General features: G+C 72.2%; 383 protein-coding genes, 13 tRNA genes, 12 pseudogenes and 1 riboswitch (1 of these 409 only partly in view). Of the genes and pseudogenes, 169 read left to right on the top strand and 239 right to left on the bottom strand.

From position 1 onward, the window contains the following. The first annotated feature begins 74 nt into the window (after positions 1 to 74). Positions 75 to 1,112, top strand: coding sequence for a rod shape-determining protein (locus tag OHA91_RS25530; RefSeq protein WP_031145880.1), 1,038 nt, complete (start codon positions 75 to 77; stop codon positions 1,110 to 1,112). Continuing rightward, positions 1,109 to 2,689 carry a sensor histidine kinase gene (locus tag OHA91_RS25525; RefSeq protein WP_266501465.1) on the top strand — a complete coding sequence of 527 codons (1,581 nt, stop codon included), beginning with the start codon at positions 1,109 to 1,111 and terminating at the stop codon, positions 2,687 to 2,689. Before OHA91_RS25530 ends, OHA91_RS25525 begins: the two co-directional genes overlap by 4 nt. 37 nt (positions 2,690 to 2,726) lie before the next feature. On the opposite strand, the gene OHA91_RS25520 is transcribed toward OHA91_RS25525, so the two are convergent. Beyond that, a complete protein-coding gene (locus OHA91_RS25520) occupies positions 2,727 to 3,167 on the bottom strand; it encodes an Lrp/AsnC family transcriptional regulator (protein ID WP_031145876.1) in 441 nt (146 codons plus the stop codon). A 70-nt stretch (positions 3,168 to 3,237) separates the two neighbouring features. On the opposite strand from OHA91_RS25520, the gene OHA91_RS25515 reads away from it, so the two are divergent. The 5 genes from OHA91_RS25515 (at position 3,238) to OHA91_RS25495 (ending at position 7,296) form a co-directional block, all read left to right on the top strand. After that, complete coding sequence (locus OHA91_RS25515) at positions 3,238 to 3,894, top strand: LysE family transporter (protein ID WP_266501462.1); 657 nt, start codon at positions 3,238 to 3,240, stop codon at positions 3,892 to 3,894. A gap of 67 nt (positions 3,895 to 3,961) precedes the next feature. Continuing rightward, positions 3,962 to 4,486: a hypothetical protein gene (locus OHA91_RS25510; protein ID WP_266502674.1), complete on the top strand. Its 525-nt coding sequence runs from the start codon at positions 3,962 to 3,964 to the stop codon at positions 4,484 to 4,486. 75 nt (positions 4,487 to 4,561) lie between these two features. Beyond that, the gene (locus OHA91_RS25505) at positions 4,562 to 5,344 is read left to right on the top strand and encodes a sulfite exporter TauE/SafE family protein (protein ID WP_266501459.1); all 783 of its coding nucleotides are present in this window, start codon (positions 4,562 to 4,564) and stop codon (positions 5,342 to 5,344) included. A gap of 79 nt (positions 5,345 to 5,423) precedes the next feature. Beyond that, on the top strand, positions 5,424 to 6,773 hold the full coding sequence (locus OHA91_RS25500; RefSeq protein ID WP_266501457.1) for a carboxyl transferase domain-containing protein: 1,350 nt from the start codon (positions 5,424 to 5,426) through the stop codon (positions 6,771 to 6,773). 187 nt (positions 6,774 to 6,960) lie between these two features. Beyond that, positions 6,961 to 7,296, top strand: coding sequence for a hypothetical protein (locus tag OHA91_RS25495; protein ID WP_266501455.1), 336 nt, complete (start codon positions 6,961 to 6,963; stop codon positions 7,294 to 7,296). 67 nt (positions 7,297 to 7,363) lie between these two features. Here OHA91_RS25495 and OHA91_RS25490 read toward each other — a convergent pair whose 3' ends face one another. Beyond that, entirely contained in the window at positions 7,364 to 8,197 is an 834-nt protein-coding gene (locus OHA91_RS25490) for a helix-turn-helix domain-containing protein (RefSeq protein ID WP_031145863.1), read from the bottom strand. A 48-nt stretch (positions 8,198 to 8,245) separates the two neighbouring features. Between OHA91_RS25490 and OHA91_RS25485 the strand changes: the two genes are divergently transcribed. Continuing rightward, a complete protein-coding gene (locus OHA91_RS25485) occupies positions 8,246 to 8,608 on the top strand; it encodes a cupin domain-containing protein (protein ID WP_031145861.1) in 363 nt (120 codons plus the stop codon). A gap of 15 nt (positions 8,609 to 8,623) precedes the next feature. On the opposite strand, the gene OHA91_RS25480 is transcribed toward OHA91_RS25485, so the two are convergent. Beyond that, positions 8,624 to 9,886, bottom strand: a complete 1,263-nt coding sequence (locus OHA91_RS25480; protein ID WP_031145858.1) for an MFS transporter — start codon at positions 9,884 to 9,886, stop codon at positions 8,624 to 8,626. Between the two features lie 215 nt (positions 9,887 to 10,101). Between OHA91_RS25480 and OHA91_RS25475 the strand changes: the two genes are divergently transcribed. Next, positions 10,102 to 11,259: a carboxylate-amine ligase gene (locus tag OHA91_RS25475; RefSeq protein WP_266501447.1), complete on the top strand. Its 1,158-nt coding sequence runs from the start codon at positions 10,102 to 10,104 to the stop codon at positions 11,257 to 11,259. 59 nt (positions 11,260 to 11,318) lie between these two features. On the opposite strand, the gene OHA91_RS25470 is transcribed toward OHA91_RS25475, so the two are convergent. From OHA91_RS25470 to OHA91_RS25460, 3 genes are all read right to left on the bottom strand, one after another. Then, positions 11,319 to 11,395: transfer RNA gene (locus OHA91_RS25470), tRNA-Ile, on the bottom strand. 187 nt (positions 11,396 to 11,582) lie between these two features. Next, positions 11,583 to 11,655: transfer RNA gene (locus tag OHA91_RS25465), tRNA-Asn, on the bottom strand. Between the two features lie 5 nt (positions 11,656 to 11,660). After that, positions 11,661 to 11,733 (bottom strand) — tRNA-Asn (locus tag OHA91_RS25460). 145 nt (positions 11,734 to 11,878) lie between these two features. Here OHA91_RS25460 and OHA91_RS25455 point away from each other — a divergent pair. From OHA91_RS25455 to OHA91_RS25440, 4 genes are all read left to right on the top strand, one after another. Beyond that, the gene (locus tag OHA91_RS25455; protein WP_031145854.1) at positions 11,879 to 12,184 is read left to right on the top strand and encodes a hypothetical protein; all 306 of its coding nucleotides are present in this window, start codon (positions 11,879 to 11,881) and stop codon (positions 12,182 to 12,184) included. A 95-nt stretch (positions 12,185 to 12,279) separates the two neighbouring features. Then, on the top strand, positions 12,280 to 13,728 hold the full coding sequence (locus OHA91_RS25450) for an FGGY family carbohydrate kinase (protein WP_031145852.1): 1,449 nt from the start codon (positions 12,280 to 12,282) through the stop codon (positions 13,726 to 13,728). A 139-nt stretch (positions 13,729 to 13,867) separates the two neighbouring features. Continuing rightward, complete coding sequence (locus OHA91_RS25445; protein WP_031145849.1) at positions 13,868 to 15,601, top strand: ABC transporter ATP-binding protein; 1,734 nt, start codon at positions 13,868 to 13,870, stop codon at positions 15,599 to 15,601. Then, complete coding sequence (locus tag OHA91_RS25440) at positions 15,598 to 17,520, top strand: ABC transporter ATP-binding protein (protein WP_031145847.1); 1,923 nt, start codon at positions 15,598 to 15,600, stop codon at positions 17,518 to 17,520. The genes OHA91_RS25445 and OHA91_RS25440 overlap by 4 nt, the downstream gene beginning before the upstream one ends. A gap of 81 nt (positions 17,521 to 17,601) precedes the next feature. Here the strand turns inward: OHA91_RS25440 and OHA91_RS25435 are convergent, their stop codons facing one another. Continuing rightward, entirely contained in the window at positions 17,602 to 18,654 is a 1,053-nt protein-coding gene (locus OHA91_RS25435; protein ID WP_266501440.1) for an RNA polymerase sigma factor, read from the bottom strand. Between the two features lie 172 nt (positions 18,655 to 18,826). Here OHA91_RS25435 and OHA91_RS25430 point away from each other — a divergent pair, with 172 nt between their 5' ends. After that, positions 18,827 to 19,414, top strand: coding sequence for a hypothetical protein (locus OHA91_RS25430; protein ID WP_245239967.1), 588 nt, complete (start codon positions 18,827 to 18,829; stop codon positions 19,412 to 19,414). Beyond that, on the top strand, positions 19,411 to 20,673 hold the full coding sequence (locus OHA91_RS25425) for a nucleotidyl transferase AbiEii/AbiGii toxin family protein (RefSeq protein WP_328740079.1): 1,263 nt from the start codon (positions 19,411 to 19,413) through the stop codon (positions 20,671 to 20,673). The genes OHA91_RS25430 and OHA91_RS25425 overlap by 4 nt, the downstream gene beginning before the upstream one ends. Here the strand turns inward: OHA91_RS25425 and OHA91_RS25420 are convergent. The 4 genes from OHA91_RS25420 to OHA91_RS25405 form a co-directional block, all read right to left on the bottom strand. Then, positions 20,670 to 22,751: a molybdopterin oxidoreductase family protein gene (locus tag OHA91_RS25420; RefSeq protein WP_328740078.1), complete on the bottom strand. Its 2,082-nt coding sequence runs from the start codon at positions 22,749 to 22,751 to the stop codon at positions 20,670 to 20,672. The genes OHA91_RS25425 and OHA91_RS25420 overlap by 4 nt on opposite strands. Positions 22,752 to 22,819: 68 nt before the next feature. After that, positions 22,820 to 23,182, bottom strand: a complete 363-nt coding sequence (locus OHA91_RS25415) for a hypothetical protein (protein ID WP_245239966.1) — start codon at positions 23,180 to 23,182, stop codon at positions 22,820 to 22,822. Positions 23,183 to 23,366: 184 nt separating this feature from the next. Next, a complete protein-coding gene (locus OHA91_RS25410) occupies positions 23,367 to 24,137 on the bottom strand; it encodes a glucose 1-dehydrogenase (protein ID WP_031145832.1) in 771 nt (256 codons plus the stop codon). A 67-nt stretch (positions 24,138 to 24,204) separates the two neighbouring features. Next, the gene (locus OHA91_RS25405; RefSeq protein WP_328741171.1) at positions 24,205 to 24,819 is read right to left on the bottom strand and encodes a SanA/YdcF family protein; all 615 of its coding nucleotides are present in this window, start codon (positions 24,817 to 24,819) and stop codon (positions 24,205 to 24,207) included. Positions 24,820 to 25,325: 506 nt separating this feature from the next. On the opposite strand from OHA91_RS25405, the gene OHA91_RS25400 reads away from it, so the two are divergent. The 4 genes from OHA91_RS25400 to dnaG all read left to right on the top strand — a co-directional run bounded on the left by OHA91_RS25400 (position 25,326) and on the right by dnaG (position 30,717). Next, the gene (locus tag OHA91_RS25400) at positions 25,326 to 26,048 is read left to right on the top strand and encodes a sirohydrochlorin chelatase (protein ID WP_051892533.1); all 723 of its coding nucleotides are present in this window, start codon (positions 25,326 to 25,328) and stop codon (positions 26,046 to 26,048) included. Positions 26,049 to 26,084: 36 nt separating this feature from the next. Further along, on the top strand, positions 26,085 to 27,410 hold the full coding sequence (locus OHA91_RS25395) for a deoxyguanosinetriphosphate triphosphohydrolase (RefSeq protein WP_031145828.1): 1,326 nt from the start codon (positions 26,085 to 26,087) through the stop codon (positions 27,408 to 27,410). Positions 27,411 to 27,503: 93 nt separating this feature from the next. Beyond that, positions 27,504 to 28,778, top strand: a complete 1,275-nt coding sequence (locus OHA91_RS25390) for an NAD(P)/FAD-dependent oxidoreductase (protein WP_031145826.1) — start codon at positions 27,504 to 27,506, stop codon at positions 28,776 to 28,778. A 34-nt stretch (positions 28,779 to 28,812) separates the two neighbouring features. Beyond that, positions 28,813 to 30,717, top strand: coding sequence for a DNA primase (gene dnaG / locus OHA91_RS25385; protein ID WP_031145823.1), 1,905 nt, complete (start codon positions 28,813 to 28,815; stop codon positions 30,715 to 30,717). 6 nt (positions 30,718 to 30,723) lie between these two features. On the opposite strand, the gene OHA91_RS25380 is transcribed toward dnaG, so the two are convergent. Next, a complete protein-coding gene (locus tag OHA91_RS25380; protein WP_051892531.1) occupies positions 30,724 to 31,200 on the bottom strand; it encodes a gamma-glutamylcyclotransferase family protein in 477 nt (158 codons plus the stop codon). Between the two features lie 231 nt (positions 31,201 to 31,431). On the opposite strand from OHA91_RS25380, the gene OHA91_RS25375 reads away from it, so the two are divergent. The 3 genes from OHA91_RS25375 (at position 31,432) to OHA91_RS25365 (ending at position 33,341) form a co-directional block, all read left to right on the top strand. Beyond that, a complete protein-coding gene (locus tag OHA91_RS25375; protein WP_328740077.1) occupies positions 31,432 to 31,686 on the top strand; it encodes a hypothetical protein in 255 nt (84 codons plus the stop codon). A gap of 350 nt (positions 31,687 to 32,036) precedes the next feature. After that, positions 32,037 to 32,579, top strand: coding sequence for a hypothetical protein (locus tag OHA91_RS25370; protein WP_328740076.1), 543 nt, complete (start codon positions 32,037 to 32,039; stop codon positions 32,577 to 32,579). A gap of 132 nt (positions 32,580 to 32,711) precedes the next feature. Then, on the top strand, positions 32,712 to 33,341 hold the full coding sequence (locus OHA91_RS25365; RefSeq protein ID WP_328740075.1) for a class F sortase: 630 nt from the start codon (positions 32,712 to 32,714) through the stop codon (positions 33,339 to 33,341). Between the two features lie 14 nt (positions 33,342 to 33,355). Here the strand turns inward: OHA91_RS25365 and OHA91_RS25360 are convergent, their stop codons facing one another. The 3 genes from OHA91_RS25360 to OHA91_RS25350 form a co-directional block, all read right to left on the bottom strand. Beyond that, the gene (locus tag OHA91_RS25360; RefSeq protein ID WP_030819368.1) at positions 33,356 to 34,132 is read right to left on the bottom strand and encodes a sulfite exporter TauE/SafE family protein; all 777 of its coding nucleotides are present in this window, start codon (positions 34,130 to 34,132) and stop codon (positions 33,356 to 33,358) included. 37 nt (positions 34,133 to 34,169) lie between these two features. After that, positions 34,170 to 34,463, bottom strand: a complete 294-nt coding sequence (locus OHA91_RS25355; protein ID WP_158714686.1) for a hypothetical protein — start codon at positions 34,461 to 34,463, stop codon at positions 34,170 to 34,172. 95 nt (positions 34,464 to 34,558) lie between these two features. Continuing rightward, positions 34,559 to 35,854 (bottom strand): ferredoxin reductase family protein, encoded by a 1,296-nt coding sequence (locus tag OHA91_RS25350; RefSeq protein ID WP_031145813.1) that lies wholly within the window; start codon positions 35,852 to 35,854, stop codon positions 34,559 to 34,561. 157 nt (positions 35,855 to 36,011) lie between these two features. Here OHA91_RS25350 and OHA91_RS25345 point away from each other — a divergent pair, with 157 nt between their 5' ends. The 3 genes from OHA91_RS25345 to nirD are packed head-to-tail and all read left to right on the top strand — an operon-like array spanning position 36,012 to position 40,217. Next, on the top strand, positions 36,012 to 37,361 hold the full coding sequence (locus tag OHA91_RS25345) for an NAD(P)/FAD-dependent oxidoreductase (protein ID WP_266501404.1): 1,350 nt from the start codon (positions 36,012 to 36,014) through the stop codon (positions 37,359 to 37,361). 1 nt (position 37,362) lies between these two features. Next, positions 37,363 to 39,888, top strand: a complete 2,526-nt coding sequence (gene nirB / locus OHA91_RS25340; RefSeq protein WP_266501401.1) for a nitrite reductase large subunit NirB — start codon at positions 37,363 to 37,365, stop codon at positions 39,886 to 39,888. Continuing rightward, positions 39,885 to 40,217 carry a nitrite reductase small subunit NirD gene (nirD, locus tag OHA91_RS25335; protein WP_031145806.1) on the top strand — a complete coding sequence of 111 codons (333 nt, stop codon included), beginning with the start codon at positions 39,885 to 39,887 and terminating at the stop codon, positions 40,215 to 40,217. The genes nirB and nirD overlap by 4 nt, the downstream gene beginning before the upstream one ends. Positions 40,218 to 40,239: 22 nt before the next feature. On the opposite strand, the gene OHA91_RS25330 is transcribed toward nirD, so the two are convergent. Next, the gene (locus tag OHA91_RS25330; protein WP_031145805.1) at positions 40,240 to 40,653 is read right to left on the bottom strand and encodes a VOC family protein; all 414 of its coding nucleotides are present in this window, start codon (positions 40,651 to 40,653) and stop codon (positions 40,240 to 40,242) included. Positions 40,654 to 40,811: 158 nt separating this feature from the next. Continuing rightward, positions 40,812 to 41,267, bottom strand: coding sequence for a group III truncated hemoglobin (locus OHA91_RS25325; protein WP_037631393.1), 456 nt, complete (start codon positions 41,265 to 41,267; stop codon positions 40,812 to 40,814). Between the two features lie 441 nt (positions 41,268 to 41,708). Between OHA91_RS25325 and OHA91_RS25320 the strand changes: the two genes are divergently transcribed. After that, the gene (locus OHA91_RS25320) at positions 41,709 to 42,869 is read left to right on the top strand and encodes an alkaline phosphatase PhoX (RefSeq protein ID WP_031145803.1); all 1,161 of its coding nucleotides are present in this window, start codon (positions 41,709 to 41,711) and stop codon (positions 42,867 to 42,869) included. Positions 42,870 to 43,013: 144 nt separating this feature from the next. Here the strand turns inward: OHA91_RS25320 and OHA91_RS25315 are convergent, their stop codons facing one another. From OHA91_RS25315 to dusB, 3 genes are all read right to left on the bottom strand, one after another. After that, positions 43,014 to 44,012, bottom strand: a complete 999-nt coding sequence (locus tag OHA91_RS25315; RefSeq protein ID WP_031145802.1) for an ArsR/SmtB family transcription factor — start codon at positions 44,010 to 44,012, stop codon at positions 43,014 to 43,016. A 387-nt stretch (positions 44,013 to 44,399) separates the two neighbouring features. After that, entirely contained in the window at positions 44,400 to 47,108 is a 2,709-nt protein-coding gene (gene ppdK / locus OHA91_RS25310; RefSeq protein WP_031145800.1) for a pyruvate, phosphate dikinase, read from the bottom strand. 364 nt (positions 47,109 to 47,472) lie between these two features. Continuing rightward, the gene (dusB, locus tag OHA91_RS25305; protein ID WP_051892528.1) at positions 47,473 to 48,633 is read right to left on the bottom strand and encodes a tRNA dihydrouridine synthase DusB; all 1,161 of its coding nucleotides are present in this window, start codon (positions 48,631 to 48,633) and stop codon (positions 47,473 to 47,475) included. Positions 48,634 to 48,666: 33 nt separating this feature from the next. On the opposite strand from dusB, the gene OHA91_RS25300 reads away from it, so the two are divergent. Next, complete coding sequence (locus tag OHA91_RS25300; RefSeq protein ID WP_037631392.1) at positions 48,667 to 50,115, top strand: MFS transporter; 1,449 nt, start codon at positions 48,667 to 48,669, stop codon at positions 50,113 to 50,115. A 64-nt stretch (positions 50,116 to 50,179) separates the two neighbouring features. Here OHA91_RS25300 and OHA91_RS25295 read toward each other — a convergent pair whose 3' ends face one another. Next, complete coding sequence (locus OHA91_RS25295; RefSeq protein WP_328740072.1) at positions 50,180 to 50,635, bottom strand: MarR family winged helix-turn-helix transcriptional regulator; 456 nt, start codon at positions 50,633 to 50,635, stop codon at positions 50,180 to 50,182. A 79-nt stretch (positions 50,636 to 50,714) separates the two neighbouring features. Between OHA91_RS25295 and OHA91_RS25290 the strand changes: the two genes are divergently transcribed. The 4 genes from OHA91_RS25290 to OHA91_RS25275 all read left to right on the top strand — a co-directional run bounded on the left by OHA91_RS25290 (position 50,715) and on the right by OHA91_RS25275 (position 53,670). After that, positions 50,715 to 51,071 (top strand): DoxX family protein, encoded by a 357-nt coding sequence (locus OHA91_RS25290; protein ID WP_328740071.1) that lies wholly within the window; start codon positions 50,715 to 50,717, stop codon positions 51,069 to 51,071. 54 nt (positions 51,072 to 51,125) lie between these two features. Continuing rightward, positions 51,126 to 52,202 (top strand): aldo/keto reductase, encoded by a 1,077-nt coding sequence (locus tag OHA91_RS25285; RefSeq protein ID WP_031145790.1) that lies wholly within the window; start codon positions 51,126 to 51,128, stop codon positions 52,200 to 52,202. A 21-nt stretch (positions 52,203 to 52,223) separates the two neighbouring features. Then, positions 52,224 to 52,817, top strand: coding sequence for a TetR family transcriptional regulator (locus OHA91_RS25280; RefSeq protein ID WP_266501381.1), 594 nt, complete (start codon positions 52,224 to 52,226; stop codon positions 52,815 to 52,817). A 133-nt stretch (positions 52,818 to 52,950) separates the two neighbouring features. Next, positions 52,951 to 53,670 carry a VC0807 family protein gene (locus tag OHA91_RS25275; RefSeq protein ID WP_031145786.1) on the top strand — a complete coding sequence of 240 codons (720 nt, stop codon included), beginning with the start codon at positions 52,951 to 52,953 and terminating at the stop codon, positions 53,668 to 53,670. 79 nt (positions 53,671 to 53,749) lie between these two features. Here OHA91_RS25275 and OHA91_RS25270 read toward each other — a convergent pair whose 3' ends face one another. Continuing rightward, on the bottom strand, positions 53,750 to 55,132 hold the full coding sequence (locus OHA91_RS25270; RefSeq protein WP_031145784.1) for a glycine--tRNA ligase: 1,383 nt from the start codon (positions 55,130 to 55,132) through the stop codon (positions 53,750 to 53,752). Positions 55,133 to 55,287: 155 nt separating this feature from the next. Between OHA91_RS25270 and OHA91_RS25265 the strand changes: the two genes are divergently transcribed. The 4 genes from OHA91_RS25265 to OHA91_RS25250 are packed head-to-tail and all read left to right on the top strand — an operon-like array spanning position 55,288 to position 58,438. Next, complete coding sequence (locus OHA91_RS25265; RefSeq protein WP_031145781.1) at positions 55,288 to 56,286, top strand: metal ABC transporter substrate-binding protein; 999 nt, start codon at positions 55,288 to 55,290, stop codon at positions 56,284 to 56,286. Further along, positions 56,286 to 57,104 (top strand): metal ABC transporter ATP-binding protein, encoded by an 819-nt coding sequence (locus tag OHA91_RS25260; RefSeq protein ID WP_051892526.1) that lies wholly within the window; start codon positions 56,286 to 56,288, stop codon positions 57,102 to 57,104. Before OHA91_RS25265 ends, OHA91_RS25260 begins: the two co-directional genes overlap by 1 nt. Further along, a complete protein-coding gene (locus OHA91_RS25255) occupies positions 57,104 to 57,967 on the top strand; it encodes a metal ABC transporter permease (protein ID WP_031145778.1) in 864 nt (287 codons plus the stop codon). The genes OHA91_RS25260 and OHA91_RS25255 overlap by 1 nt, the downstream gene beginning before the upstream one ends. Positions 57,968 to 58,009: 42 nt before the next feature. Beyond that, positions 58,010 to 58,438 carry a Fur family transcriptional regulator gene (locus OHA91_RS25250; RefSeq protein WP_078959026.1) on the top strand — a complete coding sequence of 143 codons (429 nt, stop codon included), beginning with the start codon at positions 58,010 to 58,012 and terminating at the stop codon, positions 58,436 to 58,438. Here the strand turns inward: OHA91_RS25250 and OHA91_RS25245 are convergent. The 6 genes from OHA91_RS25245 to OHA91_RS25220 all read right to left on the bottom strand — a co-directional run bounded on the left by OHA91_RS25245 (position 58,435) and on the right by OHA91_RS25220 (position 64,973). Beyond that, the gene (locus OHA91_RS25245; protein WP_266501370.1) at positions 58,435 to 58,971 is read right to left on the bottom strand and encodes a hypothetical protein; all 537 of its coding nucleotides are present in this window, start codon (positions 58,969 to 58,971) and stop codon (positions 58,435 to 58,437) included. The two genes, OHA91_RS25250 and OHA91_RS25245, sit on opposite strands and share 4 nt — an antisense overlap. Before the next feature lie 113 nt (positions 58,972 to 59,084). After that, complete coding sequence (locus OHA91_RS25240; RefSeq protein ID WP_031145772.1) at positions 59,085 to 59,906, bottom strand: isoprenyl transferase; 822 nt, start codon at positions 59,904 to 59,906, stop codon at positions 59,085 to 59,087. A gap of 11 nt (positions 59,907 to 59,917) precedes the next feature. Beyond that, positions 59,918 to 60,664, bottom strand: a complete 747-nt coding sequence (recO, locus tag OHA91_RS25235; protein ID WP_030649778.1) for a DNA repair protein RecO — start codon at positions 60,662 to 60,664, stop codon at positions 59,918 to 59,920. A 51-nt stretch (positions 60,665 to 60,715) separates the two neighbouring features. After that, on the bottom strand, positions 60,716 to 62,011 hold the full coding sequence (locus tag OHA91_RS25230; RefSeq protein ID WP_328740068.1) for a phospholipase D-like domain-containing protein: 1,296 nt from the start codon (positions 62,009 to 62,011) through the stop codon (positions 60,716 to 60,718). Between the two features lie 187 nt (positions 62,012 to 62,198). Further along, positions 62,199 to 63,740 carry a nucleobase:cation symporter-2 family protein gene (locus tag OHA91_RS25225; protein ID WP_266501361.1) on the bottom strand — a complete coding sequence of 514 codons (1,542 nt, stop codon included), beginning with the start codon at positions 63,738 to 63,740 and terminating at the stop codon, positions 62,199 to 62,201. Between the two features lie 537 nt (positions 63,741 to 64,277). Beyond that, the gene (locus OHA91_RS25220) at positions 64,278 to 64,973 is read right to left on the bottom strand and encodes a TerB family tellurite resistance protein (RefSeq protein ID WP_031145766.1); all 696 of its coding nucleotides are present in this window, start codon (positions 64,971 to 64,973) and stop codon (positions 64,278 to 64,280) included. A gap of 150 nt (positions 64,974 to 65,123) precedes the next feature. On the opposite strand from OHA91_RS25220, the gene OHA91_RS25215 reads away from it, so the two are divergent. Continuing rightward, positions 65,124 to 65,882: an SDR family NAD(P)-dependent oxidoreductase gene (locus OHA91_RS25215; protein WP_031145764.1), complete on the top strand. Its 759-nt coding sequence runs from the start codon at positions 65,124 to 65,126 to the stop codon at positions 65,880 to 65,882. Between the two features lie 89 nt (positions 65,883 to 65,971). Here the strand turns inward: OHA91_RS25215 and leuA are convergent, their stop codons facing one another. Then, positions 65,972 to 67,735, bottom strand: a complete 1,764-nt coding sequence (gene leuA, locus OHA91_RS25210) for a 2-isopropylmalate synthase (RefSeq protein ID WP_031145762.1) — start codon at positions 67,733 to 67,735, stop codon at positions 65,972 to 65,974. Between the two features lie 405 nt (positions 67,736 to 68,140). On the opposite strand from leuA, the gene OHA91_RS25205 reads away from it, so the two are divergent. The 4 genes from OHA91_RS25205 (at position 68,141) to OHA91_RS25190 (ending at position 71,117) form a co-directional block, all read left to right on the top strand. Continuing rightward, positions 68,141 to 69,214, top strand: a complete 1,074-nt coding sequence (locus OHA91_RS25205) for a M4 family metallopeptidase (RefSeq protein ID WP_328740067.1) — start codon at positions 68,141 to 68,143, stop codon at positions 69,212 to 69,214. A 9-nt stretch (positions 69,215 to 69,223) separates the two neighbouring features. Further along, complete coding sequence (locus OHA91_RS25200; protein WP_030840943.1) at positions 69,224 to 69,493, top strand: protealysin inhibitor emfourin; 270 nt, start codon at positions 69,224 to 69,226, stop codon at positions 69,491 to 69,493. A gap of 27 nt (positions 69,494 to 69,520) precedes the next feature. After that, on the top strand, positions 69,521 to 70,345 hold the full coding sequence (locus OHA91_RS25195; protein WP_266501347.1) for a GNAT family N-acetyltransferase: 825 nt from the start codon (positions 69,521 to 69,523) through the stop codon (positions 70,343 to 70,345). Between the two features lie 91 nt (positions 70,346 to 70,436). Continuing rightward, positions 70,437 to 71,117 carry a class I SAM-dependent methyltransferase gene (locus tag OHA91_RS25190; protein WP_031145756.1) on the top strand — a complete coding sequence of 227 codons (681 nt, stop codon included), beginning with the start codon at positions 70,437 to 70,439 and terminating at the stop codon, positions 71,115 to 71,117. A gap of 46 nt (positions 71,118 to 71,163) precedes the next feature. Here the strand turns inward: OHA91_RS25190 and era are convergent, their stop codons facing one another. The 4 genes and pseudogenes from era to OHA91_RS25170 all read right to left on the bottom strand — a co-directional run bounded on the left by era (position 71,164) and on the right by OHA91_RS25170 (position 75,523). After that, positions 71,164 to 72,114: a GTPase Era gene (era, locus tag OHA91_RS25185; protein ID WP_031145754.1), complete on the bottom strand. Its 951-nt coding sequence runs from the start codon at positions 72,112 to 72,114 to the stop codon at positions 71,164 to 71,166. A gap of 495 nt (positions 72,115 to 72,609) precedes the next feature. Beyond that, a pseudogene (locus tag OHA91_RS25180) lies at positions 72,610 to 73,083 on the bottom strand (WxL protein peptidoglycan domain-containing protein); the annotation flags it as partial. After that, on the bottom strand, positions 73,080 to 74,372 hold the full coding sequence (locus OHA91_RS25175; protein WP_328740066.1) for a WxL domain-containing protein: 1,293 nt from the start codon (positions 74,370 to 74,372) through the stop codon (positions 73,080 to 73,082). The pseudogene OHA91_RS25180 and the gene OHA91_RS25175, both read right to left, overlap by 4 nt. Before the next feature lie 116 nt (positions 74,373 to 74,488). Then, positions 74,489 to 75,523, bottom strand: coding sequence for a GlxA family transcriptional regulator (locus OHA91_RS25170; RefSeq protein WP_037631390.1), 1,035 nt, complete (start codon positions 75,521 to 75,523; stop codon positions 74,489 to 74,491). A 71-nt stretch (positions 75,524 to 75,594) separates the two neighbouring features. Here OHA91_RS25170 and OHA91_RS25165 point away from each other — a divergent pair, with 71 nt between their 5' ends. Next, entirely contained in the window at positions 75,595 to 76,872 is a 1,278-nt protein-coding gene (locus OHA91_RS25165) for an MFS transporter (protein WP_328740065.1), read from the top strand. A 236-nt stretch (positions 76,873 to 77,108) separates the two neighbouring features. On the opposite strand, the gene OHA91_RS25160 is transcribed toward OHA91_RS25165, so the two are convergent. The 12 genes from OHA91_RS25160 to hrcA all read right to left on the bottom strand — a co-directional run bounded on the left by OHA91_RS25160 (position 77,109) and on the right by hrcA (position 87,667). Continuing rightward, positions 77,109 to 77,465 (bottom strand): cytidine deaminase, encoded by a 357-nt coding sequence (locus tag OHA91_RS25160; RefSeq protein ID WP_031145746.1) that lies wholly within the window; start codon positions 77,463 to 77,465, stop codon positions 77,109 to 77,111. An 83-nt stretch (positions 77,466 to 77,548) separates the two neighbouring features. Then, entirely contained in the window at positions 77,549 to 77,902 is a 354-nt protein-coding gene (locus OHA91_RS25155; protein ID WP_031145744.1) for an MmcQ/YjbR family DNA-binding protein, read from the bottom strand. Then, on the bottom strand, positions 77,899 to 79,203 hold the full coding sequence (locus OHA91_RS25150; protein ID WP_031145742.1) for a hemolysin family protein: 1,305 nt from the start codon (positions 79,201 to 79,203) through the stop codon (positions 77,899 to 77,901). Before OHA91_RS25150 ends, OHA91_RS25155 begins: the two co-directional genes overlap by 4 nt. Further along, the gene (ybeY, locus tag OHA91_RS25145; protein ID WP_031145740.1) at positions 79,200 to 79,697 is read right to left on the bottom strand and encodes an rRNA maturation RNase YbeY; all 498 of its coding nucleotides are present in this window, start codon (positions 79,695 to 79,697) and stop codon (positions 79,200 to 79,202) included. Before ybeY ends, OHA91_RS25150 begins: the two co-directional genes overlap by 4 nt. 13 nt (positions 79,698 to 79,710) lie before the next feature. Beyond that, positions 79,711 to 80,751: a PhoH family protein gene (locus OHA91_RS25140; RefSeq protein WP_328740064.1), complete on the bottom strand. Its 1,041-nt coding sequence runs from the start codon at positions 80,749 to 80,751 to the stop codon at positions 79,711 to 79,713. 155 nt (positions 80,752 to 80,906) lie between these two features. Next, positions 80,907 to 82,001, bottom strand: a complete 1,095-nt coding sequence (locus tag OHA91_RS25135; RefSeq protein WP_031145735.1) for a carbohydrate kinase family protein — start codon at positions 81,999 to 82,001, stop codon at positions 80,907 to 80,909. 177 nt (positions 82,002 to 82,178) lie between these two features. Then, a complete protein-coding gene (locus OHA91_RS25130) occupies positions 82,179 to 83,084 on the bottom strand; it encodes a ribonuclease Z (protein WP_031145733.1) in 906 nt (301 codons plus the stop codon). A gap of 3 nt (positions 83,085 to 83,087) precedes the next feature. Then, the gene (locus OHA91_RS25125) at positions 83,088 to 83,447 is read right to left on the bottom strand and encodes a histidine triad nucleotide-binding protein (protein WP_030027777.1); all 360 of its coding nucleotides are present in this window, start codon (positions 83,445 to 83,447) and stop codon (positions 83,088 to 83,090) included. A gap of 79 nt (positions 83,448 to 83,526) precedes the next feature. Beyond that, positions 83,527 to 84,270 carry a 16S rRNA (uracil(1498)-N(3))-methyltransferase gene (locus OHA91_RS25120; protein ID WP_031145730.1) on the bottom strand — a complete coding sequence of 248 codons (744 nt, stop codon included), beginning with the start codon at positions 84,268 to 84,270 and terminating at the stop codon, positions 83,527 to 83,529. Beyond that, the gene (locus OHA91_RS25115; protein WP_328740063.1) at positions 84,267 to 85,358 is read right to left on the bottom strand and encodes a nitronate monooxygenase; all 1,092 of its coding nucleotides are present in this window, start codon (positions 85,356 to 85,358) and stop codon (positions 84,267 to 84,269) included. Before OHA91_RS25115 ends, OHA91_RS25120 begins: the two co-directional genes overlap by 4 nt. A gap of 155 nt (positions 85,359 to 85,513) precedes the next feature. Next, positions 85,514 to 86,650: a molecular chaperone DnaJ gene (dnaJ, locus tag OHA91_RS25110; protein WP_031145725.1), complete on the bottom strand. Its 1,137-nt coding sequence runs from the start codon at positions 86,648 to 86,650 to the stop codon at positions 85,514 to 85,516. After that, positions 86,651 to 87,667: a heat-inducible transcriptional repressor HrcA gene (gene hrcA / locus OHA91_RS25105; RefSeq protein WP_031145723.1), complete on the bottom strand. Its 1,017-nt coding sequence runs from the start codon at positions 87,665 to 87,667 to the stop codon at positions 86,651 to 86,653. Between the two features lie 153 nt (positions 87,668 to 87,820). On the opposite strand from hrcA, the gene OHA91_RS25100 reads away from it, so the two are divergent. Continuing rightward, on the top strand, positions 87,821 to 88,564 hold the full coding sequence (locus tag OHA91_RS25100; RefSeq protein WP_328740061.1) for an MBL fold metallo-hydrolase: 744 nt from the start codon (positions 87,821 to 87,823) through the stop codon (positions 88,562 to 88,564). 10 nt (positions 88,565 to 88,574) lie between these two features. Further along, entirely contained in the window at positions 88,575 to 89,390 is an 816-nt protein-coding gene (locus OHA91_RS25095; protein WP_031145719.1) for a DUF3097 domain-containing protein, read from the top strand. Here the strand turns inward: OHA91_RS25095 and OHA91_RS25090 are convergent. The 4 genes from OHA91_RS25090 to lepA form a co-directional block, all read right to left on the bottom strand. Further along, entirely contained in the window at positions 89,368 to 89,523 is a 156-nt protein-coding gene (locus OHA91_RS25090) for a hypothetical protein (RefSeq protein ID WP_328740060.1), read from the bottom strand. The genes OHA91_RS25095 and OHA91_RS25090 overlap by 23 nt on opposite strands. 124 nt (positions 89,524 to 89,647) lie before the next feature. Continuing rightward, positions 89,648 to 90,880 carry a radical SAM family heme chaperone HemW gene (gene hemW / locus OHA91_RS25085; RefSeq protein ID WP_328740059.1) on the bottom strand — a complete coding sequence of 411 codons (1,233 nt, stop codon included), beginning with the start codon at positions 90,878 to 90,880 and terminating at the stop codon, positions 89,648 to 89,650. A gap of 148 nt (positions 90,881 to 91,028) precedes the next feature. Continuing rightward, a complete protein-coding gene (locus OHA91_RS25080; RefSeq protein ID WP_031145715.1) occupies positions 91,029 to 92,921 on the bottom strand; it encodes an AMP-dependent synthetase/ligase in 1,893 nt (630 codons plus the stop codon). 234 nt (positions 92,922 to 93,155) lie between these two features. Beyond that, positions 93,156 to 95,021, bottom strand: a complete 1,866-nt coding sequence (lepA, locus tag OHA91_RS25075; protein WP_031145712.1) for a translation elongation factor 4 — start codon at positions 95,019 to 95,021, stop codon at positions 93,156 to 93,158. A gap of 255 nt (positions 95,022 to 95,276) precedes the next feature. On the opposite strand from lepA, the gene rpsT reads away from it, so the two are divergent. Then, positions 95,277 to 95,537, top strand: coding sequence for a 30S ribosomal protein S20 (gene rpsT, locus OHA91_RS25070; RefSeq protein WP_030030523.1), 261 nt, complete (start codon positions 95,277 to 95,279; stop codon positions 95,535 to 95,537). 247 nt (positions 95,538 to 95,784) lie between these two features. Here the strand turns inward: rpsT and holA are convergent, their stop codons facing one another. Next, on the bottom strand, positions 95,785 to 96,777 hold the full coding sequence (gene holA / locus OHA91_RS25065) for a DNA polymerase III subunit delta (RefSeq protein WP_266501311.1): 993 nt from the start codon (positions 96,775 to 96,777) through the stop codon (positions 95,785 to 95,787). 76 nt (positions 96,778 to 96,853) lie between these two features. Here holA and OHA91_RS25060 point away from each other — a divergent pair, with 76 nt between their 5' ends. Then, complete coding sequence (locus OHA91_RS25060) at positions 96,854 to 97,096, top strand: hypothetical protein (protein ID WP_266501308.1); 243 nt, start codon at positions 96,854 to 96,856, stop codon at positions 97,094 to 97,096. 12 nt (positions 97,097 to 97,108) lie between these two features. Here OHA91_RS25060 and OHA91_RS25055 read toward each other — a convergent pair whose 3' ends face one another. The 14 genes and pseudogenes from OHA91_RS25055 to OHA91_RS24990 all read right to left on the bottom strand — a co-directional run bounded on the left by OHA91_RS25055 (position 97,109) and on the right by OHA91_RS24990 (position 111,255). Next, the gene (locus tag OHA91_RS25055) at positions 97,109 to 97,990 is read right to left on the bottom strand and encodes a YceI family protein (RefSeq protein WP_328740058.1); all 882 of its coding nucleotides are present in this window, start codon (positions 97,988 to 97,990) and stop codon (positions 97,109 to 97,111) included. A 136-nt stretch (positions 97,991 to 98,126) separates the two neighbouring features. Beyond that, a pseudogene (locus OHA91_RS25050) lies at positions 98,127 to 100,499 on the bottom strand (ComEC/Rec2 family competence protein); the annotation flags it as partial. After that, entirely contained in the window at positions 100,496 to 101,293 is a 798-nt protein-coding gene (locus OHA91_RS25045) for a helix-hairpin-helix domain-containing protein (protein WP_408059182.1), read from the bottom strand. The pseudogene OHA91_RS25050 and the gene OHA91_RS25045, both read right to left, overlap by 4 nt. Positions 101,294 to 101,574: 281 nt before the next feature. Beyond that, a complete protein-coding gene (locus tag OHA91_RS25040) occupies positions 101,575 to 102,420 on the bottom strand; it encodes a DegV family protein (protein WP_031145701.1) in 846 nt (281 codons plus the stop codon). Between the two features lie 320 nt (positions 102,421 to 102,740). Next, positions 102,741 to 103,457, bottom strand: a complete 717-nt coding sequence (locus tag OHA91_RS25035; protein WP_031145699.1) for a hypothetical protein — start codon at positions 103,455 to 103,457, stop codon at positions 102,741 to 102,743. A 135-nt stretch (positions 103,458 to 103,592) separates the two neighbouring features. Next, positions 103,593 to 106,457 (bottom strand): leucine--tRNA ligase, encoded by a 2,865-nt coding sequence (gene leuS, locus OHA91_RS25030; RefSeq protein ID WP_031145697.1) that lies wholly within the window; start codon positions 106,455 to 106,457, stop codon positions 103,593 to 103,595. A 254-nt stretch (positions 106,458 to 106,711) separates the two neighbouring features. Beyond that, positions 106,712 to 106,784 (bottom strand) — tRNA-Ala (locus tag OHA91_RS25025). 130 nt (positions 106,785 to 106,914) lie between these two features. Further along, positions 106,915 to 107,148, bottom strand: coding sequence for a hypothetical protein (locus OHA91_RS25020; protein ID WP_008738908.1), 234 nt, complete (start codon positions 107,146 to 107,148; stop codon positions 106,915 to 106,917). A 143-nt stretch (positions 107,149 to 107,291) separates the two neighbouring features. Continuing rightward, positions 107,292 to 107,364: transfer RNA gene (locus tag OHA91_RS25015), tRNA-Ala, on the bottom strand. A gap of 124 nt (positions 107,365 to 107,488) precedes the next feature. Next, positions 107,489 to 108,154, bottom strand: coding sequence for a histidine phosphatase family protein (locus tag OHA91_RS25010; protein ID WP_031145695.1), 666 nt, complete (start codon positions 108,152 to 108,154; stop codon positions 107,489 to 107,491). Beyond that, positions 108,151 to 108,597, bottom strand: coding sequence for a ribosome silencing factor (gene rsfS / locus OHA91_RS25005; RefSeq protein WP_031145692.1), 447 nt, complete (start codon positions 108,595 to 108,597; stop codon positions 108,151 to 108,153). Before rsfS ends, OHA91_RS25010 begins: the two co-directional genes overlap by 4 nt. Positions 108,598 to 108,717: 120 nt before the next feature. Beyond that, positions 108,718 to 110,409, bottom strand: coding sequence for a LytR C-terminal domain-containing protein (locus OHA91_RS25000; protein ID WP_328740055.1), 1,692 nt, complete (start codon positions 110,407 to 110,409; stop codon positions 108,718 to 108,720). A gap of 24 nt (positions 110,410 to 110,433) precedes the next feature. Next, positions 110,434 to 111,051, bottom strand: a complete 618-nt coding sequence (gene nadD / locus OHA91_RS24995) for a nicotinate-nucleotide adenylyltransferase (protein ID WP_031145687.1) — start codon at positions 111,049 to 111,051, stop codon at positions 110,434 to 110,436. A 36-nt stretch (positions 111,052 to 111,087) separates the two neighbouring features. Then, the gene (locus OHA91_RS24990; RefSeq protein WP_037631388.1) at positions 111,088 to 111,255 is read right to left on the bottom strand and encodes a hypothetical protein; all 168 of its coding nucleotides are present in this window, start codon (positions 111,253 to 111,255) and stop codon (positions 111,088 to 111,090) included. A gap of 140 nt (positions 111,256 to 111,395) precedes the next feature. Between OHA91_RS24990 and OHA91_RS24985 the strand changes: the two genes are divergently transcribed. Beyond that, a complete protein-coding gene (locus OHA91_RS24985) occupies positions 111,396 to 112,469 on the top strand; it encodes a M48 family metallopeptidase (protein WP_031145685.1) in 1,074 nt (357 codons plus the stop codon). On the opposite strand, the gene OHA91_RS24980 is transcribed toward OHA91_RS24985, so the two are convergent. From OHA91_RS24980 to OHA91_RS24950, 7 genes are all read right to left on the bottom strand, one after another. Next, the gene (locus OHA91_RS24980) at positions 112,453 to 113,592 is read right to left on the bottom strand and encodes an SCO2583 family membrane protein (RefSeq protein WP_266501290.1); all 1,140 of its coding nucleotides are present in this window, start codon (positions 113,590 to 113,592) and stop codon (positions 112,453 to 112,455) included. The two genes, OHA91_RS24985 and OHA91_RS24980, sit on opposite strands and share 17 nt — an antisense overlap. 68 nt (positions 113,593 to 113,660) lie before the next feature. After that, positions 113,661 to 114,227, bottom strand: a complete 567-nt coding sequence (locus tag OHA91_RS24975; protein WP_037631387.1) for an SCO2584 family spore wall biosynthesis protein — start codon at positions 114,225 to 114,227, stop codon at positions 113,661 to 113,663. Between the two features lie 77 nt (positions 114,228 to 114,304). Then, positions 114,305 to 115,588, bottom strand: a complete 1,284-nt coding sequence (locus tag OHA91_RS24970) for a glutamate-5-semialdehyde dehydrogenase (protein WP_328740052.1) — start codon at positions 115,586 to 115,588, stop codon at positions 114,305 to 114,307. A 183-nt stretch (positions 115,589 to 115,771) separates the two neighbouring features. After that, a complete protein-coding gene (locus OHA91_RS24965; protein WP_381620805.1) occupies positions 115,772 to 116,173 on the bottom strand; it encodes a hypothetical protein in 402 nt (133 codons plus the stop codon). A 105-nt stretch (positions 116,174 to 116,278) separates the two neighbouring features. Further along, on the bottom strand, positions 116,279 to 117,406 hold the full coding sequence (gene proB, locus OHA91_RS24960; protein WP_031145675.1) for a glutamate 5-kinase: 1,128 nt from the start codon (positions 117,404 to 117,406) through the stop codon (positions 116,279 to 116,281). Positions 117,407 to 117,502: 96 nt separating this feature from the next. Continuing rightward, positions 117,503 to 117,943, bottom strand: coding sequence for a GtrA family protein (locus tag OHA91_RS24955; RefSeq protein ID WP_328740051.1), 441 nt, complete (start codon positions 117,941 to 117,943; stop codon positions 117,503 to 117,505). Then, a complete protein-coding gene (locus OHA91_RS24950; protein WP_037631385.1) occupies positions 117,940 to 118,935 on the bottom strand; it encodes a glycosyltransferase family 2 protein in 996 nt (331 codons plus the stop codon). The genes OHA91_RS24955 and OHA91_RS24950 overlap by 4 nt, the downstream gene beginning before the upstream one ends. Positions 118,936 to 119,112: 177 nt before the next feature. On the opposite strand from OHA91_RS24950, the gene OHA91_RS24945 reads away from it, so the two are divergent. Both OHA91_RS24945 and OHA91_RS24940 read left to right on the top strand, forming a co-directional pair. After that, entirely contained in the window at positions 119,113 to 121,992 is a 2,880-nt protein-coding gene (locus tag OHA91_RS24945) for a bifunctional glycosyltransferase/CDP-glycerol:glycerophosphate glycerophosphotransferase (protein WP_031145668.1), read from the top strand. Next, positions 121,989 to 123,137, top strand: a complete 1,149-nt coding sequence (locus OHA91_RS24940; protein ID WP_031145666.1) for a glycosyltransferase — start codon at positions 121,989 to 121,991, stop codon at positions 123,135 to 123,137. The genes OHA91_RS24945 and OHA91_RS24940 overlap by 4 nt, the downstream gene beginning before the upstream one ends. A 109-nt stretch (positions 123,138 to 123,246) precedes the next feature. Here OHA91_RS24940 and galE read toward each other — a convergent pair whose 3' ends face one another. The 18 genes from galE to folC all read right to left on the bottom strand — a co-directional run bounded on the left by galE (position 123,247) and on the right by folC (position 147,162). Then, entirely contained in the window at positions 123,247 to 124,260 is a 1,014-nt protein-coding gene (galE, locus tag OHA91_RS24935; protein WP_328740049.1) for a UDP-glucose 4-epimerase GalE, read from the bottom strand. A gap of 59 nt (positions 124,261 to 124,319) precedes the next feature. Beyond that, the gene (locus OHA91_RS24930; protein WP_037631384.1) at positions 124,320 to 125,936 is read right to left on the bottom strand and encodes a glycosyltransferase family 2 protein; all 1,617 of its coding nucleotides are present in this window, start codon (positions 125,934 to 125,936) and stop codon (positions 124,320 to 124,322) included. A 70-nt stretch (positions 125,937 to 126,006) separates the two neighbouring features. Further along, the gene (obgE, locus tag OHA91_RS24925) at positions 126,007 to 127,452 is read right to left on the bottom strand and encodes a GTPase ObgE (RefSeq protein WP_031145660.1); all 1,446 of its coding nucleotides are present in this window, start codon (positions 127,450 to 127,452) and stop codon (positions 126,007 to 126,009) included. A 177-nt stretch (positions 127,453 to 127,629) separates the two neighbouring features. Beyond that, positions 127,630 to 127,884 carry a 50S ribosomal protein L27 gene (gene rpmA / locus OHA91_RS24920; protein WP_030027134.1) on the bottom strand — a complete coding sequence of 85 codons (255 nt, stop codon included), beginning with the start codon at positions 127,882 to 127,884 and terminating at the stop codon, positions 127,630 to 127,632. Positions 127,885 to 127,897: 13 nt separating this feature from the next. After that, positions 127,898 to 128,218 (bottom strand): 50S ribosomal protein L21, encoded by a 321-nt coding sequence (gene rplU, locus OHA91_RS24915; RefSeq protein WP_015033583.1) that lies wholly within the window; start codon positions 128,216 to 128,218, stop codon positions 127,898 to 127,900. Between the two features lie 260 nt (positions 128,219 to 128,478). Beyond that, a complete protein-coding gene (locus tag OHA91_RS24910) occupies positions 128,479 to 132,381 on the bottom strand; it encodes an Rne/Rng family ribonuclease (RefSeq protein ID WP_328740042.1) in 3,903 nt (1,300 codons plus the stop codon). A gap of 235 nt (positions 132,382 to 132,616) precedes the next feature. After that, the gene (locus tag OHA91_RS24905) at positions 132,617 to 133,396 is read right to left on the bottom strand and encodes a TIGR03936 family radical SAM-associated protein (RefSeq protein WP_031145655.1); all 780 of its coding nucleotides are present in this window, start codon (positions 133,394 to 133,396) and stop codon (positions 132,617 to 132,619) included. Between the two features lie 110 nt (positions 133,397 to 133,506). Further along, complete coding sequence (locus OHA91_RS24900) at positions 133,507 to 134,592, bottom strand: hypothetical protein (RefSeq protein WP_328740041.1); 1,086 nt, start codon at positions 134,590 to 134,592, stop codon at positions 133,507 to 133,509. A gap of 63 nt (positions 134,593 to 134,655) precedes the next feature. Further along, positions 134,656 to 136,581: a TIGR03960 family B12-binding radical SAM protein gene (locus OHA91_RS24895; RefSeq protein WP_209441440.1), complete on the bottom strand. Its 1,926-nt coding sequence runs from the start codon at positions 136,579 to 136,581 to the stop codon at positions 134,656 to 134,658. A gap of 73 nt (positions 136,582 to 136,654) precedes the next feature. Further along, positions 136,655 to 138,175, bottom strand: coding sequence for a CYTH and CHAD domain-containing protein (locus OHA91_RS24890; protein ID WP_031145649.1), 1,521 nt, complete (start codon positions 138,173 to 138,175; stop codon positions 136,655 to 136,657). Positions 138,176 to 138,224: 49 nt separating this feature from the next. Next, positions 138,225 to 139,424 (bottom strand): rod shape-determining protein RodA, encoded by a 1,200-nt coding sequence (gene rodA, locus OHA91_RS24885; protein WP_328740040.1) that lies wholly within the window; start codon positions 139,422 to 139,424, stop codon positions 138,225 to 138,227. Positions 139,425 to 139,439: 15 nt separating this feature from the next. Next, positions 139,440 to 141,611: a penicillin-binding protein 2 gene (mrdA, locus tag OHA91_RS24880; protein WP_328740039.1), complete on the bottom strand. Its 2,172-nt coding sequence runs from the start codon at positions 141,609 to 141,611 to the stop codon at positions 139,440 to 139,442. 13 nt (positions 141,612 to 141,624) lie between these two features. Further along, positions 141,625 to 142,332 carry a rod shape-determining protein MreD gene (mreD, locus tag OHA91_RS24875; protein ID WP_031145643.1) on the bottom strand — a complete coding sequence of 236 codons (708 nt, stop codon included), beginning with the start codon at positions 142,330 to 142,332 and terminating at the stop codon, positions 141,625 to 141,627. A gap of 13 nt (positions 142,333 to 142,345) precedes the next feature. Next, positions 142,346 to 143,293: a rod shape-determining protein MreC gene (gene mreC / locus OHA91_RS24870; protein WP_136230803.1), complete on the bottom strand. Its 948-nt coding sequence runs from the start codon at positions 143,291 to 143,293 to the stop codon at positions 142,346 to 142,348. A gap of 134 nt (positions 143,294 to 143,427) precedes the next feature. Beyond that, positions 143,428 to 144,447 carry a rod shape-determining protein gene (locus tag OHA91_RS24865; protein WP_008738981.1) on the bottom strand — a complete coding sequence of 340 codons (1,020 nt, stop codon included), beginning with the start codon at positions 144,445 to 144,447 and terminating at the stop codon, positions 143,428 to 143,430. Between the two features lie 295 nt (positions 144,448 to 144,742). Continuing rightward, entirely contained in the window at positions 144,743 to 145,153 is a 411-nt protein-coding gene (gene ndk, locus OHA91_RS24860) for a nucleoside-diphosphate kinase (RefSeq protein WP_031145638.1), read from the bottom strand. A 90-nt stretch (positions 145,154 to 145,243) separates the two neighbouring features. After that, positions 145,244 to 145,621, bottom strand: a complete 378-nt coding sequence (locus OHA91_RS24855; protein WP_031145635.1) for a DUF4233 domain-containing protein — start codon at positions 145,619 to 145,621, stop codon at positions 145,244 to 145,246. A 2-nt stretch (positions 145,622 to 145,623) separates the two neighbouring features. Continuing rightward, positions 145,624 to 147,162 (bottom strand): bifunctional tetrahydrofolate synthase/dihydrofolate synthase, encoded by a 1,539-nt coding sequence (gene folC / locus OHA91_RS24850; protein WP_381620076.1) that lies wholly within the window; start codon positions 147,160 to 147,162, stop codon positions 145,624 to 145,626. 117 nt (positions 147,163 to 147,279) lie between these two features. Here folC and OHA91_RS24845 point away from each other — a divergent pair, with 117 nt between their 5' ends. Continuing rightward, the gene (locus OHA91_RS24845) at positions 147,280 to 148,329 is read left to right on the top strand and encodes a rod shape-determining protein (protein ID WP_328740037.1); all 1,050 of its coding nucleotides are present in this window, start codon (positions 147,280 to 147,282) and stop codon (positions 148,327 to 148,329) included. Between the two features lie 190 nt (positions 148,330 to 148,519). On the opposite strand, the gene OHA91_RS24840 is transcribed toward OHA91_RS24845, so the two are convergent. Continuing rightward, on the bottom strand, positions 148,520 to 149,668 hold the full coding sequence (locus OHA91_RS24840) for a sensor histidine kinase (protein WP_266501244.1): 1,149 nt from the start codon (positions 149,666 to 149,668) through the stop codon (positions 148,520 to 148,522). A 543-nt stretch (positions 149,669 to 150,211) separates the two neighbouring features. Then, a complete protein-coding gene (locus OHA91_RS24835; protein ID WP_266501240.1) occupies positions 150,212 to 152,833 on the bottom strand; it encodes a valine--tRNA ligase in 2,622 nt (873 codons plus the stop codon). 127 nt (positions 152,834 to 152,960) lie between these two features. On the opposite strand from OHA91_RS24835, the gene OHA91_RS24830 reads away from it, so the two are divergent. Continuing rightward, complete coding sequence (locus OHA91_RS24830; protein ID WP_266501237.1) at positions 152,961 to 153,902, top strand: hypothetical protein; 942 nt, start codon at positions 152,961 to 152,963, stop codon at positions 153,900 to 153,902. A gap of 134 nt (positions 153,903 to 154,036) precedes the next feature. After that, the gene (locus OHA91_RS24825; protein ID WP_136234667.1) at positions 154,037 to 154,324 is read left to right on the top strand and encodes a hypothetical protein; all 288 of its coding nucleotides are present in this window, start codon (positions 154,037 to 154,039) and stop codon (positions 154,322 to 154,324) included. Between the two features lie 66 nt (positions 154,325 to 154,390). On the opposite strand, the gene clpX is transcribed toward OHA91_RS24825, so the two are convergent. From clpX to OHA91_RS24800, 5 genes are all read right to left on the bottom strand, one after another. Next, positions 154,391 to 155,677: an ATP-dependent Clp protease ATP-binding subunit ClpX gene (gene clpX / locus OHA91_RS24820; protein ID WP_030840753.1), complete on the bottom strand. Its 1,287-nt coding sequence runs from the start codon at positions 155,675 to 155,677 to the stop codon at positions 154,391 to 154,393. 153 nt (positions 155,678 to 155,830) lie between these two features. Beyond that, a complete protein-coding gene (locus OHA91_RS24815; protein ID WP_030649987.1) occupies positions 155,831 to 156,499 on the bottom strand; it encodes an ATP-dependent Clp protease proteolytic subunit in 669 nt (222 codons plus the stop codon). 55 nt (positions 156,500 to 156,554) lie between these two features. Further along, entirely contained in the window at positions 156,555 to 157,172 is a 618-nt protein-coding gene (locus OHA91_RS24810; RefSeq protein ID WP_030649990.1) for an ATP-dependent Clp protease proteolytic subunit, read from the bottom strand. A 298-nt stretch (positions 157,173 to 157,470) separates the two neighbouring features. Further along, positions 157,471 to 158,865, bottom strand: a complete 1,395-nt coding sequence (gene tig / locus OHA91_RS24805) for a trigger factor (RefSeq protein ID WP_031145623.1) — start codon at positions 158,863 to 158,865, stop codon at positions 157,471 to 157,473. A 152-nt stretch (positions 158,866 to 159,017) separates the two neighbouring features. Then, positions 159,018 to 159,094, bottom strand: a tRNA-Pro gene (locus tag OHA91_RS24800). Between the two features lie 168 nt (positions 159,095 to 159,262). Here OHA91_RS24800 and OHA91_RS24795 point away from each other — a divergent pair. The 4 genes from OHA91_RS24795 to OHA91_RS24780 all read left to right on the top strand — a co-directional run bounded on the left by OHA91_RS24795 (position 159,263) and on the right by OHA91_RS24780 (position 160,993). Next, positions 159,263 to 159,333, top strand: a tRNA-Gly gene (locus OHA91_RS24795). Between the two features lie 78 nt (positions 159,334 to 159,411). Continuing rightward, complete coding sequence (locus tag OHA91_RS24790) at positions 159,412 to 159,540, top strand: hypothetical protein (protein ID WP_266501173.1); 129 nt, start codon at positions 159,412 to 159,414, stop codon at positions 159,538 to 159,540. Positions 159,541 to 159,869: 329 nt separating this feature from the next. Continuing rightward, on the top strand, positions 159,870 to 160,430 hold the full coding sequence (locus OHA91_RS24785) for a hypothetical protein (protein WP_031145621.1): 561 nt from the start codon (positions 159,870 to 159,872) through the stop codon (positions 160,428 to 160,430). Positions 160,431 to 160,600: 170 nt separating this feature from the next. Then, positions 160,601 to 160,993, top strand: a complete 393-nt coding sequence (locus tag OHA91_RS24780) for a DUF6578 domain-containing protein (RefSeq protein WP_266501169.1) — start codon at positions 160,601 to 160,603, stop codon at positions 160,991 to 160,993. A gap of 298 nt (positions 160,994 to 161,291) precedes the next feature. Here the strand turns inward: OHA91_RS24780 and OHA91_RS24770 are convergent, their stop codons facing one another. From OHA91_RS24770 to OHA91_RS24760, 3 genes are all read right to left on the bottom strand, one after another. Further along, positions 161,292 to 161,486, bottom strand: coding sequence for a membrane protein (locus tag OHA91_RS24770; RefSeq protein WP_030026959.1), 195 nt, complete (start codon positions 161,484 to 161,486; stop codon positions 161,292 to 161,294). A 155-nt stretch (positions 161,487 to 161,641) separates the two neighbouring features. Beyond that, positions 161,642 to 162,097, bottom strand: a complete 456-nt coding sequence (locus OHA91_RS24765) for an HD domain-containing protein (RefSeq protein WP_031145616.1) — start codon at positions 162,095 to 162,097, stop codon at positions 161,642 to 161,644. Then, positions 162,094 to 163,482 (bottom strand): pyridoxal phosphate-dependent decarboxylase family protein, encoded by a 1,389-nt coding sequence (locus OHA91_RS24760; protein WP_328740034.1) that lies wholly within the window; start codon positions 163,480 to 163,482, stop codon positions 162,094 to 162,096. Before OHA91_RS24760 ends, OHA91_RS24765 begins: the two co-directional genes overlap by 4 nt. Before the next feature lie 170 nt (positions 163,483 to 163,652). Here OHA91_RS24760 and OHA91_RS24755 point away from each other — a divergent pair. Next, a pseudogene (locus OHA91_RS24755) lies at positions 163,653 to 164,111 on the top strand (ATP-binding protein); the annotation flags it as partial. A 266-nt stretch (positions 164,112 to 164,377) separates the two neighbouring features. On the opposite strand, the gene OHA91_RS24750 reads toward OHA91_RS24755, so the two are convergent. The 3 genes from OHA91_RS24750 to OHA91_RS24740 all read right to left on the bottom strand — a co-directional run bounded on the left by OHA91_RS24750 (position 164,378) and on the right by OHA91_RS24740 (position 167,139). Beyond that, positions 164,378 to 165,520, bottom strand: coding sequence for a PP2C family protein-serine/threonine phosphatase (locus tag OHA91_RS24750; RefSeq protein WP_031145608.1), 1,143 nt, complete (start codon positions 165,518 to 165,520; stop codon positions 164,378 to 164,380). A 209-nt stretch (positions 165,521 to 165,729) separates the two neighbouring features. After that, entirely contained in the window at positions 165,730 to 166,539 is an 810-nt protein-coding gene (locus OHA91_RS24745) for an Fpg/Nei family DNA glycosylase (protein WP_328740033.1), read from the bottom strand. Between the two features lie 114 nt (positions 166,540 to 166,653). After that, positions 166,654 to 167,139, bottom strand: a complete 486-nt coding sequence (locus OHA91_RS24740) for a ribose-5-phosphate isomerase (protein ID WP_031145604.1) — start codon at positions 167,137 to 167,139, stop codon at positions 166,654 to 166,656. 219 nt (positions 167,140 to 167,358) lie between these two features. Here OHA91_RS24740 and OHA91_RS24735 point away from each other — a divergent pair, with 219 nt between their 5' ends. Continuing rightward, positions 167,359 to 168,795: an amino acid permease gene (locus tag OHA91_RS24735; RefSeq protein ID WP_328740032.1), complete on the top strand. Its 1,437-nt coding sequence runs from the start codon at positions 167,359 to 167,361 to the stop codon at positions 168,793 to 168,795. A gap of 94 nt (positions 168,796 to 168,889) precedes the next feature. On the opposite strand, the gene OHA91_RS24730 is transcribed toward OHA91_RS24735, so the two are convergent. After that, positions 168,890 to 169,474, bottom strand: coding sequence for a biotin transporter BioY (locus tag OHA91_RS24730; RefSeq protein WP_031145600.1), 585 nt, complete (start codon positions 169,472 to 169,474; stop codon positions 168,890 to 168,892). Between the two features lie 285 nt (positions 169,475 to 169,759). Between OHA91_RS24730 and OHA91_RS24725 the strand changes: the two genes are divergently transcribed. The 3 genes from OHA91_RS24725 to OHA91_RS24715 all read left to right on the top strand — a co-directional run bounded on the left by OHA91_RS24725 (position 169,760) and on the right by OHA91_RS24715 (position 173,622). Continuing rightward, complete coding sequence (locus OHA91_RS24725) at positions 169,760 to 171,169, top strand: amino acid permease (protein ID WP_328740031.1); 1,410 nt, start codon at positions 169,760 to 169,762, stop codon at positions 171,167 to 171,169. A gap of 233 nt (positions 171,170 to 171,402) precedes the next feature. Then, complete coding sequence (locus tag OHA91_RS24720; RefSeq protein WP_328740030.1) at positions 171,403 to 172,806, top strand: amino acid permease; 1,404 nt, start codon at positions 171,403 to 171,405, stop codon at positions 172,804 to 172,806. A gap of 159 nt (positions 172,807 to 172,965) precedes the next feature. After that, positions 172,966 to 173,622: a superoxide dismutase gene (locus OHA91_RS24715; RefSeq protein ID WP_030958438.1), complete on the top strand. Its 657-nt coding sequence runs from the start codon at positions 172,966 to 172,968 to the stop codon at positions 173,620 to 173,622. A 124-nt stretch (positions 173,623 to 173,746) separates the two neighbouring features. On the opposite strand, the gene OHA91_RS24710 is transcribed toward OHA91_RS24715, so the two are convergent. Further along, on the bottom strand, positions 173,747 to 174,397 hold the full coding sequence (locus tag OHA91_RS24710; protein WP_031145587.1) for a mycothiol-dependent nitroreductase Rv2466c family protein: 651 nt from the start codon (positions 174,395 to 174,397) through the stop codon (positions 173,747 to 173,749). Positions 174,398 to 174,535: 138 nt separating this feature from the next. Between OHA91_RS24710 and pepN (OHA91_RS24705) the strand changes: the two genes are divergently transcribed. Both pepN (OHA91_RS24705) and OHA91_RS24700 read left to right on the top strand, forming a co-directional pair. Further along, positions 174,536 to 177,094, top strand: a complete 2,559-nt coding sequence (pepN, locus tag OHA91_RS24705) for an aminopeptidase N (RefSeq protein ID WP_031145585.1) — start codon at positions 174,536 to 174,538, stop codon at positions 177,092 to 177,094. Between the two features lie 170 nt (positions 177,095 to 177,264). Then, positions 177,265 to 178,227, top strand: coding sequence for a hypothetical protein (locus OHA91_RS24700; RefSeq protein ID WP_031145582.1), 963 nt, complete (start codon positions 177,265 to 177,267; stop codon positions 178,225 to 178,227). Here OHA91_RS24700 and OHA91_RS24695 read toward each other — a convergent pair. After that, on the bottom strand, positions 178,203 to 179,090 hold the full coding sequence (locus OHA91_RS24695; protein WP_031145580.1) for a pyridoxamine 5'-phosphate oxidase family protein: 888 nt from the start codon (positions 179,088 to 179,090) through the stop codon (positions 178,203 to 178,205). The two genes, OHA91_RS24700 and OHA91_RS24695, sit on opposite strands and share 25 nt — an antisense overlap. After that, entirely contained in the window at positions 179,090 to 179,548 is a 459-nt protein-coding gene (locus OHA91_RS24690; RefSeq protein ID WP_266501144.1) for a VOC family protein, read from the bottom strand. Before OHA91_RS24690 ends, OHA91_RS24695 begins: the two co-directional genes overlap by 1 nt. A 120-nt stretch (positions 179,549 to 179,668) precedes the next feature. Between OHA91_RS24690 and OHA91_RS24685 the strand changes: the two genes are divergently transcribed. After that, positions 179,669 to 180,229: a CGNR zinc finger domain-containing protein gene (locus OHA91_RS24685; protein WP_328740029.1), complete on the top strand. Its 561-nt coding sequence runs from the start codon at positions 179,669 to 179,671 to the stop codon at positions 180,227 to 180,229. Between the two features lie 273 nt (positions 180,230 to 180,502). Then, a complete protein-coding gene (locus tag OHA91_RS24680; protein ID WP_266501139.1) occupies positions 180,503 to 183,826 on the top strand; it encodes a S8 family serine peptidase in 3,324 nt (1,107 codons plus the stop codon). Between the two features lie 79 nt (positions 183,827 to 183,905). Here the strand turns inward: OHA91_RS24680 and OHA91_RS24675 are convergent, their stop codons facing one another. After that, complete coding sequence (locus tag OHA91_RS24675; protein ID WP_328740028.1) at positions 183,906 to 185,396, bottom strand: M28 family metallopeptidase; 1,491 nt, start codon at positions 185,394 to 185,396, stop codon at positions 183,906 to 183,908. Positions 185,397 to 185,656: 260 nt separating this feature from the next. Between OHA91_RS24675 and OHA91_RS24670 the strand changes: the two genes are divergently transcribed. Beyond that, complete coding sequence (locus OHA91_RS24670; RefSeq protein WP_031145568.1) at positions 185,657 to 186,685, top strand: aspartate-semialdehyde dehydrogenase; 1,029 nt, start codon at positions 185,657 to 185,659, stop codon at positions 186,683 to 186,685. Between the two features lie 59 nt (positions 186,686 to 186,744). Here the strand turns inward: OHA91_RS24670 and OHA91_RS24665 are convergent, their stop codons facing one another. After that, positions 186,745 to 187,248, bottom strand: coding sequence for a DUF1203 domain-containing protein (locus OHA91_RS24665; RefSeq protein WP_031145566.1), 504 nt, complete (start codon positions 187,246 to 187,248; stop codon positions 186,745 to 186,747). Between the two features lie 139 nt (positions 187,249 to 187,387). On the opposite strand from OHA91_RS24665, the gene pepN (OHA91_RS24660) reads away from it, so the two are divergent. Then, on the top strand, positions 187,388 to 189,979 hold the full coding sequence (gene pepN / locus OHA91_RS24660; protein WP_328740027.1) for an aminopeptidase N: 2,592 nt from the start codon (positions 187,388 to 187,390) through the stop codon (positions 189,977 to 189,979). 209 nt (positions 189,980 to 190,188) lie between these two features. On the opposite strand, the gene OHA91_RS24655 is transcribed toward pepN (OHA91_RS24660), so the two are convergent. Genes OHA91_RS24655 through OHA91_RS24640 form a run of 4 tightly spaced genes read right to left on the bottom strand, consistent with a single transcriptional unit; the run spans position 190,189 to position 194,379 of the window. Next, positions 190,189 to 191,091, bottom strand: coding sequence for a LysR family transcriptional regulator (locus OHA91_RS24655; RefSeq protein WP_266501128.1), 903 nt, complete (start codon positions 191,089 to 191,091; stop codon positions 190,189 to 190,191). A gap of 10 nt (positions 191,092 to 191,101) precedes the next feature. Beyond that, positions 191,102 to 192,028 carry a DMT family transporter gene (locus tag OHA91_RS24650; protein ID WP_381705819.1) on the bottom strand — a complete coding sequence of 309 codons (927 nt, stop codon included), beginning with the start codon at positions 192,026 to 192,028 and terminating at the stop codon, positions 191,102 to 191,104. 40 nt (positions 192,029 to 192,068) lie between these two features. After that, the gene (locus OHA91_RS24645) at positions 192,069 to 193,001 is read right to left on the bottom strand and encodes an EamA family transporter (protein WP_328740026.1); all 933 of its coding nucleotides are present in this window, start codon (positions 192,999 to 193,001) and stop codon (positions 192,069 to 192,071) included. Positions 193,002 to 193,050: 49 nt separating this feature from the next. Then, positions 193,051 to 194,379 carry an MFS transporter gene (locus OHA91_RS24640; RefSeq protein WP_328740025.1) on the bottom strand — a complete coding sequence of 443 codons (1,329 nt, stop codon included), beginning with the start codon at positions 194,377 to 194,379 and terminating at the stop codon, positions 193,051 to 193,053. Between the two features lie 107 nt (positions 194,380 to 194,486). On the opposite strand from OHA91_RS24640, the gene OHA91_RS24635 reads away from it, so the two are divergent. Then, a complete protein-coding gene (locus OHA91_RS24635; protein WP_031145553.1) occupies positions 194,487 to 194,978 on the top strand; it encodes a MarR family winged helix-turn-helix transcriptional regulator in 492 nt (163 codons plus the stop codon). Between the two features lie 110 nt (positions 194,979 to 195,088). Here the strand turns inward: OHA91_RS24635 and OHA91_RS24630 are convergent, their stop codons facing one another. Together OHA91_RS24630 and OHA91_RS24625 are read right to left on the bottom strand one after the other, a co-directional pair. Further along, complete coding sequence (locus tag OHA91_RS24630) at positions 195,089 to 195,331, bottom strand: hypothetical protein (protein WP_030650150.1); 243 nt, start codon at positions 195,329 to 195,331, stop codon at positions 195,089 to 195,091. A 20-nt stretch (positions 195,332 to 195,351) separates the two neighbouring features. Next, entirely contained in the window at positions 195,352 to 197,334 is a 1,983-nt protein-coding gene (locus OHA91_RS24625; RefSeq protein ID WP_328740024.1) for a 4-alpha-glucanotransferase, read from the bottom strand. Between the two features lie 230 nt (positions 197,335 to 197,564). Between OHA91_RS24625 and OHA91_RS24620 the strand changes: the two genes are divergently transcribed. Next, positions 197,565 to 200,582 (top strand): beta-N-acetylglucosaminidase domain-containing protein, encoded by a 3,018-nt coding sequence (locus OHA91_RS24620; protein WP_328740023.1) that lies wholly within the window; start codon positions 197,565 to 197,567, stop codon positions 200,580 to 200,582. A 149-nt stretch (positions 200,583 to 200,731) separates the two neighbouring features. On the opposite strand, the gene OHA91_RS24615 is transcribed toward OHA91_RS24620, so the two are convergent. Next, positions 200,732 to 201,274, bottom strand: a complete 543-nt coding sequence (locus tag OHA91_RS24615) for an HNH endonuclease (protein WP_030650158.1) — start codon at positions 201,272 to 201,274, stop codon at positions 200,732 to 200,734. A gap of 287 nt (positions 201,275 to 201,561) precedes the next feature. Here OHA91_RS24615 and OHA91_RS24610 point away from each other — a divergent pair, with 287 nt between their 5' ends. The 14 genes from OHA91_RS24610 (at position 201,562) to OHA91_RS24545 (ending at position 220,817) form a co-directional block, all read left to right on the top strand. Further along, positions 201,562 to 202,644 carry a mechanosensitive ion channel family protein gene (locus OHA91_RS24610; protein ID WP_245239965.1) on the top strand — a complete coding sequence of 361 codons (1,083 nt, stop codon included), beginning with the start codon at positions 201,562 to 201,564 and terminating at the stop codon, positions 202,642 to 202,644. 138 nt (positions 202,645 to 202,782) lie between these two features. Then, a complete protein-coding gene (locus OHA91_RS24605) occupies positions 202,783 to 204,009 on the top strand; it encodes an ROK family transcriptional regulator (RefSeq protein ID WP_031145542.1) in 1,227 nt (408 codons plus the stop codon). Positions 204,010 to 204,108: 99 nt separating this feature from the next. Further along, positions 204,109 to 205,449: an ABC transporter substrate-binding protein gene (locus tag OHA91_RS24600; protein ID WP_328740022.1), complete on the top strand. Its 1,341-nt coding sequence runs from the start codon at positions 204,109 to 204,111 to the stop codon at positions 205,447 to 205,449. A 66-nt stretch (positions 205,450 to 205,515) separates the two neighbouring features. Beyond that, positions 205,516 to 206,397 (top strand): carbohydrate ABC transporter permease, encoded by an 882-nt coding sequence (locus tag OHA91_RS24595; protein WP_051892590.1) that lies wholly within the window; start codon positions 205,516 to 205,518, stop codon positions 206,395 to 206,397. Next, on the top strand, positions 206,394 to 207,305 hold the full coding sequence (locus OHA91_RS24590; protein ID WP_328740021.1) for a carbohydrate ABC transporter permease: 912 nt from the start codon (positions 206,394 to 206,396) through the stop codon (positions 207,303 to 207,305). Before OHA91_RS24595 ends, OHA91_RS24590 begins: the two co-directional genes overlap by 4 nt. Before the next feature lie 5 nt (positions 207,306 to 207,310). After that, positions 207,311 to 208,585, top strand: a complete 1,275-nt coding sequence (locus OHA91_RS24585) for a 6-phospho-beta-glucosidase (protein ID WP_031145535.1) — start codon at positions 207,311 to 207,313, stop codon at positions 208,583 to 208,585. Further along, complete coding sequence (locus tag OHA91_RS24580) at positions 208,576 to 209,583, top strand: N-acetylglucosamine kinase (RefSeq protein WP_328740020.1); 1,008 nt, start codon at positions 208,576 to 208,578, stop codon at positions 209,581 to 209,583. Before OHA91_RS24585 ends, OHA91_RS24580 begins: the two co-directional genes overlap by 10 nt. Before the next feature lie 209 nt (positions 209,584 to 209,792). Beyond that, positions 209,793 to 211,202 carry a hypothetical protein gene (locus tag OHA91_RS24575; RefSeq protein ID WP_051892588.1) on the top strand — a complete coding sequence of 470 codons (1,410 nt, stop codon included), beginning with the start codon at positions 209,793 to 209,795 and terminating at the stop codon, positions 211,200 to 211,202. 5 nt (positions 211,203 to 211,207) lie between these two features. Then, positions 211,208 to 212,293: a glutamate ABC transporter substrate-binding protein gene (locus OHA91_RS24570; protein WP_078959021.1), complete on the top strand. Its 1,086-nt coding sequence runs from the start codon at positions 211,208 to 211,210 to the stop codon at positions 212,291 to 212,293. Positions 212,294 to 212,415: 122 nt separating this feature from the next. Then, on the top strand, positions 212,416 to 213,708 hold the full coding sequence (locus OHA91_RS24565; RefSeq protein ID WP_266501095.1) for a hypothetical protein: 1,293 nt from the start codon (positions 212,416 to 212,418) through the stop codon (positions 213,706 to 213,708). After that, positions 213,705 to 216,812, top strand: coding sequence for a tetratricopeptide repeat protein (locus OHA91_RS24560; protein WP_328740019.1), 3,108 nt, complete (start codon positions 213,705 to 213,707; stop codon positions 216,810 to 216,812). The genes OHA91_RS24565 and OHA91_RS24560 overlap by 4 nt, the downstream gene beginning before the upstream one ends. A 3-nt stretch (positions 216,813 to 216,815) precedes the next feature. Continuing rightward, complete coding sequence (locus tag OHA91_RS24555; RefSeq protein WP_328740018.1) at positions 216,816 to 218,411, top strand: protein phosphatase 2C domain-containing protein; 1,596 nt, start codon at positions 216,816 to 216,818, stop codon at positions 218,409 to 218,411. Positions 218,412 to 218,444: 33 nt separating this feature from the next. Further along, positions 218,445 to 219,770 carry a VWA domain-containing protein gene (locus tag OHA91_RS24550; protein ID WP_031145519.1) on the top strand — a complete coding sequence of 442 codons (1,326 nt, stop codon included), beginning with the start codon at positions 218,445 to 218,447 and terminating at the stop codon, positions 219,768 to 219,770. Positions 219,771 to 219,782: 12 nt separating this feature from the next. Next, complete coding sequence (locus OHA91_RS24545) at positions 219,783 to 220,817, top strand: FHA domain-containing protein (protein ID WP_408059181.1); 1,035 nt, start codon at positions 219,783 to 219,785, stop codon at positions 220,815 to 220,817. Here the strand turns inward: OHA91_RS24545 and OHA91_RS24540 are convergent, their stop codons facing one another. Next, entirely contained in the window at positions 220,818 to 221,807 is a 990-nt protein-coding gene (locus OHA91_RS24540; protein ID WP_031145515.1) for a methyltransferase domain-containing protein, read from the bottom strand. 83 nt (positions 221,808 to 221,890) lie between these two features. Between OHA91_RS24540 and OHA91_RS24535 the strand changes: the two genes are divergently transcribed. Continuing rightward, positions 221,891 to 222,295: a globin gene (locus OHA91_RS24535; protein ID WP_266501086.1), complete on the top strand. Its 405-nt coding sequence runs from the start codon at positions 221,891 to 221,893 to the stop codon at positions 222,293 to 222,295. Between the two features lie 94 nt (positions 222,296 to 222,389). Here the strand turns inward: OHA91_RS24535 and OHA91_RS24530 are convergent, their stop codons facing one another. From OHA91_RS24530 to OHA91_RS24490, 9 genes are all read right to left on the bottom strand, one after another. Beyond that, complete coding sequence (locus OHA91_RS24530; protein ID WP_031145510.1) at positions 222,390 to 223,100, bottom strand: hypothetical protein; 711 nt, start codon at positions 223,098 to 223,100, stop codon at positions 222,390 to 222,392. Beyond that, complete coding sequence (locus OHA91_RS24525; protein WP_030031525.1) at positions 223,097 to 223,546, bottom strand: acyl-CoA thioesterase; 450 nt, start codon at positions 223,544 to 223,546, stop codon at positions 223,097 to 223,099. The genes OHA91_RS24530 and OHA91_RS24525 overlap by 4 nt, the downstream gene beginning before the upstream one ends. 22 nt (positions 223,547 to 223,568) lie before the next feature. Beyond that, positions 223,569 to 225,233 carry an energy-dependent translational throttle protein EttA gene (ettA, locus tag OHA91_RS24520; RefSeq protein WP_031145507.1) on the bottom strand — a complete coding sequence of 555 codons (1,665 nt, stop codon included), beginning with the start codon at positions 225,231 to 225,233 and terminating at the stop codon, positions 223,569 to 223,571. Between the two features lie 80 nt (positions 225,234 to 225,313). Continuing rightward, a complete protein-coding gene (locus OHA91_RS24515) occupies positions 225,314 to 225,541 on the bottom strand; it encodes a hypothetical protein (RefSeq protein WP_328740017.1) in 228 nt (75 codons plus the stop codon). Between the two features lie 134 nt (positions 225,542 to 225,675). Continuing rightward, entirely contained in the window at positions 225,676 to 227,154 is a 1,479-nt protein-coding gene (locus OHA91_RS24510) for a bifunctional phosphatase PAP2/diacylglycerol kinase family protein (protein ID WP_328740016.1), read from the bottom strand. A 102-nt stretch (positions 227,155 to 227,256) separates the two neighbouring features. Continuing rightward, a complete protein-coding gene (locus OHA91_RS24505) occupies positions 227,257 to 228,537 on the bottom strand; it encodes a thioester domain-containing protein (RefSeq protein WP_328740015.1) in 1,281 nt (426 codons plus the stop codon). A 68-nt stretch (positions 228,538 to 228,605) separates the two neighbouring features. Further along, complete coding sequence (locus OHA91_RS24500; protein WP_031145501.1) at positions 228,606 to 229,013, bottom strand: single-stranded DNA-binding protein; 408 nt, start codon at positions 229,011 to 229,013, stop codon at positions 228,606 to 228,608. 100 nt (positions 229,014 to 229,113) lie between these two features. Continuing rightward, positions 229,114 to 230,958: a YfjP family GTPase gene (locus tag OHA91_RS24495; protein ID WP_051892508.1), complete on the bottom strand. Its 1,845-nt coding sequence runs from the start codon at positions 230,956 to 230,958 to the stop codon at positions 229,114 to 229,116. A 4-nt stretch (positions 230,959 to 230,962) separates the two neighbouring features. Next, the gene (locus OHA91_RS24490; protein WP_328740014.1) at positions 230,963 to 232,588 is read right to left on the bottom strand and encodes a dynamin family protein; all 1,626 of its coding nucleotides are present in this window, start codon (positions 232,586 to 232,588) and stop codon (positions 230,963 to 230,965) included. Between the two features lie 332 nt (positions 232,589 to 232,920). Here OHA91_RS24490 and OHA91_RS24485 point away from each other — a divergent pair. The 3 genes from OHA91_RS24485 to OHA91_RS24475 all read left to right on the top strand — a co-directional run bounded on the left by OHA91_RS24485 (position 232,921) and on the right by OHA91_RS24475 (position 235,845). Then, positions 232,921 to 232,993 (top strand) — tRNA-Arg (locus tag OHA91_RS24485). Positions 232,994 to 233,363: 370 nt separating this feature from the next. Beyond that, positions 233,364 to 234,638, top strand: coding sequence for a phosphoribosyltransferase family protein (locus OHA91_RS24480; protein ID WP_328740013.1), 1,275 nt, complete (start codon positions 233,364 to 233,366; stop codon positions 234,636 to 234,638). Between the two features lie 76 nt (positions 234,639 to 234,714). Beyond that, entirely contained in the window at positions 234,715 to 235,845 is a 1,131-nt protein-coding gene (locus OHA91_RS24475) for a sulfite oxidase (RefSeq protein ID WP_266501070.1), read from the top strand. On the opposite strand, the gene OHA91_RS24470 is transcribed toward OHA91_RS24475, so the two are convergent. Beyond that, a complete protein-coding gene (locus OHA91_RS24470; protein WP_328740012.1) occupies positions 235,842 to 236,306 on the bottom strand; it encodes a phospholipase in 465 nt (154 codons plus the stop codon). The genes OHA91_RS24475 and OHA91_RS24470 overlap by 4 nt on opposite strands. A gap of 188 nt (positions 236,307 to 236,494) precedes the next feature. Between OHA91_RS24470 and OHA91_RS24465 the strand changes: the two genes are divergently transcribed. Continuing rightward, the gene (locus OHA91_RS24465) at positions 236,495 to 236,977 is read left to right on the top strand and encodes a hypothetical protein (RefSeq protein ID WP_031145457.1); all 483 of its coding nucleotides are present in this window, start codon (positions 236,495 to 236,497) and stop codon (positions 236,975 to 236,977) included. A 98-nt stretch (positions 236,978 to 237,075) separates the two neighbouring features. Here OHA91_RS24465 and OHA91_RS24460 read toward each other — a convergent pair whose 3' ends face one another. Beyond that, positions 237,076 to 237,885 carry an alpha/beta fold hydrolase gene (locus OHA91_RS24460; RefSeq protein WP_031145455.1) on the bottom strand — a complete coding sequence of 270 codons (810 nt, stop codon included), beginning with the start codon at positions 237,883 to 237,885 and terminating at the stop codon, positions 237,076 to 237,078. A 145-nt stretch (positions 237,886 to 238,030) separates the two neighbouring features. On the opposite strand from OHA91_RS24460, the gene OHA91_RS24455 reads away from it, so the two are divergent. The 5 genes from OHA91_RS24455 to OHA91_RS24435 all read left to right on the top strand — a co-directional run bounded on the left by OHA91_RS24455 (position 238,031) and on the right by OHA91_RS24435 (position 243,710). Then, entirely contained in the window at positions 238,031 to 238,444 is a 414-nt protein-coding gene (locus OHA91_RS24455; protein ID WP_031145453.1) for a GNAT family N-acetyltransferase, read from the top strand. A 99-nt stretch (positions 238,445 to 238,543) separates the two neighbouring features. Next, positions 238,544 to 239,752: a S8 family peptidase gene (locus OHA91_RS24450; RefSeq protein WP_266501065.1), complete on the top strand. Its 1,209-nt coding sequence runs from the start codon at positions 238,544 to 238,546 to the stop codon at positions 239,750 to 239,752. 270 nt (positions 239,753 to 240,022) lie between these two features. Further along, a complete protein-coding gene (locus OHA91_RS24445; protein ID WP_031145450.1) occupies positions 240,023 to 241,318 on the top strand; it encodes a hypothetical protein in 1,296 nt (431 codons plus the stop codon). 91 nt (positions 241,319 to 241,409) lie between these two features. Then, positions 241,410 to 242,480, top strand: coding sequence for a WxL protein peptidoglycan domain-containing protein (locus tag OHA91_RS24440; RefSeq protein WP_328740011.1), 1,071 nt, complete (start codon positions 241,410 to 241,412; stop codon positions 242,478 to 242,480). A gap of 60 nt (positions 242,481 to 242,540) precedes the next feature. Beyond that, positions 242,541 to 243,710, top strand: a complete 1,170-nt coding sequence (locus OHA91_RS24435) for a hypothetical protein (protein ID WP_031145448.1) — start codon at positions 242,541 to 242,543, stop codon at positions 243,708 to 243,710. A gap of 86 nt (positions 243,711 to 243,796) precedes the next feature. On the opposite strand, the gene OHA91_RS24430 is transcribed toward OHA91_RS24435, so the two are convergent. Genes OHA91_RS24430 through iolC form a run of 4 tightly spaced genes read right to left on the bottom strand, consistent with a single transcriptional unit; the run spans position 243,797 to position 249,140 of the window. Continuing rightward, positions 243,797 to 245,296 carry a CoA-acylating methylmalonate-semialdehyde dehydrogenase gene (locus OHA91_RS24430; RefSeq protein WP_031145447.1) on the bottom strand — a complete coding sequence of 500 codons (1,500 nt, stop codon included), beginning with the start codon at positions 245,294 to 245,296 and terminating at the stop codon, positions 243,797 to 243,799. A gap of 13 nt (positions 245,297 to 245,309) precedes the next feature. Continuing rightward, positions 245,310 to 247,184: a 3D-(3,5/4)-trihydroxycyclohexane-1,2-dione acylhydrolase (decyclizing) gene (gene iolD, locus OHA91_RS24425; RefSeq protein WP_328740010.1), complete on the bottom strand. Its 1,875-nt coding sequence runs from the start codon at positions 247,182 to 247,184 to the stop codon at positions 245,310 to 245,312. Further along, on the bottom strand, positions 247,181 to 248,152 hold the full coding sequence (gene iolB, locus OHA91_RS24420) for a 5-deoxy-glucuronate isomerase (protein ID WP_037631419.1): 972 nt from the start codon (positions 248,150 to 248,152) through the stop codon (positions 247,181 to 247,183). Before iolB ends, iolD begins: the two co-directional genes overlap by 4 nt. 7 nt (positions 248,153 to 248,159) lie before the next feature. Then, positions 248,160 to 249,140, bottom strand: coding sequence for a 5-dehydro-2-deoxygluconokinase (gene iolC / locus OHA91_RS24415; protein ID WP_266501053.1), 981 nt, complete (start codon positions 249,138 to 249,140; stop codon positions 248,160 to 248,162). Between the two features lie 26 nt (positions 249,141 to 249,166). On the opposite strand from iolC, the gene OHA91_RS24410 reads away from it, so the two are divergent. The 5 genes from OHA91_RS24410 to OHA91_RS24390 all read left to right on the top strand — a co-directional run bounded on the left by OHA91_RS24410 (position 249,167) and on the right by OHA91_RS24390 (position 254,380). Further along, on the top strand, positions 249,167 to 250,081 hold the full coding sequence (locus OHA91_RS24410; RefSeq protein WP_328740009.1) for a sugar phosphate isomerase/epimerase family protein: 915 nt from the start codon (positions 249,167 to 249,169) through the stop codon (positions 250,079 to 250,081). Positions 250,082 to 250,101: 20 nt separating this feature from the next. Beyond that, positions 250,102 to 251,115, top strand: coding sequence for a Gfo/Idh/MocA family protein (locus OHA91_RS24405; RefSeq protein ID WP_266501047.1), 1,014 nt, complete (start codon positions 250,102 to 250,104; stop codon positions 251,113 to 251,115). 296 nt (positions 251,116 to 251,411) lie between these two features. Beyond that, on the top strand, positions 251,412 to 251,612 hold the full coding sequence (locus OHA91_RS24400; protein ID WP_030710687.1) for a helix-turn-helix transcriptional regulator: 201 nt from the start codon (positions 251,412 to 251,414) through the stop codon (positions 251,610 to 251,612). 140 nt (positions 251,613 to 251,752) lie between these two features. Continuing rightward, entirely contained in the window at positions 251,753 to 251,986 is a 234-nt protein-coding gene (locus OHA91_RS24395) for a heavy-metal-associated domain-containing protein (RefSeq protein WP_031145433.1), read from the top strand. Positions 251,987 to 252,100: 114 nt separating this feature from the next. Continuing rightward, positions 252,101 to 254,380 carry a heavy metal translocating P-type ATPase gene (locus OHA91_RS24390; RefSeq protein WP_328740008.1) on the top strand — a complete coding sequence of 760 codons (2,280 nt, stop codon included), beginning with the start codon at positions 252,101 to 252,103 and terminating at the stop codon, positions 254,378 to 254,380. A gap of 379 nt (positions 254,381 to 254,759) precedes the next feature. On the opposite strand, the gene OHA91_RS24385 is transcribed toward OHA91_RS24390, so the two are convergent. Both OHA91_RS24385 and recD2 read right to left on the bottom strand, forming a co-directional pair. Then, positions 254,760 to 256,049 carry a citrate synthase gene (locus tag OHA91_RS24385; protein WP_031145430.1) on the bottom strand — a complete coding sequence of 430 codons (1,290 nt, stop codon included), beginning with the start codon at positions 256,047 to 256,049 and terminating at the stop codon, positions 254,760 to 254,762. 182 nt (positions 256,050 to 256,231) lie between these two features. Next, positions 256,232 to 258,487 (bottom strand): SF1B family DNA helicase RecD2, encoded by a 2,256-nt coding sequence (recD2, locus tag OHA91_RS24380; protein ID WP_328740007.1) that lies wholly within the window; start codon positions 258,485 to 258,487, stop codon positions 256,232 to 256,234. 277 nt (positions 258,488 to 258,764) lie between these two features. Here recD2 and OHA91_RS24375 point away from each other — a divergent pair, with 277 nt between their 5' ends. Next, positions 258,765 to 259,307: a DUF937 domain-containing protein gene (locus OHA91_RS24375; protein ID WP_328740006.1), complete on the top strand. Its 543-nt coding sequence runs from the start codon at positions 258,765 to 258,767 to the stop codon at positions 259,305 to 259,307. Positions 259,308 to 259,444: 137 nt separating this feature from the next. Further along, a pseudogene (locus tag OHA91_RS24370) lies at positions 259,445 to 259,942 on the top strand (GNAT family N-acetyltransferase); the annotation flags it as partial. Here OHA91_RS24370 and OHA91_RS24365 read toward each other — a convergent pair. Beyond that, positions 259,893 to 260,852, bottom strand: a complete 960-nt coding sequence (locus tag OHA91_RS24365) for an EamA family transporter (protein WP_328740005.1) — start codon at positions 260,850 to 260,852, stop codon at positions 259,893 to 259,895. The pseudogene OHA91_RS24370 and the gene OHA91_RS24365 overlap by 50 nt on opposite strands. Positions 260,853 to 260,941: 89 nt before the next feature. Here OHA91_RS24365 and OHA91_RS24360 point away from each other — a divergent pair, with 89 nt between their 5' ends. After that, positions 260,942 to 261,841, top strand: a complete 900-nt coding sequence (locus OHA91_RS24360; protein ID WP_031145419.1) for a LysR family transcriptional regulator — start codon at positions 260,942 to 260,944, stop codon at positions 261,839 to 261,841. 82 nt (positions 261,842 to 261,923) lie between these two features. Beyond that, the gene (locus tag OHA91_RS24355) at positions 261,924 to 263,744 is read left to right on the top strand and encodes a glycoside hydrolase family 3 protein (protein ID WP_328740004.1); all 1,821 of its coding nucleotides are present in this window, start codon (positions 261,924 to 261,926) and stop codon (positions 263,742 to 263,744) included. A gap of 69 nt (positions 263,745 to 263,813) precedes the next feature. On the opposite strand, the gene OHA91_RS24350 is transcribed toward OHA91_RS24355, so the two are convergent. Further along, positions 263,814 to 265,247, bottom strand: coding sequence for an alpha/beta hydrolase family protein (locus OHA91_RS24350; protein WP_031145415.1), 1,434 nt, complete (start codon positions 265,245 to 265,247; stop codon positions 263,814 to 263,816). A gap of 730 nt (positions 265,248 to 265,977) precedes the next feature. Between OHA91_RS24350 and OHA91_RS24345 the strand changes: the two genes are divergently transcribed. Beyond that, positions 265,978 to 266,532 (top strand): EF-hand domain-containing protein, encoded by a 555-nt coding sequence (locus OHA91_RS24345; protein ID WP_031145411.1) that lies wholly within the window; start codon positions 265,978 to 265,980, stop codon positions 266,530 to 266,532. 28 nt (positions 266,533 to 266,560) lie between these two features. On the opposite strand, the gene OHA91_RS24340 is transcribed toward OHA91_RS24345, so the two are convergent. Beyond that, the gene (locus OHA91_RS24340) at positions 266,561 to 270,445 is read right to left on the bottom strand and encodes an ABC transporter ATP-binding protein (RefSeq protein ID WP_328740003.1); all 3,885 of its coding nucleotides are present in this window, start codon (positions 270,443 to 270,445) and stop codon (positions 266,561 to 266,563) included. Between the two features lie 220 nt (positions 270,446 to 270,665). Between OHA91_RS24340 and OHA91_RS24335 the strand changes: the two genes are divergently transcribed. Then, entirely contained in the window at positions 270,666 to 271,610 is a 945-nt protein-coding gene (locus tag OHA91_RS24335) for a hypothetical protein (protein ID WP_051892499.1), read from the top strand. Here the strand turns inward: OHA91_RS24335 and OHA91_RS24330 are convergent. The 3 genes from OHA91_RS24330 to speB all read right to left on the bottom strand — a co-directional run bounded on the left by OHA91_RS24330 (position 271,600) and on the right by speB (position 275,027). Next, positions 271,600 to 272,232 (bottom strand): hypothetical protein, encoded by a 633-nt coding sequence (locus OHA91_RS24330; RefSeq protein WP_266501024.1) that lies wholly within the window; start codon positions 272,230 to 272,232, stop codon positions 271,600 to 271,602. The two genes, OHA91_RS24335 and OHA91_RS24330, sit on opposite strands and share 11 nt — an antisense overlap. A gap of 128 nt (positions 272,233 to 272,360) precedes the next feature. Next, positions 272,361 to 274,046: a thiamine pyrophosphate-binding protein gene (locus OHA91_RS24325; protein ID WP_328740002.1), complete on the bottom strand. Its 1,686-nt coding sequence runs from the start codon at positions 274,044 to 274,046 to the stop codon at positions 272,361 to 272,363. Positions 274,047 to 274,064: 18 nt separating this feature from the next. After that, positions 274,065 to 275,027, bottom strand: coding sequence for an agmatinase (gene speB / locus OHA91_RS24320; protein WP_030032703.1), 963 nt, complete (start codon positions 275,025 to 275,027; stop codon positions 274,065 to 274,067). A 116-nt stretch (positions 275,028 to 275,143) separates the two neighbouring features. On the opposite strand from speB, the gene OHA91_RS24315 reads away from it, so the two are divergent. The 4 genes and pseudogenes from OHA91_RS24315 (at position 275,144) to OHA91_RS24300 (ending at position 280,101) form a co-directional block, all read left to right on the top strand. Beyond that, entirely contained in the window at positions 275,144 to 276,541 is a 1,398-nt protein-coding gene (locus tag OHA91_RS24315; protein WP_328740001.1) for a helix-turn-helix domain-containing protein, read from the top strand. Between the two features lie 125 nt (positions 276,542 to 276,666). Then, positions 276,667 to 277,824 (top strand): acyl-CoA dehydrogenase family protein, encoded by a 1,158-nt coding sequence (locus tag OHA91_RS24310; RefSeq protein WP_031145399.1) that lies wholly within the window; start codon positions 276,667 to 276,669, stop codon positions 277,822 to 277,824. Between the two features lie 6 nt (positions 277,825 to 277,830). Further along, positions 277,831 to 278,706, top strand: a pseudogene (tesB, locus tag OHA91_RS24305) (acyl-CoA thioesterase II). 141 nt (positions 278,707 to 278,847) lie between these two features. Then, positions 278,848 to 280,101 (top strand): acyltransferase family protein, encoded by a 1,254-nt coding sequence (locus OHA91_RS24300; protein WP_266501014.1) that lies wholly within the window; start codon positions 278,848 to 278,850, stop codon positions 280,099 to 280,101. Positions 280,102 to 280,173: 72 nt separating this feature from the next. Here the strand turns inward: OHA91_RS24300 and OHA91_RS24295 are convergent, their stop codons facing one another. Beyond that, on the bottom strand, positions 280,174 to 284,070 hold the full coding sequence (locus OHA91_RS24295; RefSeq protein ID WP_328740000.1) for an FG-GAP-like repeat-containing protein: 3,897 nt from the start codon (positions 284,068 to 284,070) through the stop codon (positions 280,174 to 280,176). 622 nt (positions 284,071 to 284,692) lie between these two features. On the opposite strand from OHA91_RS24295, the gene OHA91_RS24290 reads away from it, so the two are divergent. Further along, positions 284,693 to 290,713: an RHS repeat domain-containing protein gene (locus tag OHA91_RS24290; protein WP_328739999.1), complete on the top strand. Its 6,021-nt coding sequence runs from the start codon at positions 284,693 to 284,695 to the stop codon at positions 290,711 to 290,713. 33 nt (positions 290,714 to 290,746) lie between these two features. Next, complete coding sequence (locus tag OHA91_RS24285) at positions 290,747 to 291,199, top strand: hypothetical protein (protein ID WP_031145387.1); 453 nt, start codon at positions 290,747 to 290,749, stop codon at positions 291,197 to 291,199. Between the two features lie 133 nt (positions 291,200 to 291,332). On the opposite strand, the gene OHA91_RS24280 is transcribed toward OHA91_RS24285, so the two are convergent. Then, a complete protein-coding gene (locus OHA91_RS24280) occupies positions 291,333 to 292,154 on the bottom strand; it encodes a phosphatase (protein ID WP_078959018.1) in 822 nt (273 codons plus the stop codon). 56 nt (positions 292,155 to 292,210) lie between these two features. Continuing rightward, positions 292,211 to 292,789 carry an SACE_7040 family transcriptional regulator gene (locus OHA91_RS24275; protein WP_266501004.1) on the bottom strand — a complete coding sequence of 193 codons (579 nt, stop codon included), beginning with the start codon at positions 292,787 to 292,789 and terminating at the stop codon, positions 292,211 to 292,213. A gap of 112 nt (positions 292,790 to 292,901) precedes the next feature. Here OHA91_RS24275 and OHA91_RS24270 point away from each other — a divergent pair, with 112 nt between their 5' ends. From OHA91_RS24270 to OHA91_RS24225, 10 genes are all read left to right on the top strand, one after another. Continuing rightward, positions 292,902 to 294,518: a carboxyl transferase domain-containing protein gene (locus OHA91_RS24270; protein ID WP_266501002.1), complete on the top strand. Its 1,617-nt coding sequence runs from the start codon at positions 292,902 to 292,904 to the stop codon at positions 294,516 to 294,518. A 16-nt stretch (positions 294,519 to 294,534) separates the two neighbouring features. Beyond that, positions 294,535 to 296,625 (top strand): acetyl/propionyl/methylcrotonyl-CoA carboxylase subunit alpha, encoded by a 2,091-nt coding sequence (locus OHA91_RS24265; protein ID WP_031145382.1) that lies wholly within the window; start codon positions 294,535 to 294,537, stop codon positions 296,623 to 296,625. An 11-nt stretch (positions 296,626 to 296,636) separates the two neighbouring features. Next, positions 296,637 to 297,554 carry a hydroxymethylglutaryl-CoA lyase gene (locus OHA91_RS24260; RefSeq protein ID WP_031145381.1) on the top strand — a complete coding sequence of 306 codons (918 nt, stop codon included), beginning with the start codon at positions 296,637 to 296,639 and terminating at the stop codon, positions 297,552 to 297,554. 7 nt (positions 297,555 to 297,561) lie between these two features. After that, positions 297,562 to 298,722, top strand: a complete 1,161-nt coding sequence (locus OHA91_RS24255; protein WP_031145380.1) for an acyl-CoA dehydrogenase family protein — start codon at positions 297,562 to 297,564, stop codon at positions 298,720 to 298,722. Between the two features lie 147 nt (positions 298,723 to 298,869). Beyond that, the gene (locus tag OHA91_RS24250; protein ID WP_031145379.1) at positions 298,870 to 299,910 is read left to right on the top strand and encodes an ABC transporter substrate-binding protein; all 1,041 of its coding nucleotides are present in this window, start codon (positions 298,870 to 298,872) and stop codon (positions 299,908 to 299,910) included. A 107-nt stretch (positions 299,911 to 300,017) separates the two neighbouring features. Then, positions 300,018 to 300,917, top strand: coding sequence for a siderophore-interacting protein (locus OHA91_RS24245; protein ID WP_328739998.1), 900 nt, complete (start codon positions 300,018 to 300,020; stop codon positions 300,915 to 300,917). Positions 300,918 to 301,065: 148 nt separating this feature from the next. Further along, a complete protein-coding gene (locus OHA91_RS24240; protein WP_031145377.1) occupies positions 301,066 to 302,556 on the top strand; it encodes a pyridoxal phosphate-dependent decarboxylase family protein in 1,491 nt (496 codons plus the stop codon). After that, positions 302,540 to 303,841, top strand: coding sequence for a lysine N(6)-hydroxylase/L-ornithine N(5)-oxygenase family protein (locus OHA91_RS24235; RefSeq protein WP_328739997.1), 1,302 nt, complete (start codon positions 302,540 to 302,542; stop codon positions 303,839 to 303,841). Before OHA91_RS24240 ends, OHA91_RS24235 begins: the two co-directional genes overlap by 17 nt. Continuing rightward, entirely contained in the window at positions 303,838 to 304,425 is a 588-nt protein-coding gene (locus OHA91_RS24230; RefSeq protein WP_031145374.1) for a GNAT family N-acetyltransferase, read from the top strand. The genes OHA91_RS24235 and OHA91_RS24230 overlap by 4 nt, the downstream gene beginning before the upstream one ends. Then, positions 304,422 to 306,203 carry an IucA/IucC family protein gene (locus OHA91_RS24225; protein WP_266500995.1) on the top strand — a complete coding sequence of 594 codons (1,782 nt, stop codon included), beginning with the start codon at positions 304,422 to 304,424 and terminating at the stop codon, positions 306,201 to 306,203. The genes OHA91_RS24230 and OHA91_RS24225 overlap by 4 nt, the downstream gene beginning before the upstream one ends. Before the next feature lie 136 nt (positions 306,204 to 306,339). Here OHA91_RS24225 and OHA91_RS24220 read toward each other — a convergent pair whose 3' ends face one another. Continuing rightward, positions 306,340 to 307,920 carry a family 20 glycosylhydrolase gene (locus tag OHA91_RS24220; protein WP_328739996.1) on the bottom strand — a complete coding sequence of 527 codons (1,581 nt, stop codon included), beginning with the start codon at positions 307,918 to 307,920 and terminating at the stop codon, positions 306,340 to 306,342. 52 nt (positions 307,921 to 307,972) lie between these two features. On the opposite strand from OHA91_RS24220, the gene OHA91_RS24215 reads away from it, so the two are divergent. From OHA91_RS24215 to glmS, 3 genes are all read left to right on the top strand, one after another. Further along, positions 307,973 to 308,860, top strand: a complete 888-nt coding sequence (locus OHA91_RS24215; RefSeq protein WP_031145368.1) for a DUF4429 domain-containing protein — start codon at positions 307,973 to 307,975, stop codon at positions 308,858 to 308,860. Between the two features lie 97 nt (positions 308,861 to 308,957). After that, on the top strand, positions 308,958 to 309,233 hold the full coding sequence (locus tag OHA91_RS24210; RefSeq protein WP_030025937.1) for a hypothetical protein: 276 nt from the start codon (positions 308,958 to 308,960) through the stop codon (positions 309,231 to 309,233). A 70-nt stretch (positions 309,234 to 309,303) separates the two neighbouring features. Beyond that, positions 309,304 to 311,121, top strand: coding sequence for a glutamine--fructose-6-phosphate transaminase (isomerizing) (gene glmS, locus OHA91_RS24205; RefSeq protein ID WP_031145365.1), 1,818 nt, complete (start codon positions 309,304 to 309,306; stop codon positions 311,119 to 311,121). Between the two features lie 72 nt (positions 311,122 to 311,193). Here glmS and OHA91_RS24200 read toward each other — a convergent pair whose 3' ends face one another. Further along, positions 311,194 to 311,763 (bottom strand): acetate uptake transporter, encoded by a 570-nt coding sequence (locus tag OHA91_RS24200; protein WP_031145362.1) that lies wholly within the window; start codon positions 311,761 to 311,763, stop codon positions 311,194 to 311,196. Positions 311,764 to 311,861: 98 nt separating this feature from the next. After that, positions 311,862 to 312,395 (bottom strand): universal stress protein, encoded by a 534-nt coding sequence (locus tag OHA91_RS24195; protein ID WP_030655530.1) that lies wholly within the window; start codon positions 312,393 to 312,395, stop codon positions 311,862 to 311,864. A gap of 436 nt (positions 312,396 to 312,831) precedes the next feature. On the opposite strand from OHA91_RS24195, the gene OHA91_RS24190 reads away from it, so the two are divergent. The 4 genes from OHA91_RS24190 to OHA91_RS24175 all read left to right on the top strand — a co-directional run bounded on the left by OHA91_RS24190 (position 312,832) and on the right by OHA91_RS24175 (position 315,581). After that, complete coding sequence (locus tag OHA91_RS24190; RefSeq protein ID WP_037631371.1) at positions 312,832 to 313,143, top strand: hypothetical protein; 312 nt, start codon at positions 312,832 to 312,834, stop codon at positions 313,141 to 313,143. 376 nt (positions 313,144 to 313,519) lie between these two features. Then, the gene (locus OHA91_RS24185; RefSeq protein WP_031145357.1) at positions 313,520 to 314,692 is read left to right on the top strand and encodes a helix-turn-helix domain-containing protein; all 1,173 of its coding nucleotides are present in this window, start codon (positions 313,520 to 313,522) and stop codon (positions 314,690 to 314,692) included. A 105-nt stretch (positions 314,693 to 314,797) separates the two neighbouring features. After that, positions 314,798 to 315,400, top strand: a complete 603-nt coding sequence (gene orn / locus OHA91_RS24180; protein WP_031145355.1) for an oligoribonuclease — start codon at positions 314,798 to 314,800, stop codon at positions 315,398 to 315,400. 108 nt (positions 315,401 to 315,508) lie between these two features. Continuing rightward, positions 315,509 to 315,581: transfer RNA gene (locus OHA91_RS24175), tRNA-His, on the top strand. A gap of 95 nt (positions 315,582 to 315,676) precedes the next feature. Here the strand turns inward: OHA91_RS24175 and OHA91_RS24170 are convergent. Continuing rightward, positions 315,677 to 316,720, bottom strand: coding sequence for a LacI family DNA-binding transcriptional regulator (locus tag OHA91_RS24170; RefSeq protein WP_031145353.1), 1,044 nt, complete (start codon positions 316,718 to 316,720; stop codon positions 315,677 to 315,679). A gap of 168 nt (positions 316,721 to 316,888) precedes the next feature. On the opposite strand from OHA91_RS24170, the gene OHA91_RS24165 reads away from it, so the two are divergent. From OHA91_RS24165 to OHA91_RS24150, 4 genes are read left to right on the top strand one after another with little or no spacing between them, the layout of a single operon-like run. Further along, positions 316,889 to 318,175: an ABC transporter substrate-binding protein gene (locus OHA91_RS24165; RefSeq protein WP_381620799.1), complete on the top strand. Its 1,287-nt coding sequence runs from the start codon at positions 316,889 to 316,891 to the stop codon at positions 318,173 to 318,175. A gap of 7 nt (positions 318,176 to 318,182) precedes the next feature. Further along, positions 318,183 to 319,178 (top strand): carbohydrate ABC transporter permease, encoded by a 996-nt coding sequence (locus OHA91_RS24160; protein ID WP_031145348.1) that lies wholly within the window; start codon positions 318,183 to 318,185, stop codon positions 319,176 to 319,178. Further along, positions 319,175 to 319,999, top strand: a complete 825-nt coding sequence (locus OHA91_RS24155; protein WP_328739995.1) for a carbohydrate ABC transporter permease — start codon at positions 319,175 to 319,177, stop codon at positions 319,997 to 319,999. Before OHA91_RS24160 ends, OHA91_RS24155 begins: the two co-directional genes overlap by 4 nt. Next, complete coding sequence (locus OHA91_RS24150; protein WP_328739994.1) at positions 319,996 to 321,381, top strand: GH1 family beta-glucosidase; 1,386 nt, start codon at positions 319,996 to 319,998, stop codon at positions 321,379 to 321,381. The genes OHA91_RS24155 and OHA91_RS24150 overlap by 4 nt, the downstream gene beginning before the upstream one ends. Positions 321,382 to 321,428: 47 nt before the next feature. Here the strand turns inward: OHA91_RS24150 and OHA91_RS24145 are convergent, their stop codons facing one another. Further along, the gene (locus OHA91_RS24145) at positions 321,429 to 322,247 is read right to left on the bottom strand and encodes an NAD(P)H-binding protein (RefSeq protein WP_328739993.1); all 819 of its coding nucleotides are present in this window, start codon (positions 322,245 to 322,247) and stop codon (positions 321,429 to 321,431) included. A gap of 122 nt (positions 322,248 to 322,369) precedes the next feature. Here OHA91_RS24145 and OHA91_RS24140 point away from each other — a divergent pair, with 122 nt between their 5' ends. From OHA91_RS24140 to OHA91_RS24130, 3 genes are all read left to right on the top strand, one after another. Next, positions 322,370 to 322,870 carry a MarR family winged helix-turn-helix transcriptional regulator gene (locus OHA91_RS24140; RefSeq protein WP_266500975.1) on the top strand — a complete coding sequence of 167 codons (501 nt, stop codon included), beginning with the start codon at positions 322,370 to 322,372 and terminating at the stop codon, positions 322,868 to 322,870. Between the two features lie 159 nt (positions 322,871 to 323,029). After that, positions 323,030 to 324,316, top strand: a complete 1,287-nt coding sequence (locus OHA91_RS24135) for an MFS transporter (RefSeq protein WP_266500973.1) — start codon at positions 323,030 to 323,032, stop codon at positions 324,314 to 324,316. A 275-nt stretch (positions 324,317 to 324,591) separates the two neighbouring features. Then, on the top strand, positions 324,592 to 324,951 hold the full coding sequence (locus OHA91_RS24130) for a hypothetical protein (RefSeq protein WP_031145337.1): 360 nt from the start codon (positions 324,592 to 324,594) through the stop codon (positions 324,949 to 324,951). 395 nt (positions 324,952 to 325,346) lie between these two features. Here the strand turns inward: OHA91_RS24130 and OHA91_RS24125 are convergent, their stop codons facing one another. Genes OHA91_RS24125 through OHA91_RS24105 form a run of 5 tightly spaced genes read right to left on the bottom strand, consistent with a single transcriptional unit; the run spans position 325,347 to position 329,029 of the window. Continuing rightward, positions 325,347 to 326,009: an NADPH-dependent F420 reductase gene (locus OHA91_RS24125; RefSeq protein ID WP_328739992.1), complete on the bottom strand. Its 663-nt coding sequence runs from the start codon at positions 326,007 to 326,009 to the stop codon at positions 325,347 to 325,349. A gap of 34 nt (positions 326,010 to 326,043) precedes the next feature. Beyond that, complete coding sequence (locus OHA91_RS24120; protein ID WP_031145334.1) at positions 326,044 to 326,694, bottom strand: disulfide bond formation protein B; 651 nt, start codon at positions 326,692 to 326,694, stop codon at positions 326,044 to 326,046. 2 nt (positions 326,695 to 326,696) lie between these two features. Continuing rightward, positions 326,697 to 326,861, bottom strand: a complete 165-nt coding sequence (locus tag OHA91_RS24115; protein ID WP_167344698.1) for a DUF5993 family protein — start codon at positions 326,859 to 326,861, stop codon at positions 326,697 to 326,699. 52 nt (positions 326,862 to 326,913) lie between these two features. Next, the gene (locus OHA91_RS24110) at positions 326,914 to 328,314 is read right to left on the bottom strand and encodes a sensor histidine kinase (RefSeq protein WP_031145332.1); all 1,401 of its coding nucleotides are present in this window, start codon (positions 328,312 to 328,314) and stop codon (positions 326,914 to 326,916) included. A 25-nt stretch (positions 328,315 to 328,339) separates the two neighbouring features. Next, positions 328,340 to 329,029, bottom strand: a complete 690-nt coding sequence (locus OHA91_RS24105) for a response regulator transcription factor (RefSeq protein WP_030655573.1) — start codon at positions 329,027 to 329,029, stop codon at positions 328,340 to 328,342. Positions 329,030 to 329,108: 79 nt separating this feature from the next. Between OHA91_RS24105 and OHA91_RS24100 the strand changes: the two genes are divergently transcribed. Continuing rightward, the gene (locus OHA91_RS24100; protein WP_031145328.1) at positions 329,109 to 329,651 is read left to right on the top strand and encodes a hypothetical protein; all 543 of its coding nucleotides are present in this window, start codon (positions 329,109 to 329,111) and stop codon (positions 329,649 to 329,651) included. A gap of 70 nt (positions 329,652 to 329,721) precedes the next feature. Here OHA91_RS24100 and OHA91_RS24095 read toward each other — a convergent pair whose 3' ends face one another. Beyond that, positions 329,722 to 330,135 (bottom strand): hypothetical protein, encoded by a 414-nt coding sequence (locus tag OHA91_RS24095; protein WP_031145326.1) that lies wholly within the window; start codon positions 330,133 to 330,135, stop codon positions 329,722 to 329,724. 136 nt (positions 330,136 to 330,271) lie between these two features. On the opposite strand from OHA91_RS24095, the gene OHA91_RS24090 reads away from it, so the two are divergent. Next, entirely contained in the window at positions 330,272 to 331,165 is an 894-nt protein-coding gene (locus OHA91_RS24090) for a LysR family transcriptional regulator (RefSeq protein ID WP_328739991.1), read from the top strand. Between the two features lie 16 nt (positions 331,166 to 331,181). Here OHA91_RS24090 and OHA91_RS24085 read toward each other — a convergent pair whose 3' ends face one another. Next, the gene (locus OHA91_RS24085; RefSeq protein ID WP_328739990.1) at positions 331,182 to 332,060 is read right to left on the bottom strand and encodes a spermidine synthase; all 879 of its coding nucleotides are present in this window, start codon (positions 332,058 to 332,060) and stop codon (positions 331,182 to 331,184) included. A gap of 34 nt (positions 332,061 to 332,094) precedes the next feature. After that, positions 332,095 to 332,496 carry a hypothetical protein gene (locus tag OHA91_RS24080; protein WP_031145320.1) on the bottom strand — a complete coding sequence of 134 codons (402 nt, stop codon included), beginning with the start codon at positions 332,494 to 332,496 and terminating at the stop codon, positions 332,095 to 332,097. A gap of 250 nt (positions 332,497 to 332,746) precedes the next feature. Between OHA91_RS24080 and OHA91_RS24075 the strand changes: the two genes are divergently transcribed. Then, positions 332,747 to 334,090, top strand: a complete 1,344-nt coding sequence (locus OHA91_RS24075) for a tetratricopeptide repeat protein (protein WP_266500944.1) — start codon at positions 332,747 to 332,749, stop codon at positions 334,088 to 334,090. A 919-nt stretch (positions 334,091 to 335,009) separates the two neighbouring features. Here OHA91_RS24075 and OHA91_RS24070 read toward each other — a convergent pair. Further along, positions 335,010 to 335,606, bottom strand: a complete 597-nt coding sequence (locus tag OHA91_RS24070) for a histidine phosphatase family protein (RefSeq protein WP_031145315.1) — start codon at positions 335,604 to 335,606, stop codon at positions 335,010 to 335,012. 148 nt (positions 335,607 to 335,754) lie between these two features. On the opposite strand from OHA91_RS24070, the gene OHA91_RS24065 reads away from it, so the two are divergent. Genes OHA91_RS24065 through OHA91_RS24055 form a run of 3 tightly spaced genes read left to right on the top strand, consistent with a single transcriptional unit; the run spans position 335,755 to position 339,841 of the window. After that, positions 335,755 to 336,924 carry a hypothetical protein gene (locus OHA91_RS24065; RefSeq protein WP_328739989.1) on the top strand — a complete coding sequence of 390 codons (1,170 nt, stop codon included), beginning with the start codon at positions 335,755 to 335,757 and terminating at the stop codon, positions 336,922 to 336,924. Continuing rightward, entirely contained in the window at positions 336,912 to 338,495 is a 1,584-nt protein-coding gene (locus OHA91_RS24060; protein WP_266500940.1) for a hypothetical protein, read from the top strand. Before OHA91_RS24065 ends, OHA91_RS24060 begins: the two co-directional genes overlap by 13 nt. Beyond that, a complete protein-coding gene (locus tag OHA91_RS24055; protein WP_381629408.1) occupies positions 338,492 to 339,841 on the top strand; it encodes an AAA domain-containing protein in 1,350 nt (449 codons plus the stop codon). Before OHA91_RS24060 ends, OHA91_RS24055 begins: the two co-directional genes overlap by 4 nt. 16 nt (positions 339,842 to 339,857) lie before the next feature. Here OHA91_RS24055 and OHA91_RS24050 read toward each other — a convergent pair whose 3' ends face one another. Further along, the gene (locus tag OHA91_RS24050) at positions 339,858 to 340,340 is read right to left on the bottom strand and encodes a MarR family winged helix-turn-helix transcriptional regulator (RefSeq protein ID WP_031145307.1); all 483 of its coding nucleotides are present in this window, start codon (positions 340,338 to 340,340) and stop codon (positions 339,858 to 339,860) included. Positions 340,341 to 340,452: 112 nt separating this feature from the next. On the opposite strand from OHA91_RS24050, the gene OHA91_RS24045 reads away from it, so the two are divergent. From OHA91_RS24045 to OHA91_RS24030, 4 genes and pseudogenes are all read left to right on the top strand, one after another. Further along, the gene (locus tag OHA91_RS24045) at positions 340,453 to 341,037 is read left to right on the top strand and encodes an NADPH-dependent FMN reductase (protein ID WP_031145305.1); all 585 of its coding nucleotides are present in this window, start codon (positions 340,453 to 340,455) and stop codon (positions 341,035 to 341,037) included. Positions 341,038 to 341,241: 204 nt separating this feature from the next. Then, positions 341,242 to 341,586 carry a hypothetical protein gene (locus tag OHA91_RS24040; RefSeq protein WP_031145303.1) on the top strand — a complete coding sequence of 115 codons (345 nt, stop codon included), beginning with the start codon at positions 341,242 to 341,244 and terminating at the stop codon, positions 341,584 to 341,586. A 107-nt stretch (positions 341,587 to 341,693) separates the two neighbouring features. Next, positions 341,694 to 342,318, top strand: a pseudogene (locus OHA91_RS24035) (bifunctional DNA primase/polymerase). Then, positions 342,309 to 342,382 (top strand) — tRNA-Lys (locus OHA91_RS24030). Before OHA91_RS24035 ends, OHA91_RS24030 begins: the two are co-directional and overlap by 10 nt. Before the next feature lie 43 nt (positions 342,383 to 342,425). On the opposite strand, the gene OHA91_RS24025 is transcribed toward OHA91_RS24030, so the two are convergent. Continuing rightward, positions 342,426 to 343,661: a M6 family metalloprotease domain-containing protein gene (locus OHA91_RS24025; RefSeq protein WP_031145301.1), complete on the bottom strand. Its 1,236-nt coding sequence runs from the start codon at positions 343,659 to 343,661 to the stop codon at positions 342,426 to 342,428. 345 nt (positions 343,662 to 344,006) lie between these two features. Here OHA91_RS24025 and OHA91_RS24020 point away from each other — a divergent pair, with 345 nt between their 5' ends. Then, positions 344,007 to 345,890 (top strand): putative bifunctional diguanylate cyclase/phosphodiesterase, encoded by a 1,884-nt coding sequence (locus OHA91_RS24020; RefSeq protein WP_408059180.1) that lies wholly within the window; start codon positions 344,007 to 344,009, stop codon positions 345,888 to 345,890. A 7-nt stretch (positions 345,891 to 345,897) separates the two neighbouring features. Here OHA91_RS24020 and OHA91_RS24015 read toward each other — a convergent pair whose 3' ends face one another. From OHA91_RS24015 to OHA91_RS23995, 5 genes are all read right to left on the bottom strand, one after another. After that, positions 345,898 to 348,147 (bottom strand): hemopexin repeat-containing protein, encoded by a 2,250-nt coding sequence (locus tag OHA91_RS24015; protein ID WP_328739988.1) that lies wholly within the window; start codon positions 348,145 to 348,147, stop codon positions 345,898 to 345,900. 137 nt (positions 348,148 to 348,284) lie between these two features. After that, positions 348,285 to 348,545 carry a DUF397 domain-containing protein gene (locus tag OHA91_RS24010; RefSeq protein ID WP_328739987.1) on the bottom strand — a complete coding sequence of 87 codons (261 nt, stop codon included), beginning with the start codon at positions 348,543 to 348,545 and terminating at the stop codon, positions 348,285 to 348,287. Further along, on the bottom strand, positions 348,505 to 349,353 hold the full coding sequence (locus OHA91_RS24005) for a helix-turn-helix domain-containing protein (protein WP_266500926.1): 849 nt from the start codon (positions 349,351 to 349,353) through the stop codon (positions 348,505 to 348,507). Before OHA91_RS24005 ends, OHA91_RS24010 begins: the two co-directional genes overlap by 41 nt. A 158-nt stretch (positions 349,354 to 349,511) precedes the next feature. Further along, complete coding sequence (locus tag OHA91_RS24000) at positions 349,512 to 351,197, bottom strand: glycosyl hydrolase family 18 protein (RefSeq protein ID WP_328739986.1); 1,686 nt, start codon at positions 351,195 to 351,197, stop codon at positions 349,512 to 349,514. Positions 351,198 to 351,452: 255 nt separating this feature from the next. Further along, on the bottom strand, positions 351,453 to 352,616 hold the full coding sequence (locus OHA91_RS23995; RefSeq protein WP_031145291.1) for an LLM class flavin-dependent oxidoreductase: 1,164 nt from the start codon (positions 352,614 to 352,616) through the stop codon (positions 351,453 to 351,455). A 251-nt stretch (positions 352,617 to 352,867) separates the two neighbouring features. Between OHA91_RS23995 and OHA91_RS23990 the strand changes: the two genes are divergently transcribed. Then, positions 352,868 to 353,626, top strand: a complete 759-nt coding sequence (locus tag OHA91_RS23990; protein ID WP_328739985.1) for an IclR family transcriptional regulator — start codon at positions 352,868 to 352,870, stop codon at positions 353,624 to 353,626. Positions 353,627 to 353,712: 86 nt separating this feature from the next. Here OHA91_RS23990 and OHA91_RS23985 read toward each other — a convergent pair. The 7 genes from OHA91_RS23985 to OHA91_RS23955 form a co-directional block, all read right to left on the bottom strand. Continuing rightward, positions 353,713 to 353,786: transfer RNA gene (locus OHA91_RS23985), tRNA-Lys, on the bottom strand. A 48-nt stretch (positions 353,787 to 353,834) separates the two neighbouring features. After that, complete coding sequence (locus OHA91_RS23980) at positions 353,835 to 354,491, bottom strand: LuxR C-terminal-related transcriptional regulator (protein ID WP_031145287.1); 657 nt, start codon at positions 354,489 to 354,491, stop codon at positions 353,835 to 353,837. After that, entirely contained in the window at positions 354,473 to 355,741 is a 1,269-nt protein-coding gene (locus tag OHA91_RS23975) for a sensor histidine kinase (RefSeq protein WP_266500916.1), read from the bottom strand. Before OHA91_RS23975 ends, OHA91_RS23980 begins: the two co-directional genes overlap by 19 nt. Before the next feature lie 240 nt (positions 355,742 to 355,981). Then, complete coding sequence (locus OHA91_RS23970; RefSeq protein WP_328739984.1) at positions 355,982 to 357,742, bottom strand: AMP-binding protein; 1,761 nt, start codon at positions 357,740 to 357,742, stop codon at positions 355,982 to 355,984. Between the two features lie 26 nt (positions 357,743 to 357,768). Beyond that, positions 357,769 to 358,362 carry a lytic polysaccharide monooxygenase auxiliary activity family 9 protein gene (locus OHA91_RS23965; RefSeq protein ID WP_266502648.1) on the bottom strand — a complete coding sequence of 198 codons (594 nt, stop codon included), beginning with the start codon at positions 358,360 to 358,362 and terminating at the stop codon, positions 357,769 to 357,771. A 202-nt stretch (positions 358,363 to 358,564) separates the two neighbouring features. Then, positions 358,565 to 360,355, bottom strand: coding sequence for an SPFH domain-containing protein (locus OHA91_RS23960; RefSeq protein WP_328739983.1), 1,791 nt, complete (start codon positions 360,353 to 360,355; stop codon positions 358,565 to 358,567). A gap of 1,016 nt (positions 360,356 to 361,371) precedes the next feature. Continuing rightward, a complete protein-coding gene (locus OHA91_RS23955; RefSeq protein ID WP_328741168.1) occupies positions 361,372 to 362,727 on the bottom strand; it encodes a peptidoglycan-binding protein in 1,356 nt (451 codons plus the stop codon). A gap of 215 nt (positions 362,728 to 362,942) precedes the next feature. On the opposite strand from OHA91_RS23955, the gene OHA91_RS23950 reads away from it, so the two are divergent. Continuing rightward, positions 362,943 to 363,016 (top strand) — tRNA-Lys (locus tag OHA91_RS23950). Positions 363,017 to 363,083: 67 nt separating this feature from the next. On the opposite strand, the gene OHA91_RS23945 is transcribed toward OHA91_RS23950, so the two are convergent. From OHA91_RS23945 to OHA91_RS23885, 13 genes and pseudogenes are all read right to left on the bottom strand, one after another. Continuing rightward, positions 363,084 to 363,713: a class F sortase gene (locus OHA91_RS23945; RefSeq protein ID WP_051892579.1), complete on the bottom strand. Its 630-nt coding sequence runs from the start codon at positions 363,711 to 363,713 to the stop codon at positions 363,084 to 363,086. 63 nt (positions 363,714 to 363,776) lie between these two features. After that, positions 363,777 to 364,397 (bottom strand): hypothetical protein, encoded by a 621-nt coding sequence (locus tag OHA91_RS23940; RefSeq protein WP_328739982.1) that lies wholly within the window; start codon positions 364,395 to 364,397, stop codon positions 363,777 to 363,779. Between the two features lie 147 nt (positions 364,398 to 364,544). Next, positions 364,545 to 365,324, bottom strand: coding sequence for an HAD-IIA family hydrolase (locus OHA91_RS23935; protein ID WP_031145271.1), 780 nt, complete (start codon positions 365,322 to 365,324; stop codon positions 364,545 to 364,547). Positions 365,325 to 365,448: 124 nt separating this feature from the next. Next, positions 365,449 to 366,933, bottom strand: a complete 1,485-nt coding sequence (locus OHA91_RS23930; protein WP_328739981.1) for an alkaline phosphatase family protein — start codon at positions 366,931 to 366,933, stop codon at positions 365,449 to 365,451. Positions 366,934 to 367,127: 194 nt separating this feature from the next. Further along, complete coding sequence (locus OHA91_RS23925; RefSeq protein ID WP_266502642.1) at positions 367,128 to 368,210, bottom strand: 2-aminoethylphosphonate ABC transporter substrate-binding protein; 1,083 nt, start codon at positions 368,208 to 368,210, stop codon at positions 367,128 to 367,130. A gap of 99 nt (positions 368,211 to 368,309) precedes the next feature. Then, positions 368,310 to 369,107: an ABC transporter permease gene (locus OHA91_RS23920; RefSeq protein ID WP_328739980.1), complete on the bottom strand. Its 798-nt coding sequence runs from the start codon at positions 369,105 to 369,107 to the stop codon at positions 368,310 to 368,312. Further along, a pseudogene (locus OHA91_RS23915) lies at positions 369,094 to 369,990 on the bottom strand (2-aminoethylphosphonate ABC transporter permease subunit); the annotation flags it as partial. The gene OHA91_RS23920 and the pseudogene OHA91_RS23915, both read right to left, overlap by 14 nt. A 391-nt stretch (positions 369,991 to 370,381) precedes the next feature. Then, positions 370,382 to 371,431, bottom strand: a complete 1,050-nt coding sequence (locus OHA91_RS23910) for an ABC transporter ATP-binding protein (RefSeq protein ID WP_328739979.1) — start codon at positions 371,429 to 371,431, stop codon at positions 370,382 to 370,384. Then, on the bottom strand, positions 371,428 to 372,177 hold the full coding sequence (locus OHA91_RS23905; RefSeq protein WP_328739978.1) for a phosphonatase-like hydrolase: 750 nt from the start codon (positions 372,175 to 372,177) through the stop codon (positions 371,428 to 371,430). The genes OHA91_RS23910 and OHA91_RS23905 overlap by 4 nt, the downstream gene beginning before the upstream one ends. A gap of 5 nt (positions 372,178 to 372,182) precedes the next feature. After that, positions 372,183 to 373,310, bottom strand: a complete 1,128-nt coding sequence (locus tag OHA91_RS23900) for a TIGR03364 family FAD-dependent oxidoreductase (RefSeq protein ID WP_328739977.1) — start codon at positions 373,308 to 373,310, stop codon at positions 372,183 to 372,185. Between the two features lie 148 nt (positions 373,311 to 373,458). Beyond that, a complete protein-coding gene (locus OHA91_RS23895; protein ID WP_031145254.1) occupies positions 373,459 to 374,223 on the bottom strand; it encodes a GntR family transcriptional regulator in 765 nt (254 codons plus the stop codon). Between the two features lie 59 nt (positions 374,224 to 374,282). After that, entirely contained in the window at positions 374,283 to 375,035 is a 753-nt protein-coding gene (locus OHA91_RS23890; RefSeq protein ID WP_328739976.1) for a hypothetical protein, read from the bottom strand. Between the two features lie 305 nt (positions 375,036 to 375,340). Further along, positions 375,341 to 376,564 carry an ROK family transcriptional regulator gene (locus tag OHA91_RS23885; RefSeq protein WP_328739975.1) on the bottom strand — a complete coding sequence of 408 codons (1,224 nt, stop codon included), beginning with the start codon at positions 376,562 to 376,564 and terminating at the stop codon, positions 375,341 to 375,343. A gap of 56 nt (positions 376,565 to 376,620) precedes the next feature. Between OHA91_RS23885 and OHA91_RS23880 the strand changes: the two genes are divergently transcribed. Next, positions 376,621 to 377,727: a Gfo/Idh/MocA family oxidoreductase gene (locus OHA91_RS23880; protein WP_328739974.1), complete on the top strand. Its 1,107-nt coding sequence runs from the start codon at positions 376,621 to 376,623 to the stop codon at positions 377,725 to 377,727. 96 nt (positions 377,728 to 377,823) lie between these two features. On the opposite strand, the gene OHA91_RS23875 is transcribed toward OHA91_RS23880, so the two are convergent. The 4 genes and pseudogenes from OHA91_RS23875 to OHA91_RS23860 all read right to left on the bottom strand — a co-directional run bounded on the left by OHA91_RS23875 (position 377,824) and on the right by OHA91_RS23860 (position 380,856). Continuing rightward, the gene (locus OHA91_RS23875) at positions 377,824 to 378,681 is read right to left on the bottom strand and encodes a fumarylacetoacetate hydrolase family protein (protein WP_266500893.1); all 858 of its coding nucleotides are present in this window, start codon (positions 378,679 to 378,681) and stop codon (positions 377,824 to 377,826) included. A 122-nt stretch (positions 378,682 to 378,803) separates the two neighbouring features. Beyond that, a pseudogene (locus tag OHA91_RS23870) lies at positions 378,804 to 379,544 on the bottom strand (YidC/Oxa1 family membrane protein insertase). 115 nt (positions 379,545 to 379,659) lie between these two features. Further along, on the bottom strand, positions 379,660 to 379,929 hold the full coding sequence (locus tag OHA91_RS23865) for a DUF6412 domain-containing protein (protein ID WP_276566561.1): 270 nt from the start codon (positions 379,927 to 379,929) through the stop codon (positions 379,660 to 379,662). A 147-nt stretch (positions 379,930 to 380,076) separates the two neighbouring features. Next, positions 380,077 to 380,856 (bottom strand): class E sortase, encoded by a 780-nt coding sequence (locus OHA91_RS23860; RefSeq protein ID WP_328739973.1) that lies wholly within the window; start codon positions 380,854 to 380,856, stop codon positions 380,077 to 380,079. A 74-nt stretch (positions 380,857 to 380,930) separates the two neighbouring features. Between OHA91_RS23860 and OHA91_RS23855 the strand changes: the two genes are divergently transcribed. The 3 genes and pseudogenes from OHA91_RS23855 to OHA91_RS23845 all read left to right on the top strand — a co-directional run. Next, entirely contained in the window at positions 380,931 to 381,932 is a 1,002-nt protein-coding gene (locus OHA91_RS23855; protein ID WP_328739972.1) for a tetratricopeptide repeat protein, read from the top strand. 48 nt (positions 381,933 to 381,980) lie between these two features. Next, on the top strand, positions 381,981 to 383,702 hold the full coding sequence (locus tag OHA91_RS23850; protein WP_031145237.1) for a GmrSD restriction endonuclease domain-containing protein: 1,722 nt from the start codon (positions 381,981 to 381,983) through the stop codon (positions 383,700 to 383,702). A 169-nt stretch (positions 383,703 to 383,871) separates the two neighbouring features. Further along, positions 383,872 to 384,291: pseudogene (locus tag OHA91_RS23845) on the top strand (very short patch repair endonuclease); the annotation flags it as partial. A 67-nt stretch (positions 384,292 to 384,358) separates the two neighbouring features. On the opposite strand, the gene OHA91_RS23840 reads toward OHA91_RS23845, so the two are convergent. Together OHA91_RS23840 and OHA91_RS23835 are read right to left on the bottom strand one after the other, a co-directional pair. After that, complete coding sequence (locus OHA91_RS23840) at positions 384,359 to 384,670, bottom strand: hypothetical protein (protein WP_328741166.1); 312 nt, start codon at positions 384,668 to 384,670, stop codon at positions 384,359 to 384,361. 39 nt (positions 384,671 to 384,709) lie between these two features. Beyond that, positions 384,710 to 384,901, bottom strand: a complete 192-nt coding sequence (locus OHA91_RS23835; RefSeq protein ID WP_031145231.1) for a hypothetical protein — start codon at positions 384,899 to 384,901, stop codon at positions 384,710 to 384,712. A 186-nt stretch (positions 384,902 to 385,087) separates the two neighbouring features. Between OHA91_RS23835 and OHA91_RS23830 the strand changes: the two genes are divergently transcribed. Both OHA91_RS23830 and OHA91_RS23825 read left to right on the top strand, forming a co-directional pair. Then, a complete protein-coding gene (locus OHA91_RS23830; protein WP_245239956.1) occupies positions 385,088 to 385,624 on the top strand; it encodes a GNAT family N-acetyltransferase in 537 nt (178 codons plus the stop codon). A 34-nt stretch (positions 385,625 to 385,658) separates the two neighbouring features. Continuing rightward, positions 385,659 to 386,684: a hypothetical protein gene (locus tag OHA91_RS23825; RefSeq protein WP_266500877.1), complete on the top strand. Its 1,026-nt coding sequence runs from the start codon at positions 385,659 to 385,661 to the stop codon at positions 386,682 to 386,684. Here the strand turns inward: OHA91_RS23825 and OHA91_RS23820 are convergent. The 5 genes and pseudogenes from OHA91_RS23820 to OHA91_RS23800 all read right to left on the bottom strand — a co-directional run bounded on the left by OHA91_RS23820 (position 386,654) and on the right by OHA91_RS23800 (position 392,379). Next, positions 386,654 to 388,027 (bottom strand): DUF445 domain-containing protein, encoded by a 1,374-nt coding sequence (locus OHA91_RS23820; RefSeq protein ID WP_078959012.1) that lies wholly within the window; start codon positions 388,025 to 388,027, stop codon positions 386,654 to 386,656. The two genes, OHA91_RS23825 and OHA91_RS23820, sit on opposite strands and share 31 nt — an antisense overlap. A 985-nt stretch (positions 388,028 to 389,012) precedes the next feature. Further along, positions 389,013 to 389,630: pseudogene (locus tag OHA91_RS23815) on the bottom strand (DUF1707 SHOCT-like domain-containing protein); the annotation flags it as partial. Between the two features lie 102 nt (positions 389,631 to 389,732). Continuing rightward, positions 389,733 to 390,701 (bottom strand): ABC transporter ATP-binding protein, encoded by a 969-nt coding sequence (locus tag OHA91_RS23810; protein WP_031152316.1) that lies wholly within the window; start codon positions 390,699 to 390,701, stop codon positions 389,733 to 389,735. A 6-nt stretch (positions 390,702 to 390,707) separates the two neighbouring features. Next, positions 390,708 to 391,559, bottom strand: coding sequence for an ABC transporter permease (locus tag OHA91_RS23805; RefSeq protein WP_051893254.1), 852 nt, complete (start codon positions 391,557 to 391,559; stop codon positions 390,708 to 390,710). 16 nt (positions 391,560 to 391,575) lie between these two features. After that, positions 391,576 to 392,379 (bottom strand): ABC transporter permease, encoded by an 804-nt coding sequence (locus OHA91_RS23800; protein WP_031152321.1) that lies wholly within the window; start codon positions 392,377 to 392,379, stop codon positions 391,576 to 391,578. A gap of 218 nt (positions 392,380 to 392,597) precedes the next feature. Between OHA91_RS23800 and OHA91_RS23795 the strand changes: the two genes are divergently transcribed. Continuing rightward, the gene (locus tag OHA91_RS23795; RefSeq protein ID WP_107064729.1) at positions 392,598 to 395,054 is read left to right on the top strand and encodes a transglycosylase domain-containing protein; all 2,457 of its coding nucleotides are present in this window, start codon (positions 392,598 to 392,600) and stop codon (positions 395,052 to 395,054) included. A 44-nt stretch (positions 395,055 to 395,098) separates the two neighbouring features. Here OHA91_RS23795 and OHA91_RS23790 read toward each other — a convergent pair whose 3' ends face one another. The 3 genes from OHA91_RS23790 to OHA91_RS23780 form a co-directional block, all read right to left on the bottom strand. After that, a complete protein-coding gene (locus OHA91_RS23790) occupies positions 395,099 to 395,419 on the bottom strand; it encodes a DMT family transporter (protein ID WP_030158619.1) in 321 nt (106 codons plus the stop codon). A gap of 31 nt (positions 395,420 to 395,450) precedes the next feature. After that, a riboswitch (guanidine-III (ykkC-III) riboswitch) is annotated at positions 395,451 to 395,520 on the bottom strand. 88 nt (positions 395,521 to 395,608) lie between these two features. Continuing rightward, positions 395,609 to 395,950 (bottom strand): GroES family chaperonin, encoded by a 342-nt coding sequence (locus OHA91_RS23785; protein WP_031152325.1) that lies wholly within the window; start codon positions 395,948 to 395,950, stop codon positions 395,609 to 395,611. A gap of 43 nt (positions 395,951 to 395,993) precedes the next feature. Continuing rightward, the gene (locus tag OHA91_RS23780; protein ID WP_031152327.1) at positions 395,994 to 396,314 is read right to left on the bottom strand and encodes a DUF3618 domain-containing protein; all 321 of its coding nucleotides are present in this window, start codon (positions 396,312 to 396,314) and stop codon (positions 395,994 to 395,996) included. Between the two features lie 109 nt (positions 396,315 to 396,423). Here OHA91_RS23780 and bcp point away from each other — a divergent pair, with 109 nt between their 5' ends. From bcp to OHA91_RS23765, 3 genes are all read left to right on the top strand, one after another. Continuing rightward, positions 396,424 to 396,891 carry a thioredoxin-dependent thiol peroxidase gene (gene bcp / locus OHA91_RS23775; protein WP_328739971.1) on the top strand — a complete coding sequence of 156 codons (468 nt, stop codon included), beginning with the start codon at positions 396,424 to 396,426 and terminating at the stop codon, positions 396,889 to 396,891. A 148-nt stretch (positions 396,892 to 397,039) separates the two neighbouring features. Then, the gene (locus tag OHA91_RS23770) at positions 397,040 to 398,050 is read left to right on the top strand and encodes an HNH endonuclease (RefSeq protein WP_328739970.1); all 1,011 of its coding nucleotides are present in this window, start codon (positions 397,040 to 397,042) and stop codon (positions 398,048 to 398,050) included. Positions 398,051 to 398,093: 43 nt separating this feature from the next. Beyond that, positions 398,094 to 398,177, top strand: a tRNA-Leu gene (locus OHA91_RS23765). A 91-nt stretch (positions 398,178 to 398,268) separates the two neighbouring features. On the opposite strand, the gene rdgB is transcribed toward OHA91_RS23765, so the two are convergent. The 4 genes and pseudogenes from rdgB to OHA91_RS23745 form a co-directional block, all read right to left on the bottom strand. Next, positions 398,269 to 398,883: an RdgB/HAM1 family non-canonical purine NTP pyrophosphatase gene (rdgB, locus tag OHA91_RS23760; protein WP_031152334.1), complete on the bottom strand. Its 615-nt coding sequence runs from the start codon at positions 398,881 to 398,883 to the stop codon at positions 398,269 to 398,271. A gap of 7 nt (positions 398,884 to 398,890) precedes the next feature. Continuing rightward, the gene (locus OHA91_RS23755; RefSeq protein WP_031152336.1) at positions 398,891 to 399,271 is read right to left on the bottom strand and encodes a hypothetical protein; all 381 of its coding nucleotides are present in this window, start codon (positions 399,269 to 399,271) and stop codon (positions 398,891 to 398,893) included. Positions 399,272 to 399,391: 120 nt separating this feature from the next. Further along, a complete protein-coding gene (gene rph, locus OHA91_RS23750) occupies positions 399,392 to 400,117 on the bottom strand; it encodes a ribonuclease PH (RefSeq protein ID WP_031152339.1) in 726 nt (241 codons plus the stop codon). Between the two features lie 107 nt (positions 400,118 to 400,224). Then, positions 400,225 to 400,467: pseudogene (locus tag OHA91_RS23745) on the bottom strand (glucose PTS transporter subunit EIIB); the annotation flags it as partial. A 217-nt stretch (positions 400,468 to 400,684) separates the two neighbouring features. Here OHA91_RS23745 and OHA91_RS23740 point away from each other — a divergent pair. Both OHA91_RS23740 and OHA91_RS23735 read left to right on the top strand, forming a co-directional pair. Beyond that, the gene (locus OHA91_RS23740; protein WP_031152342.1) at positions 400,685 to 401,986 is read left to right on the top strand and encodes a PTS transporter subunit EIIC; all 1,302 of its coding nucleotides are present in this window, start codon (positions 400,685 to 400,687) and stop codon (positions 401,984 to 401,986) included. A 351-nt stretch (positions 401,987 to 402,337) separates the two neighbouring features. Then, complete coding sequence (locus OHA91_RS23735) at positions 402,338 to 403,561, top strand: PTS transporter subunit EIIC (RefSeq protein WP_209441511.1); 1,224 nt, start codon at positions 402,338 to 402,340, stop codon at positions 403,559 to 403,561. A gap of 104 nt (positions 403,562 to 403,665) precedes the next feature. On the opposite strand, the gene OHA91_RS23730 is transcribed toward OHA91_RS23735, so the two are convergent. Next, entirely contained in the window at positions 403,666 to 404,418 is a 753-nt protein-coding gene (locus tag OHA91_RS23730; RefSeq protein WP_328739969.1) for an MBL fold metallo-hydrolase, read from the bottom strand. A 195-nt stretch (positions 404,419 to 404,613) separates the two neighbouring features. Here OHA91_RS23730 and OHA91_RS23725 point away from each other — a divergent pair, with 195 nt between their 5' ends. Both OHA91_RS23725 and OHA91_RS23720 read left to right on the top strand, forming a co-directional pair. Further along, complete coding sequence (locus tag OHA91_RS23725; protein WP_031152350.1) at positions 404,614 to 405,033, top strand: hypothetical protein; 420 nt, start codon at positions 404,614 to 404,616, stop codon at positions 405,031 to 405,033. Continuing rightward, positions 405,033 to 405,382: pseudogene (locus OHA91_RS23720) on the top strand (DUF488 domain-containing protein). Before OHA91_RS23725 ends, OHA91_RS23720 begins: the two are co-directional and overlap by 1 nt. 150 nt (positions 405,383 to 405,532) lie before the next feature. Here the strand turns inward: OHA91_RS23720 and OHA91_RS23715 are convergent. From OHA91_RS23715 to clpS, 7 genes are all read right to left on the bottom strand, one after another. Then, positions 405,533 to 406,483 carry a PLP-dependent cysteine synthase family protein gene (locus OHA91_RS23715; RefSeq protein WP_031152354.1) on the bottom strand — a complete coding sequence of 317 codons (951 nt, stop codon included), beginning with the start codon at positions 406,481 to 406,483 and terminating at the stop codon, positions 405,533 to 405,535. Next, positions 406,483 to 406,770 (bottom strand): MoaD/ThiS family protein, encoded by a 288-nt coding sequence (locus OHA91_RS23710; RefSeq protein WP_030026553.1) that lies wholly within the window; start codon positions 406,768 to 406,770, stop codon positions 406,483 to 406,485. The genes OHA91_RS23715 and OHA91_RS23710 overlap by 1 nt, the downstream gene beginning before the upstream one ends. A 96-nt stretch (positions 406,771 to 406,866) precedes the next feature. Next, a complete protein-coding gene (locus OHA91_RS23705) occupies positions 406,867 to 406,974 on the bottom strand; it encodes a putative leader peptide (protein WP_311736929.1) in 108 nt (35 codons plus the stop codon). A gap of 77 nt (positions 406,975 to 407,051) precedes the next feature. Next, complete coding sequence (locus tag OHA91_RS23700; protein WP_328739968.1) at positions 407,052 to 407,474, bottom strand: M67 family metallopeptidase; 423 nt, start codon at positions 407,472 to 407,474, stop codon at positions 407,052 to 407,054. 122 nt (positions 407,475 to 407,596) lie between these two features. Next, entirely contained in the window at positions 407,597 to 409,036 is a 1,440-nt protein-coding gene (locus tag OHA91_RS23695; RefSeq protein ID WP_031152359.1) for an amino acid permease, read from the bottom strand. Between the two features lie 318 nt (positions 409,037 to 409,354). Then, positions 409,355 to 409,966 (bottom strand): DUF2017 domain-containing protein, encoded by a 612-nt coding sequence (locus tag OHA91_RS23690; protein WP_031152361.1) that lies wholly within the window; start codon positions 409,964 to 409,966, stop codon positions 409,355 to 409,357. After that, on the bottom strand, positions 409,966 to 410,280 hold the full coding sequence (gene clpS / locus OHA91_RS23685; RefSeq protein WP_030662673.1) for an ATP-dependent Clp protease adapter ClpS: 315 nt from the start codon (positions 410,278 to 410,280) through the stop codon (positions 409,966 to 409,968). The genes OHA91_RS23690 and clpS overlap by 1 nt, the downstream gene beginning before the upstream one ends. Positions 410,281 to 410,360: 80 nt before the next feature. Here clpS and OHA91_RS23680 point away from each other — a divergent pair, with 80 nt between their 5' ends. Together OHA91_RS23680 and OHA91_RS23675 are read left to right on the top strand one after the other, a co-directional pair. Further along, on the top strand, positions 410,361 to 411,689 hold the full coding sequence (locus OHA91_RS23680) for a nicotinate phosphoribosyltransferase (protein ID WP_328739967.1): 1,329 nt from the start codon (positions 410,361 to 410,363) through the stop codon (positions 411,687 to 411,689). A 220-nt stretch (positions 411,690 to 411,909) separates the two neighbouring features. Further along, entirely contained in the window at positions 411,910 to 412,509 is a 600-nt protein-coding gene (locus tag OHA91_RS23675; protein WP_328739966.1) for a nicotinamidase, read from the top strand. Positions 412,510 to 412,547: 38 nt separating this feature from the next. On the opposite strand, the gene OHA91_RS23670 is transcribed toward OHA91_RS23675, so the two are convergent. After that, positions 412,548 to 412,850: a hypothetical protein gene (locus tag OHA91_RS23670; RefSeq protein WP_030825287.1), complete on the bottom strand. Its 303-nt coding sequence runs from the start codon at positions 412,848 to 412,850 to the stop codon at positions 412,548 to 412,550. A gap of 113 nt (positions 412,851 to 412,963) precedes the next feature. Then, positions 412,964 to 415,321: an immune inhibitor A domain-containing protein gene (locus OHA91_RS23665; RefSeq protein WP_051893265.1), complete on the bottom strand. Its 2,358-nt coding sequence runs from the start codon at positions 415,319 to 415,321 to the stop codon at positions 412,964 to 412,966. A 475-nt stretch (positions 415,322 to 415,796) separates the two neighbouring features. Between OHA91_RS23665 and OHA91_RS23660 the strand changes: the two genes are divergently transcribed. Beyond that, positions 415,797 to 416,096, top strand: a complete 300-nt coding sequence (locus tag OHA91_RS23660; protein WP_031152372.1) for a hypothetical protein — start codon at positions 415,797 to 415,799, stop codon at positions 416,094 to 416,096. 91 nt (positions 416,097 to 416,187) lie between these two features. Here the strand turns inward: OHA91_RS23660 and OHA91_RS23655 are convergent, their stop codons facing one another. Next, complete coding sequence (locus OHA91_RS23655; RefSeq protein ID WP_031152375.1) at positions 416,188 to 416,916, bottom strand: RDD family protein; 729 nt, start codon at positions 416,914 to 416,916, stop codon at positions 416,188 to 416,190. 77 nt (positions 416,917 to 416,993) lie between these two features. Then, the gene (locus OHA91_RS23650) at positions 416,994 to 418,469 is read right to left on the bottom strand and encodes an RDD family protein (protein ID WP_328739965.1); all 1,476 of its coding nucleotides are present in this window, start codon (positions 418,467 to 418,469) and stop codon (positions 416,994 to 416,996) included. Positions 418,470 to 418,726: 257 nt separating this feature from the next. Between OHA91_RS23650 and OHA91_RS23645 the strand changes: the two genes are divergently transcribed. Further along, positions 418,727 to 419,206: an SsgA family sporulation/cell division regulator gene (locus tag OHA91_RS23645; RefSeq protein ID WP_031152378.1), complete on the top strand. Its 480-nt coding sequence runs from the start codon at positions 418,727 to 418,729 to the stop codon at positions 419,204 to 419,206. Between the two features lie 146 nt (positions 419,207 to 419,352). Here OHA91_RS23645 and OHA91_RS23640 read toward each other — a convergent pair whose 3' ends face one another. After that, the gene (locus OHA91_RS23640) at positions 419,353 to 420,735 is read right to left on the bottom strand and encodes an FAD-binding oxidoreductase (protein ID WP_328739964.1); all 1,383 of its coding nucleotides are present in this window, start codon (positions 420,733 to 420,735) and stop codon (positions 419,353 to 419,355) included. Between the two features lie 96 nt (positions 420,736 to 420,831). Here OHA91_RS23640 and OHA91_RS23635 point away from each other — a divergent pair, with 96 nt between their 5' ends. Further along, positions 420,832 to 422,352: a tetratricopeptide repeat protein gene (locus tag OHA91_RS23635; RefSeq protein WP_245240141.1), complete on the top strand. Its 1,521-nt coding sequence runs from the start codon at positions 420,832 to 420,834 to the stop codon at positions 422,350 to 422,352. A gap of 201 nt (positions 422,353 to 422,553) precedes the next feature. On the opposite strand, the gene hppD is transcribed toward OHA91_RS23635, so the two are convergent. Beyond that, positions 422,554 to 423,708 (bottom strand): 4-hydroxyphenylpyruvate dioxygenase, encoded by a 1,155-nt coding sequence (gene hppD / locus OHA91_RS23630; RefSeq protein ID WP_030847375.1) that lies wholly within the window; start codon positions 423,706 to 423,708, stop codon positions 422,554 to 422,556. 141 nt (positions 423,709 to 423,849) lie between these two features. Here hppD and OHA91_RS23625 point away from each other — a divergent pair, with 141 nt between their 5' ends. From OHA91_RS23625 to OHA91_RS23615, 3 genes are all read left to right on the top strand, one after another. Continuing rightward, entirely contained in the window at positions 423,850 to 424,332 is a 483-nt protein-coding gene (locus OHA91_RS23625) for an Lrp/AsnC family transcriptional regulator (RefSeq protein ID WP_328739963.1), read from the top strand. Between the two features lie 62 nt (positions 424,333 to 424,394). Further along, entirely contained in the window at positions 424,395 to 425,021 is a 627-nt protein-coding gene (locus OHA91_RS23620) for an ArsR/SmtB family transcription factor (RefSeq protein ID WP_328739962.1), read from the top strand. A 94-nt stretch (positions 425,022 to 425,115) separates the two neighbouring features. Then, positions 425,116 to 426,453, top strand: a complete 1,338-nt coding sequence (locus tag OHA91_RS23615) for an MFS transporter (RefSeq protein ID WP_328739961.1) — start codon at positions 425,116 to 425,118, stop codon at positions 426,451 to 426,453. On the opposite strand, the gene OHA91_RS23610 is transcribed toward OHA91_RS23615, so the two are convergent. The 18 genes from OHA91_RS23610 to OHA91_RS23525 form a co-directional block, all read right to left on the bottom strand. Continuing rightward, the gene (locus OHA91_RS23610; RefSeq protein ID WP_078959372.1) at positions 426,383 to 427,180 is read right to left on the bottom strand and encodes a S16 family serine protease; all 798 of its coding nucleotides are present in this window, start codon (positions 427,178 to 427,180) and stop codon (positions 426,383 to 426,385) included. The two genes, OHA91_RS23615 and OHA91_RS23610, sit on opposite strands and share 71 nt — an antisense overlap. Before the next feature lie 172 nt (positions 427,181 to 427,352). Continuing rightward, positions 427,353 to 427,994 (bottom strand): IclR family transcriptional regulator, encoded by a 642-nt coding sequence (locus OHA91_RS23605; protein ID WP_030662724.1) that lies wholly within the window; start codon positions 427,992 to 427,994, stop codon positions 427,353 to 427,355. 349 nt (positions 427,995 to 428,343) lie between these two features. After that, positions 428,344 to 430,128: a DEAD/DEAH box helicase gene (locus tag OHA91_RS23600; protein ID WP_031152385.1), complete on the bottom strand. Its 1,785-nt coding sequence runs from the start codon at positions 430,126 to 430,128 to the stop codon at positions 428,344 to 428,346. 130 nt (positions 430,129 to 430,258) lie between these two features. After that, positions 430,259 to 430,654 carry a type II toxin-antitoxin system death-on-curing family toxin gene (locus tag OHA91_RS23595; protein WP_031152386.1) on the bottom strand — a complete coding sequence of 132 codons (396 nt, stop codon included), beginning with the start codon at positions 430,652 to 430,654 and terminating at the stop codon, positions 430,259 to 430,261. Beyond that, the gene (locus tag OHA91_RS23590) at positions 430,651 to 430,851 is read right to left on the bottom strand and encodes a hypothetical protein (protein WP_031152388.1); all 201 of its coding nucleotides are present in this window, start codon (positions 430,849 to 430,851) and stop codon (positions 430,651 to 430,653) included. The genes OHA91_RS23595 and OHA91_RS23590 overlap by 4 nt, the downstream gene beginning before the upstream one ends. A gap of 55 nt (positions 430,852 to 430,906) precedes the next feature. Next, on the bottom strand, positions 430,907 to 432,355 hold the full coding sequence (locus OHA91_RS23585) for an MFS transporter (protein ID WP_266500810.1): 1,449 nt from the start codon (positions 432,353 to 432,355) through the stop codon (positions 430,907 to 430,909). 270 nt (positions 432,356 to 432,625) lie between these two features. After that, the gene (locus OHA91_RS23580; RefSeq protein WP_328739960.1) at positions 432,626 to 433,171 is read right to left on the bottom strand and encodes a hypothetical protein; all 546 of its coding nucleotides are present in this window, start codon (positions 433,169 to 433,171) and stop codon (positions 432,626 to 432,628) included. Then, positions 433,171 to 435,456: a hypothetical protein gene (locus OHA91_RS23575; protein WP_328739959.1), complete on the bottom strand. Its 2,286-nt coding sequence runs from the start codon at positions 435,454 to 435,456 to the stop codon at positions 433,171 to 433,173. The genes OHA91_RS23580 and OHA91_RS23575 overlap by 1 nt, the downstream gene beginning before the upstream one ends. A gap of 14 nt (positions 435,457 to 435,470) precedes the next feature. Continuing rightward, the gene (locus OHA91_RS23570; protein ID WP_328739958.1) at positions 435,471 to 435,896 is read right to left on the bottom strand and encodes a hypothetical protein; all 426 of its coding nucleotides are present in this window, start codon (positions 435,894 to 435,896) and stop codon (positions 435,471 to 435,473) included. Between the two features lie 41 nt (positions 435,897 to 435,937). Continuing rightward, positions 435,938 to 437,101, bottom strand: a complete 1,164-nt coding sequence (gene mycP, locus OHA91_RS23565; RefSeq protein WP_328739957.1) for a type VII secretion-associated serine protease mycosin — start codon at positions 437,099 to 437,101, stop codon at positions 435,938 to 435,940. 21 nt (positions 437,102 to 437,122) lie between these two features. Next, positions 437,123 to 438,520 carry a WXG100 family type VII secretion target gene (locus OHA91_RS23560; protein ID WP_328739956.1) on the bottom strand — a complete coding sequence of 466 codons (1,398 nt, stop codon included), beginning with the start codon at positions 438,518 to 438,520 and terminating at the stop codon, positions 437,123 to 437,125. Between the two features lie 38 nt (positions 438,521 to 438,558). Beyond that, the gene (locus OHA91_RS23555; protein WP_328739955.1) at positions 438,559 to 439,068 is read right to left on the bottom strand and encodes a hypothetical protein; all 510 of its coding nucleotides are present in this window, start codon (positions 439,066 to 439,068) and stop codon (positions 438,559 to 438,561) included. Positions 439,069 to 439,199: 131 nt separating this feature from the next. Next, complete coding sequence (locus OHA91_RS23550; RefSeq protein WP_051893267.1) at positions 439,200 to 441,488, bottom strand: xanthine dehydrogenase family protein molybdopterin-binding subunit; 2,289 nt, start codon at positions 441,486 to 441,488, stop codon at positions 439,200 to 439,202. 59 nt (positions 441,489 to 441,547) lie between these two features. Then, positions 441,548 to 443,788, bottom strand: coding sequence for a 2Fe-2S iron-sulfur cluster-binding protein (locus tag OHA91_RS23545; protein ID WP_328739954.1), 2,241 nt, complete (start codon positions 443,786 to 443,788; stop codon positions 441,548 to 441,550). Continuing rightward, a complete protein-coding gene (locus tag OHA91_RS23540; protein WP_078959374.1) occupies positions 443,785 to 444,702 on the bottom strand; it encodes an FAD binding domain-containing protein in 918 nt (305 codons plus the stop codon). The genes OHA91_RS23545 and OHA91_RS23540 overlap by 4 nt, the downstream gene beginning before the upstream one ends. A 293-nt stretch (positions 444,703 to 444,995) precedes the next feature. Next, on the bottom strand, positions 444,996 to 446,672 hold the full coding sequence (locus OHA91_RS23535) for a beta-N-acetylhexosaminidase (protein WP_266500790.1): 1,677 nt from the start codon (positions 446,670 to 446,672) through the stop codon (positions 444,996 to 444,998). Positions 446,673 to 446,839: 167 nt separating this feature from the next. Further along, positions 446,840 to 447,124 carry a DUF3039 domain-containing protein gene (locus OHA91_RS23530; RefSeq protein WP_030010729.1) on the bottom strand — a complete coding sequence of 95 codons (285 nt, stop codon included), beginning with the start codon at positions 447,122 to 447,124 and terminating at the stop codon, positions 446,840 to 446,842. A 29-nt stretch (positions 447,125 to 447,153) separates the two neighbouring features. Further along, positions 447,154 to 447,714 (bottom strand): YqgE/AlgH family protein, encoded by a 561-nt coding sequence (locus tag OHA91_RS23525; protein ID WP_031152413.1) that lies wholly within the window; start codon positions 447,712 to 447,714, stop codon positions 447,154 to 447,156. Positions 447,715 to 447,977: 263 nt separating this feature from the next. On the opposite strand from OHA91_RS23525, the gene murA reads away from it, so the two are divergent. Then, positions 447,978 to 449,321: a UDP-N-acetylglucosamine 1-carboxyvinyltransferase gene (gene murA, locus OHA91_RS23520; protein WP_031152415.1), complete on the top strand. Its 1,344-nt coding sequence runs from the start codon at positions 447,978 to 447,980 to the stop codon at positions 449,319 to 449,321. Positions 449,322 to 449,655: 334 nt separating this feature from the next. Here murA and OHA91_RS23515 read toward each other — a convergent pair whose 3' ends face one another. The 6 genes from OHA91_RS23515 to OHA91_RS23490 form a co-directional block, all read right to left on the bottom strand. Next, complete coding sequence (locus OHA91_RS23515; RefSeq protein WP_007264399.1) at positions 449,656 to 449,937, bottom strand: HU family DNA-binding protein; 282 nt, start codon at positions 449,935 to 449,937, stop codon at positions 449,656 to 449,658. 300 nt (positions 449,938 to 450,237) lie between these two features. Beyond that, positions 450,238 to 451,674, bottom strand: coding sequence for an NAD-dependent malic enzyme (locus tag OHA91_RS23510; RefSeq protein ID WP_030847449.1), 1,437 nt, complete (start codon positions 451,672 to 451,674; stop codon positions 450,238 to 450,240). Positions 451,675 to 452,160: 486 nt separating this feature from the next. Continuing rightward, a complete protein-coding gene (locus OHA91_RS23505; protein WP_328739953.1) occupies positions 452,161 to 454,479 on the bottom strand; it encodes a HelD family protein in 2,319 nt (772 codons plus the stop codon). Positions 454,480 to 454,582: 103 nt separating this feature from the next. After that, positions 454,583 to 455,143: a CGNR zinc finger domain-containing protein gene (locus OHA91_RS23500; protein ID WP_031152420.1), complete on the bottom strand. Its 561-nt coding sequence runs from the start codon at positions 455,141 to 455,143 to the stop codon at positions 454,583 to 454,585. Between the two features lie 289 nt (positions 455,144 to 455,432). Continuing rightward, complete coding sequence (locus OHA91_RS23495; RefSeq protein ID WP_031152423.1) at positions 455,433 to 455,981, bottom strand: GNAT family N-acetyltransferase; 549 nt, start codon at positions 455,979 to 455,981, stop codon at positions 455,433 to 455,435. 9 nt (positions 455,982 to 455,990) lie between these two features. Beyond that, on the bottom strand, positions 455,991 to 457,121 hold the 3' portion of the coding sequence (locus tag OHA91_RS23490; RefSeq protein WP_051893257.1) for a uroporphyrinogen-III synthase. The gene runs 48 nt beyond the window's last position; only the last 1,131 of its 1,179 coding nucleotides appear in the window; its start codon lies beyond the right edge, outside the window; it ends in the stop codon at positions 455,991 to 455,993.

Below are 457,121 nucleotides of genomic sequence, written 5' to 3'. Positions count from 1 at the left end.
TGCCCGGGATGATATGTAAAGCGACCGGCACTTCCGCCGGTCCCTTTGCGTCAGCGCTCTCGGGAGGTACTGCCGTGACCGTCAGTCTTGAGCAGTTGCGCCGCTGCCACGTCGCCGTCGACCTGGGGGCGGCCAGGACCCGCGTGTACGTCAAGGGCGCCGGCCTCGTGGTCGACGAACCCAGCGTCGCCGCGGTCAACACGCGCACCGGCGCACTCATCGCCGTCGGAACCTTCGCCGAGCGGATGACCGGCCGTACGCCCGACTACATCCGGGTCGTGCGCCCCGTCTCCGGCGGCACCGTCGTCGACATCGAGATGGCCCAGCGGATGCTGCGCCACCTCCTCGGCGAGAAGCTGCGGCGCGCCCTGCGGCGCAAGCCGCGGCTGCGGGCCGCCGCCTGCACCCCGCACGACGCGGATCCGCTCGCCCAGCGCGCGGCCGTGGAGACCCTGGTCGGGCTCGGGGCGCGGCGCGTCGAACTCGTCGACACCCTGATCGCGGCGGCCGTCGGCTGCGGACTGCCCGTGGAGCAGCCGACCGCGACGATGATCATGGTGTGCGGGGCCGCGGCCACCCAGGTCGCAGTCCTCTCCCTCGGTTCGATCGTCACCGCCGAGCGGATCCCGGTCGGCGGCGAGGCCATCGACCACGCCGTCGTCCAGCACCTGCGCCACGCGCACGAGCTGATGCTGCCCAGCCAGGCCGTCCGGCCGCTCCAACTGGCCCTGCACGGCAACGGCCTCACCTCCGAGGGGCCGGCCTCCACCCTCATCCACGGCCGTGACGTGGCCACCGGTCTGGCCCGTTCCGTCCACGTGGACACCGCGGCCGTGCGGGACGCCATCCACACGCCGCTGACCGCGGTCCTCGACGGGATCGGCAAGGTGCTGCGGGACTGCCCGCCCGACCTGGTGGCCGACCTGACGGACCGGGGGATCATGATGGTGGGCGGCAGCGCCCTGCTGCCGGGCCTGGACCAGATGCTGCGGGACGCCACCGGAATGCCCGTTGCCATCGCCGAACGGCCCGACGTGTGCGCCGTGATGGGACTCGGCGCGATGCTCGAAGGGAAGATCGCCCCGATGGTCCTCAACCCGCTGGCCGGATGACGGACGAAGGGCACGGGAGGCCCGCCGGGCGGTCCGACGAGGACGCGGCGAGCCTCCCCGTGCTGCTGGAGGCCGTACTGAGCGTCGGCTCCGAACTGGAGCTGCGCGCCACCCTCCAGCACATCGTGGATTCGGCGGCCGAGCTGTGCTCGGCCCGGTACGGCGCGCTCGGGATCCTCGACCCCGAGCGCGCCCTGGTGACCGCGCTGTTCACGGCAGGGCTGACCGAGGAGCAGCGGGCGGCCGTCCCCCATCTGCCGGACGGTCGCTCCGGCCTGCTCGGGGTCCTCGCCCGGGACCCGCGGCCGCTGCTCCTGGACGACCTCACCCGGGACCCGCGGGCTGCCGGCTTCCCGCCCGGCCACCCGCCCATGCACAGCTTCCTCGGCGTCCCGATCCGGGTCCACAACGAGGTCTTCGGCAACCTCTACCTCACCGAGAAGCACGGTGGCGGCCCCTTCACCGAGGAGGACCTCGCCCTGGTGCGCGTCCTGGCCGCGCAGGCGGGCATAGCGATCGGCAACGCCAGGCTCTACGAGACCGCGCGCCGCCGGGAGCGCTGGATCGACGGGGCCGCCGCCGTGACGACGACGCTGCTGGCGGGACGCCCTGCGGCGGACGCCCTGATGTGCGTGGCGGAACGGGCCCGGCTGCTCGCCGACGCCGCGGCCGGGGTGGTGCTCCAGCCGACCCCCGAAGGCGGCATGGAGATCGTGGCCGCCTCCACCCAGGGGGACCCCGGGGACCTGGTCGGGACGGCGATCGCCCCCGGATCGCCGGTGCTGGAACAACTCCTCGGCGGCGAACCCGTCTTCATCGACGACTCGGCCACCGATCCCCGGATGACCACCCACGTCCGGATGCGGTTCGGGCCGAGCATGATGCTCCCGCTCCAGAGCGGCGGCCGGCTGATCGGCACCCTGGCCCTGCCGCGCGCCCGGGGCGGCCCGGCGTACGACGCGGTGGACCGGCTGCTGGCCTCGCAGTTCGCCTCCCAGGCCGCGCTGGCCCTCGTACTGGCGGACGCAGCGCACGACCGGGAGCAGCTCGCGGTGTACGAGGACCGCGACCGGATCGCCCGGGACCTGCACGACCTGGTGGTCCAGCGGCTCTTCGCCACCGAGATGATGCTGGAGAGCACCCGGCGGCGCGCCGCGAACGCCCCCTCCGGGGACACCGTCGGCGACGAACTCACCCGCGCCGTCGACGAGCTGGACTCCACCATCCAGGAGGTCCGCACCGCCATCTTCGCCCTCCAGCAGCCGCCGACCGATGCCCCGACCACCTTCCGGGGCCGGGTCCTGCGCGAGACGGGCGGCGCGGCGGTCCTGCTCGGCTTCCAGCCGTCGGTGCACTTCGCGGGCGCGGTGGACGCCCTGCTCCCGGCGGCCGTGGCGGCCGATCTGCTCACGGCCCTGCGCGGCGCCCTGGCCGCGGCGCACCGGCGCAGCGGGGTCACCTCGATCGAGGTGGTGGTGGATGCGTCCCCGGCCCGGGTCCGCCTGACCGTGACGGACGACGGCCGTACGGAGCGGGGTGCGCGGGACACCACGGTGACCTGGGAGTCGGCACTCTGACGGCGAGCGGCGCGGTGCGGGTGCGGGTGCGGGGCCCTCAGGGCCGGCCGGGGCGTTCGGCGGCGCGCAGGGCGATCCGGGTGTTGGACTGGGCGACCCCCGCCTCCCGCTTCAGACGGCGCAGCAGCGCGTCGAGGGCGGCGGGGTCGGCGGCCCGGGCCCGTACGAGGTAGTCGTGCGCCCCCGTCACGTGGACGACCTCGGTGATCCCGGGGAGCTTGGCGACCTGGCGCTCGAACTCCTCGTTGGTGGTGTCCTGGCGCAGCGTGACGTCGATGAAGACGACGAGACCGCCGGCGGTGTCGGCGGCCGGGTCCACCACGACGGTGAACCCGCGGATCACGCCGTCCCGGCGCATCCGCCGCACCCGGTCGGCGGTGGCGTTGGCGCTGAGGCCGACGCGGACGCCGAGGTCCCGGTACGAGATCCGCGCATCCTGCTGGAGGATGCCGAGGATTTCCCTGTCGAGGCGGTCCATGCCGCGATTCTCGCAGTCAAGCCCGGTATTGGCGCTCGTATCCCGGGGGTGAGGGCCGACCCTCGCCCGTATGAGCGAACTGATGACACCGGCCCTGGCGGGTGCCGCCGCCGGTCTGGGCGTGGCGATGCCGATGGGTGCGATGAGCGTGCTGCTGCTCCAGGAGGCGATGCGGCACCGGCGGACGGCGGTGGCCGCGGCCATGGGCATCGCGGTGGTCGACCTGGGCTACGCGGCCCTCGCCACCGCCGTCGGCCCCTGGGCGGCCTCCCACGTCTCCCCCGTCGAGGCGTGGGTCCGGCTGGCCTCGGCGGCGATCCTGCTGGCCATCGCGGCGCACGGCCTGGCCGGGGCCCGTCCCGAGGCGGCCCCGCCCGTGCCGGCACCGGATCCCGCCGCCGCACCGGGCGCCACGCGGACCACCACCGGCGTGCGGCCGGCCAAGGCCTTCGCCCGCTTCGTCGCCCTCACCGCGATCAACCCCACCACCGCCCTCTATTTCGCGGCCCTCACCACCGCCCAGGGCGCGAGCCTGGGCACCGGCCCGGCCGGAGCGGCCTTCCTCGTCGGCGTCGGCGCGGCCTCCCTCCTCTGGCAGCAGTCCCTCGTCGCCCTCGGCTCCTTCGCGGGCGCCCGCATCTCCGCCACCGCCCGCGTCTGGACCTTCCGCCTGGGCTACGGCCTGGTCGCCGCCTACGCGGTGAAGATCGCCCTCCCGCTCCCCTGACGGCCGCCGGTCCCGGCAAAGCGCTTGCCCGCACGGCGGACGGCCGGGAGACTCCCCTGCCGTGAACATGGGGATCTCCGGCTTCGAACCGGCCTACCTGATCGGGATCGACGCCGTACGGCAGGCACACGGCCCGCGTCTCGCGGCGCTCGCCGGCAGACGCCTGACGGGCTTCGCCCTGGTGCGTTTCGCCGAGGACGGCGACTGGTACGCCGACTGCCCGGTGGTGCTGGACTTCGAGGGCACCCGAGTGGAGATCTGCCACCGCACGTTCGACGAACTCTCCCTCGGCTGGGACACGATCCACACCTCGGCGGCGATCACCGGCTGGGAGTGGTCCGAGCTGACGCCGCAGTGGTCCCACCGCGACGAACGCCTCGAAGCGTTCGCCGGTCACAGGCTGCTCGGCGTCGCACTGCTCGAATGGCGGCCGGCGGGCCGTGACCTGGCGGACGGAACCGTCGCGCTGGAGTTCGTCTTCGACGCGGGACGCCTGCGGATCGCCAACGGACTCGACGAGAACAGCATCGAAGTCGGCCCGACTCCGCCCGGATTCGTCCGGTACGAGCCGGTGCCCCGACCGTGTTCATGAGATCGTCACGCACCCGGTCCGCCTGATGCGCCATTCTGGGCCGGTGGACGGTGAAGAGGCCCGGGGGCGGGCGGCGTGACGTGGTCGACCGGGCTGCTCGGATTCGCCGCCGGGCTCCTCATATCCGTGGTCACCGCGCCCGTGGGGGTCTCCGGAGCGGTCTTCCTGCTGCCCGTCCAGGTCAGCGTCCTGGGCGTGCCGAGCCCGGCCGTGGCACCGACCAACCTCCTCTACAACGTCGTGGCCGGCCCCGGGGCCCTGCTGCGCCACCACAGGACGGGGAGCCTGAGGGGGCCGCTCACCCGCCTGCTCATCGCCGGGACCGTGCCCGGCGTCGTCCTCGGCGCGGTGATCCGCGTGTTCGCCGTCCCCGGCCCGCGCATCTTCCGCCTCCTCATAGCCGCCCTTCTGCTGCCCCTGGGGCTGTGGCTGCTGCTGCGCACGCTGCGCCCGGCGCCGGCCCGCACTCCCCGCCCGCCCTCGCCCCGCGCCACGACCGCACTGGCCCTGACCGTCGGCGTGGCCGGGGGCGTCTACGGGATCGGCGGCGGCTCCCTGCTCGGCCCCGTTCTGGTCGGCCGCGGGGCGCCGGTCGCCGTCGTCGCGCCCGCCGCCCTGGCCGCCACCTTCGTCACCTCGGTCGTCGGCGCGGCCACGTACGCGCTGCTCTCCCTCGCCGCCACGGGCGACGTGTCCCCGGACTGGTTCCTCGGGCTGTCCTGCGGGGCCGGCGGCCTGCTCGGCGGACACCTCGGCGCCCGGCTCCAGCCCCGCCTGCCCGAGACGGCGCTCCGGCTGCTGCTCGCCACCCTGGCCACGGCCATCGGCGCGCTGTACGCCGCCCAGTTCCTGACCTGACGCGCCGCGGCGGCCGGGAATCGCCGCCGAAGTCCTGTCGCCCGGACGGGAATTCGACCGCGCCCCCTAGGGTGAAAGGGTGACGACCCGCCTCTCGGCCCGCGCGGCCATCGCCTCCGTGACCGACCCCGGCAGCTTCGCCGAACTGCTTGCCCCCCGACGGGAGTCCCCCGCCGACGGCCCGCTGGCCTGGGCCGGCTACGACGCCTCACGCGCCCGCGCCGCCGAACGCACCGGCGAGCAGGAGTCCGTCGTCACCGGCACCGCCCGCCTCGGCGGCCGCGAAGCCGTCCTGATCTCCTTCGAGTTCGGCTTCCTGGGCGGCTCCCTGGGGCAGCGCACCGGAGACCGGCTCGAAGCCGCGTACACGCACGCCCGCGAGCACCGCCTCCCCCTCGTCTCGCTCATCGCCACGGGCGGCTCCCGGATGCAGGAGGGCATGCTCGCGCTGACCCAGCTGCAGCGCGTGGCCCGCCAGAGCGTCCTGACCCGTGCCGCCGGGCTCCCCCAGCTCGCCGTCCTGCGCGATCCGACCACCGGCGGCGGCTGGGCCACCCTCGGGGCCGGCGCCGACGTGGTCCTCGCGCTGCCCGGCGCCCAGGTCGGCTTCGCCGGGTCCCGGGTGCGCCCGGCCGACGCGGACCCGGCGGCGTACTGCGCCGAGGGGCAGTACGCCGCCGGTCACGTGGACGCCGTGGTCCCCGCCGCCCATCTGCCGGGCACCCTCGCGAACTGGCTCCGCGTCCTGGCCGCGCCCCGCTCCGGCGGGCCGGTCGAGCCGCCGGCCGCGCTGGCCGACGTAAGCCCGCCCGCCACCGGCTGGGACGCGGTACGGCAGGCCCGCGACCCCGGCCGACCGCGCGCCGAGGCGTACCTGGACGCGTATTTCGAGCTCCGCCTGCACCTCTCCGGGGACCGGGCCGGCGGTACGGACCCGGGGATGCTGTGCGGGTTCGGGCTGCGGGAGGGCCGGGCCGTGGCCTACGCCGCCCAGTGCGGGACGGCCACCCGCCCGGCGGGATACCGCACGGCAACCCGCGTGGTCCGCCTCGCGGACCGGCTCGGCATCCCCGTGCTCACCCTGGTGGACACCCCGGGCGCGGCCAACGACGCCGCCGCCGAGCACGCGGGCGCCGGCGCGTCCATCGCCGACACCTTCGCGGCGCTGGCGGCGGCCACCGTCCCCGTCACCACCCTGCTGATCGGCGAGGGCGGTTCGGGCGGCGCCCTCGCGCTGGCCGCTCCGGGGAACACCTGGGTCACCCCGGACAGCTACTTCTCGGTCATCGCCCCGGAGCCGGCCGCGGCCATCCTCAAGCGCCCCCCGTCGGCCGCCCCGGCCACGGCGGACCAGCTGCGCATCCGCCCCCAGGACCTGGTGGCCCTGGGCGTCGCCCGCGGCATCGTCGGCCCGGGACGTACACCTTGAGGACCGGCGGGACCCGGGGAGGCGGAGCTGCTCGGTGGAAGGGGTCAGCAGCGGTTTCGGTGTTCCGTCACCACCGCCCGGTGATCGGGACGTCACCGGGAACGCCGAACCGGACGCTGTAGATGACCCGGTCGGAATCTGACCGAGCGCGGGGGCATGGTGCGCACCTGCCCGACGCCCCCCCCGCATGCTCGTCTTCGACCGCCGGGTCGCCGTCGTGCCGATCGACCCGGCCGACACGAAGCGCGGTGCGATCTGCATCAGCGAAGCCGGGGTCGTCGCCTCCATGGTCGCCCTGTTCGAGCAGACATGGCACTCCGCGGTCCCGCTCGGTGCCGACCGCTCCAAGGACGCCCGCACCGGACTCAGTACGTCCGAGCAGGAACTGCTCACGCTCCTCGCGTCCGGCCTCACCGACGAGGTCCGGGGCGGCGGCTCGGCATCTCGGCCCGCAGCGTGCGGCGGCAGATGTCGGGGCTCATGGAACGCCTGGACGCGTCGAGCCGGTTCGAGGCCGGACTGAAGGCGGCCCGGCGCGGCTGGCTCCGGTAGGGCCACCGCGGTTCTCCCGCGGGACTTCCCCCCGGCCTTCACGTCCGGGCGGACCGGGCGAACCGCGCCGGGCTGGTCCCCACGTGCCGTCCGAAGTGCCGGGTCAGGTGCGCCTGGTCGTAGAAGCCCGCGGCCGTCGCCACCTCGGCCGGCCGCATCCCCGCCAGCAGCAGCCGCCGCGCCAGCTCCACCCGCCGCCCGGTGAGGTACGCGTGCGGCGGCAGCCCGTACGCCGCCCGGAAGCTCCGGATCAGGTGGGTGGGGTGGACGTGGCCCAGCTCCGCCGAGGCCTCCTCCAGGCCGATTCCCTCGGCCACCCGCGCGTCGAGCAGCTCGCGCAGCCGTACGGCGAGCCCTGCGGCCGGCGCCCCGTACTCCGTCGGCGCGCGCCCCGCGAGCCACCGGCGCAGCCGTTCCCGTACGAAGGCCAGCCGGGACTCGGCCTCCAGCCGCTCGACCGCTCCGGCCGGCAGCTCCCGCGCGCCCAGCGCCAGGTGCAGGCCGTGCACGCGCTCCCGCAGCGCCGGGTCGGGCAGCAGCGGGGCGTCGACGGCGGCCCCGGTCAGGCCCTCGGGCAGGACGGAGGCGTCGAGGTGGAGGACGCGCTTGCGGAACCCGGCCTCGGTGACCGTCCGCCCGTCGTGGGCCACCCCGGGCGGCAGCAGGATGACCGTGTCCCGGACGCCGACGCCGTGCCGCTCGCCGTCCAGTGCGAAGTCGACCCTCCCACCGTCCAGGATCATCAGGGCCCAGGTGTCGTGCACGTGCACCGGGTAGGCGTGGTCGGTGAACCGGGCGTGCAAGACCTCGGCGATCCCCGCGACCGGCGGCCTCCAGGCGCTGACGGTGCTGCGCGGACGTATCGCGGCCATGTCAGGAACGTACAAGACCGCCCGCGCGCCCGCCGCCAGGCTGTCCGCATGACGACACAGAAGATCGACATCGCCGGGAAGCTGGCCGGTTTCACCGAGCAGTGGGCGCCGCGCCGCATCGCCCGCGTCAACGACTACGAGGTCAAAGTCGCCAAGGTCCGGGGCGAGTTCGTGTGGCACACCCACGAGGACACCGACGAGCTCTTCCTCGTCGTCGCCGGCACCCTGACGATCCGCCTGCGGGACGGGGACGTGGTCCTGGGCCCCGGCGAGATGTACGTCGTCCCGCGCGGGACGGAACACTGCCCGGCGGCGGACCAGGAGGCCCACATCCTGCTCTTCGAACCGTCCGGCACCACCAACACCGGCACCGCGGGCGGCACCCGCACCCGAGAACCGGTGGACGCGTAGCCCGCCGGGCCCGGCCTAGGCCTGGGGCGAGCGGGCGTCGTAGTGGGCGAAGTTCCGCCAGCGCAGGGCGAGCAGGCCCACCAGCAGCACGCAGGCCAGGCCGCCGCCGGTGACGGCGACGGCGGGCGAGGTCAGGTCGGCGGCGGTCCCGGCGAGGAAGTCCCCGAGCCGGGGCCCGCCCGCGACGACCACGATGAAGACGCCCTGGAGGCGCCCGCGCATGTCGTCCGGCGTGGCGGCCTGGAGCATGGTGGTGCGGAACACCATCGAGACGGTGTCCGCGTACCCGGCGAGGGCCAGGAAGAACAGCCCGAGCCAGAGGTTCCGCGTGAGCCCGAACACCGCGATGGCCAGCCCCCATGCCGCGACCGCCAGCAGGATCGCCAGCCCGTGCCGCCGGACGCGGGCCTGCCAGCCGGAGAACAGCCCGCCCAAGAGCGCCCCGGCGGCGATCGCGGCCACCATCAGGCCGACCGTCTTCGCGTCGTCGCCGTACCAGAGCACGGCGATGGCGGGGAACAGCGCCTTCGGCTGCGCCAGCACCATGGCGGCCATGTCGGTGAAGAAGGTCATCCGGATGTTGGGCCGGGTGCCGAGGAAGCGCAGCCCGTCGACGACCGAGGCCCTCCCCCGCACTCCCTCGGCCCGGTCCGGCTTCATGGACGGCAGCCGCCACATCGCGTAGAGCGCGGCGCAGAAGGTCACGGCGTCGATCAGGTACGCCCACTCGTACCCCCCGACGGCGACGACCAGTCCGCCCAGCGCGGGGCCGACCATCGTCCCGAAGGTCATGGTCACGGAGTTCAGGGCGTTGGCGGCGGGCAGTTGCTCGGCCGGCAGGAGCCTCGGGATCATGGCGGACCGCGCCGGCCCGGTGAGCGCCCCGCAGACCGCCTGGAGCGCGACGATGCCGTACAGGAACCAGACCCGGTGGAAGCCGAGCAGCGCGGCCGCGGCGAGCGCGACGGACAGCACGGCGGCGCCGAGGGAGCTGTACAGGCCGAGCTTGCGCCGGTCGACGGTGTCGGCGATGGCGCCGCCGTACAGGCCGAAGACGACGAGCGGGACGAGCGAGAAGAGGCCGACCAGCCCGACCGAGAAGCTGGAGCGGGTGATGTCGTAGACCTGGAGCGAGATCGCCAGGGTGGTCATGGCCTGGCCGACCCAGGAGATGGTCCCGCCGATCCACAGCCGCTGGTAGTCGGCGGAGGTGCGCAGGGGGGTGAGGTCGGCGAATATGCGCCGCCTCGGAGCGGTCGGAGCGGTCGCACGAGTCACATCGGATGATAACCAGCAGCCCGCCGCCGGTCCGCGGGGATTTCCGGCCCTTTCACACACCGGCAACAGTCGCCCCACCCTGCTCCGGGCTCCCGGAGCAGGCGGGCCATTGCCGCTAACTCGCCACTATCACCGCACATTTGACTGAATCGACGTGCGCTCCTCGCCTCTCGTTCAGCTCATGATGAAAAGACTCGTATGTCCAGGGAGGCGTAGTGATCGAACCTGGCAACAGCACCACGAGCACCGGCACGACGCAGAACACGGTGCGCCCCACCGTGCCCCTCACGGTCGGCGTCGAGGAGGAGTTCCTGCTCGTCGACGCCCGCACTCTCCGGGTGGTCCCCGCCGCCCCGCAGGTCCTGGCGACGGCCGGCGGGCTGCCGGGCGAAATGCACCCCGAGGGCACCCGCTACCAGGTGGAGATATCCACCCCGATCGCCGACTCGGCGGCCTCGCTGCGCGCCGAGCTCGCCGCGCTGCGGCGCACCCTCGGCCGGGCGGCCCGCGCCCACGGCTGCCGGCTGCTGGCCGCGCCCTCGCCGGTCGTCGCGGTGGAGGGGCCGCTGCACCTGACGGACGACCTGCCGCGCCAGCGCGAGCAGCACCGCCGCTTCGGCGCGCTCACCGACACCCTGGTCAGCTGCGGCCGCCACATCCACATCGGCACGCTCGACGTGGACACGGCGGTGGCGGTGTCCAACCGGATCAGACCGTGGCTGCCCACACTGATCGCGCTGGCCGCCAACTCGCCGTTCTGGGGCGGCCGTGACACCGGTCACTCCAGCTGGCGGGCGATGGCCTGGTCCGGCTGGCCCTCGGCGGGCCTGCCTCCGCAGTTCACGTCCACGGCCCACTTCCGGCGCTCCGTGCAGACCCTGCTCGGCTCCGGAGCGGCCCTGGACACCAAGATGGTCTATTGGGACCTCCGGCCCTCCGGGCACTGGCCGACGCTGGAGTTCCGCGCGCCGGACATGTCCCCGGACGTCGACTCGGCGGTCCTCCAGGCGGAACTGGCCCGCGCACTGGTGGCGACGGCGCTGCGCGAGATCGCCGAGCGGCGTCCGGAGCCGGCCTTGCGGGACGACGTACTGCGCCTGGCGCGCTGGCGGGCGGCCCACGACGGCCTGGAGGGCTTCGGCCTCGACCCGTACACGGGCACGGAACTCCCGGCGGCCGACCTCGCGGAGGCCCTGCTGGACCTGGTCGCCCCGGAACTGGCCGCCGCCGGCGACCTGGACCACGCGGCCAAGACCCTGGCCGGGCTCCTGCGCGACGGCTCGGGAGCCCACCGCCAACGCGCGGCCTACGCCCGCCGCCAGGACCTGACGGACGTACTGCGCCAGCTCGTGGACGAAACGGAGGACTTCTAGCCGGGCACCCCGGAAAACGCCGAAGCCGCAGGTGCAATCGTTTCTGCACCTGCGGCTCGTGGTGGGGCGGGTGGGACTCGAACCCACGGCCGACGGATTATGAGTCCGCTGCTCTAACCGGCTGAGCTACCGCCCCTTCACGGCGTGGCGCGTACATCTGTGCGCGCCGTCTGCCGCAGCATAGCCGCTCATACGATCTCCTGCTTCGGATGCCTCGCATGATCGGCTTCGCCTGTTCAGAGAGACCGCGCTGCGGGCTGCCCGGTTCCCGAAAAGGGCGGCAAAGAAAGAAGAGGGCCCCGTAGGGCCCTCTCCTCTTCCTGCTCCCCCGGCTGGACTCGAACCAGCAACCCTCCGGTTAACAGCCGAATGCTCTGCCAATTGAGCTACAGGGGACTGCGCTCCCCCGACTGGACTCGAACCAGTAACCTGCCGGTTAACAGCCGGCTGCTCTGCCAATTGAGCTACAGGGGATTGCTGCGGTGCATCGAACAGCCCACCTCCGGCCTTGCCGGGGGGCGAGCGCCCGCTGCGAGACATAGATTAGCGCAAGCAGGGGGGTGCTCCGCCAATCGGTATCGCCAGCGGGCCGGGCACCACACGACGAAGGGTGACAGGCATGCGGTACAAGGTCACGTTCGTGGTCGGACTGGCCCTCGGGTACGTGCTCGGGACCCGGGCCGGGCGCGAGCGCTACGAACAGCTGAAGAAGTCCGCCCGCCAGATCGCGCAGAACCCGGCGGTGCGCAACGCCGCCGAGACCGCGGGCCACACCGGGCGGGAGTACGCCGGGAAGGCCTTCGCCGTGGTGAGCGAGAAGGTCGGCGACGCCGTGCCGGACTCGCTCGCCGGACGGGTCCGCGGACTGCGCGGCCGGGCCGGCGGCGGGATCGCCGACGACGACTGGGGCACCAGCAACACCTGACGCGTCACCGGCCGTACCCGGAGCCCCTGGGACCCATGTGGTTTCAGGGGCTCCGGGCGGTCAGGACCGGCCCCGCGTGCGGCAGAATTCTCCGCATGGGGATAGTCGCCGGGCTGGACAGCTCTTCCGCCTTCACACGCATCGTCGTCTGTGACACCGAGACCGGCGCCGTGCTGCGCCAGGGGTACGCACCCCATCCGCAGCCCGTGGGCGAACCCGACGGCGCCAACCCCCACGAGACCGATCCACAGGCCTGGCTGCTCTCGCTCGGCGAGGCCGCCGGCGGCGGGATCCTGGAGGGCGTCCAGGCCATCGGCGTCTCCGCGCAGCAGCACGGCCTGCTGCCGCTGGACCCGCAGGGCGCGCTGGTGCGCCCGGCCCTCGTCGGCAACGACAAGCGCGGCCAGGTCGCGGCCGCCGACCTCACGGAGGCCCTCGGCGGGCGGCACGCCTGGGCCGAGGCGGTGGGCTCGGTCCCGCACTCCGCCCAGCCCGTCGCGAAGCTGGCCTGGCTGGCCCGCGCCGAGCCCGAGGCGGCCCGGCGGGTGGCCGTGCTGATGTCCCCGCACGACTGGCTGGTCTGGCAGCTGCTGGGCCGCCCGGCCCGCCGCACCACCGACCGCGGCGGCGCCTCCGGAACCGGCTACTGGTCGGCGGCCGCCGGAGCCTGGCGGCCCGACCTGGTCGAGCTGGCGCTCGGGCACCGGGCGCTGCTGCCCGAGGTGCTCGGCCCGGCCGACGCGGCCGGGACCACGCCCGAGGGGCTGCTGATATCCGCCGGTACCGGCGAGACGATGGCCGCGGCCCTCGGCCTGGGGCTGGGCCGCGGCGACGCGGTGGTCTCGCTGGGCGCCTCCGGTTCGGTGATGGCGGTGCACCACGAGGCGCTGTCGGAGCCGGGCGGGCTGATCACCTCCCTGGCCGACGCCACCGGCATGCACCTGCCCGTGGTGAACACCTCGAACGCCGTACGGGCCCTGCGCGGCACCGCCGAGCTGCTCGGCACCGACCTGGAGGGGCTGTCCGACCTCGCGCTGAAGTCGACGCCGGGCGCGCACGGCCTCGTGCTCCTGCCGTACCTGGAGGGTGAGCGGACGCCGAACCTGCCGCACTCCGCCGGCACCCTCACCGGGCTGCGCCGGGACTCCATGAAGCCGGAGCACCTGGCCCGGGCGGCCTTCGAGGGCATGCTGTGCGGCCTCGTGGACGCCCTGGACGTGCTGCGCTCGCGCGGGGTCGAGATCCGCCGGGTGTTCCTGCTGGGCGCGGCCGCGGAGCTGCCCGCCGTGCAGGCTGCGGCCCCCGGACTGTTCGGGACGCAGATCGTCGTGCCGGCGCCGGCGGACTATGCGGCGCTGGGCGCGGCCCGCCAGGCGGCCTGGGCCCTCGGTGTGGCGCAGGGCACGCTGGCCCCGCACACCCCGCCGGTCTGGCCGGCCCCCGCGGCGCAGGTCTTCGAGCCGGGAGAGGACTTCCCGGCGTGGCAGGGCGTGCGCCAGCAGTACATCGCGACGCGGGAGCAGATCCACCCCGGGGCGTTCTGACCGGGCGGCGGCGGGGGTCGTAGGACCCCCGCGGCGGGGCTGGTCCTTTTGACCGGCCTTTGCGAAATCCGGTGGGGATCCGTGGGCCGATTGGCCGAAGATGGGTTGAACCCCCTCGATTGCCGACCGGAGCCTGCGCGTGCTCATACGACTTCTGCGGACCCACCTGGGCCCGTACCGGAAACCCATCGCGGCGCTGGTCCTGCTGCAACTGCTGCAGACCAGTGCCAGCCTCTACCTGCCCACACTCAACGCCGACATCATCGACAACGGTGTCGTCAACGGCGACACCGGATACATCCTGCGCTTCGGCGCGCTGATGCTCGGCGTCTCGCTCGTCCAGCTCGTCTGCAACGTCGGGGCCGTCTACTACGGCGCCCGCACGGCCGCGGCCGTCGGTCGCGACGTCCGCGCCGCCGTCTTCGACCGGGTGCAGAGCTTCTCCGCGCGGGAGCTCGGCCAGTTCGGCGCCCCGTCCCTGATCACCCGTACGACGAACGACGTCCAGCAGGTCCAGATGCTGGTGCTCATGACCTTCACCCTGATGGTCTCGGCGCCGATCATGTGCGTCGGCGGCATCGCCATGGCGCTCTCCCTGGACGTGAAGCTGTCGGGCGTCCTGCTGGCCGTGGTACCCGTGCTCGGGATCGCGGTCGGCGCCATCGTCTTCAGGACGCGGCCGCTGTTCCGCCAGATGCAGGAGCGCCTGGACACGGTGAACCGGGTGCTGCGCGAGCAGATCACCGGCAACCGGGTGATCCGCGCCTTCGTCCGCGACGACTACGAGAAGGACCGCTTCCGCGAGGCCAACGCCGACCTCACCGGGGTCTCGCTGGCCGCGGGCAAGCTGCTGGCCCTCATGTTCCCGACCGTGATCGTGGTCGTGAACATCTCCAGCGTCGCCGTCATCTGGTTCGGTGCGATGCGCGTCGACAGCGGCGGCATGGAGATCGGCCAGCTGACGGCCTTCCTCGCCTACCTGATGCAGATCGTCATGTCCGTGATGATGGCCACCTTCATGTTCATGATGGTGCCCCGCGCCGAGGTCTGCGCCGAACGCATCCAGGAGGTGCTGGACACCGAGTCCAGCGTCGTCCCGCCCGCCGACCCGGTGCGCGAACTCACCCGCAGCGGACTCCTGGAGCTGCGCGGCGCCGACTTCCACTACCCGGGCGCCGAGGCCCCGGTCCTGCGCGGCGTGGACCTGGTGGCCCGACCCGGCGAGACCACGGCGGTGATCGGCTCCACCGGAAGCGGCAAGTCCACGCTGCTGGGCCTGGTCCCGCGGTTGTTCGACGCGACCGGCGGCGAGGTGCTGGTCGACGGGGAGGACGTGCGCGGACTCGACCCCGAACTGCTGGCGAGGACGGTCGGCATGGTGCCGCAGAAGCCCTACCTGTTCTCCGGCACCGTCGCCTCCAACCTGCGCTACGGGCGCCCGGACGCCAGCGACGAAGAGCTGTGGCAGGCCCTGGAAGTGGCCCAGGCCAAGGAGTTCGTCTCGGCGCTGGAGGGCGGCCTGGAGGCTCCCGTCACCCAGGGCGGCACCAACGTCTCCGGTGGCCAGCGCCAGCGTCTGGCCATCGCCCGCACGCTCGTGCAGCGCCCGGAGATCTACCTCTTCGACGACTCCTTCTCGGCCCTGGACTACGCGACGGACGCGGCGCTGCGCGCGGCGCTCGCCCGCGAGACCGAGGACGCGACCGTGGTCATCGTCGCCCAGCGGGTCGCCACGATCCGCGACGCCGACCGGATCATCGTCCTGGACGAGGGGCAGGTCGTGGGCGAGGGACGCCACCACGAGCTGATGGCCGGCAACGAGACCTACCGGGAGATCGTGCTCTCCCAGCTGACGGAGGCGGAGGCCGCATGAGCGGGCCCGGAGGACGGATGATGATGGGGCCGGCCCAGCGGTCCCTGGATTTCAAGGGATCGGGCAAACGGCTGCTGGGCCAGATCGCACAGGACCGGGCCAAGCTGTGGGGCATGGTCCTGGCCGTCGTCGGCAGTGTCGCCTGCGCGGTCGTCGGGCCGAAGATCCTCGGCGAGGCGACCGACCTGGTCTTCGCGGGCATCGTCGGCCGGGAGATGCCGGCCGGTGTGACGAAGCAGCAGGCGCTGGACGGGATGCGCGCGCGGGGCGACGACGGCATGGCGGACATGCTGTCCGGTACCGACTTCACCCCGGGCCAGGGCATCGACTTCGGCGCGGTCGGGGTCGTGGCGATCTGGGCGCTGGTGGTCTTCACCCTGGCGGGCCTGCTGATGCTGGTCGCCACCCGGCTGTCGAACCACGTCATGAACGGCACCCTCTACCGGATGCGCGAGGAGCTCCAGGCGAAGCTGTCGCGGCTGCCGCTGTCGTACTTCGACCAGCAGAAGCGCGGCGAGGTGCTGAGCCGGGCCACCAACGACATAGACAACATCGGCCAGACGCTGCAGCAGACGATGGGTCAGCTGCTGAACTCGCTGCTGACCATCGTCGGCGTGCTCGCCATGATGTTCTGGATCTCGCCGCTGCTGGCGCTGGTCGCGGTGGGGACCGTACCGGTCTCGGTCTACGTCGCCGCGAAGATCGGCAAGAAGTCGCAGCCGCACTTCGTGGAGCAGTGGAAGACGACCGGCACGCTCAACGCCCACATCGAGGAGATGTACTCGGGGCACAACCTGGTCAAGGTCTTCGGCCGGCAGAAGGAGTCCGCGGCGGTCTTCGCCGAGCAGAACGAGGCGCTGTACCGGGCCTCGTTCAAGGCGCAGCTGGTCAGCGGCATCATGCAGCCGGTGATGTTCTTCATCTCGAACATCAACTACGTGCTGATCGCGGTGGTCGGCGGGCTGCGGGTCGCCTCCGGCACCCTGTCGATCGGTGACGTGCAGGCCTTCATCCAGTACTCGCGGCAGTTCTCGATGCCGCTGACGCAGGTCGCGTCGATGGCGAACCTCGTGCAGTCCGGTGTCGCCTCGGCGGAGCGGGTCTACGAGCTGCTGGACGCCCCGGAGCAGGAGCGCGACGCCGACGTGCCGGAGCGTCCGCAGGAACTGCGCGGCCAGGTCACCTTCGACAAGGTGGCCTTCCGCTACGAGCCGGACCGCCCGCTGATCGAGAACCTCTCGCTCTCGGTGGACCCGGGCCACACGGTCGCGATCGTCGGCCCGACGGGCGCCGGCAAGACGACCCTGGTGAACCTGCTGATGCGGTTCTACGAGGTCACGGGCGGGGAGATCGCCCTGGACGGGGTGGACATCGCCAAGATGACCCGCGAGGAGCTGCGCGGCGGCATCGGCATGGTGCTCCAGGACACCTGGTTGTTCGGCGGCACCATCGCGGAGAACATCGCGTACGGCGCTTCGCGCGAGGTCACGCGCGCCGAGATCGAGGAGGCTGCGCGGGCGGCGCACGCGGACCGGTTCGTCCGGACGCTGCCGGACGGCTACGACACCGTGCTGGACGACGAGGGCGCGGGCGTCAGCGCGGGCGAGAAGCAGCTGATCACCATCGCCCGGGCGTTCCTGTCGGACCCGGTGATCCTGGTCCTCGACGAGGCGACGAGCTCGGTGGACACCCGCACGGAGGTGCTGATCCAGAAGGCGATGGCGCGGCTCGCGCACGGCCGTACGTCCTTCGTGATCGCGCACCGGCTCTCCACGATCCGCGACGCCGACCTGATCCTGGTGATGGAGAGCGGCTCGATCGTGGAACAGGGCACGCACGAGGAGCTGCTGGCGTCGGGCGGCGCCTACGCCCGCCTGTACGCGGCGCAGTTCGCCCAGGCGGTCGCCGAGGTCGACTGACCGCGGCGGCGCGAGCGGGTGGGGGCGTCCTCCGGGGCGCCCTTTCCCGTTCCGGCCGGGTGCCGTGGTGCCGTGCCCGCTTCAGTCGAGGTAGCCGCGCAGCTGGTCGGCGAAGGCGTGGTCGCGCAGCTTGTTGAGGGTCTTGGACTCGATCTGGCGGATCCGCTCGCGCGTCACGCCGAAGATCCGGCCGATCTCCTCCAGGGTGCGCGGCCGTCCGTCGGCGAGCCCGTAGCGCAACTGCACGACCTTGCGCTCGCGTTCGCCGAGGGTCGACAGGACCGCTTCCAGGTGCTCGCGCAGCAGGAAGAAGGCGGCCGACTCCACGGGGGAGGCGGCGTCCCCGTCCTCGATGAGGTCGCCGAGCGCGACGTCGTCCTCCTCGCCGACGGGGGCGTGCAGGGAGACCGGCTCCTGGGCGAGCCGCAGCACTTCCAGGACCCGCTCGGGGGTCAGCTCCAGGTGGACGGCGACCTCTTCGGCGGTGGGCTCGTAGCCGCGTTCCTGGAGCATCCGGCGCTGTACGCGGACGACGCGGTTGATCAGCTCGACGACGTGGACGGGCACCCGGATGGTCCGGGCCTGGTCGGCGAGGGCCCGGGACATCGCCTGCCGGATCCACCAGGTGGCGTAGGTGGAGAACTTGTACCCGCGGGCGTAGTCGAACTTCTCGACGGCCCGGATCAGCCCGAGGTTCCCCTCCTGGACCAGGTCGAGCATGGTGAGCCCGCGGCCGACGTACCGCTTCGCGACGGAGACGACCAGCCGCAGGTTCGACTCGATGAGGCGGCGTTTGGCCATGCGCCCCATGACGACCAGCCGGTCGAGGTCGACGGCGAGCTGGGAGTCGAGGTCGGGGGTGGTGCCGAGCTTCTCCTCGGCGAACAGCCCGGCTTCGACGCGCCGCGCCAGGTCCACCTCCTCGGCGGCGGTGAGCAGCGGGATCCTGCCTATCTCGCGCAGGTACTGCCGGAACAGGTCGGCGGAGGGTCCCGCTCCGCTCCCGCTCCCGTCGCTGTCCCGCCTGCGCTGTACAGGAACCGGCTCGATCAGCTCCAGTACCTCGGGCTCTTCGTCCACGGCTTTGGCCTCCGAGGACTCGCTCGCGTTCACGGTCAGGGTCCGGGTCTGCACGGGGGCGACCTCCAGGGCTCCGAGGACGGGGGCACCGCATTCAGTGTGGGGTAAGACACATCGCTGCCACGAGGGGCGTGCGAGCACTTTCTGAGTCCGGCGCGTGACCGATGGTTACCCCCTGCCGGGAACCCCGATGCGGATCGGACACATGTCCGAGATGATCGGCTCCATGCATGAGTACGAAACCCACGTGACGGTGCGCTGCGCGGACGCGGCGGAGCTGGCGCGGCTCGATGCCTGGGCCGCTGCGCGGGAGTTGAAGGTGACCCACATCCAGCTGGCGCGGGGACGGATGGTGTCGCAGCCGATGCTGACCCTGCGGGACCGCACGGGCCACGAGCGGCTGGTGCCGCAGCTGCGGGCGGACGGCTTCGATCCGGTGCGGGTCAAGGTGGAGACGGTCCCCTGGACCACGGACCTCCCGGGGCCGGGCGGCGGCTACTTCGAGCACCACCTCAAGGTGCTGCTGCCCGCGGACTTCGACCGCCCGGCGCTGGAGGCCCTGGTGGCCCCGCACGGGGCGCACCTGTCGTGGAACGCGCGCCGGGTAGGGGGCGGGGGCTGGCACACGCGGTTCGTGACGCAGCGGTGGCGCGGCGCGGAGGGGGCGGCCGGTGCGGGTGCGGCCTTCGACGCGCTGGTCGAGGCGCTCGGCTCGGCCGGGTACGAAATGGGCACGGGAGAGCGGGAGTTCGTGCTGTACGACAGTGACCTGTCGGTGGACGACGGCTGGATCGGGCAGGAGGCGACGGCATGAGCGTGACGAACGCGCGAAACGCGGTCGGCAGCCTCCGGCGGGCACGCGAGCACGAGCTGCCGCGCACCTCCACGGCCGGGATGGGTGCCGTGGCGGAGGCGGCGGAGGCGGCGGAGCGGGTCACCGCCGAGACCGCGGACGCGTTCGAGCGGTTCGAGGGGGACCGGCTGGACGGGCTGGACGGGCTGGACGGGCTACGCCGGCGTCGACCGTTCCGGTCGCCGGCAGGAGGACCGGATGCCGGCGCTGTGGGAGAAGACCTTCGGGGAGGGCGCCCGATGAGCTCGTGGCGGGAGTTCGGCATCAGCAGCACGCACCTGCCGAGCGAGCCCCTGGACGAGGAGACGCGGGCGGCCCGGCACCTGCCGCGGACGCTGCGTCCGGTCGTCGGGGACGACGTACGGCAGCGGGCGGTCTTCGACCCGTCGCTGCGGCACAACTTCCAGGGCTACCGGGCCGGCGACCCGGTCTTCGACGACCCGGAGCGGACCGCCGCCTGGGTGCGGGCGCGGCGGGCGGCGATGGACGCGGTCCTGCTGGCGGTCTCGGAGTCCGAGTGGGCGGGCTCGCTGGTGCTGCGGGGCAGCGTGCTGCTCGCCGACCGGTTCGGGGAGGAGGCCAGGGAGCCCGGCGACCTGGACTTCGTGGTCGTTCCCGAGACCTGGCGGATGGAGGACGGCCGGACCGGCCGGATGCTGGACGGCATCGCGGCGGCGGCCGACGGACGGGCCGGGATCAAGGCCTCGGGGGCGGTGTCGGAGGACATCTGGACCTACGACCGGGTGCCGGGGCGGCGCATGGTGCTGCCGTGGTCCGTGCCCGGTCTGCCGGACGGGCAGGTCCAGCTGGACTTCGTCTTCAACGAGCGTCTGCCGGTGGCACCGGAGCCGGCCGAACTCGCCTGCGGGGCGGTGGTCCTCGCGGCGACGCCGGCCCTGTCACTGGCCTGGAAGGTGCTGTGGCTCATCAGCGACCGGCACCCGCAGGGCAAGGACCTGTACGACGCGGTCCTGCTGGCAGAACGGCACCGGCTGCCGAACGCGCTGCTCCAGGAGGTGTTCCGGCAGGCGGGCGAGGCCCCGCAGCCGAACCGGGACGTGGAGCTGCTGGACATCGTGCACATCGCCCCCGAGGGCTGCGTGGGCGCCGAGTGGGAGCACTTCGAGGCGGAGTACCCGCAGCTGGCCGCCCCCGGGGAGGAGGTCTTCCTGGCCCGTCTGGTGGAGGCCCTGCGCCCGACCTTCGAGGACGTCTTCTAGGCCGGCTCGACACGGACCGCGCAGACCTTGAACTCCGGCATGCGGGAGGTGGGGTCGAGGGCCGGGTTGGTCAGGGTGTTGGCGCGGCCCTCGCCCGGCCAGTGGAAGGGCATGAAGACCGTGTCCGCGCGGATGGCGTCCGTGATGCGCGCCGGGGCCACCGCGCGGCCGCGGCGGGACGTGACCGCCAGGGGGCTGCCGTCGACCGCGCCGAGTCGGGCGGCGAGGCGGGGGTGGAGTTCCACGAAGGGGCCGGGGGCTGCCTCGTTGAGCTCGTCCACCCGGCGGGTCTGGGCGCCGGACTGGTACTGGGCGACCACGCGGCCGGTGGTGAGCAGGAGCGGGTAGTCGGCGTCGGGGACCTCGGCGGCGTCGCGGTGGGTGACGGGGACGAAGCGGGCCCGGCCGTCCTCGGTGGCGAAGCGGTCCAGGAAGAGGCGCTCGGTGCCGGGCGAGCCCTCGGGGCAGGGCCAGAAGACGCCCTGTTCGGCCTGGATGCGGTCGTAGCTGATGCCCGAGTAGTCCGCCGGGCCGCCGGCCGAGGCGCGGCGCAGTTCGTCGAAGACCTCCTCGGGGTCGGTGGGGAAGCCCTTCTCGACGCCGAGGCGGGCGGCGAGCCCGTGCAGGACCTCCAGGTCGCTGCGGACGCCCGGGGGCGGGGTGAGGGCGCGGCGGCGCAGCAGGACGCGGCCCTCCAGGTTGGTGGTGGTGCCGGTCTCCTCCGCCCACTGGGTGACGGGGAGGACGACGTCGGCGAGGGCGGCCGTCTCGGAGAGGACGACGTCGGCCACGGCGAGGAAGTCCAGTGAGCGGATCCGGTCCTCGATGTGTGCGGCGCGCGGCGCCGAGACCACCGGGTTGGAGCCCATCAGGAGGAGGGACTTCACGTCGGTGCCGAGGGCGTCGAGGAGTTCGTAGGCGCTGCGGCCGGGTCCGGGGAGGCTGTCGGGGTCGACGCCCCAGACCCCGGCGACGTGGGCCCGCGCGGCCGGATCGGTGAGCTTGCGGTAGCCGGGGAGCTGGTCGGCCTTCTGCCCGTGCTCGCGGCCGCCCTGGCCGTTGCCCTGGCCGGTGAGGCAGCCGTAGCCGGAGAGGGGGCGGCCGGCCCGGCCGGTGGCCAGGCACAGGTTGATCCAGGCGCCGACGGTGTCGGTGCCCTTGGACTGCTGCTCCGGGCCGCGTGCGGTCAGCACCATCGCGGAGTCCGGGGCGCAGAAGAGGCCGACCGCCTCGCGCAGGGCGGGGACGGGGACGCCGGTGATCCGTTCCACCAGCTCGGGCCAGTGGGCCATGGCGGCGGCCCGGGCCGCTTCCCAGCCGGTGGTGCGGGCGGCGATGAACTCCTCGTCGGTGCGGCCGTCGGCGACCAGGAGGTGCAGGAGGCCGAGGGCGAGGGCGAGGTCGGTGCCGGGGCGCGGGGCCAGGTGCAGGTCGGCCTGTTCGGCGGTGCGCGTGCGGCGCGGGTCGATGACGATGAGGGTGCCGCCGTTGGCCTTGAGCTCGGTGAGGTAGCGCAGGGCGGGCGGCATGGTCTCGGCCAGGTTCGAGCCGACGAGGATCACGCAGCCGGTGCGGGGGATGTCCTCCAGCGGGAAGGGCAGGCCGCGGTCGAGCCCGAAGGCCTTCTGGTGGGCGGCGGCGGCCGAGGACATGCAGAAGCGGCCGTTGTAGTCGATCTGCGAGGTGCGCAGGGCGACGCGGGCGAACTTGCCGAGCGCGTACGCCTTCTCGTTGGTGAGGCCGCCGCCGCCGAAGACGCCGACGGCGTCCGGTCCGTGCGCGCGGGCCGTGCGGGCGAGGCCTGCTGCGACGGTGTCGAGGGCCTCCTCCCAGGTGGCGGGTTCGAGCCGCCCTGCGTGGGTGCGGACGAGCGGCTCGGTCAGGCGCACCCGGGAGGAGAGCACGGCGGGAGCGGTGCGGCCCTTCCCGCACAGCGCGCCCCGGTTGACCGGGAAGTCGGCGCGCTCCTCCACCGCCACGCCCGCGCCGCCCGGCTCGGGGCGCAGGTTCATCCCGCACTGCAGCGCGCAGTAGGGGCAGTGCGTGGCGGTGGCGGCGGTTGCTCCCGGGGTGTGCATACGGTCCAGCGTGCGTCGGCGGTGTTACACGGGCCGCCGCCCCGCGTTACGGCTCGGGGTGCTCCACCTCAGCGCGGTGCGCCGCCGCCGGTGAGGGCAGCGGTGAGGGCCGGCCGCAGCTCGGGCCTGTCGAGGACCTCCACGAACATGATCCGGCCGTGGACGACGTCGAGGATCAGGTACCCGCGGGCCGGGAACAGTGCCACGTTGCGGTGGCCCGGCCCGTAGGGCGTCCCCGGCGGGTGGGGCTCGGTGCGGAAGCTCTGGCAGAAGTCGTCGCCGCAGCCGCAGTCGGCGAGGAGGCGGAGGTCGTGGGCGCAGATGGCGAGATCGCGTTCGCCCTCCTCCTCCAGCAGCCGCACGAGTTCGGCGCTCAGCCCGGGGAGGACGTCGCGCAGCAGGGGTGCGGTGGTGTGGTCGTCGTGTTGCACAGGGCGGACCGTAGCCCGGCACCCCGGTCGACGGCACGCGGTTATGCGGCCGTCGGACGGGAGCGGGCGCGGGACACGGCGGGCGCGGAACGCGGTGCCCGCCGGACACGGCGAGCACCGGACACGTCGGGGGCGGGGCGCCGGAAGCCGTGGGCCGGAAGCCGTGGGCCGGCGGTGGGCGGTGTCAGCGGGCGGTCAGGTGTTTTGCCGTCAGGCCCGCCGTCCAGCCGCCGTCGACCGCGAGCTCGGCGCCCGTCATGTAGGCGGCGGCGTCGGAGAGGAGGAACGCGACCGCGGCGGCCACCTCCTCGGGGACGCCGACGCGGCCCATGGGGGCGCCCGGGTAGTTGCCCTCGCCCGCCTGGATGCCGACCGGGGCGGTCATGGGGGTCAGCGTCATGCCGGGGTGCACGGAGTTGACGCGGATCCCGGCCTCGGCGAGCTCCACCGCCCCGATCTTCGACAGGCCGCGCACACCCCACTTGGACGCGCCGTAGCCGGCGGTGAGCGCGAGGCCGGTCAGGCCCGCGGCGGAGGAGATGTTGACGATGGACCCGCCGCCGTTCGCGCGCAGCAGCGGGATCGCGGTCCTGATCCCGATGAACACGCCGACCAGGTTGATCTCGACGACGCGGCGGAAGCTCTCGACGCTCTCGTGCTCCAGCAGCCGGCCGGAGGCTATGCCGGCGTTGTTGACGAGGCCGTCGATCCGGCCGAACTCGGCGACCGCGTACTCCAGCGCCGCCGCCCAGTCGTCCTCGCTGGTCACGTCGTGCCCGATGAAGCGTGCCGCGCCGCCCAGCTTCGCGGCGGTCTCGGCGCCCTCCGCCTCCAGCACGTCGGTGATCAGCACCCGGCCGCCGCCGTCGGTGACGGCCTGCGCCGTCGCCGCGCCCAGACCGCGGGCTCCGCCGGTGACGACGACGACCTTGCCGCTCAGATCCACTCCGGTCACGTTCCACACCCCTGACGCTCGTAGCGACCGATCAGGCATATGACTAATCGGCACATGCAGCGTTGCGTCAGTCTGCCAGAGCCGCCAGGGCCCGCGTCACCCCTTCCTCCTTCGGGCCCAGGAACCGCGGGGAGGGCTTGAGGGCCGCGTCCAGTGCCGCCTTGCCCGATGCGAAGAACTCGCGCGTCTGGCCGTAGTACCAGGTGGCGTCGTGCACGTCGGCCACCCCGACGCCGTACGAGTCCAGGCCCGCCGCCTGGCACAGGGCGACGGCCCTGCGTATGTGGAAGCCCTGGGTGACCAGCACGGCCCGCTCGACCCCGAAGATCTCCTTGGCCCGCACACAGGAGTCCCAGGTGTCGAAGCCGGCGTAGTCGCTGACGATCTGCGTGTCCGGAACCCCGTGTTCGGTCAGGTACCTGCGCATGGCGTCGGGCTCGTCGTACTCCTTGCGGCTGTTGTCCCCGGTGACCAGCACCACTCTGACCTTGCCCGTGCGGTACAGCTCGGCCGCGGCGTCGAGCCGGTCGGCCAGATAGGGCGTGGGCCGCCCCCGCCACAGGCCGGCCCCGAACACCACCGCCACGTCGGCGGCGGGCGCGTCGGCCGTCGTCCGCAGCCGGTCGGCGGCCGACGCGTGCGTCCACGCCGACGGCAGCAGCGCCAGCACACAGGCCGCCATGACGGTCTGCACCGCCAGCCGTCTGCCCCGGACTCCCCGCAGCCGCCGCGGCCGTCCCGGCCGCCGGTCCGCCACCGCGCGCACCAGGGCCCCTGTCCTCGCCCGCACCTTCGGCCCCACCACCGCCACCGCCCTCGCCCTCGCCCTCGCCCAGCCCTTGATCTCCATGACCGCCCCTCCCGCACACCGCCCGCACACACCGTTCGCACACATTGACGATCACCGCCGTGCCCGGAGTTCCGCCACCGCCCCCTTTCACCCGTACGAACGATCGAGTGAGCACCCCGCAAACACCCGTCACCCCGGCGCAACGCACCCGCAATCTGCAGCCCGCAGGATCGGTTCATGACGGAGCCGGTGCACCCTTCCGACAGCCTCTCCCTCCCTTCCCTCCCCTCCCTCCCGTTCGGCAGCGCGGCCGAGCTGCTGACCCGGATCACCGCCCAACTCGGCACGCAGCTCAGCGGACTGCGACCGCCCCGCACCCGCCCCCTCGGAGACCGCCCATGCAGCAGCCCGCCCTCGTCGCCGTGGCCCACGGCAGCCGCGACCCCCGCGCCCTGCACACCGCCCTCGCCCTCCTCGAACGGGTCCGCGAGCTCCGCCCGCGGCTCGACGTCCGGCTCGGCCACATCGAGCTGAACGAGCCGCTGCTCGACGACACCCTGCGCGGGACGTCCGGCGCGGCCGTGCTCGTCCCGCTGCTGCTCGGCCGCGGGTACCACGTCAAGCACGACCTCCCCGCGGCCGCCGCCCGGGCCGGCCACCTGCGCACCTGCGTCGCCGCCCCGCTGGGCCCGCACCCGCTGCTCGTCGAGGCCCTGTACGAGCGGCTCCTGGAGGCCGGCTGGACCCCCGGCACCGCCGTGGTGCTCGCCGCCGCCGGCTCCCGCGACCCCGACTCGGCGGCCGACACCCGCCGCACCGCCGCGCTGCTCGCCGGCCGCCTCGGCGGCGTCCCCGTGGTGCCCGCCTACGCCTCGGCCGCGACGCCCAGTGTCCCCGAGGCCGTCCGGGCCCTGGCTGCCCGCGGCCACCACCGGACGGCCGTGGCCTCGTACTTCGCCGCTCCCGGCCGCTTCGCCACCCAGACCGCCGCGGCCTCGCCCGGCCCCGCGGCCTCCCCGCTGGGTGACCACCCGGCCCTGGCCCGCCTGCTGCTGCGCCGCTACGACGAGGCCCTGGGCCGCCCCGCCGCCCTCCCCCGGCCGGAACTCGTCTCCGCCTGATCCCGGTTTGTCAGTCGTTGCGGTTACCGTCTTGTCATGGAAGGCACCGCGCACGCCCCCGCAGACGACCTCTACTCGCCCTACGACCCGGCCGACACCGAGCGCTGGGCCGCCGAGCCCGACAAACGCCCCGGCCGCACCGCCTTCCAGCGCGACCGCGCCCGCGTGCTGCACTCCGCCGCGCTGCGCCGCCTCGCCGGGAAGACCCAGGTGGTCACGCCCGGCACCCGCTCCTACGACTGGGACGCCAGCCCCCGTACCCGCCTCACGCACTCCCTGGAGTGCGCCCAGGTCGGACGGGAGCTCGGCGCCGCGCTCGGCTGCGACCCCGACCTCGTCGAAGCCGCCTGCCTCTCGCACGACATGGGCCACCCGCCCTTCGGCCACAACGGCGAGGAAGCGCTCAACGAGTTCGCCAAGGACTGCGGCGGCTTCGAGGGCAACGCCCAGTCGCTGCGCCTGCTGACGCGGCTGGAGCCCAAGCGGTTCGTGCCCGACGCGGCGAGCGGGCGGCCGGTCAGCGTCGGCCTCAACCTCACCCGGGCCTGCCTGGACGCCGCCACCAAGTACCCCTGGGCCCGCGGCGACCACCCGACCGACCCCGACTCGGTCAAGTTCGGGGCGTACGAGGACGACCTGCCGGTCTTCGAGTGGCTGCGCCTCGGCGCCCCCGCCGACCGCAAGTGCTTCGAGGCCCAGGTCATGGACTGGGCCGACGACGTCGCCTACTCCGTCCACGACTTCGAGGACGGCCTGCACGCCGGACACCTCGACCCGAACCTCCTCTTCGCCGAGCCCGAGCGGGCGGCGATCTGGCAGGTCGCCATCGGCCGGTACGTCCCCGCCGACACCTCCCCCGACGAGCTGCGGGCCGCCCTCGACCGGCTGATGGAGCAGGAGTGGTGGCCGCACGGGTACGACGGTTCCGCCGTCGCCCAGGCCCGCCTGAAGGACGCCACCAGCCAGCTGATCGGCCGCTTCTGCCTGGCCGCCGAAGGAGCCACCCGGGAGGCGTACGGCTCGGGCCGCCTCACCCGGTACGGCGCCGAACTGGTGGTCCCGCGGGACGCGCGCAACGAGTGCGCGGTCCTCAAGGCGGTCGCCGACCTGTACGTCATGCAGCGCGACGAGCAGGAGCGCATCCGCGCCGACCAGCGCATCGTCCTGGCCGAACTGGCCGAGGCGCTCAGCGCCCGCGCCCCCGAGGGCCTGGACCCGCAGTTCCGGGCCATCTTCGACGCCGCCGCGGACGACAGGGCCAGGAAGCGGGCCGTCATCGACCAGATCGCGTGTCTCACCGACGCTTCCGCGCGTTCCCTGCACGCACGCCTCACCCGGCGCACCCGACGCGCCGAAGGGTGAGCTGATCGAGCCACTCCCCCTTCACGCGGCAGGCTCAGTGCGGGACGCTCGCATGTGGTCGCATGTGGCGTAGAGGTTATGAGGAGGCATCAGGTGGTCGACGCACACCGGACATTCGTCATCGTCGGCGCGGGGCTCGCCGGGGCGAAGGCGGCCGAAACGCTGAGGGCCGAGGGGTTCACGGGGCGGGTGATCCTGATCGGCGACGAGCGTGACCATCCGTACGAGCGCCCCCCGCTGTCCAAGGGCTACCTGACGGGCAAGGAGGAGCGCGAGAGCGTCTTCGTCCACGAGCCGTCCTGGTACGCGGCCTCCGACATCGAGCTGCACCTCGGCCAGCCGGCCGTGCACCTCGACCGGGAAGCCAAGAGGGTGGTCCTCGGGGACGGCACCGTCGTCCACTACGACAAGCTGCTGCTCGCCACCGGCGCCGAGCCGCGCCGCCTGGACATCCCCGGCACCGGCCTGGCCGGCGTGCACCACCTGCGCCGCCTCGCCCACGCCGAGCGGCTGCGCCACGTCCTCGCCGGCCTCGGCCGGGACAACGGCCACCTGCTGATCGCGGGCGCCGGATGGATCGGCCTGGAGGTCGCCGCCGCGGCCCGCGGGTACGGCGCCGAGGTGACCGTCGTCGAACCGGAGGCCACCGCGCTGCACGCCGTGCTCGGCCCCGAGATCGGCCGGCTCTTCGGCGACCTGCACGCCGACCACGGGGTGCGCTTCCACTTCGGCGCCCGGCTGACCGAGATCATCGGCCAGGACGGCATGGTGCTGGCCGCCCGCACCGACGACGGCGAGGAGCACCCCGCGCACGCGGTGCTCGCCGCGATCGGGGCCGCGCCGCGGACGGCCCTCGCCGAGACCTCCGGGCTGGCCCTGGTCGACCGGGAGCACGGCGGCGGGATCGCCGTGGACGCCTCCCTGTGCACCTCCGACCCGGACGTCTACGCGGTCGGTGACGTGGCGGCGGCCCACCACCCGGTGCTCGGCACCCGGCTGCGGGTCGAGCACTGGGCCAACGCGCTGAACGGCGGCCCGGCCGCCGCCCGGGCGATGCTGGGGCACGACGTCGCCTACGACCGGGTGCCGTACTTCTTCTCGGACCAGTACGACGTGGGCCTGGAGTACTCGGGATACGCCCCGCCCGGCGGCTACGACCAGGTGCTGATCCGCGGCGACGCCGGCAAGCGGGAGTTCATCGCCTTCTGGCTCTCCGAGGGGCGCGTCCTGGCCGGAATGAACGTGAACGTGTGGGACGTCACCGAGCACATCCAGGCCCTGATCAGGTCAAAGGCACCCGTGGACCGCGAGGCTCTTTCGGACCCGTCGGTTCCGCTTGCCTCGCTGATCCCGGCGGAGGGGGCCTGACGGGTTTGTCCGCGCCCGGCCGTAGACTTCACGGGTGGCAGGACGGATCAATGACGACGACGTGAAGGCGGTACGGGACGCGGTCCCGATCGACGCCGTGGTCTCCGACTACCTCCAGCTGCGCAACGCGGGCGGAGGCAACCTCAAGGGCCTGTGCCCCTTCCACGACGAGAAGTCCCCTTCCTTCCAGGTGAGCCCCAGCAAGGGCCTCTACCACTGCTTCGGCTGCCAGGCGGGCGGGGACACCCTCGACTTCGTCATGAAGATCGACCACCTCTCCTTCTCCGAGGCGGTGGAGCGCCTGGCCGGCCTGGCCGGGATCACCCTGCGCTACGAGGAGGGCGGCTACACCGCCGGCACCAGCGGCCGCGGCGAGCGCATCCGGCTGGTCGAGGCGCACCGGGAAGCCGCCCGGTTCTACGTCGACCAGCTGGACGGCCCCGAAGCCGAGATCGGCCGCAAGTTCCTGGCGGAGCGCGGCTTCGACCAGGCCGCGGCCGCCCACTTCGGCGTCGGATACAGCCCGGCCGGCTGGGACCACCTGACCCGCTTCCTGCGCGGCAAGGGCTTCACCGACAAGGAGCTGATCACCTCCGGGCTCGCCCAGGACAGCCGCAGCGGCAAGCCGATCGACCGCTTCCGCGGCCGGCTGATGTGGCCGATCCGCGACACCAGCGGCGAGGTCGTCGGCTTCGGCGCGCGCAAGCTGCGCGACGACGACAACGGGCCGAAGTACCTGAACACCCCCGAGACGGCGATCTACAAGAAGTCCCAGGTGCTGTACGGCATCGACCTGGCCAAGAAGGAGATCGCCAAGACCTCCCGGGCCGTGGTCGTCGAGGGCTACACGGACGTGATGGCCTGCCACCTGGCCGGCGTCACCACCGCCATCGCGACCTGTGGCACCTCCTTCGGCGGGGACCACATCAAGATCCTCCGCCGGCTGCTGATGGACAACGCCACCGCCGAGGTGATCTTCACCTTCGACGGCGACGCGGCCGGACAGAAGGCGGCCCTGCGGGCCTTCGAGGACGACCAGAAGTTCGCGGCCGAAACCTCGATCACCATCGCCCCCGGCGGGATGGACCCCTGCGACCTGCGCCTCGCACAGGGCGACGCGGCCGTCGCCGGCCTGGTGGAGGCCCGCACCCCGCTGTTCGAGTTCGCCCTGCGGCACATCGTCTCCCGGCACAACCTGGAGAACCCGGCGGGACGGGCGGCCGCACTGGCCGAGGCCGCACCGGTCGTCGCGAGCATCAAGGACCTCTCGATCCAGCACGAGTCGGCGGTCCAGCTGGCGGGCATGCTGGGCATCCTCGACGAGCAGTTCGTCGTCAAGCGGGTGGCGCAGCTCGCGCGATGGGCGCGCGAGCGCGGCAACCAGCCGCAGCCGCAGGGCCGGGGCCGCGCCCAGCAGCCGGTCCCCGCGCCGACGCCGCCGCCGGCCGGTGGCGGCGGCCCCGCCCTCAACCTGCGCAGCCCGGCCCACCGCACCGAGCGCGAGCTGCTCAAGCTGGCGCTCCAGCGTCCCGCCCTGGTCTCCCCCGCGTTCGACGCGTACGGGATCGACGAGTTCACCGCCCCGCCCTACGCCGCGGTCCGCCAGGCCATCCAGGACGCGGGCGGCACCTCGCAGGCCGACGACGGCTACCTGGCCCGCGTGCGCGACGCCGCGCCGAACGACACCGTCCGCGCGATGGTCACGGAGCTGGCGGTGGAAGCCATCCACGCCAAGACCGTGGACGAGGTCTACGCCGGGGTGCAGCTCGTCCAGGTCCGCCTGCGTGCCGTCGACCGCCGGGTCCTGGAGATCCAGGGCACCATGACCCGCCTGAGTCCGCAGGCCCCGCCGGAACAGCACGCCGCCGTCCAGGAGGAGCTGTGGGTGCTCCAGCAGTACGGACAGCGCCTGCGCAACCGCGGCGCCGAAGGGCTCTAGCCGGCCCTACCCCAAGGGGTGTCGGGACGGCTCGGCGGAACGGTTGAACCAGTCGCCCCCGGGTATCTCCGCCCCCCTTTCCCGCAGGTCGCGGGCGATCAGCGGGGACGCCAGATAGACCCAGGCGCGCACCGTGGTGCCGTCGGGGCGCAGGGCCTCGCGGGCGAACCGGTCGTAGACGTTCCCCGGCCGCCCCGGGCCCTCGTACTCCTCCAGCCGGTCCAGCTCGGCCAGCAGTTCCCGGTACGTGCCGGGCTCCGCGGTGATCAGCTCCCCGACGACGGCGGTGCCCGGCCGGTGGACCGCGTACGGATAGCCCGGGCCGTCGTAGAGGACAGCGTCCGGGAGGGTGGCGGGCTCCTCGGAGGCCGTGCGGCCGCGCAGGAACAGGTCGTGGTTGACCTCGCCGGGGCGCAGGGTCCCGTACACGAAGAACGGGAGCTCGGCGGTGGTCGTCTCTTGCGGCCGTTCGACCGATGTCACGGAGCCCTCCCTCGGGTATGGCGCAGCGCTCCGCGGCCGGGCCGAAAGTCCCGACTTCGCTGCGTCCCCCCCACCGTACGCACCGCTGTTACACAACGTCCCGGTGCCCGTGACCCGGGCCGTTCAGCGTCGGATCACACCCCTCCGACCTCACGGTTCTACGTCCATGACCCCTTCGCGCCGCCGCTTCGCCGCCGCCCTGCCGGCCGCTCGGCGTTGAGCGTCTACGCGGTGGCCGGGGACAGCATCGTCTCCGTCCTGTTCACGATCGGTCGGCAGCTGGCCGCCGAGACCATCGGAACCGACCTGCTGGTCCGCATCGCCGCCGACGACGGCTCGGAACAGGCCGTGCGCTACCACTGGGACGGGCACCGGATGACGGTCGTCAACGACGAGCGGCGCTTGCGCAAGTCCGGCCCCGACTGCGACGCCGAGGGGACCGGGGCGGCCTCCCCTCCCGCCGGGGGCGGGAGGAAGACCCCGTGAAGCGGCTCCCGGCGTCCGGGCAGGCGCAGGTCATCGGTGCGCGGGCCGGGCTCGCCAACCCGCGTGGCGGCGGTGCGGCGACCACGGTGACGCTCCCGCCGGCCTGAGGCTGCGCCCGGCCGCCCTCGATGCGCGTCCGCCGTCGGCGCCCGGCGGCGCTCGGCGGCCGTACGGGTCATCCGGTCACCCGGACGGCGCGGGTGGCCCGGATGGCTCCACACTCATGGTGACCTGCGCGAACGAACCGCGGCAGGAGGCAATGGGGCATACCTGACGGGACATCAGCAGGCGCGCTCCGGGCGGGGCGGGTTTCCTCGGATACACGACCCCGTGTCTTCAGGGAGAGTCCCATGCGCCGACGTACCGCACACGTGCTGACCGCGACCGCGTTGACCGCCGTCGCGTTCACCGGCCCGGTCGCCGGCGCGGTCGCCGCCGCGGACCTCGGCATGGTGGGCTTCGCGCCCGGGGACTTCGCCGCGCTGGAGGTCTGGCCGAAGTCGGCGGCCCCCGGCGCGACCGTCACCGTGAACACCACGGCCTGCGGCCCGGGAAGCCACGCCGACGGCGATGCCACCACGGTCGGCGGCGGCCGGTTCAAGCTGGTTCCGGGCACCCACAAGGAGGTGGTCGTGGGGCAGTTCCAGGTGGCCCGCGGCACCCGGCCCGGCACCTACGGCATCGGCGCGACGTGCGCGAACGGCAAGTTCGCGACGGGCGACCTGGTGGTCACCGAACGCGGCCCGCAGGGCCACGTCAACTCCGGGGTGGGCGGTGGGACGACCACCACGACCGACCCCGCCAAGATCGCGGCGGGAGCGGCCGTACTGGCCGCGACCACCGTCGGCGGTACCTGGCTCCTGCGTCGCCGGGCGAGCGGCACGCGGAGCTGACGGACGCCCACCGCGGCTGAGGCCGCGGTCCGACCGGTACCGTCCCCCGTCGCCCGCCCCGCGAGGTCCCCCCCCCGTTCGCGGGGCCGGGCGACGGCCAGTCACCTCGGACGAGAGGCGGAGGGGTTCTTCATGGCCGGCGACTTCCGCCCGACCGCCCGCCACGGGGGACTCGTCGCGCTCGCCGCCTGCATCGGCATCTGGCTCGTGACCAGCGGTTCCCGGGAGCCGGTGGGGCCGCCGCTGCCCTCCCCGGCCGAGGCCCTGACCGCCGCCGGGGTCGTCGGCCCCGGCATCGCCCCGCTCCCCGGCTCGCCGCCCGGCCGGATCAGGATCCCCTCCATCCAGGTGGACGCCCCGCTGGTCGGGCTCGGGCTGGACCGGGGCGGCCACCTCGAAGTGCCCCCGCCCGACCGGCGGGACCTCGCCGGCTGGTACCGCGAGGGCACCACCCCGGGCGCCACCGGCACCGCCGTGATCGCCGGGCACGTGGACGACTCCGCCGGGCCGGGGGTCTTCTACCACCTGGGCGCGCTGCGCCGCGGGGCCGCGATCGAGGTCCCGCGCGCGGACGGGCGCACGGCCGTGTTCACGGTCCACGCGGTCGAGGTCCACGACGCCAAGACCTTCCCCGACACCCGCGTGTACGGCCCTTCGTCGCGCGCCGAGCTACGGGTGATCACCTGCGGCGGCGGATTCTCACCGCGTACGGGCTACCGCGGCAACGTGGTCGTCTTCGCCCACCTCACCGGGACGTACTGAGCGGCTCCGGCCGGTCAGCCCCACTGCTCCAGGCCGAGCTTGACCACCAGTGCGCCGACCACGGTCAGCAGCACCCCGCGGACGAAGCCGCTGCCCTTCTTGAGCGCCATCCGGGCGCCGATCATGCCGCCGGCCAGGTTGAACACCGCCATCAGCGCGGCCAGCTGCCACAGCACCATGCCCTGGTAGGCGAACATCGCGAGCGCCCCCGCGTTGGTGCAGCAGTTGACGATCTTGGCGGTGGCGGAGGCGGTGACCAGGTCGAGGTGGAGCAGGGCGGTGAGCGCGAGCACCAGGAAGGTGCCGGTGCCCGGCCCGATGAGGCCGTCGTAGAAGCCGATGCCGAGGCCGGCGAGCCCGATGGCGAGCAGCACCCGGGCGCGGCTGACGGGCGAGGTGGAGGGCGCGGTGCCGAAGCCGGGCCGGAAGAGCACGAACCCGGCGACGATCACGAGCACCACCATGATCATCGGGCGGAGCGCGTCCTTGCTGATGCCACCCGCGAGCGCGGCGCCGCCCATCGATCCGGCGAGCGCCGCCAGGCCGATGCGGACGGCCAGCTTCACGTCCACCGGGGCCTTGCGGACGTACGTCACGGCCGCGCCGGCGGTGCCGACGATGGCCACCGCCTTGTTGGTGCCGAGGACGGTGGCGGGGTGCGCGTTGGGCAGGCCCAGCAGGAGTGCGGGCAGGAGCAGCAGGCCGCCGCCGCCGACCACCGCGTCGATCCAGCCCGCCGCCGCGGCCGCCACGCACAGCACGATGATCATGGTCGTTGATATGTCAGGCACGAACCGACCCTATGGAGCTGTTGGGTGCAGTGACCATTCAATTCCCTGAAACTTGCGCAAAGGTTGAGCTTTGCCGGGCCGGAACCCGGTCCGGAGCCACCGGAGCGGCCGGGTCCACGACCGCCGTGAGCACAGTGGCGGCCAGCACGCTCGCCGCCCCCAGCCCCGCCGCGAGCCGCCCCGCCGGGGGTACGAGGGCCAGCGCGGCCAGCGCGCTCCGCACCGGCGAGGGCCTGCGCGGCTTGCGGTGCCGGGCGGCCGTCGCCGGGGTCGGGGCCGGGGCCGGTACTCCGACGGGTACGGACAGGGCGACGTGCAGCGGGTGGCGCATGGGGCGGGAACTCCTCGGGGACGCAGGGGGGCCATGGATGCGGCGGGGGACGGCGGCGTACGCCGGTCGCGCGGACCGGGCGCACCCGGCGCGGCTCAGAAGCTGAAGCACTCCGAGTGGATCCGCCCGGCCGGCACCCCGGCCCGCAGCAGCGCGGCCCGGGTCGCCTCGGCCATCCCCGGCGGCCCGCACAGGTAGACGTCGTGCTCGGCCAGGTCGGGCACCAGCGCGGCCAGCGCCTGCGGGGCCAGCGGGTCGTAGGCGGCGCCCGACGGCCCGAGCAGGTAGTGCAGCCCGGCCCGCCGCTCGGCGGCGATGGCCTCCAGCTCGGCCCGCAGCACCAGGTGCTCCTCGGTGCCCGCCCGGTAGAGCAGGGTGATGTCCCCGGGACCGCCCGGCAGCGTCTCGAACAGGGCCCGCATCGGGGTGATCCCGACCCCGCCCGCGATCAGCAGCACCTTGGTCCGGGTCCGCCGGGCCGCGGTCAGCGCCCCGAACGGCCCGGTGGCGAGGACCCGCGTGCCGGGACGCAGCCGGCGGATGCGGCGGGAGTGGCCGCCGAGCCCCTTCACGGTGATCCGCAGCGTGTTCCCGCGGACCGGCGCGGACAGCGAGAACGGCAGCGCGGTCGGCCACAGCCCCCGCTGCAGGAACCGCCAGCGCAGGAACTGGCCCGGCTCCGCCCGCAGTTCCGCCAAGTGCTCGCCCCGGACGACGACGGAGACGACCCCGGGCCCCTCGAAGCGGACCTCCGCGACCCGCAGCGCGTGCCGCAGGGCCTGCCGTACGGGCACCACGGCGCGGTACCAGAGCAGCAGCACCGCGACCACGGTGTGGGCGAGCGCCCAGAACCAGGCCGCGGCGGCGAGGTCGGGCCCGGCCAGCTGGTGCCCGAAGCCGAGCGCGGCGGCGAGGTATACGAGCAGGTGCACCCCGCGCCAGGTTTCGTACGACATCCGGCGGCGTACGGCCCGGGCGGAAGTCGCACCGACCGCGGCCAGGAGGACGGTCCCGGCCGCGGCGGCGGCCAGGGCGGGGTAGCCGAGCAGCTCCCGGACGGCGCGGACCAGATCGGCCCCCGTGTGCACGGCGTACCCCAGCAGGGCGAAGAGTCCGTGCCCGAAACACAGGAGTAGGACGTGGCGGCCGCCGAACGCGTGCCAGCGGGCGAGCCGGTCGGCGCCGACCCCGTGCTCGACCGCGGGCACCCGGGCCATCAGGAAGAGCAGCACCAGCACCCCGTAACCGGCCAGCAGACCGGTCAGGTGCGCGGCGGTGGCGAAGAGCGCGTCGGGCCGCGCCGAGGGCCGGACCTGCACCGCCCAGAGCAGGAACACCACCCCCGCCCCGCCCAGGATCCCGCTCCTGACCCGCACCGCCGCATCTCGCATGCGGATCACGCTAAGGGCCCCCGGAGCGGCCTCGACGGCCTTTAAGGCGGCCTTGAGGAAGGCCTCACCGACCCTTAAACCGGGCGCTGAGGTCGGCGTTCCGTCCGGGTAACAGGAGCGATGCGGCGGGGAAACAGCGGCCGCGCACCCTCATGGCATGACCTCGGAAAAGCGTGTGGTGGTGATCGGCGGCGGCCTCGCGGGCCTGCGGCTCGCGGACCGGCTGGGCCCGGCCGCGGCGGTGACCGTCCTCGGCGAGGAGTCCCACGTCCCGTACAACAGGGTCCTGCTCGCCGAAGTCCTGGCAGGGCGGTACGCGCCGGAGGTGACCGCCCTCCCGGCCCCCGGCCCGGCGCTGCGGCGCGGGGTCCGGGCGGTGCGCGTCGACCGGGCGGAGCGGGCCGTGCACTGCGACGACGGCACGGTGGCCCCCTACGACACGCTGGTGCTGGCCACCGGTTCGAACGCGGTGCTCCCGCCCCTGCGCGGGCTGTTCGAGCCCGAGGGGCGGGACCTCCCGGACGGGGTCCACGCCTTCCGCACGATGGACGACTGCCTGGCCCTCTCGGCGGCCGTACGCCCCGGGGTGCGGGCGGTGGTCATCGGCGGGGGCCTGCTGGGCGTCTCCGCCGCCCGGGCGCTCGCCGCGCGCGGAGCGTTGGTGGTCCTGGCCCAGCAGGGCGAGCGCCTGATGGAACGCCACCTGGACGCCGACGCCTCCGCCCTGCTGGCGGCGCACCTGACCGAACTCGGCGTGGAGATCCACACCGAATGCCGGGTCCGCGGGCTCGTCACGACAGGACCACCTGCGGCTCCGCTGCCGGGACTCCGCCCCGGACCCCGCGCCTCGAACGCCGGCGGGGCTGGTTCTTCAGCCCGGCCGGCGTTCGAGCACCGGGTCCGGGCGGAGCCCGGCGCACGGCGCGGCGCGGGCGCTCCGCGCAAGGTCACCGGCGTCGAGCTCGCCGACGGCTACCGGCTGGAGGCCGACGTCGTCGTCCTCGCGTGCGGCGTACGCCCCCGCACCGGCCTCGCCCAGGCCGCCGGCCTGGACGTCCGCACCGGCATCGTGGTCGACGACCACCTGCGCACCAGCGACCCCCGCATCCACGCCATCGGCGACTGCGCCGAGCACGCCGGGCAGGTGTACGGCCTGGCCGGCGCCGCCCTGGAGCAGGCCGACGCCCTCGCCGCCGTCCTCGGCGGGGCTCCCGCGCCGTACACCGGCACCCGCGCCCTGACCCGCCTCACCCTCGGCGGAGCCGGCACCGGCTCCCTCGACCTCGCCGCCTTCGGCGAGACCACCCCCCGCCCCGGCGACGACGTGGTCCGCCTCGCCGACGCCACCCGGCGGACCTACCGCAAGGTCGTCCTGCGCGGCGACCTCCTCGTCGGCGGGGTGCTGCTCGGCGAGCTCTCCACGGTGGGCGCCCTCGCCCGCACCTGGGAGGGCGGGGAACCACCGCACGACCTGTTCCACCTGCTCACCGACGACGGAGGCCACTGACATGACCGAGCCCTCGCCCACGATCGTGCTCATCGGGCACGGCATGGTCGGCCAGCGCTACCTCGAAGCGCTCGCCGAGCGCGGGATCACCGCCACGCACCGGATCACCGTGCTCTGCGAGGAGCCCCGGCCCGCCTACGACCGCGTGCACCTGACCTCGTACTTCTCCGGCAGCACCCCCGAGGACCTGTCCATGACGCCCGCCGGGTTCATGGAGCAGCACGGCATCGCCCTCCACCTCGACGACCCGGCCGAGCACGTCGACCGCGCCGCCCGCACCGTCACCTCCCGCTCGGGGCGGGTGTTCCCGTACGACGTGCTGGTCCTGGCCACCGGCAGCTACCCCTTCGTGCCGCCCGTCCCCGGCAAGGACGCCCCCGGCTGCTTCGTCTACCGCACCATCGAGGACCTCCTCGCCATCGAGGAGTACGCGAAGGACAAGACCACCGGCGCGGTCGTGGGCGGCGGACTCCTCGGGCTGGAGGCCGCCGGCGCCCTCCAGGGGCTCGGCCTCGCCGCCCGCATCGTCGAGTTCGCCCCGCGCCTGATGCCCGTCCAGGTCGACGAGGGCGGCGGCGCCGCCCTGCTGCGCACCATCGAGTCCATGGGCCTCACCGTCCACACCGGTGTCGGCACCCAGGAGGTGGTGACCGGCGAGGACGGCCACGTCAGCGGAATGCGGCTCTCCGACGGCTCGACGGTCGACACCGAGCTCGTCGTCTTCTCCGCCGGCGTCCGCCCCCGCGACCAGCTGGCCCGCGACGCCGGGCTGGACGTCGGCGAGCGCGGCGGCATCGCGGTCGACGCCCGCTGTCTGACCTCCGACCCGCACGTCTACGCCATCGGCGAGTGCGCCCTGGCAGTCGACGGCCGCGTCTACGGGCTGGTCGCCCCCGGCTACGAGATGGCCGAGACCGCCGCCGACGACCTGCTGGGCCGCGAGAAGGAGTTCACCGGAGCCGACCTCTCCACCAAGCTGAAGCTGCTCGGCGTGGACGTGGCCTCCTTCGGCGACGCCCACGGCACCGCCCCCGACAGCCTCGACGTCGTCTGGTCCGACTCCCGCTCCGGCGTCTACAAGAAGCTGGTGGTCTCCCCCGACGGGGTCCTCCTCGGCGGTGTCCTGGTCGGCGACGCCGACGCCTACGGCCTGCTGCGCCCGCTCACCGGCAGCGTCCCGCCCGTCGCCCCCGAGCAGCTGGTCCTGCCCGCGGGGGTCGGCGCGCCCGTCGCGCTCGGCCCGTCCGCCCTCCCCGACCACGCGGTGATCTGCTCCTGCCACAACGTCACGAAGAAGGCCATCACCGCCTGCTCCACCCTGCCCGAGGTCAAGAAGTGCACCAAGGCGGGCACCGGCTGCGGCTCTTGCGTCAAGGTGATCGGGCAGCTGCTCCCGGCCGCCGCCGACAAGGGGCTGTGCGGCTGCTTCCCGTACACCCGCGCCGAGCTCTACGAGATCGTCCGCACCCGCCGGCTGACCTCGTACGAGCAGATCCTCGACAACCACGGCCGCCCCGAAGCCCGCGGCAGCGACGGCTGCGAGGTCTGCAAGCCGGCCGTCGGCTCGATCATCGCCTCGCTCGCGGCCACCCTCGGCGCGAGCGGCTACGTCCTGGACGGGGAGCAGGCCGCCCTGCAGGACACCAACGACCACTTCCTCGCGAACATGCAGCGCAACGGCTCGTACTCGGTCGTGCCGCGGATCCCCGGCGGTGAGATCACCCCCGACAAGCTGATCGTGATCGGCGAGGTGGCCCGCGACTTCGGCCTCTACACGAAGATCACCGGCGGGCAGCGCATCGACCTGTTCGGCGCGAGCGTGGACCAGCTCCCGCGGATCTGGGCGCGGCTCGTCGACGCCGGCTTCGAGTCCGGGCACGCCTACGGGAAGGCGCTGCGGACGGTGAAGTCCTGCGTGGGGCAGACCTGGTGCCGCTACGGCGTCCAGGACAGCGTGCGGATGGCCATCGACCTGGAGCTGCGCTACCGGGGGCTGCGCGCCCCGCACAAGCTCAAGTCGGCGGTGTCCGGCTGCGCCCGCGAGTGCGCGGAGGCGCAGAGCAAGGACTTCGGGGTCATCGCGACGGCGAGCGGCTGGAACCTCTACGTGGGCGGCAACGGCGGCGCCACCCCGCGCCACGCCGACCTCCTCGCGCAGGACCTGTCGGACGCGGAACTGATCCGGCTGATCGACCGGTTCCTGATGTTCTACATCCGCACCGCCGACCGGCTGGAGCGGACCTCCACCTGGCTGGAGCGGCTGGAGGGCGGCCTGGGCCACCTGCGGGACGTGGTCGTGCACGACTCGCTGGGGCTGTGCGCGGAGCTGGAGTCCCTGATGGCCGACCACGTGGCGCACTACCGGGACGAGTGGGCCGAGACGCTCCAGGACCCGGAGCGGCTGCGCAGGTTCGTGTCCTTCGTGAACGCGCCCGGCGCCCCCGACCCGACCGTGAAGTTCGTCCCCGAGCGCGACCAGGTCAAGCCCGACCTGGCCGTCCTGACCATAGGAGGTGCCGTCCGATGACCGTGGAACTGCAAGTGGCGCAGGGCTGGCTGACGGTGTGCGAGCTGTCCGCGCTCGTCCCCGGGCGCGGGGTCGCGGCGCTGCTGCCCGACGGGAGCCAGGCCGCGGTGTTCGTCGACCGTGCGGGGCGGGCGTACGCCATCGGCAACCAGGACCCCTTCACCGGCGCGCAGGTGCTCTCGCGCGGCCTGGTGGGGGCGGCGGCGGGCCGGCCCTTCGTGGCCTCTCCGCTGCTCAAGCAGCGCTTCGACCTGGAGACGGGGCGCTGCCTGGACGATGAGGAGGTGGCGGTCCGCACCTACCCGGTGCGGACCGCCGCGACCTCCTGACCTGCAGGGGCGGGCCGGCCGGTCAGGCCTGCTTCTGGATCACGGCCGGGTCCATCCACATGATCTCCCAGGTGTGGCCGTCGAGGTCGTCGAAGGCCCGGCCGTACATGACGCCGTGGTCCTGGGCCGGGCGGGGTTCGGTGGCGCCGGCCGCCAGGGCCCCGTCCACCAGCTCGTCGACGGCGGTGCGGCTCTCGGCGCTCAGACACAGCAGGACCTCGGACGTCTTCGTGGCGTCCGCAATCTCCTTGTGGGTGAAGTCCTTGTAGCGGGCCTCGGTCAGGAGCATCGCGACGATGGTGTCGCTGATGACCATCGAGGCACAGTTCTCGTCGGTGAACTGGGCGTTGAAGGAGTAGCCCAGCTTGCCCCAGAAGGCCTTGCTGGCGTCCAGGTCCTTGACGGGCAGGTTGACGAAGATCATGGTCGCGGACATCGAGGTCCCTCTCTCTTGCTGCTCGGTGCTCGGTGCTCGATCGGTGCTCGATCGGTGCTCGATCGGTGCTTTCGAGAGGTAGACCGCGGGGCCTCGGGAAACTCATCGCTGCTCGCGAATTTTTCTGAGGTTTTCTTTCGGGACGACGAAACCGCAGGTCAGGCCGCCGAGCGCAGCTCCAGTGCCGCGAGGGGGACGAAGCCGGTGGTGCCTTCGCCCCGCAGGTCGGCGTCCGGTCCGACGAGGCGCCGGTGGAGGGTCAGTGCGATCCGCTCGCCCTGGGCCTTGGCCCGCTCGGCGTTCGGCCCGCTGTGCAGTCCGTCGATCGTCGCGTGCCACAGCTGCACCCAGCGGCCGAAGTCGGCGGCGGTCAGTGCGCGCACCGCATGCAGCGCGGCGTGCGGGGCGAAGGCGTTGCGCCGGTACGGGGCGGTGCGGAAGAGGGCCCGCTCCCAGAAGTCGGTGATGCGGGGCAGGTGGACGTCCAGGTCCGTGCCCGCGATGGGGGTGAAGAACGGACCGATCCGCGGGTCGGCGAAGGCGGCCGTGTAGAAGCGCCGCAGCACGATGTCGAGGTCGGCACGGCCCGAGATGTCGGCGGCGAAGCGGTTCATGCCTCCACGGTCCTCCTCCGCCCGGCGCCTTCCCAGGGCACAAGGTCCCGCCATGGGCCAATTCTCGCCACCGCGTGCGGGCACCTCCTAAACCCCGGCGGCCGAGACAGGCCGGAACTGGTCGGTGTGATCCGCCGGGCGCGCCGCGGCGCGGGCGCAGATGTCGCGAGTCTTCGCGGACGCGGCGCTGTGCGAACGCCGTAGGCCACGCGGAGACCAGGCCCACGGGAATCCGGCCGCGGAGACGCCGCGGAGGTCCGGAAGGCCCTCGGGAAAGAAAGCCCGGGCGTCCGGGAAATCTCCGCCGAAGGATTGAACGCCGACCGGTCGCTCGGGCGTAATGAGGATTTGGCGCCACGTCAACTGGCGTCTCCTAGGTTCCTCGACGCGTGCGACCCCGCGTCCGACCGGCCGCGGGGCCTTCCTCCCACAGGAGTGACCGTGGAACGTCGTACCTTCCTGCGCGGCGCTGTGATCGGTTCGTCGGCCGCCGCCTTCGGCGGCACGTTGATGCACGGGGCGGCCTATGCGGCACCCGCCCAGCCCGGGGCCGGACCCTACGGGGCGCTCGGTGCCGCCGACGCCAACGGCATCATGCTCCCGAGCGGTTTCACCAGCCGGGTGATCGCCCGCTCGGGCCAGACCGTCAGCGGCACCTCGTACACCTGGCACAGCGCCCCCGACGGCGGCGCCTGCTACACCGACGGCTCGGGCTGGATCTACGTGTCCAACTCGGAGATCAACCCCTCCGGCGGCGCGAGCGCGGTGAAGTTCAACTCCTCCGGCACCGTCACCGGCGCCTACCGGATCCTCTCGAACACCCGGCAGAACTGCGCGGGCGGCAAGACCCCCTGGAACACCTGGCTGTCCTGCGAGGAGGTCGACCGCGGCTTCGTCTACGAGACCGACCCGTACGGCGTGAACGCGGCCGTCCAGCGCCCGGCGATGGGCCGCTTCAAGCACGAGGCGGCCGCGGCGGACCCGGTCCGGCAGGTGATCTACCTGACGGAGGACGAGACGAGCGGCTGCTTCTACCGCTTCATCCCCACCACCTGGGGCAACCTCTCCTCCGGCACCCTCCAGGTCCTCAAGGCCGGAACGGCCACCTCCGGCTCCTTCACCTGGCAGAACGTCCCGGACCCGGACGGCTCCCCGACGGCGACCCGCAGCCAGGTCTCCGGCTCCAAGAAGTTCAACGGCGGCGAGGGCTGCCACTACGCCAACGACACCGTCTGGTTCACCACCAAGGGCGACAACCGGGTCTGGCAGCTCAACCTCACGAACAACACGTACGAGCTGGCCTACGACGACTCGCTCGTGCCCGGCGGCGCGGCCCCGCTGACGGGCGTCGACAACGTCACCGGCTCCTCGTACGGCGACCTGTACGTCGCCGAGGACGGCGGCAACATGGAGATCTGCGTGATCACCCCGGACGACGTGGTGGCGCCCTTCCTGCGGATCACCGGACAGTCCTCCTCGGAGATCACCGGCCCGGCCTTCTCGCCCGCCGGCAACCGGCTCTACTTCTCCAGCCAGCGGGGTACGAGCGGCAGCTCATCCGGCGGCATCACCTACGAGGTGACGGGCCCGTTCCGGGTCTAGCCCCGCCAGGGGCACCTCCCAGCGGTAGCTGGGGGAGTTCGAGGCGCGGGGGCCGGGGTCCGGCGCGGAGCCCCGGGAGGAAGCGCCGCGCCCGCACGACCGGCCGCACCCCGACGGGTCGAACCCGTCGGGGTGCGGCGGCGTTCACGAGGCCACGGCCCCGCCCTTGAGGAGCGCGGCTCCCAGCGGGGTCACGGTGTGCAGGACCGCGTTGCCGCGGCGCAGGGTGGTGACCAGGCCCGCCTCGCGCATCACGCAGGCGTGCTGGCTGGCGGAGGCCAGCGAGACCCCGGCCCGGCGGGCCAGCTCGCTGGTGGTCGCACCGTCCCCTATGGCCCGCAGCACGACCGAGCGGGTGTGCCCGACCAGCTTGCCCAGCGTGCGCTGGCGCTGCTCCTCCGCGGGCCGGGTGGCCTCGCCGCTGCCCGGGGCGGAGGCCAGCTGCGCGGCGGCCGGGTAGACCAGCACCGGCGGCAGCTCCGGGTCGTGGAGGGTCACCGCGGTGCGCCGGCAGAAGAAGGACGGCTGGAGCAGCAGCCCGCGCCCCCGCAGCCGTACGTCGCGGTCCACTGGATAGTCGCACTCCAGCACCGGGGCCCGCCAGCGCAGCATGGGCGGCAGCGAGGCCAACAGCTCGTCGGCGCCGCCGTCGAGCAACGCGCGGCCGCGTGCCGCCCGTTCGGCTTCTATCTGGGCCTGTATGTGGGTCCAGTACGGCTCCACGGCGGCCCGGTGGTACGCGCGCAGCTCGCCCATCAGCCTCGGGAGCTGCTTGGTGCCGCCCTCCATGAAGTCCCGCAGCCGCGGTGTCACGGGCGCTCCGGCACCCAGCAGCTGGAGCTCACGGCGCATGCGCTCGGGACGGATCCCGCGCAGCGCGTCGAGGCCCACGTCCCACCCGTACTGCCCCTCCACAGGGGTCAAGAAATCGGGGAAATAACCGCGACTCGGTATGAGCATACCGAGCGTGCGTGTTTCACTATTCAACCTGCTCCGGGTTTCCGTACGCCATTCACCGAACAACCGGGCATCGCGCCGGTCTCTTAAGCGGTGAAAGCTGAGAATCGTTTCCCACAACGCATCGGGACGCCCTGCCATCCGTACGCGTGCCAGGTCCACTCCAGTGAAATGGATACGCAGCACCGAACCCCCACCTGTGCAACCGCAATCCCCCCGCCCCATGAGTATGCACGCAGTCACACGTGGTCACCACGCCCTTTCGGCCACAGTTGAAACCCCTTTCGGCAGGGGCGTGACAACCGAAATCCTGTACTCCGCCGGGCACACTCCGGTGCGACCGAAACGCTCCGCGAAGGCCGTGGGGGGCTTTGCGGGGCCTGGCGGTCGGTCGCACTGGGAAGCGCCGACGTGCCCGGCAGAATGACAGCGGCGGTGGACGGGTGGGGATCCGTCCACCGCCTGCTGGCGTAAAGACTTGTTGAACAAAAAAATTGAGGCGCGCCCGCCCCCGGGCAGTCAGGGAACCCGGGGACAGGCGCGGTCTATGGGGCCCCTGTGGGGCCGGCGGGGTCAGCGGCTGTCGCTGCCCTTCGCCTCGGCGGCCGCACGACCGGCCTCCAGGCGCGCCACCGGAATCCGGAAGGGCGAGCAGGAGACGTAGTCGAGGCCGACCTCGTGGAAGAAGTGGACGGACTCGGGGTCGCCGCCGTGCTCGCCGCAGACGCCGAGCTTGAGGTCGGGACGGGTGGCCCGGCCCTGCTCGACCGCGTAGCGCACGAGGGAGCCGACGCCGTCCTTGTCGATGGTCTCGAAGGGCGAGACCCCGAAGATGCCCTTCTCCAGGTAGGCGGTGAAGAAGCTGGCCTCGACGTCGTCGCGGGAGAAGCCCCACACCGTCTGGGTCAGGTCGTTCGTGCCGAAGGAGAAGAACTGCGCGGCCTCGGCGATCTGGGCGGCCGTCAGGGCGGCGCGCGGCAGCTCGATCATGGTGCCGATGGAGAGCTTGAGGGTGGTGCCGGTGGCGGCCTCGACCTCGGCGATGACCGCGTCGGCCTCCTCGCGGACGATCTCCAGCTCCTGCACGGTGCCCACGAGCGGGATCATGATCTCGACGCGGGGGTCGCCCTTGGCGTTCTTGCGCTCGGCCGCGGCCTCGGCGATCGCCCGGACCTGCATGGCGAACAGGCCGGGGATGACCAGGCCCAGGCGGACACCGCGCAGACCCAGCATCGGGTTCTGCTCGTGCAGCTTGTGGACGGCCTGGAGCAGGCGCAGGTCGTTCTCGTTGGCGTCCTTGCGGGACTCGGCGAGGGCGACGCGCACCGACAGCTCGGTGATGTCGGGCAGGAACTCGTGCAGCGGCGGGTCGAGCAGGCGGACCGTGACGGGCAGGCCGTCCATCGCCTCGAACAGCTCGATGAAGTCCTTCTTCTGGAGCGGCAGCAGGGCACTGAGTGCCTGGTCGCGCTCGTCGTCGGTGTCGGCGAGGATCAGTCGCTCGACCATCTCGCGGCGCTCACCGAGGAACATGTGCTCGGTGCGGCACAGGCCGATGCCCTGGGCGCCGAAGCGGCGGGCGCGCAGCGCGTCCTCGGCGTTGTCGGCGTTGGCGCGCACCCGCAGGCGGCGGACGCGGTCCGCGTAGGCCATGATCCGGTGCACGGCGGCGACGAGCTCGTCGGCGTCGTCGGCGCCGGCGTGCATGCGGCCCTCGAAGTACTCGACGACCGGGGACGGTACGACGGGTACCTCACCGAGGTAGACCTTGCCGGTGGAGCCGTCGATGGAGACGACGTCGCCCTCTTCGATGACCGTGTCGCCGACCGTCATGCGGCGGCGCTTGGTGTCGACGTCGAGCTCCTCGGCGCCGCAGACACAGGTCTTGCCCATGCCGCGGGCGACGACGGCCGCGTGGGAGGTCTTGCCGCCGCGCGAGGTCAGGATGCCCTCGGAGGCGATCATGCCGTCCAGGTCGTCGGGGTTGGTCTCGCGGCGGATCAGGATGACCTTCTCGCCGGAGCGGGACCACTTGACGGCCGTGTAGGAGTCGAAGACGGCCTTGCCGACCGCCGCGCCCGGGGAGGCGGCGATGCCGCGGCCGAGCAGGGTGGTCTTGGCGCCCTCGTCGAAGCGCGGGAACATCAGCTGGGCCAGCTGGTGGCCGCTGACGCGCTGGAGGGCCTCGGCCTCGTCGATCAGGCCCTGGTCGACGAGCTGGGTGGCGATGCGGAAGGCGGCGCCGGCGGTGCGCTTGCCGACACGGGTCTGCAGCATCCACAGCTGGCCGCGCTCGATGGTGAACTCGATGTCGCAGAGATCCTTGTAGTGGGTCTCCAGCGTCGTCATGATCGTCATGAGCTGGTCGTAGGAGGCCTTGTCGATGGCCTCCAGGTCGGCGAGCGGCACGGTGTTGCGGATGCCCGCGACGACGTCCTCGCCCTGGGCGTTCTGCAGGTAGTCGCCGTAGACGCCCGCGTGGCCGCTGGCGGGGTCGCGGGTGAAGGCGACGCCGGTGCCGGAGTCCGGGCCCAGGTTGCCGAAGACCATGGAGCAGATGTTGACCGCGGTGCCCAGGTCGCTCGGGATGCGCTCCTGGCGGCGGTACAGCTTCGCCCGGTCGGTGTTCCACGAGTTGAAGACGGCCTCGACGGCGAGGTCCATCTGCTCGCGGGCGTCCTGCGGGAACTCGCGGCCGGCCTCCTTCGCCACGATCTTCTTGAAGACCTTGACGAGCTTCTTCAGGTCGGCGGCGTCGAGGTCGGTGTCGACGGTGACCTTCTTGGCGGCCTTGGCCTCGTCGAGGGCGTCCTCGAAGAGCTCGCCCTCGACGCCGAGGACGGTCTTGCCGAACATCTGGATCAGGCGGCGGTACGAGTCCCACGCGAAGCGCTCGTCACCGGCCTGGGAGGCGAGGCCGACGACGGACTCGTCGGAGAGGCCGATGTTCAGGACGGTGTCCATCATGCCGGGCATCGAGAACTTGGCGCCGGAACGCACGGAGACCAGCAGCGGGTCGTCCGACTGCCCGAGCTTCTTGCCCATCTTCGACTCGAGGGCCGCAAGGTGGGCGCTGACCTCGTCGCGCAGCGCGGCCGGGGCCGAGCCGCTCTCGAGGTAGACCTTGCAGGCCTCGGTGGTGATGGTGAAGCCGGGAGGGACCGGCAGACCCAGGTTGGTCATCTCGGCGAGGTTGGCTCCCTTGCCGCCGAGAAGGTCCTTGAGGTCGCGGTTGCCCTCGGTGAAGTCGTAGACGAACTTCTGATCTTTGTTTTCCGACACGGGTCTCGACTCCTCGAGGCTCGGTGGCTGCCCTGACGGCCAGGAACATACCCAGATCGAAGGCTTCTGGGTACGTCCACTTGGCCGTCATACGGCTGTAACCACCCGTGCGCCAGCAGATCGAAAGTAACTCAGGGGTAACCAGAACGCACCCACAGCGTTCAGATCCCGAAGGGTGAGGGGACTCCTGAGGCTTGTTTACGCTCGGATGAGCGATCATCGATACATTTGCGTTCAAGTCTTGAACGCACAAAGGGTGGCACCCAGTGCCACCCTTTGAAAGTCTTACCCGTGACTTAGCTGCTCATCTGAGCGAAACCTCTCCCATGCGTGGCGTATATCACGCACCACGGAGGGCGATTTGTCAGCCTCCGGAGGTGTCCAGTTCCGCGTCCTCGCTCACACCCGCGCAGTCGTACGGGTCCTTCAGCCAGCCGTCCGGCAGGACAACTCGGTTGTTTCCGGACGTCCGGCCGCGCGGGCCGTCGGCGCTCTCCGGCCATGCTTGATCCAGATCGAGCTCGCTCAGATGAGCGTCCAACTCGGCCAGCGAAGAGGTCACCGCGAGCTTCTTCCGCATCTCGGAACCGACCGAGAAGCCCTTCAGGTACCAGGCGACGTGCTTACGGAAGTCGATCACGCCGCGCGTCTCGTCGCCGATCCACTCCCCCAGCAGCTGGGCGTGCCGGTGCATGGTCCGCGCGACCTCGCGCAGCGTGGGCTTGTGGAAGTCCTCAGGACGCCCCTCGAAGGCCGCCACCAGGTCGTTGAACAGCCACGGCCGACCCAGGCAGCCGCGGCCCACGACCACGCCGTCGCAGCCGGTCTCTCGGACCATGCGCAGCGCGTCCTCGGCGCACCAGATGTCGCCGTTGCCGAGTACCGGTATCTCCGGCACGTGCTCCTTGAGCCGCGCGATGGCGTCCCAGTCGGCGGTGCCGCCGTAGTGCTGTGCGGTGGTCCGCCCGTGCAGGGCGATGGCGGTGACCCCCTCCTCGACGGCGATGCGGCCGGCGTCGAGGTAGGTGAGGTGGTCGTCGTCGATGCCCTTGCGCATCTTCATGGTCACCGGCAGGTCGCCGGCTCCGGCGACGGCCTCGCGCAGGATCGCGCGCAGCAGGTTGCGCTTGTACGGCAGCGCCGAGCCGCCACCCTTGCGGGTGACCTTGGGGACCGGGCAGCCGAAGTTGAGGTCGATGTGGTCGGCGCGGTCCTCTTCGACGATCATGCGGACCGCCTTGCCCACCGTCGCCGGGTCGACCCCGTACAGCTGAATCGACCGGGGCTTCTCGGTCTCGTCGAAGTGGATCAGCTGCATGGTCTTCTCGTTGCGCTCGACCAGGGCGCGGGTCGTGATCATCTCGCTCACGAACAGCCCCTTGCCGCCCGAGAACTCCCGGCAGAGGGTACGGAACGGGGCATTGGTGATGCCGGCCATGGGCGCGAGCACCACGGGGGGCTGCACGGTGTGCGGGCCGATCGCGAGAGGCGGGGGGAGCGTGGTCATCCGCCCATTGTCCCGCATGCCGAGGGGGTCGTGCGGACGTAGCATCGGCGCATGATCGAGCCGAGTCACCGGCAGCGCATGATCGTCCTGTCGATCTGCTGCATGAGCCTGCTCATCGTCAGCCTCGACAACACCGTGCTCAACGTCGCGCTCCCGTCGATGCGCCGCGAGCTCGACGCCTCGGTCGCGGGGCTCCAGTGGACCATCGACGCGTACACGCTCGTCCTGGCCTCGCTGCTGATGCTCGCGGGCTCCACGGCCGACCGGATCGGCCGCCGCAAGGTGTTCGTCGCCGGTCTGCTGGCCTTCGGCCTCGGTTCGCTGCTGTGTTCGCTCGCTCCGAGCCTCGGCTGGCTCATCGTCTTCCGGATGGTGCAGGCGGTCGGCGGCGCGATGCTCAACCCGGTCGCCATGTCGATCATCACCAACACCTTCACCGATCCGGCCGAGCGGGCCCGGGCCATCGGCGTGTGGGGCGCGGTGGGGGGCATCTCCATGGCGGCGGGCCCCCTGATCGGCGGGGTGCTGGTGGACACCGTGGGCTGGCGCTCGATCTTCCTGATCAACCTGCCGATCGGCCTGGCGGCGCTCGTGCTGACCCTGCGCCACGTCCCCGAGTCCCGGGCGGCCCGTCCGCGCCGCCCGGACCCGCTGGGTCAGGTGCTGGTCATCGCGCTGCTCGGCAGCCTGACGTACGGGATCATCGAGGCGCCCGCCGCCGGCTGGCGCTCACCGCTGATCATGGGCTGCGCGGTGGTGGCCGTCGCCTCCTTCGTCGGACTGCTGGTGCACGAGCCCAGGTGCGCGGAGCCGCTGATCGACCTCCGGTTCTTCCGGAGCGCGCCGTTCAGCGGCTCGACGATCATCGCCATCAGCGCCTTCGCCGGGCTGGCCGGCTTCCTCTTCCTGAACACCCTCTACCTCCAGGACGTACGGGGGCTCAGCGCCCTGCACGCCGGGCTGTACATGCTGCCGATGGCCGGGCTGACCGTGCTGTTCGCGCCGCTGGCGGGGCGGCTGGTGGGCAGCCGGGGGCCGCGGATCTGCCTGCTGATCGCGGGGGTGGCGATGGCGGCGAGCGGCCTGCTGTTCGCCCTGTTCGAGGCGGAGACGTCCAACCCGCTCCTCTTCACCGGGTACGTGCTGTTCGGGCTCGGCTTCGGCATGGTGAACGCGCCGATCACCAATACGGCGGTGTCCGGGATGCCGCGCTCCCAGGCGGGTGTCGCGGCCGCCATCGCCTCCACCAGCCGGCAGACGGGCGGCACGCTGGGCGTGGCGGTCATCGGCTCGGTCCTGGCAGCGGGGCTGGCGAGCGGCGCCGACTTCTCCGGGGCGGCCCAGCCTGCCTGGTGGATCATCACGCTGTGCGGGCTGCTCGTGCTGGTCGTGGGCGCGGCGACGAGCGGCAGCTGGGCCCGCGGGACGGCGGAACGCACGGCCCGCACCCTGGAGGAGAGCAGCGGGCCTGCGGCGGCCGTGGGGTCCCCGCGCACCTAGAGCGCGTCGCGGCGGGCTGCCGAGCGGCGTCGCGGCGGGCTGCCGGGCTCGCCCGGGCGGGCCCCTACTCGCCGCAGTCGAAGTCGTCGGCCGAGGTGTTGACCCGGTCGAGGAGGGCGCGCAGGTGGTCGCGCTCCAGGGCCGACAGGCCCGCGAACATGCCGTCCTCGACCTCGTCGAGGGCGGCGTTCGTCTTCGCCAGGGCGGTCTGCCCGGCGGGAGTGATGCCCACGTTGTGCCGGCGGCGGTCGGCGGGGTCGCGGCGGCGCTCGGCGAGGCCTTCGCCCTCCAGGTCGTTCAGGACCCCGACGAGCACGCTCGGGTCGACCTCCAGCCGGTCGGCGAGAGCCCGCTGGCTGATGGGGCCGCCTTCCAGGTGCATCAGTGTCATCGCGTGCCGGGGGGTGAGCCCGGCCGCGCCCAGGGCGTGCTTCATGCGGGTCTGGGTGACCGCGCCGTGCCAGGCCAGCAGCAGGCCCAGTCGCTGCGGGGGGTGCGATCCGCCCTGGTCTGCCGTCATGGTCCACATCGTAGCGCCTGAGAAATGATTGCAATCGACATATCGTTGATGCTATTCAATGATCTGACATTGCCAATCGTTGGAGCTTGCCACGTTCATAGCCTACGCCGTCGTCGGCGGCCTGCTCGCCCTCGTCCTGACCGCCTCCGCCGCCTTCACCCTGCAGCGCAACGACCAGATCGTCGCGAGCATGCAGAAGGTCCAGGTCCCCGACTCCTGGCTGCCACGGCTGGCCACCCTCAAGGCGGCCGGCGCGATGGGCCTGGTCGCCGGCCTGTGGGTCACTCCGCTCGGCGTGGCCGCCGCGGCCGGCGTGACCCTCTACTTCATCGGCGCCGTCATCAGCCACCTCCGGGTCAAGGACTACGAGCTCGCACCGGCGGCCGTCCTCGCGCTGGTCGCGGCGGCGGCACTGGTCCTGCGCATCCTCGCCTGACACTGACGGGTGACAGATATTGAAATCTGTCACCCGTCATGTCATTCTCGTTCCATGACGAAGAACGAGAACATCTCCACGACCACCACCGGCACGACTACCGGCACCACCGCCGCCACCTCCCGGCGCCTCGGCACCACCGGTCCCTCCGTCTTCCCGCTCGGGCTGGGCTGCATGGGGATGTCCGCCCTCTACGGGGAAGCCGACCGCGCCGAATCCGTCGCGACCATCCACGCGTACCTGGACGCCGTCCCCGAAGGCGCGAACGCTCTGCTCGACACCGGCGACTTCTACGGCATGGGCCACAACGAGCTGCTGATCCACGAAGCCCTGCACACGGCACCCGCAGCGGTCCGCGACCGGGCGCTGACCAGCGTCAAGTTCGGCGCGCTGCGCACGGTCGAGGGCGGCTTCACCGGCTACGACGGCCGTCCCGAGGCCGTCAGGAACTTCCTCGCCTACTCCCTCCAGCGGCTCGGCCGGGACCACATCGACGTCTACCGGATCGCCCGCGTGGACCCGGACGTGCCTATCGAGGAGACCGTCGGAGCCATCGCCGAAGCGGTCCAGGCCGGGCACGTGCGCCACATCGGCCTCTCCGAGGTCGGCGCCGACACCTTGCGCCGGGCCGCCGCAGTGGCTCCGATCTCCGACCTCCAGATCGAGTACTCGCTGATCTCCCGCGGCATCGAGGAGGAGATCCTGCCCACCGCGCGCGAGCTCGGCATCGGCGTCACGGCGTACGGGGTGCTGTCCCGCGGCCTGATCAGCGGCCACTTCACCCGCGACCGCGCCCTGGCCCCGGGCGACTTCCGCGGGATGAGCCCCCGCTTCCAGGGCGAGAACCTCGACCGGAACCTGGACCTCGTCGACGCCCTGCGCAAGGTCGCCGACGACAAGGGCGTGAGCGTCGCCCAGACCGCCATCGCCTGGGTGCTCTCGCGCGGCGACGACATCGTGCCGCTGGTGGGCGCCCGGCGCCGGGACCGTCTCACCGAGGCACTGGGTGCCATGGATATAACCCTCAGCCCGGCGGACCTGGCGGCCATCGAGGAGGCCGTGCCCGCCGGTGCGGCGTCGGGCGACCGGTATCCGGCGGCGCAGATGGCCCACCTCGACAGCGAGCACTGAGCTGGCGGTACGGTCGTACCCATGCCACCCGCTGCCTCCGAGCCCCTCACCCCCGACCGCATCCTCGAGACCACCGAGGAAGTGCTGCGCCGCTTCGGCCCCACCAAGGCGACCGTGGTGGACGTGGCGCGCGCCCTGGGCGTCAGCCACGGCAGCGTCTACCGGCACTTCCCCTCGAAGGCCGCGCTGCGCGAGGCCGTCACCGACCGCTGGCTCGCCAAGAGCGTCGTCATGCTGGAGCAGATCACCTCGGCTCCCGCCGGGAGCGCGCCCTCCAAGCTGGAGGCCTGGCTGGAGGCGCTGTTCGAGGCCAAGCGCCACAAGGCCGGCGACGATCCGGAGCTGTTCGCGACGTACACGGTGCTCCTCGCCGAGAACAGCGGGACGGTGGAGCAGCATCTGACCGAGCTGATCGACCAGTTGGGCCGGATCATCGCCCAGGGAGTCGCCGACGGTTCGCTCGCGGCACCCGACGTACCGGCCGCGGCCCGTGCGGTCTTCGACGCCACCGGCCGCTTCCACGACCCGCAGTACGCGGCGGAGTGGTTCTCCCCGACCATCGCCGCGGAGTTCGAGGCGGTCACCGCTCTGGTGATCCGGGGCCTGCGCGCCTGACGCACGCCGGATCCTCCCGAACAGGCCGCCCGGCACGGCTTTGTGATCATTTTGGGTGCGCCCTGCTTGTCCGTGCACAGCCAAGATTCATACGGTTCCCCCACCGCCTCATCAGGCACGTCACGGGGGAACCATGACCGCACCAGAAGCTCAGACAGAACGACCCGCGCCTCCGGCACGCAAGGGCGGCGCTGCCGCCCTCGGCTGGATCCTGACCATCGGGCTCAACGTGGTCGCGCCGATCATCACGTACCACCAGCTGCGCGACCACGGCTGGAGCGAGTTCGCGGCGCTCCTGCTCAGCAGCGTGTGGCCCGTGCTCGACAGCGCGGTCAACCTGGCCTGGCGCCGCAAGCTCGACGAGTTCGCCGTCGTCACCCTGGTCTTCCTGGTGATCACGGCGGTGGTCTCGCTGATCGGCGCGCACTCGGCCCGCGCCCTGCTGATCAAGGACTCCGGTGTCACCGGGCTGTTCGGCCTGCTCTGCCTGGCCACCCTGCTCGCGCCCCGGCCGCTGATGTTCTACTTCGGACGCAAGTTCGCCACCGACGGCACTCCCGCGAGCACGGCCTGGTGGAACGGACTGTGGCAGTACGAGGGCTTCCGCCGGACGATGACCGTGATGACCACCGTCTGGGGCGTCGCCTACCTCGTCGAGGCGGGGGTGCGGATCGCCCTGGCCTTCGTCGTGGACACCGACACGATGGTCGTGGTCAGCCCGGTCATGATCTACACGGTTCTGGGCTGCCTGGGCGTGTGGACCGCGATGTACGGCAAGCGCTCGCAGGCCGAGGGCGAGAGGCGGGCCGCCGAGGCGGCGGCCGAAGCCGATGCCGGGGCCTCGGCAGCCTGACCGCGGCCGGCGGGACGACGACCGGTGGCCCGGTGCGCACGTTGCGCACCGGGCCACCGGTCGTCGTCTGCGGCGCTCGTCAGCAGCCGAGCAGGCGGCTGCCGAGGTAGGTCTGGATCTGGTCCAGGGAGACGCGCTCCTGCTTCATGGTGTCGCGCTCGCGCACGGTCACCGCGTTGTCGTCCAGGGTGTCGAAGTCGACGGTGACGCAGAACGGGGTGCCGATCTCGTCCTGGCGGCGGTAGCGGCGGCCGATGGCGCCCGCGTCGTCGAACTCGATGTTCCAGAACTTGCGCAGGTCGGCGGCGAGGCCCTTGGCCTTCGGCGACAGCTGCGCGTTGCGGGACAGCGGCAGGACGGCGACCTTGATCGGGGCCAGGCGCGGGTCGAGGCGCATCACGGTGCGCTTCTCCATGACGCCCTTGGCGTTGGGGGCCTCGTCCTCGTTGTACGCGTCGAGCATGAAGGCGAGCATGGCGCGGTTGACACCGGCCGCCGGCTCGATGACGTACGGGGTGTAGTGCTCGCCGGCCTCCTGGTCGAAGAAGCGGAGGTCCTGGCCGGAGGCCGCGGAGTGCGCCTTGAGGTCGTAGTCGGTGCGGTTGGCGACGCCCTCGAGCTCGGAGAACTCACTGCCGCCGAAGTTGAAGCGGTACTCGATGTCGGCGGTGCGCTTCGAGTAGTGGGACAGCTTCTCCTTCGGGTGCTCGTACCAGCGGATGTTCTCCTCGCGGATGCCGAGGTCGCGGTACCAGTTCCACCGCTCCTGCATCCAGTACTCCTGCCACTGCTCGTCCTCGCCCGGCTTGACGAAGAACTCCATCTCCATCTGCTCGAACTCGCGGGTGCGGAAGATGAAGTTGCCCGGCGTGATCTCGTTGCGGAAGGACTTGCCCATCTGCGCGATGCCGAAGGGCGGCTTCTTGCGCGAGGTGACCTGGACCTGGGCGAACTGCGTGAAGATGCCCTGGGCGGTCTCGGGGCGCAGGTACGCCTTGGAGCCGGTGTCCTGGGTCGGGCCGAGGTGGGTCTCCAGCATGCCGGAGAACTGCTTGGGCTCGGTGAACTGGCCCTTCACACCGCAGTTGGGGCAGTTGATGTCGGCCAGGCCGTTCGCGGGGAGACGGCCGTGCTTGGCCTCGTACGCCTCCTCGAGGTGGTCGGCGCGGTGGCGCTTGTGGCAGGAGGTGCACTCGGTCAGCGGGTCCGAGAAAGTGGCGACGTGGCCGGAGGCCACCCAGACCTCGGGGGCCAGGATCACGGACGAGTCGAGACCGACGACGTCCTCACGCCCGGTGACCATCGCCTTCCACCACTGGCGCTTGATGTTCTCCTTGAGCTCGACACCCAGCGGACCGTAATCCCAGGCGGCCTTGGAGCCGCCGTAGATCTCACTGCACGGGAAAACGAAGCCACGGCGCTTGCTCAGGCTGACGATGGTGTCGATCTTGTCGGCGGCCACGGTGCTCTCTTCATTACGAGGACGAACGGCGAAGTCTTTAGGTTACCGGCGCCCGCACCCCCCCTTTCAAATCGGTTCCCCTTCCACGCCCGGCCGCCCGTCCCTCCCACCTGGGTTTTTGACAATCGTTTCCATCTTTGATGAAAATGGATGTCATGAACGTACGACGCCTCATACCCACCGCCGCCCTTGCCGGCGCCGTCGCCCTCGGCGCCACGGCCCTGACCGCCTGCTCCGGAGCAGGTGCGGTCGGCAGCAAGGACGGCAAGCTCGGCGTGACGGCGTCGTTCTACCCGCTCCAGTTCGTCGCCGAGCAGATCGGCAAGGAGCACGTGAAGGTCGACGGCCTGACCAAGCCCGGCGTCGAGCCGCACGACCTGGAGATCACTCCCAAGCAGACCGCGCAGCTCGGCGAGGCCGACGTGGTCCTCTACCTCAAGAACCTGCAGCCCGCCGTCGACAAGGCCGTCGCCCAGTCCGGCGTGAAGAACGTCGTCGACGCCGCCACCCTGACCGAGCTGGAGGCCCACGGCGCCGAGCCGGGCCACGGCGAGGAGGGCCACGCGCACCAGGAGGGCGACGAGCACTCGGGGGAGCACGCCGGTGAGCACGACGGCCACGACCACGGCGGCGGCACCGACCCGCACGTCTGGCTCGACCCGGTCAAGTACGCGGAGATCGCCAAGGGCGTCGGTGCGGCCCTGGAGAAGGCCGACCCCGACCACGCGGCGGACTACAAGAAGAACACCGACGAACTGGTCGGCAAGCTGGGCGCGTTGGACACCGAGTTCAAGGACGGCCTGAAGAACACGGCCTCCAGGACCTTCATCACCACCCACTCCGCCTTCGGCCACCTCGCCGAGCGCTACGGCCTCGACCAGGAGGGCATCGCCGGCGTCGACCCCGAGTCCGAGCCGAGCCCGGCCCGCATGAAGGATCTTCAGGCGGTCGCGAAGAAGGACAATGTCACCACCGTGTTCTTCGAGACGCTGGCCAGCGACAAGACGGCCAAGACCCTCGCGACGGACACCGGCCTGAAGACCGACGTCCTCGACCCGCTCGAGGGCATCACCGACAAGTCCCAGGGCACCGACTACTTCGAGGTCATGCGGTCCAACCTGAAGAACCTCCAGAAGGCACTCGGAGCCAAGTGATGACAGCAGCAACGGAGGCGCGAGCCATGCAGTCACCGCCCCGACCGGCCGACGACCGGCCCGTCATATCCCTGCGCGGGGCCAAGGCCTCGCTCGGCTCGCGCCCCGTGCTGCGCGGAATCGACCTCACCGTCCACCGCGGGGAGGTCGTCGCCCTGCTCGGCGCCAACGGCTCCGGCAAGTCCACGGCCGTCCGCGCCGTGGTCGGCCAGGTCCCGCTGACCGACGGCTCCCTCAGCCTCTTCGGCACGGACTTCAAGCGCTTCCGCGACTGGTCACGCATCGGCTACGTCCCGCAGCGCACCACCGCGGCCGGCGGCGTCCCGGCCACCGTCCGCGAGGTCGTCTCCTCCGGCCGGCTCGCCCGCACCCGCTTCGGGCTGCTGCGCAAGGCCGACAAGGCCGCCATCGAGCACGCCCTGGCCCTGGTCGGCATGGACGCGCACGCCGACGTCTCGGTGGACGCCCTCTCCGGCGGCCAGCACCAGCGCGTCCTCATAGCCCGGGCGCTCGCCGTGGAACCCGAACTGCTGATCATGGACGAGCCGATGGCGGGCGTGGACCTCGCCAACCAGGAGGTCCTGGCGAACGCCCTGCGCGCGCAGGTCGCGGCCGGCTCCACCGTCCTGCTCGTCCTGCACGAGCTGGGCCCGCTGGAGCCCCTGATCGACCGCGCCGTCGTCCTGCGCGACGGCTGCGTCGTCCACGACGGCCCGCCCCCGGAGGCCGTCGGCCAGCACGCCCTGCCCGGCCACGACCACGTACACCCCCACGCGGCGCACGACGCCGAGCCCCTGCGGACGGGACTGCTGAGCTGATGGACATCCTCGATTACGCCTTCATGCAGCGAGCGCTGATCGCGGCCGCCCTGGTCGGCATCACGGCCCCCGCCATCGGCACGTACCTCGTCCAGCGCCGCCAGGCGCTCATGGGCGACGGCCTCGGCCACGTCGCCATGACCGGTGTCGCCCTCGGCTTCGTGCTCCAGACCAGCCCGGTCTGGATGGCCACCCTCGTCGCCGTCGTCGGCGCCGTCGGCATGGAGCTGATCCGCGCCCGCGGCAGGACCAGCGGGGACGTCGCCCTCGCCATGCTCTTCTACGGCGGCCTCGCCGGCGGTGTCATGATCATCAACCTGGGCGGCGGGCAGACGGCCAGCCTCCTGGGCTCCATGTTCGGCTCGATCACCACGGTCGCCGCCGAGGACGTGACCGCGATGGCGATCCTCGCCGCCTTCGTCCTCGCCGTCGCCATCGGCCTGCGCAGGCAGCTCTTCGCCGTCTGCCAGGACGAGGAGTTCGCCCGGGTCACCGGACTGCCCGTGCGCGCCCTGAACCTGCTGATCGCGGTCACCGCCGCGGTCACCGTCACCGTCGCCATGCGCATCGTCGGCCTGCTGCTGGTCAGCGCGATGCTGGTGATCCCGGTCGCCGCCGCCCAGCGGCTCACCCGCAGCTTCGCCACCACGCTGGGCCTGGCCATGGCCATCAGTGTGACCGTCTCCCTGACCGGCACGGCTGCCACCTACTACATCAACGTGCCCTCGGGCGCGACGATCGTGCTGCTCGCGATCGGCGTCTTCATCGCGCTGACCGCCCTCTCGGCTCCCCTGGCCCGCCGGCGGGCCAGGGCCGCGCTGGCGGCCGAAGAGGTCTGCACGCGCGACGATGTGAAGGTCTAGCGGGCTGGCACAATGGCCGCAGGCCTATACGAGGAGGAACCGGTGGCGACTGCGCCTGGCGAGATGAATACCGCGCCAGTACGAGGACGATCCACCCGCCAGCGGGCCGCAGTGGCGGCGGCGCTGGACGAGGTGGACGAGTTCCGCAGCGCCCAGGAACTCCACGACATGCTCAAGCACCGTGGCGACTCCGTGGGCCTGACCACCGTCTACCGCACCCTGCAGTCCCTGGCGGACGCGGGCGAGGTCGACGTCCTGCGCACCAGCGACGGCGAGTCCGTCTACCGCCGCTGCTCCACCGGCGATCACCACCACCACCTGGTCTGCCGCAAGTGCGGCAAGGCCGTCGAGGTGGAGGGCCCGGCCGTGGAGAAGTGGGCCGAGTCCATCGCCGCGGAACACGGCTACGTGAACGTCGCCCACACGGTGGAGATCTTCGGCACCTGCGCCGACTGCGCCGCCGCCGTCTAGAGCCTTCGCAGCTTCCGCTCCAGGAGCTCACGGATCCGGTCCAGCTCCTGGTCGGTCAGGGCGGCGCGCTTGGGCAGCCACAGCAGCGTGCCGTCCTCCTTCGTCAGCAGCAGGATCAGGTTGCGGCTCTCGCCGAAGCCCGCGCACTGGCTCCACAGGATCTGGGACGCGGTCCCGTCGGGCATCCGGGTGACCACTCCCGCCTCGGAGTGCGTGCAGCGGTACTCACGGTGCCGGGCCGCCCACTCATACCTCCGGTGCGCCTGCCGGTCCAGGCTCAGGTACGCCCCGTAGCAGCCGACGAACGGGCCCAGAACGGCCAGCAGCAGCAGCTGCTCGGCCGCCATGCCCTGGACCGACCCCATCACGACGGGCACCAGGGGCAGCCCCAGCCACATCAGCATCCACATGCGGCCCTTCGCCGTCCTGCGGGCGTACCACCGCAAGGCCTCGCGGGCATCACCGGGCCGGGGGCTGTAGTACGCCTCGATCTCCGCGCCGACGGCCGGCTCCGCCCCACCTGTCGTGTTCATGGGGGCAGAGCCTAGTGCTGTGGCCGGGAAGGTTTGCCGTGCCGGGCGTCGTGACCCGGTGAACCTCTCCGGTCACAGCACTGGGGGGTGCAGGACACCCCCTGACGCCGGGGTCAGCCCGTGGAGCCCTCGGGCTGGTTGGGGACGGCGCCGCCGAAGCGGCGGTCGCGCTGGGCGTACTCCAGGCACGCGGCCCAGAGGTTGCGCCGGTCGAAGTCCGGCCACAGCACGTCCTGGAAGACCATCTCGGCGTACGCGCTCTGCCAGAGCAGGTAGTTGGACGTGCGCTGCTCGCCGCTCGGGCGCAGGAACAGGTCCACGTCCGGCATGTCCGGGTAGTAGATGTACTTGGCGAAGGTCTTCTCGTTGACCTTCGACGGGTCCAGCCTGCCCGCCGCCACGTCGCGCGCGATGGCCTGCGCCGCGTCGGCGATCTCCGCGCGGCCGCCGTAGTTCACGCAGAAGTACAGGGTCATGGCGTCGTTGTCGACGGTCTGCTCCTGCGCGACCTGGAGCTCCTGGACGACCGACTTCCACATCTTCGGCATGCGGCCGACCCAGCGGATGCGGATGCCCAGCTCGTTCATCTCGTCGCGGCGGCGCCGGATGACGTCGCGGTTGAAGTTCATCAGGAAGCGGACCTCGTCGGGCGAGCGCTTCCAGTTCTCCGTCGAGAAGGCGTACAGGGAGAGGTTCTTGACGCCCATCTCCAGACAGCCCTTGAGCACGTCGAGCACGACGCCCTCGCCGACCTTGTGCCCCTCGGTGCGCGGCAGGCCGCGCTCCTTGGCCCAGCGGCCGTTGCCGTCCATGACGACCGCGACGTGGTTCGGGATCAGCTCGCCGGGGATCTTCGGCGGGACCGCACCGGAGGGGTGCGGCTCGGGAACCTTGTACTCCCGGCGAGAGCGTCCCAGAATCCCGCGTCGTGCCATGTGCCCAGCTCCTATTTCTCGACGTATCGCAGGGAGCGTAGCCCGCGCTCCAGATGCCAGTGCAAATAGGCGGAGACCAGCCCGCTGCCCTCCCGCACGTGACGCGCCTCACACGCGTCGGCATGCCCCCAGTCGCCCGTCAGCAGCGCGCTGAGCAGGGCGATGGCCTCCGACGAGGGTACGACGCTGCCGGGCACCCGGCAGTCCCCGCATATGACCCCGCCCGCAGCGACGGAGAAGTGCCGGTTGGGGCCGTGGATCCCGCACTTCGCGCAGTCCTCGAAGCTGGGCGCGTAGCCGTTGACGGCGAGCGAGCGCAGCAGGAAGGCGTCCAGGATGAGGTGGGGTTCGTGTTCGCCGCGCGAGAGCGTGCGCAGGGCTCCCACCAGCAGCAGGTACTGCTGCACGGAGGGCTCGCCCTCGTTCTCGGTGAACCGCTCGGCGGTCTCCAGCATGGCGGTGCCGGCGGTGTAGCGGGCGTAGTCGGTGACGATGCCGTTGCCGTACGGGGCGATGATCTCGGTCTGGGTGCAGAGCGGGAGGCTGCGGCCGACCAGTTCGCTGCCGCGGGCGAAGAACTGCACGTCGGCATGGGAGAAAGGTTCCAGCCGGGCGCCGAACTTGGACTTCGTGCGCCGCACCCCGCGGGCGACGGCCCGCACCCTGCCGTGGCCCCGGGTCAGCAGCGTGATGATGCGGTCCGCCTCACCCAGCTTCTGGGTGCGCAGCACGATGCCGTCGTCGCGGAACAGACTCATGCGCCCATTGTCCCGCACCGGGGGCGGGACAATGGGGCCGGGGACGGGCGGTCAGAAGTGCACGGCCTCGGGCGGTCCGCAGATGCCCGTCTTGGCTCCCGTACCGCTGAGCACGTCGTCGAAGTTGTTCTCGAACTGCTGGTACACCGTGCGGTCGGAGATCTTCAGGAGCGTGTCGTCGTGACCGCGCAGGGTCGGGACGGTGTAGTTGGCGCTGCCCGTGAAGACGAGGGCGGTGTCGTCCACGTCGCCGTACGCGCCCTCGATGAGCAGGTACTTCGAGTGCAGGCCCACGCCCTGGCCGGGCTGGTTCGGGGAGTCGGCCACGCAGGCGGCCTGGGCGCTGAGCTTGCGGACCTTGCCGCCGTCGAGGGCGCGGAGCACGTCGCCGCTGACGGAGTTGCCCTCGTCGGTCTTGGTGTAGCCGTTGTAGAAGACGTAGACGTGGCAGCCCTGGTCGCGCAGCGAGGCCAGCTTCTTGGCCACTTCCTCGCGGGTGAAGGCGAACATGGCGACACGGATCTTGGTGCCCCCCTCTGGCAGGCACCTGACGTTGTCGAGCACCGAGACCACGGTGTCGGTGGACGTCTCCGTCACGGAAGCGCCCTTCTCCTCGCGAGGGAAGAAGAACGTCTCGTAGGGGCCGTCCTGGCGGGTCTTGTAGTAGTGCGTGAGGCCGGCGCCCTGTCCGTGGCCCACCAGCTCCTGGTGGTACTTGCGGTAGGTGGAGTAGAGGCCGGCGTGCGGGATGACGACGGCGTTGTTGTACAGGTTGTTGCGCTGGCTCTCGGTGAGGTTCGCGGAGGACTGGTAGACCACGTTCTCCGCACCGGCGACCTTGCTGAACAGGAAGAACTTGTTGTGGTTGATCGGTGCGCTGTTCAGGCCCGCGCGGGTGCCGATGCAGCCCCGGCCGGCCGGGCAGCTGAAGAGGTAGGAGCCGGCGGCCGTGCTGGTGCCGAGTGCCTCGCGCAGCCTGGGGACCTGGGAGTCCTTCTGGTCCAGCGCCTTGGCGTCGACGATCATCCTGACCTTGACGCCGCGGGCGGCGGCGCGGATCAGGGCGGTGGCGGCGGGCTCGTCGTTGAACAGGAACACGGAGCCGCTGATCTCGGAGCCGGTCTCCGCCCGCTGGATCAGGTCGACGAGTTCGTTGCGCACGGCGTCGCGCTTGCCCGCGTCCGTAGACATCGGGTCGTTGAAGACCGCCGCCGCCTGGGTGGGGACTTTGTACGCCGGGTTGCGGAGGGGGTCCTCGGCGGCTCCCGCACCACTTGTGGTGAGCAGGGCGGCCAGGCCGGCCAGGGCGGTTGCGGCCGCGGTGCGGCCGAGTGCGCGCATGCGCATGTACGGGTCCGTTCGTCCGGGAAGGGAAGGTGCTGGCTTCGTGGGCTCCGGGTGGAGCGAAGATGATCTTAAGAAGCCGGCGCCGCTGCGCCGTAACGGTTTTCGCGGACGGGGACCTGCGCAGGGACAGCGACGACCCCTCGCCCGGACCGGGGTCCGGGCGAGGGGTCATCGCCCCTTGGGAGGGTCAGGGAGCGGACGGGGACGGCGAGGGGTCGGCGTCGTCCGCCTTCTCGGCTGCGGGGGCGGGGGCGGCGGCCTGGGCCGGCACCGCCGCGGGGACCTCGGCGGCGGTGGCGCCAATACCGGGCGCCGTGTCGGCCTCGGCCTCGGCGAGGGCCCGGGCCCCTGCCGCCGGGACGTCGTGGGCGTTGTCCTTCGCCGGGCCGTTGAAGATGAGGTTGAGCACGATGGCGGCCGTGGCACCGAGGGTGACACCGCTGTTGAGCAGCGAGGACAGGTCCGCGTCCATGTGCTTGGTGAAGAAGACCGGGACGGTCGCCGGGAGCAGGGCGAAGGCGAGGGAGACGCCGACGATCAGCGCGTTCCTCTCCTCCTTGAGGTCCACCTTGCCCAGGGTCTGGATACCGGCCAGGGCGACCATGGCGAACATGACGGTCGCGGCGCCGCCGAGGACTCCGTGCGGGACGGCGGCGACGATCGCGGCGGCCTTGGGCAGCATGCCGAGGATGATCATGAAGACACCGGCGGCGACGACCACGAACCGGCTCTTCACCTTCGTCATCCGCACCAGGCCGACGTTCTCGGCGAAGGCGACGTACGGGAAGGAGTTGAGGACACCGCCGAGGGCGGTGGCGGCGCCGTCGGCGCGCAGGGCGCGGGCCACGGTCTCGCTGTCGACCTCCTTGCCGACGATGTCGCCGACGGCGTAGGTGTCACCGGTCGTCTCGACCATGGTGATCAGCATGACGATGAGCATCAGGACGATCGGGAACCACTCGAACTTCGGGACGCCGAAGTGGAAGGGGGTGGTGACGCCGATCCAGTCGGACTTGCTCACGTCGCCGAACTTCGCGTCGCCGAGGAGGAAGGCGACCCCGGTGCCGACGACCAGGCCGAGGAGGATCGCGATGCTGGACAGGAACGGCCTGCCGAGCTTCATCAGGATCAGGATGAAGAGCATCGTGCCGCCGGCGTAGGCGAAGTTCTTCGGCTCGCCGAAGTCGGGGCTGCCGAGGCCGCCGGCCGCGTCGTTGAGGCCGACCGGGATCAGGACGATGCCCAGGACGGTGATCACCGTGCCGGTGACGACGGGCGGGAAGAGCCGCATCACCATCCGGAACGCCTTGGCGGGCAGCCAGGCGAAGGCGAAGGTGGCGATACCGGCGGTGATGACCGCGCCGTAGATGACCAGCAGGGCGGCCGTTCCGCCGCCCGCGCCGAGGCCGATGGCGATCATCGGGGACACGGCGGTGAAGGTGACGCCCTGGATCAGCGGCAGTCGCGCGCCGATCCGGCCGATGCCCCAGGCCTGGATGATCGACGCGATACCGCAGGTGAAGAGGTCCGCGTTGATCAGGTAGACCAGCTGTTCAGGGCTCAGCTTGAGCGCGCTGCCCACGATGATCGGAACGATCACCGCACCGGCGTAGAAGGCGAGTACGTGCTGGAAGCCGTACAGCGCGAGCTTGGGGACGGGGAGCACCTCGTCGACCGGGTGCGTGCTCTGCTTTCCTTCGGTGGAAAGCCGGGCGGCGACACGTGCCATCTCAGCCTTGCCCTTCAAGGTAGGTAAGTGAGAGGAGATCTGGTTATCCCTGGGCGAAGTGGGTCGTTAACCCGTTGGTTCGCCAGGGTTTTCAGTACGTTCACGTGGGTCGAAGTCCCGCTGTGCGGGGCGGCGGCTTCTCGGCGTGTGACCGGAATTGAACGCCTGTGGGAGGCCTCACAGATATCGTCGACTTCTACAAACTGTTGACTCTCCCTGGCTCCAGATCTGTAGATTTCTCCAGTGGTGGAGGATCCGCCGCAGGGGTATGAGCCGGACCTTCCGGCGGAGGGCGTTCCAGCCGCGCGAGTGCGAGGAGCACCCGCTGTGAGCTGCCACGACACACTTTGCGGTGCTTCGGTGACGCAAAAAAGAAGGGCCCGTTCCGCCACCCTCGCGGGCGGCCCGAACGGGCCCGGAGCTGTCGACTCCGCTGTTCACAAAGTGTTCACCAGGCGAGATTTCGGCCTCCGTGAGGCCGGATCGTTACGTCGGATCGAGGAGTTCCGGACGGTTCCGGCGCCGCTGAGGCAGCGTTCAGGGCGCGCGCACCGCCGACAGCAGCCGAGCCACCTCGTCCGCGCCGATCCGCAGCGCCGATCCGACGGTCGCGAGCACCTCGCGCTCGGCCGGGATGTAGGGGCCGTCCGCGAGGGCGATCCGGGCGCCCTGGAGCAGGATCGATTCGCGGCCCGGGCCGGCCAGGTGCGGGGCGAGCGGCTCCAGGGCCTCGTGGAGCTCTATCGACAGCGCCGCCCCGCAGCACTCCGGGATGTCGTACAGCCCGAGCCGGCCCTCGTCCGAGGACAGCGCCTCCACGAGGGACTCCAGCTGCTCCTCGGTGCAGTCCTGGAAGCCGGCGGCCCGTACGGCGCACACGGCGGCCTCCAGCGCGCTGCGCGAGGCCGTCCCGCCCGCCGTGAGCACCGCGAGCGCCACGGTGTGCACGGCGTCCCGCAGGAGCGCGGTGAACCGGGTGGTGGTGAGGTGGTCGAGGACGTCGGTGCCGAACCGCTCGCGGCAGCCCTGGCACTCGACGACGGGTCCCGCCTGCCCGCGCGGCAGCAGCGGCACCCCGAGGACGGTGAACCGGCGGCGGCCGGTGCGCCTGCGGTAGTTGCGGTCCCCACCGCAGTCCGGGCAGAAGAACTCCCCGTCACCCACGGTGCTCCAGGTGGTACGGATGCCCCAGACCGTCAGCTTCCGGCCGTCCCCACCCCGAACTGGCAGCACGTCGCACCTCCGTGGTCGTCCGGCAGCATCGCCGGGTTGGCGTGATGTTAGCCACATCGGTGAGGATGCGTCAGTCGTGCGACAAGACAACATGTCCCGCACGCGGGACTTGGCCGATCTGCACCCCCGGTTCCGCTTAGGGTCTGCCGCATGAACGAGAAGTCGTGTCTGGTGACCGGGGCCGCGAGCGGGATCGGCCGGGCCACCGCCGTGCTGCTCGCCCGCTCCGGAGCCCGGGTGACCGCGGCCGATATCAATGGCCCCGGGGTGGAGGCGCTGCGTACGGATCTGGCCGCCGAGGGCCACTCGATCACCGTGGTGGGCGGTGACGTCTCCGATCCGGACGACAACCGGGCGATGGTCGCCGCCGCGGTGGAGGCCTACGGACGCCTCGACGTCGCCGTGGCCAACGCCGGGGTGCTCCCTCTTTCGGATGTACGCGAGACCACCGCGCAGGACTGGGACCACGTCATGGCGGTCGACGGCCGCGGGATGTTCCTCACGTGCAAGTACGCCATCGAGGCGATGACCGCGCAGCCGCGGCCGGGCGGGGCGCTGGTCTGCGTTTCCTCGATCTCGGGCGTGGCCGGGCAGGCGCGCCAGGCGGCGTACGGACCCGCGAAGTTCGTCGCGTCGGGGCTGACCAAGCACCTCGCGGTCGAGTGGGCGGCGCACGGGATCCGCGTCAACGCGGTGGCTCCCGGAACGATCCGAACGGAGCGGGTGATCGCGCTGCAGGACGAGCCGGGCGGGCCGGAGTACCTGGCGGAGGTCAGGGGGGCGCACCCGATGGGGCGGCTCGGCGAGCCGGAGGAGGTGGCCCGGGTCATCGCCTTCCTCGCCTCGGACGCGGCCTCGTTCGTGACGGGCGTGGTCCTGCCGGTGGACGGCGGCTACCTGGCCCGCTGACGCGCCCCGTCGCCCGGAGCCCCCGAAAGGCCCGGGTGCGACGGGACCCCGCTCCTCCGGACGGAGGAGCGGGGTCCACGTGCGAGTGGTCAGCGGCCCGCGCGGTTGACGGCGGAGATGACCGCCTTCAGGGAGGCGCGGGTGGTGTTGGCGTCGATGCCGATACCCCACAGGACGCGGCCGTCGATCGCGCACTCGATGTAGGAGGCGGCCACGGCGGACGCGCCCTCGCTCATGGTGTGCTCGGTGTAGTCCAGCAGGCGGGCGTCGACGCCGATGCCGGCCAGCGCGTCGAAGAAGGCGGAGATCGGGCCGTTGCCGGTGCCGTTCAGGACCGTCTCCACGCCGTCCACGACCGCTTCGACGGTCAGCGTGTCGGTGCCGTCCTTGTCGGTGGCCGTCGAGCCGGAGCGCAGCTGGATGCGGCCCCACGGGTTCTCCGGGTTCGGCAGGTACTCGTCGGAGAAGACGTCCCAGATCGCCTTCGGCGTGACCTCGCCGCCCTCGGCGTCGGTCTTGGCCTGGATGATCCGCGAGAACTCGATCTGCATGCGGCGCGGCAGGTCCAGCTTGTGGTCGTTCTTCAGGACGTACGCGATGCCGCCCTTGCCGGACTGCGAGTTGACCCGGATGACCGCCTCGTAGGAGCGGCCGACGTCCTTGGGGTCGATGGGCAGGTACGGGACCGCCCACTCGATGTCGTCGACGGTCTTGCCCCGGGCGGCCGCGTCGGCCTCCATGGCGTCGAAGCCCTTCTTGATGGCGTCCTGGTGGGAGCCGGAGAAGGCGGTGTAGACCAGGTCGCCCGCGTAGGGGTGGCGCGGGTGGACCTCCATCTGGTTGCAGTACTCGCTGGTGCGGCGGATCTCGTCGATCTGCGAGAAGTCGATCTGCGGGTCGATGCCCTGGGAGAACAGGTTCATGCCCAGCGTGATCAGGTCGACGTTGCCGGTGCGCTCGCCCTGCCCGAACAGGCAGCCCTCGATGCGGTCGGCGCCGGCCATCAGGGCCAGCTCGGCGGCGGCGACGGCGGTGCCGCGGTCGTTGTGCGGGTGCACGGAGATGCAGATGTGCTCGCGGCGGGTCAGGTTGCGGGCCATCCACTCGAAGCGGTCCGCGTGGGTGGACGGCGTCGAGCGCTCCACGGTGGCGGGCAGGTTCAGGATGATCTCGCGGCCCTCGGACGGCTGCCAGACGTCACAGACGGCCTCGCAGACCTCCAGGGCGAAGTCCAGCTCGGTGTCGGTGAAGATCTCCGGGCTGTACTGGTAGCCGAAGGTGGTCTCCGGGCCCAGCAGCTTCTCGGCGTACTCCATGACCAGGCGGGTGCCGTCGACGGCGATCTGCTTGATCTGCTCCTTGGAGCCGCGGAAGACGACCCGGCGGAAGGTCGGTGCGGTCGCGTTGTACAGGTGCACGGTGGCGCGCTTGGCGCCGACCAGGGACTCGACGGTCCGCTCGATCAGGTCCTCGCGGGCCTGGGTCAGTACGGAGATGGTGACGTCGTCCGGAATCGCGCCCTCTTCGATGATGGAGCGCACGAAGGCGAAGTCGGTCTCGCCGGAGGACGGGAAGCCGACCTCGATCTCCTTGTAGCCCATGCGCACCAGCAGGTCGAACATCTCGCGCTTGCGGGCGGGGGTCATGGGGTCGATCAGCGACTGGTTGCCGTCCCGCAGGTCGGTGGACAGCCAGCGGGGGGCCTTGGTGACGCGGGCGCCGGGCCAGGTGCGGTCCGGGATGTCCACCTGTTCGTACTGTCCGTACTTGTGGATCGGCATCCCGGAGGGCTTCTGGGTGTGGGTCGCGTTCGTGATGGGCGTGGGGCGACCGACAAAAGGCTGCTGGCTCATGGCGTTGGGCTCCTCGCGTGTCCGCGGTAGTTCGCTGGGACGGCCGACGGCGGTAGTGAAAACCGCAACACCAAACTCCGCGGGGAGGGGGCCGGCCTACGACTACAGACCCTCGCCGCGGCAGCTAAGGAGAAGCAGCCCGAAACGCATGATGGGCCGAGCCTAGCCGAGCCGCGCCGTAACGCGAGGACCTGTTTCAGTATGCAAGACCCGCGCGTCCGATTTGCACCAAATGTGAGCCAAGCCTCGTTCCCCCGCCCAGGTCGGGGCGATCCCCCGAAAGCTCCGCGTTCCGGCCGTGCGATGACACCAGGCACGTTTCTGCAGTGGGGGGAGGTGACACAACCGAATGAATCATGGTTGCAGCTAGTGACACCGAAGTGACTCGGTGCGACATTGCCGGGCATGGATGCCTCCCACGCTCACCGCCACCCCGTCTTCTGCACGGTCGTGCCGCCGCACCTCCTCGACAAGGCCGCCCTGTCCGGGGACGCCCGGCGCGCCGACCTCGCCCAGCGCACCCTCGAACGCGACTCCCTGCTGCGCACCCGGCGCCGGGTCACCGCCGTACGCGGGATCGTGCCCGCCCTCGCCGCACCGGCGGGCGACGATCCGCAACGGACGATCTTCGACGCCCAGCACCGTACGCAGCTGCCGGGGACTAAGGTCCGCGCGGAGGGCGGCCCGACCAGCAAGGACGCCACCGTGAACCGCGCCTACGCGGGGCTCGGGGCGACGTACGAACTGTTCCTGAAGGGCTTCGGGCGCCGCTCGATCGACGATTCCGGACTCCCTCTGGACGCCACCGTCCACTACGGCGAGGACTACAACAACGCCTTCTGGGACGGCCGGCAGATGGTCTTCGGCGACGGCGACGGGGACCTCTTCCTCGACTTCACCGTGTCGGTGGACGTCATCGGGCACGAGCTGACCCACGGCGTCACCCAGTACACGGCGAACCTGCGCTACCGCGGCCAGTCGGGCGCCCTGAACGAGTCGATGTCCGACGTCTTCGGCTCCCTGATCAAGCAGTACTCGCTGGAGCAGACGGCCGACCAGGCCGACTGGCTGATCGGGGCCGGCCTCCTCGGCCCCAACGTGACCGGGGTCGCGCTGCGCTCGATGAAGGCGCCGGGCACCGCGTACGACGACGACGAGCTCGGCAAGGACCCGCAGCCGGCCACCATGGACGACTACGTGAACACCCACAGCGACAACGGCGGTGTCCACATCAACTCCGGCATCCCCAACCACGCCTTCTACATCGCGGCGACCGAGCTCGGCGGCAAGGCCTGGGAGCGGGCCGGACAGATCTGGTACGACACCCTGACCGGCGGGGACCTCACCCCGAAGGCCGACTTCTCCGACTTCGCCCGGCTCTCCACGGCGGCCGCCGCCACCCGGTACGGGGACGGCGGGGCGGAGCACCAGGCACTCCAGAAGGCGTGGTCGGCCGTGGGCGTACCCGTAGCGGGGTAGAGCACTCCCATGCGGATCCTGGTGGTACGGACGGGCGGCTTCGCGGGCATCGAGCGACGGGCCGAGGTGGACACCTCGGGCCTGCCGGACGAGGACGAGTGGCGGGCCCTGGCCCAGCTCGCGCTGCGGCCCGGTCCGCCGGGCGACCCGGCGGACCGGGTGCGGGACGGCTTCTCGTACCGGATCACGGTGGACGGGCGGACGGTCTCCTGCGCCGAGCCGCGCCTGTCGGAGGCCCAACGGGCCCTGATCTCCCGCGTCCTGAAAGAAGGTGCCTGAGCACCGGCCCTTTGCTTGGATGGCCGGATGACCAATCCCATGATCGATTCGACGCTGTCCGAGCTGGAGCGGTACTACGACACGGTGCCGCGGGTGGGCGGCGCCCGGGCCGAGGACTTCGGGCCCCTGACCCTGTTCGTCCAGGAGGGCGCGGGCTGGCCGTACTACGCGCGCCCCGCGCTCGGCGGCTCCGACGCGACCGCCGCCGACGTGGAGCGGGTGCTCGCCCGCCAGCGCGAGCTCGGCGTGCCCGAGGCCTTCGAGTGGGTCGCCGAGACCAGCCCCGCGCTGCGCGCCGCGGTGGAGGAGGCGGGCCTCCACGTCCACGCGCACCCGCTGATGGTGCTGGAGGCCGCAGAGGAGCTGCCCCCGCACCCGGAGGTACGGCTGCTCGACGCCGAGGACCCCCTGCTGGCCGCCGCGCTGACGGTCCCGGCGCTGGCCTTCGCCGAACCGGGGACCGCGGTGGGCGAGGCCGGGCCGGCGGAACTGTCCGCCGCGCTGGCGGACCCGTCGGTGGAGGCCCGCCGGGCGAGCGTCTCGGCGAAGCTCGCGGCGGGCACCTCGGGCATGGCCGCGGCCGTCCGCGACGGCGTGGTGCTGTGCTCGGGCATGTTCAACCCGGTCGCGGACGTCGCCGAGGTCGTGGGCGTCGGCACCCTCCCGTCCGCCCGCCGCCAGGGCCTGGCCCTCGGGGTCACCGCGGCCCTCGTCGCGCAGGCCCGCGCACAGGGCGCGCGTACGGTCTTCCTCTCGGCGGGCGACGAAGACGTGGCCCGGATCTACGGCCGCGCCGGCTTCCACCGGGTGGGCACGGCCCTGATCGCGGAGCCGCCGGCGGCCGGCGAGTAACGGATTTGCCGGGACGGCAACAATGTTTGCCGGCGGGGGCGGGGCGGGCGCAGCATCGGGGGCACGAAGACCCCGAGCGGAAGAGGCTCCCATGCCCGAGCACGACCACGCGCACGCGCACGAGAACGCGCACGAGAACGAGAACGCCCCCGTCGCCGGCGGCGCGGAGTTCTGGGACGGGCGCTACAGCGAGAGCACGCGCATCTGGAGCGGCAACCCGAACGCCCTCCTGGTCCGCGAGGCCGAGGACCTCGCCCCCGGCCGGGCGCTCGACCTCGGCTGCGGGGAGGGCGCCGACACCGTCTGGCTGGCCCGTCGCGGGTGGCGGGTCACCGCCACCGACATCTCGAAGGTGGCCCTCGGCCGGGCGGCCGAGCACGCCGCCGACGCCGGGGTCGCCGAGCTCGTCGACTGGCAGCAGCACGACTTCTCGCAGTCGTTCCCCGAGGGGGAGTTCGACCTCGTCTCGGCGTGCTTCCTGCACAGCTACGGGGACTTCCCGCGCGAGCGGATCCTGCGCCGGGCCGCCGCCGCGGTGGCACCCGGCGGGACCCTCCTCGTGGTGGGCCACGCGGGAGGGCCGTCGTGGAACCCGGAGGCCCTCGCGGACATCCACTTCCCGACCCCGGAGGAGGTCCTCGCGCAGCTGGAACTGCCGGAGGGCGGCTGGGAGGTCCTGACCGCGGCGGAGCACGTCCAGGCCATGACCGACCCCGAGGGCCGGCCCGGGACCCGCCCCGACAACGCGCTGAAGGTCCGGCGCCTCGTCTAGAGCGCGTCCGAGGCCGTGCCCGGGGGCGGGCCCGAGCGGCGGGCGGTCAGAAGCCGAGCTTGCGCAGCTGCTTGGGGTCCCGCTGCCAGTCCTTGGCGACCTTCACGTGGAGGTCGAGGAAGACGGGGGTCCCGAGCAGCGCCTCGATGTGCTTGCGCGACTTCATCCCGACCTCCTTCAGGCGGGAGCCCTTCGGGCCGATGATGATGCCCTTCTGGCTCGGCCGCTCGATGTAGACGTTGGCGTGGATGTCGAGCAGCGGGCGGTCCGCCGGACGGTTCTCGCGCGGGATCATCTCCTCGACGACCACGGCGATGGAGTGCGGCAGCTCGTCCCGTACGCCTTCCAGCGCGGCCTCGCGGATCAGCTCCGCGACCATGACCATCTCGGGCTCGTCGGTGAGGTCGCCCTCGGGGTAGAGCGGCGGGCTCTCCGGCAGCAGGGGCGCGATCAGGTCGGCCAGCAGCTGGACCTGGCTGTCGCCGACCGCCGAGACGGGGACGATCTCGGCCCACTCGAAGCCCAGCTCCTCGGCGAGCTGGTGGACGGCGATGAGCTGCTCGCCCACCACCTTCGACTCGACGAGGTCGGTCTTGGTGATGATGGCGATCTTGGGGGTCTTCTTGATCCCCGCGAGCTCCTTGGCGATGAACTTGTCGCCGGGGCCGAGCTTCTGGTCGGCCGGCAGGCAGAAGCCGATGACGTCGACCTCGGCCCAGGTGGTGCGCACGATGTCGTTGAGGCGCTCGCCGAGCAGGGTGCGCGGCTTGTGCAGACCGGGCGTGTCGACGAGGACGAGCTGCGCGTCGGGGCGGTGCACGATGCCGCGGACGGTGTGGCGGGTGGTCTGCGGCCGGTTGGAGGTGATCGCGACCTTGGTGCCCACGAGTGCGTTGGTGAGGGTCGACTTGCCGGCGTTGGGACGGCCGACGAAGCAGGCGAAGCCCGCACGGTGCGGGGCGGTGGACTCGGGGGAACGATCGCTCATACGGGCCATTCTCCCCGATGCGGCTCCCAGCGCCGACCAGACCAGCGCGGTGAGGGCCAGCAGAGTCGTCAGCGGCGGGTGCGCGGCGTAGGCGGCACGCCCCTGAGCTGTGGTTCCGTCGGACCGCGCGCGCACCGTCACCCGGGTCCATTCCGCGGCGGGCGGGCCGTCCCAGCGGGCCCGCAGGCGCACTTCCTGACCCGGCAGCAGTTCGGCGGGCAGCCCGGTGAGCCCGCGTTCGAGCAGCCGGCGGCCGAGCGCTCCGGAGGCGCTGAGGGTGGCCCGGGGCCGGAGGGTGAGGTTGCCGGTGTTGTGGAGCGTGTACGAGACCTCCGCAGCGGCGCCGCGCCGGTGCACGGTGACGTCCCGGACGGCCAGGGCGGGCGCGGTGGGGCCGGTCACCCGCAGGTACAGCCGCGCGGCAACCGCCTGCTGCACCCCGATCCCCCGGGCGTCGGCCGTTGCGGCGGCGGGTCGTTCTTCGAGGGCCACGACGGCGCCGGGGTGGTCGCCCGGTTCCGCGCGGTCGGGGACGGCCAGGGTGAAGCCGACGCGGACCGTGCCCCCGGCGGGGACGGTCACCCGCTCCCGGTCGAGCTTCGTCCACGCGGCGGCGGCCCGGCGCGGCTCGTCGGGCCCGCGCAGGGCGAAGCCGCCGTCGCGGGCGGTGTTGTAGGCGTCGGCGGCGTAGAGGCGGAAGGTGCGGGGGCCGTCGGTCCGGTTGGTGACGGTGACGGCGTCGGCGACGCTCTGGCCGGGCGCGGCGGCGAGGTAGAAGTACGGGCGCCGGCCCACGGTGTTCGCGGCGGGCAGGACGGACCACTGGCCGCCGTCCGCCGATGCCGTCCCGGCGGGCAGCAGTACGAGGCCCAGCGCGGCCGGGGCCGCCGCGAGGAGCGCGGCGGGCCGGACCCCGCGCCTCGAACTCCCCCGGCCACCGCTGGGAGGTGCCCCCTTACGGGGCGGGATCAAGGTCACGACAAGGTCAGCGTGAGGACCGCCGTGTAGGCGCCCGGCGGGGTGTACGGCGGCACGTGCAGGGTGACGGCGGCGTCGATCGTGAAGGTGCCGCCGACCAGCGGGGCGTCCGGGGTGGAGGCCAGGAGGGCGCCTTCCGGGCCGACGACGCCCGCACTGCCCGGCGTACAGCGGCTCTGGCTGCCGGAGGCCGCCACGCACGACGGGGTCCAGGACAGGGACGCGCCCGGGATGCGGATCCCGCCCGGTCCGGTGAAGTCGGTGACCTTGCCGGTCAGGGACCAGCCGGCCGGGCCGCCGCGGGCGTCGGTGACGGTCACGGTGCCGATCCGGCCGGGGGCGGCGCCTCCGTCGCCGTACGGGACCGCGCCGAGGGTGATGGCCTCGCCCGCCTGGGTCATGCCGAGCGCGCCCGGCTCGACGGTGGCGGTGACCTTCTGGGTGCCGGACGCCGGCGGGGCGGCGTCGACGACCGTGTACGCGGCCGGGCCGGAGCCCTGCCGCGCGGACCAGGCCGCGCCCTGGTAGGCGACCACAGCGGTGGTGGCCCGGTCCGTGACCGGCAGCTCCACGGCGGCCGTGCCCAGGCCGTCGGCGGTGGCGCTCACCCGGTCGGCGGTCTCGGCGGCGCCCGCTCGCCCGGCGACGGTCACGGCGGCGCCCGGGGGGAAGCCGGCGGCGGTGACCCGGACCTTGGCTCCGGGCTTTCCGTGGGCGGCGGCGAGGAAGACGCTGCGCAGGTTGGCCGTGGGCAGTTCGGCGGCGGTGAGGCGGGCGGAGACGGGTGCGGCGGCCGGGGCGGCGGCGGTGCAGGAGGTGTCGAGGCCGAGCAGGTGGGCGGTGTGCAGGGTGTAGGCGCCCGGGGCCAGGGTGATCTCGCCGGGCGCGGTGACGGTGAAGGTGCCGGTCATGGTGGCGACGGGGAGGGGCGCGCCGGCCGGGACGGGGTCGTTGCGCTTGGCGCCGACGACGGTGACCTCGCCGCTCTGGGCGCCCGCCAGGACGATCCGGCCGGTCGGGGTGAGCGTGTCGGCGGGGAGTTCGCCGCCGAGCGGGTTCAGGGCCGGGGTCCTGACCACCTGGTAGGTCACGGTGACGGTGTCGCCGACCCGGGGTGCCGGGTCGTCCACGGTGATCCGGGCGGTGGTCTGCCCGTCGGCGGGCGGGATTCCGGCTTCCTGGGGCGCCAGGCACTGTGTGGGGAAGTCCACCTGTCCGGGGGGCGTCTCGCCCTCTGCCGCGGCGGGTGCGCCGAGGGCGCCCCCGGCCGTGGCCGCGAGTGCGGCCATGCCGACGGCTGCCGACCATCTCCGGTTCCGCGCCCGTGTTCGCACTGCCCGCCCCCTGGGTTCCCTCGCGCCGAGCCCCGCGCAGGGGGCCATTCACGAGCGGGCGGCGGGAGAAGTCAATGCACGGGCCCGGCAGCAACTGATGGTCCATCAGGAGATGGGAGCGTGGCACCGCCTCCCCCCGTGGCCCGGAACGTACGCCGGTAGGCCGTCGGGCTCACCCCCAGTGCCGCCTGCACGTGCTTGCGCAGGGACTGGGCCGTCCCGAAGCCGCTCTCCCGTGCGACCTGTTCCATCGACAGCTCCGTCTGCTCCAGCAGCCGCCGCGCCCGCTCCACCCGCCGGCCGGTGATCCACTGGCCCGGGCTGATGCCCGCCTCCTCGCGGAAGCGGCGCGTGAAGGTCCGTACCGACATGGCCTCCTGCCGGGCCATGTCGGTGAGCCGGAGCGGCTCGTGCAGCCGGTCCAGCACCCAGGCGCGGGCCGCCGTGGTGGTGGCGAGCTGCGGCTCCGGCACCGGGCGGTCGACGAACTGCGCCTGCCCGCCCTCGCGGTGGGGCGGTACGACGGTCCGCCGGGCGGCCTCGTTCGCGACGGCCGCACCGTGGTCGCGGCGCACGATGTGCAGGCACAGGTCGATCCCGGCGGCGACGCCCGCCGAGGTCAGCACGTCCCCGTCGTCGGTGTAGAGCACGTCGGGGTCCACCTTCACGGCGGGGAAGAGCCGTTGGAAGTGCTCGGCGGAGGCCCAGTGGGTGGTGGCCCGCCGGCCGTCCAGGTAGCCGGCGGCGGCCAGCACGTAGCCGCCCGTACAGATGGAGACGAGCCGGGTGCCGGGCCGGATGTGCGCGAGGGCCGCGGCGAGCTCGTCGCCCAGCCTGCCCTCCTCGTGGACCGGCCCCAGCTCGTACGAGGCAGGCACGACCACCGTGTCGGCGGTGGCGAGCAGCTCGGGGCCCTGAGCGACCTGGATGGCGAAGTCGGCGTCCGTGGGAACCGGGCCGGGGGCCAGACCGCACGTGAGGATCTCGTACAGCGGCCGCCCGGCCCTGTCCTTGGCGCGGCCGAAGATCCTGTGGGGGATGCCCAGCTCGAAGGGCAGCAGCCCCGGGAGGGCCAGGACGACGACGCGGTGCGGCGCAGGTTCCATGGCCCGATCGTATCGAAGCATGACAGTCAGGCCACTGTCGTACGGTGTCCCGCCGGCCCGAGGCTTCTCGCGTGACCCAGACAGCCCCCGCCCCCGGCACCCTTCCCGCCCCCTCCCCGCGGAGGGCCGGACGCGTCCACCGCGCCTGGTACGTCGCCGCCGTCGCCTTCGTGACGATCATCGGCGCCGCCGGTTTCGCCTCCCTGCCCGGACTGCTCATCGAGCCGCTGCACGAGGAGTTCGACTGGTCGCGCGGCACCATCGGGGTGGCCGTCTCCGTGAACCTGGCCCTCTACGGGATCACCGCGCCCTTCGCCGCGGCGCTGATGGACCGGTTCGGCATCCGCCGGGTCGTGGCGGTGGCCCTGACCGTCATCGCGGGCGGTGCGGTGGCCACGGTGTGGATGACCGAGCCCTGGCAGCTGGTGCTGTGCTGGGGCGTCCTGGTGGGGCTGGGCAGCGGCTCGATGGCCCTTGCCTTCGCCGCGACGGTGACGGGCCGCTGGTTCACCGCCCGGCGCGGCCTGGTCACCGGCATCCTGACCGCCGCCGGGGCCTCGGGGCAGCTGGTCTTCCTGCCGCTGCTGGCGTGGCTGGTGGACCGCCACGGCTGGCGCCCGGCGACGGTGACGGTCGCCGTGGCCGCGCTGGCCGTCGTGCCGTTCGTCTGGCTGCTGCTGCGCGACCACCCCGCGGACGTGGGGCTCGCGCCGTACGGCGGCACCTACGCGCCCAAGCCCGCCCCGGCCGCGGGTGCGGCCGGGCGGGCGCTGAAGGTCCTCGCCGACGCGGCCCGGACCGGCCCGTTCTGGCTCCTCGCGGGCACCTTCGCGATCTGCGGGGCCTCGACGAACGGGCTGGTGCGGACGCACTTCGTGCCGGCGGCGCACGACCACGGCATGCCGGTGACGGCGGCCGCCGGGCTGCTGGCGGTGATCGGCGTCTTCGACGTGGTCGGCACGATCGCCTCGGGCTGGTTCACGGACCGCTTCGAGTCCCGGCGGCTGCTGGCCGTCTACTACGCCCTGCGCGGGGTGTCGCTGCTGTTCCTGCCGATCCTGCTGGCGCCGTCGGTGCGGCCGCCGCTGGTCTTCTTCATCGTCTTCTACGGCCTGGACTGGGTCGCGACCGTCCCCCCGACGATCGCCCTGTGCCGCGAGCACTACGGGGACGACGGCGCGATCGTCTTCGGCTGGGTGCTCGCCTCGCACCAGATCGGTGCGGCGGTGGTGGCCTTCCTGGGCGGCCTGGCCCGGGACCTCACGGGCTCGTACGACGTGGTCTGGTACGCCTCGGGCGGCCTGTGCGCGATGGCGGCCCTGATGGCGATGGTCATCCGCCGCCGTTAGCCTCCCGGCCGGGGCAGCCGATTCCCGGGCAGGCGCGGGCCCGCGATTGCGGCCTCGCCAGGGGCACCTCCCGGCGGTAGCCGGGGGAGTTTGAGGGGCGGGGCCGGGCGGAGCCGGGTTCCCTGGGGCTTCCGCCCCGGACCCCGCGCCTCAAACGCCGGCGGGGCTGGATGTGCGCTGCCGAGGCCGGGCGGGGCCGGGGCGGCGATCCCGCCGGGGCTACTGGCCCGCCGGGGCTACTGGCCCGCCGGGGTCGTGGACTTCAGGGAGCCGTCCGGGGCGGCCAGGAGGACCGGGGTGTCCGGGCCGCCGAGGTCGCGGACGGCCGCGCGGTCGGCCTCGGCCGGGGCGTCGGCCGCGCTCACGACGGCGGCGGCCTCCAGCGACCGGGCCCCGCTGGCCACGGCCATCGCGACCGCGGCCTGCAGCGCGCTCAGCTTCAGGGAGTCGAGCTCCACCGTCCCCGCGACGTACGTCCGGCCCGTCTCGTCCCGCACCGCCGCCCCCTCGGGCACCCCGTTGCGGGCACGGGCGCTGCGCGCCAGCGTGATGATCTTGCTGTCCTCGGGGTCGATCCCGGTGCTCTCCGTCATGGTCGAAAGCATAGGGAGCGCCGCTGCCCGGCCGTGCAACGACCCCGCCGCGGCCCGGCGCAGGGCCCGGCCACGCCCAGGCCTCAGGGCCGGTCGAGCTTCAGCCGCTCCGCCCGCGGCAGCCCCGCCACCACCAGGTCGTAGGAGTCCTCGACGAGCTCGCGCAGCATCGCGTCGGGGATCCCGCCAACGGTCACCGTGTTCCAGTGCCGCTTGTTCATGTGATAGCCCGGCGCGATCGCCTCGTGCTCCTCGCGCAGCCGTACCGCCAGCTCCGGCTCGCACTTGAGGTTGACCTTCAGCGGCTCGGCATCCAGCGCGCTGAGCGCGAACATCTTCCCCTTCACCTTGAACACCGAGGTCTCCGGGGTGAAGGGGAACTCCTCCACCGCCGCGTTGAAGCCCAGGCAGAACTCCCGCAACTGCGCCGGGGTCATTCCCCCTCCTCCCCCGCGGCCTCCGCCGCGGCCACCGGTTCGACCAGCACCGTCACGATCTTGTTCCGCCGGCCCGCCGGCGACTCGGCCGTCAGCCGCAGCGGACGCCCGTCGGGCAGTTCCACCAGCGCCGAGGCGCCCGCGATCGGCACCCGGCCCAGCGCCTTCGCCAGCAGTCCGCCGACCGTCTCGACGTCCTCGTCGTCGAAGGCCTCGACCTTGAACAGCTCACCGAGGTCGGTGATGTCCAGGCGCGCCGTGACCCGGTAGCGGTCCTCGCCCAGGTCCTCGACCGGCGGGAGCTCCCGGTCGTACTCGTCCGTGATCTCGCCGACGATCTCCTCGAGGATGTCCTCGATGGTGACGATGCCGGCCGTGCCGCCGTACTCGTCGATCACGACGGCCACGTGGTTGCGCACCTGCTGCATCTCGCGCAGCAGATCGCCCGCGTTCTTGGTGTCCGGCACGAAGACGGCCGGCCGCATCGCCGTCGACACCAGGTCGGCCTCGGACTCCCGGTTGACGTGCGTCTTGCGGACGAGGTCCTTCAGGTAGACGATCCCGACGATGTCGTCCTCGTTCTCCCCGGTGACCGGGATGCGCGAGAAACCGGACCGCAGGGCGAGCGTGGTCGCCTGGCGGACCGTCTTGTAGCGCTCGATGCAGACCAGGTCGGTGCGCGGCACCATCACCTCGCGCACGAGGGTGTCGCCGAGCTCGAAGACCTGGTGCACCATCCGGCGCTCGTCGTCCTCGATGAGCGATTCCTTCTCGGCGAGGTCGACCATCGCCCGCAGCTCGGCCTCGGAGGCGAAGGGGCCCTTGCGGAAGCCCTTCCCGGGGGTGAGGGCGTTGCCGATGAGGATCAGCAGCTGCGGGATCGGCCCCATGATCCTGGCGAGCGGTACGAGGACGTACGCGGCCGCCGTCGCCGTGTTCAGCGGGTGCTGGCGGCCGATCGTACGCGGGGAGACGCCCACGGCGACGAAGGAGACCAGCACCATCACGGCGATTGCCACGAGCAGCGCGGTCCAGTTCTCGCCGAACTCGTCGAGGCAGACGTAGGTGACGAGGACCCCGGCCGCCATCTCGCAGGTGACCCGGACCAGCAGCGCCACGTTGAGGTAGCGGGTGGGGTCGCCGGCGACCTGGGCGAGCTTCTCGCTGCCGCGCCTGCCCTCCCGTACGGCCTGCTCGGCGCGGAAGATCGAGATGCGGGCGATGCCCGACTCCGCGCACGCCGCGAACCAGGCCACGACCACCAGCAGCACCGCGCCGGTGATCAGTTGCGGGGCGCTCACGAGACGGTGGGAGCCGGGGACGGGCCGGTCAGCCCGCGCTCACCGCGCCAGCCGTCCACGATGGCCGCCTGGAGGCCGAACATCTCGGCCTTCTCGTCCGGCTCCTCGTGGTCGTACCCGAGCAGGTGCAGCACCCCGTGGACGGTCAGGAGCTGGAGCTCCTCGTCCATGGAGTGCTGCGTCGGGGCTTCCTCGCCCTGCTTCTTCGCGACCTCGGGGCAGAGCACGATGTCGCCGAGGAGCCCCTGCGGGGGCTCCTCTTCGTCCTTCCCCGGCGGACGGAGCTCGTCCATCGGGAAGGACATGACGTCGGTCGGGCCGGGCAGGTCCATCCACTGGATGTGGAGCTGCTCCATCGCGTCCTCGTCGATGACGATGACGGAGAGCTCCGAGAGCGGGTGGATCCGCATCCGGGCGAGCGCGTAACGGGCGATGTCGAGGATCGCCTGCTCGTCGACCTCGGTTCCGGACTCGTTGTTGACGTCGATCGACATGGTGCGCTGGGTTCTACTTCCGCTTGTAGCCGTTGGCGGCCTGCTGGCCGTCGTCGTACTTCTCGTACGCGTCGACGATACGGCCGACCAGCTTGTGCCGGACGACATCCTCGGAGGTGAGCCTCGAGAAGTGGATGTCCGGTACCCCGTCGAGGATTTCCTGGACCTGGCGCAGACCGCTCCTGGCCCCGCCGGGCAGGTCGATCTGGGTGATGTCACCGGTGATCACGATCTTCGAGTCGAAGCCGAGCCGGGTCAGGAACATCTTCATCTGCTCGGTGGTCGTGTTCTGGGCCTCGTCGAGGACCACGAACGCGTCGTTCAGCGTGCGGCCGCGCATGTAGGCCAGCGGCGCGACCTCGATCGTGCCCGCCGCCATCAGCCGCGGGATCGAGTCGGGGTCGAGCATGTCGTGCAGCGCGTCGTAGAGCGGGCGCAGGTACGGGTCGATCTTGTCGAAGAGGGTGCCCGGCAGGAAGCCGAGCCGCTCCCCCGCCTCGACGGCGGGCCGGGTCAGGATGATCCGGCTGACCTGCTTGGACTGCAGGGCCTGGACCGCCTTGGCCATGGCGAGGTAGGTCTTTCCGGTACCGGCGGGGCCGATGCCGAAGACGATCGTGTTCTTGTCGATCGCGTCGACGTACCGCTTCTGGTTGAGGGTCTTGGGGCGGATGGTGCGGCCGCGGCTGGAGAGGATGTTCTGGGTGAGCACCTCGGCGGGCGTCTCGGGCCCGTCCCCGTTGCCGTTCGCGCTCGCCTTGAGCATGGCGATCGAGCGTTCCACTGCGTCCTCCGTCATCGGCTGCCCGGTGCGGAGCACCAGCATCATCTCGTCGAACAGTCGCTGGATCAGGGCGACTTCCGCCGCCTCGCCGATCGCACTGACCTGATTGCCCCGAACATGGATGTCGGCCTTCGGGAAGGCCTTCTCGATCACGCGCAACAGGGCGTCGCCCGAGCCGAGCACCGTCACCATCGGGTGTGTCGCCGGTACGGTGAAGTGCGCTCGCGCCTGCCCCGGCGCGGGGATGTGGGCTGTCGATGTCTGAGTCATGGGCCGGCACTGTGGCCTGCGCATACCTCCCGCTGAGGGGCCGCGCCGATCGACGACCTCCGGAGTACCAAGCGTACGTCGCCGCCGCTGCTTCCCCGAGGGGTTTTCACCGCCCTCCCCGGCCCGCGGGGGGGGGGGCTGCGCAGCCCCCCGGGCTACGCGGAGTGCCGGAAGCCGATGGTCGGCACGGCCCTGCGCCGGGCGGCCGGGGTCGCGGCCGACGGGATCAGGTCGTCCAGGAAGCCGTAGCGGCCGCGCAGCGCGTGCGGGGCACCGCGCCACCAGTGGGCCACCTCCGGCCAGCCGGGGGCCGACAGGGAGCCGCCGAACTCCTGGACCGACAGGGCCGCGGTCAGCCCGGCGAAGGCCAGCCGGTCCGCCAGCGGCCAGCCCGCCAGGGTGCCGGTGACGAAGCCCGCCACGTAGACGTCCCCCGCCCCCGTCGGGTCCAGCGCCTCCACGGCGATCCCGGGGACGTGCGCGGTCTCCCCGGTGCGCCCGTCGACCGCGTACGAGCCCTCCGCGCCCATGGTCACCACCGCGATCGGGACCTTCTCGGCCAGCGCGCGGGCCGCCGCCCTCGGACACTCGGTGCGCGTGTACCGCATCGCCTCGCCCGCGTTCGGCAGGAAGGCCTCGCAGTGCTCCAGGTCGGCCAGGGCCCCGAGGTCCCACCGCCCGCTCTCGTCCCAGCCCACGTCCGCGAAGACCCGCGAGCCGCGCCGGGCGGCCTCGCCGATCCACTCCTCTCCGCGGCCGGGGCCCAGGGAGGCCACGGCGGCGCGGGCTCTCGGCGGGCCCTGCGGCACGGGCCCGGGGTCCGCCGGCGGCGGCGCCTCGTGGCCGTGGGAGACCATCGTGCGCTCGCCCTCGTAGGCCATCGAGACCGTGACGGGGCTGTGCCAGCCGGGGACGATCCGCGACATGGACAGGTCGATGCCCTCGCCCTGCTCCAGGGCGTCCCAGCAGTACTCGCCGTAGTGGTCGTCGCCGAAGGCCGCCGCCAGCGAGGTGCGCAGGCCGAGCCGGGCCAGGGCGGTGGCCATGTTGGCGACGCCGCCGGGGCTGGAGCCCATGCCGCGCGCCCAGGACTCCGTACCGCGCACCGGCGCCGAGTCGAGGCCGGTGAAGATGATGTCGAGGAAGACCGTCCCGGTCAGGAAGACGTCGCAGCCGGGTTCCTCCGGGTCGCGCAGCGGACCGAGCGGGTCCACGGCTGCGGTGCGGCTGTCGAGGTCCCGACTGGTCACGGTGGTCTCCCCGGTTGATCTCGAAGGGCCGTTTCTCGGTGAAAGCTGCCAGGTCTCCCCACCAGGGGCGGGACCAAAACCCAGTGTGGCGCAGGTCACCCACAACATGCCCTGCGACCCGATCGCCGCAACCCGCGGGGGCGGGCCCGGGACTCCGCGCGTCCCGGGCCGCGAGCGTCAGCCCCGCTTCGGCAGCGGCACCCTCATCAGGTCCGCGGCCACGGTGAGCTCCCCCTCGAACCCCGCCGCCCGCGCCTGGCGTTCGAACTCGGCCGGGTCGGTGTACCGCTGCGAGAAGTGCGTCAGCACGAGGTGCCGTACGCCCGCGTCCCGCGCCACGCGCGCCGCCTGGCCTGCGGTGAGGTGCCCGTGGTCGGTGGCCAGCCGCTCGTCCTCGTCGAGGAAGGTCGACTCGATCACCAGCATGTCGCAGCCCTCGGCGAGCTCGTCCACGCCGGTGCAGAGCCGGGTGTCCATGACGAACGCGAAGCGCTGCCCGGGCCTGGGCTCGCTGACCTCCTCCAGGGTGACCTCGCCGAGGCGCCCGTCGCGCTGGATCCGGCCCACGTCGGGCCCCTTGATCCCGTGCCGGGCGAGCAGTTCGGGCACCATCCGGCGGCCGTCGGGCTCGGTGATCCGGTAGCCGAAGGACTCCACCGGGTGCGAGAGCAGCCGGGCCTCCAGGACGTACGAGGCCCCGTGCGCGACGGTTCCGTCCTCGGCCACCGGTTCCTCGGTGATCGGCACGGTCTCGCGGTAGGCCGTGGCGTACCGGAGCCGGTCGAAGAACTTCTGCCCCGACGCCGGGTAGTGCGCGGCGACGGGGTGCGGAACCTGGTCGAGATTGATCCGCTGGATCACACCGGCGAGGCCGAGGCTGTGGTCACCGTGGAAATGGGTGATGCAGATCCGGTTGATGTCGTGCGCGGCGACCCCGGCACGCAGCATCTGCCGCTGCGTGCCCTCGCCCGGGTCGAAGAGGATGCCCTCGCCGTCCCAGCGCAGCAGGTAGCCGTTGTGGTTGCGGTGGCGGGTGGGCACCTGGCTGGCGGTGCCCAGCACCACGAATTCCCTGGCGGACACGTGCTATCCCGGGGGCCACTGGAGGCCGCGGCCGCCCAGGACGTGCGCGTGGGCGTGCCAGACGGTCTGGCCGGCCCCGGAGCCGGTGTTGAAGACGATCCGGTAGCCGTGGTCGTCGATCTTCTCGTCGGCGGCGACCTGTGCGGCCTCACGCAGTATGTCGGCGGCGACGCCCGGCTCGGCGGCCGCGAGGGACGCGGCGTCGGGGTAGTGCACCTTGGGGATGACGAGCACGTGCGTGGGCGCCTGCGGGTTGATGTCCCGGAAGGCGACGGTGGTCTCGGTCTCCCGGACCACCGTCGCCGGGACGGCCCCCTCGACGATCTTGCAGAACAGGCAGTCGGCCTGCGGTTCCCCGGCCATTGCGCACCCTCCCGTGACGTTGATCGGTCCGGGCATCGTATCGAGCCGGGCGCCCGCCGCGGGCGCGCATTCCAGCCGGTCAGGCCCAGCGTCCGGTACGGGCGAGCAGGACCGCCGCGGCCGCGGTGCCGGCGGTGGAGGTCCGCAGGACGGAACGGCCCAGGCGGTAGGGGTGCGCCCCCGCCGCGGCGAAGACCTCCAGCTCCTCCGGGGAGACGCCGCCCTCCGGGCCGACCACCAGGACGACGGAGCCGGCGGCGGGCAGCTCGGCCGTGGCCAGGGCCTGCGAGGGGGTGTCGCGGTCCTCGTGCAGGACCATCGCCAGATCGGCGCCGGCCAGCAGCGCCGCGACCTGCTTCGTGGACATGGCCTCGGCCACCTCAGGGAAGCGGACCCGGCGGGACTGCTTGCCCGCCTCGCGGGCCGTGGCCCGCCACTTGGCCAGGGACTTGGCCCCTCGGTCGCCGCGCCACTGCGTGATGCAGCGCGAGGCCTGCCAGGGCACGATCGCGTCCACGCCGGTCTCGGTCATGGTCTCGACGGCCAGCTCGCCGCGGTCCCCCTTGGGCAGGGCCTGGACAACGGTGATGCGGACCGCGGGCTCCTCCTCACGCCCGGCGTCGGCGACCGCCACGACGAGCCGGTCCTTGCCCTCGGCCGCCTTGACGACCGCCTCCGCCCAGCCGCCCCGGCCGTCCGTCAGGACCACCTGCTCACCCGGGTTCAGCCGCTTCACGGACACGGCGTGCCGGCCCTCCGGGCCGTCCAGGACGAACTCCGCCCCCGCAGGGACCTCTTCGACCACGAACACCGGGGCCGTCATGACGCACTCCTCATCTGCATTTCCTTCAACATCCTCTGCGCCTGGGCCAGTTCGGCCGCCAGCACCTCCACCAGCTCCGCCGCCGGCAGCGCCCGCGCGAGCCGGTGCCCCTGGCCCGCCCACAGGGCCATGCCCTGCGGGTCGCCGGCCGCGGCGGCAGCCTTGCGCAGCCCCGAGGTCAGGTGGTGGACCTGGGGGTAGGCGGCCGGGGCGTAGGGGCCGTGTTCCCGCATGAAGCGGTTGACCAGCCCCCGTGCCGGCCGCCCGGAGAAGGCCCGGGTCAGCTCCGTCCGGACGAAGAGCGGATCCGTCAGCGCCTTCTTGTGCACGGGGTCCGCACCCGACTCGGGACACACCAGGAAGGCCGTCCCGAGCTGCGTCGCCGCCGCGCCGGCCGCCAGCAGCGCGGCGATCTGGCCTCCCCGCATGACCCCGCCCGCGGCGATGATCGGCAGGGCCACCGCCTCCCGTACCTGCGCCACCAGCGCGAGCAGTCCCACCGCCGCCGTGCCGTCGATCTGCGGGTCATCCCGGTGGGTGCCCTGGTGGCCGCCCGCCTCGACGCCCTGGACGCAGACGGCGTCGGCGCCCGCCTGCTGGGCGCTGCGGGCCTCCTCGACGGAGGTCACCGTGACGACGGTGTACGTACCGGCCCTGCGCAGGGCGGCGAGGGCCGCGGGGGCGGGACAGCCGAAGGTGAACGACACGACCGGGACCGGGTCCTCGAGGAGGATGGCGAGCTTGGCGTCGTAGCCGTCGTCGCTGGTGCCGATGATGTCCTCCTCGGCGAGCGAGATCGCGTACCAGCTGGCCTCCCCGGCCAGCTGCCCGCGGTACGCCTCCACCGCCGCCGGGTCGACGTACCCGGTCTGCGGCATGAAGAGGTTGACGCCGAAGCGGTGCCGGGTGAGCGCGCGCACCTGCTTGATCTCCTGGTACATCCCGTCGGCGGTCTTGTAGCCGCCGGCCAGGAAGCCCAGTGCGCCGGCCTCGCACACGGCGGCGACGAGCGGCGGGCAGGAGGCGCCGCCCGCCATGGGAGCCTGCACGATCGGGTGGGGGGAGAGACCGTTCGCGGCGGTGGACATGGCTGCATCGTGCCACGTCCGGCCCATGGCGCCGAATCACCGCTTTCGCCTGGCATAGTCCGCTTCCCGGCGGGCGGACGGACGGCCTCCGGGAGTACGCGAAGAGCCCGGCCGGGTCTCCCCGGGCCGGGCTCGAAGCGGTGCCCGCCGTGCGGTCAGCGACCGTTGAAGGCGTCCTTCAGGCGGCTGAAGAGGCCCTGCTGGCCCGGCGCGAACTGGCCCATGGGCCGCTCCTCGCCGCGCAGCTTCGCCAGCTGGCGCAGCAGTTCCTCCTGCTGGGCGTCCAGCTTGCCCGGGGTGGTGACCTCGACGTGGACGATCAGGTCGCCGCGCCCGCCGCCGCGCAGGTGGGTGACGCCGCGACCGTGCAGCGGGATCGCCTGGCCGGACCCGGTGCCGGGCCGGATGTCGATCTCCTCCAGCCCGTCCAGCGTCTCCAGCGGGCACTTGGTGCCGAGCGCGGCCGCCGTCATCGGGATGGTGACCGTGCAGTGCAGGTCGTCCCCGCGCCGCTGGAAGGTCGGGTGCGCCAGCTCGTGGATCTCCACGTACAGGTCGCCGGCGGGGCCGCCGCCGGGGCCGACCTCGCCCTCGCCCGCGAGCTGGATCCGGGTGCCGTTCTCGACACCGGCCGGGATCTTGACCGTGAGGCTGCGGCGGGAGCGGACCCGTCCGTCGCCCGCGCACTCGTGGCACGGGGTCGGGACGACGGTGCCGAAGCCCTGGCACTGCGGGCAGGGGCGCGAGGTCATGACCTGGCCCAGGAAGGACCGGGTGACCTGCGAGACCTCACCGCGGCCGCGGCACATGTCACACGTCTGCGCCGAGGTGCCGGGGGCTGCGCCCTCGCCGGAGCAGGTGGTGCAGACGACGGCCGTGTCGACCTGGATGTCCTTGGTCGTCCCGAAGGCCGCCTCGTCCAGCTCCAGGTCGAGGCGGATCATGGCGTCCTGGCCGCGCCGGGTCCGCGAGCGCGGGCCGCGCTGCGAGGCCTGGCCGAAGAAGGCGTCCATGATGTCGGAGAAGTTGCCGAAGCCGCCCGCCCCGAAACCGCCGGCTCCGCCGCCGCCCGAGGAGGACAGCGGGTCGCCGCCGAGGTCGTAGACCTGCTTCTTCTGCGGGTCCGACAGCACCTCGTAGGCCGCGTTGATCTCCTTGAAGCGCTCCTGCGTCTTCGGGTCCGGATTCACGTCCGGGTGGAGTTCACGCGCGAGGCGCCGGAAGGCCTTCTTGATCTCGTCCTGCGATGCGTCGCGGCGCACGCCGAGAACGGCGTAGTAGTCCGTGGCCACTTACGACTCCGCCAGGATCTGTCCGACGTAACGTGCCACTGCGCGTACCGCTCCCATCGTTCCGGGGTAGTCCATGCGGGTCGGTCCGACCACGCCGAGTTTGGCGACGGATTCGCCGCCCGAACCGTAACCGACCGAGACGACCGACGTGGAGTTGAGCCCCTCGTAGGCGTTCTCGTGCCCGATCCTTACGGCCATTCCCGACTCGTTGGCCTCGCCGAGGAGCTTGAGGAGCACGACCTGCTCCTCCAGCGCCTCCAGCACCGGCCTGATCGTCAGGGGAAAATCGTGTCCGAAGCGGGTGAGATTGGCGGTACCGCCGATCATCAGCCGCTCCTCCGCCTCCTCGACCAGGGTTTCGAGGAGCGTCGAGAGGACGGTGGAGACGGTGCCCCGGTCGTCGGCCTCGAAGGACTCCGGGAGGTCCTGGACGAGCGGGGGCACATCGGTGAAGCGCCTGCCGACGACCCGGCTGTTGAGCCGGGCCCGCAGGTCGGCGAGCGAGGCCTCGCCGAAGGGGCTCGGACAGTCGACGAGCCGCTGCTCGACGCGTCCGGTGTCCGTGATCAGGACGAGCATCAGGCGCGCGGGGGCGAGCGAGAGCAGCTCCACGTGCCGGACGGTCGACCGGGTCAGGCTCGGGTACTGGACGACCGCGACCTGACGGGTGAGCTGCGCGAGCAGCCGCACCGTGCGGCCGACGACGTCGTCGAGGTCGACGGCCCCGTCGAGGAAGTTCTGGATGGCCCGGCGCTCGGGCGACGACAGCGGCTTGACCCCCGCGAGCTTGTCGACGAAGAGGCGGTAGCCCTTGTCGGTGGGGATCCGGCCGGCGCTGGTGTGGGGCTGGGCGATGTAGCCCTCTTCCTCCAGCACCGCCATGTCGTTGCGCACGGTGGCGGGCGAGACGCCGAGCCGGTGCCGCTCGGTGAGCGCCTTGGAGCCGACCGGCTCTTCCGTCCCGACGTAGTCCTGGACGATGGCGCGCAGCACTTCGAGTCTGCGTTCGCTGAGCATCGCGCACACCTCCAGCGTGATCCGTTGCCGTGTTCTGACGTGTTCTGGCGTTCGCTGGCACTCTGTACGTCCGAGTGCCAGAGAGCCCCCGCTCAGTGTACGGCCGGGTAGTAAGACCCTGGCAAGGGAGGCCCGCCAGGGTAGCGTCGCGGCATGGACGTACGTTGGGAAGAGGCGGGCTGGGAACGGCTCACCGGAAGGGCCGGCCGGCGGCGTCTGCCGGTGTGGGACTGCACGGTGGGGCTGGTGGTGGGGGACGAGTCCGTCCTCCTGGTCGATCCCGGCTCGTGCGTGCGCGAGGGTGCCGAGGTGCGGGCCGAGGCCGAGCGTCTGACGGGCCGGAGCGTGACCCATATCGCATTCACGCACGGCCACTTCGATCACGTACTGGGCGCGGCCGCCTTCCCCGGGGCCGAGGTCTTCGGGGCGGTCGGGCTGGCCGCGCTGCTCGCCTCGGGCCGCGAGGAGCTGCGCGGGGACGCGGTGCGGCACGGGCTCGCAGAGGCGGAGGCGGCCGAGGCGGTGGACCTGCTGGTGCTGCCCGGCCATCACGTGTCGGGCGAGTGGACCCTGGAACTGGGCGGGGTGCAGGTGCTGCTGGCCAACGTGGGGCCCGGGCACACCGGGCACGACCTGGCCGTCTTCGTCCCGGGCGAACGCGAGACGGTGTTCTGCGGGGACCTGGTCGAGGAGTCGGGCGAGCCGTTGGCTGGCCCGGACGCGGTGCCCCGGCAGTGGCCCGCCGCCCTGGACCGCCTGCTGTCGCTGGGCGGCGAGGACGCTCTGTACGTGCCGGGTCACGGAGCGGTGGTCACCGCGGAGTTCGTGCGTGCGCAACGCGCCACACTGGCGGCCCGTTCCGGCGTGTCGGAGGCGGGAGGCGCGCGGCTCTCCTAGTGTCGGCCGGATGCGCGAGTACTCCCCCGACCTGACCCCGCAGTGGAAGCGACCCAAGGCCGTGCCGGAGGTCGCCGCGGAAGCGGACCTGGTGGTCGAGGTGGCGGGTACGGACTTCTGCGGCGCGGTGGTGGCCTGCGAGGCCGGCACGGTGACCCTGGAGGACCGTTTCGGCAAGCGCCGGGTGTTCCCGATGGAGCCGCGGGGCTTCCTGCTGGACGGCGCGGTGGTCACCCTGGTCCGGCCGCCCCGGGGCCCGTCGGCGCCGTCGCGTACGGCGTCGGGGTCGATCGCCGTCCCCGGCGCGCGGGCGCGGGTGGCCCGGGCGGGCCGGATCTACGTCGAGGGCCGGCACGACGCCGAGCTGGTGGAGCGGGTGTGGGGCGACGACCTGCGCATCGAGGGCGTGGTGGTCGAGTACCTGGAGGGCGTCGACGACCTCCCGGCGGTGGTGGCGGAGTTCGGCCCGACGCCGGACGCCCGGCTGGGGGTGCTGGTGGACCACCTGGTGCCGGGCTCCAAGGAGTTCCGCATCGCCGCCTCGGCCGCCGCGACCTCGCCTGACGTGCTGGTGGTGGGCCACCCGTACGTGGACGTCTGGCAGGCGGTGAAGCCGTCGGCGCTGGGCATCGCAGCGTGGCCGGTGGTCCCGCGCGGCCAGGACTGGAAGACGGGCGTCTGCCGGGCCCTGGGCTGGCCGGAGAACACCGGCGCCGCCTGGCAGCACATCCTGTCCCGGGTGGGCTCCTACAAGGACCTGGAGCCGACCCTGCTGGGCCGCGTGGAGGAGCTCATCGACTTCGTCACGGGTGACGGTGAGGCCTGACGCCCTCGAAGGTTGCGAAGTCGCTCGTCTCCGGCTCGATGCCGAGCAGTTCCAGCGGCAGCGGCTCGCCGAACCTCGAGACCCGCTGGGAGCGGTGATCGGCGTCGTCACCCCTGCCGGCCGGGATCGTCATCGCGATCCAGGACCACCGGGTCGGGCACGGGCTCGCTCGCCTCGTCGACGACGTCGACGACCTGGCTCTGGAGCCGTGCCCACCGCTTCCGCGGAGACCCGGGGGTACTCACCCCTCCGGGTGATCAGTCGACCAGGTCCCGGACCACCGCGTCGGCCAGCAGCCGCCCGCGCAGGGTCAGCACGGCCCGCCCGGCCTCGTAGGGCCCCGCTTCCAGGAGCCCATCGGCGAGGGCCTTGCGGGACGAGGCGAGGCCGGCCGGGGCGAGCAGGGAGAGCGGGACTCCGTCCACGAGTCGCAGCTCCAGCAGGATCCGCTCCACGCGGCGGTCCTCCTCCGAGAGGAGCTCGCGCCCCGCACCCGGGGAGCGCCCCTGTGCGAGGGCGGCGGCGTAGGCGCCGGGGTGCTTGACGTTCCACCAGCGCACCCCGCCCACGTGCGAGTGCGCGCCCGGCCCGGCGCCCCACCAGTCGGCGCCGCGCCAGTACAGCTCGTTGTGCAGGCAGCGGCCGGCCTCCGAGGTGGCCCAGTTCGACACCTCGTACCAGGCGTACCCGGCCTGGGCCATGACCTCGTCGGCGATCAGGTAGCGGTCGGCGTGGACGTCGTCGTCGGTCATGGGGACCTCGCCGCGGCGGATCCGGCGGGCCAGCTGCGTGCCCTCCTCGACGATCAGCGCGTAGGCGCTGACGTGGTCCGGGCCGGCCCCGAGGGCGGCGGCGAGGGAGTCGCGCCAGTCCTGGTCCGTCTCGCCCGGCGTCCCGTAGATCAGGTCGAGGTTGACGTGCTCGAAGCCGGCCGCGCGGGCCTCCGCCACGCACGCCTCGGGGCGTCCGGGCGTGTGGGTGCGGTCCAGGACCTTCAGGACGTGCTGCTTGGCGCTCTGCATGCCGAAGGAGATCCGGTTGAAGCCGCCGGCGCGCAGCTCGGCCAGGTACGCCGGGTCGACGGACTCCGGGTTGGCCTCCGTGGTGATCTCGGCGTCGTCGGCCAGGCCGAACTCGTCCCGGATCGCCGCGAGCATCCGTACGAGGTCCCCGGCGGGCAGCAGCGTCGGCGTGCCGCCGCCGACGAAGACGGTGCGGACGGCCCTCGGGTCGTCGCCGAGCACCTTCCGCGCGAGCCGGACCTCGTCGATCAGGGTGTCGGCGTAGTTCTCGCGGGAGGCGAGGACGCCTCCGGTGCCCCGCAGCTCGGTGGCCGTGTAGGTGTTGAAGTCGCAGTACCCGCAGCGCGTGGCGCAGTACGGGACGTGCAGGTAGAACCCGAGCGGCCGCTCCCCCGCGCCTGCCAGGGCGTGCGACGGCAGCGAGCCGTCTTCGGGCATGGGTTCACCGTCGGGGAGTGCGGAAGGCATACCCCCATCATCCCGCACCCGGCACACCCCCGGCCGCCGGGCCGCACCGGTCGTGCGCTCCCGAGCCCCCGGGGGCGCGGGGTGTGCGGGGTGTGGCGGGGAGTGCGGGGCGGGACGCCGCCCCGCCCCGCCGGGCCCGCGGCAGGCGTCAGGCCTCGCGGGACCCCTCGTACATCTCCTCGATCAGGTGCTTGAACTCACGCTCGACCACCGGCCGCTTCAGCTTCAGGCTGGGGGTGAGGTCGCCGTGCTCGACGTCCAGGTCGCGCGGCAGGATCCGGAACTTCTTGACCGTCTGCCACCGCTGGAGGCCCTCGTTCAGGGTCTGGACGTAGGTCTCGATCAGCCGGTCGGTCTCCGGCGCGGCCAGGACCTCCTTGTACGTCCTGCCCTCCAGCCCGTTCTCGGCGGCCCAGCCCAGGATCGACGGCTCGTCGAGCGCGATCAGCGCCGAGCAGAAGTTCCGGTCGGCGCCGTGCACGACGATGGTCGACACGTACGGGCAGATCGCCTTGAACCGGCCCTCGATCTCCGCCGGGGCGACGTACTTGCCGCCCGAGGTCTTGATCAGGTCCTTCTTGCGGTCGGTGATGCGCAGGTAGCCGTCAGGCGAGAGCTCGCCGATGTCGCCGGTGTGCAGCCAGCCGTCGGACTCCAGGACCTCGGCGGTCTTGTCCGGCTGGCCGTGGTAGCCCTGCATGATGCCGGGGCCGCGCAGCAGGACCTCGCCGTCGTCGGCGATGCGGACCTCGGTGCCGGGGAGCGGCTTGCCGACCGTGCCGGTCCGGTAGGCCTCGCCGGGGTTCACGAAGGAGGCCGCGCTGGACTCCGTCAGGCCGTAGCCCTCCAGGATGTGGATGCCCGCGCCGGAGAAGAAGAAGCCGATGTCGGGGGCCAGGGCGGAGGCGCCGGAGACGGCGGCGCGCAGCTTCCCGCCGAAGGCGTCGCGGAGCTTGGAGTAGACGAGCGCGTCAGCGATCTTGTGCTTGGTGGTGAGGCCGAAGGGGGCGGTCGCCCGCCCGGTGCGGCGGTAGTTGTCCTGCGTGACCTTGGCGTACTCGCGGGCGACGCCGGCGGACCACTGGAAGATCTTGTACTTGGCGCCGCCGGCGGCCCGGGCCTTGGCGGCCACGCCGTTGTAGACCTTCTCGAAGATGCGCGGGACGGCGGCCATGTAGGTCGGCTGCACGATCGGCAGGTTTTCGATGATCTTGTCGATGCGGCCGTCGACGGCCGTCACGTGACCGGCCTCGATCTGGCCGGAGGTCAGCACCTTGCCGAAGACGTGGGCCAGCGGCAGCCAGAGGTACTGGACGTCCTCCTTGCCGATCAGGCCGGTGGCCACCATGGCCTTGGCCAGGTACGACCAGTTGTCGTGCAGCAGCCGCACGCCCTTGGGGCGGCCGGTGGTGCCGGAGGTGTAGATGAGGGTGGCGAGCTGCTCGGAGGTGATGGACGCGATGCGCTCGTCGACGGCGTCGGGGTGCTTGGCGAGGTACTCCTTGCCTCTCGCCTCCAGGTCGGCCAGGGAGAGCACCCAGCCCTCCGGGTCGCCCTCGGCGGCGACCGCGTCGCCGGCCTCAAGGACCACGACGTGGCGCAGGCCCGGCAGGTCGGCGCGGCGCTCGCGCGCCTTCGCCAGCTGCTTCGCGTCCTCGGCGATGAGCACCCGGCTCTCGGAGTCCGCGAGGATGAACGCCGACTCGTCCGCGTTGGTGCTGGGGTAGATCGTGGTGACCGCGCCGCCGGCGCACATCACGCCGAGGTCGGAGAGGATCCACTCGACCCGGGTGTTGGAGGCGAGGGCGACGCGCTGTTCCGTTTCGAGGCCGAGGGAGATCAGTCCGGCCGCGATGGCGAAGACCCGCTCGGCGGCCTGGCTCCAGCTCAGCGACTTCCAGTCGTCCGGAGCGCCCTGACCGCCGGCCGCGGGCACCGGATACCGGTAGGCCTCGTCGTTGGGCGTCGCTGCGACGCGCTCGCGGAAGAGCACCGCCACCGTGGGCGGGCGGTTCTCGAGATAGGCCTGTGTGTCGCTCACGACATCCTCCGGACCGATCCACGCGGCAGCGCGTGGGCGTGGGGCGCTGGGGGCGCTTGGGACTGGCGGGTTTGCAGCCGTTGACTTTTTAAACTGGCGAGTAACCGTTGAGCAGTGATCAGACTAGAGCGCGTCCGGCGTGCGCGTAAGAGCCAGTGAGCGGCCGGTTCATAACGAAACAGGCCCCCGTGCCGATGCGCGGGGGCCTGTGTACGCCGGGTGACGGAGAGGTGGCTACTTCTTCTTGGCGCCGGACTCGTCACTGGAGAGGACGGCGATGAAGGCCTCCTGCGGGACCTCCACGGAGCCGACCATCTTCATGCGCTTCTTGCCTTCCTTCTGCTTCTCCAGCAGCTTCCGCTTACGGGAGATGTCACCGCCGTAGCACTTGGCGAGGACGTCCTTGCGGATGGCGCGGATGGTCTCGCGGGCGATGACGCGGGAGCCGACGGCAGCCTGGATCGGCACCTCGAAGGCCTGCCGCGGGATGAGCTCGCGCAGCTTGGCGACGAGGCGCACGCCGTAGGCGTAGGCGGCGTCCTTGTGGCAGACGGCGGAGAAGGCGTCGACCTTGTCGCCGTGCAGCAGGATGTCGACCTTGACCAGGCTGGAGGCCTGCTCGCCGGTGGGCTCGTAGTCGAGGGAGGCGTAGCCGCGCGTCTTGGACTTCAGCTGGTCGAAGAAGTCGAAGACGATCTCGGCGAGCGGGAGGGTGTAGCGGATCTCGACGCGGTCCTCGGAGAGGTAGTCCATGCCCAGGAGCGTGCCGCGGCGCTGCTGGCACAGCTCCATGATCGCGCCGATGAACTCGGTCGGGGCGAGCACCGTGGCCCGGACGACCGGCTCGAAGACGTCCTTGATCTTGCCTTCGGGGAACTCGCTCGGGTTGGTGACGGTGACTTCCTTGCCGTCCTCCAGGACCACCCGGTAGACCACGTTGGGCGCGGTGGCGATCAGGTCGAGGCCGAACTCGCGCTCCAGGCGCTCGCGGACCACGTCCAGGTGGAGCAGGCCGAGGAAGCCGACGCGGAAGCCGAAGCCGAGCGCCGCCGAGGTCTCGGGCTCGTAGACCAGCGCGGCGTCGTTGAGCTGGAGCTTGTCCAGGGCCTCGCGCAGGTCCGGGTAGTCCGAGCCGTCGAGCGGGTAGAGGCCCGAGAAGACCATCGGCTTCGGGTCCTTGTAGCCGCCCAGGGCCTCGGTCGCGCCGTTGTGCAGGCTGGTGATGGTGTCACCGACCTTGGACTGACGGACGTCCTTCACGCCGGTGATGATGTAGCCCACCTCACCGACGCCGATGCCGTCGGCCGGGGTCATCTCCGGGGAGGAGACACCGATCTCCAGCAGCTCGTGCGTGGCGCCGGTGGACATCATCTTGATGCGCTCGCGCTTGTTGAGCTGGCCGTCGACCACACGGACGTACGTCACGACGCCGCGGTACGAGTCGTAGACCGAGTCGAAGATCATCGCGCGGGCGGGGGCGTCCTTGACGCCGACCGGGGCCGGGACGGTGGCGACGACCTTGTCCAGCAGGGCGTCGACGCCCAGGCCGGTCTTGGCCGAGACGCGCAGCACGTCGTCGGGGTCGCAGCCGACCAGGTTCGCGAGCTCCTCGGCGAACTTCTCCGGCTGGGCGGCCGGCAGGTCGATCTTGTTGAGGACCGGAACGATCGCGAGGTCGTTCTCCATCGCCAGGTACAGGTTGGCGAGGGTCTGCGCCTCGATGCCCTGGGCGGCGTCCACCAGCAGGACCGTGCCCTCACACGCGGCGAGGGAGCGCGAGACCTCGTAGGTGAAGTCGACGTGCCCGGGGGTGTCGATCATGTTGAGGATGTGGGTGCTGCCCTGGCCCTCGCCCGTGGTGGGCGCCCAGGGCAGTCGCACCGCCTGGGACTTGATCGTGATGCCGCGCTCACGCTCGATGTCCATGCGGTCGAGGTACTGGGCGCGCATCTGCCGCTGGTCGACGACACCGGTGAGCTGGAGCATCCGGTCGGCAAGGGTCGACTTGCCGTGGTCGATGTGCGCGATGATGCAGAAATTGCGGATCAGCGCCGGGTCGGTACGGCTCGGCTCGGGCACGTGGCTGGGGATCGCGGGCACGCAGTGTCCTGATTCTCGGTCGCAGTCGGAGGCGTCTTCGGAGCGTCGGTCGGAGCGGACGGTCCGGCTCCGGTCGCTCTCGGCGGCACGATGTCGGTCCATACGCAGGCTCCCATGGTCCCATGGACGGGGCAGTGCGCTCGGTTTGGGCCGCCAGGAGCGTGCCTGGTAGCCTGGGCAGCTGTGTCTCGTCTGCCCTCTCAGCCGTCGAGGCACAATCCGAAGATCAACCTCTGAACCTGAAAAGGCTCTTTCGTGGCGAACATCAAGTCCCAGATCAAGCGGAACAAGACCAACGAGAAGGCTCGCCTTCGCAACAAGTCGGTCAAGTCCGAGCTGCGCACCTTCATCCGCAAGGCCAACGAGGCCATCCTCGCCGGCGACGCGGAGAAGGCCACCGCCGCGGCCCGCCTGGCTTCCAAGAAGCTGGACAAGGCCGTCTCGAAGGGTGTCATCCACAAGAACGCCGCCGCCAACAAGAAGTCGGCGCTGGCCTCCAAGGTTGCCGCCATCTGAGTTCCGCACTCGATGTGATCGCCGGAAGGGACCCAGCGGGCCCTCTCTCCCGCTCCTGACCGGCACCCCGCTCCGCACACGAAGCGTTCGCCACGCGGGTGCGGAGCAACACCAGCAGTAGCCGAAGGCCCCGGCCGCCCCCCTTCCCCAGGGTGACGACCGGGGCCTTCGTGCTGCCCCGGCTGTTCCGGCCGGGCGGGCCTTCAGGACACGGGGCAGCGGCGCCGGGGGTCGGCGGCGCCGGGAGTCAGCGGCGCTGGGGGCGGGCCGCGCGGGCCACCGCGACGACCGCCTTCTCCAGGGCGTACTCGGGATCGTCGCCCCCGCCCTTGACCCCCGCGTCGGCGGCGGCCACGGCGCGCAGCGCGTCCGCGACGCCGTCCGCCGACCAGCCCCGCATCTGCTGGCGGACCCGGTCGATCTTCCACGGCGGCATGCCGAGGTCGCGGGCGAGGTCCCCGGGCCGGGCCCCGCGCGGGGCCGAGGCGAGCTTGCCGATCGCGCGGACCGCCTGCGCCAGCGCACTGGTGATCAGGACCGGGGCCACCCCGGTGGCCAGTGACCAGCGCAGGGCCTCCAGGGCCTCGGCCGCGCGCCCCTCGACCGCCCGGTCGGCGACCGTGAAGCTGGAGGCCTCGGCGCGGCCCGTGTAGTAGCGGCCGACGACGGCCTCGTCGATGGTTCCCTCGACGTCCGCGCACAGCTGGGCCGCGGCGCTCGCCAGCTCCCGCAGGTCGCTGCCGATCGCGTCGACCAGCGTCTGGCACGCCTCCGGGGTCGCCGACCGGCCGAGCGTGCGGAACTCGCCGCGCACGAACGCGAGCCGGTCCGCCGCCTTCGTCATCTTCGGGCAGGCGACCTCCCGGGCGCCCGCCTTGCGCGCCGCGTCCAGCAGGCCCTTGCCCTTGACCCCGCCCGCGTGGAGGAGGACCAGTGCGATCTCCTCGTAGGGCGCGGCGAGGTAGGCCTTGACCTCCTTGACCGAGTCGGCGGACAGGTCCTGCGCGTTGCGCACGACCAGCACCTTGCGCTCGGAGAAGAGCGAGGGGCTCACCAGCTCGGCGAGCGTGCCGGGCTGGAGCTGGTCGGAGGTGAGGTCGCGGACGTCGGTGTCGGCGTCGGCGGCACGGGCGGCCGCCACCACCTCCCGCACGACGCGGTCGAGCAGCAGCTCCTCCTGCCCCACCGCAAGGGTGATCGGGGCAAGGGGATCGTCGGTGGAGTTCTTCCTGGTGGCCATCGCCTCCAGCATCCCACGCCGCACTGACAGCCCCCCGCGCCCCGGCCCCCTCCACCGGGTGTTCGACAATGGCCGGGTGAACGTGCGACATGTACTCGTCCTGCCCGACCGCGACGCCGCCGAGGAGGTGGCGCAGGAGGCCCTCGACCGCTTCGGCCTCCCGGAGGAGCCGCAGTTGGTCCGCGACGCGCTGGCCGGCGAGGACGACGCCGAGGACGCCCAGTGGCTGGTCGTCGTCGAGGATCCGCGGGAACGGCTCGACACCACCGCCCTGGACGACCTCGCCGCCGAGTACGAAGGCTGGCTGGAGGCCCCCTGAGCCCCGTCCGGGTCAGGCCTTGTGCACGATCTGGACGTCCAGCGCGACGTCCACGCTCGAACCGATCGCCGCGACCCCGTGCGCCAGCATCGACTGCCAGTTGAGGGTGAAGTCCTCGCGGTGCAGCTCGGCGGTGGCACGGCAGGCCGCCCGCACCTCGCCCTCCATCCCCGTCCCGAGGCCCAGGTACTGGGTGTCCAGGGTGACCGACAGGCTCACTCCGTGGAGGGTCAGGGCGCCCGCGACGGCCCAGCGGCTGCCGCTGCGGTGGATGAACCGTTCGCTGTAGAACTCCACCGTGGGGTAGCGGACCGCGTCCAGGAAGTCGCCCGACCGCAGGTGGTCGTCGCGCAGCCGCATCCCGGTGTCGATGCTCGCCGCATCGATGATCACGTGCATGGAGGAGTCCTCCATGCGGTCGGCTATCCGCACCGCTCCGGCGAACGTGTTGAACCGTCCGTTGATCCGGGCCATGCCGATGTGCCGGGCCGTGAAGCCGATGGACGAGTGCGTCGGGTCGAGCTCCCAGTGGCCGGGCTGCGGCAGGACCGGCGGCTCCACCGCGTCGAGGATGATCTCCCCCGTACCGGGCTGCGCCGGGTCCCCCACGAGCGTGACCCCGTGGAACGGCGTGTACCCCTCTGCGGTGACCGAGAGCCGGTACTCCCCTTCCGGAACGGCGGCCGTGAAGCCGCCGAACGGATCGGTCTCGCCGCCGACGATCCGGCGGCCGATCGGATCCGTCACCTCGAACGCGGCCTGCCGGATGGGCCGGTGGACCGTGTCGAGGACTCGGCAGCTGAGCAGACGCGCCGTCGGCGGCAGCGTCAGTGTCGCGGATGTGTGCGGGCTGGAACTTCCGGCCGACTCCATCCCCCGTCGGCGACCGAACATGACGTGTGCACCCCCGTGCTGTGTGGACTTGGACCAATCTGGCGAAGACGCATTCGATCATGCTGCCGGGTCGTGGGCAAACAGAGCGGTCGCGCCCGGTATGCCCGTGTCGATCACGTCGTCTCCTGGCTGGAAACGCACGCAGCCGAACGCCGGTTCCACTGACGGCGATCGAGCCGTCGGTGTCGGTGCGGAGCACCGTCGCCCCCACGGCCCGCAGGCGGGCGAGCGTACCTGGCGCGGGATGCCCGTAGCGGTTTTTTGTACCGACGGGAACAATCGCGAGCCGCGGTCGGACCCGCTCGTGCAGCCCGGGATCCTGGTGCGCGGAGCCGTGGTGGGCGACCTTGAGGAGATCGACCGGGCCCAGTTGCGGATGCTCCCTCAGAAGGGCCTGCTGCGACTGCGGTTCGAGGTCGCCGAGCAGCAGCAGGGTGAGTCCCGCACCGCGCACCAGCAGCACGACGCTCGCGTCGTTGGGGCCTTCGAAGGGCGACCCGGCCGAAGGCGGCCACAGCACCTGCCATTCGAACGGGCCGGCCCGGCGCCGCTCCCCCTGCACGGCCCGTACGACCGGCACGCCCGCGGCCGCCGCGGTCCGCCGGACGAACTCGGCCTGCCCCTGCGGCTCTTCCAGCACGGAGACCTGGATCACCCCCACGGAACGGCCCCGCAGGACACCCTGCAGACCGCCCACGTGGTCGGCATGGAAGTGCGTCAGCAGCAGCATCGGCACCCGTCGCACCCCCAGCTCGCGCAGGCACCCGTCCACCGGCCCGGGCTCCGCGCCCGCGTCCACCACCAGCGCCTCCCCCGGGCCGACGGCGAGGACGGCGGCGTCCCCCTGCCCCACGGCGCACTGGACGTAGCTCCAGTCGGGCGGAGGCCAGCCGGTGACCGTACGGGTGAGCTGCGGCGGCCGAAGTACCGCGAGGAGCAGCAGCACCGCCAGCGCCGAGCACAGCCACCGCCGCCGCCCCCACCGGGCCCCGAGGACGACGGCCGTCAGGGTGGCGGCGGCCAGCAGCAGTCCGCCGGTGAGCCCGCCCGGCCAGGACACCTCCGCGCCGGGGAACCCCGCCCCGGCCCGCGCGACGGCCGCGATCCACCCCGCGGGGACCCCGGCGCACCGGGCCAGCACCTCCGCGGCGGGCATCGAGAGCGGGGCCGCCGCCAGCGCGGCGAAGCCGAGGACGGTCGCCGGGCCGGCCGCCAACTCGGCCAGCAGGTTGCACGGCACCGCGACCAGGCTGACCCGGGCCGCGAGCACGGCGACGACGGGCGCGCAGACCGCCTGGGCGGCAGCGGCGGCACCCACCGCCTCGGCGAGCCGGGGCCCCATCCCCCGCCTGCGCAGGGCCCCGCTCCACCGGGGAGCGAGGGTCAGCAGCGCCCCGGTGGCGAGGACCGAGAGCAGGAAGCCGTAACTGCGGGCCAACCACGGGTCGTAGAGCACCAGCAGCAGCACCGCCGCCCCCAGGGCGGGAATCAGGGACCTGCGCCGGCCCGTGGCGATGGCCAGCAGGGTGACCGCCCCGCAGGCCGCCGCCCGCAGCACGCTCGGCTCCGGCCGGCACACCACCACGAACGCCAGCGTCAGGGCCGCCCCGCACAGGGCGGTCGTCCGCAGCGAGAGTCCCAGCCGTGGCGCCAGCCCGCGCCGCTCGGCCTGCTGTGCGCGCCCCGGGGGCCCGATGAGCAGGAACAGCACCACGGTCAGGTTCGACCCGGAGACAGCCAGCAGGTGGAGCAGATCGGTGGCCCTGAACGCCTCGTGCAGGTCGGGCGGAACCCTGGAGGTGTCCCCGACGACCAGCCCCGGCAACAGGGCCCGTGCATCCGGTGCGAGCCCCTCGGTGGCTTCGCGCAGCCCGACCCGCAGCCGCCCCGCCAGCCGCTGGGCGGTGTCCGGGCCGCCGGTCACCCCCGGCGGTGCGTCACCGGCCGGCCGGAGCAGCGCCACGGCCCGCTCCCCGTCCCGCGCCGGGGCCAGCCGGGCGACCACCGCCACCCGGGTGGAGGGCAGCAGCCGTGCCCACCCCGCGTGCCCGGCCAGCACCCGCACCGGGGTCTCGACCAGGGTGCTCGCCCCGTCGGGCCCGGTCACCCGGGTCACCACCGCGTCCAGCACCACCACCGGCGGCCCGCTCCCGCTCCGCGCGGTCCTGGGATCGGAGCCGACGGTGAGCTCCGCGAGGACCCGGGCGTGCTCCCGCGCCAGCCCGGCGACCGGCCCGGCCCGCGCCTCGGCCAGCTGGAGCCCCGCGACGCCGGCTCCGGCGGCCGCGGACAGCAGGGCCCCCGCCACAGCCGGGGCGACCCTCCACGGCGCCCCCGGACGCCCGCCCTGGACCAGCATCAGCAGCCCCGCGACGGCCACCGCCAGGCCCACACCGAGGGCGGTCCGCCCCACGGGCGCGTCGAGGGCCAGGGCGGCCGCCGCCCAGGCGCCCACGGCCGGCACCGCGAGCCGCAGATCCGCCGGGCCCGCCCCCTCCGCGCGGTTCACGGCCGCACCAGCTTGCGCAGGTCGGCGAAGCGCCGCTCGCCGATGCCGTTGACCTGTCGGAGCTCCTCCACGGAACGGAAGCCGCCGCGGGCAGTGCGGAAGTCGACGATGTGCTGGGCCAGGACCGGCCCCACCCCCGGCAGACCGTCCAACTGCTCGACGGTGGCCGAGCCCAGGCTGAGCGGCCCGGCGGCCGGCCCGCCCGCAGCACCGCCCGGCGGCTGCGCCGTCGCACCCACCAGTACCTGCTCGCCGTCCACCAGCACCCGGGCCCGGTTCAGCCCGGTGGTGTCCGTACCCGGACGCACTCCCCCGGCGGCGGCCAGTGCGTCCTCGACCCGGGATCCCGCCGGAAGCCGCCGGACTCCGGGATCCCGGACCTTGCCCCCGACGTCGACGACGATCCGCGCGGGGCCCGCGCCACCCCCTCCCGGGGCCGGTGTCGCGGCCGACGCCGCGGCCCCCGCCGGGACGACCGCCGGGGCGACCGGCGCGGGGGCGGTCACGCCCTGGGGCCGGGCCGACCAGTACTGCTGCCCGGCGAAGCCCACGGCCGCGACCAGTACCACCCCGACCGCGGCCACCGTGCGCGGCTCCACCGCGCAGCGGGCCTGCAGCCACACCGGCAGCCGCTCCCGCACCGCCAGCCGCCGCGCGGCAGCGGCGGGCAGGGCGGCGGCTGCGTCGGGCGGTGCCGGCGGATCCTGTCCTGCCGAAGAGGACGGCGACGGCAGCAGCTGTGGTGCCTGCGGCGGGCTGGCGCCACCGAGCAGGGCTTCGGCCCTCCGCCGCACCGGGTCCGGTCCCGGGTCGGGAGGCGGACGCAGATGCGGGCGGGGACGTGCGGGCGCGCCACGGAGGCCGTGGCGGCGCCTGCCGCGGCCACCTCCGTGCCGAAGGCGGCTGTCGGAGAAGCGGGAACGGCCCGGGCCGCTGGTGGCGCCCGACGGATACGGAGTACGCGCTCGAAGAGTCATGGCACGACCGTAGGGGCAGATCCCGACCACCGTTCGGAGCCTTCAATTCCGGTGCATGACAGCCCCGTTGTGGACAACCGGGCCACCCGTTCCGGTGATCAGCGGGGCGACACGACCGCCGCCAGGAGCCCCGGTCCGGTGTGTGCGCCGATCACCGCGCCGACCTCGCTGACGTGCAGCTCGACCAGGCCGGGAATCCGCTCGCGGAGCCGCTCGGCGAGCTTCTCGGCCCGTTCCGGCGCCGCCAGGTGATGCACCGCCACGTCCACGTCGGCGGAGCCGGCGCGTTCGACGGCCAGCTCCTCCAGGCGGGCGATGGCCTTGGAGGCCGTGCGCACCTTCTCCAGCATCTCGATGCGCCCCCCGTCCAGGGTCAGCAGCGGCTTCACCGCCAGGGCCGAGCCGAGCAGGGCCTGCGCGGCCCCGATCCGGCCGCCGCGGCGCAGGTAGTCGAGGGTGTCGACGTAGAAGTACGCGGCCATGTCCGCCGCCCGCTTCTCGGCGGCCGCCACGGCCTCGTCCACGGAGCCGCCCGCCTCGGCGACCTCGGCTGCGGCCAGAGCGCAGAACCCGAGGGCCATCGCGACCATGCCGGTGTCCACGACGCGTACCGGCACGGGAGCGGTCCTGGAGGCCACCACGGCGGCGTCGTAGGTCCCGGAGAACTCGGCGGACAGGTGCAGGCTGACGATGCCGGTCGCCCCGGCGTCCGCGGCCGCCTGGTAGGCCCGTACGAACTCCTCCGGGCTGGGGCGTGAGGTGGTGACCGAGCGGCGCTTCTGCAGGGCGAGGGCCAGGCTGCGCGCCGAGATCTCGGTGCCTTCTTCGAGCGCCTCGCCGCCGAGCACCACGGTGAGCGGGACGGAGGTGATTCCGTGGCGCGCCATGGCCGGTCGGGGCAGGTAGGCCGTGGAATCGGTGACGATGGCGACATGGCGGGACATGAGGCGGAGGTTACCGCTCGCGGGGGCGGGACGGCAGCCGGGCCCCTGCCGGGAGGTGGGCAGAGCATACGGAGCGCGTGGCGGGCGCTCTGCGCCGGGGCCTCCGGGGCCCTGCGGGGCTCTCCCCGCCCCGCCCCTTCCCGAAACCCGGGGCTGCGCCCGAGAACCCGCTCCCGGGCCTCGCCCCGGGCCCCCCGGACCCCTGAGGGGCTCCGCCCCCTCCAGCCCCGGGCCCAGGGCCCACCACGGGTCCGCAGGGGCTCTCACCCGGCGCGCCCGGTGGACACCGGGCGGGTACCCGGCAGTGGCGTAGGGCTCGCTCAGCCGGCGCTTTCCGGGCGGGGGGCCTTCTGCCACGGGTACTGCATCGTCGGGGTCGGCGGGTTCAGGGCCGCCGGCGGGGGCGTGGGCGTCGGGTTCGGGGTCGGGGTCGGCGCCGCGGCCTGGGCCGCGTCCCACTCGGCGGCCGCCGCCGCCAGGTCGTCCACCGGTTCACGGGACCAGTCGCGCAGTGCGCCCGACTCCATCTCGATCTGCTCCGACAGCAGGGAGATCTCGTCCTCCGCGAAGCGCCGGGCCCGGTCGCGGGCAGCCCACCGCAGCGAGTCCGCCGCCTGGATGATCTTGGATGCGCGCTCGCGCAGATCCGGCAGGAGCTCGGCGGTGCGCTGCCGGTCGGGCTCCTGCTCCAGCCGCTTCAGCTCCCCGTCGAGCTCGTGCCCGTGGGTGCTCAGCCGTTCGAACAGCCCGAGGGACTCCCGCAGCGAGGCGTCCGTCTGGGCGCCCTCGGCCAGCGCCTGCTGGGTGGCGCGCATCGACGTGCGCAGGTCCAGCCGCAGCTGCGCCAGCGCCCCCGCCACTCCGACCTGGCCGAAGCTCTTGGCGCGCAGCGTGGTGTCCTCCACACTGCGCCGCGCCTGGGCGACGGTGCGCTCCACACCCCGCTTGGCCGCGCCCACCGCCTTGACCGTGAGGTACGCGCCGAGGCCGACAACGGTCAGCAACATCAGCGCGAAGATGATCAACGCGGCCTCCATGACGGGCCCCTTTCCCCAGGCGTCGGTTCTTCCCCTCCACGGTAAACGCCACGGGCAGGCGAGGGGTTCCATTCGAACCCCCAACCTGCCCGTACGGGATCTCCCCCATGCAGGGGTGGCGCGCCTTCCGGCTGCTCAGATGACGATGTTCACCAGCTTCGGCGCGCGCACGATCACCTTGCGGATCTCCGCGCCGCCCAGCGCCGCCACGACACCGGCGTCGTTCACGGCCAGCTGCTCCAGCTCGGCGTCCGTGATCGTCGGCGGCACCTCCAGCCGCGCCTTGACCTTGCCCTTGACCTGGACGACGCACGTGACGCTCTCGTCCACGACGTACGCCGGGTCCGCGACCGGGAAGTCCTGGTGGACCACGGACTCGCTGTGGCCCAGCCGGTGCCACAGCTCCTCCGCGATGTGCGGGGCCAGCGGGGCGACCAGCAGCACCAGCCGCTCGGCGACCGAGCGCTCCAGCGGGCGGCCCGCCTTCGTCAGCGCGTTGTTCAGCTCGGTGATCTTGGCGATGGCGGTGTTGAACCGCAGCCCAGCCATGTCCGAGCCGGCGCCGTCGATGGCCTTGTGCAGCGCACGCAGGGTGTCCTCGGCGGGCTCGCCGTCCACGACGGTGACCGCGCCGGTCTCCTCGTCCACGATGTTGCGCCACAGGCGCTGCAGCAGCCGGTACTGGCCGACCACCGCGCGGGTGTCCCACGGACGGGAGACGTCCAGCGGACCCATCGCCATCTCGTACAGGCGCAGCGTGTCGGCCCCGTACTCCTCACAGATCTCGTCCGGCGTGACGGCGTTGCGCAGGGACTTGCCCATCTTGCCCAGCTCGCGCTTGACCGGCTCGCCCTCGAAGAAGAACTTGCCGTCGCGCTCCTCGACCTCGGTGGCCGTGACCGGGAAGCCGCGCTCGTCGCGGTAGACGTAGGCCTGGATCATGCCCTGGTTGAACAGCTTGTGGAACGGCTCCACCGACGACACGTGGCCCAGGTCGAACAGCACCTTCGACCAGAAGCGGGCGTACAGCAGGTGCAGCACCGCGTGCTCGGCGCCGCCCACGTACAGGTCGACACCGCCGTGCGGAGCGCCCTCGCGGGGGCCCATCCAGTACTGCTCGACCTCCGGGTCCACCAGCGCGGAGGAGTTGTTCGGGTCCAGGTAGCGCAGCTCGTACCAGCAGGAACCGGCCCAGTTGGGCATGGTGTTGGTCTCGCGCCGGTAGGACTTCACGCCGTCGCCCAGGTCCAGCTCGACGTTGACCCAGTCGGCCTTGCGCGACAGCGGGGTCTCCGGCTGGGAGTCCGCGTCGTCCGGCTCGAAGGTGCGCGGCGAGTAGTCCTCGACCTCCGGCAGCTCCAGCGGCAGCATCGACTCGGGCAGGGAGTGCGCGACGCCGTCCTCGTCGTAGACGATCGGGAAGGGCTCGCCCCAGTACCGCTGGCGGCTGAACAGCCAGTCGCGCAGGCGGAAGTTGACCGTCCCCTCGCCGATGCCGCGCTCGGCCAGCCATTCGGTGATCGCGGCCTTCGCCTCGACGACCCCCAGGCCGTCCAGCGAGATGCCCTCGCCCGTGGAGTTGACCAGCTTCGCGTCGTAGGAGGCGAAGGCGTCGTCCCACTCGGCCGGGTCGGTGCCACGGCCGTCCGAGGGCTGCACGACGCAGCGCATCGGCAGCTCGAAGGCGCGCGCGAACTCGAAGTCCCGGCTGTCGTGCGCCGGAACGGCCATGATCGCGCCGGTGCCGTAGCCCATCAGGACGTAGTCGGCGATGAAGACCGGGACCTTGTCGCCGCTGACCGGGTTGATCGCGTACTCGCCGGTGAAGACGCCGGTCTTGTCCTTCGCCTCGGCCTGGCGCTCGACGTCCGACTTCGAGGCGGCCTGCTTGCGGTAGGCGGTGACGGCCTCGGCCGGCGTGGCGTGCCCGCCGGTCCACACGTCGTGGGTGCCCTCGGGCCAGGCGGCCGGGATGAACTTCTCGACCAGCGGGTGCTCGGGCGCCAGCACCATGTAGGTGGCGCCGAACAGGGTGTCCGGGCGGGTGGTGAAGACGGTGATGGCCTCGTCGCCCAGCGCGAAGTCGACGCGCGCGCCCTCACTGCGGCCGATCCAGTTGCGCTGCTGCAGCTTGATGGCCTCGGGCCAGTCCAGCGCGTCCAGGTCGTCCAGCAGCCGGTCGGCGTACGCGGTGATCCGCATGTTCCACTGGCTCAGCTTGGACTTGAAGACCGGGAAGTTGCCGCGCTCGGAGCGGCCGTCGGCGGTGACTTCCTCGTTGGCCAGTACGGTGCCCAGCCCGGGGCACCAGTTGACGGGCGCGTCGGAGGAGTACGCCAGCCGGAAGCCGTTCAGTACGTCGGCCCGCTCGGCCGCGGTCAGCCCGGCCCAGGCGCGGCCGCCCGGGACCTCACGGGAGCCGTCCTCGAAGGCGGCGACCAGCTCGGCGATCGGCCGGGCCTTCTTCGCGTCCGCGTCGTACCAGGAGTTGTAGATCTGCAGGAAGATCCACTGGGTCCACTTGTAGTAGTCCGGGTCGATCGTGGCGAACGACCGGCGCTTGTCGTGGCCCAGGCCCAGCCGGCGCAGCTGGAGCTTCATGTTCTCGATGTTGGCCTCGGTCGACACGCGCGGGTGCGTGCCGGTCTGCACGGCGTACTGCTCGGCCGGCAGGCCGAAGGCGTCGAATCCCAGGGTGTGCAGGACGTTGTGGCCGGTCATCCGCTGGTGGCGGGCGTAGACGTCGGTGGCGATGTACCCGAGCGGGTGACCGACGTGCAGGCCCGCACCGGACGGGTACGGGAACATGTCCATGATGAACTTCTTGGGCCGCGCGACGACCGCAGGGTCCCCGGCCAGGTCACCGGTCGGGTTCGGGGCCTCGTACGTGCCCTGCGCGTCCCATACGTCCTGCCAGCGTGCCTCGATGTCGGCGGCCATGGCAGCCGTGTAGCGGTGCGCCTCGGCCGCCTCGGGGGCCGGGGTGTTCGTCTCGCTCATGATTTCTGAAGCTCCATCGATCGTCTCTGCCGTCTCTGCCTGCCCAAACGAAAAAACCCCTCGCACAGGAGGGGGCGCCGCGCCGAGGCCGACCGTTCGAAGGTCGGTACTGTTCAGCGCGGCTCGGTAAGCAGGAGGCGTACGGCACGCATGGCGTCAGGGTACCGCAGCGGCCCCCGCCGGCGCTCAGCCGTTCCGCCGGCTGACACAACGAGAAGCGGGCCACCCGATCCGGGTGGCCCGCTTCTTCACTGTGGAGCTAAGGAGAATTGAACTCCTGACCTCCTGCATGCCATGCAGGCGCTCTACCAACTGAGCTATAGCCCCTTGCCCTGTTTGCCGCTTCGGTTTCCCTTGCCGGTTCCCCTTGGCGACGTCCCAAACATTACACGGTCATGGCCCTGGTCCAAAAATCGGTTTCCACCGACCAAGGGCCATGTCCGATTTGCGTAGTCTGTCACGCTCTCGCGAACTGGTAGAAGCGTTTGAGCGTGCAGTGCTCGTCGAGCAGCCGCCCGTAGATCGGCTCCCCTTCCAGCTCGCGGTACGTCTCGATCGGGTCGCCCTTTATGATCAGCGCCCGCGCGCATTCCTCGCACCAGTACTGGTAGTCGGGGTTGACCGGGTCCATGTCCCGCACGATCGGCGTCCCGTTGTTGCACCAGTCGCACCGGCGCCGGTGTGCACCCATCCGTTCGCGACTCCCTCCCGCGTCGGGCCGTCGACTCCCCCTCCGGCCGTCCGATTCTGCCACGCCGGTGCGGGCCAGGTCAGCAAACGCAAAGGGTATAAAAACAAGGATCCCGCCCCCACTTGGGGACGGGATCCTGATTGTGGAGCTAAGGAGAATTGAACTCCTGACCTCCTGCATGCCATGCAGGCGCTCTACCAACTGAGCTATAGCCCCGCTCTCCGCTGCGCTTCCCCCGTCTCCGGCGTTCTTCGCTGCGAACAAGAAGAACTCTAGCCTGTGACCAGCCGGAAAGTGAAATCCGGGTCGGAGCCCCGGTGGGAAGCGGCAGGGAGCCCGCTCAGTCGTCGTCGCCGAGCACCGGTTCCGGCAGGGTGCCGGCGTTGTGCTCCAGCAGACGCCAGCCGCGCGCGCCCTCGCCGAGCACGGACCAGCAGCAGTTGGAGAGCCCGCCCAGGCTCTCCCAGGCGTGCGCCTCGAGACCCAGCAGACGGCCGATGGTCGTACGGATGGTGCCGCCGTGGCTGACCACGACGAGCGTGCCGGTCGACGGCAGCCGCTCCGTGTGGTCCAGCACCACGGGCGCGGCGCGGTCGGCGACCTCGGTCTCCAGCTCACCGCCGCCGCGGCGAACCGGCTCGCCGCGCTTCCACGCCGCGTACTGCTCGCCGTACTTCTCGACGATCTCCTCGTGCGTCAGGCCCTGCCACTCGCCGGCGTACGTCTCGCGCAGCGCCTCGGTGTGCGTCACGGGCAGGCCCGTGACGGCGGCCAACTCGGCCGCGGTGGCCGCGGCGCGCTTCAGGTCGGACGCGACGATGGCGTCCGGCTTCAGCGAGGCGAGCAGCCGCGCGGAGCGGCGCGCCTGCGCCAGGCCCGCCTCGGTCAGCTCGATGTCCGTGGAGCCCTGGAAGCGCCGCTCCAGGTTCCACGAGGTCTGGCCGTGCCGCCAGAGGACGATCTTCCTGCTGGACCTGGCCGGAGCGGCCGCGTCGGTCGCGCTCAGAACAGATCACCGTCCAGGTCGTCGCCGCCCGTCGCCTCGCGCAGCTTGGCGTGCTCCTCGGCCTTGCCGATGGTGAGCTTGGCGTCCTCGGGGAGCTCGATCTCCGGGCAGTCCTTCCACAGGCGCTCCAGCGCGTAGAAGACCCGCTCCTCGCTGTGCTGGACGTGGACGACGATGTCGACGTAGTCGAGCAGGATCCAGCGGGCGTCGCGGTCGCCCTCACGGCGCACCGGCTTGGCGCCGAGCTCCTTCTGCAGGCGCTCCTCGATCTCGTCGACGATCGACTTGACCTGACGGTCGTTGGGCGCCGAGGCGAGCAGGAAGGCGTCGGTGATCGACAGCACGTCGCTGACGTCGTACGCGATGATGTCGTGCGCGAGCCGGTCGGCCGCGGCCTGGGCAGCGGTGGTGATGAGCTCGATGGAGCGGTCCGTGGCGGTCACTGGCCATGCTTTCGGGTTGGCGGGCAGATCCTTACAAGGGTCTCATGTGCCGCCGACAGAGCCCGCGCGGAACGTTCCGCGCGGGCGCGCCCGCGCTCCCCCGGCCGGGCCGGGGCCCGGTCAGGACGGCTTGTAGTCCTTCCCGAGGATCACCACGACCTCGGCGTTCACGACGTTCTCGGCCTTCTTCACGACGGTCTCGGGCAGCCCCAGCGTCTTGGCGACCTCGATCGCGCGGTCGCGCTGGGCGTCGTCCTGGTAGGTGATCTGCGAGGCGGTCGCGGTCTTGTCGGCCTTGCCGCCGTCCACGAAGGTGTAGCCGCCGTTCATCAGCGCCGCCTTCGCCGCGACCTGCGTCTTCTCGTCGCCGGTGGCGTCCTTGAGTCCGACGCGCGGGGTGGCGCCGGGCTGCGCCGCGTCGGCGGAGCCGCCGAGCACCTCCTTGACCACCTTCTTGTTGGCCTCCTCCGTGAGCGTCCCGTCCGCCTTCACCGCGATGGCGTCGGTGCGGTACGCGCCCACCTTGGCGTGCGCGCCGAGCTTGGACAGCAGGGCCCCGAGGGTCTGCGCGTTCAGCGCGGGGTCGAGGATCTGGCCGATGCTCTCGACCGTGACCGCCCCGGCCTTCGGGTCACTGGGGAACTTGCGCAGGACCGCGTGGAGCACCTTGCCCGTGCGCTCCAGCTGCTTGGCCTCCGGTTCGCCCTGGGCGCGGTACGTGGCGTACGCGACGGCCATCGGGCCGCTCAGGCTCTGCTTCTGTCCCTGGGCCACGGCCGGGGTCTTGGCCGCGTCGTCGGCCGGGACCGCGGCGTCGGTGTCGACCTCGATGCCGCCGACCAGCTCGACCAGGTTCTCCAGGAAGGGGGTGTCCAGGCGCCAGGTGCCGCCGATGCGGGTGCCGAGCACCGAGTCGAGGGCCTCGCGGGTGCCGAGGCCGCCCTCCTCGACCGCCTTGCCGAGTGCCGTGGCGGTGCCGTCCTGGTTGGCGACGGCGAGGGCGTTCGGCAGCAGGACGGTGGCGCCCTGCTTGGTGGTGACGTTGTCGACGAGCAGCGCCGAGGAGGTGCCGCCCTTCTTGGTGTTGTGCAGGTGCACGACGATCATGTCGCGCTTCTGCGCCGCGGCGTCCGCGGTGGCGGCGGTCTTCTTCCCGCCGGGACCGTCGAGGAACGGCAGCTTGCCCGCGTACCAGAGGTAGCCGAGGCCCGCGACGACGAACACCGCGAGGACGACGATCAGCGCGACCACCCGGTTGCGGCCGCGGCGGCGGGCCTCCTCGCGGCGTTCGGTGCGGCTCTCGGTGAACTTGAGCCAGTCGATGACGTCCTCGGAGTCCTCGTCCGGCTGGTCGATGAAGGCGAACATCTCGGTGCGGTAGTCCCGGCCCGCCTCGGAGCCGCCCTCGGGCCGGCGCGGCTCGGGGACCTGGGGGGCCGGCCGCTCCGCCGGGGCGGGGGGCTGCTCGGCGGCCGGGGGCTCGGGCGCCGTCTGCTGCGGGATCCACTGCTGGGTCTGCTGCTGGGCCTGCGGGGCCTGCTGCGCGTCGTAGCCGTAGGAGGGCCTCTGGGTGTACTCCTGCTGCCCGTACTCCTGGGCCGCCGGCTGCTGCTGGTAGTACTGCTGCGGCTGCCGCTGGTCGTAGCCCTGGTAGTCGTAGCCGTACTGCTGCTCGTACTGCTGGGCGGGCTGGGCGGGCTGGGCGGGCTGCGCGGGCGCCTGGCCGTACACCGGCCGCCCGTACGCGTCGTAGCCGATGAGCTGCTGCTCGTGGGCGGCATACGGGTCGTACGGATCCTGTCGGTCGTTCACCGCGGGGCCCCTCTCTCCGGAAGCTCAGGCTCCCCGGTACAGCTCACGCTTGTCGATGTAGCGCACCACGCCGTCCGGCACCAGGTACCAGACGGGATCCCCCTGGGCGACGCGCGCGCGGCAGTCCGTGGAGGAGATCGCCAGCGCGGGGACCTCGACCAGGGAGACGCCGCCTTCGGGGAGTCCGTCGTCGGTGAGCACGTGGCCCGGCCGGGTGACTCCGATGAAGTGGGCGAGCGAGAAGAGCTCGTCGGCGTTCCGCCAGGTCAGGATCTGTGCGAGCGCGTCGGCACCCGTGATGAAGAACAGGTCGGCGTCGTCGTTCAGCGCCTTCAGGTCCCGCAGGGTGTCGATCGTGTACGTCGGCCCGCCGCGGTCGATGTCGATGCGGCTCACCGAGAACTGCGGGTTCGAGGCCGTGGCGATGACCGTCATCAGGTAGCGGTCCTCGGCGGGCGAGACGGCCCGCTGGGACTTCTGCCACGGCTGACCCGTCGGCACGAACACCACCTCGTCGAGGTGGAAAAGGGCGGCCACCTCGCTGGCGGCCACCAGGTGTCCGTGGTGGATCGGGTCGAATGTCCCGCCCATCACGCCGAGCCGGCGCTTGACCGGACCGGTAGGCGTCTCCTGCTCTCCCATGAGCGCAGAGCCTACTGGCCCGGCGGACCGGTCCGACTAGCGGTCGCGGTTCAGGCGCGTGGTGACCCAGAGCATCAGCATCAGGATGACGAACGCGGCGCCGCCGGTCAGATAGGGGTTGAGGCTGTCGTGGTTGCCGCCGTGCTGTTCGGCCCCCTCCGAGGCGAGGACGACCAGGTTGTGGGCGGTGGAGGAGAGGCTCATCAGGCAGGTACCTATCGAGTCGGGGAGCGGGTCGGAGACTTCGCTCACATCGTATGCGGGCGCCCGGGGCACGCTCGCGCCGACTCAGGCGTTGGAGAGGATAGACGCATGGTCGAGCAGGTCAATCAGGGGAGGGCCCAATGACGGAGACGGGATTCGAGAAGGCACCGGCGCGGGACCGCAGGAGGTTCCCCGGTATCTCCTCGCGTGCGTACGAGCATCCGGCGGACCGTTCGGCCCTGGTGGCGCTGCGCAAGCTGACCGGCTTCGACACGGTCTTCAAGGCCCTGAGCGGGCTGCTGCCGGAGCGGAGCCTGCGGCTGCTGTTCCTGTCGGACTCGGTGCGGGTGGGCGAGACGCAGTTCCCGCACCTGCACGCGATGCTCCGCGACGCCTGTTACATCCTGGACCTGGAGAAGGTCCCGCAGATGTACGTGCAGCAGGACCCGCGGCCCAATGCCATGTGCATCGGGCTGGACGAGCCGATCATCGTGGTGACCACGAGCCTCGTCGAGCTGCTCGACGAGGAGGAGATGCGGGCGGTGGTCGGCCACGAGGTGGGCCACGCGCTGTCGGGGCACTCCGTGTACCGCACGATCCTGCTGTTCCTGACGAACCTGGCGCTGAAGGTCGCGTGGATCCCCCTGGGCAATGTGGCGATCATGACGATCGTGACCGCGCTGCGGGAGTGGTTCCGCAAGTCGGAGCTCTCGGCCGACCGGGCGGGGCTGCTGGTGGGGCAGGACGTGACGGCCTCGATGCGCGGGCTGATGAAGCTGGCGGGCGGCAACCACCTGCACGAGATGAACGTGGACGCCTTCCTGGAGCAGGCCGACGAGTACGAGAAGGGCGGCGACCTGCGGGATTCCGTGCTGAAGATCCTCAACATGCTGCCGCGCACGCACCCCTTCACCACGGTCCGCGCGGCCGAGCTGAAGAAGTGGTCGGAGAGCCGGGACTACCAGCGGATCATGGACGGCCACTACCCGCGCCGCGAGGAGGACAAGGACACCTCGGTCACGGACTCCTTCCGGGAGTCGGCCGCGCACTACGCCGACTCGGTGCGCACCAGCAAGGACCCGCTGTTCAAGCTGGTGGGCGACATCGCGGGCGGCGCGGCCGACATGGGCGGCAGGCTGCGTGACAAGTTCACCGGCGCCGGCCCGGGTACCGACACCGGCTCCGGGGGCAAGGGGGCTACGGGGCAGGGCTGACCGGGGCGCCCGGCGTCGCGGAGGGTGCCAGTACGCCGCACAGCCCGGCCGAGCGCCTCGGCTGGCCGCTGGCGTACGGGTCGCTCGCGGCCGGTCCCACGGTGGTGGGGCCGGCTCCGGCCAGGAGCGGGCGGAAGCCTCCGGCCGGGTCGGCGGAGCAGTCCTGCGGTCCGGCCATCACGTAGGCCGATGCCAGCTCCAGCCGCCGGGCGCTCAGGTCGTCCCGGTCGAAGCGCAGCCGCAGCTCGCGCCGGACGGTGAAGAGCGACGCGCCGTCGGCCGCGGCCGGGGCTCCGGTGGCCGGCCGCACCGCGTACACGAAGGTGTGATCGGTGCTGACCTCCAGCACGTCCTGGGCCACCTCCTCGACGGCGAGGGTGCCGCTCGCCCGGACCCGGGAGTCGGCCATGACGGCGGTGGCCGGGTCGAAACGGACCAGCCAGCCGGTGGCCGCGTGCCGGCCGTCGCCGGCGGGCGAGGTCATGCTGCGGTCGAACTGCGCCAGCTGGTCGGGGTCGAGCAGGACCCGCACCGGCCTGGTGGCGGACCCGGCCAGGACATCGGGGTCCAGCGAGGACTGCACCAGGTAGTCCTTGGCGATGGACAGCGCGGTGACCACCTGGACGTCGGTGAAGTGGTGCGTGCGGCGCACGGCGGGCAGGGTGATCCCGGCCGCCCCGACCCGGTAGTCGGCGGCGGGGCTCTCGGCGAACAGCTCCGGCGGCAGCCCGCCGGGCACGGCGGTGGTCGGCGCGAGCGGGACCACGGTGCTGGTGAGCGCCTGGGCGGTCCCCCCGGGCGGGGGCACGTAGGGGTTGCGCAGCCCCATGTAGACGGCCACGGCGAAGGCCGTGGCGATGAGGAGCACGAGCAGCATGCCCTGCCGGGCGCCGCGGCCGGGGGTGCTGGTCCGGGGTGCGGTACCGCCGGACCACATGGACCGGCTGCGGACGGCCCGGGCGTGCTCGCCCATGCGTTCCTGGGCGGAGTACTCCTGGAGCCGGGCAGCACGGACGAAGTCCTCGTCGAACACCACCGATCGGTATTCGTCCGACCGGAACTCGTCGTCGCCCCCGCCGGTGCCGTCGGGGTTGGCGTTGGGTGGATCTCCTGGCACGGCCATCGCTTCTCCCCGCTGTCCCCGCTTCAGAGAAGCCCCCAGCTCCGGCGAAAGCGAGCGGGGTCGTACCTTCAGGGTTGGCGTACTGAGGGGTACGTAAACGCGCCGACGCCGGTGACTTCACGCCTGGGGGTGCTGGCGGGCGCCGGAGCGGGGTCCGCTTCGCCCGAGGCACTGCGGTAGACGGCGCTGAAGGCGAGCGCGACCATGCCGAGGCCCATCACGAAGGCGAGCACCCAGGCGACGGGGCGCAGCCACGGCGCGCGGCCGCGGTAGGGGCGCAGGCTGCCGCCGTAGGCCCCGTACGGGCCGTCGGGGTGGCCGTGGCCCCGCTCGTGGTCCCCGCCGTGCTCCCAGCCGTATGCGTCGGCGTCGTACCCGTCGGGGTGGCCGTAGCCGTAGCCGTCGTGGTCGTCGTCGCCCGTCCACCCGCCGGCGACGGCCCGGGCGGCTTCCGCCTCGGCGCGCGCCCGGTCGGCCGCCCGCTGGCGCTCTGCGGCGCTCGGTTCATGGATCTCGGCGTTCCGGACGAAGTCCTCGTCGAACACCACGGAGGCGAAGTACTCTTCCGCGCCTCCGCGGTCGTCGTCGGGCTCCCCGTCGTCCGGGAACGGCTTGCCCCCCACGTCGTCCGGCACGGGAACAGCGTAGACCTGGGGAGAGCCTTTGGGCAGGGTGTCCGCCGAATTCCGGCCACACCGAGTTGGCCCGGCGACTACCGAACGTGACCGTCGCCGGTGACGATGTACTTGGTGGAGGTGAGCTCGGGAAGCCCCATCGGGCCCCGGGCGTGCAGCTTCTGCGTGGAGATGCCGATCTCGGCGCCGAAACCGAACTGACCACCGTCGGTGAACCGAGTGGATGCATTCACGGCGACGGTGGTGGAGTCGACCAGCTGGGTGAAGCGGCGCGCGGCGGCCTGCGAGGTGGTGACGATCGCCTCGGTGTGCCCGGAGGTCCAGCGGCGGATGTGGGTGACGGCGTCGTCGAGGGAGTCCACGACCGCCGCGGCGATGTCGTACGAGAGGTACTCGGCGGCCCAGTCCTCGTCCGTGGCGGGCAGGGCGGTGACCTTGGTGCCCTCGGCGGCGGCGAGGACGGCCGGGTCGCCGTGGACGGTGACGCCGGCGTCGGCGAGCGCGTCGAGGGCGCGCGGCAGGAAGGCGCCGGCGATCTCGCGGTGGACGAGGAGGGTCTCGGCGGCGTTGCAGACGGAGGGCCGCTGGGCCTTGGAGTTGATGAGGATGTCCACGGCCATGCCAAGGTCGGCCTGGGCGTCGACGTAGACGTGGCAGTTGCCGGTACCGGTCTCGATGACCGGGACGGTGGACTCCTCGACCACGGTCTTGATGAGGGAGGCGCCGCCGCGCGGGATGAGCACGTCGACGAGGCCGCGGGCGCGCATCAGCTCGCGGACGGACTCCCGGGACTCGCCGGGGACGAGCTGGATCGCGTCGGCGGGCAGGCCGGCGCTCTCGGCGGCGTCGCGGAGGATGGCGACGAGCGCGGTGTTGGAGGCGTAGGCGGAGGAGCTGCCGCGCAGGAGGACGGCGTTGCCGGACTTGAGGCAGAGGGCGGCGGCGTCGACGGTGACGTTGGGGCGGGCCTCGTAGATGATGCCGACGACCCCGAGGGGGACGCGGATCTGCCGCAGGTCGATGCCGTTGGGCAGGGTGCTGCCGCGGACGACCTCGCCGACGGGGTCGGGGAGGGCGGCGACGTCGCGTACGTCGGAGGCGATGGCGGCGACCCGCTCCGGGGTCAGGGTGAGACGGTCGATGACGGTCTCACTGGTACCGGCGGCGCGGGCCTTGTCCGTGTCCACGGCGTTGGCCGCGATGATCTCGGCGGTACGGGCCTCCAGCGCGTCCGCGATCGCCAGCAGGGCCGTGTCCTTGGCGGACCGCGGGAGTGGGGCGATGGCCGCGGCGGCGGTCCGGGCGCGGTGCGCGGTGGCGAGGACGGGCGAGGTGACGGTGGCATCGTCGAGCGAGGTCATGCGGCCAGGGTAAGCCCCTGCCCGGGCCCGGCCGACGGAGCTACCATCCCGCGAGACGGCCTCTGCGGGACGCCGCTGCGCGGAGCCTCTCCCCGCCCCGCCCTTTCGCCGTTTCCCGGGGCTCCGCCCCGGACCCCGCTCCTCGAACGCCGGAGGGGCTGGAAGAGGCCGGGCTTCGACGTATCAGTACGGGTGGACACCCACCGGGTGGGCCGGGGGCGGGCCGTAGCCCTCCGCGACGCGCAGGTGGTAGGTGGCGCGGTCGATGACCTCCAGGCCGACGATCTCCCAGGGCGGCAGCTGCGCCGAGGAGCGGTGCTCGCCCCACAGGCGCAGGGCGACGGCCGCCGCGTCGTGGAGGTCGCGTGCCTCTTCCCAGTAGCGGATCTCCGCATGGTCGTCGGCGTACCGGCTGGTGAGGAGGAAGGGGTGGTCGTGGGCCAGTTGTTCCAGTCCCCGCCGGACCTCGGACAGCGGGGCCGGCTTGCCGGAGACGCTCAGGGTCACGTGCCACAGGCGCGAGGCCTGGTCCTGGTCGTGCTCGTACCCGCCGCCGTCACCGTCCCCCGGACCGACGCTGGTCAGCGCTCGTCTCACCAGCCGCCTCCTGTCTCCGCTACGCGTGTCCGCCTGCTCCGCCCCTCACAGTTGACCAGTCCCCGGGCGGCCGCGCTGCGGTTTTGCCGAACCTCAGCCCTGGAGCAGGACCAGATCGTCCCGGTGGACGACCTCCCGCTCGTACGCGGGTCCGAGTTCCCGTGCGAGCTCGCGAGTGGAGCGGCCGAGGAGCTGCGGAAGTTCCTTGGCGTCGAAGTTGACGAGCCCCCGCGCCACGGCGCGGCCGTCGGCGGCGCGCAGCTCCACCGGGTCCCCTGCCACGAAGTCTCCCTCGACCGCCGCGATGCCCGCGGGCAGCAGCGAGCTGCCGCGCTGGGTCACGGCCCTGACCGCCCCGTCGTCGAGGACCAGGTGGCCCTGCGGGGTCGAGGCGTGCTGGAGCCAGAGCAGCCGGTCCGCGGAGCGGCGCCCGGTGGCGTGGAAGAACGTTCCGGTCCCCCGGCCCGCCAGGGCGTCGGCGGCCTGACTGGCGGAGGTGAGCACCACGGGGATCCCGGCGGCGGCCGCGATCCGGGCCGCCTCGACCTTGGTGACCATGCCGCCGGTGCCCACGCCCGCCTTGCCGGCGCTGCCGATGGAGACGTGCGCGATGTCCTCGGGCCCGCGGACCTCGTCGATGCGGGTGGTGCCGGGCTGGGACGGGTCGCCGTCGTAGAGGCCGTCGACGTCGGAGAGGAGGACGAGGAGGTCCGCGCGGACGAGGTGGGCGACGAGGGCGGCGAGCCGGTCGTTGTCGCCGAAGCGGATCTCGTCCGTGGCGACGGTGTCGTTCTCGTTGACGACCGGGAGGGCGCCCATGGCCAGCAGCTGGTCGAGGGTCCGGTACGCGTTGCGGTAGTGGGCGCGGCGGCTGGTGTCGTCGGTGGTGAGCAGCACCTGGCCGACGCGGAGGCCGTACCGCGCGAAGGAGGCGGTGTAGCGGGCGACGAGGAGGCCCTGGCCGACGCTGGCGGCGGCCTGCTGGCGGGCCAGGTCCTTGGGGCGGCGGCGCAGGCCGAGCGGGGAGAGCCCGGCGGCGATGGCTCCGCTGGAGACGAGGACGATCTCCTTCTCACCGCCGCTGCGGGCCTTGGCCAGGACGTCGACGAGGGCGTCCACCCGGTCGGCGTCGAGTCCGCCGGCCGCGGTGGTCAGGGAGGAGGAGCCGACCTTGACCACGATCCTGCGGGCGTCCACGACACCTTGCCTAGCCGCTGACACGTTCTTCCCCTTGCCCCTTGCCGTCACCTTCGATGCCTGCCACCTCAATCTACGGGGTGGCGGGCAGGGGCCGCTCAGGGGTTTCAGACCGTGGACTCAGACCGTGGACGAGGTCCTGGCCCGACCCTGGCGCTCTTCCTGCTCGGCGGCGGCCCGGGCCGCGCCCGGGACGAGGATCTTGCGGGAGAGCAGGAAGGTGAACGGGATGGCCACGATCGCCGCGACCAGCGGGGCGATCCGGGTGTCCATCCCGGTCCAGGTCACCAGGGCGTACAGGCCGGCGGACTGGATGACGTAGTTGGTCACGTTCGTCAGCGGGAAGAGGAGGAACTTCTTCCAGGTCGGCCGGGTCCGGTAGGTGAAGTAGGTGTTCATGAAGAACGAGCCGACCATCGCCAGCACGAAGGCGAGCGAGTAGGCGGCGAAGTACGGCATCCACGGGTGCAGCAGGAGGTAGATGCCGAAGAAGGTGCCGGTGTTGACCCCGCCCACGAGGGCGAAGCGGAATACCTGGCCGAGCTGCTCCTTGCGGGTCATCGGGCGCTGCGCTCCACGATCGTCGGCTCCGCCGCCGGGGTGACGCCCGCGGTCCTCGGGGCGGGATCGGAGCCGTGCGACTCCTTCACCAGGAAGTGCGGCCGGCGCTTGGTCTCGTAGTAGATGCGGCCGATGTACTCGCCGACGAGGCCCAGCATGATCAGCTGTACGCCGCCCAGGCCCGTGATGATGGCCACCAGGGTGACGTAGCCCGGCGCGTCCACGCCGTTGGTGATCGCCATGGCGGTGATCCACAGCGCGTAGAGGCCGGTCAGGGCGACCAGCGACACGCCGAACCAGATGCCGATCCGCAGCGGCCGGTTGTTGAAGGAGATCAGGCCGTCCATGCCGTAGTTCAGCAGGGCGCCGAACTTCCACTTGGTCTCGCCGGCCTCGCGCTGCGCGTTGCGGTAGTCGAAGTGGACGGTGTCGAAGCCGATCCAGGAGAACAGGCCCTTGGAGAAGCGGTTGTACTCCGGCAGGGACAGCAGGGCGTCCACGGCGGGGCGGGACAGCATCCGGAAGTCGCCGACGCCGTCGGTGAGCTCGACGTCGACCCAGCGGTTCACGCCCCGGTAGTAGAGGCGGCTGAGCGCGGAGCGCACCTTCTTGTCGCCCTCGCGGGTGCGGCGGGCGATGATCTGGTCGTGGCCCTGCCGGTAGTGCTCCAGCATGGTCGCGATGAGCTCCGGCGGGTGCTGGAGGTCGGCGTCCATGATCACGACGGCGTCGCCGGTGGCCTCGCGCAGGCCGGCGAGCATGCCGGCCTCCTTGCCGAAGTTGCGGCTGAAGGAGACGTAGCGGGTGCGCTCGCCGTGTTCCGCGGCGATCTTCCGGAGCTTGTCGAGGGTCCCGTCGCGGCTGCCGTCGTCGACGTAGCAGACCTCGTACTCGACGGGCAGGGCGTCCAGGACCCTGCGGATCTCCACGTCGAAGCTGTCGATGACGGCTTCTTCGTTGTAGCAAGGGACAACTACGGACAGCTTCGTCATGAACACTTCCTGCTGGATCCGAACGGGTGATTGTGGCGACCGGACCCGCCTCTCACCTCTTCCTTAGAAGTATGCACGGCGAGCGGCTACCGAGAGTCGCCCTGCCTGAGCCGAGGGCGGCACACGGTAGCTTTGACGGGATAAGCGGAATGAGCGGAACGAAACGAAGGGATCGAGGTGCACGTGCCCGACGTCTCCGTGGTCGTCATCGTCTACAACGACGCAGAGCGTCTGTCGACAGCAGTCCAGTCGGTTCTCGACCAGACACTCCAGGGTGTCGAGGTCGTGATCGTCGACGACTGCAGCCAGGACCGCTCCTTCGCGGTCGCCCAGGAACTCGAGTCCGCGCATCCGGGGAGGGTGCGCGCCTTCCAGCTGCCGCAGAACAGCGGCGGCTGCGGTGCGCCGCGCAACCACGGCGTCCAGCAGGCCACCGGAACGTACGTGATGTTCCTCGACAGCGACGACGTGCTGGAGCGCAACGCCTGCCGGAACATGCTGGCCGCCGCCGAGCGGACCGGATCCGACCTGGTCTCGGGCATGTGCGTACGCGTGCACCTCGACAACCGGTGGGGCAAGACCACCGAGTGGTACCCCTGGATCTACTCGCGCACCCGCACGCTGGAGTCGATCACCGAGTTCCCGGACCTGCTGGTCTACGACACGCTCTCCACGAACAAGTGCTACCGGCGCGCGTTCCTGCTGGAGCAGGGCCTGGAGTTCCCGGTCGGCATCCACTACGAGGACCTGCTGTTCTCCGCGCAGGCGTACGTGGCGGCCCGGCGCATCACGCTGATCCCCAACCACGTCTACTTCTGGAACGTGGTCGAGAAGGCCGCGGCCAAGTCGATCAGCAACCGGCGCCACGAGATCGCGAACTTCGTCCACCGGATGGAGATCCACCGGCGCGTCGACGAGCTGCTGGCGGCCAAGGGCCACACGGACATCAAGTCCGCGAAGGACGCCAAGTTCCTCAAGCACGACCTGGTCCTGCACCTGCGCGACCTGCCGCTGCTGAGCGACGAGTACCGCCAGGAGTTCGCGGGCCTCGCCAACGGCTACCTCGCCGGCATCGACCCGGAGGCGTACGAGCACGTCACCCACCTCCAGGCGATCTGCGCGTACCTGCTGGGCAAGGAGGACTGGGACAACCTGCTCCCGGCCGCCGACGCCATGATCAACAAGGGTCGGCTGACCTCCCCGCTCGCCGAGCGCGACGGCCGCGTCTACTGGTGCGCGCAGCACATCGACGGCCCCGACGCCGCCGAGGCCCGCCGGATACTGGACGTCACCGAGCAGGGCTTCCACACCACCCCGCTCCCGTCCCTCACCCTGGGCAACCGCCTCACCTCCTACGAGGACGACGGCCGCGGCACCGTCACGCTGTCCGGCACCGTCGTGAACCCGCTGGGCCGCATCGCCGACGACGCGGAGCTGAAGGCCACTCTGGAGCTGCGGGCCCGCCGGCAGGTCGGCGTGCGCTCCTTCAGCTTCCCGGTGGCAACCGTGCGACACGCCGGTGACACGATCGAGTGGCGCACCACGGCGGACATCGGCGGCACCGTCCGCCCCCTCGGCATCATCGACGCCGTCTGGGACGTCCGTCTCAAGCTGACCGCCGGTGGCGAGCGGATCACCACCCGCGTCTCGGTCGGCGGCCTCGACCTGGACTCGGCGGCCCGGCTGCGCGTACGGCCGCGGCTGACCCGCCTGGTCTCCGACCGCTTCGCGGCGGAGATGACCAAGAAGGGCAACCTCTCCTACGTCCTGACCGCAGAGGGCGCCGCCGCCGTCCGCACCCAGTCGCTGATCAACAACGCCATACAGGGCAAGGCGGCGGGCGTGGTCAAGCGGGGCCTGCGCAAGGCGCTGCGGGCCCGCCGGAACATGGGCTCCGGCGAGCAGAAGGTGAAGATCTACCACGAGGTCTTCTCGAAGCTGCCCGTCAAGAAGGGCACGGTCGTCTTCGAGAGCCACATGGGCAAGCAGTACAGCGACAGCCCGAAGGCCATCTACGAGGAGATGGTCCGCCAGGGCGTGCCCTTCGAGGCGGTCTGGTCGTACGCGGGCGCCAAGCCCACCGGCTTCCCGAAGGAGGCCACCCTGGTCAAGCGCTGGAGCTGGCAGTACCTGCGCGCCCTCGCCCAGGCCGAGTACTGGGTCGACAACCAGGGGTTCCCGCTGGCGCTCGCCAAGCGCCCGGGCACCACGTACATCCAGACCTGGCACGGCTCCGCCCTCAAGCGGATGGGCTTCCACGAGCCCCGCACCAAGGCGCAGGGCCGGGCCGGCCAGGCCCGCTTCCAGGCGGCCGTGGACCGTTTCGACCACTTCCTGATCCGCTCCGAGCACGACGCCCGCACCCTCGCCAAGGGCTTCCGGCTGCGCGACGAGGTGCTGCTGCGCACGGGCTACCCGCGCAACGACGCCCTCGTCGAAGCGCACCGGGCCGAGGCGGACAGCGGCGAGCGGGTCCGCGGCGCCCTCGCCGCGGAACTCGGCATCGACCCGGACAAGAAGGTGCTGCTGTACGCGCCGACCTTCCGGGCGGGCGCGGACGGCGCGGTGGAGGGCTTCGCCTTCCCCTTCGACGTGGAGGAGTTCGCGGACCGGCTCGGCGACCGCTTCACGCTGCTGGTGCGGACCCACTACCTCAACAGCGTCTCGCTGCCGCCGTCGGTCGCCGGCCGGGTCGTCGACGTGTCACGGCACCACGACATCACCCCGCTGCTGGCCCTCGCCGACGGACTCATCACCGACTACTCGTCCGTGATGTTCGACTACGCGGTCCTGGACCGGCCGATGGTGTTCTTCGCGTACGACTACGAGAAGTACGCCACCGACATCCGCGGCACGTACTTCGACCTGAAGGAGAAGGCCCCGGGCCCGGTGGTGGCCACCGCGGACGAACTCCTGCAGGCGCTGGCGGCCTTCGAGGAGGCGGACGCCAAGTACGCGGAGGCGCGGCAGCGTTTCCTCACCGAGTTCGGCGAGTACGACCGCGGGGACGCGGCCCGCCAGATCGTCGAGAAGTTCTTCACCGGGAGCGGCAAGTGAGCCGGGACATCTTCATCGTCTCCAACAGCGTCGACGAGATCGGCGGCGTGACCACCTGGTCGCACCAGATGGCCCGGCAGTTCACCGACCGCGGGCACAGGGTGCACATCGTCGGCATCGCGCCGGTCGCCGAGGAGATCCGGCAGAAGCTGCCCCAGGACCTGCCCTACGAGACGACCACGCTGTACGGGGCCCACCCGCCGTCGGCGCGCCGGCTGCGCGGCATCAAGGGCCGGCTGAACGCGCCCGAGCGGCGCCGTCAGGCGGCCCGGCGGGCGCAGATGCGGGTCAAGGCGGACCGGCTCAGCGAGCTGCTGCGCGGAGCCCGTCCGGGCGGGGTCGTCATCGTCACCCAGGTCTGGGCGATGGAGTGGGTGGCGCTCGCCGACACCAAGGGGCTGTCCGTCGTCGGCATGAGCCACGAGTCGTTCGAGGCCAGCCAGAAGTCGACCCGCGGCGAGCGGGTCCGCCGGCACTACCGGGAGGTCGACCGGCTGCTGGTGCTGACCCCCGAGGACGCGGACCTGTGGATCCGGGCGGGCATGGAGAACGTCGGCAGCATGCCGAACCCGATCCCCTTCATGCCCGACACCCCCGCTCCGCGCACCGGCAAGGTCGTGGCCAGCGTCGGCCGCCTCGCCTTCGAGAAGGGCGTCGACCTGCTGCTCGACGCGTGGGCCGACGCGGCGCCGCACCACCCCGACTGGGTCCTGCGCATCTACGGCGCGGGCGTGGAGGAGGCTGCGCTGCGGGCGCACTGCACCGCGCTCGGGCTCGACGACTGTGTCGAGTGGATGGGCAGCACCGACGACGTGCTCGGCGCGCTGCGGGAGGCCTCGGTCTTCGCGCAGGCCTCGCGCGCCGAGGGCTTCCCGATCACGCTGCTGGAGGCGATGGCGGCGGGCGTGGCTCCGGCCGCCTTCGACTGCGCGCCGGGCGTGCGGGAGATCGTCGAGCACGGCGAGGACGGGCTCCTGGCCCGGCTGGGCAACACGATGGAGCTCGCCGGACACCTGCACGTGCTGATGTCCGACCGTGAGCTGCGCGACCGGCTCGGGGACAACGCCTTCCGCTCGGTGAAGCGCTACTCCAGCGCCGAGATCACCGACCGGTGGGAGGAGCTGTTCTCCTTCCTGGAGCGCTGACGGCCGGGCCGCACGCGAGTGCCGCACGCGAGTTACGACGAAGCCGCCCGCCCCGGACACCTCCGGGGCGGGCGGCTTCGCCGTACGGCCGGGGAACCGGCCGGACCGGTCAGGCCTTGTGGACGTCGCGGTGCGCGTCGCCTCGGGCCACCTTGTTGGCCTCCCAGCCCGCCCAGGCGGAGGTGACCATCTCGCTGACGTCGTGGCGGGCCTGCCAGCCCAGCACCGTGTTGATCCGGTCGGCGGAGGCCACGACCTTCGCCGGGTCGCCGGGACGGCGCGGACTGATCACCGGGGCGTAGTCGTGCCCGGTGCCCTTGTTCAGGAGTTCGACCATCTCGGCGACCGAGACGCCTTCGCCGCGCCCGATGTTGACGGTGAGGTCCTTGTAGTCCTCGGCCGCGGCCCACTCGGCCAGCTTGCGGGCGGCCGCCACGTGGGCCTCCGCCAGGTCCTCGACGTGGATGTAGTCGCGGATGCAGGTGCCGTCCGGCGTCGGGTAGTCGTCACCGAAGATCTTGGCGCCCTGGCCGGCGTCGTACCGCTCGAAGACCATCGGGACCAGGTTGCAGACGCCGGTGTCCGCGAGCTCCGGGGTCGCGGCGCCCGCCACGTTGAAGTAGCGCAGGCAGGCGGTGGAGATGCCGTGCGCCTTGCCCGCGGCGCGGACCAGCCACTCGCCGGCCAGCTTGGTCTCGCCGTACGGGCTCAGCGGCGCGCACGGGGTGTCCTCGGTGACGAGGTCCACGTCGGGCATGCCGTACACGGAGGCGGAGGAGGAGAAGAGGAAGTTGCGCACGCCCGCGTCGGCCACGGCCTGGAGCAGGACCGTCAGGCCGTGGACGTTCTCGTGGTAGTAGTACAGCGGCTTCTCGACGGACTCGCCGACCTGCTTCTTGCCCGCCAGGTGCACCAAGCCCGTGATCTTGTGCTCGCGGAGGGTCTTCTCCAGCACCAGCCGGTCCAGGACGGAGCCGACCACCAGCGGGACGCCCTCCGGGACGCGGTCCTCCTTGCCCGTGGAGAGGTCGTCGAGGACGACTACCTTCTCCCCCGCGAGCAGCATCGCGCGGACGACGTGCGCGCCGATGTAACCGGCGCCACCGGTGATCAGAAACGTCATGTGTATCTCCTTGGTCCTGTCCGACTTCGGTGGGGAAAGCGCAGCGGGGCGCATCGGGTTCAGCCCGCCCCCCGGGCTGCCCGGGCCCGGTGGAGGCGGTTGCGCACGAGGTACAGGGCTCCCTCGGCGCCCGGCGCGAGGCGCAGCGCGAGGGCGCCGGCCCCCGTCCGGTAGGGCTGCGCCAGCAGAACACCGTACCGGCTGCTGGGCAGCGCCCGACGGCGGAGCAGCCGGCCCCGGGGGCGCAGGGAGGTGAACAGCGAGCTCCCGTCGGCGCACTGCACACCCACCCCGACGTTCCAGGCCTGCATCCTGCGCAGTCCCTGGCGACGGCCGGTGACGGCCAGATCGGCGAGACGGAACGGCAGCACGGCGATCCAGCCGCCGCCCCGGTCGGGCAGCAGCTCGACGGGGCGCGCGAGGACGGGCTCGCCTCCGGCGCGGGGCATGAAGCTCAGGCGGGCGGTCTGCGGGCCGGCCTCGGCGAGGCGCCCGTAGAGGTCGTGCACGCGGATCCGGACGGCGCCGCGGCCGGCCGGCTCGGCGTCGACGGTGACGGGCAGCTCCCCGACCGGCAGCGCCGGCAGGCCGTCCAGCTCGACGGGGAGCTCCTCGCTCCACACCGGCTCGCCGGAGGCGCCGACCGCGTACGGGGGCAGCAGGCGCGGCGGTTCGGCGGCCAGGCGGGTGAGCCGCTCGACGTCGGCGGGCGGGGTCGCGGTGGCGCGCAGCACCCGGACGATCCAGCGGGCGTGGGCCGCGGCGGCCTCGACGTCGGCCTCGGCGAAGGTGTCGACGTACTCGCGGGTGAGGGTCCACCAGGCGGCCTGGTACTCGGGATCGCGGCCGAGCTCGCGCAGGTACATGCGCAGGTCGTACTCGAGGAACTTCACGTGGCAGGCGCTGCCCAGGACCGGGGAGGCGGCGGCCAGGGTCCGGGCGGCCGTGCGGTGGGCCTCGATGCGGGAGCGCCAGTTCCCGACGTCCTTGCGGTCCAGGGAGATGGACACCTGGGCGGCGCTGCGGCGCACGTGCCAGACGTAGACGAGGTCGCCGGTGACGGCGATGCGGGGGGCCGCGGCGAGCACGCGGGACGTGAAGACGAAGTCCTCGTAGATGAACCGGCCGTCCGGGAAGCGCAGGCCGTGCTCCTCCAGGAAGGCGCGCTCGTAGAGCTTGTTGACGCAGAGGGTGTCGCGGACGAGCTCGGGCCGGTCCGCCGGGCGCTCGATGACGTCGCCGGGGGTGTAGAGACCGGGCATCCACGGCACGTCGTGGTGCTGGGGCAGCTCGCGCCGCACGGCCGCGCCGACGGTGACCGGGGCGCGGTGCCGCTCGGCGGTGCGCACCAGGGCGTCCGCCGCGCCCGGCGGCAGGATGTCGTCGCTGTCGAGGAAGAGCACGTACCGGCCGGACGCCGCGGCGATCCCGTCGTTGCGCGGGGTACCGCACCCGCCGCTGTTCTCCGTCCGGTGCACGACCTTGAGGCGGGGGTGGACGGAGGCCAGTTCGTCCAGCACCCGCGCGGTGCCGTCGGACGAGGCGTCGTTCACCGCGATGACCTCGGTGACCACCGGGCCCTGGGCGAGGGCCGAGGAGACGGCCTCGCCCACGAGCCCGGCGTCGTTGTACGCGATGACCACGACGGAGACCGTGGGGAGGTTGCTGCTGTTCACCCGGAGGATCCTAGGCGACCCACATAAAGACGCCTTCAAACCCTCCGGGGCAGATTCCCTCGGGAGTGGACTAGAACGGCCGGAATTCGTCGTACTCCTGCTGCGCCGAGTCCCCGCGCTTGGCTTCCTTCTCCTTGCGGCGCTGGGTGGCCGGGCGCGGGGCCTCCATGCGGTGGTCCTCGCCGCGGCGGCCCAGCATCTCGGCTCCGGCCATCATGGTCGGCTCCCAGTCGAAGACGACCGCGTTCTCGTCGGAGCCGATGGCGACGCCGTCACCGGCGCGCGCGCCGGCCTTCTTGAGCGCGTCCTCGACGCCGAGGCGGTTGAGGCGGTCGGCCAGGTAGCCGACGGCCTCGTCGTTGTTGAAGTCGGTCTGGCGGACCCAGCGCTCCGGCTTCTCGCCGCGCACCACGTACACGTCCTCGACCTCGTCGTAGGCGACGGTGAAGCCGGCGTCGTCCACGGCCTTCGGGCGGATGACGATGCGGGTCGCCTCCTCCTTCGGCTTGCGGGCGCGGGCCTTGGCGATGACCTCGGCGAGGAAGTAGGAGAGCTCCTTCAGGCCCGTACGGGCGACCGCGGAGACCTCGAAGACCTTGTAGCCGCGCGCCTCCAGGTCGGGGCGCACCATGTCGGCGAGCTCCTGGCCGTCCGGGATGTCGACCTTGTTGAGGACGACGAGGCGCGGGCGCTTCTCCAGGCCGCCGCCGTAGAGCTTGAGCTCCTCCTCGATGACGTCGAGGTCGGCGATCGGGTCGCGGTCGGTCTCCAGGGTGGCCGTGTCCAGGACGTGCACGAGCACCGAGCAGCGCTCGACGTGGCGCAGGAACTCCAGGCCGAGGCCCCTGCCCTGGCTGGCGCCGGGGATCAGGCCCGGGACGTCGGCGATCGTGTAGACGGTCGAGCCGGCGGTGACGACGCCCAGGTTCGGGACGAGGGTGGTGAAGGGGTAGTCCGCGATCTTCGGCTTGGCGGAGGAGAGCACCGAGATCAGCGAGGACTTGCCGGCGCTCGGGAAGCCGACCAGCGCCACGTCGGCGACGGTCTTGAGCTCCAGGACGATGTCGCCGGTGGTGCCGGGGACGCCGAGGAGCGCGAAGCCGGGGGCCTTGCGGCGGGCGGAGGCGAGCGCGGCGTTGCCGAGGCCGCCGCGGCCGCCCTCGGCGGCCACGTAGGTGGTGCCCTGGCCGACGAGGTCGGCGAGGACGTTGCCCTGCTTGTCGAGGACGACGGTGCCGTCCGGAACGGGCAGGATCAGGTCCTGGCCGTCCTTGCCGGAACGGTTGCCGCCCTCGCCGGGCTTGCCGTTGGTGGCCTTGCGGTGGGGGCTGTGGTGGTAGTCCAGCAGGGTGGTGATCGCCTGCTCCACCACCAGGATGACGTCGCCGCCACGGCCGCCGTTGCCGCCGTCGGGGCCGCCGAGCGGCTTGAACTTCTCCCGGTGAACGGAGGCGCAGCCGTGGCCTCCGTTACCCGCGGCGACGTGCAGCTCGACGCGGTCCACGAAGGTGGTCATGGTTGTTCCTCCAGATACAGCGGGGATAGTCCGGAAAATCCGGGGGCAGGCCTTGCTGCCCATTAAACGTGTCTATGTGACAACGCGCCGAGGGCGGACCTCTCTTCCCGGCCTGAGCCGGGAAGAGCTGAGATCCGCCCTCGGGAAGTTACGTACGCTTGATCAGCCGAAGCTGGATCAGGCGGCCGGAACGATGTTGACGACCTTGCGGCCACGGTGCGTGCCGAACTGGACAGCACCCGCCTGCAGCGCGAACAGCGTGTCGTCGCCGCCACGGCCCACACCCGAACCGGGGTGGAAGTGGGTGCCGCGCTGGCGGACGAGGATCTCACCAGCGGAAACGACCTGACCGCCGAAGCGCTTCACGCCGAGCCGCTGAGCATTGGAATCGCGCCCGTTCCGGGTGGACGATGCGCCCTTCTTGTGTGCCATGTCTCAGTCCCTCTTACTTCGCAGCCGCGGGGATACCGGTGACCTTGATCGCCGTGTACTGCTGGCGGTGACCCTGGCGACGGCGGTAGCCGGTCTTGTTCTTGTAGCGCAGGATGTCGATCTTGGCGCCCTTGTGGTGGTCCACGACCTCGGCCGTGACCTTGATACCGGCCAGGACCCACGGGTCGCTGGTCACGGCGTCGCCGTCGACAACGAGCAGGGTCGAGAGCTCGACCGTGTCGCCAACCTTGGCAGTGGAAATCTTGTCAACCTCAACGATGTCGCCGACAGCAACCTTGTGCTGGCGACCACCGCTGCGCACGATGGCGTACACGCGGATCTCTCTCTCACTCGGGACGGATGCTCCTGAAGCCAGCCGCTCAGGCGGGCCGGGGCCCGCGCTGATCCGGATTGGACGAGCGGCCTCTCCCGTACAGCGCTTGCGCGCGGGAAGTGGGAGGAAGGTGCTCAGGAGCGCGGCGCGTACAGGACACGCCGACGGTCTAGGTTACGGGGCCGGTTCCGGAGGGTCAAACCGGGCCCCGCACGGTCGTGGGCCCCGCCGCTCGGCGGGGCCCACGACCACGTGACGGATCAGGCTTCGGTCGGAGCCGAGACGGACGGGGCAGCCTGCTGCTCCGCCGCCGCGGTCTTCTTCGTCGCCCGCTTCGTCGCGGTCTTCTTGGTCGTGGCCGTCTTCTTGACCGCGGTCTTCTTGGCGGCCGCCGCCTTCTTGGCCGGGGCCTTCTTCGCCGCGGCCGCCTTCTTGGCCGGAGCCTTGCGGGCGGCCTTCTTGGCCGGCGCGGGCTCCTCTGCGGGCGCGGCTTCCTCGGCCGGCGCCGCCGGCTCGGTCACCGGGGCCTCGACGACCACCACGGCGGCCTCCGCGGCGCCCGCCGGGGAACCGGCGGGTGCGGTGGCCTTACGGGTGGCACGGCGGCGCGGACGGGCCGGTGCGGCCTCCGCCACCGGGGCCTCCTCGGCCGCGACGACGGGCTCGGGCTCGACGACGGGCTCGGGCTCGGCGACGGGCTCGGCGGCCACGACCGGCTCGGGCTCCGGCTCGGCCTCGACCACCGGGGCCGGCGCGGTGGCCTTGCGGGTCGCACGGCGACGGGTACGGCCCTTCGGCGCGGCCTCCTCCACCGGCGCGACGGGGGCGGCCTCGACCGACTCCGCGGCCTCGACGGCCTCGGCGACGACCTCGGCGGCCGGCTCCAGGACGGTGTCGGCCGGCTCGGTCACCGGCTCGGCGACGACCTCGGCCACGGGGGCCGGGGCCTGCACGGCGGCGGCCTCGCCCCGCGGGGCACCCGCCGGAGCGGTGGCCTTGCGGGTGGCACGGCGCCGGTTGCGTCGTCCGCTCAGGCCCGCTGCGGCCTCGGCCTCGGCCGGGGAGCTGTAGAGCTCCTCGCCCGCGACGAACTCCGGCTCGGGCAGCGCCTTCGGCGCCGCCACCTCGGCGGCCACCTCGGCCTCGGACTCGAAGGCCTCGGACTCGGCGGTCTCGACCGTCTCGACCTCGTGGTCGTGCTGGTCGAACTCGCTGCGGCCGCCACGGCGCTTGGAGCGCTTGCCGTTGCCACCGCCGCCGATCGCGGTCGGCGTCTCCATGTGGACGATGACACCGCGGCCGTTGCAGTGGACGCAGGTCTCGGAGAAGGACTCCAGCAGACCCTGGCCGACCCGCTTGCGGGTCATCTGGACCAGGCCCAGCGAGGTGACCTCGGCGACCTGGTGCTTCGTACGGTCGCGGCCCAGGCACTCCAGCATGCGGCGCAGGACCAGGTCGCGGTTGGACTCCAGGACCATGTCGATGAAGTCGATGACGACGATGCCGCCGAGGTCGCGCAGCCGCAGCTGGCGCACGATCTCCTCGGCCGCCTCCAGGTTGTTCCTGGTGACGGTCTCCTCGAGGTTGCCGCCCTGACCGGTGAACTTGCCGGTGTTGACGTCGATGACGATCATCGCCTCGGTCTTGTCGATCACAAGCGAGCCGCCCGACGGCAGCCACACCTTGCGGTCGAGCGCCTTGGCGAGCTGCTCGTCGATCCGGTACGTCGCGAAGACGTCGACCTCGGAGGTCCAGCGCTGGAGCCGGTCGGCCAGGTCCGGGGCCACGTGCGAGACGTAGCCGTGGATGGTCTCCCAGGCGCCGTCACCGCTGACGATGACCTTCGAGAAGTCCTCGTTGAAGATGTCGCGCACGACGCGGACGGTCATGTCCGGCTCGCCGTACAGGAGGGACGGCGAAGAGGTCGTGATCTGCTTCGACTTCTTCTGGATGTCCTCCCACTGGGCCTGCAGGCGCTCGACGTCGCGGCGCAGCTCGTCCTCGCTCGCACCCTCGGCGGCGGTGCGCACGATGACGCCCGCGTCCTCGGGGACGATCTTCTTGAGGATGGTCTTCAGGCGCGCGCGCTCGGTGTCGGGCAGCTTGCGGCTGATGCCGGTCATCGAGCCCTCGGGCACATAGACCAGGTAGCGGCCGGGCAGCGAGACCTGGCTGGTCAGGCGGGCGCCCTTGTGTCCGATCGGGTCCTTGGTGACCTGCACGAGGACCGACTGGCCGGACTTGAGGGCGGACTCGATGCGGCGCGGCCCGTTGGCCATGCCGAGCGCCTCGAAGTTGACCTCACCGGCGTACAGGACCGCGTTGCGGCCCTTGCCGATGTCGATGAAGGCGGCCTCCATCGACGGCAGCACGTTCTGGACCTTGCCCAGGTAGACGTTGCCGACGTACGAGGTGGCCTCTTCCTTGTTGACGTAGTGCTCGACGAGCACGTTGTCCTCGAGGACGCCGATCTGGGTGCGCTCGCCGCTCTGGCGGACGACCATGACGCGCTCGACGGCCTCGCGGCGGGCCAGGAACTCGGCCTCGGTGATGATCGGCACGCGGCGGCGGCCCTGCTCGCGGCCCTCGCGGCGGCGCTGCTTCTTCGCCTCCAGGCGGGTCGAGCCCTTGATGGACTGGACCTCGTCGGACGGCTCGGCCTTCTCGCGCGCCGGGCGCGGCTCGCGGACCTTGACGACGGTGCGGACACCGTCCTCGTCGCCGGCGGACTCGCCGGTGACGTCGGCGGGCTCACCGCTGCGGCGACGGCGACGGCGGCGACGGCGGCTGGAGGTGGAACCGGAGGCCTCCTCGGTCTCCTCGTCCTCTTCCTCGTCGGCGTCCTGCTCGGCCTCGGCCTCGGCCTCCTCCTCGGCGGACTCGTCGAGGTCGGCGGCCTCACCCCGACGGCGGCGACGGCCACCGCGACGGCGGCGGCGCGAGGGGCGCTCGCCCGACTCGTCGCCCTCGTCGAATTCCGCGGCCTCGGCGGACTCCTCTTCGAACTCGGCGGCCTCGGCCTCCGGCTCCTCCGCGAGCACCTCGGGCAGGGAGACCGGAGCGGTCTCGGCGGCGCCGCGGCCGCGGCGACGGCGGCGGCCGGCGGGCTGCGCGGGCTCGGCGGGAGCGGCGGCCTCGACCTCTTCCTCCTCCTCGGCCTCCTCCGCCTCGATCGCGGCTGCGGCTGCAGCGGCGGCCATGGCGGCGGTCTCGGGGGTCTGGAACATCGGCTCGGTGAAGACCGGCGCCTGGAAGACGGCGACGGCGGGACGCACCGCGCGGCGGCCACGGGCCGGAGCGGCGGGCGCCTCGGCGGCCTCGGGCTCGGCGGCGGCGGGCTGCTGCGGGGCGGCGGAGGCGGCAGCGGTGGTGGAGCGGGTGGCACGGCGGCGGCCGCGCTTCGGGGCGTCCACCGCGTCGGCGACGGTCACGGCGCGAGCGGCCTTGGGAGCCTCCTCCTCCGCGGCGGCGGCCGGGGCGGGCTCGGCGGCGGTCTCCACCGCCGGGGCCTCGGCGGCCGGAGCGGTGACGGCGCGGGTGGCACGACGGCGGGCACGCGGAGCCGGAGCCGAAGCAGCCTCCTCGACCACCGGAGCAGCGGCCTCGGCACCAGCCGGAGCCTCCACAACCGGAACCTCGGCAGCCTCAGCCGCCGGAGCGGCCACGGCACGGGTCGCACGACGGCGGGCACGCGGAGCCGGAGCCGAAGCAGCCTCCTCGACCACCGGAGCAGCGGCCTCGGCAGCAGCCGGAGCCTCCACAACCGGAACCTCGGCAGCCTCAGCCGCCGGAGCGGCCACGGCACGGGTCGCACGACGGCGGGCACGCGGAGCCGGAGCCGAAGCAGCCTCCTCCACTACCGGAGCAGCGGCCTCGGCGACCGGGGTCTCGGTGGCGGGCTCGACGACGGCCTCCGCAGCCTGGGCCTTCGGAGCGGCCACGGCGCGGGTCGCGCGGCGGCGGGGACGGGCGGGTGCGGCGGCCGGAGCGGCCTCCTCGACGGGGGCGGGCTCCGCCACCGGAGTCACCTCGGCGGCGGGGGTGCCGCCGGGCGGACCGGCCGGCCGGGAAGCGGCGCGGCGACGCCTGCGCGGGGGCAGGTTGTCGCTGGGGCTGCCGCTGTCGGCGCCGGCGGGGATGGTGTCGTTTTCGTTGTTGAGCATTGCGGGCGGTTCTCCCGTCACGCTCCCGGGCGCCGCGGCTGACTTCCGGTCCGGCACGGCTCCGCGCGATGACGCGGAGCCGGCCTCCGGGGCGCGTTCGCCACACGGGAGCTGTAGTCCATGGCCGCCGGTTCCGTACGTGTGTGTTCGTACGGCCTGGCGGAAGTCTTCAGGTCTGTGCGCGGCCCGACCCAGGTGGCTCCCGAGTGCCAGGGCTGCGCGACGACGACGATCCCTACGCGGCGGGACCTTCCGGCGCCTTCGCGTCGGCGGTCACGGCGACCGTGGGTGGGGCGGCCGTGTCTGCCTCGCGGTCGGGCGCGAGCGGGTCGGTCACCGTGCCGGACTCCTCGTCGAAGAGCCCCTGCGCCAGCCTGGTCACCGCAGAGGGGACCGGCGGCGCCAGGTCGGCCACAGCTCGGAGACCGGACAGGACGTCGTCGGGTCGCACGGCAGGTGTCAGATGCCGAACAACCAGCCGCAGTATCGCACAAGCATTGTCCAGCGGCCTATCAGCCGGCGCCGGAAGCGCTTCGAGGCTGACGACGGCGCCGCGGGTGTCGAAGGTCCGCACGCCGTTCTTGGTCTTGCGCTGCACCTCGACGGCCTCGGCGGCGAGGAAGACCGTCACGGCCCGCTCGGCCTCGGCGAGCTCCACGCCGTCCAGGCGCAGCTCCCACACGGAGGCGGTCAGCCGGTCGGCCAGGCCCGAGGTACGGGCCTCGACGGCGTCGATGATGTCGAGTCCGGCCGGCATCGACTCGTCGAGCAGCTCGCGGAGCTTCTCGGGGTCGCGCGGCGCGGCGAGGCCGATCTCCAGGTATTCGGCCTCGCTGCCGGTCCCGGTAGGGGCGGCGTTCGCGTACGAGACGCGCGGGTGGGGGGTGAAGCCCGCCGAGTACGCCATCGGCACCTCGGCGCGGCGCAGGGCCCGCTCGAAGGCGCGCTGGAAGTCTCGGTGGCTGGTGAACCGGAGGCGGCCGCGCTTGGTGTAGCGCAGTCGGATGCGCTGCACCACCGGTGCGGGAGGCGGGCCTTCGGGCTGTCGCTTGCCCAGTGGTTCTTCTCCTTGTGCGGGGCTCCGCGGCTCGCGCATCGCCCTGAGGTCTGTCGACCCGCTCCGGCTCACCCCTGCCGTCGGGACAGGGAGATCTCGTCTGCGGGTGCCGCGTCGGCGGCTGTCGTACTACCCAGAGTACGCGCCCGTGACCTCGCCGGTTCCACGGGAGGAGTACCGAAGAGCGCACGGCGCACGGTGGCCCGTGCCTCGCGGACGGCGGCGCGGCCCGTCCGCCAGACCTCGCGCGCGGCGTGCCCGACGGGAGTGAGGACGTGCCGGTACACCCGCGAGGCGGGCCACCCGACCAGTACCCGGCCGGCCCACTTGAGCCCGCGCCACAGGGCGCCGGCGATCCTCCCGGCCACGTGCCAGGCCCAGACGAGGACCTGCCCGACCGGGGTGAGCACGTACCGGTACAGGGCGGCGGCGAGCCACGCGATGCCGAGCCCGACGGGCCGCAACAGGTACCGGTAGAGGGCGGCCACGAGCCATACGAGACCCAGCCCGACCGGCCGCAACAGGTACCGGAACACCGCGACCGCCAGCCATCCGAGGCCGTGCCCGACGGGGGTGAGCACGTACCGGTACACCGCGGCGGCGAGCCAGGCGATCCCGCGGCCCACGGGCGCGAGCACGTAGCGCCACAGCGCGACCCACGGCCAGACGAACAGCGTCATGCCGAGGGCCCACCCGATCCAGGTGACGCCCTTGGCGAGGGGCGCGAGCAGGTAGCGCATGCCGCCGCGGCCGAGCCAGGCCAGCGCCTCCCCGAGCGGACGCAGCACGTAGGCGGTCAGGAACCGCCCGGCCGGCGCCAGCACCTGGGCGTACAGGCCCCGCCACAGCCAGGCCAGCCCCTGCCCGACCGGGACGAGCACGTACCGCCACAGCCCGACCCACGGCCAGACGAAGACCAGCTTGAGCAGCGTGGTCAGCAGCCATCCCAGCGCGCGCAGCAGCGGCTCGACGGCATGGACGTACAGCGGCCCCAGGACGTGCCGGTGCACGGCCCGGCCTCCGGCGGCCAGCAGCTCCCAGACCACCCGTACGGGCAGTACGACGAGTACGGCGACGATCTTCACGGGGATCCTGATGACGCCCACCAGGCACCCGTCGCCGCCGCCGGCGGGAGGCCGCTTGTCCGTTTCCATGCAGTGAAGGACACGACGGAGGCCCCCACCCGTTGCGGGCGGGGGCCTCTCGTGACCCAAGGGTTACTTCACGACCGACAGCGGCAGCAGCTTCTTGCCGGTCGGGCCGATCTGGATCTCGGTCTGCATCTGCGGGCAGACGCCGCAGTCGAAGCACGGGGTCCAGCGGCAGTCGTCGACCTCGGTCTCGTCGAGGGCGTCCTGCCAGTCCTCCCAGAGCCAGTCCTTGTCGAGACCGGAGTCCAGGTGGTCCCAGGGCAGGACCTCCTCGTAGGTGCGCTCGCGCGTCGTGTACCAGGCCACGTCCACGCCGTAGGCGGGCAGCGTCTTCTCGGCCGCCTCCATCCAGCGGTCGTAGCTGAAGTGCTCGCGCCAGCCGTCGAAGCGGCCGCCCGACTCGTACACGGCGCGGATGACGTCGCCGATGCGGCGGTCGCCGCGCGAGAGGAGGCCCTCGACGATGCCCGGCTTGCCGTCGTGGTAGCGGAAGCCGATGGAGCGGCCGTACTTCTTGTCGCCGCGGATCTTGTCGCGGAGCTTGCCCAGGCGGGCGTCCGTCTCCTCGGCCGACAGCTGCGGCGCCCACTGGAACGGGGTGTGCGGCTTGGGCACGAACCCGCCGATGGACACCGTGCAGCGGATGTCGTTCTGGCCCGAGACCTCGCGGCCCTTGGCGATGACGTTGACCGCCATGTCGCCGATCTGGAGCACGTCCTCGTCGGTCTCGGTGGGCAGGCCGCACATGAAGTACAGCTTCACCTGGCGCCAGCCGTTGCCGTACGCCGTGGAGACGGTGCGGATCAGGTCCTCTTCCGAGACCATCTTGTTGATGACCTTGCGCATGCGCTCGGAGCCGCCCTCGGGGGCGAAGGTCAGACCGGAGCGGCGACCGTTGCGGGTCAGCTCGTTGGCCAGGTCCACGTTGAAGGCGTCCACGCGGGTCGACGGGAGGGACAGGCCCACCTTGTCGTCCGAGTAGCGGTCCGCCAGGCCCTTGGCGATGTCGGCGATCTCGGTGTGGTCCGCGGAGGACAGCGAGAGCAGGCCGACCTCCTCGAAGCCGGTCGCCTTGAGACCCTTCTCGACCATCTCGCCGATGCCGGTGATGCTTCGCTCCCGCACGGGGCGCGTGATCATGCCGGCCTGGCAGAAACGGCAGCCGCGGGTGCAACCGCGGAAGATCTCGACGGACATGCGCTCGTGGACGGTCTCCGCGAGCGGGACGAGGGGCTGCTTGGGGTAGGGCCACTCGTCGAGGTCCATGACGGTGTGCTTGGACACGCGCCACGGCACGCCGGACCGGTTGGGCACGACGCGGCCGATACGGCCGTCGGGCAGGTACTCGACGTCGTAGAAGCCGGGGACGTAGACGTTGCCGGTCTTGGCGAGACGGAGGAGGACCTCCTCGCGGCCGCCCGGCCGGCCCTCGGCCTTCCAGGTGCGGATGATCTCGGTCATGTCGAGGACGGCCTGCTCGCCGTCGCCGATGACCGCGCAGTCGATGAACTCCGCGATCGGCTCCGGGTTGAAGGCCGCGTGGCCGCCCGCGAGGACGATCGGGTGGTCCACCGTGCGGTTCCTGGCCTCCAGCGGGATGCCCGCGAGGTCCAGGGCCGTCAGCATGTTGGTGTAGCCCAGCTCCGTGGAGAAGGACAGGCCGAACACGTCGAAGGCGGACACGGGGCGGTGGCTGTCCACGGTGAACTGGGGCACCTTGTGCTCGCGCATCAGTTCTTCGAGGTCCGGCCACACGCTGTAGGTGCGCTCGGCGAGGACGCCCTCGCGCTCGTTGAGCACCTCGTAGAGGATCATGACGCCCTGGTTGGGCAGCCCGACTTCGTATGCGTCCGGGTACATGAGGGCCCAGCGGACGTCGCAGCTGTCCCACTCCTTGACCGTGGAGTTGAGTTCACCGCCGACGTACTGGATGGGCTTCTGCACGTGCGGAAGCAGGGCCTCAAGCTGAGGGAAGACCGACTCGGTCATCACGCGACTTTCGTGAAGCGGGAAGGGGGCAGCTATCTAGCGTACCCCGACGGCTCAGCCGCCCCCACCCGCATGATCACCGCAGGGCCGCCCGCAGGGCGGGGGCCGAGGCCTTCGCCCATACGTCCGGAAGCTCCCGCTCACGGCGCTCCGCCAGGGCCTCCTCGCGGCCGTAGAGCACACCCCAGGTGAAGGCGGACTCCCCCGCGTCGGCCGCTTGGGCCGCGAGGCCGCGCAGGGCCTCGCGGGCCACGACGCTGTCCTGGTGGTCGCCGAGCAGGGTCTGCACCTTCTTCACGGCCTTGGCCAGGTGTTTCGCCGGCTTGCCGAGCTCGGGGACGGCCGACTCCGCCGCGTACCGCACGCGCTTGGCCGCCTTGCGGGCCTCGTGCAGGGCCAGGTCCCGTTCCTTGCCGGCGTCGAGGGCGAGGGCGCCGTCGATCCGGGTGGCGAGGCGCGCGTAGTCGCGGAGCACCGCCTTCGGCAGGACCTTCTCCGGGGAGCCGGCCGCGCCGTCGAGCAGCGGGGGCGCGTCCAGCAGGGCGTCGAGGGAGTTCAGCAGGGTGACGTAGCGGTCGCTGTCGAGCGCGGCCAGGGCCCTGCGGCGCGATCCGGCGCGCCGGCCGGTGTTCCACGTCCGCAGCCGGCTGCGGACGGGGCCGGTCAGCAGGGTGCGGGGCAGGTCGGCGAGCTGGGCCTGGAGCCGCTCCATCAGGACCTCCTGGTCGCGGTCGACGCCGAGTTCGGCGGCCAGCCAGCGCAGCTCCTCGCCGAGCGGGTCGGTGACCTCGCGGTCCAGGACCTTGCGGTAGGTCTTGAAGGCGCTGCGCAGCCGGCGGGTGGCGACCCGCATCTGGTGGACGGAGTCCGGCAGGTTGCGCCGTACGGCCGGGTCCTGGGCGACCAGGGCGTCGCGCTGCTCGGCCAGGTACGCGACGACGTGCGCGCCGGCGGTGCCCTCGGGGCCGCCTCCGAAGGAGCGGGCCGGGGGCGCGGCGTCGGTCTCGGCGAGGGCCCGGGCGAGTTTCGAGGGGGCGTCGGAGACCCGGAGCCCGGCCTTGCGGAAGGTCTTCTCGACGGCGTCGAGCAGGTCGGGGTCGACTCCGTCGGCGAGTTCGACCTCGACCTCGGTCCAGCCGGCGGTGGCGTCGCCGCGCTCGGCCAGGACCTCGTCGGTGCTCAGTTCGGCCAGGAGTGCTCCGTCGGCGTCGAGCAGATGGCTGACGCGGCGCGAGGAGACCAGCCGGACCTGCGGGCCGAGTCCGGCGTCGCGGACGCGGGAGCGGACGAGGGCGGCGAGGGCGGGTGGGAGCGTGTCGCTGAGCGCGGCGCCGACCTCGTCGCGCACTCCCGGGGAGACGGGCAGTTTGAGGTGCCAGCCCTCGTCCGCGCCGCCCGTTCTGCGCCGGAGGGTGAGACCGTCGGCGGCGAGCCGCTGGTCGGGGGTGTCGTAGTAGACGGCGTCGAGGTCGACGGTGCCCTGGTCGGTGACGGCCGCGATCGCGGCCGTCCCCGTCAGGTCCGGCACCCCGCGCCGGGCAGATTTGGCCTTGGAGAACTCGAATTTACGCTCGATCTCGCGCTTTGTGTCCGCCATGTACCGAACTTAATCCTGAACGGAACACGTCTGCAGGATGAACGGAACATCAGGCTGACAATGGCCGTTGGACCTTGATCGACTGGAGGAGTCCTACCGCTATCCACACGGCGAACATCGACGAGCCTCCGTAGGACACGAACGGCAGCGGCAGACCGGCAACGGGCATGATGCCGAGGGTCATCCCGATGTTCTCGAAGGACTGGAAGGCGAACCAGGCGATGATGCCGGCGCACACGATGGTCCCGTAGAGCTCGGTGGTCTCCCGGGCGATCACGCAGGCCCGCCAGAGGATGACGCCCAGCAGTACGAGGATCAGGCCGGCCCCGACGAAGCCGAGCTCCTCGCCGGCCACGGTGAAGACGAAGTCCGTCTGCTGCTCGGGCACGAACTGGCCGGTGGTCTGCGAGCCCTTGAAGAGCCCGGAGCCGGTCAGGCCGCCGGAGCCGATCGCGATGCGCGCCTGGTTGGTGTTGTAGCCGACGCCGGCGGGGTCGAGCTCGGGGTTGGCGAAGGCCGCGAAGCGGTTGATCTGGTACTCGTCGAGCACGCCGAGCTGCCATATCAGGACGGCTCCGCCCACGCCGGAGGCGAGGAGGCCGATCACCCAGCGGTTGGAGGCCCCGGAGGCGAGCAGCACGCCGAGCACGATGACGACCATGACCATGACGGAGCCGAGGTCGGGCATCAGCATGACGATGCCCATCGGGGCGGCGGCCAGGCAGAGCGCCTTGACGACCGTGCGGTGGTCCGGATGGGCGAGGTCGCCCGCGTCCACCCGGGTGGCGAGCAGCATCGCCATGACCAGGATGATCGTGATCTTCACGAACTCGGACGGCTGGAGGGAGAATCCGCCGCCGATCACGATCCACGCGTGGGCGCCGTTGATGGTGGCGCCGAGCGGGGTCAGCACGGCGAGGATGAGCACGAGCGAGAGCCCGTAGAGGACGGGGACGGCTCCGCGCAGGGTGCGGTGGCCGAGCCAGATGGTGCCGATCATCAGCACCAGGCCGATGCCGGTGTTCAGGGCGTGCCGGGCGAGGAAGTAATAGGGGTCGCCCTGGTTCAGGGTGGTCCTGTTGCGGGTGGCCGACCACACGAGCAGGGCCCCGAGGAAGGACAGTGCGAGCGACGAGAGCAGGATCGGCCAGTCGAGCCGGCGCAGCACGGAGTCGCGGGCGGTGAGCTTGGCCATCGGGCCGCGCTCGGGCGCGTACCGGGAGACGGAGAACTTGTTGGCGGTTGGCATGTCGGTATGGGGTCCTCAGTCGTGCCGTGTCGGGGGAGGCCCGGCGAGTGCCGGCGGTTCCAGTTCCTCCGCGGACGGCGGTACGTACGGCCTGATCTCGGGGGACTCGATGGAGCCGTCGGGGTTGATCTTGGGCAGTTTCGCCTCCGGGACCGGCAGCAGGGCCTTCTTCGGGTCGTACTTCCCGTCCATGGTCAGACCGTAGAGGGCGTTGTAGAGGTTGCGGACGGCGGGGCCGGAGGCTCCGGAGCCGGTGCCGCCCTGGGAGATCGTCATGACGATCGTGAAGTCCTTGGTGTAGGTCGCCAGCCACGAGGTGGTCTGCTTGCCGTAGACCTGGGCGGTACCCGTCTTCGCGTGCATCGGGATCTTGTCCTGGGGCCAGCCGCCGAAGCGCCACGCGGCGGTGCCGCCGGGCTCGACGACCATGCGCAGGCCCTTGTCGAGGTCCGCGACGGTCTGGGCGCCGATGGGGAGCCTGCCGTGGGACTGGGGCTTGATCATCTCGACGCGCTTGCCGTCGGGGCTGATCACGGCCTTGCCGACGGTGGGGTTGTAGAGGGTGCCGCCGTTGCTGATGGCGGAGTAGGCGGTGGCCATCTGGATGGGGGTGACGAGGACGTCGCCCTGGCCGATGGCGAAGTTGATGCTGTCGTACGCCTTGAGCTGGTTGCCTTCGAGGCAGCTCTCGTAGGCGATCTGCTCGACGTAGGTGCCGCCCCGCTTGCCCTGCTTGCACCAGGAGTTCTTGTTGGCCGCCCAGAAGCTCTGCTTCCACTGGCGGTCGGGGATGCGGCCCTTGACCTCGTTGGGCAGGTCGATCCCGGTCTCGGAGCCGAGCCCGAACTCGCGGGCCGTCCGGTAGAACCAGTCGTGGGCGTCCTTCTTGGGGCTGAGGCCCCCGTCGCGCTGCCACTCCTTGTGCCCGAGGGCGTAGAAGACGGTGTTGCAGGAGAACTTGAGGGCCTCGCCGAGGGTGATGGGGCCGTGCCCCTTGGACTCGAAGTTCGCGAAGCTGCGGCCGCCGAGGCTGTAGGAGCTGCTGCAGTTGTACTTGTCGTTGAACTTGTAGCCGGCCCGGACGGCGGCGCTCGCGGAGACCACCTTGAAGATGGAGCCGGCGGGGGCCATGCCCTGGATGGCGCGGTTGAGCAGCGGGTAGTTGGAGCCCTTGCTGGTGAGCTTGGCGTAGTCCGCGCCGGAGATGCCGCCGACCCAGGCGTTGGGGTCGTAGTCGGGCTGGGAGGCCATCGCGACGATGCGGCCGGTCTTGGCCTCCATGACGACTACGGCGCCCGAGTCGGCCTCGTACTTGCGGCCGGTGATGTTGTCGGTCTCGTTGCGGACGACCTTCATCGCCTGCTGGAGCTCGAACTCGGCCACGGCCTGGACCCGTGCGTCGATGCTGGTGACGAGGGTGGACCCGGCGATTCCGGGGTCGGACCTGGTCTGGCCCATGACCCGGCCGAGGTTGTCGACCTCGTAGGAGGTGACCTGCGCCTTGCCGCGCAGCTCGCGGTCGTAGGTGCGCTCGATCCCGGAGCGGCCGACCTGGTCGGACCGCAGGTGCGGGGAGTCGGTGTCCTTGGCCTTCTGGATCTCGTCGTCGGTGACGGGCGAGAGGTAGCCGAGCACCTGTGAGGTGCGGGCGCCGCCGGGGGCCGGGTAGCGGCGGACGGCGGTGGGCTCCGCGGTGATGCCGGGGAACTCCTCCGGGCGCTCGCGCAGCTGGAGCGCCTGCTGGGTGGTGGCTTCGAGGGTGACCGGGATCGGCTGGTACGGGGACCCGTTCCAGCAGGGCTTGGGCGTCTGGGAGTCGCAGAGCCGGACCTTGTCCATGACCTCCTTGGGGGTCATGTCCAGGACGTCGGCGAGGCGGGTCATGACGCCCTTGCCCTTGTCCTTCATCTTCATCAGCGCTGTGCGGCTGGCGGAGACGACCAGGCGGGTCTCGTTGTCGGCGAGCGGGACCCCGCGGGCGTCGAGGATCGAGCCGCGCACGGCCGGCTGGACGACCCGCTGGACGTGGTTGCTCTTGGCCTCGTGGTAGTACTCCGCGCCGTTGCGGATCTGGAGGAACCAGAGCCGGCCGCCGAGGGTGATGAGCATCGAGAAGACGAGGACCTGCATGATGACGAGCCTGATCTGCACCCGGGAGGTGCGGCCGGTCTCCGGGACGTTGGTCACGTCTGCTCCTCCCTCACAGCTTCTTGACGCTCTTCACACCCTTGGTCGGCTTGACGCCCTTTATGCGGACCGCCTTGTTGGCGCGGGACCGCGCGGTCTTCAGGCGCAGGCCGCCGCGCTGGCTGCCGATGCGCAGGCCGGTGCCGCCGGTCAGCCAGCCGGCGGAGACGTCGGCTGCCTTGTTGGCGGGGCCGCCGCCGGCCTCGACGGCCATCGGGTCGTTGTCGGCCTTGCGCGCCAGCGCCATGATCCACGGCACGGTGAAGGGCGCGAGCAGCAGGTCGTAGAGGGTGGCGGTGAACACCAGCCCGGTCAGGCCCACGTGGCGGGCTGCGGTGTCGCCGACGAGGGCGCCCACGCCCGCGTAGAGCAGGGTGGAGCCGATCGCGGCGGCGACGACGGTCAGCATCGGGCCCCAGGCCGAGCGGAACCGCCCGCCGTCGGGGCGGACGAGGCCGGCGACGTAGCCGATGACGCACAGGACGAGCGCGTACCGCCCGGCCGCGTGGTCGGCGGGCGGTGCCAGGTCGGCGAGGAGTCCGGCGCCGAAGCCGATGAGCGCGCCGCTGACGTGCCCGTACACGAGTGCGAGGGACACGACGGTGAGGAGCAGCAGGTCGGGTACGGCGCCGGGCAGTTGGAGCCGGCCCAGGACGGTGACCTGGACGACGAGGGCGACCACGACGAGCGTGGCCGAGAGCAGGATCCGGTTGAAGCGCATGCGGGGTCGGCTCCTAGTCGTCGGCCGGCTGGGCGAGCGGGCTGGCGGCCCCGGACGGGGTGACCGTGACGGTGACCGTCGGGGTGGGCTTGGGGGCCTCGGGCTTGGGCGGCAGGACGGCGTCGCGCGGGTCCTCGCGCGGCGGCATCACCACGACGCCGACGATGTCCAGCCGCGAGAAGCCGACGAACGGACGCACCCAGACGGTGCGGGTCAGGTCGCCGCGCGAGGGGTCGACCTTGACCACCTCGCCGATCGGGACGCCGGGCACGAAGGGCTTGTTGCCGCGCGAGCCGAAGGTGACGAGCCGGTCGCCGGGGCTGACCTTGGCCTTGCCGTTGAGCATCTGGACGGACAGGGCGCGGTCGCCCTGGCCGGTGGCGAAGCCGAGTTCGCCGGTCTTCTCCAGGCGCGTGCCGACGGTGAAGTCGGGGTCGTTGGCGAGGACGACGGTGGAGGTGTCGGGGCCCACGGTGGTGACGCGGCCGACGAGCCCGTCGCCGTTGAGGACGGTCATGTCGCGTTCGATGCCGTCCTTGCTGCCGGCGTCGATGGTGACGGTCCAGGAGAAGCCCTGGGCCGCTCCTATGGCGATGACCTCGGCGCCCTTGATGCCGTACTGTCCGGCGCCCGCCCGCTTGAGCATCTCGTCGAGTTCGTGGATGCGGCTGCGGGTCTGGTCCTCGCTGCCGAGCTTGGCCTTGAGGGCCGCGTTCTCGCGCTCCAGCGTGGCGATGCGGTTGTGGCGCTCCCCGGAGTCCCGTACGGCCCCTATGGCGTTGGCGACCGGATCGACCGCGGTCGCCACACCTTCCTCGACCGGCCCGAAGACCGCCGCGGCGGCCTGCCGGGCACCGTCGACCGGTGACTCCTCGCCTGCCCTGATGTCCACCGTGATCAACGCGAACGCGATGGCGATCAGAAGCACCAGGAGCAGCCGGCTTTCTCGTGTGTCCCTCACGTGCGGCGGCCGTGCCTTCCTCGTCGGAATTCTCTTTTGCCTGTATATCAACGATCCGCCGCACGGGCCCGGTAGCACCCGTACGGCGGATCCTTGTGTTCCGCTTAGCCCCTCCCCGGCCGGGAGGGGTGTGGTCACCGACGGGGCTGCGCGTCCAGGACCTGCTGGAGGGCCTCGAACTCCTCGACGCACTTGCCGGAGCCGAGCGCGACGGAGTCGAGGGGGTCCTCGGCGATGTGGATCGGCATGCCGGTCTCACGGCGGAGCCGCTCGTCCAGACCGCGGAGCAGGGCGCCGCCGCCGGTCAGGACGATGCCGCGGTCCATGATGTCGCCCGAGAGCTCCGGCGGGCACTTGTCGAGCGTCGTCTTGACCGCGTCGACGATGGCGTTCACCGGCTCCTCGATGGCCTTGCGCACCTCGGCGGCCGAGATGACGACCGTCTTGGGCAGACCCGAGACCAGGTCCCGGCCGCGGATCTCGGTGTGCTCGTCCTTGTCGAGGTCGTACGCCGACCCGATGGTGATCTTGATCTGTTCGGCCGTCCGCTCACCGAGGAGGAGCGAGTACTCCTTCTTGATGTGCTGGATGATCGCGTTGTCGAGCTCGTCGCCGGCCACGCGGATGGACTGTGCCGTGACGATTCCGCCGAGGGAGATGACGGCGACCTCGGTGGTGCCGCCGCCGATGTCCACGACCATGTTGCCGGTGGCCTCGTGGACGGGCAGGCCCGAGCCGATGGCGGCGGCCATGGGCTCTTCGATGATGTGCACCTGGCGGGCGCCGGCCTGCGTGGACGCCTCGATGACCGCGCGGCGCTCCACTCCCGTGATGCCGGAGGGGACGCAGACCACGACGCGCGGGCGGGCCAGGTAGCGGCGCTTGTGGATCTTGAGGATGAAGTACCGGAGCATACGCTCGGTGATCTCGAAGTCGGCGATCACGCCGTCCTTGAGGGGCCGTACGGCGACGATGTTTCCGGGCGTGCGCCCGATCATCTTCTTCGCCTCCGAGCCGACCGCCAGGATGCCGCCGGTGTTCGTGTTGATGGCGACCACGGACGGCTCGTTCAGGACGATCCCCCGGCCCCTCACGTACACCAGCGTGTTGGCGGTCCCGAGGTCGATCGCCATGTCACGGCCGATGAACGACATGTTGTTCCCCTTGTTCCCCATGAGGAGCGTCTGGCCTTCCAGTTGATAGCGGCTGCTGTCAGGTCGGCGAGGTGGGTGTGTGGGTGGAGGCCCCATCGTAGTGCCGGGGTACGGACACCGCGCGACGGGACTCCGGCAATCCCGCCGGAATGGATACCCGCCCCCTTAGTGGTGACGACGTCTCCTGCCCAGGCGTTCCCGCTCGGGCCCGGAATTACCTGGGGGCGACCGAAATTACTTCGGTCGCCCCAGGTCATGAGCGCTATTCGGCTGATGTCTCGTCAGGAGGGAGTGATCAGAGCGCGGGGAAGAAGAGCTTCAGCTCGCGCTCCGCGGACTCCTCCGAGTCCGAGGCGTGGATCAGGTTCTCCCGGGTGACGGTACCGAAGTCGCCGCGGATGGAGCCGGGCGCCGCGGCGATCGGGTCGGTGGGTCCGGCCAGCTGGCGGACGCCCTCGATCACGCGCTCCCCCTCGACGACCAGGGCCACGACCGGGCCGCTGGACATGAAGCCCATGAGCGGCTCGTAGAACGGCTTGCCCTTGTGCTCGCCGTAGTGCGTCTCCAGGGTCTCCTGGTCGAGCGTGCGCAGCTCCAGTGCGGGGATGGTCCAGCCGGCCTTCCGCTCGATGCGGCCGATGATCTCGCCGACCAGGCCACGACGGACGGCGTCGGGCTTGAGCAGGACGAGGGTGCGCTGGGTCATGTTGCGGCTCCTTGCGGCATACGGGTGCGGTAGGGCGAATCTACAGGGCCGTCCGGGGAGGTCCCGCCGTCCGGGTGGCCGGGGGATCCGTCAGGCGGTGTCGGGCGCTCCGGAGGTCGCGGACGCCCCGGGAGCCTCCTGCGCGGCGGCCCAGCGCTCCTTGATCGAGTCGATCTTCCGGCCGTAGTGCACGGAGCACCACCACAGGCCGGCGAACACCGCGCCAAGGAAGAACATCGTCGGGACGAAGAACCCGCTCGCGATGAGGCCGATCTGCAGGGCCCAGCCCAGCTGGACCGCTCCGGGGCGCGACAGCATGCCGCACAGCAGCACCGACAGCAGCATCGAGACCCCGCACACAGTCCAGACCGTGGCCTGGGTCAGGTCCGGGTCCTTCATGGCGACCAGCCCCGCGAAGCCGATCACGAAGAACTCGCCGATCAGCGTGCTCGCACACAGCGTGCGCATCCTCAGCCCCTCTTCAGCAGCAGGCGGGCCTCGCCCACCGTGATCACGGAACCGGTCACCAGGACCCCGGCCCCTCCGTACTCGGCCTCTTCCTCCGCCAGCGTGATCGCCGCCTCCAGGGCGTCGTCCAGCCGCGGCTCCACCTGCACCCGGTCCGTGCCGAAGACCTCGACGGCGACGGCCGCCAGCTCGTCGGCGCCCATCGACCGGTGGCTGGAGTTCTGCGTGACCACGACCTCCGCGAAGATCGGCTCGAAGGCCTCCAGCACCCCGCGCACGTCCTTGTCCTCGCTCGCGGCCACGACGCCGATGAGCCGGCTGAAGCCGAACGCCTCGGTGACCGCTTCCGCGGTGACCGCCGCGCCCGCCGGGTTGTGCGCCGCGTCCAGGATCACCGTCGGGCTGCGCCGCACGACCTCCATGCGGCCGGGCGAGGTCACCGAGGCGAAGGCCTTGCGCACGGTGTCCACGTCCAGCACCCGGGCGTGCTGCCCGCCGACCCCGAAGAAGGCCTCGACCGCGGCGAGCGCCACCGCCGCGTTGTGCGCCATGTGGGCGCCGTAGAGCGGCAGGAAGATCCCGTCGTACTCGCCGCCCACGCCGCGCAGCGTCAGCTGCTGCCCGCCGACCGCGACCTCGCGCGAGACGACGCCGAACTCCATGCCCTCGCGGGCCACCGTCGCGTCGACCTCGACGGCCTTCTTCAGCAGCACCTGGGCCGCGTCCACCGGCTGCTGCGCCAGGATCACGGTCGCGTCCTGCTTGATGATGCCGCCCTTCTCCACGGCGATCTCACCGGGCGTGGAGCCGAGCCGGTCGGTGTGGTCCAGGCTGATCGGGGTGACGACGGCGACGGAGCCGTCGATGACGTTGGTCGCGTCCCAGCTGCCGCCCATGCCGACCTCGACCACGGCCACGTCCACCGGGGCGTCCGCGAAGGCCGCGTAGGCCATCCCGGTGAGCACCTCGAAGAAGGACAGCCGGAACTCCTCGGCGGCGTCGACCATCTCCACGTACGGCTTGACGTCGTGGTACGTCTCCACGAACCGCTCGGCCTCGATCGGCGCCCCGTCGAGGCTGATCCGCTCGGTGATCGACTGCACGTGCGGGCTCGTGTACCGGCCGGTGCGCAGCTCGAAGGCGTTCAGCAGGGCCTCGATCATGCGGGCCGTGCTGGTCTTGCCGTTGGTCCCGGTGATGTGGATGGAGGGGTACGCGCGCTGGGGCTCGCCCAGCACGTCCATCAGCGCCGCGATCCGCGACACCGAAGGCTCCAGCTTGGTCTCGCCCCATCGGGTGGAGAGTTCCTGCTCCACCTCCAGCAGCGCCTTGGCGACCTCCGGGTCGACGGGCCGGGCGGGCACCGGGTCCCCCTGGGGCGGACCGGCCTGGGCGCGCAGGGTGCGGCTGCCGGCCTCGATCACCGCCAGGTCGGGGTCGCGGTCGGACTCTTCCGCCACGATCTGGTCGAACTCGTCGAAGGTGCCGGCGAGGTCTTCGTCGTCGTGGCGGTCGTGGCTCTCGGGCTGCTGGTCACTCACAGGGCCAGTCTACGGACGGCCACCGGGAGGACTTTCGGCCCGGCCCTTTCGGGACCTCCGGCGCCGGAAGTGACCTGATCGTCATGCAAGCCTTGCGAGCAGCAGATTGGGGAACAAATGCCGCTGGCCAGCAGCAACAAGACAGCATCCAGCCGCGACATAGGCATCGACCTGGGAACCGCCAACACCCTCGTCTACGCGCGCGGGCACGGAATCGTCCTCAATGAGCCGTCCGTGGTCGCCGTCAAGGCGGGCACCACCACCGCCCTGGCCGTCGGGGCGGACGCCAAGGAGACCATCGGCCGCACCCCCGGGTCCATCACCGCGATCCGCCCCCTCAAGGGCGGCGTGATCTGCGACTACGAGGCCGCCGAGGAGATGATCCGGCACTTCGTGCGCAAGGCGGTCCCCGGCCGGCGGACCCGCACCCGGATGGTGATCTGCGTACCCTCCGGCGTCACCCCGGTCGAACGGCGGGCCATCGTCAACGCCTCCACCCGGGCCGGCGCCAAGGCGGTCCACCTGATCGAGGAGCCGATGGCGGCGGCGATCGGCGCCGGACTGCCCGTGGCCGAACCGCGCGGCTCCATGGTCGTGGACATCGGCGGCGGCACCTCCGAGGTCGCCGTCATCTCCCTCGGCGGCATCGTCACCTCCCGCTCGCTGCGCATCGGCGGCGACCGGCTCGACGCGGCGATCATGGACCACGTACGCCGGGAGTACGCGCTGCTCATCGGCGAGCGCACCGCCGAGCACGCCAAGCTGGCGATCGGCTCGGCCTGGCCGGTGCCGGACCGGCCCGAGCTGGAGACGGCGACCTTCACCGTGCGCGGCCGCGAGAAGGTCGGCGGGATGCCGAAGACGCACCGGCTGGGCGCGGCCGACGTGCGCGCCGCCCTCGACGAGCCGGTCGAGGCGATCATCGCGGCGGTCCGCGGCACGCTGGAGGAATGCCCGCCGGAGCTGTCCGGCGACGTGATGGAGCACGGCATCGTCCTGACCGGCGGCGGCGCCCTGCTGCCCGGACTCGACCTGCGCATGGCCTCCGCGACCGGCATCCCGGTCTTCGTCGCCGACAACCCGCTGGACTGCGTGGCGCTGGGCTCCGGCCGCTGCGTGGAGGACCTGGACACGCTGAACAGTCTGCTGACCCCGGCCCGGGGCTAGGCCGTCTCTTCCGGACCCTGCCGGTTGGGCCCGCGTCGGCCGGTGCCGTGGATCGCAAGGCGGAGGGGCTCCCGATGACCGGACGTCCTCGGGAGCCTCGACAACCTGGGGGTCCCCCCGGCCGGAGTCTGGGGGATGAGGTGCGGCGCCGGGCGGCGGCGCGGGTCAGGCAAGATCCGGAAGAGGCGGCCTAACCCCTCGGCAGGGTGGCGACGACCTCGTACGTGTCGTCCGTGCGGGTCGCCGTCAGGTTTCCGCCCAGGCTGCGGACGCGCTCGGACATGCTCGCCGTGCCGGAGCCCGCCGAGACGGGGGCCCGGCCCGGGGTCCGGGCCGGCAGGGCGTTGCTGACGGCGATCCGCAGCCGCGGGCCGTCCGCCGCGATCGACACGTCGATGGTCTCCCCGTGCGCGTGCTTGGCGGCATTGGTCAGGCACTCCTGCACCACCCGGTAGACCGCCGCCTGCCGCAGCGGCGACAGCCCGTGCACGCCCTCGTCCATGGCCAGCCGGACGGGCGAACCGGCCCGTCCGCTCTCCTCCGCCAGCGCCGGCAGCCCGTCGACCCCCGGGGTCGAGGCCCGTTCGCCCCGCTGCACAATGATCTCGTTGAGCACCAGATGGGCCCGGCGCGCGGTGTCGGCCAGCTCCTCGAAGTCCTTCGCGTGCGCCGTCTCGCGCGCCCGTACCGACAGCACCTCGGACCGCACCGTCAGCAGGGTCAGCTCCCGCCCGACGAAGTCGTGCACGTCGCGGGCGACGGAGACGCGTTCCTGCTGGACGGCCCGGAACACGGCGGACTCGGCCCGCCGGGCGGTCAGCTCCCGCACCAGGTCGTGCCGGTAGGCGGCGATGCCCACCGCCGAGGCGAGAGCGCCGATGGGCACGACGATGCTGAGGAAGCCGCTGAGCGTGTGCCCCTGCGGCTCGGGCCAGCCCGGCACCCAGAACATGACGAGCGCGAAGGCGATGTACCCGAGCGTCGCCAGGATCCCCGCCCGGCGCCCGCGGAAACGGCCGACCGAGTAGAGCGCGAACTGGATCAGGGTCAGCTCGTGCAGCCATCCGATGAAGAGCAGCGCCGCCAGGTACGAGATCCAGGGCAGTCGGCGGCGCACCAGCAGCGTCGCGCAGCCCAGGGCGAGCACGACGGCCGCGGCGGGTCCGCTCAGCGAGTTGTCGGCGGCGGCCAGGCCCGGCAGGTCGAGGGCCATCAGCCCGAGGCAGCCCAGTGCGGTGAGCACGTCGACCGCCCGCGGTGAACCGGGCCAGGTGTCGGCCAGCCGACGGCCGGCGGCCACGCAGCGGTGGAACACCGGGGCGACGGGCTTGACGTGCATGCCCTCCATCATCCGTGGTCGGTGCCGCGGATGAGATCCAGCCGACGGGGAAACGGAGTGATTTAGGGCACTTCGGACAGGTCGGAGGTCCCGGCAGCCCGCGACCTTGCGCCCCTCCCCCTGGACCGCCCCCGCTCCTGGCCTCGGAGGAATGACGACCGGAACAACCGCCCACCGGGGCACGGCCCTGCTCCTGCTGATCGGCGGCCTGATCGGTGCGCCGGCGTCGGGCATCCTCACGTACGACCGCATCCGCACCCGGGATGACCCGCCTCTTCGTCCTGACGGCCGGTGCGGTGCTCCCGCGCCGGATGTGGCTCGGCGTATGGGCCGCCGTCGCGGCGCCCGGTTCCCTGCTGCGGACAACTCCCCCACTGGCTGGTGCCGCTGGCGGCGTACGCCGTGGTGGCGGGGCTGGTCGTGGCACGGTTCGGCGACCGCCTGCTGTGACCCCGCGCCGAGCCGCGCAGCGTCGCGGCGCACGGCGAAGGCCCCCGCACCGTCGTCCGGTGCAGGGGCCTCCTCTCGCTCGTCCAACGGCTGCTAGGCCGCCGGCAGGGCTGCCAGCTGGGCCTGGATCCGGGCGATGTCCGCCTCGGCCTTGGCCAGCCGGCCCTTGATCTTGTCCACGACGTTGTCGGGGGCCTTGGCCAGGAAGGCCTCGTTCCCGAGCTTCGCCTCGGCCTGCTGCTTCTCCTTCTCGGCGGCGCCGAGGTCCTTGGTGAGGCGCTTGCGCTCGGCGTCCACGTCGATGGTGCCCGACAGGTCGAGCGCGACCGTGGCGCCGGCGACCGGGAGGGTCGCGGTGGCGCTGAAGGACTCGCCCTCGGGCTGCAGCCGCAGCACCTGGCGGATGGCGGCCTCGTGGGCGGCCAGCACGGTGCCGGTCAGGTCCAGGCGGGCCGGGACCTTCTGCTTGTCGTCGAGGCCCTGCTCCTTGCGGAAGCGGCGGACCTCCTTGGTGAGCGTCTGGATGCTCCCGATCTCGGCCTCGGCGGCGTCGTCGCGGAAGCCGCTGTCCTTCGGCCAGTCGGCGACGACCAGCGACTCGCGCCCGGTGAGGGTGGTCCACAGGGTCTCGGTGACGAACGGGACCACCGGGTGCAGCAGGCGCAGCATGACGTCGAGGACCTCGCCGAGGACCCGCGCGGAGACCTTGGCCTGCTCGCCGCCCGCGAAGAAGGTCGTCTTCGACAGCTCGACGTACCAGTCGAAGACCTCGTCCCACGCGAAGTGGTAGAGCGCCTCGCTGAGCTTCGAGAACTGGAAGTCCTCGTAGTACGCGTCGACCTGCGCGATCGTCTTGTTCAGGCGGGAGAGGATCCAGCGGTCCGTGGCCGACAGCTGCTCGACCGGCGGCAGCTCGCCCTCGATCGTGGCGCCGTTCATCAGCGCGAAGCGCGTGGCGTTCCAGATCTTGTTGGCGAACTTGCTGGACGCCTGGACCCAGTCCTCGCCGATCGGGACGTCGGTGCCGGGGTTGGCGCCCTTGGCCAGGGTGAACCGGACTGCGTCGGAGCCGTACTTGTCCATCCAGTCGAGCGGGTCGACGACGTTGCCCGCGGACTTCGACATCTTCTTGCCGCGCTCGTCGCGGACCAGGCCGGTCAGCGCGATCGTCTTGAACGGCGCCTGGCCGTCCATGGCGTACAGGCCGAACATCATCATCCGGGCGACCCAGAAGAAGATGATGTCGTGGCCGGTGAGCAGGACGTCGGTGGAGTAGAACTTCTCCAGGTCCGGGGTCTTCTCCGGCCAGCCGAGCGTGGAGAACGGCCACAGGCCGGAGGAGAACCAGGTGTCCAGGACGTCGGTGTCCTGGGTCCAGCCCTCGCCCGTCGGCGCCTCGTCGTCGGGTCCGACGCAGAGGACCTCGCCGGCCGGGCCGTACCAGATCGGGATGCGGTGGCCCCACCAGAGCTGGCGCGAGATGCACCAGTCGTTGAGGTTGTCGACCCAGTCGAAGTAGCGCTTCTCCATCTCCACCGGGTGGATCGCGACCCGGCCGTCGCGGACCGCGTCACCGGCGTTCTTGGCGAGGGTCTCGACCTTGACCCACCACTGGAGGGACAGGCGCGGCTCGACGGTGGTGCTGCAGCGCGAACAGTGTCCGACGGAGTGCAGGTACGGGCGCTTCTCCGCGACGATGCGGCCCTGCTCGCGCAGCGCGCCGACGACCGCGGATCGGGCCTCGTAGCGGTCCAGGCCGAGGAAGGGACCGTGGACGGTGATGACACCGCGCTCGTCCATGATCGTCATGTTGGGCAGGTTGTGGCGCTGCCCGATGGCGAAGTCGTTCGGGTCGTGGGCGGGCGTCACCTTGACGCAGCCGGTGCCGAACTCGGGGTCGACGTGCGTGTCCGCGACGACCGGGATGGTGCGGTCGGTCAGCGGCAGCTTGATCTGCTTGCCGACGAGGTGCTTGTAGCGCTCGTCGTCCGGGTGGACGGCGACGGCGGTGTCACCGAGCATCGTCTCGGCGCGGGTGGTGGCGACGACGAGGGTGTCCTCGCCCTCCCCGTACTGGATGGAGACGAGCTCGCCCGCGTCCTCCTGGTACTCCACCTCGATGTCGGAGATGGCCGTCAGACAGCGGGGGCACCAGTTGATGATGCGCTCGGCGCGGTAGATCAGGCCGTCGTCGTAGAGCTTCTTGAAGATGGTCTGGACGGCCTTGGACAGGCCTTCGTCCATGGTGAAGCGCTCGCGGGACCAGTCGACGCCGTCGCCGAGGCGGCGCATCTGGCCGAGGATCTTGCCGCCGTACTCTTCCTTCCACTGCCAGACGCGCTCGACGAACGCCTCGCGGCCCAGGTCGTGGCGGGACTTGCCCTCCTCGGCGAGCTGCTGCTCGACCTTGTTCTGGGTGGCGATGCCGGCGTGGTCCATGCCGGGCAGCCACAGCGACTCGTGACCCTGCATCCGCTTGCGACGGGTCAGGGCGTCCATGAGCGTGTGCTGGAAGGCGTGCCCCAGGTGCAGGGAGCCGGTGACGTTCGGCGGCGGGATGACGATGGTGTACGGGGGCTTCTCGCTCGCGGGATCGGCCGTGAAGTACCCACGCTCTACCCAGCGCTCGTAGAGCTTCCCCTCTACATCGGCCGGCGTGTAGGCGGTCGGCAGTTCGGAGTGGGGGCTGCTGGGTGTCTGCGTGTTCTCGGTCACGGGGCTCAGTTTAGGGCCGTAACAGTCCAGTCATGAAACCGGTTGGGGAGGGGCCCGGCGCCCTGCCGGGCTTCGGCTTCAGACAGGATGTGAGGAACGTATAAGCAACCTCAGAGGGGGACGCGGGATGAGCTACAACCAGCCGGGGCCTTACGGACAGCAGCCTCAGCAGCCGGGACCGTACGGGCAGCAGCCCCCGCCGCCGCCCGGCCCGTACGGCCAGGCCGCGCAGCCGGGCCCGTACGGCCAGCCCGCGCCCCCGCAGCCGGGCTACGGCTATCCGCAGCAGCCGGGCGTCCCCCCTCAGGGCTACCCCCAGCAGCCGCCTACCCCGCCCTACGGCCACCCGCAGCAGGCCCCGTACGGCGGCCAGCCCCCGAAGAAGTCCAAGACCGGCGTGATCATCGCCGCGGTCGTCGCGGTGGCTGTCATCGCAGGCGGCGGCTGGTACCTCCTAGGCGGCGGCGCCGGGTCGGTGGGCTCCGACACCAAGGGCTACAAGCTCGCCTACCCCGCCTCGCTCGACAGCTACCAGAAGGCGCCGGACACCACCGGCGCTCCCTCGACGGACACCCCGGTCACCGGCGAGGGGAAGACCAAAGCCGAGGCGCTCGGCGTGCAGAACGCGCACAACGCGACCGCCAAGTACCAGATCGGCACGGACGGCAAGGGCAAGCAGCTCGCGGCCAACGGCCTGTGGGGCGACATTGCCGACCCGGAGAAGGCGGTCGACGGCTACTACGCCGGCATCGGCCAGAACAACAAGGAGACCGAGAAGCTCGGCTTCAAGTACGAACTGGTCGGCACCCCGAAAGAATTCACTCCGGACGGGTTCAAGGGCGCCGTGATGAAGTGCGCCAACATCAAGATGATCAGCACCAAGCCCACCACGGGCAAGACGCCCAAGGACATGGAAATCCCCTCGTGCGCCTGGGGAGACCACTCGACCCTGGTCGGCATCAACGCCGCCGATCCCGCCGCCCTCGTACTCGGCGGCAGCAGCGGCACCCTCGACGAGGTGGCGGCACTGGCGGCGAAGCTCTACAACACCAGCCGCACCAAGGCCTGACCCGACGGCGTCACCGCCGGGCGGCGCATGCGAATGACGGTCGGCGAAAAGCGAGTTGGCCCCTTAAATGATCTTGTGATCCAATCACGCCTGACCGGACACTCCTGCTCATCCCTGGAGAAACCATGGCAAGCGTGAAGACCAAGCGTTTCGTCGCATCCCTGCTCCTGACGGCGGCCGCCGTCGCCGTCCCGGTGGCCGCCGCCGCGCCCGCTTCTGCGGCGGGACGCGACTGCATGAACACGGCCAAGGCCCTGGGCTACATCGCCGGCCCCAAGGTCGCCGGCGCCTGCGGCTTCCCGGCCATCGAAGCCACCTTCTCCAAGCCGTGGAAGAGCCCCAACGACGGGTGCATGAAGCACCTGGAGAGGGCCGGCATCAGCAACTGGAACCACCGCTTCGGTATTTGCCTCCAGGCCTGACGCTCAGCCGCCTTACGCAGAAGGGGCGCCCCGTTCGGGGCGCCCCTTCTGCGTACTGCCGTGCGGCTAGGCCGACTTCTCGTGCGGGCCCTGGTCCTTCGGGACGATGCGCGGGACCAGCGTCGGGTTGACGTTGGAGCGGACCACGTCCGCGGTGATGACCACGCGGGCCACGTCCTTGCGGGACGGGACCTCGTACATCACCGACATCAGGACCTCCTCCATGATGGCGCGCAGGCCGCGCGCGCCCGTCTGGCGGAGGATCGCCTGGTCCGCGATGGCCTCCAGCGCCTCGCGCTCGAAGTCCAGCTCGACACCGTCGAGTTCGAACAGCCGCTGGTACTGCTTCACCAGCGCGTTGCGCGGCTCGATGAGGATCTGGAGCAGGGCCTCGCGGTCCAGGTTGTGGACCGAGGTGATGACGGGGAGACGGCCGATGAACTCGGGGATCATCCCGAACTTCACCAGGTCCTCCGGCATGACCTCCTGGAACTGGTCGCTGGCCTCGATCTCGCGCTTGGAGCGGATCGTCGCCCCGAAACCGATGCCCTTGGCGCCCGCGCGCGACTCGATGATCTTCTCCAGGCCGGCGAAGGCGCCGCCCACGATGAAGAGCACGTTCGTCGTGTCGATCTGGATGAACTCCTGGTGCGGGTGCTTGCGGCCGCCCTGCGGGGGCACCGACGCCGTCGTGCCCTCCAGGATCTTCAGCAGGGCCTGCTGCACGCCCTCGCCGCTCACGTCGCGCGTGATCGACGGGTTCTCGCTCTTGCGGGCGACCTTGTCGATCTCGTCGATGTAGATGATCCCGGTCTCGGCCTTCTTGACGTCGTAGTCGGCGGCCTGGATCAGCTTCAGCAGGATGTTCTCGACGTCCTCGCCGACGTACCCGGCCTCCGTCAGCGCCGTCGCGTCGGCGATGGCGAACGGGACGTTCAGCATGCGGGCCAGGGTCTGCGCGAGGAGCGTCTTGCCGGAGCCCGTGGGGCCCAGCAGCAGGATGTTGGACTTCGCGAGCTCGATCGCGTCCTCGCGGCCCTGCGCGCCGCCGTTCTCGCCGGCCTGGACCCGCTTGTAGTGGTTGTAGACCGCTACGGAGAGCGCCTTCTTCGCCGGCTCCTGGCCGACGACGTAGCTCTCCAGGAACTCGTAGATCTCACGGGGCTTGGGGAGTTCCTCCCACCGGACCTCGGAGGTCTCCGCGAGCTCCTCTTCGATGATCTCGTTGCAGAGGTCGATGCACTCGTCGCAGATGTACACACCGGGTCCTGCGATGAGCTTCTTCACCTGCTTCTGGCTCTTTCCGCAGAACGAGCACTTGAGCAGATCGCCGCCGTCACCGATGCGTGCCACGAGGTGCTTCCCCTTCGCCTGGGAGACGCCTGGTTCAGCGCTCCTGGTGCCTCATATCCGACGGTACCTTGCCGGGGGCCCCGTGCGGGGCCCCCTTGACGTGGTTCACATCGCCGAATCCGGTGGTGTGCCCGCGCCAACTGGCGGCAAGGGTCAGAGCTTGTTGCTCTTGCGGGTGGAGATGATCTGGTCGATCAGGCCGTACGCGAGGGCGTCCTCGGCCGTCAGGATCTTGTCGCGCTCGATGTCGTCGCGGATCTTCTCGATCGGCGTCGTCGAGTGCTTGGCCAGCATGGTCTCCAGCTGGTCGCGCATGCGCAGGATCTCGTTGGCCGCGATCTCGAGGTCCGAGAGCTGCTCACGGCCGGTGCCGCCGGAGGGCTGGTGGATCAGCACGCGGGCGTTCGGCAGGGCCATGCGCTTGCCGGGCGTGCCGGCGGCGAGCAGGACCGCGGCGGCGGAGGCCGCCTGGCCCATGCAGACCGTCTGGATGTCCGGCTTCACGAACTGCATCGTGTCGTAGATCGCCGTCAGCGCGGTGAAGGAGCCGCCGGGGCTGTTGATGTAGATCGAGATGTCGCGGTCCGGGTCCATCGACTCCAGGCACAGCAGCTGCGCCATGACGTCGTTGGCCGAGGCGTCGTCGATCTGCACGCCGAGGAAGATCACGCGCTCCTCGAAGAGCTTCGCGTACGGGTCGTACTCGCGCACGCCCTGCGAGGTGCGCTCCACGAAGCGCGGGATGACGTAGCGGTTGTCCACCTGCGGGCCGGAGTAGAGGCCGCTCGCGGAGAAATTGTTCTGCATCTGGGTGTTCACCATCCTGGTGGCGTTCTGCGGGCTGTCGGCTGCTGGGTACTGACGGTGGTTACCGGGATCAGGCCCCGGTGCCGCCGCCGCCCGGAACGTTGGACGCGGCCGAGATGATCTCGTCGATGAGGCCGTACTCCTTGGCCTCCTCGGAGGTGAACCAGCGGTCGCGGTCGCCGTCGCGGATGATCGCCTCGACGGTCTGGCCCGAGTGGAACGCGGTGATCTCGGCCATCCGCTGCTTGGTGCGCAGCAGGTACTGGGCCTGGATCTTGATGTCCGACGCGGTGCCGCCGATGCCGGCGGAGCCCTGGTGCATCAGGATGTCGGTGTTCGGCAGGGCGAAGCGCTTGCCCTTGGCGCCACCGGTGAGCAGGAACTGTCCCATCGAGGCCGCCATGCCCATGCCGATGGTCACGACGTCGTTGGGGATGTACTGCATGGTGTCGTAGACGGCCATGCCGGCCGTCACCGAGCCACCGGGGCTGTTGATGTAGAGGTAGATGTCCTTCTCCGGCTCGGCGGCCAGGAGCAGGAGCTGCGCGGTGATCTTGTTGGCGATGTCGTCGTCGACCTGCTGGCCGAGGAAGATGATGCGCTCGCCGAGCAGCCGGTTGTAGACATGGTCGCCGAGGCCGCCACCGATGGACGGCTCACCCGCGGCGTAAGGCTTCAGATTCGTCACGTATCCACCTGCTCGTCTCCGACGGCCATGTGCCGTCTCAGCGTCTCGTTCTGGGGCGCGGTCCAGCCGGAGCGGACGGGTCCGCCGACGCCCGGGTAATCACGTGCCCTCGTATTCATGGACCCTAACGCGCAGGTCGGACAACGCCATCCCGCTTCCCGAACTGTTCGCTCGGAGCGCAAGCTCCGGAAGCCCTGCGGAGGCCTGGCCGCGGCCTTGCTGCGGCTGTGCAGAAGGGCCCGGACGCGGCTGCGTCCGGGCCCTTCGGGGCACTGCTCAGCGGGCTTCGCCCGGGGTGTTACTTGGCCTCGTCGGCCTTGACCTCGTCGTCGCCGTCAACGGCGGCCTCGACGGTCTCGGCGGCCGTCTCGACCTCGTCCTCGTCGTCGGAGAGGTCCACGACGTCACCGTTGGTGTCGACGACCTTGGCGGCCTCGACGACGACCGCGAGGGCCTTGCCGCGGGCGACCTCGCCGACCAGCATCGGGACCTGGCCACCCTCGACGACGGCCTGGGCGAACTGGTCGGGGGACATGCCGGAGGACTGGGCACGGCGCATGAGGTGCTCGGTGAGCTCCTCCTGGTTGACGCCCAGCTTCTCCTTGTTGACCAGGGCGTCCAGGACGAACTGGGTCTTGATGCCCTTGATCGCCTGGTCCTTGGTCTCGGCGTCGAACTCCTCGACCGTCTTGCCCTGGAACTCCAGGTACTTCGCCAGGTCCAGGCCCATCTGGCCGAGCTGGTGGTGCTCCAGGTTGTGCTTGCGGGTGTTGACCTCGTCCTCGAGCAGCTTCTCGGGGATCGGCACCTCGACGAGCTCCAGCAGCTTCTCCAGGACGCGCTCCTGGGCCTGCGTGGCCTGGTCGTACTGCTTCATGTTCTCGAGGCGCTTGCGGCTGTCCGCCTTGAGGTCCTCGAGGGTGTCGAACTCGCTCGCCATCTGGGCGAACTCGTCGTCCAGCTCCGGGAGCTCCTTGGCGGAGACCTTGGTGACCTTGACGGTGACCTCGGCGTCCTTGCCCTCGGCGGAGCCGCCCTTCAGCTGCGAGGTGAAGGTGGCCTCGCCACCGGCCTCCAGGCCCGTGACGGCCTCGTCGATGCCCTCGAGCAGCTCGCCCGAGCCGATCGTGTAGGAGACGTCGGAGGCGACGCCGTCGGGCAGCACCTCGCCGTCGACCTTGGCCTCGAGGTCGAGGGTGACGACGTCACCCTCGGCGGCGGCGCGCTCGACGTCCTTGGTGGACGCGAAGCGGCCCCGCAGCTGCTCGACGGACTTCTCGACGTCCTCGTCGGAGACCTCGATGGCGTCGACCTCGACCTCGATGCCGGAGTAGTCCGGGATCTCGATCTCGGGACGCACGTCGACCTCGGCGGTGAAGGCCAGCAGCTCGCCGTCCTTCAGCTCGGTGATGTCGACCTCGGGCTGGCCCAGCGGGTTCAGGTCGGCCTCGTTGACGGCCTCGGTGTAGAACTTCGGGAGGGCGTCGTTGACGGCCTCCTCCAGCACCGCACCGCGGCCGAAGCGCTGGTCGATGACGCGGGCCGGGATCTTGCCCTTGCGGAAGCCCTTCACCGTGACCTGCTGGTTGATCTTCTTGTACGCCGCGTCGAGGCTGTCCTTGAGCTCCTCGAAGGGCACCTCAACAGTGAGCCGAACCCGCGTCGGGTTCAGGGTCTCAACGGCGCTCTTCACGGTTCGGTCTCCTTGTGGCTGACTGCTGGGGGATCTGCCGTCTCGCTGCGATTCAGCGGTTCAGCGGACTTCGGCCCGGTACATCAGACACACGGGCACGCAGCTTGCATAGTAGCCGCAAGCGGCAATCAGCCCACAACGCGATCTTGCGGTGGTCGGGGTGGCCGGATTCGAACCGACGACCTTCCGCTCCCAAAGCGGACGCGCTACCAAGCTGCGCCACACCCCGTCGGTGCGACACGTAGGGTACATGCCCGGAGACCCTCTGATGCGCGGTGTTTCCAGAGCCATTTCGGACAGGCCGCGGCGCGGGCACGGAATGTGGTGTGCGATCCGCCGGAACGACCCGCTAGGATGCTGTCCGTGCCAGGGTCCCCGGACCTGCGGCGCACGCAATGCGGGCGTAGCTCAATGGTAGAGCCCTAGTCTTCCAAACTAGCTACGCGGGTTCGATTCCCGTCGCCCGCTCTGAGTACTGAAGGGCCAGGTCAGAGGACATCTCCTCCACCTGGCCCTTGGTCGTTCCCGGGGCCGAATCGGTCCGGCGTGCCCGTTCCCCTCCCCCGTGCCCTCTCGCGCGCCCCGGACGAGCTCGCCCAGCGCGTCGGCGATCAAGCGGTCCCGGTCGGCGCCGGCGTGCTGGTGGATCAGCGCGGCGCGGGAGCGGTGCTGTGACCCGTCCTCGCCACGCCTTGTGTCACAGGCGCTCGGCGGCGCCTTGATCTCGCTGCCCGTTGCCCGGCTCGGCGACTGACGGCGGACGCGAACAGTCCCGCTCTCCGGGGCGACGTCCCGCCGGTACAGCCCGATCAGCTCAGTCGACGGCGGACGGGATGGGAGCCGGTGAGTGGTCGGTGGGCCGGCAGGCAGACTCAGGCCGTCCTGCGGGTACTGATCCGCAGCGCCGCTCTCCGCTCCCGGGTGTTCTCTGCGACCGTCGCGGGATGCCGGGCGTGGCGGCGTGGCACCGACATACTCGAAGCGGCCAGAGAGGGTGGTTCAGAATGAGCAGCACGGTGGTTCCGTTGGTGATCGCCTTCCTGGGTATCGTCGGCACGCTTGTGTCAGGACTCCTGACGCAGCGGCTCGCCGAGAAGGCCAAGTCCAAGGAGTTGGACCGCTCCGAGCGGCAGCGCACCGAGGAGCGGCAGTACGAGACGAAGCGGGCGATGGTGGAGGCCGTTCGGGACTGCTACGTCATGCTGAACACCGCTTCCCTGGACTACCACTCTGAGCTGAACAACTTCTGGTACGCGCTCAGGTCCGGCCGAGCCACAGATGACCTGAGGTCGCGGCTGGACGACGCCCGGCGCGAGCACCGTGCGCGGTACTCCGAGGCGCAGATGCGGGCCTCGGATGACGTGCTTGCCATTGCTGATGACGTCCATCGCAGGCTCAGCCGGATATACGGGGTCCTCAAGCGTCTCGATGGCGGATTCCCGCCACGCCGGGAAGGTGAGTCCCTGGAGCAGGCGCACACTCAGATCGTGGAGCTTTGGGATCAGCTCAGCGAGATGCGCCGCATCATGCGCCAGAGCATTGGCGTCCCCGCAGACATGGCCTGACCCTTCGCCCAAGCGCCTTCTTGGTGAACCGTACCCCTCGCATGCCCGATCGCATGAGGAAGCACGGGGAGCAGTGGGCGATCACGGCGTGGCGGCATGCCGATGCGGTGGGCCGGTGAGCACGGGAAAAGGCCTGGTGGGGGTCGGTTGGGGTGGCGGAGAATGGCCGTATGACGCTGACGGTTTGGGTTGACGACTGGCAGATGCAGTGCTGCGGAGAGGACTTCGCGCCGGGGGACGTCGTTTCGTGGCAGCTCCTGGAGGCCGATCCGGAGGAGTACGCCGATGTCGTCGGCGGGGATCTGGCGGCCGGGATCGACTTCCACGAGGAGCACCACGGTGAGGGCGAGGGGGCTCCCACGGCTCTGGAAGTGCTGACGATCAACGAGGTGCACTGCCGGTTCGAGGTGCCTGCGGGGAGTGCGGAGCGCGTGCAGCACCCCGTCCCCGGTTCGGCCGTGCTGGTTCCGGTCGAGGAGGCCGACGGGTGGGCGCAGGAGCGGCCGGGCGTCCGGTTCGCCGGCTATCTGGTGACCGCCCGGCGTGTCTCGGAGGAGCCGTGACGCTGCGGGCGGCCGTCGCGGTGGACCCGCTGGTGGGACGAACTGGCCGAGCCCGTGTCCGCGGACATGCGGCGCGAGGACGGGCACCGCACCTTCAGGCTCCTGCGAACTCGCCGTCCGCGGGCCCTGGCGCGGGCAGGGCGTCGCCCGGCGTCCGCACGCGGCCCTGCTCGGCGGTGTCGAGGCCGAGCGGGTGCTGCTGAACGTCCACCCGGACGGCGCGGCGGCTGCGGCCGCCTCCCGGAGGATCGGCCGGGCTCGTCCGTGGGAGGGTCCGGAGCTCTATGACGTCATGCTGCTAGAGCTTGATGTTCGCGATCATCGTCGCGAGGGAGTTGAGGAAACGGTTCACGTCGTCCGCGATCGAGCTGGACGCCAGGAAGAAGCCGAAGAGGGCGGCGACGATGGCGGGGCCCGTCTTGATGTGGTTGCCGCGGATCAGCACCACCAGGATGACCCCCAACAGAACCACCACTGACAGCGAAATGGCCACTTCTGATCACACCTTCGGTCGTCCCCTGGTCGGCCGGGGGCGCACGGCCGAGAATGCCCCCACATGGACCATCCTCCCACCAACGGGCCGGAGTCATACGCCCCGTGACGAAAGGCCCCTGTTCTGTTTTCGCCAACCCCCTTGGGCGAGGGGGCTCAGGGGGTGGTGAGGCCCAGCAGGGACCGGACATACGCATACTTCGCGGACAGCCGTTCGCGGGTGGGGCCGTCCAGTACGGAGAGGCGTGCGGGGTCGGCGTTGTGCGCGAGGTCGGCCTCCTTGACGAGGAGGGCGCCCGGGGTGGCCAGAATGCGGGCCGCGTAACGCTCGACCGGCTCGCCGGGGCGCTTGGTGACGGCGAGGACCATGTCCTTGACGGACTGCGGGAGAGCGGCGGAATCCAGCCAGGTGAGGCTGAGCGCCTCGTCCTCGATCGCGTCGTGCAGCCAGGCAGCCGCCTGCTGTTCGGCGCTGCCGCCGCGCACGCGCACGCCTTCGGCGACGGCCGCGAGGTGCTCTGCATACGGCCTGCCGGCCTTGTCGGTCTGGCCCTCGTGCGCACCGCGCGCCAGGGCCTCGACCTCCAGGAGGGTCAGGCAACTGCTCGTCATGCGATCTCCCTCGCTGCCGTGCGCAGGGCCCGGGCGGCCCTGCGGACATCTGCCTGCGTCGTACGCCAGTTGGAGAACGCGGCACGCAGCCCGGCGGTTCCCCCGTGGACGGTCGGGGTGACGAACACCTCGGCGGACACCGCCTCGCGCAGGGCGGTCAGCCGGGCCGGTTCGGGGTCGTCGGCGAGGGTGAAGCAGACGACGTTGAGGCGGACCGGGGCGAGGAGGGTGAAGGCGGGGTCCTCCTCCAGGGCGGCGCCGAGGGCCCTGGCGCCGGCGATGTTGCGCTCGACGATCTCGCGGTGGCCCTGGCGGCCGTAGGCGCGCAGCGTGAACCAGGCGGCGAGGGCGCGCAGCCGGTGGGAGTTCTCCGGGGTGAGGTGGACGAGGTCGGGGTGTTCGCCGAGGGGGCCGAGGTAGGCGGCGGCGTTCTGGAAGACGCGGGCCTGCAAGTCGCGCCGGCGGGTGAACTGGACGGCGCTGTCGTAGGGGACGTTGAGCCACTTGTGCAGGTCGACGCAGACGGAGTCGGAGGCGTCGAGGCCTGCGGCGAGGTGGGCGTGGTCCGGGGAGAGCGCGGCGAAGGCGCCGAAGGCGGCGTCGGTGTGCAGCCAGAAGTCGCGGCGCGGGCGGAGGGCGGCGATGGCGGGGAGGTCGTCGAAGTCGACGGTGTTGACGGTGCCCGCGTTGGCGACGACCACCGCCGGGCCGGGGGTGTCGGCCAGCGCCCGGTCGAGGGCGGCGGGGTCGACGGCCTCGCGGCCGGGCAGGGTCGGGACGCGTACGAGGGAACTGCGGCCGAGGCCGAGGAAGGAGAGGGCCTTGGCGATGGAGGAGTGCGGGGCGCCGGAGAGGACGCGGACCGGGCCGAGGGCGGCGGCGCCCTCCTCGGCCGGGGACACGCCGAGGCGCTCGCCCAGCCATTCGCGGGCGATGGCGAGTCCGGTGGTGTTGGACATGGTGGCGCCGGAGACGAAGGTGCCGGTGTGGTCGTCGGAGAGGCCGAAGAGCTCGCGCAGCCAGCCCACGGTCTCGCGTTCGAGGTCCTGGCCGGCGCCGTCCATCGAGGAGTTGGAGTTCTGGTCGTGGGCGGCGGTGAGCCAGTCCCCGGCGAGCGCCGCGGGGGTGGCCCCGCCGGTGACGAAGCCGAGGTAGCGGGGGCCGGCGGAGGCCGACAGCCGCGGCTCCCAGCGTTCGCGGAACGCGGCGAGGGCGCTCTGCGTGCCGCGGCCTTGCTCCGGGAGCGGTTCGGGGTCCCGCGGCTTCGGGGCGGGCGGTACGACGGCGCGCTCGTCCAGGGTGGCGAGCGCTTCGGCGGCGGCGCGGCGGGTGGCGTCGAGCAGGTCGGGGAGCCGGGCGAGGTCGGCGGCGAGCGTACGGTCCATGGGGGCACGGTAGGCCCCGCGCCCGCCCGCGGGGGCGTGCCAATCCCGGGTGAGTGGCCCGGCCGCACCACCCGGACCACCCGCACCACTCGCACCACCCGGACCACCCCGCACCACCAGGACCACCCGCACCGCCGGCACCGCCCGCACCGCCATCCCCGATCCGGCCCGGCGACTTCCAGGACCTGGCGGCCTGGCGCCAGGGGGTGTTCGAGGTACTGGACCTCGCGGCGCGGCGGCATCCGGGGGTGGTGCTGGTGCCGATGACCGTCACCGAGCCGGCCTACTTCGCGCAGACCGTGGGCCGGCTGCGGGAACGCGGCCACGACGTACGGCATTTCGCGCTGCTGGCGGAACGGGAGACGGTGCTGCGGCGGCTGCGCGATCGGGGTCTGGGGCGGGGGCTCAAGTGGGAGAGCTTCGCGGTGGCCCGGCTCGACGGGTGTCTGGAGGCGCTCCGCGCGCCCGAGTTCGCCCAGCACCTGGCCACGGACCGGCTGACCGTGTCCCAGGTGGCCGACCGGGTGGCCGGCTGCGCCGGGCTGGACCTGGCTCCGGACGCCGACGGTCCGCTCCTGGGCCGGATCCGGCGGGCGCTGGTCGGCGTACGGCACATCCGGTTCGACTGAGGTCAGGCGGCCGCGTGCGCGGGAGTCCGGCGGGCGGCGCTGAGTGCGGTCATGCGGGGGGGGCGGTCGCGGCGGTGCTGCGCGGGAGGCGGTCCGCGATCAGGCCGCCGGAGGGTTCCCGTCCGAGCGCCTGCGCCGTCGCAGGCCCAGGGTGTGCCGCGGGTCGCCGAAGCCGTCCTGGTCGTGGCACCGACGCTACGGATGACGGTGGGGCGGCGGCCAGGGAGCGGCCCGGGGCGAGCGGGGTGGAGAAGGCCCCACCCCGGTCAGGGAGAGCGGCGGATGAGGAGCAGGGCGCGGTCGTCGTTGACGTCCTTGGCGACCTTCTCGATCAGGTGCCAGGCCGCGCCCTCCCAGCCGGCGGAGACGTAGCGGTCGGCTTCGCCGGTGAGGCGGTCGATGCCCTCGCTGATCTCGCGGTCGGCGGTCTCGACGAGGCCGTCGGTGAAGAGCATCAGGACGTCGCCGCGGCGGAGGTTGCCGCGGGCCGGGGTGAACTCGGCGCCGTCGTAGACGCCGAGCAGCGGGCCCTCGCCGGACTTCTCCTGCCAGCGGCCGGTGCCGGCGCAGAGCTGGAGGGCGGGGAGGTGGCCGGCCGAGAGGAGTTCGTAGTCGCCGGTCTCCAGGTCCAGGACGAGGTGGATGGAGGTGGCGAAGCCCTCGTCCCAGTCCTGGCGGAGCAGGTAGCCGTTGGCGGCGGGTAGGAAGCCGTGCGGCGGCAGGGCGCCGAGCAGCCCTCCGAAGGCGCCGGACAGCAGCAGGGCCCGGGAGCCGGCCTCCATGCCCTTGCCGGAGACGTCGGTCAGGACGATCTCCAGGGTCCGGCCGCCGTTGGTGCGGGCCGCGACGACGAAGTCGCCGGAGAAGGACTGGCCGCCGGCGGGGCGCAGGGCCATCTCGCGGTGCCAGCCGCGTGGCAGGGCGGGCAGCTTGCTCTGTACGCGGATGCGTTCGCGCAGGTCGAAGAGCATGGTGCCGCCGCGCCGCCAGGGCACGCCGACGCGGCTGCGGAACTGCGCGATGACGAGCCCGAAGAACCCGCAGGCGGCGACGACCAGCACGGTGCCGGGGGTGACGCGCGCCGGACCCTGGGTATAGGGACCGAGCACGAGCGCCTCGACGATCAGCGCGGCCGCGGAGGCGGCATACAGGGCGAGGAGGCTGGCGGGACGCAGCAGGAGGCCGCCGGCCACGATCGGCAGGACGAGCGCCGCCGGCGAGAACCAGACGGGCAGCATCAGTGTGCCGAAGGCTATGGCGGGAACGGTGAGCAGCAGCCCGATGAAGGCGAGCCAGTCGGACGCGTCTCCGCGGAAGTAGTCGACGGCGGATTTGCGCAGGGCGGTGCGGCCCCGGTGCGACCGCATGCGCATCCGGGCCAGGAGGGTCTCCACGCGTGCTCCGGCCATTGCTTCGGGACCTTATCCATCCTGGCTGTGAATGCGCAGGGGTACCCCCGCACCCGGTGCCGAGGGCTGCCCGAAAACGCCCGGGGCGTCATGGATTGCCCCGACGGGGATGGCCGCATGGCTCTGGGGATGCACGTATTACAGCCATTGCCGGGCGATGGGCGGGATGTCCGGTACGCCCGTACGAACAGCCGCACGTCGGGGGAGCGCTAGTTCTGCTGGCAGGTGGGGCACCAGAAGAGGTTGCGGGCGGCGAGACCGGCGGTGCGGATCTCTCCTCCGCAGATGTGGCAGGGCATGTTCGCCCTCCGGTAGACGTACACCTCGCCACCGTGGTCGTCCACCCGCGGCGGCCGGCCCATCGCCTCGGGGAGGTGCTCGTCGCGGACGGTGTCGATGCGGTTGTTGCGCACGCCCTGGCGCATCAGGGCGGCCAGGTCCTCCCACATGGCGTCCCACTCGGCGCGGGTGAGGTCCTTGCCCAGGCGGTACGGGTCGATGCCGTGCCGGAAGAGGACCTCGGCGCGGTAGACGTTGCCGACTCCCGCGACGATCTTCTGGTCCATGAGCAGCGCGGCGACGGTGGTGCGGGAGCGGGAGATGCGCGCCCAGGCGCGGTCGGGGTCGTCGCGGTCGCGCAGCGGATCCGGGCCGAGGCGGGCACTTATCGCGGCCTTCTCCTCGCCGGTGATCCACGCGCAGGTGGTCGGGCCGCGGAGGTCCGAGTAGTACGCGTCGTTGGCCAGGCGCAGCCGGACGGTGTCGGTGGCCGGCGGGGCGGGAGCGGGGCCGATCGCGTACTTGCCGAAGAGTCCGAGGTGGATGTGGATCCACCCGTTCTCCTGGAACCCGAGGAAGAGGTGCTTGCCGTGGGCGTCGACGCCGTCCAGGATCCGGCCGTCGAGCAGGGCCGCGCTCTCGGCGAACCGCCCCTGGGGGCTGCTGACGGCGACCGGCCACCCGGCGAACCGTTCCAGGTGGTCTTCGGCGAGGCGGTGGATCGTATGCCCCTCGGGCACTGCGCGCTCCTCGGAGAAGAGAGAGGAAAGAGAAGAAGACAAAGGGAGACAGACGACGGGAGAAAGACGACGGCCGTGCCACCCGCCCCGCGGGTGGCACGGCCGGAAGCGGGATCAGCCCTGCGGGTGGTGGGCCGGGATCGGGGGGAGCTCGCCGGTCTGCTCGTAGGCGGAGAGCATGTCGATGCGGCGGGTGTGGCGCTCCTCGTCGGAGTACGGGGTCGCCAGGAAGGCCTCGATGAAGCTGACGGCCTCGTCCTGCGTGTGCATGCGGCCGCCGACGGAGATGACGTTGGCGTTGTTGTGCTCACGGCCGAGCTGGGCGGTCTGGACGCTCCAGGCCAGGATGGCGCGGACGCCCTTGACCTTGTTCGCGGCGATCTGCTCCCCGTTGCCCGAGCCGCCGATCACGATGCCGAGGCTGTCGGGGTCCGCGGCGGTCTTCTCCGCGGCGCGGAGGCAGAACGGCGGGTAGTCGTCCACCGCGTCGTAGATGTGGGGGCCACAGTCGACGGGCTCGTGGCCGTTGTTCTTGAGCCAGTCCACGAGGTGGTTCTTGAGCTCAAAGCCGGCATGGTCGGATCCGAGGTACACGCGCATGTGACGAGTGTGGCACGGGGAGCCCCGACAGCCCGCAGTGGGTGTCGCGTAAGTCACTTCTAAAGCTCAAGTAAACCCAAAGAACGCAGATGGGACATGGCAGGACGCCGATCCTGGACGTTCGCCCCAACGCAACGATCCGGATTGAGGTCTTCCGTCCTGCGTTCATCTCAGGTTTGAATGCCGGGGCTCGCAACCCGAGAACCTAAGGATCCGTCCATGAGTTCCACGACGACCCTTCAGAAGGCAGGCGACCCCTCCGGTAACCCCGGTGAAGGTCTGCCCTCCGACGGTCTGAAGGCCGGTCTCAAGAACCGCCACCTGTCCATGATCGCCATTGGCGGCGTCATCGGCGCCGGTCTCTTCGTCGGCTCCGGTGGCGGCATCGCCAAGGCCGGCCCCGCCATCCTGATCTCCTACGCCCTCGTCGGCGCCATGGTGGTCTTCGTGATGCGGATGCTCGGCGAGATGGCGGCCGCCAGCCCGAACTCGGGCTCCTTCTCCGCCTACGCCGACCGCGCGCTCGGCCGCTGGGCCGGCTTCTCCATCGGCTGGCTCTACTGGTTCTTCTGGGTCGTCGTCCTCGCGGTCGAGGCCACCGCCGGTGCCGCCATCCTGGAGAACTGGATCCCGGCCGTCCCGCAGTGGGCCTGGGCCCTGATCGTGATGGCGGTGCTGACCGTCACCAACCTCGGCTCGGTCGCCTCCTACGGTGAGTTCGAGTTCTGGTTCGCGGGCATCAAGGTCGTCGCCATCGGCGCCTTCGTGGTCATCGGCATGCTGGCCGTCTTCGGCGTCCTGCCCGGCTCCGACAACCCCGGCGCGGGCTTCGCACACCTGACCGACGCCGGCGGCTTCTTCCCCAACGGCTACGGCGCCGTCCTCACCGGTGTGCTGATGGTCGTCTTCTCCTTCATGGGCAGTGAGATCGTCACCCTCGCCGCCGGCGAGTCGGAGAACCCCCGCAAGGCCGTCACGCAGGCCACCAACTCCGTGATCTGGCGCATCGGCGTCTTCTACCTCGGCTCGATCTTCGTCGTGCTGACGCTGCTCCCCTGGAACGACAAGTCGATCACCGAGAAGGGCTCGTACGTCGCCGCCCTCGACTCGATCGGCATCGCGAACGCCGGCACGATCATGGAGGTCATCGTCCTGACCGCCGTGCTGTCCTGCCTGAACTCGGGCCTCTACACCGCCTCCCGCATGGCCTTCTCGCTCGGTGAACGCGGCGACGCCCCCAAGGCGTTCGCCAAGGTCAACGCCAAGGGTGTGCCGGTCGCCGCGATCCTCGGCTCCACGGTCTTCGGCTTCGTCGCCGTCTACTTCAACTACGCGTTCAAGGACACGGTCTTCAACTTCCTCCTGAACTCCTCCGGCGCCATCGCGCTCTTCGTGTGGCTGGTGATCTGCTTCACCCAGCTGAAGATGCGCGGGATCCTGGTCCGCGAGGCCCCGGAGAAGCTCACCGTGAAGATGTGGCTCTTCCCGTGGCTGACCTGGGCCACCGCCGCACTGATCGTGTTCGTGATCGGCTACATGTTCGTGGACGACGCGAACCGCGAGGTGGTCACCCTGTCCACCCTCGTCGCCGGCCTGGTCGTGGCCGTCGGTGTGGTCCTGGACTTCCGCCGCAAGCGGGCCGCCGTCCAGGGCTGACCGAGCCCGAACCCGTCCCGTACACACGCCGGAGCCCGGCCCGCCTCGTCAGGCGGGCCGGGCTCCGGCCGATACGGGGGTGGTGGCGCCGGCGTCAGCCGCGGCGGCCCACCAGCTTCCAGGCGGCCGGCAGGGCGCCCATCGCGAGGGCCGCCTTGAGGGCGTCGCCGATCAGGAACGGGGTCAGGCCCGCCGCGACGGCGGCGCTCAGGGACATCCCGGTGGCGGCCATCAGGTACGGCACGCCCACCGCGTAGATGACCGCGGAGCCGAGCACCATCGTGCCCGCCGTGCGCAGCACCGAGCGGTCGGCGCCGCGCCGCGCCAGGGCGCCCACGACGGTGGCGGCGAGCAGCATGCCGAGCACGTACCCGAAGGAGGCGCCGCCCGCTCCGGAGGTGCCGCCCGCGAACCACGGCACGCCGGCCATGCCGACGAGGGCGTACAGCGCCAGCGCGAGGAAGCCGCGGCGGGCGCCGAAGGCGGTGCCGACGAGCAGCGCGGCGAAGGTCTGGCCCGTGACGGGGACCGGGGAGCCGGGCACGGGCACCGCGATCTGCGCGGCGATCCCGGTCAGGGCGGCGCCGCCGACGACGAGCGCGATGTCGCGCACGCGGCTCGCGGGCAGCAGGTCGGCGAGGACGGTGCCGGGCCGGAGGGAGACGGAAGCAGTGCTCATGAGGGGGCTCCGCGAGGTGGTGAGGGTGAGGACGATCACCGACGTTAGTGCGCGGTCCGGGGCCGCCCCACCGCCGCCCGGGACAAAGCCCCGCTCCCCTCGATGGTGGGGAATGAACAAAGCCCACTCCCCCGGCCGGGTCGACGTGATCCTCGTCACGAGCAACATCCGATAGCACGTCCGTTTTGCACGGACAGCCGCCGCTCAGTGAGACTGTTGGATCCCGCCAAGCCAAAGGCGGGGTCCCCACCATCGCTGGGCCGAACGAGAGTACGAGCACTCCTCATGCGTGAGCGCCTGCCAGAAGCACCTCCCACGACGGGCGACCTGCCCGCGGAACCCCTCAGCCACAGCCTCAAGCAGCGCCACCTGACCATGCTGGGGCTCGGCGGCGTGATCGGCGCCGGCCTCTTCGTCGGCTCCGGTGCCGGTATCGGCATCGCCGGTCCCGCGATCATCTGCTCCTACCTCCTCGCCGGCGTCCTCGCGATGCTGGTGATGCGCGCGCTGGGCGAGATGTCGGCCGCGATGCCCGCCTCCGGCTCGTTCTCCGTCTACGCGGAGCGCGCGCTCGGCCGCTGGGCCGGCTTCTCGGCGGGCTGGCTGTACTGGTTCCTGCTGGTCGTGGTGCTCGCCGTGGAGGCCACCGGCGCCGCGAAGATCGCGAACGGCTGGGTGCCCTCGGTCGACCAGTGGGTCTGGGTGCTGCTCTTCATGGTGGTCTTCACCGTGAGCAACCTGGCCGCAGTGAAGAACTTCGGCGAGTTCGAGTTCTGGTTCGCCGCCCTCAAGGTCGGCGCGATCGTGCTCTTCCTGGTCCTCGGCACCCTCGCGATCTTCGGCGTGCTCCCGGACACCGATCCGGTCGGCATGGCCAACCTCACCGGCCACGGCGGCTTCTTCCCCGCGGGCTTCGGCGGCGTCGTCGCCGGCATGCTCGCCGTCATCTTCGCCTTCGGCGGCCTGGAGGTCGTCACCATCGCGGCCGCCGAGTCCGACGACCCGGCCCGGTCGGTGTCCCGCGCGGTGCGCAGCGCCGTGTGGCGCATCCTCTTCTTCTACGTCGGCTCGATGGTGGTCATCGTGACCCTGCTGCCGTGGGACTCGCTGGAGCCGGGCCAGAGCCCGTACGTCGCCGTCCTGGACTCCATCGGCATCCCGGGGGCCGGCCAGATCATGAACATCGTGGTGTTCGTGGCCCTGCTGTCGGCGCTCAACGCGAACCTGTACGGGTCCTCGCGCATGATCTTCTCGCTGGCCGAGCGCGAGGAGGCGCCCAAGTCGCTGCTGCAGGTCTCGGGCGGCGGCGTGCCGCGCCGGGCGGTGTTCGCGTCGGTGGCCTTCGGCTTCGTCTCCGTGGTGCTCAACCTGCTGTGGCCGGACACGATCTTCCTCTACATGCTCAACGCGGTCGGCGCCGTGCTGCTGTTCGTGTGGGCACTGATCGCGGTCTCGCAGCTGAAGCTGCGCCGCCGGATCGAGCGGGACATGCCCGAGCGGCTGGTCCTGCCGATGTGGCTGTTCCCGTACGCGACCTGGGCCGCGCTGGCCGGGATGGCGGCGGTCCTGGTCCTGATGCTCTTCGACGACTCCGCGCGCCCACAGCTGCTGTGGTCGACGGGCGCGGCCCTGCTGGTCCTGGCCGTGGCGGGCGTCCGCGAGCTGCGGGAGCGGCGGACGCGGCAGGCCGGCTGACCTCCGTACCGGATCACCGGATCGCCGGAAACCGGATTCACCCCAGGACCCCCCGTGCCGCGGCACGGGGGGTCCTGCCGTTCGCGGTTCGCTGCCCGGCCGCTCCCGGCTCGTGCGGGCGTGATCACGATCCGTGAAGCGGCTGTCCGAATATCGGACGCCGAACGTCCGGTGATCGGACGCTCGGCACACTGGGGCCCGCTCCGCCCCCGCACATGACAGGCACCCACCCCATGAGCCACAGCAGCACCGTCGCCCCTCCCGAGCCGCCGCGGACCGACGCCGGTTCCCCGCTCGGCAACGGACTCAAGCAGCGCCACCTCTCGATGATCGCCCTCGGCGGTGTCATCGGCGCGGGACTCTTCGTCGGCTCCGGAGCCGGCATCGCCGCGGCGGGCCCCTCGATCGTGCTCGCCTACGCCGCGTCCGGACTGCTCGTGATGTTCGTGATGCGGATGCTCGGCGAGATGTCCGCCGCCAACCCCGCCTCCGGCTCCTTCTCCGTGCACGCGGAGCGGGCGATCGGCCCGTGGGCCGGGTTCACCGCCGGCTGGATGTTCTGGACGCTGCTGTGCGTGGGCGTGGCCATCGAGGCCATCGGCGCGGCGCACATCATGACGGGCTGGTTCCCGGGCACCCCGTCCTGGATGTGGGTGCTGGTCTTCATGGCGCTGTTCTGCGGCTCCAACCTGGCCGCCGTCTCGAACTTCGGCGAGTTCGAGTTCTGGTTCGCCGCCCTCAAGATCGGGGCCATCGGCCTCTTCCTGGGGCTGGGCGTGCTGGCCGTCCTCGGCCTGCTGCCCGGCACCGGCGCCCCCGGCACCGCCAACCTGCTCCACGACGGCGGCTTCCTGCCGGGCGGCGTGGACGGCCTGCTCGTCGGCCTGCTGGCCTCGGTCGTCGCCTACGGCGGCCTGGAGACGGTCACCATCGCCGCCGCCGAGTCGGAGAACCCGGTCAAGGGCGTGGCCAAGGCCGTGAAGACCACCATGTGGCGCATCGCCGTCGTCTACGTCGGCTCCATGCTCGTCATCGTCACCCTGCTGCCGTGGAACGACCCGAAGGTCACGGAGACCGGCCCCTACGCGGCCACGCTGGACCACCTGGGCATCCCGGCGGCCGGCGAGATCATGAACGTGGTCATCCTGATCGCCCTGCTGTCCGCGATGAACGCCAACATCTACGGCTCCTCGCGCATGGCCTACTCCCTGGTCTCCCGCGGCCAGGGCCCCAAGGCGCTGGGCAAGGTCACCGGCAGCGTGCCGCGCCGGGCGGTGCTCGCCTCCTCCGGCTTCGGCTTCGTCACCGTGCTGCTGTCCTACTGGTACCCGGACACCCTGTTCGCCTGGCTGCTGAACATGGTCGGCGGCGTCATCCTCGTGGTCTGGGGCTTCATCGCCGTCTCGCAGTTCGTGCTGCGCCGCCGGCTGGAGCGCGAGGCCCCCGAGAAACTCGTCGTCCGGATGTGGGGCTTCCCGTACCTGACCTGGGTGGCGCTGGCAGGCGTGACCGGGGTCCTGGTGCTGATGGCGCTGGGCGAGGACACCCGGGTCCAGGTGGTCTTCACCGGCGGGCTCACCGCCGCCCTCGCCGTGACCGGATACGTGCTGCAGCGCCGGGCGGCCGCCGCCCGCTGACAGCCCCTCACCGCAGGTGGGCCCCGTGCGAACGCACGGGGCCCACCTGCGTTTTACAGAGGTAACCCTTACGTGTGAGGCGGAATAGATGCTGCTAGCGTGCAGTTGCGCATTAATTGCAATTAGCGATTGGCACGCTGAGGGGACCGGATAACACGCATGGCCATCTACACGCTTCCTGAGCTTCCGTACGACTACGCGGCGCTGGAGCCGGTGATCAACCCGCAGATCATCGAGCTGCACCACGACAAGCACCACGCGGCCTACGTCACGGGCGCCAACAACACGCTGGAGCAGCTGGCGGAGGCGCGCGACAAGGAGAACTGGGGCGCGCTCAACGGCCTCGAGAAGAACCTCGCGTTCCACCTCTCCGGCCACATCCTGCACAGCATCTACTGGCACAACATGGCCAGCCCGAAGACCGGCGAGGGCGGCGGCGAGCCCACCGCGGCCGACGGCCTGGGCGACCTGGCCGACGCGATCACGGAGTCCTTCGGCTCCTTCGCGAAGTTCAAGAAGCAGCTGACCTTCGCGTCCTCCGCCACCCAGGGCTCCGGCTGGGGCGTGCTCGCGTACGAGCCCGTCAGCGGCCGTCTGGTCGTCGAGCAGGTCTACGACCACCAGGGCAACGTGGGCGTGGCCAGCACCCCGATCCTCGTCTTCGACGCCTGGGAGCACGCCTTCTACCTGCAGTACAAGAACCAGAAGGTGGACTTCATCGAGGCGATGTGGAACGTCGTCAACTGGCAGGACGTCTCCAAGCGCTACGCCGACGCCAAGGCGAACACCCCGCTGCTGATCCCCGTCAAGGGCTGATCGCACCCCCGTACCCGTCCGCCTCGTGATCGTCTTCTCAACCTTCACCGGCGGGCGTGTCCAGCAGAAGACCCCCGTGAGGACGTGACTCACGGGGGTCTTCTGTGTGTTCCGGCCGTACGGGCTACTCGAAGGACGGGCCCTTGGTGCGGGTCCGCTTGATCTCGTAGAAGCCGGGCGTGGAGGCGACGAGCAGGGTGCCGTCCCACAGCCGGGCCGCGGCCTCGCCGCGCGGGGTCGGGGTGACGACCGGCCCGAAGAAGGCGACGTCGCCCTCGCCGTCGGCGCCCGGAACGGAGATCACCGGGGTGCCGACCTCCTGGCCCACGCGGTCGATGCCGTTGTTGTGCGAGGCGCGCAGCACCTCGTCGTACTCGTCGGAGTCGGCGTAGGCGAGCAGCTCGGCCGGCAGGCCGACCTCGGCCAGCGCCTCGGCGATCACCTCGCGGGTCGGGCCCTTGTCCTCGTTGTGGATGCGGGTGCCGAGCGCGGTGTAGAGCTTGCCCGTGATCTCGTCGCCGTGCTTCTGCTGGGCCGCTATGACCACGCGCACGGGAGCCCAGCCCTTGGGGCCGAGCAGCTCGCGGTAGACCTCGGGCAGCTCGTCGAGCTTGTTCTCGTTGAGGACGGCGAGGCTCATCACGTGCCAGCGCACCTGGACGTCGCGGACCTTCTCGACCTCCACCATCCAACGGGACGTCATCCAGGCCCAAGGGCAGAGCGGGTCGAACCAGAAGTCGACCGGGGTCTTCTCGCGCACCTGGGTCTCGGTCATGTCTCTCCTCTGTGTCGGTCTCAGGCGGAAAAAGGCATCAACGGCGCATGTCCTCCGTGGCCAACCAGGACGCCCTCGCACGCATTCCCCTCGTGCGAGGATTCGACCAAGAACGCGATCGCGCACGAAGGAGTGCAGGTGCCCGGAGAGAATCTGTCCCGCGAGGAGGCCCGCGAGCGGGCCGAGCTGCTGTCCGTCGACGGGTACGAGGTCGTCCTCGACATCAGGTCGGCGGTGGACGAGGCCGAACCGGCCGAAGGCCCGCGGACCTTCCGCTCGGTGACGACGATCCGCTTCCGGGCCGCGGCCCCCGGCGGTGCCACCTTCGCGGACCTGATCGCCCCTTCGGTGAACTCCGTCACCCTGAACGGGCGGGCGCTGGACGTGGCCGCCGTCTTCGACGGGGCCCGGATCGCCCTGGACGGCCTGGCCTCCGAGAACGTCCTGGTGGTGGACGCGAACTGCGCGTACAGCCGGACGGGCGAGGGCCTGCACCGCTTCGTGGACCCGGAGGACGGCGAGGTCTACCTCTACACGCAGTACGAGCCGGCCGACGCCCGCCGGGTGTACGCGAACTTCGAGCAGCCGGACCTGAAGGCGCCCTACCGCTTCGAGGTGGCCGCGCCCGAGGGCTGGCAGGTGTGGAGCAACGGCGCCGAGGAGTCCCGCGAGGGCTCCGTGTGGCGGTTCGCCGAGACCGCGCCGATCTCCACGTACATCACCTGCGTGGTGGCCGGGCCCTACCACTACGTGACGGACACCTACATCCGCGGGGACCTGACCATCCCGCTGGGCGCGATGTGCCGCAAGGGGCTCGCGAAGCACTTCGACGCGGACGACGTCTTCCTCGTCACCAAGCAGGGCTTCGACCTCTTCCACGAGATCTTCGACTACCCCTACCCCTTCGGGAAGTACGACCAGGCCTTCGTGCCGGAGTACAACCTGGGCGCCATGGAGAACCCGGGGATGGTGACCTTCCGGGAGGAGTACATCTTCCGCGGCAAGGTCACGCAGGCCTCGTACGAGCGGCGCGCGAACGTGATCCTCCACGAGATGGCGCACATGTGGTTCGGCGACCTGGTCACCATGAAGTGGTGGGACGACCTGTGGCTGAAGGAGTCCTTCGCGGACTTCATGGGCTCCTTCGGACTCGTCGAGGCCACCCGCTTCGACCAGGCGTGGGTGACCTTCGCCAACAACCGCAAGGCCTGGGCCTACCGCGCCGACCAGCTGCCGTCCACGCACCCGATCACGGCCGACATCCGTGACCTGGAGGACGCGAAGCTGAACTTCGACGGCATCACCTACGCCAAGGGCGCGGCGGTGCTCAAGCAGCTGGTCGCCTACGTCGGCCGGGAGGCGTTCCTGGAGGGCGCGCGCCGCTACTTCAAGGCGAACGCGTACGGGAACACCACGCTCGACGACCTGCTGTCAGTGCTCGGCGAGGTGTCCGGGCGGGACATGACCGAGTGGTCGCGGGCCTGGCTGCAGACGGCGGGCGTGAACGTGCTGACCCCGCTGGTGACCTACGACGCGGCGGGCCGGATCACCGAGCTCGCGGTCCTCCAGGAGGGCGACGAGCTGCGCCCGCACCGGGTCGGCGTCGGCCTGTACCGGCTGGAGCCGGACGGCGCGCTGGTCCGCTACGCCCGGGCCGAGGCGGACGTATCCGGGGCCCGCTCGGTGATCGCGGAGCTGGCCGGGCAGAACCGGCCCGACCTGGTCCTGGTCAACGACGAGGACCTCACCTACTGCAAGATCCGCTTCGACGAGGGTTCGCTGGCCACGCTGCGCGCGCACCTGGGAGACCTGACGGACCCGCTGGCGCGGGCGCTGAGCTGGTCGGCGCTGTGGAACCTGACGCGGGACGGCCTGATGCCGGCGCGCGACTTCGTCTCGCTGGTGCTGGCGCACGCCGGCCGGGAGACGGACGTCGGCGTCCTGCAGCAGCTGCACGCGCAGGCGCAGGCCTCGGTCACCCACTACGCGGCGCCGGACCTGCGCGAGCAGGGCGGCCGGGACCTGGCGGCGGGCGCGCTGCACGAGCTGCGGTCGGCCCAGCCGGGGTCGGAACACCAGCTGACCTGGGCGCGGTTCTTCGCGGCGAGCGCGGCGACCGAGGGTGACTTCCAGCTGCTGCTGGGGCTGCTGGAGGGTTCGGCGCGGATCGACGGGCTGGACGTGGACCAGGAGCTGCGCTGGGACTTCCTGCTGCCGCTGGCCGCGCACGGGGCGGTGGACGAGGGCGTCCTCGCCGCCGAACTGGCCCGGGACGACACGGCGTCGGGCAAGCGGCACCAGGTGCGGTGCCTGGCGGCGCGCCCCTCGCAGGCGGTGAAGGACCAGGCGTGGGCGGCGGTCGTGGAGTCGGACGCGCTGTCGAACGCGCTGGTGGAGGCGACGATCGCGGGCATGCAGCAGTCCTCGCAGCGGGACCTGCTGGCGGCCCACACGGGGCGCTACTTCGAGGTGATCGAGCGGGTGTGGTCGGACCGGTCGATCCAGATCGCGATGCACGTCGTGAAGGGGCTCTACCCCTCCCTCCAGGGCGACTCGGCCACGCTGGACGCCACCGACGCGTGGCTGGCCGGGCATGAGGACGCCGCCCCCGCGCTCCGCCGCCTGGTCCTGGAGTCCCGCGACGACCTGGCCCGGGCCCTTGCCGCGCAGCGGTGCGACGCGGCGGCGGGCAACTAGTCCGCGGTTCCGCTGCCGGGGCGGCGCCCCCGGCAGCGGAACCGCGTCCCCCATACGGGCGCACCCCATCGGCAGTCGAACGCCCGTACTTTAGCCCCGGCTTGTCCGGATTTGTCGACGGGCGTGTAACAGGGGTTAGCAAGGCCACGGCCCGAGGGAATCACCGCGTCATGAACCACAACGCACCCCTCCCCCTCGCCCACCTCACCGGCAACCGTCCCCGCGTGCTGACCCTCGCACAGCTGCGCGAGCACGGCGTGAGCGCCTCCGAGGCCGCCGAGCGGCCCTGGCGGCAGATCCTGCCGGGCGTGTTCCTGCTCCACGCCGGACCGGCGACGAGCGAGGAGCGGCTGCACGCCGCGCTGCTGTACGCGGGACGGCGCGGCGCGGGCGAGGCCATGATCACCGGGCTGGCGGCGCTGGCCCTGTACCGCTTCGCCTCCGCGCCCCCGCTGCTCGCCCTCTCCCACATCGACGTCCTGGTGCCGGGCACCCGGCGGTTGCGGTCCACCGGCGACGTGCGGATCGTGCGCGCGCACACCGCGCCCCGGTCCCTGGAGGTCACCGGGCTGCCCGTGGCGCCCGTCGCGCGGGCCGTCGCCGACGCCGTCGCGCAGCTCTCGGACGCCGGCACCGTGCGCCGGCTGCTGAGCGAGGCCGTCCGCAGCGGGCACTGCGAACCGGCCGCCGTCGTACGCGAGCTGACGGTGGCCCGGCTGCTGAACCGGCCGCACGTGGTGGACGCCGTCGAGTCCCTCCTCGCGGAGGGCCGGGCCATCGCCGAGAACCGGCTGTACCAGGTCGTTCGCGGCTACGAACTCCCCGACCCCGTCTGGAACGTGGACCTGCGGATCCCCGGCGGCCCGCACCTCGGCGGGGTCGACGCGTACTGGCCCGAGCACGCCGTGGCCGTGGAGATCGACACCCGCGCCCCGCGCCAGGGGGAGGACGAGGAGTGGTCCGAGTGCGTGCGCAAGCGCGAGACGCTGGAGCGGCTCGGGGTGACCGTCGTGCACATCACCCCGCGCAAGCTCCGCGACTGGCCCGAGCAGCAGGCCGCGGTCATCCGGACCGCCCTGACGGCGTCCGGCGACCGCGAGCCCGCCGCCTACCTGGTGGTGCTCCCGAGGTGAGGGGAGTACTCCGGGGTGCTCCACAGCAGCCGCCCCGGATGCACGGCCTCCACCACCGACTCCACCCGGAAGCGGGTGCGGCGGCCGCCGTCGGGCGCGAACTCCGTCAAGGCCCGGCCGCTGAGCTGGAGGACGGACCCGCTCTCCCAGTCCGGGAAGAGCAGCCCGGCCCGCGGATCGGCCGTCAGGTTCCCCAGGGTCAGGAACATCGCGTTACCCGCATAGTCGGGCCAGGCCAGCTCGACCGGGGAAAGCACTTCCACGAAACCCGGCAGGCCGCCCCGGTGACTGGCGTCGGCCCCCTCCGCCTCGGCCGTGGTGGCGACGAAGAAGGTGTCGGCGCCGCGTACGGTGCGCACCTGGCCGGGGGTGAGCGCGTCCCCGCGGGCCACCACACCGGCCCCCTCCGCGACCAGTTCCAGCGGCTGCCGCTTCTGCAGGTACTTCGGACAGTTGGCAAAGACCTGCTCGGCCTCGACGGCGAAGCCCCGCGGGGTCGCCGTGAGGGCTCCGTTCAACCGCATCCGGCGCCGGGTCCGCGGGTCGAGCGCGATGGTCCCGACCCGGGTCCCGGCCGTGGCCAACGCCTCGGCGAGCGGGTCGCCCGCGGGCGGACCGCCCGCGACGGCGATCCGGTGCGGACCGGTGGCCCGTACGAAGCCGGGCGGCCCGGTGAGCCAAGAGGCCCACATCCGGCCGGCGCCGTCGGCGGCCCCGACGACCAGGTGCGGCTGGAGCTCCAGGAAGGCCGCGGCGACGTCGCGGATGCCCGTGCCGATCGAGCGGCCGACGTGCTCGGCCGGCCCGCGCACGCCGACCCGCTCCTGTACCGCCAGCGCGCCCCAGTGGTAGACCCCGCTCATCAGAAGAACCCGCAGGTCGGAGCGCCCGTGGTGGGGGCGGGGGCATGCTCGGCACCGGTGGGTACGGAGATCTCCAGGCGCGTGCCGTCGGGGTCGTGGAAGAAGATGCCGCCGGACGCCGCGCCCTCGCCGTGCGCCACGACGCCCTCGTAGGCGAACGCGACGCCCAGGCCGCGCAGCCGCTCCTCGTACGCGCGCACCTCCTCGACGGCGTCGGCCGAGAACGCCAGGTGGTGCAGCCCGGCCGCGGCCGGCGCGAAGGCGCCGTCGGCCTGCTGCCAGAGCGTGAGGACGAGCTCGCCGTCCCGGCCGAGGAAGGCGAAGCGGCGGTCCTCCTCCTTGCCCTCCCCCAGCACCTGGAAGTCGAGGGCGTCCCGGTAGAAGGCGAGCGAGCGCTCCAGGTCCGTGACGTTCAGGCCGACGTGCCCGGTGCGGAGCTTGCTGATGACGGTGGTCATGACGGGTCCTTCCCCAGACCGTTTCCAAGGTTCTAACCTTCTAAATCCAATTTAAGGGTTAGAGCGAAGGGCGTCAACCGCTCACGTAGTCTTGAGGGGTTAGCGAGCGAGGAGACGGACATGACGACGGCGGACCCGCGGCCCCTGACCGGGGAGCCGATCGCCCTCGACCTGCTGAACACCCGCTGGGTGCAGGAGGGTGAGCCCGTCGACCTCTTCGCCGGCGCCTTCGGGCTGAGCCGGGTCGAAGGGCTCGCGGTCTGGCTGGAGTCCACCGGGCTGGCCGACCGGTTCCGGGCCGACGCCTCGACCCTCGTCCACCTGATGACCGCGCGCGAGGCACTGGCCCGCGCGGTGGCGGACCCGGCCGACGAGAGCGCCCGGGCGCTGGTCGACGCCGTGCTGGAGCACGGCCGCATCCGCGCCACCCTGACCGCCGAAGGCCCGGGCGAGCGCGCCGAGTTCGCCGATCCCGCCTGGGGGCCGGCCTGGACGGCCGCGCGCGACTACCTCGACCTGCTGGGCGCGGCGCCCGGCCGGATCCGCAAGTGCGCATCGGAGACCTGCGTCCTGCACTTCCACGACACCTCGCGCAACGGAACGCGGCGCTGGTGCTCGATGTCCGCCTGCGGAAACCGGGCGAAAGCCTCGCGCCATCACGCGCGCACGCGCGAGCGCTGATCGCTCGAAATCTGTCACACCCGTACCGGCGCGCGACCCCGCCCCGGTACCGACTTGGGGCCGCTAAGTCGATAAATCAACTGTTCAGTCCCTGTGGTTCGCACCACTGTGCCCGGATACGGCCCCACTGGCGGAAACACCGCACTGGCGAGTGTCCGCCACCGTAGGTCTCGGTCGATGACATCCCTCCCCAAAGACCGGTCGGTTGCGCAAAGCTGACCGGTCATCCGGCACCGAAATCCGGACCGTATCTTTCACTTACCAGGGATGCTGATGACCCTCGAATCCCCCAGCTCCATACCCGGGCCCAGACGCGCCGCGCGCGTCGCGGCCGCGGCCGGCCTGGTCGCCGCCCTCGTGGCGGGCGGCGCCGTGCCCGCGTTCGCGGCGACCGGCGCGGACACCCCGGGCACCTCGCCGGCGGTCAAGTCCGCTGACCAGAAGCTCGGTTCGGCCGACGTCGAGCTCCTCCAGGAGGCCAAGGCCAAGGGTGACGCGAACGTCACCGTCATGGTCGCGACCGCCCCCGGCCAGACCAAGCAGGTCGCCGACCAGCTGGACTCCGTCCAGGGCGCCTCGGTCGGCCGGACGTACGACAACCTCGGTTACGTGCGCGCCACCCTGCCGACCGGCCAGGCGGAGGCCGCGCTGAAGGCGGCCGCCAAGCTGTCCTCGGTGCACGGCATCGACCTGCGCCACGAGATCCAGCTGCCGGACCCGCGGCCCGAATCCGGCCGGGAGACCGGGACGGTCAAGAAGACCGCGGCCGAGACGTACGCGGCGCCGGACAAGAACACCCCGGCGAAGAACCCGTACAACCCGTCCTTCGAGACCGGCGCGGTCGACTTCGTCGAGAAGAACCCGCAGGCCGACGGCCGCGGCGTGACCATCGGCATCATGGACTCGGGTGTCGACCTCGGCCACCCGGCCCTGCAGAAGACCACCACCGGCGAGCGCAAGATCGTCGACTGGGTGACGGCCACCGACCCGATCACCGACAACGACGGGACCTGGCGCGCCCAGATCACCCCGGTCACCGCCGCGGGCGGCACCTTCACCGCGGGCGGCCAGAGCTGGAAGGCGCCCGAGGGCAGCTTCCAGTGGAGCCGGTTCAGCGAGTCGATCACCGCCACGGGTGACATGGCGGGCGACGTCAACCGGGACGGGGACACCACCGACCGGTTCGGCATGCTGTACGACGCGGCCGCCGGCACCGTCCGCGTGGACACCGACCAGGACGGCGACTTCACGAACAACGAGCCGATGAAGCCGTACAAGGACGGCTACCAGATCGGCTACTTCGGCACGGACAACCCGGCGACCGAGGTCGCCGAGCGGATTCCGTTCGTGATCGAGATCCGCAAGGACGTCCCGATGGACCCGCTGGGCGGGGACTGGGTCGGCAAGAAGGCCGACTTCGTCAACATCGGCATCATCGAGTCCGAGCACGGCACGCACGTCGCCGGCATCACCGCCGCCAACAGCCTCTTCGGCGGCAAGATGAACGGCGAGGCGCCCGGCGCCAAGCTCGTCTCCTCGCGCGCCTGCTCCTGGTCCGGCGGCTGCACCAACATCGCGCTGACCGAGGGCATGATCGACCTCGTCGTCAACCGCGGCGTGGACATCGTCAACATGTCGATCGGCGGCCTGCCGGCGCTGAACGACGGCAACAACGCGCGCGCCGAGCTGTACCGCAACCTCGTCGACACCTACGGGGTCCAGCTGGTCATCTCGGCCGGCAACTCCGGCCCGGGTGTGAACACCATCGGCGACCCGGCCCTCGCGGACAAGGTCATCTCCGTGGGCGCCTCGGTCTCGAAGGAGACGTGGGCCGCCAACTACGGCTCCGGCGTGAGCACGAAGTACAACATGTTCCCCTTCTCCTCGCGCGGTCCGCGTGAGGACGGCGGCTTCACGCCGACCATCAGCGCCCCCGGCGCCGCCATCAACACCATCCAGACCTGGCTGCCCGGCGCGCCGGTGAAGGAGGCCGGCTACACCCTGCCGGCCGGTTACGGCATGCTCCAGGGCACCTCGATGGCCTCGCCGCAGGCGGCGGGCGCGAGCGCCCTGCTGATCTCGGCCGCGAAGCAGCAGAACATCAAGCTGACCCCGGCCTCCCTGCGGGTCGCGCTCACCAGCTCCGCGAAGAAGATCGACAACGTCCCGGCGCACGCGCAGGGTTCGGGCCTGATCGACGTGAACGGCGCGTGGGAGTCCATCCAGCGCGACGCGAAGGCCAACGAGTTCACCGTCAAGGCGCCGGTCGACACCGCGATCGACCAGTTCCTGAAGACCCCGGGCTTCGGCACCGGCCTGTACGACCGCGAGGGCGGCCTCAAGGTCGGCCAGAAGAAGGTCTACAACGTCGTCGTCACCCGCACCACGGGCGTCAAGTACGGCACCCGGCACGACCTGAGCTGGCGCAACAACGACGGCACCTTCAAGGTCATCGGCGGCTACGACTACGTCACCCTGCCGCTGAACAAGCCCGTCACCATCAAGGTCGAGGCCAACGCCAAGACGGCCGGCGTCCACAGCGGCATCCTGCAGCTGGACGACGAGACCACCGAGGGCATCGACAAGCAGATCCTGACGACCGTCGTGGCTTCCGCCCCCCTGGCCGCGCCGTCGTTCTCCCTGTCGCAGTCCTCCACCGTGCAGCGCAACTCGCACAAGTCGTACTTCGTGACCGTGCCGCCGGGCGCCAAGAGCCTGGAGGTCGCGCTCAGCGGTCTCGCGGCGGGCGCCCAGACGCGCTTCATCGCGATCCACCCGTACGGCGTGCCGGTCGACCCGACGGCCACGACCAACTGCTACCCGAACTACGACAACCCGGCCAACACCTGCCGCCCCGACGTGCGCTCGTACCCCGAGCCGACGCCGGGCGTCTGGGAGATCGAGGTCGAGGCCCGTCGTACGTCGCCGGTCCTGGACAACCCGTTCAAGCTGGACGTCTCCGTGCTCGGCGCGGCCTTCGACCCCGCGGTCAAGGTCCTGCCCGAGGTGAAGCAGGGCACCCCGGCCGCGGTCCAGTGGAGCGTCAAGAACGCCGGCGCGGCCATCTCCGGCGGCAAGCTCAAGGGCGGCCCGCTCGGTTCCGCGAAGGTCGCCAAGCCGACCATCGCCAACGGTGAGACCCACACCACCGAGATCGCGGTGCCCGCGGGCACCTCCCGCCTCGACGTCGCGATCGGCAAGGTGTCCGACACCGCCGCCGACCTCGACCTCGAGGTCTACAAGGACGGCGTCAAGGTCGGCTCCGCCGCCGACGGCGACTCCGAGGAGGCCGTGAGCCTGGTGAACCCGGCCGCGGGCACCTACACCGTCAAGGTGATCGGCTACGCGATCCCGTCCGGTTCCACCACGTACGACTACCGCGACGTGTTCTTCTCGGCCGCCCTGGGCTCCGTCCAGGTCGACGAGGCCGCCGCGGTGAACCTCGCCACCGGCGCCACCGCGCAGGTCTCGGCGAACGTCCTGGTCACCAGCCCGGCCCCCGAGGGCCGTCAGTTCTTCGGCCAGGTCGAGCTGCTCAACGCCCGCGGCACCGCCGCCGGCACCGGCAGCGTGCAGATCGAGAAGGTCCTCCCGTAGCACCTTCCGCACGGAAGACCCGAGGGGGCGGCGCTCTGACGAGCACCGCCCCCTCGGGCCGTTCCTCCCCGTGGCTCCGCTACCTGCCGAGCGAACGCAGCGACTCGGCGTAGGTGCCGACGGCGTGCGCGATCACGTCCAGATTGGTGTCGAAGACCTTGAGGTCGAGGTTCTTCAGGTCGTCGCCGGCCCCGTGGTAGTTCGGGTCGTACGGGGCGCCGGCCGTGCCGCCGTACCGCTTGGCCTGCTCGGGCGTCTTGATGCCCTCGGCCCCGGTGAAGGTGCCGCCGGCCGGGATGCCGGTCGCGATGAACGGCCCGTAGTCGGAGCGGCCGTCGAAGTCTCTGCCCTCGTGCGGCTTGCCCTTCCTGTCGAGGAAGCCGTTGATCAGAGCCTCGATCTGCGCCGAGCCGGCCGGACCGGCGCCGGCGCCCGTCCTGTCCGAGTCGTCGCCGTCGTAGACGAACTGCACCGGGTTCGGCGAGGCGATCATGTCGAAGTTCAGGTAGAGCGCGATGTCCTTCTTCTGCTTCTCGGACAGCTGCGCGACGTAGTGCTCCGAGCCCAGCAGGCCCAGCTCCTCCGCCGACCACCAGCCGAAGCGGACCTTGTTGGCGGGCCCCTTCCCCTTCTTGTTGGCGCCCTCCTCGGCCAGCCGCAGCGCCACCTCCAGCAGGCCGGCCGAGCCGGAGCCGTTGTCGTTGATGCCCGGGCCCTCGGCGACCGAGTCCAGGTGCGCCCCGACGGTCACCACGCGGTCGGAGCGGCCGCCCCTGGTCTCGGCGATCACGTTGCGGGTGGTCTTCTTCAGGTGCTCTTGGTCCAGGTCCAGGCGTACGGTCACCTCGCCCTTGCCGGCGGCGTCGGCCAGCGCCTCACCGTCGGCCAGCGTGATGCCGGCGCTCGGGATGACCCCCTCGGCGGGCGAGGAGAAGCCGCCCCGCACCGGGGTGGTGCCGCTGTGGTTGTAGACGATGACGCCGAGCGCGCCCGCCGCGGCCGCGGCCCGCTGCTTCTCCACGAAGGTGCAGGCACCCCGCTTGACCAGGGCGATCTTCCCCGTGAAGGCGCCGGCCGGGTAGTCGTCCGCCGTGCAGCCCGGGGTCTCGTCGACCCGGGCGGGCGCGAGCGGCGCGGCCAGGCCGCCCGCCGGGGTGGACTTGGTGAAGGTGAAGGCGGCGGTGGCCAGCTCGCGGGAGTCCTGGCCGAGGACGGTGGTCCGCTCCGTCCTCGTGTGCGCCTCGTAGATGTCGAAGTCCTGGTAGGAGACGTCGTACCCGGCCTTCTTCAGCGTGTCGTGCACGTAGGCCGCGGAGGCCGCGTGGCCGGGCGTGCCGGCGGCGCGGTTGCCGCCGTTGGCGTCGGCGATCTGCTGGAACTTCTTCAGGTGGCGGTAGGCGCCCTTGGCCGTGACCTCCTCCACCAGCTCCTTGGCGAGCCGGCCCTCGCGCGGGTGGGCGGCGGCCGGGGTGGCGGCGAGCAGGACGGGTGCGGCGACGGCGGCGGCCGCGAGGGCGGCGAGCACCGGTATGGACCGGCGGCGATGGCTGTTGCGGCGAATGGCACGCACGGTGGATCTCCCCGAGGTATGTTGCGATCAGCAGTCGATCATGTCCGCATAGCGGTCATGACAGACCGGACGCTAACCGGCCCCGACCAGGCAAAACGGTCGTTCCGGGGCCGTGAAACACGGCCGCCATGCACTCGTCATGGGTGTTCACATTCAGAACACCGTCCGTTCCTCGGACAATAAATTGGACAAGGCGCGTGGGGTCGAACGCATGATGGCCCCACGCGCGCCCGCGTCGTAACGGAGCAGAAGGAGTCACCGTGAGGGTCGGAATCGTCGGAGCCACCGGTCAGGTCGGCGCAGTCATGCGCAGCATCCTCGCCGAGCGCAAGTTCCCGGTGGACGAGCTGCGCCTGTTCGCCTCGGCCCGGTCCGCCGGCTCGACGATCGAGTGGGAGGGCCGCGAGATCACCATCGAGGACGCCTCCGCCGCCGACTACTCCGGCCTGGACATCGTGCTCTTCTCCGCGGGCGGCGCCACCTCGAAGGCCCTGGCCGAGAAGGTCGCCTCGCAGGGCGCCGTCGTCATCGACAACTCCTCCGCCTGGCGCAAGGACCCCGAGGTCCCCCTCGTCGTCTCCGAGGTCAACCCGCACGCGATCAAGAACCGCCCCAAGGGCATCATCGCGAACCCGAACTGCACCACCATGGCGGCCATGCCGGTGCTGCGCCCGCTGCACGACGAGGCCGGCCTGACCTCGCTGGTCGCCACCACCTACCAGGCCGTCTCCGGCTCCGGCCTGGCCGGTGTCGCCGAGCTCGACGGCCAGGTCAAGGCCGTCGCCGAGGGCGCGACCGCGCTGGTCCACGACGGCGGCGCCGTCGACTTCCCCGAGCCGGGCGTCTACAAGCGTCCGATCGCCTTCAACGTGCTCCCGCTCGCGGGCTCGATCGTCGACGACGGCTCCTTCGAGACCGACGAGGAGCAGAAGCTCCGCAACGAGTCCCGCAAGATCCTCGAGATCCCGGAGCTCAAGGTCTCGGGCACCTGCGTGCGCGTGCCGGTCTTCTCCGGCCACTCCCTCCAGATCAACGTCCGCTTCGACCGCCCGATCAGCGTCGAGCGCGCCTACGAGCTGCTGAAGGACGCCGCGGGCGTGGAACTCTCCGAGATCCCGACCCCCCTCCAGGCCGCCGGCAAGGACGCCTCGTACGTGGGCCGCATCCGCGTCGACGAGACGGTGGACAACGGCCTCGCCCTGTTCGTGTCGAACGACAACCTCCGCAAGGGCGCCGCGCTGAACGCGGTCCAGATCGCGGAGCTCGTGGCCGAGGAGCTGCGCGGCTGACCCCGCACCCGGCACGACCTGGAGGGCGGGCGCCGTGCGGCGCCCGCCCTCCCGCCGTGTCAGGGCCGGCGCACCTCGAACTGGAAGCAGCCGAACTCGGCGAAGCGCAGGTGCACGAGGGCCACCCCGGGATCGGCGAAGGCCTCGGCGAGGGCCCGCTCGACCACCCCGTCGGGATCCTCCCCGAGGTCCAGGACCCGCCCGCCGAGTATGTGCCCGCGGGCGTCGTAGCGCCGGGCGGTGCGCTGCACCCCGGCCCGGGCGAAGGGGTATCCCCCGCCACCGCCTGCGGGCCCGCCGCAGTCCTCGGCGTGGATGAAGACGGGGCCCTGCTCGTCGTAGGCGCCGGGATCGGCTCCGGTCCTCGCCGCCCAGCGGCGCAGCGGCGCGTAGGAGACGAGCGCGATCCGCTCCCCCGCCGCACTGGTACGCAGGCAGCACCGCAGCGGTGCCCCGCCCTCCCCGTCGGTGTACGGGACGGGGCCCCGTCCCGCGTCGTCGCGCACGCGGAGCTCCTGGAGCGCCGCCTCCTCGATGGGCATCGCCCGGTATCTGCTGGTCATGCCCACCAGCGTGCCCAGGCAGGGCGCCGATGTCCGGCAGGTTTGCGACCTCGCGTTCGCCCGTGGATTACTCCGAGGCGGTACTCGTCCCCCCGTGGAAGGATGTCGGGGCAACGTCACCATCGAAGGAGATGACCGCGTGCCAGGCACGAACCTCACCCGTGAAGAGGCTCAGCAGCGTGCAAAGCTGCTCACCGTCGACTCGTACGAGATCGAACTCGATCTCAGCGGCGCGCAGGAGGGCGGCACCTACCCGTCCGTGACCACCGTGCGCTTCCAGTCGGCCGAGGCCGGGGCGGAGACCTTCATCGACCTGGTCGCCCCGGCGGTGCACGAGGTCGTCCTCAACGGCAAGTCCCTCGACGTCGCAGCCGTCTTCCGCGACTCCCGGATCGCCCTGGCGCACCTCGCGGCCGGGGCCAACGAGCTGCGGGTCGTCGCGGACTGCGCGTACACCAACACCGGTGAGGGCCTCCACCGCTTCGTCGACCCGGTCGACCAGCAGGCCTACCTCTACACCCAGTTCGAGGTGCCCGACGCCCGGCGGGTCTTCGCCAGCTTCGAGCAGCCCGACCTGAAGGCCACGTTCCGGTTCACCGTGACGGCCCCCGAGGGCTGGACGGTCATCTCGAACTCGCCGACGCCCGCGCCGGCGGACGTCAAGGACAACGTCTGGCGTTTCGAGCCGACCCCGCGCATCTCCACGTACATCACGGCGCTGATCGTCGGCCCGTACCACGCGGTGCACAGCTCCTACGAGGGCAAGGACGGCCAGTCCGTGCCGCTCGGCATCTACTGCCGGCCCTCGCTCGCCGAGTTCCTCGACGCGGACGCGATCTTCGACGTGACCCGGCAGGGCTTCGACTGGTTCCAGGAGAAGTTCGCCTACGACTACCCGTTCGCCAAGTACGACCAGCTCTTCGTACCGGAGTTCAACGCGGGCGCGATGGAGAACGCGGGCGCGGTCACCATCCGCGACCAGTACGTCTTCCGCTCGAAGGTGACGGACGCGGCGTACGAGGTGCGCGCGGAGACCATCCTCCACGAGCTCGCCCACATGTGGTTCGGCGACCTCGTCACCATGGAGTGGTGGAACGACCTGTGGCTGAACGAGTCGTTCGCCACCTACACCTCCATCGCGTGCCAGGCGTACGCGGAGGGCTCGAAGTGGCCGCACGCGTGGACCACCTTCGCCAACTCCATGAAGACCTGGGCGTACCGGCAGGACCAGCTGCCGTCCACGCACCCGATCATGGCGGACATCCGTGACCTCGACGACGTCATGGTCAACTTCGACGGCATCACGTACGCCAAGGGCGCCTCGGTGCTCAAGCAGCTCGTCGCCTACGTCGGCATGGACGCCTTCTTCAAGGGCGTGCAGGCCTACTTCAAGGCGCACGCCTTCGGCAACACGCGCCTGTCGGACCTGCTGGGGGCCCTGGAGGAGACCTCGGGCCGCGACCTGACCGCCTGGTCGAAGGCGTGGCTGGAGACGGCCGGCATCAACGTCCTGCGCCCTGAGGTCAGCACCGACGCGAACGGTGTGATCACCGCCTTCGGCATCCGCCAGGAAGCGCCCGCGCTGCCCGCCGGCGCCAAGGGCGAGTCCACGCTGCGCCCGCACCGCATCGCGGTGGGCCTGTACGAGCTCCAGGACGGCGCGCTCGTGCGCACCGACCGGATCGAGCTGGACATCGACGGCGCGCTGACCACGGTGCCGGAGCTGGTGGGCCGGACCCGCCCGGCGGTCTTCCTGCTGAACGACGACGACCTGTCGTACGCGAAGGTCCGCCTGGACGAGGAGTCCCTCGCCGCGGTCACCGCGCACATCGGCGACTTCGCGGAGTCCCTGCCGCGCGCCCTGTGCTGGGCCTCGGCCTGGGACATGACGCGTGACGGGGAGCTCGCCACCCGCGACTACCTTTCGCTGGTGCTCTCGGGCATCGGCAAGGAGTCCGACATCGGCGTCGTCCAGTCGCTGCACCGTCAGGTGAAGCTGGCCGTCGACCTGTACGCCGACCCGGCGTGGCGGGAGGAGGGCCTGGCGGCCTGGACCGAGGCCACCCTGGAGCACCTGCGTGCGGCGGAGCCGGCCGGCGACCACCAGCTGGCGTGGGCGCGGGCCTTCGCGGCCACCGCCCGCACCGAGGGGCAGCTGACCTACCTGTCGGCGCTGCTGGACGGCTCGGCCGAGATCGAGGGCCTGGCCGTCGACACCGAGCTGCGGTGGGCGTTCCTGGAGCGGCTCGTCGCGACGGGCGTCGCGGACGAGCCGGCGATCGCGGCCGAGCTGGAGCGGGACGCGACGGCGGCCGGCGAGCGGCACGCGGCGACCGCCCGAGCGGCCCGTCCGACGGCGGAGGCCAAGGCCGCGGCGTGGGCCTCGGTGGTGGAGTCCGGCGACCTGCCGAACGCGGTGCAGGAGGCCGTGATCGGCGGCTTCGTCCAGACCGACCAGCGCGAGCTGCTGGCCCCGTACACCGCGAAGTTCTTCGCGGCGGTCAAGGAGGTCTGGGAGACCCGCAGCCACGAGATCGCCCAGCAGATCGCGGTGGGCCTGTACCCGGCGCTCCAGGTCTCGCAGGAGACCCTGGACGCGACGGACGCCTGGCTGGCCTCGGCCGAGCCGAACGCCGCGCTGCGGCGTCTGGTGTCGGAGTCCCGGGCGGGCGTCGAACGCGCCCTGAAGGCCCAGGCCGCCGACGCCGCTGCCGCTGCCGCTCAGGTGTAAGTTCCCCGGGCTCTGCCCGCACCCGCGCCTCGAACGCCGGCGGGTCTGGATTTCCAGCCCGCCCGGCGTTTGAGGGCACGGGCGCGCAGCGCACGTACGGGGTTCCGGGGCGGAGCCCCGGGAAACGGAGAAAGGGCGGGGCGGGGAGAAGGCTCCGCGCAGCGGCGTGCCCCGCCCGCGCCCGGCACCTCCGGCCCAGCCCGACGGGGTCACCGCCGGGCCGAAGCCACCTCGCGCAAGGCAGCCAGTACGTGCGCCACCGCGGGAGCGGCCTCGGCTCCGCGGCGGACCGCCGCGATCACGTGCCGCGTCGGCCGGTCCCGCGACAGCACCCGTACCGCCACGCCGGAGGCCCGGCTCGACACCATCCGCGGGACCAGGGCCACGCCCATCCCCGCCTCGACCATGGCCAGGATCGCCGTCCAGCCGGACGCCGAGTGGGCCTGTTCGGGGACGAAGCCCGCCGCCTCGCACGCGCCCCGGGCGATCTCCGACCACGGGCCGCTGCCCCCGTAGATCCACGGGTCCCCGGACAGGTCCGCCAGCCGCAGTTCCGCCGAGTCCCGCAGGGGATGCCCCGGCGGGAGCGCCACGTCCAGCGGGTCCTCCATGAGCGTGACCCGGGTGAACCGCCGGTCCCGCGCGGTCGGTGCGTGGGCCGCCAGGGACAGCGCGAGGTCCACGCCCCCGGCCGACAGGAGCTCGTACGACTCCGCGGCCTCGGTCTCCCGGACCCGGACCTCCACCCCCGGGTGGGCCTTGCGCAGCTCCGCCACCGCCGGGACCACCAGCGCGGGCACGGCGGTGGAGAACGCGCCGACCCGTACCTCCCCCGCGTCCCCGGCGAGGTAGCCCGCGAGCTCCGCGTCGGCCCGTTCCAGCTGCGCGAACACCTCCTCCGCGTGCCGCAGGACGAGGTGGGCGGCGTCGGTGAGGCGGACCCGGCGGCCCTGTGCCTCCAGCAGGGCCACACCGAGCTGCCGGGCGAGGTTCGTCAGCTGCTGCGAAACGGCCGAGGGCGTCATGTGCAGCGCCTCGGCCGTCGCGGTCACGGTCCCCCGTTCGGCGAGGGTCCGCAGGATCCGCAGCTTCTTGATGTCCCACTCGGTCATGGGCCCGAACCTACCGCCGGGCACTTCCCAGCCCGACCCCTCCGAGGATCAGCGCCATGCAGAGCAGTTGGGCCGGTCCGGTCGGCTCGCCGAGCAGCAGCAGGCCGAGCCCGGCCACGCACACCGGCTGGAGGTAGTAGACGACTCCCGCGCGGGCCGCCCCGATGACCGAGACGGCCTTGTTCCAGGCGAAGAAGGCGACGGCCGAGGAGAACACGCCGACGTACAGCAGCGGTCCGACCGTGCCGGCCGTCGTCTCGAATCCGCCCTGGACGTGGAGGGAGACGGCGTAGGCCGGGGCCAGCATCAGCGCGCCGAGCACGAAGGTGGTGATCAGGAAGGCCAGTCCGCCGAGTTCGGCGGGCTTGCGCTTGAGCAGGGCGCTGTACGTGGCGAAGGAGAGGGCGGCGGCGAACATCCACAGGTCGCCGGCGCCGAAGTCGAAGCCGATCGAGCCGTCCCCGACGAGCAGCAGCACGCCGAAGGCGGCGAGCAGCATCCCGAAGGTGCGGCGGGCGCCCAGGCGTTCGCCGCCGAGGCGGGCGTAGAGCGCCATGATCACGGGCGAGGCGGCCATGATCATGCCCATGTTGGAGGCCGAGGTGGTCAGTCCGGCCTGGTGCACGAGCGTGTTGTAGAGGGCGACGCCGAACAGCGACGCGAGGGCGATGAACCCCAGGTGGCGGCGGATCAGGGTCCGCTGCTGCCAGGCCTGGCGGGCGGCGAAGGGGGCGACGGCGAGGAGGGCGATGATCCAGCGCCAGAAGACCGCCTGGACGGGCGGGACGGTCTCGGCCATGCCGCGGGTGGCGACGAAGCTGCCGGACCAGACGACCGTCGCGAGCAGGGCGAGGAGGACGCCGAACCCGGCGGAACCCTTGCCGGTGCTGCCGGGTTCGGCGTGCGAAACGGTACGGGCGCGGTCCAGGACGGCCACTGTGTGTCTCCCCCTCGGGGTGGGTCGGATGTCGAGGGACCTACCGTCGCACCCTGCCATCGGTCAGGTCCATCGAAATGTTCCGATCGTTCTTTTCAGCAGAACTGAACGGTTGCGGGGTGCGGGCGGCTGCCAGCTGTCCGGCGACGGTTGCTCCGAAGGCGATCACCATGCCCACGAGCTGTACGGGGGTGAGCGCCTGCCCGAGGGCGGCCCAGCCGATGACGGCCGCGGTGAGCGGGGAGAGCGGTCCGAGGAGGGTGACCGAGGTCGCGCTGAGCTGCCCGATGCCGCGGAACCAGAGCCAGTAGGCGATGCCGGTGTTGATCAGCATCATGTAGCCGTAGCCGAGGAGGGCCTTGCCGTCGAGCGCGGGCGGCGCGCCCTCGACGAGGGCGGCCACCGGGACGATGACCAGCCCGCCGGCGGTCAGCTGCCAGCCGGTCATGGCGAGCGGCCCGACGCCCTCGGGCCGGCCCCAGCGCTTGGTCATGACGGTGCCCGCGGCCATGGAGGCGGAGGAGACCACACCGGCGACGACGCCGACGAGGTCGAGTGCCGCCTCGGCCTTGAGGACGACCATGCTCACGCCGAACGCCCCGACGACGGCGGCCAGTACGGTACGCAGGCTCGCGCGCTCCCCGAGGACGAGGGCGGCGAGGCCCACGACGAACAGGGGGCCGGCGGAGCCGAGCACGGCCGCGACCCCGCCGGGCAGCCGGTAGGCGGAGAGGAACAGCAGCGGGAAGAAGGCGCCGATGTTGAGGGTGCCGAGGACGGCGGACTTCCACCACCACTCGCCCTTGGGCAGGGTGCGGGCCAGCGCGGTGAGCAGCAGGCCCGCGGGCAGGGCCCGCATGACGCCGGTGAAGAGCGGCCGGTCGGGCGGCAGCAGTTCGGACGCGACGGCGTAGGTCGAGCCCCAGGAGATGGGGGCGAGTGCGGTCAGGGCGACGGTGGCGAGACGCTTCATGGCGGGTGGCTCCTCGTGCGGGTGAGGAAGACGGGACCGGGGGTGTGGTTCAGGCGGTTGCGGTGGCCGGCCGGCGGTCGGCGTCGCCCGCGGCCGGGGTGGCGCCGGCGACCGCGGCCGGGGGCTCCGCGTGCACGGCCTCGGCCGGCAGGTGCCGCTCCAGCCGGACCAGCGCCAGGGCGGCGCCGAGCGCGGCGGCGGTGAGGACGGCCCACGGCAGGCGGCCGTCCACGGCGAGCAGGGCGGTGAAGAGGGAGGGGGCGAGGGCGGTGGCCAGCGAGTAGGACAGCTGGTAGGTGGCCAGGTAGCGGCCGCGGACCGGCTCGGGGGCGGCCGAGACCGACAGGGCGCCGCCGGAGGGGCTGTGCACCAGCTCGCCGAGGGTGTAGACGACGACGATGACGAGCAGGGCGGCCAGGGTCGCGCCCTGGCCGGGGCGCAGCGTGCCGAGCACGACCTGTCCGGCGAAGGCGGCGGCGAAGAGCAGCGACCCGAGGGCGGCGGAGCGGGTGCGGCGGGCGCCGGAGCGGCGGACGCGGCCCGCGACCAGCACGCCGATCCCGGCGCACAGGGCGGTGTTGAGGGTGAAGGCCGCTCCGGTGAGGGAGTCGGGGGCCGCCAGCCAGGTGGAGAGGTAGAGCGGGAAGAGGACGGAGAGGGCGGAGTAGCCCAGCGCGGTGAGGAAGTTGGCGGCGGTGAGCCCGAGGAAGGGGCGGTCGCGCAGGACCGTGCGGTAGCCGGCGTCCGGCCGCCCGGCGGTGGCGGCGCGGGCCTCACCGGCCGGGACCGGGCGGACCCGGCCGACGAGCAGGCCGGCGAGGGCGAAGGCCAGGGAGTTGGCCCAGGCGGTGTGGGTGAACGCGCCGGTGCCCCACAGTGCCAGCACTCCGGAGACGAGGAGGGCGCCCGCTCCCATGCCGGCGTTCTGCAGGGCCCGGGTGGACGCCTGGAGCCGGTCGCGGGCGGCGCCCCTCGCCACTTCCCCGATCAGGGACTGCTGCACGACGGAGAAGGAGCGGTCGGCGAGGGCGGTGACGAGGGCGACGGCCGCGAAGGCGGCCGGGGAGCTCGCGAAGGGGTAGAGGGCGAAGCCGAGCGCCCGGATCCCGTAGAGCACCAGGTTCACCCGCTTGGCGCCGAACCGGTCGACGGCCGAGCCGGCCAGGGGCATGAAGGCCAGCCCGGCGACGCCGGTGACCGTCATGACCAGGCCGACGAGGGTGAAGGAGAGGCCGGTGACGTGGTGGAAGAAGACGAGCGAGAAGGGGACGTACATGCCGATCCCGATCGCGCTGATTCCGATGCCGAGGAGCAGCGACCGCTCCCCCGCGACCTTCGCCTCCCCGGCCTTCGACGCCCTGCCCCGGAACACTGCCATGACGGCCTCTCCCCCGATTCGGTTGCTGGTAAGTAGCTTAGCGCTAAGCTACTTACGGTCAAGCAACTTTCTTGCGAACGATTCGAGGGAACCGGAATACTGCGCTCATGAGTCAGGACAAGGACGCGGTCGACGCGATCACGGACCAGTGGTTCGCCGTGCGCCCCGAGCTGGACACGGCCCCCATGGCGGTCTTCGGACGCATCTACCGGATCGCCAAGGCCATGGGCGACGCGATGGAGGAGCGCTACCAGCGCTTCGGCATCTCGCGCGGGGAGTTCGACGTCGTCGCCACGCTGCGCCGTTCGGGCGACCCCTACACGCTCTCGCCCCGTCAGCTCTCGGCGACGCTCATGCTCACCACTGGCGGCATGACCGGGCGGCTGGACAAGCTGGAGAAGGCCGGGCTGCTCTGCCGCAAGCCCGATCCGCACGACCGGCGGGGGCTCCAGGTGACGATCACCGACCGCGGCCTCGCGCTCATCGACGAGGCCGTCACCGCAGGCCTGGAAGTACAGCGCGCCGCGCTCACCGGGTTGACCGACGAGGAGGTCGCCCAGCTCACCGGCCTGCTCCGCAAACTGCTCGCCGGCGTCTGAGGACATGACGAGGCGCCGGGGGTCGACGCACGGCCGATGCGGATCGGCGGTGCGGACCCCCGGCGCCCGGGAAGGTCACACGGCTCCGGCCCCCAGGGGGCCGGACCGGGTCAGGCCTGCTTCTTCTTCGGCCTGTCCGACTTGTCGAGGGCCATCACGAGGCCCACGATGACCAGGAAGATCACGATCGGCAGGGCCACGTACAGGCCGAGCGTCTCGCCGATGCTCAGGCCCGGGCCCGGGTCGTCGCCGTCGTCGCGGGTCAGCGCGAGAGCGGGAGACGTCATCAGCAGCATCATCAGCGTCGTTCCGGCCGAGACGGCGCCGGCGCGCAGAGCGTTCTTCTTGTCCACGGTGCAAACGTAGCGAACACCTAAACGCCGCGCGCGCCCGGGGGTGCCGTACGGGGACCCGCTCCCACCCGCACCGCGCTGAGCAGCGCGTTCGCCCGGGGCGAGGCCATCAGCTCCTCCAGCGTCAGGGGCCTGCCCGAGGCATCGGCGACCGGCAGCCGCCAGTTGGGGTACTGGTCCCAGGTGCCCGGCAGGTTCTGCGGCCGCCGGTCCCCCACCGCGTCCGGCAGCCATACGCCCACCAGGCGCGCGGGGGTGCGCAGCAGGAAGGCGTACAGGGCCTGTACGGCGGCCTCCTCTCCCTTGGTGTCGAGGCCCAGCCCGTCCAGCAGGGCCAGCCACTCGGCGGTGTCGGCGGCGTCCTCGGCCCGCTCCCGCTCCGCCGGACGGGTCAGCAGGCCGAGCCGGTCGCGCAGTTCCACATGGCCGCCGGCCAGCTTGGCGGCCGTGGGGGGCAGGTCGTGGGTGGTGACGGTGGCCAGGCAGTCCGCCCTCCAGGCCTGCGGGGCGAGCGGGCTCCCGTCGCCCGACCAGTCCCGCTCGAACCACAGCACCGACGTGCCGAGCACTCCGCGCCGGGCCAGCTCCCGGCGCACGTGCGGCTCCACCGTCCCGAGGTCCTCGCCGATGACCGGGACCCCGGCCCGGTGCGCCTCCAGCACCAGGACCGCCAGCATGGCCTCGCCGTCGTAGCCGACGTACGCGCCCTCGGCGGGCAGCGTCCCCTCCGGGATCCACCAGAGCCGGAAGAGGCCCATGACGTGGTCGATGCGCAGCGCGCCGGCGTACCGGAACACCCCGCGCAGCAGCGACCGGAAGGCGGCGTAGCCGGAACCGGCCAGCGCGTCCGGGCGCCAGGGCGGCAGACCCCAGTCCTGGCCGCGCGCGTTGAAGGCGTCCGGCGGCGCCCCGACCGAGACGGAGCGGGCGTGGAGGGCCGGCTCGAAGGCGTCCGAACCGTCCGGGTGCACCCCGACGGCCAGGTCGTGCACGATGCCGACGGACATGCCGGCCTCGCGGGCGGCCCGCTGGGCGGCGGCGAGCTGGCCGTCCGTCAGCCAGACCAGCCAGCGGTGGAAGTCGGTGCGCGCCCTCGGGTCCTCGCCCATGTGCGAGGCCTGCCAACTCGCGTGGACGTCCAGCGAGGCGCCTCCCTGCGCGCGGAACGCACGGTAGTCCGCTTCCCGTTCGGAGGTCCGCGGTACGGCGTACAGCAGCTCCAGGGCCTGTCGCTTGAGCGCCCAGACGGCGTCCCGGTCGATCAACGCACCCTTCTCCAGCACCTCGTGGCGCAGCGCGGCGCCCCGGGAGGCCAGCTCGGCCAGGGCCTCCCGCTCGGGGCAGTCGGCGTACTCGGGAACGTCCTCGATCCGCAGGTGGACGGGGTCGGGGAAGCGGCGCGAGGACGGCCGGTACGGGGAGGGGTCGGTCGGTGTCCCCGGCAGGGAGGCGTGCAGCGGGTTGACCTGGATGAAGCCCGCGCCGTGGGTCCGGCCCGCCCAGCGGGCGAGTTCCGCGAGGTCCCCGAGGTCGCCCATGCCCCAGGAGCGCTCGGACAGGAGGGAGTAGAGCTGGACGAGCAGCCCGTGGGCGCGTTCGGGCGCGGCGGGGGCCCGTTCGGGGGCCACGACCAGGGTGGCCTCGGCGGTCCGCCCGTCGGGGGCGTCGGCGGTGATCCGGTGGACCCCGAGGGGAAGTCCGGGCCCCCAGGCGAACTCCTCTCCCGACTCCTCCGCCACCACCACGACCCGGCTGCCCGGCGGGAGCCCGGCCGGGAGCGACGCGACGGGCTCCCCCTGCCAGAGCACCACCGTGGGCGGCAGCAGCCGCCCGGCGGCCGACTTGGCGAACACCCGGATGCTCTCGGCGTCGTCGGTGGCGACCCCGAGCAGGCCGAGGATCGTTCTGATGGTGGCCTCGGGGACCTGGACGGTGACGTCGGGGGCGGGCTGGTAGGCGGTGGCGATGCCGTGCAGGGCGGCGAGCCGGGCCAGGTCGTCCATGGACGGGCGCTCCTTCGTGCGTGCGGGCAGGAGGGATGAGGGTGGGTCAGAAGCGTGGAGCACAAAAGCGGGACGCCGCCGGGGAACAACGCAGCCATACCCACTCGGAGGGGCCGCATTCCTGGCAGATCCGGGGCAGATCGCCCACCCGCATTGACACTCCAGCCGCACGGGTGGTGGGCTCGGGCTCATTCGTACGAGTGGGGGACGTCTCGCGACGAGGAGGCTCTGTGCAGCTCAGGGGCAGGAAACGGTCGACGGCCGCCGCCATGGCGGTGATCGGGTCGCTGCTCGGCGGCGCCGTGGCCTCCGCACCGCCCGGGTTCCTCGCGGGGCCCTCCGCGCCGGACGGTCCGACCGCCGCACCGGGCACCGCCGGTGCGGCCGGTGCCGCCGGCGTGGGCGCCAACGGCACCGTCGGCCCCGTGCTCGACCCGGGCGCCGACACCCCCCGGAGCGCCGCCGAAGGGCCCGCCGTGTGGCCCCGGCCGCAGTCGATGGCCGCCGATCCGGCGCGCGAGGTGCCGCTCGGCCGGGAGGCCGTCCTGGTGGCGCCGGCCGACGCCGATCCGCACGCCCTCCGGGTGGTGCGCGAGGCCCTGCGCAAGGCGGGCGTGAAAACCCTGCACGAGCCGGAGCCCGGGGAGCCGCTGCCCGAGCGGGGCACCGTCGTGCGGCTCCAGGACGCGGGCGCGCAGGAGGCGCTGCTGGCGCTGGGCGCGACCGCGGCCACGGACCTGCCGAACGGCGGCTACCGCCTCGCCGTGGGACGGCCCGGCGGGCGGGACACCGTCGCGCTGGCCGGCGTCGGCGAGGAGGGGCTCTTCCACGCGGCGCAGACGCTGCGTCAGCTGCTGGCCGCGGGCGGCGGGAAGGTGCCCGGCGTCCTGGTGCGCGACTGGCCGGCCGCGCCGGTGCGCGGGATCACCGAGGGCTTCTACGGGCAGCCGTGGACCGAGGAGCAGCGTCTGGCCCAGCTGGACTTCATGGGCCGCACCAAGCAGAACCGGATGCTGATCGCGTCCGGCGACGACCCGTACCGCACGACGGGCTGGCGCGAGGACTACCCGAAGGAGCGTCAGGAGGAGTTCCGCACGCTGGCCGAGCGGGCCCGCGCCAACCGGGTCGTGCTGGCCTGGGCGGTCACCCCGGGGCAGTCCATGTGCCTGTCGTCGGCGGCCGACCGGGCGGCGCTCGGACGCAAGCTGGACTCGATGTGGGACCTGGGCTTCCGCGCCTTCCAGGTGCAGTTCCAGGACGTCAGCTACACCGAGTGGGGCTGCCGCGCGGACCTGCAGCGGTACGGCAGGGGTCCGGAGGCCGCCGCGAAGGCGCACGCGGAGGTCGCGAACGAGCTGGCCGCGCACCTGGCCTCCCGGTATCCGGGGGCGCCCGCGCTGTCGCTGCTGCCGACCGAGTACTACCAGGAGGGCGCCACCGCCTACCGGACGGCCCTGGCCCGCGGGCTGGACGCGCGGGTGGAAGTGGCCTGGACGGGCGTAGGCGTCGTGCCGCGCACGATCACGGGCCGGGAACTGGCCGGGGCGCGCTCCGCCCTGGGGCAGCAGCCCCTGATCACCATGGACAACTACCCGGTCAACGACTGGGATCCGGGCCGCATCTTCCTCGGCCCGTACGCGGGCCGCGAACCCGCGGTGGCGGGCGGCTCGGCGGCGCTGCTGTCCAACGCGATGCAGCAGCCCATCCTGTCGCGCATCCCCCTCTTCACGGCGGCCGACTTCGCCTGGAACCCGCGCGGCTACCGGGCCGGCGAGTCCTGGCAGGCCGCGGTGCGCGACCTCGCGGGCTCGGACCCGCGGGAGCGCGAAGCGGTGGCGGCGCTGGCCGGGAACACCACCGCCTCCGGGCTCAAGCAGGAGGAGTCGGCGTACCTGAAGCCGCTGGTCGAGCAGTTCTGGAAGGCCCGGGCGGCGGGTGACCCGGCGGCCGGGACCGAGCTGCGCAAGGCGTTCACGGTGCTGCGCGAGGCCCCGGCCCGGCTGACCGCCCTGTCGGACGAGGCGGGCCCCTGGCTGGAGCGGCTCTCGCACTACGGAACGGCCGGCGAACTGGCCGTGGACGTCCTGCAGGCCCAGGCCCGCGGGGACGGGGCGGCCGCCTGGCAGGCCTCCCGGTCCCTCGCCGAGGCGCGCGAGGCACTGGCCGAGCCGGGCCCCGCCCAGGTGGACAAGGCCGTCCTGGACCCCTTCCTGGAGAAGGCGGCGGCGGAGGCGGACGCCTGGACCGGAGTCGCCCGCACGACCGGCACGGTGACCAAGGACGCGCAGGCCTGGACGGTCCGGCTGGACTCCGTGCGCCCCGTGTCGGCGGTGACGGTGATGACGGACCCGCTCCCGGCGGGCTCGCGGGGCGCCGTGGTGGAGGCCCACGTACCGGGCGAGGGCTGGCGCAAGGTCGGCGACGCGGCGGCGTCGGGCTGGACCCAGATCGACACGGCGGGGCTGCGCGCTGACGCGGTGCGCCTGGCCTGGGCCGGGGCCGCGCCCGTGGTGCACCAGGTGGTCCCGTGGTTCGGGGACGGGCCCCGGGCCCGCTTCGAGCTGGCGGACGGCGGCAGGACCGACGCCGAGATCGGCGGCGCCGCGCAGCGGGTCACCGCCCAGCTGTCGGCCCTGGGCCCCGGCGAGGTCCGCGGGCCGCTGTCGGCGCAGCCGCCGGCCGGGATCGAGGTCCGCCTCCCGCAGACCGCGGTGGTCCCGCGCGGCGGCCGGGCGTCGATACCGCTGGAGGTCGTCGTCGCAGCGAACACCCCGCCGGGCACCTACCAGGTCCCGGTGGCCTTCGACGGGGAGTCCCGCACCCTGACGGTGCGGGCGGTGCCCCGTACCGGCGGACCGGATCTGCTGCGCACCGCGCGGGCGAGCTCCTCGGCGAACGAGACCGCCGCCTTCCCGGCCTCGGCGGCCGTGGACGGCTCCCCCAGCACCCGCTGGTCCTCACCGGCGGTGGACGGCGCCTGGTGGCAGGCGGAGCTGCCCGCCCCGGCCCGGGTCGGCCGGCTGGAGCTGCACTGGCAGGACGCCTACCCCTCGGCCTACCGGGTGGAGACCTCGGCCGACGGGGTGACCTGGCGGCCGGCCGCGGCCGTCACGTCCTCCAAGGGCGGCCGCGAGTCGCTCCGGCTGGACGCGCCGGACACCCGGTTCCTGAGGGTGACGTGCGAGCGCCGCGCGACGCGCTACGGCTGCTCGCTCTGGTCGGCGGAGGCCTACGCGGTCACGCCGTAGCCCTGCCGGGGGCTCCGCCGGAGCCACGGGGCGCAGGCCGTCGTCCGGCCTCTGCCCGGCTTCCCCGGGCGCCGCCCCGGGAAGCCGGGCTCGGAACGCCGGCGGGGCTGGTTCCAGCCGCGCCGGCGCTCGGTCGGGGCGGGGGACCGTCAGGAGGCTGCCACGCCGATCCCGATCCGCTCCAGTGCGTCATCGGCCCCGTACGGCTGGAGGTACGGCATCCACCGGGGATCGCGGTGCCCGGTGCCGATGATGCGCCAGGCCAGCCCCGAGGGCGGGGCCGGCTGGTGGCGCAGCCGCCAGCCCAGTTCCAGCAGGTGCCGGTCGGCCTTGACGTGGTTGCAGCGCCGGCACGCCGCGACGACGTTGTCCCAGACGTGCTGTCCGCCCCGGCTGCGCGGAATGACGTGGTCGACGCTGGTGGCGACGGCGCCGCAGTACATGCAGCGTCCGCCGTCCCGCGCGAACAGGGCGCGCCGGGTGAGTGGAACGGGCCCCCGGTAGGGGACCCGCACGAAGCGCTTGAGCCGTACCACGCTGGGAGCGGGGACGACCCTTGTCGCGCTGTGCAGATAGGCGCCGGATTCCTCCAGGGAGACAGCTTTGTTCTCCAGGACGAGGACGAGCGCGCGGCGGAGCGGTACGACGCCGAGGGGCTCGTACGACGCGTTGAGGACCAGGACGTGCGGCACGGACTGCCTCCTTGTACGTCGGCGGCGCGTGGCTCGCGCCGGGACGATCTGCTCTCCAGTCTCTCCTTACGGCTGGTCGAAGCGCCACCACTCGCCCGTAACGGGTCCGAGGTGTTTTCAACCACAGTCAGTCATCCCCAGGTGAGTCTGGTCTCTCCCTCGAACACGGCGCCAAGGTGAAGGGATTGCCCCGTTAGTGTGGTTGGTCTGCCCGCGCAGCCGCCCCCGGATCCCGTCCGGGGGGACACCCCCGGACGGGCAGACCGCTACATCTGGAGGTTCCTGTCGTGCCCTGGCCCGCCGCTCTGCTGCCGTTGGCAGCCGATGTCCCGGACACGCCCGCTTCGGTCAAGGAGGCGCAGGAGAGCGTCACCGAGGCCGCGAGCTTCATCGAGCAGAACTGGGCCACCTGGCTGAGCATCGGTCTGCGGATCCTGCTGATCGTCGTGATAGCGGCCGTGATCCGCTCGGCGGTCCGCAAGGCACTGACCAAGCTCATAAACCGGATGAACACCAGCGCCGAGGCGGTCGAGGGCACCGCGCTCGGCGGGCTGCTGGTCAACGCCGAGCGGCGGCGCCAGCGGTCGGAGGCGATCGGTTCCGTCCTGCGGTCGGTGGCGTCCTTCCTGATCCTCGGCACGGCCGCGCTGATGGTCCTGGCCGCCCTGAAGATCGACCTGGCCCCGCTGCTGGCCAGTGCCGGTGTGGCCGGTGTAGCCATCGGATTCGGCGCCCGCAACCTGGTGACGGACTTCCTCTCCGGCGTCTTCATGATCATGGAGGACCAGTACGGCGTCGGCGACAAGATCGACGCGGGCGTCGCCTCGGGCGAGGTCATAGAGGTCGGCCTGCGCGTGACCAAGCTGCGCGGCGACAACGGTGAGATCTGGTACGTCCGCAACGGCGAGATCAAGCGGATCGGCAACCTCAGCCAGGGCTGGGCGACCGCGGCCGTGGACGTGCAGGTCAAGCCCTCGGAGAACCTGTCGCGGATCCGCGAGGTGGTCCAGCAGGTCGCCGACTCGATGGCGAAGGAGTCCCCCTGGGACGAGCGCCTGTGGGGTCCGGTGGAGGTGCTGGGCCTGGACGAGGTGCTGCTCGCCTCGATGACGGTGAAGGTGTCCGCGAAGACGATGCCGGGCCAGCAGTTCGCGGTGGAGCGGGAGCTGCGCTGGCGGATCAAGGAGGCCTTCGACGCCGCGGGCATCCGGATCATCGGCGGCGTGCCGGCCGGGGACGAGGAGGACGAGGCCCCGGCGGACCCGTCGGCCTCCGTCGCCGCGCCGTCCGCGCTGGCGAACCCCGCCTCCCCGCAGTCCCTGGCCACCGCCCCGATCCCGCCGCCGTCCGGCCCGCGGATCACCAAGTAGCGGCCCGGTCCGCCACCGCTCCCGCTGCCCCGCAGGCGGTCCTCACGGACACGGCCTGCGGGGCAGCGGCATTGACACGGCTCGAACAGTGATAGGAAACTTACCTAACAGATCACCTCGGTGAGGGAGAGTCGCCGCATGCCCGCCGCCACGCCCGGAACGCCCAGCCTGTTGCGCGCCATGAACGACCGGGCCGCACTCGACCTCCTGCTGACGCACGGCCCGCTGTCCCGGACCCGCATCGGGCACCTGACCGGGCTGTCCAAGCCCACCGCCTCCCAGCTGCTGGCCCGTCTGGAGGCCGCCGGACTCGTCGTGGCCACCGGCACCGACGGCGGCCGCCCCGGTCCCAGCGCCCAGCTGTACGCGATCAACCCGCGGGCCGCTTACGTCGGCGGCCTCGACGTCACCCCGGGGCGCGTGCTGGCCGCCGTCGCAGACCTGACCGGCACTGTGATCGCCTCCCACGAGGTCCCGTACACGGAGGGCGCGGGCGCCCTCGACCAGGTGACCGAGGCGCTCGGCGGAGCCGTCAAGGCCGCCGGGCTGCACCGCTCCGACCTGCACCGGGTGGTCATCGGCACGCCCGGCGCCTTCGACCCGCAGACCGGCCGGCTGCGCTACGCCAGCCACCTCCCCGGATGGCACTCCCCCACCCTCCTCGACGACCTGGCGGCGGCCCTGCCGATGCCCGTCGAGTACGAGAACGACGTCAACCTCGCCGCCGTCGCCGAGCAGCGCCTCGGCGCAGCCCGCGGGCACGAGGACTTCGTCCTGCTGTGGAACGAGGAAGGGCTCGGCGCGGCACTGGTCTTCGGCGGCCGACTGCACCGCGGCTGGACCGGGGGCGCGGGCGAGGTGGGCTTCCTGCCCGTGCCGGGCCGCCCCCTGGTCCGGCAGGTCACCCGGGCGAACTCCGGCGGCTACCAGGAACTGGCCGGCGTGGAGGGGCTGCCCCGCCTCGCCGCGGAACTCGGCGTCGAGACCGCCGCCTGCCCGCAGGACCACCCGGACGCCGGTCCGCACGGCCCGGAGGTCGCCGCCGGCGTCGCACTGCTCGCGCGGGCCGCCGCCGCGCCCGAGGGGGCGCACCTGCGCTTCCTCCAGGCGTACGCCACCGCCCTGGCCACCGGTCTCGCCTCGCTGGTCGCCGTACTCGACCCGGAGATCGTGGTCCTGGCGGGGGCCGCGATCGGCGCGGGCGGCGAGCCGCTGCGCGAGCTGCTGGAGGCCGAGCTCGCCGAACTGGCCCCCTCCCGCCCCCGGCTGGTCCCGGGCGAGGTCCTTCAGCGGCCCGTCCTGCACGGCGCGCTGGAGAGCGCGCTGGCCACCACCCGGGACGAGGTCTTCGACACCTCCCGCTGACCCCGCGCCACACCCCTGGCGCGCTCCGCCCCCACACGCTCCGCCGGCACCCCCAGGCCCCCCACCGGAAGTTCCCTCCCGCAGAGAGCGAGCCCCGCCATGCCCAGAACCGGACGCCTGACCACCGCAGCCGCCCTCCTCGCGGCGATATCCGCCCTCGCCACGGCGTGTACGGGCCGGGCCGCCGACTCCGCCACCGACGACCCGAAGGCGGACGTCACCCTCTCCTTCTGGCACGGCTGGTCCGCGCCGGGCGAGGTCCAGGCCATCGAGGAAGGCATCGCCCGCTTCGAGAAGGCGCACCCGAACATCAAGGTCGAGGTCACCGGCAACATGACCGACGACAAGATCAACCAGGCGCTGCGCGCGGGCGGGGACAAGGCCCCCGACGTGGTCTCCTCCTTCACCACGGACAGCGTCGGCCAGTTCTGCAACTCCCGCGCCTTCGCCGACCTGAACCCCTTCCTGCACAAGTCCGGCGTCGACAAGACGAAGGTCTTCCCCAAGACCCTGCTGGAATACACGCAGTTCAAGGGCAACCAGTGCACCCTTCCGCTGCTGAACGACGCGTACGGCCTCGTCTACAACAAGACCGCCTTCGCCGCCGCAGGCATCACCGAACCCCCCAAGACCTGGAGCCGCTTCGTCGAGGTCGCGCAGAAGCTGACGAAGGCCGACGCCTCGGGCGACAGTTACGAGCAGGTCGGCCTGATGCCCACCTTCCACGGCTACGAGACCACCCCCATGCGGCTCGCCGCGCAGTGGAGCCCCACCTACTTCGACGCCGACGGCCGCTCCAACCTCTCCCGGGACCCGGCCTTCGCGAAGATGCTGACCGCGCAGAAGGACCTGGTGGCGGCGCTCGGCGGATACGAGAAGCTGGAGCGGTTCCGCAGCACCTTCGGCGACGAGTGGAGCGCCGAGCACCCCTTCCACACCGGCCGGGTGGCCATGCAGATCGACGGCGAGTGGCGGGCCCCCATGGCCAAGGAGGCGGGTGTCGGCTTCGAGATCGGCACGGCTCCGCTGCCCGTCCCGGACGACCAGGCCGCCGACTACGGCAAGGGCTACCTCTCCGGCACGGTCGTCGGCATCGCCTCCGGCAGCAAGAAGCAGAACGCGGCCTGGGAACTGGTCAAGTACATGACCACCGACACCGAGGCGGTGGTGGCCTTCGCCAACGCCATCCACAACGTGCCGTCCACGCTCGCCGCCCTGGAGTCCCCGGACCTGAAGGTGACCCCGGAGCTGCGGACCTTCCTCGACATCGCCCGGCACCCGAAGTCCGGCACCACCCCGGCCCGGGCCGACGGCGGCACCTACCAGCTGACCTTCCAGGACTTCGCGTACGCGGTCGAGAAGGGCGGGGTCGCCGACATCACGGCCGGTCTCGCCGAGGTCGACCGGCAGATCGACACGGACATCGCGAAGGCGGAGTAGCCGGTGTCCGCCGCCCGCGCCCCGCGGTCGAAGCGCCTGCGGTCCGCCCTGCGGACCGCGGCCTTCATGTCCCCCTGGCTGATCGGCTTCTCGGTCTTCTTCGCCTACCCCCTGCTGTCCACCGTGTACTTCTCCTTCACGAAGTACGACGGCTTCCGCCCGCCCGCCTTCAACGGCGCGGACAACTGGAGCTACGTCTTCACCGACTATCCGCTGTTCTGGCCGGCGATGCGCAACACCCTGTGGCTGGTGGTGGTGATGGTGAGCTGCCGCGTGGTCTTCGGCCTGGGCGTCGGCCTGCTCGCCACGAAGATCAAGACCGGGGTCGGGGTCTTCCGGACCCTCTTCTACCTGCCCTACCTGGCGCCGCCGGTCGCCGCGACCCTGGCCTTCGTCTTCCTCCTCAACCCCGGGACCGGACCCGCCAACACCCTGCTGGACGCGGTGGGACTGCCCGCCCCCGGCTGGTTCACCGACGCCGACTGGTCCAAGCCCGCGCTGACCGCCCTCGCCCTGTGGGGGGTCGGCGACCTGATGGTCATCTTCATGGCCGCGCTGCTCGACGTACCGAAGGAGCAGTACGAGGCGGCCGAGCTGGACGGCGCCGGGGCCTGGGCGCGGCTGCGCCACATCACCCTGCCCAACATCTCGCCGATCATCATGTTCGCCGTGGTCACCGGGGTCATCCAGGCCATGCAGTACTACACCCAGCCGCTGGTGGCGGGGAAGGTCGCGGCCGGGGTGATCGGCGGTTCCGGCCAGCAGTTGGAGCCGGGCTACCCGGACCGGTCCACCCTGACCCTGCCCCAGCTCGTCCACAACCTCGGCTTCCAGCGCTTCGACTACGGCGCAGCGTGCGTCGTGGCACTGGTCCTGTTCGCCCTCTCCATGGCCTTCACCGCACTCCTGATGCGGCGCCGTGGCGGTCTGATCGGAGCAGGACGATGAGCACGAACCGGACCACGGGCACGCTCCGGCCCGCGGACACGCAACGGCCCGCGGACACGCAACGGACAGGGGGCGCCCACCGCCGAAAAGCCGTACTGCACTGGATCGCGGTGCACTCGCTCGGCGTGGCCGCCGCCCTCTTCTTCGTCCTCCCCTTCGTGTTCCTCCTGCTCACCTCCCTGATGGGCGACCGGCAGGCGCTGACCCGCGACCTGTGGCCCGACACCTGGGAGTGGGGCAACTACGCCCAGGTGTGGCACACCCCGGGCTTCCTGACCTGGTGGCGCAACACGCTCCTGTACGCGGGACTGGGCACCCTGTTGACCGTGGTCTCCTCCGTGCCCGTCGCGTACGCGCTCGCCAAGTTCCGCTTCCGCGGGCGCAACCTGTCGCTGATGCTGGTGGTCGCGATGATGATGCTGCCGCCGCAGGTGGTGGTCATCCCCATGTACCTCTTCTGGGCCAGGCAGCTCGACCTGTCGGGCAGCCTGTGGCCGCTGATCGTCCCGATGGCCTTCGGCGACGCCTTCTCGATCTTCCTGCTGCGCCAGTTCCTGCTGACCATCCCCGACGAGTACCTGGACGCGGCGCGCGTGGACGGCTGCGGCGAGGTCCGCACCCTGCTGCGCGTGGTCGTGCCGATGGCCAGGCCCGGGATCGCGGCCGTCGCACTGTTCCAGTTCTTCTGCGCCTGGAACGACTACTTCGGCCCCCAGATCTACGCCTCCGACAACCCCGCCGCCTGGACCCTCAGTTACGGACTGGAGTCCTTCAAGGGGGCGCACCACACCAACTGGAACCTGACCATGGCCGCGACCGTGCTGGTCATGGCCCCGGTGATCGTCCTCTTCTTCTTCGCCCAGAAGGCGTTCGTCGAGGGAGTCACCCTGACCGGCGTGAAAGGCTGACGACGTTGAAACTCGCAGTGGTGGGCGGCGGTTCCACCTACACCCCCGAACTCATCGACGGCTTCGCGCGGCTGCGCGACACCCTGCCGGTCGAGGAGCTGGTGCTGATCGACCCGGCCACCGAGCGGCTGGAGCTGATCGGCGCCCTGGCCCGCCGGATCTTCACCCGGCAGGACCACGCCGGCCTGGTCACCACGACCACCGACCTCGACGCGGGCGTCGCCGGGGCCGACGCCGTCCTCCTCCAGCTGCGCGTCGGCGGACAGGCCGCCCGGCTCCAGGACGAGACCTGGCCCCTGGAGTGCGGCTGCGTCGGCCAGGAGACCACCGGCGCGGGCGGGCTCGCCAAGGCCCTGCGCACCGTCCCCGTGGTCCTCGACATCGCCGAACGGGTCCGCCGGGCCAGCCCCGACGCCTGGATCATCGACTTCACCAACCCGGTCGGGATCGTCACCCGGGCCCTCCTGCGGGCCGGGCACAAGGCCGTCGGGCTGTGCAACGTCGCCATCGGCCTCCAGCGGAAGTTCGCCGCCCTGCTGGAACTGGCCCCGTCCGACGTCCACCTGGACCACGTCGGCCTCAACCACCTCACCTGGGAACTGGGCGTGCGCCGGGGCGGCCCGGACGGCGAGGACCTGCTGCCCGGGCTGCTGGCCGCGCACGGGGAGGCCGTCGCGTCGGACCTGCGGCTGCCGCGGGCCGTGCTGGACCGGCTCGGCGTCGTCCCCTCGTACTACCTGCGCTACTTCTACTCCCACGACGAGGTCGTACGGGAGCTGGGCACCAAGCCCTCGCGGGCCGCGGAGGTCGCCGCGATGGAGCGCGAACTGCTGGCCCTGTACGCGGATCCGGCGCTCGACGAGAAGCCCGCGCTGCTGGCGAAGCGGGGCGGCGCCTTCTACTCGGAGGCGGCCGTGGACCTGGCGGCCGCCCTGCTGGGCGGCGGCGGCACGGACGTGCAGGTGGTCAACACGTCCAACAACGGCGCACTGCCCTTCCTGCCCGACGACGCCGTCGTCGAGGTCCAGGCGCGCGTCCGCGCCACCGGCGGCTCCGGGCCCGTACCGCTCCCGGTGCCGCGCCTGGACCCGCTGTTCGCCGGGCTGGTCTCGCACGTGACGGCGTACGAGGACCTCGCGCTGGACGCGGCCCTGCGCGGCGGCCGCGAGCGGGTGTTCAAGGCGCTGCTGGCACACCCGCTCATCGGCCAGTACGACCTGGCCGAAGGGCTGACCGACCGGCTCCTCGCCCACAACAAGGAGCACCTGCCATGGGCGTGACCCGCGTGACCCGCCTGCCCCTCCCCCCGGTCCTCGCGATCGACGCGGGCAACAGCAAGACGGACGTCGCGCTCATCGGCCCCGACGGGTCCGTGCTGGCCACCGGGCAGGCCGGGGGTTTCCAGCCGCCCCGCACCGGGGTGGCCGCGGCCGTGGACGTCCTGGCCGAGGCGCTGGCCTCGGCTGGGGTGGCCGCCGGCGGCGGGTCCGGGCCCGTCGCCGAGCACGTGTCGGCCTGCCTCGCCAACGCCGACTTCCCCGTGGAGGAGCGGCGGCTGGCGGACGAGATCGGGCGCCGCGGCTGGGGGCGCGCCACCGCGGTGCGCAACGACACCTTCGCACTGCTGCGCGCCGGCCTGCCGCCGGGCGCCGAGCCGCGGGGCGTCGCGGTGGTGTGCGGGGCGGGCATCAACTGCGTCGGGATGACCCCGGACGGGCGGACCGCGCGCTTCCCCGCGGTCGGGCGGATCTCCGGCGACTGGGGCGGCGGGGGCGGACTGGCCGAGGAGGCCCTGTGGTTCGCGGCCCGGGCGGAGGACGGGCGGGGCGCGGCGACGGAGCTGGCCCGGGCGCTGCCCGCCCGCCTCGGCCACGACTCGATGGCCTCGCTGATCGAGGCCGTGCACCTGGGGGACGTGCCGGCCGGCCGGCGGCACGAACTGACCCCGGTGCTGTTCGAGGTGGCCGCCGCCGGGGACCCGGTGGCGCTCTCGCTGGTGCACCGCCAGGCCGACGAGGTCGTGGCCATGGCCGTGGTGGCGCTGGGCCGCCTGGGCCTGTTGGACGAGGAGGTACCGGTGGTGCTGGGCGGCGGGGTGCTGGCGGCCCGGCACCCGGGGCTCGACGACCGGATCGCGGCGGGCCTCGCCGAACGGGCCCCGCGTGTCCGGATCACGGTGGTCACGGCGCCTCCGGTGCTGGGCGCCGGACTGCTCGGCCTGGACGCGCTCGGGGCTCCGGCGGAGGCCCACGGAAAACTCCGTGCCCATTTCGGTTGAACCCGCCCCGGAAGGCGCCCGGTCTGGAACCGTTACGGCCGTAAGGACGTATTGACGGTGAAGGGGTGACGAAAGGCACCCGCGGGGGCGGATCGCCCCGGATCCAGCACCGGGTGCTGTGGTCCACCGGCACTACGGCCATACTGCTGCTGCGCAGGGGCATCCCCCGGCGCCGGCCGGGGGACGACAGGACCGAGGGGGAGGTCACGGTGGCGATCACATCACGCGCGCCCGCGCCCGGGGGTGGTGTCTCCGCGCCGCCCGCCGGCGCGCCGGCGTCGCCGCCCGACGGGCCGCCGGGGCGGCGCACCGCCTGGTCCGAGGGAGTGCAGCGGCTGCGCGAGGCCGCCACCACCGAACCGGGCCGGCTGCGGATCATCGGCGCGGTACTGGCCGCCCTGATCGTGCTGTTCGGCACGGTGAGCGTGTGGGAGATCTCCGCCCGGGCCACCGCCGCCGACGACGTGGTGGGCCGCAGCCAGCCGCTGAGCGCGGACGCGGCCAGCATCTACCGCTCCCTCGCCGACGCCGACACCACCTCCTCCAGCGGGTTCCTCCTCGGCGCGCAGGAGCCGCGCGAGGTCCGCCAGCGCTACGAGAAGGACATCGCCAACGCGTCCCGCCTGCTGGTGAGCGCCGCCGCCAACACCGGCGGCAGCAAGGAGTCCCGCGAGCAGATCACCCTGCTGAGCGAGCAGCTGCCGCGCTACACCGGCCTGATCGAGCAGGCCCGGGCCACCAACCGGCAGGGCCTGCCGCTGGGCGGCGCGTACCTCCGTTACGCCAACGAACAGATGACCACCCAGCTGCTGCCCGCCGCCCAGCGGCTGTACGAGGCGGAGACCCGCCGGCTGCACACCGACGACGACGCCGCCCGGTCCTGGCCGCTGGGTTCGCTGGGCCTCGGCGTGCTGGCCGTGGCCGCCCTGGTGTGGGCGCAGCGGCGCAACTACCGCCACACGAACCGGGTCTTCAACCACGGGCTGGTGGCCGCGACCGCCGCCTCCGTGGTGGTGCTGCTCTGGCTGTCCGTCGGCCACACGGTGGCGCGTTCCTCGCTGAGTGAAGCCCGCACGGACGGGCAGGAGTCGATGAAGGTGCTCAACGACGCGCGGATCGCCTCCCTCCAGGCCCGGGCGAGTGAGAACCTGACACTGATCGCGCGGGGCGCCGTACTGGCCGAGGACAAGAAGTCAGACAAGTACGACGTGGACTTCACGAACAACATGAAGCAGCTGGACGCGGGGCTCGCGACCGCGCTGCGGCTGGCCGACGACGACGACGGCCGGACGCCCGTGGGCCGGGCCGTGGACGGCGTCGAGCAGTGGAAGCAGCGGCACACGGCGGCCCGGGAGGCGGACTTGAAGGGCGACTACGAAGCCGCGCTGCCGCAGGTCGTCGGGGACGCGCAGCACAAGGAGAGCAGCGGCGCCGCCTTCGACACGGTGGACGCCTCCCTGGAACAGGCCGTCGCCCACGAGCAGCGGGAGTTCACCCGCGCCGCCCAGGACGGTCTGGGCGCGCTGGGCGGCCTGGTGACGGGCTCGGCGGTACTGGTGGTCATCGGCGCGACAGCAGCCCTGCTCGGTATCGGGCGCAGGCTTTCGGAGTACAGGTGAGAGCGATGCGGATACGGGCGAGGCGGGCCGCCGAAGGCCATGAGGAGTACGAGGAGCACGAGGTCCGCACACGTGCCCCGGGCTCGGTGCCCGGAGTCCGGCGGGCCGCGCGCCGGCTGCGCGGCTGGGGCGGTGTGAGCGCGATGGCCGTCGCCTGCGCCATGACGGCCGCGGTCGTGCTGCTGCCGCTGGCCCACGCGACTCCGGACACCACACCCGGTGTGCCCGCCCGCGGGCCGGCCCCGGCGGCCCCGGCGGCGCCCTGGGTCCTCTCGGACACCTGCCAGGACCCCGAGGCCAGCCTGCGCCCGTCCGACGTGGACGGGGCGGCCATCGCGCGGATCAAGGCGGCGGGCAAGCTCGTCGCGGGCGTGGACCAGAACAGCTTCCGCTGGGGGTACCGCAACCAGACCGCGGAGGGCGGCCGCCTGGACGGCTTCGACATCGACCTGGTCAAGGCCATCGCAAAGGACATCCTGGGCGACGAGAACGCGGTCATCTACCGGGCCATCCCGACGAGCCAGCGCATCCCCGCCCTCCAGGAGGGCCGCGTCGACATCGTCGTGCGCACCATGACCGTCAACTGCAAGCGGCTGGAGGACGTCGCCTTCTCGACGGCCTACTTCGAGGCCGGGCAGCAGGTGCTGGCCCCCAAGGGCTCGCCGATCACCGGGTACGACGCCTCGCTGAAGGACAAGCGGATCTGCGTCGCGGCCGGTTCCACCGCCGAGAGCGCGCTCAAGGCCCAGTCCTACGGCGCGGCCCCGGTCACCGTGGCCAACCAGCTCGACTGCCTGGTCCGGCTCCAGCTGGCCGAGGTCGACGGCATCATCACGGACAACGCGCTCGCCGCCGGCCAGGCGGCGCAGGACCCCTCGGTGCGGCTGGTGGGCTCGCCCTTCACCCGCGAGTTCTACGGGGTCGCGATGAACAAGGACGCCCCCGACCTGGTCCGCCGGGTCAACAAGGTGCTGGAGAACTACCGCGCGGGCGGCAATGACAGCCCGTGGATGAAGGCGTACCTCAAGCACCTCCAGCCCGTGCTGCCCGGCGTGACCGGACCGCCCGCGCCCAAGTACCGGGACGGCTGAGGCCGGTGGCGATTTCGGGCACGGGACCGGGCGCGAGGTCGGACACGGAGGGGCACACGGAAGCGAACACGGAGGCGGCGGCGGAAGCGGAGGCACAGTCGGTGGAGGCGGGGTCTGCAGTGATGGACCGGGACGGCGTCGACCGCGCCCTGACCAGGCTGGGCGCCGAGCACGAGGCCGTCGAGACCTCGCTGCTCGCCCTCCAGGACCACGCCGGGCGCCGGCTGCTGGAGGGCGCCGCGCTGACCGGCCTCACCAAGGAGCGGTGGGCCGGCGCCGACGCGGACATCACCCGGCTGTGGACGTACTTCGACGCCTACAGCGGGGCGCTGACCGCCGCCCGGGAGATCCGTGAGCGGCGCCGCTGGCCGGGCCGCGACGAGCTGATCGAGCTGACCGAGCGGCTGCGCGGGCCCGGGGTCCTGATCGCCGGGGCCGCCGCCGAGGGCGCCGCACTGGCGGAGCGGCTCTCCCTCGCCGAGCTCGTGACCCGGATGAACGACCTCTACGCGCGTTCGCTGGACGTGGTGGTCGCGGCCGACGCCGTCTGGTCGGCGCTGCCCGCCCGTATCGACCTGCTCGCCGCCGAGCTGCACCGCACCCGTTCGCTGGCCCACTCGGTGGGCGTGCGCCCGGGCGAACACCCCTCGGGCGACGACCTGGAGTACATCACCGCCGAGCTGACGGACCTGCGCGCCCAGGTGATCGCGGATCCGCTGGCCTTCTGGCGGCCCGCCGCCGGGAGTTCCGCGCCCGGCGGCGGCCGCCCCGACACCGGTCGCTACGACCGGGCCGCGCTCGCGCTGGAGGACGTACGCCGCGAGGTCGAGGCGGTGCTGGCCGTACGGCAGGACGCCGAGCAGCGGCTGATCAGCCTGCGCGACGTGCTCTCGCGGGCCGACCGGACCCTGGCGGAGGCGCGGACGGCGCGCGGCGAGGTGCTGGCGAAGATCGCCGCGTCCGAGGTGCCCGTGGTCAGCGGCCCGCCGACGGTGCTCCAGGAGCAGCTCGCGGCGGCGGCCGACCACCGGCGCCACGCGCGCTGGCACCGGCTGTCGCCGCTGCTGGAATCCCTGGAGGAGCGGGCTGAGGAGGAACTGCGCAGGGCCCGTGAATCGTTGACCGCGGTGACGGCTCCGCTGGCCGTTCGCGCCGAGCTGCGCGGGCGTCTCGACGCCTACAAGGCGAAGGTCGCCCGCCACGGCCTGGCGGAGGACCCCCTGCTGATCGAGAGGTACGACACGGCCCGGCGGATGCTGTGGAGCGCGCCCTGCGACCTGCGGGCCGCCGAACAGGCCGTCCTGCGCTACCAGCAGGCGGCGGCGGAGTCGCTGGTGCCGCAGCACCGGCCCGAACAACAGCAACAGCAGCACCGGGAAGAGCGGCCCGACGGGCCGGGGACGGAGGACGCATGAGCCTGAGCGGAGCAGCGTGCGTTCGCCCCGGCTGCCCGGGGACGTACGAGGACATGGGCGGCGGCGAGCTGTACTGCGACACCTGCGGCCTGGCGCCGGTCGGCTCGGTCGCGGCGGGCGCGGAGGAGCTGGTGTCCCCGCCGACGGGGATGACGAGCGCGGCCCGCGGCTCCCTGGGCTCCGGCGGGTCCCGGGGATCGCACGGGTCACAGGGGTCCCACGGTTCGGCGCGCTCCTCGGCCTCGGCCCGGTCCTCCCGGTCCTCCTCCTCCCGCCGCTCGGTGTCCGGGCGGCTGTCGCGGTCCCTGACGGGGCAGGCGTCCACCCGCTCGGTCTCGGTGCGCAGCTCGGGCTCGCCCGCCTCCTCCTCGGGGCGCAGCCGGCTGGGTGCCGGCCTGGTCAGCGTTCCGGAGGTACCGCGCCCCGACCCCTCGACTGCGGTCCTGGAGAACCCGGAGGTGCCCGAGCGCAAGCGGTTCTGCTCGCGTTCGGACTGCGGCGCCCCGGTGGGCCGGGCCCGCGGGGACCGGCCGGGCCGGACGGAGGGCTTCTGCACCAAGTGCGGGCACCCGTACTCCTTCGTGCCCAAGCTGCGCGCCGGTGAAGTGGTGCGCGGCCAGTACGAGGTGGCGGGCTGCCTCGCGCACGGCGGCCTCGGCTGGGTGTACCTGGCGGTGGACCGGGCGGTCGCGGACCGGTGGGTGGTCCTCAAGGGCCTCCTCGACACCGGCGACCAGGACGCGATGGAGGCCGCGATCTCGGAGCGGCGCTTCCTCGCGGAGATCGAGCACTCCAACATCGTGCGGATCTACAACTTCGTGGAGCACCTGGACCAGCGGACCGGTTCGCTGGACGGGTACATCGTCATGGAGTACGTCGGCGGCAAGTCGTTGAAGGAGATCGCGAACGAGCGGCGCCGACCCGACGGGCGGCGCGACCCGCTGCCGGTGGAACAGGCGTGCGCGTACGGCATCGAAGCGCTGGAGGCGCTCGGCCACCTGCACAGCAGAAACCTTCTGTACTGCGACTTCAAGGTCGACAACGCGATCCAGCAGCAGGACCAGCTGAAGCTGATCGACATGGGCGCGGTGCGGCGGATGGACGACGAGGAGTCGGCCATCTACGGCACGGTGGGCTACCAGGCCCCGGAGGTCGCGGAGCTGGGGCCGTCGGTCGCCTCCGACCTGTACACGGTGGCGCGCACGCTGGCCGTCCTGACCTTCGACTTCCAGGGCTACACCAATGTGTTCGCGGATTCGCTGCCGGACCCGGAGCACATCGAGGTGTTCCGGCGGTACGAGTCCTTCTACCGGCTGCTCGTTCGGGCGACCGACCCGGACCCGGGGCGGCGGTTCGCCTCCGCGCAGGAGATGGCCGACCAGCTGACCGGTGTGCTGCGGGAGGTGGTCGCGCTGCAGACGGGCATGCCGCGGCCGCAGCTGTCCACCCTCTTCGGCCCGGAGCTGCGGGTGCCGGACACCCGGCTGTTCACCGGCACGGACACGGCGGACACGGTCGTCTCCCGCCTGGGCGACCGCCCGGTCGCGCCCCGCCGGGGCGGCGGCCTGCGGAGCCGCCTGGGCCGCGGCCCGGCCCTGCCGACGGCTTCGGCGACGGGCAGACCCGGGATTTCGGCCGCGGCCACGGCCGCCGGCACATCGGCCCCGCAGGGCTTCGCCCAGTCCCACGCCAGCACCCCGCCGGGCGGCACGCCCGTGCCCGCGGGCGCCGGCCTTCCCGGGTCCGCCCCCGCCGCCACGCCGGGTACCCGGCACCCCGCGCCCAGCGGCGCAGGCACCGCGCCGGGCACGGCGAACCCGGCCTCATTCGGCCCGGGCACCCCGCCCGGCGGCGCAGCCGCACCGGCACATCCGACCCGGCTCGGCGCCGGCACCCCGCCCGGCGGCGTGGGCCTGCCCGCAGCGGCCCCCGGCGCGCCGGGTACCTGGCAGGCCGCGCCCAGCGGCGCAGCCGCTTCGGCGGGAACCGCCGCGCCCGGCGCGGGGAACCCGCCCGCCTTCGGCGGAGGCAGCCTGCCCGGCTCAGACCCGGGCGGGGCCGCGCTCGGGACCACCGCCACGCATGTGGCCGCGGCGGCCGTGCCCCGGGCACGGCAGGCTCCCGCGACCGCTGGGGGCCCCGCGCCCCTGACCGCGCCGCCCGCCGGAGGCAGCCGCCCCGCCACCACGCTCGACGCCCGCGACAGCGCACTGGCGCTGCCCGTGCCGCTGGTGGACGCCGCCGACCCCAACGCCGGTTTCCTGACCGGTCTGCTGGCCTCCGCGCCCGGCGATCTGCTGGGCGCGCTGGCCTCGGCGCCCGCCGACTCGGCCGAGTTGCGGCTGCGGGAGCTGCGCGCCCGGCTGGAGCTCGGCGAACTGTCCGCGGCCGGGGACGCGCTGGCCGAGCTGGAGGGCCGCCACCCGGACGACTGGCGGGTCGTGTGGGCCCGGGGCATCGCCTCGCTCGCCACCGGCGACGACGAGATAGCGGCGCTGTCCTTCGACGCGATCTACGACGCCTTCCCGGGCGAGCCCGCGCCGAAGCTGGCCCTCGGACTGTGCGCGGAGGTGCTCGGCCAGCTGGACAACGCCGCCGAGTACTACCGCCTGGTCTGGATCACCGACCCGGGATTCGTCAGCGCGGCGTTCGGACTCGCCCGGGTCCAACTGGCCGCCGGCGACCGGGACGGAGCCGTCCGCACGCTGGAATCCGTGCCGGAGGCGTCCATCCACTACACCGCCGCGCGGGTGGCGGCCGTACGCGCACGTCTGCGCGACCGGTCACCGGACGAGCCGCTGCTGGCCGATCTTTCGGCCGCCGCCGACCAGGTGGAGGCCCTGCGGAGGTTCGGGCTGGACCCGGAACGGCAGGAGTTGCTGGCGACGGAGGTTCTGGGCTCGGCCCTGGACTGGGTACTGTCGGGTAGCCGGGGTGCCGACCCCGGCCGGACCTCGCTGCTCGGCAGTCAACTGGACGAGCGGGGCCTGCGCTTCGGACTGGAGCGCTCGTACCGCGTCCTCGCACGGCTGGCACGGCGTGGCGAGGAGAGGATCGAACTGGTGGAACGGGCCAACCGTTTCCGTCCCCGGACGTGGGTGTGATTGATGTCGATGCATCGGCTGTCGGGCTGCCCCAGCTGCGCGGAACCCCTCGAAGAGGGTGACCGTTTCTGCGGTCTCTGCGGCTATGCCCTGACCCCTTCTCCCGCGGCCTCGTCCACGGACCACCCGACCGTCCCCATCCCACCGGCGCCACCCGCGCCGGCCGCCCCCGCGCCCCCGGCCGCCGTCGCCGCGCCGGCCCAGGCCGCCCCCGCGGGCGGCTACGGGATCCCGGCCCCGGCCGGCTCGCACGGCTCCCCCGGCGCCGGCGAACCCGCCCCCGGCTGGGGCAGCGTGGCCGCGGCCGCGCCGACCCTGGTGGGGGACCCGGCCGACTGGGCCGCCCCGGCGCAGCAACAGCCGGAGCCGGAACCGGAGCCTCGGCCGGACCCGGCCGGAGCCTCGTACCCGGGCCAGGGCCACGAGAACCCGTACAGCACCGGCACGCCCCCGGAGGGGACCTCCTGGGGCGCGGCCGGCCCCGCCCGCCAGGGCCGGCCGGATCCGGCCGACGGCCCCGAGACCCGCCACGACCGCCCCGGCGGCGACCCCGGCCCGCCCCCCGAGGAAGCACCCTGGGGCGCGGAGAACCCGTACGGGGACACCTACGACAGCGCGCCCCCGTCCGGCGCCGCGCCAGGCGGGAAGACCTGCGTGGCCTGCCGGGCCGGGCACGTCGACACCGACGGGTACTGCGAGCACTGCGGGCACGCCCAGCCCCGGGAGCGCGACCACGTCGAGGAGGAGCTGGGCAGCGTCGCGGCCGTCAGCGACCGGGGGCTGCGCCACCACCGCAACGAGGACTCGTTCGCCGTGTCGGCCACCGCCCTGCCCGACGGTTCGGCCGCGACCGTGGCCATCGTGTGCGACGGGGTCTCCTCCGCGAGCCGCCCCGACGAGGCGTCCGCAGCCGCGGCCGGCGCCGCGAACGAGGCCCTGCTGGAGGCCCTCCCCCGCGGCGCGCACCCCCAGGAGGCCATGCACGAGGCGATCCTGGCCGCCGCCGCGGCGGTCAACGCCCTGGCCCCGGAGGTCCCCGGCGCGCAGAACGCGCCCGCCTGCACCCTGGTCGGCGCCGTCGTCAGCGGCGGCCTGCTGACCATCGGCTGGGTGGGCGACAGCCGCGCCTACTGGGTGCCCGACGACCGCGCCGCACTGCCCCGCCGCCTCACCGAGGACGACTCGTGGGCCGCCCAGATGGTCGCCGCAGGCCTGATGGGCGAGGCCGAGGCCTACGCGGACGTCCGCGCGCACGCCATCACCGGCTGGCTGGGCGCCGACGCCTACGAACTCGAACCGCACACCGCGATCTTCAAGCCGGACCACCCCGGCGTGGTGGTGGTCTGCACCGACGGACTGTGGAACTACGCGGAGTCCGCGCGGGAGATGGCCCAGGTGCTGCCCGTCGACGCGGCGGTCCGCCCGCTGCACAGCGCGCAGGTGCTCGTGGGGCACGCCCTCGACGGCGGCGGCCACGACAACATCACCGTGGCCGTCGTGCCGTTCGCCACGCAGCCCGAAGGGGAACCGGGAGCGGCCGCGGGGCCCGGCCCGGCAGCAGCACCGAAACCGGAAGTGGAAGCGCGCCCGCAGGTCTGACCCGCCTGCCCGAGCCCTCTAGGAGTCCAGCCGATGGCGAATTTCGCCAAGCCGAGCGCACCGCGCTTCAGCGTGGACGTGTACCAGAACGAGTTCCTTCCCGAAGGCGGGCGGGACGTCCACGCCATCGTCACCGTCACCGCCACCGGCGGCGGCAGCGTCACCCGCGGGAAGCCCGCCGACGGCACGGCAGCCGTCGTGATCATGGTCGACTGCTCCGGTTCCATGGAGTACCCGGCGGAGAAGATGCGCGGCGCCCGCGAGGCCACGGCCGCGGCCGTCGACACCCTGCGGGACGGCACCGCCTTCGCGGTGATCGCCGGTACGCACGTGGCCAAGGAGGTCTATCCCGGCCAGGGCCGCCTCGCCGTCGCCGACCCGGCCACCCGCGCCCAGGCCAAGGAGGCCCTGCGCGGCCTCAGCGCCGGCGGCGGCACCGCCATCGGCACCTGGCTGCGCCTGGCCGACGGCCTGCTGCGCGGCTCCACCGCCGCCATCCGCCACGGCATCCTGCTCACCGACGGACGCAACGAGCACGAGGAGCCGGCCGTCCTGCGCGCCGCCCTCGACGCCTGCGCGGGCCGCTTCACCTGCGACGCCCGCGGTGTGGGCACCGACTGGGAGGTGAAGGAGGTCACCGGCATCGCGAGCGCCCTGCTCGGCTCCGCCGACATCGTGGCCGACCCGGCGCACCTCACCGAGGACTTCACCCGCATGATGGAGAACGTCATGGGCAAGGAGGTCGCGGACGTCTCGCTGCGCCTGTGGACCCCGGTCGGCGTGGAGATCCAGTACGTCAAGCAGGTCGCCCCGACCGTCCAGGACCTGACCGACCGCCGTACCGACTCGGGCCCGCGCGCGGGCGACTATCCGACCGGATCGTGGGGCGACGAGTCCCGCGAGTACCACGTGTGCGTGCGCGTGCCCGGTGCGGCCGTCGGCCAGGAGATGCTCGCCTCCCGCGCCACGCTGGTGCGGCCCGCGACGGGCGGCGAGCCCGAGGCCGTCCTGGCCCAGGGCCTGGTGCGCGCGGTGTGGACGAACGACGTGGCCGCGTCCACCGCCATCAACCCGCAGGTCGCCCACTACACGGGGCAGGCGGAGCTGGCGCAGGCTATCCAACAGGGCCTCGAAGCCCGCAAAATGGGCGATGTCGATGGTGCTACGGCCAAACTCGGACGGGCCGTACAACTGGCGAGCGTCTCCGGGAACGCCGACACGGCGCGACTCCTGTCGAAGGTGGTGGATGTGGTGGACGCGGTGGCGGGTACTGTGCGGCTGAAAGCGAAGGTTGCCGACGCCGACGAGATGACTCTCGAAACACGTTCGACGCAGACCGTCCGAGTGAAGAAGTTCTGAGAGCCTCCCGCGATGACGCAGGGAGAAGAAGGGGGAAGAGCCGCCATGCCGACCTGCCCGAACGGGCACCAGTCCGCCTCCGACGACTGGTGCGAGGTCTGCGGCCACCGCATGGGTGCCCCGGAGGGACCCCCCGCGGTGCCTTCCTACGGCTACGGCTTCCCCCCGACCGCCGGTGAACCGACCGCCCAGGCAGAGCTCTGCCCGCAGTGCCGTACCCCGCGCGAGGCCATGGCCCCGTTCTGCGAGGAGTGCCGGTACAACTACCTGACCCGTTCGGCGACCGCGTACGCGCCGCCGGCCACGGACCCGGCTGCGCCGGGGCCCGGCACGGGCGCCCCCGGCGGGCCCCGCCCAGGCAGCACGCCCCCGCCGCCCGTGCCCGCGGCGGGGACGTACGCGCAGGACCACTTCGAGTACCAGGGCTCGCGGCCGTCCCGGGTCAACCGCCCGGCCGAGCCGCTGCAGCGCGAGGACGACTGGCTGCTGTCGCCTCCCTCGCACGAGCCGCCGCAGGCGTACCAGCAGGCCCCGCAGCCCCAGTACCAGCAGCAGCCCCCGCCGCAGCACCAGCGGGAGTACCAGCAGGAGTACCGGCAGCAGCCCCAGACGCCGCCGTACCAGCCCCTCCCGCCCCAGGGCGGGTCCTGGAGCGCGACGATCGGCCCCGACCGCTCGTACTTCATGGCGATGATGCAGCGCAGCGGACCGGAGGCGACCGGGCTCAACCTGCCCGCGTACTCCCCGGAGCAGCACCTCCCGCTGTCCGGTGGCCAGATCACCATCGGTCGCCGCCGCGCCTCCACGGGCGAGTCCCCCGACATCGACCTGTCGGTGCCCCCGGAGGACCCGGGCGTCTCCCACCAGCACGCGGTGCTGGTGCAGCAGCCCGACATGAGCTGGGCCGTGGTGGACCAGAACTCCACCAACGGCACCACCATCAACGGCGGCGAGGACCCGATCCAGCCCTACGTCCCGGTCCCGCTCGCCGACGGCGACCGCGTCCACGTGGGTGCCTGGACCACCATCACCATCCGGCGCGGCTGATCACGCCTCCCCCAGGGGCCATACGTAGGGCCCCTGGGGATCGTCCAGCCACGACCACTGGCCCTCGGGGCCGACCGAGACCCCGAAGCGTTCGCGGGCCGGGCGGCCCTCGCTGCGCCACAGGTCCAGGGCCTCGCGGGGGGTCAGCACCCCGGCGGTCAGCACCAGCATGAACTGGAAGCGCTCGTTCTCCACCAGCTCGTACGGGAGCCCGCGCACCATCGCCATCCGGTCGGGCGGCGGTACGGCGGTGGCCCCGCGCAGCGGGACGAAGTAGGCCGCGGTGTGCAGGAAGCGGCCCTCCGCGAAATCGGCGTCCCGGACCGTGAGCGCGATCAGCCCGGTCGACAGCGGGGCCAGGATGCGCGCCCCCGGCCGGCACTGGCCGAGCCAAGCGTGCGGGACCAGCGGGAGCGTGCAGGTCACCAGGATCCGGTCGAAGGGGGCCCGGGCGGGGCAGCCGCGGGCGCCGTCGCCGGTGACCACGGTCGGGTGGAGGCCGAGGTGGGCCAGGTGGGCCCGCGCGGACTCGGTGATCTCCTCGTCCAGGTCCACGGTGGTGACGTGCTCGTCGCCGAGGCGGTGGCAGAGCAGGGCCGCGTTGTAGCCGGTGCCCGCGCCGATCTCCAGGACGTCGTCGCCGTCGCGCACGTCGAGGGCGGCCAGCATCTTCGCCATCAGGGACGGCTGGCTGCTGGAGGAGACCAGCCGGCCGTCGCGCAGCCGGGTCGCCAGCGGGGCGTCGACGTACACGCCGCGCAGCCAGCGGGCCCGTACCTGCGGGTCGGGGTCCTCGGCCCAGAGCCGTTCCTGGCCGGCGCCGCGCTCGGTCCAGAAGTAGGGGACGAAGACGTGCCGGGGGACGGCCGCGAACGCCGCCCGCCAGCGCGGGTCGTCCAGTACGCCGGCCGCTGTCAGCTCCCGCACCTGGGCGGCGTGCGCGGTCTCCCGCAGATCCCGCGTCTCGGTCCGTGCGGTGTGTGCGCCCATTCCTCCACTGTCCTGCGCCCGGCCCTGACGTGCGAGCGCGAAGGCGCCCCCGGGCGGTACCGGGCGTCTGAGACGATGGTCGGGTGAATGAGATTCCGCGGGGCGGCCTTCAGGAGCAGACCTTCTACGAGCAGGTGGGCGGCGAGGACACCTTCCGTCGCCTGGTGCGGCGCTTCTACCAAGGGGTCGCGGAGGACCCGCTGCTGCGCCCGATGTACCCGGAGGAGGATCTCGGTCCGGCCGAGGAGCGGTTCGCCCTGTTCCTGATGCAGTACTGGGGCGGTCCGACCACGTACAGCCAGCACCGCGGCCACCCGCGCCTGCGAATGCGGCACGCGCCGTTCCAGGTGGACTCGGCGGCCCACGACGCCTGGCTGAAGCACATGCGGGTGGCGCTGGACGAGCTGGGCCTGGCGCCGGAGCACGAGGCGCAGCTGTGGAAGTACCTCACGTACGCCGCGGCGTCGATGATCAACACGGCGGGCTAGGGAAGGCGGCTGGGGCGCGGCAGGACAGGGTCCGGCCGGACGGCGATCGCGGCCCGCGGGCCTCGCGGACCGCGGGCCTCGCGCGGACCGCGGGTCAGACCGGACGGACCTGGAAGGCGCCGAGGCCGCCGGTGGCGCCGGGGCGGCGGGTGGCCACCGAGCCGTACGGGGTGCGCAGCCGCAGCCAGCTCCCGGAGGCGAGCAGCGCCACGGGATCGGGGGCGGCTGCGGACGCGGGGGCGGGCACGGAGGCGCGTACCGGTCGCAGGAAACCCAGGGACTGCGCGGCGTGCGCGACGCGCAGCGGGAGCTCGGTGTCGCCCAGGGTGCGGGACCAGATCTCGCGGCCGATGCGGTCGCGCTCGGACCGGGTCCGGTGCTGCGCGGGCAGGGCCTCGTCACGGGCCCGGAACTCGGCGACGGAGGCCGCGACGGCCGCCGCGATCGCCTCGGGTCCGGGCAGCCCCGGCACCTGCCGCCAGCCGCCGCGGGGCGGGAGCACCCCGGTCCAGGGCGGTCCGGTGACCGGCCCGGGCACGGTGGCCTCGGCCGAGGCCTCGTCCACGGATTCCAGGAGCTCTCCGGCGGACACCGTCACGTCCAGCGGCGTCCCCACGGGGACGGCGAGCCGCACGGTGCGGATGGCCAGGACCTCGAAGGAGGGCGGCCGTCCGAACACGCCGAGCGCGCCGCCGCCCGCCTGGAGGCGGACGGCGGCGGCCCGGTCGTAGTGCACCAGCCGGCCCAGGAAGGCGGCGAGGTCCGCCGCCTCCCCGGAATCGGCGAAGCGCAGCTGCTCGATCATGCCGCGATGGCCTCAGAACGCGGCTCGTCGAGGTACTCCTCCAGGAAGTGCCTCTCCTCGGCCGTGATGCGGCGGGGCCGTCCCGCGGCGAGGTTGTAGGGCACGACCACGGTCTCCGCGCGCACGTAGACGGTCTCCGGCCGGTCCTCGGTCGCCTCGTCCTTGACCTCGTAGCGGATGGTCAGGGAAGCGGCGCCGATCCGGGTCACCCAGGACTCGATGAGGACCGGCTCGTGACGGTGCACGAGGGGCAGCTTGTAGTCGATCTCGTGGCGGGCCACGACGGATCCGCCCGTGAAGGACTCGCTGCCCTCCCCCGGCGCGAGGCGGAACATGAAGTCGATCCGCGCCTCCTCCAGATAGCGGAGGAAGACGACGTTGTTGACGTGCCCGAAGGCATCCATGTCCGCCCAGCGCAGGGGGCAACGGTATTGGTGTCTGGCCATGGCCGTGACCTCAGAGCTCCCCTCAGCCTCGGGTGAGCTTCTTGTAGGTGGCGCGGTGCGGACGGGTGGCGTCCGGGCCGAGCCGCTCGACCTTGTTCTTCTCGTAGGACTCGAAGTTGCCCTCGAACCAGAACCACTTCGATTCACCCTCGTAGGCGAGGATGTGCGTGGCCACCCGGTCCAGGAACCAGCGGTCGTGGGAGACGACCACGGCCGCACCGGGGAACTCCAGCAGCGCGTTCTCGAGCGAGCCGAGGGTCTCGACGTCGAGGTCGTTGGTGGGCTCGTCGAGGAGCAGCAGGTTGCCGCCCTGCTTGAGGGTCAGCGCCAGGTTCAGGCGGTTGCGCTCACCACCGGAGAGCACACCGGCCGGCTTCTGCTGGTCCGGACCCTTGAAGCCGAAGGCGCTGACGTACGCGCGGGACGGCATCTCGACGTTGCCGACGTTGATGTAGTCCAGCTCGTCCGACACGACCGCCCAGAGGGTCTTCTTGGGGTCGATGTTGGCGCGGCCCTGGTCGACGTACGAGATCTTGACGGTCTCGCCGACCTTGATCTCGCCGGAGTCCGGCTTCTCCAGGCCCTGGATCATCTTGAAGAGCGTGGTCTTGCCGGCGCCGTTCGGGCCGATGATGCCGACGATGCCGTTGCGCGGCAGCGTGAAGGACAGGTCGTCGATGAGGACCTTGTCACCGAACGCCTTGGAGAGGTTGTTGACCTCGACCACGATCGAGCCCAGACGCGGGCCCGGCGGGATCTGGATCTCCTCGAAGTCCAGCTTGCGCATCTTGTCGGCCTCGGCCGCCATCTCCTCGTAGCGGGCGAGGCGGGCCTTGGACTTGGCCTGGCGGCCCTTGGCGTTGGAGCGGACCCACTCCAGCTCTTCCTTGAGGCGCTTGGCGCGCTTCTCGTCCTTCTTGCCCTCGACCTTGAGGCGCTCGGCCTTCTTCTCCAGGTAGGTGGAGTAGTTGCCCTCGTAGGGGTGCGCGCGGCCGCGGTCGAGCTCGAGGATCCACTCGGCGACGTTGTCGAGGAAGTAGCGGTCGTGGGTGACGGCCACGACGGCGCCCTTGTACTGGGCCAGGTGCTGCTCCAGCCAGTTCACGGACTCGGCGTCGAGGTGGTTGGTGGGCTCGTCGAGGAGCAGCAGGTCGGGGGCCTCCAGCAGCAGCTTGCAGAGGGCCACGCGGCGCTTCTCACCACCGGAGAGGTTGGTGACGGGCCAGTCGCCGGGCGGGCAGCCCAGGGCGTCCATGGCCTGCTCCAGCTGGGCGTCGAGGTCCCACGCGTTGGCGTGGTCCAGGTCGTCCTGGAGCTTGCCCATCTCTTCCATGAGCTCGTCGGTGTAGTTCGTCGCCATTTCCTCGGCGATCGCGTTGAACCGGTTGAGCTTCTGCTTGATCGGGCCGACGCCGTCCTCGACGTTCTCCAGGACCGTCTTGGACTCGTCGAGCTTCGGCTCCTGCATGAGGATGCCGACGGAGTAGCCGGGCGAGAGGAAGGCGTCGCCGTTGGACGGCTGCTCGATGCCAGCCATGATCTTCAGAACGGTGGACTTACCGGCACCGTTCGGACCCACCACACCGATCTTCGCGCCGGGCAGGAAGTTCAGGAAGACGTCGTCAAGGATCACCTTGTCGCCGTGTGCCTTGCGCGTCTTGCGCATGGTGTAGATGAACTCAGCCAAGAGAAACCGTCCGGCAGATCGATGGTGGGCAGATACACCCCATACTGCCGTACGTCCATACCCGCGGGCGAATGGGTAGGTCAGGCGATGTCCCGGCGCGCGGGCGCCTGCCGCGTCCTCACTCCGACGACGACGAGCGCCAGCCCCACGGCGACGATGCCGAGGTGGGCGGTGGACGGAAGGTCGACGACCTTGTGCAGCCACCCCCACTCCGTGCCGAAGAAGGTCTGCGAAGCGAAGCTGACCAGCCCCTGGGCCCCTACGACGTAGCCGATGCTTTCGATGGTGTATCCGATGGCTGTCCGCACGGATCAACCCTCTCGCGGCGCCGCCGCGGGATCGTCCTCCACAGGGCCGAGAAAGCAGTAGGCCGAAGGATGCAGTGCAGTCGCTCGCCGAGAGCGCCGGTGCGCGCCGGTGAGCCGGTGAGACGGCGCGCCGGTCAGAGGGGGCGGTAGACCGTGAGGGCTCTTGGGAGGGTGTCGAGGACCAGCTCGCTCGACGCCTTGGCGTATTCGCCGTCGTAGGCCAGCGGGGTGCCCTTCGGGACGGCCCCGACGCGCAGGCTGCGCAGGTGGGTGGCCGCGTGGACCGGGGAGCGGCTCAGCGGGCCGGCGAACGCGGCGGCCAGCAGTCGGGGGCCGGGCCGCCCGCCGCCGTAGACGACCCGCAGGTCGAGGAAGCCCTCGCCGACGCTGTCGCGGCGGCCGGGGGTGGGACCGGTGCCGTGGTAGGTGCCGTTGCCGGCGAAGAGCAGCCAGACGCTTCGGGGCCGCCCGGCCAGGCTCAGCCGCACGGGCCGCTCGGCGCGCAGGACCTTCCAGGCCGCCAGCAGCGCGGCCGGGCCGCCGCCGATGCGCGGGGCCCAGCGCAGCCGGTGGCGCAGCAGCTCCGGGTAGGCGCCGATGCTGAAGTTGTTCAGGAAGTAGCCGGGTTCGCCGTCGGGGCCGGGGCCCGGGGAGAAGCGGCCCACGCCGACGTGGACGGCCTCCCCGTGCTCCAGGGCCTCGCAGGTGCTCTCGGGACCGATGAGGCCGAGGTCGAGCGCGAAGTGGTTGAGGGTGCCGCCGGGGAACACGGCCAGGGGCACCCCGGCCCGCAGGGCTGCGGTGGCGGCCGCGTTGACGGTGCCGTCGCCGCCGCACACCCCGAGGACGGTGGCGCGCGAAGCCGCGTCCGCCAGTGCGGGAAGCAGGTCCGCTCCCTCGCACTCGACCACCTCGGCCTTGGGCAGCCGGGTGCGCAGTACGTCGCGTACGGCCGCGGACGTGCCCGACCCGGTGTTGACGACCACCGTCAGCCCCGCCCCGTCGGGCAGCGCCGGTACCCCGATGGCCTTCGGCTCGTCGCCCGGCACGGCCCGGGCCTCCTGCACGTCCCGGGCGAGCCGGCGTACGACGAACGCGGCGGCGACGCCCAGCGCCGCCCCCGCGACCACGTCGGAGGGGTAGTGCACCCCGGTGTAGACGCGGGAGAACGCCACCGACGCGGCGACCGGGGCAAGCACGGCGCCCAGCGCGGGGGCCTCCAGCGCCAGCCCGGCGGTGAAGGCGAAGGCCGATGCCGAGTGCCCGGACGGGAAGGAGGTGGTCTGCGGCTGCACGGCCAGCTGCCGCACCGCGGGCACTCCCTCCAGCAGCGGCCGGGGACGGCGTACGGACCACTTGCCGACGGTGTTGATGGCCGAGGAGGCCAGGGCCAGTGAGGCCGCCCCGCGCAGGGCCGCCTTGCGCGCGCCGGCCGATCCGAAGACGGCGATGGCCGCGGCGGCCCCACCCCACAGCACCCCGTGGTTCGCGGCCCGCCCCAGGCGCGGCAGCACCCGGTCGGCGCCGGGCCAGTGCCTGCGGGCCACGGCGTCGAAGAGCCGGCGGTCCCATCGCGCGAAGGCGCCGGTCCAGGTCAGTTCTTGATCAACCATTTCCTGCCTCTACCCCGGATCCCGTGGCAGAACCGGCCCGATGCCCACGCCGGCCCTCCCCTTCCTCTTCCTACTGCTCCTCTTCTCTTCCCACTGCTCCTCCTACTGCTCCTCGTCGAGCGGGCGCTTGCGCAGCAGCAGGACGACCAGGCCCCCCAGCACGACCAGGCCCACCGCCAGGGAGGCGATGACGGGCGTGGCCGCCGAGCTGCCGCTGGTCGCCAGCCGTTCCTCGTCCGGGGAGGTGGTGGGGAGCGACGCGGACTGCGCGCCCAGCGCGACCGCCGCCGAGCCGGTGCCCGGGTCCGATGCCGGGGTCGCACCGGCCTCGGGAGGCGGGGGCGGCTGCCAGGCCGCCCGCGCCGTGGCGGCCGCCACGGACTCGCTGGAGCCGGCCACGATCTGCGCCTGGGCAGGGACGCCGCTGGTGAAGACCCGGCCGACCGGCACCCTGGTCGCCCCCTGGACGGTGACCGAGGCCGTCCCGTCGGGGGTGCCCGCGGGCACCTCGAAGTAGATCCGGCTCCCGTTGACCGCCGTGGTCAGCGGCTGCCCGTCGGCGTCCACCACGCGCACCCCCATGGCGACGGCCGCCGCGTCCGGGACGACCGACACGCTGCGCGCCCCGGTGCGCACGGTCACCGGGCCGAGCCGCGCACCCACCGGCCCCGAGACGTCGCCGGGGTCGAGCCCCAGCGAGGCGGGCGGCTCCGGCATCTGTCCCGCCGCCCGCTGGAGGTAGTCGGCAAGCTTCTCCGCGGACGGGTCCGTCGCCTCGACCCGCACTCCGTCCGCGAGCCGCCAGATCGCCACCTGGGTCCCGGCCGCCGCGCTCTCCGCGGTGAGCGAGACGGCACCGGCCGCCTTGGCGAGCCCGGCCAGGTCGTTCAGCTGCGGGTAGGAGTGCTCCAGCACCCAGCGGATCCGGCCGGCCTGCCCGTTGCCCGCCAGCGGACTGCCGCTCCAGCCGCTCTCCGTGTACCGGGCCTGCGGCTGGGCGTTGCCCGCCACCCCGACGCCGTACGTCTGGAGCATCCCGCCGCCGTCGACCCGCATCTCGTACAGGCCGGCGGGGATGTTCCGCACCGATCCGTCGCCGCCGTGGAGGACCGCCTGCCCGAACGTCTTCAGCCCGTCCAGCACGGCGCTCGCGCCCTCCGGTGCGCGGGGCGCGGCCGGGCCGGAGTCGGCGGCGGCCCGGGCGCCGGGCGCGGCGGTGAGGGCCGCGGCCAGCAGGGCGGCCGCGAGCGGCCGGCGCGCGGAGCCCCGTACCGCCCCGGCGTGTTCGAGCGGGGCGGGAGCAGGCGCGGGAACAGCAGGAGCAGGTGCGGGAACAGCAGGAGCGGGAGCAGGAGTGGAGGATGCGGGAACGGCAATCGACACAGTCTTCCCCTTCGGGCCAAAGACCCAGGTGCCCGTGAGTACCGGGGAATCCTATCCGCCTCGAACACTCAACCCACCGCCGCCTTCTGAGTGTCCATCAGCGGATGATCGGTTCTCACCACGCGCCTGAAGGCCGCCGTGCCCCGGTTCAGATCGTGCCCGATGGCGGTCGCGTCGATCTCCGCGCTGAACCACCGGTTGCCCTCCCCGTCGGGCGGGTCGTCCCGCACGCGCAGCCTCCCGTGCACCACCAGCGGCTCGCCCACCGATACGGAACCGGCGAGGTTCACCGCGAGGGTGCGCCGCGCCCACACGGTGTAGAAGCTGGTCGTGCCGTCCGTCCAGGCGTCCTTGCGCCGGTCGAAGTACCGGGGCGTCACCGCGAACCGGAACCGCGCCGACGGGCCGTTCACCGTCTCCTTGTAGTCGACCTGCGTCGCCACATGTCCCACCAGCGTCACCTGGGTGTCGTACATCCCGGCCGCCCTCCCCCGTCGTCCCGTCCCGCACGGACCATCCGTACGGGCTACGAGCCATGCTGCGGCCGGCGGCCGGTCCCCCGCTCCGGCCTGTGGACTACTGGCGGGTTGTGGACAACCGGCTCCCCCCTGCGGCGACCGTCGCGTACTGCTCCCGCACCTCCCGGTAGCGCAGCAGCTCCGCCGCCACCGGTTCCAGCACCCGGGCCCGTCCGCACCCGGCCGCCGCCTGCCGCAGCCTGCGCTCCGCGTCCTGGCCGTACCTCCGCGCGGGTCCCCGGGCCGCGATCGAGCAGGCCCATTCCACGAGCGGACCGCCGATGATGCCCGCCACCATCAGCAGCACCGGCGGCATCAGCTCCGGTTCCAGGACCCCGACGATCTGCCCCACGAGCCACAGCCCGCCGAAGATCTGGAGCAGCGTCATGGCCGCCTGCGCCAGCACCGCCACCGGCCACCACGCGGGCCGCGGCGGTTTCGCGTTCGGCACCGCGACCGCGGCCCCGAGGGTCACCGCGATCTCGTCCAGCGCCTCCGGAAGCCTGTCGGCGCCGCGCACCGCCGTCTCCCGGACGGCCTGCGCCCACGGGTCGGGCAGGCCCGCGACCGCTTCGTCGGCGACGACCCGTACGGCCTGCTCCACCCGCTGACGCGCGGTCACCTCCTCCTCGACCGGCGCGGGCGCGACCGTCTGGCCCCGGCCGCCGATCGCCGCCAGGGCGGCCAGGCCCGCCAGGGTGCGCGGCGCGCGCCGGTTCTCGTACCAGCGCCACAGCCTCAGCCACGGAGTCCCGCACGCCTTGCCCGCGTTGCGCCGCCAGGCCCGTTCGGCGGCGAGTCCGGCCGCGCAGGCCCCGACCGCCTCGGCGAGCCGGTCCTCGAACTCGGCGCGCGCCGCCTCCCCGATCTCGGGTCCGCCGTGCCCGTCGGCGACGTAGAGCGGCCGCAGCCGGACGGCGGCGCGGTCCACGTCCGCCGAGATCCGCCGGGTCGCGGCGCCCTTCTCCTGGGTGAACTGTCCGAGGAGTTCGCGCAGCTCCCCGACGCCCTCGCCGGTCAGCGCGGACAGCCCGAGGACGGTGGCGCCGGGCTCGCCGTGCTCGCCGAGCGCGATGCCGTCCTCGTCGAGCAGCCGGCGCAGGTCGTCCAGGACGAGGTCGGCGGCCTCCCCGGGCAGCCGGTCCACCTGGTTGAGCACGACGAAGGTCACCTCGGCGTGTCCGGCCAGCGGCCGCAGGTACCGCTCGTGCAGCACCGCGTCGGCGTACTTCTCCGGGTCCACGACCCACACCACGGCGTCGACCAGCGCCAGTACGCGGTCCACGTGCTCGCGGTGCGCGACGAGCGCCGAGTCCAGGTCCGGCAGGTCCACGAGGACCATCCCGCGCAGGGCCTCGGCCTCGGAGGTCTCGCGGGGCCGGCGCCGCAGCCGTCCGGGGATCTCCAGCCGGTCCAGCAGCCCGGCTGCCCCGTCCGACCAACTGCACGCGATGGGCGCGGCGGTGGTCGGGCGGCGCAGCCCGGTCTCGGAGATCTGCACCCCGGCGAGTGAATTGAAGAGCGTGGACTTGCCGCTTCCGGTCGCTCCGGCGATCGCGACGACCGTGTGCTGGGGCGAGAGCCCGCGGCGTGCGGCGGCCTCGTCCAGTACCCGTCCGGCCTCGGCGAGGGTCTTGCCGTCGAGCCGGGTCCGGGACAGCCCGACCAGCTGGCGCAGCGCGTCGAGGCGCTGGCGCAGGGCCTGCGCCTCGGGGCTGAGCGGGGGCGCGGACGACTTGCCCCCGTCGCTGCCGGCGCCGGAGACGGCCCGTACGAGCGCCTCGTCGCCCTCGTCGCCCGCGTCGGCGGCGTCCTCCTCGCCCGCTTCGACGGGGCGGGGGCGGGAACGCGCGATGAACCCGTCGTCCCAGCGGTCGTCGGTGCGGTCGGTCAGGGCGGTCACGGCGTCACCTCTCCTTCTGCAGTACGGACAGCGCGGCGATCAGTTCGGCCTGCGGTTCCGGGGTCACTTCGAGTGCTTCCAACGGGGCGAGGCGGCGGTCGCGTTCGCCGCGCAGCACCTCGTCGAGGTGGTCGCCGACCAGTTCCCCGCCCTTGTCGCGCAGCCGCAGGGCGGCCTGGGCGCCGATCCGCTCGGCGAGCTTCTCCCCGGCGGGCCGGGCTCGTTTGCCGCCGAGGAGCGCGGTGACGAGCAGGGCCGCGACGGCGTCGGCGTCGGGTGCGGGCTGCTTGTCGAGCCGGGCCACCTCCTCCTCGGCGAGTTCTTCCAGCACGCGCCGCCAGCGGCGTACGGCCATACAGATACGTTCCGCCGCCTCCCGGTCGGGGGTGGGCAGGGCCAGCGCGCCGGAGGCCGGTTCGCGCCGCCAGGCTTCGGCGATCCGCTCGTCGGCGGCGGCGACGGCGCACTGGAGCAGTGCGGCGAGGGACTCGGCGAGGGAGTCCAGCAGTTCGTCGGCGCTGGTGTCGAGCGGGTAGCCGCGCCACCGGGTCAGCGCGTCGCCGGCCAGTACGGCGCCGCGGTCGAGGCGGCCCCGGACCCTCTTGCCCTCACGCCGGTACGCGTCCTCGACGGCAGAGGTCAGCCGTACGGCGGCGGCGTGCTGGGCGGCGACTGCGGAGGCGAGTTCGGGCATCCGGCGCTTGAGTGAGTCCAGCGCGCCGAGGGCGGTGCGCCCGACTGCGTACTGGCGGGCGGCCGGGTCCTGCGCGTGGTGGGCGAGCCAGGCGAACAACGGGGCGACGGCGCTCGCGGGCAGCAGTCCGCCGCCGCCGGTCGATTCGGGGAGTTCGGGGACGGTGAAGCGCGGTACGTCGCCCAGTCCGGCCTTGGTGAGCAGGGCCCCGTACTGGCGGGAGACCTCGGCGAGCACCTGGTGCGGTACCCGGTCCAGGACGGTGATGAGGGTGGCCTTGTACTGCTTGGCGGTGCGCAGGAGGTGCCAGGGGACGGCGTCGGCGTACCGCGAGGCGGTGGTGACCATCACCCAGACGTCGGCGGCGCAGATGAGTTCGGCGGCGAGGGTCCGGTTGTCGACCACGAGGGAGTCGATGTCGGGGGCGTCGAGGATGGCGAGGCCGCGCGGCAGGCTGGTGACGGTCTCGATCCGCATCTCGCGGGTCTCGTGGCCGCCCTGGGCCCCGACGTGGCCGCGGCCCGGGCGCCGGGAGGCGGCTTTGGGGGGCGCGTCGTCGTCCTCGTGCGGTACCCAGACCCGCATCAGGTCGGGCAGTACGCGCATCCCGGCGAACCAGTGGTGGTCGTCGGGGTGGCAGACGAGCACCGGTGTGCGGGTGGTCGGGCGCAGCACGCCCGCTTCGCTGACCTGGCGTCCTACGAGGGAGTTGACGAGGGTGGACTTACCGGCCCCGGTGGACCCGCCGACCACGGCGAGCAGAGGCGCCTCGGGCGCCTTCAGGCGCGGTACGAGGTAGTCGTCGAGCTGCGCCAGCAGCTCGGCTCTGGTCTGACGGGCCCGTGGGGCACCGGGCAGGGGCAACGGCAGACGTACGGACGCGACCCGGTCGCGCAGGGCGGACAGGGCATCGAGCAGCTGAGGCCGAACATCCAAGGTCACCACATGCGAAGAATGCCCAATTTAGGACCATTTTTGAAGCTTATACGCCCCCTGCGCGCCGACCGCGACTTCAGTGGGACATTCTGGGCACGACGGACGAGTGGGGCGCAGGCATAACGAGTGCACAACACCCAGGGCGCCGCGGCGCAAAAGCGATGCGAGAATCGCACCTGCCTGCGATTATCGGGACCGCTTCACCGAACCTCCACATCGTGGCACGCGAGTGAAGCAACCGGGACAAGGCAACCGGAGCCCTATCCTTGACCCGGCACGGACCGAAGTCCCACCCCCACCAGGGGCTCCAGGCCCACCAGGGCCACCTTCCGGCCCCCGTAGCTCAGTGGATAGAGCAGGTGCCTTCTAAGCACTTGGCCGCAGGTTCGAGTCCTGCCGGGGGCACACATTCTCCATCACCCGAAGCCCTCCCTCCGCGGAGGGCTTTCGCGCAGGTCGCAGCGGTCTGCGGGGCTGCCCGGGACGAGTCCGGGGCGGGTCGGAGCCTTCGTCCGGGGTTGCTCCGGACGCGCCGAGGGGCCGTTTCCCGGCGCCTGCCGGCGTCGTCGTGCGGGACGAACTCGACCGCCCCGGGCCAAAGATCGGCTGAAAAGCGCCGTAGGGCGAAGCGTTCACCGGAAGGGGTCGATCCTCTTCGGGCTGCCGAGGCCGTGGTGCGCCGGCTTCCCCGACTTGCGGGAAGCCCCCGCGTGGGGTTGCGTCGGAAGAGGGCTGCGCGTGCTTCCGTCTCCCCTCGGGTTGGGGGTGAACCCCCGTGCTCTTCACCGACCGCGCGGACGCCGGAGAACGGCTCGCCGAAGCCGTCCGCCATCTGGAGGGGGAACGTCCCGTCGTACTGGGCCTGCCCCGCGGCGGCGTCCCGGTGGCCTTCGCCGTGGCGCGGGCCCTCGGCGCCCCGCTCGACGTGATCGTGGTCCGCAAGCTCGGCGTCCCGCACCACCGCGAGCTCGGCTTCGGCGCGATCGGCGAGGGCGGCGTACGGGTCATCAGCGAGGACATCGTCCGCAGCAGCCGCGTCACGCAGCAGGACCTGGCGGCCGTCGAGCACGCCGAGGAGGCGGAGCTGGCCCGGCAGGCCCGCAGGTTCCGCGGCGACCGGACCCGCGTCCCGCTCGACGGCCGGACGGTGATCGTCGTGGACGACGGGATCGCCACCGGCGCCACGGCCGCCGCCGCGTGCCGGGTCGTACGGGCCCAGGGCGCGGCCCGCGTGGTACTGGCCGTTCCGGTGGCGCCGCCCGACGCCGTCGCCCGGCTGGGCGGCGAGACCGACGAGGTGGTGTGCCTCTCCACGCCGCGCGCCTTCCGGGCCGTCGGCGAGTGGTACCGGGACTTCTCCCAGACCCCCGACGAGGAGGTCGTCTCCCTGCTGGCGCGGGCCGCGGCCGGCCCCGCGCCCGGGCAGGCCCCCCGGTCCGCAGCGGTCGAGGTGGACGCCGGCGGCCTGGCCCTGGCCGGGGACCTGGCCCTGCCCGAGGGGGCCGGGGCCGTCGTGATGTTCGCCCACGGCTCGGGCAGCAGCCGCCGCAGCCCGCGCAACCGGGCGGTCGCCGCGGACCTGAACCGGGCGGGTCTGGGCACCCTGCTCTTCGACCTGCTGACACCCGCCGAGGAGGCCGACCGGGCCAATGTCTTCGACATCGGGACCCTGGCCGGGCGGCTCACGGACGCCACCGGCTGGCTGCGCCGGCGCGCGTCCCTCCCGATCGGCTACTTCGGGGCGAGCACCGGGGCCGCGGCCGCGCTGTGGGCCGCGTCCGCCGCCGACGCGGACATCGGCGCCGTGGTCTCCCGCGGCGGCCGGCCCGACCTCGCCGGGCCCCGGCTGGCCTCCGTACGGGCGCCCACGCTGCTCGTCGTCGGCGGCCGCGACACCACCGTGCTCGACCTCAACCGCGCGGCGCAGCGGGAGCTGCGCTGCGAGAACCGGCTGGAGGTCGTCCCGGGCGCCACGCACCTCTTCGAGGAGCCCGGTGCCCTGGAGGAGGTCGCCGCCCTGGCCCGCGCCTGGTTCGCCCGGCACCTGTGACGCGACGGACCGGGGACGCGAAGGACCGGGGACGCGACGACGTGCCCCGCGGCGCGGGGCGCGCGACCATGGGGAGATGGACCAGGCGTCCGCGCGGGATGTCAGCGCCCCGGCACGCATCGCCCCGGCCGGTGAGGGCATCGGCCAGGAGGAGTTGGCGCTCGCCGCCCGCAACCACGGCCTGCCGCTGGAAGCCCTGCGCTACGAGGTCACACCGCCCGGGCTGCACTACGTCCTGGTCCACTACGACATCCCGGCCGCCGACGCGGACGGCTGGCGGCTGACCGTGGGCGGCCGGGTCGACACGCCTCTGTCGCTGGACCTCGACGCCCTGCGCGCGTTCCCCGCGGTCACCCACCGGGTCACGATGGAGTGCGCGGGCAACGGCCGGGCGCTCCTGTCGCCCCGGCCGGTCAGCCAGCCGTGGCTGGTCGAGGCGGTGGGCACAGCCGACTGGACCGGGGTCCCGCTGGGCCTCGTACTGGACCGGGCGGGGGTGCGGCCCGATGCGGTCGAGGCCGTGTTCACCGGGGCCGACCACGGTGTGGAGCGCGGTGTCGAGCAGGACTACCGGCGCAGCCTGCCGCTGCCGTACGCCGCCGCGGACGGCTCGGGCGTACTGATCGCCTACGCCATGAACGGCCTGCCCCTGCCGCCGCAGCACGGGTACCCGCTGCGGCTGGTCGTGCCCGGCTGGTACGGCATGGCGCACGTCAAATGGCTGCGCGAGATCACCCTCGTCGACGCGCCGTTCACCGGCTTCCAGCAGTCCGCGGCCTACCGCTTCCGGTGGTCCGCCGACGAGTCGAACGATCCGGGCGAGCCGGTGACCCGGATCGCGCCGCGCGCCCTGATGGCACCGCCGGGCTTCCCCGACTTCATGTCGCGCACCCGCGTCGTGCACCCCGGCCCCGTGCGGCTCCGGGGGCGGGCCTGGTCCGGCCACGGGGCCGTGGCCCAGGTGGAGGTGAGCGCCGACGACGGCCTGACCTGGGCCCGGGCCGAGCTGGCGGCCCCGGATCCGCATCCGTGGGCCTGGCAGGCCTGGAGCTGCGTCTGGACGGCCGTACCGGGCCGCCACACGCTCACCGTCCGCGCCACGGACGCCGGCGGCCGCACCCAGCCCCTCGAACAGCCGTGGAACCTCGGCGGCTTCGGCAACAACCTGGTCCAGCGGGTCCCGGTGCTCTGCGTTGCGGCTCCCTAGGAAATGCCGAGGATCCTGACCGCCTGGTAGTACGTCCACGCGGTGCCGTCGCACGAACGCTTGCGGCTGCCCGAGTAGCGGGCGCACACCCGCTTCATGTCCGCGTGGAACGCCTCGTCGAGCCGGGCCTTGGCGGCCGGAAACAGCCCTGCCGCGCGGTGGTTGCGGTAGCCGAAGTCGTGGCGGGCGCAGGCTGCCGCGAAGGGGAAGCCGAAGGGGTTGTCCGGGGAGGTGGTGCACTGGTCGGTCGACCAGTCGAAGCCGTACGCCGCCCAGGCGGCGCGGTGCTCGCGCGCGTCGGCCCAGGCCTCGTAACTCGCGGTGCCGGGCTGCGTCCAGCGGCTCAGCACCTGCGGCTTGTCGGCCGGGACCTCGGGCGCGGCCCAGGCGGCGGGCGCGAGGGCGAGCACGGCGGTGGCCGTGGCGGTGGCGAGGGCGGGGAGGAGGAGGCGACGGCGCATGGGGGTCCTCGGGGGCCGGGCGGACGGTCATCCGGCCAACGGGGCCGGGCACCGCCCGGTTACTGGGGGTCGCCCGGCCACGACCGGAGACCCTCCCAGGTATGACGCCGTGTGCGACCTTCGGCCAAGGCGCGGTTCGTTCTGAGGAGGGACGCGCGAGGGGGCGTCCCCGGCCCAGACTTGAAGGCATGAACCGCCGCCCGCTCGTCATCGCCGCCGCCACCGTGGGAGTCCTCGCCACCGCCGCCTTCGCCCTGCCCAACCTGCCGCCCAACCCCGTGACGGACACCATCGACCACAAGGTGTTCAAGGAGAAGGGCAAGCGCTTCGCGACCGCCGCCGACGCCCCGACGCGCACGGAAGCGCCCTTCGCCCTGCCGTCCTGGATACCCAAGGACGCCACCGACGTCCGCATACGGGTGCGCACCACCGGCCACGACCGGCTCATACGGTTCGACCTCGGCAAGACCCCGCTGGACGGCCCGCAGTGCACGGCGGGCGTCCCGAAGCGACAGGGCGCGCCGGACCTGCACGCCAAGTGGTGGCCGCGGGGCATGCGGGCCGAAGTCCGCACCGAGTGCCGGGACTTCCACCAGTACCAGGTCGCGGTGCGCGGCAAGCGGGTCTACGCCTGGACCGACGGCACCCCTTCCCCGCGCGCCCAGGGCTAGCGGGCTGCGGGCTGCGGGTTGCGGGGCCGGTTCACCGGCGAGAGCCCTTACGCTCGGGTCCAACGGTGCACGGGGTCGAGCGCCCTTGCCGGGTGGGACTATTCGCCGCCCCGGTACGCCTTCTCGCCGTGTCGGACGTCGCCGTCGCCCAGGGCCGTGGCGGTGGCTCTGGCGAAGGCCTCCGGGTTGTCCAGCATGATGTTGTGCCCGCAGTCGGGGACGGACACCACGGCGACGCCCGCGGCCCGGAGGGCGTCGGCGCCCGGGAGCGGGGCGTCCGCCTCGGGCAGCAGGAAGGTGCGCGGGATCTTCAGCTCCAGCAGCAGCTCGCGCATCGTGGGGGTGGTGCCGGCCGCGAGGTGGACGGCGCTGCGGTACAGGGCCGTACGGCCCGCCAGCCGCATGGTGGACCACCAGTGAGCGCCGGCCCTGTCGCGCACCTCGGCCCAGCCGCCGGCGAGGAACTCCTCCTCGGTGTAGGAGGCGATCCCGCTGCTCCCGGGGGCGGCCGGTCGGGGCTGCAGGGGATCCAGGTTGGCGTCGACGAGCACGAGCCGGGACACGAGGCGGGGGTGACGGTCGGCCAGGACGATGGCCACGGCTCCGCCCATGCTGTGGGCGATCAGCTCGGCGCCCTCCGCGCCGGCCCCGGTGAGGGCGGCCGCCAGCGCGTCGGCGTGCTCTTCGAGGGTGTAGCCGAAGTCCTCGGGCCGGTCGCTGTGCCCGTGGCCCAGCAGGTCGGCCAGCAGGGAGCGCCGGCCCGCCAGCAGCGGGTGCGCGGCGCTCGCCGCGAAGTAGGCGGGCGAGGTGGCCCCCAGGCCGTGGACGTACACCCGGGCCGGGTCCTCGCCCGGCAGCTCCACCCAGCGGATCCGGTCGCCCCCCGGTGTGACCACGGCATTCCTCACGGCGCTCCCCCTCGACCTCAAGTCCTCGACGACCCGGACAGGTTAGTCAGCACCGCGTCCACCCGGCCGGGAGTTTCCGGGCCGCCCGCCACGCCGTGCCCGGCTACGCCCCGCCACCGGTGCCGCGCGCATTATCGTGACCGCCATGGACATCCGCCGGGCCTTCACACCCGCCGAGCTCTCGGCCGCCGAATCCCTCTTCGACGGGCCCGCCCGCCAGGAATGGTCCGAGCGCTTCCTCACCGCCCCCGGGCACCTGATGCTCATCGCCTACGTCGACGACGTGCCCGCCGGGATGGTCTCCGGCATCGAGATGGTCCACCCCGACAAGGGCACCGAGATGTGCCTGTACGAGCTCTCCGTGGACGAGGGCTACCGGCGCCGCGGCATCGGCCGCGCCCTGACCCTGGCCCTCGCGGACGAGGCGAAGGAACGCGGCTGCTACGGCATGTGGGTGGGCGTCGACACCGACAACGAGGCCGCGCTGGCCACCTATGACGCCGCCGGTGCCCGCGACGAGGGCGTGTTCTCGATGCGCGGCTGGCCCCTCGCCCCGTAGGGCGCCCCAGACGCGTTCTAGCCCGGGCGGCGGCGTGTCGTGCGCCCACTCGGCGCACCCTCCGCGCGCCCGCACCGCCCCTCGCAGAGCATCGGCCGCATGACCGCAACCGCATTCGCCACGCTCGTCCCCGCGGCCGCCCTGCTCGCGGCCGCCGTCACGGGCCCCCCACCTGTTCCCGACCCCGGCTCCGGGTCGGGCTCCACCGCCCCTTACGTCGTCGTCCTCAAGGACACCACCTCCCGCGCCCCGACCCGCGCCCTGGCCGCCGAGGCCGCGGACGCCGGGGACGAGGTCGGGCCCGTCTACGAGGCCGCACTGAACGGCTTCGCCGTCCGCACCACGGCCGCGCGGGCCGCCGCCCTGGCCGCCGACCCCCGGGTTGCCTCCGTGGAACCGGACACGGTCTTCCACATCACCGGCGCGACCGGCACCACCGACACGCCCCAAGCCCGGCCGCAGGCGCCCGCCCCCTGGACCCTGGACCGGATCGACCAGCGCGAACTCCCGCTCGACGGCTCGTACACGTACGCCACGAAGGCCGAGGGCGTCACCGTCTACGTCCTCGACACCGGGATCAACACCCGCCACCAGGAGTTCGGCGGCCGGGCACGGGCCGGGCACAACGCGGTGTTCCTGGAGAGCTCGCGTGACTGCAACGGACACGGCACGCACGTCGCGGGGACCGTGGGCGGGGAGACGTACGGGGTCGCCAAGGGCGTCTCCCTCGTCGCCGTGAAGGTCGCCGACTGCCGCGGCGACGGGCGCCTGTCGGCCATGATCAAGGGCCTCGACTGGGTGGTGCGGGACGCCGCCCGCGCCCCGGGCACACCGGCCGTGGCCAACATGAGCATGGGCGGCAGCCGCAGCCGCGCCCTCGACGCCGCCGTCCTGCGGGTCGTGTCCTCGGGCGTCACCTTCGTCGCGGCGGCCGGCAACGAGGGCAGGAACGCCTGCGGCGGATCCCCCGCCTCCGTCCCGCAGGCCCTCACCGTCGGCGCGACCGACGCCGCGGACCGCCGCGCGCCGTTCTCCAACCACGGTGCCTGCGTCGACCTGTTCGCGCCGGGCGTGGCCGTCACCTCCGCCTGGAAGGACTCCGCCACCGCCACCGCCCGCTCCTCCGGCACCTCGATGGCCGCCCCGCACGTGGCGGGGGCGGCCGCGCTGCTCCTGGCCGACGGTACGGCGCGCACCCCGGCGCAGGTCTCCGGGGCGCTGGTAGGCGGCGCCGTGCCCGACCGGATCACCGGACTGCCGGCCGGCACCCCGAACCTGCTGCTGCACGTCACAGCCGGCCGGCACTGACCCGCGCCGACCACAGCCGCCCGAATACGGCCGGATAAGGCCTGGACCGACCGGCCGGGCCGCCCGGCGCCGCCCCCACCCCGACCGGTCGGTATCCGATGGGCCATCAGCCCCTCCCTGATGGCCCATCAATTTCTGTGTGCTTCGGGCGAAAGCAAGTCATTGACTTCTCATCACCGTGACGCGTCAATATCGGCCACCGCACCGGCTCGGCCTCCCCCACACAGCGGGTGGGGGGAGGGTTCGTCATGACGAAGGAGTCGCGACCCAGTGAGTACGAGAAGGCATGTACGAAAGGCGCTGGCAGGGGCCGGGGCCCTGTCGCTGGCCCTGACCGGCGCAGTGGTGGGCCTGGCGGGCTCCGCGCAGGCCGCGACCAAGACCACGACCGTCTTCGAGAACTGCGACGCCCCGGCGCCGCAGCCGGACGGCTCGGGCAACCAGAACTGGACGGTCACGCTGCCCGACGGCGCCAAGGCCGGCGACGTCGTCCCGATCACGATCGACCCGGGTGCGAGCCCCCTGATCCCCTCGTTCTCCGTCACCACGGTGAACACGACCAAGATCACTCTCAAGGTCGGCGCCACCACCCAGGTGGTCACCAGCCCGCCCGAGACCGTGTCCGTCGTGGCCGGGCAGCCGCTCGACCCCAAGGCGTTCTCCGGAACCATCAAGATCCCGGACGGTTCCGAGGGCACGACCGTCCAGGTCGCCCTCGACCTGGCGGTGACCGACGCGGACCTCTCCGGTTCGGTGTTCACCACCACCTGTACCCCGGCGCCCCGCCCGAGCGCCTCGCTCGGATCGGTCGCCGTCGAGGCCCTGCCCAAGGACCCGGTCACCACGAAGCTGACGCCCAACAGCGGCCCGGCGGGCACCGCCGTCGTCGTGGGCGGAGCCAACTTCCCGGCCGGCGCCGTCACCTGTTCCGCCCTGCTCGCCGGTGCGGCGACCGGTGACACCGGCACCGGCACGGCGGACGCGTCCGGCGCCGCCACCTGCAACATCACGGTCACCAAGAAGGCCGACACGATCAAGATCGACGGTTCGATCACCCCGTACAAGGCCTTCGTCTTCCTGGAGGAGCAGGCAGGCGTGAAGAACCCGGTCGACGTCGAGGTCCTTCCCGGACCGCTGGCCCTGGGCCCGAAGGACGGCCAGCCGGCCGTCAGCTTCGGCTCCGTCACCATAAACGGCAAGGCCCAGTCGGTGGTCGGCGTCTTCAACGCCGCGACCGTCCAGGACTTCCGCGGCGGCTCGCTCGGCTGGGACGTGACGGCGACCCGTACGCCGTTCCTGAACCAGACCACCGGCCACTCGATGGCGAAGGCGCAGATCGGCATCCAGCCGTCCTGCACCGTGACCAACCCGGACAGCCCGAGCACCTGCACCGCGGGCACGCCCGGCGCGATCTCCGACGTCCCGATGAAGGTGGCCTCCCAGGCCGCCGGGGGCGACGAGCTGACCGGTGGTGAGTTCGCCGTCGGCGGCGCCGGAATGATCCAGCTCCCGCCGTTCATGTTCGCCGACACCTACCAGACGGTCGTGACCTTCTCGATCGCCTGATCGGCACCCGCACGGCCCGCTCCACCAGGGTGGTGCGGCGCTCCGGCGCCGCACCACCCCTTCCCCTTTCCGCGCCGACTGGAGACCGCCCATGCGCCCCCGCAGCAGCACGCCCAGCCGCTCCCGCACCGGCACCGGCACCCGCGCCTTCCTGTACGGTCTGCTCCTCGGCCTGCTGCTCCTGGGCGCGGGCCTGTTGCCAGCCGGCCCGGCGACGGCCGCGGACAACGGCACGTGGGGGGTGTTCCCGACGCCCGCGGCCGGTGCGGCCATGACCGATCGCGCGTACTTCTTCCACCAGGGCGAGGCCGGGAGCACGCTCTCCGACAGCGTGACGATCCTGAACTCCTCCGACGGGGAGCTGACCTTCCAGGTCTTCGCCACCGACGCCGTGAACACCCCCGCCGGCGGCGCGTTCGCGCTGCTGCCGGCGGAGACGAAGCCGACGGACGTCGGCGCGTGGATCACCCTGGCGCCGCAGGCGGCGAGCACCGTCACCGTGCCCGCCAAGGGCCGCAAGGACATCCCCTTCACCGTGAAGGTCCCGGCGGACGCGACGCCCGGTGACCACGTGGGCGGGATCGTGGCGCTGGGCACCGCCGTGGAGGGCGTGCAGCAGGACGGCAAGGTCCAGGTCGGGGTGAGGCGTTCGGTGGGCGCCCGCCTGTACTTCCGGGTGCCGGGGCCCGTCACGCCCGGGCTGAGCGTGGAGGACGTGCGGGTCAGCCGGTCCGCCCCGCTGCTGCCCTGGGTGAAGGGCGCCCGCGCCACTGTCCGTTACGCGCTGGTCAACCGGGGCAACGTGGTGGTCGAGCCGAAGGTGGCGATCTCCGCGGAGGGGCTCTTCGGGCGCAGCGTGCTGGACCGGCCGGCGCGCGAGCTGAAGCTGGCCCTGCTGCCGGGCCAGCGGATCGAGCTGACCGAACCGTGGCCAGACGCCCCCCAGTCGGACTGGGTGACCGTCAGGATCACGGCGGGCGCCGCCGCCCACCCCGATCTCGTCTCCCGCTCCGCGACCGACTTCGTCGCCGTACCGTGGCCCGCCGTGGGCCTGCTGCTGGTGCTGGCGGGCGCGGGCATCACCGTGCGGGTGCTGCGGCGGCGCCGTCGCGCCGAGAGCGAACAGGATGAACCCGTCCTGGACTTGGCTGGGACGCGCTGACCGGCAAAGGTGTCTCCGGGTGACGGTATTCGGCCATCACCGGCTCAAGGGGGGACACCTGTGAGGGAACGACAGCACGGCGACGCGGCCGGGGGCATCGGACTGCTGACCCGCATCGAGCGCGCCCTGGGCACCGGCACCGCCGCCTACCTGCCCGGCGACGGCTGGATCCGCCTCACCCTCCCGCTCGGTGACGGCGGCCCGGTCCCCGTCACCGTGGACGTGATCGCGGACACGGCCCGGGCACCGGAGGGGATCGCGTACCTGCTGCCCGGCGGCGGCCTGAACTTCGCGGCGGAGTTCTTCACCCCGGGCGCCCCGGGCGGCCGCAACCTCTCCCACGCGCTGCGCCGCCGGGGCCTGCTCGTCGTCGGGGTCACCCCGCGCGAGGACGCCGCCGCGGCGGCCGACGTCTCCGCCGCGTGGGGGCTCGAAGCGCACCGCCGGGACCTGGCCCGGGTGGTGGGCGCGCTGGATCGCGTACTGGGGCTGCCGTACGAGTACGTCGGGCACTCGGCCGGGGCCGCCCTGGCGCTGGACGCGGCCTCGCACGACACCTCGCCGCGGCTGCGCCGGGTCGTGGCCCTGGACACGACCGGGCCGTACACGGGCGATCTCGCGCTGCGGGCGGCCGACACCCGGGACGCCTACGCCACCCAGCTCGCGCAGGGCTTCCCCGTCGTCGATCCGGGGCTGGCGGCCGTGATCGCCAAGGCGGCGGCCGATCCGGACGGCGTCTCCCCCGTGCCGTGGCCGCCGGACCCGGCACAGTGCTTCACCCACGCCGGGCTCGCCCACTTCGCGCTGATCCGCACGGCCGCCCTGCCGGGACCGGCGAACTGGATCTACGCCCGGGGGCACAGCGCCGGAACCTACGACTTCGGCGCGACTCCCGCCGAGGACCGCTTCACGCTGGCCCTCACCCCGCTGTCGACCTGGCACGCGGCGACCGCGGCCCTCGGCAGCGGCCTCCTGCCGGCGGCGCTGATGCGGGATCTCGCCGCGGTCTGGGCGGGCGACGACGACACGTACCGGATCGCCTGGGACCGCATCACCGCCGAGGTGGTCTGGATCAACACCGAGCTGGGCCGCGGCGACCACCCGCGAGGTGCGGAGCTGATCCGCGCCGGCGGCAACGAGCGCGTCTCCTTCACCGTGGTCGAGGGCCACGGCCACGGCGACGCGGTCTGGTCCGGCACGGCCGCGTCGGACGTCTGGTCGCGGTTCTGACCCCGCCGGGGAACGGAACCCGCCCCCCGCGGTGAAGGCTGCGGGGGGCGGGTCGTCCTGCGGGTCCTGCAGGCGGGGTTCGGGCGTCAGTGGTTGCGCGGGAAGCCCAGGTCCACGCCGGCGGGGGCGTCGGAGGGGTCCGGCCAGCGGGTCGTCACGACCTTGCCCCGGGTGTAGAAGTGAATGCCGTCGTTGCCGTAGATGTGGTGGTCGCCGAAGAGCGAGTCCTTCCAGCCGCCGAAGGAGTGGTAGCCCACCGGCACCGGGATCGGGACGTTGACGCCGACCATGCCCGCCTGGATCTCCAGCTGGAAGCGGCGGGCGGCGCCGCCGTCGCGGGTGAAGATCGCGGTGCCGTTGCCGAACGGCGAGGCGTTGATGAGGGCCACGCCCTCCTCGTAGGTCTCGGCGCGCAGCACGCACAGCACCGGGCCGAAGATCTCGTCGCGGTAGGCGTCGGAGTCGGTGCGGACGTTGTCGAGGAGCGACAGGCCGATCCAGTGGCCGTTCTCGTTGCCCTCGACCGTGTAGCCCGTGCCGTCCAGGACCACGTCGGCGCCCTGCTCGGCCGCGCCCTTCACGTACGAGGCGACCTTGTCGCGGTGGGCGGCCGTGATCAGCGGGCCCATCTCGGAGGTCGGGTCGTTGCCGGGGCCGACCTTGATCTTCTCGGCGCGCTCGCGGATCTTGTCCACCAGCGTGTCGGCGATGGAGCCGACGGCGACGACGGCGGAGATCGCCATGCAGCGCTCACCGGCCGAGCCGTAGGCGGCGGAGACCGCCGCGTCGGCGGCCGCGTCCAGGTCGGCGTCGGGCAGGACCAGCATGTGGTTCTTGGCGCCGCCGAGCGCCTGCACGCGCTTGCCGTTCGCGGAGGCGGTGGTGTGGATGTGGCGGGCGATCGGGGTGGAGCCGACGAAGGAGACGGCCGCGACGTCGGGGTGGGCGAGCAGCGCGTCGACGGCCACCTTGTCGCCGTGGACCACGTTCAGCACGCCCGCCGGCAGACCGGCCTCGGTCATCAGCTCGGCCAGCTTGTTGGAGGCCGACGGGTCCTTCTCGCTCGGCTTGAGGACGAAGGTGTTGCCGCAGGCGATGGCCAGCGGGAACATCCACATCGGGACCATCGCCGGGAAGTTGAAGGGCGTGATGCCCGCGACGACGCCCAGCGGCTGGCGGATCGAGGACACGTCGACCCGGTTGGACACCGACGTCGACAGCTCGCCCTTGAGCTGCGTGGTGATGCCGCAGGCCAGCTCGACGATCTCCAGGCCGCGGGCGACCTCGCCCAGCGCGTCCGAGTGGACCTTGCCGTGCTCGGCGGTGATCAGCTCGGCGACGGCGTCGCGGTTGGCGTCGAGCAGCGCCCGGTAGGCGAAGAGCACCTTGGTGCGGGCGGCCAGCGAGGACTGGCCCCAGGACAGGAAGGCCTCCTTGGCGACCTGTACCGCGGCGTCGACCTCCTCCGCCGAAGCGAGCGCGACCTGCGTGGTGACCTCGCCGGTGGCCGGGTCGGTGACCGGGCCGTAGTTGCCCGACGCGCCCTCGACGGTCTTGCCACCGATCCAGTGGTTGACGGTCTTCATGCCTATTGCTCCTTCACAGATGGCGACGTCGCTGCGCGGCTTGCCGGTCGTACTCTTCACGGGCCTGGGACGCCGCCTTGCGGGTCGCGGTCTCGGCCACAGGAACATCCCACCACGCCTGTGCCGGGGGTGGGCCCGACACAGTGTCGGGCGTTCGGGTCTGTACGTAGACACATGTGGGACGCGTCGCCGAGCGCGCCTCGGCGAGGGCTTCCCGCAGGTCACGTACGGTGCGGGCGCGGATCACGGCCATTCCGAGGGAGGCCGCGTTGGCCGCGATGTCCACCGGAAGGGGGTCCCCGGTGTACGCGCCGTCGGGCGCCCGGAAGCGGTAGGCGGTGCCGAAGCCCTCGGCGCCGACCGCCCCCGAGAGGCCGCCGATGGAGGCGTAGCCGTGGTTGTCCAGGACGACCACCCTGATCGGGACGCCCTCCTGGACGGCGGTGACGATCTCGGTCGGGTTCATCAGGTAGGTCCCGTCGCCGACCAGCGCCCACACGGGCCGGCCGGGTGCGGCGAGCGCGACCCCGATGGCGGCGGGGATCTCGTAGCCCATGCAGGAGTACCCGTACTCCAGGTGGTACTGGTCCGCCGACCGGGCCCGCCAGAGCTTGTGCAGGTCCCCGGGGAGCGAGCCGGCCGCGTTGACCAGGATGTCGGAGCCGTCGACGAGGGCGTCGAGGAGCCCGAGCACCTGGGCCTGGGTGGGCGGGAGCTCCTCGTCGGGCGCGGACACGGCGTAGGCCAGGTCGACGCGGGCCTCCCAGCGGGCGGCCTCCCGCCGGTACGCCGTCTCGTACGCGGTGTCCACGCGGTGGCCGGCCAGCGCCTCCCGGAGCTCGTCGAGGGCCTCGCGGGCGTCGGCGACCAGCGGGCGGGCGGCGAGCTTGTGGGCGTCGTACGGGTCCAGGTTGAGGCCGACGAACCGGACGGCGGGATGCTGGAAGAGGGTCGCCGAGGCGGTGGTGAAGTCGCTGAGCCGGGTCCCGGCGGCGAGGACCAGGTCGGCCTCCCGGGCGAGGGCAGCGGCGGTGGCCGTACCGGTGTGGCCGATCCCGCCGACGTCGGCGGGATGGCCGTACGGGAGCACTCCCTTGCCCGCCTGCGTGACGGCCACCGGGATTCCGGTGGCCTCGGCGAGGGCGGCGAGGGAGGCCTGGGCCTCGCTGTGCCGGATCCCGCCGCCGGCGACGATCAGGGGGCGCGCGGAGCCCCGTACGGCGTCCGCGGCGGCGGCGAGCTCGGCGCGGTCGGGCCGCGGGCGGCGCACGCCCCAGACCCGATCGGCGAAGAACTCCTCGGGCCAGTCGTGGGCCTCCGCCTGCACGTCCTGCGGCAGCGCGAGGGTGACGGCGCCGGTCTGCACCGGATCGGTGAGCACGCGTACGGCCTGGAGGGCGGCCGGGATCAGGGCCTCGGGCCGGGTGACCCGGTCGAAGTGGCGGGAGACGGGCCGCAGGGCGTCGTTGACGGAGACGTCCCCGGCGTGGGGGACCTCCAACTGCTGGAGGACGGGATCGGCGGGCCGGGTCGCGAAGGTGTCGCCGGGCAGCAGGAGCACCGGGATCCGGTTGATCGTGGCGAGGGCGGCGCCGGTGACGAGGTTGGTGGCGCCGGGGCCGATGGACGCGGTGACGGCGTGGGTGGAGAGCCGGCCGCTCTGGCGGGCGTACCCGACGGCGGCGTGCACCATGGCCTGCTCGTTGCGGCCCTGGAGGAAGGGCATGGCCTCCGGCCCGGACTCCAGCAGGGCCTGGCCGATGCCGGCCACGTTCCCGTGCCCGAAGATCCCCCAGGTGGCGGCGACGAGCCGGCGGCGCCGGCCGTCGCGCTCGGTGTACTGGGCGGCGAGGAAGCGCACGAGCGCCTGGGCGACGGTGAGCCTCACCGGTGGTCCTCCGCTCCTGCTCGGGGGAAGGGCAGCCGCGGGTCGACGTCCTGCCCCGCCCAGGTCCCGCGGATCCAGCCGTGGTCGGGGTGGTCGCGGATCAGCCACTCCCGCGGCCCGCCGCCGGCCGGTCCGGCCATCACGTTCAGGTAGTACATGTCGTGCCCGGGGGCGGCGATGGACGGCCCGTGCCAGCCGTCCGGGATCAGCACGGCGTCGCCGGTCCGCACCTCGGCCAGGATGTCGGTCTTCCCGGCCGGGGAGGGCGTGACGCGCTGGTACCCGAGACCGGGGACGTCCCCGTGGGGGGCGATCTCGAACCAGTAGATCTCCTCCAGGCGGGACTCCTCGCCGGGGAGGTGCTCGTCGTGCTTGTGCGGCGGGTACGAGGACCAGTTCCCGCCGGGGGTGAGCACCTCGACGGCGATCAGCCGGTCGCAGTCGAAGCCGTCGGGGCCGGCGGCGGCGAAGTTGTTGACCTGCCGCGAGCACCGGCCCGCGCCCCGCAGCTCGACGGCCACCGCCTCTGCGGGGCCGTACCGCGGGGCCAGGCGCCGCTCGCACCGGGCCCCGGCGAGGGCGAACCGGCCGCCCGCGGCGGAGCGGATCTCGGTGTGCGCGTCCCGGGGCACGTACGCGAAGTCGGTCGGCCCGCCGAAAACCCCGCTCCGCCCCCGCAGTGCGAAGACGTGCGGCTCCGCTGCGGGGGATCCGCCCCCGAACCCCCGCGCCTCAAACGCCGGCGGGGCTGGTTCTGGCCGCGGTCCGCTCTCGGCGAGCCCGGCCTCAACGCCGTCCGGCGGCAGATCCAGCCCGGCCGGCGTTCGAGGCGCGGGTCCGGGCAGGGCCCGGCAGCGGACCTCGCACCCGCCCGACAGCGGGAGCGCGATCCATTCGCACTCCCCCGACGGGAACGCATACGTCTCGCCCGGCCCAAGGGCCAGCACCCGCAGCCGGGTCCACTCCATCTCCCACTCAGACACCACCGGCACGCCCCAGCACCTCCTCCACCTCGTGAGAGAACGGCATCGCGCTGGAGCACGCCAGCCGCGAGGCCACGATCGCCCCCGCCGCGTTCGCGTACCGCACGACACGCCCCAACTCCCACCCCGCCAGCAGCCCGTGGCACAGTGCGCCGCCGAACGCGTCCCCCGCGCCCAGCCCGTTGACCACCTCGACCTCGACCGGCCGGGCCTCCACCGCCGTTCCGTCGCGGTGGACCGCCAGTACGCCCTCCGGGCCCCGCTTGACCACCGCCAGTTCCACGCCGGCGGCGAGCAGTGCCCGGGCCGCCGCGTACGGCTCGGACTCGCCCGTGGCGATCTCGCACTCCTCCGGGTTCCCGACGGCCACCGTCGCGTGCGCGAGCGCCCGCTCGTAGTACGGCTGAGGTTTCTCCCGCCACAGCATCGGCCGCCAGTCCAGGTCGAACACCGTCGTCCCCGACCGGCCCCGGGCCTCCAGCGCCGCCAGCGACGCCGCCCGCGAGGGCTCCTCGCTCAGGCCCGTGCCCGTCATCCAGAACACGCGGGCCGCCCGTACCGCGTCCAGGTCCACCTCGTCGGCGGCGATCTCCAGGTCCGGGGCCTTCGGCAGCCGGTAGAAGTACAGCGGGAAGCGGTCGGGCGGGAACATCTCGCAGAAGGTGATCGGCGTGGGGAGGCCCGCGACCTCGGTCACCCACCGGTCGTCCACCCCGAAGCCCCGCAGTTCGGTGCGCAGATACGCGCCGAAGGGGTCCGCGCCGGTCCGGCTGATCAGTGCCACCCGCCGCCCCAGGCGGGCCGCGGCGACGGCCACGTTCGCCGGGGAGCCTCCCAGGAACCTGCCGAAGGTCTCCGCCTCGGCCAGTGGTACGCCGGTCGTCAACGGGTAGAGATCCACCCCGATCCGGCCCATCGTGATCAGGTCGAACGGATACGGATCGCCGGTGCCGGTCACAGTCAGTCCTCCCACTCGTCCTCCACCCTAAGGTGGCCGTTATGACGTCCTCCCCGCCCGCGTTGACCCGTATCCGCATCGGTTCGGCTCCGGACTCCTGGGGTGTCTGGTTTCCCGACGACCCGCAGCAGACCCCGTGGCGGCGTTTCCTCGACGAGGTGGCCGACGCCGGGTACGAGTGGATCGAGCTCGGCCCGTACGGCTACCTGCCCACGGACCCCGCCCGGCTCGCCGAGGAGACGGCCGCGCGCGGCCTGCGCGTCTCGGCCGGAACGGTCTTCACCGGACTCCATCACGGGCCCGCCGTGTGGGAGGAGACCTGGGAGCACGTGTCGCGGATCGCTGCGCTGACCCAGGCCATGGGCGCGGCCCATCTCGTCGTCATCCCCTCCTTCTGGCGGGACGACAAGACCGGGAAGGTCCTGGAGGACCGCACCCTCAGCCCCGCCCAGTGGCGCGAACTGGCCTCCCAGACCGAGCGTCTGGGCCGCGAGGTCCAGGACCGGTACGGGCTGCGGATCGTCGTCCATCCGCACGCCGACACCCACATCGACACCCCGGAGAACGTGGCCCGCTTCCTGGACGCCACCGACCCCGCCCTCGTCTCCCTCTGTCTGGACACCGGCCACTACGCGTACTGCGGCGGCGACAGCGTGCAGGCCGTGGAGACCTTCGCCGAGCGGATCGGCTACCTCCACCTCAAGCAGGTGGACCCGCGGATCCTCGCCGAAGTCGTCGCCGAGGAACTGCCCTTCGGGCCGGCCGTGGGCCGCGGGGTGATGTGCGAACCGCCGTCGGGGGTGCCCGCGCTGGAGCCCGTACTGGCGGCCGCCCAGCGCCTGGGCGTGGACCTGTTCGCCATCGTGGAGCAGGACATGTACCCCTGCCCGCCCGACAGGCCGCTGCCGATCGCCCGCCGCACCCGTGCCTACCTGCGCTCCTGCGGCGCCCGCTGACACTCCGGAGGGAACACGACATGACCAGCACGCTCGGCATCGCCGTCATCGGCACCGGGAAGATGGGCGCGGACCACGTGCGCCGGTTCGGGCGGACCGTGGGCGGGGCCCGGGTGGTGGCCGTGGCCGATCCGGACGGGGACCGGGTCAAGGAGGTCGCGGGCGCCCTCGACGGCGCGAGTGCGCACACCGACCCGGCGGCGGCGATAGCCGCGCCCGGGGTCCAGGCCGTACTGATCGCGTCCCCCGGGCCCGCCCACGAGGAAGCGATCCTGCAGGCCCTGGAGCGGGGGCTGCCGGTGCTGTGCGAGAAGCCGCTGACCCCGGAGCCGGCGGGGGCGCTGCGCGTCATGGAGGCCGAGCAGCGGCTGGGGCGGCGCCTGGTGCAGGTGGGGTTCATGCGGCGGCACGACGCCGAGTACGAGCGGCTCAAGGAGCTGCTGGACGCGGGCGGGATCGGCCGTCCGCTCTTCCTCCACTGCCGGCACCGCAACGCCTCCTCGCCGTCGTTCTTCACGAGCGACATGCTGATCAGCGACTCCGTGGTGCACGAGGTGGACGCGGCCCGCTGGCTGCTGGGGCAGGAGATCACCGCGGTCACGGTGCTCTCGCCGCGGCCCGCGTCGGCCGCGCCCGAGGGGCTGGCCGATCCCCGGATGGTGCTGCTGGAGACCTCCGGAGGGGCCGTCGTCGACGTGGAGATCTTCGTCAACTGCGGTTTCGGCTACCAGGTGCAGTGCGAGGCGGTCGGCGAGTCGGGCAGCGCCCGGATCGGCGACGGGCACGCGATGGTGGTGCAGGCGGCGGGCCGGTGGGGCGGCGAGATCGTCCAGGACTTCACGGTGCGCTTCGCCGACGCCTACGACCGGCAGCTGCGGCGCTGGGTGGCCGCGGCCGCGCGCGGCCGGGTGGCGGGGCCCGACGCGTGGGACGGGTACGCGGCGGCGGCCGTCTCGGAGGCGGGCCTCGCGGCAGCGCGCAGCGGCGTACGGACGGTGGTGGAGCTGGCGGACCGGCCGGCCCTGTACCGCTGAGCCGCACCCTGCCCCTCCCCGCCGCACCCCGCCGCACCCCGCCGCACCCCGCCGCTCGCACGTTGCGGTCCGTGTTCCTCATCCGGCCCCTGTGACTCTCCGGTCACAGGGGTCGCCCTTGTGTCACGCATGTCCGCGTTACGCGGGTTTTCCGTCACAGGGGGTCGACAGCCCCTCCCCGGCCCCGGTCCCGCGTCGTTGCCCGGGCACAACCCGAGTGATCGTCAGCGTCCACGCGCCGGATTCCCCGACGGCCTCCCGGCCGGCCCGGCGGCGTGGACCAGGAGGTGTCCCAGATGAGCGACCGACAGCTGTGGTCGTACAAGGAGATCGCTGCACACATCCGGGTCCAGCCGGACACCGTGCGCTCCTACCGCAAGCACGGACTTCTCCCGCCGCCCGACCACGTGGAGGGCGGCAAGCCCTACTGGTACGCCGACACGGTCCGCGCCTGGGTGGCCCGCCGGCCCGGCAACCGGGGGCGCCGAGAGGACTGAGCCCGCCACGGCGGAGAAAGGCCGGATGCCAATGCTCGCTTTATACCCCCCAGGGGTATAGTCTCGGATCGTCGGGAGGACGGTGGAGTCATCGGCCACCCCTCCCGGTGACCGGACACACCCCCGAAGAGGAGAACGACATGAGTGCCGAGACGGACACCCAGACCACCACCGTCTACCGGGTGACCGGCATGACCTGCGGCCACTGCGAGGGCGCGGTGAACAGCGAGATCTCCGCCCTGCCGGGCGTCACCTCGGTCAAGGCCGTCGCCGCGTCCGGCGAGGTCACCGTGGTCTCCGCCGCCCCGCTCGCCGACGAGGACGTGCGCGCCGCGGTGGACGAGGCCGGCTACGAGTTCACCGGCCGGGCCTGAGCGGTACCCGCTCCCCTTCGGCAGCACCCGCGGCACTTCGCAGCACCCCGCCGGGCCGTGCCGGCCAGCTCATACTGGACCCGTACGGCCCGGCCATCCCCCTGGAGCCGGAACATGACCAGCACAGTGCACGACGGACCGATAACGGCGGTCGAACTCTCGATCGGCGGGATGACCTGCGCCTCCTGCGCGGCCCGCATCGAGAAGAAGCTCAACCGGATGGACGGCGTCGAGGCCACGGTGAACTACGCCACCGAGAAGGCCCACGTCTCCTACGGCGGCGACGTCCAGGTCGCGGACCTGATCGCGACCGTCGTCAAGACCGGTTACACCGCCGAGGAACCCGCACCTCCCGCCCCGCCCGCCCCCGCGGCCGGCGAGGAGCAGGAGCGGGCCGAGGCCCCCGACCCGGCACTGTCCGCCCTGCGGCAGCGGCTGCTGGTCTCCGCCGCGCTCGCCCTGCCCGTCGTCCTGCTCGCGATGGTCCCCGCCCTCCAGTTCGACAACTGGCAGTGGCTCTCGCTGACCCTCGCCGCGCCCGTCGTGGTCTGGGGCGGCTTCCCCTTCCACAAGGCCGCCTGGACCAACGCCCGGCACGGCGCCGCGACCATGGACACCCTGGTCTCGGTCGGCACGCTCGCAGCCTTCGCCTGGTCGCTGTGGGCGCTGTTCTTCGGCCACGCGGGCATGCCCGGCATGCGGCACGGCTTCGCCCTCTTCACCGTTCAAGGGGGCAGCATCTCCCGCGCGGACGGCTCCTCCGCCATCTACCTGGAGGTCGCGGCCGGAGTCGTCACCTTCATCCTCCTCGGCCGCTACCTGGAGGCGCGCTCCAAGCGGAAGGCCGGCGCGGCCCTCAAGGCCCTGCTGGAGCTGGGCGCCAAGGACGTCGTCGTCCTGCGCGCGGGCAAGGAGGTGCGCATCCCGGTGGCCGAGCTCGCAGTCGGCGACCGCTTCGCCGTCCGCCCCGGCGAGAAGATCGCCACCGACGGCACGGTCGTCGAGGGCAGCTCCGCCGTGGACGCCTCCATGCTGACCGGCGAGTCCGTCCCGGTCGAGGTGTCCGTCGGCGACTCCGTCACCGGCGCCACCGTCAACACCTCCGGACGCCTGCTCGTCGAGGCCACCAGGGTCGGGGCCGACACCCAGCTCGCCCGGATGGCCAAGCTGGTCGAGGACGCGCAGAACGGCAAGGCCGAGGTGCAGCGCCTCGCCGACCGGATCTCCGGGATCTTCGTGCCCGTCGTCCTGGTCCTCGCCCTCGGCACCTGGATCGGCTGGCTGCTCGTCACCGACGACGCGACGGCCGCCTTCACCGCCGCCGTGGCCGTCCTGATCATCGCCTGCCCGTGCGCCCTGGGCCTTGCCACCCCGACCGCGCTGATGGTCGGCACCGGGCGGGGCGCGCAGCTCGGCATCCTGATCAAGGGCCCCGAGGTGCTGGAGTCCACCCGCCGCGTGGACACCGTCGTCCTCGACAAGACCGGCACCGTCACCACCGGCCGGATGACCCTGGCCGGTGTCGTCACCGCCGAGGGGGTCGACGAGCTCGAACTGCTGCGCCTGGCCGGGTCGCTGGAGCACGCCTCGGAACACCCGATCGCCCGGGCCGTGGCCGCCGCCGCCGCCGACCGGGCGGGCTCCCTGCCCGTACCGGAGGGCTTCGAGAACCTCGCCGGTCTCGGCGTCCAGGGCGTGGTCGACGGGCACGCGGTGCTGGTGGGCCGCGAGCAGTTGCTGGCGGACTGGTCGATCACCCTGCCGGACGGGCTCGCCCGGGCCAAGGCGGCCGCCGAGGCCGAGGGCGGCACCGCCGTGCTGGTGGCCTGGGACGGGGAGGCTCGCGGGGTCCTGACCGTGGCCGACGCGGTCAAGGAGACCAGCGCCGAGGCGGTCGCCCGGCTGCGGGAACTGGGCCTGACCCCGGTGCTGCTGACCGGCGACAACCGGGCCGTGGCCGAGACGGTGGCCCGCGAGGTGGGCATCGACGAGGTGATCGCCGAGGTGCTCCCGCAGGACAAGGTGGACGTCGTACGCCGCCTCCAGGCCGAGGGCCGTACGGTCGCCATGGTCGGCGACGGGGTCAACGACGCGGCCGCTCTGGCCCAGGCGGACCTGGGGCTGGCCATGGGCACGGGCACCGACGCGGCCATCGAGGCCGGCGACCTGACCCTCGTACGGGGCGACCTGCGGGTGGCGGCGGACGCGATCCGGCTCTCCCGCCGGACCCTGGCCACCATCAAGGGCAACCTCTTCTGGGCCTTCGGCTACAACGTCGCGGCCCTGCCGCTGGCGGCGGCCGGCCTGCTCAACCCGATGATCGCGGGAGCCGCCATGGCCTTCTCCTCGGTCTTCGTGGTGACCAACAGCCTGCGGTTGAGGTCCTTCCGCTAGTGGATGACCTTCGCATCGTTCCCACACTTCCTTCACGGGAGACGCAGATCACAGTGACCTCAACGTAACCATCCGGGGTCGTGACAGGTCTAATGGGGCGATGCCAGGAACGTCTTGGGGGACGTTCCACGGAAACCTTGGGGGTTTTCCGTGGCATCCGCCGGCCGGGACACGTGCCCGCGGGAGGCTTTGAGCGGCCCTCCCGACCCGAACGGGTCCCGGCTCAAGGACGCCCCGATCCGGGTCCCGTGGGGGGAGTCCGTTTCGGGGAAAAGGGAAGCGCCCCGACCGTCGACCCGTGGGGGGATCGACGGCGGGGCGCTTCTCGTACGTCTGGGGCGGCGCCGCACAGTCCTGCGCGGCGCCCGAGGGCCTCGGGTCAGCGGGCCTCGACGGGAACGAAGTCGCGCAGGACCTCGCCCGTGTAGATCTGGCGCGGGCGGCCGATGCGGGAACCCGGCTCCTTGATCATCTCGTGCCACTGGGCGATCCAGCCGGGGAGGCGGCCGAGCGCGAAGAGCACCGTGAACATCTCGGTCGGGAAGCCCATGGCCCGGTAGATCAGACCGGTGTAGAAGTCCACGTTCGGGTAGAGGTTGCGCGAGACGAAGTACTCGTCGGCGAGCGCGTGCTCCTCCAGCTTGAGCGCGATGTCGAGCAGCTCGTCGCTCTTGCCGAGCGCCGAGAGGACGTCGTGCGCCGCCGCCTTGATGATCTTCGCCCGGGGGTCGAAGCTCTTGTAGACGCGGTGCCCGAAGCCCATCAGGCGGACGCCGTCCTCCTTGTTCTTCACCTTGCGGATGAAGGCGTCGACGTCGCCGCCGTCGTTCTTGATGCCTTCCAGCATCTCGAGGACGGACTGGTTGGCGCCACCGTGCAGCGGACCCCACAGGGCCGAGATGCCGGCGGAGATCGAGGCGAACATGTTCGCCTGCGAGGAGCCGACCAGACGCACGGTGGAGGTGGAGCAGTTCTGCTCGTGGTCCGCGTGCAGGATCAGCAGCTTGTCGAGCGCGGAGACCACGACGGGGTCCAGGTCGTATTCCTGGGCCGGCACGGAGAAGGTCATGCGCAGGAAGTTCTCGACGTAGCCGAGGTCGTTGCGCGGGTAGACCACCGGGTGGCCGACCGACTTCTTGTACGCGTAGGCCGCGATCGTCGGGAGCTTGGCCAGCAGCCGGATCGTCGAGAGGTTGCGCTGCTTCTCGTCGAAGGGGTTGTGGCTGTCCTGGTAGAACGTCGACAGCGCGCTGACGACCGAGGACAGCATCGCCATCGGGTGCGCGTCGCGCGGGAAGCCGTCGTAGAAGCGCTTGACGTCCTCGTGCAGCAGCGTGTGCTGGGTGATCTCGTTGCGGAACGACGCGAGCTGGTCGACGGTCGGCAGCTCACCGTTGATCAGCAGGTAGGCGACCTCGATGAAGGTCGAGCGCTCCGCCAGCTGCTCGATCGGGTAGCCGCGGTAACGCAGGATGCCCTGCTCACCGTCGAGGTAGGTGATCGCGGACTTGTAGGCGGCGGTGTTGCCGTAGCCACTGTCCAGCGTGACGAGCCCGGTCTGGGCCCGCAGCTTCGAGATGTCGAAGCCCTGGTCGCCGACGGTGCTCTCAACCACCGGGTAGGTGTATTCGCCGTCCGCGTACCGGAGTACTACAGAGTTGTCGCTCACGTCATCCCTCACCGACGTAGTGCCTCTTCTTCGAGGTGCCCTGACTGCCTCTACCTTCCCCCATTTGGCGCAGGAGAGTGCACTCGGGGTCGGCCTTTGGTCTTTCTGACGGCACTGAGTGCCGCCAACCTGCTCATCCTGCCCCCTCCGCACCGCGGCGGGAACCCCAAATGATCGATCATCTAGGTGATGTTTCCCACCGGTATCCGTCCGGACAGCCGGGGCGCGACCGCCGTGTACCTCCTACCTGCGGAAACGGTACGCACGGCCTGGCCCAGGGCCTTCCGGGACCCGACGAGGACGACCAGTTTCTTCGCCCTGGTCACCGCCGTATAGAGCAGATTCCGCTGGAGCATCATCCAAGCACCGGTGGTGACCGGGATCACCACAGCGGGATATTCACTCCCCTGGGAACGGTGGATGGTGACGGCGTACGCGTGGGCCAGCTCGTCGAGCTCACCGAATTCGTACACGATCTCCTCGTCCTCCTCCGTCCGCACCGTCAGCCGCTGTTCGTCCGCGTCCAGGGCGATGACCACGCCGACCGTGCCGTTGAAGACGCCGTTGGCGCCCTTCTCGTAGTTGTTGCGGATCTGGGTGACCTTGTCGCCCACCCGGAAGACCCGGCCGCCGAACCGCTTCTCCGGCAGGTCCGGGCGGGCCGGCGTCATGGCCTGCTGGAGCAGCCCGTTGAGGTTCGCGGCGCCGGCCGGGCCGCGGTGCATGGGTGCGAGCACCTGGACGTCCCGCCTCGGGTCGAGGCCGAACCTGGCCGGGATCCTGCGGGCCGCCACGTCCACGGCCAGCACGCCCGCCGCCTCGGTGTCCTCCTCGGGGAAGAGGAAGAAGTCCGGCAGCCCGTCGGTGATCGGCGGCAGCCCGGTGTTGATGCGGTGCGCGTTGGTGACCACGCCGGACTGCTGGGCCTGGCGGAAGATCCGGGTCAGGCGCACCGCGGGCACCGGGCCGCCCTCCGCCAGCAGGTCCCGCAGCACCTCCCCGGCGCCGACCGACGGCAGCTGGTCCACGTCCCCCACCAGCAGCAGGTGAGCACCCGGCGCCACCGCCTTGACCAGCTTGTTGGCCAGCAGCAGGTCCAGCATCGAGGCCTCGTCGACCACGACCAGGTCGGCGTCCAGCGGCCGGTCCCGGTCGTACGCGGCGTCCCCGCCCGGCTTGAGCTCCAGCAGCCGGTGCACCGTGGAGGCCTCGGCCCCCGTGAGCTCGGCGAGCCGCTTGGCGGCCCGGCCGGTGGGCGCGGCCAGCACCACCTTGGCCTTCTTGGCCCGGGCCAGCTCGACGATGGAGCGCACGGTGAAGGACTTGCCGCAGCCCGGGCCGCCGGTGAGGACGGCGACCCGGCGGGTCAGCGCCAGCCTGACCGCGTCCCGCTGCTCGGGGGCGAGCGCGGCCCCCGTACGCCCGGCGAGCCAGCCGAGGGCCTTGTCCCAGTCCACGTCCTGGAAGGACGGCATCCGGTCGTCCTCGGCGTTCAGCAGCCGGCGCACCTGCCCGACCAGGGACAGCTCGGCCCGGTGGAAGGGCACCAGGTACACGGCGGTCAGCGGGTCGGGCCCGCCCTGCGGGTCCGGCACGGCCTCCCGCACGACCCCTTCCGGGTCGGCGGCGAGCTCGGCCAGGCACTCGATCACCAGCCCGGTGTCGACCTGGAGCAGCTTTACCCCGTCGGCGATGAGCTTCTCCTCGGGCAGGAAGCAGTGGCCCTGGTCGGTGGACTGGGACAGGGCGTACTGCAGCCCGGCCTTGACCCGTTCGGGGCTGTCGTGCGGGATCCCGACGGCCTGGGCGATGCGGTCCGCGGTCAGGAAGCCGATGCCCCACACGTCGGCGGCGAGCCGGTAGGGCTGGTTGTTGACGACGGAGATGGACGCGTCGCCGTACTTCTTGTAGATGCGCACCGCGATGGAGGTGGAGACGCCGACGCCCTGGAGGAAGACCATGACCTCCTTGATGGCCTTCTGCTCCTCCCAGGCCGCCCCGATCAGCTTCGTCCTCTTGGGGCCGAGGCCGGGCACCTCGATCAGCCGCTTCGGCTCGGCCTCGATCACGTCGAGCGTGCCGGTGCCGAAGTGCTCCACGATCCGGTCGGCGATCTTCGGTCCGATGCCCTTGATCAGGCCGGAGCCGAGGTAGCGGCGGATGCCCTGGATGGTGGCGGGCAGGACCGTCCGGTAGTTCTCCACGGTGAACTGCCGGCCGTACTGCGGGTGGGAGCCCCAACGGCCCTCCATGCGCAGCGATTCGCCGGGCTGCGCCCCGAGCAGGGAGCCGACGACTGTGAGCAGGTCGCCGCTGCCGCGGCCGGTGTCGACGCGGGCGACCGTGTAGCCGCTCTCCTCGTTGGCGTAGGTGATGCGCTCGAGGACGCCCTCGACCACCGCCAGTTGCACCGCCGCCCGTACCCCGTCCGTTGCCATGACCCGAAGCTACCGGGCGGCGCCGACATCCCGTCAGGCCTGTGGACGATGCCCCGGACAGCGCGAAGGGGGTCCCGCCTCGCGGCCGGACCCCCTCACGGTTACCCCTCCCTCGTCGGACTTCCCGATCCCCCCAGATCCCTCCCCGGAAGTGCCGACGCAACATACGACCCGCGGTACCCCCGGAGGGTTGCATCCGGAGTCACACATTTACGTTTCCGTTACCCAACGCCTACCCGAGGTGCTGGCGAATCGGGACAGAAGTAGCGTTTCACGCATGAGCGAATCTTCATTCCAGGACGACGTGCTGGGCGAGCTCGGTGACGACCGGCTCAACGAGATCGCCTCGCTGCTCGGCACGGACACCGCCGGCGCACGCGACACCGTCACGACCACGGTCGGGGCGATGACCGGCGACCTCCAGCAGAAGGCCGGAGCCGACGACGAGGACGGGGTGGAGGTGCGCCAGGCCTTCGCCGAGGTGGCCGAGCCCCCTCTGCAGGGCGTCTCCACGCTCGGCGGCGGTCTCGGCGGGCTGCTGGGCGGCGGAATGATGGCCGGGGTGCTGGCCAAGCTGAGCCGGCCCGTGGCCAACGCCGTCTCGAAGAAGACCGGCATCCCCGCGGCCACCGTCAGCCGGGTCATCGAGATGCTGATCCCGGTGCTCCTGGCGGTGTTCGCCAAGCGCGCGGCCTCCGGCAAGGCCGCCGGCGGCACTGCGGCCGGCACTCCGCCGGGCGGGGCGCCCGGTGCGGCCCCCGCGGGCGACGGCGGCCTGGGCGACCTGCTGGGCCAGATCCTCGGCGGCGGCAAGAAGTAGCCCGCCGCGGCAACCCCTGCGGCGCAGGGCGGGCCGGCGGCCGCAGGCATCCCCCCGGCCCGCCCCGCGCGCTATCCTCGGGCGCCATGGACACGCCCCCGGTACTCCTAACACCTGAGGACCCCGAGGCGAAGGGGGTCCGACTGCGCGCCCCGGGGCCCGGCGAGCTGGGCTGGATCGTGCAGCGGCACGGCGCGCTGTACGCCGCCGAGTACGGCTGGAACGCCGAGTTCGAGGGCCTGGTGGCCCGGATCGTCGCGGACTTCGCCGAGGACCACGACCCGTACCTGGAACGGGTCTGGATCGCCGAGCTGGACGGCCGCCCGGTGGGCTCGGTGATGTGCGTGCGCGAGGACGGCGCACCCGGCACCGCCCGGCTGCGGCTGCTGCTGGTCGACCCCGAGGGACGCGGCCGCGGCATCGGCGGCCTGCTGGTCGACACGGTCGTCGCCTTCGCCCGCTCGGTCGGCTACCGCGAGCTGGTGCTGTGGACCAACGACGTGCTGGCCGACGCCCGCGAGCTCTACCTGCGGGCCGGGTTCACCCTGGTCGCGGAGCGCCCGCACCGCTCGTACGGGGTCTCCCTCATCGGACAGGACTGGCGCCTGCCGCTGCAGGACGACTCCCTGCGCTGACGGCCGCGGCGGCCGTCGTACGGGCCTCCGCCCGGGCCTCGGTACGGGCGGCGGGCCGCGCGGGGGCCAGCGACGTCAGCGCCACCCCGCCGACCAGCAGCACCGCCGCCGCCCAGCGCAGGCCCGACACCTGCTCCCCGAGCACCAGGGCCGCCGAGGACATCCCGAAGACCGGCACCAGCAGGCTGAACGGAGCCACCGACGAGGCCGGGTAGCGGCGCAGCAGGTAGCCCCAGGCCCCGAACCCGAACACGGTCGAGACCCACGCGACGTACGCGATGACGCCCACCCCGGACCAGTCCAGGGCCCGCAGCGCGGCCAGGTCCCGCTCGGGCCCCTCCAGCAGCAGCGACAGCCCGAACAGCGGCAGCACCGGCACCGTGCACACCCACACCATGAAGTTCAGGGCGTCGGGCGGGGAGGCCTTGCGGGTCAGCACGTTGGAGACGCCCCAGCAGGCGGCGGCCGCCACGACCAGGGTGAAGCCGAGCACGGGCCCGGAGGTGCCCCCGTCCACGGCGGCCACGGCGATGCCTGCCAGCGCCACGGCCATGCCGGTCAGCCGCACCCGGCCCGGCCGCTCGCGGAGCACGACGGCGGCGAGGACGGCGGTGAAGACGGCCTGGACCTGCAGGACGAGGGAGGACAGCCCGGCCGGCATGCCCGCGTCCATGCCGGTGAAGAGCAGGCCGAACTTGGCGATGCCGAGGGCGGCCCCCACCCCCGCGATCCACTTCCAGGCGACCTTGGGCGGCCCGACGAAGAACACGGCGGGCAGGGCGGCGACGAGGAAGCGCAGCGCGGACAGCAACAGGGGCGGGAAGTGGTCGAGTCCGATCTCGACGACCACGAAGTTGAAGCCCCAGACGGCGGCGACGAGCACGGCGAGTGCGGTGTGTACGGGACGCATGGACCGAGCATCGGCCCGGCCGACCGTGTAGCACCAGCGCGGATCTCTTCATCCATGGATGAAGCACTGCTAACGAATACGATGGGGGCATGCTCGATCTCGCCCGGCTGCGCGCCCTGCACGCCGTATCCGTCCACGGCTCGGTCGCGGGCGCGGCGGCCGCCCTCGGCTACACCCCCTCCGCGGTCTCGCAGCAGATCGCCAAGCTGGAGCGGGAGACCCGCACCACCCTGCTGGAACGGCGCGGGCGCGGGGTCGCCCTCACCGAGGAGGCCCGCCATCTGGCGGACACCGCACAGGAGTTGCTGGCGATCGTGGAGCGCGCCGAGACCACCCTGGAGGAGCGGCGCGGTCAGCCGAGCGGGCTGCTCACGGTCGCCGCGTTCGCCTCGGCCGCGCGCGGACTGCTGCCGGGGGTGCTGGCCGATCTGGCCCGCCGGCACCCGGCCCTGGACGTGCGCCTCACCGAGGTCGACCCCCACCTGTCCGTCGACCTGGTGGCCCGCGGCGTCACCGATCTGGCCGTGGCCCACGACTGGGACATCGCCCCGCTGCCCGCGCCCGAGGGGGTGGAGCAGGCCCTCATCGGGGACGACCTCTGCGACCTGGTGGTACCGGCCGGCCACCCCTTCACCACCCGCGGGACCGTCCGGCGCTCGGACCTCGGCGGCCAGCGCTGGGTGTGCCAGCCGCCCGGACGGGTGTGCCACGACTGGCTGATGCGGACGCTGCGCACCGCCGGCTTCGAGCCGGACATCGCGCACGTCGCCGAGGAGAACCACACCATCGTCGCCCTGGTCGCGGCCGGACTCGGGGTGGCGGTCGTCCCCCGGCTGGGGACCGGCACCCTGCCGCCGGGGGCCGTGGCCGTGCCGCTGGAACCGGGCCCCGTCCGCAGGCTGTACGCCCTCTGGCGCACCGGCGCCGCCCGCCGCCCGGCCATCACCGAGACCGTCCGCACCCTCCAGGAACACTGGGCCACGGGGTAGTCCCGGCAGGGCCCCACCCCAAAGGGGCGACACGCAACGACACGCCCGGCCGAGGCCGGACGGCACCGGTAGGGTCCGGCCCGTGCCGAACCACGCCTCCCGCCGGACCCTGCTGGCCGCGGCCGCCGCGGTCGCCGCCACGGCCGCGGGGGCGGCCGCCTCCGCCTCGGGCCCCGCTCGCACCCCCACCGCCGACGACGCCCTCAACCCGGACGGGCCCGCGGGCCGCCGGCCCGACCGGGCCCGGCTGCGGCGCGCCGTCGACCGGATGAGCCTCGCCGAGAAGGTCGGGCAGCTCTTCGTCTCCCGGGCGTACGGGCATTCCGCGACCGGTCCCGACCCGGCGGACGCCGAGCAGAACCGGGCGGCGTTCGGCGTGCGCACCGCCGCCGAGCTGGTCTCCCGCTACCACCTCGGCGGGATCGTCTACTTCGCCTGGGCCCACAACACCCGCACCCCGCACCAGATCGCGGCGCTCTCGGCCGGCCTCCAGCAGACCGCCCTCACCACCGGCGCCCGGATCCCGCTCCTGCTCTCCACCGACCAGGAGCACGGCGCCGTCGCCCGGATCGGCAGGCCCGCGACGCTGTTCCCGGGGGCGATGGCGCTCGGCGCCTCCGGTTCCGCCGCCGACGCCCGGCGCGCCGCCCGCATCGCGGGCGCCGAGCTCGCCGCCATGGGCATCCGGCAGGACTACGCGCCCGTGGCCGACGTCAACGTCAACCCGGCCAATCCGGTCATCGGCGTACGCTCCTTCGGCTCCGACCCGCACGCCGTCGCCGAACTGGTCGCCGCCCAGGTGCGCGGCTACCAGGGCGCCGGGGTGGCCGCCACCGCCAAGCACTTCCCCGGACACGGGGACACCGAGACCGACAGCCACGTCGGCCTGCCGGTCATGCGGCACACCCGCGCCGCCTGGGAAGAGCTCGACGAGCCGCCCTTCCGGGCCGCGGTGGAAGCCGGCGTGGACGCCATCATGACGGCGCACATCGTCTTCCCCGCCCTGGACCCCTCCGGCGACCCGGCGACCCTCTCCCGGCCGATCGTGACCGGCATCCTGCGCGAACGCCTCGGCTTCCAGGGCGTGGTGGTCACCGACGCCCTGGACATGGCCGGGGTCCGCCAGAAGTACGGCGACGACCGCGTGCCCGTACTGGCCCTCCTGGCGGGCTGCGACCAGCTGCTGAACCCGCCGGACCTGCCGCTGGCCCACCGCAGCGTGCTGGAGGCCGTCGCGTCGGGCGAGCTGACCGAGGCCCGCGTCGAGGAGTCGGTGCTGCGCATCCTGGAACTGAAGTCCCGCCGCGGGCTGTTCGACGAGGCCTACCCCTCGGCGGCGACGGTGGACGCGGTGGTCGGCGTACGCGAGCACCTCGACGCCGCCGACCGGATCGCGACCGCCACGACGACCCTGCTGGCGAATCCCGGAAAGCTGGTGCCCGTCGACGCCAAGGCCGTACCCCGACTGCTGGTCACCGGGACGGACCCGGCCTCCCCCAGCGCCGGCACCGGCCCGCCCACGGTCGTGCTGGCCCGGGAGCTGACCGCACTCGGGTGCCGGGCCACGGCGGTGGCGCCCGCGCGCGCGGTGGCCGCGGCGCCCGGGCACGCGGCGGTGCTGGTGTGCACGTACAACGTCCCGGAGGGGGACGGCCCGCAGCGCACGCTGGTGACGGAGCTGCTCGCCACCGGCGTCCCCGTGGTCCTGGTGGCGCTCCGCAACCCCTACGACCCGGCCCGGCTGCCGGCCTGCGCGGCGGAGCTGGCGACGTACTCCTGGGGGGACGCGGAGATGCGCGCGGCGGCGCGGGTCCTCACCGGGGCCGCCCGGCCCGCGGGCCGTCTGCCCGTCCCGGTGCCGGGCCGCTACCCGCTGGGCCACGGGCTCTCCCTCGACGCCTGACGCCCGACACGGCGGAGGGCGTGCCCGCAGGATGCGGGCACGCCCCCGTCGTTCACCGGCCGTACGTCCTCACGGGCGCAGCTGCGGCTCGCGCTCCAGGTCGCGCCGGTCGAGCTCGGCGTCCGGGGCCGCCAGCGGCGCCGCCCGGCCCGCGTCGGCGAGCGCGGCGGCCGGAGCCACCCCGGCCCACTGGAGGATCTTGGCGGTGGCGAGGGCCTTCTCGCCGTCCAGGAGCTTGGCGACGTTCGCCCCGTGGTTGGCACCCGGCGCGATCATCACGTGGCTGTCGCGCGCCGTGTACCCGATGCGGAACGGCTCGGCGCCCCACGGGTCGTTCTGGCCGTACACGAACAGCATCTGGTTGGCGTTGTCGCGCACCCACTTGTCGATGTCCGCCATGGCTCCCGGCTGGAAGGTCATGGGGATGTCGCGGGGCACGAAGTTGCGCGGCGGCTGGTAGCCGTAGCGGCTCAGGTTGCCCAGGTGCGGCTGCTTGATGTCCGGGGAGCCGAGCTGGGTGCCCGCCTGGTAGTAGTACGGCGTGTACGTCTCCAGGCCCTGGTCGGAGTAGGCGGAGAAGCCGGAGATCGCGTCGATCGAGTCCCAGATCTCCTGGTCGCTGGCGGTGGCGGCGGCCGGGATGGAGGCGCAGTCGGCCAGCAGGCTGTACTGCCAGAAGGCCCACACGTAGTCGAGGACGACGGCCTCGAACGCCTTGTCGAGGTTGCCGACGGTGGTGAAGGTCCAGCCGTTCTCGGCGGCGGCCACCGCGTACTTGGCCTCCAGCGGCTCGCGGCGCACCAGCGCCTCGCGCTGCACCGCGTTCAGCTTGTCGCGGCACTCCTTGGTGCCGACCTTGGCGAAGAACCGGTCGTAGGCCGAGTCCTCCTTGTTGACGACGTCGTTGGGCGCGACGTACGCGACGACGCCGTCCATGTCGCGCGGGTAGAAGCGCTCGTAGTACGTCGCCGTCATGCCGCCCTTGCTGCCGCCCGTGGCCAGCCAGTTCTTCTTGTAGATCTTCTTCAGGGCGGTGAAGATGCGGTGCTGGTCACTGGCGGCCTGCCAGATGTCCAGGTTGGCCCAGTTGGCCGCGTCGGGCCGGGAGGGCGTGAAGAATCGATACTCCATGGACACCTGGTTGCCGTCGATGATGGTCGTCGGCTCACTGCGGCGCGGGCTGGTGTTGACGTTGTAGCCGGAGGTGAAGAACACCGACGGTCGCGAGACGTCCTTGTGCAACAGGGTCAGGCGCTGCTTGAAGGTGCCCTTCCACGGCTGCCGGTGGTCGACCGGCTGCTCGTAGTTCAGCACGAAGAATCGGTAGCCGGGGTACGGCTTCTCCTCGATCAGGCTCATCCCGGGAATGCCCAGGATCTGGTCCTTGATGTCCGCGGCGGCCGCCGGCTCCGCGGCGGTGGCCGCTTGTGCCGTGGAGCCGGCCGCACCCATGGTGCCGATGAGCACCACGAGCGACAGCAGCCATCCGAGCGTCTTGCGCATTCGCCCTCCCCTTGAGTTCACTTCGGTCGCCGTGAACCTAGCCGGGCCAACACGCCACTGAACAGACCCAGTTGGGACTGTCCCTCAACACAGGATCCAGCCGGAGTCGGCCGAGCCGGCTCCCACACCCCCCTTTACATACACACAGCGACTGATCGCCCCCACAGTGACAGGCCCGGCATGTCTGGTGAATCGTCCGGCATCGCGCACCGGCGCACCGCCGCGCGGCTGGATGCTGACCGCCATCCGCCGCCGCTCGCCCGGCGTCCGCGCCACGGCCATCGCACAGGCCCGGGTGCGGCTCTTGTAGACGCGCAGCTCGCCCGTCTCGAAGGGCACCGTCCGCGCCAGCCGGCCCGCGCACCCGCCGCTCGCGGCCTGGACGGGTACTCCCGCGAACAGCCCGCCGACGCAGAGCCACAGGGCCACTGTGAGCGCTCCCAGCAGCGCGGCCCGACGGCCTCGCCCGTTCCGCCCCTTCACCATCCAGTCCCCCGATCGGTCGTACGTACGGCGTGCGCACGCACGTACGACGCCCTGACGCCCCGAAAGGTTGCCGTCGCCAAGGACCCGGCCGCCCCACCGCGGGCCGGCCTTCCCTCGTACGGGTGCATCCACAACTCCCCCGCGGGACTGCGGAAGTTCGCGATCCGCCGGGAGATTACGCTAGGTGACCGCAAGCCCGCACAACGTATCCGCAGATGCGGACGCCGCCGTGAAAGGCACTCACATGACGAACGACCTGCTCGACCGCAAGCTGGAGCGCGCCTTCACGCACCTGGACGCCGACCGGAGCGGGGTGATCGACGCCGACGACATCATCGCGCTCGGCTCCCGGCTGCTGACCGCCCTCGCGGAGCCGGCCGACTCCCCCAAGGCCGCCCTGGTGATGGGCGGGCTGGCCGACTTCTGGCAGGACCTCTTCACCGAGCTGGACCTGGACCGCGACGGCAAGGTCACGCCCGAGGAGTACAAGCTGGGCATGACCCGGCTGTACGCACAGGGCGGGCCGGCCTACGACCGTTCGTTCCGCCCGATGATGCGGGCGATCCTCACGATCGTGGACACCGACGGCGACGGGGTCATCAGCCCGGAGGAGTTCCACCGGGCGCAGGAGGCCTTCGACACGGACCTGGGCCCCGCCCACACCGAGGCGCTGTTCCGGCGGATCGACGCGGACGGGGACGGCACCCTGACGGTGGACGAACTCCTCGGCGCGGTACGCGAGTACTACACCGGCACCGACGAGGACGCCCCGGGGAACCTGCTGTTCGGCGAGTTCTGATCCCCCGGGCCCCTCGGGACCCCGCCGCTCAGGCCGCGGCGCGCTCGTCCTCCCCGACGAAGGTGCGCCACAGGTCGGCGTACCGGCCGCCGCGCGCCAGGAGTTCGGCGTGCGAGCCGTCCTCGACGACGCGGCCGCGGTCCATGACGACGACCCGGTCGGCGCGCGCGGCGGTGGTCAGCCGGTGCGCCACCACCAGCGTGGTGCGCTTGCCCGCGAGGCGGTCCGTGGCCTGGTTGACCTGGGCCTCGGTGGCCAGGTCGAGGGCGGCGGTGGCCTCGTCGAGCAGCAGCACGTCCGGGTCGACGAGCTCGGCGCGGGCCAGCGCGATCAGCTGGCGCTGGCCCGCGGAGAGGTTGCGGCCGCGCTCGGCGACGGTGTGCAGGTAGCCGCCGTCGAGGGTGGCGATCATGGCGTGGGCGCCGACCGCGCGGGCGGCGGCCTCCACCTCGGCGTCGCTCGCGGCCGGCCGGCCGTAGGCGATGGCGTCGCGGACGGTCCCCGGGAAGAGGTACGACTCCTGGGGGACGACGCCCAGCCGGTGGCGGTACGCCGTCAGGTCGAGCTCCCGCAGGTCGGCGCCGTCGGCGGTGATCCGGCCGGAGGTCGGGTCGTAGAACCGGGCCACCATCTTGACCAGCGTGGACTTCCCGGCGCCGGTCTCGCCGACGAAGGCGACGGTCTGTCCGGCGGGTATGCGCAGGCTGATCCCGGCCAGGGCGTCGCCCTTCTCGCCGCGTTCGGCGGCCGTCCCGTACTGGAAGCGGACGTCCTCGAAGGCGATCTCGCCGCGCAGCCCGGGCAGCTCGCGCGGGTCCTGCGGGCGCGGGGTGGTGGTGGGCTCGCGCAGCAGCGCCTGGATGCGGCCGAGGGAGACGGTGGCCTGCTGGTAGCCGTCGAAGACCTGGGAGAGCTGCTGGACCGGGGCGAAGAACAGGTCGATGTAGAGCAGGTACGCGACCAGCGCGCCGGTGGTGAGCGTCCCCGCCTCCACCCGGCCCGCGCCGACGATCAGCACGGCGGCCGCGGCGGCCGAGGACAGCAGCTGGACGAACGGGAAGTAGACCGATATCAGCCACTGGCCGCGGACCCGGGCCTCGCGGTAGGAGTCGCTGCGCTCGGCGAAGCGGGTGGCGCCGGAGCCCTCGCGGCGGAAGGCCTGGACGATGCGCAGACCGGAGACGGACTCCTGGAGGTCGGCGTTGACCAGGCTGACCCGGTCGCGGGCGAGCTCGTAGGCGGCGACGGACTTGCGGCGGAACACGATCGTCCCGATGACCAGGACGGGCAGGGTCGCGAAGACGATCAGCGCGAGCTCGACGTCGAGGACGAGCAGGGCGACCAGGATCCCGAAGAAGGTGAAGACGGAGACGACGGCCGTGACCAGCCCGGTCTGGAGGAACGTGGACAGCGAGTCCACGTCCGTGGTCATCCGGGTCATGATCTTGCCGGTCAGCTCGCGCTCGTAGAAGTCGAGGCCGAGCCGCTGGAGCTGCGCGAAGATCTTGACGCGAAGGGAGTACAGGACGCGCTCGCCGGTGCGCCCGGTCATCCGGGTCTCGGCGAACTGCGCGGCCCACTGGGCGACGACGACCGCGAGGGCGAGCCCGGCGGCCGCCCAGACGGCGCCGAGCACGGCCTGTTCCACGCCCTGGTCGATGCCGTGGCGGATCAGGATCGGCAGGAGCAGTCCGGATCCCGCGTCCACGGCGACGAGGGCGAGGCTGATGGCGAGCGGCGCCCAGAATCCCCCCAGCAGGCGGCGCAGGCCGTAGCTCTCCTCGGCGGCCGCGGCGCGGGTCTCGTCCACGTCGGGCCGGTCGTCGGCGGGCGGCAGCGCGGCGACCTGCGCGAGCAGTTCGGGGGTGGCGGGCGTCCCGGCCACCGCGCCGGCCATGGAGTGGCCGGCGCCGGGCGCCCTGCCGGCGGCGGGAGCGGTGGCGGTGCCGGGAGCGGTGGCGGTGCCGGGGCCGCCGACGGCGTCGGCGGCGGCCTCCTCGCGGCGGCGCCAGAGCTCCGGGGTGATTCCGGCGGGGACCCTGCGCTTGGCGTTGACGGGCTCGGAGTCGATCTCGGCCTCGAGCTCGATGTCCCGTTCGAGGTCGCGGTCGAGCTCGCTCTCGAACTCGGCGAGCGCGAGGGCGTCCGGAGTCCGCGGCGAGCCGGCGCCGAGCGCGTCGGGGTCGGTGAGCAGCCTGCGGTAGAGCGGAGAGCGCTGCTGCAGCTCCTCGTGCGTACCGATCTCGGCGAGCCGCCCGCGGTCCAGTACGGCGATCCGGTCGGCCAGCGCGAGCGTGGAGCGGCGGTGGGCGATCAGCAGGGTGGTCCGGCCGGCCATGACGGCGCGCAGGGCCTCGTGGATCTCGTGCTCGACGCGGGCGTCCACGGCGGAGGTGGCGTCGTCGAGGAGCAGCAGCCGGGGGTCGGTGAGGATGGCGCGGGCCAGGGCGATGCGCTGGCGCTGGCCGCCGGAGAGGGTCAGGCCCTGCTCGCCGACCTTGGTGTCGTACCCGGCGGGCAGGGCCCGGACGAAGCCGTCCGCCTGGGCGGCGCGGGCGGCGGCCTCGATCTGCTCGTCGGTGGCGCCGGGGTGCCCGTAGGCGATGTTGGCGCGGATGGTGTCGGAGAAGAGGAAGGAGTCCTCGGGAACGAGGCCGATCGCGCCGCGCAGGGAGGTGTAGGTCAGCTCGCGGACGTCGTGGCCGCCGATGCGGACGGTGCCGCGGTCGGCGTCGTAGAAGCGCGGCATGAGGAGCGAGACGGTGGACTTCCCGCTGCCCGAGGCGCCGACGACGGCGACGGTCTCGCCCTCCGCCACGGACAGCGAGAACCCGTCGAGGACGGGCCGCTCGGGGTCGTAGCCGAAGTGGACGTCCTCGAACTCGACGGTGGCGGGCGCGTCGGCGGGCAGTTCGTGCCCGCCCTCCCGGATCGCGGGCTCCGTGTCGATGAGCTCGAAGACCCGGTCGGCGCCGGCCCGGGCCTGCTGGGCGACGGTGAGGACCATGGCGAGCATGCGGACGGGGCCGACGAGCTGCGCGAGGTAGGTGGAGAAGGCGACGAAGGTACCGAGGGTGACCTGCCCCTCGGTGGCCATCCAGCCGCCGAGCGCCAGCATGGCGACCTGGGCGAGCGCGGGCACTGCCTGGAGGGCGGGGGTGTAGCGGGAGTTGAGCCGGATGGCGCGCATCCGCCCGGCGAAGAGCCGGCGCCCGGCGTCGCGGAGCTTGCCGGTCTCCTGCTCCTCCTGGCCGAAGCCCTTGACGACGCGCACGCCGGTCACGGCTCCGTCGACGACGCTCGCGACGGCTGCGGCCTGGCTCTGCGCGTACCAGGTGGCGGGGAAGAGCTTCTTGCGGCTGCGCTTGGCGATGAACCAGAGGGCGGGTGCCATCAGCAGTGCGACGACGGTCAGCAGCGGCGACAGCCACAGCATGATCCCGAGGGATATCCCGAAGAGCAGGAAGTTCCCGATCGTCATCGGGAGCATGAAGAGCAGGCCCTGGATGAGCTGGAGGTCGGTGGTGGCGCGTCCGACGACCTGCCCGGTGGACAGCTCGTCCTGCCGCCGCCCGTCGAGGCGGGAGATGGTTTGGTACATGTCGGTGCGCAGGTCGTGCTGCACGTCGAGGGCGAGGCGTCCGCCGTAGTACCGGCGTATGTAGGTGAGGACGTACACGAGCAGGGCGGCGGCTATGAGCATCCCGGCCCAGGGGCCCATGGGCTTGGTGTGGTCCCCGATGACGTCGTCGATGATCACCTTGGTGACCAGCGGTACGAGCGCCATGACGGCCATGCCCGCCAGCGAGGATCCGAGCGCGAGCAGCACGTTGGCCTTGTACCGCCAGGTGTAGGCGGCCAGCCGCTTGACCCAGCCCTGTTTCCCGCCCGCTGCTGTCTCTGCCGCCGCCACGTAGGCCTCCCCGTTCGGTCCTGTCCTGCCGGAAGCGGGAACGCCCCGACCGGCGGATTTCATCCCGCCGCAACAATTCGAACGTGTACGCCGGTCGCCTCCGGCGCACGCGGAGGGCCCCGCCACGTGGGCCGTCCGGGTCGTACGCCGCTCCGCGCTCCGTTCGGCCGCCCGGCCCCGCCGGGGTGCAGGCTCCGGAATCGGCGAACAGACTGGGCGCATGCCGGAGCCGCATGACCAGCCGCCGCCCGGACCGCGGGCGGCGGACCCGGCGGCCCCATCGAGCCCGTCGAGGGCGTTCCTGGAGAAGGTCGCGTACATCGCGGCGCCCGGGACCATCGTCCTCGGACTCCTCTACTACTTCGGCACCACCTACACCCAGGCGTACTACGCCACGTTCGGCGTGCCGACGGCCGACCTGCAGCTCTCCGTCGAGGCGTACCTGGTGCGCAGCCCGAGCGCGATCTTCTTCCCCCTCTGGTTGCTGCTGTTCTGCGGGCTGGCCGTCCTGCTGGTGCTGGGGTGGGCGGGGCGGCTGCTGGGCCGACCGGAGCAGCAGGCTCGTCGTGAGGCGGTGACCGGCTGGCTGCTCGCCACGGGGCTGTTGCTGGTGCTGGCGGGGTTCCCGGTCTTCTTCTGGGAGGACCGGCTGCCGCGACTGCCCGAGGGCTGGCTGCGCCAGTTCGTGCCCTGCCTGACGGTGGCCCTGGGCGCCACGCTGGCGTTCGCCGCCGTACAGCTGCGCCTGAGCAGCCCCGACGGGCAGGACCGGGCGGATCCCGGGGACCGTACGGCCGACCGGCTGTGGCTGGCAGCCGGCGCCCTGCTGCTCGGGGTCCTGACGATGAGCCTGTTCTTCGGCATGGCGCGGTACGTGGCGGCGGCGGGCCGCGTGGAAGCCATGCGGGACGCCGCGGGCGGCTACGTGTCCAGCCCGAGGGCTGTGGTCTACTCCCGGGTGCCCGTGACCCACCACGCTCCGGGCATCCTCTTCGACGACCTGGGCAGCGCCAAGGGCCCGTACCGCTACCAGTACCGCGGCTTCCGCGTCCTGGCCAAGACGCCGGCTCGCCTCTACCTCGTCTCCCACGTACCCGGGCAGAAGTCCCGCACTCTGGTGGTACTGCCCGACGACAACACGGTCAGGATCGAGATCAGTCCGTGAGGCCGGGCTCAGGGCTGTCCGTGGGGCTCGGGTCAGGAGTCTCGGACTCGGTGGGACCGCCGGTCGTCACAGACGGCGATGGCGTCCCGGTACCCGAGGTGTCCTCGTCGCCGGGAGTGGCCTCGCGCACCGCCTGACCGGAGATCCCGACGGACAGGGCACCGCCGTCGGACGTGGTGGCCGTCAGCTGCCCGCTGTAGGAGCCCGGCTCCGTCGCGATGTGCCGGATCCTGATCCGGCACGTGCCGCCGGGCGGCAGCTCGACGTCCGTGCAGGTGTCCTCGATGATCGACGTCTCGCCGCTGTCGACGGTGGCGGCGAGGTTCTGGACGGTGACGGGGTCGCCACCGGTGTTGACCACGGTGACGTCCCCGCTGGCGGGCTCGCCGACCGGCGCGGTCGGGACCTCGACGTGGGAGTTCGAATCGTCCACCCCCTTCCCCAGGAACACCGATGCTGAGGGGTCGGGGGTGGTCGTCGCCTCGGTCGAGGGCGTCGGCGAGAGGGTCTGCGGGGAACTCGGCCCGGGCGGATCGGGCGTCGGGCCGCCGCACCCCGCGGCGGTGGCCAGTGCCCCGGCCGCCACTGCCGCGGTGAGACCCCGTACGACTGTGCGCAGCACGGCACCACCACCTCCGCTCCGGACCGGGTCCGCAGCCAAGGTCCCACAGTCGCGTCGGTGTCCTGCCCCACCCGGATCGGTGACACAGCGTCATCACCCGAAGGGGCGCGCTGCGCGGCCCCGGAGGGTCACATGTGGGTCGGGGCGAACATCCTGAGGGTGGCCGGGAGGACCAGGACCGAGGGGCCGGGGGCGGCGAGGGCCTTCCTGAGGTCGGCCGTCAGGGATTCCGGGGTGGTCGTGGCGGCCGGGACGCCGAAGGACTCCGCCAGGGCGACGAAGTCGGGGCGGGTGAGCTCGGTGCCCGTGGTGCGGCCCCCGAAGGCGTCGGTCATGTACTCGCGCAGGATGCCGTATCCGCCGTCGTCCACGATCAGCCAGGTGACGTCCAGGTCGTGCTGGCGGGCCGTGGCCAGTTCCGCGAGCGAGTACATCGCGCCGCCGTCCCCGGAGACGGCGAGCACCGGGGTGTCCGGCTCCGCGACGCAGGCGCCGAGGGCCGCCGGGAAGGCGTAGCCGAGGCCGCCGGCACCCTGGGCCGAGTGCATGGTGTTGGGGTGCTTGGCGTCGAAGGCAGACCACGCCCAGTAGGACAGGATCGTCATGTCCCAGAAGGACGGGGAACGGGCCGGCAGCGCGGACCGGATCGAGCTCAGGAGGGACTGCTCCAGGGCCAGGCCCTGGTCCGCGAGGCGGGCCGCGATGTCCTCCAGGACCATGCGGACGCGCTCGGGGGCGTGGTCGTCCTGACGTTCGTCCACCGTTTCCAGCAGGGCCTGGAGGGCGAGGCGGGCATCGGCGTGGATGCCCAGGGCCGGGTGGTTGGACTCCAGCTTGCCGAGGTCCGCGTCGATCTGGACGACCCGGCCCGTGGGGAAGAAGGTGTGGTAGTTCGACGACAGTTCGCCGAGGCCCGAGCCGACGACGAGGAGCACGTCGGCGTCCTCCAGGAAGTCCGTCATGTGGCGGTCCTCCAGCCAGGACTGGAGGGACAGCGGGTGCGTCCAGGGGAAGGCGCCCTTGCCGCCGAAGGTGGTGACCACGGGCGCGCCCAGCCGCTCCGCGAGCTGCCTGAGCTTGCCGGAGGCGTCCGAGCGGACGACCCCGCCGCCCGCGATGATCACGGGGCGGGAGGCCCGCGACAGCCAGTGGGCCGCCACCGCGGTCAGCTCGGGACGGGGAGCGAGCTCGTGCGGGGTCGCGTCCATGCCCGTGACCGGCGGGATGATCGTCTCCGACCGCAGGACGTCCTCCGGGATCTCCACCCAGACCGGGCCGTGGGGGGCCATGAGCGCGGACTCCCAGGCCTCGGCGACGACCGAGGGGATCTGCGAGGCGGTGCGCGCCTCGTGGACCGACTTGACCACGTCCCGGAAGGACGCGGCCTGGTCGCGCAGCTCGTGCAGGTGGCCGCGCCGCCCGCCGCCGAGGCCCGCGACCGGCACCTGGGAGGAGATGGCGAGGACGGGGGCCGAGGCCGCCGCGGCCTCCGCGAGGGCCGGCAGGGCGGTGAGGGCGCCGGGGCCGGTGGACAGCAGCAGGGGCGCCGCCTCGCCGGTGATCCGGCCGTACGCGTCGGCCGCGAAGCCGGCGTTGTTCTCCACCCGGAGGGTGACCAGCCGCAGGTCGGAGCGCCCCACCGCGTCGAAGAGGCCGAGGGCGTGCTGCCCCGGCAGTCCGAACACGGTGGTGGCGCCCAGCGAACGCAGCGTCTCCACGACCAGGTCCCCGCCCGTCCGGCCCGGCGGCGCGGCCAGGGCGGCGGCCGTCTGGGCCTCGGTGGGACGGAGTACCAGGTCGTGGTCGTGCGTCACGGGGGTGTGGTGCCCTTCTTACTTCGCCTTCGCCGCCGCGATCTGGCGGCTCATGATCGTGGTGAGCTCGTACGCGGTGTGCGAGGCCGCGACCGAGGTGATCTCGGCGTGATCGTACGCCGGGGCGACCTCGACCACGTCGGCGGAAACGAGGTTGCAGGAGGACAGCCCGCGGATGATCTCCAGGAGCTCGCGGGAGGTCATGCCGCCCGCCTCCGGGGTGCCGGTGCCGGGGGCGTGCGCCGGGTCCAGGACGTCGATGTCGATGGAGATGTAGAGCGGGCGGTCGCCGATGCGCTGGCGCAGCTGGTCGGCGACCTCGTCGGCGCCGCGGCGGTAGACGTCCGCCGAGGTGACGATGCCGAAGCCCATCTTCGCGTCGTCATCGAGGTCCTGCTTGCCGTACAGCGGGCCGCGGGTGCCGACGTGGGAGAGGGCCTCGGTGTCGAGGATGCCCTCCTCGACGGCGCGGCGGAACGGGGTGCCGTGGGTGTACTCGGCGCCGAAGTAGGTGTCCCAGGTGTCCAGGTGCGCGTCGAAGTGCAGCAGGGCGACCGGGCCGTGCTTCTTGGCGACGGAGCGGAGCAGCGGGAGGGCGATGGTGTGGTCGCCGCCGAGGGTCATCAGGCGGGAGCCGCCCGCGAGGAGCTCGTCGGCGGCGGCCTCGACCGTCTCGACGGCCTCGTTGATGTTGAAGGGGTTCACCGCGATGTCGCCGGCGTCCGCGACCTGCGCGAGGGCGAAGGGGGACGCGTCCTGCGCCGGGTTGTAGGGGCGCAGGAGGCGGGAGGCCTCGCGGATGGCGTTGCCGCCGAAGCGGGCGCCGGGGCGGTAGGAGACGCCCGAGTCGAAGGGCACGCCGACGACGGCGACGTCGGCGGAGCCGACCTCGTCGAGGCGGGGCAGCCGGGCGAAGGTCGCCGGGCCCGCGTAGCGCGGGATGCGGGAGGAGTCGACGGGTCCGCGCGGCTGCGTGCTCATGGCTGTGCCTCTTTCTCTGGCCTGACGTGTGCGGTCCTTCGAGCGTAAGCGGGCCGCCGGAGGCTGGGGAGTGTACGTTTCATCCATCTGGCCCTGCTGATGTGTACGGAGTATCCATGTCTGCCGCTCCCCGAGATCCGGAGTACGGCCACGGACCCGCCGGGGAGCCGCTCACCCCGCCGGTGCTCCTCGCCTCGCTGCTCGCCGACCGGGAGCTCGGCCTGCGCCACCTCGCCGGGCCGGTCGCTGCCGGGGTGCACGGCGTGCACGCCTCCGAGATGCCCGACCCCTCCCCCTACCTGCTCGGCGGCGAGCTGCTGCTGACCGCCGGGGCGGGCCCCGGCGAGGACCCCGACGGGTACGTGGCCCGGCTGGCCGGGGCAGGGGCCGCCGCCCTCGGCTTCGGCGTGGCCCCGGTGCACGAGGAGGTCCCGGCCGCACTCGCCGGGGCCTGCGCCCGGCACGGGCTGCCCCTGCTTGAGGTTCCGCCGCGGACCCCGTTCTCGGCGGTCGCCCGCGCGGTGGGGCGGCTGACGGCGGAGGCCCGGACCCGCGAGCTGCGCCGGACCACCGAGGCCCAGCAGGCCCTGGCGGCGGCCGCGGCCCGGCCCGACCCGGTCCCGGCGGTGCTGGCCCGGCTCGCCGCGAGCCTGGGCGGCTCGGCCGCCCTCTGGCCGGGCGGCCGGACGGCGGGTCCGGAGCTGCCCGCCCCGGCCCGGGAGGCGCTGGCCGCCCTGCTGGCCCGGGTCGGCCGCGAGGGCGGGCCCGCCACGGCCACGGACCGGGCGGGCGGACACCACCTGGCCGCCTACGCCCTGGCCGGGCGGGCCGCGCTGGGCACCGCGACCGCGACGCGCGCGCCCGGCGACCACACCGTGGCCTCGGTGGCCGCCGTACTGCTGACCCTGCTCACCGCCGAGCGGCCTGCCGGGGTCGAGGCCGCGGCCCTGACCCGGCTGCTGCTCGACGGGGATCCGGCCGCGGCCCTGACGGCCGGGCCGTGGTACGCCGTCCACGCCCGCGGCAGCGGGGATCCGCAGGCCCTCGCGGCCGCGCTGGGCACCGTACTGCTGGACCCGCACGAGGGCGGCGTACGGCTGCTGACCGACCGGGAGCCGGGCGCGCAGCCGGGATGGCGGCTGGGGGTGAGCGCCCCCGCGGCGCCGGACGCCCTGACCGCGGCCGACGCCCAGGCCGGGCGGGCCCTCCAGCGCGCGGAGGCGGCCCGCACCCCGCTGGCCCGGCACCCCGACGCCGGCTTCGCGGGCCTGGTCGGGGAGGCCGAGGCCCGCGCCCACGCCGAGGCCCTGCTCGGCCCGCTCTCCCCCGCGCTGCGCGAGACGCTGCGGGCCTGGCTGGCGCACCACGGCAGCTGGGACCGTACGGCGGCCGCCCTGGGGGTGCACCGCAACACCGTGCGCCAGCGCGTGGCGCGCTGCGCGGTCCTGCTGGACCGGGACCCGGACGACCCGGACGTCCGGATGGAGCTGTGGTTCGCGCTGCGCCAGGAGTGATCCGGCCGCGGGTGTGACGTACGCGCGTGCGACCGACTCTGGACAGCCTGGTCAACTCGTCGGTAACTTAGTCTGAGCAAGCGCTTAATTTAGGCGGCGGACCGCCGCGACGAAGGGAGCCGGCCGTGCGCCGTACGGTGTTCAACGAGGACCACGAGGCGTTCCGCGAGACCATCCGCGCCTTCATCGAGGCCGAGGTCGTCCCCGTCTACGACGAGTGGTTCGCCGCGGGCCAGGCGCCGCGCGACTTCTACTACAAGCTCGGCGAGCTGGGCGTCTTCGGCATCAACGTGCCCGAGGAGTTCGGCGGCGCGGGCCTGGACACGCACAAGTTCGAGGCCGTCCTCTACGAAGAGACCTCCCGCGCGGGCGTGAACTTCGGCGGCTCCGGCGTGCACGTGCTGCTCGCCCTGCCCTACATCAAGATGCTCGCCGACGACGAGCAGAAGAAGCGCTTCCTGCCGAAGTTCGTCTCCGGCGAGGAGATGTGGGCGCTGGCGATGACCGAGCCGGGCACCGGCTCCGACGTCGCGGGCATGAAGACCACCGCCAAGCTCTCCGAGGACGGCACCCACTACGTCCTCAACGGCTCCAAGACCTTCATCACCGGCGGCGTCCACGCCGACCGCGTGATCGTCTGCGCCCGCACCTCCGCCCCGAGCGAGGACGACCGCCGCTTCGGCATCTCCCTCTTCGCCGTGGACACCAAGTCCGAGGGCTACTCCATCGGCCGCAAGCTCGACAAGCTGGGCCTGAAGACCTCCGACACCGCCGAGCTGGCGTTCGTCGACGTGAAGGTCCCCGTCGAGGACCTGCTCGGCGAGGAGGGCAAGGGCTTCTACTACCTCGGCCACAACCTGGCCTCCGAGCGCTGGGGCATCGCCTTCGGTGCGTACGCCCAGGCCGCCGCTGCCGTCCGGTTCGCCCAGCAGTACGTCACCGAGCGCACCGTCTTCGGCAAGCCCGTCGCGCACTTCCAGAACACCAAGTTCGAGCTGGCCGCCTGCCAGGCCGAGGTGGACGCCGCCCAGGCCGTCGCCGACCGCGCCCTGGAGGCCCTGGACGCCGGCGAGCTGACCCCGGCCGAGGCCGCCTCCGCGAAGCTGTTCTGCACCGAGGTCGCGCACCGCGTCATCGACCGCTGCCTCCAGCTGCACGGCGGCTACGGCTACATGAACGAGTACCCGATCGCCCGCCTGTACGCCGACAACCGCGTCAACCGCATCTACGGCGGCACCAGCGAGATCATGAAGTCGATCATCGCCAAGTCGATGGGCCTGTAAGCCCCCTTGAACGAGGCACTGACGGATCTCCTCGATCTCCTCGACCTGGAGCAGATCGAGGAGAACATCTTCCGCGGCACCAGCCGCACCTCCCTGGTGCCGCGCGTGTTCGGCGGCCAGGTGGCCGCGCAGGCCCTGGTCGCGGCCGGACGCACGGTGCCCGCGGACCGTCTGCCGCACTCGCTGCACTCGTACTTCCTGCGCACCGGCGACTCCGGCGCGCCGATCGTCTACTCCGTGGACCGGATCCGCGACGGGCGGTCCTTCACCACCCGGCGCGTGGTCGCCGTCCAGCACGGGCAGCCGATCTTCCACCTCTCCGCGTCCTTCCAGACGTACGAGGAGGGGCTGGAGCACCAGGTCCCGATGCCGGCCGCACCGGATCCCGAGTCCCTGCCGACGGCCGCCGAGGCGCTGCCGCCGTACCGCGAGATCTTCCGCGACCCGGGCACCGTCGAGCGGCTGCTGGAGGCGCGCGGCGCGGTGGACCTGCGGTACGCGACCACCCCGCCCTGGGGCACGGTCGGCGAACCGCTGGAGCCTCGCTCGCAGGTCTGGTTCCGCACGCAGGGCAAGCTCGCGGACGACCCGCTGCTGCACACCTGCCTGGCCACCTACGTCTCCGACATGACCCTGCTCGACGCGGTCCTGCTCGCGCACGGACGCGGCGGCTGGGCGGTGGGCGACGTGGTCGGCGCCTCCCTGGACCACGCGATGTGGTTCCACCGGCCCTTCCGCGCGGACGAATGGCTGCTGTACGACCAGGAGTCCCCCTCGGCCCACGGCGGCCGGGGCCTCGGCCAAGCCCGCATCTAAACCCAGGACGGCCGCCTGGCGATCACGGTCATCCAGGAGGGCGTGGTCCGCATCCCGCGCGCCTGACTCCGCGGGCGCGGGCACGGCTCACCGTGACCATGGCCGGATCACCGTGACCTGCGCCACTTCACACGAAGTGGATTGGACAGGGGGCGTCGGGCCCCGGCAGCCTTTTGCGGTTGACCGAACCAGGGGATAGGCACGTAAGTGGAAAACCGCACTTCTCGGTGGGCGGGGCGGTGGTCCCACGGCACCGTTGCCGAACTGCTGACCGGCCGGAACAACAGCCTGGGCTTCATCCGGCTGATTCTGGCGACGGCGGTGGTCGTCTCCCACGCGCGCGTGCTCGGTTTCGGAAAGACCGAATTCGGCCACTCATTCACGCAGGGCCAGGTAGACCTCGGAAAGTGGTCGGTCTACGGGTTCTTCATCCTCTCGGGAATACTCGTCACGCGCAGCGGCGTGCGCCTGGGCCTGGGGAGGTTCTTGTGGCACCGGGCATTGCGCCTGCTGCCCGGACTGTGGGTCTGCCTGTTCCTGACGGCATTCGCGGCTGCTCCCGTTCTGTACTGGAAACTGCACGGGACCCTGGACGGTTTTTGGGGGCACGCCTGGGGCCCGGTGGAATACCTGCGCTCGAACGGGGCGATCCAGCTCAACCAGAACGACGTGTCCAACGTGATGTCCGACGCCATGGCCAAGGGTGTCGCCCATGACCGGAGCATCGACGGGGCTCTGTGGTCGCTGTACTACGAGGTCCTCTGCTACGCGGGCGTGGCGCTCCTGGCCCTGACGGGCGTCCTCGCGCGCGCCCGGCGCGCGGTGCTGCTGATCGCCGGCCTCCTGGGCTGGCTCGTCATCAGGCAGGCCGTCGGCGACCGCTTCTGGGCGGGCTCGTTCGACGCCACCTACTTCCACCCGGTGGACCTTCCCGTACTGGGCTTCACGAACCCGGTCCTCGTCATCTACCTCGGGTTCGCCTTCGCACTGGGCACGGTCATCGAGCTGTACCGCGAGCGTGTACCGGTCAGCGACGTGCTCGGCCTCGCCTCGCTCCTGGTGCTCGTGCTCAGCGCGCACTACGGATTCCTCTTCGTGGTCGGCCTGCCGGCCTTCGCCTACTTCCTGGTGTGGCTGGCGATCCGTCTCCCGGCCCCCTTCCGCCGGGTCGGCGCGCGCAACGACTACTCGTACGGCATCTACATCTACGGCTTCGTGGTCGAACAGGCGCTGGTCATCCTGGGCTTCGCCCGCTGGGGCCTGCTGCCCTACCTCGGTCTGAGCCTCGCGGTGACCGTCCTGCTGGCGATGCTGTCGTGGCACTGCGTGGAGAAGCCCGCGATGCGCCTGAAGGACCTGGGCGGCCGCCGAGGCGGAGCGCGAGGCGGCGGCCGCACCCCGGCAGCGTCGGCCCCGGCCGCCGAGGCGGGCGAACGGGACAAGGTCGCCGTCCGCCCCTGAAGCCTGCGGAAAGCAGTGAGGGGGGGTGAGATCCTTACGGGATCTCACCCCCCCCTCACCGGCTTTCAGGGGTCAGAGGAGGATGTCGTATCCGACCCAGCCGACGCCGATCAGGCTTCTGCCCTCAGGGAGGAAGTCGAACAGGTCCCCGGTACGGGTGACTCCGACCTGCTCCGGCTTTCCGTCGACGTTGAGGTCGCCGGCGTAGGGGGTCCACTCCCCGTTCCACCAGCCCTCGCCGATGACGCTGGAAGCACCGAAGCTGACGGAATCGCCAGTGCTGGTGTTCGGGTAGAGGTGGAGCTTGCCGGTGCCGTTGTTGCTGTGCGCCATGATGTCGACCTTGTTGTCGCCGTTCATGTCTGCGAACCGCAGGCTGGGCCAGTACCCGGCATGCCAGCCGACGCCGATGGAGACGCGGTTGCCCAGCGTGCCCGTGCCGGTGCCGCCATTGTGGGGATAGACCCACAGGTTGCCGTCGCTGCCGCGGCCGATGACGTCGGTGCGGCCGTCGCCGTTGAGGTCCCCGAAGCCGAGGTCGGCGTAGGTGTCCCAGCCCGTGCCGATCAGGACCGGGTTGCCGAGCGTCTCGGTCCCCGTCCTACCGGTGCCCGGGTACAGGTACAGGTCTCCGAACTTGTTGCGGGTGACGACGTCGGTGTACCCGTCGTTGTTGAGGTCGGCGGAGTGCACGTCCGTCCAGTGGTCACGCCACCAGCCGTTGCCCGCGAGGTACCGCTGGCCCAGCGTGTTGGTGCCGGAACCGCCGGTGCCCGGGTAGATCCAGAGGTGGCCGTTGACGTCACGCACCGCCACGTCGGTGTAGCCGTCGCCGTTGTAGTCCGGCCGGCTCTGGCTGCCGCTGCTCCACAGGCTCTGCCCCGAAGCGGTGTAGATGACGAGCACACCACGGGGCTGGAGCAGCGCGTACGAGCCCGGAGTGCTGGTCTTGCTGGTCCAGAGGGTCGCCTTGGCGTCGGCCGACAGGACGATGAAGCTTCCGTCACTCTGCATGCGGGCCGTGGCGCCCGGGTTCCCGGCAGTGCCGGTGGCCCAGAGCTGCTTGCCGTCCTTGCTCAGCAGGACCAGATTGCCGTCGGACTTCATCAGCAGCTTGGAGTTACCGCTGGAGTACTCCTGTCCCGACGTCAGGGTGGTACCGGCCGGGATGCGGGCACCCGGGACGCCGTCGATCTGGAACTGCGCGCCGAAGGAGGCGATGGTCGAGCCGTCGGCGGTCGCCTTGCCCGGCCAGCCGACCATGGTGTTGTCGGCCTGGCGGGCCCACAGGTCGGCGACTCCGTCACCGTTGAGGTCGCCGGACGAGCCGATCTGCGGGTAACTCGCCTGGGGCAGACCGGAGTGGACCTTCGTGCGGGGCAGGGTGCCCCACGTCGCCAGGTTAACCGTGTGCGTCGGCTCCGGGCTCTTATTCCCGTGCGTGCTCAAGACGTCGCCGGTGGCGTTGTCCCGCAACAGCAGGTCCGGCACCTCGTCCTTGTTGAGGTCCCCGGCGGCGATGACCGTGTACTTGTTCCAGTCGGTGCCGCCGACCAGCACGGGGGTCGCCTCGTCCAGGTCGCCGTAGACGGAGTTGAAGTAGGCCCAGAGCTTGTCGCCCTGCTTGACGAGGATGTCAGGAACGCCGTCGTTGTCGAGGTTGCCCGGCGTGATGATCTGCTCGGCGTTGGACCAGTGGTTCTCCGCAGGCCGCGAAACGGACTTCTCCACGGGGTCGATGACGCCGCCCCGACCGTTGTTGCCGTAGACCCACAACGTCTTGCTCGGCAGACCGGGCTTCTGCTGCAGGGCGAGCATGTCGTTGTAGCCGTTGTTGTCCCAGTCGCCCAGATTGGCGACCTGGGCGCCGGCGAAGGACTTGGCGGAGCTGACCATGGCGGAGAACTTGCCGTTACCCTGACCCGAGTAGGTCAGGAGGCTGCCGAAGAGGTCGTTGCTCCAGATGTCCCGGTTCCCGTCACCGTTGACGTCATGGGGCACGTCCCTCGCCGCTGCGCGGGCCGCGTAGAACCGGTACACCGCGGTGTCGGAACGATTGCCGGCGGCGTCCTGGGTGAAGGCGTACACGAGGTGCGGGCCGGCGCCGGGCGGGGTGATCTGCGCGGTGAAATCAGTGCCTGCGGCAACGGAGGCGCTCTTCACCTCCGGGTCCCAGTCGGTGTAGTAGCCATACCAGACGACGTCCTTGTCACCGTTGGCGGAGAAGGTGAAGGCACCTGCGCTACGCGCTTTGCCAGTGCCCGCGGGCCAGCCGTTCGTACCGTCGGGGAAGACGGTGGAGCTGATCTTCGGAGCGTCCGCCGGACGGGCCCTGTCGACGGTGAACTTGCAGGACTGGGTCCAGCCCGACTGGGCACCGTCCCCGTCGGTCGTCCGCGCCCGCCAGGTGTAGCTCCCGTCGGGCAGGGAAGCGTCCGGGACGCTCCAGGTGACGAACTTGCCGTTGTTCGAAGGAAGGTTCTGGGTGAGAGTGGGGCTGCTCTCACCGGCCTTGAAGATCTGGAACTCCGTGTTCAAGTTTCCCGCATCACGGTCGGAGGCCGTGGCGTAGAGCCTGATCGCGGCGTTGCCGATGGGGCCACCCTGCTCGCACGGGACCCAGGGCGAAACACCCGGGTCGGACGGCGTGTTCGGCGGGTTGTTGTACTCGATCTCCAGCGTGACGGTCTTCGGGTCGAACCGCTTCCAGTAGTACTTGTCGCTCTCGTTGGACGCGTACAGACCCACGGTCATGCTGGACCAGCCGTTGGACGCCGCTTCCCGGACACCGTTGGTGGCGTTGAACTCCAGGTTTCCGGCGGCGCAGGCAGCCCGACCCTTGGCCGCATTGACCGTGTCGAGCCAATTGCGCTTACCAGGCTGGTAGTTCCACGTCGTGTCCCGCGAGATCGGACCGGTGGTCCACAGCTCCACGGGCTTCGGGGTGCAGGACCAGGCCCAGGTCTCCTTGATCCGGAAGGTCGCCTTCGACACCTGGGCGCCCTTGACGGCGGAGGTGTCGACCTGGAAGAAGGACCGCGAAAGCCCGTTCGTTTCGTCCTCGTACCCGACCCGCACGTCCTCCTTCGTGTTCCAGTAGGAGTTGTCCGCCCAGGTGCGGTAGGCCCACGCCCAGTTCTGCCGGTCGCCCCATGCCACCGAGGGGTCGATGAAGACGGGGTACTTGGTCCCGGCACCCTTCAGGAGGGCCTGGTCGGGCTTGATCTCCAGGTTGCCGCCCGTGACGGCGGTGGGCATCTGGGCGCTCTTGGCTCCCGACGGCGTCACGAAGACGTCCGAAGGGGCTCCGCCCGCCTCCGAACCGGCACTGGCCACGCCCATCCGTGCAGCCTGCGCACCGTCTCCCGTGGTGGTCGAGTCCCACATCACCGGATTCGGCGAGGTGAAGATGATCTCGCCGGCCGGATTGGTCGCGGTCAACAGACCCGTCGTCGCGTTCTTGGTGACGTTCAGGCCCACCGTGTCGAGCTTGAATTTGAGCGTCGCGAGGTCGGGGTGCTGCGCCGCCGCGGCAGACTTGACCACCAACAGCTGGGAGAAGCCCTCGACCTCGGCCTTCAGCTGGAGGTCGACGTCCGGAAGAACATTGGCGTAGGTCGCCACGTTCTCGGCGAGCGTCGGCTTGGGCAGCGCCTGCGGCCAGGTGAACGACAGGGTCCGCCCGTTCTTCACCCCGGTCAGCAGCGGGCCGGTGCCACCACCGGAGAAGGCGATCGCGACGGCCGAGGCCTTCGGCTTCACCTTCCCGTCCGCCGCGAACTGCAGCGTCGGATCGGTGGGCACCCAGCCACCGGCCTGCCGGACGCGCACCGTTGTCCCGTGGCGCTTGATCGACCACTTACCGGTCGGCAACGCCCAGGTGTCCGAGGTCTCTGTGCGCGCGGACGTCAGCTCGTAGGGCTGGCCGGTCTCCTTCGCCTTGGCGAGCGCGAAGTCCTCCGCGCTCATGGAGCCCTCAGCGACCGGATCGGTGGCCGCGACGGCAATTGTTGAAGGATTAATCACAGTCAATCCGGTAGCGGTTATTCCGCTTATCAGAGCCATCGAGATGGCCCGTGAAATCCCCCGCCCGCCCGGCACGCCGAGCAGGGCCTCTCTTCTTCTCACATGCACTCCATCTGCCCGATATCCACGGGGCTGACTCTACTGGGAGCCTCGGACAGCATCTGCACCCTGACCTGCAATTTTTACGCCAGTCAGGCGCGTGTCACCCCATATGGGCCACTAGTTCCCCTTGGCCCAATTGGAACTAATTCCGGGATGCCGGATTGGCGAATTCTGCCTGTTAGTCTGCGCCGTAAATCTTTCTAGAAGCATGGGGTGGGGTGTGAGAAAATTCAGTGCGCGAGGACTTTCTGTGGCGTTGGCCGCAGTCGTCCTCTCGGGCATGTTGCCCAGCGCTGTCGCCGTAGCGGATGGCAAATCCAAGCCATCGCTACCGGAGCTCAAGCAGCCGAAGGCGGTACCGGTCAAGCCGGTCCGCGCGGGTGGCGCAAAGAAGGCCGATGACGCGGGTGCGACTCCGTGGAAGGCGCCGAAGGTCTCCTGGCCGGCTGCCGGTTCGGCAGAGGTGAGTCTGACCTCGACTCCGGCCTCGGGTCCGGTCTCGAAGTCGTTCCTGTCGGGTGCTGCTCGCGGGCCGGTCGTCGACCCGGGTTCGCAGCAGGCCGGCAAGCTCCCGGTCGCGGTCTACGTACCGCCGGGCAAGGCGGCCGAAGCACCGTCGAAGGTCAAGGTCTCCGTCGTCGGCAAGGACGCGGCGCGCAAGGCGGGCATCGACGGCGTCCTGCTATCGGTCGGACGGTCGGACGGCGGTGCGCAAGCCGCGCCGACGAAGGTCGAGGTGGACTACAACTCCTTCCGCGGCGCCTACGGCGGCGACTACGCCTCCCGACTGCGCCTGGTGGAGCTTCCGGCGTGTGCGCTGACGACTCCGGAACGCGCGGAGTGCCGTACCCAGACGCCGCTGCAGACGCAGAACGACACCCGCGCGGGCAAGCTGTCGGCTCAGGTGACCACGCAGGGCGCGGCTCCTTCGGCCAAGTCCGCGGGGGTGTCGGCGAAGTCGGCATCCGCGGCTTCGGGCGGCGCGACGGTCCTCGCCACGACGGCCGGTGACGCCGGCCCGACAGGTGACTACAAGGCGACCTCGCTGCAGCCCTCCGGCTCTTGGAGCGCGGGCGGCTCGACGGGCGCCTTCTCCTGGTCCTACCCGGTGGCGACGCCCTCCGTGCCCGGCGGGCTGGGCCCGCAGATCTCGCTCGGCTACAGCTCCCAGGCCGTCGACGGCCGCACGGGCATGTCCAACAGCCAGGGCTCGTGGATCGGTGACGGCTGGAACTGGGAGCCAGGCTTCATCGAGCGCAAGTACAAGGCCTGCAACGACGACAAGACCGGCGGCACCAACACCGCCAAGGTCGGCGACCAGTGCTGGTTCAACGACAACGCCACGCTGTCGCTGGGCGGCAAGTCGACCGAGCTCGTCTACGAGCAGGGCAAGGGCTGGCACCCGGCCTCGGACTCGGGCGAGAAGGTCGAGAAGCTCACCGGCGCCGTGAACGGCGACAACGACGGTGAGCACTGGAAGATCACTACGACCGACGGTACGCAGTACTTCTTCGGTTTGAACCGTCTCCCGGGCTGGAAGGACGCGGTGTCCACGCCGACGACCAACTCCGCTTGGACCGCGCCCGTCTTCGGCAACCAGGCCGGTGAGCCCTGCTACAACGCCTCGTTCGCGAGCGCCTCGTGCAAGCAGGCTTGGCGCTGGCAGCTCGACTACGTGGTCACCCCCGGGGGTGACGCGATGGCGTACTACTGGAAGACCGAGACCAACAACTACGGCCGGAACGTCTCCATGACCACCGGCAAGGCCACGGTCACGCCGTACATCCGCGGCGGCTGGCTCGACCACATCGACTACGGGCTCCGCTCCGACGCCGTCTACAGCGGCAAGGCGATGGCGCAGGTGAAGTTCGACGTCAACGAGCGCTGCCTCACCAATTGCGGCACCTTCGACGAGGCCAACGCGAAGAACTGGCCGGACTCTCCGTACGACTTGTTCTGCAAGGACGGCTCCACGGAGTGCAAGGGCCAGTACTCGCCGACCTTCTGGTCCCGGATGCGCCTGACCGGCATCCACACCAAGGTCCTCACCGGCGGCGCGTACCAGGACGTCGACTCCTGGACCCTGGACCAGAACTTCCCGCCGGCGGGCGACGGCATATCCACCCCGATGTGGCTGAAGTCCATCTCGCGCACTGGCAAGGCGGGCTCCGCGCAGGACGTCCCGCTCGACCCCGTCACGTTCGCGGGTGAGCAGCGTCCCAACCGGGTGGACAAGACCGGCGACGGTCTGGCCCCCTACGTCCGGCTGCGAATGTCCCAGGTCAACACCGAGACCGGTGGCACCCTCGGCGTCACCTACTCGCAGCAGGACTGCACTCCCACCACGCTTCCGACCTCGGACGCGACGAACACCACCCGGTGCTTCCCGGTCAAGTGGGCCTGGGAGGGTGACACCTCCAAGCTCGACTGGTTCAACACCTATGTCGTCAACCAGATCGTGGAGGGCGACAACCTCGCATCGACGCCCGACAAGGTGACCTCGTACACCTACGTCGGCGGAGCGGCCTGGGACAAGGACACCAGCGAGTTCACCAAGGCCGAGGACCGTGTCCACTCCGTCGCCCGCGGCTACGGACTCGTCCAGACCCGCACCGGTGCGGCCAGTGACCCGAAGACGCTGTCCGAGACCCGCTACTTCCGGGGCCTCGACGGCAAGGAGGTCAAGGACGGCACCGGCGTGGCGGTCACCGACCGGCCCGAGTTCGCAGGCATGGTCCGTGAGACGGCCACCTACGAGGGCGACGACACCACCAAACTCCTGGGCGCGACGTCCAGCACGCCGTGGCGTTCGGCCGAAGTGGCCAAGCGCCTGCGCCCGGGACTGCCCAACCTCACCTCCTACAAGACGAACGTCGAGAAGGAGTCGACCCGCACCACCGTCACCGGTGGCACCCGAACGACCGAGACTAGCCGTCACTTCGACGAGTACGGCATGGCCGACTGGCAGTTGAGCACCGGTGACACCGCCAAAACCGGCGACGAGTCCTGCACCCGGACCACGTACGCGCGCAACACCGCCACGTGGATCCTGGACCGGCAGAGCCGCGTCGAGACCGTCGCGCTTCCGTGTGAAACGACCGGTAGCACTCCGGCCGACGTCATCAGCGACACCCGGACCTACTTCGACAACGGCACGCTCGGCACCGTCCCCGGCCGGGGCCTGGTGACGAAGACCGAGAAGATCAACGGCAAGGGCGACGGCTACGACACCGCGTCGACCGTCCCGTCGACTTGCGGCGCTGCTAAGGACCAGCTCTGCTACGACCTCTACGGACGGGTACTGGCGGCCGGTGACGCGTACGGAAGGGTGACCACCACCTCGCACACGCCCGCCACCGGCGAGGCTCCGACCGCGATGACAGTGACGAATCCGCTGGGGCATGCGGTCACCAGCCAGCTCGACCCGCTGCGCGGGCAGGCCACCAAGGTCACCGACCCCAACGGCAAGGTCACCACGACGGCGTACGACGCTATGGGCCGGGTGACGAAGGTCTGGGCCCCGAACTGGGCTGCCGAGACCTACCCGGACCTGCCGAGCCGCGTCTTCCAGTACACCGTCCGCAACAGCGGTCCCAACGTGGTCACGTCCAAGACGCTGACCCACGACTACGAATACTCCGTCGTCCACTCCATTCAGGACGGTCTGTTGCGTGAGCGGCAGACGCAGACCCAGTCGCCCGACCTGTCCGGCCGTCTGGTCACGGAGACCTTCTACGACACCCGCGGCCTGGCATGGCGCACCTCCGGCACGTACTACGCCGACGGCGCGCCTTCGACCGATCTGGTCACGGGCCAGGAGCTCAACTACCCGTCCTCCACCGACACCCTCTTCGACGGCGCAGGCCGCCCGACGGCGGTGATCGCCAAAAAGTTCGGCACCGAGACCAAGCGCACCACGACCGGCTACACCGGCGACAGCACCACGGTCAGCCCGCCCCCGGGTGGCACCACGAGCACAACGGTCGTCGACGCGCTGGGTCGCACGGTCGAGGTCAAGCAATACACCGACACGACCCGCACCACCTCGCAGTCGACCCTCTACACCTACAACAAGCTCGGACAGCTGGCCCAGGTCACCGACCCGGCGAACGCCAAGTGGACGTACACCTACGACGTCCGCGGCCGCCAGGTAGAGGTGAACGACCCGGACAAGGGCGTCACCAAGACCGCTTACGACGTGGGTGACCGCGTCACCGACGTCACCGACGCCCGCGGCATCACGCTGCACACCGACTACGACGACCTCGGTCGCGCCGTCGCCACCAAGCAGGGCGCGACGCCGCTGACCTCGACCGTCTACGACACCGTGGCCAAGGGCAAGCCCGCCAAGTCCACGCGCCACGTCGACGGCAAGGCGTACACCTCGGAGGTCCTGTCCTACAACGACCTCTACCAGCCTCTCGAAACCCAGGTCACCATCCCGTCCACCCCCGACACTGGTGCGACGGCCGGCACATACAAGTGGGCGAACACCTACAACATCGCCGGCCAGGTCCGCACGACCAGGCACCCGGCCATGGGCGGCCTCCCGGCCGAGACGGTGGGCAGCACCTACAAGTCGGTCTCGGGCCTACTCAACAGCATGGGTGTGGGCAGCAGCCGCCTCATCGGGGCAGTTTCCTACGACCACTACGGCCGCTCGGTCCGCCAGGAACTCGGAGCGTCCGACCAGAGCCTGTACCGGACGAACGAGTACGACGAGCACACCGGTTCCCTCACCCGCACCGTCACCGACCGGGAGCTCGCGCCCCAGCGGATCGAAGACACCAAGTACACCAACGACCCCGCTGGCAACCTGACGGCGATCGCCTCGGCCTATGGCCAGGACGCTGCCCGGACGACAGACACCCAGTGCGTCAGCCTCGACTCCCTGCGCCGCATCACCGAGGCCTGGACGAACAAGGGCGAAACCTGCGCGGCGGCGCCTTCTGCCTCCGTCATCGGTGGCGAAGACCCGTACTGGACGACATACACCTACGACGCCGTCGGCAACCGCAAGACGGAGACCAAGCACAAGACCGCCTCGGGCCCGACCGAGGACACCATCCGCACCTACGCGCCCCCGACCGCCGGAAAGCACGACCTGCCAAAGGTCACCCAGACCGGCACCAACCCGCACGAGGAGACCTTCACCTACGACGCATCCGGCAACACCAAGACCCGGAAGAACGGCACGGGTGAAACGCAGTATCTCGACTGGGACGCGGAAGGTCGGCTGAAGTCCCTCGCCCAGGGCGCGACCACCGACTCGTTCATCTACGACGCAACCGGTAACCGCCTCCTGCGCAAGGAAAAGGACAGCACCACGCTGTACCTGCCGTCCGGCAACGAGCTGAAGCTGGACAAGGCGGGCACGGCCACCGGCACCCGCTACTACGGCGATGTCGCCGTCCGCACGGGCGGCAAGCTCACCTTCATCTTCGCGGACCACCACAACACCGGCACCACCCAGGTGACCGCCGACGCGACCCAGACGGTCACCCGCCGCAAGACGGGCCTGTTCGGCGAGACCCGCGGCACCCAGCCGACGACGTGGACCGGCGAGAAGACTTTCGTCGGAGGCACGAAGGACAACGACAGCGGCCTGACCCACATAGGAGCCCGCGAGTACGACCCCTTGATCGGCCGATTCATCTCCGTCGACCCGATCATGGATCTCAAGGACGCCCAGCAGCTCCACGGCTACACCTATGCCGCGAACAACCCGTTCACCTTCTCCGACCCGGACGGCCTCAAATACTTCGAAGGCGACTCCGACCAGGGCTTCCAGTCCAAGCCCCAGAGCGTCGTCGAAGCCGCGCGGAGGTACACGACCGGTTACGGGACGATATATTCCGCGCGCAGCAAAGGCTGCGGTATCTGGTGCGGCAGCAAGCCCAGGCCCGGGGTCTTCGTCAGACCCCCCGGTGGACGCAGCCCACAGGACCTTGTGAATGCGGCGCTCCGCTTGGAGCGGGACTACCTCGGTCGGCAGACCTGGCCGCTTCATTGGGTTCCGGGCGACGGGGCCGACGGTAAGGCAGACGCTTCGCTCCTCAAGCCAAACCTCGCAGAGCGGACAAGGTGTGTGAACGATCCGCTCGAATGCTGGACGGCTCGGAACATCAAGCAGTGGGCCGAGGACGAATCCAAAGCAGAAGAAGAACGTACGGGTATGCCCACGAACGCCTACCGGCACACACTGTGGCAGGCCAGGCTGACTGTGGAACTCGGCGAGGAGCGTGCGATCGCCTGGGCCGACGCCCATGAGGCATACCTCCACGACGGAACACGGGACGACCATCTGGCAGACCTTTACAACAACGCCCGCGGCAGAGAAATCGGCAAGGGAATTCTCGACCGTGCAACCCCGTACGAGTTCAGGCTCGGAAGTCAATACTTCAACACCCGCATCATCATCGATGCGAAGGCATACGTGGGTTCGGGTCACTCCTCCCGACCCGAGTACAACCTGGGCTACTGAGATCATGACGCCGGGTAAGGAAAGGAGGGCTTCATGAACGTCCGCCCACGAGGGTCCGTCTGGTGGTTCGTTGGCGCGGGAGGGCTCTTCACAGCGCTGTTGGCCGCCTTCCTCGTAGACATGGGCGAGGAGCGTGAGCCCGAGCTTGTGGTTGCCGATGTAGACGGAGCCTGGCGAGGCGCAGACGGCGGGCGTTTGACGGTTCGGGCCGACGGCTCCGCGGAGCTCGAGCGGGTGACGGAGCCCCGGCAGGACTGCGGGCAGTCCGCCGGGCTGGCGCCTGACACCTACACCGGGCCGGCGACCTGGGTGTTCGACACCTACCCCGACGAGGCGCCGGGGATCAGATTCGATTTCCCGGCGCCCGATACCGGGAAGTCCTGCAAGATCTACCTCGTGGTCGTCCACTACAAGGACGGCACAAAGGGGGGGTTCCTCCCCCACGTCCAAGGTCAGTACTTGCGCTCGACCGAGCTGACTGGCTGACGTACGTGGCGGCCGCCTGGTGCAACGAAATGCAGACCAGGCGGCCGCGCCGGGTCTCCCCAGCCCGGGCATAAGGGAGCCCCGGCCGGAATACCGGCCGGGGCTTCTCGCTGTCTCCGCGGCGGCTACGCCGTCAGCGCAGGCCCGCCGCGTGGAGGAGGTACGCCACCAGCGGGTCGTAGTAGCGGGGGTCGCGGACGTGGTCGTCCAGGGGGACCGCCACCTGGAGGGTGCCCTCGGCCTCGCCGAGGAAGAGCGCCGGGTCGTTGCAGTCGGCGTAGCCGACCGCGTCCAGCCCGCGCTGGGCCGCGCAGCCCGCCCAGCCGTGGTCGGCGACGACCAGGTCCGGCTGGGGGCGCTGCTCAGCCGTGAGGGCGTCCAGGATCGCCGCCATCGGGGCCGGTGAATGGGTGTGCCACAGGGTCGCGCCCCGCTCCAGCACCGCGACGTCCGCGAACTGCCACACCGAGCCCTCGTCGGCCGTCAGCCCCTGCGGGATCACCACGATCTCGCAGCCCGCCGCGCGCAGCGCCGCGGCCGTCGCCCGGTGGACGTCCAGCAGGCCGCCCGGGTGGCCGGTGGCGAACAGCACGCTCTGCCGGTCGGCCGCCGCCTTGCGCAGCCGCGCCGCCAGCCGGTCCAGGCCGGCCACGGTCAGCTCCGGGTCGATGGTGTCCTGGCCGAAGCGGAAGCCCGGGTCGTCCACGACGCCGCAGCGCTCCGCCATCACGGCGAGGACGTCCTGCTCGTCGGTCCAGCGGTCACCCAGTTCCAGGCCCAGCCAGTAGTGCCGGTCGCCGTTGGCGAGCTTGCGGTAGTGGGAGAGGTTGTTCTCGCGCGGCGTCGCGACCTGCCCCGCGATCCGCGTGCGGACCAGATGGTCGACGAGTTCGGCGCGGCTCGGCGTTTCAATAGATCGGTCGGACGTCTCTATCGGCTTCGGCATACGGGCCATTCTGCCGCCGCCGGGCCGGAGGCGGCGCGTCCATTCCGGTCGGCGGACGCCCCGGGTCATGTCGACAGCGCCCCGAAGGCCCCGTGCGCGAGCCTGCGCAGCAGCGACTCCACGGCCTCCCGGCCCAGGGCCGCCAGGTGCGGGGTGGAGTTGAGCAGGCCGAACACGGCGTGCACGGCGACCCGCACCTCCGCCTCGCCCACCTCGGGGTGCAGCTCCCGTACGACGTCCACCCACAGCTCCACGTACTGGCGCTGGAGCTGCCGTACGAGCTTGCGGTCGGCCTCCCGCAGCCGGTCGAGCTCCCGGTCGTGCACGGTGATCAGCGCCCGGTCGTCGAGCGCGAAGTCGATGTGGCCGTCGATGAGGGAGGACAGGACCCGGCACGGGTCCCCCGCCGCCTCCGCCACCCGGTGGCGGCCACCGGTGAGGAGCCGTTCGCTGATGCCGACGAGCAGCTCGGCGAGCATGGCGTCCTTGCCCGCGAAGTGCCGGTACAGGCCGGGGCCGCTGATGCCCACAGCGGCCCCTATCTCGTCGACGCCTACGCCGTGGAAGCCGCGCGCGGCGAAGAGGCGGGCGGCCTCACTGAGGATCTGCTCGCGACGGGTCGGGGCGGCCGCTCTGGTGCTCATGGGAAACCATTCTAGACAGGGCCGTTAGCGGTCGTTAACCTAAGCCGTAGATGCGTTAACGCTTATTAACAACGTGTACCGAGCAAGTGGAACGAGCAAGGGAGCTCGACCGATGCAGCAGGCACCAGTGCTGACGAGCGCCGCGGACCCGGCGTCCGAGGCCTGGCGGACCAACGAGGCCGCCCACCGCGAGCTGACCGAGGGCCTGCGCGCCCGGCTCGACGCGGCCCGGCTCGGCGGCGGGGAGAAGGCCCGCGCCCGCCACACCGCCCGCGGGAAGCTCCTCCCGCGCGACCGCGTGGACACCCTCCTCGACCCGGGCTCCCCCTTCCTGGAGCTGGCGCCGCTGGCCGCCGAGGGCATGTACGGGGGCTCCGCCCCCGCCGCCGGGGTCATCGCGGGCATCGGCCGGGTCAGCGGACGCGAGTGCGTGATCGTCGCGAACGACGCCACCGTCAAGGGCGGCACGTACTACCCGATGACCGTCAAGAAGCACCTGCGCGCCCAGGAGGTGGCGCTGGAGAATCGTCTCCCCTGCCTCTACCTGGTCGACTCGGGCGGCGCCTTCCTGCCGATGCAGGACGAGGTCTTCCCCGACCGGGAGCACTTCGGCCGCATCTTCTACAACCAGGCCCGCATGTCGGGCGCCGGCATCCCGCAGATCGCCGCCGTCCTCGGCTCCTGCACCGCGGGCGGCGCGTACGTCCCGGCCATGAGCGACGAGGCCGTCATCGTCCGCAACCAGGGCACGATCTTCCTCGGCGGCCCGCCGCTGGTGAAGGCCGCCACCGGTGAGGTGGTCACGGCCGAGGAGCTCGGCGGCGGCGAGGTCCACTCCCGCGTCTCCGGCGTGACGGACCACCTCGCGGAGGACGACGCGCACGCGCTGCGGATCGTACGGAACATCGTGGCGACCCTGCCCGAGCGCGGGGCCCTGCCCTGGTCGGTCGAGGCACCGGAGGAGCCGAAGGTGGACCCGTCCGGGCTGTACGGCGCGGTCCCCGTCGACTCGCGCACCCCCTACGACGCCCGCGAGATCATCGCGCGGATCGCGGACGGCTCCCGCTTCCAGGAGTTCAAGTCCGAGTTCGGCCAGACGCTGGTCACCGGCTTCGCCCGGATCCACGGCCACCCGGTCGGGATCATCGCGAACAACGGCATCCTGTTCGCCGAGTCCGCCCAGAAGGGCGCCCACTTCATCGAGCTGTGCGACCAGCGCGGCATCCCGCTGCTCTTCCTCCAGAACATCTCCGGCTTCATGGTCGGCCGCGACTACGAGGCGGGCGGCATCGCCAAGCACGGCGCCAAGATGGTGACGGCCGTGGCCTGCGCCCGGGTCCCGAAGCTGACGGTGGTGGTCGGCGGCTCGTACGGCGCCGGCAACTACTCGATGTGCGGGCGGGCCTATTCGCCCCGCTTCCTGTGGATGTGGCCCAACGCCAAGATCTCCGTGATGGGCGGCGAGCAGGCGGCCTCGGTCCTCGCGACGGTCAAGCGCGACCAGATCGAGGGCGCCGGCCAGGAGTGGCCGGCCGAGGACGAGGAGGCCTTCAAGGCCCCGGTCCGCGCCCAGTACGAGGAGCAGGGCAACGCCTACTACGCCACGGCGCGGCTGTGGGACGACGGGGTCATCGACCCCATGGAGACCCGGCAGGTGCTGGGACTGGCCCTGACCGCGTGCGCGAACGCCCCGCTGGGCGACTCGGGCTTCGGCATCTTCCGTATGTGACGTGAGGACCTCACTGATGTTCAGCACTGTTCTGGTCGCGAACCGCGGCGAGATCGCGGTCCGGGTCATCCGCACCCTGCGGGAGCTCGGCATCCGCTCCGTGGCCGTCTTCAGCGACGCGGACGCGGACGCCCGCCACGTACGGGAGGCCGACACGGCCGTCCGCATCGGCCCGGCGGCGGCCGCGGAGAGCTACCTGTCGGTGGAGCGGCTGCTGGATGCCGCGAAGCGGACGGGCGCCGAGGCCGTCCACCCCGGCTACGGCTTCCTCGCGGAGAACGCCGCCTTCGCCCAGGCCTGCACGGACGCCGGACTGGCCTTCATCGGGCCGCCCGCCTCCGCCATCTCCCTCATGGGCGACAAGATCCGCGCCAAGGAGACCGTGAAGGCGGCGGGCGTGCCCGTGGTCCCGGGCTCCTCGGGCAGCGGTCTGACCGACGCCGAACTCGTCGCGGCAGCCTCGGAGATCGGCATGCCGGTCCTGCTGAAGCCCTCGGCGGGCGGCGGCGGCAAGGGCATGCGCCTCGTACGGGACGAGGCGGTGCTGGCCGAGGAGATCGCGGCGGCCCGCCGCGAGGCGCGCTCGTCCTTCGGCGACGACACCCTGCTGGTCGAGCGGTGGGTGGACCGGCCCCGGCACATCGAGATCCAGGTGCTGGCGGACGCCCACGGCAACGTGGTCCACCTGGGCGAGCGCGAGTGCTCGCTCCAGCGCCGGCACCAGAAGGTCATCGAGGAGGCCCCCTCGGTCCTGCTCGACGAGAAGACCCGCGCGGCGATGGGCGCGGCGGCGGTCGACGCGGCCCGCTCGTGCGGATACGTCGGCGCGGGCACGGTGGAGTTCATCGTCCCGGGCGGCGACCCGTCCTCTTACTACTTCATGGAGATGAACACCCGCCTCCAGGTCGAGCACCCGGTGACGGAGCTGATCACCGGCCTGGACCTGGTGGAGCTCCAGCTGCGGGTCGCCTCCGGCGAGGCCCTGCCCGTCACCCAGGACGACATCCGGCTGACCGGGCACGCCATCGAGGCCCGCGTCTGCGCGGAGGACCCGGCACGCGGCTTCCTGCCGTCCGGCGGGACCGTCCTGGCGCTGTCGGAGCCCTCGGGCGGTGCGGTCCGCACGGACTCCGGCCTGACGGCGGGCGTGCCGGTGGGCTCGACGTACGACCCGATGCTGTCGAAGGTCATCGTCCACGGCCCCGACCGCGCCACCGCACTGCGCCTGCTGCGCGGTGCCCTGGCCGACACGGTGATCCTGGGCGTCCAGACGAACGCCGGCTTCCTGCGGCGGCTGCTCGCCCACCCCGATGTGGTGTCGGGCGACCTGGACACCGGGCTGGTCGAGCGCGACCTCTCCGGTCTCCTCCCCGACGGCGTCCCGCTGGAGGTGTACGCCACCGCGGCCCTGCTGGCGCAGGGCCCCCGGGCTCTGCCCGGACCCGCGCCTCTAACGCCGGCGAGGCCGGGTGGGTGGGTCGATCCGTTCGGCGCCGCCAACGGCTGGCGCCTGGGCGGCACCCCCGCCTGGACCTTCCACCACTTCCGCCTCCCGGGCCAGGAGCCGGTGGAGGTCCGCACCCGCCCCCTGGGCGGGGACACCGAGGTCCTCGTTTCCGACCCCGCCGGGGCAGATTCAGCCTCGCCGGCGATCGAGGCGCGGGGTCCGGGGCAGGGCCCCGGCACACCGGCCCGCGGCCGGATCGTCAGCCGCACCTCCGACACCGTCACCATCGAACTCGACGGCGTCACCCACCGCTTCAGCCACGCCACCTCCCCGGAGGGGACCTGGCTCGGGCGCGACGGCGACTCCTGGCACGTCCAGCTGCACGACGCCGTCGCGGCGAACCTCAGCGGGGCCGGTCGCGGCGGCGCGGAGACCCTCGCCGCCCCCATGCCCGGCACCGTCACCGTCGTCAAGGTGGCCGTGGGCGACAAGGTGACGGCCGGTCAGAGCCTGCTGGTCGTCGAGGCGATGAAGATGGAGCACGTCATCTCCGCCCCGCACGCCGGCACGGTCACCGAGCTGGACGTCTCCCCCGGAACCACCGTCGCCATGGACCAGGTCCTGGCCGTCGTCACCCCGGACGAGGAGGAGAGCGCGTGATCGGGCTGCCCATGACTGTCCCGGCCCCCGGCCTGCCGGCCCGGGTCCGCATCCACGAGGTCGGCGCCCGCGACGGCCTGCAGAACGAGAAGACGGCCGTCCCCACGGAGGTAAAGGCGGAGTTCGTCCGCCGCCTGGCCGCGTCGGGCCTGACCACCATCGAGGCCACCAGCTTCGTGCACCCCAAGTGGGTGCCCCAGCTGGCCGACGCCGAGCAGCTCTTCCCGCTGCTCGCCGACGTGGACGCCGCGCTGCCCGTCCTCGTGCCGAACGAGCGCGGCCTGGACCGCGCGCTCGCGCTCGGGGCCACCCGGATCGCGGTGTTCGGCTCGGCCACGGAGACGTTCGCCTCCCGCAACCTCAACCGCACCGTCGCCGAGTCCCTCGCGATGTTCGAGCCGGTCGTGGCCCGTGCCAGGCAGGGCGGGGCGCACGTCCGCGGCTATCTGTCCATGTGCTTCGGCGACCCCTGGGAGGGCGCCGTCCCGGTCCACCAGGTCGTCTCCGTGGCCAAGGCCCTGCTCGACCTCGGCTGCGACGAGCTGAGCCTCGGCGACACGATCGGCGTCGCCACCCCGGGCCATGTCCAGGCCCTGCTCTCCGCGCTGAACGAGGCCGGTGTCCCCACCGACCGCATCGGCGTGCACTTCCACGACACCTACGGCCAGGCCCTGTCCAACACCCTCGCCGCGCTCCAGCACGGCGTGACCACCGTCGACGCCTCCGCGGGCGGCCTCGGCGGATGCCCGTACGCGAAGAGCGCCACGGGCAACCTCGCCACCGAGGACCTGGTGTGGATGCTCGACGGTCTCGGCATCGAGACCGGGGTCGATCTGGCCGCCCTCACCGCCACGAGCGTGTGGATGGCCGAACAGCTGGGACGCCCCAGCCCCTCCCGTACCGTCCGCGCCCTCTCCCACAAGGAGTAGTCACACCATGTCCCTCGACCACCGGCTCACCCCTGAGCACGAGGAACTCCGCCGCACCGTCGAAGCGTTCGCCCACGACGTCGTGGCCCCGAAGATCGGCGACCTGTACGAGCGGCACGAGTTCCCCTACGAGATCGTCGCCGAGATGGGCCGCATGGGCCTGTTCGGCCTGCCCTTCCCGGAGGAGTACGGCGGCATGGGCGGGGACTACCTCGCCCTGGGCATCGCCCTGGAGGAGCTGGCCCGCGTCGACTCCTCGGTCGCCATCACCCTGGAGGCCGGTGTCTCCCTCGGCGCCATGCCCCTCTACCTCTTCGGCACCGAGGAGCAGAAGCGCGAGTGGCTGCCGAAGCTGTGCTCCGGCGAGGTGCTGGGCGCCTTCGGACTGACCGAGCCCGGCGCGGGCTCGGACGCCGGCGGCACGCGTACGACCGCCGTCAAGGACGGCGACGAGTGGGTCATCAACGGCTCGAAGTGCTTCATCACCAACTCCGGTACGGACATCACCGGCCTGGTCACCGTCACGGCCGTGACGGGCCGCAAGGCGGACGGCCGCCCGGAGATCTCCTCGATCATCGTCCCGTCCGGCACGCCGGGCTTCACGGTGGCCGCCCCCTACTCCAAGGTGGGTTGGAACTCCTCGGACACCCGTGAGCTGTCCTTCGACGGCGTACGGGTCCCCCTGGCCAACCTGGTGGGCGACGAGGGCCGCGGCTACGCCCAGTTCCTGCGGATCCTCGACGAGGGCCGGATCGCCATCTCCGCGCTCGCCACGGGCCTCGCGCAGGGCTGTGTGGACGAGTCGGTGAAGTACGCCAGGGAGCGTCACGCCTTCGGCAAGGCGATCGGCGACAACCAGGCCATCCAGTTCAAGCTGGCGGACATGGAGATGCGCGCCCACATGGCCCGCATCGGCTGGCGCGACGCGGCCTCCCGGCTGGTGGCCGGCGAGCCGTTCAAGAAGGAGGCGGCGATCGCGAAGCTGTACTCCTCCACGGTGGCCGTGGACAACGCCCGTGACGCGACGCAGATCCACGGTGGGTACGGTTTCATGAACGAGTACCCGGTGGCGCGAATGTGGCGCGACTCCAAGATCCTGGAGATCGGCGAGGGCACCAGCGAGGTCCAGCGCATGCTGATCGCCCGCGAGCTGGGCTTCGCCGGCTAGCCCAAAGGCCCGCGCGAGCGCGGGTGATGGGAGGGGGCCCGAAAAAACTAAGGGCCCCCTTACCGTTTTCGGCCAAGGTTAGGCTAACCTTCCCCACGAACGGCACGCTGGTGGCCGCCCCGGTACGCACGAAAACGGACATCGATTATGCCCAAGTCCCGCAGCTCCTCCTTCACCCGTCGCGGCTTCATCGCCGCGGGCGGCGCCCTCGGTCTCGTCGCCACGCTCGCCGCGTGCGGCGGCACCGACACGGCGAAGGGTGACGGCGACAAGGGCAGCACCGCCGCCGCGTCCTCCGGTCCCTGGACCTTCAAGGACGACCTCGGCAAGGACGTCAGCACCAAGTCCACGCCGAAGAACATCGTCGCCTTCACCGGCACCGCCGCCGCGCTGTACGACTACGGCGTCCCGGTCAAGGGCGTCTTCGGCCCGACCAAGACGGCCGACGGCAAGCCCGATGTCCAGGCCGGCTCGATGGACATCTCCAAGGTCGAGATCCTCGGCAACGTCTACGACGAGTTCAACGTCGAGAAGTACGCCGCCCTCCAGCCCGACCTGCTCGTCACCAACACCTGGGACGGCTCGTACTGGTACGTGCCCGAGGCCTCCAAGGACAAGATCCTGAAGGTGGCCCCGGCCGCCGCGATCGGCGTCGGCGGCAACGTCTCCATGGACAAGGCCCTGGAGCGCACCGCGGACCTCGCCAAGTCGCTGGGCGCCGACATGAACGCCAAGGCCGCCGTCGACGGCAAGGCCCGCTTCGAGGCCGCGGCCGCCAAGGTCCGCGAGGCCACCAAGGCCAACCCGGGCATCAAGGTCCTGGTCGGCTCCGGCTCCGCCGACCTGTTCTACGCCTCCACCCCGGACACCTCGGCCGACCTGAAGTACTTCAAGACCCTGGGCGTCGAGTTCATCACCCCGGACAAGCTCGACGAGGGCGGCTTCTTCGAGAGCCTGAGCTGGGAGAACGCCGGCAAGTACAAGGCCGACCTCGTCCTGCTCGACAACCGCACCGGCACCCTGCAGCCGGAGGAGCTGAAGGCCAAGGCCACCTGGGCCGAGATGCCCGCCGTGAAGGCCGGCCAGGTCGCCCCGCGCACCACCGAGCCGATCTTCTCGTACGACAAGTGCGCGCAGATCCTCGAGGACCTCGCGAAGGCCCTCCAGAACGCCAAGAAGGTCGCCTGACCCACGCGCGGCGCCCGGTGACCCCGGGCGCCCGCCTCCAGGGCGTGTCCGCGCGGACACGCCCTGGGCACGTCCGAGGCCGTACCGACTCCCAGGGGGACCTTCGCATGACCGCCACCGCGTCCGACGCCCCGGCCGTGGCGCACTTCCGCTTCTTCACGCTCGAAGTGCTCCGCACGCGCCGCCTGGGCCACTCGTTCCTGCGGGTCACGTTCGGCGGGGAGTCCCTCGCGGGCTTCCGTTCGGGCGGCTTCGACCAGAGCCTGTCGCTCTTCCTGCCCCCGTCCGGCCAGGAGCACACCGTGCTCCCGTCCACGGACGAGGACACCTGGTTCGCCGCGTGGCGCGGCATGCCGGACGAGGAGCGGCCGGTGATGCGCTCCTACACCGTGCGCGAGCAGCGCCGTGACGACGCGGGCGCGGTCGAGGTCGACATCGACTTCGTCCTGCACGGGGACTCGTCCCCCGCCTCCCACTGGGCCGGGCGCGCGAGCGCCGGCCGCCGGATCCTGGCGATCGGCCCGGCCGTCGCCGAGAACAAGTCCGTACGCTTCCAGGCCCCGGCCGGCGCCGACGCGGTCTGGATGTACGCGGACGAGACCGCCCTGCCGGCCGCGGCCGCGATCCTGGACCGGCTGCCGGCGGGCACCCGGGTCCGGGCCTGGTTCGAGGTCCCGCACGAGGACGACCGGCTCGAACTCGGCACGCTCGCCGACGCGGACATCACGTGGATCGTGCGCGAGGGCGACGGCAGGGAGCGGACCGGGCGGGTGCTGGACGCGCTCCGCTCGGCGCAGCCGCCGGTCGCCGAGGCCCCGTACGTGTGGCTGGCCGGCGAGGCCGGCACCGTTCGCGCGGTACGCCGCCACTTCGTGCAGGAACGATCCGTCGACCGCCGCTCGGTGCGCTTCACCGGCTACTGGCGGCTCGGCGCGAGCGAGGAGCAGCTCCTCGCCGAGGCGTACGCGGGCAAGGCTCCCAGCGAGGACCCCGCGTCCGAGCTGTAGTCAGCTCCGCTTCCCTCCACAGCAGTTCGAGATGGGCCCTGGTCGAACCCAGGGTCCATCTTCATTTGGCCATTCCGCTTAGGTTAGGCTAACCTAAACATCACACACCCCACCCTCCCCTTCTCCCCCCCTGCCCGGAGGAAAGTTGATGCGCCAGCATCTGCTGAACGAGACGACCGCGGATATCTACCGTCGTTCTGTCACCGAGGGCGTCGACCGCGTCGCCGCCAAGCTCGCCACCACCGAACGGCCCCACACCGGTATATCCGTCGACGAACTCGCCCCGGTCATCAACGGGATCGACCTCGACACCCCGCTCGGCGACTCCTCCGCCGCGCTCGCCGAGCTGGAGGACGTCTACCTCCGCGACGCCGTCTACTTCCACCACCCGCGCTACCTGGGCCACCTCAACTGCCCGGTCGTCATCCCCGCGGTGGTCGGCGAGGCCGTCATGGCCGCCGTCAACTCCTCCCTCGACACCTGGGACCAGTCCATCGGCGGCACGCTCATCGAGCGCCGCCTCATCGACTGGACCACGCGCCGCATCGGCCTCGGCGAGAAGGCGGACGGCATCTTCACCTCCGGTGGCAGCCAGTCCAACTTCCACGCCCTGCTGCTGGCCCGCGACGAGGCCTGCCGCATCGTCATGAAGCGCGCCATGGACGCCGGGATCGGCCTGACCAAGGCCGAACTCCTCCCGAAGCTGCGCATCTTCACGTCCGAGGCCAGCCACTTCAGCGTGCAGAAGTCGGCCGCCATGCTCGGCCTGGGCTACGAGGCCGTCATCTCCGTGCCCGTGGACCGCAACCGGCGGATGGACACCTCCCTCCTCGCGCTGGAGCTGGAGAACTGCGCCGCCGAGGGCCTCTTCCCCATGGCCGTCGTCGCCACCGCCGGCACCACCGACTTCGGGTCCATCGACCCGCTCCCCGAGATCGCCCGCCTGACCGCCGAGCACTCCGCGTGGATGCACGTGGACGCCGCCTACGGCTGCGGACTGCTGGTCTCCCCCACCCGCCGGCACCTCCTCGACGGCATCGAGCACGCCGACTCGGTCACGGTCGACTACCACAAGTCGTTCTTCCAGCCCGTGAGCTCCAGCGCGATGCTGGTCCGCGACCGCGACACCCTCAAGCACGCCACGTACCACGCGGACTACCTCAACCCGCGGCGCATGGCCGAGGAGCGGATCCCGAACCAGGTCGACAAGTCCATCCAGACCACGCGCCGGTTCGACGCCCTCAAGCTCTGGATGACGCTGCGCATCATGGGCGCCGACGGCATCGGCTCGCTCTTCGACGAGGTCATCGACCTCGCGGCCGCCGGCTACGGCGTGATCACGGCGGACCCGCGCTTCGAGGTCGTCGTCGAGCCGCAGATCTCCACCCTCGTCTTCCGCTTCCTGCCCGGCGGCGACGTCCCCGCGGAACTCCTCGACGAGGCCCAGCTCCACGCCCGCAAGGCGCTCTTCGCCTCCGGCGAGGCCGTCGTCGCCGGCACCAAGGTGGACGGTAAGCAGTACCTGAAGTTCACCCTCCTCAACCCGCAGACCACGACGGCCGACATCGCTGCCGTCCTCGACCTCCTCGCCGCACACGCCGAGCAGTTCCTGGGAGAATCCCTTGCCGTCCACCACTGAGCCCCACGACTTCATCGGCATCGGCCTCGGTCCCTTCAACCTGGGACTGGCGTGCCTGACCGCGCCGATCGACGAGCTGAGCGGCCTGTTCATCGAGTCGAAGCCGCACTTCGAGTGGCACGCGGGGATGTTCCTGGACGGCGCACACCTGCAGACGCCCTTCATGTCGGACCTGGTCACCCTCGCCGACCCGACGTCGCCGTTCTCCTTCCTGAACTACCTGAAGGACCAGGACCGGCTGTACTCCTTCTACATCCGGGAGAACTTCTACCCGCTGCGCGCCGAGTACAACGACTACTGCCGCTGGGCCGCCGACCGCCTCGACAACGTCCTGTACTCGACCTCCGTCACCGAGGTCACCTACGACGAGCGGGCCGGCGTCTACGAGGTCCGCACCGACAAGGGCGAGACCCACCGCGCCCGCCGCCTGGTCCTGGGCACCGGCACCTCGCCGCACGTCCCGGAGGCCTGCGCCGGCCTCGGCGGCGACTTCCTGCACAACTCCGCCTACATGCCGAACAAGGCGGAGCTGCAGAAGAAGAAGTCCATCACCCTGATCGGCTCCGGCCAGAGCGCCGCGGAGCTCTACTACGACCTCCTCGCCGAGATCGACGTGTACGGCTACCAGCTCAACTGGGTCACGCGCTCCCCGCGCTTCTTCCCGCTGGAGTACACGAAGCTGACGCTGGAGATGACCTCCCCCGAGTACGTGGACTACTTCCACGCCCTCCCGGAGGACACCCGCTACCGGCTGGAGACCCAGCAGAAGAACCTCTTCAAGGGCATCGACGGCGACCTGATCAACGCCATCTTCGACCTGCTCTACCAGAAGAGGATCTCCATGCCGGGCGCCGTGCCGACGACCCTGCTGACCAACACCTCGCTGAACAGCACGGCGTACGACACCACCACGGGCACCTACACCCTGGGGCTGCGCCAGGAGGAGCAGGAGCGGGACTTCTCCCTCACCACCGAGGGCCTGGTCCTGGCCACCGGCTACAAGTACCGGACCCCGGACTTCCTCGACCCGGTGCGCGACCGCCTCAACTTCGACGGCCGCGGCCGCCTCGACGCCGCCCGCAACTACAGCGTCGACACCACGGGCCGCGGGGTGTACCTCCAGAACGGCACCACCCACAACCACTCCCTGACCTCCCCCGACCTGGGCATGGCCGCGTACCGCAACGCGTACATCGTCAGTGAGCTGCTCGGCCGCGAGTACTACAAGGTCGAGAAGTCCATCGCGTTCCAGCAGTTCGCCGCCCCGGAAGGCACCCACGCATGAGCACCACCGACACCCTCTACTCCCGGACGGACTCGGTCCTCGGGGACTTCGCGATCCGCCCGCTGGACCCCTTCGCCGACGCGGAGCTGCTCCACGGCTGGGTCACGCACCCCAAGGCCTCGTTCTGGATGATGCAGGACGCCTCGCTGCCGGACGTCGAGCGCGAGTACATGCGCATCACGGCCCACGAGCACCACCAGGCCTACATCGGCCTGCACGAGGGCCGCCCGGCCTTCCTGATGGAGACCTACGACCCGAGCGAGCTGGAGCTGGTCGGCCTGTACGACGCCCAGCCCGGCGACGTCGGCATGCACTTCCTGGTCGCGCCCAGCGACCAGCCGCTGCACGGGTTCACCCGCGCGGTCATCACGACCGTCATGGCCGCGATCTTCGCCGACCCGGCCACCGTCCGCGTCGTGGTCGAGCCGGACGTCGCCAACACCGCCGTGCACGCCCTCAACGAGGCCGTCGGCTTCCTGCCGGAGCGCCAGGTCACCAAGCCGGAGAAGGAAGCGCTGCTGAGCTTCTGCACCCGCGAGCAGTTCGAGGCCGCCACCGGCATCGCCCAGGGGGTGTCGATATGAGCCTCTCCGACGCCGTCTCCCACCTCTCCCCCGAGCTGTGGGACCGCGCCAACCGCGCCCTGGTCCGCAAGGCCATCGCCGAGTTCGCGCACGAGCGCCTGCTGACCCCCGTCTCCCTCGGCGGCGACCGCTACTCGGTCGTCTCCGACGACGGCACGGTGGAGTACCGCTTCGACGCCGCCCGCCAGGTCCTGGACCACTGGTCGGTGGACGAGGTCACCATCACCCGGCTGCGGGACGGGCAGTCCCTGCCGCTGGACGCCCTCGACTTCCACATCGAGTTCCAGCAGACCCTGGGGCTGAGCGCGGAGGTCCTGCCGGTCTACCTGGAGGAGATCTCCTCCACCCTGGCCGGTTCGGCCTTCAAGTACACCAAGCCGCAGATCCCCGCCGACGTGCTGGCGAAGTCCTCCTTCCAGGACATCGAGACCGGCATGACCGAGGGCCACCCCTGCTTCGTCGCCAACAACGGCCGACTCGGCTTCGGCGTGCACGAGTACCACGCGTACGCCCCGGAGGCCGCGAGCCCGGTCCACCTGATCTGGGCGGCCGCGCACAAGGACGTCGCCACCTTCACGGCGGGCGCCGGCCTGGAGCACGACAGCTTCATGCGCGCCGAGCTGGGCGACGCGGCGGTCGACCTGTTCGCCGCGAAACTGCGCACCCTGGACCTGGACCCGGCGGACTACCTGCTCTTCCCGGTCCACCCCTGGCAGTGGTGGAACAAGACCACGGTCACCTTCGCCGCGGAGATCGCGGGCCGCCGCCTGGTGCTGCTCGGCGAGGGCGAGGACGCCTACCTCCCGCAGCAGTCGATCCGTACGTTCTTCAACACCACCACCCCGACGAAGCACTACGTCAAGACGGCCATCTCCGTCCTGAACATGGGCTTCATGCGGGGCCTCTCGGCCGCCTACATGGAGGCCACCCCCGCCATCAACGACTGGCTGCACCAGCTGATCGAGTCCGACGAGGTCCTGCAGTCCGTCGACTTCTCGATCATCCGCGAGCGCGCGGCCATCGGCTACCGGCACCTGCAGTACGAGCGCGCCACCGACCGCTACTCGCCGTACCGCAAGATGCTGGCGGCCCTGTGGCGCGAGTCCCCGGTGAACTCCCTCGGGGACGGCGAGCGCCTGGCCACCATGGCCTCGCTCCTCCACGTGGACGCCGAGGGCAAGTCGTTCGTCGGCGCCCTGATCGAGGAGTCCGGCCTCACCCCGGCCGAGTGGCTGAAGCCCTACCTGCGCGCCTACCTGCTGCCACTGGTGCACTGCTTCTACCAGTACGACCTCGCGTACATGCCGCACGGCGAGAACACCATCCTGGTCATCAAGGACGGCGTCGTCCAGCGTGCGATCTTCAAGGACATCGCCGAGGAGATCGTCATCATGGACGCGGACGCGGTGCTGCCGCCCGCGGTCGAGCGGATCCGCGCGGACGTCCCCGAGGACATGAAGCTGCTGTCGATCTTCACGGACGTCTTCGACTGCTTCTTCCGCTTCCTGTCCTCCATCCTCGTCACGGAGGGCATCTGCACCGAGGACACCTTCTGGCAGGCCGTGGCCGACTGCGCCCACGACTACCAGGACTCCATGCCGGCCCTCACGGAGAAGTTCGAGCGCTACGACTTCTTCGCGGAGGAGTTCCAGCTGTCCTGCCTCAACCGCCTCCAGCTGCGCAACAACAAGCAGATGGTCGACCTCTCCGACCCGTCGGCCGCGCTCCAGCTGATCGGCAACCTCAAGAACCCCGTCGCGGCCTTCGCCCGGCGGTGAAACATGGGGCGGGGGGAGATGTCGATACGGTCCCTCGACACCTCCCCCCGCCGCGACAGCGTGACGGCGTGACCGCGAAGTCAGATGGCCCTGTTCGCGGTCACGCCCTCGCCATGTCCGGGCGACGGCCTCCCGGTCAGCGCGCCCACGGGACGTCAGGGGCCCGGAAGTAGCCGATGCCCTGGGCGTCCAGGCGGGGGGCCTGTGCGGCGAGGCGTCGGCCGTACGCGGTCCAGTCGAGGGCGGCCGCCGGGGACCAGCCCAGCTCCGCCAGGCCCAGCACCCGCGGGAACGCCATCAGCTCCCACTCGGCCCGCGTCGCGACGTTCTCCGTCCACAGCGGGGCCTCCACCCCGAGCACCGCGGACTCCGGCACCCCGGCCAGATAGGCCCCCGGGTTCCAGGAGTACGACCGCGCCACGGGGACGTGGCCCGCCCACGACAGCCCCGGCTTCGTCGCCGCCTCGTACTTCATGTCCAGGTACACCCGGTCCGCCGGGGACAGGATCAGCGGGTGCCCGGCCTTCGCGGCCGCCGCCACCGCCGACCGGTCCGCGGCCGAGGTCTTGTCGTGGCCCCAGTACTGCAGGACCGCGCCCGCCGCCGGCCGCGCCGACGCCAGCTGGTGCCAGGCCACCACCGTCTTCCCGTGGCGGCCCACCACCTCCTGCGCCCGGTCCATGAAGGCGGCGTAGTCCGCCGCCGGCGTCGCGTGCGCCTCGTCGCCGCCGATGTGCAGGTAGCGGCCGGGCGTGAGCTCCGCCAGCTCGCCGAGCACCTCGTCGACGAACTCGTACGTCCGCTCCTTCGCCACGCACAGCGAGCTGAAGCCGACCTTGATCCCGGTGTACCGGGGCGGCGCCTTCCCGTCGCAGTTCAGCTCGGCGTAGGAGGCGAGCGCCGCGTTGGTGTGCCCCGGCATGTCGATCTCGGGTACCACGTCCACGTACCGCTCGCCCGCGTACGCGACCAGCTCGCGGTACTCGTCCTTCGTCCAGTGGCCGCCGGGCCCGCCGCCGACCTCGCCGGCACCCCCGTACTGCGCCAGGCGCGGCCAGGAGTCGATCGCCAGGCGCCACCCCTGGTCGTCGGTGAGGTGCAGGTGGAGCGTGTTGATCTTGTACTGGGCGAGCTGGTCCACGTACCGCTTCACCTGTTCCACCGTGAAGAAGTGCCGTGCGATGTCGACCATGGCCCCCCGGTAGGCGAAGCGCGGCCGGTCGGTGACCGTGCCGCCCGGTACCGTCCCGGGCCCGGCCACGGGCACCAGCTGGCGCAGGGTCTGCCCCGCGCGGAAGAGGCCGGCCGGGGTCCGCGCGACGAGGTCGACCCCGCTCGGCCCGGACGTCAGCCGGTACCCCTCCTCCCCGCCCCCCTCGGCCCCCGCGTCGATCCTGAGCCGGATCCCGTCCCCCCGCACCCCCTCGACCACCGGCAGCGGCAGCCCGCTCGGGCCGCGCAGCTGCTCCGCGAGGAGCTCGCCGACCCGGCGGACCTCCTCGCCCGCGCCCGGCCCCGTACGCACGACCGTGCCCGGCCCGAAGGAGTAGCCGGGGCCCGCGGCCCGCGCGGAGACCGGCGCCGGCAGGAGCCGTTCGAAGGGGGCGAGGGCCGCGGGCGGGTCGTCACCGGCGCTCGCGTCGTCGCCGTGGGCGGCGGTGCAGGAGACGGCACCGAGGACGAGGAGGGTGCCGAGCGCGCGTCGCAGGACTCTCATGTGCCCAGGTATAGGCCAACTGGCCCGTCGCGTGCGGTGGGAGAATCGCCGAATGGCGGAAATCATCCAGAAGGACGGAACCTGGACGTTCGACGGCGACGCGGTGCGCATCGTGCCCGGCCGCGACAAGGGGGTGGGTCTGCTGCGGCAGACCCTGGGCGAGGTGGTCGTGCCGTTGCGCGCGCTCGCGGGGGTCAGTTACGAGCCGGGCCGCAAGGCCGGGCGGCTGCGGCTCCGGCTGCGCGAGGGGGCCGACCCGCTGACGCAGGTGACGGGCGGTCGGCTGCCGGAGGCCTCCGATCCGTACCGGCTGAGCGTGGAGCCGGACCGCACGGGGGTCGCGGAGTACTTCGTGGACGCGGTGCGCAACGCGCTGCTGCTGGAGCAGGTGGATCCCGGTCCCTCGGAGACCTACCTGCTGCCCGGCCCCGCCGTGCCGATGGCGGTGGGCGCGGGCGACGGGACCGTCACCTTCGACGGCGACCGGATCGCGCTGGAGTGGAACTGGACGACCGAGGAGGCCAAGCGCTCCGGGGGGCCGCGCGAGTTCCGGGTGACGGATCTGCGGACGGTGGAGTGGGCCCCGGCGAAGGGGCTGGAGAACGGCTGGCTCCGCTTCAGCCTGACCGGCGCCGCGCAGCCCGCCGCGCCCAAGTACGACCCCTACACGGTGGAGCTGTTCGGCTTCAAGAAGGACCCGCTGATGGCGCTGGTCGCCGCGGCGGTGGCGCTGCGGCTGCCGCACCCGGCCGCGCCGGCGCAGGAGCGGGCCCTCGAGGACGCCCCGCCGAAGGAGCTCGCCGCGCCGGCCGGCGGCGCGGCGGAGGACCACGACGCCCTGCTGCGGCGGCTGCGGGAGCTGGGGGAGCTGCACCAGACGGGAGTCCTCACGGCCGACGAGTTCGCCGCAGCGAAGCAGTCCGTTTTGCGCAGATTCTGACCGGATGCATCCATTCCGCTGGTCCAGACCAGAGAGATCCTGCCCGGAATCGGGCAGGATCTTTGCGTTGGACGGCTGGAGACGTCAGTATCTACGGGTGCTCGACCGCCGCCCGTCCTATGACGATCTCGTCGAACACCTGGTGCGCAGCACCTCGCTGCAGCGGGGCGAAGCGGCCCGGGTGGTCCTCGACGTGCTCGCCTACTTCGACGAGACGACGGAGGACTTCGTCCGCCGCCGCCACCGCGAACTGCAGGCCGGCGGAGCCGTGAACGCGGAGATCTTCGAGCGGATCGCGGCCGAGCTGCCGCACCGCGCGGTGGCGCCTCCGGAGCTCTCGCTCCGGCAGCTGCGCCGCATCGTCTACGGCTGACCGGCCGCCGCAGGAGCGGCCGCGGGCGGATGACGGGTAACGAACCGAACTTCAGGAGGGGTAAGACCGTATGTGCGGAATCGTCGGTTACATCGGAAAGCGTGACGTGGCACCGCTGCTGCTGGAGGGCCTGGCACGGCTGGAGTACCGCGGGTACGACTCCGCGGGCATCGTCGTGAACAGCCCGAAGGCCGGCGCGCTCAAGATGGTCAAGGCCAAGGGCCGCGTCCGCGACCTGGAGGCCCGGGTCCCGAAGCGCTTCGCCGGCACCACCGGCATCGCCCACACCCGCTGGGCCACGCACGGCGCACCGAGCGACGTCAACTCCCACCCGCACCTGGACCCGGAGAACAAGGTCGCCGTCGTCCACAACGGCATCGTCGACAACGCCGCCGAGCTCCGCGTCAAGCTGGAGGCCGAAGGCGTCGTCTTCGCCTCCGAGACCGACACCGAGGTCATCACCCACCTGATCGCCCGCTCCCAGGCCGACACCCTGGAGGAGAAGGTCCGCGAGGCGGTCAAGGCGATCGACGGCACGTACGGCATCGCCGTGATGCACGCCGACTTCACCGACCGCATCGTCGTCGCCCGCAACGGCTCGCCGGTCATCCTCGGCATCGGCGAGAAGGAGATGCTCGTCGCCTCCGACGTCGCCGCGCTGATCGCCCACACCCGCCAGGTCGTCACCCTGAACGACGGCGAGATGGCCACCCTCAAGGCCGACGACTTCCGCACGTACACCACGAGCGGCACGTCGACGAACGCCACCCCGGAGACCGTGGAGTGGGAGGCCGCCTCCTTCGACATGGGCGGCCACGACACCTACATGCACAAGGAGATCTCCGAGCAGCCCGACGCGGTCGACCGCGTGCTGCGCGGCCGGATCGACGACCGCTTCAACACGGTCCACCTGGGCGGCCTGAACCTGGACCCGCGCGAGGCGCGCGGCATCCGCCGGGTCAAGATCCTCGGCTGCGGCACCTCGTACCACGCGGGCCTGATCGGCGCCGGCCTCATCGAGGGCATGGCCCGCATCCCCGCGGACGCCGAGCCGGCCTCGGAGTTCCGCTACCGCAACCCGGTCGTGGACCCCGACACCCTCTACATCGCGGTCTCCCAGTCGGGTGAGACCTACGACGTGCTCGCGGCCGTGCAGGAGCTCAAGCGCAAGGGCGCCCGCGTCCTCGGCGTCGTCAACGTGGTCGGCTCCGCGATCGCCCGCGAGGCCGACGGCGGCGTGTACGTGCACGCCGGCCCCGAGGTCTGCGTCGTCTCCACCAAGTGCTTCACCAACACGGTCGTGGCCTTCGCGCTGCTCGCCGTGCACCTGGGCCGCATCCGGGACCTCTCGGTCACCGACGGCAAGCGGATCATCGAGGGCCTGCGCAAGCTGCCCGCGCAGATCCAGGAGATCCTCGACGGCGAAGAGGACATCAAGAAGCTCGCGGCCGAGTTCGCCGAGGCCAAGTCGATGATGTTCATCGGCCGGGTCCGCGGCTACCCCGTGGCGCTGGAGGCCTCCCTCAAGCTGAAGGAGATCTCCTACATCCACGCCGAGGCCTACCCGGCCTCCGAGCTCAAGCACGGCCCGCTGGCCCTGATCGAGCCCTCGCTGCCGACCGTCGCGATCGTCCCGGACGACGACCTGCTGGAGAAGAACCGCGCGGCGCTGGAGGAGATCAAGGCCCGCAGCGGCCGGATCCTCGCCGTCGCCCACCGCGAGCAGGAGAAGGCGGACCACACCATCGTGGTCCCGAAGAACGAGGACGAGCTGGACCCGATCCTCATGGGCATCCCGCTCCAGCTGCTGGCGTACCACACGGCCCTGGCCATGGGCCGGGACATCGACAAGCCGCGCAACCTGGCGAAGTCGGTCACCGTCGAGTAGCAGCCCCGGGCTGTCACCGGACACACGAGAGCCCCCGTGCGCACCGCGCACGGGGGCTCTTGCGTTTCGTGCTCAGCTCGCCGCGACCGCGCCGCTGCGCCCGGCCTTGCCGAAGGCCATCGGCCAGTGCGCCAGGGCCGCGGTGGCCCCGTACCAGGCCAGCAGTCCGCCGACCGCGGCCGCCCAGCCCGCCACCTTGGCCAGCATGCTGTTGTCGGCGAAGGCACCTATCGCCAGGAGCAGCAGGGAGAGGGTGAACAGGCCGTACACGCCCTGTCCGAAGAGGCCGCTCGCGGCACCCACGGTGAGGGTGATGCCGAGGAGGGCGAACAGGACGAGGAACGTTCCGGCGGCGTCTGCCGAAACCTTTCCGTCGGCTCCCGCGGCCCAGGTGAACCAGAAGGCTCCGAGGCCCGCGAACGCCGTGCCGTTGAAGCCGTTGCCGCCGCGGAACTCCAGGAGTCCGAGCACGAACAGGGCCAGACCGCCGACGTAGGTGGCGAGCGACACGGAGCTGGCAGCGGACACGCCGTCGATCACGCCGGTGTGGCCGATACCGAATGCGAGAAGGGTGAGACCCAGGGCGATGTTCCCGAGGGTCGAAGTCGAGGCCGTGCTTCCCGCAGAGACACCATTGTCCACGGCGGGCTCCCTTCGATCTGCAGTTGTTTACTGCGTCCCAGCAGCATTTATCTACCCTTTACACGAGGGCACAACCGCACAATCGACTTAACACCCGGTCACGGAATGACAACAACCGGTCGCTGTGCGCGCTTGGCGAGCCGACCGGCCACCGAGCCGAAGATCCGGCCCACGATCCCGTGCGTGGAGCCGACCACGATCGCGTCGGCCGAATACTCCCGGCCGACCTCCTCCAGCTCATGGCAGATGTCACCGCCGCGCTCGACCAGGATCCACGGCACTTCGGCCAGGTAGTCGGCGCAGGCGAGCTCCAGGCCCAGCACCTCGGTGCGGTGGTCCGGCACGTCCACGAAGACGGGCGGCTCACAGCCGGCCCACACGGTGGTGGGCAGCCGGTTGGCGACATGGACGATGATCAGACCCGATCCGGAGCGGCGGGCCATACCGATCGCGTACGCGAGCGCGCGCTCACTGGACGTCGATCCGTCGAATCCCACAACGACACCGTGCCGGAAGGCCGGGTCGCAGGGTGAGCGTGTCTGTTCCACCGCGCGCAGCTCGGCGGCCGACGCGGGGTCGGCGAGCCGTTTGCGCTTGCGGTCCGCGGGTTCGGAGAATTCGTGACCGGCCATGGGTGTCTCGGCGAAGAGGTCCTTGGAGGAAGCAACAGGGGCGATATCGGCGACGCAGTGTGACGGAGCTCTGTCCGGGAAGCATCTTCCCAAGCCCATACCCACCAGGGTACGGCGACACTCCTGTCCTGCACAGGGCTTGCCGCACTTGGAGAGCGTCCCAGGGAGCATGCCGGAGCGAGCGCGCCTTGGCAATGGCCGCTGTCCCCTACAGCCAGTGACGAGACGGGGAGTTGCCACCCGTGCGCACAGTGACCGAGCCCCGCCGGGCGGCGTTGGACATGCGTCCGACCGTCCAGGAAGAGCCCGCAGGGAGTACGCCGTGCCCGGCCATCCGGTTCACCCCGTCCAGCCAGCTCAGCCGACCCAGTCCGTCCACTTCCCCGACCCGAGCCCGCACTTCACCGCTTCTTCCCGCCCACCGCTTCACCCGTCCGTGCAGTCTTCCGGGCGCCCCCATGACGACCCCGCGGGTGACGTCGTGCGCTGGGCCGCCTTCAGCTGCCTGCTCGTCCCGGTGGTCCTCGTCGTCTACGGAACCTCCTTCGGCGGGGCGGCAGTCGCCACGCTCGGCCTGTTCGTCGTCACGGCCGCCTGCCTGGTCCTGCTGCGGCACTCGGAGCGGACCGCGGCCCGGGTCCGGGCGGAGGAGCGGCTTCCGTCGGCGCACCGCCGCCGGCACTCGCGCGGCGGCCCCGCAGGCCGCCGGGGCTGCCGTACCTCCGACTCCGCCTCCCCGCACGACTGACTCATTCGCACACCCACACCCGCATATTTTCAGCCAACTTCCTGGCAGGTTGCCCCCCTTGCCGGAATGTCCGCCCGACCCGCCCACCACCAGCGACGACATTGGCCGGGGGGCGTTTTGGCCCTACTGGTACTAGCCACAGCCCTGATGCGCGCTTCCCACCCGGGTAGCGGAGTGGAACCCTTCCTGATCGAATGCTTTTCGCCAAGTTGAGAAGTCGACATAGCGCTGCGTGCTGAACTTGTCACGCCGACACCACGGGACGCAGTAGATTCGATCATGTATTTACGGCGGGGGATCCACGTGCAAGGCCGAGGGGAAACGTGCAGGTGCGACCAGACCAAGGAGTCGCGACACCCAAGGGGGGCTTAGCGCCATGAGCCAGGATTCCACCGCCGTCGTCGCAGACGCCGGCAGGAAGCTCGCGGGGCGTCGCCGCAGGGAGATCGTCGCGGTGCTGCTCTTCAGCGGCGGACCGATCTTCGAGAGCTCCATTCCACTATCCGTGTTCGGCATTGACCGGCAGGACGCGGGAGTTCCACGCTACCGACTGCTCGTGTGCGCCGGTGAGGACGGTCCGCTCAGGACCACCGGCGGACTCGAACTGACCGCGCCGTACGGGTTGGAGGCGATCGCCCGGGCAGGCACGGTCGTCGTTCCCGCCTGGCGCTCCATCACTTCACCGCCGCCTCCGGAGGCGCTCGACGCACTGCGTCTGGCGCACGAGGAGGGGGCCCGGATCGTCGGACTGTGCACCGGGGCCTTCGTGCTCGCGGCCGCCGGTCTGCTGGACGGCCGGCCCGCGACGACGCACTGGATGTACGCGCCGACGCTGGCCAAGCGCTACCCGTCCGTCCACGTCGATCCGCGCGAACTGTTCGTCGACGACGGCGATGTGCTCACGTCCGCGGGCACGGCGGCCGGAATCGACCTCTGCCTGCACATCGTGCGCACCGACCACGGCAGCGAGGCGGCCGGGGCCCTGGCCCGCAGGCTCGTCGTGCCGCCGCGCCGCACGGGCGGCCAGGAGCGCTACCTCGACCGGTCGCTGCCGGAGGAGATCGGCGCCGACCCGCTGGCCGAGGTCGTCGCCTGGGCACTGGAACACCTCCACGAGCAGTTCGACGTGGAGACGCTGGCCGCCCGCGCCTACATGAGCAGGCGCACCTTCGACCGGCGGTTCCGCTCGCTCACCGGCAGCGCGCCGCTCCAGTGGCTGATCACGCAGCGGGTGCTCCAGGCCCAGCGGCTGCTGGAGACCTCCGACTACTCGGTCGACGAGGTCGCCGGACGCTGCGGGTTCCGCTCGCCGGTCGCCCTGCGCGGTCACTTCCGGCGGCAGCTGGGGTCCTCCCCGGCCGCATACCGCTCCGCCTACCGCGCACGCCGGCCGCAGGCCGACGTCGCACAGGTGGCGGAGATCTCGACGGGACCGGTGCCGCACCAGCGCACTCCGCAGCCCCACCGGGCGGCGGCGGCTCTGGCCGCGGCGGGCCCCACGGTCACGGAGCTGTACGCCCCGAACCGGGTCCTGCGGGAACACGCGTAACCCCCACAACGGGTACGACAGCGAAGGTCCTCCATCGGTCACCGCCGATGGGGGACCTTCCGCATATGCGGTCCGCTCCGCAGGGGACCGCATAAGGTGGGACACATGAACGATCGCATGGTGTGGATCGACTGCGAGATGACCGGGCTCTCGTTGACGGACGACGCACTTATCGAGGTGGCCGCACTGGTCACCGACTCGGAGCTCAACGTGCTCGGCGAGGGCGTGGACATCGTGATCCGCCCGCCGGACGCGGCCCTGGAGACCATGCCCGACGTGGTCCGCGAGATGCACACCGCCTCCGGACTGCTCGACGAGCTGGCCGGCGGGACCACCCTCGCGGACGCCGAGGCGCAGGTCCTCGCGTACGTGCGGGAGCACGTGAAGGAGCCGCGCAAGGCGCCGCTCTGCGGGAACTCGGTCGGCACCGACCGCGGTTTCCTGCTGCGCGACATGGCCGCGCTGGAGAGCTACCTGCACTACCGGATCGTGGACGTGTCCTCGGTCAAGGAGCTGGCGCGCCGCTGGTACCCGCGGGCGTACTTCAACAGCCCCCCGAAGAACGGCAACCACCGGGCGCTGGCGGACATCAAGGACTCCATCACCGAGCTGCGCTACTACCGCGAGGCGGTCTTCGTGCCGCAGCCCGGGCCCGATTCGGACACGGCCCGCACCATCGCGGCCAAGCACACGGCGCCGGGCGCGTAGCGGCCCTGCCCGATCCCTCCGGAAGGGGGTGCGGGGAAACGGTGGAGCGAGCACCCTCCCGGACCCTGTACCCTTTTCTTCGGCCGGTCGGTTTTCCGACCGGACATGGTGGGTGTAGCTCAGTTGGTAGAGCACCTGGTTGTGGTCCAGGTGGCCGCGGGTTCAAGTCCCGTCACTCACCCTGCGGGAAGGCCCCGGTACGCGGAAGCGGACCGGGGCCTTCTGCATGTCCCCACCTTCTGCGTGTCCCCGCACGTCCCGGGGCTGCCGGAGCGGTCAGGACGACTCCCGGACCACCAGTCTGTTCGGCAGGACGACCGCCGGCCCGCCCGCCGCCCCGGCGCTCCCCCGCCGTCCCGAGACCCGCTCCAGCAGCATCCTCGCCATGGTCCGGCCCATCTCCTCGATCGGCTGCCGGACGCTGGTCAGCGGCGGGTCCATGTGCCGGGCCACCACCGAATCGTCGAAGCCGACCAGGGCCACGTCGTGCGGGATCCGGCGCCCGGCCGCGCGCAGCTCCCGTCGGGCGCCCGCCGCCATGACGTCGGAGGAGGCGAAGACCGCGTCGAGCGAGGGGCTGCGTTCCAGTAGCTCGCGCATGGCCCGGCGGCCGCCCTCCTCGGTGAAGTCGGCGACCGCGACCAGCCGCTCGTCGACGGGGCGGCCGGCGGCGGCCAGGGCCTGCCGGTAGCCGTCGAGCCGGCAGTGGGCCCCGTAGACGTCCAGCGGGCCGGTGATCGTGGCGATCGTACGGCGGCCCCGGTCGAGCAGGTGGCGCACGGCCTCGGCGGCGCCCGCCAGGTTGTCGGAGTCCACGCAGGGCAGTGTCTCGGCCGCCGAACGCCGGCCGCTGATCACCGTCGGGATGCCGAGCTCGGCCAGCAGCTCCGGGAGCGGGTCCCCCGCGTGGACGGAGACCAGCAGCACGCCGTCGACGCGGTGACCGGAGAGGTACTGCGCGAGGCGGCGGCGCTCGCGGTCGCTGCCGGCCAGGGTGAGCACGAGCTGGATGTCGGTCTCCGCCAGGGCGGCCCCCACTCCGCGCACCACTTCGGAGAAGTACGGTTCGGCGAAGAACCGGGCCTCGGGCTCGGGGATCACCAGGGCGATGGCGTCGTTGCGGTTGGCCGCGAGGGCGCGGGCCGCGCGGTTCGGCACGTACCCCAGCTCGGTCACGGCCGCCTCGACGGCGGCCTTGGTCTGCTCGCTGACCTTGGAGGACCCGTTGATCACCCGGGACACGGTGCCGCGCCCGACTCCGGCCCGTACCGCGACCTCTTCCAGGGTCGGCCGTCCCCCGCTGCGCCCGTTCCCGTTCATGGCTTCCTCCCGGTTGTGAATCTACCCCTTGACTACTGTGGGAGCGCTCCCACACTGTGTCACACGACACCCCCACGTTGTCGCCCACCCTTCAGGGAGGAACCCATGCGAGCCCAGTCCCCGGCCCGAGCACGAGCCCGAAGAACCCTCGTCACGGCGGTCGCCACGATGGGCGCCGCCGCGCTGCTGCTCGGGGGGTGCGCACAGGACCCCGAGACGGACCCGAAGGCGGGCCCCTCGGCCGGCGGAAAAGGCCAGACCACCCTGACCGTGGGCGTCTTCGGGGCCTTCGGCCTCCAGGAGGCCGGGCTCTACGACGAGTACATGGCGCAGAACCCGGGGATCCGCATCGAGCAGACCTCCATCGAGCGCAACGAGAACTACTACCCCCAGCTCCTCACGCACCTGGGGACGGGCAGCGGGCTCGCCGACATCCAGGCCGTCGAGGTCAACAACATCGCCGAGATCACCGCGACCCAGGCCGACAAGCTGGTGGACCTGGGCAAGGTGTCCGGCGTGGACAAGGCCGCGTACCTGCCGTGGAAGTGGGCCCAGGGCACGGCGCCCGCGGCGAAGGGCGGGGCCACGGTCGGCCTCGGCACCGACATAGGCCCGCAGGGCATCTGCTACCGCAAGGACCTGTTCGAGGCGGCCGGGCTGCCCTCGGACCGGGAGGCGGTCGGCGCGCTGTGGGCGGGCGACTGGGGCAAGTACCTGGAGACGGGCAAGGCGTACAAGGCAAAGGCCGGCGACGGCAAGGCCTTCGTGGACTCGGCGTCGGGGGTCATGGCCGCGGTGACGGGCAGCAGCGCCCAGCGGTTCTACGACGAGCAGGGCAAGGTCGTCTACAAGACCAACCCGGCGGTGCGCGGGGCCTTCGACCTGGCGGCGTCCTTCGCCACCGAGGGGCTCAGCGCGAAGCTGCAGCAGTTCACCCCGGGCTGGGACCAGGGCTTCGCAAACGGCGCCTTCGCGACGGTCTCCTGCCCGGCCTGGATGCTCGGCTACATCCAGGACAAGGCCGGTCCGGCGGGCAAGGACAAGTGGGACGTGGCGCAGGCGCCGAAGCCCAGCAACTGGGGCGGTTCCTTCCTGGTGGTCCCGAAGGCCGGCAAGAACGCCGAGGCGGCGGCGAAGCTGGCGGCCTGGCTGACGGCCCCGGAGCAGCAGGCGAAGCTCTTCGAGAAGCGCGGCAGCTTCCCGAGCGCGAGCGCCGCCTACAAGCTGCCGGCGGTGTCGGGGGCGAAGCACGAGTACTTCGGCGGCGCGCCGATCGGTGAGATCTTCTCGAAGGCTGCGCAGGGGGTGCCGGTGACCGTGGTCGGCCCGAAGGACCTGGTGATCGCGCAGAACCTGGCGGACATCGGGATGCTCCAGGTCGACCAGAAGGGCCGCAGCCCGCAGGAGGGCTGGGAGGCCGCGGTGAAGGCCATCGACAACGCCCTGGACCAGTGAGGCGCCGGTGACGGACGAGACGGCAGTCCTGTCCCCCTCCGCCGCCGCCCCGGAGCGGGCGGCGGCGGAGGGGGGCGGCCGGGGCCGGCCGGGCCAGGTGTGGCGCTCGCGCCGCTACCGCTGGGACCTGCGCTGGAGCCCGTACGCCTTCGTGGCGCCCTTCTTCCTGTTCTTCGCCGCCTTCGGGCTGTTCCCGCTGCTCTACACGGGCTGGGCGGCGCTGCACCAGGTGGAGCTGACCGACCCGGACAGCATGACGTGGGTGGGCCTGCGGAACTTCACCCGGCTGTGGGACGACGAGTTCTTCTGGAACGCGCTGCGCAACACGGTCACCATCGGGCTGCTCTCGACGGTGCCGCAGCTGGCGATCGCGCTGGGCGTGGCCCATCTGCTCAACTACCGGCTGCGGGGCTCCGCGTTCTTCCGGGTCGCCGTGCTCACCCCGTACGCCACCTCGGTGGCGGCGGCCACGCTCGTCTTCGTGCTGCTCTTCGGCCGGGACTACGGGATGATCAACTGGGTTCTCTCGGCGGTCGGTTTCGGGGCGGTGGACTGGCAGAACGGCACCTTCGCCTCGCAGTTGGCGGTCTCCACCATCGTGATCTGGCGGTGGACCGGCTACAACGCGCTGATCTACCTGGCGGCCATGCAGGCCGTTCCGGGCGAGCTGTACGAGTCGGCCGCGCTGGACGGGGCCTCGCGCTGGCAGCAGTTCCTGCACGTCACAGTGCCCTCGCTGCGGCCGACGATCCTCTTCACCTGCGTGGTGTCGACGATCGGGGCGACCCAGCTGTTCGGTGAGCCGCTGCTGTTCAACGGCGGGGCGGGCGCGACGGGCGGCTCGGACCACCAGTTCCAGACGCTCGGGCTGTACCTGTACGAGCAGGGCTGGGTGAACCTGCACCTGGGCCGGGCCTCGGCCATCGCCTGGGCGATGTTCCTGATCCTGCTGCTGATCGCCGGGGCGGCCCGCCTGCTGCGCGGACGGGGGAACTCGCGATGAGATCGCTGCGCGCGGGCCAGCTCACCTATGTGGTGCTCGGCCTCTTCACCGCCGGTTCGCTCTTCCCGCTGGTGTGGACGGCGATCGCGGCCTCCCGCACCAACACGCGCCTGGCCCAGACCCCGCCGCCGTTCTGGTTCGGCGGGAACCTGGGACGGAACCTGCAGATCGCCTGGACCGACGCCAACATGGGCACGGCCCTGCTGAACACGGTGATCGTGGCGGGCACCGTCACCGTTGGGACGGTCCTCTTCTCCACCCTGGCGGGCTTCGCCTTCGCCAAACTCCGCTTCCGCGGACGCCGGATGCTGATGGCGATGGTGGTGGGGACGATGCTGATCCCGCCACAACTGAGCGTGGTGCCGCTGTACATGCTGATCGCGAAGCTGTCGTGGACCGACCGGCTCCAGGCGGTGGTCCTGCCGTCCCTGGTGTGCGCCTTCGGCGTCTTCTTCATGCGCCAGTACCTGGTGCACGCGCTGCCGACGGAACTGGTGGAGGCGGCCCGCACGGACGGGGCCAGTTCCCTGCGGGTGATGTGGCACGTGGTCTTCCCGGCGGCCCGGCCGGCGATGGCGGTGCTGGGGATGCTGACCTTCGTCATGTCCTGGAACGACTTCTTCTGGCCGATCGTCGCGCTGACCCAGAACGGCAGCCCGACGGTCCAGGTGGCCCTGACCGGGCTGGGCCGGGGCTACATCCCCGACCAGTCCGTGATCATGGCGGGTGCGCTGCTGGGCACGCTCCCGCTGCTTGTGGTGTTCATCGTCTTCGGCCGCCAGATCGTCGGCGGCATCATGCAGGGAGCGGTAAAGGGATGACTGACACCCCGACGCACACGACCCGCACGTCGAACGCGACGGATCCGGGCGGGGAACTCCGCTTCCCCGACGCGTTCTTGTGGGGCACGGCCACGGCGGCCTTCCAGATCGAGGGCGCGGCCGCCCTGCGCGGGCCCTCCATCTGGGACGCCTTCTGCCGCACCCCGGGCAAGGTGTACGGCGGCCACACCGGCGACGTCGCGGTCGACCACCACCGGCTGTGGCGCGAGGACGTCGCCCTCATGGCCGAACTGGGGCTGGGCTCCTACCGGTTCTCGGTGTCCTGGCCGCGCGTCCTCGCCGGCGGGATCGGCTTCTACGACAAGCTCGTCGACGAGTTGCTCTCCCACGGTATCCAGCCCTGTGTGACCCTCTACCACTGGGACCTCCCGCAGGAGCTGGAGGACGCCGGCGGCTGGCCCGAGCGGGAGACGGCCTACGGCTTCGCCCAGTACGCGGAGCAGGTCGCGGGCGTGCTCGCCGACCGCGTGGAGCTCTGGACCACCCTCAATGAGCCCTGGTGCAGCGCCTTCCTCGGCTACGCCTCGGGGGTGCACGCCCCCGGCCGCACCTCCCCCGCCGACTCGCTGCGCGCCGCCCACCACCTCAACCTGGCCCACGGCCTGGCCGCGGCGGCCCTGCCGGCCCGCACCCGGGTCGGCATCGCGCTCAACCCCAGCGCGGTACGGCCCCTGACCGGCTCGGCGGCCGACCTGGACGCCGCCCGCCGTATCGACGCACTGGCCAACCGGATCTTCACCGGACCGCTGCTGCACGGCGCCTACCCGCAGGACCTGCTGGCCGACACCGCCTCCCTGACGGACTGGTCGTTCGTCCGCACCGGCGACGAGGCGCTGATCCGCCAGCCGCTGGACTTCCTCGGCGTGAACTACTACACGCCGGCGGTGGTTTCCGCGGCCCCGGACGGGAACGGCCCGCGCGCCGACGGCCACGGCGCCACGTCCCACTCCCCCTGGCCCGCCGCGGACACGGTGGCCTTCCACCAGCCCCCGGGCGAACAGACCGACATGGGATGGTCGATCGACCCGACCGGCCTGTACGACCTGCTGATGCGCTTCACCCGCGAGGCGCCCGGCCTGCAGCTGATGGTCACCGAGAACGGCGCGGCCTACGCCCCGGACCTGGACGACCCGCAGCGCATCGCCTACCTTCAGGCCCACCTCACCGCCGTCCACCGCGCGCTGGCGGACGGCGCCCCGGTGGGGGGCTACTTCCTCTGGTCGCTGCTGGACAACTTCGAGTGGTCCTACGGATACAGCAAGCGCTTCGGCATCGTGCACGTCGACTACGACACCCAGGTCCGCACGCCGCGCTCCAGCGCCCACTGGTACGCCCGACTGGCCCGGAAGGGGGCCATGTAGCCGCCCCCGCCGTCCGAGGTCCGCGGCGGCGGGTGTCCGGTCCGAGGTCACGCGAAGACGTCTGCGTGGCCCTCGGCCCAGGTCCTGAAGGTGCGGGCCGGGTGGCCGGTGAGCTGCTCGACGGCGCCGGTGATCTCGACCGGGAGGCCGTCGGTGGAGGCCCAGTACTCCAGCAGCGCATCGGCGTAGGGGCCGGGTATGTAGCCGTCGACCTCGGCCTTCCACTGCTCGGCCGTGACGGCCTCGAAGGGTATGGACCGGCCGAGGACTTCGCTCAGTATCGAGAGCTGGGCGGCGAAGGTCAGCGACTGCGGGCCGGTCAGCGTGTACGCGCGGCCGGCCAGAACCGGATCGGTGAGGACCGCGAGGGCCGCCTCGGCGAGATCGGCCTCGTGCACGGGGTCGCAGTAGGCGCCGGGGTAGGGCAGGCGGACCGGCCGGCCCGACTTCAGCGACCAGGCCCAGCCCCGGGCATTGCTCGCGAAGGACCCCGGCCGCAGCAGGGTGGTGTGCAGCGGGGAGGCCGACAGCGCCTGCTCGACCACGAGGTGGGAGGCCGACAGCGGGCTGTCGGCGGCGTCCGGGGCGAGCACCGAGGAGGAGGACAGGAGCACGACGTGCTCCACCCCGGCGGCGACCGCCTCCTTGACGAAGGCTTCGATGCCGGACGCCTCCGCATAGAGGAAGACGGAGCGGATTCCGGCGAGGGCGCCGGGATACGTCGCCGGATCGGTGAGATCGCAGTGGACCGCATCGGGGGTGTCCCGCTCACGGGAGCCGAGACGGTAGGGGATGCCGCGGGCGGCGAGGAGGCCGACGAGACCGCGGGCGACGGCACCGCGGCCGCCGGTCACGAGAATGGACATGGCTGTTTCCTCATTCGGAATTCTGGAGTGGAGCGGACCGACGCTAGGATGACTACGCTACGCAGATTCTGCACTACACATCCTCTGCGCCACACAGATAAATTTGGAGCACGGAGAATCCGATGTCAACCGATTCCCCCCGTACGGGTGATGAGTGGAGCCGCGCCGAGCTGCTCGCGCGCATCGTCACCGAGAGCCAGCGGCACTACGCCGACTACTCCCTCTTCAACCAGGCGATGGCCGACTCCGTCGGCCTGCACCCCACCGACATGCAGTGCGTCGCCCTCCTCGACATGGAGCCCGGCCCCGTCAGCACCGGCGACATCGCCCGCCTCACCGGCCTGACCTCCGGCTCGGCCACCCGTCTCGTCGACCGGATGGTCAAGGCGGGCATCGTCGAACGGCAGGCGGACCCCCACGACCGCCGCCGCTCCCTCGTGTCCCTCTCCCCCGAGGCCCGCAAGCGCATCGGTGCGGCGTGGGACACCCCGGGCCGCGCCTTCGGCGCCGTACTGGAGAGCTACTCCGACTCCGAACTCGCCGTCATCGCCGACTACCTGCACCGCGCCGCCGAGGTGGGACGGACCCAGGCCAAGCGGCTGACCTCCGGCGAGCCCGGCTGACGCACCGCGGAACCGGCTGCGGAGCCAACAGCGGATCCGACGGCGGATCCGACGGCGGGAGGGCTTCCGCAGGGACCGCCGCGGCACTACGGTCCGGGGCAACGGGCAACGGCGCGCGCCGGAGAAACGGGAGGGTCGGCGCGCGGTTGGAGGTTGTCCGTGTCCCGGCCCACGCCCTCGTCCGCACCCACGCCTGCGCCCACACCCACGCCGCCTCCCCCGCACGGCGGCCTGCGCGCGGTGTTCGCCCTCGGCGGCAGCGCCCTCCCACTCCACGCGTTCCTCGCGCGGCTCCCCGCCGCGCTGTGCCCCATCGGAACGCTCATGCTCATCACCGAACGCGACGGCATCGGCGCCGCGGGCCCCGTCGCCGCCGCGCTCTGGCTCGGCCAGGCCCTCGGCGGCCCCGTCATCGGCCGGCTCGCCGACCTGCGCGGCCACCGCCCCGTGCTGCTCCTCGCCTGCGGCGCGAACGCCGCCGTCCTCCTCGCCCTCGTCGCTGCCGCCCTCGGTGGGCTGCCGCCGGGCGCCCTCCTGGCGCTGGCCGCCGCGGCCGGGCTCACCGTCCCGCAGGTCGGCCCGCTGGCCAGGGCCCGCTGGGCGCGGCTGGCCGGCGGGGACAGGCGGCTGCTCGGGTCGGCCCTCTCCTTCGACACCACCCTGGACGAGGTCGGCTTCATGGTCGGCCCCGCGCTGGCCGGCATCCTGGCGGTGACCGTGCACCCCGCCTCGGCGCTCGTCCTCGCGGCAGGCCTGATCCTGGTGTTCGGCACCCTCTTCGCGGTGCACCCGACCGCTCCGGGCCCGGCCGCCGGCTCCTCGGCCGCCGGCTCCCCGAGCGCCGGCTCCCCGGGCGCGCGGGCCGGCGTACGGCTGTGGTCGCCCGGGCTGGTCCTGCTGTTCACGATGGCCGTGCTGCAGGGGGCCGCGTGGAGCGGGGCCAACACGGGCGTCAACGCACTCGCCGCGTCACTGGGCGCGGCCGGCGCGGCCGGGCTCGTGTGGGCCGCCATGGCCGTGACCAGCTCGATCACCGGCTTCGCCACGGTCGCCCGGCCCGGCTCGGCGGACCTGGCCGCGCGGCTGCGGTGGACGATCGCCCTCCAGGCCCTGCTCACGCTCCCTCTGCTCGCGGTGTCCGGACTGTGGTCGGCAGCCTTCGCGGTCGCGGGCATCGGCTTGGCCGTGGCCCCGCACCTGATCGCGCTGTTCGGACTGGTGGAACGGTACGGCCCGGCGGAGCGGATGGGCGAGGCCATGACCGTGATCGGCAGCGGCCTGATCCTCGGCCAGGCCCTTGCCGCGGCCGTCGCGGGCCCCCTGGCGGCCGCCCACGGCCACCGGGCCGCCTTCGCCGTCTCCTGCGCCGCGGTCACCGCCTCCGCGGCACTCGCCCTGGCCTCGGCCCCGACGGCACGCGCGAAGAGCCGGCGCGGCGCCCCGTGACGAGCCGACCAGCCGAAGGAGCCGCCCCCTTGCAGGGCTCGCCGGAAGCGTCCCTCCGCGGCAAGGTCCCGCCCGCCGGAAAACAAGAGTCCGAATTCCATCGGAGTGGCGAGAATTCACCCCCAGGCACCTCGAAACACAAATCCCGATCAAGCTCAGGGTTTCCTCAAGTGGGGTTCTCAGAGACGTACCTGGCAGGTACATTCAAATCGATCGAAGGCGCGGATCCTGACCAGTTCCGCGTCGCACCATTCACGAATCGGGGAATTGAACAAATGAAGAAGCTCACTTCGGGCATGCTGTCCTTAGCCGTTGCGACCAGCATCATCATGGCGGGCGGGGTCGGCGTCGCGCACGCTGACTCGGGACCGCGTCCCGTAGTCCAGTCCGCCCAGGTGAACCCGCTCGAAGAAGCCCGCTCCAAGTGCATCATGTCCAAGAGCAAGGGGGACTGCGCATACCTGATGTCCCACACCAAGATGAACGAAATGGTGAGGGAGTGCCTGCTCAAGGGCGCCATCGGCGGGGCGGGAGCCCTGATCATCGGACGCTTCGTGAGTAAGGACGTAGCGAAGGACATAGCCGCGAAGACCGTTGTCGCCGGGGCCACCGGCTGCCTCGCGGCTCTCGCCTAAGACAGGGAAACCATGGCCAAGATTGCATTCACTCTCGCTTGGGCAACCGTGCTCGTCGCAACCAACCGGGCCCTTCAAGACGTCACCTGGGCACAATACGTTGCAACGTTCCTCCTGGGTGGAGCCTACGCTCTGACGCTCAGCAAGGCACGCTTTCTCCGCGGAGGAAACGCCGCCGAGAAGTCGAAGTGACTGCTTTATTCGCGGCCTTGCAGATCCTGAATTCCGGACTCTGACCTCATACGTTCGAGTGACGGAAAGCCTCTGCGCAAGGCGGACCCCTGAGGCCCCGCTTCGGCGAAGACCGAAGACCCCGTCGGCATCGGCCGGCGGGGTCTTCCATGGAGGGGCCGAGCCCTACGGCGAGGACTTCGCAGCGGACCGGGGGCGCCCCGTCAGGCGCCTCGGATGTGGAAGTTGAAGTCCGTGTGGCCGAGCGCGCCCATCAGGCGGAGCCAGATCGGCAGCAGCATCTCCGTGCCCCGGGCCGTCTCGATGCCGCCGAGGTCCAGGACGCTTTCCTCCGGCCACCCGAAGGAGTGCAGCAGTTCGCGCACGGCCCGCTTCGCGTCCGCGTCCTCGCCCGAGACGAAGACGTGGTGCTCGCCGGCGACCCGCGCCGGGTCCACCATGATCTGGCAGTTCATCGTGTTCAGCGTCTTGACCACCCGCAGCCCCGGGAACGTCCGCTGGATCAGCTCGCCCAGGCTGTCGTCGTTCACCGGGTCCAGGCCCGGCGGGAAGCCGCCCGAGAAGTCCAGCGGGTTCGCGACGTCGATCAGGACCTTGCCCTCCAGGTGCGCGGCGTCCGCCTCCGTCAGCGCGGCGACGCTCACCCGCCCGCCGGTGGCGTTGACCAGCACCTCGCCGTCCCGGGCGGCTTCCGCGAAGCCGGCCAGCCCCACCCCCGGGTGGACCTCCTGCCAGTCCGAGTACTCGGCCCGGCCGCCGGTCGCCCCGGGGTCCCGGGTCCCGATGACGACCTGGTGGCCCAGGGAGTCGAGCCGGGCGGCCACCGTACGGCCGACGATCCCGGTGCCGAGGACTGCGTAGCGCATCTCTGCTTCCTTCCGGTCTGAGGGACCCGCCGCTCTAGCCCAGGATCCCGATGTCGGAGAAGAACCGGTACCGCTTCGGGGCATCCGGGAGGAACCAGTGGAAGCCCTCCTCCAGGAAGACGGCCGCCATGCTCACGACGATGACCGCGCCCAGGAGCCAGAGCGCGAACAGCCCCGCCGTCCGCAGCAGCCCCGGCTCGGTCGCCGGAACACCGTGCTCGGCCGTGGTGTGCGCGGTGGCCAGGGCGATGCCGACGACCACCACCGACACCTGGAAGAGGATCAGCGCCCACACGTACAGGTGCAGGCCGAACACCTCGCCCCCGTACCCCTTGGCGCCCGGCAGGATGTGCAGCGCCGTCTGCCGCCAGGACGCGAAGGAGCCCCCCATGAGCGCGATCAGGGCCAGGCCCCAGCCCGTCATGTAGTGGCGGCCCGTCACCGAGCCGCGCAGCAGCGCCGTACGGATGATGTACGCCGCCCCCAGCGCCGCCAGCAGCATGAACATCCGCTGCACGACGCAGAGCGGGCACGGGAACTCCCGCGCCCCGAACTCGTGGAAGAGGCTGGCGCCCACCACGGCCGTCCAGCCGATGGCGAAGAAGCAGGCGAACCAGTACTGGACCTTGCCCGGCTGGGTGGCCTCGGGCGTGCTCTCCGGGATGAGGCTCTCGATCGTCGCCATCGTCACCAGCTCAGCGTCAGGGCCAGGCTGCCGGTGATGTGGTGTGCCATCAGCAGGGTGACGGCGATGAGCACGGCCCACCACGCCCCGAGCACGACCATCCGGGACGTCTCCCGGTACATGGCGACCAGCGTGGCGAGGAGCCCGCCGAAGATGAGGGTGTCCATGCCGCGGACCGTACCCAGACGAGGACATCCCGCCTGCTAGGCGCGCCCCCGGTCACGGCGTGGCGCGCCCCCGGTTACGTCGGTTGCCGCGTCGGCCGCGCCCGGGCCGCCCCCCGCCCGGGCCGCCCGCGCTCCGGCCGTCCAGGCCGATCCACACCCGGACCTCGGTGCCGCCGAGCACCGAACGCCCCAGCCGCACGTCGCCGCCGGTCGACTCCGCGACCCGGCGCACGATGTCCAGGCCGAGGCCCGTGGACCCGTCGCGGCCGCCGTCGTTGCCGCGGCGCAGGGCGGCGTCCGGGTCGGAGATGCCGGGGCCCGCGTCCGAGACCAGCACGATCACCGCGTCGCCCGCGTCGTGCACGTCCACCGCGAAGGGGGTGCCCTCGGGGGTGTGCCGGAAGACGTTCCCGAGCATGGCGTCCAGGGCGGCGGCGAGTTCGGGCCGCGCCACGGGGATCCGTACCGTGCGGTCCACTCCCGCGAGCCGCACCTCGCGGCCCTCGTCCTCCGCGAGCGCCGACCAGAAGTCCATCCGGTCGCGGATCACCTCGGAGGCGTCGCATCCCGCACCGGCCCCGACCAGGCCGGTGGCCGGGCGCTGCTCCCGGGCGGTGCGGATGATCGTGTCGACCTCGCGCTCCAGCTGCTCCACCGCCGCCCGGGTCTGCTCGGCGGCCGGGCCGTCCCCGAGCGAGGCGGTGTTGAGCCGGAGCACCGTCAGCGGGGTGCGCAGCCGGTGCGAGAGGTCCGCGGCCAGTTCCCGCTCGTTGGCGAGGAGCTCGACCACCTGGTCCGCCATCGCGTTGAACGCGACGGCCGCGGAGCGCAGCTCCTTCGGGCCAGCCTCCGGCACGCGCGCCCCGAGCCGCCCCTCGCCGAGCTGGTGCGCGGCGTCCGCGAGCCGTTCGGCCGGCCGGACCAGCCGGGCGCCGAGCCGGTCGGCCACCGCGACCGAGCCCACGATCAGGGCCAGTCCGACGCCCGCCAGCACCAGCCAGGCGGTCGCGACGCCGTTGCTGACCTCGCTCTCCGGTACGAAGATCTCCACCACGGCGATGTCCCCGGACCCGAGCGCGGTCGGCTGGAGCAGTGCCGAGCCGCCGCCGGACACCTTGGCCGTCGTGGCCCGCCCCATCCGCCGGGTCTCGGCGACGGCGCGTTCCCCGGCCCGGCCCTCGCCGATGCTCACCGGCGGGCTGTCGCCGATCGCGGGCACGTGGACGGCCATCCGCCGGGCGGCGCCCATCTGCGTGGACTCCACCGCCTTGCTCAGCTGCGTCGGGTCGGTGGTGATCGACAGCGTCGGCCCGATGGTGGCGGCCTGCCGCTCGGCGTTGGAGAAGGCGCGGTCGCTGGCCATCTCCTGGACGACGAGTCCGAGCGGTACGGCGAAGGCGACGACCACCATGGCCGTGACCGCGAGGCACACCTTGACCAGGGCCCATCTCATCGCGGCATCACTGCGGTCACTGCGGTCACTGCGGTGGCTCCAGCTTCACGCCGACGCCGCGCAGGGTGTGCAGGTACCGCGGCCGGGCGGCGGTCTCGCCGAGTTTGCGGCGCAGCCAGGACAGGTGGACGTCGATGGTCTGGTCGTCGCCGTACGACTGCTGCCAGACCTCGGCGAGCAGTTCGCGCCGGGCCACGACCACTCCGGGCCGCCCGGCGAGGAAGGCCAGCAGGTCGAACTCGCGGCGGGTGAGGTCCAGTACGGCCCCGTCGAGCTCGGCCTGGCGGCGCAGCGGGTCGATGGCGAGGCCGCCGACGCGCAGGACGCGCGAGGGCGGTTCGGCGCCGGCGGCGGCCCGGGCGCGGCGCAGGACGGCGGCCATGCGGGCGGAGAGGTGTTCGACGGAGAAGGGTTTGGTCAGGTAGTCGTCGGCGCCGTCGTTGAGCAGCCGGACGATCTCGGCCTCGTCGTCGCGCGCGGTGGCGATGATCACGGGCACGTCGGTGATGCCGCGCAGCATCTTAAGTGCCTCGGACCCGTCCAGGTCGGGCAGGCCGAGGTCGAGGATGACCACGTCGAAGCGGTGGTGCGCGACCTCGCGCAGGGCCTCCAGGGCCGTGCCGACGCTCCGCACGGTGTGCGAGGCCTCGGTCAGGTGCCGGATGAGGGCGGAACGTACGAACTGGTCGTCCTCGACCACGAGCACACTTGCCATGGGCCGCACGGTAGTCCATCCGGGCGACTGCACGGGGTGTCGGGCCACTGTTGTGGCGCGTGGTGCAGTATGTGCCCTGATGCGAAGAGGACTTGTGCATGCCATGGCGTGGATGCTCGCGACCGGGGCGGCGGTGACGCTGTGTTGGTGGGGTGTCCATACCGTCATGTCGGGCACGGCCTACGACCGGCCGCTCGCGGTGCCCCTGACCGGGCAGCCGCTGTCCTCCTCGACCCAGCGCGCACAGCCCCAGGGGTCCCCGTCGCCGACCCCGTCCGCCTCGCCCTCGGACTCGCCCGGCCCGACCGCGTCGCCGACCGCCGGAGCCTCCGCCGACAAGCCTTCGCAGAAGCCCTCCGCCTCCCCGGACGGCCGCCGGCAGGCGGACGGCCAGGACGCGGGGAAGGTGCAGGCCTATCCGGTCTCCGGCGGCCGGGTCACCTTCTCCCTGGCCGCCTCCTCGGCCGAGCTGGTCTCGGCGACGCCGGCCGCCGGCTGGCGGATGCAGGTATGGAAGCAGGACTTCTGGATCCGGGTCACCTTCACCCGGGACGGCCGTGAGGTGTCGGTGTTCTGCACCTGGCACGACCACCCGCCGGTGGTCGAGATCGTCGATCCCTGAGGCAGCGCGGGGGACGCCGTGAAGGGCCGCACCCCCGTTGGCACCGGCCCTGCACGGATCACACCCTGTCTCAGGACTTCGGCGCGAGCTCCGAACCGAAGGTGTAGGTCCCCGAGAGGTGCAGCCGGCCGGTGTCGGCCAGGGTGGCGGTCGCCGAGCCCTGCTTGGACAGCCAGGAGTGCTGGTTGTAGTACCCGTCGTAGGGGATCATGCAGTCGTTCCACATGTACCAGCCGGCCACCAGGTGGATGTCACGGTTGGGAACGCGCGCGCCGCCGAGGACCTGCGACCACGTGTAGTCGCCGGCCGCAAGGTAGATCTCCCTGGTCACACAGGCGTTCGGCATGCCCTCCTTCGGGTTCGCGGCCAGGGTCACCGTGCGCGTGTTGTACGCCGTGGCGGACGCCTCCGCGGGGGCCCCGGCGAGTGCGAGAAGGGCGGTGGCGGAGGCTGCTGTCGCTGCAGCCCTGACGAGCTTGTGCATGGTTGGAATGGCTCCCTTTTGCGATGAATCTGCCTCACTGGCCGACTTCACGCTATCCAGTTGACCGGAGGGGGATCTACGTAAGATCTGGGGCCATCTCGATAAGCGCGATTTATCAATAACCGGGGGCTCCGACTTGGAACTGCGAGACGTAGAGGTCTTTTTGGCACTGGCGGACGAGCTCCACTTCGGGCGGACGGCCGAGCGGCTGCACATCTCCCAGGCCCGGGTCAGCCAGGTCGTCAAGAAGCTGGAACGGGCCACCGGGGCAGCCCTGTTCGAGCGCACCACCCGCACCGTGCACCTCACGCTGATCGGCCGCCGCCTGCGCGACGACCTCGCACATGCGCGGGACCTGTTCCAGGACGCGCTCGTGAGGGCCAACTGCGCGGCCCAGGGGGTGGGCGGAGCATTGCGGCTGGGAGTCCCCGGAGCCATGGGGCATGAAATTCGGCCTTTGATCGAGGAATTCCGGTCACGCCATCCGGGCGGTGAAGTCCAATTGCTGGAGTCCCGCCTTTCCGATCCGTTCGGCCCCCTCCGCGCCAATCAAGTCGACGCCCAGGTCCTGTGGCTGCCGGTCCAGGAACCGGATCTGATCGTCGGCCCGGTGGTACTGACCGAAGGGCGTGTGCTCGCCGTGCCGACCGGGTCCGAAATGGCCTGCCTGGACTCCGTCACCTGGGAGCAGCTCGACGGCCACCCGGTCGCCGACATCGGCAGCATGGCGCCGCCCTACTGGGGGGAGGCGCTGGCGCCGCGGCGGACACCGAACGGGCGCCTCATCAAGCGGGGTCCGGCCGCGTGCACCATCCAGGAGGTCCTCGCCCTGGTCGCGGACGGAAAGGTCATCAGCCCACTGCACGAGCACTCCACCCGGTACTTCTCCCATCCGGACATCACCTACGTGCCGCTCCGCGAGGCCCCGAGCACCCAGTGGGCCCTCGTGTGGTCCAGCACCACGTACCGGAGCGGGGTCGTGCGCGCCTTCGCCCGGGTGGCAGAAGAACTCGGGAGCCCTTCCGTGTGACGGCGCAAGAGGCGGCCTAGCGGAAGACGGAGGACGGCGGCTGCGGCGAGGCCACCGAGGAGGCGTCGGCGACCGGGGCCGCGCCGCCCGCGAAGTCCGCGAGCGCCCGGCCGTGCTCGACCCGGCCCGGATGCGGGTCGCTCGCGACCCGGCGGGTGAATTCGGCGACGGGCAGTTCCCGGTCCGCCGCGACCAGCACGGCATTGCCGAAACGTTTCCCTCGCCACACCACCGGGTCCGCGGCCAGCGCCAGCTCCGTGAAGCGGGACGCCGCCGTCGCGATCTGGCCGCGCAGGTGGGTCAGCGGCGGCCCGTCCGCGAGGTTCGCCACGTACCACCCGGCGGGCGCCAGGGCCCGGCGTACGTCGTCCAGGAACTCGGTGCTCGTCAGGTGCGCCGGGGTGCGCGCCCCGCTGAACACGTCCGCGATCACCAGGTCCGCCCAGCCGTCCGGGACCTTGGCCAGGCCGGCCCGCGCGTCCACCGCCCGGACCCGGACCCGCGCCTGCGGGTCCAGCGGCAGGTGCTCCCGTACGAAGGCCACCAGGGCGGCGTCGATCTCCACGACCTGCTGCGTGGAGCGGGGCCGGGACGCCGCGGTGTAGCGGGCGAGGGTGAAGGCGCCGCCGCCCAGGTGCACGACGTTCAGGGGCTGGCGTGCGGGCGCGGCGAGATCGATGAGGTGGCCGATCCGCCGCTGGTAGGAGAAGTCCAGGTACGCGGGATCGTCGAGGTCCACGTGCGACTGCGGGGCGCCGTCGATCAGCAGGGTCCAGGCGCCGGGGCGCTCGCGGTCCGGCTCCAGCTCCGCCCGGCCGCCGTCCACCTGCCCGACGACCGCCTCCGCGCCGCCCCGCCCGCGCTGCCTGCCCTTGTTCCTGTCCTTGCCTGCCACCACCCCATTGTGCGGGCCGGCCGGCCGGGAGCGGTCAGCGGCAGTTGTCCGCGGCCTCGATCAGCCGGGCCGCCTCGCCGAGCGCCGCGCGCAGCACCTCGGGGTCGGTGACCGGCCCGACCGCCTCCGGCGGGAGCAGCCAGCCCGTGGCACCCGCGGTGGGCGAGACGGCGTCGCCGAAGCGCATCCCGCGCCCGTTGGTCTGCGTACACGCGCTGCCCGGGAGGTCCCAGGCGTCGGCGGTGCCGGACGGGACGAGGAAGCCGAGGGTGTCGCCGGACCCGTCGTGCAGGACGGGCCCCACCGGGCCGGACCGGCCGGCGGAGCGGCGGATGATGTCCACCGCCTCCAGGCCCTGCCGCGCGGGCACGGTCACCAGGTCCAGGTCCGGGCCCGCGCCGGGCCCGGGCGCGGTGTTCGTTCCAGTGCTCTCCATGCCGGCCTCCACCAAGGGGAACCCCTCCTCGATCCGTATCCGCATGGGTTCAACGCACGGGAACGTCAACGGGTGCGGCACCAAGACGCCGCAAAGGATGGCAGTTCATGGCGGATCACGGGTGAGATATCCGTTTTGTAGCTAAACATCGCGTGAACACCCCGTCGCTGGCGGTACGTTCATGCGCGCCGGGCCCAACTGCACCAGCCACCGCACCGGCGCTGCGTTCCTTGCCAGAGAGGTCACGTCCATGGCGGCGTTCCCCCACTCACCCAACTCCACGTTCCGGCGGCTGCGCGGGCAGCACTCCCCTGCCGAGTTCGCGGCCCTGGTACGACGGGCGGCGAAGGAGATCGGAGAAACGGTTTCCTGCGACGCGCGCTACATCGGCCGGGTCGAGTCCGGCGAGATCCGCTGCCCCAACTACGCCTACGAGCGGGTCTTCCTCCACATGTTCCCCGGCCGCACCCTGGCCGACCTGGGCTTCTCCCCCCGCGAGAGCGTCCGCGGGCGCGCCGCGCAACGCGGCCCGGGCCCCTCCTCCTGCTCCGTCCCCCGTTCCCCTTCCAGTGCCAAGGAGAGCGACGTGCTGCGTCGCGCGTTCATGGCGGGCGGCTCCGCCACCGTGGCGGCCGCGACGCTCGGCCTCACCGTGCTCGGCGACAACCGCCGGCTGCCCGCGCGCGCCGGCGAGTCCGAGGCCGCCGCCGTCGAGGACGCCGTACGCCGGATCCGGCTCCTGGACGACCGGCACGGCGCGGACGCCCTGTACCGCCGGGCCTCCGAGCCCCTGCGCACCGCCTACGCCCTGCTCGACGCCGGGGCGACGCGGCAGTCCACCGAGGACCGGCTGCACTCGGGCGCCGGTGAACTGGCCGTCTCGGTCGGCTGGCTGGCCCACGACTCCGGCCGCTTCGACGACGCCCGCTCGCACTACGCGGAGGCGCTGGCCACGGCCCGGGTGGCGCGGGACTCGGGCCTGGAGGCGCACGCCTTCAGCAACATGTCCTTCCTGGCCCGCGACACCGGGCGCGCTCGCGAGGCGGTACGCGCGGCCCAGGCGGGCCGGCGCGCCGCGTCCTCCCTCGGCTCGCCCCGACTGCTGTCACTGCTGGCCCTGCGGGAGGCGGGCGGGTGGGCGGGTCTGGAGGACCGCAAGGCCTGCGAGGAGTCGCTGGCGCGGGCGCACCGGGAGTTCTCCCGGGGGCCGGCGGAGGCCGACCCCGAGTGGATGTCCTTCTTCGGGGAGGCGGAGCTGGAGTCGCTGGAGGCGCGGTGCTGGTCGGCGCTCGGGGAACACGCCCGCGCGGCGCGGCACGCGCGGCGGGCGGCCGACCTCCAGGATCCGCACTTCGCCCGGAACGTGGCCCTCTACACCGCCGAGCTGGCCGGTGACCTGGCGCGGGCGGACGCCCCCGACGAGGCCGCGTGGGCGGGCGGGCGGGTGCTGGACCTCCTGGGCGAGGTCCAGTCGACGCGGGTCCGCTCGATGCTCGCGGAGACGGCCGCGACCCTGGTCCCCCACCAGCGGTCCCCCCGCGTGGGCGCGTTCCTGACCCGCCACCGCTCGGCTCCCGCCGGGGTGACCGCCTGAACCCGTCGGCTCCCGCCGGGGTGGCCGGGTTTCCGCGGGCGGGATGACTCGGCTCGGCTACCGCCGGGTTGCGGGGTTTCCGCGGGGCGGGATGTGCCGGGTGGGGCGGTGCCCCGCCGGAGTGTCTCCTCGGCTCGGCGCGTGCCAGGTGGCTCCCGCCGGGGGTGGCCGGTTGTCGCGGGGTGGCTTCGGTGCGGCCGGGTGGGGCGGTGCCCCGCCGGAGTGTCTCCTCGGCTCGGCGCGTGCGGGGTGTCTCGGCGAGGCGGCCTGGGTCGCGCGCTCGTCCTGCGGGGACACTCCGCCGTGTCCCCACCCCACGCCGGCGCTCCGGTACTCCTGCCCGTGCAGGGGGATACGCCCGTACTGCGCGCTCCGGGCCGGCACGGATGGCGCCCCGGAACCGGGCTCGTACTGCTGGAGCGGGGACGGGGAGGGGTGTCCCCGCAGGACGAGCGCGCAACCACCCCGCACAACCGAGAAGTGCCCGCCTGGCGCGAGCCGAGGAGACACCCCTCCGCGGCACCGCGACCCGCCCGCACGGGGCATGGATTCCGCTGTACCGCGACGCCACGGCCCGGCCACACCGCGCCCGGATCTGCCCAGCCCCCCGGGAGGGGAACGGCACCGCGACCCGCCCTGGATTCCGCCGTACCGCGATGCCACGGCCCGGCCACACCGCGCCCGGATCCGCCCCGCCTCCCGCGAGGGGAACGGCACCGCGACCCGCCCGCACGGGGCATGGATTCCGCTGTACCGCGACGCCACGGCCCGGCCACACCGCGCCCGGATCCGCCCGCCCCCCGGGAGGGGAACGGCACCGCGCCCGGATCCCGGTCTGCAGGAAAGGGCGGGTTCGAGGGCCGGCCCTCAAGCTGCTGCCCCCGCGGGAGCGGAAGGGCCCGATCCGCCGAAGCCAGTGCTACACGTCCAGGTGGCCCGTGTCGTTCCAGCGTTCCAGCGCCGGCGCCCCGTACGCCCAGCCCAGGACCGAGAGGGACGTCGGCTCCAGGCGGATCCGGGCTCCGAAGGAGGCTTCGAAGCCCAGCCAGCGCGCAGCCAGGGTGCGCAGGACGTGCCCGTGGGCGAAGACGAGCACGTCCCGCTCCGCCGAGCGCGCCCACGCCACCACCTCGTCGGCGCGCGCCGAGACGTCGGCGACGGACTCGCCGCCCGGGACGCCGTCGCGCCAGATCAGCCAGCCCGGCCGGACCGCCTGGATCTCGGCCGGGGTCATGCCCTCGTAGTCGCCGTAGTCCCACTCCAGCAGCGCGTCCCACGGCTCGGCCCGGGCGCCGAAGCCCGCCAGGTCGCAGCTCTCGCTCGCGCGGAGCAGCGGGCTGGTGCGCACCTCCAGGCCGGGCAGGCCCCGCCACGGGTCGCGGGCCAGGCGCTCGCCGAGCAGTTTCGCGCCCTGCCTGCCCTCCTCCAGCAGCGGCACGTCCGTGCGTCCGGTGTGCTTGCCGAGCTGGGACCACGCCGTCTGGCCGTGACGGGCCAGCAGGATGCGGGGGGCCATGCGAATCTCCCGATCAGTGCGAGATTGTGCGTTTTTACGATGGTTTCCTCGTGTGTCCATCATCCATCACGCCCCCGCCCGGCTCTCCCACCGGCCCGTTTCCGCGCTCCGCACACGATTGTCAGTGGCGGATGGGACACTTCCGCGGGTGAGCTCTTACCCGCCCAGCAGCCCCGCGCAGCCGACCACGCTGCGGCAGCGGCTCGCCGGCCTGCGAGGCCCCTCCGTGCCGCCCCGCCCGCTCGACGCCCGGGCGCTCGCGGCCCTCGCCGCCAACCCCGGCTGCGGCAGACGCGCACTGCTCGACGGCGCCGGTGTGGACAAGAACGCCCTCGCCACGGCCCTCGGCTCGCCCGCCGCCTTCGGTCAGTCGCAGTTCGCCATCGTCCGCGGGAACTCCTTCGAGGCGAAGGTCAAGGGCGACGGCGGGGCCGAGCTGCTGCGGCTGGTGCACGCGCACCTCGACACGGCCGCCGAGCCGCCCGGGGCCGGCGCCCTGGTCCCCGACCTGACGGCCGCCGGGCCGGAGGGCCGCGCCGCCCGGACCGCCCTCGCCCTGCGCGAGGCCACCTCGGCGAAGGACTGGACCCTGCTGGACCACCCGATGCTGGCCCTGGAGGTGGCCGGCACCCCGGCGTACCTGGAGCCGGACGCCGTCGTCGTGCACCCCGACGGCCGCTGGACCGTGGTGGAGATCAAGTCGTTCCCCATGATCGACGCGGCCGCGGACGCGGCGAAGGTGGGCGCGGCGGCCCGCCAGGCCGCCGTCTACGTCCTGGCCCTGGAGCGGATCGCCGGGAAGCTGGCCGGCGCCGAGGTCGGGCACACCGTGCTGCTGGTCTGCCCGAAGGACTTCTCCAACCTGCCGACCGCCGCCCCCGTCGACATCCGACGCGAGCGCTCGGTGACCCGCCGCCAGCTGGACCGGCTGACGCGGGTCGAGGAGCTGGCCGCCGCGCTGCCCGAGGGGCTCAGCTTCGACCCGGAGCGGACCGCCGAGGAGCTGGCCGAGGCGGTGTCCGCGGTGGACGCCGCCTACGCGCCCGAGTGCCTGGCCGCCTGCGAGCTGGCCTTCCACTGCCGGGAGCGGGCCCGCGCCGCCGACGAGGTGACGGCTCTGGGCCGGTCCGTACGGGGCGAGCTGGGCGCGCTGACCACCGTCGAGGAGGCCCTCGCGGCGGCCGCCGGCGCCGGCTGCGCCGAGGACCCCACCGCCGCCGCCCTGCACCGCGCGGCCCGGCTGCGCGCCGAGGCGCTGGAGCCGGCCGCCGCCCTTCCCCGTCCGCACGTCCCGGAGACCCCCGAATGCCCCTGCTGAGCACCCTGGCCCGGCTGGAGGCCGTCCGCGCCGGCCGCGCCCAGCCGCTCGCGACGGTGCGCCACCGCCACCTGAGCGACAAGCCGCTCGTCTTCGTGCCGCTGACCACGGCCGGTGAGGCCGGAGCCCCGCTGGGCGCGCTGGTCGGCACCGATCCGAACGAGCCGCGGGTCTTCGTGATACCCCAGCCCCGCGACCGGGACCTGCGCTGGGCTTTCCTGGCGGACCTGGCGGTCCACGTGCTGGCGCACATCGACGCGTACGCCGACGACGTGGAGCCGGCCGAGCGCAGCGAGACCGACCCGGAGACGGGCAAGCGGGTCAAGGTGGAGACCGAGCTGTGCGTGGACGCCCCGCAGCTGATCGTGCCGAGCCGGGCGGGCATCGAGTACGTACGCCTGCTGGGGCGGTCGATGCGCTTCCGGCGCACCGCGGAGGAGGATCCGGACAATCCCTATCCGGCGCCGTCGAGGGTGCCGTTGCTGGGCCGCTGGTTCACGCACCTCGGCGAGCGGGCTCGGGTGCCCGGGTCCTCGATGCTGCTGTCGGCGACGGACCTGCTGTCCCGGCACTGGGCGACGGGCCAGAGCAATCTGGAGGACCAGCACCTGGGCGCGCTCATGGCGTGGATCGCCCCGCCGCCGGGCGGGTCGGGGGCCGAGGCGGCCCTTCGTGCGGAGCTGGGCCGTGACGAGCACGGCCAGTTGCTGTGCCCGCCGGCCGGCCCGGCGACCGATCCGGCCTTCGACAACAAGCTGCTGGCGCCGGCCATCGCCCGCTACGACGCGGCGCGCGCGGCCCTGGCGGCCGGGTCCGGGGACGACGACCGCGAGGTGCGCACGGCCGAGCGGGCGGTGCGCCGACTGGTCGTGAACCAGATGTCGAGCACCTGGTGGGCGACGTGGGAGGCGATCGACCTGGTCCGCGCGCTGCCGCCGGGCGAGCGGGCGGAGGAGCGCTGGACGCGCGACCGCTGGTCGTACACCGGGCACCGGGACCGGGTACGGGCGGGCGAGCCGCCGCAGCCGCGCCGCGACGACGCGGTGACCGCGGCGCAGAAGCTGGCCACGCGGGAGACGGAGCAGGTACGGCTGGACGCGCAGGAGGCGCTGGACGATCCGCTGGTCATGGCGGGGCGGCGGCTGTCGGGCGAGGCGTTCGCGGGCGAGGTCACCGAGGTGGTGATGGAGTGGACGGAGTCGAAGCGGCCGAGTCCGCGGCCGCTGGTGACGGTGTCCACGGAGGACCGGCCGCAGCTCGCGGACGGCGCCGGCACGAAGGTGTACCGGTCGCTGGACGGGCGACCGCAGAGCGCGCAGTTCGTCCGTTTCGAGGAGGGCGGGCAGGTGGTGCTGCGGCTCCTCGACAAGATGGGGCGCGGCCGGGACCCGGAGCCGGGTTCCGTGCCGGAGGAGGGCGACCGCGTGTGCTGGACGCTCTTCGAGCACGACGCGCGCGGCGGCCCGAAGCTCCCGGACCCGGAGCAGACGCCGTGGACCCATGGCGGCCCGCCGGGGTCCGGGGCCGCCGTCCACCTTCCCGATGCCGTCACCGACGAGGACATCCTGTGACTCCTGTGTCCGCGCCCGCCGCCTTCGACCCGGGTGCCGCGGCCGCCCGGGCGACCGCCGCGATCCTGCACGACACCCTGCACGGCACCGAGCGGGGTGTCGTCGTCGACTCCCCGCCGGGGGCCGGCAAGTCCACGCTCGTCGTCCGCGCGTCCCGGGAGCTGGCCGCGGCGGGGCGCCGGCTGATGGTGGTGGCGCAGACGAACGCTCAGGTCGACGACCTGGTGCTGCGGCTGGCCGACAAGGATCCGGAGCTGAAGGTCGGCCGGCTGCACAGCAGTGAGGGGGACTCCTACGATCCGGCGCTGCGGGAACTGCCGTCGGTGACCCTCTCGGCCAAGCCGGGGGACCTCGCGGAGCTGCCGATCACCATCTCCACGGCGGCGAAGTGGGCCTTCGTGAAGGACGTCGAGCCGTGGCAGCACGCCATCGTCGACGAGGCGTACCAGATGCGCTCCGACGCGCTGCTGGCCGTGGCCGGGCTCTTCGAGCGGGCGCTGTTCGTGGGCGACCCGGGCCAGCTGGACCCGTTCAGCGTGGTCGGCGCGGAGCAGTGGGCGGGGCTGTCCTACGACCCGTCGGCGTCGGCGGTGAGCACGCTGCTCGCGCACAACCCGCAGCTGCCGCAGCACCGGTTGCCGGTGTCCTGGCGGCTCCCGGCGACGGCGGCGCCGCTGGTCTCCCGCGCGTTCTACCCGTACACGCAGTTCCGCAGCGGTACGGGTCCGGGCGACCGGAAGCTCTCGTACGGGGTGCCCTCGGACGGGTCGGGCCCGGACCGGGTGCTGGACGAGGCCGCCGAGGCGGGCTGGGGCCTGCTGGAGCTGCCCGCGCGGCACACGCCGCGCACCGACCCGGAGGCGGTCGGCGCGGTGGCCCTGGTGGTGCGCCGGGCCCTGGACCGCGGTGCGGTGACCTCCGACGAGCAGACCTCGGGCCCGGTGGCACTGACGGCCGACCGGATCGCGGTCGGCACGGCCCACCGCGACCAGGCGGCCGCGGTCCGGGCGGCGCTGGCCTCGCTCGGGGTCTCCGGCGTCACGGTGGACACGGCGAACCGGCTGCAGGGCCGCGAGTACGACCTCACGGTGGTGCTGCACCCGCTGTCGGGGCGCCCGGACGCGACGGCCTTCCACCTGGAGACGGGCCGGCTGTGCGTGCTGGCCTCGCGGCACCGGCACGCCTGCGTGGTGGTGGCCCGGGCGGGCATAGCGGAGCTGCTGGACGACCATCCGTCGACGGAGCCGGTGCAGCTGGGCGTGACGGTGAAGTTCCCGGACGGCTGGGAGGCGAACCACTCGGTCCTGGCGCACCTGGCGGAGCACCGGGTGTCCTGGCGGCCGTAGGGGGCGCCCGGTCCGTTCAGTCCCTGCCCTTGCGGTGGGCGGAGAACCGGTGCCGGAACACCTCTCCCACCTCGGCCAGGGTCTGGAGCTGCTGCGGGCTCAGGACGTCTATGAGGTGGCGGCGCACCGATTCGACGTGGAGCGGGGCGGCGTCCGTGATCGCGGCCACCCCGGCCCCGGTGAGGACCACCTCGGCGCCCCGGCCGTCGCTCGCGACGTCCTCGCGGCGGACGATGCCGCGCTGTTCCATGCGCGTGAGCTGGTGGGACAGCCGGCTGCGGGACCACTGCATCAGCTCGGCCAGTGCGCTGATCCGCATGCGGTGGCCGTCCGTGGAGCCGAGTACGGACAGCACGTCGTAGTCGGCTTCCGAGAGCCCGCTGTCCTGGCCCAGGTCGCGTGCGATCTCGGCGTTGACCAGCGGGAACATCCGCCGCCACGCGTACCAGGCGTCCTGCTCGGCCTCGGTGAGCCAGCGGGGCTCGGATGCGGGGGTCATGTCTTCCACTTTAGCCAGATCGGTGACACATCATCTACCTTGTTGACACGTCACTCACATAACGCTTTGATAGATGACACATCAACAACCGTACCGACCGGGAGTCGCTTCCATGACCCGCCTGCACGTCGTCTCCGCCGCCACCCGCCCCACCTCCTCCGGCCGCCCGCTCGCCCAGTGGGTCACCGGCCGGGCCCGCGAGCACGGCGGCTTCGAGGTCACCCCCGTCGACCTCGCCGAGATCGCACTGCCCTTCCTGGACGAGCCCGAGTACGCCTCCACCGGCAACTACGCCCACCAGCACACCCGCGACTGGAGCGCCCTGGTCGACTCCGCCGACGCCTTCCTCTTCGTCCTGCCGATGTACAACGGCGGCTTCACCGCGCCCTTCAAGAACGCCATCGACTTCCTCTACAACGAGTGGAAGGGCAAGCCGGTCGGCATCGTCAGCTACAGCGCCGGCCCCACCGGCGGCGCCCCGGCCGCCGAGATGCTGCTCCCGGTCCTGACCCGCCTCGGCATGCTGCCCGCCGAGCACTCCGTCGCGATCCCGGGCATCCCGAAGCTGATCGGCGCCGAGGGCTTCGAGGCCCCCGAGGCCCTCGCGGGCGAGCTGGCCGCCGTACTGGCCGACGTGGCCGAGCTGGCGGCCCGGCGCGAGGCGGAGCTCGCCGCGGCAGCCGTCGCCACCGTCTGAGCGGCCCCCGGCCGGGTGGTCTTTCCGCAGTGCGCGACTGACGGCCGATCACCTGAGCGACTCCCCCGCCACTCGGTCCGCCCCTCTGCACGCGCGCCCCATCGGCCGCACAGGTGTTCCGACCCGTCGGGGCGCGCTCTTGCGGGGCGTTGGACAATGGACGGTGGCCCGGAAGGATTTCGCACGCGCAGCAGGAGGACAGGAATGGCAGAGCCCGAGCGGACCGAGCGACGGCTGCGGCCGGCGCCGCTGCTCTTCGAGCCCTCGGAGGCCGTGGCGGATCCGGAGCACTTCTTCGACCTGGAGTCGATCGAGGACCCGCGCGAGCTGCTGGCCCGTGCGACCGAGCTGACGCTGGCCTTCCGGGCGGCGCAGGAGCGGGCGGTGGAGTTCCAGGCCCTGGCCGCGGCGCAGCTGGCGGATCCGCGGCGCTTCGACCGGCTCACCCCGGGGGCCATCGCCGAACGGGCGGAGTGGACCGAGGACTACGCCCTCAAGATGATCGAATTCGGCGAGACCCTCCAGCGAGGCCGCGCCGACCTGGCGTGACAGCCGACTGTCATATGCGGGGGCAATGTACTCCAGACCTACTCGCCCTGTCCGAGTTTTCGGTAACTCCGGGAGTTCGGATCGCTACGGCGGGTAGACCTTGGCATATGACGACGCTGACGACGGCCCACGGATGCACCGCCCTCCACGCGCCCGGCGAGCGCACGCGCACCGCGCCCGCCACGCACGTCACTCCGCAGGGAGCCGCCTGGCTCGCCTCGGCCTCCGCGCACCCCCGGCGCACCCTGGCGCTGTGGGAGGCCCGGCCGGGGCTGCCGGCGACGCTGCCCTGCGGGAACGCCTTCGACGTCGTCAACGTCCCGCTGGTCCTCGGGCGCCGCGTCCTGGACCTGCTCTGGGCCGAGGGCCCCGGCTCCGGGCCGGTCGCCGTGCACCGCGGCCGGATGCTGCTCTTCGCAGCCCCCGGCACCGCCCACCGGCTGCCCGCCCTGCTGGCGTGGGAGGAGTGGGGGGCCTCCCGCAGCGCCCCGGCGCCCCTGTGCCACGGCCGCGGCGACGCCGTCACCGTGCCGCCGCTGGCCGCCGTCCCCGGCCCGTCGCGGTGGCTCGTGGCCCCCGATGCCCGGGAGCCCTGGCTCCCCGGGCCCGAGGCCCTGCTCTGGGCCTTCGTACGGGCGGCCCGCACCGCCGCAGCGACGGGACCTGGGGATATCGATTTTTCGTTCCGCCGATCCTCCTGCTAATGTCTTCCTCGTCAGCAAGCGCCGCTAGCTCAGTTGGTTAGAGCAGCTGACTCTTAATCAGCGGGTCCGGGGTTCGAGTCCCTGGCGGCGCACAGACGGAAGAAGGCCCCCCACGCGAGTGGGGGGCCTTCTTCGTCATGTCGTGATCTTCACCGTGTACGCGCCGGACCGGGTGCGGTCGGCCACTTCGATGGTGATCCGCTCCCCCGGTACCGTGTACGTCTCGCCCACCTCCAGCGGAGCGTCCGCCAGCGGCGGGTACACCGAGCGGTCCCAGCAGGCCTCCGTCTGCGGGTGCGCGTCCAGCACCTCGATGGGGCCGCCGCCCGACGCCGCCTCGTTGCGCACCCGGTAGACGAGGACCCCTTCGGTGCAGGTGTCGCCGTCGTTGCCGGACGAGCCACGCGCCTCGACGGCGATCGCGCTGCCGGGCCCCGTACGGACGACGGCGAGCCGGGTCCCGCCCGTGCCGCCGCTCGGCGGGGCCTGCCCCAGCGGCTGCAGGGTGTGCAGCGACGAGCCCGACTGCACGCAGTCCACCTGGGAGGCGTCCAGCCAGCCGAGCTTCCACTTGTGCCAGGCGAAGAGGTCCGGGGACATCCCGAACTGGCTGCCCATGACGTCCCAGTCCCCGACGTAGGTGTCCCAGTCGCCCTTGCCGTCCGTGGGCCGGTGGTAGAGGTCCGGCAGGTCGAAGACGTGCCCGGTCTCGTGGGCCAGGACGTTGCGGTCCGGCGGGTGGCGCTCGAAGACGGTGACGATCCGGCGCAGTTCCGCGCCGTCCGCGACGATCGGGCGGTCGAAGTTCACGACCTTCGTGGCGTCGGAGTCCACCCCGGGTGCGTCCGGGTCGGCGACGAAGTAGACGACGTCGTACTTGCCGAAGTCCACCCGCGCGTCGGCGGCGGCGACCGCGTCGCGCAGGTAGGCGGCCCGGTCACCGGGGGCCCAGTCACGCTTTATCCCGTACGCGGTGGACGGCCGGGGCATCTGGATCCACTGCTTCTGCGGGTGCGGGACCAGGCGGAACCGACCGTACGAGGCCTGCTCGAAGAAGTCGCTGGTGGCGGGGAAGTAGTCACGGGTGAGCAGTTCGGGCGTCAGGGTGCCCTGGTGGTCGGGGAAGGAGAGGAAGACCATCACCGCGTCGAGCGTGCGTTCGGGCTTGGGGTAGGCGCCGTTCCAGGTGTCCAGCCCCAGGGAGTGGTGCGCCCTCGTGCGGGTCAGTGCGCAGGGCCCGGCACCCGAGTCGGCCACCGCGGGACCCGCGACGAGCGACATGGCGGCGAGCGCCGTCAAGGAAGTGAGCGCCGCGGCGGTACTTCGGACGCGAGAGCGGTCCACTCCCCCGGGTGTCTGCTGTCGCGTCACATCGACCTCCGGTGGTGGATTAGTACCTGTTTAGCCACCTTGAGGCGATTGTCTTACTAATGCCCAGTTCCAGTGCCCCGCACGAGTGAGGGGCGAGGCAAGCCGGTGACCCCCGGACTTCACGCGGGTGCCTACAGAACGTCACGACCGATCACCCGGGATCAGCAGGGACCCCGTCCCGCTCATCGGCGCGCAGAAACGATCACGCGATCTTGGTCCGACGATCCGTCATCACGCCGAACTCCCGCGTCTCAACCGGTGACGCCGCTGGATAGGGCCTCCCGGCAGCCTCTATGATCGGCACACTTTCCTGCACGGACACTCACGAACACTGCGGGGCCAACGGTGAGCGGAACCTCAGAAGGAACCGGTTCGGCGGCCGACAGCATCCGATCGGCCACTACGGAGCGTCACCCGGCAGTGCCGGCAGTGCCTTCGGCGCCCCATCGCGCCGAGTCCGAGCTGCGCGACTACCGGGCCGCCTTCAACGCGGCGCACCTCGCCATGGCGGTCGTGGACCGCGAGGGCTACGTGGTGACGGCCAATCAGGCCTTCGCCGGCCTGCTGGGCAGCGAACCGCACCTGCTCGTCCACCGCTGCGCCGCAGACCTGGTGGACCTGGCCGCGGAGGCCCGCACCTGGGCCGCCTACCAGGAGGTCCTGCGCGGCCGGCAGGCACGGCTGCGCTGCACCCGCCGCCTCAAGCACCCCGACGGGCACTCGCTGTGGACCGAGGTCACCCTGGGGCCCGTACCGGGTACCGGGAACGTCCTGCTGTCCGTCTCCGACATCAGCGACCGGCGCGACCTCCAGGCCCGGCTGCGGCACCTCCAGATGCACGACCCGGTCACGCGGCTGCCCAACCGGGCGCTGTTCTTCGAGCGGCTCTCCGCCGCCCTGGAGGCGTCCTCGTACGACCACGGGGGCGGCACCGGCCGGATCGGCCTGTGCTACCTCGACCTCGACGGCTTCAAGGCCGTCAACGACACCCTCGGCCACCGCGTCGGCGACCGGCTGCTGACGGCCGTCGCCTCCCGGCTGACCCAGTGCGCCGACCAGTCCGGCTACGGGCGCACGGGCGGGCACCTGGTCGCACGGCTCGGCGGCGACGAGTTCGCCCTGCTCGTGGAGGACTCCACCGGCACCGAGCAGCTCGCGGACCTGGCGCGCAGCGTCCTGGCCGCCGTACAGGAGCCCTTCGACCTGGCCGGGCAGCGGCTGTCGGTCTCCGCGTCCATCGGCGTGGTGGAGCGGGCCACGGACGGGACCTCGGCGACGGGGCTGATGCAGGCCGCCGACACGACCCTGTACTGGGCCAAGGCGGACGGCAAGGCCCGCTGGACCCTCTTCGACCCGGAGCGCAACGCGCACCGCATGACCCGGCAGGCACTGTCGTCGACGCTGCGTCCGGCCGTGGAGCGGGGCGAGTTCGCCCTGGAGTACCAGCCGCTGGTGGACCTGGAGAGCGGTGCGCTGCGCGGCGTCGAGGCCCTGGTGCGCTGGCGGCACCCGCAGTTCGGCACGCTGACGCCGAATCGGTTCATCGGCATCGCCGAAGAGGACGGGTCCATCGTCCAGCTGGGGCAGTGGGTCCTGCGGACCGCGTGCCGGCAGGCGCGCCGCTGGCAGATCGAACAGCCCAGCGACACCCCGGTCTTCGTGTCCGTCAACGTCGCCGTGCGGCAGGTGTGGGACTCGGACCTGGTGGGCGACGTCGCGGAGATCCTCGCCGAGACGGGCCTGGCGCCGCAGCTGCTCCAGCTGGAGCTCACCGAGTCTGCGGTGATGGGCTCCGCCGGAAGGCCGCTCCAGGCCCTCCAGGCGCTGAGCGACATGGGCGTCCGCATCGCCATCGACGACTTCGGCACCGGCTACTCGAACCTGGCCTACCTCAGCCGGCTACCGGTCTCGGTGCTGAAGCTGGACGGCTCCTTCGTACGCGGCTTCCGCTACGACGAGGGCGCGCACCCGAACCCGGCCGACGAGACCATCGTCGAGGCCCTGGTCCAGCTCGCCCACCGGCTGGGCCTCACGGTGACCGCGGAATGCGTGGAGACCGCGGGACAGGCCGCGCGGCTGCGCCGAGTCGGCTGCGACACGGGCCAGGGCTGGCTGTACTCCCGCGCGGTGGCCCCGGACGTGATCGCCCGCATGATCGGCCGCCGGGTGGAGGCGGCGACGACCGCCGCCTCCGCGCCGGACGAACCGGCCGCGCACCCGCGGGTCTGAGCAGCGCCTATCCGGTGCGGCCCGGCAGGCCCGGCCAGTTCGACCCGATGGGCAGCGGATAGCCGTCGTCGACGCGGTCGGCGGCGATGTCGTACCGCATGTACTGGGAGCCCTTGAAGAAGTACGCCTTGCCGTTGTTCCACACGATCCCGGCATCGACCCCGTCGCCCCACAGGCCGGGCCAGTACGGGTTGACCGGCAGGGGGTAGCCGGGGTCCACCCGGTCGGCGGCCACGTCGTACCGCATGTACTGATCGCCGCGGAAGAAGTACGCCTTGCCGTTGGGCCACAGGACGGCGGCATCGATCCGGTCGCTCCAGAGTCCGGGCCAATTGCCGGCGATCGGCTTCGGGTATCCGGGGTCCACCCGGTTGGCCGCGATGTCCCAGCGCATGTACTGCGGGCCGCGGAAGAAGTACACCTTCCCGTTGGGCCACGGGATGCCCGAATCCACGGTGTCCCACAGGCCCGGCCAGTTCCCGGCGATGGTCAGTACGTAGGCGGGGTCGATGACCCGGTCCTCCGCGATGTCGTAGCCCCTGTAGAGGGTGCCACGCATGAAGTAGGCGTTGCCGTTGTTGTACATGATCGCCGCGTCGATGCCTCCGCCGCTCCAGAGGCCTGGCCAGTTCTCGCCGATCGCCCGGGGATAGGCCGGCGCGACCCGGTCTGCCGTGACGTCGTAGCCGACGTACTGCCAGCCGCGCATCAGGTACGCCTTGCCGTCGTTCCACATCACAGCGCCCTGGATGCCGTCGCCCCACAGGCCGGGCCAGTTGCCGGCGATCGGCTTGGGGTATCCGGGGTCCACCTTGTCGGCTGCGATGTCGTAGCGCATGTACTGGTCGTCGCGGAAGAAGTACGCCTTGCCGTTGTTCCAGACGATCCCCGCGTCGACCCGGTCGCCCCACAGACCGGGCCAGTACTGGCCGGTGGGCAGCGGGTAGCCCGCGTCCACCTTGTCGGTCGCGATGTCGTAGCGCATGTACTGGCCGTCGCGGAAGAAATACGCCTTGCCGTTGGGCCACACCACACCCGCGTCGACCCGGTCGCTCCACAGACCGGGCCAGTTCGGGTTGATGGGCAGCGGGTAGCCGGGGTCGACCCGTCGGGTGCCGGGGTCGATTCGGTAGTACTGGCCACCCGCGAACACGTACACCTTGCCGTTGGGCCAGAAGACGGGCGCGGTCAGCATGCGGAGGCTGAGCGTTTCGACGAAGGAGCTGTAGTTGTCGGCATTCTTCGCCGCCTTGTCCGGGTTGCTGATCGCGAGGGTGCGCGAGGCCGGCAGGCCGTAGACGATGTCGTCGGTGTCGACGTTCGTGGCCGCGTGGCTCCACTCGTGCACGATGGCCCCGAACCGTGAATCGGTACCGGTCGCCGGCATCCCGTAGAAGGCCGGACAGACGTAGACGGTGTCCGATCCGAGGTGGGTGTAATTGGTGGTGTTGGCCCCGCAGCTCGGAGGGCTCAGATCGTAGGTGATCCGCCTGTTCATCCAGGCGCGGGTCCCGGCCATGCGGTCCCGCACGGTCTTGTGGCGGGAAACGCTGTCCGCTCCGAACCATTCCCTGTAGAGGGTGTTGTCCGTCCGACCGCTCCAGCTGTCCAGCTCGGCAATGGACGCGTCCAGCCATGCGCACGCGTTGTCGTGCGCGGCGAACACCTCGGCGAATCCAGGGGGAAGGGGGAAGTCCCGCAGCAGGGCCGACGGCCGTTCCGTGTCCGGGTCGATCACGATCCGCCGGGCGCCGTCCCTTGGCTGCTCGCTGCGCGCTCGCTCTCCCGCCGTGGAGCGAGGGGGGCCGTCCGGCAGGAGTTCGAAGGACGTACTGACCGGGCCGAGAGTGAGTCCTTGGTGCTCGTGCCTGGGGCGTGCGGTGATGACCTCGGTCCCGACGGCGGGGATGACGTCGGCGAACCGCACCAGCAGGGTGACCTCGTACCCGCCGGGCTCGGCCAGCGCGTACGACATCGATATGTCGAGCTCTTCGACGATGGTCTCGCCGACGCGAAGGGTGCGGTATGAGTCGGCATCGGGGTCGGTGCGGCTGACCATCCGCCCGTCGTAGGGAACGACGTCGTCCCCGTACCGCACCTCCAGGAAGTTGAAGACTTCACCTTCGAGCGGGGTGTTCCAGACGAGCAGCCTGTAGTCCCTGTCGCCGACGTTCTCCAGCTCGAAGGTGAAGGACACCGGTTCGCCCCGGCTGTAGGTCGGGGCTCCGCGGATCGCCAAACGGAAGTCGTCGCGCATGGGTCGACTCCTCACGCGAGGGGAGGGAGGAACGGCGAGCCCTGACCGGAAGAAGTCCACGGAGGCTCCACAGGCCCGCTCTTCCAGCGTCGACCATTCCCGACGGCCCCGCATCCCAGGGCTGACGGGCGATTGCCTCAGAGACTCCGCACCAAAGCGGCGAACGCCTCCGGGGCGATGGTGAAGGTGGGCCCGTCGGGGTTCTTGGAGTCCCGCACCGCTACTCGGCAGGGCTGAGCGGCCACCTCGACGCAGTCGCCGCCGGTCCCTCCGCTGTAGGAAGCCTTGCGCCAGGCGGCGCCGCCGAGGGGTGCGCACTCGACGCACTCGCCGCCGTTGGAGCCGCTGTAGGACGACTTACGCCACTGTGCGCCCGTCAGCTTCTGGATGCTTGCCATAGCGTTCCTCCATTACGCGAGCGATCAGCTCAGCCGACGCCCGGAGTGGGAGGGCCTCGGCTTGCAAGCGAGCGTAGCCGACCGAACGCTCCTTGATCACTTGCGCGTTGGCCGTCATGTGCCCGGAGTCGTAGCTCTCGCTGTAGTGGATGTCCGGGGCGCCGTCGAAGCGCAGCAAGGTGAACGAGCCCATCATCCCAGCGTGCTGCCCAGCGCTGAAGGGCAGCACCTGGATTTCCAGCCATCGCCGCTCTACGAGACCCAGCAGATGAGCCAGTTGGCCGCTCATCACCTCGCGGCCTCCGATCTGCCGATGCAGAGCTGCTTCATCAAGCACCGCCCACAGCACTGGCGGGCTCTCCCGCTTCAGAATGCGCTGTCGATCCATGCGTGCCGCCACAGCGGCATCGAGCTTGTCGGGCTTCTCAACCCCGAGAACGGCCCGCGCATAGGCCTCAGTCTGGAGCAGCCCGTGGACCAGCTGGCACTGGTAGGTGGAGATGAACGCAGCTTGGCCCTCCATCTCCGCGTACGGCTGGAACCAGCTCGGCAGCTGGCTGCGCAGGACGAGCCCCACCAGGCGGGAGAACACTCCACCCGTACCCAGGGCCGCATCGACCCGCTCCGAGAAGTCCCTGGTCGGGACGCGGCGGCCGTTCTCCACCATGCCGATCAGGGAGCCCGTGCAGAAGATGATCGCGCCCAGCTGCGACTGCTTCAGGCCCGCTTCCTCTCTCAGCCGGCGCAGCTCGTAGCTGTAGTAGTCCAGCGGCGAGGCGCTGGGATCGATGTCGCGGGCCAGGACCATGGAACGGCACCCCCAAGCGGGAAACGGGCTTGTGGCCGAGCGTAACGACACCGCTACCACCCGGTGTCCGAAATTCGGCAACCATGTCACACACCTCCGCCCCGCCCCCGGGAGAGGGGGCGGGGCGGGGGCGTCGCTCGGCGCGGGGTGGGGGGAGATCAGCAGGCGCCGAGGTCCTTCCAGACACCCCATTCACCGGTGGTGCCCGGCGTCTCGTTCTGCGTCCACCACTGGGCCTTGTACTTGCGGCCGTTGTGGGAGACCTCGTTGCCGGCGGTGTAGACGGTGCCCGCGACGTAGGCCAGCGTCGAGCCGCAGCCCGTGGTCGGCGGGGTCGTCGGAGGAGTGGTCGGCGGGGTGGTCGGCGGCGTCGTGGGAGGCGTGGTCGGCGGGACCGTGGTGCCGCCCAGGGCGTCGGAGATCTGACCCAGCAGCGTGGCGTTGTTGTCCAGGCCGAGCAGGGAGTACATCATCGCGCCGGCCAGGCCGCGCTGCTTGCCGTAGTCGACCCGGGCCTGGATGGACTTCTGGTTCAGGCCGGTGAAGAACTCGCCGTCCTTGTAGAAGTACGAGGACTTCGACTGGTCGTCCCAGAAGGTGGTCGCCGCGTTGTCGACGATGCCGCCGAGCTCCTTGTAGTGCGCGATGCCCGCCTGCTGGCTGAGCGGTCGCGCGGCGGAGCCGCCGGTCGCGGTCTGGGCGAGGCCGTTGGTGGTGCCGGCCGGGACGCCCTTCCAGCCGCGGTAGTAGAACTCGTAGCCCAGGGTCAGCTTGTTGGCGGGGAAGCCGCCGGGGATGCCGTAGGCCGGGTTGCCGTCGATCCAGGAGTCGATGGCGTTGTCGATGCTGTACTTCTCGGTGCCGGGCGCGATCGGGTCGGTCGGGTCGGCCGCGGACGGATACAGCGGGGACTGGTGGTACGTCGGCCCGTCGCCGTCCCAGGCGCCGTGCATGTCGTACGTCATGATGTTGGCGTAGTCCAAGTACTGGCCGATCTTGTCGGTCTCGATGTACTTGATCTTGTCCTGGCCGGCCGGGAGGGCCGCGGTGAGCATGTACTTCTTGCCGCCGTTGGCCGCGCCCTCGGCGTCGAGCTGCTTGCGGAACTCCTGCAGCAGCAGGGTGAAGTTCTGCTTGTCCTCGGGGCCGTAGTGGTTGCCCAGGTGGCCGCCGGAGGAGCCGGGGTACTCCCAGTCGATGTCGATGCCGTCGAAGATGCCGGCCGCGGTGCCGGCGCCGCCGAAGCCGCCCTCCACCGGGAGGTCGCCCTTGATGTACTGCTTGATGCAGGAGGCGACGAACTTCTTGCGGGAGGCGTCGGTCTTGGCCGCGTCGTGGAAGTACTTGGAGTACGTCCAGCCGCCCAGCGAGATGTTGATCTTCAGGTGCGGGTACTTCGCCTTCAGTTCCTTGAACTGGTTGAAGACGCCCACGATCGGCTGGTTCCACGTGTCGGCGACGCCGTCCACGCTGTCGGCCGCGCCGAAGGACTTCTGGTAGTCGGCGTAGCTGTCGCCCGCGCCGTCACCGGCGTTGGGGTTGTTGTCGTCGCCGGCCGCCTTGTTCGCCTCGAAGCAGGTGAGCTCGGTGGGGTGGATGTTGCCGAACGAGTAGTTGATGACGTCCAGCTTGCTCGCTATGCCCCGGGTGTCGAGGTGCTTGGGGTAGAAGGCGTTCCCGTACACGCTCCACTGGTCGTAGTAGGCGATGCGGACGCCGCCCGCAGCGGCTCCGGCCGCGGCGTCGGCGGCCTGGGCGGTGCCGAGTCCCGCGAAGGAGGCAAGCGCTCCGGCTGCCAGCGCGGCCGTGGCGGCGGCTGCGGCGAGGGGTTTACGGATGTGCATGAACTGCCTCCGGGGGGCTGGGAGGAGAGTGCTGGAGGTTCGGGTGAGAGAAGTGATAGCGATCACTCCAGCCCCGCGTCAATGGTTCGGACCAAAGAAGGACTAGACCACTCCCGTGCCATTTACCCAAGTCAGAGACTTGAGCGCGCATCAGAAACCGCTCGCCACCCCGGGTGACGAGCGGTTTAAGGCTCCCTTGAGACATGCTCCGGCAAGGTTTCGGCAACAAACCAGCCAAACCCCGTTCCCCTGCGGTCAGTCGGCCTCGGGCGCTGCCGTCGGCATGCCGTACGCATCTGCGACCAGACCGTACGAGCGCAGTCGCGCGGCCCCGCTGTGGGCGTTGGCGGTGAGCATCAACTCGTCCGCGCCGGTGCGCTTGGCGAGGCCGTCGAGGCCGTCGGCGACCGCGTCGGGGGTGCCGTGGACGATGTTGGCGAGCCAGCCGTCCACGAACTCCCGCTCCAGCGGGGTGTAGGGGTAGGCCGCCGCCTCCTCGGGCGTGGGCACCAGCCCCGGGCGCCCGGTGCGCAGCCGCAGCATCGACAGCGCGCCCGTGAGCACCTGGGCGCGGGCCTCCCCGTCGGTGTCGGCGGCGAGCGCCGAGACCCCGATGACGGCGTAGGGGGCGTCCAGGACCGCCGAGGGTCGGAAGCTCTCCCGGTAGAGGTCGAGAGCGGGCAGGGTGCCGGCCGCGGAGAAGTGGTGGGCGTAGGCGAAGGGCAGGCCGAGCTCGCCGGCGAGCCTCGCGCTGAAGCCGGAGGAGCCGAGCAGCCACAGCGGCGGCCGCCCGGCCGAGCCCTGCACCGGGCCGGGTACGGCGTGCACGCGGGCGTACGGGTGCCCGTCGGGGAAGTCGTCGTCGAGGAATCGGGTGAGCTCCGCGAGCCGGCGCGGGAACTCGTCCGCGCCCTCTTCGATGCGTCCGGGCCCGCGCAGTGCGGCGGCGGTCCGGCCGTCGGTGCCGGGGGCCCGGCCGAGTCCGAGGTCGATCCGCCCCGGGGCGAGCGCCTCCAGGGTGCCGAACTGCTCGGCGACGGCGAGCGGGGCGTGGTTGGGCAGCATCACGCCGCCGGAACCGAGCCGGATGCGGGAGGTGTGCGCGGCGAGGTGGGCCAGGATCACGGCCGGCGAGGAACTGGCGACGCCGGGCATGGAGTGGTGCTCGGCGACCCAGTGGCGGTGGTAGCCGCGGGATTCGGCGAGGCGGGCCATGGCCACGCTGGTGCGCAGGGAGTCGTACGCGGTGCTGCCGGCGCCGACGGTGACGAGGTCCAGGACGGACAGCGGTACGGCTGCCCGGCCGAGGGCGGTGCCCCGGATACCGCTACCACCATCGCTACGGCTCTCCTGCGCGCCGCCGGTCCGGCCGTCGGGCAACCCGTTCGCCCCGCCGCTCGCGTCCCCGGTGTCACTCATCGTCGCTCCCGTCCCGTGCTCCACGCCCGCACGACGTCCGTGCGAAACCGTACGAAGAACTCGAACCGTGAGGGACCGCCCGGCATTCCCGGTACCGCGGGGCCGTGCGCATGCCTGTGGCATATGCCAATGGCGTAGATCCAGGCAGACAGACGTGATCGAGCCATCAATCTCCCCAACAGGCGCTCCACATGGGCCTCTTGATGGCTATCGTGGTAGGGCAAGCGGTAACAACCTGCTAGGGGGAAACCGTGGCGCTGAAGCCCGAGCCGACCGCGCCGTTCCACTCGGTGCAGTACGCACTGCGCGTACTCGAAACGATCGCACGGCACGCCGGTGGTGTGACCGACGTGCAGATCGCGCGTGAGACCGGCCTGCCCGCAGTCCATCTCGCCCCGATGCTGCTCATGCTGCGCCGGGAGGGATACGTCCTGCAGGTGGCGGACGGCGCGTACGCCATAGGGGATTCCCTCGTCCTGCTCGGGTCCGGCACCGACCGCCAGCAGGCCCTGACCGACAAGCTCCAGGAGACCCTCGACCGGCTGCGCGACTCGGTCGGCGCGGCCGTCTACATCAGCCGGTACGTGGACGGCGAGGTCAGGATCACGCAGTTCGCGGACAGCCCGCGTACCCCGAAGGTCCACGAGTGGGTCGACTTCCGGTCCGCGGCGCACGCCAGCGCGGTCGGCAAGTGCCTGCTCACGCAGCTCGACCTGAACGGGCGGCGCGACCACCTGTCCCGACACAAGATCGCCCGGCTCACGTCGAAGACGATCGTGAACGAGCGGATCCTCTTCTCCAAGCTGGACGCCCAGCCGGCCACCGTTCCCATGCTGGACCTGCAGGAGTACGCCGTAGGCACGGTCTGCGCGGCGGTCCCGATCACGGCGGGCGCCTCGGTCGGCTGCCTGGCGCTGTCGATGCCGGTCGAGCACGCGCACCGGTTGCGGGCCGCGGCCGACACCCTGAACCGGAAGGCCGCACCGCTGCTGCTGTCGCTCACGCTCTAGGACTGCGCCGGGCCCGGCGGGGCCGGTCCGGGCCGGAAAACACTGCGGGCGGTTCCCGGTGAACCGGAAACCGCCCGAAGGACAGGTGCGCCGCCAGGGACTCGAACCCCGGACCCGCTGATTAAGAGTCAGCTGCTCTAACCAACTGAGCTAGCGGCGCCTGCTGACAGAGAAAATACTACCCGGTCCTCGGGGGTGCTCCAAACCATTACCCGCGCAGGTAGGCGAGGACCGCCAGCACCCGGCGGTGGGTGTCCTCGGCGGGCGGCAGGTCCAGCTTTCCCAGGATGTTCCCGATGTGTTTGCCCACGGCCGCCTCGGACACCACCAGCTCCCTGGCGATGGACCCGTTGGACCTCCCCTCCGCGACCAGGCCCAGCACCTCCCGCTCGCGCGGGGTCAGCGCGGCCAGCGGATCGCGCCGCCGGCGCAGCAGCTGGCGCACGACCTCCGGGTCGACCACGGTGCCGCCGCCGGCCACCGTGACCACCGCGTCGAGGAACTGCTCCACATGACCGACCCGGTCCTTGAGGAGGTAGCCGACGCCGCTGCCGTCGCCGGAGTCCAGCAGGTCGGCCGCGTACGAGCGCTGCACGTACTGGCTCAGCACGAGGACGGGCAGGGCCGGGCGGGCCGTGCGCAGCTCCACGGCGGCGCGCAGTCCCTCGTCGCCGAAGCCCGGGGGCATCCGCACGTCGGTCACGACGATGTCCGGGTCGTGGGCGGCGACGGCCGTGCGGAGCGCGTCCGCGTCCCCGACTGCGGCGGCCACCTCGTGGCCGAAACGCGTCAGCAGACCGACGAGCCCTTCGCGGAGCAGGACCCCGTCCTCGGCCAGGACGATCTTCAAGGGCTCACCGGGCACGGGATCTCCAGGCTCAGGACGGTGGGGCCGCCGGGCGGGCTGGTGATCGTCAGTGTGCCATCGAGGACCGCGACCCGGTCGGCCAGTCCGGTCAGTCCGGAGCCGGTGGCCGGATCGGCGCCGCCGCGGCCGTCGTCGCTCACGTCGATCAGGAGCGCCTCGCCGGTGTGCCGGGCGGTGAGGGCGGCGCGGCCGGCGCCGCTGTGCCGGCCGACGTTGGCGAGGGCCTCGCAGACACCGAAGTACGCGGCGGCCTCGACGGACTCGGGCAGGCGCGGCAGGGCGGCGGACAGGTCGGTGGCGACGGGGACGGCGGAGCGCTCGGCGATGTCGGCGAGGGCGCCGGTGAGGCCGTAGTCGGTGAGCACCTGGGGGTGGATGCCGTGGATCAGTTCGCGCAGCTCGGCGAGGACCCGGCCGGCTTCCGCGTGGGCGGTGGCCAGCCGGTCGGCGAGCGGGCCGGGCGGGGCGTCGAGGCGGGCGAGGCCGAGGGCCATGGTGAGGGCGACCAGCCGCTGCTGGGCACCGTCGTGGAGGTCGCGCTCGATCCGGCGGCGCTCGGACTCGAAGGCGGCGACGAGCCGGGCGCGGGAGCGGGTGACCTCGGCGAGCCGGGCGCGGAGCTCGCGCTCGCGGGGCGCGAGGAGGGCGCGGGTCAGGGCGGCGCGGGCCCCGGCGAGGGCGCCGAGGGGGTGGAGGAGCACGGGCAGGAGCACGGCTCCGGCGGCGGCGAAGGCCAACGCCCCGGGCTGGGAGGTGACGAGCCAGAGCTTGAGCACCTTGACCTCGCCGTCGGCGGCGAGGGCGAGCTGGAGCGGGGTCGTGAGCAGGAGGAGGGGCAGGCCGAGGAGGGCCGCGACGGCGGCGAGGTCGACCCACCAGAGCACGAAGCCGTGCAGGACGGCGTAGGCGAGCTCCCGCCAGGTGGCCTGCTCGCGGTAGCGCAGCCGGGCCCAGGCGAGGGGGCCGGGCTCGGCGGGTGTGCGGTGGGGGGTGGGGGCGGGGTCGGCATCGACGATCCGCAGGCGGCGGCGCTCGACGGCGCCGGTGGGGAGTCCGGCGAGGCCGAGGAGGGCCAGGAGGGGGAAGGCGATGACGCCGACGGCGGCGAGCAGGACGAGGCCGAGGAGGAGGGGCGGGCCGGTGAGGGCGCCTCCGGCGAGGTACCCGGCGGCGCGCCAGGGCCAGGCGGACCGGAGGTAACGGCCGCGGGCCAGGGCCTGCCAGGGGGTGCTGGCGTGATCGTCCATGCGGGCACGCTAACGGCGGTGCCCGCGCCGTGACCATGGCCCCAGGGGGCGGGCGGAGGGTATGGCCGGCCCTACCCCTGGCCCCGGCGGGCGGCTGCGGCTGTGTCGCTGCGCGGAGCCGGGATCCGGGGCAGTGGTGCGGTGGCCGCTGCGCGGGGCTCTCTCCCCGCCCCGCCCTTTCTCCGTTTCCCGGGCGCTGCCCGGACCCTCCCCCGGCTACCGCCGGGAGGTGCCCCCTGCTCAATCGCCGGCGGAGCTGACCGTTCCAGCCTCGCCGGCGTTCGAGGCGCGGGGGTTCGGGGGCAGGGCCCCCGCAACGGCGGTGCGCGCCTGGTGCTGCAGGAGGCCGCGGCGGCCTTGGGCTTCGTACCGGGCCAGGAGGGCGGACCGGGCCGAGGCGGTCAGAACGGTGTAGCCCCCGGCAGGGGTGCGGTGCCAGACCGGGTCTTCGCAGTGGAAGCCGGCGCGGCGGAGGGCCACGCGGTGGACCTTGTTCGTCGCGGTGACCGGCATGCGCGGGACGATGCGGACGTAGCGCGGGGCCATCTTCGTGCCCAGGTCCGGCTGGCGGGCGAGGAAGGCCTCGAAGGCCTCCGGGGAGAACACGGCACCGTCCCGGAGGGACAGGGCCGCCATCACCTGGTCGCCGGCGACCTCGTCCGGGACGCCGTAGACGGCCACCGCGGCCGCGTCCGGCCAGCGGGCCAGGATGTTCTCGATCACGGCCGCGGCGAGGTTCTCGCTGTCGACGCGGAGCCGGTCGTCGGTGCGGCCGGCGAAGTAGAGGAAGCCCGCCGCGTCGCGGAAGAAGAGGTCGCCCGTCCAGTACCAGCCGTCGCGGGTGCGGTCGGCCTCCGCGTCCGGGTTGCGCCAGTAGCCCTCGAACAGGCTGCGGCCCCGGTTGACGAGTTCGCCGATCGCGGCCGAGCCGTTGAGGAGGCGGCCGTCCCCGTCCAGGACGGCCGGAGGGCATTCGGTGCCCGTCTCCGGGTCGATCACCGCCAGGTCGTCCCCCGCGCCCGCCCGGCCCAGGGCGCCCGGCGGGGTGTCCGGCGTCCGCTGGACGGAGGCGCCGCCCTCGGTGGCTCCGTAGCCCTCCACCAGGCGGACCCCGAAGCGTTCGGCGAAGCGTGCCGCGTCCACCGCACCGGCCTCGGTGCCGAAGCCGAGCCGCAGGCGGTGGACGCGGTCGTCGGGGCGGGGCTCGGTGGCCAGGAGGTACTGGATCGCCCGGCCGACGTAGGTGAAGTAGGTGGCGCCGTAGGCCTGTACGTCGTCCAGGAACGCCGAGGCGGAGAAGCGCCTGCGCAGCGCCACCGCGGCCCCGCCGACGAGTGCCGGGAGCCAGTCGGCGATGACGGCGTTGCCGTGGAAGAGCGGCATGCAGACGTAGTGGACGTCGTCCGGGCCGACGGAGAACTGGCGGGCCAGCGAGGCTCCGGCGGCCGCGAGCCGGCCCTGGCTGCAGATGGCGGCCTTCGGGGCGCCGGTGGAGCCGGAGGTGAAGTAGAGGAGGAGGCGGGAGTCGGGGCCGGGGGCGCGCAGTGCGGCCTCGCCGGGCTTTGCTGCGGCGTAGGGCGCGAGGAGGGCCTCGTACTCCTCGGTGCCGGTGACCAGGACCCGTACGCCCGGCAGGTCCAGGCCGCGCAGCAGGGGCAGGTGGGCGGGCTCGGTGATCAGGAGCCGGCAGTCGGTGTGCAGGATGTCGCGGGCCAGCTCGGGGCCGCGCCGGGTGGGGTTGATCCCGGCGACGGCGGCCCCGGCCAGGGCCGCCGCGCCGAGCCAGAACGGGAACTCGGGGGTGTTGTCGAGCAGGACCCCGAGGTGCGGCTCGGCCTCCGCGGGCATGAGGTCGACGAGGAGCGCGGCGCGTGCGGCGGCTTCCTGGGCGGTCCGGTGGTGGGTGAGGACACCATCTTCGTGTTTCAGCCCGGGCCGGTGGTCGCCCCATTGGCGCGCTATGAGCTCCGCGACGGTTTCGGGTGCTGTCGTCGTCCGCATGCCGCCGGAGGGTAGCTGACGTACCGTCAGAACTGAACGTCCGAGCAGGCGTAGAAGGCCATCGGGGTGTCGTTGACGGTCCAGACCGCCAGGATCAGGTGCCGGCCCGACTTGCCGCTCGGCATGGCGCCCTGGTGGACGGTGGTCATGGCGGGGCGGGCGCCGTTGTAGGCGACGGTGAGAAAGGGCTGGGGTTCGAGGTCGGCGCGGGTGAGGGCCTTGGTGCCGGTCCAGCCGTTCTTGGTGACGTAGTACTTGAAGTCGGTGGTGGAGTGGTTGGCGGTGAACTGCCACCGGAAGGCGTAGCTCTGGCCGCTGGTCACCTTGGTGGTGGGCCAGGCGCCGCCGCGCGGGTTGTCGAGCTCGGCGAACTGCGAGAGGCCTCCGGAACATATCCTGCCGTCGGCGGGGCCGGCGGCCGGGAAGCCCTTGAAGCCCTCGACGCTCTGCGGCTCCCACTGGATCGCGCCACAGTCGGACACGGTCTTGTTGGCGCAGAGCTTCTGGCGGCTGATGGGGGTGTCGGTGTAGCCGTGGCTGCTGGCACTGGGGGCGCCGATGAGGGTGATTCCGGCGACGAGGCCGAGGCCGAGCGCGGCGACGCCGGCCCGTCCGGGCATGCGGACGATACGCATGATGCTCCTTGAACGTGGGGGGAGTTCGGCGAGCGCGCGCGTGTGGGGATTCAGGTCTAGACCAAGTCCCAGATTATTGACGAGAGTTGGCCATGTCCATACCAATGAGAAAACGGGTGGTCCGGTCGCTTCCGGCCACCCGTTTCCCGTCGTGATGCGTGATGCGTGAGGCGTGATGCGCGTCCCGCTATTCGGTGCGGCCCGTGCAGAAGGCGACCGTGAGGTCCCTCACCAGGGCCTTGCGCTCGTAGTCGTCGAGCTCGACGAGTCCGCGCGAGGTCAGCCGGTGCACGGTGTCGTCCACCGCGTCCACCACCGAGGTGAGCACGGTGTCCCGGTGCTTGGCGTCGATCGCGGCGACCCGGCGGCGGCGCATGGCCTCGGCGACCTCGGCCGCGTACTCGATCCGGGTCGGCTGGGCCGAGAACACCTCGATCCCGACCGCCTCGGTCTCGGCCGCCAGCATCCGGGTCAGCGCGTCGCCGACGGCCTCGGCGTCGCGCAGGGTCGGGGCGTCCTCGTGGAAGGCGTCCGCCGGGAGCTGGGACAGCACGCGGGCCATGGCCGACTCGACCTGCTCGGCGAGGTACTCGGTGTGGTCCGCGACGGCGAGCGTGGCCCGGGCGGTGTCCTTGACCTGCCAGACGACCTGGACGACGACCTGGAGGGCGAGGCCGCCGGAGTCGACGGCGGGCATCGGGTCGCTGCGCCAGTGGCGCAGGCGTACGTCGACCCGGCGGCGCAGCAGGAGGGGGCTGACCCAGGTCAGGCCGGTACGGCGGACCGTGCCGCGGTAGCGGCCGAAGAGGGTCAGCACCCAGGCGTGGCCGGTACGGGCCCGGCCGAGGCCGCCGAGCGCCACGAGGGCGACGATGCCGAGGAAGGCGAGCGGCGGCCAGTGGGTGGCGCGCAGGCCGTGGTAGGCGCGGGGGGCCGCACCGAAGGCGGCCGCGAACGCGTCGGGGACGGCCCCGGCCCGCCAGAGCACTGCCGTGCAGCCGGCCAGGGCGAGCCCGCCGACGGCCACGCCGACCCAGCCGGGGAGCACCGGGCCGCGGTGCTCGCGGAGGCGGTCGTCCCCGCGGGGGACGCGGCGGCCGGGGGTGGGACGCGCGGGGCGCGCGGGCGGGGGCGTGGCGGCGGGCTCGCGCTTCGGCAGGAGGGTGGTCGACGCGGCCCGGAACGGGAGGCTCACCGGTACCTCGGTGACGGCGGTGCCGCGGTGGGGGGCGGAGACGTGCGGGAGGTCCTGCGTGTCGCCCTCCTCCATGGCGCGCGCCACCGCCTGGGCGACGATCTCGGCGACGCCGGGGCCGGGCACGCCGGAGTCGGGCGCGGTGTCGGGTTCCTCGCGCCGTTCGTCGTCCTCGTGCTGCGGGTGCGGGTGCGGGATGTACGGGCTGTCGGGCGCGGAGTCGGCCGTGGTGTGCACGGGCTCGGGCTCGGACTCCCCCCGCGCCGCGGGCACGGCCGCCGCCGTGGGCTCCTGCGCGGCCGGGCCGGAGGCGGGAACGCCCTCCGCCCCCGCCGTCGCGCAGCGCCGCGCGGACCCGTCCGCCGGATCCGCGCCGTGCCCGGCGAACGCCGGTGCGCCGCCGGCCCCCGGGCCCGTCGCCGGAGGCGGAGCCTGCCCGAACGGCGCCGGGGCAGGGGCCGCCCCGGGCTCCGCCGCACGCACGGCACGGTTCACGGCGGGCCGCTCCAGCGGCGCGGGTACGGCGTGCGGGGCCGGCGCGGCCACCCGGTCCGCCGCCCGAGACGCAGCCTCACCGGCAGGCGCCGGAACGGCAGCGGGAACGCCCTCCACTCGCGGGGCGGCGGTCGGCGTCTCCAGCGGCTCCGCCGCACGCGCCGGTACGGCGAGCGAGGCGGGGGCGGGTTCGGCCGACGGCTCCGCGGCGCGGGGCGAGGCGTACGTGCCGAGCGGAACGGCCTGCGGGGCCCACACCGCGGGAGCCGCACCGTCACCCGGTTCCACCGGCGCGGTGTGCGGAGCCGCCGCGGGCGCCGAGACAGAGGCGGGGACGGCCTCCGGGCTTCCCGCCCGGGGCGGAGCCTGACCGGTCGGGCCCTCCATCGGCTCCGCCGACGCGGCATACGGCGCGGGGACAGCAGCGGGCACGGACTGCGGAGCGCCCCGGTGCGCCGCTCGGGACGAGGCCCAATCGGCCGGGCCGTCCGGCGACTCCGCCGGCGCGGCGTGCGGTGCGGGCCCGGAGGCAGGCACGGTCTCCGGGCTTCCCGCCCGGGGCGGAGCCTGACCGGTCGGCGCCGGAACCGCGTGCGGTGCGGGCCCGGAGGCAGGCACGGTCTCCGGGCTCCCCGCCCGGGGCGGAGCCTCCCCGGCAGGAGCCGGAACCGCGTGCGGCGCGGGCCCGAAGGCAGGCACGGCCTCCGGGCTCCCCGCCCGGGGCGGAGCCTCCCCGGCAGGAGCCGGAACCGCGTGCGGTGCGGGCCCGAAGGCAGGCACGGCCTCCGGGCTTCCCGCCCGGAGCGGAGCCTGACCGGTCGGCGCCGCCGGCGAGCGGTATCCGGCCGGGGCCCCCACCGGCTCCGCCGACGCCGCGGGGGACGGGACAGAGGCGGGCGCGGCCCCCGGATACCCCGCTCCGTGCGAGGCCCAACCGGCTGGGGCCTCACGCGGCTCCGCAGGCGACGGGACGACCTCCGGGTCCGCCGCCCGGGGCGGTGCTGCCGCGGCCGGGGTCGGGGCGGATTGCGGTGCTGCCGCGGGCGACGGGGCGGGGGCGGCCGCCGGGGCGGAGGGCGCGGCGCCCAGGTCCGCCGCCCCGGGCAAAGCCTCCACGCCAGGGGTCGGGACGGGAGGCTCGGCGCCCGTCGGCGACGCCGGCCCGGGCGGGGTCGGGGTCCGGAGGGACAGGGTCGGGGTGGTGGTGGCCCAGCCGAAGGAGGTCGGGGCGGGCTTGGGCGCGGCCGGTACGCGGAGGGTGCCCGTCGTCGAGGTGGTGCGCGTGGGAAACATCGTTACCTCCGTCATGCGAACAGCCGGCGCCAGGTTTCCGGGCCCGGGTAGCCATTGGCCGCGGCCCCGCGCCAGCCCTGCGCGCGCTGGAAGGCCTCGACGTTGCGGCGGTCTGCCTCGCCCCAGCGGGCGCCGGGGCCGGACGTGTAGTACTTGCCGAAGCCCTTCTTCACCAGCTGCCGGCCGAGGGCCTCGACGGCCGGGTGCGACCGCCCCGGGCGGAACACCGCGGCCCCCGGGTAGGCCCGTACGCCGCCCGGGCCGGGCGCCGCGCCCACCAGCGGCGCGATGTTCTTGCCCTGCTTGTCGACGAGCAGGCGCCAGGTGTGCGCGCCGGGGACGCCGTCGGCATCGGCGCCCGTCCAGCCCTGTGCGCGCTGGAACGCCTGGGTGGCGAGCCGGTCGTGGTCGCTCCACGTCCGGTCGGCCACCCCCTTGGGGTAGAAGCGGTACGCGCCGCGCTCGATCAGCATCCGGCCCAGCTGGGCCACATGGTCGTTGACGGCGCCCGGGGCGAACTTGTCCGCGCCCGGGAAGGTCTTGGGCGCGTCGCCCGGCTCCGGACCGGCCGCCGGCGGTTCGGGGGCGGGCACGGCGCCCGGGACCTCCGGGACGATGCCGCCGGTCACCCCGTTGAACCGGTAGGGGACGTACTTCGCCGCGTTGGCCCAGTACCCGTAGGGCGTGGCAAGCTTCCGCGTCGTGGGGCGCGTCTGCTCGTAGGCGACGTAGTGGGTGCGCGTCTCGTCGACCCAGCCGCCGAAGAGGACCACGTGCGAGCCGTTGGTGGGGTCCGCCGGGTTGTGGAAGAGCAGCATGTCCCCCGGCAGCAGGTCATCCTTGGTGATCTTGGTGGCGAACTTGTCGAGGCTGCCGGTCCACTCGTTCGAGCCGAGGTTCCAGGCCATGGAGACGTAGCCGGAGCAGTCCTGCCGGTAGCCGTCCGACCAGTAGGTGGACATGCTGTAGGGGACCTCCGCGTCCAGCCACAGCTTCGCCCTGTTGATGATCGTCGTGCGGTCGATCCGCTTCACGGCCCCGGGCCGGCCCGGGGCTCCGGGGCTGCCCGGCTTGCCCTGCGGGCCGTGCAGGGGGGTGCGGCCGCCCTGCGGGCTGCCGGGGTCGTCGCCGGCCGCCGGTCCGGTGGCCGGCGTGCTCAGGGCCACCGCGGTCCCGCTGCCGCCGCCGAGGACCACTCCGGCGGCGGTGGCCAGGACCAGCGCCCGGCGCGCGCCGCGCGCGGCGGGGTGACCGCCGTCCCGGAGCGGTATAACCCTGGCGCGGGCGAGGGCGCGGCGGCGCTCGGCGCATCCCCGGCACACGCAGTCGCCCGCGGGCTCGTACTCCTCGAAAGCGGGCATCGGCATCTGCACACGCGTCGGGGGCTGCATCGTCATGCGGTTCCGTCCACTCCCCTGCTGTTCCAGTGGTCGACCGGGACCGCACCTGATAAAGCATCAGATGCGGTCGGCGCAGACATATCGTGCACGATAAACCGCTCAAACATGGGTTAATCGGACAGGGCGGGCGTGGCTGGTCACGAGCACCCGCAGAGGTGGGGTAGAGTTTTCCCTGTCAGCAAGCGCCGCTAGCTCAGTTGGTTAGAGCAGCTGACTCTTAATCAGCGGGTCCGGGGTTCGAGTCCCTGGCGGCGCACAGACGGAGGAAGCCCCTCACAGCGAAAGCTGTGAGGGGCTTCTTCGTTCTCCGCGTGACGAGCGCGCTAGACCGCCGTCGTCCCGGGGCGGGCTCCCACGCCCGTCAGGTAGGCGGAGACCACCACGTTCGCCGTGTACTCCTTGGCCGCCTTGTCGTACGTTCCCCCGCAGGTCACCAGCCGCAGTTCCGCGCGGCCCCGCACCCGCGGACCGTACGCCTTGTGCGCGTCGAAGGCCGCGCGCTCGTAGACCCGTACGTCCTCGATCGTGAACTCGGCCACGGACCCGTCCGCCCGCACCACCCGCACCTTGTCGCCCGGCTGCGCCGAGCTCAGGCCGTAGAAGACCGCCGGCTTGGACCGCGTGTCCACGTGGCCCACCATCAGCGCCGTCCCCGCCGCCCCCGGCTGGACGCCCTGCCCCCACCAGCCCACCGTGCCCGGGCTGTCGTACGGCGGCGGATCGATCGCGCCGTCCTTGTCCAGGCCCCGGGAGACCACCGGGGCCTGGATGCCTATGGACGGGACGTCGACGCGCTGCGGCAGCGATCCCGCGACGGGGGCGTGCGCGGCCGGCAGCCCCGCGCTCAGCGCCCCGCCGGCCTGCCCGGAGAGCGGGGCCGGCGCCACGGTCAGCTCACGGCCCCACAGCCACAGGCCCAGCACCAGCACCGACCAGGCCGCGAAGGTCAGCATCCGGCCCCCGGCGGAGGCCTTGGCCTCGTCCGTCCGCCACTGCTCGCTCACGCGGCGCCCGCCTCACTCGCCGCTGCGACGGCGGCGAAGCGCCAGCGCCCGGCCCGCGACGGCCAGCGTGGCCACCGCGGCGAGCACGGCGCCGATCACCGTGTGGGGCATCCCCGGGCCGTCGCCGCCGGTGTGCTCCTTCTTCGCCGCGGTGAGCAGGCCGGGTGCCTCGGCCGGGCGGTCCGCCATGCCGCCGCCGCCCGCGTGGACCGGCCAGATCGGCGAGGCGTGGTGGGAGGGGTGGCGGTAGGCGGAGATCTGCACGGAGCCGGTGAACTTCTCGTCCCCGTCGCAGTACACCCGGACGGCGTGCCAGCCCGGCGAGGCGTGCGAGCTGATCATCGCGTCGCCGTAGAGCGGGCTGCGGCGTCCGCCGTCCCGCCCGTAGAGGTCGGCGTCCGACACGAAGACGGAGGACTTGGCCGCCCCCTTGTTGCCCTCGCAGCCGTGGACCCGCAGCTTGACCTGCGCTCCCGGGTTGGCCGGGTTCGGGTCGACCGTGATGCTGCCGCGGTCGCCGCGGTCCTCCTCACCCGCGAGGGCGGTGGGCGCGGACACGACGGTGACCGCGGAGAACGCCGCCAGGGCGGCGGCCACGGCGGCGGTGCGGACAGCGATCGGAACACTGCGCATGGTGAACCTCCTCGACAAGGAGATTCACGCGCGGCGCGCCGCTCCGCATCCGGAGCGGCGCCGTACGTGTCAGCCGTACGCCCCAAACGCGGTACGCCCGGACGGCCGTACGGCCCGCGTCCGCACTGCCGACCGCACGGCCGTCCGTCAGACCAGGTCGACCAGGTCCGCGATCGAGGCGACCGTCTTGGTCGGGCGGTACGGGAACTTCTCGGTGTCCTGCTCGCTGGTCAGACCGGTCAGGACGAGGAAGGTCTGCATGCCCGCCTCCAGGCCGGCCAGCACGTCGGTGTCCATCCGGTCGCCGATCATCGCGCTGGTCTCCGAGTGCGCGCCGATGGCGTTGAGGCCCGTACGCATCATCAGCGGGTTCGGCTTGCCCGCGAAGTACGGCTGCTTGCCGGTCGCCTTGGTGATCAGGGCGGCGACGGCGCCGGTGGCCGGGAGCGGGCCCTCGGTGGAGGGGCCGGTCTCGTCCGGGTTGGTGCAGATGAAGCGCGCACCGGCGTTGATCAGGCGGACCGCCTTGGTCATGGCCTCGAAGCTGTAGGTGCGGGTCTCGCCCAGGACCACGTAGTCGGGCTCGTGGTCGGTGAGGATGTAGCCGATGTCGTGCAGGGCGGTCGTCAGACCGGCCTCGCCGATGACGTACGCCGTGCCGCCCGGGCGCTGGTCGTCGAGGAACTTCGCGGTGGCCAGGGCGGAGGTCCAGATGTTCTCCACGGGGACGTCCAGACCCATGCGGGCCAGGCGGGCCTGGAGGTCGCGCGGGGTGTAGATGGAGTTGTTGGTCAACACCAGGAAGGGCTTGCCGGAGTCGCGCAGCCGCTTGATGAAGGCATCGGCGCCCGGGATCGGGGTGCCCTCGTGGATGAGGACCCCGTCCATGTCGGTGAGCCAGGATTCGATCGGCTTGCGCTCTGCCACTGGACTGTTCTCCGCTCTCGCTGACCTGCTGCCTCTGGTCTGTACCACCCTATCCGGGCCGGGCTGTGGACGTCCTTGCCGTCCACAGCCCGGACGCCGGGGTCCCGGGGGCGGGGCCGGACGATCAGCCCAGGCGGACGTTGTCGACGGTCCAGAACCAGTTGTTGTTGCCGCTGTAGCGGAAGCGGACCTGGACGTCGGTGGCACCGGCCGGGACCTGGAGGGCGACGGAGTCGGCCTTGGCGACGGCGTCTGCGGTGTACGTCTTCACCACCGTCGGGGCGGCGCCGTTGTAGGAGACGAGGACCTGCGCGGTCTGGCCGGCCTCGTGGCGGTAGTGCGTCTGGAACGTGAGGGTGCGCGTACTGCCGCCCGCGACCGGCCACTTGGGGGTGACGAGGGTGGAGTCGAAGGTGCCGGTTCGGGTCTTGTCGTCCCACTCGTCGGAGTCGGCGACGGCGAAGACGTCACGGGAGCGGACGTTCAGCTCGCGCCACTGGTCGCGCTGCGACTGGGTCCAGAACTCGTCGGTCGCGAAGGCCCAGCCGGCCCACTCGGTGACCCCGCCCGTGCCCATCTTCGAGTTGTCGACGGCCCACCCGGCGGGCGGGGTGTGCGTGAAGCCCTTCACCCCGGCCGGGATGCCGGTCTCGTCCACCCGGGCCTGGAGGGCCGGGCGCAGGGTGTCGAAGGGGTCGCTGTCCGGGGAGCCCAGCGGGACGCCGTCGATGCCGGGGGCGGCGACGCCGACCTGGGTGAGCGCGGTCGCGGCCACGTCGGCCAGCCTGACGTCGTCGCGGACCGAACCGGCGGGGATCCCGGCGCCCTTGGCGATGACGAAGGTGCCGCGCTCGGCGATGGTCGAGCCGCCGTGGCCGCCGGAGGAGGTGTGGCCGTGGTCGGTGGTGACCAGGATCTTCCAGTTCTCCTGGCCGTACGTCGGGCGGTTCTGGACGGCGGTGAGGAGCTGGCCGACCAGGGCGTCGACGCGGGCGACGGCGTCGAGGTACTGCTGGCTGGCGGCGCCGTGGGAGTGGCCGGCGGCGTCGATCTCGCCGAGGTAGACGAAGGCGGCGTCCGGGTTCTGGGTGCGCAGTTCCGTGGCGGCCGCGGCGGCCACCTTCGGGTCCTCGTTGCGGTAGCCGTCGCGGTCGCCCTTGAGGGAGAGGCGCTTGTCGACCTTGGCGGAGAAGATCGGGCCGTTCTGGTCGGTGGAGGTGATCGGCTCCCAGTCGGCGGCCGCGTACGTGTTGAGCGCCGGCTTGGCGGTTTCGATGCGGGTGAGGAAGTCGGGGTGGGCGGCGTAGTTCTTGCCGGTGAAGGAGTTGTCCTTCACCCCGTGCTTGTCGGGCCAGACCCCGGTGGCGATGGTGGACCAGCCGGGGCCCGAGGAGGTGGCGGCCATCGGGCCCGCGTAGAGGGTGCTGCGGGCGGTCAGCCCCTGGGCCATCAGGCCCTGCAGGTAGGGGGCGTTGGCGGCCTTGACGCGGTCGAGGACCGCGCCGTCGACGCCGATGACGAGGACCTTGTCGGTGGCGGCGGCCGCGGCGGCGGTGGCGGTGTGGGCGCCGAGAGCGGCGGCGAGCAGGGCGGTGGCGGTGACGGCCACGGCGAGGGTACGTCCGGCAGGGACGGCAGGGGACACGAACTCCTCCGGGAGTGATCGTGGGAAAGACACTGGGGAGAGGCGCTGGGGACATGCGCCGGGCCCGGACCGAAGGTGCGGTCCTCGGTCCAGACCCGTTATGCATCAGTCACTCTGCCGGTCGTGGGTGGCCAGGAGGGTTGCCTGGAAGCAACCAGTCAGCTTCCGGTTGCCGACTTCCACGCGTCGACGTACGCGGTGAGGTTCTTGTCGATGTCGGCCCAGTCCGGCTCGAATATCTCGACACCCGTCATGAGCTTGGTGAGTTCGACTGCGTTGGCGTCGGTCGGCTTGACGTCGCTGCGGGCCGGGAAGCCGCCGCCCACCTCGCTGACCAGCCTCTGCGCCTCCTCACTCAGCAGGTGGTCGAGGAGCTTCTTGCCGTTCTCGGAGTGCGGGGCCTTGTCGACCAGGCCCGCGGCGTACGGCAGGGCGAAGGTGGTGGGCCTGCCGCCCTCCTTCGCGGGGAACCAGATGCCCAGGTTCGGCATGGACTTGGACTGCGCGAAGTTCATCTGGACGTCGCCGTTGGCCACGAGCAGCTCGCCCTTGTCGGTCTTGGGCGCGAGCTTGCTGGTGGAGGAGGACGGGCCGACGTTGTTGGCCTGGAGCTTCTTCAGGTACTCCATCGCCGGCTCCTTGCCGCCGAAGTCGTGCATCGACTTGATGAGGACGGCGGTGCCGTCGCCCGCGACGCCGGGCGTGGAGTACTGCAGCTTGCCCTTGTAGCGGGCGTCCAGCAGCTCTTCCCAGGTCTTGGGGGCCTCGGCGAGCTCCTTCTTGTTGTAGACGAAGCCGAAGTAGTTGTTGACGACCGAGGTCCACTTGCCCGCGGTGGACTTGTCCGCGCCGTTGACCTTGTCGGCGCCCTGGGGCACGTAGGACTGGAGCAGACCCTTGCCGTCGGCCTGCTGGATGAAGGGCGGCAGGGTGATCAGCACGTCCGCCTGGGTGTTGGTCCTCTCGCGGACGGCGCGCTGCACCATCTCGCCCGAGCCGCCCTCGACGTACTTGACCTCGATGCCGGTCTTCTTGGTGAAGTCGGCGAAGACCCGGTCGTACCAGCCGTCGCCCTTCTCGCTCTTGAGGCCGTCGGCGCTGTAGACGGTGACGACCTTCTCGGCGCCCTTGGAGTCGGCCGAGCCGGCCGGGGAGGAGCCGCCGCAGGCGGTGAGGGAGGCGGTGAGGGCGAGGCTGCCGGTGACGGCGGCGGCGCCGCGGAGCAGGAGGGTTCTGGGCATGGGCGTGCTGGACATGGAACTTCCTCACGGGGAAAGGGAGTCAGCGGGATCAGCAGGGGTCAGCGGGGACCAGCGGGGGTCAGCGGGGGTCAGCGGGGGTCAGCGGTACGAGGCCTTGGTGCGGACGCGGGAGACGGCCAGCAGGACCAGCAGGGTGGTGGCCATCAGGACCACCGCGACGGCGGAGCCGCTGAAGAGCGAACCGCGGTCGGTGGCGGTGAAGATGCGGACCGGGAGGGGCATCCAGTCCGGCGGGTAGAGCATCATCGTGGCGCTGAGCTCGCCCATGGACAGGGCGAAGCAGAGGCCGGCGGCGGCCGTGAGGGACGGCAGCAGGAGGGGGAGCCGGACCCGCCACAGCACGTACGCGGGGCGGGCGCCCAGGGAGGCGGCCGCCTGCTCGTAGGCGGGGTCGAGCCGGACGATCGCGGCCGACACCGACTGGTGGGCGAACGCCGTGACGAGGACGGTGTGGGCCAGGACGACGATGGAAGCCGTGCCGTTGAGCAGGACGGGCGGGCGGCTGAAGGCGACGAGCACGGCGAGGCCGACGACCACGGACGGCACGGCGACGGGCAGCATGAACAGCGCGTCCAGGAGCCGCCTGCCCCGCTTCTTCAGCGCCGCCCCGGCCAGCGCGGCCCAGGTGCCGACGGTGAGCGCGAGCAGGCTGGCGACGACGGCGGTGACCAGGCTGGTGGTGAGGGCCTGGAGGGATTCGCCGCGCACGGCGGCGGCGTAGTTCTCGGTGGTCGGGCCGGAGGGCAGGGCGCCGGACCAGTGGGTGGCGAAGGACGCGGCGACCACGACGAGCAGGGGCAGCGCGAAGAGCGGCAGGAAGAGGAGGCCGAAGAGGCTCCAGGCGGCCCAGCGCCCGGCCTTGCTATGCACCAGCACGCTTGCTCACCACCCGGTAGAGGCCGAACAGGCCGACGGAGATCGCGATGTTGACGACGGCGACCACGCAGGCTGCCGGGTAGTCGGATTCGAGGATGGCCTTTCCGTAGATGAGCATCGGCAGGGTCGTGACGTCCTTGGCCCCGGTGAACAGGACGATCCCGAACTCGTTGAGGCACATGACGAGGACGAGGCTGCCGCCGGCGCCGAGCGCCGGGAGGGCCTCGGGCAGGATCACCTGCCGCACGATGCGGGCGGGGCGGGCGCCGAGACCCGCGGCGACCTCCAGCTGGGCGGTGTCCAGCTGGGAGAACGCGGCGAGGAGCGGGCGGATCACGAAGGGCGTGAAGTACGTGATCTCCGCGAGGAGGACGCCCCAGGGGGTGGTGAGGAAGTGGAAGGGCCCCTCGGCGGCGCCGGTGAACTCGGTGACGAGGCCGTTGGCCATGCCGACGGTGCCGTAGAGGAAGAGGAGGGCGAGGGTGATGAGGAAGGAGGGGAAGGAGAGGAAGACGTCGATGAACTTCGCGACGGCGCGGGCTCCGGGGAACGGCACGAAGGCGATGATCAGCGCGAGCGTGAACCCGAGGACCAGGCAGCCGAGGGTGGCTCCGACGGCCAGCCAGACGGTGGTGCCGAGGGCGTCGTGGAAGGCCCGCGACCCGAAGACGCGGGCGTAGGCGTCGAAGGCGCCGCCGCCGTTGTCGGGGGTGAGGGACTGCTGGACGACCAGGGCGAGGGGATAGAGGAACAGCAGCGCGAGCGCGGCCACGGGCGGCAGCGCCCACACGCTGCGCGGCACCGCCCACCCCTTCCGGGCCTCTTCCGGGGCCGCGGTGCCCCCTGCCGTGCCGGAAGCCGGGCCCTCCGGGCGGGGGGCCGGTGCCGCACCGGGCGCGAACTCCGCGGTACCGGCCGGTCCGGCTCCGTGTCCGGCCCCGTGTCCGGCCCCGCCGGACGGGCGGTCGGGGGCCGGGCCGACCGGGCACGCGTTGCGCCGCGCGGATGCGGCGGCGCCGATCGGGCCCGGGCCCGCCGGCCCGGAGCCCACGGCTGCCCCGCGGGCGCCCTCCCGTCCAGGGACCGGGACCCCGCCGGGCACGGCGCAGGCCGCCGGGTCGGGGAACGGTGCGGCCACGTCGGCGCCCTCCCGGCCGGAGGCCGGGCGGGCCGGACCGGGGACGGGAACGGCCGGGGACTCCGGTTCGGGGGGCGGGGGCTCGCCGGGCACGGCGGAGTCCGGCAGTGGGGGCGGCAGGGCTCGCCGCGCGGCGTCAGACACTGGTCACTCCTGCCGCCAGCAGCACGGCGTCGCGCGGCTCGAAGTGCAGGGTGACCCGGTCCCCCAGCGCGGGGGTCTCCCGCAGTTCGGGGAGGTCCGCCTTCACCCGGTGGCCGTCGACGTCCACGTACAGCCGGTGCGTCGAGCCCCGCCACTGCACCTCGGCGATGGTGCCGCTCAGCGCGTTGGGTCCGGCGCCGAGTCCGAGCAGGTGCGGACGTACGCACAGGGTGGCCGCGGCGCCCGGCGCCGCGCGCCCGCGGTCGAGGGTCAGCGCGCGGCCCTCGAAGACGGCGCCGCCCTCGGCCACCGTGACCGGGAGCAGGTTGGCGTTGCCGACGAAGGACGCGGTGAACTCCGTACGCGGCGCCCGGTACAGCTCCTGCGGTGTCCCGCAGTCCTGGAGGCGGGCCCGGTCCATGACGGCGATCCGGTCGGCCAGGGTGAGGGCCTCCACCTGGTCGTGGGTGACGTACAGGATGGACACGTCGGGCAGTTCGCGGTGCAGCCGGGCCAGTTCGGCGAGCATCCCCGAGCGCAGTTGCGCGTCGAGGGCGGACAGGGGTTCGTCCAGCAGCAGCACGCCGGGGCGGATGGCGAGGGCGCGGGCGATGGCGACCCGCTGCTGCTGGCCGCCCGACAGCTCGCGCGGGTAGCGCCGGGCGTAGGCCGCCATGCCCGTCATCTCCAGGGCCTCGGCGACCCGGGCGGGTATCCCGGCCTTCGGCGCCTTCTGGGCCTTGAGGCCGAAGGCGACGTTGTCCTCGACCCGCATGTGCGGGAAGAGCGCGTACTGCTGGACGACCATGCCGATGCCGCGCTTGTGCGGCGGGAGCGCGGTGACGTCCCGGCCGCCGATGAGCACCCGGCCCGCGACGGGCCGCACGAAGCCGGCGACCGCGCGCAGGGCGGTGGTCTTGCCCGAACCGGAGGGGCCGAGGAGCGCCATCACCTCGCCCGGTTCGACGGTCAGGTCGAGGCGGTCCAGGACGGTGTTGCCGTCGTAGGCGACGCTGACCCCGTCGAAGCGGATGCCGCTCACGCCGACTCCGCGAGGAGGTGCGGGAGTTCGGCGACGGAGTCGAGGACGTGGGTCGCACCGTTCCGCGTCAGCGTCGCGCGGTCGTGGGCGCCGGTGAGGACTCCCGCCACCGTGCCGGCGCCGGCGCGCCGCCCGCTGAGCATGTCGTAGGCGGTGTCGCCGACGACCACGACGTCGGTCACGTCGGCCACGGCGCCGGTGCGCAGGAACGCGGTCAGCACCATGTCGGGGTAGGGGCGGCCGCGGCCGCCCGCGTCGGCGGGGCAGAGGGTCAGGTCGGCGAGGTCCTGCCAGCCGAGGGCGTCGAGGATGGCGTCCTGGGTGACGCGGGCGAAGCCCGTGGTCAGGGCGACGGTCCGGCCCCCGGCGCGGAGCTCCTCGATCGCGGCGCGGGCGCCGGGGACGGGGGTGACGAGGCCGCCGTCGACGAGCTCCGCGTACGCCTCCTCGAAGGCGGAGTTGGCGCGCCGGGCGAGTTCCTCCGTACCGAAGAGGTGGCGGAAGACGGAGATCTTGGACTCGCCCATGGTGGCGAGTACGTACCGGAGCTTCTCGGTGTGGTCGGGGGTGCCGGGCTCGACGCCGAGGCGCTCGGCGGCCCGCTCGAAGGCGCGCTCGACGAGGCCGCCGTCGGCGACGGTGGTGCCGGCCATGTCGAGGACGACCAGCCCGCGGGGGCCTGGGGTGCCGGTCACGTCGGTGGTGTCGGTGGTGGTGTCGGTGGTGTCGGTGGCGGTGTCGGTCATCGGAGTTACCAGCCCAGTTCGTTCGCGGTGGTATCGGCTATGGCGGGCGAGCAGGTCATGCCGCGCCCACCGGGTCCGGTCACCAGCCAGACGCCGTCGGCGACCTGCTGGCGGTGGACGACGCGGGAGGTGTCCGTGCACTGCGCGTACACGCCCGCCCAGCGGTGCCTGATCTTCGGCAGGGGGCGGCCCAGGAAGGACTCGACGACCTCGGTGAGGTGCTCGTAGGGGTCCTCGAGGGTGTCGAAGGCGAAGGGGTGCTCGTATTCGTGGGTGTCGCCGATGGTCAGCCCGCCATCGCGGCGCTGGACCATCAGCAGTTGCATCTTGTGCGCGGCGGCGATCGGCGTCTGGGCCTGGCCGGCGTTCAGCTCGTCGAGGGCCGCGGACCGGTAGGCGGGGTAGTAGCGGAAGCTGTCGGCGTCCGCGACGGAGGTGGTGAGGTCCTCCCCGAGCGGGGCGGTCTGCATCATCTGGAGCCGGACCCGGCGCACGGGCAGGTCGGGGGCCAGTTCGCGGACCAGCCCGGACAGCCAGGCGCCGGTGGCGAGGATCACGACGTCGCCGCGGTGGACGTCGCCGTGGTCGTCGCGGACCGCTCCGGGGCCGGTGACCTCGCGGACCTCGCGGCCGGGGAGGAAGGTGTAGCGGCCGCCGGCCTTGGCGCGCAGGGCTTCGCGCAGGTGCAGTTGGGCGGTGCGCGGTTCGACGGCCGCGTCCCGCCCGCACCACAGGGCGGCTTCGAAGTCGCCGCGCAGGGCCGGGTTGATCTTGCGTGCCTCGTCGGCGCCGACCAGTTCGTAGCCGCGGGCGGCGGCGTCCGGGCGGGCCAGGGCCGCCTCGGCGACGGCGTACTCACGGGCGTTGCGGACGGGGGTGAGGGAGCCGATGGCTCGGAAGCCCAGGCCGGGCACCTCCGCGCCGATGCGCTCCCAGAGCTCGCGGGCCCGCAGGGCGGTGTCGAGCTCCTCTCCCCCGGCCCGTCCGCTGACCCAGATCTGGCCGAAATTGCGCAGTGAGGCGCCGCGCGCCTCGGCCTCCCGCTCGATCTGGACGACCTCGTGGCCGCGTTCGACTGCTTGCCAGGCGTGCATGGTGCCGACCACGCCGCCTCCGACGACTATGACTCTCACGCCGCCAACGGTGGGCGCGGACCATGACCCGGAAGGGTCAGTCCGGCGACGCGTCGGTGAACAACCCTCGACGCTTGGACTAGACCCGTTATCTTTTTGTGACTTCACTTCGCCCCATTTCAGTTGGTGCGGGTGGTTTACTGCTGGGCTATTCGGCCCGCAGGCGGGTCGTGAAACTGAACCTGTCACCACGGTAGAGCGAACGCACCCGTTCCAGGGGCCGGCCCTCCTGGTCCCGCGAGAAGCGGTGGATGAGCAGCATGGGAAGGGCCGGCGGGGTGCCGATCAGCAGGGCCTCGCGGGGGGTCGCGAGCACGGTCTCCAGCTTCTCGTCGGCCTCCCCGAAGGAGATGCCGAGGCTGTCGCGCAGGTATCCGTAGAAGGAGGAGTCCGGCTGGAAATCGGCGTTCAGCCGGGGGGCGCGGGCCACCCGGATGTACGTGCTCTCCAGGCCGACGCGCTCGTCGTCGGCGAGCAGGACCCGCTCCAGGTGCCAGACGGGCTCACCGGGCTCGGCCCCGATGCCGGGCGCGAGGTCGGGCGGGCAGGGGAACTGCTCCAGCCCGATCAGCTGCCGGCCCGGGCGGCGGCCCTGGCGGCGCACGCCCTCGGTGTAGCTGGCGAGGGAGAGCGGCTGTTCCAGCTTGGGCCCGGCGACGACGGTCCCCCGGCCGGAGCGGCGCAGCCGGCCCTCCAGCAGCAGCTCGCGCAGGGCCTGGCGGACGGTCTCGCGGGACACCTCGTACCGCTCGGCCAGATCCCGCTCGGTGGGCAGCGTCCCGCCCTCGCCGAGCTCGTCGAGGAGCTCGGCGATCCGGGCCTTGACGGCGTAGTACTTGGGGATGCGGCCGTGCTCGGGGATGCCGGACCGCACGGGCGAGCCGGGGCGGTGACCCTGGAGGTTCTTTTCCACAACGGGACTCTATGCGGGGCGGTCGCGGCCGCCGTACGGGACTCCGGGCGCGGGCGGGGTCAGTGCGCGCGGGCGCGGATGCGGAGCCGGCGGGCCCCCAGCAGGAGACCGCCGCCCGCGGCGAGGGCGGCCAGGGCGCCCGCGCCGTACACCCACTCGCGGGGACCGGTGTGGGCGAGGGAGCCGCCCTCGACGGAGTCCTCGGACTGCTCGACGGAGAAGCGGTAGCCGCCCGCCTCGCCGATCCAGTCCCCGTCGTCGCCCTTGCGCTGCACGAGGGCGGCGTCGGCGAGGACCTCACCGGTGGGGGCGTCGGGGGCGAAGGCGAGGGAGACCTTGACGGTGCGGGTGCCGCCGGGGCCGACGGTGAAGCCGGGGAAGGCGTCGCCGCCGTCGAAGACGGCGATGATCTCGTCGCGGTCGCTGCGTTCGAGGCCGGCGGGCAGGGTGCCGCCCGGCGCGTCGAACTCCATCCGCAGGTGGGCGGGGCGCAGGGTGCGGGCCTTGTCGGTGAGGACCACGACGGGGTGGATGGCCGTGCACTCGGAGTCGGTGGTGTTGGTCAGGTCCAGGTACCAGGTCTGCGGCTCGCCGCCGGTGCGGTACACGGCCGGGCCGCCGCGGATGCGCGCCCCGATGGGGAAGGCGGAACTCTTGCCGTCCCCGCAGGTGGCCTGGACGCGGGACGGCATCGCGGGTGCGGGGCGGGCACCGCCGCCGGTGCCGATGTCCGCGCCGGCGGTGGGCGCGGTGGTGACGGCCAACACGGCGGAGAGGAAGGCGGTGAGGGCTAGGGCTTTGCGCAGTCGCATGGAAGACCTTCGCTGCTCGCCGGACAGGACGATGGTCGGACGAGGTGACAATCACCCCGACCTGCCCGCACCCTCCCACGCACGCGCGAGCCCTCACCGCACACCACGCCTGAGTCGTTCCGGTTTACGCCCGAACGGTGCAGACGTCAACCCCCACCCCACCGGCCACATCCACCCCAGCCGACCACAACCAGCCCCGCCGACGATTGAGGCGCCGGGGCCCGGGGGCAGAGCCCCCGCAACGGCGCCGCACCCGGCAACGCACCGGCACCGGCCCGGCTCCCCGGCGGAGCCACGCGGCACGCCTACCCGCGCCCGAACAACGGCGTCAACGCCATCTCCGCCGCCCCCTGCGCCACACCCGCCCCCGCCAGGGCGACCACCGGCCGGGCCGGATCCAGCGCCCGGGCCGCGAGAACGGCTCCGACACGGGCCACGAAGACGTCCGGCGCCGCCGCCACCACACGCCCGCCGAGCAGCACACGGTCCACGTCCAGCAGCGCCACCAGGTTGGCCGCGGCCTCGCCGACGATCCGTGCCGCCTCGGGAACATCACCCCGGGCCACCGCCTCCAGGCACAGCGCCTCCACGCAGCCGCGCGCACCGCACCGGCACCGCGGGCCGTCCAGCAGGAGCACCTGGTGGCCGAACTCCCCCGCCGCCGAGCGGGCACCCCGGTAGACCCCGCCGCCCAGCCACAGTCCCGCGCCGAGCCCGGTCCCGATGTGCAGGTACACGCAGGTACGGGCCCCACCCCCGGCATAGACCTCCGCGACCTCCGCATCCGGCCCGGCATCCATCCCGCGCCCGACATACGCGTCCGCACCAGCATCCGCATCCGCATCCGCATCCGGCCAAGTAGCCCGGAGCCACGCCCCGGCGGCCGCGGCCGCACCGGCGTTCGTGTCCTTGTCCAGCACCACCGGCAGGCCCAGCCGCCCCTCCAGTACCCCCCTCAGCGGAAAGTCCTTCCAACTCGGGAACCCCGTCACCCGCCCCATCACCCCGGCCCGGTGGTCGAGCGGCCCCGGCGCGGCCACCCCGACACCCAGGAGCGGCGGCCCGGACGGGTCGCCGACCCGCGCGACCGCCCGTACGACGGCCTCGACCGCCGCCTCCGGCCCGGCCCCGAAGTCAAGCGGGCCGCCGCTCTCGGCGACGACGCGGCCCGCCAGGTCCACCCGTACCGCCAGGAGCTCGTCGCGGTCCAGGTGCACTCCGACGGCGTGCCGCACGTCCGGCACCAGCCTCAGCAGGGTGCGCGGCTTGCCGCCGGTGGACGCGGCGCGGCCCGCCTCCGCGACCAGGCCCTCCGCACCGAGCCGCGCCGTGATCTTGCTGACGGCCTGCGGAGTGAGCCCCGTACGGGCGGCGAGTTCCGTGCGGCCCAGGCCCGCCGGTCCGGCGGCGCGCAGCAGGTCCAGCACCAGCGCGTCGTTGTGGCCGCGCAGCGCCGGCAGGTTCACCCCGCCGCGCCGGCCGTACACGTCCCGGTGGCCGCTGTCCCCGCTCCCGCTACCCCTGTTCACAGGCCCATTGTCCACCTTCCTTGCACTTCGGCAACACTGTTGCCAAAGTGGTCCCCATGAGCACCCCCGCCTCCACTGCACCACTTCGCGTCGGCGTCATCGGCTACGGACTCGCCGGTTCCGTCTTCCACGCCCCCCTCGTGGCCGCCACGGACGGACTCGTCCTCGACACGGTCGTCACCTCCGACCCGGCCCGGCAGGCCCAGGCCCGCGCGGAGTTCCCCGACGTCCGCACCGTCCCCACGGCCGACGAGCTGTGGGAGCGCGACCTCGACCTCGTCGTGGTCGCCTCGCCCAACAAGACGCACGTCCCGCTCGCCACCATCGCCCTCGAAGCCGGCATCCCGGTGGTCGTGGACAAGCCGCTCGCCGCCACCGCCGCCGAGGCCCGGGCGCTCGCCGCCCTGGCGGACCGGCGCGGAACCTTCCTCTCCGTCTTCCAGAACCGCCGCTGGGACAACGACTTCCTCACCCTGCGCCGCCTCCTCGCCGGCGACGAACTCGGCGAGATCCAGCGCTTCGAGTCCCGCTTCGAGCGCTGGCGCCCGCAGCTGAAGGGCGGCTGGCGCGAGTCGGGCGCCCCGGAGGAGATCGGCGGTCTGCTGTACGACCTCGGCAGCCACGTCGTGGACCAGGCGCTCGTACTGTTCGGGCCCGCCGTACGGGTCTACGCGGAGACCGACGTGCGCCGCCCGGGCGCCGAGACGGACGACGACACCTTCATCGCCCTCACCCACGCCAGCGGGGTCCGCTCCCACCTCTACGTCAGCGCGACCACCGCCCAGCTCGGACCGCGGTTCCGCGTGCTCGGCTCGCGGGCCGGCTACGTGAAGTACGGCCTGGACCCGCAGGAGGGCGCCCTGCGCGAGGGGCTGCGGCCGGACGGGCGGCTGCCCTGGGGCGAGGAACCCCCGCACCTGTGGGGGCGGGTGGGCTCGGGCGAGTCCCCGCTGACCGGCGGCGGGGCCCCGGTGCCGACCGAGCAGGGCGACTACCCGGCGTACTACGCGGCGGTGGCGGACGCCCTGCGTACGGGCGGGCCGGCCCCGGTCACGGCGCACGAGGCCGCGCGCTGCCTCGACGTACTGGAGGCGGCCCGCATGTCGTCCCAGGAGGGCGTGGCGGTGGAACTTCCCGTCGCGACCGAGCCCGGGACCGCGTGACGTCCCCGGCGCGCGCATGCGGAACGGGCGGGGCCGCCGCGATGGCAGCCCCACCCGTCCCTCACTCCTGCTGTTCCTTCTCCTGCACTGCGGCGGCTACGCGCTCTTGAACTCCTGGCGCTGACGGCCGAGCCCCTCGATCTCCAGCTCCACGACGTCGCCGGCCCTCAGGTACGGCTTCGGCTCCGGCTGGCCCATCGCCACACCGGCCGGCGTGCCCGTGACGATGACGTCACCCGGGTACAGGGTCATGAACCGGCTCAGGTACCGGACGACCTCGCCGACCGGGAAGATCTGGTCAGCGGTGTTGCCGTCCTGCTTGAGCTCGCCGTCGACCCACAGTTTCACGTCCAGGACCTGCGGGTCCGGGATCTCGTCGGCGGTGACCAGCCACGGGCCGAGCGGGGTGAAGGTCTCGCAGTTCTTGCCCTTGTCCCAGGTGCCGCCGCGCTCGATCTGGAACTCGCGCTCCGAGACGTCGTTGACCGCCAGGTAGCCGGCGACGTGCGCCAGGCCCTGCTCCGCGGAGTCCAGGTAGCGGGCGGTGCTGCCGATGACGACGCCGAGCTCGGCCTCCCAGTCGGTCTTCACGCTGCCGCGCGGGATCAGGACGGTGTCGTCGGGGCCGACCACGGTGTCCGCGGCTTTCAGGAAGAGGATCGGCTCGGCCGGCGGCTCCGCGCCGATCTCCGCCGCGTGCCCGAAGTAGTTCAGCCCGATGCCCACGATCTTGCCGATGCGGCCGACCGGCGCCCCGATGCGCAGCCCTTCGGCGTCCAGGACCGGAAGCTCACCGGACTCGGCCGCGTCCCGTACCCGGGACAGCGCGGAGTCGTCGGCGAGCAGCGCGCCGTTCACATCCGTGATCAGGCCGGACAGGTCCCGCAGGGTCCCGTCCTGGCCGAGCAGCGCGGGGCGCTCCGACCCGACCGGTCCGACACGCAGCAGCTTCATGGGCATTCTCCCGTGGTCGTGGGTGGTCGGCCCATGGGCATGCCCCGGGCCGGACGATGGGTTGCGGCCATCGGAGGATTGGTCGATCCTCCAAGATGTCCACCCCATCCGCAAGACCCTGTTCACAGGCTGGAACGCACTGCTCCGTCGGCCGGCCGGTCGGTGGCGGCGCGTGCCGCGACGCGCGCCTTGCGGTGCTCGAGCCAGACCCGCTCCGCCACCGACCAGGCGGTGGTGGTGAGCAGGTAGAGCCCGGCGGCCAGCGGCACGACGGCGGCGGTGATCAGCGTCCCGAAGGACAGCAGGGGCAGTACGCCGCCCAGCTTGCGCATGGCCTCCTGCTGCTCGGCACTCAACTCGGGCAGACCGGCGGCCGCAGCACCGGCACCGGCGCCCCCCTTCTTCACCGGCTTCACCGGCTTCGCCGGCTTCTTCGGGGCCGCGGCAGCGGCTGCCGCGGCCGCAGCCGCCGACCGGCGCCCGCGCACGGCACTCTACGCGGCCACCACCGCGATCGCCCCGAACAGCGCGAGGAACACCGACCCCTGCGCCCCGAACAGGCCGCCCTCCCCGAGCGCGTCGGTCCACCGGGACCCCAGCGGCGCGGCGAACAGCCGGTGGCTCAGCAGCTCGTTCCCCGAGGTGAACGCCTGGTACATGAGGAAGAACACCGGCAGCTGGAGCAGCAGCGGCAGGCAGCCGGCCACCGGAGTCGCACCGCGGAAGGCGGCCCTGCTCAGCGGGTGGAGGGCGAGCCGTACGAGCACGGTGAACAGCACGATCGCGGCAGCGGTCGCGGACTCGGCCAGCACCGGCTCCAGAAGCCGGCCCAGCTCAGCAACAAGGTGGGTGAAAACGGACACGTGGGCCCTCCGAAGGGACTCGTCGAACGTCGAAAGAACGTGCATTTCGGCGTGACGACCCACGAGGGGCGACAACAGTGATCGGTCAGCAGAAGGCGAGAAGTACTGCGCGCCCCTACGCGGCCGTCGGGACGAGACGGCCGGGCGCCCTGGGCCGCGACCGGCCCGAGGCATCGGGATCGCGCTGAGGCAGGAACGCCGTGCGCTGCTCGCGATCACGGATCGCGGTGCGTATGCGGTGCGGCGGCACGGGCCGTACGAGCCGTGCGGCGGCGGCCAGGGCCTCGGCGCCCACGGAGACGGCGGCGACGGTCGCGGCGAGGGCGACCACCACGGCGCCCAGCCCGCTCTCCCCGGCGAACAGGCCGAGGGCTCCCCCGACCAGCACCAGCGGGAGCAGCACGGAGAGGGCCCGGGCGATCCGGGTGAACGTGACGTCGAAGCGTCGTGACCGATCCACGCGAACCTCCCCCTCTCCATACGCTGTTCTCGATCGATGGTAACCGGCACCACCGACAACGGCGGAGCGCGGTCACGGCCTGAGGGTCCCCCAGACCACCAGCCGGTACTTCGAGCTGTACTCGGGCGTGCAGGTGGTCAGGGTGATGTAGGCGCCGGGTTCGCCGTACCCGTGCTCCGGCTTCACCACGCTCCGCGGCACCGGCGCGATCACCCCGGTGTCCCGCTCGGTCGTCTCGCTGAGGACCTTCCCCACCACGTACGTGTACCTGCGCCCCCGCATGTCGACGATCAGCTCGTCGCCCGCCCGCAGCCGGTTGATGTACCGGAACGGCTCGCCGTGGGTGTTGCGGTGCCCGGCCAGCGCGAAGTTCCCCTGCGCCCCGGGCCCGGCGGTCCCGGGGTACTGCCCCACGTACCCCTTGTCGAGGACGGCCCGCTTGTCGATGCCCTGCGCGACGGGGACGACGAGGCCGAGACGCGGGATGCGCAGGACGGCGTACGCCCCCGACGGCTCGGCGCGTGGCCGGGGCGCGGCCGCGGCCTCGGAAGGAACCGGCGCGGGCGCGGAGGGAGGGGAAGGAACGGGCGAAGAAGCAGGAACACCGGAGGAGGGCGGATCATCTCCCGAGGCCCGCTCGAGGGCCCGGGCCCGCTCCTGGTCCCAGGCCTGCTCCAGGGACCGGACCTGCTCCTGCGCCGCGGCGGCGGCCTGCCGGTTGGTCCACCACACCTGGTGCACCACCAGCAACAACACCACCACGCCCACGGTGACGGTCAGCTCGGCGCTCGCCCACAGGACCCCCACGAGACCGGCCCGGCGCGCCCGCCGGCCCCTCCCCTGAACCACCACAGGTATGTGATCCCGCACGGGCGGCACCCTAAGTCCTCCCCCGTCAACTGACCAGCAGCAGTACGGTGTGAACCATGCGCCCCGACACGCCTGCCGAGCACATCGCCGAAGCCGAGCGCCTCATCCGCACGGCGACCCGCTACCCCGAGGACCAGGAGCCCTTGCTCCTCCAGGCCGCGGCCCACCTCGAACTGGCCGACGAACGGGACCGGGCGAGCGCCCTGTACGACCAGCTCCTGTCCTCCTCACCGTCCGACCCCCACCTGATCAAGGCCCTTCAGGCGGCGAACCTCTGGGAGTACGGCCACGAGGCCGAGGCCCGCGCCCTCATCGCGGGCATCCGCGCCGCCTCCCCCAAGGACCCGGCTCCGTGGGAGGTCATCGCGGAAGCCCTGGAGGCCCACGACGAGTTGGAGGCCTCGGAGGACTGCTTCACCCAGGCCACCACCCTCCTGATCGCGGACTCGACCCCGCTCACCCCGGCCACGACCGCCCTCCTGACGGGCCGCCACCGCGTGCGCCGGCTCCTGGGGCGCCCGCACGACGACTGGGACATGGTCGCCGACACCCGCCACATCGGCCCGATCCCGCTCGACGAGCTCCACGACCCGAAGCGCATCTGGGCCCTGGGCTCCGACGACCCCGCCGAACTGCGCGCCGAGATCGCCCGCCTGCGCGCCGAACTGGGCGACCGCCGCGCGGCCCTGTCCCGCCCGTTCCCGGTGGCGATCCTCCACTGGCCCCAGCGCGAACTGTCCGAGCTGCTGACCAGCTACCCGACGCTCGGCTCGGAGTACGCCTCGCACGAGGCCCACCTGCGGGAGATCGAGACCTCCCTGCGCGCCCTGGCCGCCTCGGGCACCACCAACCTCGGCATCGTCACGGCGAGCGTCCCCTCGTACGAGGCCTTCGCGGCCTCCGAGAAGACCTCCCCGGCCTCCCCCAGCCTCCTGGCCGAATACGCCACGACCCTCGCGGCCCGCGGCAAGGCCACCCCCTGGCCCCCCACCCCCACGGCCCCCTGCTGGTGCACCTCGGGCAAGCCGTACTCGGAGTGCCACAGAGTCAGCAACTAACACCGGGCGCCAACCAGCCCGTAGTCCGTTTTCACCGCAAAGGAATCCATGACCAGCGCATACGAGTCGGACCCGATATTCCAGACCAATCCGCTTCAGGTCCTGAATATCGTGACGCGCATTCAGAGCCAGGAGATCGCCCTCCCCGATTTTCAACGCGATTTCGTATGGGATTCCACGCGCACAGCTGAACTCCTCGGCTCCATCATGTCGCGCTACCCCGTGGGAACCCTCCTCTTCTGGGAGCAGGGAGAGGGGGAGGCCTTCGCCAGTCGGAGCTTCGACGGCGCTCCGAGCACATCCGTCAAGCCGCCTTCGGTTCTGGTCCTCGACGGGCAACAGCGACTCACGTCGCTCTATCAGGCGCTGACGGGATCGGGTGACGAGCGGTACTTCATCAAGGTCGACGAGTTCGTCGACATCCCGTCACGGAGCGTCCGCGAGGTGCCGGACGTGGACTTCGAGCAGGCGATCTTCTCCATGCCCGCCATAACGAAGACCGGGCGTCGCGCTCAGTCGCTGAAGCCGTCCCACCTCCCCATAGCCGAAGTCCACCAGTTCGACGACTGGCTGGACGACTACGCCGACACCATCGAGAACGACCCGGGCATACCACTCACCGCGAAGGAAGCGAAGAGCCTGTACCGGGAGATGCGCGACAAATACATCAGCCCTCTGAAGACCTACGGACTTCCCGTCCTCACACTCCCCAGTTCGACTTCCATGGACGCCGTCTGCACCATCTTCGAGACGCTGAACCGAACGGGCAAACCCCTTGGTCCCTTCGAGCTCCTCACGGCACGATTCTTCCCCCAAGGAGTGAACCTCCGGGACCTGTGGGACGAAGCCGAGGCGAATCACAGGGCCCTCAAGGACTTCCGCATCGATCCGTACAACGTGCTCCAGGCCATCTGCCTGCGCGTTCGCGGAAGCGCCCAGCGCTCGGACGTGCTCAAGAAGCTGACCGGGGACGACATCAAGGCTCACTGGGAGAGCGCGACCGCAGGCTTCGCCGGCGTGATCGACATGCTCCAGTCGGATTGCGGCGTCACCTCTCAGAAGTGGCTCCCCTACGGAATGCTGCTCACCCCCATGGCCGCCGTGTGGGACAAGCAGAAGGACCTGAAGCCCCTGGAACGCTCCCAGGCGCTCCGCCGGCTCCAGCGGTTCTTCTGGGCGAGTACCTTCACCACCAACTACGACCAGGGCGCCAACAGCCAGATGGGGGCCGACTATTCGCGGCTGTCACAGTGGATCACTGGCGGCGGGGGCGATGCTCCCGAAGCGATCGACGAGTTGCACATCAACGCAGCCACGTTGCGCGCGGCGACGGTACGACGCAAGGCCCTCTACTCGGGGCTCATCTGCCTGCTCGTCAAGAACAAGGCAGCCGACTTCCACACCGGCCAAAGCATGACGAACAGTCGCGCGCTGGAAGCCGAGTCGCACCACATCTTCCCGAAGGCCTACCTGGCCAAGCAGCAAGGTACTGAGAGCTCCGAACTGATGCTCAACCGCTCCCTCATCGACGGGGAGACGAATCGAATCATCGCGAGCCACGCACCGAGCATTTACGTAGAGAAGATGAAGGCCGCCTACGGCGAGCAGCGACTGACGGACGTACTGGCATCTCATGCCATCGCGAGTCAGCAGGCCAGTGGGCTCCTGAACGACGACTACACGACGTTCTTGGACGAGCGACTGGAGATCGTCATCCAGCTCGTCGAAGAGGCCACGGGGAAGACCATCCAGCGCGAAGCGGCCCGCTAGCCGGGGAATGATCGCGTGGCATCCACCGTGCGGCCGAACAGAGATTCAGGCCGTACATCCTGACCGTCAGTCGGCTCGCCGGCCCCTCGGACCGCCGCACGTGGAGCACCACGGAACCACCTGATCGCGTGTCCGAGGGGACTGGCATCATGCGTGCACGCCTGGTGCCGTCCCTTCCTCCGCCGCTGTCTCGGCGCGCATGAGCCGACAGGCCTCGCGCGACACCACGCAGGAGGTTGCGGTTCGCCGTCTCCTTCACGCGGCCGGGCTGCGCTATCGCGTGAATCTGCCAGTACCAGGCATGCGCCGCCGAACGATCGACATCGCCTTCACCCGCGCGAGGATCGCCGTCTTTCTCGACGGGTGCTTCTGGCACGGCTGCCCCGAGCATGCGACGCGACCAAAGGCCAATGCCGAATGGTGGCGGGTCAAACTCGAGAAGAACATGTCCAGAGACCGCGAAACGACCACCCACCTGGAGAACTCCGGGTGGACGGTGCTGCGGTTCTGGGAACACGAGTCCCCGGACGCGGTCGCACGCAAGGTTGCGCTGAGCAGACAGCAGGCGGTGGCGCCTCCCGCGCGCTGAGGCTCTGATGGTGAACCCGCACCCGCTGCTCATGTACGCCTTCCACCGCGAGAGTCCCGAAGATGGCTCAGGCTTCGGCGGGCAAGCGGTCCGCCGTGGCGTAGGTCGTGGCGGCCATTGCGGCTGCCGCCGTGAAGACCGCCGGCCAGGCGCCGATCCTCTTCGCCAGGGGGTGCGAGCCCGCGAACGCGGCGATGTAGGCCGCGCCCAGCAGCGCCGTCGTCGTCGGCGACGTGCGGCGGTGCCACTCGCGGGCGGCGAGGGTGCCGGCCGCCGCGAGGACCGCGCCGCCGAGGGGCCGCTTGCCGGTCCAGCGGGCGGCGGCGTAACCGCCGACGAGGCCGCCTGCGGCTACGACCGATGTGGGGAACTGCGCCATCGTGAGGGCCTCCTGCCGTTCGAACGTCACCGAACGAGGCTAACGCGCCCGGCGGGCGAACCGGCGCGCGGCCGCCACCGCCAGCACGACGGCGGCCCCGCCCAGGACGTTGTCGGGCAGCGCGTCCTGGAGGGCCCGCGGAAGCACCGCCATGACCCCCAGGATCACGAAGAACGCCACCGCGCATGCGGCGATGCCCATCAGGGCTCTGCTCAGGAGGTTGTTGCGCACACCGGGCTCAACGCCGGGCCGGGCGGGCCGATACGGGTGGCCCACGACACCGTACGGAAGTCGGATTTGTCGCACACCCTCCGGATCTGCGGACCTCCCCTCCAGGGAACGCACCGGGCGTAGATTCGGTCTTCGATAGGGGCGATCCGACCCAAGGCACCCAAGCCGGCCCAAGGAGCTGCAAACGTGATCTGTTACGGACCGGCCGTCCTCGACCTCACGGACGAACTGGCCGACGCCTATGGCGAGGTCTTCTCCGCCCCGCCGTGGAACGAAGATGAAGAAACCATTCGCCAGTTCGCCGTCCGACTGCAGGCCGACAGCCGCCGCACCGGCTTCCGCACCGCCTTCGCGCAGTCGTCCCTCGGCGTCGACGGATTCGCCACCGCCTGGCTGACCCCCCGCGCCTTCCCCACGGGCCGGGCCTACGGACAGGTCGCCGCACAGCTCGGCCGACAGCGCGTACGGGAGCTGCTCATCGGCGCCCTGGAGATCGACGAACTCGCCGTACGCCCGCACGCGCGCGGGCACGGCACCGGGCGCGCCCTGCTGGCCGAGATCACCGCCGACGCCCCGGACGACCGGGCCTGGCTGCTGACCGCCCGGGTGGCCACCGACACCGTGGCCACCTACCACCGGCTCGGCTGGCACGAGGTCAAGCCGCTGCCCGGCACGGAGAACGGCGTCGTCGTCTTCCTCGCCCCGAACCACCCTTCGGCCTGAGCGTCGGCCGCCCGCCACCGGGCATACCGGGGGCATGATCACTCGTATCGCCCAGCGCCAGCTGAACATGGCCACCCACCACCAGCTCCGGCAGGCCGGCATCCCGGCCGCCACCATCAGCGGCCGCAGCCGCCGCGGAGGACCCTGGCAGCGGCTCCTCCCCCGGGTGTACCTCCTGCAGACCGGCCCACCCGACACCCGGCAGCAGGCCCTCTCCGCCGTCCTGTACGCCGCCCCGCCCGCCGCGGACCCGCTCTCCGGGACCGCCTGCGCGCTCACCGGCGGCGCCGCCCTCGCGCTCCTCGGCATCCGCGACGCGCCGCCCGAACCCCTGGACGTCCTCGTCCGCGCCCCGCGGTCGGTCGCGGCCACCGGCCGCGTCCGGCCCGCCTCGACCGCCCGCTGGCCCGCCACCATCACCATCGCCGGGGTACCCAGCACCCGCCCCGTCCGCGCGGCCACCGACTTCGCCGCCCGCACCGACGACCCGGACCTCGTACGCTCCGTCCTCGCGAACGTCGTCCAGGGCGGCTGGTGCCACCCGCACGACCTGCACGCCGAGCTGCGCGCGGGCCGGGTCCGGCACCGCCCGGCCGTCCGCACGGCGGCCGCCGAACTGGTCGCCGGGGTCCGGTCGATCGCCGAGGGCCGCGCCCGCGACGCCCTGTCGGCCACGGACCTGCCCGCCCCGCTCTGGAACGTCCGGCTCCACGGACCCGACGGGTCCTTCCTCGCCAGCCCCGACGCGTACTGGCCCGAGGAGGGCGTGGCGCTGGAGATCGACTCCGCGGAGTACCACTACACGCGCGACTCCTGGCAGGCCACGCTGCGCCGGAGACTGCGCATGGAAGCCCGGGGCGTCCTGGTGGTCAGCACGACGCCCGGGATCCTGCGGGAGGAGCCGGCGGACCTGATCGCCGCCCTGCGCGCGCTCCTCGCCCTGGGCGCAGCCCGCCCCGCCCCGCCGGAGGTCACGGCCCGCGGACACGCCCAGCTGGAACTGCCGCTCCCGAGGTCCGCCGGCACGCCCTACGCGCCGAAGGCGCGGGAGACCGTGTAGATCAGCAGGCCCGCCAGGGCGCCGACAACCGTGCCGTTGATACGGATGAACTGCAGGTCGCGGCCGATGTGGGCCTCGATCTTGCGGGAGGTGTGCTCGGCGTCCCAGGCCGCCACCGTGTCGGTGATCAGCGAGGTGATCTCCCTCCGGTAGGTGGTGACCACGTAGACGACCGCCCCCTCGATCCAGCCCTCCACCTTCGCCTGGAGGCGCCCGTCGGTTGCCAGGCGCGCGCCCAGGGACATCAGCGAGGCGCGGACCCGCAGGCGCAGCTCGCTCTGCTCGTCCTCCGCCGCCGAGATGATCATCGAACGGATCGCGGCCCAGGCGGAGGCGATGACGTCCTGGACCTCGTCGCGGGCCAGGATCTCGGACTTCAGGCGTTCCACCTTCGCGCGCGTCGCCGTGTCCGACTGGAGGTCGGCCGCGAAGTCCCGCAGGAAGCGGTCCACCGCCGCGCGCGCCGGATGCTCGGGCATGTCCCGCATCTCCGTGACGAAGCGGAGCAGCTCCTTGTAGACGCGCTCCCCGACCTTGCGGTCCACGAACCGCGGGGTCCAACCGGGGGCTCCGCCCTGGACGGCGTCCGTGATCGAGTCCCCGTGGGTGACCAGCCAGTCGTGCGCCTTGGCGCAGATGAGGTCGACGCCGCGGCGGTGACCGCCGTCGGCGACGACCTTCTGCAGGGTCTTGCCGATGCCCGGCGCGATCTCGGCGGTCTCGGCGCGCCGGGTGATGGCCTCGCCGACCACGGCCTGGACGTCGGAGTCGCGCAGGACGGTCAGCGCGCCGCGCAGGGCCGTGGCCAGTTCGGCCGTGACGCGGTCGGCGTGCGCGGGCTCCGCCAGCCAGGCGCCGAGGCGGCCGCCGATGCCGAGGGAGTGGAGGCGGGCCCGGACCACGTCGGAGGAGAGGAAGTTCTCGCCGACGAACTCGCCGAGGGTGACGCCGAGCTGGTCCTTCTTGGTCGGGATGATCGCGGTGTGCGGGATGGGCAGGCCGAGCGGCCGCTTGAAGAGGGCGGTGACGGCGAACCAGTCCGCGAGCGCGCCGACCATGCCGGCCTCCGCGGCGGCGGCCACGTAGCCGGCCCAGCCGCCGGCGCCCCAGGCGTGCTGGGCGTACTTGGCCAGTACGTACACCAGCGCGACCAGGAGCAGCAGGCCGGTCGCGATGGCCTTCATCCGGCGGACGCCGCGGCGGCGCTCCTCGTCGGCGGCGTTGAACACGAACGCTCCGCGGGTGGGGGGCGATGGCGGTGGTGGCGCGGGCGGGGCGGCGCCTCCGGGCGTGCCGCTGGCCGTGCCGCCGGCTGTGCCTCCAGCTGTGCTGCGGTTGTCCACGTGCTCCTGCCTTCCCCCGGGGGCGCCGGTTTTGTCTGCATAGCATCCGACTCCTGGGAGGCCGGTGGAGTTCCCGCCACGCCCTTCCGCTCCCGCGGGGGTAGCGGTTCGGGTGGGCCCGCCCCCGGCGATGCCGCTCCGCGGCTGGGGTACACCGGGGGCCTCCCGGCCCCGCCTCTCCGCTCCCGCGGGGGTAGCAGGTCGGGTGGGCCCAGCCCCCGGCGATGCCGCTGCGCGGCGGGGTACGCCTGGGGCTGCGGGCCCGCCCCGACCGCCGCCTTGCCGCTCGCGCGGGGCGGGATGCCGGGGCGGGATCCGGGCTCGGTGCGGGCGGGTCGCGGTGCCGCGGAGGGGTGTCTCCTCGGCTCGCGCCAGGCGGGCACTTCTCGGTTGTGCGGGGTGGTTGCGCGCTCGTCCTGCGGGGACACCCCTCCCCGTCCCCGCTCCAGCAGTACGAACCCGGTTCCGGGGCGCCATCCGTGCCGGCCCGGAGCGCGCAGTACGGGCGTATCCCCCTGCACGGGCAGGAGTACCGGATCGCCGGCGTGGGGTGGGGACACGGCGGAGTGTCCCCGCAGGACGAGCGCGCGACCCAGGCCGCCTCGCCGAGACACCCCGCACGCGCCGAGCCGAGGAGACACTCCGGCGGGGCACCGCCCCCACCCGACCCACCCAGCCCCACGCAAACCGCCCAACCCGGCCGGAGCCGAACCGTTCCACCCCGCCGCGCCGAACCCACCCCGCCACAACCCGGCCACCCCGGCGGGAGCCACCTGGCACGCGCCGAGCCGAGGAGACACTCCGGCGGGGCACCGCCCCACCCGACCCATCCGGCCCCACGCAAACCGCCCAACCCGGCCGGAGCCGAACCGTTCCACCCGGCCGCGCCGAACCCACCCCGCCACAACCCGGCCACCCCGGCGGGAGCCGAAGGGCACCCGGAGGGTTAGAGCTCCTTGCGGAGGGACGGGCCGTCCAGCGGGCGTTTGGGCTTCTTGATTTTGACTTCCACGCCGCCCCAGAAGGCGAAGCCCGTCACCACCACCCGCGGAGCACCCGGCTCCGTCGGGCCCGGGCTGTCGCGCTGGTCGAAGGCGCCCATGAAGCCGAAGCCCCGTACGTCCACGTCCACCCCCGGCGGCACCGTGATCTCGATGCCGCCCATGATCGCGACGCAGTTGATCACCACCTCGCGCTGCGCGAAGTCCGCCTCGCGCAGGTCCAGCTCGCCACCGCCCCAGAACGCCACCGCGTCGAAGCGCGCCGGGACCGTCCACCGGCCCTTGCGCTGGAAGCCCGACATAACCGCGACGGCCAGCGACGACGAGCCCGTCCCGCCGATCCGGCCCGGCCAGGCGGAGCCGGACGGCACCGCCGCCGGCGCGGCCGCCGCCGCACCCGTGGCCGCCGGCAGGTCGGCCGTCAGGGGTTCCAGCTCCGCGTACGTACGGGACTTGTACGCCGCCTCCAGCCGCTCCTCGAACTCCTCCATGTCGAGCCGGCCCTCGGCGACGGCGTCCCGAAGACGCTCCACCACCCGGTCCCGGTCGGCATCCGACGCCCTCAACTCCGGCAACGGCTTCTCCGGCCGCTCGTCACTCATGCGCCCAGACTATGCACCGTCGTGCGGGAGTTGTATGGTCCCGACCCCTGAGACCGTCCCCGAACGAACCCTGAGAGCGTCCCCGAGGACCGGCCCCGGCCGTCAGCCCCGCCCCGCGTACATCCGCGCGATCACGTCCTCGATGTCCGGCTCCCGCACCGACAGGTCCACCAGCGGGTACTCCGCAGCCACCGCCGACACCAGCGGCGCGGCCGACGCACCCGCCGGGAACGCCAGCCACTGCCGGGGGCCCTCCACCTTCACCACCCGCGCCCCCGGCACGCTGATCGGCCCCAGCTCCCGCTCCAGGTCCACCACCAGCGTCCGCTCGCTCTCCCCCACCGACCCCGCCGCGTGCAGCCCGCCCAGCGCCCCGTCGTACATCAGCCGCCCGTGGTCGATCACCATCACCCGCTCGCAGAGCTGCTCGATGTCCTGGAGGTCGTGCGTGGTCAGCAGCACCGTCGTGCCGCGCTCCTCGTTCAACTGCCGCAGGAAGCCCCGTACCTTCGCCTTGCTCACCACGTCGAGCCCGATCGTCGGCTCGTCCAGGTACAGCACGTCCGGATCGTGCAGCAGCGCCGCCGCGATGTCCCCGCGCATCCGCTGCCCGAGCGACAGCTGGCGTACCGGCACGTCGAGCAGCTCACCCAGGTCCAGGCGGTCCACGCACCGCTCCAGGTTCTCCTCGAACCGCGCCCTCGGCACCCGGTACATCCGCCGCATCAGCCCGTACGAGTCCTTCAGCGGCAGGTCCCACCACAGCGTGGTGCGCTGTCCGAAGACCACACCGATCCTCTGCGCGAGACGCACCCGCTCCCGCGCCGGGTCGATGCCCGCCACCCGCAGCCGGCCGCCGCTCGGGGTGAGGATCCCGGTCAGCATCTTGATCGTGGTGGACTTCCCGGCCCCGTTGGGCCCGATGTAGCCGACCATCTCACCCCGCGCGACCGCGAAGCTGATCCCGTCCACCGCCCTGACCTGGCGTTTCTCCCGGCGCATCAGGCCCACCCGGCGCCGTACGTCAAAGACCTTCTCGACCCCGTCCAGCGAGATCAGCGCATCATCCACCACGGCTCAGCTCCCCGTGCTCCGGTACGAACGGACTCCCGCGCGCCAGGCCAGCGACGCGGGCACGAACACCGCGAAGGCCACCAGCGGGCTCAGGAACGCGGCCCACCCCGGCAGCCCCAGCGGATCGGGCCGCCCCAGCACGTACAGCGCGGGCAGCCAGTTGACGAAGGCCAGCGGGACGATGAAGGTCACCGCGCGCAGCAGCTCCGTCGCGAAGATCGTCGGCGGGTACTGCAGCATCGTGCAGCCGCCGTAGGTGAAGGAGTTCTGCACCTCCGCCGCGTCCCCGGCGACGAACTGGAAGGCCGCCCCGGCCACCATCACCGCCGCGAAGATCGCCGCACCCGCCAGCACCATCACGGGCACCAGCAGCACCTTCCCCGCCGTCCAGTCCACCTCCAGCGACCAGAGCGCCCAGCCCAGCAGCCCCAGCCCCTGCGCGATCCGGCCCAGCCGGCGCAGCGCGAAGCGATCGGCCGCGACCTGCGCGAGCAGCGGGACCGGCCGCACCAGCATGGTGTCGAGCGAACCGTCGCGGACCCGGGCGCCGATCCGGTCGGTGTTCCCCAGCAGCAGGTCCGCCAGCCCCAGGGACGCCGAGCAGGACCCGTACAGCAGCGCGACCTCGGGCAGCGTGAAGCCGCCGAGGGCGTCCACGTGCGTGAACATGATGTAGATCGCGACGAAGTCCAGCAGCGTGATCGCCGCGTTCCCCAGCGTGGACAGGGCGAAGGACGTCCGGTACGTCATCGTCGACCGGATCCACATGGCCACGATCAGGCCGTAGCCGCGCAGCCCCTCCCGGACCCGGCCGCGCGCCCGGGGCACCTCCAGGTCGGCGAACTCCCGCTCCATTACCGCCTCGGCCGTCTCAGCCACCCTGGACCACCACCTTCCGCGTCGCCGCCGACTGCAACAGCCGCCCGATGCCCAGCAGTACGAGGACCCAGCCGGCCTGGAAGCCCAGCGCGCCGGCCGCGGCCCCGGCCCCCGCGTGCTCGCCCAGCAGCACGTCCAGCGGCACCTGGAGCATCGCCGCCCACGGCAGTACGCGCACGAACTCCCCGAAGGCTCCCGGGAAGACGGTCAGCGGCAGCAGCATCCCCGAGAAGAAGACCGAGACGACGGTCGCCATCAGGTTGATCCCGGCCCCGTCCAGCAGCCAGAAGGCCAGCAGCCCCAGCAGGTAGCGCAGCGCGAAGCTGACCACCAGCCCGAGCCCGACGGAGACCAGGAACAGCAGCCAGCGCCACGGGTCCGGGGGCAGCGCCAGCCGGAAGGCCAGCGCCCCCGCGGCGAGCGGGACCAGCCCGCGCCCCAGCAGCTGGAAGGCGGCGCGGCCCAGGTCGGCCGCGAGCCACCACATCTGGAGGTCCGCGGGCCGGTACAGGTCGACTGCGATGTCTCCCGTGCGGACCCGCTCCTGGATCTCCTCCTGGAACCCGCCGCCGATCAACGCCCCTGCGGCCAGCAGCGACTGGCTCACCCAGACGAAGGTGAGGGCCTGGGACTGGTCGTAACCGCCCAGCCCCGGGCGCTGGTCCCACAGCGCGATGTACGTGAACGCGACGATGAACCCGAACACGGTGTTGGTGAACACGCCCGCCGCGGTCGCCGTCCCGTAGGTGGCGTAGCGCCGGAATCCGCCGGCCGCGACCGCCGTGTAGAGGCCCACTCTCTGGCGCACTCTCTGGCGCACCGTATCCCCTCCGTTTTCCACGTCGTTCCTACGTCGGCCAGGTCGGCCAAGTCGGCCAAAGCGCGCGAGCTTAGTGCGGAGGGGCGAGCCACGCGACCGATTTACCCCCGTCCCGGGCGGTGGTCACCGGCCATCGGGTAGACACCATGAGGTACAGAAGTGGATGTTTCGAACAGCGTCGAGGAGTCCTGGAGATGAGCGACCAGTCACCACCCGCGGGCTGGACCCCTCGAGACCCGGACACCCCGCCCGGCGCCCCGCACCCGCGCACCGAGCGGCCGCCCCGGCAGCAGGCGCAGCCGGGGCCACAGCCTCCGGGACCGGGCGGGAAGGCCCGCCGCGGGCGGACCGGATGGCGCCGCGTCCTCCCCACCTGGCGCATGGTCCTCGGTGCCGTACTGCTCCTCGCCCTCCTGATCGGCGGCGGCCTCGTGGCCGGTTACCTGCTGGTCGACATCCCTCCGGCCAACGCCGCCGCGACCGCGCAGTCCAACGTCTACCTCTACTCCGACGGCTCCCAGATCGCCCGCGACGGCGAGGTCAACCGCGTCAACGTGCCCCTCTCGCAGATCCCGCTGACCGTCCAGGAAGCCGTACTGGCAGCGGAAGACCGGGACTTCTACTCCGAACGGGCGGTGGACCCCAAGGCGATGGTCCGCGCCGCCTGGAACACGGCCACCGGCAAGGGCACCCAGTCCGGCTCGACGATCACCCAGCAGTACGTCAAGAACTACTACCTGGGCCAGGAACAGACGATCAAACGCAAGGCCAAGGAGTTCTTCATCGCGATCAAACTCGGTCGCGAGAAGTCCAAGGCCTACATCCTCGAGGGCTACCTGAACACCAGCTACTTCGGCCGCAACGCCTACGGCATCCAGGCCGCCTCCCAGGCGTACTACGGCAAGGACGTCGGCAGCCTCACCACGGCCGAGGGCGCCTACCTCGCCACCCTGCTCAACTCCCCCAGCGCCTTCGACGTCGTCTCCCACCCGCAGAGCCGCGCCCGCGCCCTCGCCCGCTGGAACTACGTCCTCGACGGCATGGTCAAGAAGGGCTGGCTGCCCGCCGCCGAGCGCGCGACCACGCAGTTCCCCGAGCCCGGCAAGGTCCGGGCCGCCGCGGGTCTGTCCGGCCAGCGCGGCTACCTCGTCGAAGCGATCAAGGAGTACATCCTCGACCGCGAGATCCTCGACGACAAGACCCTCGCCGAGGGCGGCTACCGCATCAGGACCACCATCGACCGGCGCCGCCAGGCCGACTTCGTCGAGGCCGTCGACGACCAGATGCTGAGCAAGCTCGATCCCGAGGCGCGCAAGGCGGACCGGGTGGTCCGGGCCGGCGGGGTCTCCATCGACCCGGCCACCGGCAAGGTCGTCGCCATGTACGGAGGCGTCGACTACACCAGGCAGTACGTGAACAACGCGACCCGGCACGACTACCAGGTCGCCTCCACCTTCAAGCCGTTCGTCTTCGCGGCCGCCGTCGAGAACGGCTCCCGCACCCAGGACGGCCGCAGGATCACCCCCAACACCCTCTACAACGGCGACAACAAGCGCCCCGTCGTCGGCGGCCGGATCCGCTTCGCCCCGGAGAACGAGGGCCAGGTCTCCTACGGCGACATCACCGTCAACACCGCCACCGACCTCTCCGTGAACGCCGTGTACGCGCAGATGGCCGTCGACGTCGGCACCGCCAAGGTCAAGAAGACCGCCATCGACCTCGGCGTCCCCGAGGACACCCCGAACTTCGTGGTCGGCCCGGCCATGGCGCTCGGCACCCTCCAGGCCAGCGTCCTTGACATGACCCAGGCGTACGCGACCCTCGCCGACCACGGCCGCCGCACCCCCTACACCTTCCTGGAGGAGATCGCGAAGGGCGACGACAAGATCACCCTGCCCGAGCGCACCCCCGTCCAGGCCATCAGCCGCGAGGCCGCCGACACCACCACGTCCATGCTGGTCAGCGTCGTGGACAACGGCACCGGCACGGCGGCCCTCGCCGCCGGCCACCCGGCCGCGGGCAAGACCGGCACCGGCGAGCTGGACCGTTCCGCCTGGTTCGCGGCCTACACCCCGAACCTGGTCACCGTGGTCGCGATGATGGGCCAGGACCCGGACACCGGCACCCTGGAGTCGCTGTACGGGGCCCTCGGCGAGCCCCGCATCGGCGGTGGCGGCTATCCGGCCCGGATCTGGGCCTCGTACACGAAGACCGCGCTGGAGGGCACCGACCCCGTCGACTTCGAACTCGACCTCCAGCCGGGCGCCGCGCAGCCCCCGCCGCCGCCCTCCTGGCAGTCGGAACCGCCTCAGGAGACGCCCGGCGACGACGACACCCCGCCCCCGCCCCAGCGGCCGACCCCGCCGTCCCGCGGCCAGGACAACGGCGGCCAGGGCGACGGGGGCCGCACGCAGGGCGGCCGGGACAACGGGGGCCAGGACGGCGGCGGCCGCAACAACGGCGGGCAGGCCCAAGGAGGCCAGGACTCCGGAGGCCGCACCCAGGGCGGCCAGGGCGACGGCGGCACCAGCCAGGGCGACGAGGGCGACACCACCGCCGGCAGCCAGGGCGGGACGGGCACGGGCGGGGGCGGCTGGGACGGCGGCGGGATGGTCGGAGGCCCCCGCCCGCCGTCCGCGTTCCTGGAATAACCGGAGCACCCGGAGAACATCCGGAGCACCCGGGGGGAGGGGGATCAGTGACCGGAGGTCGCCTTCAGCCCCACCACGGCGACCAGCAGCAGACAGATGAAGAAGATCCGGGCGGCGGTGACGGGCTCACCCAGCACCGCCATACCGAGCACGGCCGCACCGGCGGCGCCGATGCCCACCCACACCCCGTACGCCGTACCGATGGGCAGGGTCTTCGCGGCGTAGGACAGCAGCACCATGCTGGCCACGATCCCGGCACCCGTGAACACACTGGGCCACAGCCGGGTGAAACCCTCGGTGAACTTCATGCCGATCGACCAGCCGACTTCGAGCAGACCGGCGACGAGAAGAAGAACCCAGGCCATGACGGCACCTCCGAGACATCGAGCGATACGGGGTGCGTCGTCTTGTCGTACCCGGTACGGCGCGTCTCGTCGGGTTCTCCCCCACCGTAGCAAAAGGCGGCGAAAAGGGCCGGTGACCTCGGCCACCAGCCCTTCTGCCGTGCGCTTCGCTCAGAGGTTCAGACGTTCAGAAGGTTCGGAGGCTGAGGCTCAGAGGTACAGCCCGGTGGAGTCCTCCGACCCCTCCAGCCGCTCCGCGGCCACGGCGTGCAGGTCCCGCTCGCGCATCAGCACGTACGTCGCCCCGCGGACCTCGACCTCGGCACGGTCCTCGGGGTCGTACAGCACCCGGTCCCCGGGCTCGACGGTCCGTACGTTCTGCCCGACCGCGACGACCTCGGCCCAGGCCAGCCGCTTGCCCACGGCGGCCGTCGCCGGGATCAGGATGCCGCCGCCGGAGCGCCGCTCGCCCTCGGGCAGGTCGGACTTCACGAGCACGCGGTCGTGCAGCATGCGGATGGGCAGCTTGTCGTGGGTGGTGTTGTCGCTCACGCCCCGAACCTACCTGTCCGCGCCCGTCCCGTACCGCCCAGGGTCATCCGCGCCTGCGGCGCGCCGAGACCACGAGCAGGCCGACGACGCCGACCGCGAGCAGCGCGACGGGCACGACGCGCTCCAGGCGGGGGGCCCCGTCCTCGTGACGCAGACCGTCCCGCACGTCCGTCACGAGGCGGTTCACCGTGGCGAAGGCCCGCCCCGCGGTCTGGTCCACGGTCGAGGCGACCCGGGCCCGCGCGTCCCCGATGATCGTCTGCGGGTGCATGCGCACGCCGATCTCGTCGAGCGTCTCGGCGAGCTGCTCGCGGCGGCGGACGATGTCCGCCTCGATCTGTGCGGGGGTCCTGGCTTCCGACACCGCGCTGCCTCCGTCGTCGTGGTCGTGATCTGTGGGGGCGTAGTCCGCCGTGAACAGTCTGTCAGCTTAGTCTCGTGACGTACCGATCCCCTCCCGAGGAGACTGTCAGATGAGCGAGCGACTCCAGCCGGGCGACACCGCCCCCGCCTTCACCCTGCCCGACGCGGACGGCAACGAGGTCTCGCTCGCCGACCACAAGGGCCGCAAGGTCATCGTCTACTTCTACCCGGCCGCCCTGACGCCGGGCTGCACGAAGCAGGCCTGCGACTTCACGGACAACCTGGACGTCCTGGCCACGGCCGGGTACGACGTCATCGGCATCTCCCCGGACAAGCCGGAGAAGCTGGCGAAGTTCCGCGAGAAGGAGCACCTGAAGGTCACCCTGGTCGGCGACCCGGAGAAGGAGACGCTGACGGCGTACGGGGCGTTCGGCGAGAAGAAGCTGTACGGCAAGACGGTCACGGGCGTCATCCGCTCCACGGTGGTCGTGGACGAGGAGGGCAAGGTCGAGCACGCCTTCTACAACGTGAAGGCGACGGGCCACGTAGCCAAGATCATCAAGGACCTGGGCATCTGACGCGCCCCCGCCCCGCCGAACCGGCCCGCACCACCTGGTGCGGGCCGTTCCGTTTATCGGACGCAACCGCCCGTGACCGTCCGCCTCCCGGACCCGTTACTCCGTACGAGAGCCGCACACGCGGCCGGACATACGGAGGGGGCACACCATGAGTGACCCGTACGACTGCGACACCCTGACCACGGCGGTCGCCGCATCGAGAGGCTGGGCCGACCTCATGCGGCGCCTCAACCTCAAGGAGAGCGGCGGGCGACGCCGAATGCTGCAGGAGAAGGTCACCACCTACGGGATCGACACCAGCCACTTCGCGAAACGAAGCCCGTGGCGCAAGTACCCCGACGAGGCCATTGCCGCGGCGGCGGCGACGTCCACCACCCTGCGCGAGGTTGCCGTGAAGCTTGGCGCGCCCCCCGCTACGGGCACCCTGTCGCACATCGTCCGCCGCATAGCCGCCGCCGGTGTGGACATCAGCCATTTCCGCGGCATGCAACGGATCGGCATCGAGCTCCCGTTCACCAGGGCGGAGCTTGCAGGAGCCGCAGCGTCCGCGGACAGCGTGCGCGGCACGGCTCGCGCCCTGGGCGTGCCGGACGACAGTCGATCCCGCGCCGCCCTCGCAAGGATGCTGAAGGCGCATGGCATAGACACCACCCATTTCAGGAACGCGCGGATCCGAATTCCCGAGGACACGCTGCGCGCAGCGGTTCCGGCAGCGCTGAGCTACGCAGACGTCATGCGCGCCCTCGGCCTTCTCGTCAACGATGTGAACCACCGGCGCGTTCGGCGGCTGATCACCCGGCTCGGACTCGACGTCAGCCACTTCAAGCGGCGTACCTGGGCAGCCTCCCAAGCGCTACGCCCACAGAAGGGTCTTGCAGACACCACCCTGACCGTGCTCCCCGAGGGGGCCTCACGCGTTCACCGTCCCCGCCTGCACCGGGCACTGCAGGAGATCGGCGTCCCCTACGCCTGCGACGACTGCGGCAACACCGGGGAGTGGCGAGGGCAACCGATCACCCTTCAGATCGATCACATAAGTGGGGACTGGCGCGACAACCGACGCGAGAACCTCCGCTACCTGTGCCCCAACTGCCACTCACTGACCGACACGTGGTGCCGAAACCGTCGCCCCAAGGCTGCGGACCTGCCCTTAGACTAAGTGCAGCACAGGCGGACCAAATGTCCGAATTGGGCGATATTTTGCGGTTGTGGTGGAATTGGCAGTCACGCTTGGTTTAGGTCCAAGTGGGGTAAAACCCGTGGGGGTTCGAGTCCCCCCAACCGCACATCCACACCGAAGGCCCCGTACGCAGTTGTCGCGTACGGGGCCTTCGGCGCGATCACGGCCCGATGGCACCCGCCAGGGCGACCCGGCGGTCAGGTCAGGAGGGCGCGGATGAAGGGGACCAGGGCGCGGAAGGCCTGGCCGCGGTGGGAGATGGCGTTCTTCTCGGCCGGGGTCAGTTCCGCGCAGGTGCGGGACTCGCCCAGGGGCTGGAGGATCGGGTCGTAGCCGAAGCCGCCCGTGCCCGAGGGGGCGTGGCGCAGGGTGCCCAGGAGGCGGCCCTCCACGACGCGTTCGGTGCCGTCCGGCAGGGCGAGGGCCGCCGCGCAGAAGAAGTGGGCGCTGCGGTTCTCGTCGGCGATGTCGCCGAGCTGGGCCAGGAGCAGGTCCAGGTTGGCCTTGTCGTCGCCGTGGCGGCCGGCCCAGCGGGCGGAGAAGATGCCGGGGGCGCCGTGCAGGACGTCCACGCACAGGCCCGAGTCGTCGGCGACCGCCGGCAGGCCGGTGGCCTGGGCCAGGGCGTGGGCCTTGAGGAGGGCGTTCTCGGCGAAGGTGACGCCGGTCTCCTTGACGTCGGGGATCTCCGGGTACGCGTCCGCGCCGACCAGCCCGTGGGGCAGGCCGGCGTCGGCGAGGATGGCGCGCAGTTCGGAGACTTTGCCCGCGTTGCGGGTCGCGAGGATCAGGCTGCTGGGCGTCGAGGTCATGCCCTCATTATCCCGGGGTGCAGACCTTGGAGATCTCGCTCGCGGCGTCGGCGACCGGCTTGATGTCGGGGGTGGGGTTGCCGCTCTCGATGGCGGTGCGGACGTTCTTGACGGCCGTGTTCATCGAGTCGATGGCCTTGCCCAGGTCGGCGTTGTCCGTCTGGTCGCCGATCTTCTTGAGGTTCGTCTCGATCTGGTCGAGGGCGTTCTTGGCGTCCTGGGGGCTGTTGCCCGCCTGGGAGACGGCCTGCTGGAGGTCGTTCGCGCCGTCCGTGATGGCGACCGCCGTGTTCGCGCAGTCCATCGCCGTGGAGATGGCGTCACAGGCGGAAAGGGCCGGGATGGTCAGGACGGCTGCCACGGCTACTGCCGCTATGCGGAGCTTCATACGGTTCTCCCGAGAGGACGTGTACAGGGGCGGACGTGGGCGTACGGGGGCGGGCGCACGGTGGTGACACCGTGCGCCCGTTGTCCGTAGGGACGCCGGGGGGCGTCCCGCGGTTGCCGGTTACAGGTCGAGCGCGCCCCGCTGGATGGCCTCGAGGTCCGCGCAGCCGCCGGCGGCGAGGTCGAGGAGGGCGTTGAGTTCCTTGCGGTCGAAGGGCTCGCCCTCGGCGGTGCCCTGGACCTCGACGAAGCGGCCGTCGCCGGTGCAGACCACGTTCATGTCGGTCTCGGCGCGCACGTCCTCCTCGTAGCAGAGGTCGAGGAGCGGGACGCCGTCGACGATGCCGACGCTGACGGCGGCGACGGTTCCGGTGAGGGGCTTGCGGCCGGCCTTGACGAGCTTCTTCTTCTGGCCCCAGGCGACGGCGTCGGCGAGGGCGACGTAGGCGCCGGTGATGGCGGCGGTGCGGGTGCCGCCGTCGGCCTGGAGGACGTCGCAGTCCAGGACGATGGTGTTCTCGCCGAGGGCCTTGTAGTCGATGACGGCGCGCAGCGAGCGGCCGATGAGGCGGGAGATCTCGTGCGTGCGGCCGCCGATCTTGCCGCGGACGGATTCGCGGTCGCCGCGGGTGTTGGTGGAGCGCGGCAGCATCGAGTACTCGGAGGTGACCCAGCCTTCGCCGCTGCCCTTGCGCCAGCGCGGGACGCCTTCGGTGAAGGAGGCGGTGCAGAAGACCTTGGTGTCTCCGAAGGAGATGAGGACGGAGCCCTCGGCGTGCTTGCTCCATCCGCGTTCGATGGTGACCGGGCGGAGCTGTTCGGGCGTACGGCCGTCGATGCGAGACATGTGTCCGAGCCTAGTGGGTGGCCGAGAACGCGAAGACCCCGTCCGGGGGTTCCGGGACGGGGTCCGTCGTGGCTTCGGGCCGTGGGCCCGGACTCAGGGAGTCCGGATCACATCATGTCTTCGATGTCGGCGGCGATCGGGTCGGCGTCGGTGCCGATGACGACCTGGACGGCGGTGCCCATCCGGACGACGCCGTGGGCGCCGGCGGCCTTGAGGGCGGCCTCGTCGACGAGGTCGGGGTTGATGACCTCGGTGCGCAGGCGGGTGATGCAGCCCTCGACCTCTTCGATGTTCTCGATGCCGCCGAGCCCGGCGACGATCTTCTCAGCCTTGGTGGCCATGTGTTTCTCCCTGAGTGTTTCGAAGAACGAGTCTCGGCGGCCAGTACGTGGCTACCCCCTGCACGGTCCGCTTCGTCACGGTAACGCACGGTTGGCCCATCTATGCAGGCACATGACCGGCCCCTGCCGAATGATGACGATCAGCAGCAACCTGCCCACAACTGGTCTACACCAGTGTGCCGCAAGTGTTGCGGCAGCCAAAACGGGCCGGTCAGGGAGGACGCGGATGAGCGTGAGCAGCTCCAAAGCAGCGCCACAACCGAATTGGCGGAACAACCTGTTCCAGGGGCTGCAGAAGATGGGTCGGAGCCTTCAGCTCCCCATCGCCGTACTGCCCGCGGCGGGCATCCTGCTGCGGCTGGGGCAGCCGGACGTCTTCGGCGAGGACGGCCTGCAGTGGACGGACGTCGCCAAGGTGATGGCGGGCGCGGGCGGGGCGCTGCTCGACCCCGACCTAGGCCTGCCGCTCCTCTTCTGCATCGGCGTCGCCATCGGCATGGCGAAGAAGGCGGACGGTTCGACCGCCCTCGCGGCCACGGCCGGGTTCCTCGTCTACCGGGGGGTGCTGCACGCGTTCCAGAAGGCCTGCCCGGTGGGGACCAAGGACATCGGGGGCGGCTGTCTGGGGCCGAACGACACCTTCGTGGCGTACACGTACCAGAATCCCGGGGTCTTCGGCGGCATCATCATGGGGCTGCTGGCGGCCCATTTCTGGCAGCGGTACCACCGGGTGAAGCTGGTGGACTGGCTCGGCTTCTTCAACGGCCGGCGGCTGGTCCCGATCGTCATGTCCTTCGTCGCGATCGCCTTCGCCGCGCTCTGCCTGTGGGTCTGGCCGCCGGTCGGGGACGCGCTGGAGAGCTTCTCGGACTGGCTGCGCGGGCTCGGTGCCTGGGGCGGCGGCATCTTCGGCGTCGCGAACCGCGCGCTGCTGGTGATCGGCCTGCACCAGTTCCTGAACGTGCCGGTCTGGTTCCAGTTCGGGTCGTACACGGCGCCGGACGGGAAGACGTACCACGGCGACATCAACATGTTCCTGCACGGCGACCCGACCGCGGGCCTGTTCCTGACCGGCTTCTTCCCGATCATGATGTTCGCGCTCCCCGCGGCTGCGCTGGCGATCACGCACTGTGCGAAACCGCAGCGGCGCAAGGAGGTCGGCGGTCTGATGCTGTCGGTGGCGCTGACCTCGTTCGTCACCGGGATCACCGAGCCGCTGGAGTACTCCTTCCTCTTCGTCGCGCCCGCCCTGTACGCGGTGCACGCGGTGCTGACGGGTGTGTCCATGGCGGTGTCGTGGGGGCTGGGCGTCAAGGACGGCTTCAGCTTCTCGGCGGGCCTGATCGACTACGTCATCAACTGGAACCTGGCGACGAAGCCCTGGCTGATCATTCCGATCGGCCTGTGCTTCGCGCTCGTCTACTACGTGATCTTCCGTTTCGCGATCACGAAGTTCGACATCCCGACGCCCGGCCGGGAGTCGGACGAGGAGATCGCGGCGATGGAGGCGGACAACACCAAGGTGTAACCGCCGTGGCGTGCGGGGCCGTTCGGCCCGGCCGCCGAAGGCCCTCGGATCCCGGATCCGAGGGCCTTCGTCCTGTCCGGAAGTCGGGGTGCCGGGGCGGCTCCGGCGGCGCCCGGTCCGTGTGGCGTAGACCACAGGAAAACGAAGGTTCCTTATCTATCCCTCACCGTGCTACAACTGGTCTACACCACGATTGGTGTAGACCACGCGGGCCTGTCCGAGCCCGCGTACCCCCATTTCTGAGACGTCGCCGTCCCCCGTCTTTCCCCCTCGGCGTCGCCTTGCCCACTGGAGGAAGTTGTGTCCACGGCTACCGCCCCCGCGGCGGAAAAGAAGAAGGGCGCTGGCGTGATGGCCGTCATGCAGCGCATCGGCCGGAGCCTCATGCTCCCCGTCGCCGTGATGCCCGCCGCCGCGCTGCTGGTCCGCTTCGGCCAGGACGACATGCTGGCACGTGCCTCATTCCCCGACTTCGTCCAGAAGCTCGCCGGGTACATGGCCGCCGGTGGCGACGCCATCCTCGGCAACATGGCCCTGCTCTTCTGTGTCGGCATCGCGATCGGCTTCGCCAAGAAGTCGGACGGTTCCACCGCGCTGGCCGCCGTCGCCGGCTACCTGGTCTTCCAGAAGGTGCTCGCCACCTTCACCGACAGCAACCTCCCGAAGGTCGCCAAGGTCGTGGAGGGCAAGATCGTCCACGTCGACGCCCCGGTCAACGCCGGCGTGCTCGGCGGCGTGGTGATGGGCATCGTCGTCGCCCTCCTCTACCAGAAGTTCTATCGGACCAAGCTGCCGGACTGGGCGGGCTTCTTCGGCGGCCGCCGCCTCGTCCCGATCCTGTCCTCGTTCGCCGGCCTCGCCATCGGCATCGTCTTCGGTCTGATCTGGCCGGTCCTCGGCACCGGCATCCACGGCTTCAGCGAGTGGCTGGTCGGCTCCGGTGCGGTCGGCGCGGGCATCTTCGGTGTCGCCAACCGTGCGCTCATCCCGATCGGCATGCACCACCTGCTCAACTCCTTCCCGTGGTTCCAGGCGGGCACCTACAACGACGCCGGCACCGACTACCACGGCGACATCGCCCGCTTCCTGCACGGCGACCCGACCGCGGGCCAGTTCATGACCGGCTTCTTCCCGATCATGATGTTCGCCCTCCCGGCCGCCTGCCTCGCGATCACCCACGCGGCCCGCCCCGAGCGCCGCAAGGTCGTCGGCGGCATGATGTTCTCCCTCGCCCTCACCGCCTTCGTCACCGGCGTGACCGAGCCCATCGAGTTCACCTTCATGTTCATCGCGCCGGTGCTGTACGTGATCCACGCGATCCTGACCGGTGTCTCCATGGCGCTGACCTGGGGCCTCGGCATGAAGGACGGCTTCGGCTTCTCCGCCGGCGCGGTCGACTACCTGCTGAACCTCGGCAAGGCCACCAATCCGCTCGGCCTCGCGATCGTGGGTCTCTGCTTCGCGGTCCTGTACTACGTGATCTTCCGCTTCGCGATCACCAAGTTCAACATCCCCACCCCGGGCCGCGAGTCCGACGAGGAGCTCGCCGAGCTGCTCAAGGCCGAGGCCAAGTAGGCAGGCCGTACGCCCCGTACGCCCCGTACGCGCAGAAGCCCCCGCTCTCCCTTCCGGGAGGGCGGGGGCTTCTGCGTACGGGTGGCGCGCCGGCGCCGCGCCGTTCAGACCTCGTAGACCGCTCCCGCGTACGCCAGGTCGACCGGGCCGTCATAGACCGCGCGGGCGTCGGCGAGGTTCTGCGCGGGGTCCGTCCACGGCGGGATGTGGGTGAGCACGAGCCGCCCGACGCTGCCGCCGTGGGCGTACTCGCCGGCCTCGCGGCCGTTGAGGTGGAGGTCCGGGATGTCCTCCTTGCCGTGCGTGAAGGAGGCCTCGCACAGGAAGAGGTCGACGCCCTCGGCGAGCTGGCCCAGCTCGGCGCAGACGCCGGTGTCCCCGGAGTACGTGAGCGAGCGGCCGCCGTGCTCGATGCGGATGGCGTAGGACTCGACGGGGTGGGCGACGCGCTCGGTGCGGACCTGGAAGGGGCCGATCTCGAAGGTCCCGGTCTTCAGGGTGCGGAAGTCGAAGACCTCGCTCATCGAGCGCTCGTCGGGGACGTCGTCGTAGGCCGCGGTCAGGCGCTTCTCGGTGCCCTCGGGGCCGAAGACGGGGATGGTGCCGCAACGGCCGCCCTCGTGGCGGTAGAAGCGGGCGACGAAGTACGCGCACATGTCGATGCAGTGATCGGCGTGCAGATGGCTCAGGAAGATCGCGTCGAGGTCGTAGAGACCGCAGTGGCGCTGGAGATCGCCGAGGGCGCCGTTGCCCATGTCGAGGAGCAGCCGGAAGCCGTCGGCCTCGACGAGGTAGCTCGAACAGGCCGATTCCGCGGACGGGAACGACCCCGAACAGCCGACGACGGTGAGCTTCATGGAGCGTGAACCTCCGTGGACGGTCCGTGGACGGAATGCGGGCCGTGCGTGGGTCGAGCGTAAGGCGCGAAACGTCCGGTCGCTCCTCCGCGGCAGGCCGTTGTGGGGGGAATCACCTGCGCTGTCACCCGGGGGAGCGACGGTGGGCACGGGCGTTGCCGTGCCGGGGCCTTCCCACGCGGCTACGGTCGAAACATGGACACGTCCTGGTGGCCCGCGGTAGCCGCGGTCGTGGTCCTGGCATTGGTGATGCTGATCGCCGGGGGGCGCCTCGGCGTCCCCCGCCGGGCCCCGCCCGCGCACGGGCCCGGCCGGCCGCCGCACCCGCAGGCGGGTGAGCTGTGGACCCTGGCGGACGGCCGGACCTGCCTGGTCCTGGGCGTGGGCCCGGTACGGGAGCACCGGGCGCGGGTCGCGTGGATCACCGCGAAGTACGACGACCGGCGGGCCGGGGTGATCCCGCTGCCCCCGGGGACGGTGGGGGCGCAGGGCCGGGCGAGCTTCCTGGAGGCGGACCGGCCGGACGAGGTGTCGCTGTGGGAGTTCCGGGCGCGGCTGGGGATGCTGGACCCTGCGGTGTGGGACGAGGTCAAGGGACTGGGAGGCGGTCGGTGATGCCGGAGATCCGCTTGCGGCGCGTGTACGACCCGCCGGAGCCGGAGGCGGACGGGCTGCGGGTCCTCGTGGACCGGCTCTGGCCGCGGGGCCTGGCGAAGGCGGCGGCGGCAGTGGACCAGTGGCCGAAGGCGGTCACCCCGTCGACGGAGCTGCGCAAGTGGTTCCACGACGGGGGATCGGCCGGTGACTTCCGGCAGCGGTACGAGGCGGAGCTGGCGGAGCCGGAGGCGGTGGCGGAGCTGGATCGCCTCCGCGGGCTGATCGGGGCGGGCCGGTGACCCTGCTGACGGCCGTCAAGGACCCGGGCTCCAGCCATGCGGCGATCCTGGCGGAGCGGTTGGCCTAGCCGGCCGGTGCCCGTGCCCCACCCGGGCTCCGCCCGGACCCGGTCCTCGATCGCCGGACGGGCCGGATCTGCCCCGTCCCGGTCACGGCGGGGCGCTCCGTGCCCGCGCCTCGAACTCCGGCGGGGCTGGAAGATCCAGCCCCGTCGGCGTCAGGCCCAGAGCTGACCCTGGAGGACTTCGATGGCCTCTTCCGTCGTCGCCGCGGTGTAGACGCCGGTCGAGAGGTACTTCCAGCCGCCGTCGGCCACGACGAAGACGATGTCGGCCGTCTCGCCCGCGGCCACCGCCTTGCGGCCGACGCCGATCGCCGCGTGCAGGGCGGCGCCCGTGGAGACGCCCGCGAAGATGCCCTCCTGCTGGAGGAGCTCCCGCGTGCGGGTGACCGCGTCCGCGGAGCCCACCGAGTAGCGGGTGGTGAGCACGGAGGCGTCGTACAGCTCGGGGACGAAGCCCTCGTCCAGGTTGCGCAGTCCGTACACGAGGTCGTCGTAGCGCGGCTCGGCCGCGACGATCTTCACTCCGGGGACGTTCTCGCGCAGGTAGCGGCCGACGCCCATGAGGGTGCCGGTGGTGCCCAGGCCGGCCACGAAGTGGGTGATCGACGGGAGGTCGGCGAGGATCTCCGGGCCGGTGGTGGCGTAGTGCGCCCCCGCGTTGTCCGGGTTGCCGTACTGGTAGAGCATCACCCAGTCCGGGTGCTCCGCTGCCAGTTCCTTGGCCACCCGGACGGCGGTGTTGGAGCCGCCGGCGGCCGGCGACGAGATGATCTCGGCTCCCCACATGGCCAGCAGGTCGCGCCGTTCCTGGCTGGTGTTCTCCGGCATCACGCACACGATGCGGTAGCCCTTGAGCTTGGCCGCCATCGCCAGCGAGATCCCGGTGTTGCCCGAGGTGGGCTCCAGGATGGTGCAGCCGGGGTACAGCCGGCCGTCCTTCTCGGCCTGCTCGACCATGTGGAGCGCGGGGCGGTCCTTGATCGAGCCGGTCGGGTTGCGGTCTTCCAGCTTGGCCCAGATCCGGACGTCTTGCGACGGGGACAGCCGGGGCAGCCGGACCAGCGGCGTGTTGCCGACCGCGGCCAGCGGGGAGTCGTAGCGCATTACTTCGATCCGCCGGCCACGGCCGGGAGGATGGTGACGTTGTCGCCGTCCTTGAGGGCGGTGGAGATGCCGTCGAGGAAGCGGACGTCCTCGTCGTTGAGGTAGACGTTCACGAAGCGGCGCAGCTGGCCGCCGGCGGCCTGGTCGATGAGTCGCTCTCGAATGCCCTTGTGCCGGGTCTCCAGGTCCGCGAAGAGGTCGGCGAGCGTGGCGCCCTCACCGTTCACGGCCTTCTCGCCGTCGGTGTAGGTGCGGAGGATGGTGGGGATGCGGACCTCGATGGCCATGGCTGGGCTCCAGTCGTCAGGGCGTGGGCGTGGCAAGTGTGCGTGGGAAAACGGGCGCGCGTTCGTGCGGGCCCCCGCGCGAGAGGGCTCTGGTGCTCAGGCGGCAGGACAGATGGCGCTGGCGAGTCGGCACAGGTCGACGTGCAGCCGCGCCACGAGCAGCAGCCTGCCGGGCGTCTCGATGCTCACGTCGTGGGAAACCATGCGGTCATGTTAACGATTCCCGGTCCCCGGTTTGGAGTGTGATCCCGCATCGTGGACGCCATCTGCTCACATGGTGGTCAGTAGGCCTCGACGACCTGCACTTCTTCCTCGGTGATCACGCCGTCGACGATCCGGTACGAGCGGAACTGGAACTGCCCGAGCCCGTCCTTGTCGGCGGTGGAGACCAGCACGTAGTGCGCGCCGGGCTCGTTCGCGTAGGTGACGTCCGTGCGCGAGGGGTAGGCCTCGGTCGCGGTGTGCGAGTGGTAGACGATCACCGGCTCCTCGTCGCGGTCGTCCATCTCGCGGTAGAGCTTGAGGAGGTCCTTCGAGTCGAACTCGTAGAAGGTGGGCGAGCGGGCCGCGTTGAGCATCGGGACGAACCGCTCGGGGCGGCCGGTGCCCGCCGGGCCGGCCACGACACCGCACGCCTCGTCGGGGTGGTCCTGGCGGGAGTGCTCGACGATCCGGTCGTACAGGGCCTGGGTGAGGGTCAGCATGAGCGACAGGATAAGCAGACGGGCCCTCCCGTACCGAGGAGTGGTACGGAAGGGCCCGCATGGTGGACAGGATGTCCACGGGAGCTGGGTTCCCGGCCGTAGCAGGCGGCCGGGAACCGCTGCTACGACGCCTTGGTGAAGGCCGCGCCGCGCGGGTCGCGGTTCTTCATGACCAGGTAGGCGACGCCCAGGATGACCCCCCACAGCGGGGCGCAGTACAGCGAGACGCGGGCGTCCTTGTCGGCGCCCATCATCACGATGACCATGGCGATGAAGGCCAGGGCGAACCAGCTGGTGTACGGGGCGCCGGGGGCCTTGAACTTCGAACCGGGCAGCTCGCCGCGGTCGGCCTTGGCCCGGTAGCGGATCTGGCAGACCAGGATCATGATCCAGGCCCACATGCCGGAGATGGTGGCGAAGGAGACGACGTAGTCGAAGGCCTTGCCGGGGGCGACGTAGTTGATCCAGACGCCCACCAGCATCAGCGAGGCGCTGAAGGTGGTGCCGATGAGCGGGGTGCCGCTCTTGGTGAGCTTGGTGAAGACCTTCGGGCCCTGGCCGTTGAGCGCGAGGTCGCGCAGCATGCGGCCGGTGGAGTACATGCCGGAGTTGCAGGAGGACAGGGCGGCGGTCAGGACGACGAAGTTGACGATCGCGGCGCCGATGCCCAGGCCCATGCGCTCGAAGGCGGCGACGAAGGGCGAGACGCCCGGCTGGAAGTGCGTCCACGGGACGACCGACAGGATCATGATGAGCGCGCCGACGTAGAAGACGGCGATGCGCCACGGCACGGTGTTGATGGCCTTGGGCAGGGTCTTCTCGGGGTCCTTGGACTCGCCGGCGGTGACGCCGACCAGCTCGACCGCGAGGAAGGCGAACATCACGATCTGCAGGGTCATCAGCGTGCCGCCGATGCCCTTGGGGAAGAAGCCGCCGTCGTTCCACAGGTTGGAGACGGTGGCGGTGTCGGCGGCGTCGGAGAAGCCGATGGTGAGGATGCCGGCGCAGATCAGGATCATGCCGACGATGGCGGTGACCTTGACCATGGAGAACCAGAACTCCAGCTCACCGAAGAGCTTCACGGAGATCAGGTTGGCGCCGTAGAGGATGACCGTGAAGATCAGCGCGTAGGCCCACTGCGGGAAGCTGTCGTGGGTCCAGTACGACATGTACTGCGCGGCGGCGGTGACCTCGGTGATGCCGGTGACCACCCAGAACAGCCAGTACGTCCAGCCCGTCACGTAGCCCCAGAAGGGGCCCAGGAACTCGCGGGCGTAGTCCGAGAAGGAGCCCGAGACCGGGCGGTACATGAGCAGCTCGCCCAGGGCCCGCATGATGAAGAAGATGACCAGGCCCGCGATCGCGTACGCCAGGATCAGGCTGGGGCCGGCCTTGGAGATCGCCTTGCCGGCGCCCAGGAAGAGGCCGGTGCCGATGGCTCCGCCGATCGCGATCATCTGGATCTGGCGGGCGCCGAGCGTGCGGTGGTATCCCTCGCCGCCGTCGCCCTGGGTGCCCTCGCCGGGCGTGTTGCCGTGCTGCTCGACCTGCACTGAGGTCATGTCTGGTGCGCCTTTCTCCACGCCGACCCGCGCCTTCATTGGCTGCGGATCGGGTCCTCGATCCCCCCGGATACGGATGGAGTTGCACGCCGGCGGTCTGCCGGTTCAAGCAGGCCGGGAGACATGGGTGGCGTCCCTTCGGCGGTCGTGAAGATTTATCACGTGCTTACGACCGCCCGAGCGGGAGAAATGTGGTGCACGGCATCAAAATTTCCGGACAAACATCTGTGATCATGACAGATCACCGCATGGCGGTGATCTGATCGTTATCCGGATTTGAGCGTCCGCTGAGCGAACGATGTCGTTCCTTGAGGTTCCTCAGAGGGTTTCGATCAAGGACTCCTGGAGTCCGCCGAGCCACAGGTAGGCCATCACCATGGGCTTGCGCGGATCGTCGTCCGGCAGCCGGAAGAGGGCCGCGCTCTCGTCGTCCTCGGTGATGTCGAGCCGGGCGGCGAGGGTCAGGCGCAGGTCGTTGAGCCCCCCGAGCCAGCGCAGCGGCAGCTCGCCGGTCAGCTCCAGCACGGCGGCCCCGCCGCCGGCCGGGGTGAGCGCGTCCAGGCTCCGCACGAGGGCCAGTGCGTCCTCGCGCTTGCGGGCGCGCAGGTCGTTCTCGGTGAAGCGGCGGAACTCCGCGGAGCGGGCCGTCAGCTCGGCCTGGTCCACGCCCTCGTCGCCCGTGCCGTCAGGGGACCCGTAGGCGTCGGGGAAGAGCCGGGCCAGCGCAGGGTCGGACGGCGGCTCGCTGGGCCCCTCGGCGAACAGCGCGGCGAGGGGGTCGGCGTCCTCGGCGGGCTCGGGGTCGCCGGGGCCGATCAGCTCCAGCATCTGGACGGCCAGGGAACGCAGGATGGAGATCTCGATCTCGTCCAGCGCGATGGCGGCTCCGCCGCCCGTCAGGGACTCGAACATCCCGGTCGACCGCCCCATCAGTTGCGGTCCTGGGAGAGGGTCGCCCACAGGCCGTAGCCGTGCATGGCCTGCACGTCGCGCTCCATTTCCTCGCGGGAGCCGCTCGAGACGACCGCCCGCCCCTTGTGATGGACGTCGAGCATCAGCTTGTGCGCGACGTCCTTCGAGTATCCGAAGTACGCCTGGAACACGTACGCCACGTAGCTCATGAGGTTGACCGGGTCGTTGTGCACCAGGGTCACCCAGGGAACGTCAGGTTCCGGGACCGCGAAGGTCTCTTCGGCCGACTCAGTGCGTTCGATCTCAATGGGAGCAACACTCACTCGTCCCATGCTGCCACCGTGACGAGGCGGTTGCACAAACGGGACCCACATCTCGTCACTTTGACGAAATGTGCGCTAGCATCGCCGCCATGAACCCTGCGGACCTGGGCCTGCCGGTGGACGTGCCGTCGACAGCGCTCTTCACGGACCATTACGAGCTCACGATGTTGCAGGCCGCGCTGGCCAACGGCACCGCCGACCGCCGCTCGGTCTTCGAGGTGTTCACCCGGCGGCTCCCCGAGGGGCGCCGCTACGGGGTGGTCGCGGGGACCGGGCGGGTGCTGGACGCGGTGGAGAACTTCCGCTTCGACAGCGCGGTGCTGGAGTTCCTGCGCGAGCGGGCCGTCGTCGACATGCGGACGCTGGACTGGCTAGCCTCGTACCGCTTCTCCGGCGACATCTGGGGCTACCCGGAGGGCGAGGTCTACTTCCCCGGCTCGCCGATCCTGCGGGTGGAGGGCAGCTTCGCCGAGTGCGTGCTGCTGGAGACGGTGATCCTCTCGATCCTCAACCACGACTCGGCGATCGCGGCGGCCGCCTCCCGGATGTCCTCGGCGGCCGGCGACCGGCCGCTGATCGAGATGGGCGCGCGGCGCACGCACGAACTGGCGGCCGTCGCCTCGGCCCGGGCCGCGTACGTGGGCGGCTTCGCCTCCACCTCGGACCTTGCGGCCGGCTTCCGCTACGGCATCCCCACCGTCGGCACGAGCGCGCACGCCTTCACCCTGGTCCACGACAGCGAGCGGGACGCCTTCACGGCACAGGTCGCCTCGCTGGGGCGCGGCACCACGCTCCTGGTGGACACCTACGACGTGGCCGAGGCGGTGCGCACCGCCGTCGAGGTGGCGGGCCCCGACCTGGGCGCCGTGCGGATCGACTCCGGGGACCTGCTGCTGGTGGCCCACCGGGTGCGCCAGCAGCTGGACGAGCTGGGGGCGACCTCGACGAGGATCGTGGTCACCTCGGACCTGGACGAGTACGCCATCGCCTCGCTGGCGGCGGCTCCGGTGGACGCGTACGGCGTGGGCACGCAGCTGGTGACCGGCAGCGGGCACCCGACGTGCTCGATGGTCTACAAGCTGGTGGCGCGGGCCACCTCGGCGGACCCGAAGGCGGCGCTGGCGCCGGTGGCCAAGAAGTCCACCGGGGGCAAGACCTCCATCGGCGGCCGCAAGTGGGCTGCGCGGCGTCGGGACGCCGAGGGAGTGGCGGAGGCGGAGGTGATCGGCGTGGGCCCGGTTCCCTCGGCCCTGGCCGACCAGCAGCTGCTGACGCACCTGGTCAAGGCGGGCGAGGTGGTCGCCCGCGAGCCGCTGGAGGCGGCCCGCGACCGCCACCGCGCGGCGCGCGCGGGTCTGCCGCTGTCGGCGACCCAGCTGTCGCGGGGCGAGGCCGTGATCCCGACGGAGTACGCCTGACCCTGCGGGCCGCCCTGCGGGCACGCTCGGCGGGAGGGCGGGAGGGCGGGAGGGCCCGGGGGGCCGGTGCGGCTCCGCTGCGGGGGCTCCGCCCCGGGCCCCCGCGCCTCAATCGCCGGCGGGGCTCATTTCGAGCCCCGTTTCGGGAAGGGGCGGGGTGGGGGAAGAGCCCCCCGCAGGGCCCGCCGCCGCACAAGGACAACGAACCGAAGGACACGTCATGCACCGCGCACTGATCGTCGTCGACGTACAGAACGACTTCTGCGAGGGCGGCAGCCTCGCGGTCACCGGCGGAGCCGACGTCGCCGCCGCCATCACCGAGCTGATCGGGCAGGCCACCGCCGGGTACCGGCACGTCGTGGCCACCCGCGACCACCACATCGACCCGGGGGCGCACTTCGCGCACCCGCCGACCGAGCCGGACTACGAGTCCTCCTGGCCGGTCCACTGCGTGGCCGGGACGGAGGGGGTCGGCTTCCACCCGAACTTCGCGCCCGCCGTGGCCTCGGGTTCGGTCGCCGCGGTCTTCGACAAGGGTGCGTACGAGGCCGCGTACAGCGGCTTCGAGGGCGCCGACGAGAACGGCGAGAACCTCGCCGCCTGGCTGCGGGAGCGGCACGTCGGCGAGGTCGACGTGGTCGGCATCGCCACCGACCACTGCGTGAAGGCCACCGCCCTCGACGCCGCCCGCGCCGGCTTCACCACGCGCGTCCTGCTGGACCTGACGGCGGCCGTGGCCCCGCACACCACCGAGCGGGCCCTGGAGGAGCTCCGCGCGGCCGGTGTGACCCTCGTGGGCACGGCCGGGCCCCGGCCCTAGAGGCGCCGGGACTGGGCCGCCGGGGCGCGAGACATCCCCTACGTGCCCAGCAGGGCCCGGATGGGGTGCCAGAGCTCCTGGGCGCGGTCGGGTGCGCCGCGCCACAGCAGGCCGTCCGGATGGTGCAGGACGGCCGTGACCTCGTCGGGTGTGGGCGGCTGTGCGTTGCCCCGCAGGTACACCGCTCGCATCCCGAGGTTCCGCAGCCTGGTCAGGGCGCGGGCCCGGTTCGCGGCGTGCACCAGCACGCGGACATTTCCGCCCTCACCGGACGGTCTCGGCAGCGTGAGCGCAACGACCACGCTGCCGCCTGGCAATCTGACGAAACCTCCACCGGGCATGTCGGTCATCTCCCCCGTCAATAAGAACCTCGTACCGGGGCATCTAAACGCGATCGGCCGCCGCCCGCTAGAGGGCGACGGCCGATCATGCTTTGACCTGCGGTTTTACCGAATTACTTCTTCGACGGGCCAACCTCGACGGTGATGACCTCACCGTCGTAGCTCTCCTTCAGGATCTTGATCTTGGTGTTGGTGTCAGTGACCTTCACCGATCCGGTCGGGTTCTCGTCGGAGTAGTACTTGCCCGGGTTGCGGTCGTCGAAGACCAGGTTCGCGGGCTTCGGCTTCAGGAACAGCGACTCGCCATTCTTGTGCAGCGTGAACGCGTCCGTCGAGTACGCGCTGAACGTCGCGTCGTACGGCTGGATCTTGTTCCGCAGCAGGGTGCCGTCCGCCCACTTCATCGGCTTGGCGTTGGCGTCGATCGGGAGGATCAGACCCTGGCCCGGGTGGACGCTGGTGTTGTTGTCCTTCTGGCTGGTGTCCCACTGCCAGATCAGCAGACCGTCCTGGTACGGGTAGTGCTCGACCCAGTCCGGACGGGTGTTGCCGAAGCCGAAGTTGTACGGGCCCACCTTGAGGGTGGAGTCGTACGACACGTAGCGGCGGTTCTCGGCCAGGTAGTACTGCGCGTACTCCTTGGTGAAGTTGGCACCGATGCGGGAGAAGCCCTTGCCGGTCCAGCCGTTGTCGCCGTTCTCGGCGCCGTCGGTGAACAGTGCGGAGCCGTCCGCGGTGATGGTGAGGGCGTCGCCCGTGAAGCCCTTGCCGCCCGCGCCGCCGTCCGTCTGGTAGCGGAAGCGGAGGTCGACCTTCTTGCCCGCGTAGGCGTCGAGCGAGAAGTTCAGGTTCTTCCAGGCGCCCGAGACGCCGGTGAGCGACGGGCTGCCGGCGGCGTCGACCGGGATGGCCGTGCCGTCGGCGGTGCCGGCGAGGGCGGTCCAGTTGGCGCCGCCGTCCGTGGACACCTCGGTGTAGAGGTAGTCGTAGTCGGCCTCGATGTCCCACCAGCCCTTGAGGGACAGCGCGGCGGACGTCTTGCCCGTCAGGTCGACGGAGCGGGTGAGGGTGTTCTTGAGGTCGTCACCCATGTTGCTCCACCACTGGGTGGAACCCTCGGCGGGAGCGACGACGTCCGTCTGCACCTTCTTCTTCGGCAGCTCGACGACCAGGGCCTGCTTGTCCTTGGTGTTGAACTCCGCCACACCCAGCTTGTGGGTGGACTTCGTCGCGGCCTTGGCCGTGTCGTAGTTCAGCCAGCCCAGCTGGAGCTTGTCCCAGGCGGTCATGTCGCCCGGCATGTCGCCTATGGAGTCCTTGCCGGTGCCGAGCCAGGAGCCGGCCGACATCAGGGACCAGAAGCCGACGCCGTTCTCGCCGCCACCGGAGGTGTCGTAGAGGTCGGGCAGGCCGAGGTCGTGGCCGTACTCGTGGGCGAAGACACCGAGGCCGCCGTTCTCGGGCTGCATCGTGTAGTCGCCGACCCAGATGCCGGAGTCGCCGATCTGGGTGCCGCCGGCCTTGTTGTTGGCCGGGCCGGTCTTGCCCGCGGAGGTGCCGTAGGCGTACCACCGGTGCGCCCACAGGGCGTCGGGGCCCTGCACGCCGCCGCCGGCCGACTCGTCCTCGCCCGCGTGGACGATCTGGAAGTGGTCGATGTAGCCGTCGGGCTCGTTGAAGTTGCCGTCGCCGTCGAAGTCGTAGCGGTCCCACAGGTCGTACTGGGCCAGCTTCGCCTTGATCTCGGCGTCGGTCTTCCCGGCCTTCTTCTGGGCCTCGACCCACGCCGTGACGCCGTCCTTGACGGTGTCCCAGACGTTGGAGCAGTTGCTCTGGCCGCAGAAGTTGGAGCCGTAACGGGCTTCGTTGTACGGGACCTTGACCCAGTCGGCGACCTCGCCCTCGACCGAGTAGCGACCCGAGGAGGTCTTCTCGTAGTACGTCTTCAGGGAGTGCTTGCCCTCGCCGGAGGCGAAGTACAGGTCCTGGAAGTACTCACGGCTGAAGTCCTTGCGCCAGGCGGTGCTGTTGTCCTTGGCGCGGTCGGGCTGCGCGATCGTGTTGTGCAGCGGACCGGGGGTGCCGCCGTACTTCGGAACGGCCGGCTTGGGGCCGGGGCCGTCCGGGTCGTGCATGGTGGTGCCGTCGACCTGGTCGCCGAACTCGACGAGGATCGTGAAGATCTTGTCGGTCTTCTCGCGGCCGAGCTCGACGTACTTCTTGTCGTCCAGCTTGACGACCTTGGAGGCGCCGCGCTGCTCGACGCCCTTCTTGCCCTGGAGCACCTGGTCCAGAGCGGCCTTGCGCTGCTGGGCCTGCTGCTCGCTGAACGGGCCCTTGAGGTCGTGCTCGACGACCTTGGCAGGAGTGGTCGGGTCCTGCCGGTCGGCCACCGGGGCGGCCGGGGCCTTGCCCTCGGCCTGGGCCGCGGTGACGGTGAAGAAGGTTGCACTGGTCGCGCATGCGGCCATGGTCACGGTGACGGCGGCAGCGCGGATCGCACGCCGTCGGGCGGAATTGCTGGTCACTTGATGTCGTTCCCCTCCCGCGGCCGCAGCGTCTGAGTTCGGAACTTCTCCATAGGAGCGGGGGGTTCCGCGCGGCGCGCGTCTCAAGTGACGACATTTGACCGGAGAGACGCGAGAAAAGACAGACCTTGACTTGAACCTTACAACTGCACTATGCGGTCAGGGAGTTCCGCTATCCGGACGTTCCCCTGCCATACGGGGCGAAGGACCCTTCCCGACCCCGAAACGGGTCCGTAGCGTCCCCTTTCTCCCCCCTACGGGGCGTGAAAAATGATCCCGTGCGCCCCCTGTGCTCCAGCACCGTGTGTTAGGTCACGCTTACCGGGGGCTTGCCCCGGGCATCCCGTCATGGAGTCACTTGACGCGCGACGTTGGTTGAGCCGACTCCCCCTCCCCCTCACCGAGGACGGATATCGCCATGCCGCGTCCGACTGCCGCACAGCTCGCGTACGGGTCCGCCACGGTCATCGTGTCGACGATCGCCATGCTGCTGCTCTCACAGACGAGCACCGGGCTCGGCGTCGCGGTCATCTCCGCCGCCGCGCTCGCCCTGGGCCTGCTCGTCGCCCTCACCGTGCCCGCTCCGAAGCGCCGCGGCCGCCACGCGGCGCGTACGGGCGGCGCCGGCGCGCCGACCGCGTCCGCCGCGGGGGCGGCTCCGGACGCCCGGGCGCCCGAGCAGCGGACGGCGTCGGCCGAACACCCCGTCCACCACTGAGCCTTCACCCGTGGCGCACACGACGCGACGCGGGCGGCCTCCCTCGGGGGGAGGCCGCCCGCGTCGCAGGTGCGCCCGTGCGCGGTGTCCGCTAGGTCGCCTGGACCACCACGGTCTTGGCGGCCTTGTCGTGCAGGCCCTGTTTGTACGGCTTGTCGACGAGGATCGAGATGATCAGCGCGATCGGCCACAGGCAGAAGCAGCAGATCAGCGTCGGCAGCCAGAGCACGGCGGCCCGGGTCAGGGACGTGCCGGAGTTCGGCACGGAGCCGTCGTTGAGCATGGCGACGCGCAGGCCCATCGCCTTCTTGCCGACGGTCCGGCCGTCCTTCTTGGTGAACCACCAGTCGTAGCCGAGGTACGCGACGATCGAGATCAGGGTCATGATCAGACCGCTGCCGCTGTACGACTTGGTGAAGACCTCGCTGACGTCCTCGCCCCGGTCGGTCTCGACCATGTAGCGGTTCGTGCCGAAGGCCAGCTGGATGAGGAACAGCGGGACGGCGACGATCACCACGTCGATGACGCGCGCGGCGAGCCGCTTGCCGAAGTCGGCGAGCGGGGGCATGCCCGCGAGCGGGTCGGGCATGCCGTAGCCGCCGCCACTGCCGTACGGGTCGCCTCCGCCGCCGTACGGGGGCGGAGGGGGCGGATATCCCCCGCCGCCGGGGCCGGAGCCTCCCGGGGGCGGCGGGCCGCCGCTTCCGGGCGGAGGCGGTCCGTACGGTGAACCGCCCGACGGAGGCGTCGGTTCCTGGGGCTTCTTGAGGAACGGGTCTTCCTCGGGCGGCTGGCCCGGCGGCGGCTGGTCGGTACTCATGGCCCGAGTCGAACCCGGCTCCGCCGCCCCCGCAACGGGACAGCGTCCATTCGGGGGGGCCGGCCCCGGGACACCCCCTAGCGGGCCACGTACGTCTTGGCCGCCTTGTCGTGCCAGGCCTGCCGGCGGGGGCGGTTCACGAGGCACCACAGGCTGCCGGGCAGGCCCAGGAAGGCGTACACGAGCCAGCGGCACAGTGCCGCGCCGAAGGACGGCGGGCGCAGGGTGGCGGTGGCCAGCACCCGGACGCCCAACAGCTTCTTGCCCGGGGTGCGGCCCCAGCGGGCGGTGGGCAGCACCTCGTAGAGGAGGCCGAAGAGGAGGACGGCTGCGAAGACCAGGCCGAGGCTGCCGGCAATGGTCGAGTCGAGCAGCCAGACGGTGGTGGTGCGGCCGCTCGCCCGGGCGGCGTCCACCTTGGCCTGGACGTGGGCGGCGGCCCCTGGCAGGAGGGGCCGGGCGACGGCGGCGGCGACGGCGCCGAACACGAGGGAGTCCAGGGCCCGGGCGAGGGTACGGCGTACCAGCCCGGCGGGGCGCACGGCCCGTTCGGCCATCCGCTCGAACACGGCCCGGGGCGTGGCGGGGCGGCCGGTACGGGCGCCCGTGCGGGCCTCCTCCGCTCCGCGCGGCTCCCAGCTCCCGGGCTTCGGCTCCGCCGGGGCGGCGTCCGCGGCGGGCTGCGGGACCTTCGGGCGGACTCCCGCGGGCCGGGGCTCCCACACCTCGGGGCGGGCGGGCGCCGGCGCATCCGCCCGTTCGGGAGCGGCGGCACGCTCGGGAGCGGAAGCGGAAGCGGGAGCAGAAGCGGGGGTGCGGGCGGGTGCGGGGGCCGCCTCGGGCCAGGCGGAGGTGACACCGGTGGGGCCGGGGCCGCCCGTTCCGGGGGCGTCGGGCCATGCCGGGGCGGCCGGGGCCGCGGGGGCCTGCGCGGCCGGGGAGCGCGCCGACAGGATGCCCGCGGAGGACTGTGCGGGGAGCCGCGCGGGCGCCGCCGCGGCGGACGGCGTACGGGCCAGGGAGATCCCCGCGGGCCGGGCGGACGGCTGCCCCGGCTCGGGCTCGGCCGCCGGCGCCGGGGCCGGGCCCGGGGCGGCCGCGTGTGCGGGCGCGGCCTCCGGCTCGGCCTCGGGTTCCTGCGGGCTGCCCCATGACACCCGGCGGTCGCGCGGCCCGCCGAAGCCGGCCTGGTGCACGGGGTCGGCCTGCCACACGGGGGCCGGCGCCTGCGCGGCCGCGGGCTCCGGCTCCGGAGCCGGTGCGGGTTCCGGCAGCGTCTCGGTCATGGAGGTCTCGTCCAGGAACACCGGCCCCGTCTCGTCGGCGCGGACGGCGGGCGCGGCGACGGGAGCCGGGGCGGGGAGGGGGCGGACCGGAGCGGGAGCGGGCACGGGGACGGGCGTGGGGGCGGGTGCGGGCGCCGCCGGGGCAGGTCGGCTCGTACCCGGGACCCAGGCCGCGCCGTTCCAGTACCGGATGTACCCCGGGATGGACGGATCCGGGTAGTAGCCCTCGCGGGCCGCGTGCTCGCCGTCACCAGGGGAGGCCGTCATGTCCCCAACTCCGATCGTGGCTTGAGGCTTGTGCAAGGGGAGGACCATAGCCAAGAACCGTGGCCCGACAGGTCCGGTAACGGGAGAATCCAAGCCATTGAGCGAACGTCACTCCTCACGGCTGTTTTCGGTCAGCCGACAGGATCCGGCCAATCTCGCGTTCGTCGCCGAAAGTCGCGTCATACCCGGGCACATCGGAGCTCTCAGCGGGTGTGGGGTGCCATCCGGCCCCACGCACCGACCGAAGTGAGGCCGTCATGCACCACCCCGTCATCGAGCGCGAGCTGGAACTGAAGCTGGTCCTTTCCCCAGAACGCAGCATCCCCGTCCCGGCGCGCCTGCTCTACCTCACGGAGGACCCGTACGCCGTCCACGTCACCTTCCACACCGGTTCCAGCACCCCGGTCTACTGGACCTTCGCGCGCGAGCTGCTCGTCGAGGGGGTGTTCCGTCCCTGCGGGCACGGCGACGTCCGGATCTGGCCCACGAAGGTCGACAACGAGGCCGTGCTCTGCATGGCACTCAGCTCCCCCGACGGCGACGCCCTCCTGGAGGCCCCGTCCCTCGCCGTGTCGGCCTGGCTGGAGCGGACCCTGCGGGTCGTCCCGCCCGGCAGCGAGTCGGAGCGGCTCGGCCTGGACGCGGCGCTGGCCGAGCTGCTCGCCCCGACCCCGGCCGACGACCTGTGGCTGCGCGACCCGTGGCCGTCGGACGAGTCGGCGGACGGGGACCTGTGATGACGCACGGGCCCCGGACCCCGGGCGGCGGCCGCAGACCGGGCGGCCGCCGTAGGCGGGGCGGTCACCTGCGCCTCGTACGGTCGCAAGAGCTCACCCGGGTTCCGGAGGACCTCGCCCGAATAGCGGAGGAGCTCGCCCGGGTCTCAGAAGAGCTTGCCCGGATTGAGGAGCCCCAGTGGATCGAAGGCATGCTTGACGGCGCGCTGCATCTCCAGTCCGACCGGGCCGAGTTCGCGCGCCAGCCATTCCTTCTTCAGGACGCCGACGCCGTGTTCGCCGGTGATGGTCCCGCCGAGGGAGAGGCCGAGCCCCATGATCTCTCCGAAGGACTCGCGGGCCCGCCGCGTCTCGTCCTCGTCGGCGGGGTCGAAGCAGACGATCGGGTGGGTGTTGCCGTCGCCGGCGTGCGCGCAGACGCCGAGGAGCAGGCCCTGGGCGCGGGCGATGGCGGCGGTCCCGTCGAGCATCTCCCCGAGCCGCGAGCGCGGCACGCACACGTCGTCGATCATCGTGGCGGGCCGGAGCGCCTCCAGGGCGGGGAAGGCCATCCGGCGGGCCTGGAGCAGCAGTTCCGACTCCGCCTGGTCCTCGGCGGGTACGACGGCGGTGGCTCCGGCGGCGGTGCACAGCTCGCCCACGGCGGCGAGGTCCTCGGGGGCGTGCGGGGTGTCGAAGGCGGCGAGCAGCAGCGCCTCGGTGGCCTCGGGCAGGCCCATCTTCCCGAGTGCGTTGACGGCGTGGACGGTCGTACGGTCCATCAGTTCCAGCAGGGAGGGGGTCAGTCCGGCCTCCATGACGGCGCAGACGGCCTCGCAGGCGGCGGCCACGGAGGGGAACTCGGCGGCCAGGGCCAGTTGCCGGGGCGGCGCCGGCTTGAGGGCGAGTACGGCCTGGACGACGATCCCGAGGCTGCCCTCGGAGCCGACGAAGAGCCGGGTCAGGTCGTATCCGGCGACGCCCTTGGCGGTGCGCCGGCCGGTGCGCAGCAGCCGCCCGTCGGCCAGGACGACGTCGAGGCCGAGCACGTACTCGGCGGTGACCCCGTACTTGACGCAGCACAGGCCGCCCGAGGCGGTGCCGATGTTGCCGCCGATGGTGCACTGCTCCCAGCTGGAGGGGTCGGGCGGGTAGGAGAGCCCCTGTTCGGCGACGGCCCGTGAGAGGACGGCGTTGACCACGCCCGGCTCGACAACGGCGATCCGGTCGACGGCGCTGATCTCGATGATCCGGTCCATCTTCACCAGGGACAGCACGATGCAGCCGTCGGAGGCGTTGGCTCCGCCCGACAGGCCCGTCCGGGCGCCCTGCGGGACCACGGGGATCCGCAGGGCGGTGGCGGTGCGCATGACGTGCTGCACCTGTTCGACGGTCCGGGGCAGGACGACGACCGCCGGGGTGCCGGCGGCGCAGAAGCTGGCCATGTCGGTGGCGTAGGAGGCGGTCACCTGGGGGTCGGTGAGCAGGGCCTCGGCGGGGAGCCCTTCGAGGAGGCTCGCTCGCAGACGTGCGGAGAGGTCATCATCCATGGGGCCAGCGTGGCAGCCGGGGCCATCGGTGTGAACACGCCCGCGCACGTCTTCGGACACCTCGGCACGCTCTTCATATTGACGCACAGTGACCCCATGGACCGTTTCGACGAGGATTCGCAGACGCCGGCGCCGCCCGTGACCTTCACCGGCCGCAAGACGCTCGTGGCCGCCGGGGTGGCGGTGGTCCTGATCGCCGGGGCCCTGTTGATCCGGCCTGCCCGGACCGGTGACGACGCGCGCCCTCCGGGGCCGAGCGAGCGCGCCGCCACGGCGGTGGGCATGGGCGCGCCCGCCTCGGCGACGGACGTGGTGGCGCTGGTGGCGGACCGGGAGAAGTGGGTTGCCTCGCACGCCGACGACGACGCCTCGTGGGCGGTCCTCGGCTCCGCCTACCTCGAACAGGCGCGGCGGACCGCGGACTCGGCCTGGTACCCGAAGGCGGAGAAGGCGCTGAAGCGGTCGCTGGAGGTGCGCCCCGCGGAGAAGGGCAACTTCGACGCGATGACGGCGATGGGTTCGCTGGCCAATGCCCGGCGGGACTTCGGGACCGGCAGGAAGTGGGGCGAGCTGGTCCGGGCGCAGGCGCCGCGGCAGTGGACGGCGTACCCGGTGCTGGTGGACGCGTACACGGGGCTCGGCGACTACAAGGGCGCCCAGAAGGCGATGGAGCTGCTGCTGGAGCTGCGGCCGGGGCTGGCGGCCCATGTCAGGGCCTCGCAGGTGTACCGGGACCGCGGCTGGCGCGAGGACGCGGTGGTGTCGATGGAGTCGGCGGCGGCCGCGGCGAAGGCTCCGGCGGAGAAGGCGTACGCGCTGTTCCGGCTCGGGGAGCTGTCCTGGGAGCGGGGCGACCCGGCGGAGGCGCTGCGGCAGTACGAGGGGGCGCTGCGGACGGATCCGGCGCAGGCGGAGGCCCTGGCGGGCCGGGCGCGGGCGCTGGCGGCGCTGGGGCGCGGCGGGGAGGCGGTGCGGGACTACCGGATGGCGCTGGGGCGGACCCCGGTGCCGCAGCTGGCCCGGGAGCTGGGCGAGCTGCTGGAGTCGCTGGGCCGGGAGCAGGAGGCGCGCGCACAGTACGAGGCGCTGACGACGATGGCGGTCCGGGACGGCGCGAACGGCGTGGACGAGGACGTGGTCCTGGGCCTGTACGAGGCGGACCACGGGGATCCGGCGGCTGCGGTGCGGCGCCTGTCGCAGGAGTGGGAGCGGCACAAGAGCATGCAGGCCGCGGACGCGCTGGGGTGGGCGCTGCACCGGGCGGGTGATCACACGGCGGCGCTGGAGTACGCGAAGAAGGCGACGGAGCCGGGGCTGCGCAACGCCGACTTCGCCTATCACCGGGCGATGATCGAGCGGGCCCTCGGCGACGAGGCGGGGGCGCGGCGGCACCTGCAGGAGGCGCTGCGGACGAACCCGTACTTCTCGCCGGTGCGCGGGCCGCTGGCGAAAGAGGCGCTGGCGGCGATCGGCCAGCCGCCGCCGGGCGGCCCTGAGCACCTGCAGCCGGTCACGCCGTGGGTCGAGCCGGAACTCCCGAAGCCCAACCCCGCGCCGAAGCCGAAGCCCGCGGCGGCCAAGCCGCAGCCGAAGCCGTCCCCGTCCGCCACCCGCTGACGCGCCGCCTGCCGGGGGCGCGGCCGTACGGCGCGGCGGGCCGACCGTGCGGCCCGGTGCGCGGGTGGGACGGGCGCCGCATTTTGGCCCACTCCCCTCCGGAGGGCACCACGCGGCGGTGTGTCCGTGCCCTCGCACCGGGGCCGACGGCAGCCCGAGGCCCCCGGCGGCTGCCGGGGGCCTGAAGGCACGTGCGCGACGTCAGAGGTTGCCGCGCTTCTCCTGCTCGCGCTCGATGGCCTCGAACAGCGCCTTGAAGTTGCCCTTGCCGAAGCCCATCGAGCCGTGGCGCTCGATGATCTCGAAGAAGACGGTCGGGCGGTCCTGCACCGGCTTGGTGAAGATCTGCAGCAGGTAGCCGTCCTCGTCGCGGTCGGCGAGGATCTTCAGCTCGCGCAGCTCGTCGATCGGCACCCGGGTGTCGCCGACCCACTCGCCGAGCGTGTCGTAGTAGGTGTCCGGGACGGACAGGAACTGGACGCCCGCGGCGCGCATCGAGCGGACCGTGGAGACGATGTCGTTCGAGGCCAGCGCGATGTGCTGGACGCCGGGGCCGTTGTAGAACTCCAGGTACTCGTCGATCTGCGACTTCTTCTTCGCGATCGCCGGCTCGTTGATCGGGAACTTGACCTTCTTGGTGCCGTCCGCGACCACCTTGGACATCAGCGCCGAGTACTCGGTCGCGATGTCGTCGCCCACGAACTCCTTCATGTTCGTGAAGCCCATGACCTTGTTGTAGAAGGCGACCCACTCGTTCATGCGGCCGAGTTCCACGTTGCCGACGCAGTGGTCGATGGCCTGGAAGGTGCGCTTGGCCGGGCCCTCGACCATCGGCTCGACGGCCACGTAGCCCGGCAGGTAGGGGCCGGTGTAGTCGCCGCGCTCCACCAGCGTGTGGCGGGTCTGGCCGTACGTCGCGATCGCGGCCAGTACGACCGTGCCGTGCTCGTCCTTGACCTCGTACGGCTCGTCCAGGCCGCGGGCGCCCTGCTCGACGGCGTAGGCGTAGGCGGCGCGGACGTCGGGGACCTCGATGGCGAGGTCGATGACGCCGTCGCCGTGCTCGGCGACGTGCTCGGCGAGGAAGCGGCCGTGGTCGGTCGTCGCCTTGATGACCGAGGTCAGCACGAAGCGGGCGGAGCCGTTGGTCAGGACGTAGCTGGCCGTCTCACGGCTGCCGTTCTCCGGTCCGGAGTAGGCGACGAGCTTCATGCCGAAGGCGGTCGAGTAGTAGTGCGCGGCCTGCTTGGCGTTGCCGACGGCGAAGACGACCGCGTCCATCCCCTTCACGGGGAAGGGGTCTGCCTCACGCGCGGTGTGCGGGGTGGTTTCGAGGTTCGCCAGAGACTCAGTCATGAGCGCAGAGTCCCGCCGATCCACAAGCTGCGCAATAGTTTCCTGAATGACTGTACAAACTGCCCAGCATGGCCGGAGCATGGCTGAAACATCTGTGCACTATGACCACCCACGAGCACGCGTGGGCACCCGGAGGCATCCATGGGCATCGACGAACTCGACGGCCGGCTCATCGTCCTGCTGGCACGCGAGCCCCGGATCGGGGTACTGGAGGCCTCGCGCCGGCTGGGCGTGGCCCGCGGGACGGTGCAGGCGCGCCTGGACCGACTGCAGTCCAGCGGGGTCATCCGCGGTTTCGGCCCGCAGGTCGACCCGACGGCCCTCGGGTATCCGGTGACCGCCTTCGCGACGCTGGAGATCAAGCAGGGGCAGGGGGCCGACGTACGGGCGCACCTGGACGGGGTCCCGGAGGTGCTGGAGCTGCACACCACCACCGGGCACGGGGACATGCTGTGCCGGCTGGTGGCCCGTTCCAACGCCGATCTCCAGCGGGTGATCGACCGCGTCGTCGGCTTCGAGGGGATCGTCAGGGCCTCGACGGCGATCGTGATGGAGAACCCGGTGCCCTTCCGGATCATCCCGCTGGTGGAGCAGGCCGCGGAGGACGACACCCGGGCCCAGTGATGCAAAGGATTCTCTGCAAACAAACCCTTGCAGAGAACTCTTTGCATCCCTAGGGTCGAGGCATGCCCGAGAGCCGTCCCGAGAGCCGTCCCGAGAGCACGCCCGCCGAGGGGCGGGAGCCCGTGGAGCCCACCCTGCGCATGCTCGACGCCCGCGCCCTGCGCGGCCTCGCCCACCCCCTGCGGATGCAGCTGCTGGCCGACCTGCGCCGGAAGGGCCCGGCCACCGCCTCCCAACTCGCCGAACGCTTCGGGGAGTCCAGCGGATCCACCAGCTACCACCTGCGCCAGCTCGCCGCGCACGGCTTCGTCGAGGACGCGGTCGGGCACGGCAAGGGCCGGGAGCGCTGGTGGCAGGCCGCGCACGAGGGCACCGGCTTCGACGGATCGCTGATCCACGACGCCGACCCGGCCACGAGCAGCGCGGCCGCGGTCTTCCTGCAGGCCGTCGCCGCGAACCACACCCAGGAGGTCTCCGCCTGGATCTCCGAGACCCAGAACCGGCTGGGCCGCTGGGAGCCCGGCGCCGACCTCAGCGACTTCACACTGCGGCTGACGCCAGGGCAGAGCGAGGAACTGGTCGGCCGGTTGCACGACGTGGTCAACACCTACCGGGACCTGCCCGAGGCGGAGGACACCCGGACCGTCCGCATCCACACGCACGTCCTCCCGCGCTCCGCGTCCGAGTAGCAGCCGCACGCGGCCTCCCGCCGCCCCGCGTGACCACCACCGCACCGCGCACCGGCACACCGCGCGACCGCCACCGCACCCGAAGGAGTTCGCCGTGCCCTCCGCCGACCATGCCCCCAGCCAGGCCTTACGCCCCTCGAACCGCCGCCCGCTGGTCGCCGTACTGGCCGCCAACACCGTTTCCATAGCCGGGAGTTCACTCACCCTCATCGGCGTCCCGTGGTTCGTGCTCCAGACCACGGGCAGCGCCGGCCGGGCCGGGGTCGTCGCCTTCTGCGCCACCCTGCCCGTCATCGTGGCCGCCCTGGTCGGCGGACCGGTCATCGACCGGATCGGCCGCCGCCGGGTCTCCGCCGCCTCCGACCTGATCTGCGGCCTGTCGGTCGGCGCGATCCCGCTCCTGCACCACCTGGGCGTGCTGGAGTTCTGGATGCTGTGCGCGCTGATGGCCCTCGGCGGCCTCGTGCACACCCCCGGGCTGACCGCCCGGGGCGTGCTCCTGCCGAACCTCGCCGAGCACGCCGGCACCACCCTCGCCCGGGCCGCCAGCCTCTACGACGCGGTCTCGCGCGGGGCGCGGATGATCGGGGCCGCCGTGGCCGGCGTACTGATCGCGGCGTTCGGCGCCGAGACCGTGCTGCTGCTGGACGCGGCCACCTTCGGGGTGTCGGCGCTGCTCGTCGGCGCCTTCCTGCGCGGGGTCCCGGCCGCCGAGCCGCAACGGGCCGCGGGCAAGGTCTCGTTCGCCGCCTACCGCGCCGAACTCGGCGAGGGCTGGGCCTTCCTGGCCCGCTCCCGGCTGCTGCTGGGCATCACGGTGATGGTCATGATGACCAACGGCCTGGACCAGGGCTGGTCCTCGGTCCTGCTGCCCGTGCACGGCCGGGACGTCCTCGGCGGCGCCACCGCGATCGGCCTGATGGTCTCCCTCTTCGGCGGCTTCGCCCTGCTGGGCGCCCTGCTCTACGGGATGTGGGGCGAGCGGTTCCCCCGCCGGGCGGTGTTCGCGACGGCCTTCCTGGTGTCCGGCGCGACCCGGTACGCGGTGGCCGCGCTCACCGACACGACACTGCCGCTCGCGGTGACGATGGCGCTGGCCGGCCTGGGCGTGGGCATGCTGAACCCGATCCTGTCGACGGTCCTCTACGAGCGGGTGCCGGAGGAGCTGCGCAGCCGTGTCGCCGGGGTGACAACGGCGGGCTGCGAGCTGACCATGCCGATGGGCGGACTGGCGGCGGGCCTGCTCGTCGACGGCTTCGGCGTGGGCACCGCGCTGCTGCTCTTCGGCGGCACGTACCTGCTCACGACGCTCGCCCCGCTGGTCTTCCCGGCCTGGCGCGCGATGGAGTGCCAGCCGGAGGTCAGCAGGACGGGGCCGGCTCTCCCCGGTTCAGTGCGCGAAGAGCGTTCACCGCATCCGTCAGCGAAGTGACGGGCACCAGCTGCAACCCCTCGGGCAGCTCCGACTGGGCGTCCGCGCACTCGTCCCTCGGTACGAGGAACACGCTGGCCCCGTCGCGCCGCGCGGCCTGGGTCTTCAGGGCCACGCCGCCGACGGCGCCGACCTTGCCGTCGGCGGTGATGGTGCCCGTGCCGGCGATGTTGCGGCCGCCGGTGAGGTCACCGCCGCTGCCGTCGCCGTCGAGCTTGTCGATGATGCCGAGGGAGAAGAGGAGCCCGGCGCTCGGGCCGCCGACGTCGGCGAGGTTGAGTTCGACCTTCACGTCCTTGGGATCCTTGCGCAGGAAGCCGAGGGCGGCGTCGGCGGCGGCCGACTGCGACTTGGCCATTTCCTCCAGGTTGTGCTTCTCGATCTCCTCGTCGCTTCCGCCGGTGGAGTAGACGGCCTCCCGGGGCAGGACCGCCTGATCGGTCTTGAACCAGTGGCCGACGAGCTCGGGCAGCGTCATCGTCGAGGACGGACCGGTGGCCCGGATGGTGGTCATCCGCAGCTGGCCCTTGGTGTCCCGGACGGGTGCCCCGGAGACGGTGATGACGGGCTTGCCCTGGTCGGACCCCAGCACGTCGGCCGTCAGCCCGGGCACGGCGACCACGAAGGGCAGCGGCGCGAAGGCCGCTGCGGCGAACAGCCCGAGCACGGGCACGGCACAGACGGCCAGGGCGGCGGGACGCGGCAGACGTGTGAGGCGAGAGAGCACCCGCCCAATCTATCCGCCCCCGCCCCCGACCAGCCCCGCCGCACACTCCAGCCCCGCCGCACCATCCAGCCCCGCCGGCGTTTGAGGCTCGGGGGCCCGGGGGCAGCGCCCCCGCAACGGCGCCGCACCCGGCAACGCACAGCAGCCCGAGGGCGTCCGCCGGGCCCGCGGCCTAGCGAAGGGCGTCGGCGACCTCGCGCGCCGCGTCGACCACCCGCGGCCCGACCCGCTCCGGCACGGCGTCGGCCAGCATGACGACGCCGACGCTGCCCTCCAGCCCGCTGATGCCCACCAGCGGCGCCGCGGCCCCGCTGGCGCCCGCTTCGAGCTCGCCGTGGGTCAGCGTGTACCCCGGCTCGATGAGGGAGCCCTGACGGGCGGCCAGGATGGCCCGCCCGGCGGCGCCCCGGTCCAGCGGGTGACGGAAACCGGCCCGGTAGGCCACGTGGTAGTCCGTCCAGGTCGGCTCCACGACGGCGACGGCGAGCGCCTCGGTGCCGTCGACGAGGGTCAGGTGCGCGGTGGCGCCTATGTCCTCGGCGAGGGACCGCAGCGCGGGCAGGGCCGCCTCGCGCACGAGCGGGTGCACCTGTCGGCCCAGTCGCAGGACCCCGAGTCCGACCCTGGCCCGGCCGCCGAGGTCACGGCGGACCAGGGCGTGCTGTTCGAGGGTGGCGAGGAGCCGGTAGACGACCGTGCGGTTGACGCCGAGGCGGTTGGAGAGCTCGGTGACGGTCAGACCGTGGTCGGTGTCGGCGAGCAGTTTGAGGACTCTGAGCCCTCTGTCGAGAGTCTGGGAGGTTTCCGCGGTCACGACGCCTCTCCCTCTTTCGGTGAGCGGCGGTGACTCTCGAGGTGGCACGCCGCCGGTCCCACGGCGGCGCACAGGAGAGGCCGCCGGTAGCGGCCATTGCACCGGCTGCGCTCCCGCGGCGGCGCTGCCACGGTGCGTTCGATGCGGGGAATGTAGCGAGCAGGTCCGCTCAGCGGAAGGGCTCGTCCAGAATCCGGGCGCGAGCTACCTGTTTGTGCCGTTTCCTGATCGCCTCAAGTGTCGTTTCGTGACAACGATTCACACAGGCGCGGAGATGAGGGGACGAGCACGGGGTCCGTGCGAACCTCCGCACGGACCCCGTCACGCGTTCTGGGCGAACTCACCGCACTCACCGCATACGGGTCGCCCACTCCTGCACCTTCTTGATGCGTTCGCGGATCTGCCCCGCCGTCGCCTCCGCGCTCGGCGGCCCGCCGCAGACGCGCCGCAGCTCGGTGTGGATCACCCCGTGCGGCTTGCCGCTCTGGTGGACGTACGCGCCCACCATCGTGTTGAGCGACTTCCTCAGCTCCAGCAGTTCCTTGTGGGAAACCACGGGCCGCCGGTCGGCCGGCAGCTCCAGGAGGTCCGCCTCGGAGTCGGGCTTGCGCCGGCTGTGCGCGATCTGCCGGGACTGCCGCTTCTGCAGCAGCATCTGGACCTGGTCCGGCTCCAGCAGCCCGGGGATGCCGAGGTAGTCCTGCTCCTCCTCGCTGCCCGGGTGCGCCTGCATGCCGAACTCGGCGCCGTCGTACAGGACCCGGTCGAAGACGGCGTCGGACTCCAGCGCCTCGAAGGACATCTGCTCGTCCTCGCCGGTGTCCTCGTCCTCCTGCCGGTTCGCCTCGTCCATCTCCTTCTCGGACTCGGCGTACGGGTCCTCCTCGCCCTGCTTCTTCGGCTTGTCGAGCACGTGGTCGCGCTCGACCTCCATCTCGTTGGCGAAGCCGAGGAGGTAGGGGATGGTCGGAAGGAACACGGACGCCGTCTCCCCACGCCTGCGCGAGCGCACGAAGCGTCCGACGGCCTGGGCGAAGAACAGCGGGGTGGAGATGGTGGTCGCGTACACGCCGACCGCGAGGCGCGGTACGTCGACGCCCTCGGACACCATGCGGACCGCGACCATCCAGCGGTCGTCGTTCGCGCTGAAGGTGTCGATGTTCTTCGACGCCCCGGTGTCGTCGGAGAGCACCAGGGTCGCCTTCGTCCCGGTGATCTCCTTGATGAGCTTGGCGTACGCGCGCGCCGAGTCCTGGTCGGAGGCGATGACGAGGCCGCCCGCGTCCGGGATGCCCTTGCGGACCTCGGTGAGCCGCTGGTCGGCGGCGCGCAGCACGTTGGGCATCCAGTCGCCGCGCGGGTCCAGGGCCGTGCGCCAGGCCTGCGAGATGGCGTCCTTGGTCATCGGCTCGCCGAGCCGGGCGGCGATCTCGTCGCCTGCCTTGGTCCGCCAGCGCATGTTGCCGCTGTAGGAGAGGAAGATGACCGGCCGGACGACGCCGTCGCCGAGCGCGTTCCCGTAGCCGTAGGTGTAGTCGGCGGAGGACCGCCGGATCCCGTCGTTGCCCTCTTCGTAGGTCACGAACGGGATGGGGTTGGTGTCGGACCGGAAGGGCGTGCCGGTCAGCGCGAGGCGCCGGGTCGCCGGGTCGAAGGCCTCCAGGCAGGCCTCGCCCCAGGACTTCGAGTCGCCGGCGTGGTGGATCTCGTCGAGGATCACCAGGGTCTTGCGCTGCTCGCAGCGGTTGCGGTGGAGCATGGGGCGCACGCCGACACCGGCGTAGGTGACGGCGACGCCGTGGTAGTCCTTGCTGAGCGGACCCGCCGAGTACTCGGGGTCCAGCCGGATGCCTATCCGGGCCGCGGCCTCCGCCCACTGCTTCTTCAGGTGCTCGGTGGGCGCGACGACGGTCACCTGCTGCACCACGTGGTGGTGGAGCAGCCAGGAGGCGAGGGTCAGGGCGAAGGTGGTCTTGCCTGCGCCGGGGGTCGCGACGGCGAGGAAGTCCCGGGGCTGGTTCTGGATATAGCGGTCCAGCGCTCCCTGCTGCCAGGCACGCAGCTTGCTGGCGGTGCCCCACGGGGCACGGCCGGGGAAGGCGGGTGAGAGATGGTGGGAGGCGGTAGTAGTCACGGTCTCCGGTTCGTGCTCTCGGCGGCGGTCGTACGTAGGACAACCGGGCCACCTTACCGGGGCGGGCCCGCCCCTCGGGGAGGGACAGGCCCGTGACCTCGGGCGGTGCGGCGAGCGTCACACGCAGCCGTCACAGGGAGCGCAGCCGGCCGGCGATCCGGGCGATCTCCGTCTCGTGCCCGGCCGCCACGTCGATGACCAGGTCGTAGGCGAGCTCCTGGTCGGCGTCGGCGAGATCGATCCCGTTGACCGCCAGGAAGGTCGCGGCCGCAAGCCATGCGGTGCGCTTGTTCCCGTCGACGAGGGGGTGGTTGGCGGCGATGCCGTGGAGCAGCGCGGCGGCCTGCTCGTACGGGTCCTCGTAGGCGGGGGTCCCCAACATGCGCGCCCGGGGCCGGTGCACCGCGGACTCCAGCAGGCCGGGGGCGCGCAGCTCGACTGGCTGGTCCTGGGCCAGGCAGGCGTGGCCGGCGAGGTCCAGGACCTCGGCGAGCGTGAGGTGCCGCCGGCACTCGGTGGTGTTCACTCGCCGAGCCTCCTCAGGAGCGGGGCGTGCCGCTCGGCGAGCCGTCCGGCCGCTACCGCGACCTTCTCCCGCTCGGCCAGCAGGTGGGCCCGTACGGCCTCCCGTACGACGTCTTCGGGTGTGCGCCCGGTGGCATCGGCCAGATCGCCCAGCTCCGCCCACTCGGCGCCGGGAAGCCCGATGGTGATCTCGTTCATGGGTGGAAACGTAGCCGCCGGTCCGGGGTGGCGGCACCGGGGTTTTGCGGGAGGCTCAGCCCTTCGCGGGCTCCAGCCGGGTCGCGACCCACGCCCCCACCAGTGCCACGCACGCCATGGGCAGGAACACGGCCGCGAAGGCGGCGGGGTGCGAGGCGCCCGCCCCGCCGGCGGTCACCGCGTGCGCGGCCCCGACCGCTCCGCCGCCGAGCGAGGCGAAGGCGGCGCCCCCGGCGGCGAGCAGCACGACGTTCGCGAGTGCGTCGGAGATCTGCAGGGCGGCGGAGTTGGCGCCGACCTCCTGCGGTGCGGACAGCTTCAGCAGGAGCACGCTCGTGGAGCCGATCACCAGGCCCATCCCGAGGCATCCCACGGCCCAGGCCAGCGCCAGCGTCCACACGGGGACGGACTCGATGAGCACGGCGGGCGCGGCGGCGATGGCCAGCGCCACCAGTACCATGCCGATCACCATCAGCCGTTGCCGGTAGGGGGCCGTCCGCCCCTGCGACTGCACCCACGAGCCGCCCGCCCAGGTCACGCCGCCCAGCGCGAGGGAGAAGCCGGCCATCGTCGGGCTGAGCCCCCGCTGGGTGACCAGCATCAGCGGCACGAAGCTCTCGGCGGCGATGAACGCCCCCGCGGCGACCCCGCGCAGCAGCACCACGGACGGCAGCCCGCGCCGGGCCATGTACGTCCCGCGCGGCAGCAACCCCAGCACGGCCGGGACCAGCAGGGCCGCGCCGGCGATGCCCGGTACGAGCGAGAGCCACCGCAGGTCCTGGGCGGCGTACTGGAGCAGGCCCGCGCCGACGGAGATCCCGAGCGCCAGCCGGATCCGCCGCCGGTCGAAGGCCGCGGGCTCGCCGCCCACGGGACCGGAGGCGCTGCGCCGTATGGCGGGCAGCGCGAGGACGAGGGGGACGACGACGAGCACGGGTATGCCGAGGAACACCCACCGCCAGCCGAGGTGCTCGGTGACCGTGCCGGAGGCGAGCGGCCCGACGATGGAGGGGACGACCCAGCTGGCGGCGAAGGCGGCCATGATCGCGGGCCGCAGCCGCTCTTCGTAGGCCCGGCTGACGACGACGTACAGCGCGACGATCACCAGTCCGCCGCCGAGGCCCTGCACGGCGCGGCCGAGGACGAACAGCCACATGGCGCCGGCGGTCCCGGAGACCACGAGCCCCGAGGCGAAGGCGGCGATCCCTACGGTCAGCGGCTTGAGCGGCCCCTGCCGGTCGGCCCACTGCCCGGACAGGACCATGCCGAAGAGGCTGGTCGTGAAGTAGGCGGAGAAGGCGAAGGCGTACAGCCCGATCCCGTCGAGCTCGCGGGCGGCGACGGGCATGGCCGTGCCGACGGCGGTCGCCTCGAAGGCGATGAGGAAGACGACGGAGATGATCCCGATGCTGAGCGTCCGGTACGCGGGCCCCATGACCCCGCCCTGCGGCGGGGTCGGGAGGGGTGCGGTTCTCTGGGGCACGCGGGGTTCGAGGGCGCTCATCGCCCCAGCGTAAGGTGCACAGCCCCGTTTCGACCCTGTCCGTTCGACCGATCCCGGCCTCGGCCCCGGGTCCTAGGACCCGGCCCGTCCGTGAACGCGGCATGGCAGCCCTGTTGCATCCCGGGCCGTCTCCTTCCCCGTCCCGCGACCGCCCGCGTACGGTCGAGGACATCACCACGGCCGTGTGCCCGGTCTCCCGGCCACGGCGCCGGGGCGGAGGCCGCCCGGGGGCAGGCGCACCCCCGGGCGGCCTCGGTCTTCCCGGGCCGGCTAGGAGCCGCAGCGGGTCTGCTGCCGCGCCGACTCCATGAACTTTTTCATCAGAGCGGCGAACGCGGGGCGCCGCTGCTCCTGCTTCAGCCCGTCCGGCACGGCATCGATGAACAACGTGAGGTCGAAGGTTTCCGTGGGCCCCGTGCAGCCGAGAACAACGGCGGCCCCGCTGTCCCACAGCCTGCTGTTGCCTGCGTAGGGCAGCTCGTCGGGGTCGTGCTTCTCGACCTCGGAGCCCCAGGTGACCTCCTGCCCCGCAGGTCTGCGCTCCGCCGTGGCGGTCCAGCGGGGCTTGCCGTCGACATCGATGTTGCAGATCGCCTTGGTCCGGCTCGCGGTCAGGCGGAGGTCTCCCGGCGAGTCGACCCGCGCCTCGTCACCGGTACCCATGAAGGGCGCGAGCTCGGCCGGAGTGAACACCCCGAAGCAGGTGGACGAGGGCAGCTCGGGCGCGGCCGACGCCTTGCCGTCCGAGCAGCCGGCCAGCAGTGCCGTTCCGAGGGCAACGGCGACTACCGCGGACGGAACGCGCGCTCCGGACATCAGGATCCGCCGTTCATGGTCGCCACGAGGCCCCGTCCCACCGAGTGCGCGTTCGCCGTCTCGGTGGATGCCTCACCCGCGTATGAGTTGACCGTCCGCTCGGACAGACCCGACCCCCGCGCCGCGATGCGCACCGAGTCGGCGGCAGCGGTCGACGCGGCCGTCTGTGACCTCGTGAAGTCGGTCCCCGCTTGCTGATTGCTGCCCTCGACCTTCTTCGCGATGTCCTCCTTCGCACCCTCGACCACGCTCGCCGCGATGTCCTCCTGCAGTGCCCCCACGACGTCCCCGGCGAGGGGTACGAGTTCGAGGTACTTTCCGCCTGCCGCACTGATGCCCCGGTTGACCCACTTGGCGTTCTCCTCGACGCCCTTGACGTACTCCTCCACCTTGTGGGCATTCGCGCCGAATGTTCCCTCGGCTCGGGCTTGGGCCAGCATGCCGGCGACCTCTCCGCCCGGATGCACGGCGACCCTGATCGCCGCGTCGACATCGGCGTACTCGCCCCGATGGGCGAACACGTCGTTGACCAGCACGGTGGTGAAGGTCCGCTGCGCCGTGGTCATCGCGCCGTAGGCGTCCGGGTCCTGGCCCACCGCCCCGATGAACCTGGCCATGCCGGCCTTGTCGAACTCGGCCATCACTCCGTTGGCCTTGATCGTGCGGCTGTTGTTGTCCGCGGCTGCCTGGATGTCCGGCATGTACTCCGCCGCCATCTGCCCGAAGTGCCCGGACAGGCCGTTCAGCGGACCCTCCGGGTCCCCCGGCTTCGCGTCGACCAGTTCCGGCTTGTCGCCGATCTTCTCGACGATCCGCTCCATGACCGCCGCCATCTCCTTGGTGTGCGCGACCGGCGGCGCGTCCTCGTCGCCGGGGCCGCGGTGGGAGACGGCCGCCATCAAGGCGTCGCCGAGTGCCTGGTGGGCCGGGCGGAGATCGCCGGTCGGGGTGATGTCGAAGCCGTCCATGTACGGCTTCTTGTCGAGCATGTAGTCGACCATGCCCCGGTCCTTGCCGTGCTGGCCGCCGACCGGCTTGTCGTCCTTCGTGACGATGCCGTCCTTGTTGCTGTCCTCCCGGACCGGCTCGTTGAAGAACGCCGTCGCCGCGTCCGGGTTGTTGCCCAGCGCCTCCATGAGCCCGGTCAGCGGGTAGAAACCGCGGCCGCCCTCCGGACCCTGGTTCAGTACGGTCTCCAGGCCGATCGGCGTGTGGAACTCCCAGCCGTCCGGGTCCTTGCGGTCCATGGCGATCATGTCCCGGCCGACCGAGGTCAGGAACTCGGTGTCGTACTTCCCCTCGCGCAGCAGCGCACCGAGCGCCTGGTAGCCGTAGATCTGCCGGACGCCGCCGAAGACGTCCATCTCCTTGCGTCCGGCCTTCATCAGCTGGGCCGTCCAGGCCGCGTCGAGGTGGCCCGGGACGTCCTTGTGGGTGGCGAGGCCGAGCATCGCGCCCATGTCGCTCTGGATGTTCGCGACCATCAGCGCCCGGTCCTTGCCGGCTGCGCCCAGGCTCGTCGCGTCCAGGGACATCGCGGAGTACATCTGCAGGGTGCCTTCGGCGCCGATGGTCCGGAACAGGCCCGTCGAGAACTCGGGGTCCTCGCGGTTGTCGTCGAGCAGCTCCTCCAGCTCGCGCAGCGCCTCGACGTTGCGGGCCGTGCCGCCCGGGCCGGTGACCTTCTTCATCAGGTCGGCGGCGCGGGAGGCCTGTTCGGCGTCGAGGGTGGTGAACTTCGGTCCGCTGAAGTCGTGTTCGTCCGTCGCGTTCGCCCCGAGCACGCGGACCAGGGAGTCGTCGGCGTCCTGGGCGTTCTCCACGGCCCGGTCGACCCGGGACTGCCAGGCGTTGCGGTTCGCGGTGAGGGTCTGCTGGTAGTCGGGGTCGTGGCGGGCCGCGTTCCGTTCGGCCTCGGTGGGCAGGGGGACGGCGCTGACCCGCCCGGTGGCGTCGATCCGGAAGCCGGCTGCCGGGGCCTCTGCGGCGAGCCTCTTCAGCTCGTCCTGGGCGGCCTTGAAGGTGGCGTGCGCGTCGGCGAGGACCAGGTGCATCCCCTTGGCCGCCTTGGCCGCGTCCTCGAACTCCTTGGCCGTCTTGTCGACGAACCCGCGCGCCACCCCGGCGGTGACCCCGCTCCACTCGGCCTTGTCGGACTTCGCCTTCATGCCGTTGCGGGCGTCCTCGGCCATCTCGTCCAGCTTGCCGGCCATGGCCGTCCAGTCGGTGATCGCAGTCTGGAGCTTGTCCAGGGGCGCGTTCATCACGTTCTCGTACGTCAGCATGCGGAACGCCTCGCCTACTTCAGGTACTTGTCGATGGCGGACGCCGTGAAATCCGCGTGGAGCTGCTGCTCGTCCTTGGCGTGGGAGGAGAGCGAGTAGTTCAGGCCGTTGGAGACGGTGGCGCAGGCGGCCACGAGGGTCTTCACCTGGGTCTCCCAGAGGTTGCCGGCCTTGAGCAGGGCGGCCCCGCTCGCGAACCCCTCCCGGGTGAGGGCCGCGGCGGCCTCGGCGGTCGCGGTGGCGGCGTGCTTGCCGTCGGTCTGGAGGCGGGAGTGCAGCTTGTACGCCTCGGAGCCGACGGCTCCGATCTGGTCCTGGTCGAGCGCGAGATCGGCGCCGCCGGCTCCGCCCCCGGGGTCGGCCGGGGCCTGGTTGAGCCGCATGGTGACGCCGGCGGCGGCCGTGGCGCGAGCCGCCGACCACTCCTCGTCGAACGACATCGCGTGAACCTCCGGGTCGGAAGGGGTCGGATCGGATCAGATCAACGGTTGCGGCGAACGACGACCGCGGTCACGGCCCCACCGATGAGCACACACGCCCCGAGCCCCAGCCCGACCCACAGGAGTGAGCTGCCGCCCTTCTTCTCCTCGGCGGCCTGCGGGGCGGGGGGCTTGGACGACGACGCGGCGTCGGGCGAGGCGGGCTTGGCCCCTGCCTGGGATGCGGCGGCCAGGTCGGGCAGAGGATAGACATCGGCAGGACCGGGATCCCCGGGCGTCTGCAACGCGACCCGGGGCCGGACGATGCCGTAGCCGACGTAGTCGTTGCGCTGAGACCCGTCGACGGGCTTGCCCGCGTTGTTCAGGAGGACACGCAGGACCTGGTTGTTGGTCCACTCGGGGTGCGCGGACCAGAGCAGGGCGGCGGAGGCGGAGGCGAGGGCGGAGGCGTCACTGGTTCCGTGGCTGGTACAGAGGCCCGTCTTCGACGTGCAAGCCGTCACAATGTCCATACCGGGCGCGGCCAGATCCACCTGTGGCCCGTGCTGTGACTCCTTCGTCGGTTCGCCTGAAGAATCCACCGCTCCAACACCCACCACTCCCGGGGTCCCGGCTGGGTAGGCGAGCTCATTGGTCGAATCGCCATAATTGCCAACGGCGGCAAAGATCAGCTTGCCTTTGGACAAGGCGTACTTCACCGCTTCAGCCCTCGCGCGGTCATCCTCGGGTGTTCCATCGATCCCTAGGGACATGTTGATGATCTTGGCATCAGAGTCGGCCGCGTACCGGATTGCCGCAACCCACGTTGGCGTTGCCTTTTCATTGTTGTCAACGAGGATTGGGAGAATCTTGGCACCAGGAGCCAAGCCATAGCCGCCGTCACCGCTCGGGTGCTTCCCCGTTCCGGCGATCAGGGCGGCCATGGTTGTACCGTGGCTGCCCTTGTCGGTAGGCCCGTCGCCACCTTTGATGGTGAACCGCTTTCCCGGGACGAGCTGCCCTGCCAATTCGGGGATTTCCCTGACCCCGTCGTCGATCACCGCGACGGTGACACCCTTGCCCGTGCTGATCTTCCAGGTCTCGTCGGCCTTCATCGCGTCGAGATGCCACTGCTGCGATCGGATGGTCTCCGCGTGGGCCGGAGTCGCGGCGACCCCGGCCAGCAGAAGGCCCACCAGGCCAGCGGTCGCCTTGCGCATGTGCATCCCGTGCAACGTCCGTTCTGCTCAGTCGATCACCGGCGGGACAACACGACGGTTGCCCTGCCAGGTCTCTTCGTCCTCGGCCAGGTAGTCGGGGCGTTCGCTCCCCTGGTCGTCCCGGCGCCGGCCCGGAGTCTGGGTACCCGCGTGGCCCATGGCACCCGCACCGTTGCGCACGAGACCCGAACCGCCCTGGGTGAACGGCTGGCCCGCCGCAATCGGGCGACCGACCGCACCGGCCTGACGCCCCCCGACGACGCCTCCGGGCTCCGACGCCAGTCGGCGTCCGACGGGGGAGCCTAGCTGGCTGCCTCCGTAGTGGCCGCCGGCACCATGGCCCATACCGCCGCCCATGGGACGACCTGCCTGAGAACCCTCGCCGATGACCGTGCCGCGCGGGATACCCGAGCTCGGGCCGGTGGAAGTCACCGGACGGCCGCCAGTGATGCCAGCGTCACGCGGGGGCATGCCTGGTGTGCCGATCATCTTGCCGCCCGGAAGGCCGGGACCGACCGTACCCGGGTACGGGCCGATACCCGAGCCGGTGGCGAACGGCCCAGGTCCACCCTTGAGCCCGCCTACCGGCGGAAGGGTCACAGGCGGGACGAGCGGGCCCGGAGTGGGTCCCACCAGGCTCGTCGTCGGCGGGGGCCCGGGTGTGGTCGTCACCGTCGGCGTGGTCAGCGGCGGAAGCGTGGCGACGGCGTCGAGGTCTACGTCCACGTGGCGATCAGGGGTAGCCGGCACGGAGACCGCCGGAAGCACGTCGTCCGTCTTCGACTGGTACCCGGGCACCGAGCCCGGGTCGTTCGTAGAACCGTTGCTACCTGACGCCGAACCCCCCGAGTAACTCGCCGGTCCGGAACCACCCCCCGAACGTCCCCGTTCCATATCGGTGGAGTAATCCGGCGGCACGAACACCTGCGGAGGCGGCGGGAACGTCGGGATCGTCGCCTTGTCCATCTGTGCCGACGACTGCTCGTACGACCCGGACAGCTTGTTCATCGCGTCCACGGCACGCGCGTGGTCACCGCTCAGCTTCGACCAAGCCTCCTGGCCAAGCTGCACCGCGTCCGGGTCGTTGTGGTACTCACGGGACGTGGCGAGGTCCTCCTTGAGGCTCGCCTCCGCCGACGCGCTGTACTTCGGCATGTCGCCGGTGCCGTTCTTCGGCTTGACCTCGCGCATGACCTGGGCCGTCTGCGTCAGGTACTTGCCGCCCGCCTCGCTGTAGTCGGCCAGGACCAGCGTGGCGCTTCCCGCCTGGTTCACCCAGTTCTGGAACGCCTCGGCCGCCTCGCCCTCCCAGCCCTTGACCTTGTGTTTCTTGAGCTTTTCGCCGATCTCCTTGATGGTCTTGGCGGCCTCGGTGAGCTGCGTTCCTCGAGCGCTGACCGCCTCGTCGTCGAGCGCTGCGATCATCGCGTAGAGCTGTGCGTGCGTGTAACTCTCGAATCCGCTCATCCGTAGACAGCCCCCTTCTTCCCGTTCGGCTCCGAGCTGACGCCCTTCTCTTCCGTGTACGGGTCACGCTCCGGAACGTACTCGTCGCGGGCTTGTTTGGAGATGACGGCCATGCGCCGCCTCGTCTCCTCGTCCACCTCGCTGTAGCCCTTGCCGGCGGACTGGACGGCGATACCCAGGGCCTCGATCTGCACCGCCAGCCCCTTCGACAGCTTCTGCAGCTCCGAGTGGACGGTGGTGTAGGACTTGTTGAGCTTCTCGGCCGCAGGGAAGCCTGTGCCCAGGACTCCGGCCGGCATCGTGCCGTCCGCCAGGGTGCCGTGGTGCGCCGGGGAATCCTGAAGCTTCGTCAGGAGGCCGTCCACCAGCTTCTGGTAGTCCTTCATGTCGTCGTACTGGATCTGCAGGGCCGCGGCCCGCGCCTGGGCTTCTGCCTGGGCTCTGATCGACGCCGCGACATCCCCCGAGAGGCCTACCGCCAGAATCCCGCCGTTGTCTTCCGCCACGATGGTCTCCCCGACTCCCCGTCCCCGTTCGCACCCGTTCGCACGTGCGCGCGCACACTCTCGTCGATCACTCTAGCGACCGGCACCGACAGCCCCAAGTCCGGGTTGCACGTGCAATGCGGGTCACACGGTCACGAGTTGGGCGAAGCCACCGCCGCGGACGGCCTGATCGGGAGCCTGTTGACCGGGCGACCCGTCGCCGCGCGGACTGCCGAGGCGATCGCCGCCGGGGTCGTCACCACCGGGACCGCGCTCGCCGCCTTCGCGCCGAACGGGGCCACCACGTCGCGCTCCTCCACCAGTTTCACGATGCGGACCGTCGGGGCGTCCAGCGCGGTCGGCAGGGCGTAGCCCGTCAGGTCGGGGTGGCGGACCAGGCCGGCCACCGTGCGGAGGTTCTCCGTCAGGGCCGCGCCCACGCCCTGGGTGACGCCCGCTTCGATACGGGCCTCCAGCTGGCGGGGGTTCAGGATGCGGCCCACGTCCTGGGCCACCGCGAGTTCCACCACCCGTACCGAGCCCAGCTCGACGTCCACGTCCACCACCGCGCGGATCGCGCAGAAGGCGAGGCCGACGAACGCGTCGCCCTGGCCGTCCGCGTCCAGCGGTTCCGTCGGGTGGGGGCGGCACTGGGCGGTCGCCCAGAGTTCCTTGCCCGCCATGGCTTCCGTGACCGACATCGAGAACGCGCCGTCGTAGGAGGTGATGCGGCCGTCCTGGATCTGCAGGAGCTCCGTCGACATGCCCAGCTTGTGGGCCATCGGCTGGAGGAGCTGGGTGCGGACCATCTTCGCGGCCCGCTCCACCGCGCCGCCCGACACCCACGTGTGGCGGCCGTGCGCCGCCGGGCCGGCCGGCGGCTGGTCGGTGTCCACCGGGGCCACCGCCACCTCGTCGACGCCCAGGACCTCCTGGACGATCTGGCGGGCCAGCGTGCCGAAGCCCTGGCCGGTGTCGACCGCGGCGCAGATGACGGTGGCCACGCCGCCCACCACCTTCACCGTGGCGGTGGAGACCTCGTCGGCCCCCTCCGCGCCGAGCATGTGGACCATGCCGACCCCGTAGCCGACGCCGCGCCGCACCGCGCCCGGCTCGCCCGCGCCCTCCGGGCCGCCGGGCAGCAGCCACTCGTCCTCGGGGGCGTCCTTGGGGAGTGCGGGCAGCTCGAAGTCGCGGACCGAGCGCAGGAGTTCCGCCACCGGCGCGGGGCAGGTCACGGTCTGGCCGGTCGGGAGGAGGTCGCCGGTGGCCAGGACGTTGCGCATGCGCAGTTCCGCGCCGTCGATGCCGAGGGCGGCCGCGAGCTTGTCCATCTGGCCCTCGTACGCGGCGCACACCTGCATGGCGCCCTCGCCGCGGACGTGGCCGGAGGGGGGGTTGTTGGTGCGCACGACCCAGCCCTCGACGAAGGCGTGCGGGACGACGTACGGGCCGCAGGCGAAGGCCACCGCCGCCGCCAGGGATTCCGCGGAGGCGTCGGCGTACGCGCCCGCATCCATCAGGATCTGCGCCTCGACCTTGACCAGGCGGCCCTCCGCGTCCGCGTGGTGGCGGTAGCGCAGCAGGGTCGGGTGGCGGTGGGTGTGGCCGAGGAAGGACTCCTCGCGGGTGGCGGCCAGCTTCACCGGGCAGCCCGTACGCAGCGCGAGCAGGCCGAGCGGGAGCTGGAAGGCGGCGTCCTCGCGGTCGGCCGTCGCGCCCGGCACGCCGGTGACGACGACGCGTACGCGGTCCGGTTCCAGGCCGAAGCAGGCGGCGGCCAGGTCGCGGTCGGTGTGCGGGTCGGTGGAGGCGGTGTAGAGCTCGACGCCGCCGTCGGGGCGGGGCACGGCCAGTCCGGCCTCGGCGCCGATGGGGGCGGGGTCCTGGCGGCCGATCCGGTACAGGCCCTCGACCACGACCTCGCCGGTGGCCTCCGGGTCGCCGTAGCGCAGCGGGATGTGCCGGATCAGGTTGCCGTCGGGGTGCAGGGCGGGGGCGCCGAAGGACTGCTCGGGGTCGGTGACCGGGTCGAGCAGTTCGTACTCGACGGCGATCGCGGCCGCGGCGAGGCGTGCCGTGTCGGGGTGGTCGGCGGCGACGGCGGCGATGGGCTCGCCGTGGTGGCGCACGACGTCGTGGGCGAACACCGGCCGGTCGGCGATCCGGCGGCCGTGGGTGGTGGCGCCGGGCACGTCGGCGTGGGTGACGACGGCGCGCACGCCGGGCATCTCCGCGGCGGCCTTGGTGTCGATGGAGAGGATCCGGGCGTGGGCGTGCGGGGAGCGCAGCACGGCGGCCCACAGCAGGCCCTCGGCCCACAGGTCGGCGGCGTAGGGGAAGGTGCCCTCGGTCTTGGCGCGGGTGTCGGTGGCCTCCACGGAGGCTCCGATGCCGCGCGGTGCCTGCGGTTCGGCGGCCTCGGCCCCCGGGACCGTCATGGCCGTCACCGTGGCGTTCACGGCCGATGTCGCCGTCGCCGTCGCCGCGTCCTGCCCGCTCACGCCGTGCCTCCGTGGTGGATGCCGCCCTCGCCGGGCGCTGCCTGGTGCGGGATGCGCGGCTCCGGCGCCCCCTCGCCCTGCGCCTGAACGTGCCCCTGTGCCTGAACGTGCCCCTGCGTCTGGGCCTGCGCCGCGTCCGCGGGGGCGGCCGACGCGGCCTCCCGCCCGGCCACGACCTCGCGCACGGCCTCGACGACCCCCGCGTAGCCGGAGCACCGGCAGAGGTTGCCGCAGAGCGCCTGACGGGTCTCCAGCTCGCTGGGGGCGTGGTTGCCCTCCAGCAGGTCGTGGATGGTCATGGCCATGCCCGGCACGCAGAATCCGCACTGCACCGCACCCGACCTGCACAACGCCTGCTGCACGTCCGAGAGTTCCCCGCCCGCCGCGAGGCCCTCGACGGTGCGGACCTCGCTTCCGGCGGCCGTGGCCGCCGGGACCAGGCAGGAGGCGACGAGCCGGCCGTCGACCTGCACGGCGCAGGCGCCGCACTCGCCCTGCGAGCAGCCGTCCTTGGCGCCGGCGAGGCCGAGGCGCTCGCGCAGCACGTAGAGGAGGGACTCCCCGATCCAGGCTCCGGTGACGGGGCGGTCGGCGCCGTTGACGCGCAGCACGTAGGAGGCGTGCGGGTGCTCGTGGTGGACGACGGCGGCGGGCCCGGTCCCGTCCTCGTACGCCGGCACCTCCGCCGGGATCCCTTCGCCGGTTCCCTCGGGCGGGAGCTCCGCCGCGCTGTCGGCGGTGTCCGCCTCCGGCGTGGACCCGGCCGGGACCTCCGCGGGAGCCGGGGCGGCTTCGGCGGGCGCCTGCCCGTCGGCGTCGGCGTGGTCCGGTGCGGGCGCGCGGCCCGGTTCCGCGAAGCCGTGGCCGTCCGCCGGGGCTGCCTCCGCCGCGGGGGCGCGGCCGTCCTGGGCGGGCTCGGACGCGGGCTCCGGCGCCTGGCCGAAGGCCGCGAAGCCGTGCCCGTCGGTGTCGGCGGGATGCGCCGAGTGCGCGGAGTGCATGGATGGGCCGGAATGCCCCGACTGCTGCGCTGCGCGCCCTGCGTGCCCCGTACGCCCCGCATGCCCGAACAGGTCGGAATGCTCGGCGTGTTCCGCATGCGCGACATGACCGGTGTGCCCGGCATGACCGGCATTCCCGAAGAGGTCGGACGGCTCGTCGTGTTCGGCCGGCTGCGCGGCGTCCGCGACCGACGCCTCGACCGGCGCCTCGACCGGCGGCTCGACCCGTGCTCCGCCGAAGAGGTCCACGCCGCCGGCCGCCGCGGGCGGCTCCTGCGCCGCGGCTCCCGGGTGCGGCCGCTCCCCCGCGTGCGCCGTCGCCGCCGGGCCGTGCGCGGCCTCGATGTCGTGCGGCGCCTGGTGTGCGGGCTCGGCCTCCTGCAGCGCAGTGCCCACGCCGGGGCCGCCCAGTACCCGCGGCCCGCGGCCCGCGGCGCCCACACCGGGCCCGCCGAGCAGGCGTCCGGCGGCGTGCGCCGTGGCGGCGGCAGCGGCCGAAGCGGCCGCTGCCTCGTCCGTGCCGGGCAGGACGCCGGCGTCCTGGCCGTGCGTCCCGGCGGGGCCCGAATCCGGCTCGGCGGCCGGCTGCTGCGTCAGGTACGCCCACGGGGCCGGGGCGCCGCCCGGCAGAGTTGCCGGGGCCTGGCTCCAGTCCGCGTCCAGGCCGCCGCCCGTGCGGTAGTCGCCCTGCTGCGTGAAGTCCTGCTGCTGCGCGAAGTCCGGTACGGCCCACTGGCCGGTCGTCGAGGGCGCTTCCTCGGGCTCGTGCACCCCTTCGGGGAACCGCCACTCCGCCGTCGCACCGGGGTCGTGCGCCGGCTCGGCCTCCGGGTCGGAGTCGGCGAACGCGGCCGCCACCGATGCCGGGATGGGGATCGAGGCGGGGATCGGGCCGCCCACGGACCCGGACGCCGGACCGGAAGCCGCACCGGAGCCCGCGCCCGGGGCCGCCGCATCGCCGCCCGCCTCCGGCCACTGCACGGGGATCGCCCACGTGCCGGTGGCCGCCGGGTCCGTGCTGGCCGAGCCCAGCGGCACGATCATCGGCGGCGGCACGTAGCCGTGCCCGGGCGCCGCGAGCGGCTCACCGGTGCCGAGCGCGTCCAGCATGTCCTGCGGCAGTTTCACGAAGGCCGTGGCGTCCGAGTCGTACTCGCCGCCCTGCGGGACCGGTTCCCAGCCCCAGCCCGCCGTGCCGTTCCCCTGGGTCACGTTCTCGTTCTCGTTCTCGCTCATGAGGTCAGCGCCCTTCCGAGGGCCCTCCGTGCCAGTACGGCCACCGTCCGCCGCAGGTGCAGTACGCCGGGAGCCACCGGTTCCCCCTGGTCGGGGACGCAGGCTGCCGCGACGTACTCGCCGAAGGCCTCCAGCGCCTCGGGGGCCAGGCTCCGCCCGCCGTCCCAGTCGATCAGCGAGGCCACCCACTGCTCGGCCTCCAGCGGCCGCAGCGGCATCGGGGCCACCGCGCCGATCGCACAGCGCACACCGCGGCGCGCCGGGTCCAGCACGAGGCCCACGGACGCCACCGCGCGCCCGGGTCCCGTCCGCCCGGTCGCCTTCAGGAACACCTGCGGGGCGTGCAGCAGCGGCACCCGCACGAAGCCGATGAGCTCACCGGGCCGCAGCATCTCCCGCCCGGCCAGCAGGTGCGAGACCGGGATCTCGCGCCGGCCGCCCGGGCCGACGATGACCAGTACGGCCTCCAGCGCCGCCAGCACGGGCAGCGCGTCCCCGGTCGGCGCGGCGGTGGCGATGTTCCCGCCGAGGGTGCCGGCGTTGCGGATCTGCGGGGGCCCGGCGGCGCGCGCGGCGGCCGCGAGCGCGGGGATCAGGGCGGCGAAGTCGGGCCGCCCCATCCGGGCGTGGGTGAGGCCGGCGCCGAGCAGCGCGTGGCCGTCCTGGTACTGCCAGCCGCGGATCTCGTTGATCCGGCCCAGGCCGACCAGTGCGGCGGGCCGCAGCAGTCCGGCGTTGACCGCGGCCATGAGGTCGGTGCCGCCCGCGACGGGAACGGCGGCGGGCATGGCGGTGAGCGCCGCGACGGCCTCGTCGAGCGAGGCCGGCAGCGTCACGGACTGCGCCGCCTGCTGCCCCTGAGCCCCCTGAGGTGAATCAGGTGCGTGCGGTGCGTGCGGTGCGTGCGTGGTCAACCCAGCTGCCCCTTCCCGATGTCCCGGTCCTGGCGCTCACGCCTGTCCGCCGTACGGTACGTGCTCACCGCCGGGACGTGGCAACTCTGGCACATCTTCCGGGCCGCCCGGCGCGAGGGTCCGCCCGGCGCCCCGCCGCCGCGCGCGGTGTCCCGTACGGGGTGGAGGGCCCCGTCACACGGCCTTCGACAACCCTCCTCCCTTATTGCCCGATTTTCCCCGTATAGCGGGAATTCCAGCGAGAGTTCCGGAGGCGTTCCCTTTTCGTTCAGGCCGGCCCCTCCGCGCCCGTGTCACACGTTCGGGGGCGCGCCCTCGATCGGTCGCCCGAGCACTCCCGGCCGCCGCTGCCACGGCAACGGGCCGCCCGGCGGCCGGTAGCCGACGCCCAGGGCGTCCAACCGCGCGTAGTGCGCGGCCATCCGCCCCTCGAACCACGCGAAGTCGCGCTCCTCGGGCGCCGGCTGCCACGACCACACCACCTCGGCGAAGGCCGCCAGCCGCGGGAACACCTGGTAGTCGACCCGGCCCTGGTCCTCCGTCACCTCGGTCCACATGTTGGCCTGGGCGCCCAGCACATGGGCGGCGGCCTCCGGCGACAGCTTCGGCGGCACCGGCTCGAAGCGGTACACGTCCTCCAGCGAGCGCACGTACCCGATGGGCACCGGCTCGTCCCCGCCGCCCGCCTGACGGTGGTCCAGGTACACCTGCTGCTCGGGGCACATCACGACGTCGTGCCCGGCCTCGGCGGCGGCGATCCCGCCCGCGTAGCCGCGCCACGAGGACACGGCCGCGCCCGGCGCGAGCCCGCCCTCCAGGATCTCGTCCCACCCGATGAGGCGCCGCCCGCGCTCGGCGAGCCAGCCGTCGAAGTGCCGGACGAACCAGGACTGGAGCCCGTCCTCCCCGTCGACGCCCAGCTCGCGGATCCGCTCCTGCGCGGCCGGGGATGCCTTCCACTGCGCCTTGGGGCACTCGTCGCCGCCGACGTGCACGAAGGGCGAGACCTCCACCGGGAACAGCTCCAGCAGCTCCTCGAAGACCCCTTCGTAGAAGCGCAGCACGGCCTCGGTCGGCGCGAGGACGTTCTCGCAGATCCCCCAGTCGTCCCAGACGCCGAGCGCCGCCGTGTCGACCACGTCGGTGTTGCCCAGCTCCGGGTACGCGGCGATCGCGGCCTGCGAGTGCCCCGGCACGTCGATCTCCGGGACCACCCGGACGTGCCGCTCGGCGGCGTACGCGACGATCTCGCGGATGTCGTCCTGCGTGTAGAAGCCGCCGTGCGGGGTCTCGTTCCACAGCGGCGAGGCCCGGTGGCCCCAGCGGCTGCGCGCACGCCAGGCCCCGACCCCGGTCAGCCGCGGGTACCGCCTGATCTCGATCCGCCAGCCCTGGTCGTCCGTCAGGTGCAGGTGGAGCACGTTGAGCTTGTGGGCGGCGAGCAGGTCGATGTAGCGCAGCACGCCGTCCTTGGGCATGAAGTGCCGGGCGACGTCGAGCATCATCCCGCGCCAGGCGAAGCGGGGGCCGTCCGCGACGCGGGCGTACGGCAGGCTCCACCTGCGGCCGGGCAGCGGCGCCTTGCGGTACGCGTCGTGCCCGAGCAGCTGGCGCAGGGTCTGGGCACCCCAGAACAGCCCGGCGGCCGTCGCGCCCGTCAGCTCCGCCCCGCCCTCGCCGATGTCGATCAGGTACGACTCCGGCCCGCGGTCCCCCGCGGCGTCCGGGTCGATCCGCAGCCGCAGCTCCGCGACCGCGTCTCCCCCGACCCCGGCCCCCGCCCCCGCCCCGGCGGCGGGCAGCGCCCATCCGGTGGCCGCACCCAGCTCCCGCCGCATCCAGCGGGCGACGGATGCGGTGCCGGGCCCGGCGTCGAGGAGCGGCTCCGGGCCGAACGCGAAGCGGCGCCCGTCCTCGTCGAGGAGTACGACCCGGGGTGCGGGGATCAGGCCCGTGCGGATCAGGTCCATGCGTCAGCCCTTCGCGGCAGCCGGTTGCGCCCTGCGCAACGCACGTTCCGCCGGGTGCTCGTCGCGCCGACCCTAACGCGCCCCGCAGGCACGGCAAAGGCCCCCGGACGCACCGTGGTGCGCCGAGGGCCCGGGTCCCGCGAAAGGGAGGGAGGACAGGGTGGGACCTACTTGTCCTTGCCGCCCTTGTCCTTGTCCCCGCCGGGGCCCATGGACTCGTAGATCTCCTTGCACATGGGGCAGACCGGGTACTTCTTCGGGTCCCGGCCCGGTACCCAGACCTTGCCGCAGAGCGCGACGACGGGGGTCCCGTCGAGCGCGCTCGCCATGATCTTGTCCTTCTGGACGTAGTGGGCGAAGCGCTCGTGGTCGCCGTCACCGTGCGACACCTGCGGCGTCGGCTCTACGAGGGTCCCCGTGCCAGTCCCGCGCTCGGGCTCAAGAGTGCTCATGGAACCCAGGGTACTTAACCCCGCGCCAGTCAGTTGAGCGACGGGTCGTCCGGATAGGTGGCGACCATCGCGAGTTCGCCGCGCTGGCGGCGCAGCACCGACCGCCACAGCCGCTCCGGGTCCGGTGAGGACACGTCTCCGGGCTCCGACTCGACCACGTACCAGGCGCCCTCGCCGAGCTCCTCCTCCAGCTGGCCCGGCCCCCAGCCGGAGTAACCGGCGAAGATGCGCAGGCCCCCCAGGGCCGGGGCCAGCAGCTCCGGCGGCGCCTCCAGGTCGACCAGCCCGATCGCCCCGTGCACCCGGCGCCAGCCGAGCGGCCCCTCCTCGCCGGGGATGACGGCGAGCCCCAGGGCCGAGTCCAGCGCCACCGGCCCGCCCTGGAACACCACGCCCGGGGCTCCGGCCAGCGGCGCCCAGGGCAGCAGGACGTCGCCGACGCCCACCGGGGTCGGCCGGTTGAGGACCACGCCGAGGGAGCCCTGCTCGTCGTGGTCGAGCAGCAGCACCACCGCGCGGTCGAAGTTCGGATCCGCGAGGGCGGGGGTGGCCACGAGCAGCCGCCCTGTGAGGGAGGACACCTCGGTCATGCCGCCATGATCCCGCACATCGCCCCTTCGCGGGGAGCGGGCGGGCAGATCGGACCGCTCGCAGCTCAGGGCGCACGGCGGCAGCGAGGAGCGCGCACGGACGGAGCAGCCGGAACGCAACGCTCCGCCATGTGGTGGATACGGAGGGTGTTGTACCGAATTCATGACAGTCATCAGGCCACGTCGCCCTTACGAACAAGGGGGTGATGGCCCTTACCCTTTTCCCTGGTCCCCCTGCCCACCCTCTCCGGAACGCGAGATTCATGACCGGCATCAGTGACGATGTACTGCTTGTCCACGGCGGTACCCCGCTCGAGGGCGAGATCCGTGTCCGCGGTGCGAAGAACCTCGTGCCCAAGGCCATGGTCGCCGCTCTGCTCGGCAGCGAACCCAGCCGGCTGCGCAACGTTCCCGACATCCGTGACGTGCGTGTCGTGCGCGGTCTGCTCCAGCTGCACGGGGTGACGGTCCGTCCCGGCGAGGAGCCGGGCGAGCTCGTACTCGACCCCACCCACGTCGAGAGCGCGAACGTCGCCGACATCGACGCCCACGCGGGCTCTTCGCGCATCCCGATCCTCTTCTGCGGGCCCCTGCTGCACCGCCTCGGCCACGCCTTCATCCCGGGCCTCGGCGGCTGCGACATCGGCGGCCGGCCGATCGACTTCCACTTCGACGTGCTGCGCCAGTTCGGCGCGACCATCGAGAAGCGCGAGGGCGGCCAGTACCTGGAGGCCCCGCAGCGGCTGCGCGGCTGCAAGATCCGCCTGCCCTACCCCTCCGTCGGCTCGACCGAGCAGGTGCTGCTGACGGCCGTCCTGGCCGAGGGCGTCACCGAGCTCAGCAACGCCGCCGTGGAGCCGGAGATCGAGGACCTCATCTGCGTGCTGCAGAAGATGGGCGCCATCATCTCCATGGACACCGACCGCACCATCCGGATCACCGGTGTGGACCGGCTCGGCGGCTACAACCACAAGGCGCTCCCGGACCGCCTGGAGGCCGCTTCCTGGGCTTCCGCGGCCCTCGCCACCGGCGGCAACATCTACGTGCGCGGCGCCCAGCAGCGTTCGATGATGACCTTCCTGAACACGTACCGGAAGGTCGGCGGCGCCTTCGAGATCGACGACGACGGCATCCGCTTCTGGCACCCGGGCGGCCCGCTCAACGCCATCGCGCTCGAGACGGACGTGCACCCCGGCTTCCAGACCGACTGGCAGCAGCCGCTCGTCGTGGCCCTGACGCAGGCCTCCGGCCTCTCGATCGTCCACGAGACGGTCTACGAGTCGCGGCTCGGCTTCACCTCGGCGCTCAACCAGATGGGTGCTCACATCCAGCTGTACCGCGAGTGCCTGGGCGGCTCGGCCTGCCGCTTCGGCCAGCGCAACTTCCTGCACTCGGCGGTCGTCTCCGGCCCGACCAAGCTGCAGGGCGCCGACCTGGTCATCCCCGACCTGCGCGGCGGGTTCTCGTACCTGATCGCGGCGCTGGCCGCCGAGGGCACCTCGCGGGTCCACGGCATCGACCTGATCAACCGCGGCTACGAGAACTTCATGGAGAAGCTCGTCGAGCTCGGTGCGAAGGTCGAGCTGCCGGGCGGCGACCTCGTCTAGCACCTCCGCCGTACACCCGTACGGACACCGAAAGCCCCCCGGGCCCCGCAAGGGCCCGGGGGGCTTTCGCATGGCCCGCCGCGCCCCCCACCGCGCCCCGCCGCGCCCCGCCGACGTCCAGGGCGCCCCCGGAGGGCCCTGACGGGCGCTGACGGGGCCTCACGGGCCCGCCTGGGCCCCGTACGACGTCCGGGCGGCCCCGGCGGCCCCCGGGCAGGCAGAAGGGCGGCCGCCCCGCCCGGGGTGGCCGCCCTTCACCGTTCTACGTACTGCTGCGTCTCTGCTGTGCTCGACGTTCCAGAGGCCTGTGCGGCCCCCGGCGCCGGGGCAGGACTTACTTGCCCTTGGCGGCTTCCTTGAGCTTGGAGCCCGCGGAGACCTTCACGCTGTAGCCGGCCGGGATCTGGATGGGGTCGCCGGTCTGCGGGTTGCGCGCGGTGCGAGCGGCACGGTGGGTGCGCTCGAAGGTCAGGAAGCCGGGGATGGTGACCTTCTCGTCGCCCTTGGCGACAATCTCGCCGACGGTCTCGGCGAGCGCGGCCAGAACGGCGTCGGCGTCCTTGCGGGTCACCTCGGCGCGCTCGGACAGAGCGGCCACCAGCTCACTGCGGTTCATGTTGTACTCCCGTGTTCAACTTGCCTTAGAGGCGTGAGATCGAAGCCGATGCTGCCAGGGCCCTAGGACAGTCCCCGGACCCGGGTCTGAACGTCAGACCCTCTCGCCCGGTTACGCATCCTGCCCCCACCAGCGGCGGGAAAGCCAATCCGGCACCCGCCGGGGTCACACGAAAAGCGCCACAGTCACGCCCCGGTGACGCTCCGTCCGCACCCGTGGGATGCGAACAGCGGAGCTCGTTGGCATCCCCGCAACCCTAGAGGCGGCCCGGCGGGCCCGCATCTCGCGACGCGCCGGGGATCAGGGAGCCGTGAGGCCCGTCACAGGCCCGTTCTGGGCGGCCGAGGCGGCCTTGCGGACGGCTCCGGCCACCGCGCCGGCGACCTTGTCGTTGAACACCGACGGGATGATGTAGTTCGCGTTCAGCTCGTCCTCGCCGACGACGTCCGCCAGCGCGGTCGCGGCGGCGAGCATCATGCTGGTGTTCACGGTGCGGGACTGGGCGTCCAGCAGACCGCGGAAGACACCCGGGAAGACGAGCACGTTGTTGATCTGGTTCGGGAAGTCCGAGCGGCCGGTGGCGACAACTGCGGCCGTCTGGCGGGCCACGGCGGGGTCCACCTCGGGGTCCGGGTTCGCGAGCGCGAACACGATGGCGCCTTCCGCCATGGCGGCGACGTCCTCGCCGGACAGCACGTTCGGGGCCGAGACGCCGATGAAGACGTCGGCGCCGACCACGGCCTCCTTCAGAGTGCCGGTGTAGCCCTCGGGGTTGGTGTTGTCGGCGATCCAGCGCAGCGGGGAGTCCGCCGCCGCGTCGACGAGGTCGGGGCGGCCCGCGTGCACGACACCGTGGATGTCGGCGCTGACGGCGTTCTTCACACCCGCCGCGAGAAGCAGCTTGAGGATGGCGGTACCGGCCGCGCCGGCGCCCGACATGACGACCTTGACGTCCTCAACTGCCTTGCCCACTACGCGCAGTGCGTTGGTGAGGGCCGCGAGCACGACGATCGCGGTGCCGTGCTGGTCGTCGTGGAAGACGGGGATGTCGAGGGCCTCGCGCAGCCGGGCCTCGATCTCGAAGCAGCGCGGCGCGGAGATGTCTTCGAGGTTGATGCCGGCGAAGCCCGGGGCGATGGCCTTGACGATGGCGACGATCTCGTCGGAATCCTGGGTGTCGAGGCAGATCGGCCAGGCGTCGATGCCGGCGAAGCGCTTGAAGAGGGCCGCCTTGCCCTCCATGACGGGCAGCGCGGCCATCGGGCCGATGTTGCCCAGGCCCAGCACGGCCGAGCCGTCCGTCACGACTGCGACGGAGTTGCGCTTGATGGTGAGGCGGCGCGCGTCCTCGGGGTTCTCGGCGATGGCGGTGCACACGCGGGCGACGCCCGGGGTGTAGATCATCGAGAGGTCGTCACGGTTGCGGATGGGGTGCTTCGACGACATCTCGATCTTGCCGCCGAGGTGCATCAGGAACGTACGGTCGGAGACCTTGCCGAGGCTGACGCCCTCGATGCCGCGCAGCTTCTCCACGATCTCGTCGGCGTGCGCGGTGGAGGTCGCGGCGATGGTGACGTCGATCCGCAGCTTCTCGTGGCCCGAGGCGGTCACGTCGAGACCGGTGACCGAGCCGCCGGAGGACTCCACGGCGGTGGTGAGCTGGGAGACCGCGGTTCCGCTCGCGGGCACTTCCAGGCGGACCGTCATCGAATACGAGACGCTGGGCGCCGTTGCCATGGCCGTGTTTCCTCTTCTGTCCCTGGTTCGCTTAACAACACAGGGCCCACGCTCCACAGCGGGTGGCGGCAGGACCTGTTGTCCGATCGTCCCACCTACCAGCCGGTACAAGGTAACCAGCTACAAAATTCGGAAAGACTCTTCCACCATACGAGATATGAGGAGGGTTCGGAACGGTGGGGTCGAACAAAACAGGTCCGCGCCCCCCACAGGTGGAGGGCGCGGACCTGGTTGTTCGTACGTCTATGACACCGACCCGCCATGCTCGCCTCGCGGCAAGTGGTCGCTCTGAGCGACGAAGGTTGGGCCCGGGGGCTTGGATCGAGTCGGTGCCGTACCCAGGCTAACAAAGGATCGCCGAATGTGATCCCCCTGCTCGGGGACGGCTTCCGGGGACCACGCGCCTGGCCGCGGCCCATACGGCCGTACGCGGTCCCGAGCGGCCCGGACGGCCCGTCCGGGACCGCGGGGCCGCCCGGGCGCCGGCTACGGCAGGAGCAGCTCGGGTACCCCGTCGGCGTCCGGCTTGTCCCCTTGGGCGGAGACCACCGTCAGCTGCTGCGTGGCACGCGTCAGCGCCACGTACAGCACCCGCAGGCCCGCCGGGGACTCCTCCGCGATCTCCGCCGGGGAGACGACCACCGTGGCGTCGTACTCCAGGCCCTTGGCCTCCAGGCTGCCCAGCGCCACGGCCCGTTCGCCCAGGTCGGCGAGCCACCCCGCGGCCTCCGCACGCCGGTCCATGGCCACGACCACGCCGACGGTGCCGTCCACCTGCTCCAGCAGCCGCCGGGTCTCCTCCCGCACAACGGCGCCCAGGTCGCCCTCGGCGGCCGTGAACCGCGGCTGGAGCCCCGTGGAACGCACCGCCGTCGGCGGCTCCATGCCGGGCATCGCCAGGCGCAGCACCCGCGAGGCGACCTCGGCGACCTCGGCCGGGTTGCGGTAGTTGACCGTGAGCGTGAAGCGGCGGCGGGGCCGGGACCCCAGGGCCTCGTCGCGGGCGGCGGCCGCCTCCTCCGGATCCGTCCACGAGGACTGCGCCGGGTCGCCGACGACCGTCCAGGTGCCGTGCCGGCCCCGGCGGCCCACCATCCGCCACTGCATCGGCGTCAGGTCCTGGGCCTCGTCCACGATGACGTGCGCGTACTCGGTGCGCTCCGCCGCGAGCCGCTCGGCCCGCTCCCACTGGGTCTCCTCGCGGGCCGGCATCAGCTCCTCCAGCCCGCTGAGCTGGTCGAGCGGGTCCAGCTCCCGCTTCCGCTTCGGCCGGGCGGGGGCGCCGAGGAGCTGCTGGAGCTCGTCGAGCAGCGCCACGTCGTGCACCGACAGGGGGCCCTTGCCGTCCGCGCCCACCCGGCGCAGCGAGCGGGCCAGCTGACGCGTCTCGCGCGGGTTCAGGTCGCGGCGCGACCAGCGGCCGAGCTTGCGCTCGTCGGCCATCGCGGCGAGCACCCGGCGCGGGGTCAGCTCGGGCCACCACGCGTTCAGGAAGCCGATGAAGGCGTCCTCGGTGGAGATGTCCTCGTCGAACGCGGAGCGCAGCTCGGCCGCGAGCTCCGGGTCGCTGTGCCGGCCGGAGGCGCCGGTCTTCGCGTACAGGGCGTCGAGCAGCAGCTTGCGGGCGCGGGGGCGCAGCAGGTTCACGGGCGCGGTGCCGCCGAGCACGTTCTGCCGGATCCGGTTCAGCTCGTCGGCCTCCAGCTCCTGGCGGCTGCCGAAGGCCACCACCCGCAGCCGGTCGGGCGCCAGGCCCCGGTCGTCGCCGAGCTCCAGGGTGCCGCGCACGGCCTTGCGCAGGACCGATCGCATCCGGGAGGAGCCCTTGATGCGGGCCACGGCCGGGTCGTCGTACGTGGTCGCCTCGGCGCCGTCGACCAGCGAGCCGAGCGCCCGGATGGCGACCTGGCCCTCCTCGCCGAGGGAGGGCAGCACGCCCTCGGTGTACGCGACGAGCAGCGGCGTCGGGGAGACGATGAGGATGCCGCCGGAGTAGCGGCGCCGGTCCTGGTAGAGCAGGTAGGCGGCGCGGTGCAGGGCGACGGCGGTCTTGCCGGTGCCGGGGCCGCCCGCGACCTCGGCCACGGAGGCGGCGGGGGCCCGGATGACCAGGTCCTGCTCGGCCTGGATGGAGGAGACGATGTCGCGCATGGAGTGCGTACGGGCCCGCCCGAGCGCGGCCATGAGCGCGCCGTCGCCGATGGCGGGGAGCTCGCGGCCGTCGAGGAACGCGGTGACCTCGGGGCGCATCAGGTCGTCCTCGACTCCCAGCACCTTGCGGCCCTTGGAGCGGATGACGCGGCGGCGCACGACGCGGCCCGGGTCCTTGGGCGTGGAGCGGTAGAAGGGCGCGGCGGCCGGTGCGCGCCAGTCGATGACCAGCGGCGCGTAGTCGGAGTCCAGGACTCCGATGCGGCCGATGTGCAGCGTCTCGGCGATGTCGGCCGTGAGGTCCTCGCGGATCGCCGCGTCGGCGGGCTCGACGGAGGTGTACGCGCCGTCCGGGCCGCGCTCCCCGTCCTTGCCGAGCACCAGGTCGATGCGGCCGAAGAGGAAGTCCTCGAACTCGTTGTTCAGCCGGTTCAGGTGGATGCCCGCCCGGAAGACCTGCGCGTCGCGCTCGGCCAGGGCTCCGGGCGTGCCCACCTGGCCGCGCTGGGCGGCGTCGTTCATGAGGAACTCGGCCTCGTGGATCTTCTCCTCGAGGCGTCGGTACACCTGGTCGAGATGCGTCTGCTCGACCGCGATCTCCCGATCGCGGACGGAGTCCGCCGTGCTGTCGACAGCGGCATCCTGCGCGGCCACCAAGGCCCCCTTCTGACGTGCATGGGCGACCGTCAACCGTACGCGAACCGGCCCCCTGTGCGCACGCCCGTTCCGGAACGGGTCTCGCTCGGTGATACGCGGACTACCGGGATCCGGACGCCAGGAGCCGTCGGCGGTGGCGGGCGACGCGTTCGCGGTTGCCGCACAGCTCGCTGGAACACCACCGGCGGCGGTGACCGCGGGAGGTGTCCAGGTAGACGCGGGTGCAGCCGTCGCCGGCGCAGGCCCGCAGCAGGGCGCGGTCGCCGGGGTCGGTCAGCAGCTCGACGGCGTCCCGGGCGACGGCCGCGAGCAGCGCGCCGCATTCCACGCCGCCGCACAACTCCCGCACGAGGTGCCCTTCTTGGTCGCGGACGGCGCACAGACCCGGGGGTGGTCCGGCGGCCAGCGCGTTGACCCGGGCCAGGGCGTCCTCGTCGGGATCGCTCCCGGACAGCTCCGCCCGTACGAGGGTCTCCACGTCGGCGCGCAGGGCGCGGAAGGCCTCGGCCCAGTCGGGGCCGACCCGGGCCAACGGTGTCCGGTCGGGCACGAGCCCGGCTCCGGCGAGCCACAGCCGCAGCTCGTCGCCGTCCGGGATCCCCTCGTGCGGGGCGAAGGTGGCCACCAGGTCCAGGCAGACCCGCCCGGAGTCGAACCGCATGTCCGTCACCGCCTCGCGTCGTCGGGCGCCTCCCCAGAGTGCCCGTCCGCTGCCCGCTGGGGAAGCCCCCGAACCGGTGCCTCCGGCGGCAGGGGCCCGCCGCCTGTTCCGGGCCCGCCCGGCAGATCCAGCCCCTCCAGGGGGCACCTCCCAGCGGTAGCTGGGGGAGTTCGAGGAGCGGGGTCCGGGGCGGCGCCCCGGGAAACCCGGCTCCGCCTGGCACCGGGCTCCGCCCGGACCTTCCCCCAAATGGCCGGGCCGCGGCCGGATCACCGGCGGTGCGCCCCGCTCAGGGGGCCGGCGGGTTGTCGTGCAGGATCCGCTGGAAGAGGCAGTGGTCGCGCCAGGCGCCGTTGATGTGCAGGTAGCGCGGTGCCAGTCCGTACTGCTCGAAGCCCGCCTTCGCCAGCACCCGCTGCGAGGCCAGGTTGTCGACCAGGGTCCCCGCCTCGACCCGGTGCAGCCCGAGCTCGTCGCGGGCGATCCGGCAGACCTCCTCGACGCCGGCCGTGGCCAGCCCCTTGCCGCGGCAGGCCTCGTCGACCCAGTAGCCGAGCCCGCCGCTGCTCAGCGGCCCGTGCTGGATGTTGCCCAGGTTGATGGTCCCCAGCGGCGCACCGCTCGCCAGGTCTGCGAACACGTACGGCAGCAGCCGCCCGGCGTCCCGGGACTCCAGCTGCTGCCCGATGCGCTGCCGCTGCCCCTGCTCGGTGTAGAAGGCGTCGGGCCGGACCGGCTCGGTCGGCGCCATGTTCGCCCGGTTCCGCGCGAACGCCTCGGCCAGTCCTGCGGCGTCGTCCAGTGCGACGCCCCTCATCTCCACCCCGTCAAAGATCATCCCGGCACGCTAGCCCAGGACTCCCCTGGCCGTCACCGCCACGTCCTGCGGGAGCTCCCCGTACTTGTCGTCGCCGCCCGCGTCCAGCGAGAGCCGGTAGCCGCGCTTGACCACCGTCTGGATGAGGTTCGGCGCCCCCAGCGCCGCCCGCAGCCGGGCCATCGCCGTCTCCACGGCGTGTTCGTCGCGGCCCGCACCCGGCAGCGCCCGCAGCAGTTCCGCACGGGCCACCACCCAGCCCGGCCGCCGTGCCAGGGCCCGCAGGAGGGCCATCCCGGCGGGCGGCACCGGCCGCAGTTCCGCGTCGAGGAGGACCGCGTGCCCCCGGATCTCCATCCGGTGCCCGGCCACCGGCAGCACCCGGGCCCGGCCGGGCAGCTCCTGGCAGAGCAGCTGCACCAGCGGGCCGAGCCGGAACCGTTCCGGCTGGACCGTGTCCACGCCGAGCGCCTGCAGCGGCAGCGCGGTCACCGGCCCGACGCACGCGGACAGCGGCCCGCCGCGCAGCGCGTCCAGCACGGCCTCCCGCATCCCCCGCTCCCCGGCCCGGGACAGCAGCGAGGCCGCCGCCGGGGCCGAGGTGAAGCTGACGGCGTCCACCGCGCCGCCGACGATCGCGTCCAGCAGCCGGTCCAGCGGTGCGAGGTCCTCCGGGGGCATCCACCGGTACACCGGGACCACCACCACCTCGGCCCCGCCGGCCCGCAGCGCCTCGACGAAGCCGGGCAGCGGCTCCCCGTGCAGCTGGAGCGCGATCCGCCGCCCGTCGACCCCGGCCGACAGCAGCCGGTCCAGTACCTCGGCGAGCGATTCCGACTCCGGGGACCACTCCTCCACGAGCCCGGCGGCCCGGACGGCACCCTTCACCTTCGGGCCGCGCACCAGCAGTTCGGTGGAGCGCAGCGTCTCCAGGAGCCCCTCGCCGATCCCCCACCCGTCGGCGGCCTCGACCCAGCCGCGGAAGCCGATGGCGGTGGTGGCGACGACCACGTCCGGCGGGCAGCCGATCAGTTCCTTGGTGGCGGCGAGCAGTTCGCTGTCGTCGGCGAGCGGGACGATCCGCAGCGCCGGCGCGTGCAGCACCGACGCCCCGCGCCGCCGCAGCAGCGCGATGAGTTCGTCGGCGCGCCGGGCCGCGGT

The sequence above is a fragment of the Streptomyces erythrochromogenes genome (genome assembly GCF_036170895.1).
Taxonomy (GTDB): Bacteria; Actinomycetota; Actinomycetes; order Streptomycetales; family Streptomycetaceae; genus Streptomyces; species Streptomyces erythrochromogenes.
Note: the sequence above shows the minus strand (reverse complement) of the source record. Positions and strands in the feature narration are given on the sequence as shown.

Bases quoted from the DNA above. Each gene is read 5' to 3' on its own strand.
- OHA91_RS25525 (WP_266501465.1), top strand. From the start codon at position 1,109: ATGACGGACGAAGGGCACGGGAGGCCCGCCGGGCGGTCCGACGAGGAC.
- OHA91_RS25520 (WP_031145876.1), bottom strand. From the start codon at position 3,167: ATGGACCGCCTCGACAGGGAAATCCTCGGCATCCTCCAGCAGGATGCG.
- OHA91_RS25515 (WP_266501462.1), top strand. From the start codon at position 3,238: ATGAGCGAACTGATGACACCGGCCCTGGCGGGTGCCGCCGCCGGTCTG.
- OHA91_RS25510 (WP_266502674.1), top strand. From the start codon at position 3,962: ATGGGGATCTCCGGCTTCGAACCGGCCTACCTGATCGGGATCGACGCC.
- OHA91_RS25495 (WP_266501455.1), top strand. From the start codon at position 6,961: ATGCTCGTCTTCGACCGCCGGGTCGCCGTCGTGCCGATCGACCCGGCC.
- OHA91_RS25490 (WP_031145863.1), bottom strand. From the start codon at position 8,197: ATGGCCGCGATACGTCCGCGCAGCACCGTCAGCGCCTGGAGGCCGCCG.
- OHA91_RS25485 (WP_031145861.1), top strand. From the start codon at position 8,246: ATGACGACACAGAAGATCGACATCGCCGGGAAGCTGGCCGGTTTCACC.
- OHA91_RS25455 (WP_031145854.1), top strand. From the start codon at position 11,879: ATGCGGTACAAGGTCACGTTCGTGGTCGGACTGGCCCTCGGGTACGTG.
- OHA91_RS25450 (WP_031145852.1), top strand. From the start codon at position 12,280: ATGGGGATAGTCGCCGGGCTGGACAGCTCTTCCGCCTTCACACGCATC.
- OHA91_RS25440 (WP_031145847.1), top strand. From the start codon at position 15,598: ATGAGCGGGCCCGGAGGACGGATGATGATGGGGCCGGCCCAGCGGTCC.
- OHA91_RS25430 (WP_245239967.1), top strand. From the start codon at position 18,827: ATGCATGAGTACGAAACCCACGTGACGGTGCGCTGCGCGGACGCGGCG.
- OHA91_RS25425 (WP_328740079.1), top strand. From the start codon at position 19,411: ATGAGCGTGACGAACGCGCGAAACGCGGTCGGCAGCCTCCGGCGGGCA.
- OHA91_RS25420 (WP_328740078.1), bottom strand. From the start codon at position 22,751: ATGCACACCCCGGGAGCAACCGCCGCCACCGCCACGCACTGCCCCTAC.
- OHA91_RS25405 (WP_328741171.1), bottom strand. From the start codon at position 24,819: ATGGCGGCCTGTGTGCTGGCGCTGCTGCCGTCGGCGTGGACGCACGCG.
- OHA91_RS25400 (WP_051892533.1), top strand. From the start codon at position 25,326: ATGCAGCAGCCCGCCCTCGTCGCCGTGGCCCACGGCAGCCGCGACCCC.
- OHA91_RS25395 (WP_031145828.1), top strand. From the start codon at position 26,085: ATGGAAGGCACCGCGCACGCCCCCGCAGACGACCTCTACTCGCCCTAC.
- OHA91_RS25370 (WP_328740076.1), top strand. From the start codon at position 32,037: ATGCGCCGACGTACCGCACACGTGCTGACCGCGACCGCGTTGACCGCC.
- OHA91_RS25365 (WP_328740075.1), top strand. From the start codon at position 32,712: ATGGCCGGCGACTTCCGCCCGACCGCCCGCCACGGGGGACTCGTCGCG.
- OHA91_RS25355 (WP_158714686.1), bottom strand. From the start codon at position 34,463: ATGCGCCACCCGCTGCACGTCGCCCTGTCCGTACCCGTCGGAGTACCG.
- OHA91_RS25350 (WP_031145813.1), bottom strand. From the start codon at position 35,854: ATGCGAGATGCGGCGGTGCGGGTCAGGAGCGGGATCCTGGGCGGGGCG.
- OHA91_RS25345 (WP_266501404.1), top strand. From the start codon at position 36,012: ATGACCTCGGAAAAGCGTGTGGTGGTGATCGGCGGCGGCCTCGCGGGC.
- nirB (WP_266501401.1), top strand. From the start codon at position 37,363: ATGACCGAGCCCTCGCCCACGATCGTGCTCATCGGGCACGGCATGGTC.
- nirD (WP_031145806.1), top strand. From the start codon at position 39,885: ATGACCGTGGAACTGCAAGTGGCGCAGGGCTGGCTGACGGTGTGCGAG.
- OHA91_RS25330 (WP_031145805.1), bottom strand. From the start codon at position 40,653: ATGTCCGCGACCATGATCTTCGTCAACCTGCCCGTCAAGGACCTGGAC.
- OHA91_RS25325 (WP_037631393.1), bottom strand. From the start codon at position 41,267: ATGAACCGCTTCGCCGCCGACATCTCGGGCCGTGCCGACCTCGACATC.
- dusB (WP_051892528.1), bottom strand. From the start codon at position 48,633: ATGCGGGACAATGGGCGGATGACCACGCTCCCCCCGCCTCTCGCGATC.
- OHA91_RS25300 (WP_037631392.1), top strand. From the start codon at position 48,667: ATGATCGAGCCGAGTCACCGGCAGCGCATGATCGTCCTGTCGATCTGC.
- OHA91_RS25295 (WP_328740072.1), bottom strand. From the start codon at position 50,635: ATGACGGCAGACCAGGGCGGATCGCACCCCCCGCAGCGACTGGGCCTG.
- OHA91_RS25285 (WP_031145790.1), top strand. From the start codon at position 51,126: ATGACGAAGAACGAGAACATCTCCACGACCACCACCGGCACGACTACC.
- OHA91_RS25280 (WP_266501381.1), top strand. From the start codon at position 52,224: ATGCCACCCGCTGCCTCCGAGCCCCTCACCCCCGACCGCATCCTCGAG.
- OHA91_RS25275 (WP_031145786.1), top strand. From the start codon at position 52,951: ATGACCGCACCAGAAGCTCAGACAGAACGACCCGCGCCTCCGGCACGC.
- OHA91_RS25265 (WP_031145781.1), top strand. From the start codon at position 55,288: ATGAACGTACGACGCCTCATACCCACCGCCGCCCTTGCCGGCGCCGTC.
- OHA91_RS25260 (WP_051892526.1), top strand. From the start codon at position 56,286: ATGACAGCAGCAACGGAGGCGCGAGCCATGCAGTCACCGCCCCGACCG.
- OHA91_RS25255 (WP_031145778.1), top strand. From the start codon at position 57,104: ATGGACATCCTCGATTACGCCTTCATGCAGCGAGCGCTGATCGCGGCC.
- OHA91_RS25245 (WP_266501370.1), bottom strand. From the start codon at position 58,971: ATGAACACGACAGGTGGGGCGGAGCCGGCCGTCGGCGCGGAGATCGAG.
- OHA91_RS25240 (WP_031145772.1), bottom strand. From the start codon at position 59,906: ATGGCACGACGCGGGATTCTGGGACGCTCTCGCCGGGAGTACAAGGTT.
- recO (WP_030649778.1), bottom strand. From the start codon at position 60,664: ATGAGTCTGTTCCGCGACGACGGCATCGTGCTGCGCACCCAGAAGCTG.
- OHA91_RS25230 (WP_328740068.1), bottom strand. From the start codon at position 62,011: ATGCGCATGCGCGCACTCGGCCGCACCGCGGCCGCAACCGCCCTGGCC.
- OHA91_RS25225 (WP_266501361.1), bottom strand. From the start codon at position 63,740: ATGGCACGTGTCGCCGCCCGGCTTTCCACCGAAGGAAAGCAGAGCACG.
- OHA91_RS25215 (WP_031145764.1), top strand. From the start codon at position 65,124: ATGAACGAGAAGTCGTGTCTGGTGACCGGGGCCGCGAGCGGGATCGGC.
- leuA (WP_031145762.1), bottom strand. From the start codon at position 67,735: ATGAGCCAGCAGCCTTTTGTCGGTCGCCCCACGCCCATCACGAACGCG.
- OHA91_RS25205 (WP_328740067.1), top strand. From the start codon at position 68,141: ATGGATGCCTCCCACGCTCACCGCCACCCCGTCTTCTGCACGGTCGTG.
- OHA91_RS25200 (WP_030840943.1), top strand. From the start codon at position 69,224: ATGCGGATCCTGGTGGTACGGACGGGCGGCTTCGCGGGCATCGAGCGA.
- OHA91_RS25195 (WP_266501347.1), top strand. From the start codon at position 69,521: ATGACCAATCCCATGATCGATTCGACGCTGTCCGAGCTGGAGCGGTAC.
- OHA91_RS25190 (WP_031145756.1), top strand. From the start codon at position 70,437: ATGCCCGAGCACGACCACGCGCACGCGCACGAGAACGCGCACGAGAAC.
- era (WP_031145754.1), bottom strand. From the start codon at position 72,114: ATGGCCCGTATGAGCGATCGTTCCCCCGAGTCCACCGCCCCGCACCGT.
- OHA91_RS25175 (WP_328740066.1), bottom strand. From the start codon at position 74,372: ATGGCCGCACTCGCGGCCACGGCCGGGGGCGCCCTCGGCGCACCCGCC.
- OHA91_RS25170 (WP_037631390.1), bottom strand. From the start codon at position 75,523: ATGGAACCTGCGCCGCACCGCGTCGTCGTCCTGGCCCTCCCGGGGCTG.
- OHA91_RS25160 (WP_031145746.1), bottom strand. From the start codon at position 77,465: ATGACGGAGAGCACCGGGATCGACCCCGAGGACAGCAAGATCATCACG.
- OHA91_RS25155 (WP_031145744.1), bottom strand. From the start codon at position 77,902: ATGACCCCGGCGCAGTTGCGGGAGTTCTGCCTGGGCTTCAACGCGGCG.
- ybeY (WP_031145740.1), bottom strand. From the start codon at position 79,697: ATGTCGATCGACGTCAACAACGAGTCCGGAACCGAGGTCGACGAGCAG.
- OHA91_RS25140 (WP_328740064.1), bottom strand. From the start codon at position 80,751: ATGACTCAGACATCGACAGCCCACATCCCCGCGCCGGGGCAGGCGCGA.
- OHA91_RS25125 (WP_030027777.1), bottom strand. From the start codon at position 83,447: ATGGCCGGGGAACCGCAGGCCGACTGCCTGTTCTGCAAGATCGTCGAG.
- OHA91_RS25120 (WP_031145730.1), bottom strand. From the start codon at position 84,270: ATGACGGCCCCGGTGTTCGTGGTCGAAGAGGTCCCTGCGGGGGCGGAG.
- OHA91_RS25115 (WP_328740063.1), bottom strand. From the start codon at position 85,358: ATGTCCACCGCCGCGAACGGTCTCTCCCCCCACCCGATCGTGCAGGCT.
- hrcA (WP_031145723.1), bottom strand. From the start codon at position 87,667: ATGCTCAGCGAACGCAGACTCGAAGTGCTGCGCGCCATCGTCCAGGAC.
- OHA91_RS25100 (WP_328740061.1), top strand. From the start codon at position 87,821: ATGGACGTACGTTGGGAAGAGGCGGGCTGGGAACGGCTCACCGGAAGG.
- OHA91_RS25095 (WP_031145719.1), top strand. From the start codon at position 88,575: ATGCGCGAGTACTCCCCCGACCTGACCCCGCAGTGGAAGCGACCCAAG.
- OHA91_RS25090 (WP_328740060.1), bottom strand. From the start codon at position 89,523: ATGACGATCCCGGCCGGCAGGGGTGACGACGCCGATCACCGCTCCCAG.
- hemW (WP_328740059.1), bottom strand. From the start codon at position 90,880: ATGCCTTCCGCACTCCCCGACGGTGAACCCATGCCCGAAGACGGCTCG.
- holA (WP_266501311.1), bottom strand. From the start codon at position 96,777: ATGGCCACCAGGAAGAACTCCACCGACGATCCCCTTGCCCCGATCACC.
- OHA91_RS25055 (WP_328740058.1), bottom strand. From the start codon at position 97,990: ATGTTCGGTCGCCGACGGGGGATGGAGTCGGCCGGAAGTTCCAGCCCG.
- OHA91_RS25040 (WP_031145701.1), bottom strand. From the start codon at position 102,420: ATGTCCCGCCATGTCGCCATCGTCACCGATTCCACGGCCTACCTGCCC.
- OHA91_RS25035 (WP_031145699.1), bottom strand. From the start codon at position 103,457: ATGGAGGCCGCGTTGATCATCTTCGCGCTGATGTTGCTGACCGTTGTC.
- leuS (WP_031145697.1), bottom strand. From the start codon at position 106,457: ATGAGCGAGACGAACACCCCGGCCCCCGAGGCGGCCGAGGCGCACCGC.
- OHA91_RS25020 (WP_008738908.1), bottom strand. From the start codon at position 107,148: ATGGGTGCACACCGGCGCCGGTGCGACTGGTGCAACAACGGGACGCCG.
- nadD (WP_031145687.1), bottom strand. From the start codon at position 111,051: ATGGGAGAGCAGGAGACGCCTACCGGTCCGGTCAAGCGCCGGCTCGGC.
- OHA91_RS24990 (WP_037631388.1), bottom strand. From the start codon at position 111,255: ATGAGCCTCTCCTCCACCGCCCACAACCTGGTCGTCCTCGCCTCGGAG.
- OHA91_RS24985 (WP_031145685.1), top strand. From the start codon at position 111,396: ATGACGGAGACGGGATTCGAGAAGGCACCGGCGCGGGACCGCAGGAGG.
- OHA91_RS24980 (WP_266501290.1), bottom strand. From the start codon at position 113,592: ATGGCCGTGCCAGGAGATCCACCCAACGCCAACCCCGACGGCACCGGC.
- OHA91_RS24970 (WP_328740052.1), bottom strand. From the start codon at position 115,588: ATGACCTCGCTCGACGATGCCACCGTCACCTCGCCCGTCCTCGCCACC.
- OHA91_RS24955 (WP_328740051.1), bottom strand. From the start codon at position 117,943: ATGACCCGCAAGGAGCAGCTCGGCCAGGTATTCCGCTTCGCCCTCGTG.
- OHA91_RS24950 (WP_037631385.1), bottom strand. From the start codon at position 118,935: ATGACGAAGCTGTCCGTAGTTGTCCCTTGCTACAACGAAGAAGCCGTC.
- galE (WP_328740049.1), bottom strand. From the start codon at position 124,260: ATGACGTTTCTGATCACCGGTGGCGCCGGTTACATCGGCGCGCACGTC.
- obgE (WP_031145660.1), bottom strand. From the start codon at position 127,452: ATGACCACCTTCGTGGACCGCGTCGAGCTGCACGTCGCCGCGGGTAAC.
- rpmA (WP_030027134.1), bottom strand. From the start codon at position 127,884: ATGGCACACAAGAAGGGCGCATCGTCCACCCGGAACGGGCGCGATTCC.
- OHA91_RS24910 (WP_328740042.1), bottom strand. From the start codon at position 132,381: ATGCTCAACAACGAAAACGACACCATCCCCGCCGGCGCCGACAGCGGC.
- OHA91_RS24900 (WP_328740041.1), bottom strand. From the start codon at position 134,592: ATGGAAACGGACAAGCGGCCTCCCGCCGGCGGCGGCGACGGGTGCCTG.
- OHA91_RS24890 (WP_031145649.1), bottom strand. From the start codon at position 138,175: ATGGCGGACACAAAGCGCGAGATCGAGCGTAAATTCGAGTTCTCCAAG.
- rodA (WP_328740040.1), bottom strand. From the start codon at position 139,424: ATGCCAACCGCCAACAAGTTCTCCGTCTCCCGGTACGCGCCCGAGCGC.
- mreD (WP_031145643.1), bottom strand. From the start codon at position 142,332: ATGCGCTTCAACCGGATCCTGCTCTCGGCCACGCTCGTCGTGGTCGCC.
- OHA91_RS24865 (WP_008738981.1), bottom strand. From the start codon at position 144,447: ATGTCGTTCATCGGCCGTGACATGGCGATCGACCTCGGGACCGCCAAC.
- ndk (WP_031145638.1), bottom strand. From the start codon at position 145,153: ATGACCCAGCGCACCCTCGTCCTGCTCAAGCCCGACGCCGTCCGTCGT.
- OHA91_RS24855 (WP_031145635.1), bottom strand. From the start codon at position 145,621: ATGCGCACGCTGTGTGCGAGCACGCTGATCGGCGAGTTCTTCGTGATC.
- OHA91_RS24845 (WP_328740037.1), top strand. From the start codon at position 147,280: ATGCCGCTGGCCAGCAGCAACAAGACAGCATCCAGCCGCGACATAGGC.
- OHA91_RS24840 (WP_266501244.1), bottom strand. From the start codon at position 149,668: ATGCACGTCAAGCCCGTCGCCCCGGTGTTCCACCGCTGCGTGGCCGCC.
- OHA91_RS24830 (WP_266501237.1), top strand. From the start codon at position 152,961: ATGAGCTACAACCAGCCGGGGCCTTACGGACAGCAGCCTCAGCAGCCG.
- OHA91_RS24815 (WP_030649987.1), bottom strand. From the start codon at position 156,499: ATGGTGAACACCCAGATGCAGAACAATTTCTCCGCGAGCGGCCTCTAC.
- OHA91_RS24785 (WP_031145621.1), top strand. From the start codon at position 159,870: ATGAGCAGCACGGTGGTTCCGTTGGTGATCGCCTTCCTGGGTATCGTC.
- OHA91_RS24780 (WP_266501169.1), top strand. From the start codon at position 160,601: ATGACGCTGACGGTTTGGGTTGACGACTGGCAGATGCAGTGCTGCGGA.
- OHA91_RS24765 (WP_031145616.1), bottom strand. From the start codon at position 162,097: ATGACGAGCAGTTGCCTGACCCTCCTGGAGGTCGAGGCCCTGGCGCGC.
- OHA91_RS24760 (WP_328740034.1), bottom strand. From the start codon at position 163,482: ATGGACCGTACGCTCGCCGCCGACCTCGCCCGGCTCCCCGACCTGCTC.
- OHA91_RS24750 (WP_031145608.1), bottom strand. From the start codon at position 165,520: ATGGCCGGAGCACGCGTGGAGACCCTCCTGGCCCGGATGCGCATGCGG.
- OHA91_RS24740 (WP_031145604.1), bottom strand. From the start codon at position 167,139: ATGCGCGTGTACCTCGGATCCGACCATGCCGGCTTTGAGCTCAAGAAC.
- OHA91_RS24735 (WP_328740032.1), top strand. From the start codon at position 167,359: ATGAGTTCCACGACGACCCTTCAGAAGGCAGGCGACCCCTCCGGTAAC.
- OHA91_RS24730 (WP_031145600.1), bottom strand. From the start codon at position 169,474: ATGAGCACTGCTTCCGTCTCCCTCCGGCCCGGCACCGTCCTCGCCGAC.
- OHA91_RS24725 (WP_328740031.1), top strand. From the start codon at position 169,760: ATGCGTGAGCGCCTGCCAGAAGCACCTCCCACGACGGGCGACCTGCCC.
- OHA91_RS24720 (WP_328740030.1), top strand. From the start codon at position 171,403: ATGAGCCACAGCAGCACCGTCGCCCCTCCCGAGCCGCCGCGGACCGAC.
- OHA91_RS24715 (WP_030958438.1), top strand. From the start codon at position 172,966: ATGGCCATCTACACGCTTCCTGAGCTTCCGTACGACTACGCGGCGCTG.
- OHA91_RS24710 (WP_031145587.1), bottom strand. From the start codon at position 174,397: ATGACCGAGACCCAGGTGCGCGAGAAGACCCCGGTCGACTTCTGGTTC.
- OHA91_RS24700 (WP_031145582.1), top strand. From the start codon at position 177,265: ATGAACCACAACGCACCCCTCCCCCTCGCCCACCTCACCGGCAACCGT.
- OHA91_RS24695 (WP_031145580.1), bottom strand. From the start codon at position 179,090: ATGAGCGGGGTCTACCACTGGGGCGCGCTGGCGGTACAGGAGCGGGTC.
- OHA91_RS24690 (WP_266501144.1), bottom strand. From the start codon at position 179,548: ATGACCACCGTCATCAGCAAGCTCCGCACCGGGCACGTCGGCCTGAAC.
- OHA91_RS24685 (WP_328740029.1), top strand. From the start codon at position 179,669: ATGACGACGGCGGACCCGCGGCCCCTGACCGGGGAGCCGATCGCCCTC.
- OHA91_RS24680 (WP_266501139.1), top strand. From the start codon at position 180,503: ATGACCCTCGAATCCCCCAGCTCCATACCCGGGCCCAGACGCGCCGCG.
- OHA91_RS24665 (WP_031145566.1), bottom strand. From the start codon at position 187,248: ATGACCAGCAGATACCGGGCGATGCCCATCGAGGAGGCGGCGCTCCAG.
- OHA91_RS24655 (WP_266501128.1), bottom strand. From the start codon at position 191,091: ATGACCGAGTGGGACATCAAGAAGCTGCGGATCCTGCGGACCCTCGCC.
- OHA91_RS24645 (WP_328740026.1), bottom strand. From the start codon at position 193,001: ATGAAGCGTCTCGCCACCGTCGCCCTGACCGCACTCGCCCCCATCTCC.
- OHA91_RS24640 (WP_328740025.1), bottom strand. From the start codon at position 194,379: ATGGCAGTGTTCCGGGGCAGGGCGTCGAAGGCCGGGGAGGCGAAGGTC.
- OHA91_RS24635 (WP_031145553.1), top strand. From the start codon at position 194,487: ATGAGTCAGGACAAGGACGCGGTCGACGCGATCACGGACCAGTGGTTC.
- OHA91_RS24625 (WP_328740024.1), bottom strand. From the start codon at position 197,334: ATGGACGACCTGGCCCGGCTCGCCGCCCTGCACGGCATCGCCACCGCC.
- OHA91_RS24605 (WP_031145542.1), top strand. From the start codon at position 202,783: ATGCCCGCCGCCACGCCCGGAACGCCCAGCCTGTTGCGCGCCATGAAC.
- OHA91_RS24600 (WP_328740022.1), top strand. From the start codon at position 204,109: ATGCCCAGAACCGGACGCCTGACCACCGCAGCCGCCCTCCTCGCGGCG.
- OHA91_RS24595 (WP_051892590.1), top strand. From the start codon at position 205,516: ATGTCCCCCTGGCTGATCGGCTTCTCGGTCTTCTTCGCCTACCCCCTG.
- OHA91_RS24590 (WP_328740021.1), top strand. From the start codon at position 206,394: ATGAGCACGAACCGGACCACGGGCACGCTCCGGCCCGCGGACACGCAA.
- OHA91_RS24580 (WP_328740020.1), top strand. From the start codon at position 208,576: ATGGGCGTGACCCGCGTGACCCGCCTGCCCCTCCCCCCGGTCCTCGCG.
- OHA91_RS24570 (WP_078959021.1), top strand. From the start codon at position 211,208: ATGCGGATACGGGCGAGGCGGGCCGCCGAAGGCCATGAGGAGTACGAG.
- OHA91_RS24565 (WP_266501095.1), top strand. From the start codon at position 212,416: ATGGACCGGGACGGCGTCGACCGCGCCCTGACCAGGCTGGGCGCCGAG.
- OHA91_RS24560 (WP_328740019.1), top strand. From the start codon at position 213,705: ATGAGCCTGAGCGGAGCAGCGTGCGTTCGCCCCGGCTGCCCGGGGACG.
- OHA91_RS24555 (WP_328740018.1), top strand. From the start codon at position 216,816: ATGTCGATGCATCGGCTGTCGGGCTGCCCCAGCTGCGCGGAACCCCTC.
- OHA91_RS24550 (WP_031145519.1), top strand. From the start codon at position 218,445: ATGGCGAATTTCGCCAAGCCGAGCGCACCGCGCTTCAGCGTGGACGTG.
- OHA91_RS24545 (WP_408059181.1), top strand. From the start codon at position 219,783: ATGACGCAGGGAGAAGAAGGGGGAAGAGCCGCCATGCCGACCTGCCCG.
- OHA91_RS24540 (WP_031145515.1), bottom strand. From the start codon at position 221,807: ATGGGCGCACACACCGCACGGACCGAGACGCGGGATCTGCGGGAGACC.
- OHA91_RS24530 (WP_031145510.1), bottom strand. From the start codon at position 223,100: ATGATCGAGCAGCTGCGCTTCGCCGATTCCGGGGAGGCGGCGGACCTC.
- OHA91_RS24525 (WP_030031525.1), bottom strand. From the start codon at position 223,546: ATGGCCAGACACCAATACCGTTGCCCCCTGCGCTGGGCGGACATGGAT.
- OHA91_RS24510 (WP_328740016.1), bottom strand. From the start codon at position 227,154: ATGGTTGATCAAGAACTGACCTGGACCGGCGCCTTCGCGCGATGGGAC.
- OHA91_RS24500 (WP_031145501.1), bottom strand. From the start codon at position 229,013: ATGTACGACACCCAGGTGACGCTGGTGGGACATGTGGCGACGCAGGTC.
- OHA91_RS24475 (WP_266501070.1), top strand. From the start codon at position 234,715: ATGGACCAGGCGTCCGCGCGGGATGTCAGCGCCCCGGCACGCATCGCC.
- OHA91_RS24470 (WP_328740012.1), bottom strand. From the start codon at position 236,306: ATGCGCCGTCGCCTCCTCCTCCCCGCCCTCGCCACCGCCACGGCCACC.
- OHA91_RS24465 (WP_031145457.1), top strand. From the start codon at position 236,495: ATGAACCGCCGCCCGCTCGTCATCGCCGCCGCCACCGTGGGAGTCCTC.
- OHA91_RS24455 (WP_031145453.1), top strand. From the start codon at position 238,031: ATGGACATCCGCCGGGCCTTCACACCCGCCGAGCTCTCGGCCGCCGAA.
- OHA91_RS24450 (WP_266501065.1), top strand. From the start codon at position 238,544: ATGACCGCAACCGCATTCGCCACGCTCGTCCCCGCGGCCGCCCTGCTC.
- OHA91_RS24440 (WP_328740011.1), top strand. From the start codon at position 241,410: ATGCGCCCCCGCAGCAGCACGCCCAGCCGCTCCCGCACCGGCACCGGC.
- OHA91_RS24430 (WP_031145447.1), bottom strand. From the start codon at position 245,296: ATGAAGACCGTCAACCACTGGATCGGTGGCAAGACCGTCGAGGGCGCG.
- iolB (WP_037631419.1), bottom strand. From the start codon at position 248,152: ATGGAGTGGACCCGGCTGCGGGTGCTGGCCCTTGGGCCGGGCGAGACG.
- OHA91_RS24410 (WP_328740009.1), top strand. From the start codon at position 249,167: ATGACGTCCTCCCCGCCCGCGTTGACCCGTATCCGCATCGGTTCGGCT.
- OHA91_RS24405 (WP_266501047.1), top strand. From the start codon at position 250,102: ATGACCAGCACGCTCGGCATCGCCGTCATCGGCACCGGGAAGATGGGC.
- OHA91_RS24400 (WP_030710687.1), top strand. From the start codon at position 251,412: ATGAGCGACCGACAGCTGTGGTCGTACAAGGAGATCGCTGCACACATC.
- OHA91_RS24395 (WP_031145433.1), top strand. From the start codon at position 251,753: ATGAGTGCCGAGACGGACACCCAGACCACCACCGTCTACCGGGTGACC.
- OHA91_RS24390 (WP_328740008.1), top strand. From the start codon at position 252,101: ATGACCAGCACAGTGCACGACGGACCGATAACGGCGGTCGAACTCTCG.
- recD2 (WP_328740007.1), bottom strand. From the start codon at position 258,487: ATGGCAACGGACGGGGTACGGGCGGCGGTGCAACTGGCGGTGGTCGAG.
- OHA91_RS24375 (WP_328740006.1), top strand. From the start codon at position 258,765: ATGAGCGAATCTTCATTCCAGGACGACGTGCTGGGCGAGCTCGGTGAC.
- OHA91_RS24365 (WP_328740005.1), bottom strand. From the start codon at position 260,852: ATGCGTCCCGTACACACCGCACTCGCCGTGCTCGTCGCCGCCGTCTGG.
- OHA91_RS24360 (WP_031145419.1), top strand. From the start codon at position 260,942: ATGCTCGATCTCGCCCGGCTGCGCGCCCTGCACGCCGTATCCGTCCAC.
- OHA91_RS24350 (WP_031145415.1), bottom strand. From the start codon at position 265,247: ATGCGCAAGACGCTCGGATGGCTGCTGTCGCTCGTGGTGCTCATCGGC.
- OHA91_RS24345 (WP_031145411.1), top strand. From the start codon at position 265,978: ATGACGAACGACCTGCTCGACCGCAAGCTGGAGCGCGCCTTCACGCAC.
- OHA91_RS24335 (WP_051892499.1), top strand. From the start codon at position 270,666: ATGCCGGAGCCGCATGACCAGCCGCCGCCCGGACCGCGGGCGGCGGAC.
- speB (WP_030032703.1), bottom strand. From the start codon at position 275,027: ATGAGCACGCAGCCGCGCGGACCCGTCGACTCCTCCCGCATCCCGCGC.
- OHA91_RS24315 (WP_328740001.1), top strand. From the start codon at position 275,144: ATGTCTGCCGCTCCCCGAGATCCGGAGTACGGCCACGGACCCGCCGGG.
- OHA91_RS24295 (WP_328740000.1), bottom strand. From the start codon at position 284,070: ATGAGCGCGGAGGACTTCGCGCTCGCCAAGGCGAAGGAGACCGGCCAG.
- OHA91_RS24285 (WP_031145387.1), top strand. From the start codon at position 290,747: ATGAACGTCCGCCCACGAGGGTCCGTCTGGTGGTTCGTTGGCGCGGGA.
- OHA91_RS24280 (WP_078959018.1), bottom strand. From the start codon at position 292,154: ATGGCCCGTATGCCGAAGCCGATAGAGACGTCCGACCGATCTATTGAA.
- OHA91_RS24275 (WP_266501004.1), bottom strand. From the start codon at position 292,789: ATGAGCACCAGAGCGGCCGCCCCGACCCGTCGCGAGCAGATCCTCAGT.
- OHA91_RS24270 (WP_266501002.1), top strand. From the start codon at position 292,902: ATGCAGCAGGCACCAGTGCTGACGAGCGCCGCGGACCCGGCGTCCGAG.
- OHA91_RS24265 (WP_031145382.1), top strand. From the start codon at position 294,535: ATGTTCAGCACTGTTCTGGTCGCGAACCGCGGCGAGATCGCGGTCCGG.
- OHA91_RS24260 (WP_031145381.1), top strand. From the start codon at position 296,637: ATGACTGTCCCGGCCCCCGGCCTGCCGGCCCGGGTCCGCATCCACGAG.
- OHA91_RS24255 (WP_031145380.1), top strand. From the start codon at position 297,562: ATGTCCCTCGACCACCGGCTCACCCCTGAGCACGAGGAACTCCGCCGC.
- OHA91_RS24250 (WP_031145379.1), top strand. From the start codon at position 298,870: ATGCCCAAGTCCCGCAGCTCCTCCTTCACCCGTCGCGGCTTCATCGCC.
- OHA91_RS24245 (WP_328739998.1), top strand. From the start codon at position 300,018: ATGACCGCCACCGCGTCCGACGCCCCGGCCGTGGCGCACTTCCGCTTC.
- OHA91_RS24240 (WP_031145377.1), top strand. From the start codon at position 301,066: ATGCGCCAGCATCTGCTGAACGAGACGACCGCGGATATCTACCGTCGT.
- OHA91_RS24230 (WP_031145374.1), top strand. From the start codon at position 303,838: ATGAGCACCACCGACACCCTCTACTCCCGGACGGACTCGGTCCTCGGG.
- OHA91_RS24225 (WP_266500995.1), top strand. From the start codon at position 304,422: ATGAGCCTCTCCGACGCCGTCTCCCACCTCTCCCCCGAGCTGTGGGAC.
- OHA91_RS24220 (WP_328739996.1), bottom strand. From the start codon at position 307,920: ATGAGAGTCCTGCGACGCGCGCTCGGCACCCTCCTCGTCCTCGGTGCC.
- OHA91_RS24215 (WP_031145368.1), top strand. From the start codon at position 307,973: ATGGCGGAAATCATCCAGAAGGACGGAACCTGGACGTTCGACGGCGAC.
- glmS (WP_031145365.1), top strand. From the start codon at position 309,304: ATGTGCGGAATCGTCGGTTACATCGGAAAGCGTGACGTGGCACCGCTG.
- OHA91_RS24195 (WP_030655530.1), bottom strand. From the start codon at position 312,395: ATGGCCGGTCACGAATTCTCCGAACCCGCGGACCGCAAGCGCAAACGG.
- OHA91_RS24185 (WP_031145357.1), top strand. From the start codon at position 313,520: ATGAGCCAGGATTCCACCGCCGTCGTCGCAGACGCCGGCAGGAAGCTC.
- orn (WP_031145355.1), top strand. From the start codon at position 314,798: ATGAACGATCGCATGGTGTGGATCGACTGCGAGATGACCGGGCTCTCG.
- OHA91_RS24170 (WP_031145353.1), bottom strand. From the start codon at position 316,720: ATGAACGGGAACGGGCGCAGCGGGGGACGGCCGACCCTGGAAGAGGTC.
- OHA91_RS24165 (WP_381620799.1), top strand. From the start codon at position 316,889: ATGGGCGCCGCCGCGCTGCTGCTCGGGGGGTGCGCACAGGACCCCGAG.
- OHA91_RS24155 (WP_328739995.1), top strand. From the start codon at position 319,175: ATGAGATCGCTGCGCGCGGGCCAGCTCACCTATGTGGTGCTCGGCCTC.
- OHA91_RS24150 (WP_328739994.1), top strand. From the start codon at position 319,996: ATGACTGACACCCCGACGCACACGACCCGCACGTCGAACGCGACGGAT.
- OHA91_RS24145 (WP_328739993.1), bottom strand. From the start codon at position 322,247: ATGTCCATTCTCGTGACCGGCGGCCGCGGTGCCGTCGCCCGCGGTCTC.
- OHA91_RS24140 (WP_266500975.1), top strand. From the start codon at position 322,370: ATGTCAACCGATTCCCCCCGTACGGGTGATGAGTGGAGCCGCGCCGAG.
- OHA91_RS24130 (WP_031145337.1), top strand. From the start codon at position 324,592: ATGAAGAAGCTCACTTCGGGCATGCTGTCCTTAGCCGTTGCGACCAGC.
- OHA91_RS24125 (WP_328739992.1), bottom strand. From the start codon at position 326,009: ATGCGCTACGCAGTCCTCGGCACCGGGATCGTCGGCCGTACGGTGGCC.
- OHA91_RS24120 (WP_031145334.1), bottom strand. From the start codon at position 326,694: ATGGCGACGATCGAGAGCCTCATCCCGGAGAGCACGCCCGAGGCCACC.
- OHA91_RS24115 (WP_167344698.1), bottom strand. From the start codon at position 326,861: ATGGACACCCTCATCTTCGGCGGGCTCCTCGCCACGCTGGTCGCCATG.
- OHA91_RS24110 (WP_031145332.1), bottom strand. From the start codon at position 328,314: ATGAGATGGGCCCTGGTCAAGGTGTGCCTCGCGGTCACGGCCATGGTG.
- OHA91_RS24105 (WP_030655573.1), bottom strand. From the start codon at position 329,029: ATGGCAAGTGTGCTCGTGGTCGAGGACGACCAGTTCGTACGTTCCGCC.
- OHA91_RS24100 (WP_031145328.1), top strand. From the start codon at position 329,109: ATGCGAAGAGGACTTGTGCATGCCATGGCGTGGATGCTCGCGACCGGG.
- OHA91_RS24095 (WP_031145326.1), bottom strand. From the start codon at position 330,135: ATGCACAAGCTCGTCAGGGCTGCAGCGACAGCAGCCTCCGCCACCGCC.
- OHA91_RS24080 (WP_031145320.1), bottom strand. From the start codon at position 332,496: ATGGAGAGCACTGGAACGAACACCGCGCCCGGGCCCGGCGCGGGCCCG.
- OHA91_RS24075 (WP_266500944.1), top strand. From the start codon at position 332,747: ATGGCGGCGTTCCCCCACTCACCCAACTCCACGTTCCGGCGGCTGCGC.
- OHA91_RS24070 (WP_031145315.1), bottom strand. From the start codon at position 335,606: ATGGCCCCCCGCATCCTGCTGGCCCGTCACGGCCAGACGGCGTGGTCC.
- OHA91_RS24060 (WP_266500940.1), top strand. From the start codon at position 336,912: ATGCCCCTGCTGAGCACCCTGGCCCGGCTGGAGGCCGTCCGCGCCGGC.
- OHA91_RS24050 (WP_031145307.1), bottom strand. From the start codon at position 340,340: ATGACCCCCGCATCCGAGCCCCGCTGGCTCACCGAGGCCGAGCAGGAC.
- OHA91_RS24045 (WP_031145305.1), top strand. From the start codon at position 340,453: ATGACCCGCCTGCACGTCGTCTCCGCCGCCACCCGCCCCACCTCCTCC.
- OHA91_RS24040 (WP_031145303.1), top strand. From the start codon at position 341,242: ATGGCAGAGCCCGAGCGGACCGAGCGACGGCTGCGGCCGGCGCCGCTG.
- OHA91_RS24015 (WP_328739988.1), bottom strand. From the start codon at position 348,147: ATGCGCGACGACTTCCGTTTGGCGATCCGCGGAGCCCCGACCTACAGC.
- OHA91_RS24010 (WP_328739987.1), bottom strand. From the start codon at position 348,545: ATGGCAAGCATCCAGAAGCTGACGGGCGCACAGTGGCGTAAGTCGTCC.
- OHA91_RS24005 (WP_266500926.1), bottom strand. From the start codon at position 349,353: ATGGTCCTGGCCCGCGACATCGATCCCAGCGCCTCGCCGCTGGACTAC.
- OHA91_RS24000 (WP_328739986.1), bottom strand. From the start codon at position 351,197: ATGCACATCCGTAAACCCCTCGCCGCAGCCGCCGCCACGGCCGCGCTG.
- OHA91_RS23995 (WP_031145291.1), bottom strand. From the start codon at position 352,616: ATGAGTGACACCGGGGACGCGAGCGGCGGGGCGAACGGGTTGCCCGAC.
- OHA91_RS23975 (WP_266500916.1), bottom strand. From the start codon at position 355,741: ATGGACGATCACGCCAGCACCCCCTGGCAGGCCCTGGCCCGCGGCCGT.
- OHA91_RS23970 (WP_328739984.1), bottom strand. From the start codon at position 357,742: ATGCGGACGACGACAGCACCCGAAACCGTCGCGGAGCTCATAGCGCGC.
- OHA91_RS23965 (WP_266502648.1), bottom strand. From the start codon at position 358,362: ATGCCCGGACGGGCCGGCGTCGCCGCGCTCGGCCTCGGCCTCGTCGCC.
- OHA91_RS23955 (WP_328741168.1), bottom strand. From the start codon at position 362,727: ATGCCGATGCCCGCTTTCGAGGAGTACGAGCCCGCGGGCGACTGCGTG.
- OHA91_RS23945 (WP_051892579.1), bottom strand. From the start codon at position 363,713: ATGCTGACCTTCGCGGCCTGGTCGGTGCTGGTGCTGGGCCTGTGGCTG.
- OHA91_RS23940 (WP_328739982.1), bottom strand. From the start codon at position 364,397: ATGCGCAGTGTTCCGATCGCTGTCCGCACCGCCGCCGTGGCCGCCGCC.
- OHA91_RS23925 (WP_266502642.1), bottom strand. From the start codon at position 368,210: ATGCCCAGAACCCTCCTGCTCCGCGGCGCCGCCGCCGTCACCGGCAGC.
- OHA91_RS23905 (WP_328739978.1), bottom strand. From the start codon at position 372,177: ATGACCGACACCGCCACCGACACCACCGACACCACCACCGACACCACC.
- OHA91_RS23890 (WP_328739976.1), bottom strand. From the start codon at position 375,035: ATGCGACTGCGCAAAGCCCTAGCCCTCACCGCCTTCCTCTCCGCCGTG.
- OHA91_RS23880 (WP_328739974.1), top strand. From the start codon at position 376,621: ATGAGCACCCCCGCCTCCACTGCACCACTTCGCGTCGGCGTCATCGGC.
- OHA91_RS23875 (WP_266500893.1), bottom strand. From the start codon at position 378,681: ATGAAGCTGCTGCGTGTCGGACCGGTCGGGTCGGAGCGCCCCGCGCTG.
- OHA91_RS23855 (WP_328739972.1), top strand. From the start codon at position 380,931: ATGCGCCCCGACACGCCTGCCGAGCACATCGCCGAAGCCGAGCGCCTC.
- OHA91_RS23850 (WP_031145237.1), top strand. From the start codon at position 381,981: ATGACCAGCGCATACGAGTCGGACCCGATATTCCAGACCAATCCGCTT.
- OHA91_RS23840 (WP_328741166.1), bottom strand. From the start codon at position 384,670: ATGGCGCAGTTCCCCACATCGGTCGTAGCCGCAGGCGGCCTCGTCGGC.
- OHA91_RS23825 (WP_266500877.1), top strand. From the start codon at position 385,659: ATGATCACTCGTATCGCCCAGCGCCAGCTGAACATGGCCACCCACCAC.
- OHA91_RS23805 (WP_051893254.1), bottom strand. From the start codon at position 391,559: ATGGAGCGGGAGTTCGCCGACCTGGAGGTGCCCCGGGCGCGCGGCCGG.
- OHA91_RS23795 (WP_107064729.1), top strand. From the start codon at position 392,598: ATGAGCGACCAGTCACCACCCGCGGGCTGGACCCCTCGAGACCCGGAC.
- OHA91_RS23790 (WP_030158619.1), bottom strand. From the start codon at position 395,419: ATGGCCTGGGTTCTTCTTCTCGTCGCCGGTCTGCTCGAAGTCGGCTGG.
- bcp (WP_328739971.1), top strand. From the start codon at position 396,424: ATGAGCGAGCGACTCCAGCCGGGCGACACCGCCCCCGCCTTCACCCTG.
- OHA91_RS23770 (WP_328739970.1), top strand. From the start codon at position 397,040: ATGAGTGACCCGTACGACTGCGACACCCTGACCACGGCGGTCGCCGCA.
- rdgB (WP_031152334.1), bottom strand. From the start codon at position 398,883: ATGACCTCGACGCCCAGCAGCCTGATCCTCGCGACCCGCAACGCGGGC.
- OHA91_RS23755 (WP_031152336.1), bottom strand. From the start codon at position 399,271: ATGAAGCTCCGCATAGCGGCAGTAGCCGTGGCAGCCGTCCTGACCATC.
- rph (WP_031152339.1), bottom strand. From the start codon at position 400,117: ATGTCTCGCATCGACGGCCGTACGCCCGAACAGCTCCGCCCGGTCACC.
- OHA91_RS23740 (WP_031152342.1), top strand. From the start codon at position 400,685: ATGAGCGTGAGCAGCTCCAAAGCAGCGCCACAACCGAATTGGCGGAAC.
- OHA91_RS23735 (WP_209441511.1), top strand. From the start codon at position 402,338: ATGGCCGTCATGCAGCGCATCGGCCGGAGCCTCATGCTCCCCGTCGCC.
- OHA91_RS23730 (WP_328739969.1), bottom strand. From the start codon at position 404,418: ATGAAGCTCACCGTCGTCGGCTGTTCGGGGTCGTTCCCGTCCGCGGAA.
- OHA91_RS23725 (WP_031152350.1), top strand. From the start codon at position 404,614: ATGGACACGTCCTGGTGGCCCGCGGTAGCCGCGGTCGTGGTCCTGGCA.
- OHA91_RS23715 (WP_031152354.1), bottom strand. From the start codon at position 406,483: ATGCGCTACGACTCCCCGCTGGCCGCGGTCGGCAACACGCCGCTGGTC.
- OHA91_RS23710 (WP_030026553.1), bottom strand. From the start codon at position 406,770: ATGGCCATCGAGGTCCGCATCCCCACCATCCTCCGCACCTACACCGAC.
- OHA91_RS23705 (WP_311736929.1), bottom strand. From the start codon at position 406,974: ATGGTTTCCCACGACGTGAGCATCGAGACGCCCGGCAGGCTGCTGCTC.
- OHA91_RS23700 (WP_328739968.1), bottom strand. From the start codon at position 407,474: ATGCTGACCCTCACCCAGGCCCTGTACGACCGGATCGTCGAGCACTCC.
- OHA91_RS23695 (WP_031152359.1), bottom strand. From the start codon at position 409,036: ATGACCTCAGTGCAGGTCGAGCAGCACGGCAACACGCCCGGCGAGGGC.
- OHA91_RS23690 (WP_031152361.1), bottom strand. From the start codon at position 409,966: ATGGGGCGGTCGACCGGGATGTTCGAGTCCCTGACGGGCGGCGGAGCC.
- clpS (WP_030662673.1), bottom strand. From the start codon at position 410,280: ATGGGACGAGTGAGTGTTGCTCCCATTGAGATCGAACGCACTGAGTCG.
- OHA91_RS23680 (WP_328739967.1), top strand. From the start codon at position 410,361: ATGAACCCTGCGGACCTGGGCCTGCCGGTGGACGTGCCGTCGACAGCG.
- OHA91_RS23675 (WP_328739966.1), top strand. From the start codon at position 411,910: ATGCACCGCGCACTGATCGTCGTCGACGTACAGAACGACTTCTGCGAG.
- OHA91_RS23670 (WP_030825287.1), bottom strand. From the start codon at position 412,850: ATGCCCGGTGGAGGTTTCGTCAGATTGCCAGGCGGCAGCGTGGTCGTT.
- OHA91_RS23665 (WP_051893265.1), bottom strand. From the start codon at position 415,321: ATGGCCGCATGCGCGACCAGTGCAACCTTCTTCACCGTCACCGCGGCC.
- OHA91_RS23660 (WP_031152372.1), top strand. From the start codon at position 415,797: ATGCCGCGTCCGACTGCCGCACAGCTCGCGTACGGGTCCGCCACGGTC.
- OHA91_RS23655 (WP_031152375.1), bottom strand. From the start codon at position 416,916: ATGAGTACCGACCAGCCGCCGCCGGGCCAGCCGCCCGAGGAAGACCCG.
- OHA91_RS23650 (WP_328739965.1), bottom strand. From the start codon at position 418,469: ATGACGGCCTCCCCTGGTGACGGCGAGCACGCGGCCCGCGAGGGCTAC.
- OHA91_RS23645 (WP_031152378.1), top strand. From the start codon at position 418,727: ATGCACCACCCCGTCATCGAGCGCGAGCTGGAACTGAAGCTGGTCCTT.
- OHA91_RS23640 (WP_328739964.1), bottom strand. From the start codon at position 420,735: ATGGATGATGACCTCTCCGCACGTCTGCGAGCGAGCCTCCTCGAAGGG.
- OHA91_RS23635 (WP_245240141.1), top strand. From the start codon at position 420,832: ATGGACCGTTTCGACGAGGATTCGCAGACGCCGGCGCCGCCCGTGACC.
- hppD (WP_030847375.1), bottom strand. From the start codon at position 423,708: ATGACTGAGTCTCTGGCGAACCTCGAAACCACCCCGCACACCGCGCGT.
- OHA91_RS23625 (WP_328739963.1), top strand. From the start codon at position 423,850: ATGGGCATCGACGAACTCGACGGCCGGCTCATCGTCCTGCTGGCACGC.
- OHA91_RS23620 (WP_328739962.1), top strand. From the start codon at position 424,395: ATGCCCGAGAGCCGTCCCGAGAGCCGTCCCGAGAGCACGCCCGCCGAG.
- OHA91_RS23590 (WP_031152388.1), bottom strand. From the start codon at position 430,851: ATGAACGAGATCACCATCGGGCTTCCCGGCGCCGAGTGGGCGGAGCTG.
- OHA91_RS23585 (WP_266500810.1), bottom strand. From the start codon at position 432,355: ATGAGCGCCCTCGAACCCCGCGTGCCCCAGAGAACCGCACCCCTCCCG.
- OHA91_RS23580 (WP_328739960.1), bottom strand. From the start codon at position 433,171: ATGTCCGGAGCGCGCGTTCCGTCCGCGGTAGTCGCCGTTGCCCTCGGA.
- OHA91_RS23575 (WP_328739959.1), bottom strand. From the start codon at position 435,456: ATGCTGACGTACGAGAACGTGATGAACGCGCCCCTGGACAAGCTCCAG.
- OHA91_RS23570 (WP_328739958.1), bottom strand. From the start codon at position 435,896: ATGTCGTTCGACGAGGAGTGGTCGGCGGCTCGCGCCACGGCCGCCGCC.
- mycP (WP_328739957.1), bottom strand. From the start codon at position 437,101: ATGCACATGCGCAAGGCGACCGCTGGCCTGGTGGGCCTTCTGCTGGCC.
- OHA91_RS23560 (WP_328739956.1), bottom strand. From the start codon at position 438,520: ATGATCGCAGCGCTCGACGACGAGGCGGTCAGCGCTCGAGGAACGCAG.
- OHA91_RS23550 (WP_051893267.1), bottom strand. From the start codon at position 441,488: ATGACGGTCCCGGGGGCCGAGGCCGCCGAACCGCAGGCACCGCGCGGC.
- OHA91_RS23545 (WP_328739954.1), bottom strand. From the start codon at position 443,788: ATGAGCGAGAACGAGAACGAGAACGTGACCCAGGGGAACGGCACGGCG.
- OHA91_RS23535 (WP_266500790.1), bottom strand. From the start codon at position 446,672: ATGGACCTGATCCGCACGGGCCTGATCCCCGCACCCCGGGTCGTACTC.
- OHA91_RS23530 (WP_030010729.1), bottom strand. From the start codon at position 447,124: ATGAGCACTCTTGAGCCCGAGCGCGGGACTGGCACGGGGACCCTCGTA.
- OHA91_RS23525 (WP_031152413.1), bottom strand. From the start codon at position 447,714: ATGACCGAGGTGTCCTCCCTCACAGGGCGGCTGCTCGTGGCCACCCCC.
- murA (WP_031152415.1), top strand. From the start codon at position 447,978: ATGACCGGCATCAGTGACGATGTACTGCTTGTCCACGGCGGTACCCCG.
- OHA91_RS23515 (WP_007264399.1), bottom strand. From the start codon at position 449,937: ATGAACCGCAGTGAGCTGGTGGCCGCTCTGTCCGAGCGCGCCGAGGTG.
- OHA91_RS23510 (WP_030847449.1), bottom strand. From the start codon at position 451,674: ATGGCAACGGCGCCCAGCGTCTCGTATTCGATGACGGTCCGCCTGGAA.
- OHA91_RS23500 (WP_031152420.1), bottom strand. From the start codon at position 455,143: ATGCGGTTCGACTCCGGGCGGGTCTGCCTGGACCTGGTGGCCACCTTC.
- OHA91_RS23495 (WP_031152423.1), bottom strand. From the start codon at position 455,981: ATGATCTTTGACGGGGTGGAGATGAGGGGCGTCGCACTGGACGACGCC.